324 protein-coding genes and 2 other RNA genes (1 of these 326 only partly in view) are annotated in these 335,693 nt (G+C 28.9%); 157 read left to right on the top strand and 169 right to left on the bottom strand.

Translation table 11 applies throughout. The features are described 5' to 3' along the window. The first annotated feature begins 142 nt into the window (after positions 1-142). Positions 143-835 carry a (d)CMP kinase gene (gene cmk, locus Q0714_RS05565; protein ID WP_298263367.1) on the top strand — a complete coding sequence of 231 codons (693 nt, stop codon included), beginning with the start codon at positions 143-145 and terminating at the stop codon, positions 833-835. Here the strand turns inward: cmk and Q0714_RS05560 are convergent. Further along, complete coding sequence (locus tag Q0714_RS05560) at positions 821-1,450, bottom strand: 7-carboxy-7-deazaguanine synthase QueE (protein WP_298263382.1); 630 nt, start codon at positions 1,448-1,450, stop codon at positions 821-823. The genes cmk and Q0714_RS05560 overlap by 15 nt on opposite strands. A gap of 110 nt (positions 1,451-1,560) precedes the next feature. On the opposite strand from Q0714_RS05560, the gene Q0714_RS05555 reads away from it, so the two are divergent. Together Q0714_RS05555 and Q0714_RS05550 are read left to right on the top strand one after the other, a co-directional pair. Next, the gene (locus Q0714_RS05555) at positions 1,561-3,072 is read left to right on the top strand and encodes a helicase HerA-like domain-containing protein (protein WP_298263365.1); all 1,512 of its coding nucleotides are present in this window, start codon (positions 1,561-1,563) and stop codon (positions 3,070-3,072) included. Between the two features lie 60 nt (positions 3,073-3,132). Then, the gene (locus Q0714_RS05550; RefSeq protein ID WP_298263364.1) at positions 3,133-3,699 is read left to right on the top strand and encodes a hypothetical protein; all 567 of its coding nucleotides are present in this window, start codon (positions 3,133-3,135) and stop codon (positions 3,697-3,699) included. Here Q0714_RS05550 and Q0714_RS05545 read toward each other — a convergent pair. Further along, the gene (locus Q0714_RS05545; RefSeq protein WP_298263362.1) at positions 3,696-5,054 is read right to left on the bottom strand and encodes an MBL fold metallo-hydrolase; all 1,359 of its coding nucleotides are present in this window, start codon (positions 5,052-5,054) and stop codon (positions 3,696-3,698) included. The genes Q0714_RS05550 and Q0714_RS05545 overlap by 4 nt on opposite strands. 153 nt (positions 5,055-5,207) lie before the next feature. On the opposite strand from Q0714_RS05545, the gene Q0714_RS05540 reads away from it, so the two are divergent. Further along, entirely contained in the window at positions 5,208-5,564 is a 357-nt protein-coding gene (locus tag Q0714_RS05540; protein WP_298263361.1) for a cupin domain-containing protein, read from the top strand. Between the two features lie 59 nt (positions 5,565-5,623). On the opposite strand, the gene Q0714_RS05535 is transcribed toward Q0714_RS05540, so the two are convergent. Together Q0714_RS05535 and ffh are read right to left on the bottom strand one after the other, a co-directional pair. Then, positions 5,624-6,499, bottom strand: a complete 876-nt coding sequence (locus tag Q0714_RS05535) for a bifunctional 5,10-methylenetetrahydrofolate dehydrogenase/5,10-methenyltetrahydrofolate cyclohydrolase (RefSeq protein WP_298263360.1) — start codon at positions 6,497-6,499, stop codon at positions 5,624-5,626. Between the two features lie 58 nt (positions 6,500-6,557). After that, the gene (gene ffh / locus Q0714_RS05530; protein ID WP_298263359.1) at positions 6,558-7,889 is read right to left on the bottom strand and encodes a signal recognition particle protein; all 1,332 of its coding nucleotides are present in this window, start codon (positions 7,887-7,889) and stop codon (positions 6,558-6,560) included. A gap of 352 nt (positions 7,890-8,241) precedes the next feature. On the opposite strand from ffh, the gene Q0714_RS05525 reads away from it, so the two are divergent. Next, positions 8,242-8,982 carry a hypothetical protein gene (locus Q0714_RS05525; protein ID WP_298263357.1) on the top strand — a complete coding sequence of 247 codons (741 nt, stop codon included), beginning with the start codon at positions 8,242-8,244 and terminating at the stop codon, positions 8,980-8,982. 49 nt (positions 8,983-9,031) lie between these two features. On the opposite strand, the gene Q0714_RS05520 is transcribed toward Q0714_RS05525, so the two are convergent. From Q0714_RS05520 to Q0714_RS05505, 4 genes are all read right to left on the bottom strand, one after another. Beyond that, positions 9,032-9,634: a DUF1801 domain-containing protein gene (locus tag Q0714_RS05520; RefSeq protein ID WP_298263356.1), complete on the bottom strand. Its 603-nt coding sequence runs from the start codon at positions 9,632-9,634 to the stop codon at positions 9,032-9,034. Between the two features lie 31 nt (positions 9,635-9,665). Continuing rightward, the gene (gene msrB / locus Q0714_RS05515; RefSeq protein ID WP_298263354.1) at positions 9,666-10,148 is read right to left on the bottom strand and encodes a peptide-methionine (R)-S-oxide reductase MsrB; all 483 of its coding nucleotides are present in this window, start codon (positions 10,146-10,148) and stop codon (positions 9,666-9,668) included. 56 nt (positions 10,149-10,204) lie between these two features. Then, positions 10,205-12,448, bottom strand: a complete 2,244-nt coding sequence (locus Q0714_RS05510; protein ID WP_298263352.1) for a tetratricopeptide repeat protein — start codon at positions 12,446-12,448, stop codon at positions 10,205-10,207. Between the two features lie 112 nt (positions 12,449-12,560). After that, the gene (locus tag Q0714_RS05505) at positions 12,561-13,442 is read right to left on the bottom strand and encodes an alpha/beta hydrolase (RefSeq protein WP_298263350.1); all 882 of its coding nucleotides are present in this window, start codon (positions 13,440-13,442) and stop codon (positions 12,561-12,563) included. 73 nt (positions 13,443-13,515) lie between these two features. Here Q0714_RS05505 and Q0714_RS05500 point away from each other — a divergent pair, with 73 nt between their 5' ends. The 6 genes from Q0714_RS05500 to Q0714_RS05475 all read left to right on the top strand — a co-directional run bounded on the left by Q0714_RS05500 (position 13,516) and on the right by Q0714_RS05475 (position 18,776). Beyond that, positions 13,516-14,322, top strand: coding sequence for a M48 family metallopeptidase (locus tag Q0714_RS05500; RefSeq protein ID WP_298263349.1), 807 nt, complete (start codon positions 13,516-13,518; stop codon positions 14,320-14,322). An 89-nt stretch (positions 14,323-14,411) separates the two neighbouring features. Beyond that, positions 14,412-15,722 (top strand): MFS transporter, encoded by a 1,311-nt coding sequence (locus tag Q0714_RS05495; protein ID WP_298263347.1) that lies wholly within the window; start codon positions 14,412-14,414, stop codon positions 15,720-15,722. Further along, positions 15,712-16,908: an L-2-hydroxyglutarate oxidase gene (gene lhgO, locus Q0714_RS05490; protein ID WP_298263346.1), complete on the top strand. Its 1,197-nt coding sequence runs from the start codon at positions 15,712-15,714 to the stop codon at positions 16,906-16,908. The genes Q0714_RS05495 and lhgO overlap by 11 nt, the downstream gene beginning before the upstream one ends. Before the next feature lie 5 nt (positions 16,909-16,913). Then, positions 16,914-17,336 (top strand): secondary thiamine-phosphate synthase enzyme YjbQ, encoded by a 423-nt coding sequence (locus Q0714_RS05485; protein WP_298263380.1) that lies wholly within the window; start codon positions 16,914-16,916, stop codon positions 17,334-17,336. Positions 17,337-17,463: 127 nt separating this feature from the next. Continuing rightward, positions 17,464-18,066, top strand: coding sequence for a transcriptional regulator (locus Q0714_RS05480; protein ID WP_298263344.1), 603 nt, complete (start codon positions 17,464-17,466; stop codon positions 18,064-18,066). Beyond that, a complete protein-coding gene (locus Q0714_RS05475) occupies positions 18,060-18,776 on the top strand; it encodes a DUF3307 domain-containing protein (RefSeq protein WP_298263342.1) in 717 nt (238 codons plus the stop codon). The genes Q0714_RS05480 and Q0714_RS05475 overlap by 7 nt, the downstream gene beginning before the upstream one ends. 147 nt (positions 18,777-18,923) lie before the next feature. Here the strand turns inward: Q0714_RS05475 and Q0714_RS05470 are convergent, their stop codons facing one another. The 5 genes from Q0714_RS05470 to Q0714_RS05450 form a co-directional block, all read right to left on the bottom strand. After that, positions 18,924-19,367 carry a hydrogenase maturation protease gene (locus Q0714_RS05470; RefSeq protein WP_298263341.1) on the bottom strand — a complete coding sequence of 148 codons (444 nt, stop codon included), beginning with the start codon at positions 19,365-19,367 and terminating at the stop codon, positions 18,924-18,926. Further along, positions 19,351-20,802 (bottom strand): Ni/Fe hydrogenase subunit alpha, encoded by a 1,452-nt coding sequence (locus Q0714_RS05465; RefSeq protein WP_298263340.1) that lies wholly within the window; start codon positions 20,800-20,802, stop codon positions 19,351-19,353. The genes Q0714_RS05470 and Q0714_RS05465 overlap by 17 nt, the downstream gene beginning before the upstream one ends. Before the next feature lie 17 nt (positions 20,803-20,819). Further along, positions 20,820-22,082, bottom strand: coding sequence for a 2Fe-2S iron-sulfur cluster-binding protein (locus Q0714_RS05460; protein WP_298263339.1), 1,263 nt, complete (start codon positions 22,080-22,082; stop codon positions 20,820-20,822). Positions 22,083-22,099: 17 nt separating this feature from the next. Next, on the bottom strand, positions 22,100-23,827 hold the full coding sequence (locus Q0714_RS05455) for an NAD(P)H-dependent oxidoreductase subunit E (protein ID WP_298263337.1): 1,728 nt from the start codon (positions 23,825-23,827) through the stop codon (positions 22,100-22,102). Between the two features lie 297 nt (positions 23,828-24,124). Beyond that, entirely contained in the window at positions 24,125-25,849 is a 1,725-nt protein-coding gene (locus Q0714_RS05450) for an NAD(P)H-dependent oxidoreductase subunit E (RefSeq protein ID WP_298263336.1), read from the bottom strand. Positions 25,850-26,187: 338 nt separating this feature from the next. Here Q0714_RS05450 and Q0714_RS05445 point away from each other — a divergent pair, with 338 nt between their 5' ends. Both Q0714_RS05445 and Q0714_RS05440 read left to right on the top strand, forming a co-directional pair. Next, positions 26,188-26,820 carry a DUF5020 family protein gene (locus tag Q0714_RS05445; RefSeq protein WP_298263334.1) on the top strand — a complete coding sequence of 211 codons (633 nt, stop codon included), beginning with the start codon at positions 26,188-26,190 and terminating at the stop codon, positions 26,818-26,820. 14 nt (positions 26,821-26,834) lie between these two features. Continuing rightward, positions 26,835-28,130, top strand: a complete 1,296-nt coding sequence (locus tag Q0714_RS05440) for an NCS2 family permease (protein ID WP_298263333.1) — start codon at positions 26,835-26,837, stop codon at positions 28,128-28,130. 77 nt (positions 28,131-28,207) lie between these two features. On the opposite strand, the gene Q0714_RS05435 is transcribed toward Q0714_RS05440, so the two are convergent. Next, complete coding sequence (locus Q0714_RS05435; RefSeq protein WP_298263331.1) at positions 28,208-29,425, bottom strand: solute carrier family 23 protein; 1,218 nt, start codon at positions 29,423-29,425, stop codon at positions 28,208-28,210. Positions 29,426-30,007: 582 nt separating this feature from the next. Between Q0714_RS05435 and Q0714_RS05430 the strand changes: the two genes are divergently transcribed. Genes Q0714_RS05430 through Q0714_RS05420 form a run of 3 tightly spaced genes read left to right on the top strand, consistent with a single transcriptional unit; the run spans position 30,008 to position 33,685 of the window. Then, positions 30,008-31,564 (top strand): acyl-CoA carboxylase subunit beta, encoded by a 1,557-nt coding sequence (locus Q0714_RS05430; RefSeq protein WP_298263329.1) that lies wholly within the window; start codon positions 30,008-30,010, stop codon positions 31,562-31,564. Between the two features lie 10 nt (positions 31,565-31,574). Then, positions 31,575-31,757, top strand: coding sequence for a hypothetical protein (locus Q0714_RS05425; RefSeq protein ID WP_298263327.1), 183 nt, complete (start codon positions 31,575-31,577; stop codon positions 31,755-31,757). 26 nt (positions 31,758-31,783) lie between these two features. Beyond that, positions 31,784-33,685, top strand: coding sequence for a pyruvate carboxylase subunit B (locus tag Q0714_RS05420; RefSeq protein ID WP_298263325.1), 1,902 nt, complete (start codon positions 31,784-31,786; stop codon positions 33,683-33,685). An 82-nt stretch (positions 33,686-33,767) separates the two neighbouring features. Here Q0714_RS05420 and Q0714_RS05415 read toward each other — a convergent pair whose 3' ends face one another. The 12 genes from Q0714_RS05415 to Q0714_RS05360 all read right to left on the bottom strand — a co-directional run bounded on the left by Q0714_RS05415 (position 33,768) and on the right by Q0714_RS05360 (position 47,118). Then, positions 33,768-36,026 (bottom strand): TonB-dependent receptor, encoded by a 2,259-nt coding sequence (locus tag Q0714_RS05415; RefSeq protein ID WP_298263323.1) that lies wholly within the window; start codon positions 36,024-36,026, stop codon positions 33,768-33,770. Positions 36,027-36,432: 406 nt separating this feature from the next. Next, positions 36,433-36,618 carry a DUF2892 domain-containing protein gene (locus Q0714_RS05410; RefSeq protein WP_298263322.1) on the bottom strand — a complete coding sequence of 62 codons (186 nt, stop codon included), beginning with the start codon at positions 36,616-36,618 and terminating at the stop codon, positions 36,433-36,435. 16 nt (positions 36,619-36,634) lie between these two features. Then, positions 36,635-36,940, bottom strand: coding sequence for a hypothetical protein (locus Q0714_RS05405; protein WP_298263321.1), 306 nt, complete (start codon positions 36,938-36,940; stop codon positions 36,635-36,637). 7 nt (positions 36,941-36,947) lie between these two features. After that, positions 36,948-40,139, bottom strand: a complete 3,192-nt coding sequence (locus Q0714_RS05400) for an efflux RND transporter permease subunit (protein WP_298263320.1) — start codon at positions 40,137-40,139, stop codon at positions 36,948-36,950. A gap of 2 nt (positions 40,140-40,141) precedes the next feature. Continuing rightward, entirely contained in the window at positions 40,142-41,212 is a 1,071-nt protein-coding gene (locus Q0714_RS05395) for an efflux RND transporter periplasmic adaptor subunit (protein ID WP_298263319.1), read from the bottom strand. A gap of 33 nt (positions 41,213-41,245) precedes the next feature. Next, entirely contained in the window at positions 41,246-42,556 is a 1,311-nt protein-coding gene (locus Q0714_RS05390; RefSeq protein ID WP_298263317.1) for a TolC family protein, read from the bottom strand. 164 nt (positions 42,557-42,720) lie between these two features. Further along, positions 42,721-43,755: an AI-2E family transporter gene (locus tag Q0714_RS05385; RefSeq protein ID WP_298263315.1), complete on the bottom strand. Its 1,035-nt coding sequence runs from the start codon at positions 43,753-43,755 to the stop codon at positions 42,721-42,723. A gap of 36 nt (positions 43,756-43,791) precedes the next feature. After that, positions 43,792-44,643: a TerC family protein gene (locus Q0714_RS05380; protein WP_298263313.1), complete on the bottom strand. Its 852-nt coding sequence runs from the start codon at positions 44,641-44,643 to the stop codon at positions 43,792-43,794. 3 nt (positions 44,644-44,646) lie between these two features. Next, positions 44,647-45,018: a hypothetical protein gene (locus Q0714_RS05375; protein WP_298263311.1), complete on the bottom strand. Its 372-nt coding sequence runs from the start codon at positions 45,016-45,018 to the stop codon at positions 44,647-44,649. A 10-nt stretch (positions 45,019-45,028) separates the two neighbouring features. Continuing rightward, positions 45,029-46,372 carry an adenylosuccinate lyase gene (purB, locus tag Q0714_RS05370; RefSeq protein WP_298263310.1) on the bottom strand — a complete coding sequence of 448 codons (1,344 nt, stop codon included), beginning with the start codon at positions 46,370-46,372 and terminating at the stop codon, positions 45,029-45,031. Positions 46,373-46,430: 58 nt separating this feature from the next. After that, the gene (locus tag Q0714_RS05365) at positions 46,431-47,000 is read right to left on the bottom strand and encodes an adenylosuccinate lyase (protein ID WP_298263309.1); all 570 of its coding nucleotides are present in this window, start codon (positions 46,998-47,000) and stop codon (positions 46,431-46,433) included. Beyond that, positions 46,993-47,118 carry a hypothetical protein gene (locus Q0714_RS05360; RefSeq protein ID WP_298263307.1) on the bottom strand — a complete coding sequence of 42 codons (126 nt, stop codon included), beginning with the start codon at positions 47,116-47,118 and terminating at the stop codon, positions 46,993-46,995. Before Q0714_RS05360 ends, Q0714_RS05365 begins: the two co-directional genes overlap by 8 nt. A gap of 64 nt (positions 47,119-47,182) precedes the next feature. On the opposite strand from Q0714_RS05360, the gene Q0714_RS05355 reads away from it, so the two are divergent. The 8 genes from Q0714_RS05355 (at position 47,183) to Q0714_RS05320 (ending at position 53,504) form a co-directional block, all read left to right on the top strand. Beyond that, positions 47,183-48,169 carry a DUF1028 domain-containing protein gene (locus tag Q0714_RS05355; protein ID WP_298263306.1) on the top strand — a complete coding sequence of 329 codons (987 nt, stop codon included), beginning with the start codon at positions 47,183-47,185 and terminating at the stop codon, positions 48,167-48,169. Positions 48,170-48,173: 4 nt separating this feature from the next. After that, a complete protein-coding gene (locus tag Q0714_RS05350) occupies positions 48,174-48,611 on the top strand; it encodes a heme-binding domain-containing protein (RefSeq protein WP_298263305.1) in 438 nt (145 codons plus the stop codon). Continuing rightward, the gene (locus tag Q0714_RS05345) at positions 48,612-49,268 is read left to right on the top strand and encodes a toxin-antitoxin system YwqK family antitoxin (protein ID WP_298263303.1); all 657 of its coding nucleotides are present in this window, start codon (positions 48,612-48,614) and stop codon (positions 49,266-49,268) included. It begins immediately after the preceding gene. A 52-nt stretch (positions 49,269-49,320) separates the two neighbouring features. Then, positions 49,321-49,947 carry a carbonic anhydrase gene (locus Q0714_RS05340; protein ID WP_298263302.1) on the top strand — a complete coding sequence of 209 codons (627 nt, stop codon included), beginning with the start codon at positions 49,321-49,323 and terminating at the stop codon, positions 49,945-49,947. 8 nt (positions 49,948-49,955) lie between these two features. Further along, positions 49,956-50,792: a sulfurtransferase gene (locus tag Q0714_RS05335; RefSeq protein ID WP_298263301.1), complete on the top strand. Its 837-nt coding sequence runs from the start codon at positions 49,956-49,958 to the stop codon at positions 50,790-50,792. A gap of 223 nt (positions 50,793-51,015) precedes the next feature. After that, the gene (locus Q0714_RS05330) at positions 51,016-51,207 is read left to right on the top strand and encodes a cold shock domain-containing protein (RefSeq protein ID WP_298263299.1); all 192 of its coding nucleotides are present in this window, start codon (positions 51,016-51,018) and stop codon (positions 51,205-51,207) included. 146 nt (positions 51,208-51,353) lie between these two features. Then, positions 51,354-52,541, top strand: coding sequence for a tRNA 2-thiouridine(34) synthase MnmA (mnmA, locus tag Q0714_RS05325; protein ID WP_298263298.1), 1,188 nt, complete (start codon positions 51,354-51,356; stop codon positions 52,539-52,541). Positions 52,542-52,568: 27 nt separating this feature from the next. Next, positions 52,569-53,504, top strand: coding sequence for a nitronate monooxygenase (locus tag Q0714_RS05320; protein ID WP_298263297.1), 936 nt, complete (start codon positions 52,569-52,571; stop codon positions 53,502-53,504). 3 nt (positions 53,505-53,507) lie between these two features. On the opposite strand, the gene Q0714_RS05315 is transcribed toward Q0714_RS05320, so the two are convergent. From Q0714_RS05315 to Q0714_RS05245, 15 genes are all read right to left on the bottom strand, one after another. Continuing rightward, a complete protein-coding gene (locus Q0714_RS05315) occupies positions 53,508-53,768 on the bottom strand; it encodes a DUF1456 family protein (protein WP_298263296.1) in 261 nt (86 codons plus the stop codon). A 39-nt stretch (positions 53,769-53,807) separates the two neighbouring features. Beyond that, positions 53,808-54,188 carry a sulfite exporter TauE/SafE family protein gene (locus Q0714_RS05310; RefSeq protein WP_363317302.1) on the bottom strand — a complete coding sequence of 127 codons (381 nt, stop codon included), beginning with the start codon at positions 54,186-54,188 and terminating at the stop codon, positions 53,808-53,810. A gap of 1 nt (position 54,189) precedes the next feature. Next, the gene (locus Q0714_RS05305) at positions 54,190-55,116 is read right to left on the bottom strand and encodes a lytic transglycosylase domain-containing protein (RefSeq protein ID WP_298263295.1); all 927 of its coding nucleotides are present in this window, start codon (positions 55,114-55,116) and stop codon (positions 54,190-54,192) included. Between the two features lie 72 nt (positions 55,117-55,188). Then, positions 55,189-55,848: an alpha/beta hydrolase gene (locus Q0714_RS05300; RefSeq protein WP_298263294.1), complete on the bottom strand. Its 660-nt coding sequence runs from the start codon at positions 55,846-55,848 to the stop codon at positions 55,189-55,191. Further along, the gene (locus tag Q0714_RS05295; protein WP_298263292.1) at positions 55,848-56,498 is read right to left on the bottom strand and encodes a MarC family protein; all 651 of its coding nucleotides are present in this window, start codon (positions 56,496-56,498) and stop codon (positions 55,848-55,850) included. Before Q0714_RS05295 ends, Q0714_RS05300 begins: the two co-directional genes overlap by 1 nt. Before the next feature lie 12 nt (positions 56,499-56,510). Further along, positions 56,511-57,845: a tRNA (N(6)-L-threonylcarbamoyladenosine(37)-C(2))-methylthiotransferase MtaB gene (gene mtaB, locus Q0714_RS05290; RefSeq protein ID WP_298263291.1), complete on the bottom strand. Its 1,335-nt coding sequence runs from the start codon at positions 57,843-57,845 to the stop codon at positions 56,511-56,513. Between the two features lie 109 nt (positions 57,846-57,954). Next, the gene (locus Q0714_RS05285; RefSeq protein WP_298263289.1) at positions 57,955-58,758 is read right to left on the bottom strand and encodes an aldose 1-epimerase; all 804 of its coding nucleotides are present in this window, start codon (positions 58,756-58,758) and stop codon (positions 57,955-57,957) included. A gap of 17 nt (positions 58,759-58,775) precedes the next feature. Next, the gene (locus Q0714_RS05280) at positions 58,776-60,902 is read right to left on the bottom strand and encodes a DPP IV N-terminal domain-containing protein (RefSeq protein WP_298263288.1); all 2,127 of its coding nucleotides are present in this window, start codon (positions 60,900-60,902) and stop codon (positions 58,776-58,778) included. A gap of 62 nt (positions 60,903-60,964) precedes the next feature. Next, positions 60,965-61,984, bottom strand: coding sequence for an endonuclease/exonuclease/phosphatase family protein (locus tag Q0714_RS05275; RefSeq protein ID WP_298263286.1), 1,020 nt, complete (start codon positions 61,982-61,984; stop codon positions 60,965-60,967). Between the two features lie 3 nt (positions 61,985-61,987). Beyond that, entirely contained in the window at positions 61,988-62,821 is an 834-nt protein-coding gene (locus tag Q0714_RS05270) for a rhomboid family intramembrane serine protease (protein ID WP_298263285.1), read from the bottom strand. Position 62,822: 1 nt separating this feature from the next. Further along, positions 62,823-63,557, bottom strand: coding sequence for a rhomboid family intramembrane serine protease (locus tag Q0714_RS05265; protein ID WP_298263284.1), 735 nt, complete (start codon positions 63,555-63,557; stop codon positions 62,823-62,825). A 21-nt stretch (positions 63,558-63,578) separates the two neighbouring features. Further along, positions 63,579-65,393, bottom strand: a complete 1,815-nt coding sequence (gene mutL / locus Q0714_RS05260; RefSeq protein ID WP_298263283.1) for a DNA mismatch repair endonuclease MutL — start codon at positions 65,391-65,393, stop codon at positions 63,579-63,581. Next, positions 65,393-65,680, bottom strand: coding sequence for a hypothetical protein (locus Q0714_RS05255; protein WP_298263282.1), 288 nt, complete (start codon positions 65,678-65,680; stop codon positions 65,393-65,395). The genes mutL and Q0714_RS05255 overlap by 1 nt, the downstream gene beginning before the upstream one ends. 78 nt (positions 65,681-65,758) lie before the next feature. Further along, complete coding sequence (gene ribH, locus Q0714_RS05250; RefSeq protein ID WP_298263281.1) at positions 65,759-66,238, bottom strand: 6,7-dimethyl-8-ribityllumazine synthase; 480 nt, start codon at positions 66,236-66,238, stop codon at positions 65,759-65,761. A 6-nt stretch (positions 66,239-66,244) separates the two neighbouring features. Continuing rightward, positions 66,245-67,009: a tetratricopeptide repeat protein gene (locus tag Q0714_RS05245; RefSeq protein WP_298263279.1), complete on the bottom strand. Its 765-nt coding sequence runs from the start codon at positions 67,007-67,009 to the stop codon at positions 66,245-66,247. A 112-nt stretch (positions 67,010-67,121) separates the two neighbouring features. On the opposite strand from Q0714_RS05245, the gene Q0714_RS05240 reads away from it, so the two are divergent. Together Q0714_RS05240 and Q0714_RS05235 are read left to right on the top strand one after the other, a co-directional pair. Beyond that, the gene (locus Q0714_RS05240; RefSeq protein WP_298263278.1) at positions 67,122-68,201 is read left to right on the top strand and encodes a DNA replication/repair protein RecF; all 1,080 of its coding nucleotides are present in this window, start codon (positions 67,122-67,124) and stop codon (positions 68,199-68,201) included. Then, on the top strand, positions 68,201-68,497 hold the full coding sequence (locus Q0714_RS05235; RefSeq protein ID WP_298263277.1) for a DUF721 domain-containing protein: 297 nt from the start codon (positions 68,201-68,203) through the stop codon (positions 68,495-68,497). Before Q0714_RS05240 ends, Q0714_RS05235 begins: the two co-directional genes overlap by 1 nt. Before the next feature lie 55 nt (positions 68,498-68,552). Here Q0714_RS05235 and Q0714_RS05230 read toward each other — a convergent pair whose 3' ends face one another. Both Q0714_RS05230 and Q0714_RS05225 read right to left on the bottom strand, forming a co-directional pair. Further along, a complete protein-coding gene (locus Q0714_RS05230) occupies positions 68,553-68,972 on the bottom strand; it encodes a nucleoside-diphosphate kinase (RefSeq protein WP_298263276.1) in 420 nt (139 codons plus the stop codon). Between the two features lie 65 nt (positions 68,973-69,037). Continuing rightward, positions 69,038-70,078, bottom strand: coding sequence for an alkaline phosphatase D family protein (locus Q0714_RS05225; RefSeq protein WP_298263275.1), 1,041 nt, complete (start codon positions 70,076-70,078; stop codon positions 69,038-69,040). A gap of 83 nt (positions 70,079-70,161) precedes the next feature. Between Q0714_RS05225 and Q0714_RS05220 the strand changes: the two genes are divergently transcribed. The 5 genes from Q0714_RS05220 to Q0714_RS05200 are packed head-to-tail and all read left to right on the top strand — an operon-like array spanning position 70,162 to position 74,165. Then, the gene (locus Q0714_RS05220) at positions 70,162-71,193 is read left to right on the top strand and encodes a bifunctional oligoribonuclease/PAP phosphatase NrnA (protein ID WP_298263274.1); all 1,032 of its coding nucleotides are present in this window, start codon (positions 70,162-70,164) and stop codon (positions 71,191-71,193) included. Continuing rightward, entirely contained in the window at positions 71,165-71,728 is a 564-nt protein-coding gene (gene gldI, locus Q0714_RS05215) for a gliding motility-associated peptidyl-prolyl isomerase GldI (RefSeq protein ID WP_298263273.1), read from the top strand. The genes Q0714_RS05220 and gldI overlap by 29 nt, the downstream gene beginning before the upstream one ends. Continuing rightward, positions 71,715-72,443: an FKBP-type peptidyl-prolyl cis-trans isomerase gene (locus Q0714_RS05210; RefSeq protein ID WP_298263272.1), complete on the top strand. Its 729-nt coding sequence runs from the start codon at positions 71,715-71,717 to the stop codon at positions 72,441-72,443. Before gldI ends, Q0714_RS05210 begins: the two co-directional genes overlap by 14 nt. A gap of 25 nt (positions 72,444-72,468) precedes the next feature. Next, positions 72,469-73,584 carry a peptidylprolyl isomerase gene (locus tag Q0714_RS05205; protein ID WP_298263271.1) on the top strand — a complete coding sequence of 372 codons (1,116 nt, stop codon included), beginning with the start codon at positions 72,469-72,471 and terminating at the stop codon, positions 73,582-73,584. Positions 73,585-73,598: 14 nt separating this feature from the next. Beyond that, positions 73,599-74,165: a phosphatase PAP2 family protein gene (locus Q0714_RS05200; protein ID WP_298263270.1), complete on the top strand. Its 567-nt coding sequence runs from the start codon at positions 73,599-73,601 to the stop codon at positions 74,163-74,165. Here Q0714_RS05200 and Q0714_RS05195 read toward each other — a convergent pair. The 5 genes from Q0714_RS05195 to Q0714_RS05175 are packed head-to-tail and all read right to left on the bottom strand — an operon-like array spanning position 74,158 to position 79,454. Further along, positions 74,158-74,826, bottom strand: a complete 669-nt coding sequence (locus Q0714_RS05195; protein WP_298263268.1) for a hypothetical protein — start codon at positions 74,824-74,826, stop codon at positions 74,158-74,160. The genes Q0714_RS05200 and Q0714_RS05195 overlap by 8 nt on opposite strands. Positions 74,827-74,838: 12 nt before the next feature. Then, positions 74,839-76,464 carry a glycosyltransferase gene (locus Q0714_RS05190; RefSeq protein ID WP_298263267.1) on the bottom strand — a complete coding sequence of 542 codons (1,626 nt, stop codon included), beginning with the start codon at positions 76,462-76,464 and terminating at the stop codon, positions 74,839-74,841. A gap of 11 nt (positions 76,465-76,475) precedes the next feature. Next, the gene (locus Q0714_RS05185) at positions 76,476-78,104 is read right to left on the bottom strand and encodes a glycosyltransferase family 39 protein (RefSeq protein ID WP_298263266.1); all 1,629 of its coding nucleotides are present in this window, start codon (positions 78,102-78,104) and stop codon (positions 76,476-76,478) included. 16 nt (positions 78,105-78,120) lie between these two features. Then, a complete protein-coding gene (locus tag Q0714_RS05180) occupies positions 78,121-78,741 on the bottom strand; it encodes a lipid-A-disaccharide synthase N-terminal domain-containing protein (protein ID WP_298263265.1) in 621 nt (206 codons plus the stop codon). Next, positions 78,741-79,454 (bottom strand): glycosyltransferase, encoded by a 714-nt coding sequence (locus Q0714_RS05175; protein ID WP_298263264.1) that lies wholly within the window; start codon positions 79,452-79,454, stop codon positions 78,741-78,743. The genes Q0714_RS05180 and Q0714_RS05175 overlap by 1 nt, the downstream gene beginning before the upstream one ends. A gap of 151 nt (positions 79,455-79,605) precedes the next feature. Here Q0714_RS05175 and Q0714_RS05170 point away from each other — a divergent pair, with 151 nt between their 5' ends. The 7 genes from Q0714_RS05170 to Q0714_RS05140 all read left to right on the top strand — a co-directional run bounded on the left by Q0714_RS05170 (position 79,606) and on the right by Q0714_RS05140 (position 86,036). Next, on the top strand, positions 79,606-80,151 hold the full coding sequence (locus Q0714_RS05170) for a sigma-70 family RNA polymerase sigma factor (RefSeq protein WP_298263263.1): 546 nt from the start codon (positions 79,606-79,608) through the stop codon (positions 80,149-80,151). Next, positions 80,144-80,701, top strand: coding sequence for a hypothetical protein (locus Q0714_RS05165; RefSeq protein ID WP_298263262.1), 558 nt, complete (start codon positions 80,144-80,146; stop codon positions 80,699-80,701). Before Q0714_RS05170 ends, Q0714_RS05165 begins: the two co-directional genes overlap by 8 nt. Then, complete coding sequence (locus Q0714_RS05160) at positions 80,682-82,166, top strand: hypothetical protein (RefSeq protein ID WP_298263260.1); 1,485 nt, start codon at positions 80,682-80,684, stop codon at positions 82,164-82,166. Before Q0714_RS05165 ends, Q0714_RS05160 begins: the two co-directional genes overlap by 20 nt. Before the next feature lie 102 nt (positions 82,167-82,268). Next, positions 82,269-83,747, top strand: coding sequence for a cysteine--tRNA ligase (gene cysS / locus Q0714_RS05155; RefSeq protein ID WP_298263259.1), 1,479 nt, complete (start codon positions 82,269-82,271; stop codon positions 83,745-83,747). Beyond that, positions 83,713-84,000, top strand: coding sequence for a membrane protein insertion efficiency factor YidD (yidD, locus tag Q0714_RS05150; protein ID WP_298263258.1), 288 nt, complete (start codon positions 83,713-83,715; stop codon positions 83,998-84,000). The genes cysS and yidD overlap by 35 nt, the downstream gene beginning before the upstream one ends. A gap of 57 nt (positions 84,001-84,057) precedes the next feature. Further along, positions 84,058-84,882: a prolipoprotein diacylglyceryl transferase gene (gene lgt, locus Q0714_RS05145; protein WP_298263257.1), complete on the top strand. Its 825-nt coding sequence runs from the start codon at positions 84,058-84,060 to the stop codon at positions 84,880-84,882. A 122-nt stretch (positions 84,883-85,004) separates the two neighbouring features. Further along, positions 85,005-86,036, top strand: a complete 1,032-nt coding sequence (locus tag Q0714_RS05140) for a peptide-N-glycosidase F-related protein (RefSeq protein WP_298263256.1) — start codon at positions 85,005-85,007, stop codon at positions 86,034-86,036. A 57-nt stretch (positions 86,037-86,093) separates the two neighbouring features. Here the strand turns inward: Q0714_RS05140 and Q0714_RS05135 are convergent, their stop codons facing one another. From Q0714_RS05135 to Q0714_RS05120, 4 genes are read right to left on the bottom strand one after another with little or no spacing between them, the layout of a single operon-like run. Next, positions 86,094-86,819, bottom strand: a complete 726-nt coding sequence (locus tag Q0714_RS05135) for a head GIN domain-containing protein (protein ID WP_298263255.1) — start codon at positions 86,817-86,819, stop codon at positions 86,094-86,096. Positions 86,820-86,829: 10 nt separating this feature from the next. Then, complete coding sequence (locus Q0714_RS05130; RefSeq protein ID WP_298263254.1) at positions 86,830-87,903, bottom strand: hypothetical protein; 1,074 nt, start codon at positions 87,901-87,903, stop codon at positions 86,830-86,832. After that, positions 87,887-88,429, bottom strand: coding sequence for a hypothetical protein (locus Q0714_RS05125; protein WP_298263253.1), 543 nt, complete (start codon positions 88,427-88,429; stop codon positions 87,887-87,889). The genes Q0714_RS05130 and Q0714_RS05125 overlap by 17 nt, the downstream gene beginning before the upstream one ends. Before the next feature lies 1 nt (position 88,430). After that, entirely contained in the window at positions 88,431-88,967 is a 537-nt protein-coding gene (locus Q0714_RS05120) for an RNA polymerase sigma factor (protein ID WP_298263252.1), read from the bottom strand. Between the two features lie 235 nt (positions 88,968-89,202). Between Q0714_RS05120 and lon the strand changes: the two genes are divergently transcribed. Continuing rightward, entirely contained in the window at positions 89,203-91,683 is a 2,481-nt protein-coding gene (gene lon / locus Q0714_RS05115) for an endopeptidase La (protein ID WP_298263251.1), read from the top strand. 52 nt (positions 91,684-91,735) lie between these two features. Here lon and Q0714_RS05110 read toward each other — a convergent pair whose 3' ends face one another. From Q0714_RS05110 to mazG, 3 genes are all read right to left on the bottom strand, one after another. Then, entirely contained in the window at positions 91,736-92,467 is a 732-nt protein-coding gene (locus Q0714_RS05110) for an SDR family NAD(P)-dependent oxidoreductase (RefSeq protein WP_298263250.1), read from the bottom strand. Between the two features lie 9 nt (positions 92,468-92,476). Beyond that, entirely contained in the window at positions 92,477-92,932 is a 456-nt protein-coding gene (locus Q0714_RS05105) for a DUF1801 domain-containing protein (RefSeq protein WP_298263249.1), read from the bottom strand. A gap of 76 nt (positions 92,933-93,008) precedes the next feature. Beyond that, entirely contained in the window at positions 93,009-93,788 is a 780-nt protein-coding gene (mazG, locus tag Q0714_RS05100; RefSeq protein WP_298263248.1) for a nucleoside triphosphate pyrophosphohydrolase, read from the bottom strand. A gap of 106 nt (positions 93,789-93,894) precedes the next feature. On the opposite strand from mazG, the gene Q0714_RS05095 reads away from it, so the two are divergent. Next, positions 93,895-94,521, top strand: a complete 627-nt coding sequence (locus Q0714_RS05095; RefSeq protein ID WP_298263246.1) for an adenylyltransferase/cytidyltransferase family protein — start codon at positions 93,895-93,897, stop codon at positions 94,519-94,521. 11 nt (positions 94,522-94,532) lie between these two features. Here Q0714_RS05095 and Q0714_RS05090 read toward each other — a convergent pair whose 3' ends face one another. The 3 genes from Q0714_RS05090 to def are packed head-to-tail and all read right to left on the bottom strand — an operon-like array spanning position 94,533 to position 96,159. Further along, complete coding sequence (locus Q0714_RS05090; protein WP_298263245.1) at positions 94,533-95,114, bottom strand: LicD family protein; 582 nt, start codon at positions 95,112-95,114, stop codon at positions 94,533-94,535. After that, on the bottom strand, positions 95,115-95,537 hold the full coding sequence (locus tag Q0714_RS05085; protein WP_298263244.1) for a DUF5606 domain-containing protein: 423 nt from the start codon (positions 95,535-95,537) through the stop codon (positions 95,115-95,117). It abuts the gene before it with no gap. Between the two features lie 34 nt (positions 95,538-95,571). Further along, a complete protein-coding gene (gene def / locus Q0714_RS05080; protein WP_298263243.1) occupies positions 95,572-96,159 on the bottom strand; it encodes a peptide deformylase in 588 nt (195 codons plus the stop codon). Positions 96,160-96,469: 310 nt separating this feature from the next. Between def and Q0714_RS05075 the strand changes: the two genes are divergently transcribed. After that, positions 96,470-96,847, top strand: coding sequence for an STAS/SEC14 domain-containing protein (locus Q0714_RS05075; RefSeq protein WP_298263241.1), 378 nt, complete (start codon positions 96,470-96,472; stop codon positions 96,845-96,847). 24 nt (positions 96,848-96,871) lie between these two features. On the opposite strand, the gene ruvX is transcribed toward Q0714_RS05075, so the two are convergent. Continuing rightward, a complete protein-coding gene (gene ruvX / locus Q0714_RS05070; protein ID WP_298263239.1) occupies positions 96,872-97,282 on the bottom strand; it encodes a Holliday junction resolvase RuvX in 411 nt (136 codons plus the stop codon). Between the two features lie 97 nt (positions 97,283-97,379). On the opposite strand from ruvX, the gene Q0714_RS05065 reads away from it, so the two are divergent. From Q0714_RS05065 to Q0714_RS05045, 5 genes are all read left to right on the top strand, one after another. After that, a complete protein-coding gene (locus Q0714_RS05065) occupies positions 97,380-98,195 on the top strand; it encodes a 2,3,4,5-tetrahydropyridine-2,6-dicarboxylate N-succinyltransferase (protein WP_298263377.1) in 816 nt (271 codons plus the stop codon). 140 nt (positions 98,196-98,335) lie between these two features. Further along, a complete protein-coding gene (locus Q0714_RS05060; protein ID WP_298263238.1) occupies positions 98,336-99,016 on the top strand; it encodes a phosphocholine cytidylyltransferase family protein in 681 nt (226 codons plus the stop codon). Between the two features lie 9 nt (positions 99,017-99,025). Then, positions 99,026-100,063: a CDP-glycerol glycerophosphotransferase family protein gene (locus Q0714_RS05055; RefSeq protein WP_298263237.1), complete on the top strand. Its 1,038-nt coding sequence runs from the start codon at positions 99,026-99,028 to the stop codon at positions 100,061-100,063. After that, on the top strand, positions 100,063-100,626 hold the full coding sequence (locus Q0714_RS05050; RefSeq protein ID WP_298263236.1) for an L-threonylcarbamoyladenylate synthase: 564 nt from the start codon (positions 100,063-100,065) through the stop codon (positions 100,624-100,626). The genes Q0714_RS05055 and Q0714_RS05050 overlap by 1 nt, the downstream gene beginning before the upstream one ends. A 3-nt stretch (positions 100,627-100,629) precedes the next feature. Then, on the top strand, positions 100,630-102,057 hold the full coding sequence (locus tag Q0714_RS05045) for an HD domain-containing protein (RefSeq protein WP_298263235.1): 1,428 nt from the start codon (positions 100,630-100,632) through the stop codon (positions 102,055-102,057). A 4-nt stretch (positions 102,058-102,061) separates the two neighbouring features. Here the strand turns inward: Q0714_RS05045 and Q0714_RS05040 are convergent, their stop codons facing one another. The 4 genes from Q0714_RS05040 to Q0714_RS05025 form a co-directional block, all read right to left on the bottom strand. Continuing rightward, positions 102,062-103,891 (bottom strand): ABC transporter ATP-binding protein, encoded by a 1,830-nt coding sequence (locus Q0714_RS05040; protein WP_298263234.1) that lies wholly within the window; start codon positions 103,889-103,891, stop codon positions 102,062-102,064. After that, positions 103,891-105,603, bottom strand: a complete 1,713-nt coding sequence (locus tag Q0714_RS05035) for a phospho-sugar mutase (RefSeq protein ID WP_298263232.1) — start codon at positions 105,601-105,603, stop codon at positions 103,891-103,893. Before Q0714_RS05035 ends, Q0714_RS05040 begins: the two co-directional genes overlap by 1 nt. Positions 105,604-105,685: 82 nt before the next feature. Further along, positions 105,686-106,633, bottom strand: a complete 948-nt coding sequence (locus tag Q0714_RS05030) for a glycosyltransferase family 2 protein (RefSeq protein ID WP_298263230.1) — start codon at positions 106,631-106,633, stop codon at positions 105,686-105,688. Between the two features lie 18 nt (positions 106,634-106,651). Continuing rightward, the gene (locus Q0714_RS05025; protein ID WP_298263228.1) at positions 106,652-107,176 is read right to left on the bottom strand and encodes a DUF4199 domain-containing protein; all 525 of its coding nucleotides are present in this window, start codon (positions 107,174-107,176) and stop codon (positions 106,652-106,654) included. Positions 107,177-107,356: 180 nt separating this feature from the next. Between Q0714_RS05025 and ffs the strand changes: the two genes are divergently transcribed. The 3 genes from ffs to fsa all read left to right on the top strand — a co-directional run bounded on the left by ffs (position 107,357) and on the right by fsa (position 109,076). Next, positions 107,357-107,455, top strand: an RNA gene (ffs, locus tag Q0714_RS05020) — signal recognition particle sRNA small type. A gap of 102 nt (positions 107,456-107,557) precedes the next feature. Then, positions 107,558-108,361: an SDR family oxidoreductase gene (locus Q0714_RS05015; protein ID WP_298263227.1), complete on the top strand. Its 804-nt coding sequence runs from the start codon at positions 107,558-107,560 to the stop codon at positions 108,359-108,361. 61 nt (positions 108,362-108,422) lie between these two features. Continuing rightward, entirely contained in the window at positions 108,423-109,076 is a 654-nt protein-coding gene (fsa, locus tag Q0714_RS05010; RefSeq protein WP_298263226.1) for a fructose-6-phosphate aldolase, read from the top strand. A 66-nt stretch (positions 109,077-109,142) separates the two neighbouring features. Here fsa and Q0714_RS05005 read toward each other — a convergent pair whose 3' ends face one another. Then, complete coding sequence (locus tag Q0714_RS05005; protein WP_298263225.1) at positions 109,143-110,957, bottom strand: alpha-L-fucosidase; 1,815 nt, start codon at positions 110,955-110,957, stop codon at positions 109,143-109,145. 100 nt (positions 110,958-111,057) lie between these two features. Further along, positions 111,058-113,046, bottom strand: a complete 1,989-nt coding sequence (gene uvrB / locus Q0714_RS05000) for an excinuclease ABC subunit UvrB (protein WP_298263223.1) — start codon at positions 113,044-113,046, stop codon at positions 111,058-111,060. Between the two features lie 122 nt (positions 113,047-113,168). On the opposite strand from uvrB, the gene Q0714_RS04995 reads away from it, so the two are divergent. Further along, on the top strand, positions 113,169-113,717 hold the full coding sequence (locus tag Q0714_RS04995; RefSeq protein WP_298263222.1) for a hypothetical protein: 549 nt from the start codon (positions 113,169-113,171) through the stop codon (positions 113,715-113,717). A gap of 88 nt (positions 113,718-113,805) precedes the next feature. Here the strand turns inward: Q0714_RS04995 and Q0714_RS04990 are convergent, their stop codons facing one another. Next, complete coding sequence (locus Q0714_RS04990) at positions 113,806-114,651, bottom strand: ABC transporter permease (protein WP_298263221.1); 846 nt, start codon at positions 114,649-114,651, stop codon at positions 113,806-113,808. A gap of 2 nt (positions 114,652-114,653) precedes the next feature. Continuing rightward, a complete protein-coding gene (locus Q0714_RS04985; protein ID WP_298263220.1) occupies positions 114,654-115,556 on the bottom strand; it encodes an ABC transporter ATP-binding protein in 903 nt (300 codons plus the stop codon). Between the two features lie 91 nt (positions 115,557-115,647). Between Q0714_RS04985 and Q0714_RS04980 the strand changes: the two genes are divergently transcribed. Next, positions 115,648-116,712 (top strand): hypothetical protein, encoded by a 1,065-nt coding sequence (locus tag Q0714_RS04980; RefSeq protein ID WP_298263219.1) that lies wholly within the window; start codon positions 115,648-115,650, stop codon positions 116,710-116,712. A gap of 124 nt (positions 116,713-116,836) precedes the next feature. After that, positions 116,837-117,751 (top strand): DMT family transporter, encoded by a 915-nt coding sequence (locus tag Q0714_RS04975; RefSeq protein ID WP_298263217.1) that lies wholly within the window; start codon positions 116,837-116,839, stop codon positions 117,749-117,751. On the opposite strand, the gene Q0714_RS04970 is transcribed toward Q0714_RS04975, so the two are convergent. After that, positions 117,748-118,245 carry a hypothetical protein gene (locus Q0714_RS04970; protein ID WP_298263216.1) on the bottom strand — a complete coding sequence of 166 codons (498 nt, stop codon included), beginning with the start codon at positions 118,243-118,245 and terminating at the stop codon, positions 117,748-117,750. The two genes, Q0714_RS04975 and Q0714_RS04970, sit on opposite strands and share 4 nt — an antisense overlap. 78 nt (positions 118,246-118,323) lie before the next feature. On the opposite strand from Q0714_RS04970, the gene Q0714_RS04965 reads away from it, so the two are divergent. Genes Q0714_RS04965 through Q0714_RS04955 form a run of 3 tightly spaced genes read left to right on the top strand, consistent with a single transcriptional unit; the run spans position 118,324 to position 120,688 of the window. Beyond that, complete coding sequence (locus Q0714_RS04965; protein WP_298263215.1) at positions 118,324-118,740, top strand: hotdog fold thioesterase; 417 nt, start codon at positions 118,324-118,326, stop codon at positions 118,738-118,740. A 5-nt stretch (positions 118,741-118,745) separates the two neighbouring features. Continuing rightward, entirely contained in the window at positions 118,746-119,606 is an 861-nt protein-coding gene (locus Q0714_RS04960; RefSeq protein ID WP_298263214.1) for an alpha/beta hydrolase, read from the top strand. An 8-nt stretch (positions 119,607-119,614) separates the two neighbouring features. Beyond that, positions 119,615-120,688 carry a chorismate-binding protein gene (locus tag Q0714_RS04955; protein WP_298263212.1) on the top strand — a complete coding sequence of 358 codons (1,074 nt, stop codon included), beginning with the start codon at positions 119,615-119,617 and terminating at the stop codon, positions 120,686-120,688. A gap of 199 nt (positions 120,689-120,887) precedes the next feature. Here Q0714_RS04955 and Q0714_RS04950 read toward each other — a convergent pair whose 3' ends face one another. Next, positions 120,888-122,021: a helix-turn-helix domain-containing protein gene (locus Q0714_RS04950; RefSeq protein WP_298263211.1), complete on the bottom strand. Its 1,134-nt coding sequence runs from the start codon at positions 122,019-122,021 to the stop codon at positions 120,888-120,890. A 136-nt stretch (positions 122,022-122,157) separates the two neighbouring features. Here Q0714_RS04950 and menD point away from each other — a divergent pair, with 136 nt between their 5' ends. Both menD and Q0714_RS04940 read left to right on the top strand, forming a co-directional pair. Further along, a complete protein-coding gene (menD, locus tag Q0714_RS04945; RefSeq protein WP_298263209.1) occupies positions 122,158-123,822 on the top strand; it encodes a 2-succinyl-5-enolpyruvyl-6-hydroxy-3-cyclohexene-1-carboxylic-acid synthase in 1,665 nt (554 codons plus the stop codon). 7 nt (positions 123,823-123,829) lie between these two features. Continuing rightward, positions 123,830-124,249 (top strand): DNA-binding protein, encoded by a 420-nt coding sequence (locus tag Q0714_RS04940; protein ID WP_298263208.1) that lies wholly within the window; start codon positions 123,830-123,832, stop codon positions 124,247-124,249. A 77-nt stretch (positions 124,250-124,326) separates the two neighbouring features. On the opposite strand, the gene Q0714_RS04935 is transcribed toward Q0714_RS04940, so the two are convergent. From Q0714_RS04935 to Q0714_RS04925, 3 genes are read right to left on the bottom strand one after another with little or no spacing between them, the layout of a single operon-like run. Further along, a complete protein-coding gene (locus Q0714_RS04935; protein WP_298263207.1) occupies positions 124,327-125,484 on the bottom strand; it encodes a C1 family peptidase in 1,158 nt (385 codons plus the stop codon). 13 nt (positions 125,485-125,497) lie between these two features. Further along, positions 125,498-126,700, bottom strand: a complete 1,203-nt coding sequence (locus Q0714_RS04930) for an alpha/beta hydrolase-fold protein (protein WP_298263206.1) — start codon at positions 126,698-126,700, stop codon at positions 125,498-125,500. A 22-nt stretch (positions 126,701-126,722) separates the two neighbouring features. Continuing rightward, positions 126,723-130,427, bottom strand: coding sequence for a metallophosphoesterase (locus Q0714_RS04925; protein WP_298263205.1), 3,705 nt, complete (start codon positions 130,425-130,427; stop codon positions 126,723-126,725). 72 nt (positions 130,428-130,499) lie between these two features. Between Q0714_RS04925 and Q0714_RS04920 the strand changes: the two genes are divergently transcribed. Beyond that, positions 130,500-131,735: a Pycsar system effector family protein gene (locus tag Q0714_RS04920; protein WP_298263203.1), complete on the top strand. Its 1,236-nt coding sequence runs from the start codon at positions 130,500-130,502 to the stop codon at positions 131,733-131,735. On the opposite strand, the gene Q0714_RS04915 is transcribed toward Q0714_RS04920, so the two are convergent. Beyond that, on the bottom strand, positions 131,727-134,117 hold the full coding sequence (locus tag Q0714_RS04915; protein ID WP_298263201.1) for a GAF domain-containing protein: 2,391 nt from the start codon (positions 134,115-134,117) through the stop codon (positions 131,727-131,729). The two genes, Q0714_RS04920 and Q0714_RS04915, sit on opposite strands and share 9 nt — an antisense overlap. Before the next feature lie 159 nt (positions 134,118-134,276). On the opposite strand from Q0714_RS04915, the gene Q0714_RS04910 reads away from it, so the two are divergent. Together Q0714_RS04910 and Q0714_RS04905 are read left to right on the top strand one after the other, a co-directional pair. After that, the gene (locus tag Q0714_RS04910; RefSeq protein ID WP_298263199.1) at positions 134,277-135,116 is read left to right on the top strand and encodes a 1,4-dihydroxy-2-naphthoyl-CoA synthase; all 840 of its coding nucleotides are present in this window, start codon (positions 134,277-134,279) and stop codon (positions 135,114-135,116) included. Positions 135,117-135,162: 46 nt separating this feature from the next. Beyond that, positions 135,163-135,774, top strand: a complete 612-nt coding sequence (locus Q0714_RS04905; protein ID WP_298263197.1) for a fumarylacetoacetate hydrolase family protein — start codon at positions 135,163-135,165, stop codon at positions 135,772-135,774. A gap of 4 nt (positions 135,775-135,778) precedes the next feature. On the opposite strand, the gene Q0714_RS04900 is transcribed toward Q0714_RS04905, so the two are convergent. Further along, positions 135,779-136,198, bottom strand: coding sequence for a hypothetical protein (locus Q0714_RS04900; protein WP_298263196.1), 420 nt, complete (start codon positions 136,196-136,198; stop codon positions 135,779-135,781). Between the two features lie 159 nt (positions 136,199-136,357). On the opposite strand from Q0714_RS04900, the gene Q0714_RS04895 reads away from it, so the two are divergent. The 7 genes from Q0714_RS04895 to rimO all read left to right on the top strand — a co-directional run bounded on the left by Q0714_RS04895 (position 136,358) and on the right by rimO (position 142,469). After that, a complete protein-coding gene (locus Q0714_RS04895; RefSeq protein ID WP_298263194.1) occupies positions 136,358-137,602 on the top strand; it encodes a competence/damage-inducible protein A in 1,245 nt (414 codons plus the stop codon). Between the two features lie 79 nt (positions 137,603-137,681). After that, positions 137,682-137,921 carry a 50S ribosomal protein L28 gene (gene rpmB / locus Q0714_RS04890; RefSeq protein ID WP_298263192.1) on the top strand — a complete coding sequence of 80 codons (240 nt, stop codon included), beginning with the start codon at positions 137,682-137,684 and terminating at the stop codon, positions 137,919-137,921. Between the two features lie 9 nt (positions 137,922-137,930). Continuing rightward, positions 137,931-138,116, top strand: coding sequence for a 50S ribosomal protein L33 (gene rpmG, locus Q0714_RS04885; RefSeq protein WP_291799720.1), 186 nt, complete (start codon positions 137,931-137,933; stop codon positions 138,114-138,116). Between the two features lie 45 nt (positions 138,117-138,161). Next, the gene (locus Q0714_RS04880; RefSeq protein WP_298263190.1) at positions 138,162-138,314 is read left to right on the top strand and encodes a DUF4295 domain-containing protein; all 153 of its coding nucleotides are present in this window, start codon (positions 138,162-138,164) and stop codon (positions 138,312-138,314) included. 88 nt (positions 138,315-138,402) lie between these two features. After that, positions 138,403-139,356 (top strand): signal recognition particle-docking protein FtsY, encoded by a 954-nt coding sequence (ftsY, locus tag Q0714_RS04875; protein WP_298263189.1) that lies wholly within the window; start codon positions 138,403-138,405, stop codon positions 139,354-139,356. Positions 139,357-139,439: 83 nt separating this feature from the next. Then, entirely contained in the window at positions 139,440-141,089 is a 1,650-nt protein-coding gene (locus Q0714_RS04870) for an amidase family protein (protein ID WP_298263188.1), read from the top strand. Between the two features lie 66 nt (positions 141,090-141,155). Next, positions 141,156-142,469, top strand: coding sequence for a 30S ribosomal protein S12 methylthiotransferase RimO (rimO, locus tag Q0714_RS04865; protein ID WP_298263187.1), 1,314 nt, complete (start codon positions 141,156-141,158; stop codon positions 142,467-142,469). Between the two features lie 72 nt (positions 142,470-142,541). Here rimO and Q0714_RS04860 read toward each other — a convergent pair whose 3' ends face one another. Beyond that, positions 142,542-145,010 (bottom strand): M14 metallopeptidase family protein, encoded by a 2,469-nt coding sequence (locus Q0714_RS04860; RefSeq protein ID WP_298263186.1) that lies wholly within the window; start codon positions 145,008-145,010, stop codon positions 142,542-142,544. 101 nt (positions 145,011-145,111) lie between these two features. On the opposite strand from Q0714_RS04860, the gene Q0714_RS04855 reads away from it, so the two are divergent. The 3 genes from Q0714_RS04855 (at position 145,112) to bshC (ending at position 148,240) form a co-directional block, all read left to right on the top strand. Then, positions 145,112-145,810, top strand: a complete 699-nt coding sequence (locus Q0714_RS04855) for a diphthine--ammonia ligase (RefSeq protein WP_298263185.1) — start codon at positions 145,112-145,114, stop codon at positions 145,808-145,810. A gap of 85 nt (positions 145,811-145,895) precedes the next feature. Continuing rightward, a complete protein-coding gene (locus Q0714_RS04850; protein ID WP_298263184.1) occupies positions 145,896-146,558 on the top strand; it encodes a methyltransferase domain-containing protein in 663 nt (220 codons plus the stop codon). An 80-nt stretch (positions 146,559-146,638) separates the two neighbouring features. Further along, positions 146,639-148,240: a bacillithiol biosynthesis cysteine-adding enzyme BshC gene (gene bshC, locus Q0714_RS04845; protein ID WP_298263183.1), complete on the top strand. Its 1,602-nt coding sequence runs from the start codon at positions 146,639-146,641 to the stop codon at positions 148,238-148,240. On the opposite strand, the gene Q0714_RS04840 is transcribed toward bshC, so the two are convergent. From Q0714_RS04840 to Q0714_RS04820, 5 genes are all read right to left on the bottom strand, one after another. Next, positions 148,241-148,660, bottom strand: coding sequence for a hypothetical protein (locus Q0714_RS04840; RefSeq protein WP_298263182.1), 420 nt, complete (start codon positions 148,658-148,660; stop codon positions 148,241-148,243). Between the two features lie 17 nt (positions 148,661-148,677). After that, positions 148,678-149,106: a hypothetical protein gene (locus Q0714_RS04835; RefSeq protein ID WP_298263181.1), complete on the bottom strand. Its 429-nt coding sequence runs from the start codon at positions 149,104-149,106 to the stop codon at positions 148,678-148,680. A gap of 114 nt (positions 149,107-149,220) precedes the next feature. Then, positions 149,221-150,609 carry a dihydrolipoyl dehydrogenase gene (gene lpdA / locus Q0714_RS04830; protein ID WP_298263180.1) on the bottom strand — a complete coding sequence of 463 codons (1,389 nt, stop codon included), beginning with the start codon at positions 150,607-150,609 and terminating at the stop codon, positions 149,221-149,223. Between the two features lie 145 nt (positions 150,610-150,754). Next, complete coding sequence (argS, locus tag Q0714_RS04825; protein ID WP_298263179.1) at positions 150,755-152,530, bottom strand: arginine--tRNA ligase; 1,776 nt, start codon at positions 152,528-152,530, stop codon at positions 150,755-150,757. 53 nt (positions 152,531-152,583) lie between these two features. Beyond that, complete coding sequence (locus Q0714_RS04820; RefSeq protein ID WP_298263178.1) at positions 152,584-154,107, bottom strand: serine hydrolase; 1,524 nt, start codon at positions 154,105-154,107, stop codon at positions 152,584-152,586. Between the two features lie 79 nt (positions 154,108-154,186). Here Q0714_RS04820 and Q0714_RS04815 point away from each other — a divergent pair, with 79 nt between their 5' ends. Beyond that, positions 154,187-154,687, top strand: a complete 501-nt coding sequence (locus Q0714_RS04815; RefSeq protein WP_298263177.1) for a YkgJ family cysteine cluster protein — start codon at positions 154,187-154,189, stop codon at positions 154,685-154,687. Between the two features lie 304 nt (positions 154,688-154,991). Here the strand turns inward: Q0714_RS04815 and Q0714_RS04810 are convergent, their stop codons facing one another. From Q0714_RS04810 to Q0714_RS04800, 3 genes are all read right to left on the bottom strand, one after another. Next, positions 154,992-155,177, bottom strand: a complete 186-nt coding sequence (locus Q0714_RS04810) for a hypothetical protein (RefSeq protein WP_298263176.1) — start codon at positions 155,175-155,177, stop codon at positions 154,992-154,994. 48 nt (positions 155,178-155,225) lie between these two features. Next, positions 155,226-155,732 (bottom strand): CAP domain-containing protein, encoded by a 507-nt coding sequence (locus tag Q0714_RS04805; RefSeq protein ID WP_298263175.1) that lies wholly within the window; start codon positions 155,730-155,732, stop codon positions 155,226-155,228. Positions 155,733-156,193: 461 nt separating this feature from the next. Next, a complete protein-coding gene (locus Q0714_RS04800) occupies positions 156,194-157,405 on the bottom strand; it encodes a DUF1343 domain-containing protein (RefSeq protein WP_298263174.1) in 1,212 nt (403 codons plus the stop codon). Positions 157,406-157,410: 5 nt separating this feature from the next. Here Q0714_RS04800 and Q0714_RS04795 point away from each other — a divergent pair, with 5 nt between their 5' ends. Both Q0714_RS04795 and Q0714_RS04790 read left to right on the top strand, forming a co-directional pair. Then, on the top strand, positions 157,411-158,646 hold the full coding sequence (locus Q0714_RS04795; protein ID WP_298263173.1) for an FtsX-like permease family protein: 1,236 nt from the start codon (positions 157,411-157,413) through the stop codon (positions 158,644-158,646). A gap of 50 nt (positions 158,647-158,696) precedes the next feature. Next, positions 158,697-160,058, top strand: a complete 1,362-nt coding sequence (locus Q0714_RS04790) for a pyridoxal-phosphate dependent enzyme (RefSeq protein WP_298263172.1) — start codon at positions 158,697-158,699, stop codon at positions 160,056-160,058. Between the two features lie 37 nt (positions 160,059-160,095). Here the strand turns inward: Q0714_RS04790 and Q0714_RS04785 are convergent, their stop codons facing one another. Both Q0714_RS04785 and Q0714_RS04780 read right to left on the bottom strand, forming a co-directional pair. Further along, complete coding sequence (locus Q0714_RS04785) at positions 160,096-161,682, bottom strand: peptide chain release factor 3 (RefSeq protein WP_298263171.1); 1,587 nt, start codon at positions 161,680-161,682, stop codon at positions 160,096-160,098. 66 nt (positions 161,683-161,748) lie between these two features. Next, positions 161,749-162,168, bottom strand: coding sequence for a MarR family transcriptional regulator (locus Q0714_RS04780; protein ID WP_298263170.1), 420 nt, complete (start codon positions 162,166-162,168; stop codon positions 161,749-161,751). Between the two features lie 346 nt (positions 162,169-162,514). On the opposite strand from Q0714_RS04780, the gene idi reads away from it, so the two are divergent. Both idi and Q0714_RS04770 read left to right on the top strand, forming a co-directional pair. Then, entirely contained in the window at positions 162,515-163,033 is a 519-nt protein-coding gene (idi, locus tag Q0714_RS04775) for an isopentenyl-diphosphate Delta-isomerase (RefSeq protein WP_298263169.1), read from the top strand. Between the two features lie 3 nt (positions 163,034-163,036). Then, entirely contained in the window at positions 163,037-163,447 is a 411-nt protein-coding gene (locus Q0714_RS04770) for a 6-carboxytetrahydropterin synthase (protein ID WP_298263168.1), read from the top strand. Between the two features lie 26 nt (positions 163,448-163,473). Here the strand turns inward: Q0714_RS04770 and Q0714_RS04765 are convergent, their stop codons facing one another. From Q0714_RS04765 to Q0714_RS04755, 3 genes are all read right to left on the bottom strand, one after another. Further along, positions 163,474-163,683, bottom strand: coding sequence for a DUF2892 domain-containing protein (locus tag Q0714_RS04765; RefSeq protein ID WP_298263167.1), 210 nt, complete (start codon positions 163,681-163,683; stop codon positions 163,474-163,476). 72 nt (positions 163,684-163,755) lie between these two features. Then, positions 163,756-164,346 (bottom strand): hypothetical protein, encoded by a 591-nt coding sequence (locus Q0714_RS04760; protein WP_298263166.1) that lies wholly within the window; start codon positions 164,344-164,346, stop codon positions 163,756-163,758. A 37-nt stretch (positions 164,347-164,383) separates the two neighbouring features. After that, entirely contained in the window at positions 164,384-165,391 is a 1,008-nt protein-coding gene (locus Q0714_RS04755) for an adenosine deaminase (RefSeq protein ID WP_298263165.1), read from the bottom strand. 72 nt (positions 165,392-165,463) lie between these two features. On the opposite strand from Q0714_RS04755, the gene Q0714_RS04750 reads away from it, so the two are divergent. Then, positions 165,464-165,991: a peroxiredoxin gene (locus tag Q0714_RS04750; protein WP_367181319.1), complete on the top strand. Its 528-nt coding sequence runs from the start codon at positions 165,464-165,466 to the stop codon at positions 165,989-165,991. 29 nt (positions 165,992-166,020) lie between these two features. Here Q0714_RS04750 and Q0714_RS04745 read toward each other — a convergent pair whose 3' ends face one another. Then, entirely contained in the window at positions 166,021-166,383 is a 363-nt protein-coding gene (locus tag Q0714_RS04745) for a hypothetical protein (protein WP_298263164.1), read from the bottom strand. 474 nt (positions 166,384-166,857) lie between these two features. On the opposite strand from Q0714_RS04745, the gene Q0714_RS04740 reads away from it, so the two are divergent. Continuing rightward, positions 166,858-167,124: a hypothetical protein gene (locus Q0714_RS04740; protein ID WP_298263163.1), complete on the top strand. Its 267-nt coding sequence runs from the start codon at positions 166,858-166,860 to the stop codon at positions 167,122-167,124. A gap of 115 nt (positions 167,125-167,239) precedes the next feature. Then, positions 167,240-167,440 (top strand): hypothetical protein, encoded by a 201-nt coding sequence (locus Q0714_RS04735; protein ID WP_298263162.1) that lies wholly within the window; start codon positions 167,240-167,242, stop codon positions 167,438-167,440. Positions 167,441-167,452: 12 nt separating this feature from the next. Here the strand turns inward: Q0714_RS04735 and Q0714_RS04730 are convergent, their stop codons facing one another. Next, the gene (locus tag Q0714_RS04730; RefSeq protein ID WP_298263161.1) at positions 167,453-168,400 is read right to left on the bottom strand and encodes a hydrogen peroxide-inducible genes activator; all 948 of its coding nucleotides are present in this window, start codon (positions 168,398-168,400) and stop codon (positions 167,453-167,455) included. Positions 168,401-168,513: 113 nt separating this feature from the next. Between Q0714_RS04730 and Q0714_RS04725 the strand changes: the two genes are divergently transcribed. Beyond that, positions 168,514-168,984 (top strand): Dps family protein, encoded by a 471-nt coding sequence (locus Q0714_RS04725; RefSeq protein WP_298263160.1) that lies wholly within the window; start codon positions 168,514-168,516, stop codon positions 168,982-168,984. Positions 168,985-169,021: 37 nt separating this feature from the next. On the opposite strand, the gene Q0714_RS04720 is transcribed toward Q0714_RS04725, so the two are convergent. The 4 genes from Q0714_RS04720 to Q0714_RS04705 are packed head-to-tail and all read right to left on the bottom strand — an operon-like array spanning position 169,022 to position 171,845. Continuing rightward, on the bottom strand, positions 169,022-169,834 hold the full coding sequence (locus Q0714_RS04720) for a 1-acyl-sn-glycerol-3-phosphate acyltransferase (RefSeq protein ID WP_298263159.1): 813 nt from the start codon (positions 169,832-169,834) through the stop codon (positions 169,022-169,024). A gap of 47 nt (positions 169,835-169,881) precedes the next feature. Beyond that, a complete protein-coding gene (locus tag Q0714_RS04715; RefSeq protein ID WP_298263158.1) occupies positions 169,882-170,514 on the bottom strand; it encodes a CoA pyrophosphatase in 633 nt (210 codons plus the stop codon). Continuing rightward, complete coding sequence (locus Q0714_RS04710) at positions 170,515-171,126, bottom strand: trimeric intracellular cation channel family protein (protein ID WP_298263157.1); 612 nt, start codon at positions 171,124-171,126, stop codon at positions 170,515-170,517. Next, a complete protein-coding gene (locus Q0714_RS04705) occupies positions 171,126-171,845 on the bottom strand; it encodes an RDD family protein (protein ID WP_298263156.1) in 720 nt (239 codons plus the stop codon). Before Q0714_RS04705 ends, Q0714_RS04710 begins: the two co-directional genes overlap by 1 nt. 106 nt (positions 171,846-171,951) lie before the next feature. Between Q0714_RS04705 and Q0714_RS04700 the strand changes: the two genes are divergently transcribed. Genes Q0714_RS04700 through Q0714_RS04675 form a run of 6 tightly spaced genes read left to right on the top strand, consistent with a single transcriptional unit; the run spans position 171,952 to position 178,070 of the window. Beyond that, positions 171,952-172,914, top strand: coding sequence for a stage II sporulation protein M (locus Q0714_RS04700; protein ID WP_298263155.1), 963 nt, complete (start codon positions 171,952-171,954; stop codon positions 172,912-172,914). Continuing rightward, positions 172,904-173,782, top strand: a complete 879-nt coding sequence (locus Q0714_RS04695) for a hypothetical protein (RefSeq protein WP_298263154.1) — start codon at positions 172,904-172,906, stop codon at positions 173,780-173,782. The genes Q0714_RS04700 and Q0714_RS04695 overlap by 11 nt, the downstream gene beginning before the upstream one ends. Before the next feature lie 10 nt (positions 173,783-173,792). Then, complete coding sequence (locus Q0714_RS04690; RefSeq protein WP_298263153.1) at positions 173,793-174,542, top strand: DUF4129 domain-containing protein; 750 nt, start codon at positions 173,793-173,795, stop codon at positions 174,540-174,542. Then, a complete protein-coding gene (locus Q0714_RS04685) occupies positions 174,543-175,748 on the top strand; it encodes a DUF4350 domain-containing protein (RefSeq protein WP_298263152.1) in 1,206 nt (401 codons plus the stop codon). It abuts the gene before it with no gap. Beyond that, entirely contained in the window at positions 175,738-176,721 is a 984-nt protein-coding gene (locus Q0714_RS04680) for a MoxR family ATPase (protein WP_298263151.1), read from the top strand. The genes Q0714_RS04685 and Q0714_RS04680 overlap by 11 nt, the downstream gene beginning before the upstream one ends. Before the next feature lie 17 nt (positions 176,722-176,738). Then, a complete protein-coding gene (locus Q0714_RS04675) occupies positions 176,739-178,070 on the top strand; it encodes a DUF58 domain-containing protein (RefSeq protein WP_298263150.1) in 1,332 nt (443 codons plus the stop codon). Here Q0714_RS04675 and ppgK read toward each other — a convergent pair. Together ppgK and Q0714_RS04665 are read right to left on the bottom strand one after the other, a co-directional pair. Continuing rightward, positions 178,063-178,806, bottom strand: coding sequence for a polyphosphate--glucose phosphotransferase (gene ppgK, locus Q0714_RS04670; protein ID WP_298263149.1), 744 nt, complete (start codon positions 178,804-178,806; stop codon positions 178,063-178,065). The two genes, Q0714_RS04675 and ppgK, sit on opposite strands and share 8 nt — an antisense overlap. A gap of 175 nt (positions 178,807-178,981) precedes the next feature. Continuing rightward, complete coding sequence (locus Q0714_RS04665) at positions 178,982-179,272, bottom strand: hypothetical protein (RefSeq protein WP_298263148.1); 291 nt, start codon at positions 179,270-179,272, stop codon at positions 178,982-178,984. Positions 179,273-179,636: 364 nt separating this feature from the next. Between Q0714_RS04665 and Q0714_RS04660 the strand changes: the two genes are divergently transcribed. The 6 genes from Q0714_RS04660 to Q0714_RS04635 all read left to right on the top strand — a co-directional run bounded on the left by Q0714_RS04660 (position 179,637) and on the right by Q0714_RS04635 (position 189,079). Then, positions 179,637-180,230, top strand: coding sequence for an RNA polymerase sigma-70 factor (locus tag Q0714_RS04660; protein WP_298263147.1), 594 nt, complete (start codon positions 179,637-179,639; stop codon positions 180,228-180,230). 128 nt (positions 180,231-180,358) lie between these two features. Beyond that, positions 180,359-181,543 (top strand): FecR family protein, encoded by a 1,185-nt coding sequence (locus Q0714_RS04655; protein WP_298263146.1) that lies wholly within the window; start codon positions 180,359-180,361, stop codon positions 181,541-181,543. Positions 181,544-181,651: 108 nt separating this feature from the next. Further along, positions 181,652-185,017, top strand: coding sequence for a TonB-dependent receptor (locus tag Q0714_RS04650; protein ID WP_298263145.1), 3,366 nt, complete (start codon positions 181,652-181,654; stop codon positions 185,015-185,017). 4 nt (positions 185,018-185,021) lie between these two features. Further along, positions 185,022-186,401 (top strand): RagB/SusD family nutrient uptake outer membrane protein, encoded by a 1,380-nt coding sequence (locus tag Q0714_RS04645; protein WP_298263144.1) that lies wholly within the window; start codon positions 185,022-185,024, stop codon positions 186,399-186,401. Beyond that, positions 186,401-187,597 carry a DUF255 domain-containing protein gene (locus Q0714_RS04640; protein WP_298263143.1) on the top strand — a complete coding sequence of 399 codons (1,197 nt, stop codon included), beginning with the start codon at positions 186,401-186,403 and terminating at the stop codon, positions 187,595-187,597. Before Q0714_RS04645 ends, Q0714_RS04640 begins: the two co-directional genes overlap by 1 nt. A 108-nt stretch (positions 187,598-187,705) precedes the next feature. Then, entirely contained in the window at positions 187,706-189,079 is a 1,374-nt protein-coding gene (locus tag Q0714_RS04635) for a TlpA disulfide reductase family protein (protein ID WP_298263142.1), read from the top strand. Positions 189,080-189,086: 7 nt separating this feature from the next. Here the strand turns inward: Q0714_RS04635 and Q0714_RS04630 are convergent, their stop codons facing one another. From Q0714_RS04630 to Q0714_RS04595, 8 genes are all read right to left on the bottom strand, one after another. After that, positions 189,087-189,740: an alpha/beta fold hydrolase gene (locus Q0714_RS04630; protein ID WP_298263141.1), complete on the bottom strand. Its 654-nt coding sequence runs from the start codon at positions 189,738-189,740 to the stop codon at positions 189,087-189,089. A gap of 59 nt (positions 189,741-189,799) precedes the next feature. After that, complete coding sequence (locus Q0714_RS04625; protein ID WP_298263140.1) at positions 189,800-190,129, bottom strand: hypothetical protein; 330 nt, start codon at positions 190,127-190,129, stop codon at positions 189,800-189,802. Between the two features lie 35 nt (positions 190,130-190,164). Next, a complete protein-coding gene (locus Q0714_RS04620; RefSeq protein WP_298263139.1) occupies positions 190,165-191,418 on the bottom strand; it encodes a dihydroorotase family protein in 1,254 nt (417 codons plus the stop codon). Then, the gene (locus Q0714_RS04615) at positions 191,415-193,373 is read right to left on the bottom strand and encodes a BatA domain-containing protein (protein WP_298263138.1); all 1,959 of its coding nucleotides are present in this window, start codon (positions 193,371-193,373) and stop codon (positions 191,415-191,417) included. The genes Q0714_RS04620 and Q0714_RS04615 overlap by 4 nt, the downstream gene beginning before the upstream one ends. A 41-nt stretch (positions 193,374-193,414) precedes the next feature. Further along, entirely contained in the window at positions 193,415-194,155 is a 741-nt protein-coding gene (locus Q0714_RS04610) for a 5'-methylthioadenosine/adenosylhomocysteine nucleosidase (RefSeq protein WP_298263137.1), read from the bottom strand. 41 nt (positions 194,156-194,196) lie between these two features. Beyond that, entirely contained in the window at positions 194,197-194,895 is a 699-nt protein-coding gene (locus Q0714_RS04605; RefSeq protein WP_298263136.1) for an ABC transporter ATP-binding protein, read from the bottom strand. A gap of 41 nt (positions 194,896-194,936) precedes the next feature. Further along, positions 194,937-197,345: a DUF5916 domain-containing protein gene (locus tag Q0714_RS04600; protein ID WP_298263135.1), complete on the bottom strand. Its 2,409-nt coding sequence runs from the start codon at positions 197,343-197,345 to the stop codon at positions 194,937-194,939. A gap of 115 nt (positions 197,346-197,460) precedes the next feature. Continuing rightward, the gene (locus Q0714_RS04595) at positions 197,461-197,601 is read right to left on the bottom strand and encodes a hypothetical protein (RefSeq protein ID WP_298263134.1); all 141 of its coding nucleotides are present in this window, start codon (positions 197,599-197,601) and stop codon (positions 197,461-197,463) included. Between the two features lie 309 nt (positions 197,602-197,910). Between Q0714_RS04595 and sucC the strand changes: the two genes are divergently transcribed. Continuing rightward, the gene (sucC, locus tag Q0714_RS04590; protein ID WP_298263133.1) at positions 197,911-199,104 is read left to right on the top strand and encodes an ADP-forming succinate--CoA ligase subunit beta; all 1,194 of its coding nucleotides are present in this window, start codon (positions 197,911-197,913) and stop codon (positions 199,102-199,104) included. Between the two features lie 161 nt (positions 199,105-199,265). Further along, on the top strand, positions 199,266-199,880 hold the full coding sequence (locus Q0714_RS04585; protein WP_298263132.1) for a DUF2202 domain-containing protein: 615 nt from the start codon (positions 199,266-199,268) through the stop codon (positions 199,878-199,880). A gap of 182 nt (positions 199,881-200,062) precedes the next feature. Here Q0714_RS04585 and Q0714_RS04580 read toward each other — a convergent pair whose 3' ends face one another. After that, positions 200,063-200,431: a PUR family DNA/RNA-binding protein gene (locus tag Q0714_RS04580; protein ID WP_298263131.1), complete on the bottom strand. Its 369-nt coding sequence runs from the start codon at positions 200,429-200,431 to the stop codon at positions 200,063-200,065. 80 nt (positions 200,432-200,511) lie between these two features. Beyond that, positions 200,512-202,266, bottom strand: coding sequence for an ABC transporter ATP-binding protein (locus tag Q0714_RS04575; RefSeq protein ID WP_298263130.1), 1,755 nt, complete (start codon positions 202,264-202,266; stop codon positions 200,512-200,514). A gap of 171 nt (positions 202,267-202,437) precedes the next feature. On the opposite strand from Q0714_RS04575, the gene nusB reads away from it, so the two are divergent. From nusB to Q0714_RS04535, 8 genes are all read left to right on the top strand, one after another. Next, positions 202,438-203,376 carry a transcription antitermination factor NusB gene (gene nusB, locus Q0714_RS04570; protein WP_298263129.1) on the top strand — a complete coding sequence of 313 codons (939 nt, stop codon included), beginning with the start codon at positions 202,438-202,440 and terminating at the stop codon, positions 203,374-203,376. A gap of 29 nt (positions 203,377-203,405) precedes the next feature. After that, positions 203,406-203,861, top strand: coding sequence for a DUF1573 domain-containing protein (locus tag Q0714_RS04565; protein ID WP_298263128.1), 456 nt, complete (start codon positions 203,406-203,408; stop codon positions 203,859-203,861). 25 nt (positions 203,862-203,886) lie between these two features. Then, the gene (yajC, locus tag Q0714_RS04560) at positions 203,887-204,210 is read left to right on the top strand and encodes a preprotein translocase subunit YajC (RefSeq protein ID WP_298263127.1); all 324 of its coding nucleotides are present in this window, start codon (positions 203,887-203,889) and stop codon (positions 204,208-204,210) included. Between the two features lie 71 nt (positions 204,211-204,281). Continuing rightward, positions 204,282-205,250, top strand: a complete 969-nt coding sequence (locus Q0714_RS04555; protein WP_298263126.1) for a YbbR-like domain-containing protein — start codon at positions 204,282-204,284, stop codon at positions 205,248-205,250. Between the two features lie 40 nt (positions 205,251-205,290). Next, positions 205,291-205,881: a dephospho-CoA kinase gene (gene coaE / locus Q0714_RS04550; protein ID WP_298263125.1), complete on the top strand. Its 591-nt coding sequence runs from the start codon at positions 205,291-205,293 to the stop codon at positions 205,879-205,881. A gap of 128 nt (positions 205,882-206,009) precedes the next feature. Next, positions 206,010-207,542, top strand: coding sequence for a HAMP domain-containing sensor histidine kinase (locus Q0714_RS04545; RefSeq protein WP_298263124.1), 1,533 nt, complete (start codon positions 206,010-206,012; stop codon positions 207,540-207,542). An 8-nt stretch (positions 207,543-207,550) separates the two neighbouring features. Beyond that, positions 207,551-208,249: a response regulator transcription factor gene (locus tag Q0714_RS04540; RefSeq protein WP_298263123.1), complete on the top strand. Its 699-nt coding sequence runs from the start codon at positions 207,551-207,553 to the stop codon at positions 208,247-208,249. Positions 208,250-208,318: 69 nt separating this feature from the next. Further along, complete coding sequence (locus tag Q0714_RS04535; RefSeq protein ID WP_298263122.1) at positions 208,319-208,939, top strand: L-threonylcarbamoyladenylate synthase; 621 nt, start codon at positions 208,319-208,321, stop codon at positions 208,937-208,939. A 2-nt stretch (positions 208,940-208,941) separates the two neighbouring features. Here Q0714_RS04535 and Q0714_RS04530 read toward each other — a convergent pair whose 3' ends face one another. Both Q0714_RS04530 and Q0714_RS04525 read right to left on the bottom strand, forming a co-directional pair. Continuing rightward, positions 208,942-209,943 carry a glycosyltransferase family 2 protein gene (locus Q0714_RS04530; RefSeq protein WP_298263121.1) on the bottom strand — a complete coding sequence of 334 codons (1,002 nt, stop codon included), beginning with the start codon at positions 209,941-209,943 and terminating at the stop codon, positions 208,942-208,944. 39 nt (positions 209,944-209,982) lie between these two features. Then, positions 209,983-210,432 carry a type I restriction enzyme HsdR N-terminal domain-containing protein gene (locus Q0714_RS04525; protein ID WP_298263120.1) on the bottom strand — a complete coding sequence of 150 codons (450 nt, stop codon included), beginning with the start codon at positions 210,430-210,432 and terminating at the stop codon, positions 209,983-209,985. Between the two features lie 29 nt (positions 210,433-210,461). Between Q0714_RS04525 and holA the strand changes: the two genes are divergently transcribed. Further along, complete coding sequence (gene holA / locus Q0714_RS04520; protein WP_298263119.1) at positions 210,462-211,466, top strand: DNA polymerase III subunit delta; 1,005 nt, start codon at positions 210,462-210,464, stop codon at positions 211,464-211,466. 15 nt (positions 211,467-211,481) lie between these two features. On the opposite strand, the gene Q0714_RS04515 is transcribed toward holA, so the two are convergent. The 5 genes from Q0714_RS04515 to rlmH are packed head-to-tail and all read right to left on the bottom strand — an operon-like array spanning position 211,482 to position 215,408. Next, on the bottom strand, positions 211,482-212,495 hold the full coding sequence (locus Q0714_RS04515) for a M28 family metallopeptidase (RefSeq protein ID WP_298263118.1): 1,014 nt from the start codon (positions 212,493-212,495) through the stop codon (positions 211,482-211,484). Between the two features lie 37 nt (positions 212,496-212,532). Continuing rightward, on the bottom strand, positions 212,533-213,327 hold the full coding sequence (locus Q0714_RS04510; RefSeq protein WP_298263117.1) for an ABC transporter ATP-binding protein: 795 nt from the start codon (positions 213,325-213,327) through the stop codon (positions 212,533-212,535). Beyond that, entirely contained in the window at positions 213,327-214,361 is a 1,035-nt protein-coding gene (locus Q0714_RS04505) for an iron ABC transporter permease (RefSeq protein WP_298263116.1), read from the bottom strand. Before Q0714_RS04505 ends, Q0714_RS04510 begins: the two co-directional genes overlap by 1 nt. Further along, complete coding sequence (locus Q0714_RS04500) at positions 214,355-214,942, bottom strand: non-canonical purine NTP diphosphatase (protein WP_298263115.1); 588 nt, start codon at positions 214,940-214,942, stop codon at positions 214,355-214,357. The genes Q0714_RS04505 and Q0714_RS04500 overlap by 7 nt, the downstream gene beginning before the upstream one ends. After that, entirely contained in the window at positions 214,935-215,408 is a 474-nt protein-coding gene (gene rlmH / locus Q0714_RS04495) for a 23S rRNA (pseudouridine(1915)-N(3))-methyltransferase RlmH (RefSeq protein WP_298263114.1), read from the bottom strand. The genes Q0714_RS04500 and rlmH overlap by 8 nt, the downstream gene beginning before the upstream one ends. Before the next feature lie 77 nt (positions 215,409-215,485). On the opposite strand from rlmH, the gene nadC reads away from it, so the two are divergent. The 6 genes from nadC to folE are packed head-to-tail and all read left to right on the top strand — an operon-like array spanning position 215,486 to position 220,695. Beyond that, positions 215,486-216,346 (top strand): carboxylating nicotinate-nucleotide diphosphorylase, encoded by an 861-nt coding sequence (nadC, locus tag Q0714_RS04490; RefSeq protein WP_298263113.1) that lies wholly within the window; start codon positions 215,486-215,488, stop codon positions 216,344-216,346. 30 nt (positions 216,347-216,376) lie between these two features. Then, the gene (locus tag Q0714_RS04485) at positions 216,377-217,312 is read left to right on the top strand and encodes a YihY/virulence factor BrkB family protein (RefSeq protein WP_298263112.1); all 936 of its coding nucleotides are present in this window, start codon (positions 216,377-216,379) and stop codon (positions 217,310-217,312) included. A gap of 1 nt (position 217,313) precedes the next feature. Next, complete coding sequence (kdsB, locus tag Q0714_RS04480) at positions 217,314-218,063, top strand: 3-deoxy-manno-octulosonate cytidylyltransferase (RefSeq protein WP_298263111.1); 750 nt, start codon at positions 217,314-217,316, stop codon at positions 218,061-218,063. A 10-nt stretch (positions 218,064-218,073) separates the two neighbouring features. After that, entirely contained in the window at positions 218,074-218,550 is a 477-nt protein-coding gene (locus Q0714_RS04475) for a hypothetical protein (RefSeq protein ID WP_298263110.1), read from the top strand. Between the two features lie 43 nt (positions 218,551-218,593). Beyond that, positions 218,594-219,964, top strand: coding sequence for a histidine--tRNA ligase (gene hisS / locus Q0714_RS04470; RefSeq protein ID WP_298263109.1), 1,371 nt, complete (start codon positions 218,594-218,596; stop codon positions 219,962-219,964). 44 nt (positions 219,965-220,008) lie between these two features. Next, entirely contained in the window at positions 220,009-220,695 is a 687-nt protein-coding gene (folE, locus tag Q0714_RS04465) for a GTP cyclohydrolase I FolE (protein WP_298263108.1), read from the top strand. Between the two features lie 66 nt (positions 220,696-220,761). Here folE and Q0714_RS04460 read toward each other — a convergent pair whose 3' ends face one another. After that, positions 220,762-221,121 carry a DUF6249 domain-containing protein gene (locus Q0714_RS04460; protein ID WP_298263107.1) on the bottom strand — a complete coding sequence of 120 codons (360 nt, stop codon included), beginning with the start codon at positions 221,119-221,121 and terminating at the stop codon, positions 220,762-220,764. A 136-nt stretch (positions 221,122-221,257) separates the two neighbouring features. Here Q0714_RS04460 and Q0714_RS04455 point away from each other — a divergent pair, with 136 nt between their 5' ends. Together Q0714_RS04455 and Q0714_RS04450 are read left to right on the top strand one after the other, a co-directional pair. Continuing rightward, positions 221,258-221,833, top strand: coding sequence for a sigma-70 family RNA polymerase sigma factor (locus tag Q0714_RS04455; protein WP_298263106.1), 576 nt, complete (start codon positions 221,258-221,260; stop codon positions 221,831-221,833). Next, complete coding sequence (locus Q0714_RS04450) at positions 221,830-222,240, top strand: hypothetical protein (protein WP_298263105.1); 411 nt, start codon at positions 221,830-221,832, stop codon at positions 222,238-222,240. Before Q0714_RS04455 ends, Q0714_RS04450 begins: the two co-directional genes overlap by 4 nt. On the opposite strand, the gene Q0714_RS04445 is transcribed toward Q0714_RS04450, so the two are convergent. Genes Q0714_RS04445 through Q0714_RS04435 form a run of 3 tightly spaced genes read right to left on the bottom strand, consistent with a single transcriptional unit; the run spans position 222,241 to position 223,597 of the window. Continuing rightward, positions 222,241-222,636 carry a DUF2752 domain-containing protein gene (locus Q0714_RS04445; RefSeq protein WP_298263104.1) on the bottom strand — a complete coding sequence of 132 codons (396 nt, stop codon included), beginning with the start codon at positions 222,634-222,636 and terminating at the stop codon, positions 222,241-222,243. 9 nt (positions 222,637-222,645) lie between these two features. Continuing rightward, on the bottom strand, positions 222,646-222,915 hold the full coding sequence (locus Q0714_RS04440) for a CD225/dispanin family protein (RefSeq protein ID WP_298263103.1): 270 nt from the start codon (positions 222,913-222,915) through the stop codon (positions 222,646-222,648). 49 nt (positions 222,916-222,964) lie between these two features. After that, positions 222,965-223,597 (bottom strand): hypothetical protein, encoded by a 633-nt coding sequence (locus Q0714_RS04435; protein WP_298263102.1) that lies wholly within the window; start codon positions 223,595-223,597, stop codon positions 222,965-222,967. Positions 223,598-223,672: 75 nt separating this feature from the next. On the opposite strand from Q0714_RS04435, the gene Q0714_RS04430 reads away from it, so the two are divergent. Next, positions 223,673-224,236 (top strand): DNA mismatch repair protein MutS, encoded by a 564-nt coding sequence (locus Q0714_RS04430; protein ID WP_298263101.1) that lies wholly within the window; start codon positions 223,673-223,675, stop codon positions 224,234-224,236. On the opposite strand, the gene Q0714_RS04425 is transcribed toward Q0714_RS04430, so the two are convergent. Next, positions 224,237-224,713 (bottom strand): hypothetical protein, encoded by a 477-nt coding sequence (locus tag Q0714_RS04425; protein ID WP_298263100.1) that lies wholly within the window; start codon positions 224,711-224,713, stop codon positions 224,237-224,239. An 84-nt stretch (positions 224,714-224,797) separates the two neighbouring features. Between Q0714_RS04425 and Q0714_RS04420 the strand changes: the two genes are divergently transcribed. Beyond that, positions 224,798-225,934 (top strand): cysteine desulfurase family protein, encoded by a 1,137-nt coding sequence (locus Q0714_RS04420; protein WP_298263099.1) that lies wholly within the window; start codon positions 224,798-224,800, stop codon positions 225,932-225,934. Continuing rightward, on the top strand, positions 225,934-226,899 hold the full coding sequence (locus Q0714_RS04415) for a type I phosphomannose isomerase catalytic subunit (protein ID WP_298263098.1): 966 nt from the start codon (positions 225,934-225,936) through the stop codon (positions 226,897-226,899). Before Q0714_RS04420 ends, Q0714_RS04415 begins: the two co-directional genes overlap by 1 nt. On the opposite strand, the gene murB is transcribed toward Q0714_RS04415, so the two are convergent. Together murB and Q0714_RS04405 are read right to left on the bottom strand one after the other, a co-directional pair. Further along, positions 226,896-227,897, bottom strand: a complete 1,002-nt coding sequence (gene murB, locus Q0714_RS04410; RefSeq protein WP_298263097.1) for a UDP-N-acetylmuramate dehydrogenase — start codon at positions 227,895-227,897, stop codon at positions 226,896-226,898. The genes Q0714_RS04415 and murB overlap by 4 nt on opposite strands. Next, positions 227,898-229,091, bottom strand: coding sequence for a pyridoxal phosphate-dependent aminotransferase (locus Q0714_RS04405; protein WP_298263096.1), 1,194 nt, complete (start codon positions 229,089-229,091; stop codon positions 227,898-227,900). A gap of 158 nt (positions 229,092-229,249) precedes the next feature. Between Q0714_RS04405 and Q0714_RS04400 the strand changes: the two genes are divergently transcribed. Further along, positions 229,250-230,596, top strand: coding sequence for a PDZ domain-containing protein (locus Q0714_RS04400; protein WP_298263095.1), 1,347 nt, complete (start codon positions 229,250-229,252; stop codon positions 230,594-230,596). Between the two features lie 46 nt (positions 230,597-230,642). On the opposite strand, the gene Q0714_RS04395 is transcribed toward Q0714_RS04400, so the two are convergent. Then, positions 230,643-231,089 (bottom strand): DUF1573 domain-containing protein, encoded by a 447-nt coding sequence (locus Q0714_RS04395; RefSeq protein ID WP_298263094.1) that lies wholly within the window; start codon positions 231,087-231,089, stop codon positions 230,643-230,645. Positions 231,090-231,200: 111 nt separating this feature from the next. On the opposite strand from Q0714_RS04395, the gene Q0714_RS04390 reads away from it, so the two are divergent. Then, positions 231,201-233,828 carry a valine--tRNA ligase gene (locus Q0714_RS04390; RefSeq protein WP_298263093.1) on the top strand — a complete coding sequence of 876 codons (2,628 nt, stop codon included), beginning with the start codon at positions 231,201-231,203 and terminating at the stop codon, positions 233,826-233,828. Positions 233,829-233,840: 12 nt separating this feature from the next. After that, positions 233,841-235,040 carry a C40 family peptidase gene (locus Q0714_RS04385; protein ID WP_298263092.1) on the top strand — a complete coding sequence of 400 codons (1,200 nt, stop codon included), beginning with the start codon at positions 233,841-233,843 and terminating at the stop codon, positions 235,038-235,040. Positions 235,041-235,101: 61 nt separating this feature from the next. Here the strand turns inward: Q0714_RS04385 and ftcD are convergent, their stop codons facing one another. Beyond that, positions 235,102-236,793, bottom strand: a complete 1,692-nt coding sequence (gene ftcD, locus Q0714_RS04380) for a glutamate formimidoyltransferase (protein ID WP_298263091.1) — start codon at positions 236,791-236,793, stop codon at positions 235,102-235,104. Positions 236,794-236,932: 139 nt separating this feature from the next. Between ftcD and Q0714_RS04375 the strand changes: the two genes are divergently transcribed. The 10 genes from Q0714_RS04375 (at position 236,933) to Q0714_RS04330 (ending at position 245,958) form a co-directional block, all read left to right on the top strand. Beyond that, on the top strand, positions 236,933-237,979 hold the full coding sequence (locus Q0714_RS04375) for an NAD-dependent epimerase/dehydratase family protein (RefSeq protein WP_298263090.1): 1,047 nt from the start codon (positions 236,933-236,935) through the stop codon (positions 237,977-237,979). 222 nt (positions 237,980-238,201) lie between these two features. Next, entirely contained in the window at positions 238,202-239,059 is an 858-nt protein-coding gene (gene hisG / locus Q0714_RS04370) for an ATP phosphoribosyltransferase (protein ID WP_298263089.1), read from the top strand. Between the two features lie 24 nt (positions 239,060-239,083). After that, positions 239,084-240,367 carry a histidinol dehydrogenase gene (gene hisD / locus Q0714_RS04365; RefSeq protein ID WP_298263088.1) on the top strand — a complete coding sequence of 428 codons (1,284 nt, stop codon included), beginning with the start codon at positions 239,084-239,086 and terminating at the stop codon, positions 240,365-240,367. Further along, positions 240,367-241,407 (top strand): histidinol-phosphate transaminase, encoded by a 1,041-nt coding sequence (gene hisC / locus Q0714_RS04360; RefSeq protein WP_298263087.1) that lies wholly within the window; start codon positions 240,367-240,369, stop codon positions 241,405-241,407. The genes hisD and hisC overlap by 1 nt, the downstream gene beginning before the upstream one ends. 1 nt (position 241,408) lies before the next feature. Then, on the top strand, positions 241,409-242,545 hold the full coding sequence (hisB, locus tag Q0714_RS04355) for a bifunctional histidinol-phosphatase/imidazoleglycerol-phosphate dehydratase HisB (RefSeq protein WP_298263086.1): 1,137 nt from the start codon (positions 241,409-241,411) through the stop codon (positions 242,543-242,545). Beyond that, entirely contained in the window at positions 242,545-243,150 is a 606-nt protein-coding gene (gene hisH, locus Q0714_RS04350) for an imidazole glycerol phosphate synthase subunit HisH (RefSeq protein WP_298263085.1), read from the top strand. Before hisB ends, hisH begins: the two co-directional genes overlap by 1 nt. After that, the gene (gene hisA / locus Q0714_RS04345) at positions 243,128-243,853 is read left to right on the top strand and encodes a 1-(5-phosphoribosyl)-5-[(5-phosphoribosylamino)methylideneamino]imidazole-4-carboxamide isomerase (RefSeq protein WP_298263084.1); all 726 of its coding nucleotides are present in this window, start codon (positions 243,128-243,130) and stop codon (positions 243,851-243,853) included. The genes hisH and hisA overlap by 23 nt, the downstream gene beginning before the upstream one ends. A gap of 1 nt (position 243,854) precedes the next feature. Beyond that, positions 243,855-244,610 (top strand): imidazole glycerol phosphate synthase subunit HisF, encoded by a 756-nt coding sequence (gene hisF / locus Q0714_RS04340; RefSeq protein ID WP_298263083.1) that lies wholly within the window; start codon positions 243,855-243,857, stop codon positions 244,608-244,610. After that, on the top strand, positions 244,607-245,206 hold the full coding sequence (gene hisIE, locus Q0714_RS04335) for a bifunctional phosphoribosyl-AMP cyclohydrolase/phosphoribosyl-ATP diphosphatase HisIE (protein WP_298263082.1): 600 nt from the start codon (positions 244,607-244,609) through the stop codon (positions 245,204-245,206). Before hisF ends, hisIE begins: the two co-directional genes overlap by 4 nt. Positions 245,207-245,283: 77 nt before the next feature. Then, complete coding sequence (locus Q0714_RS04330; RefSeq protein ID WP_298263081.1) at positions 245,284-245,958, top strand: DUF2461 domain-containing protein; 675 nt, start codon at positions 245,284-245,286, stop codon at positions 245,956-245,958. A 50-nt stretch (positions 245,959-246,008) separates the two neighbouring features. Here the strand turns inward: Q0714_RS04330 and Q0714_RS04325 are convergent, their stop codons facing one another. Next, positions 246,009-247,217, bottom strand: coding sequence for a methyltransferase domain-containing protein (locus Q0714_RS04325; protein WP_298263080.1), 1,209 nt, complete (start codon positions 247,215-247,217; stop codon positions 246,009-246,011). Between the two features lie 137 nt (positions 247,218-247,354). Between Q0714_RS04325 and recG the strand changes: the two genes are divergently transcribed. From recG to Q0714_RS04300, 5 genes are all read left to right on the top strand, one after another. Then, complete coding sequence (gene recG / locus Q0714_RS04320) at positions 247,355-249,460, top strand: ATP-dependent DNA helicase RecG (RefSeq protein ID WP_298263079.1); 2,106 nt, start codon at positions 247,355-247,357, stop codon at positions 249,458-249,460. Between the two features lie 81 nt (positions 249,461-249,541). Beyond that, a complete protein-coding gene (locus Q0714_RS04315) occupies positions 249,542-250,672 on the top strand; it encodes an SPFH domain-containing protein (RefSeq protein WP_298263078.1) in 1,131 nt (376 codons plus the stop codon). Positions 250,673-250,695: 23 nt separating this feature from the next. Next, a complete protein-coding gene (locus Q0714_RS04310; protein WP_298263077.1) occupies positions 250,696-251,796 on the top strand; it encodes a DNA helicase PriA in 1,101 nt (366 codons plus the stop codon). 250 nt (positions 251,797-252,046) lie between these two features. Then, positions 252,047-254,473, top strand: a complete 2,427-nt coding sequence (gene pheT, locus Q0714_RS04305; RefSeq protein ID WP_298263076.1) for a phenylalanine--tRNA ligase subunit beta — start codon at positions 252,047-252,049, stop codon at positions 254,471-254,473. Between the two features lie 78 nt (positions 254,474-254,551). After that, positions 254,552-255,589: a quinone-dependent dihydroorotate dehydrogenase gene (locus tag Q0714_RS04300; protein WP_298263075.1), complete on the top strand. Its 1,038-nt coding sequence runs from the start codon at positions 254,552-254,554 to the stop codon at positions 255,587-255,589. On the opposite strand, the gene Q0714_RS04295 is transcribed toward Q0714_RS04300, so the two are convergent. Beyond that, on the bottom strand, positions 255,586-256,083 hold the full coding sequence (locus tag Q0714_RS04295; RefSeq protein WP_298263074.1) for an N-acetyltransferase: 498 nt from the start codon (positions 256,081-256,083) through the stop codon (positions 255,586-255,588). The two genes, Q0714_RS04300 and Q0714_RS04295, sit on opposite strands and share 4 nt — an antisense overlap. A 143-nt stretch (positions 256,084-256,226) precedes the next feature. Between Q0714_RS04295 and Q0714_RS04290 the strand changes: the two genes are divergently transcribed. From Q0714_RS04290 to guaB, 5 genes are all read left to right on the top strand, one after another. Further along, positions 256,227-257,087 (top strand): hydroxymethylglutaryl-CoA lyase, encoded by an 861-nt coding sequence (locus Q0714_RS04290; RefSeq protein ID WP_298263073.1) that lies wholly within the window; start codon positions 256,227-256,229, stop codon positions 257,085-257,087. A 164-nt stretch (positions 257,088-257,251) separates the two neighbouring features. Continuing rightward, a complete protein-coding gene (locus Q0714_RS04285) occupies positions 257,252-258,388 on the top strand; it encodes a hypothetical protein (RefSeq protein ID WP_298263072.1) in 1,137 nt (378 codons plus the stop codon). Between the two features lie 80 nt (positions 258,389-258,468). Next, positions 258,469-258,990 (top strand): FMN-binding protein, encoded by a 522-nt coding sequence (locus Q0714_RS04280; protein ID WP_298263071.1) that lies wholly within the window; start codon positions 258,469-258,471, stop codon positions 258,988-258,990. After that, positions 258,990-259,481: a hypothetical protein gene (locus Q0714_RS04275; RefSeq protein WP_298263070.1), complete on the top strand. Its 492-nt coding sequence runs from the start codon at positions 258,990-258,992 to the stop codon at positions 259,479-259,481. The genes Q0714_RS04280 and Q0714_RS04275 overlap by 1 nt, the downstream gene beginning before the upstream one ends. Positions 259,482-259,547: 66 nt before the next feature. Next, positions 259,548-261,017: an IMP dehydrogenase gene (gene guaB / locus Q0714_RS04270; protein WP_298263069.1), complete on the top strand. Its 1,470-nt coding sequence runs from the start codon at positions 259,548-259,550 to the stop codon at positions 261,015-261,017. A gap of 71 nt (positions 261,018-261,088) precedes the next feature. Here guaB and Q0714_RS04265 read toward each other — a convergent pair whose 3' ends face one another. Continuing rightward, the gene (locus Q0714_RS04265) at positions 261,089-263,797 is read right to left on the bottom strand and encodes a prolyl oligopeptidase family serine peptidase (RefSeq protein WP_298263068.1); all 2,709 of its coding nucleotides are present in this window, start codon (positions 263,795-263,797) and stop codon (positions 261,089-261,091) included. Between the two features lie 117 nt (positions 263,798-263,914). On the opposite strand from Q0714_RS04265, the gene Q0714_RS04260 reads away from it, so the two are divergent. Next, a complete protein-coding gene (locus Q0714_RS04260) occupies positions 263,915-266,437 on the top strand; it encodes a M14 family metallopeptidase (protein ID WP_298263067.1) in 2,523 nt (840 codons plus the stop codon). 8 nt (positions 266,438-266,445) lie between these two features. Here the strand turns inward: Q0714_RS04260 and Q0714_RS04255 are convergent, their stop codons facing one another. Genes Q0714_RS04255 through Q0714_RS04245 form a run of 3 tightly spaced genes read right to left on the bottom strand, consistent with a single transcriptional unit; the run spans position 266,446 to position 270,122 of the window. Further along, positions 266,446-266,787, bottom strand: coding sequence for a tRNA-binding protein (locus tag Q0714_RS04255; protein WP_298263066.1), 342 nt, complete (start codon positions 266,785-266,787; stop codon positions 266,446-266,448). Between the two features lie 4 nt (positions 266,788-266,791). Next, positions 266,792-269,647, bottom strand: a complete 2,856-nt coding sequence (locus tag Q0714_RS04250) for an OmpA family protein (RefSeq protein ID WP_298263065.1) — start codon at positions 269,645-269,647, stop codon at positions 266,792-266,794. A gap of 16 nt (positions 269,648-269,663) precedes the next feature. Further along, positions 269,664-270,122, bottom strand: coding sequence for a DUF962 domain-containing protein (locus Q0714_RS04245; RefSeq protein WP_298263064.1), 459 nt, complete (start codon positions 270,120-270,122; stop codon positions 269,664-269,666). 147 nt (positions 270,123-270,269) lie between these two features. On the opposite strand from Q0714_RS04245, the gene Q0714_RS04240 reads away from it, so the two are divergent. After that, complete coding sequence (locus Q0714_RS04240) at positions 270,270-272,978, top strand: TonB-dependent receptor (protein WP_298263063.1); 2,709 nt, start codon at positions 270,270-270,272, stop codon at positions 272,976-272,978. Positions 272,979-273,006: 28 nt separating this feature from the next. Here the strand turns inward: Q0714_RS04240 and Q0714_RS04235 are convergent, their stop codons facing one another. From Q0714_RS04235 to Q0714_RS04180, 12 genes are all read right to left on the bottom strand, one after another. After that, positions 273,007-273,711 (bottom strand): tetratricopeptide repeat protein, encoded by a 705-nt coding sequence (locus Q0714_RS04235; RefSeq protein ID WP_298263062.1) that lies wholly within the window; start codon positions 273,709-273,711, stop codon positions 273,007-273,009. 86 nt (positions 273,712-273,797) lie between these two features. Further along, the gene (locus Q0714_RS04230) at positions 273,798-274,730 is read right to left on the bottom strand and encodes a peptidylprolyl isomerase (RefSeq protein ID WP_298263061.1); all 933 of its coding nucleotides are present in this window, start codon (positions 274,728-274,730) and stop codon (positions 273,798-273,800) included. 62 nt (positions 274,731-274,792) lie between these two features. Continuing rightward, a complete protein-coding gene (locus tag Q0714_RS04225) occupies positions 274,793-277,942 on the bottom strand; it encodes a S41 family peptidase (RefSeq protein ID WP_298263060.1) in 3,150 nt (1,049 codons plus the stop codon). A 140-nt stretch (positions 277,943-278,082) separates the two neighbouring features. Further along, on the bottom strand, positions 278,083-278,241 hold the full coding sequence (locus Q0714_RS04220; RefSeq protein WP_298263059.1) for a hypothetical protein: 159 nt from the start codon (positions 278,239-278,241) through the stop codon (positions 278,083-278,085). A 41-nt stretch (positions 278,242-278,282) separates the two neighbouring features. After that, complete coding sequence (locus tag Q0714_RS04215; RefSeq protein ID WP_298263058.1) at positions 278,283-279,155, bottom strand: nucleoside phosphorylase; 873 nt, start codon at positions 279,153-279,155, stop codon at positions 278,283-278,285. Between the two features lie 4 nt (positions 279,156-279,159). Continuing rightward, positions 279,160-279,510, bottom strand: a complete 351-nt coding sequence (locus tag Q0714_RS04210) for a translation initiation factor (RefSeq protein WP_298263057.1) — start codon at positions 279,508-279,510, stop codon at positions 279,160-279,162. A gap of 40 nt (positions 279,511-279,550) precedes the next feature. Beyond that, positions 279,551-279,721, bottom strand: coding sequence for a hypothetical protein (locus Q0714_RS04205; protein ID WP_298263056.1), 171 nt, complete (start codon positions 279,719-279,721; stop codon positions 279,551-279,553). Beyond that, entirely contained in the window at positions 279,721-280,668 is a 948-nt protein-coding gene (locus tag Q0714_RS04200) for a 2-oxoglutarate and iron-dependent oxygenase domain-containing protein (protein ID WP_298263055.1), read from the bottom strand. The genes Q0714_RS04205 and Q0714_RS04200 overlap by 1 nt, the downstream gene beginning before the upstream one ends. Before the next feature lie 40 nt (positions 280,669-280,708). Beyond that, positions 280,709-281,401, bottom strand: coding sequence for a DUF6048 family protein (locus Q0714_RS04195; protein ID WP_298263054.1), 693 nt, complete (start codon positions 281,399-281,401; stop codon positions 280,709-280,711). Next, positions 281,367-281,819, bottom strand: a complete 453-nt coding sequence (locus tag Q0714_RS04190; RefSeq protein WP_298263053.1) for a DUF6452 family protein — start codon at positions 281,817-281,819, stop codon at positions 281,367-281,369. The genes Q0714_RS04195 and Q0714_RS04190 overlap by 35 nt, the downstream gene beginning before the upstream one ends. Positions 281,820-281,866: 47 nt before the next feature. Next, positions 281,867-283,282: a 23S rRNA (uracil(1939)-C(5))-methyltransferase RlmD gene (gene rlmD, locus Q0714_RS04185; RefSeq protein ID WP_298263052.1), complete on the bottom strand. Its 1,416-nt coding sequence runs from the start codon at positions 283,280-283,282 to the stop codon at positions 281,867-281,869. A gap of 74 nt (positions 283,283-283,356) precedes the next feature. Then, positions 283,357-283,785 (bottom strand): c-type cytochrome, encoded by a 429-nt coding sequence (locus Q0714_RS04180; RefSeq protein WP_298263051.1) that lies wholly within the window; start codon positions 283,783-283,785, stop codon positions 283,357-283,359. Between the two features lie 239 nt (positions 283,786-284,024). Between Q0714_RS04180 and rocD the strand changes: the two genes are divergently transcribed. Then, positions 284,025-285,260 (top strand): ornithine--oxo-acid transaminase, encoded by a 1,236-nt coding sequence (gene rocD, locus Q0714_RS04175; protein ID WP_298263050.1) that lies wholly within the window; start codon positions 284,025-284,027, stop codon positions 285,258-285,260. A 43-nt stretch (positions 285,261-285,303) separates the two neighbouring features. On the opposite strand, the gene Q0714_RS04170 is transcribed toward rocD, so the two are convergent. Continuing rightward, on the bottom strand, positions 285,304-287,103 hold the full coding sequence (locus Q0714_RS04170) for a DEAD/DEAH box helicase (protein WP_298263049.1): 1,800 nt from the start codon (positions 287,101-287,103) through the stop codon (positions 285,304-285,306). A gap of 91 nt (positions 287,104-287,194) precedes the next feature. After that, positions 287,195-288,583 carry a hypothetical protein gene (locus tag Q0714_RS04165; RefSeq protein WP_298263048.1) on the bottom strand — a complete coding sequence of 463 codons (1,389 nt, stop codon included), beginning with the start codon at positions 288,581-288,583 and terminating at the stop codon, positions 287,195-287,197. Positions 288,584-288,748: 165 nt separating this feature from the next. On the opposite strand from Q0714_RS04165, the gene Q0714_RS04160 reads away from it, so the two are divergent. After that, positions 288,749-290,374, top strand: coding sequence for an ABC-F family ATP-binding cassette domain-containing protein (locus Q0714_RS04160; protein ID WP_298263047.1), 1,626 nt, complete (start codon positions 288,749-288,751; stop codon positions 290,372-290,374). Between the two features lie 16 nt (positions 290,375-290,390). Here the strand turns inward: Q0714_RS04160 and Q0714_RS04155 are convergent, their stop codons facing one another. From Q0714_RS04155 to Q0714_RS04125, 7 genes are all read right to left on the bottom strand, one after another. Next, the gene (locus Q0714_RS04155) at positions 290,391-290,864 is read right to left on the bottom strand and encodes a hypothetical protein (protein ID WP_298263046.1); all 474 of its coding nucleotides are present in this window, start codon (positions 290,862-290,864) and stop codon (positions 290,391-290,393) included. 10 nt (positions 290,865-290,874) lie between these two features. Then, the gene (locus tag Q0714_RS04150; protein WP_298263045.1) at positions 290,875-291,399 is read right to left on the bottom strand and encodes a hypothetical protein; all 525 of its coding nucleotides are present in this window, start codon (positions 291,397-291,399) and stop codon (positions 290,875-290,877) included. A 34-nt stretch (positions 291,400-291,433) separates the two neighbouring features. Continuing rightward, positions 291,434-291,976 carry an RNA polymerase sigma factor gene (locus tag Q0714_RS04145; protein WP_298263044.1) on the bottom strand — a complete coding sequence of 181 codons (543 nt, stop codon included), beginning with the start codon at positions 291,974-291,976 and terminating at the stop codon, positions 291,434-291,436. A 59-nt stretch (positions 291,977-292,035) separates the two neighbouring features. Further along, the gene (locus tag Q0714_RS04140) at positions 292,036-293,490 is read right to left on the bottom strand and encodes a TonB-dependent receptor (RefSeq protein ID WP_298263043.1); all 1,455 of its coding nucleotides are present in this window, start codon (positions 293,488-293,490) and stop codon (positions 292,036-292,038) included. A 121-nt stretch (positions 293,491-293,611) separates the two neighbouring features. Continuing rightward, positions 293,612-295,000, bottom strand: coding sequence for an NAD(P)(+) transhydrogenase (Re/Si-specific) subunit beta (locus Q0714_RS04135; protein ID WP_298263042.1), 1,389 nt, complete (start codon positions 294,998-295,000; stop codon positions 293,612-293,614). After that, positions 295,000-295,269 carry an NAD(P) transhydrogenase subunit alpha gene (locus Q0714_RS04130; protein WP_353959188.1) on the bottom strand — a complete coding sequence of 90 codons (270 nt, stop codon included), beginning with the start codon at positions 295,267-295,269 and terminating at the stop codon, positions 295,000-295,002. The genes Q0714_RS04135 and Q0714_RS04130 overlap by 1 nt, the downstream gene beginning before the upstream one ends. 41 nt (positions 295,270-295,310) lie before the next feature. After that, positions 295,311-296,423 carry a Re/Si-specific NAD(P)(+) transhydrogenase subunit alpha gene (locus tag Q0714_RS04125; protein ID WP_298263041.1) on the bottom strand — a complete coding sequence of 371 codons (1,113 nt, stop codon included), beginning with the start codon at positions 296,421-296,423 and terminating at the stop codon, positions 295,311-295,313. Between the two features lie 468 nt (positions 296,424-296,891). Between Q0714_RS04125 and Q0714_RS04120 the strand changes: the two genes are divergently transcribed. Next, on the top strand, positions 296,892-297,656 hold the full coding sequence (locus tag Q0714_RS04120) for an MBL fold metallo-hydrolase (protein WP_298263040.1): 765 nt from the start codon (positions 296,892-296,894) through the stop codon (positions 297,654-297,656). A gap of 28 nt (positions 297,657-297,684) precedes the next feature. Here Q0714_RS04120 and Q0714_RS04115 read toward each other — a convergent pair whose 3' ends face one another. From Q0714_RS04115 to Q0714_RS04105, 3 genes are read right to left on the bottom strand one after another with little or no spacing between them, the layout of a single operon-like run. Continuing rightward, complete coding sequence (locus tag Q0714_RS04115) at positions 297,685-298,113, bottom strand: DUF1801 domain-containing protein (protein WP_298263039.1); 429 nt, start codon at positions 298,111-298,113, stop codon at positions 297,685-297,687. A 36-nt stretch (positions 298,114-298,149) separates the two neighbouring features. Beyond that, a complete protein-coding gene (locus Q0714_RS04110; RefSeq protein WP_298263038.1) occupies positions 298,150-300,474 on the bottom strand; it encodes a GH92 family glycosyl hydrolase in 2,325 nt (774 codons plus the stop codon). A 1-nt stretch (position 300,475) separates the two neighbouring features. After that, positions 300,476-301,048 (bottom strand): pentapeptide repeat-containing protein, encoded by a 573-nt coding sequence (locus Q0714_RS04105; RefSeq protein ID WP_298263037.1) that lies wholly within the window; start codon positions 301,046-301,048, stop codon positions 300,476-300,478. 116 nt (positions 301,049-301,164) lie between these two features. On the opposite strand from Q0714_RS04105, the gene Q0714_RS04100 reads away from it, so the two are divergent. From Q0714_RS04100 to Q0714_RS04080, 5 genes are read left to right on the top strand one after another with little or no spacing between them, the layout of a single operon-like run. Further along, positions 301,165-301,752: a TetR/AcrR family transcriptional regulator gene (locus Q0714_RS04100; RefSeq protein WP_298263036.1), complete on the top strand. Its 588-nt coding sequence runs from the start codon at positions 301,165-301,167 to the stop codon at positions 301,750-301,752. A 2-nt stretch (positions 301,753-301,754) separates the two neighbouring features. Then, positions 301,755-303,128, top strand: a complete 1,374-nt coding sequence (locus Q0714_RS04095; RefSeq protein WP_298263035.1) for a TolC family protein — start codon at positions 301,755-301,757, stop codon at positions 303,126-303,128. A gap of 7 nt (positions 303,129-303,135) precedes the next feature. Continuing rightward, positions 303,136-304,125 (top strand): HlyD family secretion protein, encoded by a 990-nt coding sequence (locus tag Q0714_RS04090; protein WP_298263034.1) that lies wholly within the window; start codon positions 303,136-303,138, stop codon positions 304,123-304,125. Position 304,126: 1 nt separating this feature from the next. Continuing rightward, a complete protein-coding gene (locus tag Q0714_RS04085; protein ID WP_298263033.1) occupies positions 304,127-305,299 on the top strand; it encodes an ABC transporter permease in 1,173 nt (390 codons plus the stop codon). 2 nt (positions 305,300-305,301) lie between these two features. Next, a complete protein-coding gene (locus tag Q0714_RS04080) occupies positions 305,302-306,519 on the top strand; it encodes an ABC transporter permease (protein ID WP_298263032.1) in 1,218 nt (405 codons plus the stop codon). Between the two features lie 3 nt (positions 306,520-306,522). Here Q0714_RS04080 and Q0714_RS04075 read toward each other — a convergent pair whose 3' ends face one another. Further along, positions 306,523-307,218 (bottom strand): Crp/Fnr family transcriptional regulator, encoded by a 696-nt coding sequence (locus Q0714_RS04075; RefSeq protein ID WP_298263031.1) that lies wholly within the window; start codon positions 307,216-307,218, stop codon positions 306,523-306,525. 214 nt (positions 307,219-307,432) lie between these two features. Here Q0714_RS04075 and Q0714_RS04070 point away from each other — a divergent pair, with 214 nt between their 5' ends. Beyond that, a complete protein-coding gene (locus Q0714_RS04070) occupies positions 307,433-307,663 on the top strand; it encodes a hypothetical protein (protein ID WP_298263030.1) in 231 nt (76 codons plus the stop codon). Positions 307,664-307,677: 14 nt separating this feature from the next. Here Q0714_RS04070 and Q0714_RS04065 read toward each other — a convergent pair whose 3' ends face one another. Both Q0714_RS04065 and nth read right to left on the bottom strand, forming a co-directional pair. Then, on the bottom strand, positions 307,678-309,027 hold the full coding sequence (locus tag Q0714_RS04065) for a peptide MFS transporter (RefSeq protein ID WP_298263029.1): 1,350 nt from the start codon (positions 309,025-309,027) through the stop codon (positions 307,678-307,680). A gap of 69 nt (positions 309,028-309,096) precedes the next feature. Beyond that, the gene (nth, locus tag Q0714_RS04060; protein WP_298263028.1) at positions 309,097-309,738 is read right to left on the bottom strand and encodes an endonuclease III; all 642 of its coding nucleotides are present in this window, start codon (positions 309,736-309,738) and stop codon (positions 309,097-309,099) included. A gap of 35 nt (positions 309,739-309,773) precedes the next feature. Between nth and bcp the strand changes: the two genes are divergently transcribed. Beyond that, a complete protein-coding gene (bcp, locus tag Q0714_RS04055) occupies positions 309,774-310,226 on the top strand; it encodes a thioredoxin-dependent thiol peroxidase (protein WP_298263027.1) in 453 nt (150 codons plus the stop codon). Positions 310,227-310,242: 16 nt separating this feature from the next. Here the strand turns inward: bcp and Q0714_RS04050 are convergent, their stop codons facing one another. Next, complete coding sequence (locus tag Q0714_RS04050) at positions 310,243-312,726, bottom strand: TonB-dependent receptor (protein WP_298263026.1); 2,484 nt, start codon at positions 312,724-312,726, stop codon at positions 310,243-310,245. Next, entirely contained in the window at positions 312,701-314,413 is a 1,713-nt protein-coding gene (locus Q0714_RS04045; protein WP_298263025.1) for a M23 family metallopeptidase, read from the bottom strand. The genes Q0714_RS04050 and Q0714_RS04045 overlap by 26 nt, the downstream gene beginning before the upstream one ends. A 166-nt stretch (positions 314,414-314,579) precedes the next feature. On the opposite strand from Q0714_RS04045, the gene Q0714_RS04040 reads away from it, so the two are divergent. From Q0714_RS04040 to rny, 4 genes are all read left to right on the top strand, one after another. After that, positions 314,580-314,870 (top strand): hypothetical protein, encoded by a 291-nt coding sequence (locus Q0714_RS04040; protein ID WP_298263024.1) that lies wholly within the window; start codon positions 314,580-314,582, stop codon positions 314,868-314,870. A 10-nt stretch (positions 314,871-314,880) separates the two neighbouring features. Next, on the top strand, positions 314,881-315,180 hold the full coding sequence (locus Q0714_RS04035) for a cell division protein ZapA (RefSeq protein WP_298263023.1): 300 nt from the start codon (positions 314,881-314,883) through the stop codon (positions 315,178-315,180). A gap of 56 nt (positions 315,181-315,236) precedes the next feature. Continuing rightward, positions 315,237-315,344, top strand: a non-coding RNA gene (gene ssrS, locus Q0714_RS04030) — 6S RNA. Between the two features lie 46 nt (positions 315,345-315,390). Further along, a complete protein-coding gene (rny, locus tag Q0714_RS04025) occupies positions 315,391-316,959 on the top strand; it encodes a ribonuclease Y (RefSeq protein WP_298263022.1) in 1,569 nt (522 codons plus the stop codon). Positions 316,960-317,012: 53 nt separating this feature from the next. Here the strand turns inward: rny and xerD are convergent, their stop codons facing one another. After that, positions 317,013-317,909: a site-specific tyrosine recombinase XerD gene (gene xerD / locus Q0714_RS04020; RefSeq protein ID WP_298263021.1), complete on the bottom strand. Its 897-nt coding sequence runs from the start codon at positions 317,907-317,909 to the stop codon at positions 317,013-317,015. Positions 317,910-317,950: 41 nt separating this feature from the next. On the opposite strand from xerD, the gene aroQ reads away from it, so the two are divergent. Then, positions 317,951-318,364: a type II 3-dehydroquinate dehydratase gene (aroQ, locus tag Q0714_RS04015; protein ID WP_298263020.1), complete on the top strand. Its 414-nt coding sequence runs from the start codon at positions 317,951-317,953 to the stop codon at positions 318,362-318,364. Positions 318,365-318,488: 124 nt separating this feature from the next. Continuing rightward, the gene (locus tag Q0714_RS04010; RefSeq protein WP_298263019.1) at positions 318,489-321,917 is read left to right on the top strand and encodes a PAS domain S-box protein; all 3,429 of its coding nucleotides are present in this window, start codon (positions 318,489-318,491) and stop codon (positions 321,915-321,917) included. Here Q0714_RS04010 and Q0714_RS04005 read toward each other — a convergent pair. From Q0714_RS04005 to Q0714_RS03960, 10 genes are all read right to left on the bottom strand, one after another. Continuing rightward, positions 321,914-322,681, bottom strand: a complete 768-nt coding sequence (locus Q0714_RS04005) for a TIGR02757 family protein (RefSeq protein ID WP_298263018.1) — start codon at positions 322,679-322,681, stop codon at positions 321,914-321,916. The two genes, Q0714_RS04010 and Q0714_RS04005, sit on opposite strands and share 4 nt — an antisense overlap. Next, a complete protein-coding gene (gene miaA, locus Q0714_RS04000; RefSeq protein WP_298263017.1) occupies positions 322,665-323,582 on the bottom strand; it encodes a tRNA (adenosine(37)-N6)-dimethylallyltransferase MiaA in 918 nt (305 codons plus the stop codon). The genes Q0714_RS04005 and miaA overlap by 17 nt, the downstream gene beginning before the upstream one ends. After that, positions 323,575-324,408 carry an ion transporter gene (locus Q0714_RS03995; protein ID WP_298263374.1) on the bottom strand — a complete coding sequence of 278 codons (834 nt, stop codon included), beginning with the start codon at positions 324,406-324,408 and terminating at the stop codon, positions 323,575-323,577. Before Q0714_RS03995 ends, miaA begins: the two co-directional genes overlap by 8 nt. A gap of 78 nt (positions 324,409-324,486) precedes the next feature. Next, complete coding sequence (locus Q0714_RS03990) at positions 324,487-326,445, bottom strand: hypothetical protein (RefSeq protein ID WP_298263016.1); 1,959 nt, start codon at positions 326,443-326,445, stop codon at positions 324,487-324,489. 11 nt (positions 326,446-326,456) lie between these two features. Then, complete coding sequence (locus tag Q0714_RS03985; protein ID WP_298263372.1) at positions 326,457-327,536, bottom strand: exonuclease domain-containing protein; 1,080 nt, start codon at positions 327,534-327,536, stop codon at positions 326,457-326,459. Between the two features lies 1 nt (position 327,537). Beyond that, positions 327,538-328,206, bottom strand: a complete 669-nt coding sequence (locus Q0714_RS03980) for a YggS family pyridoxal phosphate-dependent enzyme (RefSeq protein WP_298263015.1) — start codon at positions 328,204-328,206, stop codon at positions 327,538-327,540. 40 nt (positions 328,207-328,246) lie between these two features. Then, a complete protein-coding gene (locus Q0714_RS03975; protein ID WP_298263014.1) occupies positions 328,247-329,488 on the bottom strand; it encodes a DUF1015 domain-containing protein in 1,242 nt (413 codons plus the stop codon). Between the two features lie 127 nt (positions 329,489-329,615). Continuing rightward, positions 329,616-330,566 (bottom strand): D-2-hydroxyacid dehydrogenase, encoded by a 951-nt coding sequence (locus Q0714_RS03970; RefSeq protein ID WP_298263013.1) that lies wholly within the window; start codon positions 330,564-330,566, stop codon positions 329,616-329,618. Positions 330,567-330,587: 21 nt separating this feature from the next. Next, entirely contained in the window at positions 330,588-331,658 is a 1,071-nt protein-coding gene (gene serC, locus Q0714_RS03965; RefSeq protein ID WP_298263012.1) for a 3-phosphoserine/phosphohydroxythreonine transaminase, read from the bottom strand. An 82-nt stretch (positions 331,659-331,740) separates the two neighbouring features. Continuing rightward, on the bottom strand, positions 331,741-332,802 hold the full coding sequence (locus Q0714_RS03960; protein WP_298263011.1) for an acyl-CoA reductase: 1,062 nt from the start codon (positions 332,800-332,802) through the stop codon (positions 331,741-331,743). A gap of 56 nt (positions 332,803-332,858) precedes the next feature. On the opposite strand from Q0714_RS03960, the gene Q0714_RS03955 reads away from it, so the two are divergent. Together Q0714_RS03955 and Q0714_RS03950 are read left to right on the top strand one after the other, a co-directional pair. Beyond that, positions 332,859-333,209, top strand: a complete 351-nt coding sequence (locus Q0714_RS03955) for a 4Fe-4S dicluster domain-containing protein (protein WP_298263010.1) — start codon at positions 332,859-332,861, stop codon at positions 333,207-333,209. 19 nt (positions 333,210-333,228) lie between these two features. Continuing rightward, positions 333,229-333,921 carry a copper homeostasis protein CutC gene (locus Q0714_RS03950; RefSeq protein WP_298263009.1) on the top strand — a complete coding sequence of 231 codons (693 nt, stop codon included), beginning with the start codon at positions 333,229-333,231 and terminating at the stop codon, positions 333,919-333,921. 62 nt (positions 333,922-333,983) lie between these two features. Here Q0714_RS03950 and Q0714_RS03945 read toward each other — a convergent pair whose 3' ends face one another. Continuing rightward, the gene (locus Q0714_RS03945; protein WP_298263008.1) at positions 333,984-335,303 is read right to left on the bottom strand and encodes a sugar MFS transporter; all 1,320 of its coding nucleotides are present in this window, start codon (positions 335,301-335,303) and stop codon (positions 333,984-333,986) included. Between the two features lie 232 nt (positions 335,304-335,535). On the opposite strand from Q0714_RS03945, the gene ychF reads away from it, so the two are divergent. Further along, a protein-coding gene (gene ychF, locus Q0714_RS03940) for a redox-regulated ATPase YchF (RefSeq protein ID WP_298263007.1) crosses the window boundary here: on the top strand, positions 335,536-335,693 show its 5' portion. The gene runs 937 nt beyond the window's last position; the window shows 158 of its 1,095 coding nt (coding positions 1-158); its start codon is at positions 335,536-335,538; the stop codon falls past the right edge of the window.

The raw sequence follows: 335,693 nt of genomic DNA, 5'->3' as shown, positions 1-335,693 counted from the left end.
GTACTGCCACTCGGTGGGAGAGTATGTCACCGCCTTTCTTTTGAAAACCTTCAACTTTATTGTTGAAGGTTTTTTTTTTATCCCTTTTTCTACGCTAATATTCTTTAATATATTAGTTTTGTAGTTTAAAATCAATTGAAATTTGGAAAAAATAACTATTGCTATTGACGGGTTTTCTTCAACTGGAAAAAGCACCATAGCTAAACAATTAGCTAACAAATTAAAATATATATATGTAGATACTGGTGCTATGTATCGGGCGGTTACATTATACGCTATGAATCATAATTTGATTTCTAAAGGTCAATTTAAAAAAAATGAATTGATTAATAATCTTAATAAAATACATATATCTTTTAAATTTAACTCACAGCTTGGATTTGCAGAAGTCTATTTAAATAATAGAAATGTTGAACATAAAATACGTACTATTGAAGTATCTGAGTTAGTGAGTGAGATAGCAAAAGTATCAGAAGTGAGAAAGAAACTTGTTGAACAACAACAAGAGATGGGGAAAAATAAAGGAGTGGTAATGGATGGAAGAGATATTGGAACTGTTGTATTTCCAAATGCGGAGTTGAAGCTTTTTATGAATGCTTCAGTAGAAACAAGAGCTCAAAGAAGATATGATGAATTATTGAAGAGAGGAGACAAGATTACATTTGAAGAAATTTTGAAAAATGTTAAATATAGAGATCATGTTGATTCAACAAGATTAGACTCACCATTGATAAAAGCTAAAGATGCTATAGAAATTGACAATTCCGAATTAACTTTAAACGAACAATTTGAAAAAATTGATAAGTTAGTTCAAGAAAAGTTAAGGAATGTTTAAGTATTTATGAGTTTGTAATGAAATTTTCCAATTAGGATTTTTCATAACGTAATCAACTATTAAAGGTGTCATTTTTTCTCTATTACTCCATTCTGGTTGTAAAAAAAGCTCACAATTTTTTGAGACTTTAGATGCTTGTTCTTCGGCAAACTTAAAATCATTTTTATTATAAACAATAATTTTTAACTCATTAGCTACAATATATATATCATTTAACGGTAGTTTTGTTTTTTTAGGAGAAAGACATATCCAATTCCACTTGCCACTAATTTTATACGCACCAGATGTTTCTATATGAGTTTTTACATTGCTTTGGTGTAAAGCGTTGGTAATATAGTCTAAATTCCACATTAAAGGCTCACCACCCGTTATTACAACTGTGTTTGCATATTTTTTAGCATTTTCAACAATTGCATCTGTTTTTGTTGGAGGGTGTAATTTTGCATTCCAGCTTTCTTTTACATCGCACCAGTGACACCCCACATCACAACCACCAATTCTAATAAAATAAGCTGCCTTTCCAGTATGAAATCCTTCACCTTGAATTGTGTAAAAATCTTCCATTAATGGAAGCATTTCTCCTTTATTAATAAGTTCTTGTGTGTGTTGATTTATCATTTTGCAAATATAGGGATTCAGTATGATAATAAATAAAATGAATTTAATTTATCATCAAATTTTTAATTTGAAATTTATAACTGTATTTTTATCAAAAATATTTTAAAATGGATAGGAAAGAAGCTTTTTTCAATCATATTATTGAAGGCTATCAAACCAAGGGAGATTCTTTAGTATTAGGCTCAGCTATGTTAGATGGTAAAACCATAAAAGATGCATTTGTAAAAATTCCATTAAAAACTTTAAATAGACATGGATTGATTGCAGGTGCTACAGGAACAGGTAAAACAAAGTCTTTACAAGTAATGGCAGAAAATTTATCTGAAAAAGGAATTCCGGTATTATTAATGGATATTAAAGGAGATTTGAGTGGTTTAGCGCAAGCAAGTGAAGGTCATCCAAAAATTGATGAGCGTCATGCAGCTATAGGATTACCATTTGAAGCTAAAAAGTTCCCTTTAGAAATTCTATCAATATCAGAGCAAAATGGAGTTCGTTTACGAGCTACTATTTCAGAATTTGGCCCTGTACTTCTTTCAAGAATATTAGATTTAAGTGAAACCCAAAGTGGTATAGTTTCTATTATTTTTAAATATTGTGATGATCATAAACTACCACTATTAGATTTAAAAGATTTTAAAAAAGTATTACAGTTTGCTACAGAAGAAGGAAAAGACGAAATTCAAACTGAGTATGGAAGAATTTCATCTGCTAGTACAGGAGCCATTCTAAGAAAAATTGTAGAGATAGATCAACAAGGAGGAGATTTATTTTTTGGAGAACGTTCTTTTGAGGTAAAAGATTTGGTGAGAAAAGATGAGAATGGAAATGGAATTATTTCTGTACTGCGTTTAACAGATATCCAAGATAAACCAAAATTATTTTCAACTTTTATGCTGCAATTATTGGCTGAAGTTTATGCTACATTTCCTGAGCAAGGTGATAGTGATAAACCTGAACTGGTAATTTTTATAGACGAAGCTCATTTAATTTTTAAAGAAGCTTCAAAAGCATTACTTTCTCAAATTGAAAGTATTGTAAAATTGATTAGATCTAAAGGAATTGGATTATTTTTTGTAACTCAAAACCCTAAAGATGTACCAGAAGATGTTTTAGCACAATTAGGTTTAAAAATTCAACACGCTTTGAGAGCTTTTACTGCAAAAGATAGAAAAGCTATTAAATTAGCAGCTGAAAATTACCCAGATTCTGAATATTATGATGTTGATGAAACTCTAACTCAATTAGGTATTGGAGAAGCTTTTGTTTCAGTTTTAAATGAAAAAGGTCGTCCAACCCCTTTAGCAGCTACTTTAATGCGTGCTCCAATGAGCAGAATGGATGTTTTAACTAAGAGTGAACTAAAACAACTAATTGACAACTCTAGGCTGTATTATAAATACAATGATGTTATTGATAGAGACAGTGCTTATGAAATTTTGAATGAAAAAATTGAAAAAATTAACGAGCAAGAAGAAGTTGAAGAAAGAAAAAAAGAAGTATCAAGAACTAAAAATACAGCTTCAAGAAGAAGCACACGAATGAATCCAGTTATTAAAGTTGTAACAAGCGCAACTTTTATTAGAGGTGTTTTAGGAATATTAAAAAGAGTTTTATAATATTTGTGCAAATAAGTTTGAAATATTTACGTTAATACAAAATAGTTAAAAAAAATATAAATGTCATTTTTTAGAAAAATCGTAATTCTTTTAGTAGCAGTAGCTTTTATTCAATGTGCTAAAGAAAACCAATATTTAATTGAAAAAGGTAAAGTAGGTGTTTTAACTAATGAAACCACCATTAAAGAATTAAATTCAATTTTTATAAAGGATTCAATTGTTTCAAATTTATCATTGACTGATACAATTTCAAATAAATTATTTTCAGTAACAAATGATGAATATGTGGTGTTTTCTAAAGAAGGAAAAAAACTATTAGAAATTGAGCCAACCCAAGCAAATGATTCTACTTCAAAAATTAAAAGCATTCAAATTTTTGATAACTCATATAAAACAAATAAGGGAATTTCATTGCAATCAACATTTAAAGATATCCATGAAACTTATATGGTAAATAATGTAGAAACTACGTTAACTTCTGCTATGCTATTTATTGATGAACTTAATGCAACTATAGCTATTGACAAAAAAGAGTTGGGTTTAAATAGTTTTAGTAGAGAAGAAGTAACGATAGATCAAATACCTGATTTGGCTAAAATTAAATATTTTACAATTTGGTTTAATTAGTTTAAATAATACTCGTTATTCATTTTTGCTACAGTACATTTCCAACCTAGTGCTGTTTTTATTTTTACTTTTAATGCTTGACTTTGGTGTGGTTCTCCATGATTTATAATGGTTAAATTTGGAGCTTCTTTAAAATGTTGTAACCAATCTAATAATTCACTTTGGTCTGCATGACCAGAAAATTCATTTATTTTAAATACTTCGGCTTTGATTGGGTGATATTTTCCAAAAAATTTCAATTCAGAATCTCCAGAAAGTAAAGACCTACCTCTAGTACCTTCAGCTTGGTAACCAACAATTAAAATACTGTTTTTTTTATCAGAAATTAACTTATCTAAGTAATGTAAAACTCTTCCACCAGTAATCATTCCACTACCAGCTATTACAATTTTAGGATTTAAATCATTTACTATACTTTTAGAAGTAGTTACATCACTAATTAAGTGTACAGTATTAATCATACTATTAATATCTTCTTCAGTTAAGGTATGATAATTGGTGTATTTAAAATAAACTTCAGTTGCATTTACCCCCATTGGACTATCTAGATATATGGGTATTTGAGGTAATTTATGTTCTCTTTTAAGTAGGCTTAAAAAATAAATTATTTCTTGAGCTCTTTCTACTGAAAAGCTTGGAATGATTAAAATCCCACCTTTTGAGTAGGTTAACTTTATATATCTTAATAATTGCGCTGTTATTTTTCTTTTTTTATGAAGCCTGTTGCCGTAAGTAGATTCAATAATAACATAATCAGCTTTGTCTATGTATTTATACCTAGGAAGTAATATCGGTTTTTTTCTTCCAATATCACCTGAGAATACAATTATTTTTCCTTTAATATTTAGAAGAACAAATGCACTTCCTAAAATATGTCCACTATTTAAGAATTTAAATTGTATATCAGTATTTATCGGATACCAAGTGTTTAACTCAAATGATTTTAGTTGATTTATAGTTTTTTTAGCATCGTTTATGGTATATAAAGGAAAAGCTGGTTTATGGTTTGAATAGCTATATTTATTAGCTCTTTTAGCATCTTCTTCTTGAATTTTAGCGCTATCTAATAAAATAATTTTAGCCAAATCTTCAGTTGCCTTGGTGCAATAAATATTTTTTGTATAACCATTTTTCACCAATACAGGAAGGTATCCAATATGATCTAAATGTGCGTGAGTTAGAATTACTAAATTCAATTCATCTAAATCTATTGGAAGTTTATCCCAATTTTTACGTCTTAATTCTTTCAATCCTTGAAATAATCCACAATCAATTAATATTTTTGTAAAATCACTTTCTAACAAGGCTTTTGAACCAGTTACGGTGCCTGCACCACCAAAAAATGTTAGCTTCATCTTTAAGTTGTATTAAGTTAGTAATAAGTGTTATAAGTCTTTCTAATTTACAATTTTAAAATGACATTTGCTAAGCTTTATATTATGAAACTTCTACATACTTTTTATGCAATTGATTTATTACTTTTATAAGTATTAATAATGATAATAAAAATGAAAAAATTTGATGTACAAAAAAATCCTTTTGTGGTTCCAACGAATGATGGTAAATTAATTGAAGAACATTTTGGTTTGGCAAGTATAAATTCTGAGCTAAGTTTAGCACATATGATTGCCCCTCCTAAATGGAGTGAACCTTTTCAAAAACCTGAATTTGATGAATACACTTATATTATTAAAGGGAAGAAGCAATTTAATATTGAAGGTGAATTGATTGTTTTAGAAGCAGGACAATCTATAAAAATTTTAAAAGGAACAAGAGTTCAATATGCGAATCCATTTGATGAAGAGTGCGAATATTTGTCAGTATGTTTACCTGCTTTTTCAATAGATTTAGTGAATAGGGAATAATAAAAAAGCTTCAATATTAATTTAATTAATATTGAAGCTTTTTTTGAAATTATTTGAATTTAACTTTTTCTCTCGCATGCTAATAAGGTATTTTTCATAAGCATTGCAATGGTCATTGGACCAACACCTCCTGGAACAGGAGTAATATAAGCTGATTTTGGACTTACGCTATCAAAATGTACATCTCCTGCTAAGCGGTAGCCTCTTTTTTTAGTTTCATCTTTTACACGAGTAATTCCAACATCAATAATAGTTACACCTTCTTTTACCATATCTCCAGTCAAAAATTCAGGAATACCTAAAGCCGCAACTATAATATCGGCATTTAAGGTAAATTCTTTAAGGTTTTTAGTTCTGCTATTGGCAACTGTAACGGTAGCATTTCCAGCATTTCTTTTTTGACTCATCAAAATACTCATTGGTCTACCAACAATATGACTTCTACCAATTACAACTACATGTTTACCTGATGTTTCTACATTATATCTTTCTAGTAATTCTAATATTCCAAATGGTGTAGCTGGTATAAAACTTGGTAAATCTAGGGTCATTCTACCAACATTAGTTGGATGAAAACCATCAACGTCTTTATCAGGGTCAACAGCCATTAATACTTTTTGTTCATCAATATGCTTTGGTAATGGTAATTGAACTATAAAACCATCAATGTCATTATTTGTATTAAGATTATGAATTTCTTCTAGTAACTTTTCTTCAGTAGTTTCTTCTGGAAGTTCAATAAGTGTAGAATTAAAACCTACTAGTTCACAGGCTTTTACTTTGGCACTTACGTAAGTCATACTAGCACCATCGTTGCCTACTAATATAGCAGCTAAATGTGGTGTTTTTTTTCCTTGATTTTTAAGCTTTTTTACTGATTCAGCAATTTCTAGCTTTAAGTCTGCTGAAGTTTTTTTTCCATCTAATAGTACCATTCTATAAATTTTTAGTATAAAAAAAAAGGCAAACTTATTTAGTTTACCTTTTAGTATGTTATTTTCCCATTCCTTTCATCATTTGCATCATTTGTCTGCCTCCACCACCTTGCATCATTTTCATCATTTTACTCATTTGAGTAAATTGTTTAAGCAATTGATTGACTTCTTGTATTGTTGTTCCTGATCCTTTAGCAATCCTCTTTTTTCTACTAGCATTGATTACTTTTGGTTCGCTTCTTTCTTCTGGAGTCATAGAATGAATAATGGCTTCTATTCCTTTAAAAGCATCATCATCTATATCTACATCTTTCATCATTTTTCCGGCTCCAGGAATCATACCCATCAAATCTTTCATGTTTCCCATTTTTTTGATTTGTTGAATTTGTTTCAAGAAATCGTCAAAACCGAATTGATTTTTAGCTATTTTCTTTTGAATTTTACGGGCCTCTTCTTCATCATATTGTTCTTGAGCACGTTCAACTAAAGAAACAACATCACCCATTCCTAAAATTCTATCAGCCATACGGTTTGGATGGAACACATCAATAGCTTCCATTTTTTCACCAGTACCAATAAATTTAATAGGTTTGTTTACAACAGATTTTATAGATAAAGCGGCTCCACCACGCGTATCGCCATCTAATTTGGTAAGTACAACTCCTTCAAAATTTAAAATATCATTAAAAGCTTTTGCTGTATTTACAGCGTCTTGTCCAGTCATAGAATCTACAACAAACAATGTTTCTTGTGGGCTTACAGCTTTATGAATATTAGAAATCTCAGTCATCATAGCGTCATCTACAGCTAAACGACCAGCGGTATCTATAATAACAACATTTTTACCAGTATTTTTTGCGTGTTTTATGGCATTTTGTGAAATTTCAACTGGGTTTTGGTTGCCTTCTTCGGCATACACTTCAACACCAACTTGTTCACCTACAACTTTCAACTGATTTATTGCAGCAGGTCTATAAACATCACAACCAACTAATAAAACATTTTTTGCTTTTTTTGTTTTTAAGTAATTAGCAAGTTTTCCAGAAAAAGTAGTTTTACCTGAACCTTGTAAACCAGACATTAAAATAACCGTTGGTGTACCAGAAAGGTTAATACCTACGGTTTCACCTCCCATTAATGCAGTAAGCTCATCTTTTACAATTTTTACCATTAATTGACCAGGGTTCAATGTTGTTAAAACATCTTGACCAAGGGCTTTTTCTTTAACAGTTTTTGTAAAGTTTTTTGCTATCTTAAAATTAACATCGGCATCTAAAAGTGCTCTTCGAACTTCTTTTAGAGTTTCAGCAACGTTTACTTCGGTAATTTTTCCGTGTCCTTTTAATACATGAAAGGCCTTATCTAATTTATCACTTAAATTATTAAACATATTCTTGCTTCAATTTTTAGAATTGCAAAGATAATAAAAACTGTGAAATTGAGTACTGAAACTTTGTTTCTTATAAATAATAAAAGGCAGGTTAATTTAGATTTCAAATTTAATAAGAATTCTATTTTAACTTCCTAATAAGCTAATTGATGAATAACAATAATTTGATTTTTTTTATTGTTAAGTGATTAATATTTATTATATTAGTTGTTAGTATGTAACCAATGTTACATAAAGTTTTACTTATCCTAAATTTTTAAAGATTAAGCTTACCCCAATTTTCGACTCCAAAGTTAGATTTGATATCAAATAGTTTGATATATAATAATAGTACTAACTAATACTTTAAGCAATGAAAACAACATCAATTTTTTTAGCAATGTTATTTTGTATAGCAATGTTAACAACTTCTGAGGTAAAAGCCCAAGAAGAAACTTATGGGATGGCAGAAATTACTTATATGCTTCCTAAAATTGGAATGGAAAAAAGCTTTGAAAATGCTGTGAAAATGCATAATGAAAAGTTTCATAATCAAGATCCTTTTAAAGGATCCTTAGATTATATTTTAACAGGAAAAGAAGCGGGTTGGTATGTGTGGATAATGGGACCTTGTACTTTTTCAGATTTAGATAATCGTCCTGAAAACGAAGCACATACAAACGATTGGGCAAAGAATGTATCACCGAAAGTTCAAAAATATGGTAGAACTGAATATTGGCGTTACAATAAAAAGCTTTCATATTCATCAAAAGGATCAACGCCAAAATATGAAAATATTTGGTTTGTAGATATTAAAAGAGGACAGTATTATAAATTTAAAGAGTTTATTACTAAAATTCAAAAGTCTTATGAGAAAAAAGAAACCGAAAATTTTAGTATATATGAAAACCAATTTAATGAAGGTGATGGGAGAGACGTGGCGATTGTTTGGGAATTTAATAACTGGGCTGAATTTGATAAAGATGATGGTGGAATAAAAAAGTACTATGAAGAATTATATGGTGAAGGAAGTTGGGAAAATGCCTTGAAAGACTGGCAAGAATTTACTGAATCAATAAAGTCCCAACTATGGAGAATAGGTGTATATAAATAAATTGTAATGAATTAATTTTTAAGCACAAACCATTTAGGTTTGTGCTTTTTTACTGAAATTGCTCGTGTATTTTTAAATTTTTTTCGAGCTTTTTAATTGTTTTTTCCAATCGGGTTATTCGGGTGGTCTCTTTTTTAGCTTCAGTTATGTACTTTACATATTCTTTACGATACGTATAAGCCATGTTTTCAAAATTAAGCCTTGCTAATTTGTTTTTATGTAATGCTATTTCAAGTAATTTAGGAATTATAATTTCACGAGTTTTATGTGCACTGCATAAATTGGTTTCATTTTTTTGAAAGGCTTCTTTTAAATAATCTAATAATTGAGTTTGATTGATTTCTTTTGCGCTTGTAAATTTTATTGTGCGAGTATTTTTAGCATCACAATTGTTGTCAAATAATTTATGTTTGTCGCTCATATTAGCTCCATGAAAAAAGGTGAATGATACATGGTTTTTAAATGCCGCAACTCCACAAATCATAGTTTTTTTACTAAATATAGGAATATTCCACTTCCAATCTTCATAAACTTTTGTTTCTGTTTGATGAATTAAATTACGAAGCTCTGTACATATATTTTTAGAAAATAACGGTAAGTTTTCAATATATTGATCAATTAAAATTGTTGCATTTAGATTAATTTGAGCCATATTATTATAAATATTTTAAAAGAAAAAGTCCTTATTTTTCACCTTTAACAAATTTTATGGAAGTTGTATTAACACAATACCTTTTTCCAGTAGTTTCTTTTGGTCCGTCGTCAAAAATATGACCAAGATGACTATTACAAGCGGCACATATAATTTCAGTTCTAATCATTCCATGACTAGTATCTCTCACAAAGTTTACGGTTCCTTCAATGGCATCATCAAATGAAGGCCAGCCACAATGAGATTCAAATTTACTGTTAGATTTAAATAATTGCAAATTACAAGCGGCACAATGATAAGTTCCTTTTTCAAAATGAGAAGTTAAACCACCTTGACTTGGCCTATCTGTTCCTTTTTGTCTTAAAACATAGTATTCTTGTTCAGTTAAGGTTTGTTTCCACTCTTGTTCAGTTTTAATAACTTTTTTTATCATGGTTTTATTTTTTTTGACTTGTGAAAATACTTGGGTGTTTGCTATAGAGATTAAAAATAATGTAATGAGTAATTTTTTCATAATTAAAATATTGTTTTAAAATTTTGTCGCAAAAAGAGTTAATTTCTTACGTTATTTTAATTAGAGTTGCTAATTTGTTGATACTGTTTATTGTTTGGGTATGTTTTAACAAGTATTGTTGCTATTTTTTTTGCTTCAGAAATTTCATTATTATTTAAATGAATGGAATAGGCAAGCGTAAGTAATTCTTCGTTGTTTGGGTAGGTTTTAAGAGCTTTCATAATGGTTGAAATTGCTTGCTTGTGCTGACCTAAATCATTTTGTAATACAGCAAAGTAATAATGGTTTTGTGGATCATTTTTAATAATATTTATTGCTGTTTTTAAGGTGTTTAAAGCTTTTTGTTTATCACCCATTCTTATATAGGCAAATGCGAGAGCTTGATAGGCGACAGAAAATGTTTTATCAATAGAGATAATTTTTTTAAGAATTGCAATGCATTCTTCATTTTTTCCTTGCATTCTTTTTAAATCGGCATAATTAATTTTTGCGATTAGATTTAAGGTATCCAAAGCAACAGCTTTTTTAAAATAGTCTTCTGCTTGCTCTTGTTTTCCTAAGTTAAGTGCAGCAACCCCCAATGAAGACAATCCTAAAGCACGATCTTGCCAATACAATAATTGGTTTATATATTCCTTTCTGGCATTAATTAATACAGCTTGCTGTTCCTTTGGAACGTTTGTTATAGGAATGTCATAAATTAAGCTATTAGCCATATACCTAACACCGTAAATAGAGTCTTTAGTTAGTGGTAAAGCATATTCAAATTGTTGTTGTTTTGGTAAGTTTTTTAAAGATTCCAGTCCTGCTCTTCTAACCAAAGGACTTGAAGAAGCCAAAGCCATTTCTAAGTTTTCAAATGCCATAGGATTGTTACTGTAATCTTGAAATCTAATGGCGGTACCAATAACAATATGTGCCATATTTTTATCATTAATAACTTTGTTTAATGCTTTTTGAGCTTCAGGTTGATTGGTTCTAACTTTATGAAAAGCAAATCCATAATGAGGTATGGTATCATATTTATTACCATACCAGTTTTTAAACGCAGCTAAAGACCATTCATTTGATTTGTCTTTATGACAATTATTACAGGCATTGGTAGCACCTGTTTTAACACTAATATCAGGTCTTGGAATCCTCATACTATGGTCAGAGCGTGGATCTACTACCATAACAGTTATTTTTGGCATATGACAACTAATACAACTAGCCCCATCACTATTTTCTTCGTGTTTATGATGGTTGGTAGATTTATACTTTTGAGGCATGTGACATTGAAAGCAGACATTATCTTTTTCAATTTTTAGTTGCCCACTATGTACATTATGGCAATCTTTACAAGTAACTCCCTTTGCATACATTTTACTTTGAAGAAATGAACCATATACATAATCTTCATCATTATTTGTTCCATCATCATTATAAAGAGGGTAGTCTAAATAAGCTACTTGATGGGTGTGTTCTAACATTTTTCCAAATGTAAATTCATCAGTTAATTGTGATCTTCTTGAATGACATCTCCCACACCATTCCACTTGCATATTAGATTTTCGTGGCTTGCTTCTTGTTACCAAGGCAGTATTAGGATCAATTTTCCAATGAGCAGAATCTCTATCCATAATATCAAAAATCAATCCCATGTTTTTAACTTTTTGATCTTTGTTCTCTGCCCATTTAGCGTGTAGGTCACTAGGTCCATGACAAGCTTCACAGGAAACATTAATTTCATCAAAAGTAGTATTGTAAGTTTGTGTTTTAAGATCGTAGTTTTTTTTCACATTGGTAGAATGACATTCAGCGCACATATAATTCCAATTTTGAAGTGGGCGCCCCCAGTTTAACTCATCATGTGAGGCTATAAATTCATCTGGATATAAGTGTTGCCATTTTTGACCCCCTTCATCTTTGGCTCTAGAATCCCAAAAAGGAGTTATAACCTGTAATTTTCCATTTGGAAATTCAACCAAATATTGTTGTAAAGGATAGTGACCAAATGTATATTTTACTTTGTAATCATGATAATTTCCATCAGGACCTTGTGTGTTAATGATAAAAGAGTCATCTTGTTTTAAAAAAGTACTTGTAACCCCATAAATGGTATATTTTGAATTGTTGAAATCGCCAAGAACAGTGCTGTCAGTGGGTAATTGCATTGCAAGTTGATGATCGGAACCAAGCCAATCTTTATATTCTTTTTCATGGCATGAAGAGCATTTATCCGAACCAATAAACCCAACATCATGTTTATGATTATTCAATTCAATTTGAAGTGCTGAATATTCATTCTTTGGTTCCATTTTACAGGAAACAATCCCAATAAATAAAATTGAAATTAGAAATAGAAATTTAAAATTTGATGTCAAGTTTAGATATTTAAATTAGCTACAAATTTACTTAAAAAAGAATGAGTTATTTTTCTTTGAGTATAAAATCTAAAATTTTTGAAATTACATAATCATCTTTTAAAATTCGAGTATGCCCTAAACTGTTCGTAATTAAAAGCTCACCTTTTTTAGCATATTTTCTAATATTTATAGCGCAGCTTACAGGAACCTCTTTATCATTAGTATCATGAATTATTAATGTTGGAATATTTACTTTTTTAGCAGCTTCACTAGTTGAATAATTGTCAATATTTTCTCCAAATTTTTTAAAGAAATAATTTTTCATTTTATGAATAATTTTTGGATTTAAATCCAATTTATTTATAAAAGCGGCAATAATATCTGTTATAATGTCACCAGCACCAATAATTACTGCTTTTTTAGTAAATACTCCTTGTTTTATACTATTTAAAGTAGCCATACCTCCTAAAGAGTGTCCAATTATAATTTCAAAAGGACCATATTTTTGTTCTAAAAATTTAGCTGAAGCTATAAATTCTGTCATCATAGTAGTTTTACTTTCTGAATTTCCATGAGCAGGAGCATCAAAACTAATGGTCATTAATCCATTTTCTAACAATTTGTCAGCAATTTTATAGAGTTGAGTTCCTCTTCCAGACCAACCGTGAATTAATAAAACCTTTCTTTTGGAATATCCATAAGAGTACAGCATTATTTTTTTGCCAATTTCAGGAATTAAAATCATTTCTTTTTGAGCACTTTTAGCCATCATTTCTTCACGTTTAGGAGGTTTATGCTTTATTGGAGTTCTAAAAAGTTTTACAGCATATAGTGTAGCAAGATGTAAAGAGATACTTTGAAGTATTTTTCCTGTTAAAATGATAGATTTTGGTATTTGAGAAATGTTTTTTGATTTCTTTAAATTAGTAGGGGTACTTTGTTTCATAAAAATTTTAAATTTGCGTATAAAGATAGAATTTGTAATTTTATAAATACTCACCCAATAAAAAAACTGAAAAATGAAAAAATTAATTTCCTTAGCAATAGTTACACTTTTTATAGTTAGTTGCAGTACGGTACCAATAACAGGTAGAAAAAGAGTTAATATCATGAATGATGCTGAAATTTTACCTGCAAGCTTTGCTCAATATGAAGGGTTTTTAAAAGAGAACAAACTATCAACTAATGCAAAAATGACCAATGAAGTTCAAAAAGTAGGTTTAAACATTTCAAAAGCTGTAGATAAGTTCATGCGAGCAAATGGTATGGTTGCAGAAGCAAATGCTTATAGATGGGAATTCAATTTAATTGAAGATAAAACAGTAAATGCTTGGTGTATGCCTGGTGGCAAAGTAGTTTTTTATACAGGAATATTACCAATATGTGATAATACAGATGGTATAGCTGCGGTTATGGGACATGAAGTTGCTCATGCTTTTGCCAAACATGGGCAAGAACGTATGACAAGTGCTTATGGTCAACAATTAGGTGGAGTTGCTGTAGCTTTAGGAACTAATAATAAAGATCCTAAAGCAAAACAATTATGGAATACTATTTATGGAATAGGTTCTCAAGTTGGAATGCTAGCGTATAGCAGAACTCATGAAACGGAAGCAGATAAATTGGGGATGGTTTTTATGATAATGGCAGGTTACCAACCTCAAGAAGCAATTAATGTTTGGATTAGAATGAGTCAAAGAGCAAATAGTGGAAGCGCGCCTCCTGAGTTTTTAAGTACGCACCCTTCTAACGAAACTAGAATAAAAAACTTAAAAGCATATTTACCAACAGCAATAGAGCTAGCAAATAAATATAATGCACAGTAGTTTTAAGAAATTAAAATTCATAAAAGAATTTTTATAGTATATTGTAAACCGTTCTCAATTTTGAGTACGGTTTTTTTAGTTTAAATAGTATGTTACAAAAAGGAAATAAAAAATTAATAAATGCTTGGGCATTTTACGATTGGGCAAACTCAGTTTATTCATTAGTTATAAGTACAGCTGTTTTTCCAATTTATTACAGTAGTTTAACAGCTTCTTTTTCAAATATTGAAGGAAAATTAAACTTTTTAGGTACTCAATGGAATCCAACTACTTTATATGATTATACCTTAGCTTTTTCTTTTTTAATTGTTGCTTTTATTTCTCCAATTTTATCGGGTATCGCAGATTACACAGGAAATAAATTGAAGTTTTTAAAAGGATTCTGTTTATTAGGTTCGCTTTCAGTAATGAGCTTATTCTTTTTTAAAGGTGAAGAAACATTATGGGTTGGAATATTATTTACAATTTTAGCTAGTATTGGTTTTTGGGGAAGTATTGTTTTTTATAATGCATATTTGCCCGAAGTAGCCTATCCTGAACAACAAGATGATGTTAGTGCTAAAGGATTTATTTTTGGATATTCGGGCTCTATTTTATTACTTTTATTAAGTTTAATAATGATAAATAAACCTGAATTATTTGGATTGCCAGGAGCAGGTTTTGCATCTCGACTAACTTTTTTAATTGTTGGAATATGGTGGTTTGGATTTGCACATATTACCTATGCAAAATTGCCTAATAATGTTTATAATAAAAAACCTGCTAAAGACTTTATTTGGAAAGGCTTACATGAATTAAAAGTAGTAGGGTTGGAGTTGAAACAACATCCTGAATTAAAATTTTTCTTAACCTCATTTTTTATGTACAGTGTGGGAGTTCAAACAATTATTTTAATGGCTGGAATTTTTGGAAGTAGAGAGTTAGGATTGCCAACTACAGATTTAATTGCGGTTATTTTATTGGTTCAAATTGTAGCTATTTTTGGAGCTTTCCTCTTTTCAAGAGTTTCAGATAAAATTGGAAATATCTCCACTTTAAAAATTACCATAGCTATATGGACAATTGTTTGTTTTGTAGCTTTTTTATTAGATAAGGAGCAAGAGTATGTTCATTTTTATTTTTATGGTTTAGGAGCTCTTATTGGTTTAGTAATGGGAGCAATTCAGTCGCTTTCGCGTTCTACATATTCTAAATTGTTGCCTGAAACACAAGACCATGCTACCTATTTTAGCTTTTTTGATGTTACTGAAAAAATAGCCATTGTATTTGGTATGATTGTTTTTGGATTGCTAAATTCTTTAACAGGATCTATGCAATATAGTGTATTGTTTTTAGCAGTTTTCTTTTTAATATCTTTTGTTTTACTGAACTTTGTAGGAAAAACAAAATATGTTCAATAAATATAATTTTATTGTTGTTGGTGGAGGTATCGTAGGGTTAGCATCAGCGTACAAACTTCAGTTAAAATTTCCAAAAAAATCAATTGCTATTTTAGAAAAAGAGAATGAAGTTGGAAAACACCAAACTGGAAGAAATTCAGGTGTAATGCATTCGGGGATTTATTATAAACCAGGAAGTTATAAAGCTAAAAACTGTAAAAATGGTCACCAACAATTAGTGGAGTTTGCCAAAAAAACTAATGTAAAACATGATGTTTGTGGAAAAATTATAGTGGCTACTACCAGTCAGGAACTCCCAATTTTAGAAGATGTTTATAGACGAGGTGTTAAAAATGAAACCGAAGGAATTTGTTTTTTAAATGCAGATGAAATAACTCAAAAAGAGCCTTATATAAAAGGAATAAAAGCCATTTGGGTTCCAACAGCTGGAATTATTGATTATGTGGGTGTTTGCAATTCCTTTGTTAAAGAAATAACAAAAATCAATTTAAAAAGTAAACTTTTTTCTTCTTGTGAAGTTATTGGTATTAATTCTTTAAATAATGGTACCGAACTCAAAACTACAAAAGGTAATTTTAGTGCAGATCAAGTATTATTTTGTGGTGGACTGCAATCTGATAGAATTGCGCAAAAAGATGACTTAAAATTAGATTTAAGAATTGTTGGTTTTAGAGGGGATTATTACGAATTAAAATCCGAAGCTTCGCATAAAATTAAAAATTTAGTTTACCCTGTTCCCAATCCCAAATTTCCATTTTTAGGAGTTCACTTTACTAGAATGGTTGATGGAAGTATTGAGTGTGGTCCTAATGCGGTTTTTACATTTAAAAGAGAAGGCTATCAAAAAAATAGTTTTAATTTAAAAGATACTTTAGAAGCATTAACTTTTAAAGGAACTTGGAAATTATTTGGAAGGCATTGGAGAAAAGGAATTGATGAGTATAAGCGTGCTTTTTCAAAACATTTATTTGTAAAAGAATTACAGAAAATGATGCCTTCTTTAACAGTTGAAGATGTGCAACCAACTAGGTCAGGAGTTAGAGCGCAAGCAATAGACTTCAATGGAAATATGGTTGATGATTTTAAAATAGAAAAGAAAAATAATAACATTCATGTGATAAATGCTCCATCTCCAGCAGCTACAGCCTGCTTGGCTATCGCAGATGAAATTATTGATAAAATATAAAAATGATGAAATTTTATCAAAAAGAGTTGAATTTAAAACCTAAAAATAGAGGGTTTCATTTAATTACAGAAGAAGTACTGGCAGTAATTCCAGAAATAAAAAACATAAGTATTGGTCAGCTACATGTGTTTATAAAACACACTTCGGCTAGTTTAACAATAAATGAAAATGCTGATGCTACGGTAAGAAAAGATTTTGAAAGTCATTTTAATCATTTAGTGCCAGAAAACATGCCGTATTTTATTCATACCTATGAAGGCTTAGACGATATGCCTGCACATATAAAAAATTCATTGTTAGGATGTTCTATTCAAATACCTATTACAAATGGAAGTTTAAATTTGGGTGTTTGGCAAGGAATTTATTTATGTGAGCACAGAAATTCAGGAGGCTCCAGAAGCTTAGTTCTTACAGCTTTTGGGAAATAATTTTATTCACCTTATAGGTTGTATATTAAATTATTCATTATAAAGGTTATATTTTGAGTTATTCACTTTAAAGGTTATATTTTGAATTAAATTATGTATATTTGATTTATATTCAAAAAAATATTAAATGACAAGTGTAATAACAGGAGATATTATAAATTCTAGAAATATTAAGCCTCAATACTGGATGCCAATTCTAAAAAGTGTTTTAAACAACTATGGTTTAGAACCCTTGCAATGGGAAATTTATAGGGGCGATAGTTTTCAATTAGAAGTACCACCAAAAAAAGCTTTATTAGCTGCAATTTATATAAAAGCATGTATAAGAAGTATTGAAGGATTAGATGTTAGACTGGCTATTGGTATTGGAGAAAAGTCTTATATTTCAGAAAAAATAACAGCTTCAAACGGAAGTGTATTTATCAATTCAGGAGAATGTTTTGAAAATTTAAGGAAAAGTATTTTAGCCATTAAATCACCTTTTCCTGATTTTGATATTCAAATGAATTTAGCATTTGATTTAGCACAATTAACCATAAATAGATGGACTCAAAAATCTGCTGAAATAGTTAAAGTATCCATTGAAAATCCTAATTCTACTCAAAAACAAATGGCTAATATGTTACATAAAACACAAAGTTCAGTTAGTAAAAGTTTAAAAATAGCAGGATTTGATGAAATTATGAAAATGGAACGTTATTATAGAAATCAAATAACAAAATTATGTTAGAACTTGTTTTAAAATTATTTTTGGCACATATAGTTGGAGATTTTGTTTTTCAGCCTAATAAATGGGTTAAAAGCAAGGAAGATAAAAAATACAAATCACCATATTTATATTGGCATATTTTAATTCACACCATTGCTTTACTAATTGCGCTTCAGTTTAATTTTAATTATTGGTTAGGAATTTTAATAATAGTTTGTTCTCATTATTTGATTGATTTATCCAAATTATATTTAATAAAAAAAATAAATGTTAGATGGCTATTTTTATGGGATCAATTGGCTCATTTAATGGTAATTTTTGGAGTAGTGAGAATTTATGAAATTTATGAGGTTGATGTTTCAATATTTTATAAGCCTCAATTGTTACTATTTATTATAGCTGTTTTACTTGTAACTATTGTAGCTTCAATTGTTATGAAGCTAATCATTTCTAAATGGGAGTTAAATAGCAATTCAAATGAAATGTCGTTAAATGATGCTGGAAAATATATAGGTATTTTAGAGCGTCTTTTTATTTTTGTGTTTATTATTACAAATAATTGGCAAGGTATAGGGTTTTTATTGGCTGCTAAGTCTGTTTTTAGGTTTGGAGACTTGTCAAGATCTGAAGATAGAAAACTTACTGAATATATTTTAATTGGTACTTTGTTTAGCTTTGGATTGGCAATTTTAGTTGGGATGGGGTATAATTATATCTTAACAACTTTATAATCTTTATTGAAAATACCTACAATTAAACTAGATAATATGTCTTTAATTAATGTTTCTTTAGATATTCCTTGTTTTAAAAGAGCAAACAATTTAGGAATAAATTCTTTTTGCATTTTAAATGAAAGTTAGAATACAAGTTTAATGATTTTAAGGAGTAAAATTTTTAAAATAAGAAACCGTTTTTTTTAAATTTTCGGTTGCTTCATTACTAAGTCCAATTTGAATATCCCAAACATATCCTTGTATTTTTATGATATAAGATTTAGGTTTTTTTTGATAAATGTTTTCACATAGGTTTAAAATTTGATTGGGAGGCACTTCATGAGTTGAAAAGGCTACTTTTTCAGCTGGCAAAACACGTTCTATTTCAAAACCGTTATTTAGTTGAGTTTTACAGGCATCAACAAAAATGACCTTCTCATATTTGGCAATCAATTCTGCATCTTCCACCATTAATTGATATTTGTATAATAGGCTATCTTCATGATAACCTTCTTTTTCTAAATGTTCTAAAAAACACCAACCAAGACCATCATCTTGGCGTGTGTTATTTCCTATTCCAATAATTAGGGTGTTATCTAATTTTTTCATCTAATAAATTTCCTTGAAGATCTTCTAATTGTACTATTAAAGGCATTTGTCCTAGCGCGTGAGTTGCACAGCTTAAACAAGGGTCGTATGCTCTTATAGCCATTTCAATTTGGTTGAGCATAGGCTCTGTAATTTCTGGTTTATGATTTAAAACTTCATTTGCAATAGTTCTAACACCTCTATTCATTGCTTCATTATTATGTGTAGTTGAAACTATTAAATTACATTTAGTAATTAAGCCTTTGTCATCGGTATGATATTCGTGAATAAGAGTTCCCCTTGGAGCTTCAATAATTCCTATTCCTTTATTTCTAGGAGTTCCTTTTGTTACTAAATCTGTACCCATTAAATCTTCATCTAATAAGAGTTCTTTTATTAGTTCGGCACAATGTAACATTTCAATTAAACGCGCCCAATGTGTATGCATGGTCATATTATTAGGCTTGTCTTGTGTATATGCCTTGAAAATTTGACGTTCAATTTCGGCATAATATGTAGGAATATGAGAACAAGTGTTTATACGAGCTAATGGACCAACTCTATTCCAACCATTTTCTCTTCCATATTTTGTCATGTATGGAAATTTTAGATATGACCATGGTTCAACAGCTTCTTTGAAATGATAACGATACTCTATGTCTTCTATGTTTAATAGCTCATTTCCTTCTGAATCTATTGAACGTAAACGGCCGTCATATAATTCCATAGCTCCAGTTTCTTTATGTACTAAACCTAAATGGTTAGATGGGTAGGCAGCAAAATTATCAATCCATGGTGCGTTATCAAAATGATAAGCTTTCATAAAATCAATAATTTCTTTAGACCATTCTATCATAGTATCTACATTTGGAATTTGTTTTCCATCTAAAAAGTACTCGCGTTCTTCTTTTGTAAATGTTTTATGAACACCTCCTGGAACTGCTAAAATTCCGTGTATTTTTTTCCCTGCCAATGCTTTAATAATTTCTTGCCCAAATTTGCGCATTAAGATGCCTTTTTTAGCAAGTTCTTGGTTTTCTGTAGCTACAGCAACAATATTTCTTTTCTCTGCTGGAGCATCAATTCCAAATAATATATCTGGAGAGGCTAAATAGAAAAAGTGTAAAGAGTGAGATTGAAAAACTTGACCGTAATGTAATAACTTACGAAGTTTAGTTGCTGTAGGTGTTAAATTTTCAGGATCTACACCAACTAATTGGTCAATGGCTTTGGCAGCAGCAATATGGTGGCTTACAGGGCAAATACCACACAAGCGTTGAACCAAAACAGGTGCTTCCCAATAAGGATGACCTTGGATAAATTTTTCAAACCCTCTAAATTCAACAATATGTAAAAAAGCATCTTCAACTTTGCCTTCTTCATTCATTTTAATGGTTACTTTTCCGTGTCCTTCCACACGTGTAACAGGTTCTATAACTATTTTCTTTTTGTTCATTTTGGTTGTTTTAATAGTTAGTCGTACTTAAACTCAGGGTATGCAATGGAGTATTCTTCTTCAAAAAGAATATGTTTTACTACGTTCCAAATATGATTGGCATTTGGTGGACAGCCTGGAATATGATAATCAATTTTCACTACTTCATGGTTAGAATAAACTTTATTTAAAATTTTAGGAATATCCTCATGATTAGGGATAATGATTTCATTTTCTTCGCTGGTCATAGAGTTTAAATAGGCTTCTTTTAAACATTCTTCTAATGGTACAGTATTTCTAATGGCAGGTAATCCACCCCAAATAGCACATTCACCCACAGAAACTAAAATGTCACAATTTTTACGAAATTCTCTAAGGACTTCAATATTATGTGTATTACAACAACCGCCTTCAATTAAACCAATGTCGCAATGTTCGGTGAAATTTTTAATGTCTGTAATTGGAGATTTATTAAATTCTACCACTTCAATTAAATCTAAAATGCCTAGATCTACATCGAGCATAGACATATGGCAGCCAAAACAACCTGCTAAAGAGGTGGTAGCAATTCTTTTTTTCTTATGAGTGGTTTTATGTTTTTTAATTTCATTAAATGAAATATTTTTTTCTTTATTAGAATAATCAAATTCACGATTTCCAAAAGGCTTTCCAAACGATTTTCCTTTAACTAAAATAGACCCTGTTGGACAAATATGCATTGCATGTTCGGCTTGAGTGTCAGAAAGTTTAGCTTCTTGCTCGTAATCTATTGAAACGAGTGTTTTATTGCCTCTGTTTGTGAAATTAAATACGCGATTTCCATCGGTGGTTCTAACTTCTTCAATACAACGTTTACATTTGATACATCTGTTTTGGTTTACAACAATTCTCTCTGGACGTGCGTCTACAATACGATCTACAAAAAGATGAGGGAAACGAGTGTATCTAATTCCGGTTTCGTAGCCAAGGTTTTGCATTTGACAATCACCACTTTTTTCACATGAAGGACAAAAGTGATTTCCTTCTACAAACATCATTTCTAAAATGGCTTTTCGAGCATCTAATAGTTCTGGAGTATTTACTTCAATATCCATCCCTTCATCAACATTTAAAGTACATCCAGCAATAGTTCTCCCATTATTTTTTACTGTACAAACTCTACAGCTTCCTAAAGGATTTAAATGTTTGAAGTGACAAAGTGTAGGAATAAAAATTCCATTTTGCTTAGCTGCTTCAATTAAGTTTTGTCCTTGTTCAGCTGTACAATTTCTTCCATCTATTTTAAATGATATATTTTTCATTAGTAACAATTTTAAAACTATAATTGAGTGTCTTTAATAATACTATCAAATTCATGAATGGCATTTTCCATATCAAATTCAACATGTTGGTCTTCATTTGAAGGGGCTATTTTTATATTGAAATAATCTGGAAATTTATCTATAGCCATCATTAATGAATTTGGAGAAGTTTTTCCTAATCCACATCTGCTAGAAAGTTTGATGATTTTTCCCCATTGTTTAATGTCATCCAAATCTTCTTGAGAACATAGACCTCGCTGAATCTTTTTTACTTTTTCTGTTAAAATAAAATTTCCTGCTCTACAAGGTGTACAAACGCCACAAGACTCTTCTTTGAAAAATTCCATAAAATTTCTAAAAATTTGAAGAATGTCTCTGTTGCGATTAAATACCATAAGAGCTCCACCACATAACAAATCTTCTTTGCAAATTTTTCTGTCAAACTCCGAACTATTAATACAGTCGCCAGAAGGTCCGCTAACTTGAAGAAAATATGGAGCTGTAGCTTGACTCATTTCTATTCCTAAAAGTTTTTTAAAACTTGTTCCATATTCAATTTCATAAATACCGGGTTTTGCCACATCACCAGAAATACTTATAAGTTTAGTTCCAGGAGATTCCTCTGTTCCTAAACTTAAAAAGAAATCTTCTCCTAACTCAATAATTCTTGAAGCGTAGGCCAAAGTTTCAACATTATTCACTACTGTAGGTTTATGTTTAAAACCGTGTTTTGTTGCAGACCACATACGTACTGGAGGTTCACCTCTTCTACCTTCCATAGATTCAATAAGTGCAGATGCTGCACCACAAACATAGGAGCCAGCACCTATTTGATAGCGTATGTCAAAATCATATCCTTCAACACCTAGTATGTTTTTGCCTAATAGATTTTTTGAATAAAATTCTTCTAAAAGTTTTTCTAATTCAGGTAATAGGTAAAGGTATTCGGCTCTTAAATAGATGATTCCTTCTTTTGCACCTGTTGCATACCCAGCCAAAATCATACCTTCATACAAGAGACCAGGTACATGTTGTAAGATAGCTCGGTCTTTAAATGTTCCAGGTTCGCCTTCATCTGCATTACAAATAATATATTTAATGTCATCTACATTGTTTTTGCACGATTGCCACTTGTAACCAGCTGGGAAAAATGCACCCCCCAATCCTAGTAGTTTAGATTTTGTTATTTTATCAATAACTTCTTGTGAACTATATTTAAGACCTTCTTTAATGCTTTTACCCATTACATATGGTCTAAACAATACCGTTTTATCCTCTTTGGGAGTATATTGAATTTTGCTTTTAGTTTTACTAGCAAAATCTTTTAAATTTTCACCATTTTTAATTTTTTGAATAATTAACTTTACTTTTTTAGGAGTTAAGTCTGTAAAAGGTAAAAAATTAATTAGGGCGGCAGGTTCTTGGTCATTTAAACCAATACAAGAGGTTTCAAATAAGGAAAATTCATCGTTACCTTGTTCATTAAAATTACATCCGGTTTCTTTTTCAAATGTAGTTTTAATGTCTTCAAAACCTTTTATTTCAGAGATGATATTATTGTTTAAATAAATGATATTTTTTCCTGTAGGTTGTTTATGGAAAAAATGATAAAATGAAATCACACTTTCAATTTCAATATTTGAAACTTGTAATGATTTAGAAATTTTGGAAATTGCATTTTTTGAAATATATCCAAATTCATGTTGATATTCCCATAGTTTATTTAACAACTGTGTTCTATCCATAAGAAAGTATATTGATGTTTGCTGTAATTAAAGTTACGAATAAAGAATAGCAAGAAAAACACCATTTTAAACGTTTTAGAACGATTTGTTTATATTGAAGTATTTTACGGAAGCAACGTATGGTTTTTATAAAAAAATCAGTATTTTTTTTTATACATTCTAATTTTTGATATTTTTTATTACATTATTAATTTAATATAAATGTAAAAAACGTATGATAAATATCATAAAAAATATATTTATTGTAAAATAATAGCTTAATAATTAGGTGTTTAATAATAAAAATAAATTTCAATATTAAAATTGAGTAGTTTTAATAATTGAGTCATAATCATAAACTGCTTCTTCCATGTCAAATTCGATTGAGCAATTATCTGTACAAGTTTTTACTTTTAAGTTGAAATAATCTTTAAACTTATCTATAGCCATACTAAAAGTTTTTGTTGAGGTTTGACCCAAACCACATCTACTTGTTAATGAAACAATTTTACCCCATTCTTTAATTTCTTCCAAATCCTTTGAAGTACATATTCCTTTTTTAATTTTCTTAATTTTTTCATACAAAATTTGGTTTCCAGCTCTACAAGGTGTGCAAGAACCACATGATTCTTCATTAAAAAATTTCATGAAATTTTCTATGATTTGTAAAATACTTCTGTAGCGATTAAATACCATAATAGATCCGCCACAAATTAAATCTTCTTTGCAAATTTTTCTATCGAATTCCATTTCATTGATACATTCTCCAGATGGTCCGCTAATTTGAAGATAATAAGGAGCTGTTGCTTGAGATAAATGAAGTAGTTCTTTTATGGTAGTTCCCCATTCAATTTCATAAATTCCTGGTTTTGCAACATCTCCAGAAATGCTAATTAGTTTAGTACCTTTACTTTTTTGAGTTCCTATATTTGAGAAAAAGTCGGTTCCTAATTCAATAATTCTGGCAGCTTTTGCAAAAGTTTCAACATTGTTTACAACAGTTGAGTTTCCAAAATAACCATATTCAGTAGGAAAATATTTACGTATTCTAGGTTCTCCTCGTTTTCCTTCTAAAGATTCAATTAAAGCAGTTTCAGCACCACACACATAGGCACCTGCCCCTAATTGTATCTTTATATTAAACTTAAAATCTTTCATTCCCAATATTTCATTCCCTAAATAACCTTTATTTTTAAATTTCTGTATTGCATTTTTAATTTTTTTGAATAAATAGGTATATTCAGCACGTAAATAAATTATTCCTTTGGAGGCTCCAGTTATATAAGAAGCAATTATCATCCCTTCAATGACCAATTCAGGTACGTTATTAAGCAAAGATTTATCTTTGAAAGTTCCTGGTTCTCCTTCATCTGCATTACAAATAATATATTTTTTGGTTGAATTGCTTTCTTTGCAATATTTCCATTTTAAACCAGTTGAAAAAAATGCGCCTCCGTGACCTTCAAGGTTTGTTTTAAATAAAGTGCCTAATAGTTCTTCGGGAGAGTGTTTAAGTATTTTTTTTATTGAATTACCTAAAAAATAGTCTCTAAAAAAAATTGTTTTATTGCCAGGAGGTATGTATTGGATTTTACTTGTAGGGTTGTTTTGTAGTGTTTCTAATGAAACACCAATTTTTAATTTTTGTACAATAGATTTTACCTTTTCTGGATTTAAATTTGTGAATGGATGAAAATTAATAAGTGCTGCAGGCTCTTGGTCACTTAATCCAATACAAGAAGTTTCAAATAAAGAAAATAAAGTGTTGTCGCAGTATTTTCCAAAAGTACATCCGGTTTCTTTTTCAAAAGCAGTTTTAACTAATTCAAAGCCTTTGTGTTCAGAAATTATACTATTATTTAGATAAATAATGTATTTTCCAGTAGGTTGTCTGTGGAAGAAGTGGTAAAAAGAAATAACTCCTTCAATTTCAATTTTTGAAACCCTTAATTTTTGAGCAATCTCAGAAATGGCATTGTCAGATATAAAGCCAAATTTATTTTGAAACTCCCAAAGGCGGGTTAGTAGCCTTGACCGTTTCATAAGTAATTGTTTAGTAGTTTTATTACTTAAATTTACTTCTTAATTACTTGATAATCAAATTATTTGATCGATTTGTAGGATTGTTAAATTTTTATAGAAACCATTGTATGATTATGATTTAAATTTTAAAAAATGGCTGTTATTTTTTTGAAAACCTCTTTTTATTGTGAATTTTTCAATGAATATTTCTTTTTTAAGTTTAACCTTTGTGTGATGTGCTATTTATTTTGATTTTAAATAGTTAATTACGTGTTAATAATTGAATTTTTTAAATAAGACTATATAGTGTTTTATATGGTATTTTTGTTCTTTTATTTAAATATTCAACACAACACAAAATGAGAAAACTAATTACTTTAATTACAATTTTTGTAACAGCAGCTGTTACTGCACAAAACTTACAACTTCATAGAGATTTTGAAAGAGGCCATTTTACAACCACATTTGAATACTTTAAAATGGATAAATATGGTAACACTTTTACCTTTATTGATTTTGATTATAATTCCGCTATTGGAACAAGTGCTGCCTATTATGAGATAGCTCGTGTTTTAAAAACAGAAAAAATGCCAGTGGGATTGCATGTAGAATATAATGCCGGAAATTCCAATCAATTTAGTTATAATGAAGCTTGGATTTTTGGAGCTAACTATTCAAAAGGAAATGCGAAATGGGGATTTTCAACATACGCAGGTTATAAAGCTTTTACTGGAGCAAATAAAGGAAACTTTCAAATTACAGGAACTTGGTATGTTCATTTAATTGAAAATAAATTGACATTTTCTGGATTTGCAGATCTATGGTCTGAAAATGGATTGTCCGAAAAAACGGTATTTTTATCTGAGCCACAATTATGGTATCATTTAAATAAAAGTTTTTCAATTGGAAGTGAAATAGAGTTAACAAATAATTTTGCTTACGAATTTGAATTTAATGTGAGACCTACTCTAGCTATTAAATGGAATATATAATCTAAACTAAAATTATGTTAGACAAATTTTTTAAAATCACGGAAAATAAATCAACCTTAAAAACAGAAATAATTGCTGGGATAACCACTTTTATGACAATGGTTTATATTTTAGCAGTAAACCCTGGAATTTTAAGTGAAGCAGGTATGGATAAAGATGCTGTTTTTACTGCAACAGCCTTATCTGCGGTTATAGCAACTCTAGTAATGGCTTTGGTGGCTAAGCTGCCTTTCGCATTAGCACCAGGAATGGGTTTAAATGCTTTTTTTGCATTTACTGTTGTACTTGGAATGGGGTATTCTTGGCAATTTGCATTAACAGCAGTATTTTTAGAAGGAATTATATTTATTCTATTAACAGCGTTTAACATACGAGAATTAATTGTAAATTCAATTCCGCTTAATTTAAAACATGCAGTTTCAGTTGGAATAGGGTTATTTATTGCTTTTATAGGGTTAAAAGGAACAGGTTTAATAGTTGATAATCCAGCAACATTAGTTAGTTTGGGAAGTATGAAAAACCCAAATGTATTAGTTGGTTTGGCTGGGGTTTTAATTATAGGAATTTTGTTAACTAAAAAGGTAAAAGGAGCAATTTTATTAGGTATTTTAATTTCAACAGTTATAGGGTTATTTGTTGGAGTTACAATAATTCCTGAGAACTTTAGCATTGTAAGTTTACCACCATCAATTGAACCTATCTTTTTTAAATTTGATTTCTCGCAAATTTTTACTTTAGACATGCTAATTGTGTTATTTACATTTTTATTTGTAGATATGTTTGATACGGTTGGAACTTTAGTTGGAGTTTCATCAAAATCGGGAATGTTAGATAAAGAAGGAAAAGTGCCTAGAGTAAAACAAGCTTTATTCGCAGATTCTATAGGGACTTTTGTTGGAGCAATTTTAGGAACTTCAACAGTTACAACTTATGTGGAAAGTGCTGCAGGTGTAGCCGAAGGAGGTAAAACGGGTATGACAGCCTTAACGGTAGCTGGAATGTTTGCTTTGTCTTTATTTTTTGCGCCATTATTTATGATTATTCCAGCAGCTGCTACAGCTCCAGCTTTAATAATTGTTGGGCTATTTATGATTTCTCCAATAATGAAAATTGATTTAAATGATTTTACGGAAGCTATTCCTGCATTTTTTACCATTATAATGATGCCTTTGACCTATAGTATTGCTGAGGGAATTGTTTTTGGAATGCTTTCATTTGTATTGTTAAAATTACTTACAGGAAGATATAAAGAAGTAACACCTATTATGGTTGTAATAGCAATATTATTTATTATTAAGTTTTTTGTTTAAAGTACTTTCAAAGTTATCCTAAATAAAAAGCCCTCTTTTTAAAATTAAAAGAGGGTTTTTTACAAAGTAAATTTAAACTACTTTTTTGTTGGTTTAGGTTTTGGTAAAATTAAGTTTAAGATTACTCCAACAACAGAGGCTAATCCTATACCAGCTAATGTAAAGTTGTCATAGCCAATTTGAGCTCCTCCAATACCAACGGTTAAAATAATAGACACAATCACTTGGTTTCTGGTCACTGAAAAATCTGTTTTTGCTTCAATTAAAGTTTTAATACCAATACTTGCAATCATTCCAAAAAGCAATAACATGATACCGCCTAAAACAGCTTGAGGAATTGTTTTTAAAATAGCGCTAATTTTTCCTATTAAAGAGAAAATAATTGCGGTTACAGCAGCTATTCTTAATACCCTAGGATCTACAATTTTTGTTAAAGCAACAGCGCCTGTTACTTCTGAATATGTTGTATTTGGTGGACCGCCAAAAAAGCCTGCAAACGCTGTTGCAATACCATCTCCTAATAGTGTTCTGTGTAAGCCAGGATCCTTAACAAACTTTTTGTTTGCTACTCCACTAATAGCATACATATCTCCAATATGTTCAATTATTGGAGCTATAGCTACAGGAATCATATATAAAATTGCTCCCCAGTTAAATTCTGGTGTTGTAAATTTTGGTAGTGAAAACCAAGCAGCTTCATTCACTAAAGAAAAATCAACTTGCCCCATAAAAATTGAAATTAGGTATCCAACAATAATTCCAATAAATATGGGTATTAGTTTTAAGAGCCCTTTGGCAAAAGAAACGATAATTATGGCGGTTGCTAAAACAACAATTGCGATAAGCCAGTTGGTTTTAGCCATATCTACGCCAGCGGTTGCAAGTGATAAACCAATAATCATAATTACTGGACCTACCACCACAGCAGGAAAAAGTTTTTCAATGATTCTTAGTCCCCATAATTTAATGATGGTTGAAACAATGCTATAAACAATTCCAACCGCAATAATTCCACCTAAAGTTCCAGGGTATCCATAAAGTTTTGTAGCAGCAATAATAGGGGCGATAAAAGCAAAGCTACTACCTAAAAAAACAGGAACTTTTCCTTTCGTTATTAGGTGAAAAATAAGGGTTCCAACTCCTGCAGTAAATAATGCTACTGCAGGGTCAATATCAATTAATAGAGGAACCAATACGGTTGCGCCAAATGCCACAAATAAAAATTGAACCCCAATAACAATTCTTTTTGTAGTGTTTGAAGTATCGGTTAAAGTTTGGTTTTGTGAAGATTTCATATAGGTTGAAAATTTAATTTTGCTAATTTAATTCAAATTGACAAAGCGATGTATGCTTAATGAAGAAAGAATATAGAGAAATGATAGATTTAGAATCATTCTAAAAAAAATGAAATAATAAAAATGATTTTATATGCAGAAATTATATGAAAAAGCTTAAAATTTTTATTAAAAGTCATATGTTTTTAATAAAAATAAGAAGATGTAAAATCAATAATAAAAGAACAATTTTTTTCTTCGAAAACGTTGTAAATGGCGCTTTTTTTTAGGTGAAAAAATTATCCTTTTTTAGACTAAATAAACTCTTTCTTATATAAAATAAAAAAATAGCTTTAAATTTATTTTTGTTAAAATAATAATAAATACGCTTTATAATTGTTTTTTGTTAAAAAAACAATTATAAATACAGGTATTTTTAAGAAATTATCAATTATTTAATTGAATTAAATTTGGTGAAAAAATCTATTGAATGAATCTAAACTGACGTTTGTAAGCTTTTTTTTATAAACTAAATGATAACTTTGTTACAAACGAAATTCTTAAAAATGAATTATTAAAAATTTTAGATAAATAATAAGTAATATGAAAGTTGCTGATAAAATATCTCATTTAATTGCTAAACGTGAAAAAGTAGCCTTAATGGGAGGTGAAAAAAGAATTGAAAACCAACATTCTAAAGGAAAGTTAACAGCTCGTGAGCGGTTAAACCTTTTATTTGATGAAGATAGTTTTCATGAAATAGATTCACTTGTAAAACACAGATCTGTAAATTTTGGTATGGAAGCCATTGAAATAGAATCGGATGGTGTTATAGTTGGTTACGGTTTAATCAATGGAAGAACAGTATTTGCATATTCACAAGATTTTACATCAAGAGGAGGTTCTTTAGGAGAAATGAATGCTTCTAAAATTTGTAAAATTATGGATTTAGCTATTAAAGCTGGCGCCCCTATAGTTGGTTTAAATGATTCCGGAGGGGCTAGAGTTGAGGAAGGAGTTGATGCATTAAAAGGATATGGCGATATTTTCTTTAGAAACTCGAGAGCTTCAGGAGTGGTACCACAAATTTCAGCAATTATGGGACCTTGTGCTGGAGGAGCTGTTTATTCGCCAGCAATGACAGATTTTGTTTTTATGGTAAAAAAGCAAAGCCATATGTTTATAACCAGTCCTTATGTAATTAAAACAGTTACTGGTGAAGAAACTACATTTGAAGATTTAGGTGGTGCAATGGTGCACAATTCAAAAAGTGGTAATGCTCATTTTGCTTGTGAAAGTGATGAGGACTGTATTGAGCAGATACGAGAACTGTTAGATTATTTACCAAATAATAATATGGAAAATGCTCCAGTTTTAGACATGGAGGATGATCCAAAAAGATCTTGTGATTTATTAGATACTTTAATACCAGATGATTCTAAGATGCCTTACGATATGAAGGTGGTTATTGAAGAAGTTTTAGATGAAGGAGAGTTTTACGAAGTTCATGAATATTTTGCAGAAAATTGTATTGTTGGTTTTGGAAGACTTAATAATAGATCTGTTGGTGTAATAGCAAATCAACCTATGTTTTTAGCGGGTTGTTTAGATATAGATGCATCTGATAAAATAAGTAGATTTATGAGAACTTGTGACGCTTTCAATATTCCAATAATAACTTTTGTTGATGTTCCTGGGTACTTACCTGGAGTTCATCAAGAATGGAATGGAATTATTAGACACGGAGCAAAATTACTATGGAGTTACTCTGAAGCTACAGTGCCTAAATTAACAGTTGTTGTTAGAAAAGATTATGGAGGTGCTTATTTAGCAATGAGTTCTAAACATCTGGGAGCAGATATGGTTTTTGCTTGGCCAACTTCTGAAATAGCTGTTATGGGAGCTAAAGGAGCAGTTGAAGTAATTTCTAATTATAAAAAAGAAATTAATGATGCAGAAGATAAAGCAGCAAAAACACAAGAAAAAATAGAGGAGTATGAAACTACATTTAATGTACCTTATTTAGCAGCTGAAAGAGGTTATATTGACGAGGTAATTTTACCAAGTGAAACTAGAGAAAGACTTATTTCAGCATTAGAAGCTTTAAGTTCTAAAAATGAAGTGCTTCCACCAAAAAAACACGGAAACATCCCACAATAATTTTATAATTATGACTTTAACTGAAAAAAAGAAACGCGCAGCGATAATAGCAGTAGGTTATTATATGCAAACCCAAAACACCAATACCAACTTATCCAACGATAAATGGGGAAAAATGGGAATAAGTAGAACAATTCATGATAGAGAAATTCTACAGCGTAAAGGTAAAACTATTGGAATTAAAGTTTTTTAATGTAAACTATTTAAATTTAATTGAAAATGAAATTTGACAACCACGGAATATTAAAAATGGCACCCATTGATTATAGTGCTAATAGAGTAAAAGCTGAAAATCCAATCAAAATTCAAGATTTAAGCTTTCGTGATGGACATCAATCGTTATTTGCAACAAGAGGTAGAACTGAAGATATGATTCCACTTGCTGAGCAAATGGATGAAATAGGTTTTCATGCAATGGAAACTTGGGGTGGAGCAACTTTTGATACCATGCATAGATATCTTGGAGAAGATCCTTGGGAAAGGTTAAGAATTCTGAAAAAATACATGCCTAAAACACCATTTTTTATGTTGTTAAGAGGTCAAAATGTGGTAGGATATAGAAATTATGCTGATGATGTTGTAGAAAATTTTGTTCAAAGAGCTTGTGATAATGGTGTAGATATATTTAGATGTTTTGATGCTCTTAATGATTATAGAAACTTTGAAACTGCGGCTAAAGTTGTTAAACAAAATAAAATGCACTTTCAAGGAACCATCTGTTATACATTAACTGAACCAAGAATGGGTGGTAAAATTTATAACTTAGAGTACTATGTTAATAAGGCTAAAGAATTAATAGATTTTGGCGTTGATTCAATTTGTATAAAAGATATGGCAGGTTTAATTGCTCCATATGATATTTACAATTTAATAGTTGAATTAAAAAAAATAACAGACATTCCTTTAAATCTTCATACACATTTTACATCAGGTATGGGAGATTTAGCAATTTTTAAAGCCATTGAAGCAGGCGTTGATATTGTGGATACTTGTATGTCTCCTTACGCTTATAGAACTTCACATGCTGCAATTGAACCTTTAGTTATTTCTTTATTAGGAACCAATAGAGATACTGGTTTTGATATTCAAAAATTATCAAAAATTAGTGCTCAAATGGAAGAAATAATTCCTAAGTATAAACATTTAGCAAACAATCCTAAATACTCAATTATTGATACGGATGTAATTTTACATCAAACTCCAGGAGGAATGTTATCTAATTTAGTAAATCAATTAAAAGCAATGGATTCATTAGATAGGCTAGATGATGTGTTTAGAATGCTTCCAAAAGTACGAAAAGATTTAGGGCAAATTCCATTGGTAACTCCTACCAGTCAGATAGTTGGTGTTCAAACAGTTAATAATGTTTTATTTGATTCTTACGAAGGAGAATATTCAAGGATAACTCAAGAAGTGAAAGATCTTTGCTATGGTTTGTATGGTAAAACAACCAAACCAATTAATGAGGAGCTTAGAAAAAAAGCTTTAAAGGATTACCCAAGAGGCGAGCAACATATTGAATGTAGACCAGGAAGTATTTTAGAACCAGAAATGAATGCTGTTAAAGAAAAATCTGATGGTTTGGCTAAAGACATTGATGATGAATTAATTTTAGCACTATACCCTGTTACTGGAAAAAGATTCTTAAAGTGGAAATATGGACTTGAAGATAAGCCTAAAGATGTAATTCCTAAAACACTTGAAGATGTTAAAAAAGAAAGTGATTTAATAGCAAAAGCATTAGCAGGAGAACTTACTGCAGGTAAAAAGTCTAATGGACAAATGCATGAGATGGAAGTAATTGTTGATGGAGAAAAGTTTAATGTAGCCATTCCTAATGCAAAAGGAAGTGTTAGACCAGCACGTAAAAAGAAAGAAAGTAAAGAGAATAAAGGAAAAAATACGGATGAAAAAGCGGTATTATCTCCAATTCCAGGTATGATTGTTGAATACAAAAAGAAAAACGGTGATAAAGTTAAAGAAGGTGAAGTTGTTGTAGTTCTTGAGGCTATGAAAATGATGAATAATTTTGAAGCAAATAGAGATGGTGTATTGTCAGGAATCAATTATGATTCGGGTGATTCAGTTGCTAAAAATGACGTACTTTTTGTAATAGATTAAGATAGACTTTTATTTACATAAAAAAAGGAGTTTAGAATAATGATTTTCTAAACTCCTTTTTTGTTTCATTAAATAAAACTATTTAAATATTAAATTGAATTCTTGCTATAAAATTTCTTCCAATATTATTAAATTCATTCACTTTTAAGCGTGAAAGATGAGAGATATATGAAGTATTAAATAAGTTATTTACATTCAAACTTAGATCTAATGAAATTTTAGAAAGCTTTATTTTTCCACCCATACCAACATTTACAAGGTTGTACCCATTACTTGTAGTTTCGAACTCACTAATTTTATCTTGTTTAAAAGTGCTTTCTAAAGAAATAGAAGTAAATCCGTTTTTCAACCATTTATTTATGTCGTACTCAGCTCTTAAAGTATTTGTCAATTTGTGAGCCGGAATTAAAGGTAAATACGCTTTATTATCTTGTTTACCTATCACAAACTCAAAACTACTGTGTAAATGTAGCCAATCTATTGGGTGTGGATGTAAATGTGCTCCAAATTCACCTCCATAAAGCTTGGCATCATCTTGAATGTATTGGTAAATAGCAAACTCTTCTTCAAAATTACCAGTAGGTGAAATAAAGATATAATTGTTTATGCGATTGTAAAATCCGTTTGCAAATATTTCAAAATGTTGCGAATCATATTCAAATGAAATGTCTGACTGAAAATTTCGTTCACTGTTTAAATCATTATTTCCAATTTCAAACCTATTTGAGCCGTGATGTACTCCATTTGAAGTCAATTCAGCAAGGTTAGGGGCTCTAAATCCTGTAGCAAAATTAATTCTACTTATTATTTTGTTGAATAGTTTTGTTTTATACCCTAATGAAGCGGTAAAATTTTCAAATGTTTTATCAATTGGATCAAAAATATGCTCTTCATCTTCATGTAAAACAATATGTTTTTCAGTTTTTAAAGATCTAGTATCAAATCTAATTCCTCCCTGAATACTGTGCTCTTTCCAATTATAAAAGGCAGTAAAAAAAGATCCAAAATCATTTAAAGTTGCATTGGGAATTAAAATTTCTTCGCCAAAATTGTCATTTTTTTGGTGTAATCCTTGAAAACCTAGTATGGTTTCAAATTTATTTAGCTTAGGTAAATGCCATTTAACATCATAACTATATGTATGTAATTTTAAAAATAATGATGGATGAAGAGGTTCATCATGTTCTTCATCTTCATGAGTAGCTTCTTCTTCATGATGATGTTCTTCAAATTCTTTTCTTTCATTTAAAGTATACCCAAAAGTGCTAGTTATTTTTGAATTAGATAGAAAAAAATTATTAGACCAACTAAGCATTTTAGTTGTTAAATCTTGATAAGGCAATAGTGGTGTTTTATGGTTGTTTTGTATTCCAATTTCTTCAGGAATACCCACTTTGGTTGAATTGTAATTGAAACGTAAGGTGCTCGAAATAAAATTACTGTTAAAGCCAATAGCACTATTAAAAATAGTTTCATTAAATCTGGTATTGGTAATTCTAGTGTTGTTAGGTGTTTTATAATCACTATGAGAATTTCTAGAACCATTGGCTAAAAATTTCCAAGAATCGTAAGATTGTTTAGCTCCGAAAGTAGTATTTGTTCCTTGAGTATTTGAATGATAGGATTGATTATAGGTAAAGTCAAATGAATTAGCATCAGCGAATTTTAGAGGATTGAAATATATAACACCTCCCAATGCATCGGAACCATATAATAGAGATGCAGGTCCTTTAATAACTTCCACACTTTCAATACTAGATTCATCAATTCCTAACCCATGTTCATCCCCAAACTGTTGATTTTCAAGTCTTATTCCTTGAGAGTAAACGAGTACCCGATTACCTCTTAATCCTCTAATAATAGGTTTTCCAATTCCAACACCTGTAGAAACTTGTGAAACTCCAGCAATGGTGTTAAGTCCATCCATTAAAGTAGCAGCACCTTTATGTTGTAGTTGTTGGATGCTGGCTTTTTCTACCTTCATTACATTTTCAGATTGTAGCTTGTTAAATGGAGTAGCAATAATAATTTCTTCCATTTTAAATACTGCTTCTTCTAAAGTAAAATTAAGTATCATTTCACTTTTATCAAAAGTGACTGTTTTAGATTGTGTTTCAAATCCAATATAAACTGCCGTAATTTTGATGGGAATATTTGGTAAATTTTTTAATTCATAATAACCATTTTCATCTGTAGAGGTTCCTTTTTGTAAGTCTTCTATATAAATTTGAACTCCTAATAATGGTTCGTTTTGGGTAGTTTTAATAACGCCCGATATTTTATTTTGAGCTTGTGCAACAAACGCCATACCTATAAATAGGTAGCTTAAATATATTTTCATATTTTAATAATTTTTATTTATGGATACTAATTTTAGATCAGCTATAAAATCATTAAAAAAGGAGGAGCTCTAGAAGATTTATGTTGAATATTTGTTGAAGAAAAGCTTTCTTCAGAGCAATAAATAGAACTGTTATTTATTTGTTTATCAACTAATTTATGAGTTGACGAAAAATCTATAGCATTGGAGTTTATCTTGAAATGAAAAACTGAGCAATCAATTTCGTGAGTATCAAAATGAACGATATTTTGAGCATTACAAACATGATGACTATGGTTTTCAAAAGAATGTATAAACTGTACTGCAAAGGGAAGCAGTACAGCTATAATTAATACTTTTGAGATGATATGTTTGTAAAACTGTTTAATCGCAAATTAGTTTAAGGCTACAAACTTACAAAAGTTTGTTAATCTTTAATGCCAAATTTTTCTAAAATCACTTCAAGCAAACACCATTTAGTTATAGATGATTGCAATAAATTAACGCCTACAAATGCAGTAAACCACAACCAATTTAAATTTACATATAATGCAAGTATTAAACTTATTAAAATAAAGCTTCCTGCAAATGCTCTAACAATTCTTTGTTTCATTTTCTTATTTTTTTAATTATATAGATTGTTCAATATTAAGTACAATTGCTTTCACTGGGTTTTTTGAAGTATTATTTGAGTTGAAAGTTTCAACTTCATTTAGCATTTTAGCTATTAATTCTTCAGATGTAAATGTGAAAAACATTTTAGAATCAAAGGTGTCTCTATGAGATGAAAACCAATTATCTTGAATATTTGTTGGTAGTTGGAGTTTATGACCTTGTATATCCAAAGTGCTATATACTTCAATTTTTGATTTTTTGAAAAGTTTACAAATTTCCTTTTCAAACTCCAATATACTTGTTATTATTAATAATTTCATTTATTACTTAGTTTTGATGTTTGTGTTTTTCTGTCATATAATATACTAATGGTACCACCAAAAGAGTTAAAATTGTAGCAGTAATTGTTCCTCCCATTAAGGAAATTGCTAAACCTTGGAATATTGGGTCAAATAAAATGACAAATGCTCCAATTACTACTGTCCCAGCAGTTAATAAAATTGGAGTAGTTCTTACTGCTCCAGCTTCTATTACAGCTTGTTTTAAAGGAATCCCATCTTCTAAACGTAGTTCAATAAAATCTATTAATAATACTGAATTCCTCACCATGATACCTGCTAAAGCAATCATACCAATCATTGAAGTAGCAGTAAAAAACGCACCCATTAACCAATGACCTACTATAATACCTACAAGAGATAGTGGAATGGCAACAAGCATTACCAATGGTGCTTTAAAATTTTGGAACCAACCTACAATCAATAAATAAATTACAAAAATAGCTACAGCAAAGGCTGCACCTAAATCTCTAAATACTTCATAAGTAATTTGCCATTCACCGTCCCATTTTATAGTATAATTATCTTCGTGTGTAGGTTGCTGATTAAATGCTTCATTTAGAGAGTATCCCTCAGGAATAGTTATTTCGTTTAATCTATCACTCATATTTAAAATTCCATAAACAGGGCTTTCTAATTCTCCAGCCATATCGGCAAGAACATACACTACGCGTTTTTGATTTTTTCTATAAATAGCTTTATCAACAATTTTTTCTTCAACTTTTATTAAATCTCCAATAGGAATAGCTATTCCCATTTGTGAAATAACTTTTAGTTGTTTGAGGTCATTAATAGATGATTTTTCTTTTTCATCAATAGCTAAAACCACTCCAACTTGGTCATTGGCAGTTTCTTTGTATAAAGTTGAAATAGGCTGCTCTGAAAGAGCCATTTTTAGAGTTGCTACAACCTGTTGGGGTGCAACTCCATTTAGCATCGCTTTTTCTTTATCAACAACAAAATTAAATTCTTTTTGGTCTGCTTCAATCATATCATCAACATCAACAATATCACTTGTTGAAGACACAATTTGTCTGAGTTGTTTGGCTATTTTTATCTGCTCTTTGTAATCTGGTCCATAAACTTCTGCAACAATTGTTGAAAGCACAGGTGGTCCAGGAGGTACTTCAACTAATTTGATATTAGCATTGAATTTTTTTCCAATTAATTGAATATCAGTTCTTAGTTTTTTTACAACATCATGACTTTGTTCTGAGCGTTGAGATTTATCAATTAAGTTCACTTGAATGTCGGCAGTATTAGATCCTCCACGTAAATCGTAATGACGAACCAAGCCATTAAAGGTAATAGGTGCAGAAGTGCCTACAAAACTCTGATAGTTATCAACTTCAGGTCTTTGAGATAAATAATTTGCAATTTCTCTAGTTACTGCTGATGTTTTTTCAAGTGTTGTACCTTCAGGCATATCTATTACAACTTGAAATTCATTTTTATTATCAAAAGGCAACATTTTAACTGCTACACCTTTGGTATAAAATAAAGCCATTGAACCCAACAGAAGTAGTGTTGTAAAGCCTAAAAAAGCCCAACGTTTTTTTCTGTTTTCAATGAGAGGTTTTTCAAATTTATTATAAATTTTATAGATTTTAGAAGTTTCTAAACCTTGTTCTTCTTTTTCTTCTTGTTTGTCTTTTTCTCTTAAAATATAATATCCTAAATATGGAGTAATTGTTAAGGCTACAAATAAAGAAATAATCATAGCTAGCGAAGCTCCTATTGGCATTGGACTCATATATGGTCCCATTAAACCAGATACAAACGCCATTGGCAGTACAGATGCGATAACAGTAAATGTTGCTAAAATTGTTGGGTTACCAACTTCATTAATAGCATATAATGCAGCTTGTTTAAAAGGCAATCGTTTCATTTTAAAATGCCTATGCATATTTTCGGCAATAATAATGGAGTCGTCAACCACAATACCCGTAACAAATACTAATGCAAATAAGGTAATTCTATTTAAGGTGTAATCTAGCATATAATAGCTAAATAGAGTCATAGCGAAAGTTATAGGTACAGATAAAAACACTACCAATCCACCACGCCATCCCATAGCTAGCATAACTACTATGGTTACAGCAATAATAGATCCAAACAAGTGCATTAATAATTCTGATACTTTGTGTGAAGCTGTTTCACCATAATTTCTAGTAACAGTCATATGCACATCATCAGGAAGTAGGTTTTGTCTTAAATGCTCAACCTTTTCTAATATTTTTTCAGAAACTTTCATAGCATCAGCCCCTTTTCTTTTTCCTACAGAAATAGTTACTGCAGGGTATTCTGAGTGGTAGGTGTTAGAAAGTTCATTGGCTTTTCCGTAACCAAATGAAACATACTCTTTAGGTATTTCAGGTCCATCAGTAATAGTTGCTATTTGTTTAAGGTATATTGGCTTATTTTGTTGTACTCCAACAACTAAATTTTCAACATCTTTTACATTGCTTAAAAAATTACCAGTATTTATTAAATATTCTGTATTGTTTTGATCAAAACTACCTGAATTTAATTGTTGATTATTGACTTGAATTTTTTGAGTAATACTCAACAAATCTAAGCCGCTTTCTGCCATTTTATCTTTATCTAAAATCACACGAACTTGACGATTTCTACCTCCAATTTTTTTGGTAATAGCAACATCATTTATTTTTTCAATTTCACTAGTTAATTCACTAGCAATTTGTTTCAATTGGTAATCGTCATAATTTTCACTCCATAATGTTAACGCAAGCATAGGTACATCATCAATAGCTCTTGTTTTTACTAAAGGAATTGAAACTCCCTGAGGCATTTGATCCATATGCTTCATAATTTCGTTATAAAGCTTTACAAAAGAACGTTCAATATCTTCTCCTACATAAAATTGAACAATTAGCATAGCTTGTTCATTCATTGAAGTAGAGTACACATATTCTATTCCTTTGATATTAGAAACAATTTTTTCTAATGGTTTAATAACTCTAGACTCAACCTCTTGAGGGCTTGCGCCAGGATATTGTACAAAAATATCAGCTATAGGTACATCAATTTGAGGTTCTTCTTCTCGTGGAATTAAAAACGAACTATATATACCAATAACCATAAACATAATCATTAGTAAAACAGTAAGTTTTGAATTCATAAATACTTTGGCAATACTACCAGCTAATCCATCTTTCATAATTATTGAATTTGAAGTTTAGCACCATTTGTTAATTTACTTTTTGAAGACACTACAAATTGTTCGTCAACTGATAAGCCAGATAAAATTTCTGTTTTATCACCAAATTGTCTTCCTAAACGTAACCAACGTAATAAAGCTGTATTATTTTGACCAACTACATAGACTCCGGTTAGTTCACCTTTGTGAATTAAAGCATTTGTTGGAACTAATATTTTTGATGTAGTTGTGGTATTTTCTGTAGGAAACTGAATAGATGTAAACATCCCGGATAATAAATTAACTTCAGATTTATCTAACACTACTTTCACCAAGTACTGTCCTCCAGTATTTTTAGTTGAGGTACTTACTTCTGTAACTTTACCAGTTAGCTTTTGGTTGGTAGATTTTACAATTACTTGTACTGTAGTTCCAGTTTTTATACTTGTTATTTCAGATTCTGGAACCATTGCAATAACTTGAAAATTAGTTGGATTTTCAATACTTAACAAAGGTATTCCAGGGGTCGCCAGATCTCCTTTGTTAATAAATTTACCTGTAATTACACCGCTAAATGGAGCAGTAATATTTGAATAAGATAATTGTGCATTTACTTGATTTTTCATTTGATTAGCAGCTTCTAAGCGTGCTTTTGCCATTTGAAAGTTAGCAGTTATGTCATCCATTTCTTTTTGAGAAGCACTATTGGTTTCGAATAAAGATTTAAATCTATTATAATCTTTTTCAGCATTTTTATAAGCTGCAGTTGCTTCTGTAATTGAAGCATTGATTTGAGCTTTTTGAGCGGCAATATCTGCACTGTTTATGCTAATTAACAACTGTCCTTTTGTAACTTTTTGACCAACATTTACATGAATTTTAGTTACAAATCCCATCATTCGTGTACTAATATTTGCATTTTGTACGGCTTCAATTTTTCCACTTGCAGTAATAAAAGTTCCGTTTTCTGTTGAAGGAGTGCTAACAATTACACTTACGGTAGGTCTGTTATCTACAGTTTCTTTTTTACTTTCACCACAACTTGTTGTAACTATTAGAGTTAATATGGCTATAATTTGTATGGTATTTTTCATTGAGTGTATTTTTTAGAATAGTAATTTTTTAATTTATTTTGTTAAAAAAGCGACATAAGCTTTTGTGAAATTATAATTGTATACAGTTTGAAGATATTCTAATTCTTTTTGAAGATATTTTGTTTCTGATGTTAATAAATCAGACGATTTTTCTAATCCTTGCTTAAATCTATTTGTTCTAATGCGTAAGGCTTCTTTAGATTGTTCAACAGCCAAACTTGTTAATGCTAATTGATTTTCAATGTCTTTTAATTGTCTTTTAGCTTTATTATATTCTAACTGACTTTGATTTTTATATTTTGTTAAGTTAATTTCGGCTTTATCTAATTCAGCTTTACTTTTTTGGGTTTTACCTATACTTTTAAACCCATCAAAAACATTCCAAGATAATTGGGCGCCTATTAAATAACCTTTGGCATTGGTACCTAAAAATTTATCATCATATAGTTCATAAGTTCCAAAAGCATTTAATTTAGGTAAATAGCTTGCTTTATTAGCCTTGTGCATATTACTATAAGCTTCAGTACTTTTAGTCATCGCTTCAATATCAGCTCTGGTATTTGATAATTCATCGCTATAAATACCTAAATTAATTTCAGCAATTAACATGTCTGAAGGAACTAATGTTGAATTATTAGTTTCTCCCATTAAAAACCATAGATAATCTGAAGCATTTTTTACATTACTAGTTGCTTGTTGTAGTTTGTTTATAATCTCATTCACATGAACTTCTACTAATAAAATATCAGCTTTTTGAAGATAGCCTTGTAAAAAGTTATTTTCAGCAATTTTTTTATTTTCTAATGCAGCTTCTTTCGCCTTTTCTAAAACTTCAACAGCTTTATATGCAACTTGTAATTGCATATATGCTTTGGTAACTTCTAATTGAATGTATTCTTTTGTTCTTGTGCCTTGCAATTCAATAGCTATCATTTTTGCTTTTGCAGCCTTTCTCATAAAAATACCATCTGCATTAAAAATTGGCTGTTGCACTTCAATTTTAGTAGTGAAATTTTTTATTTCATCTGGATCATTTAATAATGCTGGATTAAAATCAGCCTGAGTTAAAATTTCTTGATTCAATTTAGAACCAAATGCCATTAAAGGATTAGTTGTGGAAATGCCTGTGTGTGAAATGTTAACATTAGGCAATAAAATTGAATTTGTTTGGTTGTACTCTGCTTTAGCAATAGTATAATCTTTTTCTGAAATTTTAATGGTTTGATTGTACTCCTCAACTTTAGAAATAATTTCATTTAAAGAAATAGAAACTTTTTCTTGCGCATTGATGAAGAAGCTATTAAAATTTAAAAAAAGAAATATGAATAGATATTTTCCTCGCATAGTTTTTGTTTTTTAGTTTATGCAAAAATACTTGAGGTGAAAAGGGTAGACCGTAATAAACATTACAAACATTTGTAACATTTATTGCACAATATTAAATTGTAAAATCTATAGTTTAAAGATACAAAATTATAAAGTGAAAAATAATTGTTTTTTCAAAAAATTTAATGTGTTCCAGATAAAAAACTTGCTAATAATTTGGTTTTAGGAAATTGCTCTAAAATAATTTTAATAAAAACGGTTAATGGAATGGCCATGATTAAACCAGGAATTCCCCAAATAAAGCCCCAAAGCATTAACATAACTAAAATGGTTATAATATTTATGGAGAATGATTTACCCATGAAAATAGGCTCTAATACACCACCAAATAGTACTTGAACTCCAGTAATTGTTACAATAAAAAAGAATAAGGTGCTTGTAGGGTCTAACTGAACAAATGCAAATAATGCTAATAAGATAACAGAAATAAATGATCCAATCATTTGAACAAAATTAATAACAAAAGCAAAAAGCCCCCAAAATATCGGAAACTTAATATCAAAAAACACACAAGCTAATCCAATACCAATACCTGTAAATAAGCTTATTAATATTTTAACTTTAATAAATTTTAATAAATCTTTTTCAATTTTCATAAAAGTTTTAACTGACGCAAACTTTTGTTTAAGAATAGTGTTGTTTAATAGCTTTTCAAAATTGATAGATTCAGCCAACCATAAAACAACAAAAAAAGCAGTCATTAGCGTCATAGAAAGGGTATTGCTAATAAATTCTAATGTGGAGCCAAAATTTTTTGAAATGTTTTCTTTTTGAAACAAATTAGAAAAAATATTTCCTTTATCACTAAAGTATTCTATTCCAAAAAACTGTTCAATTACGCTGAATAAATTGGTTAATTTGGTAGAAGCTTTTTGAATAAAAAAGTTATCAGCAGCTAAAATTTCTCTACTGGATAATTTAATAAGTTCTCCTCCAATTTTAAATATAACTCCAAAAATTAAGAGAATTACAAAAATACTGATGAATTTAGGAACATTTCTTTTGTTAAACCATCTCATTAGTGGTAAAAACAGCAATGCAATAAACATTGAAGCTATTAGAGGAATAAAAATAAAAGAAAGTATTTTTAGTAAATAAAAAATAAGGGGTATTACAATTACCAATAATAAAATATTAGTTGTTTTTCTATCGTTCATGTTTTTAGCGATGGTATCTTTTTATAATTCTTAAAATTAGTCGTTTAGCTTCTTGTCTTTTAATTTTTCATCAAGAATAGTAGAATTGTGAAGTTGAACAGGTTTTTTTCCTTTTTTCATTTTTAAATTCAAAAATTCTACAAATAGAGAGAAGAATATTGCAAAATATAAATAGCCTTTTGGTATGCTGTGTACCATATTTCCAAAAAATTCAAAATGCGCCAAATGCGAACCTTCAGCCAATAGCATAACCCCAATCAATAATAGAAAGGATAAACCTAAAATTTGAATTGTAGGATGTTCATTTACAAATTTACTTACTGGTCCAGCAAAAACAAGCATTATAATTATTGAAACTACAATAGCAATAATTATAATAACCATTCCTCCAAAATATCCAAATCCGGCAGGTGGATTGTCAAAACTTACCAAACCAATCGCAGTCAAAATACTATCAAAAGAAAATACCAAATCTAGCATTACAATTTGAATAATGGCATTTAAAACTGTAGTACTGGTTTTTACTTCTTTACCATTTACATCCCCTTCTAATTTGTGGTGAATTTCAGAAACACTTTTGTATAATAAGAAAATTCCTCCTGCAATTATAATTAAACTTTGTCCTGTGATTCCAGCTTTTAACCAAGAGGTGTCAACATGGACTAATACATTTTGTAGTTGAAGTACCCAAGAAATTCCAAATAACAAGCCAATACGAAAAACCATTGCTAGTAATAATCCTATATTTCTAGCTTTTGGTCTGTCTTTTTCTTCAAGTTTATTTGAAACTATTGAAATAAATACAATGTTGTCTATACCTAAAACAATTTCTAAAAAAACGAGTGTTAAAAGCGCTATCCATGTATCTGGTTGTAAAAATATTTCCATGAGCTAGTCAGCTATTTTAAAAATTTCACCTTTTTGAACAAAGTTAGAATGTCCAATTACAGCTTCAAATTCATAAGAATTTTTATTGATGTTTGTAATTTTAACATGTATTGGATCTTCATCTATAGCTGTTTTAGGGTGTAACATTTTTAAAGTATAATTAAAATTGTTTTTCCATAAAATACTTAAAGTATCTATTCTACCTTCATATTTTTCAATTTGAATAGTGTCATTCCTAATAACAATGGTTTTTCCATATCCTTTACCTTCAGGAATTTCAAACGTTCCTGTTTTAAAGCGATCCGCATTTAAAGGTTCATTTTTACAGCTTATAAAAAGTGTGAAAATTGAAATTATTAGTAGTGTCTTTTTCATATTTAATAGTTTAAATTCCAGTATAATTACTAGGGGTTATTTGTTTTAGCTCTGTTTTAATTTCGGTTGAAACATCTAAGCTGTCAATAAAATCAGCCATTGATTTTTGAGTGATTTTTTCATTAGTCCTTGTCAATCCTTTTAAAGCTTCATACGGGTTGGGATAGGCTTCTCTTCTTAAAATAGTTTGAATAGCTTCAGCAACCACCGCCCAATGATTTTCTAAATCTTCAGCAAATTTAGTTTCATTAATTAATAATTTGTTTAACCCCTTTAACGTAGAAGTAAACCCAATAATTGTATGTGCAAATGGAACTCCTACATTTCTTAGAACAGTAGAATCAGTTAAATCACGTTGTAAACGTGAAACTGGAAGCTTAGCAGCCAAATGCTCAAAAATAGCATTGGCAATTCCTAAGTTTCCTTCCGAGTTTTCAAAATCTATCGGATTCACTTTATGTGGCATTGCTGATGAACCAACTTCTCCTTTTTTAATTTTTTGTTTGAAATAGTCCATTGAAACATAGGTCCAAACATCTCTATTAAAGTCAATTAGTATAGTGTTAATGCGCTTTTGAGCGTCAAAAATACCCGCTAAATGATCGTAATGTTCAATTTGTGTTGTAGGAAACGAATGATGCAGTCCTAATATTTTTTCAACAAAGTGAGTTCCAAAAGCTTTCCAATCAATAGTTGGATAAGCAACTTTATGGGCATTAAAATTACCAGTAGCACCACCAAATTTAGCTGCGTATGGTATATTTTGCAATTGTGTTATTTGTTGTTCAATGCGTTCAATAAACACCAAAATCTCTTTTCCTAATCGAGTAGGTGAAGCAGGTTGTCCGTGTGTACGAGCTAACATTGGAACATTAGCCCATTCAGCAGCTAAACCTCTTAATTTTTCTAATAGTATAGCTAATTCAGGATAATAAACAGCGTCAAATGCATCGTTTATAGATAATGGAACTGAAGTGTTATTTATGTCTTGAGAAGTTAAACCAAAATGGATAAACTCTTTATATTGCTTAAGATTTAAGCTGTCAAATTTTTCTTTTATAAAATATTCAACAGCTTTTACATCATGATTAGTAATGCCTTCAATATCTTTAATTTTTTGAGCATCTTTTGAAGTGAAATTTTTATAAATATTTCTCAGCTCATTAAAGAGATTGGTGTTGAAATTTGCTAATTGTGGTAGCGGAATTTCACACAATGCAATAAAATATTCAATTTCTACTTTTACTCTGTATTTTATAAGTGCTTCTTCTGAAAAAAAAGGAGCTAAACTTTCTACTTTACTTCTGTATCTTCCATCAATTGGAGATATGGCATTTAAATTTGTTAAAGACATTTTTTAGTTTTGTGTTGAAAAATGCAAAATTAATGAATATTAGCCAAAATAAGTAGTTTTATTTTTTGTTTATCAAGGCTAAAGTAATCTTGCCTCTTGCTTTGTATGCTGCTGTTTCTTTTGCCATGTTTTGTTGGATTATTAATTTTAATTCTTCGTGAACCCAATCATAGTTTTTTCCAAATAAAAATAAAGTAGTCATTGTATACGCTTTTACTGCAACTTTATGATTGCTAATCATCCAATCAAAACCTGTTTCAATTATTTGATCAATATGTTTTGAATTCAATTTTGTTTTTATCACTGAATCTTTTTTTGTGTTATAGGCAATGGCTAAAAAATTACAAATTTTTGCAACCGGCCTAACAGCACTATCAAAAGTTACTTTACTAATGTTTTCAGTGAAATAGCTTAAATGAGGTGCTAACCATTCTAATTTTTGTTCGCAAACAAATTCTAAAACCCAAGCAGCTTTAATGGAAGTTTTAGCTGTTACATCAAAAACTAATTCAAGTAAAAACTTAAAAAGATTGGGGTTTTCTATTACCAAATTGGCAACTCGTAATCTATTTACTCTTTTAGCATTTTGAATGTTTTCTAATTGTTGAATTAAATAATCCTTATCCATTCTTCTTTTTCTTATCTTTTTTAGGAGAAAGTTTAATCATTAAATAAACAAAAGCAATTAGCACATGTAAAATAACAATTGCCATAATGGTATAAAACCAAAAATTTGAAATACCCATAATTAAATTTTGTGATTAAATTTATAAAAGAAAGTAATATCTTTAATGTTTAAAATAAAAAAATATGAAATTTTTAAGAGTGTTTATGGTTATTTTCTTTTTTGGAAGTAACCTTTTTGGGCAACAGGTATTTTCCAAAAAAGAACCATTTGCTCACACGTATTCAATTGTGGCAAGAGATACAGTAACAGGAGAAATGGGAGTGGCAGTTCAATCAAATTGGTTTTCTGTTGGAAGTTTAGTTGTTTGGGGTAAAGCAGGTGTTGGTGTGGTTGCCACACAATCTTTTATAAATCCTTCTTTTGGTCCAAGAGGATTGGCATTGTTAGAAAATGGATTAACCCCAGCTTTAGCAGTAAAAGCATTGTTAGAATTAGATGAAGGACGTGAAGTAAGGCAGTTAGCTATTTTAGACGTTCAAGGAAATGTAGAGGCTTATACAGGTAAAAATTGTATTGATGCAGCTGGACATATTGTTGGTGATAATTTTTCAGTTCAAGCAAATCTAATGGATAAAAATACGGTTTGGCCTGCTATGGCTGAAGCATTCAAAAAATCTAAAGGTAGTTTAGCAGAAAGAATGTTAATTGCAATGGAAGCTGCTCAAAATGAGGGAGGAGATATTAGAGGAAAGCAATCTGCAGCAATTTTAGTCGTTAAAGGAGAGAGTACAGGTCATAGTTGGGAAGACACAGTTGTTGATTTAAGGGTTGAAGATCACAAAAATCCACTGCAAGAAATGAAAAGGTTACTTACAATTCATAAAGCATATGATTTTATGAATAAGGGTGATTTAGCCGTAGAAAGCGGAGATAATATATTGGCTAAACAACAATATATGAATGCACAAAAGTTGAATCCTAATAATTTAGAAATGAAATATTGGTATGCAATTACTTTGGCCAATAATGGAGAAATGGAGGAAGCAAAGTCAATTTTAAAAAATATTTTTCAAAAAAATAAAAAATGGAAAGAGTTAACACCTAGGTTAGTAAAACCTAAATTGTTGACTATCTCAAAAACAGAATTACAAGAAATTTTAAATCTATAAAAAAATGAAAAAAGTACTATTAATTATGTTGGTTTTAGTGGTTGTTATGCAATTTATTCGTCCAGAAAAAAACAATTCTAAAGATTATACTAATGATATCTCAACGGTTGTTGATGTTCCTAATGATGTGCAAGAAATATTAAAAACTTCTTGTGCTGATTGTCATTCAAACAATACTGTTTATCCTTGGTATAGTGAAATTGCGCCTGTATCTTGGTATTTGGCATCGCACGTAAATGATGGGAAAAAACATTTAAATTTTTCTGAATGGACATCATATAATCAAAATCAGCAAAGCCATATTAAAAAAGACTTAGAAGAAGTAATGGAAGAAAATGAAATGCCATTAAAAAGTTATTTGATTGTTCATAAAGATGCTAAATTATCGGCAAAACAACATGAAATTTTATCGAATTGGATACAGACTATTAATGTAAAATAAATGAAATTTAAATACGCTTATCTGTTATTATTTTGTGGAGTTTTTATTGTTTCTGCTCAAGAAAAAATCAATCAATTTGATGCCAATGGAAAAAGAACAGGAGTTTGGAAAAAGTATTATGCAAATAAACGTTTACGCTACCAAGGTCAATTTGAAGGAGGAAAAGAAGTAGGAGAATTTAAATTTTACAGCGCTCAAAACTCAGAGCACCCCATATCTATAAAAATATTTCAAGAAAACAGTGCAATCTCAATAGTAAAGTTTTTTACTATAAAAGGTGTTTTGGAAAGTGAAGGGCAACTTAATCAAAAAAATAGGATAGGAAAATGGGTATTTTATCATAAGGATGGTAAAACCATGCTCTCGGAAGAATTTTATGTAGATGGTTTATTAGAAGGAGTCTCGAAAACTTATTTTGAAAATGGAAAAATTGCCGAAATTCTAAACTATAAACAAGGTAAATTGCAGGGTAACGTTAAAAGGTATTCGGATACAGGAGTTTTATTAGATGATTTAAATTATGAAGATGGTAAGCGTCAAGGAATTGCTAAGTTTTATAATATAAAAGGAAAGTTAATTTATACTGGAAGTTATAAAAATGATGAAAAAGTAGGTAAGTGGAAATATTTTGAAGATGTAAAAAAATTAAAACAATAATCATATATTGCGCCTAATTTTAAAAGCAAATTAACAACAAAACTAATAGAAATTGGATATATCAAAAATTTTTTCAAATAATAGAGCTTGGATTGCTGAAAGGCTTAGTGGAGATAAGGATTATTTTACTAATTTAGGGAAAGGGCAGAGCCCAGAGATTTTATATATTGGTTGTTCAGACAGTAGAGTTTCTTCTGAAGATTTAATGGGTGTGCAGCCAGGAGATGTATTTGTTCATAGAAATATTGCAAATATGGTTCCTAATACCGATTTGAATGTAATGTCTGTAATAAATTATGCGGTAATTCATTTAAAAGTTAAGCATGTAGTTGTGTGTGGTCATTATTCTTGTGGAGGTGTTAAAGCAGCTATGCAATCTAAAGACTTGGGTTTGTTAAACCCTTGGTTACGTAATATTAGAGATGTATACAGGTTGCATAAGGTTGAGCTAGATAAAATTGAATGTGAAGATAAAAAATATGATAGATTGGTAGAACTAAATGTGCAGGAACAATGTATCAATGTTTTAAAAACCGCAGATGTTCAACAAGCAATTAGAGAGCGTAATATTACTGTTCATGGCTGGGTTTGGGATATCCATACAGGTGAGTTGATAGATTTAAAAATTGATTTCAATAAAATACTGAAAGATATTAGAGAAATATATGACCTTTTTTAAAATAATTTATGAAAATTGAACCACTTGTATCAGTAGCTTGGTTATTTAAAAATATTGAAAACCCTAATTTAATAATATTAGATGCCAGTCCAAAAGAGAATAAATCTAACTTAATTCCTAAATATACCGATATAAGAATTAAAGGTGCTAGAATGTTTGATATGGAGACTACTTTTTTAGACAAAAAAAGTGCCATACCAAATATGATACCTTCAGAAGAGGTTTTTACCAAAAAATGTAGAGTGTTGGGGATTAACAATGAAAGTATTATTGTTGTTTATGATAATTTGGGAATTTACACAAGCCCAAGAGCTTGGTGGATGTTTAGAGTAATGGGGCATAAAAAAGTTGCTGTTTTAAATGGCGGGTTGGATGCTTGGATGAAAGAAGATTTTCCTGTTGAATCTATTTCAGAAATTACAAATAATAAAGGTAATTTTAAAGCGAATTATCAACCAAATTTGGTGAAAGACTCATCTTTTTTAGTTAATAACATCAAACAAAAAACACATTTGGTAATTGATGCAAGGTCTGTTGATAGGTATAAAGGAAATGTGCCTGAACCTAGAGAAAACATGGCTAGTGGTCATATTCCAAATTCGCTAAATTTACATTTTAAAAATGTTTTAGATAACGACGGTAAAATGAAGTCTAAGAATGAATTGTTGACAATTTTTCAACAATTTACAATTAAAAACCAGCCTCTAATTTTTACATGTGGTTCGGGTGTTACAGCTAGTATTTTATTATTGGCAAGTGAAATTGCGTTAGAAAACAACAAGTCGTTATATGATGGTTCTTGGGCAGAATGGGGGCAATTAGGGAAGTTTCCTATAGAAAATTAAAATCCTTTTTTTGATTTCATAATCAAATGAATATTTTTTTGCTTCTTTCTTTGTTTAAATTTTGAATAGTGTTTTCCATTACCTCACTTGCACTTTATTCAACTATTATTACAAAAATATTTTAAATCAAGAGGTTATAAAAAAAATAATAATTTATAAAACATCAGTTATGAAATTAAATTCATTATCTTTGTAATCAATATAATATTTTAAATTTTTAACAATGAGTAAAGGAACAGTAAAATTCTTCAATGAAACTAAAGGATTTGGATTCATTAAAGAAGAAGGTTCAAACAAAGAACATTTTGTCCACATTTCTGGATTAATCGATGAAATTCGTGAAGGTGATGAGGTAGAATTCGATTTACAGGAAGGTAAAAAAGGAATGAACGCAGTAAATGTAAAAGTTATTTAATATATACTTACAACCTTTTTTTGTTAAGCCTATCAATATTTTTATTGATAGGCTTTTTTCATTCTTGTACATTATACTTTCATATTTAAAATTAACTTTTTGAACCTAAAAGTTAATCGTATCTTTGCATACTTAAAATGGTTTAAATGAAAAGAGTTATTGTAGGTCTTTCTGGAGGTGTAGATAGTAGCGTAGCAGCATACCTTTTAAAGGAGCAAGGTTATGAAGTTGTTGGTTTGTTTATGAAAAATTGGCATGATGATTCTGTTACTATTTCTAACGAATGTCCTTGGTTAGAAGATAGTAATGATGCTATGATTGTTGCAGATAAATTAGGAATCCCTTTTCAAGTTGTTGATTTAAGTGAACAATATAAAGAACGCATAGTAGATTATATGTTTAATGAATATGAAAAAGGAAGAACTCCCAATCCAGATGTGTTATGTAATAGAGAAATTAAATTTGATGTTTTTTTAAAAATCGCATTAGATTTAGGAGCTGATTATGTTGCCACTGGGCATTATTGTAGAAAAGGAGAAGAAGTAATAAATAATGAAAAAGTATACAAATTAATAGCAGGGAAAGATGGTAATAAAGATCAATCTTATTTTTTATGTCAACTTTCACAACAACAATTATCCAAAGCATTATTTCCAATAGGAGAATTAACGAAGCCCGAAGTTAGAAAAATAGCAGCTGAACAAGACTTAATTACCGCTGATAAAAAAGACTCTCAAGGACTTTGCTTTATAGGTAAGGTACGTTTACCCGAATTTTTGCAACAAAAATTACAGCCAAAAGAAGGAGTTATAGTTCAAATACCTAAAAATTCACCTTTATATAAAAGAGAAATACCAGTTTTTAACTCCAAAGAAGATGAGTTAAAATTTTATGCTAAAAAAATTACTTACTCATTAACTGATGGTAAAATTGTTGGTAAACATCAAGGAGCTCATTATTTTACCAAAGGTCAACGAAAAGGATTGGCTGTTGGAGGAACCAAAGAACCATTATTTGTTATTGATACAGATGTTAATGACAATGTAATATATACAGGTGAAGGTAAACATCACCAAGGATTGTATAGAAATGTACTTTTTGTTTCTAATGAAGAATTGCATTGGATAAGACAAGATTTAGCACTGAAAGATACTGAAACTATGAAAGTAAAAGCTCGAATTAGATATAGACAAGCGCTAGAAGAGGCTACTTTATATAAAGTTAAAGAAGGCTTATATGTAGAGTTTCAAAACATGCAATCTGCAATTACAGAAGGCCAATTTGTAGCTTGGTATGTTAATAATGAGCTTTTAGGTTCGGGTGTTATTGCTTAAATGACGTTTAAATTCAGAAAAAATAAAATGAAAAATTGTGTCACAAATCTTTTTAATATTAAATACCCTGTTATACAAGCAGGTATGGTATGGAATAGTGGATGGAAACTAGCTTCAGCAGTTAGTAATGCTGGAGGATTAGGGTTGATTGGTGCAGGGTCTATGTATCCAGAAGTTTTAAGAGAGCATATTCAAAAATGCCAAAAAGCAACAACGAAACCTTTTGGGGTTAATGTACCAATGCTATATCCTAATATTGAAGAAATTATAGAGATAATTATAAATGAAGGAGTTAAAATTGTGTTTACTTCGGCAGGTAACCCTAAAACGTGGACTTCTTATTTGAAAAAAAATGGAATAACAGTAGTACATGTGGTGAGTAGTGTAAAATTTGCTGTAAAATCTGAAGAAGCAGGGGTAGATGCTGTTGTAGCAGAAGGTTTTGAAGCTGGAGGTCATAATGGTAGAGAAGAAACAACAACTTTTACATTGATTCCTATGGTGAAAGAAAAGTTAACCATACCAGTAATAGCCGCAGGAGGTATTGCAACTGGTAGAGGAATGTTAGCGGCCATGGTTTTAGGAGCAGATGCTGTTCAAATTGGAAGTAGATTTGTTGCAAGTGATGAATCTTCAGCTCATATCAATTTTAAAAATGAAGTTGTTAAAACTAAAGATGGTGATACGCATTTAACGCTAAAAGAATTGGCTCCAGTTCGTTTAATAAAAAATAAATTTTATGAGGAATTACAAGAATTGTATTCACAAAACCCTACAATTGAACAATTAAAAGAGAAATTAGGTAGGGCTAGGGCAAAGAAAGGAATGTTTGAAGGTGATTTAGCAGATGGGGAATTAGAGATTGGTCAAATTGCTGGTCTAATTCATGAGATAAAACCTGCCGCTGAAATTTTAAATGAAATTATAACCGAATTTGAAGAAGTGAAAAAAAGTTGGTGTTAAACACTACTTCTTCTTAACTATAGGATTAGGACTTTTTGGAGGCATTGGACCTCTTAAATGGATAATTAGACCATTTAAAAAATTTCGTAGAATTTGGTCTCCACATTCCATATATTTTTCGTGATTTTCATTTCTAAAAATAGCACCCAATTCACTTTTAGTAACTTTAAAATCTACTAATTCACATATTTTTACAATATCTGTGTCCCTTAATTTATGTGCTACACGTAATTTTTTAAAAATGTCATTGTTTGATAATCCCATTGGACAAAGATACTTTTTTTAATGTTGAATTGAAGATTTTTATTTTGAGAAAATTAATTTAATAGCTACCACAAGCATCATTACACCAAATATTTTTTTTAACATTCGTTGATCTATTTGTAAAGCTAATTTAGAGCCAATAAAACCGCCAATAATAAATAATGTAGAAACAATTAATGCTACTTTCCAATCGATACTTCCACCACCAGCTTTATGGTAATTATAAACAGCTAAAAAAGTTACTGGTGGCAGCATAACCGCTAAGCTTAAACCCTGAGCGTTATGTTGTGTTAAGCCCAAGAATAGAACAAATAAAGGAACCATAATAATACCACCACCAACACCAACTAAGCCACTTAAAATCCCAGCTAATAAGCCTATAAAAATTAGAGTAATAATGGTTGTTAAGGTCATTTTCATATTAAATTTCAGCAGGAACTTTTATTTGATATAACTTACCAGATTTGTTATTTAAATGGTTTTCTCGTAGCCAAGGATTGTGTAGTTTTAAAATTTTATAATTAATTCCTAACTCTTTAGAAAATTGTGCAATGTCAGTAATTGCAGAATCAACTTCTATTAATTTAATAGGCTCTAATTTATATAAATCTTCTTCGTCAAAAATAAATCCATATTTTTTAGGGTTGGATAAAATTTCTTTTACAGCAACCATTCTTGGGATATATCTCTTTGTTTCTTCAGCTAACAATAAATCGTAATAATCTGTTACTTTTTGTTGTTCTACTTTTCTTGCAATACCACTTTTTCCTGCGTTATATGCAGCGGCAGCCATTGTCCAACTTCCAAAGTGTTCTTTAGCATCTTTTAAGTATTTACAAGCAACTTGTGTTGCCTTTTCAAGATGGTATCTTTCATCTACATTATTGTTAACTTCTAAACCATTTTCTCTAGCGGTATTTCTCATGATTTGCCAAAAACCTTTAGCGCCAGCTGGAGATGTTACATTTTGAAGACCACTTTCTATTACCGCCAAATATTTAAAATCATTAGGAATACCATTTTTCTTTAAAATAGGCTCTATAATTGGAAAATATTTATGGGCTCTTTTAAACAAAAGTAATCCATTTGATTGCCAATAAGTATTAACCAATAATTCTCTATCTACGCGCTCTCTAATATCTTCTTTTTCAATAGGGACTCTTTCTCCTGCAAATTCTAAATTTTGAGGTATTTTTAGAGCTCTAATTTGATAGGTTTCACTGGTGTTTTTATCATTTTCAACTGCTTCTGTAGGGGTTTTATTGTAATTGCTTTTAGTCGCAAAAATAAATAAAGAGCTCACTAAAATAATAGCTAATAAACCTGTTAGTTTAATTGAATTTTTCATGATAGTATTAATTTAAGAGGGTAAATTACAAATAAATTTAAACTTAATGAAGAGGTGGTTCTATTTTAACAATTAAAGTATATCTGTGATAATTTTAGAAATTCTTTTAGCTTTAGTTAAAATCATAATATGAGTTCCATTGGGTATAGAAATACAATTACTAATATTTTTTATTGGAAAAATATGATCCTTTTCACCTTGAATATGTATGATATTTTTTGGAGAAGTTTTTTGTTTCCAATTTAAAACATTAAACACAGCCCACTTTAAATACTTTTCATCTCTTACAGAAAGGTATTCTTGATATAACTTAACTCTTTTTTTAGCAAATTCACCAAAAGCAAAGACCGAAAAAGCTTCAATATTGGATATAGCCTTAGCAGGAAAAAGTTTATAAGCTTTTGTTTTTTGAATAAGTTTTAACCTTTTTGGTAATTCATCGGAAGATTTAATACTTGATATGATGATTATTTTTTTTGGACGCAAAAATTTGCTGATTTCTTGTACTAAAATTCCTCCAAACGAAACACCAATTAAAACTGGATTAGCCTCAGTAACTAATTCAGACATTCTTTTGGCGTAATCTTCAAGTTTTTCTTTTTCCGATAATGGTAAAATCCATTCTAAATAATGCAGTTCAACTTTATTTTTTGGAAAAATTAAGTTGTTGAATATTTTAGGGCTCGCAGCTAGGCCAGGCATTAAATAAATATGTGTTATTGTATTGCTCATTAACCATTTAATATTCCTATTATGATAGGTTTTAATCCGCTAAAGAAAAATTCTACAGCAATTACCATTACAATTAAACCCATTAAGCGCATCATTACTTTATTACCTGTAGAACCTAATCTTTCTGTAATTTTACTTGCTCCAATTAGTACCAAATAGGTGATTAATAAAACAATAGCTATTACTAATACTAATGCAATTTTTTGAGTAATATTTACAGCGTCTTCCATTAAAATAATAGCATTTGTAATTGCTCCTGGACCACAAATCATAGGTATAGCTAGAGGTGTAATTGAAATATCTTCCACATAAGCATCAATTTTATCTTCATCTTTATTGTGTTTAATATTACCTAATCTAGCTTGAAGCATATCCCAACCCATCATAAAAAAGATAATTCCTCCAACTACTCTAAAACTATTAACTGAAATACCAAAAAAATTAAATAAAATTTGACCTGAAAATGCAAATGCAATAATGGTGAAAAATGCCACAATGGTAGCTTTTTTTGCAGTTTGCTTACGGTGTTGTTTGCTTAATGAAGAAGTCATCGTCATAAAAATAGGCATAGTACCTAATGGATTTATAATGGTGAAAAATGCTGTAAAAGCTAATAAAGTAAACGTATATAAATCAGTTACAACTGTCATAGTTTTTGAATATTAATTTACTGTTGGAACTTTTACCCAATCAAACCGCACCAAGCCATCCTTATCAATTTTTGTTAATTGTATAGTATGTAAAGTATTTATTAACTCAGGATTCCAAGGAGTTTTAACTTTAACATAATTTTCTGTAAACCCATGAATATAACCTTCTTTGTTTTCACTTTCAAATAATACGGTTAATTCGTTTCCTAATTGACTTTCATAAAAAGCTCTTCTTTTTTTAACTGAAAGCCCACGAAGCATTTTACTTCTTTTTGTTCTAACTTTTTGAGGTACAACGCCTTCCATTTCTATAGCTTCAGTATTTGGTCTTTCTGAATACGTAAAAACGTGTAAGTAAGAAATATCTAGTTCGTTTAAATAATTGTAGGTTTCTAAAAATAATTCATCAGTTTCTCCTGGAAACCCAACAATAACATCAACACCTATACAGGCATTTGGCATTGCTTTTTTAATGGCTTCAACTCTGTTGGTATAAGTTTCTTTTAAGTACCTGCGTTTCATTAACTTTAATAATTCATCGCTACCACTTTGTAAAGGAATATGAAAATGAGGTACAAAACTGTTAGACTCTGCAACAAATTCAATGATCTCATTTTTCAATAAATTAGGTTCAATTGAAGATATTCTTAAACGGTGAATGCCTTTAACTTTATCTAAAGCTTGAACCAATTCAAAAAATGTATGTTCGTGTTTTTTATTTCCAAATTCACCTTTTCCATAATCTCCAATATTAACACCTGTAAGCACAATTTCTTTAATTCCTTTTTCTGAAATTTCTTTGGCATTATGCAATATATTGTTCAAAGTATCACTACGTGAAATACCTCTAGCAAGCGGAATAGTGCAATAGGTACATTTATAATCGCAACCGTCTTGTACTTTTAAAAAAGCGCGAGTTCTATCTCCAATGGAATAAGATCCCACATAGAAATCAGCTTCTTCAATTTCACAAGAATGTACTTCTCCCATATCATTTTTGGTAAGGTCGTTTAAATAATCGGTTACTTTAAACTTTTCGGTGGCACCCAGCACCATATCAACTCCATCTACAGCAGCTAATTCTTCAGGTTTCAGCTGTGCGTAGCATCCAATGGCAATTAAAAAAGCTTTTTCATTCTGTTTTAAAGCACTTTTTACAATGGTTTTAAAACGTTTGTCAGCATTGTCTGTTACCGAACAGGTATTTATAACATAGATATCAGCTACTTCATCAAACTCAACACGTTTAAAACCTTCGTTTTGAAAGCTACGTGCAATAGTTGATGTTTCTGAAAAATTTAATTTACATCCTAGTGTGTAAAATGCGACTTTTTTTTGTGCGCTCATTCTTATACATTTATCGGATGCAAAAGTACAGAATTTTATTTTTAAAACAGATTGCAACTAAATCAAATATAAATGATTTAATGAGCAACTTAAATGATAAAATAAAGTTTTAGATAATTTTAAAAGGTGTAATTAACACTTCAAAAATATCAATACCTTTTGATTTGTTAAATAGCTTTTTCGATAACAATTCACCATCAGTGTATGGATAAGCAGTAATTGGCTCTATACATAACATAGTAGGAACTTCCGTCCAAAGCATAAAATTATTAAAACCCATTGTTTTGATAGAAATGTTAAAACCATTTTTTTTAATTAGTTGAACTTCAGTGGTATTTAAAATAGGTAATGCAGTACTACCTCCTTCTATAATGTTAGGGATAGAAATATCTTGGTTGTTAGATTGTACAATTTCGTCTAAGTTTCCTTGAAGCATAAAGGCAGGATGATAGCCTAACATAAAGGGCATTTTATTTTCTGCTTGTAGTTCAAAACTTATTTTTAAAGAGCTGTTAGTAATTTCATACTTTTTGAAAAAGGTGAAATTGTAAGGCCAACAAAGTCCTTTTTCAGTTGATTTTTCAGGATATTTTGAATTATTAATAAAAGTATTTGCAATGTATTTTTTTTGAAAGACAGCATCGTATTCGCTACTTTTTAGCAGCGAATACGATAACTCCCTTAGTAAACCATGCTGATCTTGAATAGCTGTTCCTTTTGGTGTTGAGATTCTAAAATTTTTAGATTCAGTTGGTCCAATGATAGGAAACATTTCTGTATCAGAATTTCTCCAACCTAATGTTCCTTTTTGATGAATTAGTTCTTCATTATTTTTTTGGTAACTGACTAATTCACCCTTTTCAATTTTAACAATTGAAGTTGTATCTGGACTTTTTAAGGTTACACTAATCATTTAATTTAGATATTCAATTATTTATTATTTTCAACAATATAATTCATCATTTTTTCAATTAAATGAACTCTATCTTTGCCTCTAACATTATGCTCATGCATTGGGTAAGTAAAAAAGTCTACTTGAATATTTTGTTTAACGGCCTCTTGTAAAAGTGTCATACTATGCTGAGGAACTACTACGGGATCTACACTTCCGTGAATTAATAATAATTTGCCATCTAAATTTTTAATATAATTTGAAACTTTGGCATTTTTATACCCTTCAGGATTTTCTTGTGGAGTATCCATATAACGTTCACCATACATTACTTCATAATATTTCCAATCAATAACTGGTCCACCAGCTACAGCTGTAGTAAATATACCAGGATTTCTTAACATTAAGCTAGTGGTCATAAATCCTCCATAACTCCATCCATTTACAGCAATTCTGGAAGCATCTACATAATTTAATGACTTCAAATAATTTACACCTGTTAATTGATCTTCAATTTCAGCATTACCTAAATTACGGTGAATAATACTTTCAAATTTAAAACCTCTATTTGCCGATCCTCTATTATCTAATGTGAAAATGATGTAATTTTCTAAAGTTGCAAATGCTGGCATCCATAAACTAGCTCCGCCTAACCAAGTGTTAGTAACCATTTGGGCGTGTGGCCCACCATATACATAGATGAGTACAGGGTATTTTTTAGAAGGGTCAAAATTTGCAGGTTTAATGATTCTAGTATATAAATCGGTTCCGTCATTTCCTTTAAGGGTTACAAATTCTGTAGTTCCAATATTGTAATCTTTTAAAGGATTTTCAGCTTGTAATAGAGTTGTTGATTTTTCTTTTTTAGTATCAATTACTTCTATATTTCTTGGAGTAGTTAAATTGCTGTAATTATCTATCAAATAATTTCCGTTACTATTAATTTGTGTATAATGTGTTCCATTATTTTTAGTCAGCTTAGTGTATTTACCCGTTTTTAAATTTACTTTAAAAGTATGATTTTCTCTTGCATCTTCACCAGTTCCTGTGATGAATACATTTTTACCTTTAGCGTCAAAACCTGAAATTCCAGTAACTACCCAATTAAATTTGGTAACTTGTTTAACTAATTTTCCTTCAGTAGTGTACTGATATAAATTCATAAAACCATCACGTTCACTAAGCCACAAAAAGTTGGTAGTGCTATTTGGTAAAAAAACCGCTGGGTTTTCTGGTTCTGTCCATTTATCATTAGTTTCTTCAAATATGGTAGTTACTTTTTTTCCATTCTCAACACTATATTTATTATACCAAACATGGTTTTGTTCTCTATTAATTTCAGCAACAAGCAAGTATTTTTCATCTGGCGTCCATGATATATTGGTTAAATAATGTTCGTCTGAAGTATCAATATCTAAATAGGTTGTTGTTTTATTTAGAGTGTTAAAAATTCCAATTTTGGCTATTTCACTTCCTTGTCCTGCCATTGGGTATTTAATATTTTTTAAACTGGCAGGGTAGGAATTAATGTCAACTAAAGGATATTCAGTAATCTTGCTTTCATCTTTTTGATAAAATGCTAAATAAGTTCCTTTTGGGCTCCAAAAAGTTCCTTTTACAATACCAAATTCACTTCGATGTATTGCTTGTCCTGAGACAATATTTTTATCGTTTATTTCAGTCACAGCAATTTTAGGATTGGTTGCTGTTGCCACATATAAATTGTTATCTATAGTATAAGCTACAGCTATAGCTTTTGAATTAAATTCGGCGTTTTGACCATTTTTATCAAAAGTAACAGTAGTAGTTTTACTGTTAGTTATGTAATTATAAGTTTCAAAAGAATTACTTAATCTAAAAGTGAGTTCTGTAGCTGAGATTTCTTGTACTCTTGGAAAGTATTTCAAATTAGAATATGCTTTTTGAAGTTCTTCTAACTTTAAAGTTGATGTTACTTTGTTACTTTTAGCATTGGTAAAAATGAGTGCATTTTCTTTTTGAAAAACATAAGTATTTGTGTTTTCTACCCAACTAAGATTATTTAGTGATTTTGGGTATAAACCTTTGTAATAACCTAATACGGCATCTTCAATAGAAAGTTCTTTTTGCTGTGAAAACCCTAAAAAGAAGGCGCATAAAAATAGTAGCGAAATAATTTTTTTCATTTGGTTGAATTTTAAATAATAAACAAAGTTATATAATTAATGTAGTTTTATACTGATGATTATCAGGATGGATTAAAATTTAACCGAGCCATAATTGGATAATGATCAGAGTGAGGAATATGAAAGGTTTTAAAGTTATTTATTTCCAAAGCCTTATCGGTTAAAATAAAATCTATTCTAAAAGGAAAATAGTAATCGAATGTTTTTCCAAAACCTTCACCAGCAACTTCAAAAGCATCATTTTTATCAGCTATTAATTTACGATACACCCAAGAAAAAGCATTGTTATTTAAATCTGCACAAATAATAGATTTATAGTTTACTTTTTTTAAATGCTCTGTAATAAGAGTTGCTTGGTTGGCTTGTTTTTTAAACGAATTTTCTACTCGAACTCTTAACTTATCTGAAATTTCTTGATTGAAATTGTCTTTTTTTGGATTGATTTTTAAAGATTCAAGATGAACATTGTATACGCGAATGGTATCTTTATTTTTAACAACATCAACAAAAATAGTATTGTTACTAGTATTTGAAAAGTTTAGTGAGCCTGAATTAATAATCTTATATTTTGAAAAAATAGCGTGTCCAAAGTTATTTTTTTTATTGCTTGTTTTTATAAATTTATACGGATAATTAAACCCAATTTTTGCTGCTGTATGGAATTCTTGCAAACATAAAATATCAGGATCTTTATCTTTTATAAAATCGTAAATTTTTTGAGCCACGTTCTTTTCTTCAATCCAATTATATAAATTAAACATACGTACATTGTAACTCATAACTTTAATATCCTTAGTCAACAATACCTTTTTTTCACTAAAGCTGTAAAATTTAGCAATGTATTGGTATCCAAGAAGTAAAATAATTGTTGAAAGCCAAAATTGTTTTTTCAATTTAATTAACCAATAAATAGCAAAAATTAAATTGATAAGGATTAAAAAGGGAATCGATAAACTTAAAATTGAAACAAAAGAAATTGAATTAGGTGAAACATAATAACTAAAGTAGGCTATAAATAATATAGTTGCTAATATAGAATTAACAATAAAAATGAATTTATCGATCAATGATAATTTTTTCATGGATTATTTTTTCCCTGCTCTAAATAAGAAATCTTTTTCTTCTTGTGTTAAACTTTCATATCCAGACTTACTAATTTTATCTAAAATGTCATCAATTTTTCGTTGTTTTGTTTTTGAAACCTCTTGAGTTGAAGTTCTTTTTTTAGATTTATACACTGTTTTTAAAGGTTTTCCTTTTTTTATGGTTGTTAAATTAGTAAAGTAATTAACAATAGTTTCAAACCATTTTCCAATATCGTTTCCTTTTTCTAGCTGTTTGGCATACATAAAACCTAGTACAGCGCCACTAAGGTGTGCAATGGCACCACCATTATCAAAATTTGCCAATTGTAAAATACTTAAACCTACCCAAATTGCAGCTAACACCCATAATTCTACACTACCTATAAATCTAAGTTGAAGAGCATATCTAGGAATTTTAGTTGCAATAGCTACAAAAATAGTGGTGACTGCGGCAGAAGCACCAGCAAGCGGAGCACCCATTTTATTTGTTAAATAATAATTTAATAAAAAAATACTACCTCCAAATAAGGCACCTAAAAAGTAAAAGTTTAAAAATTGTTTTTTTGTATAGAAATCTAGAAACAGATTCCCAATATAATAGAGTACTAATAAATTAGATAAAATATGAATAAATCTTTGATGAATAAATGCATAGGAAACAATTGTCCAAGGTTTATAAAAAAACTCGGAAAGCTGTGTAGGTAAGGCGAGCCATTCAATGCTAAATTTTGTGAAAAGAACTGTAATTAAAAATAATGCAATATTTATATAGATGATTTTTTCAACTACGTTTGCTTTTTGGTACGCTTGTTTTATGTCGTTTATAAAAGTCAAATTAATTCCATCTTTTAAATTGGTTTTGTTTCCAATACCAAGCTATTATAAAACCTATTAAAGCTCCTCCAACGTGTGCAAAATGAGCTACATTTCCAACAGAATATTTTGTAATACCAAAGAATAAATCACCTAAAATAATTAAGGGAATAAAGTATTTTGCAGCAATTGGAACAGGGAAAAATATCAACGCTAATTTTGCATTAGGAAAAGCCATGCCAAATGCAACTAAAATACCATAAACAGCACCTGATGCTCCAACTGCAGGAGTGTGGTATGTTGCATAAAATTCTGCAAGTTGAGCTTCACTTACATATTCTAAAATTTGATTATTATAGCTGCCAGTAGATAATATATTTTGAATGTCATTACTTGATAAACCAATGCTAATTAATTGATCGTAAACACCACTAAATTGATAGTAATTTACCAGTGTATAAATTATACCTGCACCTAATCCAGCAGATAAATAGAAGAATATAAATTTATTTTTACCCCACATTTGCTCTAAAGGTGTTCCAAATGCCCATAATCCATACATATTAAATAAAATATGAGCAAAGCCACCGTGCATAAACATATGGGTAAGAAATTGCCAAAATCCAAAATTTGGGTTTTTTGGAAAATACAACGCAAACAAACTATCCAATCCTAAAGCTGGAGCAAGTTGCGGAGCAACAAATAAAAATATATTTATGATAATAATATGTTTTACAGCGTCGGTAATTCTTCCCATAATACTTGTATTTAACAGATGTTAATTACTAAATTTTTTATCAATTTCGTCTAAATTAATGGTAACAAATGTTTTTTTACCAAAAGGAGACAAGTCTGGTTGTTTGCACAAAAATAGTTTATTTACTAATTCTTCTTGTTCTTTTAAGCTTAATTTGCTTCCTGTTTTAATTGCTAAACTTTTTGCTAAGCTCTTCGCCATCATGTCTAATTGACTAAAACTAGCATTTGGAATGTCATTTTTAATATCTTCTAAAAGTTGTTCAATAATCATAGAAATCTGACTTTCAACAATAGTAATAGGCATTCCTTTTATAACAATGGTGTCGTCTAAAATTTTATCAAAAACAAAGCCAATGCTTTCTAAATCTTCTTTTATTTCTTTAATTAGTTCAATGTCACTTTTATTAAATGAAATTTCTAATGGAAATAATAATTGTTGGCTTGTAGCTTCTTTAACGGTAATATTTTCTAAAAATTCTTCATATAATATACGTTGATGGGCTAAATACTGGTTGATATACACTATGCCAGATTTTATACTACTAACAATATATTTATGATGAACTTGGTAAGTTTTGGTACTGGTTTTTTCTTCATTAAATAAAGAAGTATTTACGGTTTCAACTTCAACTTCAATATTTTTAATATCTAAACCTGTGTATAAACTTTCCCACGTAGCTTCTTTTTCACGTTTGAAAGGAAAACGAATAGATTTTTGTTCTTCGGTTTTAAATGGGTTGAAATTAGGGTCAACTTCTACTCTTGGAGTTACTGTTTTTTTATCCTTAAATTCATAGGGTGTATCAAAAGAAGCACTTCTATTAAAGTCTAAAATAGGAGCAACATTGTATTGACCTAAACTATGTTTTATTGTAGAACGTAAAATTGCGTATAGGGTTTTTTCATCATCAAACTTTATTTCAGTTTTAGTTGGATGGATATTAATATCAATACTCTTCGTTGGAACTTTTAAAAACAAGAAATAAGTTGGATGATATCCATTGGATAATAAGCTTTCAAAAGCACTTGAAACAGCATGATTTAAATATGCATTTTTTATAAATCTATCATTCACAAAAAAGAATTGTTCTCCTCTTTTTTTCTTTGCATATTCAGGTTTAGCTACAAAACCTGATATTTCTAAAACATCAGTAGATTCATTTATTGGAACTAATTTTTCATTTGTTTTTTTTCCAAAAACAGCAACAATTCGTTGACGTAGGTTACTTGAAATCAAGTTGTAAATTTCATTTTCGTTATGGTAAAATGAAAATGAGATATTTGGATGTGCCAGTGCAACACGTTGAAATTCATTTACAATATGGCGTGTTTCAACACTGTTAGATTTTAAAAAATTTCTTCGAGCAGGAATGTTGTAAAATAAATTTTTAACTGCAACGGAAGTGCCTATTGGGTGAGAAATATTTTCTTGTGAAACCAAAGAACTACCTTCAATTTTTATAAGGGTTCCAAGTTCTTGATTTTCTTGTTTGGTTTTTAAATCTACATGCGCAATAGCAGCGATAGATGCTAAAGCTTCACCTCTAAAACCCTTAGTGTTTAAATTAAATAAATCTTCAGCTTTGGTAATTTTTGAAGTTGCATGACGTTCAAAACTTAGTCTGGCATCTGTTTGACTCATTCCTTTGCCATTGTCAATCACCTGAACTAGTTGTTTTCCGGCATCTTTTATAATTAATTTTATAGAAGATGCTCCAGCATCTATAGCATTTTCAAGAAGCTCTTTAACTACGGAAGCAGGTCGCTGAACAACTTCACCGGCTGCAATTTGATTAGCAACGTGATCAGGAAGTAATTGTATAATATCTGGCATTAGAATAAGGTGTGTAATTCAAAAATATAAGCAACAATTCCAACTAAAATAGCAATAATTATTGCTAATCTTATAGTTGTTGAACGGTCTGAAGCGCTTTTTTTATTTTTTACCCAATCATTTTTTAAATTATTTTTAGTCAGCCTTATTTTAGGAGTATCCTCGTTTTTGTTTTTGCCATGGTATTTTTCCTCCATTTTTTGCAAGCGTTCTTTACGCTCGTCATAATAACGAGGTTTATAGTCAAAAACATAATGAGCCCTAGGCTTAAATAATTTACCAAACATATTATATGTATAAGTTATACAGTATTCAAAAATACTGAATTATAAAGTTATGGTCAAGTTTTGTGAATAAGAAGCCTGTTAAAACTCTCTTAAAGCTGCCATTTTTATTGCTGCAATTGCAGATTCTATTCCTTTGTTTCCGTGTTTTCCTCCAGAACGGTCGATAGATTGTTGCTTAGTGTTGTCGGTAAGAACACAAAAAATTACAGGAATATCATATTTAATATTTAAATCTTTGATACCTTGTGTAACGCCATCACATACAAAATCAAAATGTTTTGTTTCACCTTGAATTACATTTCCAATAGCTATAATGGCATCTACTTTTTGAGTTTCAATCATTTTTTTACAACCGTAAATTAATTCAAAACTTCCAGGAACATTCCAACGAATAATATGTTCTTTAACGGCTCCATTTTCAAGCAGTGCTTTTTGAGCTCCTAAAAATAGATTTTCAGTAATATCATCATTCCATTCAGAAACAACAATCCCAAACCGATAGGAATTCGCGTTTGGGATTGTTGCTTTATCGTAATAAGATAAATTTGTTGTTGCCATTACAGCTTATTTTTTTGAAGCAAATGTTGCTTTGTTGATATAGATATCAATATTTTTAGCTTCTTCAGAATTAGGATATTCATTTTTAATTCTGTTAAAAGCGTCTAATGCTTTTGAGTATTTTTCAATTTCCATAGCGGTATTTCCAGCTTTAAATAAGAAAAAAGGAGTAGAAAAATTATTATTTCTCAAATTAGCAGCTTTTAAATAATATTCAAGGGCATCTTCTGGCTGGTTAATATCAGCAAAAGCATCACCAATAGCTCCTTTTGCAGTAGGTCCTAATAATTCATCGTTAGATGAGAATTTCTCTAAATATTCGATAGCTTCTTTATAGTTTTTTAATTTTAAATTAGAAATACCAGCATAATAATTGGCTAAATTTCCAGCTTTAGTACCATTATAATTATTGGCAATGTCTATAAATCCATATTTACCATCAGCACCATTTAAGCTAAGTGTTAATAGGGAGTCTACAGCAACAGGATTGCTCATAGCGTCTTCAAAGTAAGCTTTAGGGAAAGCCAATTCGTTGGCAGCCTCTTTCTCTTGAGGTCCTTTCACATATTTTTGATACGCTAAATAACCTAATACAGCGGCTACAATAAGTCCTAAAATAATAAAAATAATATTTTGATTTTTAATAACGAATTGTTCTGATCTTGAAGCCGTTTCATCTAAAGTGTTAAATACTTCAGCAGTGGTTGATTTGTCTTCAATTTTATTTTGACCTTTCTTAGCTTTGCTTCCTGTCTTTTTATATGTTGCCATTTGTTGTAAAATTTGTAGGCGCAAAAATAGAATTTTTAATTGGAAAGTAAAAATGCAAATGTGTCTAAATTTTCATTTATTTTGAATAATTTTATCGTTTCAATAAAAATAAATGCATTTAGAAAAAATAACTTTAGTAAATTTTAAAAATTTTGAATCTCAATCTTTTGATTTTGAGGAGAAAATAAATTGTTTTGTTGGGAATAACGGCGTTGGGAAAACCAATGTTTTAGATGCTATTTATTATCTTTCTTTTGCCAAAAGTTATTTTAATTCTGTAGCTACACAAAATATTCGTCATTCTGAAGATTTTTTTATGATTGAAGGAATTTATAAAATTGACGATAAAATTGATAAGGTTGTTTGTAGCCTAAAAAGAGGCAACAAAAAAGTTATTAAAAGAAATGGAAAGGCTTATGAAAAATTTTCTGAGCATATTGGGTATTTGCCTTTGGTTATTATTTCTCCAGCAGATAGAGATTTAATTATAGAAGGCAGTGATACTAGAAGAAAATTTATGGATAATGTAATTTCTCAATCGGATACCATATACTTACAAACTATCATAAAATATAATAAAGTATTAGCTCAAAGAAATTCCTTGTTAAAGTATTTTGCATTCAATAGAACGTTTGATGAAGTAAATTTAAAAGTGTATAATGAACAATTAGAACGTTACGGAAGTGTAATTTATGAAAAAAGAAGTCGTTTTTTATCAGAGTTTATACCCATTTTTAAAGAGCGTTATAAATCTATCTCAAATAGTAAAGAGGAAGTAAATTTAATTTACAAAACGCAATTAAATGATACTAACTTGTTAACGTTGTTTGAAGAAAATTTAGATAAAGACCGTGTGTTGCAATACACTAGTGTAGGAGTGCATAAAGATGATTTATTGTTTGAAATAGAGGGGTATCCAGTAAAAAAGTTTGGATCTCAAGGACAGCAAAAATCGTATTTAATAGCATTAAAATTAGCACAATTTGATTTTATTCGAACACAGTCGCACATGAAACCTATATTATTATTAGATGATATTTTTGATAAATTGGATGATTCAAGAGTTCATCAAATAATTAATTTAGTGAATAATGATGAATTTGGGCAATTATTTATTAGTGATACTCATAAAGAAAGAACAGAAGAAGTAGTTAAAAAAACACAACAATCCTATAAAATATTTCAATTATAATGGCTAAACGTCAAAATGAATTTCATTCTATTCAAGATTTAATGAAGGATGTAATTAAGGAAAATAAACTGACTAAAGGAATGCAAAGAATTTCTGTTAATGATGCTTGGGCAAAACTAATGGGAAACGGAATTGTATCTTACACTCAAAGTGTTGAAATGAATGGAAAAACATTGGTGGTAAGATTAAAATCATCAGTTTTAAGAGAAGAGCTTAGCTATGGTAAAGAAAAAATTGTAAAAATGATGAATGAAGAATTAGGTGAAACTTTAATCTCAAAAATAATATTGAGCTAAAAAAAATCCGTTGGAAACAACGGATTTTTTTGAATTATATTTATATAAGTTGTTTTTAAAACATTTCTCTTCCAGAAAAATGAAAAGCACTTTCAATAGCAGCATTTTCATCGCTATCAGATCCGTGAACTGCATTTTCTCCCATAGAAGCAGCATACATTTTTCTAATAGTTCCTTCAGCAGCTTCAGCTGGATTTGTAGCTCCAATTAAAGCTCTAAAGTCTTCAACTGCGTTTTCTTTTTCTAATACTGCAGCAATAATTGGTCCACGAGTCATATATTCAACTAATTCACCAAAAAATGGGCGTTCACTATGTATTGCATAAAATTCTTTAGCATCCGCTACAGTCATTTGGGTCATTTTCATTGCTACAATTCTAAAACCTGTAGCATTAATTTTTTCTAATATTGCTCCAATATATCCTTTTTCAACTGAATCAGGTTTAAGCATTGTAAAAGTTCTGTTTGTTGCCATTTTGTTTTTCTAAATTTTTAAATCGGCGCAAATATAGTATTTTCTAAACAAATGAAAATTAGCAATTAATAATTTTGAGTTAAGGTTTGGTAAACTTCATTAGCCGCTCCTTTGATTTCAAAAATGACCTTATTTTGATTGAAATTGAATTTTAATAAACCAAAACTCTTTTTAGAAACAACAGTTCCAACTCTATAAATATTAGGCTCTTCAGTAAATCCTGAATAAGAGTGTGTTAATCCGCTTGAAGTGAAATCAATTAGAGGGTAATTTAAACCATCAACTTCTTTTTTTGAAAATTCAGAAATATGTCTATCTCCCGATAAAATAATGGTGTTTTTAGCTTGAGTAGATTTTAAAAGCGCCTCTAGTTTATCAACTTCATGCGGCATATTTCCCCAAGATTCAAATCCGTGTTCGGCCGATAAAAATTGAATGCTGCTTACTAATATATGGTAATCGGCTTTAGAGTTTTTCAACTGTTCTTCAAGCCATTTCCATTGTGTTTCTCCTAAAATACTACCTCTTCCATAACTATTGGGTTGGTATCTTTTTTTAGTTTCAGTATCGGGGGTTAATTCTGTTCTAAAATAGCGAGTGTCTAAAGCAATAATCTTTATATTGGTATTATTTACGTTGTAACTTTTGGCAAAATAAACACCTTCTTGTTTTCTTCGTTCGTCATTTTTGTCAACGTTTAAAAAATCTAAAAATAGCTGTTGAGATTCTTTTTTTTTGGTATATTCTATTCCGCCATCATTCAATCCGTAATCATGGTCGTCCCAAGTAGCTAAAATTTCTTTATTTTTTATAAAATTTTGATACTCAACATTATTTTTTTGTTGAATATAATTTTTTTCCAAATAACTCATATTATAGGTGTCTGAATAAATAATATCTCCTCCCCAAATCCAAATATTAGGATTGTTTTCATCAATAGTATTCCAAAAATTATTCACCATATTTTGGTTATTGCAAGAGCCGAAAGCTATCACAAAGTCATAGGTGTTCTTAACTTTTTTTAGGGTTTTATTTGTAGGAATTTTATTCTTTTTACAACCATAGAAAGTTATTAGTAACAATAAGATTAATTTTTGATAATTCATTTTTGTAACTTTAGTTCAATTTTAACAAATATACGTTGGTTCAACCAAAAAGTAATGTTAATATATTGTATATTCGCAACCTTATGAAAAAAAGTGATATTAGTGAAGTTAGCGCATTGTTAGCTACACCACAAAATATAGTAATTGTTCCACATAAAAACCCAGATGGTGATGCTATTGGTGCATGTTTAGCGATGTATCATTATCTCAATCTTAAGGGACATAAAGCTACGGTTGTGAGCCCAAATGATTATCCAAACTTTTTAAAATGGCTACCAGGCTCTAAAGAGGTCTATAAATTTGATATGCAAAATAGACAGTCAAAAAAAGCCATCGATGAAGCTGCTATTATTTTTTTATTAGATTTTAATGCTTTACATCGTGTAGGATCTGATATGGAGAATACACTTAAAGATTTTAAAGGGGATTTTATAATGATAGATCACCATCAAGAACCAGAGGCTGTTGCAAAATTTTTATTTTCAGATACTTCAATTTGTTCTACCTGTCAAATGGTATATCATTTTTTAGAAATGTTAGAGGATGAAGATTCAATTAATAAAGAAATTGCAACTTGTTTGTATACTGGGATAATGACTGATACGGGGTCTTTTAGATTTCCTTCAACTACAAGTACAACTCATCTAATTATTGCAAATTTAATTGATAAAGGAGCTAATAATGCTATAATACATAACAATGTATATGATACCAATTCTTATGGCAGATTGCAATTGTTGGGTAGAGCATTAAGTAATTTGGTTGTTATAGATCAATTAAAAACGGCTTATATAACTTTAACACAAGATGAATTAAATGAGTTCAGTTTTCAGAAAGGTGATACTGAAGGAATTGTGAATTATGGCTTGTCTTTAGATGGAATTGTTTTTGCAGCAATATTTATAGAAGATACCGATCAGCAGATTATAAAAATTTCTTTTAGATCCAAAGGAAGTTTTTCAGTTAATAAATTTGCTAGAGAACATTTTAATGGAGGAGGGCACGATAATGCGGCAGGTGGAAGGACAGAAATTTCATTAGATGCTACCGTGTCTAAGTTTTTAAGTATCTTGCCAAATTATCAACATGAATTATACAATTCTTATGAAAAATAGTTTTTTCTATTTTATAGCAATCTTACTTTTAGTTTCTTGTGTAAACCCAACACCTAGAAAGCCGGTAACTCAAAAAACTTCTTCTTTTATGAAAGAATCGGTTTCAATAAATAAAAAAATTATTGAACTAGAAGAAGAAGCAATAAAGGATGTTATTAAAAAAGACTCTTTAAGTAATTACACAAATTCTGCCAATGGATTTTGGTATAAATACAATGTGCAATCTAACGAATCCTATTTGCCACAAATAGGCGATCAATTATTTTATACCTGTGAAATAGCAGATTTAAATAATACAATTATTTATAGTTCAGATGAGCTTGGCATACAAAAATATATAGTAGATAAGCAAGAATTGCCCGAAGGACTTAGAAATGGGTTAAAACTTATGAAAGTTGGTGATAATGTTACCTTTCTATTCCCATCACATAAAATTTATGGTTATTTGGGTGACAATAATAAAATAGGAATTAATCAACCATTAATTTATAACGTTCAATTAAATAAAATAAATAAGCAAAATGAAATCAATTAAGTTTTTAGTAGTATTTACAACTGTTTTAATGTTTGTTGCTTGCAACAATCCAAAAATTAAAAATTCTTTAGATACAGAAGAAGAAAGAGCAAGTTATGCCTTAGGTTTAGATATAGCTAGCAAGTTAAAAGGTAATTTTCCAGATGTAGATAGAGATCTTTTTATACAAGGTGTCATTAGTGGAATTGATTCAACAAACTTATTAATAGAACCTCAACAAGTTGAAACTATTTTGAGAGAATTTTTTCAAAAGAAACAAGAAGAAGCTCGTAAAAAACAACAAGAAGAAGCAATTAAAAAAGCTGAAGAAGAATTTGGAAGCGTAAAAGAAGAAGGGTTAAAGTTTTTAGAAGAAAATAAAAAAAATGAAAATGTAAAAGTTACTGAAAGCGGTTTACAATACATTGTTTTAAAAGAAGGTACTGGTGAAAAACCTTCTGCAACTTCTAAAGTTAAAGTACATTACCATGGTACATTAATTGATGGAACTGTTTTTGATAGTTCTGTTGAAAAAGGCAATCCATTAGAATTTTTTGCCAATAGAGTTATAAAAGGTTGGACCGAAGGTTTACAATTAATGAGCGTTGGCTCAAAATACAAATTCTTTATTCCTCAAGAATTGGGTTATGGAGCATTTCCAAGACAAGGAGGAAAAATTAGACCTTTTGATGTTTTGATTTTTGAAGTTGAATTATTAGATATTGTAAAAAAATAAGATCTTTTAATTAAAATGTATAGGTATGAAATTAGTTAAAATAACTTCAATCATTCTTTTTACACTATTTGCTGTGTCTTGTAAACCCACAAAATATGCAGGTTTAGATGATGGTTTGTATGCAAATATGGAAACCAATAAAGGAAACATATTATTAAAATTAGAGTTTGAAAAAACGCCAATAACGGTAGCAAATTTTGTTTCTTTGGCTGAAGGTGAAAATAATTTTATTGTGGATTCACTTAAAGGGAAGCCTTACTATAATGGAGTAATATTTCATAGAGTTATTAAAGATTTTATGATTCAAACTGGAGACCCAACTGGAACTGGTTCTGGAAGCCCTGGTTATAAATTTGATGATGAATTTCCAAAAGATGATGATGGAAACCTACTTTTAAAACATGATAAAGCTGGAATTTTATCCATGGCAAATTCTGGTCCCGCCACCAATGGAAGTCAATTTTTTATAACGCATAAAGAAACTTCTTGGCTAAATGGGAAGCATACCGTATTTGGAGAGGTAATTGAAGGACAAAATGTTGTTGATTCTATCATAAAGAATGATACAATAAAAACGGTAAGTATTATTAAAATTGGTAAAGCTGCTAAAAAATTCAAGGCAAAACAAAAATTTGATGAATACTTTGAAAATCGTGGAGCTAGAGAAAAAGCTAAAGAAGAACGTTTAGCTAAAATTTTAGCTGAAACAAAAGCTAAGTTCGATGAATTTCTTCCTAAAGCAACAGAATTACCTTCAGGATTAAAATATGTTATTACAGAAACTAAAAATGGAGTAAAGCCTAACGCAGGAGTAAATGTTAAAGTAGCTTGCGCAGGTTATTTTACTGATGGGAAGTTATTTTGGACCACTTGGAAAGAGTTGGCTGAGAAATATGAAATGTTTGACCATCGTCAAGATGATGCAGGAGCATATGCACCATTTAATGCGGTTTACAGTAATGAAGCTAAATTAATTGCAGGTTTTAAAGAAGGTTTACAAAAAATGAATGTTGGAGATAAAGCACTAATTTTTATCCCATCACATTTAGGATATGGACCTCAAGGAGCAGGAAAGGTGATTCCTCCAAATTCTGATTTGGTTTTTGAGGTGGAATTGGTAGAAATAATCACCAACGAATAAATTTTTCAATATTAATGTTTGACTCACTGATAGAAAAAGATATAGAATTATTTTTATACCTAAATAATTTAGGAACATTGCAATGGGATGGCTTTTGGTTATTTATAACGGATAAATACAAAGCCATCCCTTTGTATATAGTTTTACTTTATATTACATTCAAACAGTTTGGATTCAAAAAAACAATTTTAGTCCTATTTTTTGTAATAGTTCTTATAACTATTTCCGACCAAACGAGTAATTTATTTAAATATGGTTTTAAGCGGTTAAGACCTTGTCATGATGAAAGTCTAATAAATTTAATGAGATTGGTTAAAGAACGTTGCGGAGGGTTGTATTCTTATTTTTCTGCTCATGCAGGAAACTCTATGGCAATTGCAGTTTTTTTTGGTTTAATTTTAAAACCAACAATTAAATTAAAAGCCATTTTTCTAATTTTTTGGGCACTATTAGTAGCCTATAGTAGGGTGTATATAGGCGTTCATTTTCCTTTAGATGTTTTAACAGGCATCTTTTTTGGAATTTTATATGGAACTCTTATGTATTGGATGTTTAATTTTTTTGAAAAAAGAATTAATTAGTTTCGTAAATTTCTTTATTAAAAGGATTTAAGAAAATTAAAAAGAAAATAACTCCAAAAGCAAGTTCGTATAATTCCCATTTTCTATTTGAACTTATAAAAACTAAAATGGCAGTTGTTAGTAAAAAGGCAATTGTTTGATGCCATTTTACTATAGGTACTGCAAAATTGTCTACCAGTTTTTTAATTCCAGCAAATTTTCTATAAATAAAAGGTAGAATTAATAAATAAATAATTAAAATAACAGTTAACAATTGACTGAAAATAAGTTTATTTATTTTTTTTCCATTCACAACCATATTGTGTAAATTGGTTTCAGCTTGCGCATTATTTTCTTTAAAATATGCTGATGATTCAATATTGAAAATTCTTTGCCCCCAAGAAATTTCTTCACCTGCACCAAATATAAACACAAAAGCGATAGCTAATATACCAAGTTTCCAAAGTATTTTTTTTGTTTTTTGAAGTTTAATAAATCTGCTAAATAAAAGAATGCTTGAACAAAAAAGTAACAAAGCAGTACCGTATTCAACAAAGCCATCCTCTTTGGTGTAAACCTCATCAAAGTAAGTTAAATTTGAATTTGCATAATAAATACCAAATCCAAAAATAATAATTAAAAAAATGTAGGCTATTTTATCTACTAATGTAAGTGTTTTCATAAGTCAAAAGTACTATTTTTTTGATACTAAATAGAATTGTCGAATCAATCTTTCTTTATTTTTTGCGCCAAAATTTAAATTGTAGGTATCTAATAATTTAAAAGTATATTTATTAGCTAATTTCAATTTTATAAATTCAACATCTTTATTCATCAATAAGATTCCAAAATTATTTTCAGCAGGTATATCCAAAACATCATTTTTATAAATATTTTTAATTTTCCCATTATAGTCCCATAAAAGTTCAGGGGTTAATTCACCAATAGAATAACTTTTAATATCATTTTTTAATTCAATTGTATGCAATTTATTAATTGAATTATATGCTTGGTTTTTAGTAAAATGTTTTGAGATTGGTAAACCGAAAAGAAAAAGAGTTACCATAAAAAAAACAGTGATATAAAATACTTTTTGAATATCTTTTCGGAATAAATTTTTAAGAATTAAAAAACTTAAAAGAATTGAACTACAACTTAAACAGATAAAGCTGATTAAATAATTTGTTATATTTTCTTTTAAAGTTAAAAGAAGAATAATTGGAACTGAAATTGCAATAACACTAATTAAACTGAAGTTAAAATATACAGGAATACGCTCTTTCTTTGAATTAAAATTTTTAAAATAATCGATAAGGTATTGTATGTAAAAACCTGTATTTAAAGCTAAAGGTATTAATACAGGAACTAAGTAACGTGGTTTTTTTTCAGGGATAATAGACAATAAAATTACGGCGCTTATGGTCCACCAAAATGTAAATTTATAGGCTTTTTTATGATTTACACGTTTAATTAAATAAGGATAAATTAAACTTATAAATGCAGGAATTGTCCATAAACCAGTTTGAGTAAAAAAACTCCAATAGTAATAAAATGGTTTAACATTATAACTGCTCCAATTTCCAGTTTCTTTAGAAGCAATTTCTAAAAAAGCATTGGCATCTGCAATTCGCACATAAATAAACCACCAACCACCTATAATTATAAAAAGTAGAATATGAATTAAAAAAGGAATTAATTTTCTTTTAAAATTTTCATATTTATAAACAAAACTATAGGAGATTATGAAAGGTAAAAATAATGCATATAATGATACGGGGCCTTTACTCATAATGGATAATCCTATAAATAAAGCTGAAAATAAAGCGTTTTTCCAAAAGAAAGTTTTCTCATTAAAAAAACAAAAAAGATAGTATAATCCTGCTAACATAAATCCATGTGTAAAAATATCCCATGGAGCTTCATTAATAATTGCAAAAATATAAAATGAGGTGATGAGGATTAAACTATTTTGTAAACTCTGTTTTTTGGAGAATGTTAATTTTAGTGATAAAAAATAAGCAAAAACACCTAAAAATAATACCATTAAAGCAGCAGGTAAACGAAGCGCAAATAGACTATTAACCCCAAATATCAATCCTGAAAAAGCTGTAAGCCAAGTTGGTAGTGGAGGTTTTTGATACCTTGCTTCTCCATTCATAGTTGTTAAAAACCAATTACCATCATTAATCATTTCTCTAGAAGTAATAAAATTTCTAGCCTCCATTATGGTAACATTAAGTATGTTTAAATGAATTAGAAGCATAAAAATAACCACTAAAAACAATACAATTAAAGGGTATTTTTCAACAAGTTTTAGCATTTTTTAATGTATTAATAAAACACTTCAAATTTACCGAAATCTTTTTGATGTTTTAGGTTGTTTTTTAAAGTTAATAACGTATCGGGCAAAATATCTTTTTTTCTTTTGATTAAGAAAATAGAATCTTTAGAAGTAAAATTTAAAAGCCTTGCACGATCAATTGGATCAAAATAATTGATTAAATGTTTTTTCCAAAGTTTATTTGTTTCAAATTGAACTTCACGCTGTGTTGTGTATTTTCCATGATTGATAGTAGTGATATTATCTCCTAAATAAAAAGATAAAGAGGGTAGAAGGTAATTATAGACTAAAATTTCATGCTCTTGCTTATGGGTCTCTTTAATGAAATTTACAATAGGTTTTACGGAGTTTATTTTTAATTCATTTTCTGTAAAAATATGGTTAGAAGAGATAATAATAGTACCTATAAAAATAACTGCCAAATAGGTTGGTTTAAGATAATTTTTAGGAGAAATTTTTTTATAAATAAGCAATGAAATTATTACAGAGATTGTAAATAGGATTAATGAAACAGATAGGTTAATTTCAATACCATCACTTTTAATAATTGAAATAATTACTAAAGAGGTACATATTAAGCCAATTAAAATTAAAAATAAAATGGATAAATTTTGAATTCCTTTTTTAGAACTCGTACTTAAATATTTAGCAGAAAAAATAGCTAAAATAAAATAAAGCGGAAGAATGTATAAAATTAGTTTTGATGTGGATAATGATAAAATTATAAATAAAATAGAAAAGGTAACTAACAAGATAAAATCAGTACTTTTTTTTGTAATTATTATTTTAAAATTCTTTTTAAAATAAAGGATCAAATAAAATACCCATGGAAGTCCTACAAGTGGTATTAAAACGAGATAATACCAAATAGGCTTTTCTCTATTAAATTTGTTTTTGGAAATTCGTTCAACAATTTGAGTGTTTAAAAAATAGTCGAGTAAGCCTTCATTTTTATAAATTACAGCAAGATACCAACTTAATGAAACTACTGAAAATAATAAAAATCCTAAAATTTGATGTATGGATATTTCAATTTTGTTTTTATGTACTATTTTGTACGTTATAATAAATGTTAAAGGAACTATAAAACCCACAGGGCCTTTTGTTTCAAAAATAAGTCCTAGGAATAGATAAAATAAGTATAAAAAATAGGGTTTAGATTGTTCCCTATATTGCAACCAAAAATATATGGAGCCTAATATAAAAGTTGTTAAATAAGCATCAGTAGTAAGGTTTCTAACTGCAATGATAACTATTGGAAAAGAAAAATAAATAAGGGTAGCAGCAAAAGCTATCTTTTCCTTTTTATATAACAATAATGTAATTTTAAACACAAATAAAAGCTGTAAAATAAGAGCAACTTGCATAAAAAAGCGAGCGCCAAACTCATTGATTCCAAAGAGTTGATATCCTAAAGCGGTTAAATAATAAGTAACAGGAGGTTTATGTAAATGCTTAATTCCCAAAAGAACAGGGTTAATAAAGTCTCCTTTGACAAACATTTCTTTAGCAATTTCAGCATATCTAGCTTCGCTACTAAAGGTTAACCCCCAACTACCTAATTTAAAAATGAGTATGACAAAAACAATACTTAGAAAAATGTATAATTTGTGTTTCATACTTGAATTTTAGTTATCAGATTTGCTTTTTTAAAATAAAAATATTTCTCGTATATATAAATGAACCCATCAAATGTCCTATAAGAAGAACAGGATCTTTTCTTAAAATGGCATAAGCTAAAATCATTAACGAACCGATAAGACTCAGTAACCAAAACCCAAAAGGTAATGATGATTCTTTATTTTTTTCAGAATAAATCCATTGATATACAAAACGCAATGTAAAAATAATTTGAGCAACGATTCCTAGTAAAAGTAACCAAAGGGGAATAGCTTCATTTCTAAAAAGCTTTTCTATATCATAGGTATTGTTATTATGTCCGTAAATTACAAGTATGATAGGGAATATCCATAAAAACCATCTTAATAATTTTGGGGTTTTTTGCCATTCACCTTGCAATTGTAAATTTCTTATATAAATAAAATATGTAAGTATTTGTCCTAGCATAATCGCAAAATCATCACGTAAGTAGCCGTAAACAAACAACATAAATGAAGCTAATAAACTGAGCTTCCAAAATAAAGAAGGAGTTAAAACTTTTTTGTTTTTTTCAGATAAAATCCATTGCAGTACTAACCTTCCCGAAAAAAGTAATTGGGCTAAAAATCCTATGGTATAAATAATCCAGTTGCTCATTAACTCTTTTTGGCAATAGAATAATTAATGTATTTCTTTTTCATCCATACATAAGCAAAACAATCCATTAAAGGGCCTAAAAGCCTATTCCATAAACCGTATTTAGCTTCACCAGCAATTCTAGGAAAGTGTTGTACAGGTATTTGTTTAATTTTACCGTTTTGTAGTAAAATCATTGCAGGTAAAAAGCGATGTAAGCCTTTAAACATAGGGATGTTTTTAGCATAGGAAGTTTTTATAACTTTTAAAGGGCAACCTGTATCATCCATTCCGTCATGGGTAAAAGCTCGTCTAATTCCATTTGCTATTGTTGATGACATATTTTTTACAAATGAATCTTTTCTATTTGCTCTAACTCCAGTAACTAAATCATAGTTTCCAATTTCCTTTAGTAATAAATTAAAGTCTTCAGGAGCCGTTTGTAAATCAGAATCAATATAGCCAACGAGTTCAGTATCTGTATTTTTAAATCCAGCAGTAATAGCAGCACTTAACCCACAGTTTTTTTCAAATTGAATAAATTTAAAATCATGATTATTTGTACAAATAGCTTCAATAAGCTCTTGGCTTTTATCTTTGCTTCCGTCATTTACAAATAAAACTTTGGTTTTTTTTATGGCAATTTTTATGTATTTGGATAATTCTTCTTCTACACGTTTTAAATTGTCTTCTTCGTTGTACACCGGTACAACTATAGTAAATTGGTAGCTCATTTTAGCTTGATAATTTTAGTAGTTTTAAGAACGCTTTTAACAGTTTTTTTAATAAGCTTCTAAAAATTTTGGTAAATTTAAAATATTTATTTAGATAATTGTGCCACACTTAATACAATGTTTCGTCTTTATAACTGAAGTAACCAACTAAATGAGTAAAACAGTTTCATTAAATCAACAAATTGTAGAAGATTGCAAACTCAATAAAGCAAAAGCTCAAATGCTTTTGTACGATAATTATTGCGATGCAATGTATATAATTGCGCAACGGTATGTGAAAGATAGTTTTATTGCTGAAGATGTAATGCAAGATGCTTTTATAAAAGTATTTAAAAACATCAAAAAGTTTAAAGGTGAAGTTACTATAGGTGCCTGGATAAAAAAAATTGTTATTAATCAATGCATTGATTATTTGAAAAAGAGAAAAATTGAACTAGTTTCTATTGACGAATCGAAACTTACAATAGCCGATGATGATTGGACTGTTGAAGATGAAGTAACTATTAAAAAAATTACTTCTGCTATAAATAGTTTGCCAGACAAGTATAAAGTTGTTTTGAATTTATATTTAATTGAAGGCTATGATCATCAGGAAATTGCACAAGTATTAAACATTACAGAGGTAGCATCTCGATCACAGTTAATGAGAGGTAAAAACAAATTAAAAAATCAATTAAAAGCAGTTAATTATGCCTAAAGATTTAAAAGAAATGTTTCAAAATAATATTGAAAACACTAGTAAATTATCTGAAAATCACAGAGCTAAGTTTGAGGCTAAATTGCAAAAGGAATTGCATGCCACTAAAAAGAATAACTCTTATGTTCTTAAAATAGCTGCTTCATTTTTAGTTTTAATAGGGTTAAGCGCTTCATTATTTTATTTTTCAAATGAAAAAGATTCGTTAGTAACTTCTGTAGCAAAAATTGAAAGTTTAGGCAGTATTTCTCCTGAATTGAAAACTATTGAAAATTATTATTTAGCAAGTATTCAGTCTGAGATAGTTACTTTAGAAGAAACTCCTGAAAATAAAGAATTACTTGACGGCTATTTTAAAAAAATAAGTGAATTAACAGAAGATTATAAAGAGCTTACTAATGAATTAAATACCGAAGGTTTAAACGAGAAAACTATTAATGCTTTAATTGAAAACTTGCAATTGCGTTTAAAACTATTGTACCAATTAAAAGCACAATTAAACGAATTAAAAAAACTTAACATAACAAATAATGAAAACGTTCAAATATAAATTAACCCTAATATTACTATTTTTTGCAGTAATAGCTCAAGCACAAAAGTTTGATAAAAAGATCAATGAAAGTTTTAAGGTAAATTCAGATGTTACCCTTAAAATTGATGCCACACAAACAGATGTTGAAATTGAAACTTGGAATAGAAATGTAGTTGGTATAGAAGCTATAATGGAAGTGGAAGGTGCAACTAAGGAAGAAGCAACCAAAATTTTGAAAAATTGGAATTTTGAAGCCTTAGGAAATAAACATAAAGTGGAAGTAATTTCTATGTCAAATCATATGAATTTTAATTTTGATTTCCCTGAAATTGATATTCAATTTCCTCATATTGAGTTTCCAGAACTGAAATTTGCAGAATTTGAATTTCCTGAAATGCCCGAAATGCCAGAGATCCCTGAAATACCTGAAATTGAGTTTGATTATCAAGCCTATAAAAAAGATTCTACATATTTAAAAAAATACAAATTAAAAGTAGCAAAACAGGTTGAGAAGTTTAAAAATAGCGACTGGAAAAAAAAGATTGATTCTTTTAGAAATTCAGAAGAATTTAAAAGAAATATAGAAGAGTATAAAAAAGCTTCTAAAGAAATGGCTAAAGAAATGAAAGAGCTTAGAAATTCTGAAGAGTTTAAAAGAGCCATCAGTGATGCAAAAAGAGCTGCTGCTGAAGTAAAAAAAGAAATGCTTGAAAATAAAGAACTATGGAGAAAGCAGGCTGAAGAGGCAAAACATGCAAGTAAAGTTGCACTAGAAATAGTTGAAAAAATGAAAAAAGAGGGTACTTTAGATTCTCTTCAAAACTATGGTAAAAATGTGTATTTTAATTATAAAGCAACCAGTAATTCTAAAATAAAAATTAAAAAATATTTAAAGATTAAAGTTCCTAAAAAAGCAACTTTTGATTTAAATGTTAGACATGGGAAAGTTACCATCCCAGAATCTAATAAGAAAATGTCTGCTCATGTGTCTTATAGTAACTTTATAGGGGGTGTTATCACTGGAGAAACCAATAATTTAACGTTTTCAAATTCACCTGTAAGTATTGTGGCTTTAAACTCAAGTACCATAACTTTAAAAAATGTTCCAAACGCTAAGTTTGGAACATTTGAAAATGTTAATTTATTCTCAAATTCATCGGATGTAATTTTAGAGGAAGTTGGAAATGATGTTTCATTGAGTCAAAAATTTGGAACGATTCAAGTAAATAATACAGCTCCAAATTTTAACAGGCTTAATATAATTTTAGATTATGCCACAGCATCATTAGATTTATCAAACACTTCTTTTTTATATCAAATAAACTCAAAAAAATCTAACTTAGAATTTGATAAGGTAATGTTAAAGTCTAACAAAAAAGTAGTAGATGGTGTGCAGATTTTAGACGGATATTCTCAAGATTCTGAATCGTTAAATAAATTATTTTTAACCGCTGTTTTTAGTTCAGTTAATTTAAAAAACTAAATTCAATTCTTCATTTTATATGCGATTAAAACCTTAATCGTATAAATTTTTCCATTAGGGATTTGTTCTTATCTTTACAACTTCAAACTTAAGAATAAATTAATGGAATTATACAAAACAAATCAGCTAAAAATATACAATTCTTTAAGCAAAACTAAAGAAGTTTTTAAACCTGTAATAGAAGGTAAAGTGGGGATGTATGTTTGTGGCCCTACTGTTTATAGCAATGTGCATTTAGGAAATGTTAGAACCTTTATGTCTTTTGATATGATTTTCCGTTATTTAAAACACTTAGGGTACAAAGTGCGTTATGTGCGCAATATTACCGATGCAGGTCATTTAGAAAACGATGCCGATGCTGGAGAAGATAGAATTGCTAAAAAAGCGCGTTTAGAAGAAATTGAACCAATGGAAGTTGTACAACGCTACACAGTTGATTTTCATGAAACATTACAAAAAATAAACAATTTACCACCAAGTATAGAGCCAACGGCTACTGGACATATAGTTGAACAAATAGAAATTATTAAAGATATTTTAGAAAAAGGTCTAGCTTACGAGGTTAATGGTTCTGTTTATTTTGATGTGTTAAAATACAATGAAAATGAACATTATGGAATTCTTTCAGGCAGAAACATTGAAGATTCTATTCATAATACACGTGAATTAGATGGGCAAAGTGAAAAGAAAAATCCACAAGATTTTGCCTTATGGAAAAAAGCAGATGAACGTCATATTATGCGTTGGCCATCACCTTGGAGCAATGGTTTTCCAGGTTGGCATTTAGAATGCTCTGCGATGAGTACTAAATATTTAGGCGAAACTTTTGATATTCACGGTGGTGGAATGGATTTGAAATTTCCGCATCATGAATGTGAAATAGCGCAGTCCAAAACTAAAAATGGAGTGGAACCAGTAAATTATTGGATGCATGCAAATATGTTGATTTTAAATGGTCAAAAAATGGCCAAATCAACTGGGAATTATATTTTACCAAATGAAATATTTTCAGGAGATAATAAAATTTTAAGCAAAGCATTTTCTCCAAGTGCCACTCGTTTTTTTATGCTACAAGCTAATTATAGAAGTATTTTAGATTTCACCAATACGGGTTTAGAAGCTGCTGAAAAAGGCTATATCAAATTAATGGAAGCTTTAAGCAATATAGATAAAATTGAAGTTAGTAAAGAATCTTCAATTGATATTAAAGCGTGGAAACAAAAATGTTACGATGCTATGAATGATGATTTTAATACACCAGTTTTAATCGCTAATTTATTTGAGGCTGTAAAATTTGTAAATCTTTTAATAGAAAAGAAAGCTACTATTTCAACCGAAGATTTAGCAGTATTTAAAGCAACTTTAAATGCTTTTGTTTTTGATGTTTTAGGATTAAAAAATGAACTTAAAGAAGATAGTTCAGATAAATTATCGGGCGTTGTTTCTATGCTAATTAAAATGCGAAAAGATGCACGTGACAATAAAGATTGGGCATTGTCCGATAAGATTAGAGATGAATTAGCTGCTCTAGGTATTCAGTTAAAAGATGGAAAAGAAGGAACTACTTTTTCAATCAATTAATTTGAAAAGTTTTACTAAAATATTAGCGATTCCTTTTATTTGGCTAGTACGTTTTTATCAAGCAGCGATTTCGCCATACACGCCATCAGCTTGCAGGTATTCCCCAACTTGCTCTAGTTATACATTAGAAGCATTAAAAGTACACGGAATTTTTAAAGGTGGTTGGTTGGCTATTAAAAGAATAGGTAGCTGTCATCCTTGGGGTGGAAGTGGTTACGATCCCGTTCCTGAAAAGGAGGATTTAAAAAAATGATTTTTTAAAAATTAATTCAACAATTAAATTAAATTTACAGTACTAAAATATATTTAAATGACGTTACTTCAAATTGATTGGAATCCAGCACCAGAAATTTTTAAAATAGGTTCTTTCGCAGTTCGTTATTACAGCTTAATGTTTGTGATAGCTTTTATGTTGGGTTTATTTTTAATGAAAAAAATATTTATTAACGATAAAATTCCTATTGAAAAGTTAGATTCGTTATTTATATATACCGTGGTAGCAACACTTATAGGTGCAAGGTTAGGTCATTTTTTATTTTATGATCCAGAATTTTTATTTAAAAAACCTTTAGAAGTTATATTGCCTTTTAAATTTTCACCCAAGTTTCAATTTACTGGATTTGCGGGCTTAGCAAGTCATGGTGCTGCCATTGGAATCATTATAGCAATGTATTTGTTTAGCAAAAAAGTATTAAAAAAACCAATTTTATTTATTTTAGATAGAATAACTATTCCTGTTGCTGCGGGTGCCGTATTTGTTAGATTAGGAAATTTAATGAATTCTGAAATTATTGGTAAACCAACCAATAGTGATTACGGTTTTATTTTTAGAAGATTAGGAGAGGATTTTCCTCGCCATCCAGCTCAATTATATGAATCAATAAGCTACTTGTTTATTTTTGGAATTTTAATGTTTGTTTATTGGAAAACAGATAAAATAAAAAAACAAGGTTACTTATTTGGGTTGTTTTTTGTGCTTTTATGGACAGCTAGATTTTTTGTTGAGTTCTTTAAAGAAGCACAAGTTGAAGGTAGAGAAGATTGGGTATTAGGATTAAATACAGGACAGGTTTTAAGTATTCCTTTGGTGTTAGTAGGGTTATTTTTTATGTTTAGAAATAGCAGTAAAAATTAGTCAAAATTTATTTTCAACTTTTTAAGGTTGTAGTTAAACCATGTTGTTTAGCTATTCAGCTATTTTATTTTTTGAGGTAGTTTATATAGCATATTTTTATTGAAAATAATATACAAATTTCAATGAAAAAACACATTATAATTCAACCATTACTATTTACTTTAATACTGTTTAGCTTTTCTCAGTGCGGAAAAGATTCAGAAGTCAATAACGAAGAAATTGTACCAACAACAACCATTGTAAACACATTTAATAAAGCTCATTTAAGTTTTGGTGATGGTAGAGTTCAATCAAAAGAAGGAACTTTTAATTTTCCAGTAAATTCAGAAAAAATTACACAAATTTTAATGTATGTAAAATTAGAATGCCCAAATGGAGGTTGTGGTGCTTGGGATGTTTTTGCCAATATAAAAGTAAAAGATGCATCAACTAATAATTGGTTTGAAATGGGCAGATACATAACACCTTATGGAGTAGATAACTCTCAAAGAGGTGAAGGTTTTGTTTTTGATGTAACAGATTTTAAATCTTTATTGCAAGGAAATGTACAATTAAAGTCATTTGTAGAAGTCTGGACAATTGAAGGATGGCTACTTACAGTTGATTTTAAAATTACTGAAGGAGAACCTACATACAAATACTCAGCCATAGTGCCTTTAATAGATCATACTAATAACTCTCAACAAATACCTTATGGAGAAGAAATACCTAATACCATTAAATTATCAGGTAACATATCCTTACCTGAAAATGCTAAAGCAGCAAGGTTAAGAAGTGTTATTTCAGGATGGGGACATGCAACTCCTTTAGATAACGATGGTAGACCAAGTGCTGAATGGGGATTTAGAACACATTTATTAAAAATTGGTACACAAGAATTTCATCATGTAATGGGAGGTATAGGATGCAGTTCTAATCCTGTAAAGCCACAAAATGGTAATTGGGAGCCAGATAGAGCAGGTTGGTGTCCAGGCCAAGAAGTACCTATTAGAGTTAACTCCATACAATTATCCAATATTGAAGAGTCTCTAAAGTATCAATATAGCTTTGAAGATTGGACTAACGACAAAGAAAATGGAAACGCTTATTATTCTCTTTCATCATATTTAATTGTAGAAAGTGACACACCTATTCAAAAGCCAGTAGTTAATTAATAAAAAATCCCTTTTTTACTTTGAAAAAGGGATTTTTTGGTAGTATAAAAGTTGAGTTTAGTGTTTCTTTTTAATAGAACCAGAACCTGCCGAATTTGATTTAACAATTTCTGGATTGCCAGTATAATAAATATTTCCTGAACCTGCAATTTTCGCATGAATTTCATTCATTGCATGAATTTTAATATTTCCTGAACCAGCCACTTTTGCATTTGCTATATTAGCTTTAAGGTTGTAGCCGATTAAATTTCCTGAACCAGCTATTTTACAAGAAAATTGATTAGAGTCCCCTTGTAGTTTCATATTTCCTGAACCTGAAATAGAAGTATTTACTTGGCCAGTTGAAATGTTTAAATTCATATCCCCTGAACCAGCTACAGCTAGTTGTAAGTCTTTAGCTTTAATAGTTTGAGTAGTGTAAATATTTCCAGATCCAGCTAAAGAAATAGCCTCTACATTACTAAAAGGAATGGTAATTTTAATCTTTTTAGTGCTTTTTATTTGATACCCTTTTTTGGTCTTAATTTTTAGCTGCCCATCTTTTACATCAGTGATAATATAATCCATTAAATTTTCTTCGGCTTGAATAGTAATCTCCCCTTCAGTTCCTTTGATTAATTCAACATTAAAAGAACCTGCTACACCAATTTTATTGTAATCACCAACAGTTCGTATTTTTGTAGTTAAATGACCATTTCCTTTAATTTTTTTATGATAAAATTGCGCTTGTGTACTTATGCTAAATACTAATAAGGCTAAAATACTTGTGAATAATTTTTTCATTGTGTTTTTTTTAGTTGTTAAAAAATGTAATATTACCGTAGCTAGATTTAATGTTTATGATTCCTCCAGAATTAGAATTGTAAAAACCTTCATAATATTTAGAAGTTGATTTTACGATTTCTTTATTAAAAGTAAATCCGTTATCATATTTTAAGTGGCCATAACTTAAATTAGCTTTTATAGAAAAATTGTTTGATGATTTTACTCCAAGTTTTATATGAGTATATGAGGTTTTTACATCTATTTGTTTTAAATCATCTCCTAATTCAAGAATTTTTAAAGAACCATAATCCATATCAAAATTACCACTGTTTCTAAGTTTATCAACTTTGGTATGCATATAATCACTGTTACCAGTAACGTTTCCAGCATCTTCAATTTTTAAACTTCCGTAATCACAGTTATAATCTAAAACAGCTACCATTCCAAAAGCCATATGAGAATAATCTGCATTTAGTTTAATTCTGTTTGATTTTTCAATTGTTAAACTTGAATAATCTGCATTTACATATCCATCTTGTATAAAATCGATGGTTGAATTATTGGTATAGTCTATATCAATTGCATTATCTGTATTCCATAATTCACCAATAGTTATTTTACCATAATCACAATTAATTTTAGAGCTTCCTTCAAGTTTGTCTATAATAATTGCTCCGTAATCATTATTTAAATTAACGCTGTTAGTAATGGGCATTTGAATTAAATAATTAATCTCCATGCTTACATTATTTTTTTTACCCCATAAACTCCAAGAACTCGACGTTTTTTCTATAAGGGTTTTGGCTGAAACTTCTGAAGTATTCCCTTGGAACTCTACATTAATTTGATCTAAACGCTTTTGAACTTTTTCTTCATCGTTTCCATTAGTAGTAATGCTAACTTCAATTTTAATTTTATTTTCGTTCCAAGTAGAAATACCGATGTTTCCGTATTTATTAGATACATTAAGTAAAGCATTATTATTTACAGTGTATTCTTTTTTTAGCACTTTATTTTTGGTGTATTTTCCATTTTTTTCTGTTGCAGAAATTGTGAGTGGTATTAAAAAAAGTAAGAGTAATATTTTATACATAGTTTTCATTGTCTTGTGTTTTTAATTGTTTTACATCTTCAATTTGAATTAATAAACTTTGCAAAATAGTTATGCGTTGTTGATAGTTAGAAATCATGGCATAAATAATTCGCTTATCTTCCGTACTTTCTTTGAGCTCTAAAGTAAGCAGGTGGTATTGTTGTTCTAATTTTTTAAGTTGAACCAATGCATCATCAATCAATTGTTCAGTATCGCTATTTCTTTCTTTTTCAATAAGGGTAAGTTCCTTTTCAATAGTAGTAACAAAATAGTTTTGGGTATCTTTCATTTCTGTTGAAACGGTTGCTAATTCCATTCCTTTGTTAGAAAATGTAGCTCCCAACCAAATTCCAAATATCAATACAACGGATGCTGCCACAGCTACGAATGAAGCTAATTGATAACGAACTTTAGGTTTTTTGGTTTCAATTTGATGTAGTTTTGCTTCAAACCTATCAAAATGACCTATTCTAGGCTCTTCAGTATCGAATTTGTTTTCTAAACTTTTAAATATATGTTCTAAATTGTCTTTCATTTTAGTTTGCTAAAAGTTGTCTTAATTTATTTTTTGCTCTCGAAATTGTTGTTCTACTATTTTCGTAGCTAATTCCCATAATTTGAGCAATTTCTTCATAATCATAACCTTCAATTAAGTTAAGTGTTATAGCCACTTTGTAATTATTTTTCAACTGCGCTACTTTATTTAAAATATCACTTGTTTTTAATAAAGTATAGTCTACAGGTTTTTCTTCTAGTTCATTCAATACCACTTTTTCTAGGGGTATCGTATTCATTTTATCTTTCTTCTTTAGAGCTGTAATGCTATTATTAATTACAATTCTTTTCAGCCAAGCTCCAAAAGTTACTGTTTCACTAAATGTATGCAGCTTTGTAAAAGCTGCTAAAAACGATTCTTGCATAATATCTTCAGCTTCATAGCTATCATTTACAATTCTTAAAGCAGTATTATACATAGCTTTATAGTATTGTTTGTAGATTGTAAATTGGGCTGATTTATCACCTTTTTTACAACGTTCTATAAGTTTGTTTATATGTTGATTCTCTACTTTCAAAAATCGATTTCTATTAAAAAGACATTGACAAAATTGAACTGTTACACTTTTGTATAAAATTATTAAAAATAATATCTAAAAACAGTACTTATTTGGCATAACTATTGGGATTTATTAATGGATAGTTTTATAACTATTTAGTTAATTTATTGATAATTAGAATTTTAAATTAATTTTGTTTTTAAAGTTTATTTGAAGATAAATTTTAAAATGACAAAATGACCCAAAATAAACTATGAGTAATTCAAAATTTTTAAAACTGGACAATATGTCATTACAGCACATTTTAGATGAAGATGCGGATTTAATTCCTTTAATGACACCAGAAGACGAAGAAGAAATTAATAAAGAAGAGGTTCCCAATGTATTACCTATTTTACCTTTGCGTAACACGGTTTTATTTCCAGGCGTTGTAATTCCGATTACTGCAGGAAGAGATAAATCAATTCAATTGATTAAAGAAGCAAATAAAGGAAATAAGATTATTGGAGTAGTTGCTCAAAAAAATGAAGCCGTTGAAGATCCAACGATTAATGATATTTATAGAGTTGGTACTGTTGCAAGAATTTTACGAATGTTAAAAATGCCTGATGGTAACACCACTGTAATTATTCAAGGTAAAAAAAGGTTTGAAGTTGAAAGTTTTGTACAAGAAGAGCCTTATTTAAAGGCGACTACTAAAGCTTGTATAGAAGATCGTAAAGAGGAAAAAGATCCTGAATTTGAAGCAATCATAGATTCTATAAAGGAAATGGCGGTTCGTATTATTAAAGAAAACCCCAATTTACCTTCTGAAGCGTCTTTTGCTATAAAAAATATAGAAAGTAATCCTTTTTTAATCAACTTTGTTTCTTCTAATATGAATTTAAAAGTAGAAGAGAAACAGCAATTATTACAAACTGATAATTTAAAAGACAGAGCATTATTAACTTTAAAAAAGATGGATGCTGAGCTGCAACGATTAGAATTACGCAACGTAATTCAGTCTAAAACAAGATCTGATATGGATCAACAGCAGCGAGAATATTATTTACATCAACAACTTAAAACTATTCAAGAAGAATTAGGTGGTGTTTCTTATGATGAAGAGCTTGAAGAAATGCGTGAGCGTGCCAAAACTAAACAATGGAGTAAAGAAGTAGGAGAAACCTTTGAAAAAGAATTAGGACGCTTACAGCGAATGAATCCACAAGTAGCTGAATATTCTGTGCAACGTAACTATTTAGATTTGTTGTTAGATTTACCTTGGAACGAATTTTCAGAAGATAAATTTGATTTAAAAAGAGCTCAAAAAATATTAGATAGAGATCATTTTGGTTTAGAAAAAGTGAAGGAACGTATTATTGAACATTTAGCTGTTTTAAAATTAAAAGGAGATATGAAATCGCCGATTATTTGTTTATACGGTCCCCCAGGAGTAGGAAAAACTTCTTTGGGAAAATCTATTGCTGAAGCTCTTGGAAGAAAATATGTACGTATGTCTTTAGGTGGTGTTCGTGATGAAGCTGAAATTAGAGGGCATAGAAAAACCTATATTGGAGCAATGCCTGGAAGAATTATAAAAGACATTAAAAAAGCAGGTACATCAAACCCAGTTTTTGTGTTGGATGAAATTGATAAATTAGCATCATCTAGTCATAATGGAGACCCATCTTCTGCAATGTTAGAAGTACTAGACCCAGAACAAAACACTACATTTTACGACAACTATTTAGAATTAGATTACGATTTATCAAAAGTATTATTTGTAGCCACAGCCAATAGCTTATCTACCATTCCTTGGGCATTAAGAGATCGAATGGAAATTATTAATGTTTCTGGATATACCATTGAAGAAAAAGTTGAGATTGCAAAACGTCATTTGCTTCCTAAACAATTAAAAGAGCATGGTTTAACAAAAGAACATTTACAAATAGGAAAAAAACAATTAGAAAAAATTGTAGAAGCATATACTCGTGAGTCTGGAGTAAGAGGATTAGAAAAACAAATCGCAAAAGTGGTTCGTTATGCAGCTAAATCTATTGCAATGGAAGAAAAGTACGAGGTTAAAATTACCAACGAAATTATTGAAAAAGTATTAGGACCTTCTCATTTAGAGCGTGACAAATATGAGAGTAATGATGTAGCAGGCGTAGTAACAGGTTTAGCTTGGACAAGTGTAGGTGGGGATATTTTATTTATTGAATCTATTATTTCTAAAGGGAAAGGGTTAACCATTACAGGGAATATTGGTAATGTAATGAAAGAGTCTGCAACCATTGCAATGGAGTATATAAAAGCCAATGCTGCAAACTTTGGCATTGTTCCAGAATTGTTAGATGAATACAAAGTACACATGCACATACCAGAAGGAGCTACACCAAAAGATGGGCCAAGTGCAGGAATCACAATGTTAACTTCGTTAGTTTCGGTATTTACTCAGCGTAAAGTTAAAGCTAAGTTAGCAATGACAGGTGAGATTACTTTAAGAGGTAAAGTTCTTCCAGTTGGTGGTATTAAAGAAAAAATACTAGCAGCAAAAAGGGCGAATATTAAAGAAATTATTCTTTGTAAAGAAAATAGAAAAGACATTGAGGAGATAAAAGAATCTTATTTAAAAGGATTGACATTTCATTATGTGTCTGAAATGAGTGAAGTAATTGATTTAGCTTTAACTAAACAAAAAGTAAAAAATGCTAAAAAATTAACCGTTACTAAAAGAACAAAAAAACAATAATTTACAAGTTATAAACTATAAAAAAGCCTTACAATTTTGTAAGGCTTTTTTTTTAAATTTTTCTAACATCTAAAATTCGACCATTTTTTAATTCACCAGTATGGTCTAATTTATATATTTTTTGTGCCACTTGTTTAGGAGTAAACAAATCTCCATGTTCAAAAAAGTCTATAAAACGCTGAACCGATTTAAAGTTTTCTTTAGGAGCATTTCTTGCTGCTGCTTGCATGTCCGTATCAACAACTCCTGGATAAATTGAAACAATGTTTACTCCATGAACAACTTCTTTTTGTTCTTTTGAAATGACTTTGGTCATCATATCTAATCCTGCTTTTGATGAACAATATAAAGACCAACTTTCATAAGGGTTTACTGCCGCACCTGAAGAAATATTAATAATTTGTTTTTTACAATTCCAATCTTTGGTTAATTTTATAAATGAATTACTTGTGGTTAAAGGTGCAATTAAATTTACATGTATGGTATAAGCAATATCTTTTGAATTTAACTTGCCCAAAGTATTAATAGTTCCTAAATCTCCAGCGTTATTGATAAGTGTTATTTTACTAGTAGAATTTTCATCTAAATGAGAAAATATTTCAGTAAAAATACCTTCAATAGCTTCTGTATTACTAAGGTCACATTGATATTGTTCTGTAGTATAGAGTTTTTTTAATTTGGTCCTAGCAATAGAAATAACTCTGTAGCCATTTTTATGATACTCTTTTGCTAAGCCAAGTCCTAAACCTTTACTTCCTCCAGTTATAATTACAATTTTCTCCATAATTTAGCTTTAACGTTTTATATTTTTTTCATACAATTCAATCCACTCTTGAACTGAAATTTTTTTGACTAACTCAGCAATTAAATTGAATGGAATTTCAGAAATTTTTTTAAACCGAATACAACTTTTGCCCATATCTAATTTTTGTTTGCAATGTTTTGGATACTCCTTAACAAACCAATTTAAAAGTTCAGGATTTGCATAAATTCCCATATGGTATAAAGCAATAAAGTTTTTTTGAGAAGCGATGTTGATAAAAGGCAGTGGTAATTTGTTGTCACAATGATAACCTTTAGGATACACATTCTTTGGTACTACATAGCCAATCATACCATAACTCATTTGTTCTTCAAATCCTTTTGGTAAGTTTTCAACAATTGTTTTGCGTAGTTTTTCAAAATGCGGTATTCTATCTTTAGGAATTTGAGATATGTAATTTTCAGGAGTGGTTGCTTTAAATTGCATAGTGATTTTAATTACAGAATACAAATTACAAATTAATTGTTAATCTTCAAGTTTTAGCCAAAAATTATTGAGTTGATTAATGGTATAATTTTTTGGCTTCATTCCAAAAAACATCCATTTCATGTAAAGACATTTCATGTAAAGATTTTCCTAATTTTTTGGCTTCATTTTCTAAATATTGAAATCTATTAATAAACTTTTTATTGGTTTTTTCTAAAGCATTTTCAGGGTTTACTTTTATAAAACGCGCGTAATTTATCATTGAAAATAATACGTCTCCAAATTCAGATTCTATAGTTTCTATATTCCCTTTTTTTATTTCCTCATTCAATTCAGCCAATTCTTCTTGGACTTTTTCCCAAACTTGCTCTGGTTTTTCCCAATCAAAACCAACTCCAGCAACTTTGTCTTGAATTCTATTAGCTTTTACCAAAGCTGGAAGCGAAGTAGGAACTCCTTCTAAAACTGATTTTTTCCCTTCTTTAAGTTTCAGTTGTTCCCAATTTTGTTTAACATCTTCTTCATTTTCAACAATTACATCACTATAAATGTGTGGATGACGATGAATAAGTTTTTCGGAAATGTTACTTGCTACATCAGCAATGTCAAAACTATTGCTTTCCGAACCAATTTTGGCATAAAAAACAATATGTAATAGCAAATCGCCTAATTCTTTTTTTACTTCTTCCAAGTCATTGTTTAAAATGGCATCTCCTAATTCATAGGTTTCTTCAATGGTTAAATGACGTAATGATTGTATGGTTTGTTTTTTGTCCCAAGGACATTTAGCACGTAATTCATCCATTATGTCTAATAAATTACTAAATGCTTGAAGTTGCTGTTCTCGGGTTTTCATAAAATTTACTTTAATTGCAAAAATAGGCAATCAAAATGAAACAAAAATGCTGATTTAAAAATCAATTACTATCTTCGCAGCAAAATTTATAAATAAAATGATTTTAATGATAGTTGAAAAATTACAAAATGAATTTGATGATGTTTGGGATATTTTTACAAATGAAGTAGAAAAATCATTTACAATGGTTTATAAAAAAAATAGTTTTACAAAGAATTTGGAGCCTATTGGTATAACTATTGAAAAAATAAATGAGTTTTTGAAAGAAACCCCGAATGAGTTAAAGTTAATAACAGATCCTGTTATCAAAATTGAAGTAAATTTAAAGGGAGAATTTAAAAAATTTAATAAAATGTATACTTCAGGCTGTTTTGATATTTTTCATTATGGTCATTTAAATATATTAGAACGTACCAAAAAAATGTGTAATTATTTGGTAGTAGGTGTTTCTACTGATGAATTGATTTTAAAGGAGAAAGGTAGGCTACCTGTAATTCCTTTTAATGAAAGAATACGAATTATTGAAGCTTTATCGTTTGTTGATCAAGTAATACCACAAGTAGATAAAAATAAACAAGCAATAGTAGATCGTCATAATATAGATGCAATTTCTGTTGGAGAAGACTGGAAAGGTAAATTTCCTAAAACCACCTGTCATGTAGAATACTTGCCTTATACGTATAGTGTTAGTAGTACTATTTTAAAAGATGCTTTAAAACTTATTGAAAAATAATAAGTAAATTTTTAACTTAAAGCGTTATCATCTGTAAAAGTATTCCAATTTTTAACTGGAACATTCCAATTTCCATATCTATAAGTTAAATATTCGTCAGTTAATTTGGGAATAGAATAAGAATAGTTGTTAAATTTTATTTCCTTTACGGTAGCATAAAATTTATAAGGAACATTTTTTACTTTGTTTCCAATTTGCCAATACGCTTTTTCGTTGTAGTTATATTTTATAAAAATATCCAAGCATACATTCCCTTTTAATAATCCAAATAATTTTTTTTTACGGACTTTAATAATTCTTAGATCACCATTTTTAAAAGGTAAAGTATTCTTAAATTTTCTTACACGAACTCTTAACCCTTCACTTTTTAGTTGGTTAATGAGGGTTTCTAATTTAGGTTTACCTGGATACATAAGTGAAAAATCTAAATCATTATCCCAAGGTAACAGCCTGTTTTCTCTTCTAATTCCTAAAAGAGTACCTCCTTCCAACCAATAAACTAACTTGCAAGTATTCATAATTTTAGCAGAAAGCTCTAGTAAATCTAGAGCTTCCTTATTATTTTTACCTGTAAGTGTTATGCTATAAGCCATTTATGAAGTTTTTTCTTCAACTTCATCTTCTTCCTTAATAGAAGTAAAATCAAAATTTTTAGAAGCTAATAAATTATACCATTGCAATACTTTTTTAATATTGGAAGTATATACACGTTCCTCATCAAAATTAGGTAAAACTTCTCTAAAGAAAGAAGTTAATACTTTACCACTTTCTTTATGACTAATAGTATTTTCACCTTGTTGTTTTTCAAAAATACTTTTTAACACTATTCTTAAAGGAACTTCTTCTTCATAAGTGTAAATTGCAATTTCATTTAAAGCGCTTATGTTGTGCGTAGCCATTACAGGAAATTTTTTCTGATCCAATAATGATTCTACAATAATTCCACCTTTTGATTGTGCTTTAATTTCATACAATCCTGGTTTTCCGTTAATTGCAACAATGTTTTTTAATTCCATGTAAATGTTTTTAATTTTTATCTATTTTAGAAAATTATTTTCTTTTAAGTAGCGGAAATTTCATTCTATATTCTGCATTTACTTTCCCTTTAGAAATATTTTCTAGTTTCTTTTTAATAAGTCGTTTTTTTAATGAAGAAATTTTATCGGTAAATAAAATGCCTTCAATGTGGTCATACTCGTGTTGTACAACTCTAGCAGCTAAGCCATCAATGACTTCAGTGTGTGGTTCAAAATTTTCATCTAAATATTCAATGGTAATTTTTTCTTGCCTAAAAACATCTTCATTAATATCAGGAATACTTAAGCAGCCTTCATTAAAAGCCCATTCATCACCTTCTTCTTTTACAATTTTAGCATTGATAAAAACTTTTTTAAAAGTGCTTAAAAACTCACGTTCTTTTTCATCTAAATCTTCATCTTTTTCAAATGGAGAAGTATCCACAATAAAAAGGCGTATGGCTTTTCCAATTTGTGGAGCTGCTAAACCAATACCTCTGGCATTGACCATAGTTTCTTTCATGTTTTCAATAAGTTCGGTTAAATTAGGATAATCTTTATCAATATTAACACCAACTTTTCTTAAAACTGGATCACCATATGCTATAATGGGTAAAATCATATTTTTTTTTTTGGATTGCAAAAATACAAAAGTTTAAATGAATAATAAAATTGTTGCTCTTGGTTATTTTAAGAATCTTTAAATTTTAACTATTTGACCCTAAATAACTCATTATTAATTAATTTAAGGAAAGCCGCTAAGGTTAAATTTTGCACTAATTGTTGTTTAAATTTTTAGTATATTTGAAAAGCTTAGCTAAAAAATTGTTAGATATAAAACTTAACGCAAGCCTTTATTTTAAATTAATACTTGATTTTCAAAATTTATTAAAAGTTTTTGGATTAGTTTAAGCTGATAAACTACCAAAACCATGAATTATTCTATTTTTATTGATAAAACATTAAAAATTGTTAGGTATAAACATTGCGGTTTAATAACTTCAGATGCTATTGAAGAAGCTTGGGCAGAATTTTTAAAAATGCCTGAGTTTACTCAACAAAAATTCAATCTTTTATCAGATTATAGAAATGGAAAATTTGACATACCAATAGATTTTTTACCAGAAATTATAAACTTTATGAGAGCAATTGAAGATGTAGTTAGAGGAAAAAAACAAGCTTTAATTGTGGATGAACCATACTCGGTTGCAGCTTCGATGCTTTTTGAAACCGAAGTATATTTAAAAGTTGGTTTTAAAGTTAAAGTATTTTCAACAGAAAAATCTGCTTTAAAATGGTTGTTATCTTAAATGTATAAAAAAAGAATTTTGTAGCTATTTGTTTTGTAAATACGTTTGTAAAATAAGAGTAGCACTAATTTCATCAATTAAAGCTTTATTTTGACGATTTTTTTTCTTCATTCCACTTTGTATCATACTTTCAAATGCAATTTTTGAAGTAAAACGTTCATCAACTCTTTTAATAGGAATTTTAGGAAAAGTTGTCTTTAATTTTTGAATAAAAGGTTTTATAAATTGTTCACTTTCACTTTCTTTACTGTTTAATTGCTTGGGTTCACCCACAATAAATAATTCTACAGTTTCATTTTTTAAATAATCGGTTAAAAATGAAAATATTTTCTTTGTAGCTACAGTAGTTAATCCTGAAGCAATAATTTGAAGCTCATCAGTAACGGCTAAACCAGTTCTTTTTTCACCATAATCAAAAGCTAAAATACGTCCCAAAATATTAACAAAATTTATAAAGTTGTGCAAATTTAGTCATTTTAAAACTTATAAATATTTTTAATTTTATATTTGTAGCCATATGAAAACTAAAGGAATGAAGGAAATAAAAGAAATTATTGAGAAAGCTTGGGAGAATAAAGAATTATTAAAAGATGAAGTTACTCAAAACACTATTAGAGAAGTTGTTAATTTATTAGATGTTGGTAAATTGCGTGTTGCTGAGCCAATAGCAGGTGGTTGGCAAGTTAATGAATGGGTAAAAAAAGCAGTAGTTATGTATTTCCCAATTCAAAAAATGGAAACTATGGAAGTTGGGATTTTTGAGTATCATGATAAAATACCATTAAAAACTGGTTATAAAGAGAAGGGTGTTCGTGTGGTTCCTCATGCGGTAGCTCGTCACGGAGCCTATATTTCAAGTGGTACTATTTTAATGCCAAGTTATGTAAATATTGGGGCTTATGTTGATGAAGGCACTATGGTAGATACTTGGGCAACAGTTGGGAGTTGCGCACAAATTGGTAAAAATGTACATTTAAGTGGAGGTGTTGGTATTGGCGGAGTTTTAGAACCTTTACAAGCTGCTCCTGTTATTATTGAAGACGATGTGTTTGTAGGTTCTCGTTGTATAGTTGTTGAAGGAGTCCATGTTGAAAAGGAGGCGGTTTTAGGCGCAGGAGTAGTTTTAACAATGAGTACTAAAATTATTGATGTTACTGGAGACGAGCCTAAAGAAATGAAAGGTAGAATTCCTGCCCGTTCGGTAGTAATTCCTGGAAGTTATAAAAAACAATTTCCTGCCGGTGAGTTTAATGTTCCTTGCGCTATGATTATTGGAAAGCGTAAAGAAAGTACTAATAAAAAAACTTCGTTAAATGATGCGCTTCGTGAAAATGATGTAGCAGTTTAATTACTATATATTTATTTTAAAAAAACTCTAACCTAGGTTAGAGTTTTTTTTGTTTTTTAACGATCCTTTTAAAATGTGTAAACAATTAAATATTAATGTTATATTTTTGTCATCAATAGGTAAATTTAAAAAATAGAATATTGAAAATTGTAATTTTAGCAGCAGGTATAGGCTCTAGACTCGGAAATCCATTTCCAAAACCATTAACTCCTTTAAAGGATGGTGAGAGCATTATGGCAAAACAACTTAATAATATTTCAAAATACTTTGATATTAATGATGTAACAACAGTTGTTGGCTTTAAAAAAGATTTAATTATGGAACGTTTTCCTGATGTTAATTACGTTTATAATCCATTTTTTGATCAAACAAACACTTCTAAAAGTTTATTGAGAGCCTTAAAAAAACATCGAGGAAAATCTGTTTTATGGTTTAATGGAGATGTGGTTTTTGATGAAAAATTATTATCAGTTTTGCTTCAAGATATTCAAAAACATAATTCGTTTATTGCAGTAAATACATCAAGTGTAGCAGAAGAAGAGGTTAAATACACTTTGCAAAATAACTTTGTGAATAAACTATCGAAAGAAGTTAAAAATGGGTTAGGTGAAGCAGTTGGAATTAATTTTATTTCTAAAAATGATTTAGATATTTTTATTTCTCAATTAGAAAAATGTGATGCTAATGACTATTTTGAAAAAGGATTAGAGAATGCAATTGCTCAAGATAATTTAAAATTAAAAGCAATCGATATTTCTAAATATAATTGCATTGAAGTAGATTTTGAGGAAGATCTAAAAAATGCGAATGATATAGTTTAATACCTTACTATGAAAGTTATATTATTTTGTCAAAATCCGTATGCATTTGGTATTTTAGAACCAATAATGCAGGTTTTAAAGCAAAAAGAATTTGATTATTTATGGTTTGTTAAAAAACCTATAAAAAATAAATTCCCTTTTAAAAATGAAACTTTAACATCTAATATGGAAGTTGTCAAAACTTTTAAAAGCGATGTTATTTTTGTGCCAGGAAATGAAGTTCCTTATTATTTAAGGGGTTTAAAAGTACAAGTATTCCACGGTTTGGCAGGGGAGAAAAAAGGTCATTTTAGAATTCGACATTATTTTGATTTATATTTAACTCAGGGCCCTTATTTTACACAAAGATTTTTAAAATTAAAAAACAAGTATAAAAATTTTGATGTACTTGAAACAGGTTGGCCTAAGTTGGATATATATGGAAATGAACTTCATAAATACGATGAAGAAAAAAAAGCTTTGCTAAACAACTACAATGCAAAAAAAATAGTGTTATATGCACCAACTTTTTCGCCATCGTTAACATCTGCGCCTTATTTAATAGATGAATTTAAAAAATTAGCAAAGAATAAAGATCATTTAATTTTAATAAAATTTCATGATTTAATGGCAGAGGAATTGATAGTAGCTTATCAACAAATAGCAAAAGAAAATTCAAAGGTGATTTTTGAAGAAGAAAGAAATATTATTAAGTTTTTATTAATGGCAGATATAATGGTAAGTGATACTTCTTCGGTAGTTTACGAATTTTTGTTATTAGACAAACCCGTTATAACTTTTAAAAGTAACTCTAAAAATATACAATGGGATAATTCATTGGAGTATAAAAATTTGGAAGCTAAAATTATATCAAACCTACAAGAAGATGTATTCCAAAAAGAACGTCAAAATATTGTTGCTCAATACCACCCCTACAATGATGGAAAATCAGCATTAAGAATGGTAGAAACGGTACAAGATTATATTGCTAAAAATGGAGTTCCAGAAAAAAGAAAACTTTCTTTTTTAAGAAAATTAAAAATTCATAAAATATTTGGTAAATACTAATGTTTACAACTGAAATAAAAAAATCACTAGAAGTTTTAAAGCAAGAACAAACTTTATTATATCCAACAGATACGGTTTGGGGAATTGGTTGTGACGCTACATCTGAAGTAGCTGTTAATAAGGTTTTTAAAATTAAAAAGCGTTCAGAGAGTAAAAGTTTAATTATTTTAGTTGACGGGCTTGATATGCTTCAACACTATATTCCGTCCATTTCTGAAAACATAATTTCAGTGCTAAATAAAAGTACCAAACCAACAACAATTATATACAACAATCCAAAAGGATTGGCAAAAAATATGATAGCTAGTGACCAAACTGTTGCAATAAGAATAGTACAAAATGTTTTTTGTCAACAACTTATTAAAGCTTTTGGAAAACCTATTGTATCAACTTCAGCAAATATTAGTGGAAATCCAACACCTAAAAGTTTTAAAGAAATTGAAGCGACTATTTTGGATAGCGTAGACTATATTGTAAATTTGCAGCGCGAAGTTGTTAATGAGAAGTCATCTACAATATTGAAAGTAGCTGAAAATGGAGAAATAATAGTGCTTCGTAATTAATTTATGTCGAAAAAAAAAACCTATAAAGATGCGTTATCGCATCCAATTTTTGAATATATTTCAAAAGCTTCCAATAATTTACAATTAGAAACTTATGTAATTGGAGGTTTTGTTCGTGATTATTTTTTAAAAAGAGATACACCTAAAGATATAGATATAGTTGCCGTTGGAAGTGGTATTGATTTGGCTAAAAAAGTAGCCGAAATGTTACCGACCAATCCAAAAGTTCAGGTTTTTAAAACTTACGGTACTGCTATGTTACGATTTGAAGATGTTGAAATTGAATTTGTAGGTGCTCGTAAAGAATCTTACAACGAAACAAGTAGAAACCCGGTTGTTGAAAATGGAACTTTAAAGGATGACCAAAATAGGAGAGATTTTACCATAAACGCTTTAGCTTTGAGCTTAAATTCAGAAAAATATGGAATTTTATTAGATCCTTTTGGTGGTATAAAAGATTTAGAAAATAAAATTATTAGAACTCCTTTAGATCCTAATATTACGTATTCTGACGATCCTTTGCGTATGATGCGCGCTATTAGATTTGCAACGCAACTTAATTTTAAAATTGAAGAAAATTCTTTGGTAGCCATTTCTAAAAATTCTGAAAGAATTGATATCATTACAAGAGAACGTATTATTGATGAATTGCATAAAATTTTGCTTTCCAAAGTGCCTTCAATAGGATTTTTGTTGCTTCATAAAACTAAATTATTAGAACGTTTTTTACCAGAATTAACCAATTTACAAGGTGTGGAAGAGGTTGAAGGGCAGAAGCATAAGGATAATTTTTACCATACGCTAGAGGTGGTTGATAATATCTCAAAAACTACGTCAGATTTATGGTTGCGTTGGGCGGCTTTATTACATGACATTGGAAAAGCACCTACTAAAAAGTTTGATAAAAAAGTAGGGTGGACTTTCCATACCCACGAATTTGTTGGAGCAAAAATGGTTTTTAAATTATTTAAAAGATTAAAAATGCCTTTAAATAATAAAATGAAATTTGTTCAAAAAATGGTTTTTCTAAGTTCTAGACCTATTATATTAGCATCTGATGTGACTGATTCTGCCGTAAGGCGTTTAATTTTTGACGCTAGTGATGATATTGAGAGTTTAATGATTTTATGTGAAGCAGATATTACTACAAAAAATCCAGCACGATATAAAAAATATCATCATAATTTTAAAATTGTACGTGATAAAATAAAAGAGGTAGAGCAAAGAGACCACATACGTAATTTTCAACCACCAATTTCTGGTGAGCTAATTATGGAGACTTTTAATTTAAAGCCTTGTAGAGAAATTGGACAAATTAAAGATGCAATAAAAGAAGCAATTTTAGACGGTAAAATAGCAAATGATTATGAAGAAGCTTATGCTTTTATGTTAAAACGTGCTGAAAAATTAGGACTTATTAAAAACCAATAATTGATTAACTTAACGATTGCATAGATACCAATTTAAAGTATTCGCCTTTTTTAGTTAATAGTTCTTCGTGTTTACCTTGTTCTACAATTTCCCCTTTTTTCATAACTACAATTATATCTGCATTTTGAATTGTTGACAGGCGATGTGCAATCACTAATGATGTTCTGTTTTTCATCATTTTTTCCAAAGCAAGTTGTACTAATTGTTCACTTTCTGTATCCAAAGCTGAAGTAGCTTCATCTAAAATCATTATAGGAGGGTTTTTTAATACAGCTCTAGCAATGCTTAAACGCTGTTTTTGTCCACCAGAAAGTGTATTACCGCTGTCTCCAATATTGGTTTCGTATTGCAATGGTAACTCTTTAATAAACTCGTGAGCATTTGCAATTTTTGAAGCTTCTAAAACAGCTTCATTTGTAGCATTATTAACCCCTAAACTTATATTATTTTTTACGGTATCATTAAATAAAATTGAATCTTGTGAAACAATTCCCATTAAATTTCTTAGTGATTTTTGAGTGATATCTTTGATATCGATGCCATCAATTTTAATAACTCCTTTATTAACATCATAAAAGCGAGTAATTAAGTTGGCTAAAGTAGATTTTCCACTTCCAGATTGTCCGACTAAAGCCACTGTTTGCCCTTTAGAAATTTTTAATGAAAAGTTTTTCAACACATATTCATCTATATATTTAAATGAAATATTTTCAAAAGTAATTTCATTATCAAAAGAAATTTTATCTTCAGCATTAGGCTTGTCAACAATGGTGTTTTCAGTTTCTAAAATACTAATGATACGTTCGGCAGATGCATTTCCTTTTTGAATGCCATAAAAAGCTGTTGAAATTGCTTTTGCAGGATTGAGGACTAAGTAGAATAAGCCAATGTATCCAAAAAATTCCTGAGGTTTCATATCGCTATTTTCTCCTAAAACCAATCTGCCACCAAACCATAAAATAGTAATAATTGTAGCAGAGCCTAGAAATTCACTCATAGGAGAGGCTAGTGTTTTACGTTGAATAACGCTCGTCATTAAATTTCTAAATTTTTTGGTAGAGTTATTAAACTTAGTTTCAATTTTTTCTTCAGCATTAAAACCTTTAATAATTCTTAAACCAGTTAAAGTTTCTTCAATAAATGATAAAAAATTGCCCGTTTCTTGTTGTGCTAATAGCGATTTTGCTTTTAATTTTTTGCTTACTGTAGAAATTATAAATCCAGAAACTGGCAATAAAATAAATACAAATAAGGTTAGTTTTGCACTAATAGCAAACATGGAAATTAACGTTAGAATAATGGTTAAAGGCTCCCTAACAATGGTTTCTAAGGAAGTTAAAAAAGAGTTTTCAACCTCTTGAACATCTGAAGTCATACGAGCAATAATATCCCCTTTTTTCTTTTCAGAAAAGTAGGCTAGTGGTAGCTCAATTATTTTATGATATAATTTATCACGTAAATCTTTAACAACTCCGTTTCTTAAAAAAGCGAGTACATAGGAAGCTAAATAACGAAATAAGTTTTTAAAGAAAAATAAACTAAATGATAAAATGCAGATAAAAAGCAAGGCTTTATCTATACCACCACTTTCCATCATTTCAGTTACTCGATAGTTTAAAGAATCTTGAACATAATTAAAAAGTTGTGTAAAACCTTTATAAACAGGCTTGGTATATACTTTTTCTTCTTGATTGAATAAAATCCCTAATATTGGAATAAAACCTAAAACGGAAAGTACGTTAAATATGGCATATAAAATATTGAACAATACATTTAACCAAGCATATTTTATGTAAGGTTTTGCGTAACTTAAAATGTTTCTAAAATGATTCATTAAGCGAGTTTCATTTCTTTTATTATTCGTTGAATTTTTTCATCTAATTTAGTTTCAACTTTCTTTGAATTTTCAACGTCGTCTAAAGGTAAATTTACACTAAAATAAAACTTTATTTTTGGTTCTGTACCACTTGGTCTAGCAGCAACTTTTGTTCCATCTACAGTTTCATAAATCAAAACGTTAGATTTAGGAATTTCAATAGTTTCTACATTACCAGTAATTAAATTTGTTTTTGTAGAAGCTTGATAATCGCATAAAAATTTAACTTTAGAGCCATCAATTTCTTTTATAGGATTTTCTCTTAAATCAATCATCATTTGTTTGATTTGTTGCGCACCATCCATTCCTTTTTTTACAATAGCAATTAAATGCTCTTTGTAAAAATTATGTTTTACATATAAATTTAATAACTCATTATAGAATGAGCTTCCATTTTCTTTTGCATTAGCGGCAATTTCACAAGCTAATAGAGTAGCAGTTACAGCATCTTTATCACGAACGAAATCACCAACCATATATCCAAAACTTTCTTCACCACCACCAATAAAATCTTGTTTTCCTTCGGCATCACGAATCATTTTCGCAATCCATTTAAAACCTGTTAAACCAACTTTTGTTTCAACACCATAACTAGTTGCAATTTGATTTACTAAATTTGTTGAAACTATAGTGGAGCCAACAAATTGATTTCCATTTAATTTGCCTTCTTTTTCCCAATTTTTAATTAAAAAATTAGTCATAACACTCATCGTTTGGTTACCATTTAAAAGTGTCATTTTTCCACTAGTATCTCTAACAGCAATTCCTAAACGATCACAATCAGGATCTGTACCAATAACAATATCTGCATTAATTTTTTCAGCTAAATCTGTCGCCATTTTTAATGCGGCAGGTTCTTCTGGATTAGGAGAAGCAACTGTAGGAAAATCACCATTAGGAATACGTTGTTCTTCAACAATATTTACATCGGTATAGCCTGCTTTTTTTAAGGCATCAGGTATAGAAACAATAGAAGTACCATGTAGAGATGTAAACACAATTTTTAAGTTTTCTCTACCTTTTGTTTCAAAAGTACCATTTGTAACGGAAGCATTTATAAAGGCTTCATCAACTTTAGAGCCAATGTATTCAATTAAATTTTCATTGGCCGTAAAATTAATTTCAGAAAAATCTAACTTATTAACTTCCTCAATAATATTATAATCTTGTGGTGGAACTATTTGACCACCATCATTCCAATATACTTTATAACCATTATATTCAGGTGGGTTATGAGAGGCTGTTAAAACAATACCAGCATCACACCCTAAATGTTTTACAGAAAATGAAAGTTCAGGTGTTGGGCGCAAGTCTTCAAATAAAAATACGCTGATATTATTTGCAGAAAGTACTTCTGCTACAGTTTTAGCAAAAGTTTGACTGTTATGTCTACAATCATAAGCAATAGCAACTTTTAATGACTTAGTTGGAAATGTTTTTAATAAATAATTAGCCAATCCTTGAGTAGCTTTTCCTAAGGTGTATTTATTAATTCTATTGGTTCCAGCTCCCATTACACCCCGCATACCTCCTGTACCAAACTCTAAGTCTTTATAAAAACTTTCAGTTAATTGCTCTGAATTAGTAGCTATTAATTGCTGAACTTCTTTTTGTGTTTCAGCATCAAAAGTATCGGTTAGCCATAAGTTGGCTTTTTCTAAAACTGACATATTTTATAATATTTGATGTAACTGCAAAATTAAACTTATTAAGCTAATTTTTTAATGCATTTAAATGAATTTAACTAAAACGTTATAAATTAATTTTAGACGAAATGGAATATCTTTTAGTATCTGTTTTGGTTCTTAAAATAATTTCACCTAAAAAGCCTGCTAAAAAGAATTGAGTTCCAATTACCATGGTAGTTAATGCTATGTAAAATTCGGGTCTGGTAGTAATAAGTCTACCAGTGGTATTAAAAAATAATTTGTCTAAACCTAAATAAAAAGCAAAAGTACAACCAATTATAAACATAATTGTACCTAATAATCCAAATAAATGCATGGGTCTTTTTCCAAATTTAGAAATAAACCAAATGGTAATTAAATCTAAAAAGCCATTGATAAATCTATCCATTCCAAATTTAGTAACACCATATTTTCTAGCTTGATGTACTACTACTTTTTCATCAATTTTATTGAATCCAGCATTTTTTGCCAACACTGGAATATATCGGTGCATTTCTCCACTAACATCTATATTTTTAATAACTTCTTTTTTATAGGCTTTTAAACCACAGTTAAAATCGTGTAATTTCAAACCAGAAGTTTTTCTTGCAGCAGCATTAAATAATTTTGAAGGAAGGTTTTTACGAATTTTAGAGTCGTAACGTTTCTTTTTCCATCCAGAAATTAAATCAAAACCTTCTTTTACAATTAAATTATATAGTTCAGGAATTTCATCTGGACTGTCTTGTAAATCGGCATCCATTGTAATTACTACCTTGCCTTCAACTTCTTTAAAACCAGCATTTAATGCTTGTGACTTCCCATAGTTTTTTTGAAACCTAATTCCTTTTACCTGTGGGTTTTCTTGAGATAGCTTTTCAATTACTTCCCACGAAGTATCTGTACTACCATCATCAATAAAAAGAATCTCATAAGAATAACGATTGGATTGCATAACTTTTGCAATCCAATCGTGTAATTCTTGTAAAGATTCGTCTTCGTTAAGTAGTGGAATAACTACTGATATATCCATGTATGTTTTTTTAATATTCTATTCTTCTACAGATCTTTTTAAAATCAATCCTTCAATTAATGAGATAATAAATCCAAAGAATAAGCTACCTACAATTCCCATAGCTGCACCAATTAGTGGGCTAGACATTTTTTGTTGCATTGCTTTTGCCGACTCTAATTGCTCATCACTCATATTTGGATATTGTTCTAACATTTTTTGCTCACCTACTTTCATCATATTTTCCATAAAATCAGGTTCAATAAAATTGATAAATATTTGATTGTAAATAATTGAAATAATTGCTCCAACTAAAGCAATACCTAAACCAATTTTTAATGCTTCTCCTAAACTTAAAAGATTATTGTTCCCAGCTCTAAAGTTTTTAAGTGCCATAAAAATAATTACAGCCATAATAACAAAGCTAGCAAACATTACTCCAAATCCTTGGTCATAGATTTTACCCATAGCATAAATTGCAACTGAAAGTATCACAGATACTACCCCAAGAATTAAACCATAATTTAAAATTACTTGTTTTGATGATGATTTTTGGTTTTCCATAATTTGTTTGTTTGATTTTTGTGTAACAAATATACTAAATCCCTATTTAGTATTAATCGTTAAGGTTAACATTATTCTTTTTTTTAAACTAAAATATTAGTAAACAGTTTTTTAAAAATGTTACATAAAATTATAAAAAAAAAGATTGTTTAAACTGAAAATAGATTGTAAATTTGCACCCGGCAAGTCCTACACAACCAGCTCCCTTTGAATCCTCCAGGGCGGGAACGCAGCAAAGGTATTAGGTTGTAGCGGTGTGATGTAGGTAGCTTGCCTTTTTTTATACACTAAATTTAGGTAGTTTTTTCTTATATAAAATTATTTTACCTTTTGTCTTAACATAAACTTTTTAACTTTACAGCGTTTAAATTTACACTTCATATGTCAAAAGTTGTTTTAATTACTGGTGGTTCTTCAGGTATAGGAAAATCGGTAGGAGAATTTTTATTACAAAAAGGGTTTATTGTTTATGGAACAAGTCGAAATCCTCATAATAACCCAAACCATCCTTTTCAACTAATAGCATTAGATGTAACAAATGTTGAAACCATTCAAAAAGCTATAGATAAAGTAATTTCAAATGAAGGTAGAATTGATGTGTTAGTAAACAATGCGGGTATGGGAATTACAGGGCCTATTGAAGAAACTCCTACACAAGAAATGCGAAACGTATTTGAAACTAATTTTTTTGGTGCCATTGAAGTTATGAAAGCTGTATTACCTCAAATGAGACAACAAAAAAGAGGCTTAATTATAAATGTAACTTCCATAGCGGGATATATGGGACTGCCTTTTAGAGGAATCTATTCTGCAACAAAAGGAGCGTTAGAGATTGTTACAGAGGCGATTAGAATGGAGGTGAAAGGTTTTGGAATTCATATTACTAATGTTGCGCCAGGCGATTTTGCAACAAATATTGCCTCAGGAAGATATCATACCCCTGTTTTTGAAAACTCACCTTATAAAAAAACATATCAAGAAAATTTAGATTTAATGAATGCTCATGTTGATAGTGGAAGTGATCCTTTAGAAATGGCCAAAGCAATTTATAAAATAACCCAAACCTCAAAACCAAAAGTACACTATAAAGTAGGTAATTTTATGCAAAAGTTTTCAATTGTATTAAAAAAAATACTTCCAGATACAATTTATGAAAAGTTATTAATGAATCACTATAAATTGTAATCAATTAATTACTTTTGCCGAAGTAAATAATTCAATATAAACTAAATAAACACAACTCATAATGAAATTTTTTATTGATACAGCTAACTTAGAGCAAATTAAAGAGGCGCAAGCTTTAGGTGTTTTAGATGGAGTTACAACAAACCCATCATTAATGGCTAAAGAAGGTATTACCGGTAAAGACAACATTTTAAAACATTATGTTGATATTTGTAATATTGTTGATGGTGATGTAAGTGCCGAAGTGATAGCTACAGATTTTGATGGAATGATTAAAGAAGGTGAAGCACTTGCTGCATTACATCCACAAATAGTTGTTAAACTACCAATGATAGCTGATGGAGTAAAAGCTTGTAAATATTTTTCTGATAAAGGAATTAAAACAAATGTAACTTTAGTATTTTCTGCAGGACAAGCATTGTTAGCAGCCAAAGCAGGAGCTACTTATGTATCGCCATTTATTGGTCGTTTAGATGATATTTCTACAGACGGTTTAAACCTAATTTCTGAAATTAGATTAATTTATGATAACTATGGCTTTGATACAGAAATATTAGCTGCCTCTGTACGTCATACGATGCACATAATTGACTGTGCTAAATTAGGTGCTGATGTTATGACTGGACCTTTAAATGCCATTAAAGGATTGCTAAAACACCCTTTAACAGATATTGGATTGGCACAATTTTTAGCTGATTATAAAAAAGGAAATTAAACTTTTACGTATAAAATAAAATCCCGCAAATGCGGGATTTTTTATTAGATAAAGCAAAGAATCTAGTTACTTTACTAAGTAATTTTTAATTTTAAATGTCCAAGCAAAGTTACTAGGCATTTCATTATATTTAACGTTATCAACCTTTATATGAAGCTGATTATTTTTGTAATACCAATCTAAATTACCTTCTCTTCCTACTAATTGAATTTCTGTTTCTTGTTTTGGTTTTGGAATATTTAAAACAAGTTCTTCGTTTGGCCATTCTAAAGATATGGCATATAAGTTATTGTTATTTGTTGTATAAGCAATGTGTTGCAACATAGAATTGTAAGTTCCAGTTAAGCCTTTCTCTTCGACATTGTTATGTAATGTGGTAAATGCAGTTGTAGGGATGATCTCTTTTACTTGAGATTTACTTTGCCAAAATAATTTTACAAAAGCATTTTGTTTAGATTCGAAATAGTCAATTTTAATCTTGTATTTTTTCCCTTTTTTGAATTTAATTTTATTTATAGCTTTTTCTTTATTTACGTTCCCCATTACGTTTCCATCAGAAGCTTGATCTTTATTCTTCCATTGATCTAAAACAAGCTTATCATCAATATAAACTCTAATTCCATCATCGGCAGTTGCTTCTAATGTATAAGTTTCAGAAAATTTAGATTGTATAAAGCCTTCCCAAGAAATATTAAAATCATCTTCTTTAATAGGCTCTAAAGGCGTATTTCTAGCCCAATAAAAGTCAATATTTTTATCGATTCTTTTTTTAGAAATTTCTTTTTCTTCACCAGATTTAATCCAAGGTCTAGAGGCATAAATAGCCTCTTTATTGGTTTCAATCCAAGCTCCAAGTTGTAACAAACGTTCTTGTTGTAATAAAGGAATTTGTCCATCGGCTTTAGGACCAACATTTAAAGTGATACCACCACCATTTGCGACTGCTTTTACAAAGAAATGAATAAGTTCTTGTGGTGACATATAGGCCTCTAATTTCTCATTTCTGTTTAAACCAAATGAACGTCCAATTCCTCTGCATTCAGCCCAAGGTCTGTCTGGACTATTGATTCCGGCACTATACTCAGGTGTTAAAAAACCAGTGTCACTTCCATGTCCCCATCTGTTATTTACAATGGCATCATCGCCAACGGTGTTATAGTACCAAGAAATAAGCTCGCGTGCGTGCCAAGTTTCCGCAGTATTAAACCACTCTCCATCTGTAAAGAGTACAGAAGGTTTATAGGTTGAAATTAAATCTTTAAATTGAGGTAACATTATTTTATCAACATATTCGCCGATGTTTTCATGGGGATCTGTATACCATCTATGTAATTTATTGTTCCATTCTGGGAGTGAATAATACAAGCCCATTTTTAATCCTTTTTTTCTAATAGCAGTTGTTAAATCTCCCACTAAATCTCTTTTAGGACCTACATCAACCGAGTTCCAGTTTGGGGCTTGTTTACTTGGCCAAAGACAATATCCATCATGATGTTTGGATACAAAAATGATGTATTTTGCTCCAGCTTTTTTAAATAAATCAGCCCATTCATTTGGATCGAATAATTCAGCTTTAAACAAAGGAGCAAAATCTTTATAAGTAAAGTTTTCACCATAATTTTTTTTCATAAAATTGGTACGAAGTGAATCTTTCATCTGTAAACCTCTTAAATACCATTCTCCATAAGATTCTTTACCTCCATAAGATGGTACAGAATAGAGTCCCCAATGAATGAAAATACCAAGTTTAGCATCTTTAAACCATTCAGGATAAGGTCTGCTATTTATAGATTCCCAAGTAGGTGCAATTTGCTGTTGAGCATAGTTAATATTGGTACTTATAAGTACTAATAACACTAAATAATATAATTTTTTACGCATAGTTTAATTTCTTTGCCATTAAAATTAAAATTTCTGTTTACACTTACCAAAAATATTCCCCGAATGACAATTTTAGGAATATGAATGATCCATAAAGAAATTAAATCTTTTCTTTGAGATGTTTTATTTCGTCTCTGAGTTGAGCGGCAATAATAAAATCAAGAGCTTTGGCTGCTTCTTCCATTTGTTTCCTTTTCTCACGAATTTTATTTTCAATTTCGGATTTTGATAAATAATTCAATTCATCTTCAGCAGCAATTTGTTCATTCATATTGTATTTATATGATGAAACTGTATTTTTACTTAAAGTATTTTCTATACTCTTTTTAATTTGAGTGGGTGTAATATGGTTTGCAGTATTGTAAGATATTTGTTTTTCTCTTCTTCTTGTAGTTTCATCAATAGTCAGTTGCATGCTTTTTGTTATTTTATCTGCATACATTATGGCTTTTCCTTCTACATTACGAGCAGCTCTTCCAATTGTTTGTGTGAGTGATCGGTGAGAACGTAGAAAACCTTCTTTATCAGCATCTAAAATGGCTACTAGAGAAACTTCTGGTAAATCTAAACCTTCACGTAGTAAGTTTACACCAATTAATACATCAAACAAACCTTTACGTAAATCAGCCATAATTTCAACACGTTCAAGAGTGTCAACATCAGAATGAATGTAACGACAGCGAATTTGAATTCTACTTAAGTATTTAGTCAATTCTTCAGCCATTCGTTTGGTTAGTGTTGTTACCAGTGTACGTTCATCTTTATCAACTCTTACTTGAATTTCTTCAATTAGATCATCAATTTGATTGATACTTGGTCGAACTTCAATTTCAGGATCCAGTAAGCCAGTTGGTCTAATTACTTGTTCTACAAAAACTCCTTCTGTTTTTTGTAATTCATAGTCAGCAGGAGTTGCACTTACATAAATCACTTGATTTTGAATGGTTTCGAACTCTTCAAATTTTAAAGGTCTGTTATCCATTGCAGCGGGCAATCTAAAGCCAAATTCAACTAAATTTTCTTTACGAGATCTATCACCACCATACATAGCATGTACTTGCGGGATGGTTACGTGGCTTTCGTCAATAACCATTAAATAATCATCAGGAAAATAATCTAATAAGCAGAAGGGTCTTGTACCTGGATTTCTTCCATCTAAATACCTAGAATAATTTTCTATCCCACTGCAGTAACCTAATTCTCTAATCATTTCTAAATCAAACTCTGTACGTTCTTTTAAACGTTTAGCTTCTAGATGTTTGCCAATTTCTTTGAAATATTCATATTGCTTCATTAAATCTTCTTGAATGGCATGAATGGCATTTTGTAAAACATCTGGTGAGGTTACAAATAGGTTAGCTGGATAAATATTAAGTTGCTCAAATTTTTCAACTACTTGATTGTTAGACACATCAAAGCTTTCAATTTCTTCAATTTCATCCCCAAAGAAATGTATTCTATAAGCGTGTTCTCCATAGGATGGATATACCGTAATAGTATCACCCTTTACTTTAAAAGTTCCACTGCTTATTTCTATTTCTGTTCTAGAATATAAACTAGTTACTAGTTGTTGTAAAAATTTGGTGCGTGAAATGGTTTGATCAACTTCAATTGAAATTACATTTTTCTTAAATTCAACAGGATTACCAATACCGTATAAACAAGAAACAGATGCTACTACAATAACATCTCTTCTGCCAGAAAGTAGGGCAGATGAAGTACTAATACGTAGCTTCTCAATTTCTTCATTAATTGATAAATCTTTTTCTATATAAGTTCCAGTAACTGGAATGTAAGCTTCGGGTTGGTAATAATCGTAATAAGAAACAAAGTACTCTACGGAATTGTTTGGAAAAAATTGCTTGAATTCTGAATATAATTGAGCAGCTAGTGTTTTATTATGCGCTAAAATTAAGGTAGGTTTTGAAACTTCTTGAATTACATTGGCTACCGTAAATGTTTTACCTGAGCCAGTAACACCTAATAAGGTTTGGTATTTTTCATGAGATTTAATTCCGTTCACTAATTGTTGAATGGCTTGTGGTTGATCTCCTGTAGGTTTAAAATTTGAAGCTATTTGAAATTGCATAGTGCAAAAATACTACTTAATTTTTTGAATATGTATGGTTCATTTTTATTTAACGAATCTTTAATTTAGTTACTTAGAATAGCAATAAAAAAATGTAAATTCGTTTATTAAAATATAACAATATGAAATTTAAGCTAGTACTTATAGGTTTTTGTCTAGTTTTTAGTGGTTTTAAAGGAATTAGTCAAGAAGTTTTTCCAAAATTTTGGGAAGGAAACTATAAAGGAGAATTACAAATTTATGGAGTAGACTCTGTACAAATGAGAGTTGCAATGCAACTTGCAATTGTAAAGAAAACAGACTCACTATATCAATGGAAAATGACTTATAATTATAGAGGGAAAGAAGATGTTAGAGCTTATGAATTGATAGTTAAAAATCATTCAAAAGGTCATTATATTATTGATGAAAAGAACAGTATTTTAATTGATGGATTTTATAAATCTGGTATATTTACAAGTTTTTTTAAAGTAATGAATTCTTTTATCGTTTCCACATATACCAAAAAAGGAGATGCTATTATTTTTGAAATAATAAGTGTAAATGGTAAAAGCAATACAAAATCAGGGAATCAAAAAATTGAAAATGAAGAAATACCTGAAGTAATTTCCTATTTAGTTAATGGAAGACAGAAAGCCATTTTAAAAAAGGAGGATTTACCTTCCAATTAATTATACTAAAGTAAAACATCAATTTAGGCAATTCAATTCCATACTATAGTTCCATCAAAGTAATAAGAATCTTAAGAATGGTTTAAAATTATAAATCTCTTTTTTTAAGTAATTTATAAGAAAAATAGATAAAAATACTAGTCCAAAATAAAACAATAAGAATATCTAATGGTTGTACAGAAAAATCTTTTGATAAATCTTCTCCTACTTGTTTAGCTACTGTTTTTACAGCACTTAAACGTGTAAAAGGTTCTTTAATAAGGTTAGACATAGACTCTAGAGGTAGAAATTGCAAAATGGCATTAACCTTTTCTGTTGTGTTTTCTGCATCTTTAAATTGCCAAAATAAATAACCTTTAAAAATACTTTCTCCAAAAAACCAAATTACAATTCCTCCTACAGCAAATGCAGATCGTTTCACTAAAATACCCATAAAAAGTCCAAAAGAAAAGAATCCTACTAACTTTACAAAAAAGGCTAATAAATATTCTAAATCAGTTGTTACTATTGAAAATTCATTAAAATCGGAATAGCTGTACCCTAAGATAATTGAAACGATAAAAACAAAAATAGTAGAGATTAAAGCTAAAAGTATAACGGTATAAAACTTAGATAAAATAAATTCTTTTTTACTTAAGCCGTCAATTAAATTTTGTTTTAAAGTTTTGTTACTGTATTCATTAGCCATCATTGAAACAATAACTAATAATAAGAAAAATTTAAATATGGCAGCCATAAAAGTGTTAAAATGCCAAATGTATGGGAAGTTAAAAATACCCTGTTCTGCAAGGTGAAATTGTATAGGTCCGATATCAAATTTAATAGCAGCAATTAATGCAATGGAGGTAAGTAAAGCAAAATAAATAATAATTAAAACTTTACTAGCTCTGTTATGTTTTAATTTGTGAATTTCAATATTTAATAATCGTAGCATGTTTATTTTTTATTGTTAGTTAGTGATAAGAATTGTTGTTCTAGACTTGGTTTTCTTTTTACTAAATGAGATAGTACAATGCCATTTTTAAATAAATATGAATTTATTTCAGCAGCGGTTATAGGTTTGTTTAGCTTTGCAATTAATTTATCATCTTCGTTTTTAACGGTTTCAATTCCATCAAAACTCATCAGTAATTCTGTTAGCTTTTCTTGATTATTTTCAACTTTTAGTTCAAACAATCCGTAAGAAGCAATCATTTCATCTACACTTCCTGAATATAATTTAATGCCTTCTCTAATTACTACTACATGCGAACAAACTTTTTCTACTTCATCTAATAAATGTGATGCCAATAAAATGGTAGTTCCATTGCTTGCAATGGTTTTAATAATTTGTCTAATTTCATGTATCCCCTGTGGATCTAAACCATTTGTTGGCTCGTCTAAAATTAAAATTTCAGGGTCATTTAATAAGGCTGAGGCAATAGCCAACCGTTGTTTCATACCTAAAGAAAACGTGCTGAATTTACTATTTTTACGTTCAAATAAATTAACTAACTTTAATTTTTCTTCAATTTTTGTAAAAGGAATTTCTTTGATTTTACAAACTAATTCTAAGTTTTGAACTGCGGTCATATACGGATAAAAATTAGGACGCTCAATAATAGCACCTACTTTTTTTAACGCTTGATGTGTAGATAAACTACCATCAAACCAACTAAATTCTCCGGTTGTTTTATTAACTACATTTAAAATAATTCCTAAAGTTGTAGATTTACCACTACCATTTGGACCTAAGATTCCATACACATTTCCCTTTTGAATTTCAAAAGACAAATTATTTACAGCATGAATTTTTCCAAATTTTTTGTTTAAATTATTGATTGATAAGATTGTTTCCAATATTTTTATGTTTAGTATAAAATTAAGACGATATTTAATAACAATTGTTACAGCAATATACTAAATTTGGATTTTACAATATTTTTAATGAATGGAAGAACAAAAATTAATTTCACAAAAAAAACCAGCTTATCCAATTAATGAAGAGCTATATAACTATTTAACAGAATATAATAGAAATATTAAAATTCCTGTTTTTTATGATGATTTATTACGCTTTGCAGGTGCTATTGTTGTATATGATAAAAATGGAGAAGATACTTTATGGGTAAGGGTTTACTATGCTGAACATGAAAGAGATGAAATTGATTTAAGTTTAAAAAGAATGTATTTAATTTTACACGGTGATGGTAGTGAAGACTCTTTACCTTTTTTAACAGTTGACGCCATAGATTATTGCACGTTTGGGAACTCTAAGCCATTTAGAATTAAAGTTAGAAATATTTTAAATGATAATCATACTTACCTATATATTAAAAAGGCTGATGCATCTAGAGTTTATGGATTAGAGCTAGAACATATTTTATCACCAAATAATATTAATTTTTTAGTTTATAAAGATACTTTAATTGAAGAGCATGTACTTGGTATTCCAGGAGATCAGTTTTTAGCTGAAAACTTAGAAACGGTTTCTGTTAGAGGTAAAAAACGTTTGTCTAAAGAATTTGTAAAATTTAATGAACGTTGTATGATTAGAATGCTAGGTGATATGCGTTCGTATAATTATGTGATAGTAGCTTCTTACGATTTTGATCAGGTTGAATATAGAATACGAGCAATGGATTTTGATCAGCAGAGTTTCGAAGGTAACCTAAAAGTATATTTCCCTCAATTTTTTAAAGAAAATTACCCATTTGTTAAAATGGTAGAAGAAAATCTACAAAAAGAGTCGGTTGAACAATATAAAAGAGAAGAACGTTCTGCAATTGCAAGAAGAATTAGAGGTTCTCAAGAACGTGTACATGATTTATTAAATTGCATGATAAAAGATAAAATTTCTACAACTGATAAAATTACCCAACTAAAAATGGATTTATACAATTATACCTTAGATATGGATTTTAAAAAGTGTAAATCTATGGGAGAAATTTTAAAAGTAGCTTTTGCTTTTGTAGTAAGAAACTATGAAAATGTAAATACTTATATCATACGATAATCTATTTTTAACAATTTTAAGAACTATAAATTAACAAATAAGGTAATATTTAACAATTTATTGATTAAATAAGGCTACTTTAAAAAATTCAACTAGCTTATTTTTGCCGATCAAATTTTAAGATATGACAAAAGCAAGAGTAGCATTAGTAGTGGGTATAATTTGTATTTCAATTTTTCCAATTTTAGTAAAATTAAACTTAACATCAGGAGTAATATCTGCGTTTTACAGAATGGCAATAGCATCTGCAGTTATTTTACCGTACGTTTTAATCTCCAATAAATTCAAATTGCCCTCTAAAAAAATGTTGTTACTTTCTATACTCTGTGGAATTATATTTGGAGCCGATGTTGCAGTTTGGAACATTGCAATACAAGAATCTACAGCTACACAAGCAACACTTTTAACAAATTTATCTCCAGTATGGGTTGGTATAGGAGCTTTTTTCTTTTTGAAAGATAAACCAACTCAAAATTTTTGGATAGGTACTGTTATAGCTATTTTTGGGATGGTTCTTTTGGTTGGGTTTAGTACTTTTTTAAACTTTAATTTTAATGTGGCTTTTTGTTTTGGAGTACTTTCAGGGATGTTATATGCTGTTTATATGTTAACAAGCAAAAATATTTTAAATGAAATAGACGTTATCAGTTTTATGACTATTAGTGTAGTCTCTTCAGCTATTTCTTTAGGGTTAATTAGCTATTTGATAGGAGTTTCTTTTACTGGATTTAGTGATTTAGCTTGGTTTGTATTATTAATACAAGGACTGGTATGTCAATTATTAGCTTGGCTATTAATAAGTTATGCTACAAAAAACATGAGAGCTACCAGAGTTTCTGTAAGTTTACTTGGGCAAGCGGTATTAGCAACTTTATTAGCTTGGTTGTTTTTGGATGAAAAAATAACGTTACAAATGATTTTAGGAGGTTTCTTTTTGCTGTTTGGAACTCGAATTACATTTTACCAAAAGCAATTAAGCTTAAAAAAACTAGTGTTAAAAAGAAAACAATATAAAGTTAATCTAACCTTAAAACCTTAATAATTATCAAAATCAAAATCATCTATATTTTCAAAGTCGTCTTCATCATTGAAAATATCAAAATTATTGTTTGAATCTTCTGCTGTAAATTCTTTTTTAGGTGCTTCATCTGGAACATTACCAATAGATAAAGCTATATAAGGTAAGTTTTTATCGGTTGAAGTTATTTTAATTAATTCAATATAAAATGTCCACATAGAAAAGAAATCGTACACATAAATAAGTTTATCTCCTTTTGTTGTAAGAACAGATGAAAGGGCGCAATTTTGCATAGAAACAGCATTTTCATCCTCAGACATATTAAATAAAGGAATTTCTTCACCTTGTTCCCATTCATTATTAGTTTGGTAAAATGAAGCCATTTCTTGTCCTTTAAAACCAAAAGATTTTGCAATTGTAAAGTGCAACTCTTCTAGATTAATAGATTCATTAACAATAAGATCTCTAATTACATCTTCATTTACATCTAATATTGCCCTAATTTTATATGCCATTTTGTTTAAATTCTATTCTAATGCAAAGGTAGTACTTATAGTTTTAATTCTTATTTTTACAACCTAACATTTTTTAAGATGGATCAAAAATTAGAAACATTAAAAGCTTTAAATAGTTTGTGTAAAGGTACTTTAATGGAAACTTTACATATAAAATATACCGATGTAGGGGATGATTTTTTAGAGGCTAGAATGCCAGTAGATTCAAGAGTTTATCAACCAGCAGGTATTTTAAACGGAGGCGCCACAATGGCATTAGCTGAAAGTGTAGGTAGTCCAGCTTCTTTATTAGTAATAGATAGAGATAAATTTACGGTTAAAGGTTTAGAATTTTCGGCAAATCATTTGCGAAGTGTAAAAGATGGCTACATAACAGCAACGGCAAGGTTTATTCATAAGGGAAGAACCACTCATTTACTAGAAATTAGGGTAGAAGATGATAAAGGAAAGTTGGTTTCTATGTGTAAATTAACCAATATTATTTTACCAAAATAATATGTATGAAGAAAAGGCTGAAAAAGATAGGTAAAATAACATTACTATTAGTTGTACTATTGTTAATAGTTTTAATAGCATTATTTTATCAATTTTCAACCCCAAAAGCTACACATAAAATAGAAAAAGAATTTGAAAAATTGTCATTTCCTATTTCACTTAGTTTAAAAACTTACCAAAAATATAAATACCGAGTTTTAGAACTTCAAAAAAAGATTGATACAACATTACCAACCATAGTTTTTATTCATGGTTCTATAGGTTCTATTTTAGATTTTAAGAAATATTTAATGGATGAAGAGTTAAATTCAAGAGTAAATTTAATTTCTTATGATAGAATTGGATATGGAATTTATCATACAGGAAATGTTCAAGAATCTATACAATTTGAAACGAATTTATTAGAAGATTTAATCAAGAATATTCCATCTAAAAAAGTAATATTAGTTGGTTATTCTTATGGAGGACCTATTGCTTTAGCTTCGAAAAAAAAATATAAAAAAATTATTCTATTAGCTCCTGCTGTTTTTTCAAACAAAGAAGTTATGCCTTGGGCTTTAAACTTTTATAAATGGAAATTGACCAAAAATTTAATCCCCAAAACTTGGCAAGCGGCTTCAAAGGAAAAGTTATCACATCAAAAGGATTTAGAAAAATTTGAAAATAGTTGGAATGAAAACCCTTCAACGATTTTAAGTATCCATGGAAATGATGATGGAATTGTGCCTTATGAGAATTCACTTTATTTAAAAAATAATATTTCACCACAACAATTTGAATTGGTAACTTTGGATGGTGTAGGTCATGGGTTAGTTTGGTCTAATTTTAAGCAGATTAAAAGCATTTTATTACAACAGATAAATTAAATATCATATTGAAAAAAGAGATTGCACATTTTTTTAAAGAAATTGAAGTACTATTAACATCTAATTTGCCTTTTGTAGTTTATAGGAAACCTAATGAAAAAAAAGTTTCTTGTTTGGTTCAAAAAGATAAAACTTTGAATATTTTAAAAGAATTTAATGAATCTGGTTTTGTTTTTGCTCCATTTGATGATAGTAAAAACACCGTAATATTCCCTTTTAAAAAGTGTAAAAGTTTTGAAACTGAAATTTCGTTCAAATCAGATTTAAAAACTCCTCAAAACCTTGCTAATGTTAAAGCAAAAACCTCTTTAGAAAAGGCTCAACTTGAGCATGAAAAAATAGTTCAAAAAGCAATAAATTTTATTATAAGTGGCTCATCAAACAAAATTGTTTTATCTAGAAAAGAGGAATTAATAAGTTCAAATTTAGATGTGCTAGTTACATTAAAAAAGATGTTAAATACTTATAATAATGCTTTTGTGTATGTGTGGTTTCACCCTCAAATTGGTTTATGGATGGGAGCAACTCCAGAGCGATTATTAAGTGTTTCAAAAAATGTTTTTACTACTATGGCTTTAGCTGGTACACAGTCATACAAAAATTCATTAAGGGTAAATTGGGAATCAAAAGAGAGAGATGAGCAACAGTTTGTGACAAATTATATTTTATCAAGTATTCAAAAATGTGTTGATAATTTATCAGTTTCAAATCCATATACTATTAAAGCAGGAAATTTATTGCATTTAAAAACCGACATTACTGGTAAATTAAAGGAAACTAGTTTGTTAGGTGATATTGTAAAATCGTTGCATCCAACTCCTGCAGTTTGTGGATTGCCTAAAAAAGTTGCAAAAGAATTTATTTTAAAAAATGAAGGATATGATAGAGCCTACTATTCAGGTTTTTTAGGAGAACTAAACCTATATAATTCAACAAATTTATTTGTAAATTTAAGATGTATGCAGATTGAAAATTCGGTTGCATCATTGTATATTGGTGGGGGCATTACTGCAGAGAGTATTCCTCAAAATGAGTGGTTTGAAACAGTTTCAAAAGCTGAAATTATGAAAAAAGTGCTTTAAAAATCAACCGAATGAAAAGAACTAAGTTAAAACATTTTCAAATTTATAATGTTTGTGGGCTAACATTATAAATTTTCATGCAATTCTTCCCATGTATATTTAAGTACTTAACATCCAGTTGATTTTCTATTGTAAAACTATAAATAGTTGAAAAAAATAAGCGTTTAAATCGTATAAAAGAGTGTTTAAATCGTAAAATTTAAAGAATCTTTTTACGATATTCTGAAGGAGTACATTTCTCCACTTTTTTAAAAATCCTGATAAAGGAATTTACAGACCCAAAACCAGCTAGTTCACTAATTTCTGTGATGGTTTTATTTGGAGTTTGTTTTAAAAGTAGTTTAGCTTCTTTAATTCTGTAGTTATTTACAAATTGGTTGAAGTTACAACCTACTTTTTCATTGATAACATTTGAAATATAAGAACGATTGGTTCCTAAATGTTTCGCTACTTCCCAAATATTTAAATTTGGAACTAACCAAGGTTTTTCATTGCTAAAATATAAGTATAACTCTTTCTCTAATTCGTTAAATTCATAAAGCTGTTCTTTACCAGCCTCATTTTTAGGAACCATTGTTTTTAAATCTATTGCCACAGGGATTTGGCGTATTCCTATTATAGCAATAATTAAATAAAGTAGGGAGAAGAGTATGCAAGAACTTAACAAAAGATAATCATTCGTATTTAATGGTGTTCTACCAATTAGAGTTACATAAAATCCTGGAATCGACATAAATAAGATGAAGGAGATGTTGACTACATAAAAATACCTAAGTTGATACTTATCTAAATTTGAAAATGAGTTATTCATTTCTTGATGTGCTCTCAAAATAAAGCGAATGGCTAAAAAATTGTATCCAATAATTTGAACTAAGTGAAAATATCGAGTTCCTTTATATAAATAAGCTAATATTTTGGATGAACTTGAAGTTAATTCACTAGCATAAAGATTGTTATTCATATATTCGATATAATTTTCCCAACTAACTAAACTTGTAACAATTAACATTAGAGCTGCTATAATTATTGAGGGAGTAAAATGATAAATCCATTTAATAGGTATAATATTAAAATTAAAAGCACTATAGATATACAGATAATAAAGAGGATAAAAGGCTAAAATTGCTCCTAAAAAAAGGAAATCAAAATACTGAAATATTTTCCAATACTCATAAAACGATAAAAAATGACCGAGAAATAAAATAAAACTATTGGCTAAAAAAAGCCCTAAAAAAAATCTATTTTTAAATTGTTTAGTTGCTGTTGCAAATAAAAAAATTGCTCCATATAAATTGATAGAAAGTGGCGATAATAATGCAATTAGTTTAATCAAAATAAATTTTTTGCTTATTAAATTTAATGTAATGAATTCAATTTTTATATGATAAAAATCAATTATACTAAATTATTAATTTCTTTAAAAACTAGCATAACTTTACGTAACTTTGCACTTAAAATTAATTTATTAAATGCCTCAATTTCCTAAAAATAACTTAGCGCAGCTTGTTATTGCTTCTTGTATTTCTCATCAAATTAAGCACGTGGTAATTTCTCCTGGCTCAAGAAACGCTCCGCTAACTATTGGTTTTTCAAATCATACATCTATTCAAACATATAGTATAGTAGATGAACGTTGTGCGGCTTTTTTTGCTTTAGGAATGGCACAACAATTACAACAACCAGTTGCAATTGTTTGTACATCAGGGTCGGCATTATTAAATTATTATCCAGCTGTTGCGGAAGCTTTTTATAGCAATATACCTTTAGTAATTATTTCAGCAGATCGACCAGAGCATTTGATTGATATTGGTGATGGGCAAACGATACGCCAAAAAAATGTTTTTGAAAACCATATTTTATGTTCTTCTAACTTAGTAGCTGATGAGGTTTCTAAAGCTTCAAATTTTGAATTAGTAACTACAGCTTTAAAACTTGCTAAATCTCAAAAGGGACCTGTTCACATTAATGTACCATTTGATGAACCTTTATATGAAATAACCAACAAAATAGTTGGTTTTGATGAAATTGATACTGTTGTAGAAGAAGTTCCTTTAGATGTCGATGAACTTCAAAATTTTGCAGATATTTGGAATGCTTCAACCAAAAAAATAGTATTGGTTGGAGCGCATTTTCCAGACAAATTAATACAAACTCAGTTAGAGCATTTCACAAAGGATCCTTCCGTTTTAGTTTTAATTGAAAACACAGCCAATGTTTCACACTCCAAGTTTATTAACAGTATAGATAAGTTAATTTTTCCTTTTGTTGAAGATGAATTGGAGCAATTTCAACCAGATATTTTGCTAACTTTAGGAGGGCTGATTGTATCAAAAAAAATTAAACAGCATTTGAGAAAATACCAGCCAAAACATCATTGGCATATAGATTCAAAAAGAGCTTTTAATACTTTTCATTGTTTGTCAAAACACTTTAAAATTTCACCACAGTTATTTTTTAGTCAGTTTTTCTTTTTAACAAAGCCTAAAGAAAGTAGTTTTCAACAATTTTGGCTTCAAAAGAAGGTACACCGATTAAAAAATCATCAAAATTTTATAGATAGTTGTTCATTCTCTGATTTAAGAGTTTTTGAAAAAATACTACCAACTATACCTAATAATTCGCAATTGCAACTTGGAAATAGCTCAATTATTAGATACTCTCAATTATTTAATATAAATAATACTTTACAGGTGTTTTGTAATAGAGGTACTAGTGGAATTGATGGAAGTACAAGTACTGCTATTGGGGCAGCTATAGTATCAAACATAAGAACCACCTTTATAACAGGAGATATTAGTTTTTTTTATGATAGTAATGCACTTTGGAATGATTATATTCCAGCAAATTTTAGGATTATATTGATCAATAATTCAGGAGGAGGTATTTTTAGGTTTATACCTGGACCACAGCAGTCAAATGCTTTAAATTATTTTGAAACAACTCATAATTTAACAGCTGAACATTTGTGTAAAATGTATAAATTTGATTATGAGGTAGTTTCAGATGAAGAAAGTTTAATTAAAGTACTTGAGTGTTTTTTTGAAGATTCTAAACAACCAAGGTTATTAGAAATAAAAACGCCAAGAGAGAAGAACGATCAAATATTAAAAGCATATTTCAACAATTTAAAATAAATAAAGAATGGAGTTAAAAACAGGAGATAAAGTAGAGTTAATTGTTGTTAGAAATACAGCATTGGGTTTTACAGTTCTAGTAAATGAAGAATTTGAGGGAATGTTGTACAAGAATGAACTGTATCAAAAAATTGAAGAAGGACAAAAATTAACGGGTTATGTTAAAAAAGTAAGAGAAGATGAAAAAATTGACGTTAGCTTACAACCTGTAGGGTTTAAACAAACTATTGTAAAAAATGAAATTACTATTTTAAAAGCCTTAAAAAAGCATGATGGTTTTTTAGCATTGCATGATAAAAGCGATCCTAAAACTATTAAATATGAATTGGGAATGAGTAAAAAAGCCTTTAAAAATGCAATTGGAGGATTGTTTAGACAAAAGCTAATTACAATAGAAGATGAAGGTATAAGGTTGGTACTAAAATAAAAAGATAATATTTATAAATTAAAAGCGTCAAACTAAATTTAATTTGACGCTTTTTTTGGTTTGCAATTCTTGGTTGATTATACTTTTAACTCTTTTTTGAGAGTTTCACTTAAAGCATTTTTATGAACCATTACAGAAATGGTTTTCAATCTAAAAAATGGTTTACTCATATAAATATATCCACCATTTCCTATGCGTTTAGAATCTGTACCCCAAGAATTTTTGACTTTGTAATATTCAGTGCCATTTTGATCTTTTACCATTCCAACAATATGCATTAAATGGTCGTCTGTAGTATTATAGTTTTCAAATTCTTGTTGTCTAAATTCAGGAGTAATAGTTGCTTCATCAACTATATAAGTTAAAGCTTTTTCAGAATTTTTAAATTCTTTTGGAACTACAGCAATACCATATTTTGATGAAAATGTTTCTTCAGATACATCACAATCTAATGCTAAAGTATACCCTTTTTTTAGGGCATTATCTACTTCTTTAACAAAAATATCTAAATCAATATTGTAAAAACTTCCATTGGAAAAATTATCAGGAATGTTCAATATAAATGTTGAATTATAAGGTTGGTGTGTAAAAGAAGTAAGTGTAATATAATTTGACGTATTAATTTTTGTCATTTCTAAAAATGATTTTGGGGTATACGTAACACCATTATATATAAATTCTTCAGGTGCTTTCCCTAAATGAACAGTTAAAATTGAATCTACTGCTAATTTCCAATTAGGAAAGTTTGATTTTTTATCATTTTTAATATAAGTATCTAACACGGTTTTTAATTCAGGGATAATTTTTGAATGATCATAATTTTTAGTACTGTTTAATAAACCTGAATAAGAACTTTCCGGAACTAAGCCATTTAATTTTATTGAGTTCATAACATCATGAGCCAAACCACCTTCACTAAATTGAATTTTGCCTTGCCTCATTATATAATTCCACGATTTTGCATTGTATGTATGACGAACATTGTACATTTCTGAAATATCTATCATTTCACCAGAAGTTCTATATATTTCCGACTCAATAAATGATGAAGCAGAAAAACTCCAACATGTTCCTGTGTTTCCTTGATTTTTAACAGCTGAAGCTTCAATATCGATAATAGGTGTAAATTGATATTTTTGTTCTTTTGGAATATTAACTTTTATAGCTACATCTTCTTGAGCATAAAATAAAGAGGTAATTGCTATAAATAGAATTGAGAAAAATGTGTTTTTCATGGATTATTTGTATTTATTGTTTATTAGGTTCGATATATGTTCCGTCTCGTTTGCTTAAAACTCTTTCAATATTTTTATAATAGCCATCAGCATTTGGATCTCCTTCAGGTAATTTCATATAGCCATTTTTGTAGTATTTAAGTGCTTGTTTAAATTTGCCACCTGTTTCATAATAGCGACCAATATAATAATCGCCAATAGGGGAATCGTTGTACAATCTATTAATCATTTCACCAAAACTTTTTAAATAATCACCATTTTCCTTATCCAAAATAATGCTTTCAATTGCAAAAATATCTCGTTCTCTAATTTTTAAATTACTACCAAATAGGTATTCAATTTCTACATATTTATTCTCTAAATAAGCAATGGCATCAGCAGGGGATAAATTTTGGATGTTATTTTCAAACTCTTCTTTAGAAATAGAAGAGTACATTTCAAAAATAAACGCCAAAGCACCTGAAATAGATTGTCCTATAGATGCTGTTTTGGTACTAGTATCAAATGTTTCGTATTGATATTTAAACTTTCCGTTGTTGGTGGTTGCTAATAATTCATTGGTAGCAGAAATTGAATTTCTGTACTTTTCTGAATTGTATTTTCCGTTAGATAAGTAATAATATATATTTTCATCTTTTATTGAAGGGATTTTATGTTGTAGCATTGTAGGCATATCTATTGCTAAATAAGGGTTAATGGATATAAATGCATTAAAACCTGGAAAATCTTCAATTAAAAAATAATTAATAAAATTAGCGGTTAATGTATTACCTACAATGGTTTTAAATTGTGATGTTCTATAATTTTCTTCTACATAATCAATTAGTTCACCTCTTATAAACCTGTAGAAAGCTTCACCTTCTTGGGTTGGATAACTATTTTCTTTGGAATAAGAACAATCTTCATAACGCTCGTTATATCTATTTTGATTAATTCCAATAATTATTTGTTCAGGAGCTTTGTCTTTAGCAGCAAAAAGTATGGCATTTCCTACAAATACATCAAATAAATATTCAGCATCTAATACTATGGTAACTGGATATAATTTGGTAGAATCTATTTCATAACTTGGCGGAACATATATTTTTATATACCGTTCTGTTAAAAGTTCACTTGAATTAAATTTTTTGGTAGTTATGCTTTGTGAATTAAGATTCCAACAAGTTACTACAGTAATAATAATTGCTATTGAGTTTTTGATTTTAGATTTTTTCATAGTTTAAATTTACTTTTTTTTATTAAAACCCAAAACCTAAACCAAATTTAAAATAAGTTCCATCTTTAGAATTGAAAAGTGAAGCATTTAAATTAATAATTTCTGCAGCAACTAACCAAAAACCACCTCCATAGGAAGTTTTCCAATCTTTAGAATTTTCGTTTTTCAACCAAACTCTTCCGTAATCAAAACCACCAAATAATCCCATTTGAAGGGGTACTAGCCCTGTTTTAACTTTCCTTAGATTAAATCGAATATCTGTGTTTTGGTAAAAAGAGCGATTCCCAATAAAACGTTGATTTCTATAACCTCTCAACCCATCTAAACCTCCAATACTTGCTGCATTGTAAAATTTAAAGTGATCACCAATTATTAGATTTCCTTTCATTTTTGTTGCTAAAACTAAGTTTCCATTAGACGATATTTTGTGTGTGATGCCTAAAGATGGAGTAATATAGACATGATTTTCTATGGAATTTTTCAAATTAGTTTTCCAACCCATATCAAATGTAAAGTTCATACCTAAAGTTGGAAATAACTTATTGTCATAATTTTTATAAGTATATGACGATTTTAAACCTGTATAATTTTCTCTCTCATCTAACTTAAAATCTAATGTATTAATAAAACGATTGGTTGTATTTTCTACCTCGATACTTTCAATAAATGCGCCAATTTTAAATTCTGCACCAAAACGTCCTTTCCATTTTAAAGCTGGAGCTATGGAATAAGTACTCAATTTAACTCTATGAAAATCTTCATCAAATTCATCTTCATAATTAATAGTTTCATTTCCAAAACCAAAATAATTAATACTATAATTAGGACTTGTAAATGTTGATTCTATTTGAAAATTCCATTTGTTAAAAATAGAAGCAAATTCACCTGTATAGCGAATATCAAACCCTTTATGACTGAAATAATACGCAGCGTTTATGGTATGTTGTTGGGTAAATGGATTTCTTTCAAAAGCATATTTAGTAAAAACACTATTGATTCCAATTTTTATACCATCATCAGGATTAGAACCAATAGAAGGTAACAATTGGTAGTGATTGTATTTTAATTTTTTATAGTTGTAAAAATTAGTTTCGTAGTTGTTATATAGTTTTTGTTTTCCTTTGGTTGTTGTAAATGTATTTTTTTTAGTTTTATAATCGTAAATGGTTACTTTTTTATCGTTTTTAATGTTGTATGTATCATTATTTTGACCGCCAATAATTCTTAAAGGAATTATATTTTGTTTAATACCTGTTACATTAAAAACATCATTATCATCTAAGCCATATACCCAAAGTTCTTTAGTTTTATTTTTTGAATAAGTTTTTTCAAAAATTTTGTTTCCTTTTTTGTTGTTTTTTATGTTGAATATTTTAATAGATGTTTCTCCGTTTTCTAAACGCTCAATATCAAACCAATTATCTTTGTCGGTTCCTTTAACAACTCCATATTTTGAAAGTTGATTATAATATTTTTCCGCAATTAAAGGCAAATTTTGAAGTCGACCTTTTAATTTCTTTTTAATTTCAAGAATTGTTTCATCATTCACTTCAGTAGGTAATTTATTGAAAGCATCTTCAATTACTTCATCAGTTATGTTTTTTTGGATGAAATTAACTTGCTCTTGCCAATTTTTATATGTGGAATTATTGATAAGCGCCATGTCTAAAGGGTAAGGCTCTAAATTAAACCATTTTACATTTCTAATATTGGAATCATATACTTGCATTAATTTAAGCGCAGGAATGGCTCTTGTAATAAATCCTAGAATAAAACCGTCATTTTTAGAGAATGCTTGGTCTCTATCTCTAGGTACGGGTTGATATATCTTTTTCTTTCCATCTTTAAATTCTGCCCAACGCCATTGGTCTTCATGTCTATCCCAATCTCCAATAAGCATATCAAATAAACGAGCTCTAATATAACTGTTTTCATCAATAGTATTATCGTCTGTTTCTCTTAATTTTTCTAATAAATCAACAGTACTAATTAACTTATTTGAATAACCAAAATTAGCTTTATCTCCATGATTATCTGCGGCACGTTCTTCAATCATATATAATTCATCTCCAAAATCGTGATTAAAATTTTTTAATGCATTTTGTTTAGGAACATAATATAAAATAGGGTTTGGATGGTAAATATTTATAGCGTCGGAAAGTTTTCCTACAGAAAAAGGAGCGTAGGGATGAGCTGTGGTATAAATGTCGAGCAATAAATTTTCGGCATAGGTGTTTTCAAACTGACCTTCAACGTACGTGTCTTTATAGGCCACTGCTTGAATATATTGTGTGGCACTTTTTCGCAAAGCTCTCATTACATATTCTTTACCATTTTTATCTTCAAGTCTAAGTGATCTAGATTGGTTTCCACCTCCTTTTCTAGTAGGTTTTAAGCCACCAAACAAAGTGTCTAATAATACTGTTGGTGCAGAAATTGATGTTCCATAATATTTTCTATAATGCTTTCCCCATAACATATTGTGCAGTTTACTTTTAAGAACTTCACTTTTGGAATAAATGGAACTAGAAACAAAGGGAGGAAATTTTACAGGATAAGATGTTAATTTTGAAGCTGTAGTTGCATTGTGTATTTTGGTAGTATATAATAGGTTATTTTCTCCATTTATTTCTGTAAAAAATTGTACCCAAGATTCTCCATTTTGGTAAACTGTAATTTTAGCGTAGCCTTTTTTCCCATAAGAAAATTGACTCCCATTAATGGCTCTAACTTCAGAAGTTTTAGATCCAGAACCACTAACAATTTGTGGAATATTATCTTTAAAAATATATTGTAGATTATGTTCATGACCCGATGTAAAAATTATTTTATCAGCTTTTTGACTTATGGTAATTAGACGCTTTTTTAATTCTAAATAAAGTTGATTGTTCATGTCTTGTACAGAAATACCGCTGGTTTTTCTTAACACATTAACCATAGTTCCAAGTAATGGTAATGGAATTTTATTGTTAACTGGATAAAATTGTTTGCGAAGTGAAAATTGTCCTCCATGTGATCCGTTACTAAATAAGGGATGATGTATGGCAACAACCATAGTTTTAGTAGCATTTTTTTTAATTAAACTTTCAAATTCATCAAAAAAGCGTTCTTTGGTTTTAATTTCACAATCATCATTCATAGTTGGGTTTTTATCCCAATCCTCTAAATACCACTGAGAATCTACAATAATCAAAACAAGATTTTCGGAGATATCTACTTTTTTTAGTGGACAACCATCTTTGGGTAAAAAACTGTTTTTATTTTTTAAATTTTCAATAATATATTCTTCTTCACGTTTTAGTCCTTTAATACCATCACTATAATACTCGTGATTTCCAGGAATAAAAATAGGTTGACCTTTAAAATTTTTAACTAATTCAATTTGAGCATCTAAACGATGTTCTGAAATTTTTCGAGTGACATGTTCTTTTTTAGGCATTCCTTTTTCATATAAATTATCTCCTAAAAATAAAACTGTTGAATTTTTATCAGCTATTGATAACTCTTCTTTTAATAAGTTGAAATGAGTTAATTGTTCATTTTCTTGAGCATTGCCTGCATCTCCTATTAAATAAAAAGTATGTACAATTTTTTCAGAAGAAGGAGGTTTTTGATTAAAAGAAAAAGTGTCATTTTTAGAATGGTATTTAGCTTGGTAAGTAGCGCAACTACTTAAAAAAAGTAGAGATATTATAAATATGTATTTTTTAAATAATAGGATCTTCATTAATAGTAAAATTTCAGTGTTTAAAAATACATAAATTTATGTATTTTTGATTTTCAACGATTCATTTGTTTTATGTTAGAAAACGATTTTTTTAAAGAGGCTCAAAGTTTTGTTTTTAATTTATTGAAAAATAACCTATCTCCTAAAGTAGTTTACCACAATTATAATCATACTCATGAAGTAGTACAAGCAGTTTTTGAAATTGCCGTTGCTGAAAATATAATTGAAGAAGAATTAGAAGTTTTATTATTAGCTGCTTGGTTTCATGATACTGGTTATATAGAAGGAATTGAAAACCATGAAGATAAAAGTAAAAGTATTGCTAAGCAATTTTTAGAAGAAAAAAACTACCCTGAAGACAAACTAAAAAAAGTATTTTCTTTAATTGATGCAACTGGAATGCCTCAAAAACCATCTAATAAATTAGAAGAAATTATTTGTGATGCAGATTTGTTTCATTTGGGGACTGAAAATTATATTGAAAAATCAAATTTATTACGTTCAGAGTGGGCGCAATTATGTGACAAACACTTAACAGATATTGAATGGTTAAAAAGTACCGAAGAGTTTTTAAGTAAACATAGCTATTTTACCAACTATGCTTTTAGTAAATTAAATGCGCAAAAAACATTTAATTGGTTGAAAATTCAAAAAGATTTAAAAAAAGCAATTGTAAAACAAGAAGAACAGGAAGTTAAAAATAAACTCAAAAAAGAAGATTTAAAACGTAAAAAGGCTAAAGATGAAAGACCTGATAGAGGTATTGAAACCATGTACAGGGTTACGCTTAGAAATCATATAAAATTGAGTGATATTGCTGATACAAAAGCCAATATTTTACTTTCTGTAAGTGCTATTATACTTTCTATAGCATTGTCCAATTTGTTTCCAAAGTTAGATAAGCCTAGTAATTACTATTTGATTTACCCAACGCTTTTCTTTTTGTTTATTACAGTGGTTACTATGATTTTTTCAATACTATCAACACGCCCAAAAATTACTTCTGGAAAGTTTACTAAAGAAGATGTAGTAAATAGAAAAGTGAACCTTCTGTTTTTTGGAAATTTTCATAAAATGCCTTTAAAGGAATTTCAAGATGGGATGTCAGAAATGATGAATGACCGTGACTATTTGTATCAATCTTTAATGAAAGATTTGTATTATTTAGGAATAGTTTTGGATAAAAAATATAGATTATTACGTATTGCGTATACAATATTTATGATAGGTGTTATTGTATCTGTTATAGCTTTTGTAATTGCTTTTGAACTAATGAAAAATAATGATACCATTGCAAGTTTAATTTAAATGCTCATCTTTTATAACTTTCATAATATCATTTAAAGTAATACTTTTTTCGGATGAATTGTTATAATTAACAGCAACTCTTATTGCTTTTAATCCTGAAATACCCACTAAATCTTCTATTTCTAATTTTTCAATAGTTGATAATAGATAATTGTTAGATTGTAAATATTTTATATATTTTAAGTATTCAGCAGCTTCTTTGTTTTGACTATAAACTATAGTGATTTTACCTGGTTGTGTAATTCTTTTTTTGGTGTTTTTTATAAGTGCTTTGTCAATACGTTTTTTAATAATTTCATACCGAATATTATAGGCACCATCAACATCAAATCGCTTTTCATCTAGTCTAAATTTAATAGCTAAAGGATTGCTATGAATAAGTATTAACGAGGCAATTTCTAAAGGGTGTTCTAATGTATCTTTTAATTTATAAGCTATATTTTCTAATTCGCACATTAGTTGCAATTGCCACAATCTTAAATTATATAAATACAACTTGTTGTAGGTGCAATTTTTAACTAAAGATTGACCAATATACATATTGTAATCAATTCCATCTGTTTTATAACGTTCAAAATAATGAGGGAACATTTTTTGAGCTTCTATTTGTTTTTTATCAATATATTTGGCAAGTTCATCATTTAGAATGGTAACACTTTCTTCGTATTTTTTTCTTTTATCATAAACAACAAAAAGTTTATCATCAATTTGTTGCATATAATTTTCAATTTCATTTTTTAAACTTTCATCTAATGTTTTTAAATGATTAAATACGGGATAAATATCTTTTTTTAAAAAATCTGTTAAAGACATCTCATCACCAGAGTTTAGTCCTTTTTTAGTATTATTTAGGCACTCATCAATTCTAAATAATAAATCATTATAAATAGGAAGTTTATAGAGTTGCTTAGCTTTTTCAATTACTTTTGAAGCCAGTCCAAGTTGTTTTACAAGGTCTTGCTGAATGGCTTTGTTTCTTGCAATGGATGATCCTTTAATATCACTTTGACCATATAGAGGAACTACGTTTTCAAAAACAATATTTTTCAAATTAGTAGCACCTTTACTATTAGTTTCGTTGTTAAATAGGTAGGCTTCAGCCTGCTCATAAAATTTCCATTTTACTGCTGGGTGTAGCGAAGTGTAATTTTCTTGAATAATAGATTCAAGTTTGGTTTCATATTCGTCCATATAACGCTCAATAGCAATTTTAAATACTGGAGCTACATCTTTAAGTTTAAAAGCATTAATAGAATTCAGTTCATATTTAGTGTCTGAAACCAATTCCATAACAACAAAAAAGTCTTCATTTAGTTTTAAAGGAACTAAAATTAAACTTTGAATGCCTTGTTGTTTTAAAGATTTATAAAATCCGTTATAATTTGAACCTTCACCATATTCATCAATATTGGAAATTGCTAATAATTCTTTGTGTTCAAAAACTTTGGAAATGATTGAGTTGCAGAAGAAATTTTGGCAATCAACATTTTCAATTGATTTTAAGATAAAACTATTTTGGGCTTGATAGTTTTTTGAAACGAAAGATTCTTTACTAATACCATAAGTTGAGAATCCAAATTTTATATTGTTTGAGCCAAATAAATTTGAAATACTTTTTTCAATTGCTTCAAAGGCTTGCTCATCTTTTCTAAGCAGGTTCTCTTTTAGGTTTGAAAGGGCTTGATCGGGGGTAACGTCAAACAAATTCATCATACCAAAACCTGTAAACTGATAGCTGTTAGGTGGAAATTTTTCTTTCCAAATGTCAATATTATTAAAATTATCTAATAACAACTTTACATCTTCATCAGCAATTTTTGGAGCAGATGCTAAAGGTGTAACTTTAAAAAAATCACCATTTAATAATGTTCTATAATGTTTAGTAATTCCAGTTTTAATATTTGGAATATCAAAAAGAAAAGGTCTTTTAAAATCAATCGTTACATTATGGCAATAAGATAAAATAAAAGCACAGCTAAGAATATATATTTTAGATTCATCAAAATTTCGTAGCTTGAACTCATAGTTTTCACCGGCATCTTCAATAATTTGTTGAAACCTTTTTGAAAGTTTGAATGTTGTAAATTCAAATGGAATAGTTGCAGCTTTTATTTCATTATTTTGTAATAAATCAGGAAATAAAATGGATAATAATTTATCAATTTGATTATTGTATTTATCCAAATAACTTAAGTCTTCAAAACCAGTTCTTAATTCAGGATATTGTTCGTATTCTTTTAATAATTCAAGAGCCGTTGAATTTAAATAATGGTTGTTATCTTTAGTAATATTTTCAAGATACTCAAAAACAGCCTCAAAACTAATTTTAAGTTTTAAAGGTAATTCTACAGGCTTGTTAAAATTAGTAGCAAGTATCCTCATATTGTTGAATTTTTATTTTTGTCGATATTGAAAGACCAAAATTACTGCTTTAATTCCTAATTTTCATTTTTTTGTCACCAAAGTAACATTTCATCTTTTGAATTAGAAATTTTTTTAACCATTAAAATAAGTTATTTTTACACATTAATTAAAATTAAGATGAAAGAAATTAATTGGAAAACAGCTAAAGAATTTGAAGATATAACCTATAAAAAGTGTAATGGTGTTGCACGTATAGCTTTTAATAGACCAAACGTTAGAAATGCTTTTAGACCAAAAACAACAAAAGAGTTGTATGAAGCTTTTTATGATGCTAGTGAAGATACGTCAATAGGAGTGGTGCTGTTGTCTGCTGAAGGACCTTCAACCAAAGATGGAGTTTATTCATTTTGTAGTGGAGGTGATCAAAAAGCACGTGGGCACCAAGGTTATGTAGGTGAAGATGGATACCATAGGTTAAATATCTTGGAAGTTCAACGCTTAATTCGCTTTATGCCAAAAGCTGTTATTGCAGTAGTTCCTGGTTGGGCAGTTGGAGGGGGGCATAGTTTACACGTAGTTTGTGATTTAACCCTAGCAAGTAAAGAGCACGCAATTTTTAAACAAACCGATGCCGATGTAACTAGTTTTGATGGTGGTTACGGTTCTGCTTATTTAGCAAAAATGGTTGGGCAAAAAAAGGCTCGTGAAATATTTTTCTTAGGAAGAAATTACTCTGCACAAGAAGCTTTTGAAATGGGAATGGTCAATGCAGTGATTCCTCATAACGAATTAGAAACAACAGCTTATCAATGGGCACAGGAAATTTTGGAAAAATCACCTACCTCTATAAAAATGTTGAAATTTGCAATGAACCTAACTGATGATGGTATGGTTGGACAGCAAGTTTTTGCAGGCGAAGCCACTCGTTTGGCGTACATGACAGATGAAGCTAAAGAAGGAAGAAATGCCTTTTTAGAAAAGCGTAAGCCTAATTTTGAAAAAAAATGGATTCCTTAATTGAATCAATCATCAATTATACTTAAAATAATATTTACAAGTACATATGAAAATAATTTGTATAGGACGTAATTATGCAAAGCATATAGAAGAGCTAGAAAATGAAAAACCAGAGAACCCTGTTATTTTTTTAAAACCAGATTCTGCAATCTTAGCTAAAAATCAACCATTTTTTATTCCGCCTTTTTCAAATGACATACATTATGAGGTTGAAATTTTAGTAAAAATTAATAAAGTAGGAAAGTATATTGAATCAAAATTTGCTCATAAATATTATGATGAAATAGGTTTAGGAATCGATTTTACAGCTAGAGATTTACAAAACGATTGTAAAGCAAAAGGATTGCCTTGGGAAAAAGCCAAAGCTTTTGACGGAAGTGCTGTAGTTGGATCTTTTTTGCCAAAAGAAAGTTTAGGAGACTTAAATAATCTTTCATTTACATTGCATAAAAATGATGAGTTGGTACAAGATGGGAATACCAAAGCTATGCTGTGGAAAATAGATGAATTAATTGCGTATGTTTCACAATTTTTCACCTTAAAAAAAGGAGATATACTTTTCACAGGTACACCAGCTGGAGTTGGCAAAATTGATGAAAATGATGTGCTAGTTGGTGCAATTCATCAACAAAAAGTATTTTCAATTAAAGTTAAGTAATCAATTAAAACGTAAATAAAATAGGTCTATTTGGGTTTGGTTTTAAATCCTCATTACGGTGTTCTTTTAAAATGTTATATCCGTAATGGGTTTTTACTAACTCTTTAAAATCAAACTTTAACCGAGGAAATTCTCTTAGTAATTTATCAAAATCTTTTGCTGAAGATCTTTCCATAAAATGATGAAGAATTTCCGTATAAGCTTTAGTTAAGGGTAAATTAAATTTTTTACTTTTTAAAGCATTTACATAGTAGTTTTCTTTAATCTCACAATTTTTTTTAGTTGCACCTTCTAACCCATAACGATTAATTAAAATCCAACTAAGTTTAAGTTGAATTTCATGAGTAAATAATTCTGGAGGTAAAGAGCATTCTTTAACTTGTTTTAAAAGCTCTTTGTCATTTAATTTTAAAGTTGTTGTCATAGCCTACTAATTTTTAATTTTTTTAGTTATTTATTAGATGCTAAAACTTTTAAAAGGTTGCTTTAAGAAACTCTTTATTTTTGCGGTTTAGAGAAGTTTTCTTTATTATTTGAAAATCAATTTAAACTTAATACTTTTACCAGATAACAATATCAAACAATGCAAGCAGAAATAATTACCATTGGCGATGAAATTTTAATTGGTCAAATTTTAGATTCAAATTCAAAATGGATTGCTGAGGAGTTGAATAAAATAGGGATATCAGTTTATCAAATAACTTCAATACAAGATGATAAACAACATATTTTAAAAGCATTGAATGAAGCACAAGCTCATGTTGATATTGTTTTAATAACCGGAGGACTTGGTCCAACTAAAGATGATATAACCAAAACAACTTTAACAGAGTACTTTAATGATACATTAGTATTAAATACAACTATAGTAGAGCAAATTAGGGCAATGTTTGCAAAATTAAATTACCCTTTTACTGAAGTAAATAAAAACCAAGCATTGGTTCCTTCAACCTGTATTCCTTTAAAAAATGAATTGGGTACTGCTCCAGGTTTGTGGTTTCATAATAAGGGGAAAATAGTGGTTTCTTTGCCAGGTGTGCCAAATGAAATGAAGGGGTTAATGACTAATTGTGTACTGCCTAAGCTAAAACAAACATATAACTTACCATATATAATTCATAAAACTATTATTACTTATGGTATGGGAGAAAGTATGGTAGCTGAACGGTTGGAGGCTTGGGAAAATAACTTACCTTCATTAATCAAATTAGCTTATTTACCTTCTTATGGAAAATTAAGATTAAGGTTAACCGCTAAAGGAAAAGAAAAAGAAATGCTTGAAAAAGCAGTATTTATTGAAACTGAAAAGTTGACTAAAATTATTTCTGATATTATAGTTGGTTATGAAGATACTGTCTCTATTGAAGCAGTTTTAGGTACATTGTTTTCAAGTAAAAAAATAACTTTATCTGTAGCAGAAAGTTGTACTGGAGGTGCTATTTCGCAAAAACTAACCTCTATAGCAGGTGCTTCAAAGTATTTTATGGGATCCATTGTGGCTTACAATCCAATTATAAAAATCAAAGAATTAAGTGTTCAAAAAGAATTGATTGATAAATATTCTGTAGTAAGTTCGCAAGTTGCAGAAGCTATGGCTGTTGGAATTCAAAAAAAATATAAAACAACCTATGCAATAGCAACTACTGGTAATGCTGGTCCTACAGTTGATATAACAGATAAAACAGTAGGAGTGGTGTTTATAGCTATTGCAACACCAACACAAGTTTTTTCTAAAGAATTTAACTTTGGAAAACCTAGAGAAAAAGTTATTGAAAGAGCCTCTAATAAGGCTTTAGAATTATTAAGAAAAGAAATTTTAAAAAACTAGTAAAATAAGTTTGTGTATTAATTTTTAAAATTTTAATTTTGCATCTCGTTTTGAGAATACATTAAAAAGGTACAGAAATATGTCAAGAGTTTGTGAACTTACTGGAAAAAAAGCAATGGTTGGGAACAATGTTTCTCATGCATTGAATAGAACTAAAAGAAAATTTGACGCTAATTTAATTAAGAAGCGCTTTTATATTCCTGAAGAAGATAAATGGGTTACTTTAAAAATAGCCGCTTCTACATTAAAGAATATTAATAAAAAAGGAATCTCTGCTGTCTTAAAAGAAGCAAGAGAAAATGGTTTTTATAAAAAATAATCTAAGAAAATGGCAAAGACTAAAGGAAATAGAATTCAAGTAATATTAGAATGTACTGAGCATAAAGCAACTGGTTTACCAGGTACTTCAAGATATATTACTACTAAGAATAAGAAGAATACACCAGATAGAATGGAAATTAAAAAATTCAACCCTATCTTGAAAAAAATGACAGTTCACAAAGAAATTAAATAATTAGAGGTTTTCAAATAAAGAAAACATCAAATAAAATATAGAACCATGGCAAAGAAAGCAGTAGCATCGTTACAGACAGGATCAAAAAGGTTAACAAAAGCCATTAAAATGGTTAAGTCTCCAAAAACTGGAGCATATACTTTTGTAGAATCTGTAATGGATCCAACAATGGTAAAAGACTTTTTGAGCAAAAAATAAAAAATTGTTCACAAAATTATACTTAAGCTACTTTCAAAAATTGAGGGTAGCTTTTTCTTTTTTATATTTACACGATTAATTTGTAGTAATGAGTTTATTTAAAAAAATATTTTCGAAAGAAAAAAAGGAAACTTTAGATAAGGGGTTAGAAAAAACAAAAACTTCTTTCTTTTCAAAACTAACAAAAGCTGTAGCTGGAAAAACTAAAGTAGATGATGATGTTCTTGATAATTTAGAAGAGGTGTTAGTATCTTCTGATGTAGGTGTAGAAACAACGTTAAAAGTTATTGATAGAATTGAAGCTCGAGTTGCTAAAAATAAATATTTGGGTACTGACGAGTTGAATAAAATTCTAAGAGAAGAAATCGCTGGTTTATTAGCAGAAACTAATGTTGGAAACGAAACGGATTTTACAGTTCCTGAAAATAAAAAACCTTATGTAATTATGGTAGTAGGTGTAAATGGTGTAGGTAAAACAACTACCATTGGAAAATTAGCCTCACAATTTACTAAGAAAGGGAAAAAAGTAGTGCTTGGTGCAGCTGATACTTTTAGAGCAGCTGCCATTGATCAATTACAGGTATGGGCTGATAGAGTTGGAGTTTCAATTGTTCGTCAAGAAATGGGAAGTGATCCAGCTTCTGTTGCTTTTGATACTTTAAAATCTGCTGTGGCACAAGATGCTGATGTAGTTATTATAGATACAGCTGGAAGGTTGCATAATAAAGTGAACTTGATGAATGAGTTAACTAAAATTAAACGTGTAATGCAAAAAGTTGTTGAAGATGCACCGCATGATGTTTTGTTGGTTTTAGATGGTTCAACTGGTCAAAATGCCTTTGAACAAGCCAAACAATTTACCAAAGCTACTGAAGTAACATCTTTAGCGGTCACCAAATTAGATGGTACCGCAAAAGGAGGTGTAGTTATTGGAATTTCTGATCAATTCCAAATTCCTGTAAAATATATTGGTGTAGGTGAAGGAATAGATGATTTACAAGTATTTAATAAAATTGAATTTGTCGATTCTTTTTTTAAATAATTAGCTTTAAACTTATAAAAAAACCTCTTAAAATTAATTTTAGGAGGTTTTTTATTTTATACCTTTAGTTAAAATTAATCAAAATGAAAAAACTATTTTTTTTACTAATAATGTTAATTGCAACGCTTTCTTGTAAAAAGAAAGAAAATCCGATTGTTTTTAATAAGTATGATGAATCATTTGAAATTAAAGAACAACAAAACCACGAAATTAATAGGATGCGTTTTAAACTAATTCAATCTAAATACTTAGATATGAATGAGGTTTTTAAACCTTTTGAAGAAGATTTAGCTTATTTTTCTGAGGAAGATTATGAAAATTTAAAACCCTATATCTTAGAAAAAAATATTCCTTCTCTACAAACATCTGTTAAAAATGGAATTTTATCTTATGAAAAAATAGCACTATTTTATTTGTATAGAATTCGAAAATTTGAAAGTGATAATAATCTAGCTTTGCATAGTATTATAACATTGAATCCAGATATTTTAAAGGAAGCAAGAGCTAAAGATAAAATCCATTCAACCAATAAAACAAATACACTTTATGGTTTGCCTATTTTATTGAAAGATAACATAAATACTATTGGAATGCCTACCACCGCTGGTGCATTTGTTTTAAATAATAATATTAAAACAGATGACGCATTTATAGTAAAAAAGCTAAAAGAACAAGGCGCATTAATTTTAGGGAAAGTTAATTTAAGTGAATGGGCATATTACTTTTGTAGTGGATGCCCTGTAGGTTATAGTGCTGTTGGTGGGCAAACATTAAACCCATACGGAAGAAAGGTTTTTGAAACTGGAGGTTCAAGCTCTGGAAGTGGAGTAGCGGTAGCAGCAAATTTTGCAGTGGCTGCAGTAGGTACAGAAACTTCAGGTTCAATTTTATCTCCATCAAGTCAAAATTCTGTGGTTGGATTAAAACCAACAATTGGTTTATTAAGTAGAACAGGTATAGTACCCATTTCGAGTACATTAGATACTCCAGGACCTATGACTAAAAGTGTGATTGACAATGCAATTTTTTTAACTGCTCTTTTAGGTGAAGATTCTAAAGATGTTGCAACCAAAGGAAATAGCCAACAAATTAATTATGTTGAAGCTCTAAAATTGGCAACCTTAAAAGGGAAAAGATTTGGGGTAATAAAAGAATTGTTAAACGATTCAATTTATAAAACAACCATTGATAAATTAAGAAATCATGGAGTAGAAATTATAGAATTTGACCCTCCACAAGTTAGTTTAAGAGGCTTTTTAACTTTATTAAATAACGATATGAAAAAAGATTTACCAATTTATTTAAAAAAGTATGCGGATACAAATCTTCAAGTTTCATCAATAAATGATGTTGTAAAATTTAATTTGAAGGATTCGATAAAAAGAGCACCTTATGGGCAACAACTTTTTGAGGGTATTCTAAAAGATACTACTTCAAATGAAACATTTAAAATTGTGAAAGATAATTTACGCCAAAGTGGTATTGAGTTTTTAAATACTCCTATAAAAAAATATCAGTTAGATGCTATTTTATCAATTAATAATTATCACGCTGGTTTTGCAGCAGTAGCAAAATATCCTTGCGTAACTGTTCCTATGGGATATAAAAATACTGGAGAACCCATTAGTTTAACTTTTATAGCCAAATCTTATCAAGAGCAAAAATTACTCCAATTAGGATATGCTTTTGAACAGTTAACTAAAATTAGAAGGCTTCCAGTTGATTATAAATAAAGAGTTTAGGTTATTTTATGGATTAAAGTTGAAAAGTAGTACTTTTGCAAACCTTAAATAACAAAGATGAGAACTAAATCAAAAAAAGAGAATAAAATTAATGTAGTTACTTTAGGTTGTTCTAAAAATGTTTATGATAGTGAAGTTTTAATGGGACAACTAAAAGCTAATGACAAAAATGTGGTTCATGAAGATGAAAATGATGATGGTAATATTGTGGTAATTAATACCTGTGGTTTTATTGGTGATGCAAAAGAAGAATCGGTAAATACAATTTTACATTACGTACATAAAAAAGAATTGGGTGAAGTTGATCGAGTATATGTTTCGGGTTGTTTAAGCGAACGTTATAAGCCAGATTTGCAAAAGGAAATTCCTAATGTTGATGAATATTTTGGGACTCATGATTTACCAAACTTATTAAAAGTATTAGACGCAGATTATAAACACGAATTAGTAGGTGAGCGTTTAACCACAACACCTACGCATTATGCTTATTTAAAAATTGCAGAAGGCTGCGATAGACCTTGTTCTTTTTGTGCAATTCCATTAATGCGTGGAAAGCATATTTCTACACCTATTGAAGATTTAGTTATTGAAGCAACAAAGCTTTCAAAAAAAGGAATTAAAGAACTCATTTTAATTGCACAAGATTTAACTTATTATGGTTTAGATATTTATAAAAAAAGAGCATTAGCAGATTTGTTAAAAGAATTGGTTAAAATTGATGGAATAGAGTGGATTCGTTTACATTATGCGTTTCCCACAGGTTTCCCATTAGATGTTTTAGATGTTATAAATGCTCAACCTAAAGTTTGTAATTATTTAGACATTCCTTTGCAACATATCAATGACGAAGTTTTAAAATCAATGCGAAGAGGTACTTCTCATGAAAAAACAACAAATTTAATTGCAGAATTCAGGAAATCTGTCCCAAATATGGCAATTAGAACTACTTTAATTGTAGGATATCCTGGAGAAACAGAAGAAGCCTTTCAAGAGTTAAAAAACTGGATTCAAGAAATGCGTTTTGAACGTTTGGGAGCTTTTGCGTATTCTCACGAAGAAAATACGCATGCTGCCACTTTAAAAGATAATGTTCCAGAAGAAGTGAAACAGCAGCGAGTTAATGAAATTATGGATATTCAAAGCCAAATTTCTTTTGAACTGAATCAGAAAAAAGTGAATAATACTTATAAAGTTTTAATTGACAGAAAAGATGGGAACTATTTTGTTGGAAGAACTGAATTTGATTCTCCAGATGTTGATAATGAAGTGTTAATAGATGCTACAAAGCATTATGTGCAAATTGGCAAGTTTGCTCAAATTAAAATTACTTCGGCTACTGAATTTGACTTGTATGGTGAGCCAGTAAGTTAATTTAAGAATAACAGTATAAAAAAAAGCGAATATTAGTTCGCTTTTTTTGTTTATAGGTATTTTTATTCTTTTTTAATTGAAGAAAACGGCATTCGCAAAAAATAGTTTGCCATTTTCCCAAAACGATCTAAATAAAGGATTGTCAACCATATAAATTAGCTGTCCCTTCCCTTTGTTTTCAACTCCAAAAAGTAAAGAATTTGAGATATTTTGTAAAGTATTTACTCCTGCAAACCCAGCAATGTTTTTTGAATCTTTTGGGAAATAACCAACATTATACCCATTTTCTAATAAATTATATGAAGTTGCACTTAATTTTAAACTATAATATTCATTAGTATAACCAAAAGCCAAAGGATGTGTGGCATCAATTGTACTTTTAAAAATACTCCCAGTAATACTGTTTTTCATATAATTTCTTTCACGTTGGTCAAATGGAGTTAAATCAATTTTTGGAGTGGATGAGCTATCTTCTTCTTTTTTAATTTTAATTGAATAGCCATCTTTATCTGCGAAATTATTAATGGCATTTGCAATGGCAATAACAGTTCCACCTTCAGAAGTAAATTTAGAAAGTGACTCAAGTTGTTTTTTACTGGCATTAAAACCACTTGGTAAAATTAAAACATTGTATTTAGTAGTACTGATTCTACTTAAATGATCTTTTTTTATAACATTTAAAGGATATTTTAATTGGGTTTCAAAGAAGTGCCAAATCTCACCAAAGTTTAAAGATGAAATGCCTTCACCAGCCAATACAGCTACTTTTTTTGATGAAATAAGTGGGTAGTTTGAGGAGCCAAAGTCGTAACCATTTTCTACAAAACCTGTAGAAACTGGAATAAATTCTTTAGTTATTCTATCGGCTATTTCTTCAATTTTTTCATTGAAATTTAGAATGTGTCTATTTTCACCTTTAAGGATAATAAAAGTTCCTTTTTTTAATGAATGATCTTCCACAGAAAAATCAGCTAAACTGTAACGAACATTAAAGCCTTCTTCTAATAAATCACCTAAAAGTTGCGCATCTGATACTTCATTCCATTTATGAAGATAGGCATAAACATTTTTTGAGCTTTGATTTTTTAAAGTTTTGTGAATTGATTTTGAAAAATTAGCAGTCAAATCAATTGAAGTTTCCGTTGCAAATCCTTGTAATCCGTAAGCAAAAGGTAAACTCCAAGCAGTAATATCATACGTAACAGAGTCAGTTAATTTAGAAGCTGGTTCAAATAATACTTTAACCATTTTTCCTTTAGGTTGATTGGTTGGAATTACTAAATCATTTTCTAATATTTTAAGTGTATTGGTAGTTTTTGTATGATAATTTAAGACTTTTACACTTTTTCCATTTCCTGCATAGTATTTAATTTCATGGGTATCTAAAAGTTCAGTCACTTTTTCAATTTTTTCAAGAGCACCTCTTAAAATATAATTTTTGTATTTTAAGTTAGAGTTATCGAAGAATTTTGAAAATTCAGTTAGCATTTGAGTCGTGTTTTTTGCAGCAACTTCAACTGTTGAAAGTCCTGTAGTTGTATGGTGGTCAATTCGGTCTCTTAAAGTAAGTTCTGTATTATTTTCAGTTGTAATACCTAAACCAGCTTTCCCATGTCCAGCTTGCTCATAAGTCATACCAATGGCACCCATATACGTAGGGTAGGTATCTCCATAACTTGGATAAAATAAATCAAAGGCTTCTTTTGTAAAATAACGCCAACCATTTTGGTCAAAATATTTTGCATGATTTTTGCCAATTTTAGTTTGAAAATCTCTTTGCCAATCTGTAATTATTTCGTGAAATGGTTCTGCAGCAGGAGCAAAGTAATAGGGACTGTTTATAAACTGTTCATGAAAATCTACATGAACTTGAGGCATCCACTTATTATAAATTTTTAAACGTTGTTGAGTTTCTACTTGTGTAGCCCAAGCCCAATCTCTATTTAAATCAAATAAATAGTGATTTGGTCTACCGCTTGGCCAAGGTTCGTTATGTTCAATAACATCAGGGTTTATGTTGTATGGATTGCTTTTCTTTTGGTTGTACCAATTTACATAACGATCTCGTCCATCAGGATTTAAACAAGGGTCAATAATTACAACTGTATGTTTAAGCCATTCTTGTTTTTCAGTAATTAGCTTGTAAAGAGTTAGCATAGCAGCTTCAGTACTTGAGGCTTCGTTTCCATGAACATTATAGCTTAACCAAACGATACCAATTTCGCTGGTAGAATTACCATTTATTAATCCTGTTTTTTTTAAATTATCTTTTCGAATAATTTCTAGGTTTTCTATGTTTTCTTTAGAAGAAATATAAGATATATATAAAGGCCTGTATTCATTAGTTTCTCCATATTTTTCTAATTGAACATTGTTCGATGTTTCACTCACATATTTAAAATAGTCTATTATTTTATGATGTCTTGTAAACCTTGAACCTAATTCATACCCTAAAAATTCTGAAGGAGATTTAATTGTTTGAGCATTACTAATAACATTAAAAAATAAGCTGATTACAAGTAAAATACGTAGTTTTTTCATTGAAAATTAAAATTTAAGTTTCAAATGTAATTAAATAAACTTAATTATTTAATGCTTTAAACTATTCAGATTGTATTATTTTTACTTCAAAATTAGAACCATTGAAAAAAGCATATTTTAATTGGAGTACGGGAAAGGATTCTGCTTTAGCACTTTATAAAATTTTACAAGATAAATCATATTCAACTGAATTATTAGTAACTACGGTAAGCAAGAAGCTTCAAAGAGTTTCTATGCACGGAGTTCGCGAAGAATTATTAGAATCTCAAGCTAAACAAATTGGTTTACCATTGTATAAAATTTATTTTCCTGAAGATGTTTCTATGGAAACGTACAATATAATAATGAAAGAGAATCTAGAAAAATTAATAATTCCAAATAAATATGAATATGCGGTTTTTGGAGATATATTTTTGGAAGATTTAAAAGCATTTAGAGAAAAAAAATTATCAGAACTTAATTTAAAAGCTGTTTTTCCTTTATGGAAAAGTAATACTAAAGAATTGCTGTTAGAATTTATATCACTAGGCTTTAAGGCAATTACTGTAAGTGTGAATGCAAACTTGCTAGACGAAAGTTTTGTTGGAAGAATTTTAGATGAAAATTTTATCAACAATTTACCACCTAATGTAGATGTTTGTGGTGAAAATGGAGAGTTTCATACCTTTGTTTTTGATGGTCCAATTTTTAAAACACCAATAAAGTTTGAAGTAGGTGAAAAGGTTTTAAAAACATATGAATCTTCTGATAATGATACTTGGGACAATAGTTTTTGGTATTGTGATTTAAAACCTATTTAAAATTAGTTAAAAAAGTGTTAGATGTTTTTATGTATTTCGACAAACAGTCTAAATTGTGTACTTTTATACTATTAAAAAATAGCCCATGAGCACTATTAAAAAAGAAAACGCTTCCTCTCATTACGATTTTGAAAAGCATTGGAATGCAGCATATCAAAAAACGCCTGTTAATAGCCTTGGTTGGTATGAAAAAAACCCAGCACCTTCTATAAATTTAATTGAAGAATGTAATTTACCTCATGATGCATTAATTTTTAATGCTGGAGCTGGAGCTACTACTTTAATTGAAGAGCTTTTAGATAAAGGATATACAAACATTGTTGTTAATGATATAGCTGTAGCTGCACTAACAGAACTTAAAAATTCTTTAACAAAACATAAAAACTCTAATGTTACATTTATTGTTGATGACCTAACGAAACCTACAGAATTATTAAAATTAAAAAATGTAGATCTATGGCATGATAGAGCAGTGTTGCATTTTTTTACTGAAGAAAAACAACAAAAAGCTTATTTCGATTTAATTAGAAAGGTAGTCAAACCTAATGGTTTTGTTGTTTTAGCTGAATTTAATTTGTATGGAGCAAAAAAATGTTCTGGTTTAGATGTGTTTAATTATAATGAAGAAATGTTGCAAGAAAGGTTAGGTGATGAATTTGTTCTTTTAAAAGGATTCAATTATACCTATACTCAACCATCAGGTAATTTGAGAGAATATGTTTATACCTTATTTAAAAGAAAGGCATAATTTCGTTTATAATTTAGATAATTAAAAAAAATGAAGTCAGAGATTAACTGTTGTCTAATAAAAACAATTCGAGTAACTGAATGAAAGTACATCATATTCCATTTAAAAAAACAGGTTATTTTTCAAAACTAATTAACGATTATCTTGATCAAAATTCTGAGTTAGATCAATTTTATGGTAATTTTCCAAATATTGAAGGGTTTTCAAATCAAATTGAACTTAAATATCAGTCAAAAATTGATTCACAGTTTAATAGAGTTCATTTAGTAAATTCATTAAAAAAGCAATATAGTTTAGTTGAATTTTCTGAAAACACAGCTAGTAATATTGAGTTATTAAAAGAAGAAAACACGTTTACAATAACTACCGGACATCAGTTAAATATTTTTACAGGACCATTATATTTTTTATACAAAATAGTTTCAACTATTAATTTAACAAGGCAGTTAAAAGAAGCATTTCCTTCCTACAATTTTGTGCCAGTTTATTGGATGGCAACCGAAGATCACGATTTCGAAGAAATTAATTATTTTAATTTTAAAGGCAAAAAAATTGAGTGGGAAAAAGACGTTAGCGGTGCAGTAGGCCGTTTAAATACAGAAGGTTTTCAAAAAGTTTTTAATGAATTTTCAAAGCATTTAGGCACGTCTATAAATGAGGAATTTATAAAAGAATTATTTCAAAAAGCGTATCTTAAACACACTAATTTAACAGCTGCTACGCGATACTTAGTAAACGAACTTTTTGGCAAATATGGTTTAGTAATTATAGATGGAGATGATAAACTACTAAAAAAACAGTTTAGTCCACTATTTAAAGATGAATTGTTACAAAAAACTTCCTATAAAAAGGTAACTCAGTCTAGTAAAAAATTAGAATCTATAGGGTATAATATTCAAGTCAACCCTAGAGAAATTAATCTTTTTTATTTAAAAGATGACATTCGTGAACGAATTATTTATCAAAACGATATATTTTATATCAATAATTCAACCATAACTTTTTCAAAAGAAGCCATATTAAAAGAGTTGGAAAAGCACCCAGAGCGTTTTAGCCCAAATGTAATTATGAGACCTTTATATCAGGAAACTATATTACCAAATATATGTTATATAGGTGGAGGTGGAGAGTTGGCTTATTGGTTACAGTTAAAAGCTTATTTTGAGCAAATGAATACTCCTTTTCCAATTTTGTTATTGAGAAACTCGGTATTGTTTTTAACCGAAAAACAAAACAAAAAGCTTCAAAAACTAAAGGTTTCTTTAGAAGAAATATTTTGTAAACAAGGAAAATTAGTTGATAAAAAAGTAAAAGAAATTTCAGAAATAGAAATAGATTTTTCCACTCAAAAAGCTTTTTTACAAGAACAATTTGATAGTTTAAAATTGATTGCAAAAAAAACAGATCAATCATTTATAGGAGCTGTTAATGCGCAAGAAAAAAAGCAATTAAATGGATTGGATGCACTTGAAAAACGTTTGTTAAAAGCACAAAAAAGAAAGCTAGAAGATGAAGTTTCTAGAATTAAAGTGCTTCAAGATGAATTATTTCCGAGCAAAAGTTTAGAAGAGCGTTCACGTAATTTTTCAGAAATGTATTTAAAATTAGGAAAAGAATTGATTCCTATTTTATTGAACTCATTAGAACCTTTACAATTAGAATTTACAGTTATTGAGTATTAATTAAATTGGCTTAAAACTGTAGATTTTATTTTTGAACGTATAAGAAATTTCTTCTACATTATCATTTTTAATTTTTTTGGCTTCATCCTCATCAAGTTCAAAATCAATTTCAGTAAAAAATACTTGAGTATTTTTAATCTTTTCAGATTCTATAGTAGTATTATCCGAATTTAAAACAATAATATTATTCTCAAATTTAAATGTTAGAGTACAGCCTGTTCGTTTAATTTTTGTAGAAATATCTCCAATTATAATCGTTTTTATAAATGGAAAACCGCCTAGTTCTTCAAAATCTAAATAGACATCATTATTTAAATTTTCAGCATATTTAGTACCTCCTTTAAAATCAATTTTAGGTAGAGGTTCAGAATTTTCGTTTGTTTTTTTTGATTTTAATAAATTCGAAAGTGAAAAAACCATATAAAAATGTTAAGCTGTTAGTTGTTATGATATAATGTATTATGTTCCAAGGCTTCACCACAAACCTTACAATTACTTGCTGATGCTGCTCCACCAACGCAACCATTTTTACATGTATAATGAAATACTCCTGCTGCGTTTTGAGAAGGTGAAGGAGTAGTTTTGTTAGGAGCACTTGTAGTTTGGTTTGGATTTAGGGCGTTACTCGGTACATTTAGTGGGCCGCTTTTTAAAAATTCATCCTTATGGTAGGCAGCATTATGTACATATGGTGTATTACAAGTAGCACATATACCAGCCATATTTGATCCACTATTTTCACACTTATTTTTACAAATATAGTGTAATTCTGTTTTTGTAGTTGTTGTTTTTACTTTCGCTTTTTCCTCTTTGCAAGCTATTAATAATGAGAAAAAAATAATAAGTATAACGTTGATATTTTTCATAAAAACTGATTTTTTTCAAATATACTATAAAATTATAGTTTGTGGAATTCTTAGTAAAAAAACAAAAAGCCTAAGCAAAATAAGCATAGGCTTTTTTATATGTGTTTTTAAGCTTTATAAATGAATTACTTCATCATAAGCGTCAGCTACAGCTTCCATAACAGCTTCACTCATAGTTGGGTGTGGGTGGATTGCTTTTAATACTTCATGACCAGTTGTTTCTAGTTTTCTACCTAAGACAGCTTCAGCTATCATATCAGTAACTCCAGCTCCAATCATATGGCATCCCAACCATTCTCCATATTTAGCATCAAAAATAACTTTTACAAAACCTTCAGGTGTTCCAGCAGCTTTTGCTTTACCAGAAGCTGAAAATGGAAATTTACCAACTTTTAATTCGTAACCTTGTTCTTTTGCTTGAGCTTCGGTTAAACCAACACTTGCAATTTCTGGTGTAGCATAAGTACAACTAGGTACATTACCATAATCAATTTTTTCAGTGTGTAAGCCAGCAATTTTTTCAACACAAGTAATTCCTTCAGCTGAAGCTACGTGAGCTAAAGCTTGTCCTGGAACTACATCTCCAATGGCATAATATCCAGGAATATTAGTTTGGTAAAAATCATTAACTAAAATTTTATCACGGTCAACAACAATTCCAACATCTTCTAAACCAATGTTTTCAATGTTAGATTTAATTCCTACTGCAGAAAGTAAAATATCAGCTTCTAAAATTTCTTCTCCTTTTTTAGTTTTTACTACTGCTTTTACACCATCTCCAGAAGTATCCACAGATTCTACAGAAGAATTCGTCATAACTTTAATGCCTGATTTTTTGAAAGAACGTTCAAATTGTTTTGATACATCTACATCTTCTAAAGGTACTAAGTTTGGTAAAAATTCTACAATAGTAACTTCTGTTCCCATTGAATTGTAAAAATGAGCAAATTCAACACCAATGGCTCCAGAACCAACTACTATCATTTTTTTAGGTTGTGTTGGTAAGGTCATTGCTTGGCGGTATCCAATTACTTTTTTACCGTCTTGTGGTAAATTTGGCAACTCTCTAGAGCGTGCTCCAGTAGCAATAATAATATGATCTGCGCTGTATTCTGCTACATTTCCATCGGTGTCTGTTACATCAACTTTTTTGCCAGTTTTTAGTTTTCCAAATCCATTTATAACGTCAATTTTATTTTTTTTCATTAAAAATTGAACTCCTTTACTCATTCCATCAGCCACATTTCTACTGCGTTTAATTACTGCTTCAAAATCTTTATCAATAGCTTCAGCTTTTAAGCCATATTCATCAACATGTTTCAAATAGTCGTAAACTTGAGCACTTTTTAATAAGGCCTTAGTAGGAATACATCCCCAGTTTAAGCATATTCCACCTAAATTTTCTTTTTCAACAACTCCAACTTTAAATCCAAGTTGTGAAGCTCTAATGGCTGTAACATATCCTCCTGGGCCACTTCCAATTATAAGTACGTCGTATTTCATGTGTTTCTGTTTTATTTTTATTTATGAATGCTGATTTTTCACAGCAAATTTAATGCTTTTTTCTTTTTTTAAAGTTTCTTATTGTATCAATTCACTAAAAGGCTTTCTTAAATTGATTAATTTTAAAATAGTTACTTTGATTATTTTACATTCTTTCAGGAACGTTGATTCCTAAAAGTTTAAATGCAGTTTTTATAATTTCTGCGACTTTAGCGGATAATTGAGTTCTGAATATTTTTTCATTTTTATTTTCACATCCCAAAATTGGCACAGTTTGGTAAAATGAATTGTATTCTTTTACTAAATCATAAGTATAATTTGCAATAATTGCTGGGCTATGATTTTGTGCAGCATTTTGAATGATTTCAGGAAATAATTGAATTTGTTTAATCAATTCTCGTTCCTTTACGTGTAAACCAACTTCATGTTCACTCATTTCAATGCTAAAATCAAAAGTAGCTTTTCTAAGGATAGATTGAATACGGGCATAGGTATACTGAATAAAAGGACCTGTGTTTCCGGCAAAATCTACGGATTCTTCTGGATCAAATAAAATACGTTTTTTTGGATCTACTTTTAAAATAAAGTATTTTAATGCTCCTAATCCAATGGTTTTGTATAAGCTTTCCTTTTCTTCTTTAGAGTAGCCTTCTAATTTTCCTAATTCTTGAGAAATAGTTTTAGCAGTATTGGTCATTTCTTCCATTAAGTCATCCGCATCTACAACGGTACCTTCTCTAGATTTCATTTTACCACTTGGTAAATCTACCATACCATAAGATAAGTGATATAATTGTTTAGCCCAATCAAAACCTAATTTGTCTAAAATTAAAAACAAGACTTTAAAGTGATAATCTTGTTCGTTTCCTACGGTATAAACTAATTCGCTTAAATCAAAATCTTTAAAACGTTCAATGGCTGTTCCTATATCTTGAGTCATATAAACGGCTGTTCCATCAGCACGTAATACAATTTTTTCATCTAAGCCTTCATCGGTTAAATCAATCCAAACACTACCATCTTCTTTTTTATAAAAAACACCTTTTTCTAAACCTTCGAGTACAATATCTTTTCCTAATAAATAGGTATTGCTTTCGTAATAATTTTTATCAAAATCTACACCTAGCTCTTTGTAAGTTTGGTCAAAACCTTCATATACCCATTGGTTCATGGTTTTCCATAATTTAACTACTTCTTTATCCCCAGCTTCCCATTTTAGTAGCATTTGTTGAGCTTCTATTAAAATTGGAGCTTCTTTTTTAGCTTCTTCTTCGGTTTTTCCTTGAGAGATAAGTTGTTGAATTTCTTCTTTATAAGCTTTATCAAAAGCAACGTAATAGTTTCCTACTAATTTATCTCCCTTTAAACCAGTGCTTGTAGGGGTTTCACCATTACCAAATCGTTGCCAGGCGAGCATACTTTTACAAATATGTATACCGCGATCATTAATTATTTGAGTTTTATATACTTTTTTACCTGAAGCCTTTATAATTTCAGCCACAGAATACCCTAATAAATTATTTCTAATATGTCCTAAATGAAGTGGTTTGTTAGTGTTTGGTGATGAATACTCAACCATTACCGCTTTTTCATTTTTTTTAGGTGTTACTAAGCCATAGTTTGGAGTTTTAAAAATAGAATTAAAATTTTTGATAAAAAATGCATCTGAAATGACTAGGTTTAAAAACCCTTTTACTACATTAAAATCAGTTATTTCTTGTACGTTTTCTTTTAAATATTCTCCTATTTTGGTTCCAATTTCAACAGGATTTCCTTTTACGTAGCGTAAAAATGCAAATACTACTATGGTAATATCACCTTCAAAATCTTTTCGAGTAGCTTGAAATTCGATTGATGGTATTTCTACCTTATAAATTTCTTTAAATGCTTTTTTTACTGCTAGTTCTAAACTGTTTTGCATATTTTTTTGCTAAATTATTTCGAGGTGCAAAAGTACTAAATTTCGTATAAAATTTACTGTTTTATAAACTCAAATTCTGTAAAATCAAAATCAGGGTTAGGTACATCTATATGTAGCTTAGAAATTTCCCCATTTTTGTTTATATCAAACCATAATTTGCCTTCTGGTAATGAAGCTAAATGTTTTGGAAATCTAAAGGTAAAAATGTGATGATTCCAATGAGTTAAGTTCGCATGGAAAATAGGAGTGTTGTCCATTTTAAAATACAAGCTCTTATTTTTAATACTAACCGTTACATTACCATATATTTTATCTGTATAGATACCAGTATAATTTTGCAGTTCTAAATGATTTTTTTGCAATTTTCCTCTTAGAACTTCATTTTTTTCATACTTTAATGTTGTTAAGCTATCTTGATGTTTTTTATACCCTAAATAATTAGCACTCCAATCTAAGCCGCTAGTATTGTTAGTAACTAGAACATCTAATATTTTATTGGTTAATGCACTAGGTACCCAGTTAATGCTATTGGTTAATATAACAACTCCTACATTTTTCTCAGGAATAAAGAAGGATTTTGAAATCATTCCGTCATAACCTCCGCCGTGTGAAATTACTTTTATTCCTTGGTAGTCTTGTACGTTCCAACCTAGGGCGTAGGATTTGAAGTGTATATTTTCAGTATTTTTTCCAACTTCAAAATTAATATGTGGTGTTGTTAGTTTTCTAAAACTATTTTCTGAAATAATTTGGAAGCTGTTTTCTTTTCCTTCAGTTAGGTTATATTGTAGCCATTTAGAAAAATCATCAACAGAAGAAATTAAGGCTCCAGCGGGAGCAATATTATCCCAATTAATCCAATTTAACTCATGATTTATTCCATTTTCAAGATAATAAGGGGTTGCTATATTTTTGTAATTTTTAAGTTGAGTTGTTGATGTTAGAGTACGGTTCATTTGTAAAGGATCTAAAAAATGTTGTTGGATATACTTTTGCCAAGATTTTCCAGATACTTTTTCAATAATTTTACCTGCTGTTAAATAAGCAATATTGGAATAGCCAAAGGTGGTTCTAAATTCGTATTCAGGAGTTAAATATTGTTGTGCCTCAATAATATATTCTGCACTATGTGTTGTTCCATACCATAATAAATCACCACTAAAAGTCTTTAATCCACTTCTATGGCATAGCAAATCTGTAATTGTAAAATGATTAGTAACATAATCATTATACATTTTAAAATAGGGAAGGTAATCAACAACTTTATCATTCCAATTTAGTTTTCCCTCTTCTACTAATTTAGCAATGGCTGAAGCTGTAAAAGCTTTAGTGTTGGAAGCAACTGCAAAGAGTGTACTACCATTAACTTTTGTTTTTTTATCAATTGAAGCATAACCATACCCTTTACTAAAAATAATAGAATCTGAATTTACAATAGCTATAGCCATTCCTGGTAGTTGCCATTCGGTAAGTGTTTTTTCAAAATAGTTATCTAAATGTTGGAGTTGCTCTGTAGTTTGCGAATAAAATGTAAGGCAAACAAAATAAATAAGGGTTGTTAGTTTGGTTAATTTCATATTTAATTTAATTAGGTGTTACTAAATTAATAATAATTACAGAGCTACTCTAAAGAAATAACATTTATATATTTGCATTATGGAAGATTTTTTAAAACAATTACCAGATTTAGCAAAAGAAAAACTCCCAGAGAGTAGAAAATATTTTCAAAAGTTAAAAAAACGTACTCCTAAAAATTTAGATTTAATAATGCAAGATTTGCATAGAGATGAATTTGAAAAAACAGACTGTTTAGCTTGTGGTAACTGTTGTAAAACAACGAGTCCAATATTTACAGATAAAGATATTCAACGTATTTCAAAATTTTTAAAATTTAAAGTTGCGGATTTTATTTCAAACTACTTAAAAAGAGATGAAGATGATTTTTATGTGTTAAAAACAGCGCCTTGTACTTTTTTAGATTTAAATGATAATATGTGTACTATTTATGATGTTAGACCTAAGGCTTGTAGAGAGTATCCACATACTGATCGACGTAAGTTTATTCAAATTACTGACCTAACTCTAAAAAATACAGAAATTTGTCCAGCAACTTTTAATATAATTGAAGCTTTAAAAAAGAAATTACCTGTAAAATAGATTTTTTAGTATTAAAGTTATACACTATGTAAAACGATTAAGGGAGATTTTATTATTTATAACCCCTTACAAATAATAATAATCTCCCTAATACTCCCTAAAAATATAGTATGTAACAAGATAGTTTAAAAAAAAACTATCCTGCTACAAATTTTTTAATGAAAATGATATGGAATTTTATTTTAATCAATTTTTTTAACTACCGTTGTGGGAACAACAATTTAATACTACTGTGTGGGGACAGCCTATCAATTTTTTAACTACCGTTGTGGGAACAACATTTTTTATATTATAAACTAACTACTTATAGTAGTGCGCAATTATTTGTGACAATTTTTTTTCCAGATTTATTAATATAACTAAATCCTGGAACTAATGTGTTGATGTAAATTTTTTTAATATTAGGCTTTAATGCTCTTTTTTTAGATTTGGTTTTAACTAGTTTTAAATGTGGTTCAGTATTGTTATTCTTTAGGGTATTTGATTTCATAATATTTGGTTTTAGGGGTTAATAGTGTAGAGGGGTTAAACTTGAAATTTACTTTTTAATAAAGATTTGAGTGAAATAATTTTTGTTGTCATTATCTGAATCTGTAGAAATTCCAAAGTGTGTATAATTAGGATTTTCTATTACATTTCTATGGGCTTGACTATTGAGCCAACCATTAAATACACCTTGAGCGGTATTGAAGCCATAAGCAACATTTTCTCCAACCGAAATTGCATGAGCTTGTTTTTTTAAATATTCAGATCTTTGTGAAAAATTATCATGGTTTATTCCACCAACTTCAATCATATAATTTGTATGACCATCGGCAACACCTGAAATAATGTTTAAAGTACTAAGAGTTGATAAACCTAAACTAGTTCTATGATTATTAACTAACTTCAATATTTCATTTTCAATAGATGAATAAGTAATATTGTTTTCGTTTACAACTTCTGCATTGTCATTAAAATATACACCATCTTCTTCTTTAGAACAAGATAATAATAACGTGCTTATAAAAAATAAGGATACAAGGGTTGAGATGAAAGACTTCATTTTTGAGGGGTTTTGGGGTTAAACTTTTTTGGGGGTAATTAATGTTTTTTTAAATGATTTTTTTCAGAGTTAATTTATTTATTTTTTTGTTTTGGGTATTTTTTAGGGGTATTATTAATTGTTAAATTCTTGATAAAGGTAAAAATATTTTTTTTATAAACAAATAAAAAATAAAAAAAATTACCATTTGTTTGTAAAAACATACCGTTTATTAGCTTTTAAAGCCTTTTTACTGTTATTTACAATGTGTTTTAAATATATTTTTACACCATTTATTAATAAAAGCATGTATTTTATTTAGTAAAACAAACTAAATAAAATGCTTAATATGTTCTCAATATGTCACTTTTTCAATTAAACGTGATTATGCTTATATTAATTTTTTAGTTTTTTTAAACTAAAAAAAGCCCAACAATTTGTGAAGGACTTTTAGTTAAATTTAATTTTTTTAGTAAAAATTACTAATTATAAATTAAATATTTACTTCTAACTTTTTTAAATGTTTCAATTGCAGGTTGCCAAGATTTATGAATAGCTTCAGCAGTATACCCTTTTCTTATTTGTTGTTCTAATTTTGTTGTTCCAGCATGTACTGTAAATGTTGGTCCAAAAAATGCTTCAGATTTTGGTGTTTTATTATAGGCATCAATAATATAGTTGATATTTACAAAATTTAAGTGTTTTGTTTTGGTCAAATTAACCCCAAAACAAATTTTACCTTGATGTTTTGGAGATTTAGAACCAAAGTTAGGTTGTGGAATATAGCTAAAATCACTTTTTTGAAAAAAAGGAGCTCCATATTGTTGAAATTGTTGTTCAGTTCCTCTACCTGCGTTAATTGTAGTGCCTTCAAAAAAGCCTAAGCTAGGGTATAAATTAATGGATTTATCATTTGGTAAGTTTGGAGAAGGACGAATAGCTAAATGATATAGGCTTTGATGTGTATAATTTTTTAGAGGGATCACTATAAGCTCACAAGTAACACCATTTTTTAACCATTTTTCTCCATTAATCATTTTAGAATATTCACCAATGGTCATTCCATATACTAAAGGTACAGGATGCATGCCTACAAAACTTTTATGTGAAGGATCTAAAGTTGGACCATCAATATAATGTCCATTAGGATTTGGTCTATCTAAAACCATCACTGGAATTCCATTTTCAGCACAAGCTTCCATAACATAATGAAGTGTAGAAATAAAAGTATAAAAGCGAACCCCTACATCTTGTATATCAAACACAACCATATCAATACCTTTTAATTGTTCATTTGTAGGTTTTCTATTTTTTCCATACAATGAAACTATAGGTATACCAGTTTTTGTATCTACACCATCGGCAATTTTTTCACTGGCATCTGCTTTACCTCTAAATCCATGTTCTGGAGAAAATACCTTTTTAACATCAACTTTCATTTTTAATAAACTATCTACTAAATGTGTGTATGTTGAATTGTTTTTAAAAATTACCGATGTTTGGTTTGCTACTATAGCAATATTTTTATTTTTTAATAAAGGCACATATAAATTAGTTTGTTGTGCTCCTGTAAGTATTTCTCCATCTAAAACAATTTGGTTGTTTAAATTTTTTACTTGTCCACAAGAAATGAAACTGTAAAAAAGTATTGAAAACAATAAGAAATACGTATTTTTGAACGGTTTAGAAATCATATATATTGAATTACGAGTTATTTATTGCCAAACGCATTATTGCTGCAAAAGAGTATAAAAGTAGTATATCATCTCCAATAATAAAAATTGCTATTGTAGCAATTTCATTGGGGGTTATAATTATGATGATTGCAATGGCGACTGGAATAGGATTGCAACAAAAAATAAGAGAAAAAATAGCAGGTTTTAATGGTCATATTCAAATAACTAATTTTGATAATAACTATTCTGAAATTACTTTAGAACCAGTTTCTATCAATCAAGATTTTTATCCAAATTTCTCCAATATTTCTAATGTAAAAAAAGTTCAAGTTTATGCCACCAAAGGAGGAATTATTAGAACCGCTACTGATTTTGAGGGAATTATACTTAAAGGGATTTCAAAAGATTATGATTGGTCTTTTTTTGAAGAGTATTTAGTTGAAGGAAATTTGCCAGATTATACAAAAGATACATCATTTGATGTTCTAATTTCAAAAGAAATTTCTAATAGAATGCATATTGGTGTTGGTGATGAGTTTAATATTTTGTTTGTAAAAGAAGACCCTTCAAAAGCGCCTTGGCTACGTGTGGTGAAAGCTGTTGGTATTTACAACTCAGGGTTTCAAGATTTTGATGAAAATTTTGTAATTGCAGACATTCGACATATCCAAAAAATGAATAGATGGAAAGAAAATGAAGTTGGAGGATTTGAAGTATTGTTAAATGATTTTGATGAAATTGAAGAAAAAAGTAACGAAATTTATACGCAAACAGCTTCCACTTTAAATAGTCAAAGTATTATTGAAAAGTATCCAGCAATTTTTGAATGGATTGGTCTTTTTGACAATAACATTTATTTAATAATTGCTATTATGATTATTGTAGCAGGGATAAATATGATTACTGCTTTATTAGTGTTAATCTTAGAACGCACTCAAATGATTGGTATTTTAAAAGCCTTAGGTAGTAGCAATGTAAGTATAAGAAAAGTATTTTTATACAATGCAGGATATTTAATTTTAAAAGGCTTGTTTTGGGGAAATATCATAGGTTTATTTTTACTATTTGCTCAAAAATATGGCGGTTTTATTACTTTAGATCCAAATACTTATTATGTAACTACAGTACCAATATATATAAATTTAAAATATTTAGTTGCTTTAAATCTAGGAACCTTAGTTTTATGCTTATCTATGTTGATAATTCCTTCAATAATAATTTCAAAAATAAACCCTGCAAAATCTATTAAGTTCGAGTAATACTTTGGTTTTTATAAAAGATTGTACCTTTGTATTGCTAAACTAAAAAAATGAAATACTCAAAAAATATATTAGAAACTATAGGCAACACACCTTTGGTGAAATTAAACAAAGTAGTTAAAGATATTGATGCTTTAGTACTAGCCAAAGTTGAAACATTTAATCCAGGTAATTCTGCTAAAGATAGAATGGCTGTAAAATTAATTGAAGATGCAGAAGCCAAAGGATTGTTAAAACCAGGTGGAACTATTATAGAAGGAACCTCTGGTAACACAGGTATGGGATTAGCCTTAGCTGCGATAGTTAAAGGTTATAAGTTAATATGTGTAATTAGCGATAAACAATCCAAAGAAAAAATGGATATATTAAGAGCTGTTGGCTCTGAAGTTGTAGTTTGTCCAACTAATGTTGAACCTGAAGATCCTCGTTCTTATTATTCAGTATCCAAAAGACTAGCTACCGAAACTCCTAACTCTTGGTATGTAAATCAATATGATAATCCATCTAATGCTTTAGCACATTATGAACAAACCGGACCTGAAATTTGGGAACAAACTGAAGGAAAAATAACTCATTTTGTGGTTGGAGTTGGTACAGGAGGTACTATTTCAGGCATTGGAAAGTACTTGAAAGAAAAAAATCCAGCTATTAAAATTTGGGGAATTGATACCTATGGATCAGTTTTTAAGAAATACCATGAAACTGGTATATTTGATGAAAATGAAATATATCCATACATTACCGAAGGTATAGGTGAAGATATATTACCAAAAAATGTGGATTTTAGTGTTATTAATGGCTTTACTAAAGTAACAGATAAAGATGGTGCTGTATATACCAGAAAACTAGCCAAAGAGGAAGGGATTTTTTGCGGTAATTCGGCTGGTTCAGCCGTTAAAGGGTTGTTACAATTAAAAAAGCATTTTTCTAAGGATGATGTAGTTGTAGTATTGTTTCATGACCATGGAAGCAGGTATGTTGGTAAAATGTACAACGACGATTGGATGAGAGAACGTGGTTTTTTAGAGGAGGAAAAAATGATTGCTATTGATTTAATACAAGATCGCATAAATTCGCCTTTAATTACAGTTAAAACAGAAGAGTTAGTTTCTCATGCGATTGAGCGTATGCGTTTAAATAATATTTCACAAATTCCAGTAACTGATGTTAATGGATTTGTAGGCTCTGTTGATGAAGGGGATTTGTTCCGTTTGTATTTTGATGATAAAGATATTGCAAACAAACCCATTAAAGAGGTAATGAGAGCTGCATTTCCTATAGTAAAAAGCACTACTTCAATTGATAAAATTTCAAAATTAATTAACAGAGAAAATAGCGCTGTTTTGGTAGATCTAGGAAATGATAAATTTCATATTATCACCAAACATGATGTTATAAGAGCAATTCAATAATAAAAAAACTCCAACCAAATTGGAGTTTTTTTATAAGTTAAAATTCGCTAGTAAAATGTAATTTAACAGATGGAAATTTACTTTGTGTCATTTGAATAGTAAAAGCACTATCTGCTAAAAATACTAATTGGCCTTGTTTGTCTTTAGCTAAAAAACGTTGTTTTACACGTTTAAATTCTTTAAATTCTTCATTCTTGGGGTCTTCAGGCTCAACCCAACAAGCTTTATATACAGGTAAATTTTCATAACTACATTTGGCACCGTATTCATGTTCTAAACGGTATTGAATAACCTCATATTGTAATGCTCCAACAGTACCTATTACTTTTCGTCCATTTAAATCAAGTGTAAATAATTGTGCTACACCTTCATCCATTAGTTGATCTAATCCTTTATATAATTGTTTTGATTTTAATGGGTCTGCATTGTTAACATAACGAAAATGTTCAGGCGAAAAACTAGGAATTCCTTTAAAGTTTAATAACTCACCTTCTGTAAGTGTGTCTCCAATTTTAAAATTTCCAGTATCCTGAATACCTACAATATCTCCAGGGTAAGATTCATCAACAATTTCTTTTTTCTCAGCAAAAAATGCATTTGGACTCGAGAATTTCATTTTTTTATTTAAACGAACGTGTAGGTAAGGAGCATTTCTTTTAAAAATTCCAGAAACAATTTTGATAAATGCTAAACGGTTTCTATGGTTTGGATCCATATTCGCATGAATTTTAAAAACAAAACCAGTTAACTTTTCTTCTTTAGAATCGACCAACCGTTCTTCAGATTTTTTTGGTTGAGGTGATGGAGCAATTTCAATAAAACAGTCAAGCAATTCTTTAACACCAAAATTATTTAATGCTGAACCAAAAAATACAGGTTGAATTTCACCATTTAGGTATTCTTCTTTATTAAAAGTTGGGTATACTTCTGAAACTAATTCCAATTCTTCACGTAATGTTTCTGCAGGTTTTGTTCCAATAATTTCATCTAACTCAGGGGTAGAAATATCTGTAAATTCAATGCCTTTAGAAACGGTTTGTTTATTTTCTGCTGAAAAAAGATTCAGTTTTTTTTCATAAATATTATAAATTCCTTTAAAATCGTATCCCATACCTATAGGAAAACTTAAAGGAGTAACTTTTAAGCCTAATTTTTGTTCAACTTCATCTAACAAGTCAAAAGCATCTTTACCTTCTCTATCTAATTTATTGATAAAAACTATCATTGGAATTTTACGCATTCTACAAACTTCAACTAATTTTTCAGTTTGTTCTTCTACACCTTTAGCAACATCAATAACTACAATTACACTATCTACTGCAGTTAAAGTTCTAAATGTATCTTCAGCAAAATCTTTATGTCCAGGAGTATCTAAAATATTGATTTTTTTATCTTTATAAATAAAAGCTAAAACGGAGGTAGCAACAGAAATACCACGTTGACGCTCAATTTCCATAAAATCGGAAGTTGCACCTTTTTTTATTTTATTATTTTTTACAGCCCCAGCTTCTTGTATAGCGCCTCCGAATAATAATAATTTTTCAGTCAAAGTGGTTTTACCAGCATCGGGATGTGATATTATACCAAAGGTACGTCTGCGTTGTATTTCTTTTAAAAAACTCATCTATCAAAATTTGTGCGCAAATATAACCTTAAATAGGTGAATAGCCAATTTGTAGAAATGGAAATGTTATTCTTTAATTTTTTCTAAAAGTTGATTTAGTTGAGTGACTTCTTCTAAGGATAGATGGTTTATTTTAGTGCTTAAAAGTTTTTCTTGGCAGCCAATTTTTTCAATTAATTTTATTCCAAGCTGACTAATTTGAATTTCTTTTTGCCTACGATCTGTTTTGCATTCTTTTCTTATAACTAGTTTTTTATTCAATAACCTATCTACAAGCCTGCTTACATCAGAATTTTTGTCAATCATTTTTTCTTTTATACAATTAACGGAGCTACAATTTGGATAAGCTTCTTTTAAAATATTTAAAACTGAAAATTGATTTAAGGGTAAATCTAAGGGTTTTAACTCTTTCTCTAAATGTTGTTTTAATTGATTGTGGGTATAATGTATATTAAGTCTAGCTTTTACAAACTCATTTTTATGCATACTTCTAATAAAGATATTTTAAACATTACTAATATAAACAAAAATAAAAAAAAGACTGTGTAATTTTCAACTGTAAAGTCTATTTTACACAATCCTATTTAAAAAAGAACATTAATTAAGCCTTGTTAAAAGGTTTATTAAATTAAAAATGAAACTTTGTAATAACTTTCATTTCTACCGCAAATATAAGTTTAAACAATAGATGTTGCAACACATAAAATGTTAATCTTTTATAAAGTTTTGTTAAATATTTATAATAAGCTGATAATTAGCTATGTATATCTTTGTAAAATTATTTCTTTACCATAGTTAAATATTGTAAATTTGTAGCAGTTAAAATAAAAAAATGAGAGAAGAACAAGTTATTTTAGTAAATGAAAAAGACGAAAAAATTGGTTTAATGCCTAAGATGGAAGCCCATGAAAAAGCCTTATTACATCGCGCTTTTTCAGTTTTTATTTTTAATGATAAAAATGAACTTCTTTTACAACAAAGGGCTGCTGATAAATATCATTCACCATTGTTGTGGACCAATACTTGCTGCAGTCATCAACGAGATGGGGAAAGTAATCTAGAAGCTGGAAAAAGGAGATTGCAAGAGGAAATGGGTTTTGTTTGTGAGTTAGAAGAAAAAACATCATTTATTTATAAAGCCCCATTTGATAATGGTTTAACTGAGCATGAGCTAGATCATATTATGGTTGGCTATTATAATGAAAATCCAATTCTAAATAAAGAAGAGGTAGAGAGCTATAAATGGATGACTTTAGAAGCTGTAAAAAATGACATACAACATCAACCAGCATTATATACGGAGTGGTTTAAAATTATTTTTGAAAAATTTTACGATTTTATAATTCATTAATCCATGAAAGTTACTGTACATAGAAAAGCACACTTTAATGCTGCACACCGATTGTATAATGGTGAATGGTCTGATGCACGTAATGCAACAGTTTTCGGAAAATGCTCAAATCCACATTATCATGGGCATAATTATGAATTAATAGTTTCTGTAAAAGGTGAAATTCATCCAGAAACAGGTTTTGTGATGGACATGAAGGTATTAAAACATTTGATTGAAACTGAAATAGAGGAAAAATTAGATCATAAAAATTTAAATGAAGAAGTTTCTGAATTTAAAACTTTAAATCCAACAGCCGAAAATATAGCAGTAGTTATTTACAACAAGCTTAGATCTAAAATAGATACGAAGTTGGAATTGATAGTAACGCTTTATGAAACTCCTAGAAATTATGTTACTTATTCGGGCGAATAATAAATAACCATCTTTATTAAATACCCTTATTTTTTGGAAGAATTTCCTGTGTTTATTCCAAAAATTGTATATAGTGGGCAAAAATTAGCTAAGACGGTTACTAATAAAATAATACCAACAGCCATAAGTATAATAGCTAGCATACCAGATATAACATTGGTGTAATATAAGACGATAATTGCTATAGCAAATAGGATTCTTAATAATTTATCGGCGTTTCCAATATTTTTTTTCATAGTGCAAAAAATTAAATTAATTACTTTATAACACTACAAGTTACTATTTTTTGTAAAATTAACAGATGAGTTTTAATCTTTTTTATTCTTATTTAACTCATCTTGAAGTTTTCTCATAACTTTTTGTTCACGTTCTAATGCCCTTTTTCTATGATTTTCATATTCATCTTCAAGTTCTTTTAAAGAGAGTTTAGTTTCTTTAATAATACTAAAACCATGTTTATATTTAGTAATAAAGAAGAGAAGTAAAATTGCTAAAATTCCAATAATTACAAAAAAGATAGTTTTAAATGTATCTTTTTTAAACTGAATTCCAAACAATGAAATACTTTCAATTTGGGTATTTAATGAAGTAATTTGATTTGTAGAAGTATTAACGGCTGCCATTAAACTATCAATAGTTTTCTTTTGTGCTTGTATAGAATTATAATTTGAAATAATTTCTTTTTTGGAAGCTGACAAAGAATCAGAAACATTAGACTTTAATTTCACCAACCAATTGTATTTAACAACTTTATAATCTTGGTATTTATTGGATTCATCAATTAAATAATCAAACTGATTTTTTACAGAACCTGTATCAATAAATCTCTTTGTAGTTTGGCTAAATACTGTTGTAGTTATTAAAAATGCAGTGAAAGCTAAAATTAATTTTTTTAACATATATTGGTTAGTTTTTGTTTAATAACGAGCTTAAATTTTACTTATTGTTTGTGTAATAAACTTCTAATTCGTTTAAATATTGTTGTTTTTTTTCATCTTCTAATAAAGAATAGTTAAAAGAGTTTTTTGCTAACTCATAAATATCTGACTTTGTTAAATTTAAGGCTTTTTGAATTTCAATATAATTTTTGTTTACTTGTCCTCCAAAATAGGCTGGATCATCAGAGTTTATGGTAACTTTTAACCCTAACTCCATCATTTTTTTTAAAGGATGATTTTTCAAATCATCAACTACTTGTAATGCGGTGTTAGAAAGTGGGCATACAGTTAATGCCAAATTTCGTTTTACGATTTCTTTGACTAAAGTTTCATCTTGTAAAGAATTATTTCCGTGGTCAATACGTTTTATTCCTAAAATATCTATAGCTTCCCAAATATAATCGGCATTACCTTCTTCTCCGGCATGGGCAACTGGTATATAACCTTCTTTTACTGAGGCTTTATAAACATTTTTAAATTTTGAAGGTGGATTTCCTTTTTCAGAGGAGTCTAGGCCAATTGCTTTAATTTTAGATTTAAAAGGAAGTGATTCTTTTAATGTTTTAAAAGCATCTTCTTCGCTTAAATGGCGCAAATAGCTCATAATTAAAAATGATGAAATGTTTAATTTTTCTTCGGCATCTTTACAAGCTTTGGAAATTCCATTAATTACAACTTCAAATGGAATACCACGTTCTGTATGAGTTTGTGGATCAAACATTATCTCAGTATGCCTTACATTTTGGTTGGCACATTTTTGCAGATAACTATAAGTTAAATCATAAAAATCTTGTTCGGAGGTTAGCACGCCTGCACCTTGATAATAAATATCTAAAAAATCCTGTAAGCAATTAAATTTATAAGCTTCTTCAATTTCGGCTACTGTATCATAGGGAATTTTGATATTATTTCTTTTAGCAATTTTAAACATTAGTTCAGGTTCAAAAGACCCTTCAATATGCAAATGCAATTCTGCTTTAGGTAAATTTTCAATAAAATTTTTCATCAGTTGTACTCTTTTTACTTGACAAAATTAACCAATTAAATATTTTAAATGATATTTGTTTAAAAGTTTAGCATGAAAAAAGTAATTTTTATAGGTTTAATTTTAATTGGAATTTTCATTCTTTTAAAGAAAATAACAGATACTACAATGGAAAAAATTGAGATTGGAGATGTAGTTCCATCATTTACATTATTGGATCAAAATGGAAATAAATTTACAGTTAACAATAAACTAAATAGACCAATAGTGATTTATTTTTATCCAAAAGATGATACCCCAGGATGCACTAAAGAAGCTTGTAAGTTTAGAGATGATTTTGAATTATTTTCAGATTTAAATGCGTTAGTTATTGGAATTAGTAGTGATAGTGTTCATTCTCACAAAAAATTTGAAGAAAAATATAATTTGCCATTTACTTTATTAGCAGATACTAATAATGTTATTAGAAAACTGTTTGGAGTTCCTAAAAGTATGTTTATTTTACCTGGAAGAGTTACTTATATAATAAATAAAAAAGGAAGAGTTGATTATATTTTTAACAATCAGTTTGAAGCAGAAAAACATATAGAAATAGCTCTTAAAAAACTAAAAGAACAATAAGGCTAAATTTAACCTTATTGTTCTTTTTTTTAGGAAGCCATTACATTGGGAGTAATTAAAGGAAATTTAAAAACTGCCTTACAAATGGTATCATTAGTATTAGAATGAAGCATTACTTTTGTTAACAAATGTAGCTCAGAAGTGTTGTATTTGATGATTTGAGATTTAAGAAGCAATTTATCATTTAAAAATGCATTTTTTAATACTTGTAATTTATAAAGTTTTGGAGTTGGAACAACTGTTTCTTTATGTGAAACAATTATATTTTTTACAAAATTTTCCATTTCATTATAAAGTACATTGGTTAATAGTGCATTGTTATTATTAATGTCTTTTTTAGTAACTGTAAAATATTTTTTAGGGCTAGGGTATGTGTTTTCAATAGTTTTCATTTTCAAATTTTTAGTGATGTATTATTAAGGGTATAGGTATGTGTCTATTTCTTTTTGATAATAATTGTTTACAAAGCGTTGAAATAGTTAAATAGACTTGTTGCATTAAGATTACATGTTTCATAATAGTTGTTTTTTAATTAATAATTTTGATATAAAAAAAGGTGCTTTTTGAAAAAAGCACCTTTTAAATATTATATAATTTATGTTAAATATTATTCATAATAACTGAAAGTGCCTTTAGTGGTTTTGCCTTGTTGTTTTAAAATACACATGGTATAGGTAATACACACAAACGAAATTAAGGAGCGCAGATCCTTAATGACTGTTTTAATAATTGATTGTATGACTAAATTTGCTTTCATAATTGAACCAAAAATAATCAATTATTTTAATTAACAAACATTATTGATAAAATAATTATTTAATCATTAAAATCTTGTAAATTTGCACTTATTAATAAATTCAATAATTATGGCAAGTATAAAAAATTTAAAAAAAGATATTAATTACGTTTTAGGAGATATTATTGAAGAGTGTTACACTTGGGAATTATTAAATCCAAAAGCTGATACCAAAGCTTCTGAAGCCATTATAGAAGAAGCTATTGAAGCATTTGATAGTATGATTGATATGGTTCATAAAAAAGATGTGGAAAATAAAAAAGCACATTTTAAATCAGTAGAAAAAGAATTACACGCTAAAGCAGATGCTTTGATAGAAAAAGTAAATAAATTATAATCGTTAAATATATTTATTTAAGACTATTTTAAAATATATTTTTTTTTTGTAAATTGGTACAATAATTAACCAATAAATACGTTCTTATTTTTAACCAACTAAAAAATTTTAATCTATGGCAAGAGCAATGTTTGAGTACACTAAAACTGTACTCGAAAAAGTTAGCTTTAACACAGAATTGTTTAAAAAAGAATTAGAAAAAGCAGTTAACAGATTATTACCCTATGAAATAAAAGAATTATATTTTTGGCTAAAAGAATTCACCTCAAATAAACCAGAGTTACATAGATGTTTAGCTTTAGTAGAAAGAAATTAAAGAAAAGGAGCCTTAGGCTCCTTTTCTTTTTTGGATAGGGCTTATAATTTTAACATCATTAAAGGCAATTACACCTCTAATTACGCTATCTATTACACTTTTTAAAGTTTCAATTAAATGAATTTTCAATTGAGATTTGTGATAGATGATGCTTACTTCTCTTGCCGGTACAGGCTCTTTAAATTCTTTTAAATAAACTTGATCATTGGTGTTTACATCTAATGTTTGAAGATATGGAAGTAAGGTCATCCCTAACCCTTCTTTAGATAACTTTATTAAAGTATCAAAGCTTCCACTATGTAGTTGAAAATGTTGATTTTTGTTACCAAAGGTACTACATAGGTTTAAAATACTTTCTTTAAAACAATGCCCATCTTCCAAAAGTAGAATATCATCAATTTCTAAATTTTCTACATCTAAGGTGTCATTTTTAAAAAGCCGATGTTCTTTTGGTACAAAACCAACAAATGGTTCGTAATATAAAACACGTTCTTTGATAGCTTCATTTTCTAAAGGGGTTGCTGCAATGGCAACATCAATATGTCCATCAACTAATTTTTTTACAATTTCTTCGGTTGTGAGTTCTTCAATTTTTAAATTTACTTTAGGGTATTTTTTTATAAAAACTTTTAAAAATAAAGGAAGTAGTGTAGGCATAATAGTTGGAATAATACCTAACCTAAAGTCCCCACCAATAAACCCTTTTTGTTGATCTACTATATCATTAATTCGGTTACTTTCATCAACAATTATTTTAGCTTGTTCAATTATTTTTTCACCAACTTCAGTAAGTTGAATTGGTTTCTTTTTTCTATTAAAAATTTGAGTTTCTAGTTCTTCTTCTAATTTTTGTATTTGCATACTCAACGTAGGTTGGGTAACAAAACAATGTTCAGATGCTACAGTAAAATTTTGATATTCTGCAACCGCTAAAACATATTTTAATTGAGTAATGGTCATAGTTATAAATATTTATGATAAAGATATTAAAACTATCAATAATAATTATCATATTTTAAGAGTTTTTTTGAAGATATTTGTATTAGAAATTAAATCAAAAAAATAACTATATTATGAATACAACAATTATTGGATTAGATAAAAAGGAAACTGAAAGTTTAGCAAAAGATTTAAACGGTTTATTAGCAAATTTTCAAGTGTATTATCAAAATTTAAGAGGGTTACACTGGAATATTAAAGGAAAATCTTTTTTTGAATTACATGTTAAATTTGAAGAGTTTTATACAGACTCACAAGAAAAAATAGATTTGATTGCAGAGCGTATTTTAACATTAGGAGGTACTCCACTACATACTTTTAATGATTATACAGAATTGGCAAAAGTACCTGTAGGTAAAAATGTAACTAATGATGTTGAAGCTGTTCAGTTGGTAGTTACCTCATTATCAGAATTACTGAAAATTGAAAGAATTATTTTAGAAGCTTCGGGAGAGGCTAATGATGAAGGGACCAACTCTATGATGAGTGATTTTATTGCGGAACAAGAAAAAACAATTTGGATGTTAAACGCTTGGCTACAATAAGCTAAATAAAAAAAGCCGTTTAATTAAACGGCTTTTTTTAATACAAATCCCAGAATTTTCTTTTTTTGTTTAATTCTTCTTCTTGACGTGCGTACTCTTCAACAGGTACTACTTTTAAAAACGAAGGATGTTGTTCAATTTCAAATTCTATTCTTTTTACAATTTCATCAACAGTTTCATTTTCATAATCAATTTCCATAGGTGGTTTAATAACCATAGATTGTAAAATATTTCTTTTCTTTATAATTAACCCTTTTTTATCAAAAGAACGTCTAAAGCCATCAATTACTATGGGTACTACAACTGGTTTATAGGTTTTTATAATATGGGCAGTACCTCTTCTAATTGGTTTAAATGGTTTCGTTGTTCCTTGAGGAAATGTAATTACCCAACCATCATCTAATGCTTTTTTAATATTACTAATGTCAGACATTTTTACTTGTCTGTTAACTTCTTTTCCTGCACTTCTCCATGTCCTATCAATAGAAACAGATCCTGCATAAGCAAATATTTTAGGTAATAAACCTGATTTCATAGTTTCAGAAGCTGCAATAAAATAGATATTTAATTTTGGTTGCCATATGTAACCAATATTTTTTAATGAATCTACACGCCCTTTTAATGCAGCATTAAATACGTGAAACATAGCTGCTACATCTGCAAAATAAGTTTGATGATTTGAAACAAATAATACATTGGTTTCTGGAAGATCTCTAATAATTTCAGATCCTTCAATTTGTAATTTGTTAAATCTACGGTAACGTCCATGTGAAATGACTCCAAATATGCGTACGAGCCATTTTTTTAAAAATAAAATATGTCCGAACGGATTTCTCTTAAAAATCGGCATTTAGTTGGTTTGGTTTTGAATGAAGTACAAATTTAAGAAAATTTAGTTTAAAGTTCTTTTAATAACTCTTTGATTTCACTTAGCATCATGGCAGTTGCTCCCCAAACAATGTAATTGTTTAATTTAAAGCAAGGTACCTCCATATTTTTAGCATAGGAAGTTGATAAAGTAGTTTTAGAAAGCTTTTGATCGTCTAATAAATCTTTAAGTGAAACTTCAATTAATTGTTCAACTTCATAATTTTTAGTAAATGTTGGTGTTTCAGAAATTACACCTAAATAAGGAGTTACTAAAAAATTACTTGGTGGAATGTAAACCTCTGTCATTTCCTTAAAAACAGTAATTTTAGAGCTTCTAATCCCTACTTCTTCTTCAGTTTCTCTTAAAGCTGTATTTTGTAAAGTTTGGTCATTCTCATCAAATTTACCTCCAGGAAAACTAATTTGTGATGAGTGAGTTCCATTATAGTTTGCTCTTAAGGTTAATAAAAATTGAGTTTGTTGAAATTTGTTAGGATAGAAAAGAGCGAGTACTCCAGCTTTTTTTGGATTTTTAGCGTTAATTTTTTCTTCAGAATATTTTAAACGAATTTTTGGAGCTAATTTAAATTGCACCTCTAAACCACCAATTAACTTGGCTGAAATTTTAGAAAGATTATTATTAAAATAATTAAAATCCATTTATATTTTTGAATAAAAAGTAGGTAAAGACCAATGAAATTTCACAGCTAAAAGCCTCACTGTAATAATTATTGACGATGTAGAAATATAAATAATAGTTTCATTAAAATCTAAATGATGTAAAATTAAAAAAGTTATGGAACCTAATACACAAGCAGTGGCATAAATTTCTTTTCTAAAAATTACAGGAATTTCATTACATAAAATATCTCTAATAACACCTCCAAATGAAGCAGACATTGTTGCTATAGCAACAATTATAATAGGATGGAAGTTGTTACTTAAGCCTATCTCAGTTCCCATAATGGTGTATAAACCTAAACCAATTGTATCAAATAAAAAGAGTGATTTATTTAGGTACTTCAATTTTTTTCTAAAAAAAATAGCGATAAAATAAGCGGTAATAATTAAGAAAATTACATCGGTGTTTTTCATCCAAAAAACAGGTTGAGCACCAATTAAAAGATCTCTTAAAGTACCGCCACCAACGGAGGTTGCAAAAGCTATAATAAATACTCCAAAAGGATCCATTCGTTTACGCATGGCAACTAAAGATCCAGAAATTGCGAAGGCAAAAATTCCTAAAATATCAAAAATTTGAAATAGTGTCATTACATTTGTTGTGTGAAATAATTATAATCTTTTAATACAACATCAATCAATTCAATAGGTTTCAATTCAGAATTAATGTCTGTAATTTCAAGAATTTTTTGATGAATTTTTACAATGGTTTTATGGTTGCCATTTCTTTTGGCTTTTAAATACAATTCTTTTATAGTTTGAATATCGTTATCTGACAGCATAGTTACTTGTGGAAACGTTGGTTTATATTCATCGGGAAGTTCCATAATAAGCGTGTCATTAATTGAAATACTTTTTCTTTCTGAAATAACGGTAGTTCCAGCAGCTAAATCGCCTAAACGTTGTCCTTTGCCATTTAATAATATGGTTAATAAAGCGACTGATCCTGAAGCTATTGTAATGTCAATAATTCTTAAAACCCATCTTATTAAGAAACTACTAAATGTAGGTTTTGAACCATCTAATTTAGTAACTCTAATTTTACAAATATATTTTCCGGGTGTTTGTCCGTTAAATAAAGTTTCAAAAAATAAACTATAAAAAAATACTGGTAAACTCAATAAAGTATAAAATACGTAAATAGACTCAGTAGGCATAAACCCCAATGCATTAATAATTAGTAACATAACTATATAGTAACCTGCAATAATAAACATATCCAATAAGAATGCACCAATACGAGTACTTAAAGAAGCTACGTTTTGCTGTATGGTAACATTTTGAGCGGTTTCAATATTAAAATTATCCATTTTTGTGTTTAAACTTTTTGGCGGAGACCATTTGATTTTTTACTTTCGTTGACTTAAATACTAGTCAAAAAATAATTGCTCCAATAAAAAAACAAAAGTATAAAAAATGCGTGAAGCATCATTTGTAAAAAAGAATAAAAATAAATGGTTGTTATTTGAAAGTGTTTTGGAAAAAACAACGGAAATATCACCAAATAAATTATCCGATTTATATATAGAAATTACAGACGATTTAAGTTACGCAAAAACGTTTTACCCTAAAAGTAAAACAGCTGTTTATTTAAATGTATTAGCCTCGAAAGCACATCAAAAAATATATAAAACTAAAAAGGAAAGTAAAAACAGGTTAATCACCTTTTTTAAAACAGAATTTCCTTTAGAATTTGCTCAATATCATAAACAACTTGGTGTTGCCTTTATCACTTTCTTATTATTTGCAATAATTGGAGCTTATTCAGCAGCAACTGATGGAGATTTTGTCCGTTTAATTTTAGGAGACAGTTATGTAAACATGACTTTAGACAATATTGATAAAGGAGACCCTATGGCGGTTTATAAACAAATGAATGAAGGTAATATGTTTTTGTTAATTACTTTAAATAATATTAAAGTAGCAATGACCGCTTTTGTTTTTGGAATGTTTTTTTCAGTAGGTTCGTTATATGTAATGTTGCAAAACGGAATTATGTTAGGATCGTTTTTATACTTTTTTTACGATAAAGGATTGCTTTGGGAATCTTCTCGTACTATTTGGATTCATGGTACTATAGAAATTTCAGTTATTATAATTGCTGGATGCGCTGGAATAGTTTTAGGAAATGGCTTACTTTTTCCAAAAACTTATTCAAGGTTAGCATCACTTAAAAAAAGTTTTAAGGCAGGACTTAAAATTATGGTTAGTACCATTCCTTTTTTTATAGTTGCCGGATTTTTAGAAGGTTTTGTAACAAGACAAACTCAAATGCCAGATTGGTTAGCAGTTTTAATTATACTAATTTCACTTTGCATCATCATTTATTATTATATTATTTACCCAATTAAATTAACCAAACAACTAAATGGAAACTAATTTTATTGAATTCAAAAAAGAACGTGACTTAGGTGCTATCATAACCGATACTTTTAAGTTTATTAGAGAAAATTGGAAAGAGTATTTTTTAACGGTGTTAAAAATTGTAGGTCCAGTGCTTTTAATTGCACTTACAGTATTGGTATTATATATGTTCACTATGTCAGATTTATTTAAAGATTTAGACAATGTTGATGCTAATCCTGGAGGTTTTTTGTCTAAAATATTCTCTTGGTTTTTTGGGTTAATGTTTGTGTATATTTTGTTATATACACTTTTATCTATGGCCTCATTATATTTTATAAAATCGTATATTAATAATTTTGGAAAACCTAATTTTAATGAAGTTAAAGCTAATATTTATAAAAATATTTGGAAGTTTTTAGGTTTAGGTTTTTTAATAACTTTAGTAACAGTTGCTGGAGCTATATTTTGTTACTTGCCAGGAATTTACTTAGGAACCGTTTTATCATTAGCAACTTCTATAATGGTTTTTGAGGAAAAAAGTATTGGAGATACTTTTTCTCAGGCATTTACTTTAATTAAAGGACAGTGGTGGAATACTTTTGGAAGATTATTAGTTGTTTGGATATTGTTAATGATACTAGGACAAGCATTTTCAATTCCAGCGTTTATTTACCAAATGGTAAAAATGGGTACTATGATGCAAAATGAAGATCCAACAGCTGTTTTTGAAATTTTTAAAGATCCCATATATTTAATTTTAAATATTTTTTCTTACCTATTTCAATTCATTTTATATTCAATACCTCTAATTTCAACAGTATTCGTTTATTTTGATTTAAATGAGCAAAAGAACTATACTGGAACTTTCGAAAAAATTGAAAACTTAGGAACTAATAATTAATTGTATTGAGATGAACAAAGTACTTGTAATCCTGTTTTTTATGTTACTAACTTTTGAAGCTTTCGCTAAGCAAGATTCATTAGTAATAAAAGTAATAAAAAGAGACACGAGTATTATTGTTCAAAAAAAATTCAATCAAAAAGCTTTAGAAGCCTATAAAGCAGATAAAGAGTTTATTTATATTGAGGAAACTAATGAAGTAGAGCCAACTTGGTTAGATCGTTTATTAAATTGGTTGGGAAGGCAATTTGTAAAATTATTAGAATGGATATTTGGTGTAGAAAATGCTTCAGGTATTTTTGCTAAAATCCTAACAAGTATTCCATATATTATTGCTGCAATTTTATTGTTTTTGATTGTAAAATTCTTTTTAAAAGTAAATTCAAAATCTATCATAAATACTGGAACCAATTCAGCCATAGTTAATTTAACCAATGAAGAAGAGTTGATTAAAAACCAAGATTTACTAAAACTAATTCAGCAAGCAATTGCACAAAATAATTTTCGTTTAGCTGTAAGGTACTCTTATTTAAATATGTTAAAACAACTAGAACAACAAAAATTAATAGTTTGGGAGCAACAAAAAACCAATGAAGATTATATAAAGGAAATTTCAAAACAATCTTTAAAAAAATCATTTAAAGAACTCACTCGATTATACGATTTTGTTTGGTATGGAAATTTCGAAATAAACGAATTAGAGTTTGCCAAAGCAACTGCTAATTTTGAGGAGGTTTATAAATTAATTGAAAAAGCATAAGTGGATAAAAAAACAAAAATTTATAGCATTTTATTTTTAGTACTTATTTTAGGGTATATTTATCTTGAAAATACTAAAAAGCAACCTATAAATTGGTTTCCAACATATGCTGCTAAGCATAAAATACCTTATGGAACTTTTGTGCTTAAAAATCAACTAGAAAATTTATTTCCAACTACTGAAATTAAAACAATTAATTTACCTCCTTTTGAATATTTAAAAGATTCAACTCGAACAGGTACTTATTTTTTTGTAGATGATGCCTTAAATTTTGGAGATGCTGAATTTTTACGTTTAATGAAATTTGTTGAAAGAGGAAATGATGTATTTATTTCAACTCATGGAATGAATATAGATACCTTGAATTTTAAAACTGAACGATTATTAAGTACCAATTTTGATGAAAAAGTAATTTTTAAATTACCAAATAAAGCTTTTAAAAGTAAAGAATATACTTTTGATAGACCATTTATGAATCAGGTATTTACTAAAATTGATACTTTAAACTCAACTATTTTAGGAATTACTGCCTATGTTAATGAAAATGGTAAACGAACCGAAGAAGGTATTAATTTTGTAAAGTTTAGGTATGGAAAAGGAAATTTTTATTTGCATACTTTTCCAGAAGCTTTTACCAACTATTATATTTTAAAATCGCCAAATCAACAGCATGCAGCCAATATTTTATCCTATTTAAGAGAAGATATTCCCATATTATGGGACACTTATTATAAAACTGGTAAAAGCAAAATAGCTTCACCTATGCACTATTTATTGAGTTCAAAATATTTGAAATGGGCTTATTATATGGGCTTAGTAGGAGTTTTATTTTTTGTGCTCTTTGAAGGAAAAAGAAAACAACGAATGATTCCTATTCGTGTTCCGTTAAAAAACCAAACATTAGCTTTTACAAGAACCATTGCTAATATGTATTTTGAAAAACAAGCTCATAAAACAATAGCAGAACATAAAATAAATTATTTGTTAGAGTATATTAGAACCAAATTACATATTCCAACAACAAAAATAGATACTACTTTTTATAATTATGTAGCTTCACGAAGTGGTAATAGCTATAAAGAAGTTGAAAAACTCTTTCAATTTTGTGAGGAAATTCATTTAAAAAACGAAATAACAAACCTTGAGTTAATCAAGTTAAACGATATGATTGAAAAATTTAAAAAAACAATTCAATATGGAAACTAACGATTTGAATTTTAATACTAGAATAGATTTAGAGCACTTAAAAAATGCTGTTATTCAAATAAAAGAGGAACTGAGTAAAATAATTGTAGGGCAAGAAAATTTTATAGATCTTTTAATGGTAGCGTTATTGGCTGATGGACATGTTTTAATTGAAGGTGTGCCAGGAGTTGCTAAAACAATTACAGCCAAATTATTAGCAAAAACCATTGCTACAGATTTTAGCAGAATTCAATTTACACCAGATTTAATGCCTAGCGATGTTTTAGGAACCTCTGTATTAAATATGAAAACTTCAGAATTTGAATTTAAAGAAGGCCCCATATTTTCTAATTTAGTGTTAATTGATGAAATTAATAGAGCACCAGCTAAAACTCAAGCAGCATTATTTGAAGTTATGGAAGAACGTCAAGTTTCAATTGATGGACACACTTATAAAATGCAACCTCCTTTTATGGTTTTAGCCACACAAAATCCAATTGAGCAAGAAGGAACTTATGCTTTACCAGAAGCTCAATTAGACCGTTTTTTATTTAAAATAGATGTGGGTTACCCTAATTTAGAAGAAGAAATTTTGATTATAAAAACTCATCAAAATAGAAAAGGTGTATTGCCTTTAACTTTAATAAAATCATTGCTTTCAGAAGCTGATTTATTAGATTATAAAAGTAAAATCCACGAAATTTTAGTGGAGGAAAAAATTATGACATATATTGCCCAATTAATTACTAAAACACGCAATCATCCACATTTATATTTAGGAGGGTCTCCAAGGGCTAGTATAGCAGTACTGAATGCTTCAAAAGCTTATGCAGCTATTAACGGACGAGATTTTGTAATACCTGAAGATATTAAAAAAGTATTGTACCCAGTTTTACGTCATAGAATTATACTTACTCCAGAACGTGAAATGGAAGGAATGACAACTGATAAAGTAATTGAAATGATTGTGCAATCGATAGAAGTTCCACGGTAGTTATTCAATTTTTTTAGATGAACTTAATTAAAAATACCTACATACACCAACGCTTTTTTGTTTATATAAGCATAATTGCTGTTACTTTTTTGGTTTCATTTTGGTTTCCATTTTTGTATAGCATTGCTTGGTTTATGAGTACTTTTTTAGCAGTACTATTTATAAGTGATTTTTATGTGTTGTTTAATTTAAAAAAAGGGGTGGTGGCAAGAAGAATTTTATCAGAAAAATTTTCTAACTCAGATAAAAATCCAATTCCCATAACTATAAAGAACAATTACTTTTTTAAAATTGAAGCTAAAGTTATAGATGAATTACCAGTTCAATTTCAAAAAAGAGATTTTGAATATATCGTTGTATTGAAACCATCTGAAGTATATGATTTTGAGTATAACGTAACTCCTGTAGAACGAGGGGAGTATCTTTTTGGAAAATTAAATATTTATGTTTCATCTCCTTTAAAAATAATTTCGCGTCGTTTTAAATTTCAAGATAATCAATCGGTGGCAGTTTACCCTTCATACATCCAAATGAAAAAGTATGAATTTTTAGCAATGAGCAACTGTTTAACCGAATTTGGTTTAAAAAAGATTAGAAGAATAGGGCATACCTTAGAGTTTGAACAAATTAAAAATTACATTTCAGGTGATGATGTACGGACTATTAACTGGAAAGCTACAGCCAAACGTTCTCAATTAATGGTAAATCAATATCAAGATGAAAAATCACAACCGATCTATTCTATTATTGATTTAGGAAGGGTGATGAAAATGCCTTTTGAAGCATTAAAATTATTAGACTATGCTATAAATTCTACTTTAGCATTTTCAAATATAGCGCTTCGAAAAAATGATAAGGCTGGTTTACTTACATTTGCTAAAAAAGTGGATACCATAGTTGCTGCAAGCAATAAAAAAACACATTTAAATACTATAAATGAAGCTTTATATAAAATTACAACAACATATACCGATGCAGATTTCGGTTATTTATATGCAGTTATAAAACGTAAAATTACGCAACGAAGTTTATTAATTTTATATACTAACTTTGAACATATTTCATCATTAAAAAGACAACTTCCTTTTTTACAAGCAATAGCAAAGCAACACTTACTGGTAGTGGTATTTTTTGAGAATACTGAACTAGATGAGTTGATACAAAATAACGCAGAAGATTTGCAAGCCATTTACCACAAAACAATTGCTGAAAAGTTTGCATATGAAAAGCGTTTAATTGTAAAAGAATTAGAAAGTAAAGGAATTTATGGAATTTTAACGAAGCCTAAAAATTTAACGGTAAACGTTGTTAATAAATATTTAGAGTTTAAGGCAAAAGGTTTTATTTAAGCCCTTGTTTTACAGCTAAAGCAGCTCCTATAATCCCTGCATCATTTTCTGCAATTGCAGGAACAATAGGAGTTTTAATATTTATTTGAGCTTCAAATTTGCTAAACTTTTTACTGGAGCCACCACCTACTATAATTAAATCTGGTGACAATATTAAATTTATATGTTTAAAGTATTTGTGAAGTCTTTTCCCCCATTGTTTTCGACTAAGATTTTCTTCTATTCGAACAGAATTTGCAGCGTATTTTTCAAAAACACAACCGCTTTTATGCAAAACATGTCCAAATTCGGTATTGGGTAATAATTTGCCATCTAAAAACAGCGCAGATCCTATACCGGTTCCAAGTGTAACCATAATAACTACACCTTTTACATTTTTTCCTGCGCCAAAGGCAACTTCTGAAAGTCCAGCAGCATCAGCATCATTTACAATTGTAAAATCATTTCCTGTTTTGGCTTTAAAAAAATCATCAATTTTTAAATTTTTAAAATCTTTATGTAAGTTCCCTCCACTTAAACAAGTTCCGTGCTGTAGAGGAGTAGGGAATCCACAACCTACTGGGCCTTTCCATTTAAAGTGAGTAATAATTTTTTGAATTGTTTCGGCTACAGCCTCTGGAGTAGCTGGATTTGGAGTTGGTATCCTTCGTCTGTTTGAAGTTAGTTTGCCTGTTTCAACATTTACTATAGCTCCTTTAATTCCTGTGCCACCCACATCTATACCGAGTATCTCCATAATGTGTTATATGATATTATAAAAAACAATAGTATAAAAATTATATGAATAAAAAAATGATAGCTATTAGTTTTTGTTTTTAAAACTTATGGGTATGGTTGTATAACTTAGTGAATTTGATTAAAAAATACGCAAAGAAATAACTAATTAATATATGCTTTATTGATTATGTGAATTATAAACAATATCCAACGCTTTCAGATTGCTCTTTAATAGCTGCTGTGATATTTTCAAAACTAAATAAAACATCACTATCTTTTTTTAAATTTATAATGACATGACCATCCGATTTATTAATTATGGGAACTAAAGGTTCATATAAAACATGAAATGCTTTATAGGCATAAATAAATCTTTCATTAAAACTAATTTCATTTAATTGGTAGGTTTTACCATCTGCATCAATAAAAACAACACGTTGTAATTTTTCATTCATGGAATTGTTAGGTACCTCTTTTTCTTTCATAGATAGTTGTATTTTTAATAATCCATAGCATTGGATGTTAACCTAAAGTTAGAAACTTTGGTTTTTGGAGTTAAAAATAACAATTTTATTTTTTAAAAGTATTCTAAATATTAAATTTAAATTAACATTTTTTTAATTAGTTGACAATTTAGACATTTTAAAATGTAATTAAAATAGTTTTCTGATAAGGTTTTTGCTTTAGAAGTATTTTTATGTTATTGACTGACAGAATATAACTGAATTTTTTAGGGTTATTTATACCAAAAAATCTTGTGATAAGAAAAAGGTTAAGTTTGTTTTATTTTTTTATAAAAAAATAAATTAGTTTAATTTATATATTTTTGAATCGTAATTAAATATCAACATGGTAAATTCAAAACAGATTAAGGATGCTGCAATAATTGAGCGTTTAGCTAATAGTGATGCAACAGCGTTGAATTTACTTTATGAAACCTATTGGGAACAACTATTTATTTCAGCTTATAACTTATTAAAAAATAAAGAAGCTTGTGAAGATATTTTACAAGAACTTTTTATTAGTTTATGGAATAAGAGAGAAAAACTACAAATCAATATTTCCATAAAAAGCTATTTATATGCAAGTGTTACTTATAAAGTTTATGATTATTTAAGAAAAAATTCCAAAGTAATTCAACTTGAATTATTGGAAGATTTTGATAAAAGAATCCATTTTTCAAATCCTGAATCCAAAATGATTCATGAAGAACTAGTACAGTTGATAAATGAGGCCATACAAACCTTACCTGAAAAATGTAGAAAGGTTTTTGTGATGAGTAGAGAAGAACAACTTAGCCATAAAGAAATTGCCGAAAAACTTCAAATTTCATCCAAAACTGTTGAAGCTCATATTACAAAAGCACTTAAAACAATTAAACTTTCATTGGGGTCATTAGCCACTTTAGAGCTTGTATATTACATAGTTTACAACTTCAATTAATAACTTTTTAAAACATTAATTATCTAATGTTTTACCTAAAAAATTAATTATTTTAAAAAAAAATCAAATTCCTATTAGGGATAAGATTGTTTTTAACGACATATATTATAAATACAATGAAAAGAAAAATGAATACTAAACAAAAAACATATCTTCTTCAGCTTATAGATAAGTTTCAAAAAGGAACAGCTTCAAATGAAGAAATATCATATTTAACAAATTTTTATTTGAGTCATCAAAACTCAAAGGAATGGCCAATTGAAATAAAGAATAAAGAAATTATTAAAGAAATAATATTTAATAATATCAAATCAAGTACCTATAGTCAAAGCAACAAAAAATCTAAAATAAGATTTTTAGGAATCAAAAACCTATTAAAATATGCTGCAGTTTTAATAGGTGTTTTGTTTGTGACAATTTACTTTTTCGATAATGAGCTATTTTTAAAAAATGAAATTTCAAGCAATAAAATTATAGAACCTGGTAAAGATAAAGCCATTTTAACTCTAGAAGACGGAACCAATGTTGCTCTAGAAAAAGGGAAGACTTATGCAACAGAAAATATAAAGAGTAATGGAGAAGAATTGGTTTATGATTCAGAAAAAAAAGAAAATAATAATCATAAACTAACCGACGAAGCATCCAACCAACCTATAGCTTATAATTATTTAACAATTCCTAGAGGAGGGCAATTTTATTTAGTTTTAACTGATGGTACTAAGGTTTGGTTAAATTCAGATACTAAATTAAAATACCCAGTATCATTTACTGCTGGAACATCGCGAGAGGTAGAATTAGTTTATGGTGAGGCCTATTTTGAGGTTTCACCTAGTACACTTCATAATGGTGATTCTTTTGTAGTAATTTCTAAAATGCAACAAATAGAAGTGCTTGGAACTGAGTTTAATGTGAAAGCTTATAAAGATGAAACAATTTCTTATACCACTTTAGTAGAAGGAAAAGTCGCTCTACTAGTTGACAATTCAAAAGAGTTTTTGGTTCCTAATCAACAAGCCAAGGTAGCTATAAATACTAAAGAAATAATTGATATTTTAAATGTAGATGTTGATGATGAAATTTCTTGGAAAGAAGGAGTTTTTAGTTTTAAACACAAAACTCTTAAAGAAATCATGAAAGTTTTAGAAAGATGGTACGATGTAGAAATTAATTTTTCTAATAGCAATATTGAAGAAGTAAAATTTGTTGGAGTTCTTAGCAAAAAACAACCATTAGATGATATTTTAACAATTATTAAAAATACCAATACCATAAGTGATTATGAAATAAATAATAAAATAATAATGCTTAAATAAAAAAATAAAAAAGAGAGTAAAGCAAAGACCGACCAAAGTACCGTGCTCTCTCTCTTTATTTATGAATTAATTAATTAAAAAATGTTTAACTAACTAACATGCAAATTTATGAAAATTAAATTAACCAATCGGTTTTTCTATTTCAGAAAAATCCTATTAATGAACCTTATGAGAACTTTTATCTTACTATTTTGTTCCACGGTTTTTAGTTTTACTTCTGGAAGCCTTTTATCACAAAATGCAAAAATTACAATTGACAGTGATAAAACAATCACAGTAGATGAAGTTTTCGAAATAATTAAATCACAAACAGATTATACATTTCTTTACCAAGAAAATTTGTTTAAAAACTTACCAAAAGTCAAAGTTGAAAAAGGAGTAATTAAAGCTAATACTCTTTTAAAAATGAGCTTACCACCAGGTGTTTTTGATTTTGAGTTTACTTCAAGTAATAGCATTATTATAAAACAAATTATAACTATTGATGAAACTGAGAGTTTTGGAAAACAACAAATAATTAGTGGTGTTGTTACCGATGGTAATAATGTGCCATTATTTGGAGTTACCGTGTTAGTCAATAAAAATGAACGAGGTACAGCAACCGATATGGATGGTAAATATAGCATTCAAGCAAAAGAAGGAGATATTATCAGCTTCAGTTATGTAGGTTTTACCAATCAAGAATTTACATTGACAGCTGACCAAACTACACTCAATGTGGTTTTAAAAGAAAATGCTGCTGAATTAGAAGAAGTTGTATTGATAGGTTATGGTAGCCAAAAAAGAAAAAACATAACAGGGTCGGTGACAAAAGTTGATCTTAAAGAGTTACATAAACTCAACTCAACAAGTATTGACAATGCATTGGTGGGTAAGGCTTCTGGAGTTTATGTTGTTACTTCATCTGGAGCACCAGGTTCATCAGCAGCTATAAGAATTAGAGGGATAACTTCAATTTTTGGTAATAATGAGCCACTTTATGTAATAGATGGTGTTCCAATTGAAATAGGTCAAGGATTAGGAAATTCTTATTATTCACAAAATTCTTCTAGCTCACTTTCGCCTTTATCATCAATAAATCCACAAGATATTGAGAGTATTGATATTTTAAAAGATGCTTCTGCAACAGCTATATATGGATCTAGAGGTGCAAACGGTGTTGTAATTATAACCACCAAAAAAGGAAGTTATTCTTCTGTGCCAAACATTAGTTTAAGCACAAGAGGAAGTGTTTCTAAATTTACTAAGGAATACTCCATGTTAAATGCAAATCAATTTCATGATATAGTTAAAACTGCTTATGAAAATGCAGGAAGTGATTTGCCTGAAGATGATCAATTATACCCTTATGGTGAAGATGTTAATACCAATTGGCAGGAAGCAACTGCACAAGACGCTTTTGATACTAATTATTATTTAAACGCCAATGGAGGTTCTATTAATGGTGGATCTCTTTATTCATTATCAGCGAGTATAAATGATCAAAAAGGAGCTATTTATGGTACTGGTTTCAAAAGAAATAATGTAAGAACAAAACTTGAAACTAAATTGTCTGAAAAACTTAGAGTTGGTACTAACTTTAATTATAGTGATTCTAACAATAAAGGTAGTAATACTACATTTTATTACCAAACTATAAAATATAGACCAGATGTTCCTATTTATGATGAAGAGGGGAATTTTGGAGCAGATACTGGAGGAGTACAATCTAACCCTTATACAAAAGTTCGTTACCCTTCTTATGTAGATAGTAAAAACTTAATGATTTCGTTGTTTGGTGAATATGAATTAATGCAAGGATTAATGTTTAAATCTACCTATTCATATACAACTGCAAATAACAAAAGTTTTAGATATACTCCTAGTCACGATGTCTTTGAGTTACGAAACAACCGTAAAGGAACTTTAAACCAAACAGATTCTCAATTTTCATCTAGAATTTTAGACAATACATTAACGTACAATAAGAGCTTTGATAAACACGATTTTAATTCTGTTTTAGGGGTATCATATACACAAAACAAAAGTGAGTTTTCTTCAATAAGAGCTACAGATTTTCCTGATGATAACGTAATGGTTACACCAGGAGCAGCTTCAAATTTAAGTTTATCTAGCGGAGGAACAATTAGTGGTTTATCTTCCTATTTTTTAAGAGCAAATTATAATTTTGATGATAGATATTATGTAACGTTTACTGGTAGAGCAGATAATTCTACCAAATTTGGACCTAATAATCAATGGGGATATTTCCCGTCAGGAGCTTTAGCTTGGAGAATTTCTAGAGAAGACTTTTTAAAAGATATTGAATTTATTAACGATATTAAATTGCGTGCTTCTTATGGTAAAACAGGTTCTGCTAACTTTGCAGATTTTCAATACGCAACATTTTTTAGCTCTGGAAGCTTTTACAATAACAATAATGGAGTAGTTTCTAATACCATTCCAAATCCAGACATTAAATGGGAAACTACCAATCAGCTTGATATAGCTGTTGACTATTCATTATTAGATAGAAGAATTAATGGTTCTTTAGGATATTTTCATAAAAAAACCTCAGATCAAATTTTATATAGAGATGTAATTCTTGAAACAGGAGGAAGCAGTCAATATTCAAATATTGGAGATTTTCAAAATAAAGGATTTGAATTCCAAGTAGGTGTTGAAATTTTTTCAAATGAAAAATTTCAATGGACAACAGAATTAAATTTAACTACTATAAAAAGTAAAGTTTTAAAACTAAATGGAGGTTACTATAATAATTTGGTTGAAGGAGAATCAATGAGTTATTTTTCGGGCTATAAAGTAGCAGGAATTTTCCAAACTCAAGCAGAAATTGATGCTTTAAATGCTACTTCACCAGAAGGAGTGTATCAATCATCTAATACTGCTCCTGGAGATTTTATGTTTGTGGATGTAAATGATGATGGATTTATTGGTGATGATGATAATACCATTATTGGAAATGCTGAGCCAGACTTTTTTGGAGGCTGGAACAATATTTTTAGATTTGGAAACTTTGAAGTATCTACCTTGTTTAACTTTAGCGTTGGTAACTACTTATATAATTCAAATAAAAAAGACCTGCTAATTTTTAATAATTATTCTAGCAATTATTCAACTGGAATTTTAAATGCTTGGACACCAGACAATACCAATACTAATATTCCACGTTTAGTTTCAAGAGATCCAAATAATAATAGAAGAGATTCAGATTTCTTTATAGAAGATGCTTCATTTTTTAAATTAAAAAATATTAATATAACTTATAAGTTTAATCCAAAATTATTAGAAAAGTTATTCATTCAACGTGCTAGTGTCTCATTATCAGCTAGTAATGTATTTGTAATAACAAAGTATAGTGGTTTAGATCCAGAGGTTAATTATGGTGCTGCTAGTAATTTTAATCAAGGTTACGATAGTGCTTCATATCCACCTGTTAGTACAATTTCATTAGGGTTAAACTTAAATTTATAAAATTATGATACAAATTAAATATATTAAACATATACTGACAGTTACAGGAATTTTAATGTTCACATCTTGTAATTTAACAGATGTTACAGATGTAGATCCTGTTTATCAAATATCTGAAGACAAAGTAATAACAAATATAGATCAGGCTCAAACTGCTTTATATGGAACTTATGGAGCACTAATTGATGGAGCTTCATACATAAGTTATACACCAGCAATAACTTCAATGATGGGATTAACTATGAAACCTGGAGTTTGGGGTGGAGGAACTGAAAACTCATTTTTTAAGAATGATGTATTGTCGGATAATTATTATCTTGAATTGATTTATACAGATATGTATTTCCTAATCAACAATGCCAATCATGTAATTACTAAAACTGAAAAATTAGAAACGGAAGATGCTAGAAAGAATGAAATTGTAGCAGAAGCCAAGTTTTTAAGAGCATTATCAAACTTTTATTTATTAAGACTTTGGGGAGAATTTTTTGATGAAAATTCTACAAATGGAATAGTGCTTAAAAAAGAACCAATTGTAAGTGCTAATCCACAAGCAAGAGCATCAGTTGCAGAAACCTACAATTTAATTTTAGAGGATCTGGAGTATGCAATTCAATATGCACCTAGTTTTTCTGATACATTTTATGCTTCAAGTATAGCAGCTAAAGCTTTAAAAAGTAAAGTACTTTTATATAAAAAAGACTATAGTAATGCAGCACAAGCAGCCTTAGAGGTAATTAACTCTAATGAGAGAGAATTAGAAGATACATTTTCTGATATTTTCACTAAAAAAATTATTGAAACTAAAGAAGCTATTTTTCAAACTCCTTTTGATAATTCAAATGACAGAAATAATAAAGCCTTTATGTATAGAGCTTATTTTGGAGTTTCTGATTATTATATAAGTCAAATGGAAGATGATGCTAGATATGAAGCAGCAATTGCTTATACTTCATCTGGAAGTGCAAGAAACAATAAATTTAACAATTCAGTTTATAACGGAGTTCCATTAACTGCTGATACTGAATATTTCCTTCGTTTAGGTGAAATATATCTTATTTATGCTGAAGCAGTTTTAAGAGGAAATGATGATATTGATGAGGCTTTAGATGCTTTAAATAACATTAGAGAGCGAAGCGAAAATATTTTAATTTCATCTACTAATAAAGATGAAATATTAGAAGCCATAAGAGTTGAAAAAGTACTTGAACTTGGAGCCGAAAGTGGTGAAGAATGGTATGATTTAGTACGTTATCATAAAGAGGGCAATATAGATATTAACACTTACAAAGAAATCTCTTCTGATAGTAAATTAATACTTCCATTACCAATACAAACAGTACAATTATCAGAAGGTTTAATTAATCAGAATCCAGGCTATTAATGAAAAATATATTTTATATAATTTTAGTGGGAATCATATTTTCTTGTGCTCAAGAAAAAAAAGAACTCCCTAAAGCTATCGATTTTAGAAATGGTACTTTTAAAGAGTTATTAGCAGTAGCTGAAAAAGAAGATAAACTTATTTTTATTGATTGTTATACTTCTTGGTGTGCACCTTGTAAATGGATGGATAAAAATGTTTTCGTCAATGAAAATGTCTATTCTTTCTACAATTCAACATTTATCAATTATAAAATTGATATGGAAAAAGGAGAAGGACCAGAATTGGCAAAGAAATACCAAGTAAGTTCATATCCTACATATCTTTTTATAAATTCTAAAGGAGACTTAGTACATAAGTCAACTTCAAGAATGAGTGTTGAAGAGTTTATAACTGTAGGTGAAAATGCTATAGATCCAAGTAAAGCTTTTGGAATTTTGACTGCAAAATATGAGCAAAACAAAATGTCGAATGATGAAATGCTTAATTACGCTATTTCTCTACAAAAGATGAGAATTAATACAGCTGATGAAGTTTTGGACAAGCTAATGTTAAAAGTAGATGATGAGTGGTTGTTATCTTTATCAGGTTGGAAACTAATAGAGAGCTTTGTTTTTGATGAAAATTCTAAATTATTTAATGTATTAAACTCTAATAAAGAATACTTTATTTCAATAACAAATAAAAAAACTGTTTATAAAGTTTATCAAAGAATTTTACAAAGAAAGATGTATGCTTCAACAAATGAGCAAAATGAAACCTTGTTTTTTCAACAGTTAGATTCTTTAAAAAAATTAACAGATAAGGCAAGGGATATAGCCATACTTCATTGTAATTATTATGCTAAAGCAAACGATGCTGATAAATTTATAAAAATTTCCAATTACTATGTAGATAACTTTTTAACGGATGATCCTGAAACAATTGCATTTATTGCTAGAAGCGTTTATAGAAAGTCTTTTGAAGAGAGCCCTAAAATTCTTCTTCAAGCAGCTGAGTTAATAACAAAGGCTTATGAAATGAATCCAAACGATTATGGAACCGTTAGTACTTTTGCACAAATACAAGGTATTGTGGGAAATAAAGAAGAAGCAATTAAAGCAGGAGAATTAGCTGTAAAAATGGCTGATACTATAAGTAGTAAAGTTAAAAAAAGAGCTTTACAAAACTTAAAAGAATTAAAAGAGAAACAATAATTTTTCATATTTGAGTTAATGAACCGCTTTATTTAATTTATTTAAATGGGCGGTTTCTTTTTGTGAAAATTACAATTTAAAGCAATCTATAACAATTAAAAAATACACATGAAAAAAATTATCTACGGAATATTAATTTTTAGCATCCTTTCTTGTAAAAAAGAAGAAATAAAAGAGTATGTACTTTTTTCAGGCAATATAAAAAATAGTACAGCAAACGACTTAATAATAATGAGTAGTAATTCAACTTTTAGAGACACTATTAAAATTTCAGCTAATGGAACTTTTAAAGATACTTTAAAAATTGACAATGGAACACACTTAATTTCATATGGGAAGCTATTTACACGAATTTATTTTGAACAAGGAACTTCTTTTGAAGTAAATTTTGATGCAAATAACTTTAGAGAGACTTTAACATTTTTAGGTGAAAACCCTCATGAAAATAATTACTTATTACAAAAGCAAGAAAAACAAAGCGAGCTAATTGGTAAAAGAAATGATTTTTATGCGTTAAATGAAGATGAATTTAAAACAAAATCAAAAATTATTGAAGAAACTCTTTTAAGAGAAATAAATAAGAATAAAACAGTTTCTGAAGCATTTAAAGAATTAGAAAAAAAGAATATCAAATATGAACATTTAAATAGATTGAGTTCATATGAGAAGTCACATGCATACACAACTAAAAATCCAGATTTTAAAGTATCTAGTGAGTTTTTACAAGAAATCAAAGATATTAACTATTTTAATGGGGAAGATTTTCTTTTTTCTAATAATTATAAAAGGTTAGTAGATAAGTATGTAGAGTCTAAAACAAAAGAGCTAATTGAAAATAATTCTGAAGCTGAAGATATCGTTAAGTTAAAAGTAATTGCTGAAATTCCTAACGAAGTTATTAAAAATAATCTTTTGTATAAAGAAGCCAAATATGGAATAACATACACTTACGATTTAGAAGCATATTATACAATATTTAATAATGCATCAAGTAACCCAATATACAAAAGCGAAATCACTGAAAATTATAAAAAATTAATTAAGGTTGCCAAAGGTAAGCCTTCTCCTTTATTTGAAAATTATGAGAATTATAATGGAGAAACTACATCTTTTAATGACCTTAAAGGAAAATACCTTTATATAGATGTTTGGGCAACTTGGTGTGGACCTTGTAAAATTGAAATACCACACCTAAAAAAGATTGAAAAACTATATCATAATAAAAATATCGAATTTGTAAGTATATCAATAGATAAACAATCTGATAAATTAAAATGGAAAAAGATGGTTGAAAAAGAGCAACTAGGAGGTGTTCAATTATTAGCGGATAAAGATTGGGACTCTCAATTTGTTAAAGATTATTTAATTAAAGGGATTCCACGATTTATTTTAATTGATCCACAAGGGAATATTATTACAGCAAATGCCCCAAGACCCTCTGAAAATTCATTAATTGATTTATTTAATGAGTTAGCTATTTAAAAATTAATTAAATACGCTCCTCAATCCATTTTTTAAAATCAAAAAAGTTTTGGGGAGCTACTCCATGTCCTACTGGATATTCTTGATAACTATTTTTAATTTTTAATTGATTTAAAAACTGAGGTGATTTGTTTGCCCATTCTACAGGAATTACTTGATCTACAGTTCCGTGTGAAATAAAGAAATCTAATTTAGAATAATCTTTTAAAGTCAAATCAGATGGTAGTAACTCTGGGTTTACATAACCACTTAAAGCAATAATTTTTTGAACTTTTTCAGGATAATTTAAAGCTACAGCATAACTTAATATGGTTCCTTGGCTGAACCCTAATAAAAATGTTTTTTCAGGAGTTATTTTATATTCATTCTGAATTTCATCTATAAAAGAGGAAATCAAATCTCTCGCTGAAATTGCTTCTGGGATATCTGAAAACTTACCAGCATCAGCTGTAAAATTTATAGTATACCAAGAATAGCTTCCAAAGCCTAAATTTTGAGGGGCACGCGCACTTATAATAATTAACTCTTCTGGTAGCTCAGTAGCAAAAGAAAATAAATCTTCTTCGTTGCTACCGTACCCATGTAATAAAATTAATAGCGGAGTGTTTTCTGTAATTTGATTAGGTTCTCTTGAGATATAGTCGAGTGATAATTTTTTCATAAAGTAATATAAAAGTCGTGCTGTTTGGCACGACTTCAAAAGTAAGTTTTAATATATGATTACGCAATTCCTTTAAACCAATCTTGAAATAAATCTCCAATTAAAGGTATCTTTTTCTCTTCACCTTGTGCAGCTCCAACAAGTCCAATAATCCAAAATACAAATAAAATTAGGCTGATAGGACCTGAAATCCAGTAACCTCCAAACCTTCCAATAATAAATATATTTACCACATAAAATACGGTTAGCCCTATAGTTTGTCTGATGTGAAAAGAAGCAAAGGAGTTTCTTTTATCATTATTCATAATAAACGCAATTAAAGTACCTATCCAAGTAATGTAACTTATAATTGCCATTGTTTTACCTTCTTTAACTGTGAAATTTTCCATTTTAATATATTTTTTAGTTGAAGTAATTATTCTATTTAAAGTACCATTTTATTATTTGAAATTACACCATAAACTTTCCCATTCATAAGTTTGTTTAAAAAGATAGAGTTTTTTGACGTAGAAAGTATATTTTCTTCTTTAAAACTATAATTATGTTGAGGGTTAAATAATGTTAGATTTGCCTTTTTCCCAATATTTATTGAGGTATTATCAATCCCAAATCGTGTTCTTGGATTCGAAGTTAAAGCTTTGATTAATACGTCTAAATTTATAATGTTATTTAAAGCGCCAAATAAACTTTCTAATCCAATAGTTCCAAATTTAGCACTCTCATATTCTACTTTTTTATGTTCAATATCAATGGGGTTGTGGTCACTTGTAACCATATCAATTGTTCCTTCATTTAAACCTTTAATTAAGGCTTTAGTATCTTTTAAAGTTCTTAAAGGAGGTAGTACTTTTGTATTAGAATCAAAGTGATGTAATTCTTCATCTGTTAATGCCAAATGATGAGCGGAAACACTGCAAGTAACATTTAGTCCTTTCTTTTTAGCTTCTTTAATAAGTTTTACTGATTTTTTTGTAGAAATGGTTGGGATATGTAATTTTCCACCGGTGTATTCTAACAAAAATAAATCTCTTGCAATTTGTAGTTCTTCAGCTAAAGCAGGAATTCCTTTCAATCCTAATTTAGTACTATTTACTTCTTCATTAACTAAACCAGAAGTAGCTATAGAATTGTCTTGAGGGAAACTTAAAATTAAACCATCAAAATTTTGAGCATATTGTAAACCAATTTTTAATAAGTTAGCATTGTTGATAGGTTTATTATAGTCTCCAAAAGCAATAGCTCCAGAGTTTTGCATATCAAATAATTCTGCAATATCATCACTTTTAGCTCCTTTGGTTAAGGCTCCAATAGGGTATAAGCTAGTTGCAAAATTAGCTCCTTTATTTTTAAGAAATTCAATCGCAGATTTGTTATCAACTATTGGATAGGTATTTGGGTTAACTGCTACGGCAGTAAAACCACTTTTTGCAGCAGTAATTAAACCATTTTCAATGGTTTCACGTTCTTCAAAACCAGGCTCTCCAAAACATACACTTGAATCGAACCAACCTTGTGAAATATGAAGGTTTTCTATATTTATTTCTTTATAATTCTTCGTGTTTTTTAAAGAATCTTCTATTTGAGTAATTTTTCCATTTTCAATTAAAAGATCTTTAGTTTGGAGGTGAAACGGACTAGAACTATCAATAATTATTGCAGATTTTAAGAGTACATTCATATGTTGAAATATTTTAATATAAGCATTTCAAGAAACAAAAATAGTATAGAAAATGCTAAAAACCATTTAAAAAGCCAATTGATTTTCCCTTGATTGGAAATTTCATCAAAAACTTGTTCTGTAGAAGTTGTTACCTCAACGTTTGGATTGTTATTTGATAATTTTTGTAAATCTAAATATTCAAGTTCGCTTTCTTGTTTTGGATAGTTGAATGCCAGTGTTTTAATCTTGGAATTGTTATATGAAACCGAATAAAAACCACTTTTTAAAATTTGGTTTTGTAAGTTTAAAATTACTTTATTTTGAAACGCATTTTGAAGCGGAATAAATTCAGTATCACCATTAGACATTTTAAGTATTTGATCTTTTCCAATAGTTGAATAAATTGGAATTTCATTTTCTGAAGTGATATAATAATACAAATTAGTGGGTTGTAAACTATGTTTGGCAAAGTTGTAAAAAATAGGCACAACTAAAGGAGATTGTATAAAGTTTGAAATATTGATGTTTAATGGAGAATTAAATAAATAAAATGAACTATTGTTTGTGGTGCTTGATGAAACAAAAGGCTTGTTAGAATCTAAATTTACAACAGCTGTACTATTGAGTAAGTTGGTTGAGTATTGTAACGAGGTTTTAGGATATTTAAAATTTGAGATTCGTTTTTCAAATACATTTTTTACAATTGGATGCTCATAATTAATGGTTGTTACAAAATGTTCATTTTCAATTTTTGAACCTATAGAGCCTAAAGCTAATTTATTTAATAAATTATTATAAGTGGCTATTTCGCTATCTTTTGAAGGAATTACTACAATATTTCCTCCAGTATTAAAATATTGTTGTAAACTACTTATTAATTGTGTTGGAATTGAAACTAATTCATTTAAAATAATTAAATGTTGATGATTAAAAATGTTATAATTTATCTGTTGTATAGTTTGATGCTTATAATTAAATTCATCAAGGGTATAAATTTTTTTCAAAAATGAAGAGTTTTCTCCAATGGTTAATACATTTATTTTTTCGGGATTTGTAATGGTAAAAAAGAAATCGTTATCAAATTCTAAACTAGAATCCTGAAGTGTTAATTTGCCATTAAAATTTTGTTCTTTTTTAACACTAAATTCAATAGTACTTTTATTTGAATTACTAAAAACAGCGGTTGTTTTACCAATTAAAGTTGAATTATTAAAAAGAGAAACAGTAATTTTTTCAGAAGTATTTTTGGTACATTTAATAATTGCATTAATTGTTAAGTCTGTTAATAAGTTGTCTTCAACGTATACACTATCAATAAAAAAGTTAATGTTATTTTTGGGAGTTACTTTTAATAAATTTGTTGAAGTGTTATTGGATGTAAAGTTTAATTTGTTGTTTAAATTAAATTTCTGAAAATCAGAAATTAAAATTGACTTATGTATGGTGTTAGGTTGGTTAGAATTTACTTGGTTTAATTTCAATAAAACAGTATTTAAATCAATTTTATATGGAGAATATTTGATAGAAATAAGGTTATTTTTTAAACTGGTTTCATCTAAACCTTTGAAATAATTATCATTGGTAAGTATTGATATTCTGTTATTTTTTTGATGAGTATTTTCAATAATCTCTTGTGCAATGCTTTTTAAGAGCTCACCCGATTCTCCTTTAGCTTGCATGCTATACGAATTATCTAAATAAATACTGGTTTCAAAATTTTGTTGAGTTGTGTACTTTGAAAAGTAAGGTTGTGAAAAAGCGATAATTATACAGCTAAAGGCTAAAATTCGAGTAATTAAAGTTAACCACTTTTTTAACCGAGCACTTTTGCGAGTTTGTTGTTCAATTTTTTTTAAAAATTTAACATTAGTAAAAGGAACTTTTGCAAATTTTTGTAATTGAAATAAATGAACAATTATTGGAATAATTACTAAAAAAAGTGCGTATAAAATTTCCGGATGCTTAAACTGCATTGTTCAAAAAGATTTTTCAAAGATATTAAATTACAAGTAATTTATGCAAAATAGTTTTTTAAAATCCCTAAAGCATAATGACTGGCTATAGTATTGGCAAATTTTGGAAAATCTATGGTTGCATTGTCATTTGCTTTATCAGAAATTATTCTAATGATTGAGAAGGGAATTTGATATTCATAACAAACTTGGGCAACAGCAGCACCTTCCATTTCAACACAACATGCCGAAGGCAACCAATTATTTAATTGTTTTATTTTTTCAATAGATGAAATAAATTGATCTCCACTAGCAATATCTCCTTCAATTACTTTTGGCTGAGTAATTTGAAATTTTAAAGCATCATGAACAGTTATGAATTGATGATACGAATTTAAAAAATTGTTGGCGGCTTTTAAAAGTTGCTTTGTGTTGGATGTTTCTAAATATTTTTTTCTTAAAATAGGAATTTCAAATTTTTCAAATAGTGGACTGGCATCCATATCATGTTGGTATAAGTTTTTGCCCAAAACAATATCTCCAATATTTAATTTTGAATTAATAGCTCCGGCTACACCAGTAAAAATAATTTCATCAACATCAAAGTCATTAATAAGTTGTGTTGTTGTTACTGCAGAAGCTACTTTACCCCAACGAGAAAATACCAATACCACTTTTTTATTAAATAGGGTTCCAGAAAAATAAGTTCTCATTCCTTTTTCTGTAGTTGTAACGTTCTTAAGTTCGTTTAAAAGTGCTTGAATTTCTTCTTGCATTGCACTTATAATTCCTATTTTAATCATTTTTTATTTTAAAATTGAAAACTTATTTTGTGAGTACCAAGCTAACTTTGATTGCTGTGAAGGTTTGATAATTTTGTTTTTGCAACAATAAGTCCATCCTTCATTTCTAATTTACGATCAGCCATATTTGCTAGTTCAGAATTATGAGTAACTATCACAAAAGTTTGATTGAATTTATTGCGAAGTTCAAAAAATAATTCGTGTAAATTTTTTGCAGAAGCGGAATCTAAATTTCCACTAGGTTCATCAGCAAAAATCACATCGGGGTTGTTAATTAAGGCTCTTGCAACCGCAACCCGTTGCTGTTCACCACCTGAAAGTTCGTTGGGTTTATGGTTCATTCTTTCAGATAAACCTAAAAAGCTTAAAAGTTCTTTTGCTTTTACTTCCGTTTCTTTTTTTTGTTGACCTCCTATATAGGCTGGAATACACACATTTTCCAAAGCAGTAAATTCTGGTAGTAATTGGTGAAATTGAAATATAAAACCAATATGTTTATTTCTAAACTTTGATAAATTTTTGTCTTTTAAATTTAATAAGTCTGTAGTGTTTATTGATAGTGTTGAAGTTTTGTTTAAATGTGGTTTGTCTAAAGTTCCTAAAATTTGTAGCAAAGTTGTTTTACCTGCTCCAGACGGACCAACTATAGCTACTATTTCTCCTTTTTTTATAGATAAACTAACACCTTTTAAAACTTCTAAATCGCCATAAAATTTGTGAATATTTTTTGCTTCAATCATAGTGTAAATTAATGTTGTGAAAATACACAATTAAATTAAACTTACAACCAAGTTTTAAGTTTGTTATAATCTAAATAATAGATAAGCTTTAAAGAAATATTATTAACTACAGGCTCTTTAAAAAGGTTGTCTAAGTTTTCTTTAAATTTTAAATGAGATAAATCATCTTCATTAAAAATTGAATTTCTGTATAATGCAACCAGTTGACTTCCAGGAGCAAACTCCCAAGTGTAGCTTAAGTCAAAATTCCAAATATTATAATTAATATCGTGATTTGCCGTATAATCACTTTCAGTTAAAATACCATCTTCTTCTAGTAAATAAAACTGAGTTTTATATTCAACAGGTGACCAATAGTGACGGAATGTAAGGTTAAGAGCTGATTTAATACTGAAATTATATTTTCCAGATATAGCATTTGTAATAGATTTGGTATCTCTTTTTCCAAAAATAATAGTTCCATCTTCCAAATCATTCACGTATCCTTTATCGTTGGTATCTTTTGAATATTCTAATTGATAAACAAAGGATAATTTATCATTTACTCTAAAACGTGGGGAAAAACCAGTATTGATAAAATAGTTATCATCATTTATTCTTTTAGAAATAAAGATGTTGGCATCTATGGCAAATTTTTTCCTGTAATCAGTAGAAATCCATTGATTTGAAGCAATTCTTCCAGGTTTTTTATAATAGCGATTTTCAACTCTAGGTTCATAATAATCATATTCATTTCCTATAATTGTTTGAAAATTACCACCAAAGGCAAGTTTTGTTTTTTTGGTGTAAAAATTATAATTAACCCCAACAGAGTTACTGGTATATTTATTGGGTTTGTACAGATAATCTAAGTCAGCCCAAAAAGTAATGCGATAATCATCAAATTTTTCAGTAGGTTCAAAAACCCTATAGCTTATGTAAGACTCAAAATTGCTAAAATTATTTCTTCTTTGAAAGCCTAAATCATTTTTATTAAACTTTTTATCTTCTAAGTGGTGTTCAATTCCCCATTGCCAGTTACCACTAATTTCTCTAAAAGCAATATCGGTAAAAAAGCCATTTGTTTTTTCGCCAAACTCGTTTATATAACTCATACCAACACCACCTTCAATTTTAAAAATATTTGCTTTATTGGTGAGGTCAAAAAGTAGTGCTGAAACATTGGCATCTCTAAAAGATCCTTCTCTGAAAACATTTGTGTTGATAAAGCTTACAGATGAATTTTTGTTGAATTGTTGATCTAAAACGAGTACGTTATAATTAGCAAAAGGTTCGGTTATAACTTCTCTAACTTCTTGCGTATTTTTATCTTGTATCCTTGTAACGGTTTTTTCGGTAATTGCATTAAAAAAGCCAATGCCTAGTCCATTTTTTGTTCTTCCTGAAATTTTTAAAGCATTTAACATTTTAACATTTGAAGGTGCTTCTAAAATTTCTTCATTTTCGAGTAATTCTTCTTCCTCAACATAAGTAGAAGGAGAATTTCCAACTCTTCGAGAATAGAATAAGTTTCCTTTGCTAAACAATTCTGTCCCTTCTGTAAAAAAAGCTCTTTTTTCAGAATATTGCTGTTCAAAAGGTCCTAAATTTAAGGTTACATCATCAAAAGCAGTTTGACCAAAATCTGGAATTAAAGTAGCATCTAAAGTAAAGCTTTCACTAATTCCGTATTTAACATCCATTCCTAAGCTAGTATTAACTTCATTTTCACCATCATAAGTAGTGAAAGCAATTGAAGAGTAGGGAGAAAAACTTAATCTAATAGGAGGAGAAATATTGGAAATACCTTTTAAAATTCCAGCATATTGTTGAATATTACCTTTGGTTTTGTCAATAGGATTCCATACAAATTGTTCTTTAGTATTTTGTATTCTTCTGTGAAAATTTAACCCCCAAGTTTGGATTTCTTGGTTTGAAAAACGCAAGGCGGAATATGGTATTTTTACTTCAACTACCCATTTTTCATCATCAAGCTTTACAGCACTTTCCCAAACACTGTTCCAACTAAAATCTTCATTATTAATGGTAGCTTTGGCATCACCTTGGTTTCCTGTTGCTTGAATAAAAAATTCGGTATCATTCTGTCCATCATTTAATGGATTTAACATAATTCCAAACCAATCAACCTGAGCAAAATTATCTCTAGTTGCAGATTCAAAAGCAATATTTTTTATATCATCATCATATAAAAAAGCCCCAAAATAAATGGCTTCATCATCATATACAACTTTAACTTCTGTCTTTTTTCCAGGATATTCTTTATCACCATTTCCAGGTCTAAACATCACAAAGTCTTTTGCTATTTGTGCTCCAAACCAAGCATCATCATTCAAAACGCCATCTATTTTTGGAGGTGTAGTAATTCGTCTAGTAATTAAATTTTTTTTATTTTCTTGTGCTGAAATAAGGATGCTATAAAATATGGCAAAAAGCCAAAAAAAATTTTTCATAAACTATGATAGTTCTATTATGTAAAATAATTATGCTAAAATATTTAACATATTTTGTAACCAATCATAAATAAATGTTAATAATGAGTTAATGGTATTGTTTTATGAAAATAATTTAATTATAAATTTGTTGAGTAAATAATCTGAAAATTAAGTTAATGTAACCAATGTATGAAGCTGTAAAAACTAAAAGTATTGCAGCAGATAATAGTAGAGCAGGGGTTAAAATAACGGATTTTAAAAAGATTTTTTTCATGAGATTTAAAGTTTAAAGTAGTACTATATGCTACATTAAATTTAAATTATTTTAAAGGCTTTTCACTGTAGTTTAAACAATTAAATTAAAGTGTTTTCAAAGTAATATTCAATAGTTTAGAATGTAATTTTCAACTTATTAAAATTGTAATTTTTGAAATTGAAATTTTATCAAATTTTTGTAAAAAAATAAGCAACACTATTTATTTAAGTAACTTAATTAAGGTTATTTCAAAACTTTTTAATAATTCATCTAAATTTTAAGTTTTGATTATTACATTTGTGAATATTTTTTAAAATAATATTTCTAATGAATTTACACGAATACCAAGGAAAAGAGTTGTTAAATAGTTTTGGCGTTAGAATACAACGCGGTATAGTTGCTAATAATCATAAAAAAGCTGTAGAAGCTGCAAAACAATTAACTGCAGAAACTGGTACAGGTTGGTGGGTTGTTAAAGCACAAATTCACGCTGGAGGACGTGGAAAAGGTGGCGGAGTTAAATTAGCTAAAAATTTGCAAGAAGTAGAAACTATTTCTGAAAATATAATTGGAATGATGTTAAAAACACCTCAAACACCTCCACAAGGAAAAAAGGTGAACCAAGTTTTAATTGCTGAAGATGTCTATTATCCTGGAGATAGTGAACCAGAAGAATATTATATGTCGGTTTTATTAAATAGAGCAACCGGAAGAAATATGATTATGTATTCTACTGAAGGGGGAATGGACATTGAAACTGTTGCAGAAAAAACACCTCATTTAATTTTCACAGAAGAAATTGATCCTTTATTAGGATTAATGCCATTCCAAGCGCGTAAAATTGCTTTCAATTTAGGGTTGTCTGGAGCTGCATTAAAAGAGATGATTAAGTTTGTAACATCGTTATATACTGCTTTTGTAAAATCTGACTCTTCATTATTTGAAATCAATCCAGTATTAAAAACTTCAGATGATAAAATATTAGCAGTTGATTCTAAAGTTACTTTAGATGATAATGCATTATTTCGCCATAAAGATTTAGCAACTTTAAGAGATTTACGTGAAGAAAATGAAATTGAAGTAGAAGCAAATGCTGCAGGTTTAAACTATGTTGATTTAGATGGAAATGTAGGGTGTATGGTTAATGGTGCAGGTTTAGCGATGAGTACAATGGATTTAATTAAACAATCTGGAGGAGAGCCTGCTAACTTTTTAGATGTTGGTGGTACTGCTGATGCAAAACGTGTTGAAACAGCCTTTAGAATAATTTTAAAAGATCCAAATGTAAAAGCTATTCTAGTGAATATATTTGGAGGTATTGTGCGTTGTGATAGAGTAGCACAAGGAGTTATTGATGCCTATAAAAACATGGGTGATGCTATTAAAGTTCCAATAATTGTACGTTTACAAGGTACAAATGCAATTGAGGCAAAAGAGTTAATTGATGCTAGTGGTTTAGACGTAATATCTGCTACTGAGTTTCAAGAAGCTGCAGATAAAGTTCAAGAAGTTTTGGCTTAAAGACAAAAACTTACATAACAAAAGATAAAGAAACTCTCAAATAAATGAGAGTTTTTTTATGCTCAAAAATTAACCATAAAATTACGGTAACTTTTGTTGCTAAAGCTATTTTAAACCTTTATGAATTCATTACGTCAAATCTAGTATAAAATAATTTACTTATGAGAAAAATGATTTTAGTAACTGTAATTGTGTTTTTGGCTATAACAGTTGGTTGTACTAATGATAATAATGAAAATTCTATAATTGATATAGTTTTAACACAAGATGAAATTAATGATTTACTTTTTTTAAGAGAAGAAGAAAAATTAGCAAGAGATGTTTATTTGTATTCATATGATAAATATGGAACTATTGTATTTAACAACATTGCCTCTAGCGAATCTTCTCATATGAATAGCGTATTAATTTTATTAAATAAATACAATATAGAAGATCCTATATTGGAAAATAGAGGAGAGTTTAGAAACACTACACTTCAAAAAATTTATAATGATTTAATTGAACTCTCCGATATATCATTATTAGAAGCTTTAAGAGTTGGTAATATTATTGAAGATATGGATATTAAAGATTTAACTTTAAATGAAAGTAGAACTGAAAAAATAGATTTATTAAGTCTGTATGATTTCTTAAAATGTGGTTCTCAAAATCATTTAAGAAATTTTAATAATCAGTTAATTTCAAATGGAGGAAATTATGTTCCTGAATATCTTACACAGATAGCATTTGAGACTATAGTGAATAGTACAAATGAATGGTGTGGTTTTAATTGATTAGTTTTTAGAAATTAAATAAGTTATTTTTGTAGTTGTTATATAAAAAGCTATAAAGTAATTTGGTGGAATCAGCTAGAATTCAACAGCATGTTGCTAGTGAATATTCTAATTAAAATGTAGCTATAAAAAAACACCTTTGTAATTACAAAGGTGTTTTTTTATGTATAAAAGTATATTTATTAAATATCTTCAAAATTTACATCGGTAAAACTTTCTGTACTTGAAGAGGCTTCGTTTAATTCAGAAGGTCTTTTAAAATCTTTTTGGTGACGTTCAGAGATCACTTCTTCACCTTTTTCATTTAAAATATAATCAGTTGCAGCTTTTAGCATCTCATTAAATTCATTAAAATCTTCTTTGTATAAGTAAATTTTGTGTTTTTTGTAATGGAAAGATCCATCGTCATGTGTAAATTTTTTACTCTCGGTAACAGTTAAGTAATAGTCATCTGCTTTTGTAGCTCTTACGTCAAAAAAGTAGGTTCTTCTTCCTGCTCTAAGAACTTGAGAGAATATCTCTTCTTGTTCTAAATGTTCTTTGTCATTCATAATTAACTTTCTATATTTAGTAATCTTTTTTTTAGATTTATTCACAAATCTATAAAATTATTTCAGTTATTTAACAATTTTTAAATTTCTTTTTCTAAAAGTTGTTGTTCGTAGAGTTCTTTATAATATCCATCAATATTAACTAGCTCATTATGTGAACCTTTTTGAATTATTTTTCCATCTTCTAAAATAATAATCACATCTGCATTTTTTACAGATGATACTCTATGACTAACAATTAAAGTAGTTTTATTTCTACTTATTTTATGAAGATTGTTCAAAATTATTTCTTCAGTTTCGGTGTCAACTGCAGAAAGGCAATCATCAAAAATTAAAATATTAGGATTTTTTATAATTGCTCTAGCTATTGAAATACGTTGTTTTTGTCCTCCAGATAAAGTTACACCTCGTTCACCAACATAGGTGTCATATCCTTTATTAAACTCAATAATGTTATGATGAATATATGCGTCTTTAGCTGCTTGTTCAATTTTAGCATTTGAGGCATTTTCATCTCCAAATTTGATATTGTTTTTGATGGTGTCAGAAAATAAAAATGCTTCTTGAGGAACAAAACCAATATTTTGACGTAAGTTATTTAAGTTTAGTTGCTCAATATTAGTACCATCAATTAATATTTCTCCAGTATCAACATCGTACAAACGAGCAATTAAATTGATGATGGTGGATTTTCCGGAACCAGTATTTCCTAAAATGGCTAATGTTTTTCCTTTTTCAAGTTTAAAACTTACATTTTTTAAAGCGGTAATATTGGTGTCATCATAAGTAAATGTAACATTTTTAAACTCTATGGTTCCTTCAATAGTTGAAGGTTGTTCTTGATTGTTTTTTATTTCGGGTTCATGTTTTAAAAATTCATTAATACGTTGTTGAGAAGCCTCAGCTTGTTGTACTATTGAAGTTACCCAGCCAACTACTGCAACGGGCCAAGTTAACATGTTTACATACATAATAAATTCTGCAATAACACCTAAAGAGATCGTGCCTTCAATATAACGCATACCTCCAATATATATGACTAAGATATTGCTTAAACCTATCAATAAAATCATTAATGGGAAAAATAGGGCTTGAGCTTTAAATAAATTGATGTTTTTATCTTGTGCTTCATTTGCTAATGTTCCAAATTCAACCATTGTTTTATGTTCAATTCCATAAGATTTTAAAATACTTATTCCAGAAAATGTTTCTTGAGCATTAGCTGTTAACTTAGATAAATATTGTTGAACTATGGTACTTCTTTTATTAATAACTCTACTTAAAATATAAATTGAAATCGATAAAATTGGGAGTGGTAGTAAGGTGTAATTAGTTAATATTGGGTCAATATTATACATTTTTATAATTGCTACTACAAACAGTACTAGCATATTAATAGAGTACATTATTGCTGGTCCAAAATACATGCGAACTTTACTAACATCTTCACTAATTCTATTCATTAAATCACCTGTTTGATTTTGTTTGTAAAAGTTTAGGGATAAACGTTGATATTGTTGGTAAATCTCATTTTTTAAATCAAACTCAATTAATCTAGACATTACAATAATTGTTTGTCTCATTAAAAAGGTGAAAAAACCAGCTAAAAGTGCGGCCCCAACAATAAGTAAAATATTATTTAACAACTGGGCTTTAACAATTGGCAAATCAGAAACAATCCCATTTGTATAGTCTTCAGCAATGTTAACCGACTGCCTAATAAGTTGTGGTACTTGTAAAGCTAAAAATTTAGAAGCAACAGTAATTATAATTCCAATTAGTAATCTGTATTTATATTTAAAAAAGTATTTGTTTAAGTATTGTAAGGCTTTCATAAAAGAATTAAGGGCAATCAATTTTAAAGCACGAAGATACATTATTAATATTTTAATTTCGGTATTTTAAGATAGAATTAACTTTACTTAAAAAATGAAAAACACTGCTCATTTTATAAAAAATAATACTATTTTTGCCGTGTTAAAAACAATTTTTTCAAAGTTCTTTAAATGATAAATAGAAGACATATTAGAGTTAAAGTAATGCAATCGGTTTATGCTTTACTACAGTCTAAAAGTGACAACTTAACAAAAGAAGAAAAGTTCTTATATGCAAGTATTGATAAAATGTATGATTTATATGTTTTATTAATTCGTTTACTTGTTGAAGTTAGAAATATGGAAAAAAACCATATTGAAATTTCTAGAAAAAAGTTTTTAGCAACTTCAGAAGATTTGAATCCAAATATTAAATTTATAAACAATCAAGTTTTTAATACCTTAAATGAAAGTGTTTCATTAAATGAGTATTTAGAAACTAAAAATTTAAATTACTGGACTTTAGATAACGAGTATATCACAGAAATTTGGAAACAAATTAAAGAAAGTGAGTTGTATGCTACTTATATGAACTCTAAACATTCAAATTTTCAAGAAGATAAAGAGTTTGTAGTGGCTATTTTTAAAACTATTGTAGCTCCTAATGAAAAATTAGCTGAGTATTTTGAAGATAAAAATATAAGTTGGTTAGATGACATTCCTTTTGTAAATACTTGGATTGTAAAATCATTAAATCAATTAAATGTAAATCAATCTTTTCAACTTGGGAAGCTTTATAAAGATGAGGACGATAAAAAGTTTGTAGTAGATTTGTTTAGAAAAGTAGTGTTAAAACACACTGAATTTGAAAAGGAAATTGAAGATAAAACACCTAATTGGGATTCAGATAGGATTGCTGAAGTTGATATGATATTAATTAAAATGGCTATTTGTGAGTTTGTAAATTTCCCTTCAATTCCAACCAGAGTTACTATTAATGAATATATTGAAATAGCCAAAGATTATTCAACCAATAAAAGTAGTTACTTTATAAATGGAGTATTAGATAAAATTTTAAAAGATTTTACAACTTCAAAAAGATTGAATAAAATAGGGAGAGGATTATTATAATTTTTTACTTTTACTGAAATTTACTTATTATGAAAAAAATTACGATTATTTGTGCAACTTTATTAAGTGTAGTTTTTATTTCTTGTAACGACAGTGCTACCAAAAAAATAAAATCTACTAATTTAGAAACTGCTAAAGAAAGAGATGAAATCATTAGCCTTGGAGGACCAGTTATAGAGTTTGACAAAATGGAATTTGATTTTGGTACCATTACAGAGGGAGAAATAATAGATGGAACTTTTAAAATTTCCAATACAGGAAAAACAGATTTATTAATTATAAATGCAAAACCATCTTGTGGATGTACTGTTCCAGAATGGCCAAAAGAACCTATTAAACCAGGAGCTTCAGCCGAACTTAAATTTTCTTTCAATTCTAATGGAAGAGTAGGTAAACAGCATAAAACCATAACTTTACAAACAAATACTGAAAAAGTTACAGAAATGTTACGTATTAAAGGTACGGTAACAGCAAAAAACTCATAAATATTAATATACTTAAATAAATAAAATGTATACAACAATTTTTTTACAAACAGGAGGAGGAAGTACTTTAACGGGAATGTTGCCTTTTTTATTAATGTTTGTGGTGATTTATCTTTTTATGATTCGCCCACAAATGAAACGTGCAAAAAACGAAAAACAATTCCAGAGTTCTATAGCTAAAGGAAATAAAATAGTTACTACTAGTGGTATTCATGGTAAAATTGTTGATATTGTTGATAGTGATAATACTGTAATAATTGAAACAGGAGCAGGTAAAATTAAATTTGAACGCTCCTCAATTTCTATGGAGCTGAGTAAAAAATACCAACCAGCTATAGAAAAAAAATAAGAAATTTTTATATGATTTAAAGTGAGCCATTGAGCTCACTTTTTTTGTATATTTATTTTTTAATTTATACTATGAATGCAGCAGCAAAACAAGCTAAATTATCATTAAAAAATAATAGAAAATTTAAAATATTTTTATTTTTTTTAATATTAACTTCTATAATTTGGTTGTTAATTGAGTTGTCTAAAACTTATACAAGCACAGTTAATTTTAAAGTTGAATATAGAAACTTACCAAAAGATAAGTTATTACAAAGTAAGCCGATAGTTAATTTAGAAGGAGTATTAAAAGGTCCTGGATTTTCGTTATTAAAACATAATATTATTCATAAAAAACTTCTTATAAATTTAAAAAGTATTACTAAAGGCGAAAGGACTTATTATATTTTACCTAATAATCAGCTTCAAAATTTAAATGCTCAGTTAACAGGAGATATTGAGTTACTTAGAATTTTAAATGATACCATTTTTATTGATTTGGGTTTAAATATTTCAAAAAAAGTTCCTGTAGCTTCTAATGTTAGTATTGACTTTAAGTTAGGTTACAACTTAACAAATGAATTAATGTTTTCTCCAGATTCTATAGTAATTACTGGCCCTAAAAATAATATAGATTCAATTAAAGAAATTCAAACTAAAGCAATTTCATTAAAAGATATTTATAAAAATATTGATCTTGATATAGCATTAATACTACCACCCAAAACTAGTAATGTACAATTATCTGAAACTAAGATACATGTTAAAGCAGAAGTTGATAAATTTACAGAAGGCAGGTTTTTATTACCTGTTGAAGTAATAAATGTTCCTGACAGTTTGAAAATTAATCCTTTTCCAAAAGAAATTGAAGTTATTTATCAAGTAGGTCTTTCAAATTTTAATAAAATAAATAAAAATAGCCTATCCATTGTTTTTGATTATAAGCAATATGAAAATGATTCTTTAGTAAAGTATCTAACTCCTGTTATAAAACAAAAAAGCGAATTTATAGCTTCAATTAAAATTAATCCTAGACAAATTGAATTTTTAATTCAAAAATAAGGATATCATTTATTGAAAATTTTATAATTAAATAAATTTTATGAAAATAATTGGTTTAACTGGCGGTATTGGGAGTGGTAAAAGTACTGTTTTAAAGATGTTTAAAGAATTAGGTGTCGATACATATGTTGCAGATGTAGAAGCAAAAAAAATAATGAATTCTGATAAAGATTTAATTCGTCAAATTTGTGAAGCATTTGGAGAGAAAACCTATGTAAATGGTGCTTTAAATAATTCATATCTAGCTTCTTTAGTATTTAATAATAAAGAGAAATTAACTCTTTTAAATGGTTTAGTTCATCCAAAAGTTAAAGAACATTTCAATGCTTTTATACAAACTTCAACTTCAAAATTTATAATTTATGAAGCGGCAATTTTGTTTGAAAGTGGTAGTTCTAAATTTTGTGATTTAATCATAACTGTAATTGCAGATTTTAAAGATAGATTAGAAAGAATACAAAAAAGAGATAAAATTAGTGAAGCACAAATTTTGGAAAGAGTTAATAATCAACTAGATGACAATTTTAAAATTAAACATTCAAATTTTGTGATTAAAAACACTAATTTAAATGCTACAAAACTGCAAGTAAAAACTATTTTTGAGCTTATTTCTAAAACTTGCAGTAACTAAAATATTTCTTAAAATACTGTTAAAAAATTATAGAATTTGTTAACTTTCGTTAAAATAAGTTGTTATAAGTGTTAAAAGTTTAAATTTGAGTAATGGGGAAGAGGATATTTTTGCTCATCATTGTATTAATGAGCATCGCTTTAATTGGGATTATATCAGTACAAGTATTTTGGATAAAAAATACCATTCAAATCACAGAAGAGCAATTTACCTCTAATGTTAGATTTGCTTTGGCAAAAGTATCTGAAGATATACGTCAAAGAGAGTTTAATGATTTTTATAACAAATTTGCGGATACGTATAAAGAAGGTCAAGAGTTAAATAAATCCGATATACGTAATTATATTTTTGAAAAGGTTGACACTACAAAAAATGAAAGGTTTACCTATTCTCAAAGTATCATTGAGCAAAATTATAAAGTTCCAACAGAGTTCTTTGAAAATGATTCAATATTCTTTAAAGAAATTTTCAGCAAAGAAGAATTTGTAATTCAAAAAGATATTTTAGGTAGTGGAAAAGAAGAATTTGAAAATTCTCCAGAAGAGAGAGTAACTAAAATTGGAAGATTTCCTAAGGCAGAAAAAGCTTATTTAGAAAGAGATTTTGATGTATACACAAGCAGATTACCTATACATCAAAGAGTAAGCAATAATGAAATTACAATGCGCTTAGATAGGGAACTTAAACAAAAAGGGATTGAAACGGCTTTTAAATATGGAATTTATAGTAATGGTTTAGCAACACAAGTTAAATCTGGTTATTTTAGTAAAGAAGCAGGGAAAAGTTATATGGTGCCAATGTTTGCTGATGCTGATGGAAATAGTAATTTTAAGTTGTATGTGTCTTTTCCTGAAAAGAAGAATTTCATTCTTTCTTCAATTTCAAAAATATTGGCATTATCAGCTATTTTTATTTTAATCATTATAATGGCATTTGTCACAGCGTTGTATCAATTAATTAGACAAAAACAAATTTCAGAAATAAAAACTGATTTTATTAATAATATGACCCACGAGTTTAAAACACCTATTGCAACTATTAATTTAGCTTTAGATGCAATAAAAAACCCTAAAATAGTTGAAGATAAGGATAAGGTGTTACGTTATGTGAAAATGATTCGTGATGAAAATAAAAGGATGCATGCACAAGTTGAAAATGTATTAAGAATATCTAAGCTTGAAAAAAATCAGTTAGATGTTAGTAAGGAAAAAGTAGATATACACGACATTATTGAAGAAGCAGTAACGCATGTAGAGCTATTGGTTAAAAATAAAGGAGGCTATATAAAAGTTAATTTAAAAGCAAGTTTAACGGAAATATTGGCAAATCATTTTCATTTAACTAATGTAATTGTTAATGTTTTAGATAATGCAATTAAGTACTCGTTAGAGGCACCTAAAATTTCAATTTTTACTGAAAATACAGCTAAAAGCGTTACAATACAAGTTAAAGATCAGGGAATTGGAATGAATAAAAATGTTCAAAAAAATATATTTAAAAAATTCTATAGAGAAGAAACAGGAAATATTCATAATGTTAAAGGGCACGGTTTAGGGCTCTCATATGTAAAAAAAATAGTAGAAATTCATCAAGGTATCGTGTATGTTGAAAGTGAAAAAGGAGTTGGAAGTACTTTCACCATAAAGCTACCTTTAATTTAAATAATAATATGGAAAATAATAAAATTTTATTAGTTGAAGACGATCCTAATTTTGGAACCGTTTTAAAAGATTACTTATCGTTAAATGATTATAATGTTACTTTAGCAAAAGATGGATTAGAAGGATTAATTATGTTTAAAAATGATGAATACGACTTGTGTATTTTAGATGTAATGATGCCTCGAAAAGATGGATTTTCTTTAGCTAAAGACATTAGAACTGCCAATGCAGAAGTGCCAATTATTTTTTTGACAGCTAAAACTATGAAAGAAGATGTTTTAAAAGGTTACCAAGCTGGAGCAGATGATTATTTAAACAAACCTTTCGATTCGGAAGTACTTTTATATAAAATTAAAGCAATACTTCAACGTAAAGAAACTGAACAAGATGTTGAAGAAGATACTTTTGAATTTAAAATTGGAAAATTTGATTTTAATTCTAAATTACGCCATTTATCATATAGTGGAGAGGAACCTCAAAAGTTATCACCTAAAGAAAGTAAATTGTTAAAAATGCTAGCGACTCATATCAACGATTTAATGCCAAGAGAATTGGCTTTAACTAAAATATGGAGAGATGATAATTATTTTACGTCAAGAAGTATGGATGTATATATAGCCAAGCTTAGAAAATATTTAAAACAAGATGAAAATGTAGAAATTCTCAATATACATGGAGAAGGCTTTAGGCTAATAGATAAATCATAAATTAAAAAACCTGCTTAATTAAGCAGGTTTTTTTATATTTAGACAATTAATTTATGTAAAAAAAATAAGATGGCTCAACTGGTTAGAATTTTTGAAGAAAATCCAAATGAACGCGAAATTGAAAGAGTAGTCCAAGTTTTAAAGCAAGGAGGCTTAATTATTTATCCAACAGATACCGTTTATGGTTTGGGTTGTGATATTACTAACACAAAAGCCATGGAAAAAGTAGCAAAATTAAAAGGTGTAAAACTAAACAAAGCTAACTTTTCATTTATTTGTCATGACTTAAGTAATTTATCAGACTATGTTAAGCAAATAGATACGCCAACTTATAAAATTTTAAAAAAATCATTGCCTGGACCATTTACATTTATTTTACCTTCCAATACTAATTTGCCAAAATCCTTTAAAGGAAAAAAAACTGTAGGGATAAGGATTCCGGATAATAATATAATTAGAGAATTGGTTAAAGCATTAGGTAACCCAATAGTATCCACTTCAATTTATGATGAAGATGATTTGTTAGAATATACTACAGATCCAGAGTTGATTTTTGAAAAATGGCAAAATAATGTAGATATTGTTATTAATGGAGGCTATGGAGGTAATATACCCTCAACAGTTGTAGATTTATCTGATGGTGAAGTAGTTGTTATTAGAGAAGGTAAAGGAGATGTTGATGAACTTTAAATTTACAAAGTTTCTTTATAGTGTTTTTTTCTTAAAATAAAATGCTCCCAAACTATACTTTTTAACGTGTAATAGTTTTCTTTAGGTTTGGTTCTAGATCTCTTTTTTAGCATTTTAATCAAGTTATTATAAAAACTAAAATGAGCTTTAATAATAACTAATGTGTGGATAGGTTTAAGTTCAAATATAAATTTTATTCCAGCAATGCCATCCAAAATCAATCGTGTTAAAATAATACTGATTAACTTTTTTTTAGGTAAGTTTTTAAGCAGTGTAAATAAGCTATTTCTAAAGTTTAAAAAGGTTTTTCTTGGACTTTCTTCTTTTAAAGTTGCTCCTCCAACATGGTAAACAGTTGAAGTACCAACATATTTAATAATGGAGTTGTTGTTTATAGCTCTCCAGCATAAATCAATTTCTTCTTGATGTGCAAAATAATCTTCATCAAATCCTTTTAAATTGTGAAATACCTTAGATCTAATAAAAAAACAAGCACCCGAAGCCCAAAAAATTTCAGTTACGTCATTAAATTGCTGGGTGTCATTTTCTAATTCAGAAAAAATACGACCTCTGCAATAGGGATAGCCATATTTATCAATAAAACCGCCACCAGCTCCAGCATATTCAAATTTAGTTTTGTTTTTATAATCTAAAATTTTTGGTTGAATAATATCTGTATAAGATTCATTTTTGAAGGTAGTAATTATTGGATTTAACCAATTTTCGGTAACCTCAATATCAGAATTTACCAAGGCATAAATATCTGCATTAACCTTCTTTAATGCATCGTTATATCCTTTTGCATAACCGCCATTTATTTTATTTTTTACAATTGAAATAGAAGGATAATTATTTTTAATAAATTCAACAGAATTATCCGTAGAAGCATTATCAGCAATTACAATTTCAACATTTTCAATGTTGCTGAATTTGATGATAGATGGAAGAAATTTTTTTAGTAATTTTTTTCCATTCCAATTTAATATAACTATGGCAATTTTCACAATGCAAACTTAACTAATTGCTTTTAGAATTGAATTAATTTAATCAGAAATATAATGGGGGATATTTTCCAAAAAAACATACTGCTCTTTTTCAACATCCATAAAACAAAAATAATGGTTTAAACCATTGCTTACAATCAAATAATTAGCTGCTAATTTTAAATTGTATCGAGCAATTTGATCAAATGAATTTTGATTAATTTTAACTGACGGAGCTTTGCATTCAACAATAATATTAGGAGTTCCTTTAGAGGTAAAAACTAAAATATCGGTTCTTTTGCTTAATTTATTGATGATTAGTTTTTTTTCAATAGCGATTAATGAAATAGGATAGTTTTTATCATTAATTAAATAATGAATGATATGTTGTCTAACCCATTCTTCAGGTGTTAAACTCACATATTTTTTTCGAACAATATCATAAATAAAAAGCTTATTTTCCCTACTTTTGATTTTGAACTTATATGTTGGTAAATTTAATGCCTGCATATCGCAAAAATGCTAATTTTTTTTGATTAATGAGTGATGTCACTAAAATAGTTTCAGATATAAAAAGTGGAAATATAAAGCCTATTTATTTTTTAATGGGTGAAGAACCTTATTATATTGATAAAATTTCAGAATATATTGAAGAAAATATTCTTTCTGAAGAAGAGAAGGGATTTAATCAAATGGTTTTGTATGGAAGAGATGTTAGTATTGATGATATAGTTGACAACGCAAAGCGCTTTCCAATGATGGCTGATAAACAGGTGGTAATTATTAAAGAAGCTCAAGATTTATCAAGAACTATAGAAAATTTAACATTGTATGCTAACAATCCGCAACCATCTACTGTATTGGTAATTTGTTATAAATATAAAAAATTAGATAAGCGAAAAGCTTTGTATAAAGCTATTCAAAAAGTAGGATTGGTGTATGAGAGTAAAAAATTATATGAAAATCAGGTAGCTGATTGGATAAGAAGGGTTTTAGCAGGTAAAAATTATAAAATTGATACCAAAGCCACACTAATGTTAGTGGAATTTTTAGGAACCGATTTAAGTAAAATTAGCAATGAACTAGATAAATTAATGGTAGTATTACCTAAAACATCTACCATTTCACCTAAAGATATTGAAGAAAATATAGGAATAAGTAAAGATTATAATAATTTTGAATTGCGTAAAGCTATTGGTGAAAAAAATATTGTAAAAGCTAATGAGATTATTAATTATTTTGGTCAAAATCAAAAAGCAAACCCTTTAGTTGTTACTATTTCTTTATTAAATAGTTTATTTACTCAATTATTGATTTACCATAGTTTAAAGGATAAGTCAAAAAATAGCATTGCAAAATCTTTAGGAATTAGCCCTTTTTTTGTTTCGGACTATTCCATTGCCGCTAAAAATTATCCAATGCGTAAGGTGTCACAAGTAATTTCATTACTTCGTGAAGCAGATATTAAAAGTAAAGGTGTTGGTGCCAATGCACTTCCTGCAAGAGATATTTTAAAAGAATTATTATTTAAAATTATGCACTAATAAAGCACTAAAAATTTATTTATCAACAATAATTCTTTGTTCTCTATTTGCAATTTCCCAAGCAGTATAAAAAACCAACTGTGCTCGTTTGGCTAATAATTGGTAATTAATTTTATCAGGTGTGTCTGAAGGTTTATGATAATCTTGATGAGTGCCATTAAAATAAAAGATAATAGGAATGTTATTTTTAGCAAAATTATAGTGATCAGATCTATAATAAAAGCGATTAGGATCATTTTCATCGTTGTATTTATAGTCTAATTTAATTTTAGTAAACTTTTCATTCATAGCTTCTGAAAGCTCGTGTAATTCTGAACTTAACTTATCTGAACCAATCAAATAAATATAGTTTGGATTTGCTTCATGAGCATCATCTACACGACCAATCATGTCCATATTTAAATTAGCAACTGTATTAGCTAAAGGGAATATTGGAAAATTGGTGTAAAATTTAGATCCTAATAAGCCTTTTTCTTCTCCAGTTACATGTAAAAAAAGTATGGATCTTTTTGGTTTATGGCCATTTTCTACAGCTTTTTGAAACGCTTGAGCAATTTCTAAAATAGCTACTGTGCCTGAACCATCATCATCAGCTCCGTTATAAATTTCACCATCTTTCATGCCAACGTGATCAAAATGTGCAGAAATAACTATAATTTCTTCTGGTTTTTCAGAACCTTCAATAAAAGCAACAACATTTTCAGAAGGCTTTAAATTTGGTCTTAAATATTCCGTAGGAATATCTTGGAAATAATTATCATTACCCAGCGGAGAGGCAATATTGTTACTAATATAGAAATCTTTTAGGTATTCAGCAGCTTTTTTTTGCCCAACTTCGCCTGTGTTTCTTCCTTCAAATTCATCTGAAGCAATTATATATAGGTGATCTTTTAAGTTTTCTGGGCTAATGGTAGCTGCAAATTCCATTGCAGTTTTACCAGTTACTTCAATTTTTTCAGTAATATGATTGTTTACTTTACAGCTAATTAGTAAACATAAGACAATTATAAATGACAGTATTTTTTTCATTTTTAGTAGTTGAAATTTGTCAAATATATTAAAATTATTATGAGTTGGAAATTGTAAATTGTTTTAAGGTTTTATTGAAAGAAATTAATTTAGAATCGAAAAGAAGGTCTAGGGCATTTTTTTCTATTAATTCATCGGTTTTTCCACTGATAAATTTTGAAGGAGACATCAGCCAAAGTTCATCTGCTAATTGAAGTGCTAGATTTGTTTCGTGAGTAGATATAATGATTGTTTTGTTAAATTCTGAAGCTAAGTTTTTAAGTAGTGAAAATGTATTTATGGTATGGTGGATGTCTAAATGAGCAGTTGGTTCATCTAACACAATAATGGGTGTATTTTGTGCCAAAGCTCTAGCAATTAATACTCTTTGTAACTGTCCATCACTTAATTCATAGCATTTAGAATTCATTAAGTGTTTGGTATTTGTTTTTTCAAAAGCCGTATAAATTATTTGTAGATCTTCACTGGTTAAATATCCAATCCAGTTGGTGAATGGTTGACGCCCTAAAGCAACCAATTCAAACACTGTTAAACTGCTATCTGGAAGGCGCTCGGTTAAAACTAAACTTAGTGTTTTTGCTAATTCATTATTGGATAATGAATTTAAATTTGCATTATTGATAAAAATTTCACCTTTTAAAGTAGGTTGTACTTTTGTTAATGTTCTTAAAAGTGTAGATTTCCCTATACCATTTTTGCCTAGTAAACACACCATATTACCTGTTTGCAGTTGAATGTTTAAATTTGAAGCAATAGTAATGGTTTTCTTTTTGGAGGAATAACCAATACTTAAATTATCAATTTTTATAATATGTTTTGCTTGGTCTTTCATTAATAATAAATCTTACGTTTTCTAACTAATAGCCATATAATGATTGGTGCCCCAAATAATGAAGTAATTGCATTTATAGGTAATGTAAATTCACTTGTTGGCAATTGAGCAATACTATCACAAATTAACATTATAATAGCACCACTTATAGCAACAGCTGGTAATAAAATTTTATGATTTGAAGTGTTAAAAAGTAGTTTTGTTAAATGTGGAACGGCCAAGCCAATAAAAGCAATTGGACCAGAAAAAGCAGTAATTACACCAGTTAACAAACTAGTAGCTATTAAAATTAAATTTCTTGTTTTTTTAACATTAACTCCCATACTTTTAGCATAGTTTTCACCTAAAAGTAGGCTGTTTAAAGGTTTAATGATAAATACAACCAATAAAATTCCTATTAAAAAAGTAGTAAGTAACACAGTTATTTCTTTCCAACTTAAATTACCAAGGCTACCAAAACTCCAAAACATATATTGTTGTAATTGACTGGCACTACTAAAATAAGCTAAAATACTAATAACGGATGCTGTTAAACTTCCAAACATTAAACCAATAATTAAAATAGACATGGTGTTTCTAACTTTAATAGCAGCCAACATAACTGCAGAAAGAACCAAGAAAGCCCCTAAGCTAGCAGCTATTGCAAGCCCAAAATTTGTAAATGCATAACTTGATAATGTTGCCCCAAAAAAAGAAGCTCCTAAAATTAAAATGGCAACGCCTAAACTAGCTCCTGAACTTATTCCTAACACAAAAGGTCCGGCCAATGGATTTCTAAATAAAGTTTGCATTAATAAACCACTAATAGATAAACCAGACCCAACAATAATAGCTGTTATTGCTTTAGGAATTCGATAACTTAATACAATAGAGCGCCAAGAATCTTTTTCAACATCACCATTTATAATTGATAAAAATATTTGTTTTAATGGAATATATACAGATCCCAAACTAATGTTTACAAAGCAAATAAGTGCCAATGCAAAAAATAAGATAAGAAATGTGTTTTTATATGATTTTATTGGACTTACCAAGTAGATTTATTTAAAAAGTTAACTAATTTTTGAATGGCTTTTCCTCGGTGACTTATTTTTCCTTTTTCTATCAATTCCATTTCTGCAAACGATTTATCAAAACCATCTGGTAAAAAAATAGGATCGTAGCCAAAACCGCTATTTCCTTGTTTATGTTTTAAAATTTGACCTTTGCAAATGCCTTCAAATATAAATTGTTTTTGATTAATATTTAAAGCTATTGCTGTTCTAAATTGAGCTCTTCTATTTAAATTATCACCAAGATTGTTTAATAGCTTATTCATATTGGCCTCAGCATTATTATCTATACCTGCATAACGAGCAGAATAAACTCCTGGTTGGTTATTTAAAGCTTCTACTTCTAAACCAGTATCGTCCGCAAAGCAATTTAAACCAAATTTATGAGTTATATAGTTGGCTTTTAAGATTGCGTTTCCCTCTAAAGTTTCTGCTGTCTCAGGTATTTCATCAAAACAATTGATGTCAGCCAAACTAACTATTTCAAAGTTAGTTAACATTGCCTGTACTTCTTTAAGTTTATTTTTATTATTAGTGGCAAAAACCAATTTTAATTTATTCATGATGATAAGGTTCATTTTTTAAAATCGTAAAGGCTCTATAAATTTGTTCAACTATAAACAAGCGAATCATTTGATGCGAAAAAGTCATTTTTGATAATGAAATTTTTCCTTGTGATTTTTTATAAACCTCTTCAGAAAATCCATAAGGACCTCCAATTACCAAAACCAATTGTTTAATTCCTGCATTCATTTTTTTTTGAAGATATTCTGAAAAAGTAACTGATCTGAATTCTTTTCCTTTTTCATCTAACAAAATTAAGACATCGGTTGGATTTAATTTTTTTAAAATGAAGTCTCCTTCCTTTTCTTTTTGTTGAGTTTCACTTAAGTTTTTAACTTTTTTTAAATCTGGAATAATTTCAATTTCAAAATTTACATAATGTTTTAACCTATTTTGATAAGTTTCAATTAGTGTTTGTAAATTTTTATCATCGGTTTTACCAATGGCCAATAACTTAATTTTCATTTGGCAAATATAAAAAGAAATAAAGCTTTAATTTTTGAAAATAAAAAAGTTATTTTTGTTTGAAAATACTGGTTAAAATGATAAGTAACGAACAATTTGAAAAAGAGTTAGATATAATAATTTCCAATGCTATTAGAGAAGATGTTGGTGAAGGAGATCATAGTTCTTTAGCATGTATTCCTGTTGAAGCCAAAGGAAAAGCAAAACTTTTAGTAAAAGAAGATGGAATTATTGCAGGTGTAGAAATGGCCAAAAGAATTTTTAAGTATGTTGATTCATCATTGAAAATTGAAATCCTAATTAATGATGGAGAATTTGTAACATATGGAGATATTGTTTTTTATGTGGAGGGAAGTTCTCAAGCAATTTTAAAAGCCGAGCGTTTGGTGTTGAATGTAATGCAGCGAATGAGTGCAATTGCTACCAAAACGAATAAATTTGCTAATTTATTAGAGGGTACAGCAACTAAAGTTTTAGATACTCGAAAAACAACTCCAGGAATTAGAGCTATTGAAAAATGGGCTGTAAAAATAGGTGGTGGAGAAAACCATAGATTTGCGTTGTATGATATGATTATGTTAAAAGATAATCACATAGATTTTTGTGGAGGTGTTACAAAAGCAATACAACAAACCCAACAATACTTAAAAAATAAAAATTTAGAGTTAAAAATTATAGTTGAAGCTAGAAGCTTGGATGAAATTAAAGAAATTTTAAATGTAGGCGGGGTGTATAGAATTTTAATTGATAACTTTAATTATAAAGACACCAAAAAAGCAGTTCAGTTAATAGGAAATCAATGTCAAACAGAATCATCAGGAGGTATAAATTTGGAAACTGCTAGAAAATATGCAGAATGCGGTGTAAATTATATTTCGTCTGGAGCATTAACACACTCTATATATAATATGGATTTAAGTTTAAAAGCTGTAGATTAGTTTGAAAATTTAAATTTTTAATGCATCAAAATGACTAAAGAAATAGAAAAAAACCTTTCTAAAATTCCTATAGTAAATTGGATTGTAAAGCTTGGAAAACAAGTTAGAATTCCTGGTTTGCAAGGGATGTCGTTGTATGATGTTATTGAAATGTATATTATTGGTATCGTTAAAGGAGCTTTAACTTCTAGGGCTGGAGGTATAGCATTTAGCTTTTTTATGGCATTGTTTCCCTTTATTCTATTTATTCTTACATTAATACCTTATGTACCCATTGAAGGATTTCAAGAAGATTTTTTATTAATTATTGAACAGTTATTACCACCCAACACAGCAGAAACTGTTCATGAAGTTATTGAAGATATTGCCAATAACAGATATGGAGGATTACTTTCTTTTGGGTTTGTAGCTTCAATTTTTTTAATGGCAAATGGTGTAAATGCAATTTTAGGGGGATTTGAATATTCGTATCATGTCACTAAAATGAGAAATATATTAAGGCAATATATTATTTCAATGGGAATGGCAATTTTACTAGCATTTATTTTGGTATTGACGGTTGCAATAACCCTGTATTTTGAAATTGGAATTGCGAGTTTAAAAGATAAAGGCTGGCTAGCAGATGATGTATTTTGGATTGAAAAAGGACAATTCTTATTTTTTGTATTATTAATTTTTGTCTCTGTATCATTTTTGTACAAATATGGAACTAAAGAAGTAAAATACCATTCATTTTTTACACCTGGTTCCATTTTAACCACCCTACTAACACTCTTAATGTTTAAATTGTTTTCAATTTATGTGTTAAAATTCGCAACCTATAATAAATTGTATGGTTCTATAGGTACGCTTTTAGTATTAATGTTGTTTGTTTGGTTAAACTCAATAATCCTATTACTTGGATTTGAATTAAATGCCAGTATTAGTCGATTAAAAAGATTACATTTAAGATATAATAAAGAATAAAATGAAAGCAGTAGCTATGATTCCGGCTCGTTATGAAGCAAGTAGATTTCCTGGTAAATTAATGAAAGATTTAGCTGGTAAATCGGTTATTTTAAGAACTTATGAAGCCACCAAACAATCAAATTTATTTGATGAAGTTTATGTAGTTACAGATAGTGATATTATTTATAATGAAATAATTTCTAATAGCGGAAAAGCAATAAAAAGTAAGAAAGAACACGAGTCAGGCAGTGATAGAATTGCTGAAGCAATAGAAAATTTAGAGGTTGATATTGTTGTAAATGTTCAAGGAGACGAGCCCTTTACGCAAACCGAGCCACTTCAAAAATTATTACAAGTTTTTAAAAATGACTTAGCTAAAAAAGTTGATGTAGCCTCATTAATGTTCAAAATGAATGATTTGGAAGAAATCAATAATCCAAACAATGTAAAAGTAGTATGTGATGAACATAATTTTGCAATGTATTTTTCACGTGCTCCTATTCCTTTTCCAAGAGATAAAACCAAAGCAAACTATTTTAAACATATTGGAATTTACGCATTTACAAAACAAGCATTATTAAAATTTACTACCTTACCAATTAACCAATTAGAAGCTGCAGAGAAATTAGAAAATCTTCGTTTTTTAGCTAATGGATTAAAAGTTAAAATGGTTGAAACCTCTAAGGTTGCCATTGGTATTGATACTCCTGAAGATTTAGAAAAAGCTAACGCTATTTATAAAGAGATGAACAAATTTAAAAAACCATAAAAATTACTTTATGAGCTACGCTAATAAACAACCAAAAGACTTTATTAAATCGCTACAACTTATTCATTTTGCATTATTTTTAGGGGTGATAATTTTTGCAATTTATGTGGTGTATACTGCCAAAGACCAACTATTTTTTTCATATACAACCAATAAAGCATTTTTATATTTAGCAATTATTATTTCATTTATTGGAAATTTAGCAAGTAAATCATTATACTCAAAGCTGATAAAACAAATTTCTAAAGAAGCTAGTTTAACTCAAAAAGCAATAAAATACAGTACAGCTCATGTGTTTAGAATGGCAATGTTAGAGTTTCCAGCTTTTATGTGTTTATTTTTTGCATTTCAAACCAATAACAGCTTTTATTTTATTTTGGCAGGAATTTTAGTTTTAATGATGTTAGCTATTTATCCAACCAAAGCCAAGTTTGAAAATGATGTACCGCTAACCAATAGCGAAAAAACTATGTTAGAAAAGCTTTAATTAGTTTTTAAAATTTCAGATATTTGCAAACTAATTTTTTAAAATGGCACAAAAACCAAGCATACCAAAAGGAACACGTGATTTTTCACCTACCGAAGTAGCAAAAAGAAACTATATTTTTTCAACAATTAAAGAAGTATTTGAAATGTATGGTTTTCAACCTATTGAAACTCCATCTTTTGAAAACTCTTTAACTTTAATGGGAAAATATGGAGAAGAAGGAGATAGGCTAATTTTTAAAATATTGAATTCTGGTGATTTTTTGAAAAAAGTAGAAGATGATTTATTAATTTCAAAAGACAGTATAAAAATAACTTCAAAAATTTCTGAAAAAGCATTGCGTTACGACTTAACAGTCCCTTTTGCACGTTATGTAGTACAACATCAAAATGAAATTGAGTTTCCATTTAAACGGTATCAAATGCAACCAGTTTGGCGTGCAGATAGACCCCAAAAAGGACGTTTTAGAGAATTTTATCAATGTGATGCTGATGTAGTTGGAAGCAAAGGTTTATGGCAAGAAGTAGAATTTGTACAATTGTATGATGCCGTTTTTAGTAAGTTAAAGTTAACAGGTACGACCATTAAACTTAACAACAGAAAAATATTAGCAGGAATTGCTGAAATTATTGGAGCTAAAGATAAATTAATAGATTTTACTGTTGCTTTAGATAAATTAGATAAAATTGGTGCTGAAGGTGTTACTAAAGAAATGTTGGATAAAGGAATTTCTGAAGCAGCAATACAAAAGGTAGAGCCTTTATTTAATTTTAAAGGAAGTAATCAAGAAAAATTAAAACAACTTCAACAACTATTAACAACTTCTGAAGAAGGAACTAAAGGAGTGGAAGATTTAAAATTTATTGTTGATAATATAGAAATGTTAGGATTACAAACGGCTAATTTAGACATTGATGTTACTTTAGCACGTGGGTTAAATTACTATACTGGAGCTATTTACGAGGTTACAGCGCCACAAGGTGTTAAAATGGGCTCTATTGGTGGAGGTGGTAGATATGATGATTTAACAGGTATTTTTGGATTAAAAGATATGAGTGGAGTTGGGATATCATTTGGATTGGATAGAATTTATTTAGTATTGGAAGAATTAAATCTTTTTGATGCAGTAGAATTACCAAAACCAAAGGTATTATTTATTAATTTTGGTGAAAAAGAAGCAGCATTTTGTATGAAGGCTTTGGTAACCTTAAGAAAAAACCATATCAAATCTGAATTATATCCAGATGCTGCTAAAATGAAAAAGCAGCTTAATTATGCGAATAGAAGACAAATACCTTATGTGGTTTTAGTAGGAGCATCAGAAGTTGAAAATAATAAGTATACCTTAAAAAATATGCAAACGGGTGAACAACAAGTTTGTACTTTAAAAGAATTACTCGAAATCACTAGCTAATTTAAAAAAGTAAATTGTAAATTTGCAGGCTAAAGAAAATCAAAATGTTTGAAGGTAAAAACGTAATGACAGATAAAATAGATGATAGAGGAGATGATCACGTAGGATCATCTGCTAAAACACCATTAAGAGCTGATGCTTTTGAGATTTCAGATCAAGAAAAAGTTAAACGTATTCAAGAAAGTGTAAAAGATATTTTGAATACTTTAGGAATGGATTTGGAAGATGATAGCTTAAAAGGAACTCCTAAAAGAGTAGCAAAAGCTTTTGTGAATGAACTTTTTGGAGGTTTAAATCCAGCAAATAAGCCTAAACTATCAACTTTTGATAATAATTATAAGTATGGTGAAATGTTGGTTGAAAAAAACATTACAGTGTATTCAACTTGTGAACATCATTTATTACCTATTGTAGGAAGAGCTCACGTAGCATACATTTCTAATGGTCATGTTATTGGGTTGTCTAAAATGAATAGAATTGTAGATTATTATGCGAAAAGACCACAAGTACAAGAGCGTTTAACAATGCAAGTAGTACAAGCATTGCAAAAAGCATTAGGTACTGAGGATGTTGCCTGTGTAATTGATGCGAAGCATTTATGTGTTAATTCTAGAGGAGTTCGTGACATTGAAAGTAGTACAGTAACCTCTGAATTTGGTGGTAAGTTTAAGGAAAAAGATGTTAAACGAGAGTTTTTAGATTATATCAACCTAGAAACTGAATTTGAATAGCATTTCAAATAATATAAATAAAAAAGCACTCAGAATTGAGTGCTTTTTTTGTGAAAAGAGTTTTCTTTATGATTCTTTTTCAATTAATTTTTTAGATAAAGTAAATCCTACAAATAAACCAATTCCTGCCATTAAAAATATTGAACCTGTATAAGCTACACCATCATTTATTAGAGTATATGCTTCTAAAATTGAACCAATAAATATTCCCGATCCGATACCCATTAATAAAACGGCTAAATTTAAAATCAATACTTTCCAAATAGGTACTGAAGGTTTCTTTTGAGCCTTTGCACTAAAAAAGATACTTGCATCAGCACCTTTTTCAATTAATGCTAATCGTTCTTTATTTCTTGTTGAAAAGTGTAAATAAAAGATTCCAAAAACTACTACAAATAATGATATAAATACTAGTACTGCTTCCATATTAAATAAAATTTAAGTTTTTAATTTGTTTCATAAGGTATGACGAAATTAATTTTAACTAGGTTACAAAAAAATTAAATTAATTAATTTAGTATAATTTGTAACCAACTTTATTCAATAATCGTCTTATGTTAAAATGAATGCCAAACCCGACGAATACTATATAAATGAAACCTTAAATGGTAACGTTAATGCGTATGCTTTTTTAGTTGAAAAGTATAAACATATGGTGTTTACACTTTCTTTACGTATAGTTAAAAATAGGGAAGAGGCTGAAGAAATATCGCAAGATGTTTTTGTAAAAACTTATACAAACTTGAAAAGTTTTAAAGGCGACTCTAAATTTTCAACTTGGATTTATAAAATTGCGTACTATGCTAGTTTGGATGTTTTAAAAAAACAAAAAAGAACGATTTATCCTGAAAATATAGATATATTTAATGAAAGTGATGTAGAAAGTGTTTCGCACGGATTGAATTTTTTAGAGTTGCAAGACCGAAAAAAAATAATTAATACAGCGCTTTTAAAACTCTCTGAAGAGGAAAGAACAATTGTTACATTATTTTATTATGAAGAAGTTTCGGTGAAAGAAATTTCAAAAATTGTAAATTTAAGTGCCGACAATGTAAAAATTAAATTATATAGAGTACGAAAAAAATTAGTTTCAATTTTAAAGAATGTAATTGAACCAAATACAATTAATTTATTATGAAAACTGAAAATAACATAGAAGGCTTTACCAAAAGTATTATAAAAGAAGTTGGTTTGGAAACACCTTCAACTGATTTTGTATCTAATGTAATGAAAGCAATAGATGTTGAGAATAAAAAAGTAGTTTATCTAAATTATCAGCCTCTAATATCAAATTTTGGTTGGTTTGTAATAACTCTTCTTTTAATGGGAATGAGCATTTTTATTTCACTAAGTAATTTTCAAAGCAGTGAAATTTTTTTAATTTTAGATTCGTCTTATTTAAATAAATTTAATGAAATTGACTTTATCAATAATTTAAAGTTCTCAACTACTTTTACATTTTCAGTTTTACTTTTCGCAGTTTTAGTAGTATTTCAATTATTCGCTATAAAGCACTTTTATGCAAAAAAAGTTTTACCAAATTAATTATTTAGGAGCCAATAAATTAAAAGGGTAATAAGGGATATTTCGAAGTATCCAAAAAATAATAATTAGTATTAATAATACTATGGGAGTTTTGGAATGATAAATATAATTGTAATATTTTTTTTTGAAGAAATAATTGACTCCCGAAATTATTAAATGATATCCTATTATAAAAAGCCCAATAATGTACAAGGCATTTTGTTGAACTACCCCTAAAAAATTAAAATTTAAAAGTTGGTGAGTAGCACGCTGACTACCACATCCTGGACAATAAATTCCTGTGGTTGCATATAATGGACATTTTGGCAGAAAATTTACTTCATTGGGATTTATAAAAAAATAAAGGAATGCCAAAACTATTGCAAGTAAAAGCACTCCTATGTATTTTAGTTTCATGAGTTATTTTTAAAAATCTCCACCTAACATTGCCATACCTCCTAAGGCAAAAAGAAATACAGTATATAAAACTGCTACTATAATTCCTGAAATTAAACCCCACTTCATCCATTTTTTTGCATCTTTAGAAGCTTTTAAAGCTCCTTCATAATCTCCACTTGCATATTTTGAGTTTACTTGTGAGGCAAATACAATTCCTGCAATACCAAATGGTAAACAGCAAAAAATGGTTACTAAAATAGATTCTACTAAGTAATTTTTTGGTTGATTTTGTTCCATGCCAATATTTTTAATGTTCTTAAAATTAATTAAAAGCGAAAGTAAAAAATTAAATAGAATTTTTTACCATTTCAAAAATAAAATAAATTTCGCCAGCAATTTGCTTGTTGGTTTCCATGTACTTTTCAGCTTGGTATAGTGAGTTGTCAAAGTTTTTGGGATCGTTAAAAGGCAAATGAAAACGCGTTACAGCATCTGGAATAAACGGACAATTTTCGTCGGCATTTGAACAGGTAGTAATAGCTATAAAAGGCTTCTTATTATACTCGTCGTCAAATAATTTGGAAAAACCAATGATAGGATCAATACAATTTTTATAGCTTATTGCATACACTGGATTTTGATGTGAAAATTCAATAATTTGAAACTTAAAACCAGCTTCTTGTAATGTTTTAACAGTATTTCTATAAAAAGCTGTTGCTGCTGTTCCTCCAGAAAAATTGGAGATTTTTTTTAATTCAAAATAGGAACAAGCAAAGCTACTCCAAACTTGTGCTAGTTGACTTCTTCTACTATTATGAGTGCAAATATAATTGAGATTAACTTTCTTTTGAGCTTTAATTTCTTTCACAATAAAAAGAGCAATAGATTTTAACAGCAATTTTCTATTTTCATCTATTTTTAAATCTTTTTTAGCATTTTTAAAAAATTGTTCTGTATTTATAGAGATTGTATCCAACATGAATTTAAATTTGCACAAACATACATTTAGAATGTTGTTTAATTATTTTGATAAATTTAATAAAAAGTTAAATATATGCGATTTAAAATAGGGGATACTGTTGCGGTTTTAGATGATGTTATTAAGGGTGAGGTAGTTGCAATAAAAAATAATAAAATTTGTATTGAATCTACAGATGGTTTTGAATTTGATTTTAATGAAAATGAATTGGTTTTAATAAAAGAAAATCAAGCAGAACTTTCTAAGTATAGTGATTTAAAAAATGAAGATTTGTTGGAAAAAATACATGAAACTTCACCTAAAAAACACACACCAAAGTTTAAATCTACCATCAAACAAGACCAAATACCTCCAATGGAAGTTGATTTACATATCAATCAGTTAATTGATTCAACAAGAGGTATGGATAAAATTGATATATTGACTTTGCAGATGGATACTGCTAAACAAAAATTAGAATTTGCTATTAGAAATAGATTTCCAAAAATTATTTTTATTCATGGAGTAGGAGAAGGAGTTTTAAAAACAGAATTGGAATATTTGTTTAAAAAATACCAGGTAGATTGGTATGCTGCTTCTTTTAAAAAATATGGTTTAGGTGCTACAGAAGTTTACATTTATCAAAATACTAAAAAGTAGTTAGTTGGTAAATGTGCCAAAATTTAAAGTTTCAAAGAAAATTCGTTCGTCATTTTTATCAAAAAACAGTAAGTTTGTAAAAGAAATATCATATTCATAAACATCTGTTTTTCCTTCTTTTAAATGGGTTGTAATATTTATAGTACCACTTTCTGCTGTTAATTCTTTAACTACTTTTGGTGTTGCTGGAGGTATTTCTTGACAAAAATAATCTGCACCAATTGCTTCTTCAAAAATTCTATAAGTAACGGGTAAAGATGAAGAAATTTCAAAAGATTTTTCTCCTTCCGTACCGCTAATTTGTTTATTGGTAAAATTTAAAATTAATGTTTCAGTTTTACTGGCGTTAGTTACATATAGTAAGTATTCACCACAGTTAGAAACTGTTTCAGAAAATTCAAAAGCAGGTACATCAAAATCTCCATCATTACAAGAAATGAATGTAGTTAGTATAATAAGCGAAATTAATTTTTTCATAATAAATATTTTCGAAACAAAAATAGCAGTTTTACTCAATTCAGCGTAATATGAAACCAACTATTTTAATTACTTTTGCAATTGATGAAAAATATTTATTTAGATAACGCAGCAACAACGCCAATATTACCCGAAATAATTGATACTATTTCTACTACAATGGCTACTGTTTATGGTAACCCTTCTTCCACACATCAAATAGGAAGAAAAGCAAGAGCCTTAGTTGAAACTGCTAGAAAAAATATTGCTAAATATTTTAATGCATCGGCAAATGAAATAGTTTTTACGGCAGGCGGTAGTGAAGCAGATAATCTTATTTTAAGAAATGCCGTAGTAAATTTAGGGGTTACTACAATTATTTCATCAAAAATTGAGCACCATGCAGTTTTACATACTATTGAAAACTTAGTTAAAGAGTTTGATATTGTGGTAAAATGGGTTGATTTAAATGAAAAAGGGGAAATTAATTATACTCATTTAGAAGAATTGCTTCAAGAAGATACTTCAAAAAAAATGGTGAGTTTAATGTATGTTAATAATGAAATTGGGAATATATTAAACTTAAAGCAGGTTTCAGATTTATGCCTACAAAACAAAGCTCTTTTTCATTCAGATACGGTTCAAGGTGTTGGTCATTTTAAAATAGATATCCAAAAAACACCGATAGATTTTTTTGTGGCAAGTGCCCACAAATTTCATGGGCCAAAAGGTGTTGGGTTTGCATACATTAAAAAAGGGTATGGTATTTTTCCAATTTTGCATGGAGGAGAACAGGAGCGAGGAGCTAGAGCAGGAACCGAAAATGTGCATAGTATTTTAGGGATGGAAAAGGCGCTGCAAATTGCTTATACTAATTTAGACAAAGAAGTAATTTACTTACAAAACTTAAAGAATTATTTTGTTAAAGAGCTTAAAAGTAATTTTCAAGGAATAGAATTTAATGGAGCGTCTGAGGATGAATTTAAAAGTAGTTATATCATACTTAACGTACGTTTTCCTAAAGAATATGCAATGCTGCTTTTTAATTTAGATATGAAGGGAATTGCAGTTTCTGGTGGTAGTGCTTGTCAAAGTGGAAGCCATAAAGGATCTCATGTACTTCATACCATTCTTTCTGAAAATGATGCTTTAAAAACGTCTGTTCGTTTTTCATTTAGTAAATTAAATACCAAAGAGGAAATAGATTACGTAATTAAAAATTTAAAAGAAATACTAAAATAATGCTTAATTATCCAATAAAATTTCAACCAATTTTAAAAGACAAAATTTGGGGAGGCGATAAACTTGTAACAAAATTAAATAAACCATCAACTTTAAATAATATTGGTGAAAGTTGGGAACTTTCTGATGTGGAAGGAGATGTTTCTATTGTTGCAAATGGAAGTTTAAAAGGAACATCATTAAAAAATTTGCTTGAAACTTACCAAGCTGAATTATTAGGAAAAAATAATTTTCTCAATTTTGGAACTAAATTTCCTTTGTTAATCAAATTTATTGATGCCAAACAAGATTTATCTGTACAAGTGCATCCAAATGATGAATTATCTAAAGCTAGACATAACTCATTTGGAAAAACAGAAATGTGGTATATTATGCAAGCGGATGAAGGAGCTAGATTAATTTTAGGATTTAATAACACAATTACATCTGAAGAGTATGTAAAGTTATTAGAAGAAAAAAAAATTATGTCAGTTTTAAATGATGTGCCTGTTAAAAAAGGTGACGCATTTTTTATTGAAACGGGTACGGTACATGCAATAGGCGCCGGTATTGTTTTAGCTGAAATTCAACAAACTTCAGATATTACCTATCGAATTTATGATTTTGATAGAGTTGATGATCAAGGAAATGAACGTGAATTACATACAGAATTGGCAGTTGATGCATTAAATTTTAGCAACAATATTGATACTAAAAGAAACTATACTTCAAAAAAAAATAATTTAAATGAAGTAGTAAAATGTGAGTATTTTAAAACAAATTATATTCCAGTTGAAGGTGATTTAGAATTAGAATACACCACAACTGATTCATTTGTGATTTTTATGTGTGTTGAAGGAAATGCGAATATATCAATTTGTGGAAATACAGAAACCATCAATTTTGGAGAAACTATTTTAATTCCAGCTTCTGTAAAAAATGTTTTAGTGGAAGGTGAATGTAAATTGTTAGAAGTAACTGTTTAAATAACGTTAACTTCAATTTCAAGAGATACGGCAAACTTATTTAAAACAGTTTGCTGTATTTTTTTTGCCAATTCATAAATTTCTTTTCCAGTAGCATTTCCATAATTAACCAAAACAAGCGCTTGTTTTTTATGAACACCAGTTTCACCAAAGCGTTTACCTTTAAAACCACATTGTTCAATCAACCAACCAGCTGGAATTTTTATTTCATTTTCAGAAACTACATAATGTGGAATTTTTGGATAGCTAGTTTTTAAAATTTGAAAATCGTTTAAAGCAACTACAGGGTTTTTAAAAAAACTTCCACTATTACCAATTTCTTTTGGATCAGGAAGTTTACTTTGTCTAATTGAAATAACAGCTTCTGAAATATTTTTAAGTGTTGGTTTCTTAATATTTTGAAGGTAATCTTTAATAGCTCCGTAACTAATATTTATGTTATGATTTTTTTTAGTTAATTTAAAAGTAACATTAGTAATAATAAATTTCCCTTTGTATTTATTTTTAAAAACAGAATTTCTATAACCAAATTCACAGTCTTTATTTGTAAAAACTGCTATTTTTCCAGTGGCAATTTCCAAAGCTTCTAATTGATGAAACGTGTCTTTAATTTCAACACCATAAGCTCCAATATTTTGAATTGGAGACGCGCCAACATTTCCGGGAATTAAAGACAAATTTTCTAAACCACCATAATTTTGAGAAATACACCAAGTTACAAAATTGTGCCAGTTTTCACCAGCTTCAGCAGTAACAAAAACAACATCACTTTTAGTATCATTAACAATAATTCCTTTTAAATTTAAGTGAACTACCAGTTTTTCAATATCTGAAGTTAATAACATATTACTTCCTCCACCCAATAAAAAGAGATCAGTTTCTTGTGTAATAATTTTTTTTAACTCTTCTATTGAAGTTATTTCAACAAAACGTTTGGCATACACATTAATGCCAAACGTATTGTATTTTTTTAAAGATATGTTTTGTTGAATTGTCAATTAATTGGCGTTGTATTTTTCAATGGCAGCTTTTAAAATTGCTACGGAGTTAATTAAATCTTCTTTTTTTAATACATAGGCAATTCTAACTTGATTTGTTCCAATTCCTTTAGTAGAATAAAATCCAGCAGCAGGAGCCACCATAACTGTTTGATTGTTTAGATTAAAATTTTCCAACATCCATTGAGCAAACTTATCGGCATCATCAACAGGTAATTCAACAACACAATAAAAAGCACCTTTAGGTTCAGCAACTTTAACACCGTTAATTTTAGACAATTCTTTAATTAAGGTGTCTCTTCTATCTTTATATTCAGCTATAACTTCATCAAAATACGATTGAGGAGTTTCTAAAGCTGCTTCACTTGCAATTTGTGCAAATGTTGGAGGGCTTAAACGTGCTTGTGCAAATTTCATAGCAGTATTTATAACGTCTTTATTTTTAGAAACTAAACAACCTATACGAGCACCACACATACTGTAACGTTTTGATACAGAATCTATAATAATAGCATGATTTTCCAGTCCAAAATTATTTAGTACAGATTGATGTTGTACATTGTCGTAAACAAATTCTCTATATACTTCATCTGCAATTAAAAATAAATCGTGTTTTTTTACTATTTCAGCTAATTTTTCAATTTCTTCTCTTGAATATAAATATCCTGTAGGATTTCCTGGGTTGCAAATTAAAATAGCTTTCGTTTTAGGAGTAATTAATTTTTCAAATTCAGAAATAGGAGGCAATGCAAAATTATTTTCAATTTTGGAAATTACGGGTATCACATTTACACCAGAAGCAGTTGAAAATCCATTATAATTTGCATAAAAAGGTTCTGGAATTATAATTTCATCACCTGGATCTGTAATACTACCCATAGCAAATAATAGAGCTTCCGAACCTCCAGTAGTAACTATTATTTCATTAGCAGTAACCTGAATGTTGTTTTTTGCATAGTAATTGGCAATTTTTGTTCTGTATTCTTCAGATCCTTCTGACCTACTGTATGCAAGAACTTCAACGGTATTGTTTTTGATAGCTTTTAATGCAACATCAGGTGTTTTAATATCTGGTTGGCCAATATTTAAGTGAAATACTTCAATTCCTCTTTTTTTAGCATTTTCTGCATAAGGAACCAATTTTCTAATTGGTGACTCAGGCATATTTTTTCCTTTATTTGATATGGTTGGCATTGGTAAGTTTTGATTAAAAAATTATATCACAAAATTGCAAAATATATTTTAAAATAAGGAACATTTAGTGTAAATTGTTAAAGGTTAAAGTTTTCATAAAAGTTAGGTATTACTTTAGTGTTTTTGTAGTTTAACTAAAAATATAAATTCATCCCATATTGCTTAAATGTTTTAAAAATATTACCATTTTAATTTTGCTATTTGGTAGTTTGTTTACAAGTACTGCTCAAAGTAAATTTGATTTTAAAAACAACTCAAAAAAGCAAACATTATCGTTTAAACTATTAAATAATTTAATTGTAATTCCAATAGAAGTTAATGGTAAAAAATTGAATTTTATTTTAGATTCTGGAGTTGGGTCAACCATATTATTTAATTTAAATGATAAAGACTCCATTCCATTACATAATTTAAAGAAAATTAAATTACAAGGACTCGGTAGTGAAGAACCTGTTGATGCTATTTTGTCAAAAGGCAATATTTTTAATATTAATAAGATAAGTGGTATAAACCAAAGTCTTTACGTGATTTTTGATGATAGCTTTGATTTATCCTCAAAATTAGGTGTTACAGTACATGGGATTATTGGTTTTGAATTATTAAAAGACTTTGTAGTAGATATTAATTATAATTCAAAACGTATAACTTTTTATGATTCTGACGCATATGAGTATAAAAACTGTAAAAAGTGCGAAATATTAAATTTAGAATTTTATAAATTAAAACCTTATATAAATGTTGGGGTTAAATTACCAACATCACCAAATAAAATAACTCCAGTTAAATTATTAATTGATTCTGGTGGAAGTGATGCAATGTGGTTATTTGAAAATAGTCATCCTGATATTTTACCTCCAAAAAAGTTTTTTGTTGATTTTTTGGGTGAGGGGCTAAGTGGTACTGTTCATGGGAAAAGAGCTAAAATTAATGCTTTAATGATTGGTAAGCATGAGTTAAAAGAGCCTACAGTTTCATATCCAGATTCCATATCAATATCTTTTGCACGTAAATTTGAAGAAAGGAATGGAAGTATGGGAGCAAGTGTTTTAAAAAGATTTAATGTTACTTTTGATTATAAAAAACAAAAAATTATTTTAAAAAGAAATAGTTCATTTAAAAATCCATTTAATTATAACATGAGCGGGATTGAGTTAGTTTATAATGGGAAAGTACTTGTAAAACAAAGGGATAATGCGAGTTTTTCATTTTCTGAAAACAATGGAAGCAGTAGAAATAATACAGTTATTTTGGACTATAAATATAAATATGCTTTTAAACCTTCTTATAAAATATTTAAAGTTCAAAATGAATCACCGGCTTTTTACGCAGGATTATTAAAAGATGATATCATAGTAAAAGTCAATGGAAAATATGCTCATGAAATGAAATTAGAAGAAATTGTTCATAAATTTTATGAGAAAGAAAATAAAAAAATAAATTTGGTTGTTGAACGTAATGCTCAACATTATGAATTTAGTTTCAGATTAAAAAATATGTTAAAATAAAAAAGCGTTCAATTGAACGCTTTTTTATACTACAATACTGTTGTTATTACTTAGATGAAACCGTAGATTTTTGTTTTACCATTGAAGACTCTGGTTTTATAACAATTCCTTTAATACGCAATCTCTTAACAGGCTCGTTTGCATTAGAATGCAACGTAATCATTTTAGAAAAACCGCCAGGTCTGTTTGTTGCATATTTAACTTCAATTTCACCAGTTTCTCCTGGCATAATTGGATCTGTAGGTTTTTTTGGCACCGTACAACCACAACTTGAATCAATTTTAGTAATTACCAATGGAGATTTACCAATATTCTTAAATTTAAAAACACGAACACCGTCAGCATTTAATTCAATTTTACCATAATCAATAACCTCAGTTTCAAACTCAAACATAGGCGCATTTGGATCTTGTGTTTTTTCAGTTTGCTTTTCTTGTGCACTCATTGAAATTGTTAACAATCCAATAAATAAAATAGTTATTATTTTTTTCATAATTTTTAAGTTTAAAGTGTAAAGTTAGTTATTTTTTTAAGCTTTCAAAATATTTTATGTTTACCCTTATAATTGTACATTTGCAAATTAGTTTACAAAAATTAGACCAAAATGAGTTTAGCTACAAAATACAATCCACAAGAAGTTGAGAATAAATGGTATGATTACTGGATGAAACATAATTATTTTCATTCTGTACCAAATGAAAAAGAACCCTATACAATTGTAATTCCACCTCCAAATGTTACTGGAGTATTGCATATGGGGCATATGTTGAATAATACCATTCAAGATGTTTTAATTAGAAGAGCTAGGCTTAAAGGGTTTAATGCTTGTTGGGTACCTGGTACAGACCATGCCTCTATTGCTACAGAAGCTAAAGTAGTTGATAAACTGAAACAAGAAGGAATTAAAAAATCAGACTTAACTAGAGATGAATTTTTAAAACATGCTTGGGATTGGACAGATAAACATGGGGGAATAATTTTAGAGCAACTTAAAAAATTAGGTGCATCTTGTGATTGGGAGCGTACTAAATTTACGATGGATGATGATTTAAATGAAGCCGTAACCAAAGTATTTATAGACTTATATAACAAAGGTTTAATTTACAGAGGTTACAGAATGGTTAATTGGGATCCATCTGCTAAAACAACCTTATCTGATGAAGAAGTTATTTTTGAAGAAAAACAAGGAAATCTATATTATGTAAACTATAAAATTGAAGGAAGTGATGAGCACTTAACTATTGCAACTACACGTCCTGAAACAATTTTAGGTGATTCTGCAATTTGTATCAATCCTAATGATGAACGGTTTAAACATCTAAAAGGAAAAAAAGCAATTGTTCCTATTGCTAACAGAATAATTCCAATTATTGAAGATGAATATGTTGATGTTGAATTTGGAACAGGTTGTTTAAAAGTTACTCCAGCTCATGATCAAAATGATAAAGTGTTAGGAGAAAAGCATCATTTAGAAGTAATAGATATATTTAATGACGATGCTACACTAAATTCTTTCGGACTGCATTATGAAGGAAAAGATAGATTTGTGGTTCGTAAAGAAATTACTAAAGAACTTGAAAAATTAGGTTGTTTAGTGAAAATTGAACAACATCTTCACAAAGTAGGTACTTCTGAACGAACAAAAGAAGTTATAGAACCTAAAATATCTGCACAATGGTTTTTAAAAATGGATACTATTGTAAAGCCAGCTTTAAAAGCGGTTTTAGAAGATGAAGAAATTCATTTTTTTCCTAAACATTATAACAATACCTACCGTCACTGGTTAGAAAATATTAGAGATTGGAACATCTCTCGTCAATTATGGTGGGGACATCAAATTCCAGCATATTTTTATGGTGATGGAGAGAATGATTTTGTGGTAGCTGCATCCATAAAGGAAGCTGTAAAAATTGCTTCAAAAAAATTAGGAAAAGAGCTTTCGGAAAATGATTTACAACAAGACCCAGATGCTTTAGATACTTGGTTTTCATCTTGGCTATGGCCAATATCTGTATTTGACGGCATTCGTTTTCCTGATAATAAAGAAATAAATTATTACTACCCAACAAACGATTTAGTTACGGGACCTGATATTATTTTCTTTTGGGTGGCACGTATGATTTTTGCAGGTTATGAATTTAGACAAGAAAAGCCATTTACAAATGTTTATTTTACTGGAATTGTACGTGACAAACAACGTAGAAAAATGTCTAAATCATTAGGAAATTCCCCTGATCCAATTGAATTAATGGAAAAATATGGAGCTGACGGTGTTCGAGTTGGAATGTTATTGTGCTCAGCTGCTGGAAACGATTTATTATTTGATGAAGAATTATGCGCACAAGGAAGAAATTTTTCAAACAAAATATGGAATGCTTTTCGTTTAATTAAAGGTTGGGAAGTATCAGAAACATTGGAACAACCTAAAGCAGCTAAAATTGCAATTGAATGGTATCAAGCAAAATTTCAGCAAACTTTAAAAGAGATAGAGAGCTCTTTTGAGCAATACCGAATTAGTGAAGCGCTAATGAGTATTTACAAATTAATTTGGGATGATTTTTCTTCTTGGTTTTTAGAAATGGTAAAACCAGCATATCAACAACCAATTGATATTAATACTTTACAAAGTGTCATCTCATTTTTAGAAGATAATTTAAAAGTACTACACCCATTTATGCCATTTTTAACAGAAGAAATTTGGCAACATATAACAAATAGAACTTCTGAAGAAGCATTAATTATTGCTGAATACCCAAAAACCATTGTGGTAAATGAAAAATTAATTAATGAATTTAAAATAGCTTCAGAAGTTATTTCAGGAATTAGAACCATTAGAAAAGATAAAAACATTGCATTTAAAAATCAGTTGGAGTTTTCAGTGTTAAATAATGATAATATTACCAATGAATTTGATGCCGTTATTGAAAAATTAGGAAACCTTTCTAAGATAAATTATGTTACTGAAAAAGTAGATGGCGCTTTGAGTTTTAGAGTAAAATCAAATGAGTACTTTATACCTATGGGATCTGATATTGATATAGATGCCGAAAAAAGTAAGTTAGAAGAAGAGTTAAAGTATACTGAAGGGTTTTTAAAGTCGGTTCAAAAAAAATTAAGTAACGAACGATTTGTAACTAATGCTCCAGAACAAGTTATTAAAAACGAGCGTCAAAAAGAAACCGATGCATTAGCAAAAATTGAAACTATAAAGGCAAGTTTAAAAAGCTTATAAACTCTAATCATTATGAAAATACCATCTACAATTGCAGCATTTATTTTAGTAGTAATCATATTCTTTTCGTGTACTATTTCAAATAATTCACTAATAAACATCAGTAATTTTAATGATAGCATTAGACAAAAACATGTGCCAGATAAAAGAGTAGCAATTTATGAGGTTGCAATTGAGAATGCAAATAATACGTTGATTTTAAGTGGTGAAACAAACCAACCTTCAGTTTTAAATATTTTACTAAAAAAACTGTCAAATGAAACTATTGATTTTAAAAATGAAGTTACTATTTTACCTAATAGTTCGGTGGGGAATTTAAAATTTGGAGTTATAAATAATTCTGTTGCCAATATTAGGTCAAACTCTAAGCACTCTGCAGAGTTAGTAACTCAAAGTATTCTTGGAACAGAATTGAATGTTTTAAAAGCTGAAGACGATTTTTATTTAATTCAAACACCTGATAGTTATATTGGTTGGGTTGACCATGGTGGATTAACACTTATGGATGAACAAGAATATTCAAATTGGAAAACAGCAAAAAAAATAATATTTACCAACACAGTAGGGACTATTTTTCAAGATAAAGACTTAAGTATTGTACTGTCTGATGTGGTTTTAGGAGCTCAATTAAAAGTGCTTGATGAATTGCAAAACTCTTATAAAGTTGAATTTCCAGATAAAAGAGTTGGATTTGTGGAAAAAGACGCATCTAAAATGTATGTAGATTGGATTCAGGCATTAGAACCTTCTGCAGAATTGATAGAAAATTATGCAAGAAACTTGTTAGGAACTCCATATTTATGGGGAGGAACATCTTCAAAAGGATTAGATTGTAGTGGTTTTGTGAAAACTATCTATTTAATGAATGGGTTTGTGATTCCAAGAGATGCTTCTCAGCAAATTTTAGCTGGTAAAACAGTAGATGAAAACCTTAAGTTTGAAGGATTAAAAAAAGGAGATCTAATGTTTTTTGGAACTAAGGCTACTGCTACAAAAAAACAAAGAGTTACTCATGTTGGAATTTGGTTAGGAAATGATAAAATGGAATTTATTCATGAATCGCAAAGGGTTAAATTGAATTCGATGAATAGAACTTCAGAAAATTATGAGCAAAGTTTAGAAGAGAGGTATTTAGGAAGTAAACGTTATTTAGGTGTACAAGATTCTTTAATTATTGATTTAAAATTAGTCAATGAATCTATTAAACTATAGCAAGTTAAACACATAAAAAAGGGAGCAAATTAATTTGCTCCCTTTTTTATAGTGAAAGTTCTTACATTTTAGAATCAATATAGTCCATAATCTCTTTTTCAATAGCACAAGTTTTCTTATAAATGTCTTTGGCTTTAGAAATAATAGCATCTGCAAAATTACGATCTTTAATATCTTTTGCATTGATGCGTACATTAAAATATGCTCCAGTTACAGCAGTTTTAGCACACAATATTCCCACACCAGCATCTGAAATAGAACTTTGCATTCCTTCTTTAACCATAGTTTTCATCACTTCCATTGAATTGTAGGCGGTTTGCATCACTTCAAAAGGAATTTCAGTTGCATATTTTGTTGCAGTTTCAATAGCTTGTTTTCTAGCTTCAATTTCTTCATTAGTAGATTTTGGCATTCTAAATCCATCAATAATTTTATTAAACGCATTGGTGTCTTCATCAACTAAAAATAGTAGTTTGTTTTTATATGCTTGTCCTTTTACCGCCCAATCTGAATAAAATTCCCATTTATCGTCCCAACCAGCTTTATGAGAAGATAAATTAGCAACCATAGTTCCTAATGAAACTCCTAAAGCACCTACATAAGCAGAAATAGATCCTCCTCCTGGAGCCATAGATTCTCCAGCGGTTTCTTCAGCAAAACCAGTTACGGTAAGGTCTACTAACTTTTTAGTATCATCTTCTAATAAATATTCAATAATTTTCTCTTTAGGATTAAAAGGTTTTAAGTCATCTAATCCAAGAGATTTTACCGCTATTTTAATTTTTTCTTCTTCAGAAATACCAAGAGATCTATGTTGTTTACGTAAAAAATAATCTCCAGCATCTAACATTGCCTTAAGAGGTATTAAACCTATTAATTCAGAGCCAGTTACACGTAAACCTCTTTCTGTTGCTGCTTTTACGGTTTCGTCAAAAGCAACGTGCATAGAAGTAATACTAATATTGGTTAAATTGTATGAAATTTGGGCAATACCATATTCTTCAATATACCATCCAATTCCTTTAACAGCTTTTAATTTTCCAGGAATTCTAACAGGTTCACCATTGGCATCCAACACTTTTTTCCCTGTAGATGGGTTTCCTTCACGTAAAATTCTTCCAGCTTCACGAATGTCAAATGCAATGGCATTAGCTCTTCTAGTTGAAGTAGTGTTTAAATTGATATTGTAAGCAATTAAAAAATCACGTGCAGAAATTGCGGTAGCACCACTTTTTGCTACAGAGGTATTAAATTCTGCAGGACCAAAATCTGGTTTCCATTCTGGTTTTACGAGTTTTTCTTTTAAACCTTCGTATTCTCCGGAACGACAGTTAGCTAAATTTTTTCTTTTTTCTTCCTTGGCTGCATTTTCATAAAAATAACCAGGTATTCCCAATTCATTCCCAACACGTTCTCCTAATTTATGAGCATATTTAGCAGCTTCTTCAAGACTTATATTAGAAATTGGAACTAACGGACAAACATCTGTAGCACCAAATCTAGGATGCTCTCCACTATGTTTATTCATATCAATTAATTCAGAAGCTTTTTTAATGAGCCTAAAAGCTGCTTCAATTACATTTTCTGGCTCACCTACAAAAGTAATTACTGTTCTATTGGTGGCCTTTCCAGGGTCAACATCTAATAACTTAACTCCTTCAACAGTTTCAACTACGTTGGCAATTGCATTAATTTTTGTGATATCTCGTCCTTCACTAATATTAGGAACACATTCTATTAATTGTTTGTTCATTTTATTCAAAATTTAATGAGTCAAATTTAATCAGTTATTTTCAAATTAAATCAATCTTTTAAAATAAATGTTACATGTTTAAGTTGTTTTAGCAATTAGTTTTATTTTTGTGCAAGACCTAAAAAAATCAAAAGAACTTATGAAAAAAGTATTGATTACAGGAATGGCCGGTTTTATTGGTCACCATTTAGCCAAATTATTGTTGAAAAACAATTACAAAGTGGTTGGAATGGATAATATTAATGACTATTATGATGTTAATTTAAAACTAGCCAGATTAACTGATTTAGGTTTTAAAACTTCTGAAATTGAATATAACAAATTACTATCGGTAGGTTTAAATTCATTTATAAAATTAGATTTAACAGATTTAGATAATTTAAAAAAGTTATTTAAAGCTCAAAGTTTTGATTATGTGGTAAATTTAGCAGCACAAGCAGGTGTACGTTATTCATTAAAAAATCCACATTCATATGTAGATAGTAATATTACCGGATTTTTAAATATTTTAGAATGCTGTAGAGCATTTCCTGTAGAACATTTAATATTTGCTTCATCAAGTTCTGTATATGGTTTAAGTGAAGAAATTCCTTTTCATGAAGATCATTGTACCGATCATCCTTTAGCAATGTATGCAGCAAGTAAAAAAGCCAATGAAATGATGGCACATTCATATGCTAATTTGTATAACATTCCTTCAACTGGATTAAGGTTTTTTACGGTTTATGGACCTTGGGGAAGACCAGATATGGCACTGCATATTTTTACCAAAGCAATAGTTGCAGATAAAGAATTTGAAGTGTTTAATAATGGTGATATGAGTAGGGATTTTACTTATGTTGGTGATATTGTTGAAAGTATTAAAAGATTGCTGCCTTTAGCACCAAAAGAAAATAACCTTAAGTTTAATCCAAAAAAACCTGTACCATCAAAAAGTTCAAAACCATATCAAATTTTTAACATTGGAAACAACAGTCCAGTTGCTTTAATGGATTTTATTAAAGCAATTGAAAAAGCGTTAGGGAAAAAGGGGAAAGTTGTTTTTAAACCTATGCAACCTGGAGATGTACAATCTACCTATGCCAATGTTGAAAGTTTATTTAACTACATCAATTTTAAGCCTCAGACTAAGCTAGAAGATGGGGTTAAGAATTTTGTAAAAAAATATTTAGAACTTAATTCATAAAGTTTTTGGTTGTTTATTAAATCATTTTTATATATTTGCCAAGTAAAATAAAAAATATGACATTTATTCAACTACATCATCATCATTTTCATACTGGCACTCAAGCGAGCTGAAAATGTATTGAATAAAGTTAAAAATATATTTAAAAACCCGTTTGAGTAAATCAAACGGGTTTTTTGTTTTTATTCCTTTTTGATTTACTGAAACTTATGAAATTAAAAAATGAATAAAATAAAAATCGCAGTTCAAAAATCAGGAAGATTAAACGAAGATTCACTTAAACTATTAAAAGATTGTGGTATTTCAATTGATAATGGAAAAGATCAATTAAAAGCTTCAGCAAGTAACTTTCCTTTAGAGGTTTTCTATTTGAGAAATGGTGATATTCCTCAATATTTAAGAGATGGTGTAGTAGATATTGCTATTATTGGAGAAAATGTTTTAGTTGAAAAGGGTACAGATATTACTGTTGCCGAAAAATTAGGGTTTTCAAAATGCAGGGTTTCTATTGCAGTGCCTAAAGATGTATCTTATACTAATATTCAAGATTTAAATGAAGCTCGTATAGCAACTTCATATCCCAATACCGTTTTAAACTATTTTAAAAGATTCAATGTCAAACCAGACATACATATCATTAATGGTTCTGTTGAAATAGCTCCTAATATTGGTTTGGCTGATGCAATTTGTGATATTGTTTCCAGTGGAAGTACCTTATTTAAAAATAATTTAAAAGAAGTTGAACAAATATTAACAAGCGAAGCAGTGTTGGCTGTTTCTCCAAGTATTTCCAACCAAAATCAAGAAATATTGAACAAACTTCAATTTAGAATTCAAGCGGTTTTAAAAGCTAGAAAATCTAAATATATTTTAATGAATGCACCCAATGAAAAAATACCAAGTATTATTAAACTACTGCCAGGAATGAGAAGTCCTACGGTTTTACCTTTGGCAGAAGAAGGATGGAGCTCAATTCATACAGTAATTGAAAAAAATTCATTTTGGGAAGTCATAGATGAATTAAAAGAAAATGGAGCTGAAGGACTTTTAGTAATTCCAATTGAAAAAATGGTACTATAATTTTAATTAATAATAAGTTTTAAAATGAACACAAATATAAATCCACCAAAAGAAAATTGGTCTTCACTTTTACAAAGACCTACAAAAACAGTTGAAGCTATTGAAACAACAGTTTCTTCAATTTTTGATGATGTAAAAAGAAATGGTGATGACGGAATTAAGCGATATACCTCTATATTTGATGGTGTAGAATTAACCAATATCAAAGTTACTGACGAAGAAATTTTACAGGCTGAAAATTTAATTTCAAAGGAACTTAAAGAAGCCATACAAGTTGCAAAAAATAATATTTCTAAGTTTCACAGTTCCCAAAAAACCAAGACCCATAAAATTGAAACTACAAGTGGTGTTTTTTGTTGGCAAGAAAAAAGACCTATTCAAAAAGTAGGCTTATATATACCAGGAGGAACCGCTCCATTATTTTCTTCGGTATTAATGTTGGCAATTCCTGCCAAAATAGCGGGTTGTAAAGAAATAATTTTATGTTCTCCTCCTAATAAAAAAGGTGAAATTAATCCAGCAATTATTTATGCTGCTAAAATTTGTGGTGTTACAACTATTTTAAAAGTAGGGGGTATTCAAGCTATTGCTGGACTCGCCTTTGGGACTGAAAGTATTCCAAAAGTATTTAAAATTTTTGGACCAGGTAACCAATATGTAACGGTGGCGAAGCAATTAGCAACAAAGTTTGGAGTTGCAATTGATATGCCTGCAGGACCAAGTGAATTGTTAGTAGTAGCCGATGATAGTGCAAATGCTAGTTTTGTTGCTTCAGATTTATTGAGTCAGGCAGAACATGGAACCGATAGTCAAGTTATTTTGGTAACAACTTCTAAAAAAATACTGGAAAGTGTTAAATTAGAATTAGTAAAACAACTGAATAGTTTGTCGCGAAAAACAATTGCAGAAAAAGCAATTGAAAATTCAAAACTAATTTTTGTAGAAACTAAAGAAGTGGCTTTAGAACTTATAAATGAGTACGGTCCAGAACACTTTATTGTTTGTACTAATACGAATGATTTTTATACTGATGGAATTGAAAACGCTGGTTCTGTTTTTATAGGAAATTATACTCCTGAAAGTGCAGGTGATTACGCTTCAGGAACCAATCATACATTACCTACAAATGGGCATACCAAAGCTTATTCTGGTGTAAATTTAGATTCTTTCACCAAAGCTATTTCATTTCAGAAAATTTCTAAGGAAGGTATTCAAAATATAGGAAAAACTATTGAAATTATGGCAGAGGCAGAGGGTTTGGATGCTCACAAAAATGCAGTGACTTTACGTTTAAATAATTTAAAATAATGAATTTTAGTATTGACAATATAACTAGAGCTAACATTAAAAAAGTGAGTCCATATTCTTCGGCACGTGATGAATTTAAAGACTTTTCTAAAGAAATGGTGTTTTTAGATGCCAATGAAAATCCGTTTGAGAATGGGGTAAACCGTTATCCAGACCCACAACAAATTTTAGTAAAAATGGAGTTGGCAAAATTAAAAGGGGTTTCAATACATCAACTTTTATTAGGCAATGGAAGTGATGAGGTATTGGATTTATTATTTAGAGCTTTTTGTGAGCCTAAAGAAGATAATATTTTAACGCTACCACCAACTTATGGAATGTATAAAGTATTGGCTGAGATTAATAATGTAGAAAATAAAGAAGTGCTTTTAACTGAAAATTTTCAACCCAATGTAAATGCCATTTTAGCTTCTGCTAATAAAAACTCTAAACTATTATTTTTATGTTCTCCAAACAATCCAACAGGTAATTCTTTTACAGCTAAAGAGGTTGAGAAGCTGTTAAATTCATTTAAAGGAATAGTAGTTATAGATGAAGCTTATATTGATTTTTCATCTCAAAAAAGCTGGTTACAAAGGTTAAGCGAATTTCCAAACTTGGTAATTACTCAAACATTATCAAAAGCTTATGGTATGGCTGGTATTCGATTAGGAATTTGTTATGCTTCTTCTGAAATTATTTCAATTTTAAATAAAATAAAACCACCGTATAATATAAATGAATTGACCCAACAAAGAGCGATAGATAGATTGGTAAAACCTTTGGAAATTAAAAATCAAATAACCACTATTTTAAATCAAAGAACGTTTTTAATAAACGCTCTTAAAACCATTTCGTTTATTGAAAAAATATACCCAACAGATGCTAATTTTGTATTGGTAAAAGTTCCTGATGCAACAAAAATATATCATCAATTACTTCAACAAGGAGTGGTTGTTAGAAATAGAACCTCTCAACTTTTATGTGAAAACACATTACGTTTAACGGTAGGGAATGAACAAGAAAATACAAAACTTATAAATGCATTAAAAACTATTTAAAATGAAGAAAAAAGTACTTTTTATAGATCGTGATGGAACTATAATTAAAGAAACCGTTGATGAACAGATTGATGCGTTTGAAAAAATGATCTTTTACCCAAAGGTATTTACATTTTTAGGAAAAATAGCGAAAGAATTGGATTTTGAATTGGTGATGATAACCAATCAAGATGGTTTAGGAACAGATTCTTTTCCTGAAGAAACTTTTTGGCCAGTTCATAATTTTATTTTAAAATCTTTTGAAAATGAAGGTATTATCTTCAGTAATGTTTTTTTAGATAGAACCTTTCCTCACGAAAATGCACCTACTCGAAAACCAGAGACAGGATTATTAACTCAATATTTTTCTGAAGCATATGATTTAGAAAATTCATTTGTAATTGGAGATAGGTTAACTGATATAGAATTGGCTAAAAATTTAGGTGCAAAAGGAATTTTTATCAATGATAATACCAATTTAGGTACTGGAGAAACTACAGTTAAAAGAAGCGAATTAGATAAAGTAATTGCCTTAGAGAGTAACGATTGGGAAAAAATTTATGAGTTTTTAAAATTAAAGAATAGAACAGCTGAATTAACACGAAACACTAACGAAACTAAAATACACATCAAACTAAATATTGATGGTACAGGTAAAAGTGATATTTCAACTGGAATTGCTTTTTTTGACCATATGTTAGATCAAATTGCGCGTCACGGAAATATGGATTTAACAATAAAAGTTGATGGCGATTTAGTAGTAGATGAACACCATACTATTGAAGATACCATGATAGCTTTAGGTGAAGTATTTTCAAAGGCATTAGGCAATAAATTAGGAATTGAACGCTATGGTTTTTGTTTGCCTATGGACGATTGCCTAGCGCAAGTAGCTATAGATTTTGGAGGAAGAAATTGGTTGGTATGGGATGCAGAATTTAAACGTGAAATGATTGGTAAAATGCCAACAGAAATGTTTTATCATTTGTTTAAATCATTTACAGATGGTGCAAAATGTAACTTAAATATTAAAGCTGAAGGAGTAAATGAACATCATAAAATTGAAGGTATTTTTAAAGCATTTGCAAAAGCAATTAAAGCTGCTGTAAAAAGAGATTCTGAAAAAATGATTTTACCTTCAACTAAAGGAATGTTATAATGAAAATAGTAATTATTAATTATGGAGCAGGTAATATCCAGTCTATCAAGTTTGCAATACAACGTCTAGGTTTTGACGCTATATTATCTGATAATATTTCAGAAATAGAGCAAGCAGATAAAGTTATTTTTCCTGGAGTTGGGGAAGCAAGTAGTGCAATGAGAAAATTAAAAGCTACTGGTTTAAACACTATAATTCCTAAGTTAACCCAACCTGTTTTAGGTATTTGTTTAGGAATGCAATTAATGTGCAACTATAGTGAAGAAGGTAGTACAAGTGGTTTAGGTATTTTTAATGCTGAAGTTGTAAAATTTGATAAAAAACTGAAAGTACCTCAAATAGGATGGAATCAAATTAAAAATTTATCAACTAATTTATTCAAAGGAATTAAAGAAAACGAGTATATGTATTTAGTACATAGCTATTATGTTCCTTTAAATAAAAATGCCATAGCAACTACAGAATATGGAATAGAATATGCCTCAGCATTGCAAAAAGATAATTTTTATGGTGTGCAATTTCATCCAGAGAAGAGTAGTATTTCAGGAGAAAAAATAATAAAGAATTTTTTAGAATTATCACATGAGAATTATACCCGCAATTGATATTATAAATGGAAAATGTGTTCGCCTTTCAAAAGGCGATTTTTCCACACAAAAAATATACAATGAAAACCCATTAGAAGTAGCTAAAATGTTTCAAGATTATGGGGTTAAGCACTTGCACTTGGTTGATTTGGATGGGGCAAAAGCAAGTCATATTGTTAACTATAAAGTATTGGATAATATTGCATCTAAAACTCAATTGTCTATTGATTTTGGAGGAGGTCTAAAATCTGATGAAGATTTAAAAATTGCTTTCGAATCTGGTGCAACTCAAATTACAGGAGGTAGTATTGCAGTTAAAAAACCAGACACTTTTAAAAATTGGTTGCAAAAGTTTGGCTCCAAAAAAATAATATTAGGGGCTGATGCTATCAACGAAAAAGTAACAATAAGTGGTTGGTTAGAGGAGAGTGAGGAAAGCCTTGTTCCATTCATTCAAAATTATGAAAAGGATGGTGTTAGTTATGTTATTTGTACAGATATTTCAAAAGATGGCATGTTACAAGGACCTTCATTTGATTTATATCAAAAGATATTAAACTCAACCACGAACATTAAATTAATTGCTTCAGGAGGGATTTCAGCCTATGATGAGTTACCTAAATTAGCCGAAATGGGTTGTGAAGGAACCATTATTGGAAAAGCAATTTATGAACAAAAAATAAGTATGAAACAACTTGAAAAATTCATTTTAAATAACTAAAATGTTAACAAAAAGAATTGTACCGTGTTTAGATATTAAAAACGGAAGAACTGTTAAAGGAATTAATTTTGTCGATTTGCGTGATGCTGGTGATCCAGTAGAACTAGCCGAAATTTACGCAAAAAAAGGCGCTGATGAGTTAGTTTTTTTAGATATCACTGCTACAGAACAAAAGCGAAAAACCTTAATTGATTTAGTTTTAAAGGTAGCTGAAAAAGTCAATATACCATTTACTGTTGGAGGTGGAATTTCTTCGGTTGAAGATGTTGAATTACTATTAAATTCGGGAGCAGATAAGGTATCTATAAACTCTTCGGCGGTTAAAAACCCACAATTAATTAGTGATTTGGCTTCAAAATTTGGAAGTCAATGCATTGTAGTGGCTATTGATGCTAAACAAATTGATGGAGAATGGATGGTTCATTTAGTAGGAGGGAAAGTTCCAACAGAAATTAAATTATTTGATTGGGTAAAAAAGGTAGAACAGTTGGGAGCTGGTGAAATTTTATTCACTTCAATGGATCACGATGGTACAAAAAATGGTTTTGCAAATGAGGCTCTAGCTTATTTAAGTGAATTGGTTAATATTCCTATAATTGCATCTGGTGGTGCCGGAAAAATTCAACATTTTACCGATGTTTTTTTAAAAGGCAAAGCTGATGCTGCATTGGCAGCAAGTGTTTTTCACTTCAAAGAAATAGAGATTAATAATTTAAAAAAAGAATTAAAAAAAAATAATATACCCATAAGGTTATGACTATAAATTTTAATAAAAATAACAACGGTTTAGTGCCAGTAATTATTCAAGATGTAACTACAAAAAATGTTTTGATGTTAGGCTATATGAATGAAGAAGCTTATTTAAAAACACTTGAAACAAAAAAGGTTACTTTTTTTAGTAGAACAAAAAATAGACTTTGGACTAAAGGAGAAGAAAGTGGGAATTTTTTAAAACTTGTTTCAATAAAAAATGATTGTGATAAAGACACTCTTTTAATTCAAGTAAATCCAGAGGGACCTGCGTGTCATACAGGTTCAGATACTTGTTGGAATGAAGAAAATAAACCAACATTTGGTTTTTTGACTACCTTAGAAAATGTGATTAAAAACAGAAGAGAAATAGCTGATTCTAATAAAAGTTATGTAGCCTCATTATTTGAAAAAGGTATTAATAAAATTGCCCAAAAAGTTGGTGAAGAAGCTGTAGAAATTGTGATTGAAGCTAAAGATTCTAACGATGAATTATTTTTAAATGAAGGAGCAGATTTATTATTTCATTACTTAATTTTATTGCAAGCTAAAGGCTATGAACTTGCTGATATTTCAAAAATATTAGAAGGAAGACATACTTAAAATACATTTATAAAGTAATTGAAATGAGCTGTGCTTAATTTAATTTTTTTGTATATTGAACTTTAAATTCAAATTAAATGACGACTATTTCTAAATCAACATTAGAATTTTTAAGTAAGCTTAAAGAAAATAATAATAGAGATTGGTTTAATGAGCATAAACCCAAATTTCAAATTGAACAAAACAAAGTAAAGCAGTTTTACAATAGCATTATGGAACAATTAAAAACCCATGATGATATTGAACAGCTTAAAATGTATCGTGTTTATAGAGATGTTCGTTTTTCGAAAGATAAAACTCCTTACAAACCTCATTTTGCGGGTTCTTTTTCAAGAGCAACAAAAAAATTAAGAGGCGGATATTATTTAAGAATTAGACTAGGAGAGAGTTTTTTGGCTGGTGGCTTTTGGCAACCCAATAAAGAGGATTTATTACGAATTAGAAAGGAATTTGAAATGGATAGCCAAGAGATTCGAGAAATTATGAATGATAAAAATTTTAGAAACTTTTTTGGAAAATTGCAAGGAGACTCTTTAAAAACAGCACCTCGTGGTTTTGATAAAAGTCATCCAGATTTAGATTTAATTCGGATGAAACAATTTATTGTGGTTAGAAATTTTTCTGATGAAGAAGTACTTGCTTCAAATTTTTTAGAAGAAATAGATCAATCTTATAAAGCCATGCGTCCTTACTTCAATTATATGAGTGAAATTTTAACTACTGATTTAAATGGGGTTTCAATTATAGAATAAAACAAGCGACTTATTTTGAGTTGCTTTTTGTATTTAAAGAGTTGTGGTAGTTAACTATTTCTTTTCATTAAAGCCATATAAAAACCATCATATCCAGATTTAAAAGGGGATACTTTATGATCTTTTTCTAATTCAAATTCAGGATGATTTTTTATAAAATTTTTCACTTGCTTTTCATTTTCAGAAGGTAATATTGAACATGTAGCATATACAATTTTCCCTCCAACTTTAACCAATTGAGAATAACTTTCTAAAATTTCTGCTTGCGTTTTTATAATATTTTCTACAAACTCAGGCTGTAATTTCCATTTGCTATCAGGGTTTCTTTTTAATACACCAATACCACTACAAGGAGCATCAATCAAAACTCTGTCAGCAGTACCTTTCATTTTTTTGATTATTTTAGAAGAATCAATAACTTTGGTAGTTACATTATGAACACTAGCTCTACGAGTTCTAACTTTTAGCTTTTTTAACTTACTTTCATAAATATCAGTTGCTATAATTTGACCTTTATTTTCCATTAATGCTGCTAAATGCAGTGTTTTTCCACCAGCACCAGCACAAGTATCAATTACTCTCATTCCAGGTTTTACTTCTAAATATTCTGCAACTAATTGAGAAGAGGCATCTTGTACTTCAAAAAAACCTAGTTTAAATGCTTCAGTTTTAAACACATTGGCACGTTCAACTAATTTTAAAGCATCTTTATAACCATCAATAAAAACTGTTTCAATACCTTCGTCGGCTAATTTTTTTTGTAAAGAAAGCTTAGTTGTTTTTAAAGTATTTGTTCTTAAAATAACTTCAGCTTCTTTATTGAGTTCATGAATTTCTTTTGTCCAATGTTTTTCACCCAACTCTTTTACTCCTAATTCATCTAACCAATCAGGAATAGATTCTTTAAAAATTCTTACTTTTTGAAGCTCGTCAAATTTCCCTTTTATTCTTCTTTCTGGTACCCCTTGTAATTGATTCCAGTCTGGTAAAGGATATCCTTTTAAAACCGCAAAAACCGCAAAGTTTTTCCATATATTTTCTGTAGTATAATGAGATTTTGTTCCAGCAATTTCATTGTATAAACGTTTCCATCTAACCATTTCATAAATGGTTTCTGCAACAAATTTACGGTCTCTTGCTCCCCAGCGAGCATCACGCTTTAAAGCTTTTTGAACAACTTTATCTGCATATTCTCCTTCATTAAAAATTAACTTTATAGAATCTACTACGGTAAATACTAAATTTCTGTGTAATCTCATATTAAAAATTTAAGGCTGCAAAGATACGTAATTTGTTACTAAGAAAATTTTCTTTAAAACAAGTTAATTGAAACAGTTGATATTACAAATTGCGTATTGCTGTTTGAATTATTATCTTCGTGCTTTCAATACAAAAAATGCCAAATTACAATCTTAATACATCTATCTCTTATTTAAAAGGAGTTGGACCTAACCGAGCGGATTTGCTTAAATCGGAATTAGGAATTTTTACGTTTGGTGATTTGGTTAATTTTTTTCCAAATAGGTACATTGATAGAACGCAATTTTTTAAAATAAATGAGCTTCAAAATAATTCTTCTGAAGTACAAATTATTGGAAAAATAACCACGATTAAAACAGTTCAACAAAAAAGAGGAAGTAGATTGGTAGCAACTTTTACGGATGGAACTGGATTTATGGAATTGGTTTGGTTTAGAGGTGCAAAATGGATTAAAGAAGCATTAAAAATTAATACACCTTATGTAATTTTTGGGAAAACTAATTTTTTTAATGGTTTATTTTCTATGCCACATCCAGAAATGGAATTAGTTGCAGACTATAAAAAAAGTTTGAGGACTGCTATGCAGCCAATTTATCCTTCAACAGAGAAATTAACCAATAAAGGAATTACTAACAAAGTAGTTTCTAAAATGATTCAAAACTTATTTGAAGAAGTAAAAGGTAATTTTATAGAAACGTTGTCAACTTCAATTATAAACGATTTAAAGTTAATTTCTAAAAAAGAAGCTATTTTAAACATACATTTTCCAAAAAATCAAGAATTATTAACAAAAGCACAAATTCGATTAAAATTTGAAGAGCTATTTTTTATTCAATTGCAATTAATTAGAAAAAAGTTAATAAGGAAATCTAAAATTAAAGGATTTAATTTTGAAAAAGTAGGCAATTATTTCAATTCATTTTATAACAATAAACTTCCCTTTGACTTAACCAATGCACAAAAAAGAGTTTTAAAAGAAATAAGAAAAGATTTAGGTTCTAATGCTCAAATGAACCGCTTATTACAAGGTGATGTTGGTTCTGGAAAAACCATTGTGGCACTATTAACAATGTTAATTGGACTTGATAATGGTTTTCAGGCAGCCTTAATGGCGCCAACTGAAATTTTAGCAACCCAACATTATAACTCTATAACTGAATTATTAAATGGTTTAAATGTAACAGTTAAATTACTTACGGGTTCTACCAAAACAAAAGAGCGAAAAATTATTCATGAGCAGCTAGAGTCTGGAGAATTAAATATTTTAATTGGGACTCATGCTTTAATTGAAGATAAGGTAAAGTTTCAAAATTTAGGAATTGCAATTATTGATGAACAGCATAGGTTTGGAGTAGCACAACGTTCAAAAATGTGGAAAAAAAATGAATTACCACCACATATATTGGTGATGACTGCCACTCCAATTCCAAGAACATTAGCCATGAGTGTTTATGGCGATTTGGATATTTCTGTAATTGATGAATTACCACCCGGAAGAAAAGAAGTAAAAACGGCTCATAGGTATGATGCAAATAGATTGTCAGTTTTTAAATTTTTAAGAGAAGAAATTTCTAAAGGAAGACAGGTTTATATTGTATACCCGTTAATTAACGAGTCCGAAGCTATGGATTATAAAGATTTAATGGATGGATATGAAAGCGTGGTAAGAGAATTTCCATTACCAAATTATGGTGTAAGCATTGTGCATGGTAAAATGAAACCAGCAGATAAAGAGTATGAAATGCAACGCTTTATAAATGGTGAAACTCAAATTATGGTGGCAACTACCGTAATAGAAGTGGGAGTAAATATTCCAAATGCAAGTGTTATGGTCATTGAAAGTGCAGAGCGTTTTGGCTTGTCACAATTACATCAGTTGAGAGGTAGAGTTGGGCGTGGAGCAGAACAAAGTTATTGTATATTAATGACAAGTTTTAAGCTTTCTGAAGATGCCAAAATACGTTTAAATACGATGGTTGATACAAGTGACGGATTTAGAATTGCAGAAGTTGATTTAAAATTAAGAGGCCCAGGTAATTTAATGGGAACTCAACAAAGTGGGGTTTTAAATTTAAAAATTGCAGATATTGTAAAAGATACTCAATTGTTAAAAAAAGCTAGAAGTACTGCTATTGATTTACTAACAAATGACCCTTCTTTAAAACTACCAGAACATAAATTGATTAGAATTGCTTATCAAGAAATAAGTAAAAACAGTACAATCTGGGCTAATATTAGTTAAATTATTCAACTAAAAAATTGTAACTATTTTGTAGATTTGAATACTAATTAACAAACAATAACTATAAAAAACTTAATAAATATGGGATTATTTGATGAAATAAAGAAAAAATTAAGTCACGAATTTATTGATATTATTGAGTGGTTAGACACCACAGACTCAACAATTGTACATAGATTTGAACGTTACCAAAACGAAATAAAAAATAATGCTAAACTTATAGTAAGAGAAGGTCAAACTGCAGTTTTTATAAACGAAGGTCAGTTGGCAGATGTTTTTAAACCAGGAACTTACACTTTAAATACTAATAATTTACCAATTTTAACCACATTAAAAGGTTGGAAATACGGTTTTGATAGTCCTTTTAAAGCCGAAGTTTATTTTGTAAATACGCATTTATTTACAGATGAAAAATGGGGAACAAAAAATCCAATTACATTAAGTGACGATAGGTTTGGTTTAGTAGAAATTAGAGCTTTTGGAACCTACGCCTTTAAAATTAACGACCCTGGTAAGTTTATTATTGATATTGTTGGAACTGACGCAAATTTTACCAATTTTGAAATAAACGAGCATTTAAAAAGTTTAATTTCAACACGATTTACTAATACTGTTGGTAGTGCAAATTTACCCATAGAATTATACGCTACTAATATCACAGAACTTTCAGAAACATGTAAAGAAGTAATGCAACCAGAATTTAATTCTGTTGGAATTTCTTTAGAAAAGTTTTTTATTGAAAACGTATCAATGCCTGAAGATTTGAAAAAAGAAATTTTTGAATACAGCAGAATTGATAAATTAGACTTAGATAAATTAACAAAGTTTAAAACTGCAAAAGCTATTGAAGCAGCTGCAGCTAATGAAGGAGGAACTGCAGGAGCTGGAATGGGAATGGGAATGGGCTTTGTATTAGCGCAACAAATGGGCGGAATGATGAATCCGGCAACACAACAAACAAATACTACACAACCAAATGTAGCTGTTCCACCTCCAATGCCTGTTCAAATTCAATATTTTTATGCAGTTAACGGTCAACAAATGGGACCAGTTTCTATAGAACAATTAAAAGGTTTTTTTGCAAATAGAACTATAAATAAAGATTCGTTAGTTTGGAAACAAGGAATGGCAAATTGGACTCCATTAAAAGATGTTCAAGAGTTGCAATCGTTTTTAGGAGGAAATACACCGCCGCCATTACCAACTGTTTAATATTTAATTGATTTTAATGTTAAATGGAAGAAAGCAAAAATGCAACTTTAGAAAATAAAAAGGCATGCTCTAAATGTGGAGCCGAGTTGCTTTTTAAACCCGGTACTACTTCAATTCATTGTAATTATTGTGGAAATGAAGAGCAAATAAGATTTAATGAAAATGGCTTTAAAGAGTTAGATTTAAAGCCATATTTAGAAGAAATGGGAAACTTATCTCATTCTGAAGAAGTTTTAATGCTTAGTTGTAATAGTTGTGGAGCAAATCAGCATATTCAAGACAATTATAAATCGTTGCATTGCGTATATTGTACAATGCCATTAATTAGAGATGATGCAACATTAGAAGATTGGATTCTACCAGGAGCAATAGTACCTTTTCAATTAGATGTAAAAAAGTCACATCAATTATTTTCAAATTGGGTAAAAAGCTTATGGTTTGCGCCTAACAAATTAAAAAAAGCTGCTTTAGATTTAGAAAATACGCAAGGGGTTTACTTACCATATTGGACTTTTGATGCGCAACTGTATGCTAACTATACAGGTCAAAGAGGAGATTATTATTATGTAAATGTTTCATACACTACTACAGAAAATGGAAAAAGCGTAAGAAAAACACGGCAGGAGCGAAGAACACGGTGGAGTAATGCCAGTGGAGATGTAAAAGGTTTTGTAGATGATACTTTAATTAAAGCTTCATTTCAAAAGCAAAACACTATTCCTCAGAAAGTTTCAAATTGGAATTTAACAGCATTAAAACCATTCGATTCAAGTTTTTTAGCAGGTTTTGTTACTGAAAAATATACAATTCCTTTAAAAGATGGGTATTTTAGCGCAACTCAAGAGGCAGAAGAAATTGCAAGAACTTGGGCTCGTAGAGATATTGGAGGTGATACGCAACGTATAAGTTCAATAAATATGAGTTTAAGTGAAGAAACCTTTAAGCATATTTTATTACCTATTTATATAAGCTCGTATAAATATAATGATAAAGTATATCAGTTTTTTATAAACGGACAAACAGGAAAGTTTACAGGAACTCGACCTTATTCTTATTGGAAAATTATATTTTTAGTAGTTTTTATCCTTATTGTGGTTGCTTTAATTGCAATGGTTAGTAATTGATAAAACCCTTATTTTGTATGAGTTACTTTGTTTTTACTTTTTAGGTTTGGTATAGATTCCTTTCTTCAAAGGAATGACATAATATTACACTGAAAAACGAAGGATTCTTATAGAAAATAATATTAATTTTTCAATAGTATCTTATTTCAGCCCAATTTTTAAATAAACAAATTCATTTTATACAATTAAAATGAAGTGAACTAAATAGGTTTTTTTTATCTTTGCACCTTGTTAAAAATAAAATCTAAAGATGAAAATATCATACAATTGGTTAAAACAATTTTTAAAGATTGATTGGGAAGCTGAAAAAACTGGAGAATTGTTAACTGATTTAGGATTAGAAGTTGAAGGAATTGAAACTGTAGAATCCATTAAAGGAAGCTTAGAAGGTGTTGTAATAGGTAAAGTTTTAACTTGCATTCAACATCCAAATGCAGATAGATTAAAAGTAACTACAGTTGATTTAGGAAACGGAACTCCAGTTCAAATAGTTTGTGGCGCGCCAAATGTTGCTGCCGGACAAACCGTTCCTGTTGCAACTATTGGAACTATTTTGTATGATGATAAGGGAGAAGGTTTCAAAATTAAAAAAGGAAAAATAAGAGGAGAAGAAAGTCATGGAATGATTTGCGCTGAAGACGAACTTGGTTTAGGAAGTAGTCATGATGGAATTATGGTTTTAGATGAAAATATTCCAGCAGGTACTGTAGCTTCTGAAGTTTTTAATATAGAAAAAGACCAAGTTTTTGAAATTGGTTTAACCCCTAACAGAGCAGATGCTATGAGTCATTTAGGAACGGCTAGAGATTTAAGAGCAGGGTTAATTCAGCAAGGAATTTCTTTAGAATTAATTTCTCCTTCTGTAAGCGATTTTCATGTAGATGATAGAACTTTAAAGTTTGATGTTATTGTTGAAGACTCTGATAAAGCGCCTAGATATGTAGGTGTTACAATTTCAGATATTACCGTAAAAGATTCTCCAGAATGGCTTCAAAATAGATTAAAAGCAATTGGATTAACTCCAATTAACAATATTGTAGATGCTACAAATTATGTTTTACACGAATTAGGTCAACCATTACATGCTTTTGACGCTTCAAAAGTAAAAGGAAATAAAGTAATTGTTAAAACATTACCTACTGGTACAAAATTTACTACACTTGATGAGGTTGAACGTGAATTGCACGAAGAAGATTTAATGATTTGTAATGGAAATGAAGAGCCGATGTGTTTGGCCGGTGTGTTTGGTGGTTTAAATTCTGGAGTGTCAGAAAATACCACTTCAATTTTTTTAGAAAGCGCCTATTTTAATCCTGTTTCTATTAGAAAAACAGCCAAAAGACACGCCTTAAATACCGATGCGTCTTTTAGATTTGAAAGAGGAATAGATCCAGCCATTACTAAATATGCTTTAAAAAGAGCAGCCAATCTTATTTTAGAAGTTGCTGGAGGAAAAGTTTCTTCTGAAATAGATGATTTGTATCCAACAAAGTTTGAAGATTTTCAAGTATTCTTATCCTATGAAAAAATGGATAGATTGATAGGTGCTGAAATTCCTAGAGAAACAGTTAAAAATATATTAGCTTCTTTAGATATTAAATTTAATAGTGTTACTGATGGTGGTATTGGATTAACCATTCCTGCATATAGAGTTGACGTTACTAGAGAAGCAGATGTTATTGAAGAAATTTTACGTGTATATGGTTATAATAATGTTGAATTTTCACACAAATTAAATACTTCAATATCATTTTCAGAGTTTGATGATGTTAAAATTGAAAACGTTATTTCTAATCAGTTAGTTTCACAAGGTTTTAATGAAACCATGGCCAATTCACTTACAAAGGCAGATTATATTTCATTATCTGAAATGTTAAATGAAGAGCACAACGTGTCGATGCTTAACCCTTTGAGTAATGATTTAGGTGTTATGCGTCAATCATTGTTATTCAGTGGATTAGAGTCTGTTATTTATAATATTAATAGAAAAAATAATTTTTTAAAGTTTTTTGAATTTGGTAAAACGTACCACAAATTTGAAAGTGGTTATAAAGAGCAAAAACATTTAACTTTATTTGTTTCTGGATTTAGAACTAAAGAACGTTGGAATGTAGTTCAAAAAACATCTGATTTCTTTTATTTAAAAGGTGTTGTAATAGCTTTATTGAATAGATTAGGTATAGCTAAGGTTAAAACAACTCCAACTAAAAATGATATATTTTCTGAAGGTATAACTTTGAGTTTAGGAAAAATAAAATTAGTAGATTTAGGTGTTGTAAAACGCTCAATTAATAAAGAATTTGGGATTAAACAAGAAGTATTATTTGCTGATTTTAATTGGGAAAATGTGTTAAAAGTTGGAGGAAAATCAAAAATAAAAGTAGAAGATTTATCTAAGTTTCAACCCGTAAAACGTGATTTTGCATTGTTAATTGATAAAGAAGTAACTTTTAATGAAATTTACAATTTAGCATTTCAAGCAGAAAAGAATTTATTAAAAGAAGTTGATTTATTTGATGTATATGAAGGAGATAAATTGAAAAAAGGAAAAAAATCATACGCGGTAAGTTTCTTATTACAAGATGAAAATAAAACATTAAACGATAAACAAATAGATAAAGTAATGCAAAAATTACAACAGACATTTGAAAAAAATGTGGGTGCTACTTTGCGTTAATCTTATAAATTTTTAATTTAAAAGCCTTTAGACCTTTTTCTAAAGGCTTTTTTTTTAATTTTGCACAAACATAAGTTTATGTATAAAAAAATTATCCGTCCCTTATTTTTTCTTTTCGATCCAGAAAAAATACATCATTTTACATTTTTTGCTATCAAAAATCTTTCTAAAATTCCTGGTATTCCAAGTTTTATAAGAAATTTATTTCAGGTTAATGATAAAAGATTGGAAAAAAAAATGTTTGGATTAACATTTAAAAATCCTGTTGGGTTAGCTGCTGGATTTGATAAAAATGCAGAATTATATAATGAATTAGCCAATTTTGGTTTTGGTTTTATTGAAATTGGAACGGTAACACCAAAAGCACAAGATGGAAATCCTAAAAAGAGATTATTTAGATTAAAAGCAGATCAAGGAATTATTAATCGAATGGGATTTAATAACAAGGGTTTAGAGGCAGTTATTTTAAAATTAAAGCAAAATAAAAAAAACCTTTTAATTGGAGGAAACATCGGTAAAAATACAAGTACAATGCCCGATGGATATACAGCAGATTATTTGCAATGTTTTTCTGAACTACATCCCTATGTAGATTATTTTGTGTTAAATGTGAGTTGCCCTAATGTTGGAAGTCATGCCAAATTAACGGACAAAAGTTATTTAATTGAATTAATTACGAAAGTTCAAGAATTAAATAAAACGTATACAAAACAGCGTCCAGTATTGTTAAAGATAGCTCCAGATTTAAATAATATTCAATTAGATGAAGTTATCGAAATAGTTGAAGAAACAAAAATTGATGGTGTTATTGCCACAAATACATCTGTGAGTAGAGAAAGTTTGTTGGCCTCAGAAAAGCAATTAGAAGCTATTGGTAATGGAGGTTTAAGCGGTAAGCCAATAAAAGATAAAAGTACAAAAGTAATTAAATACCTATCGGAAAAATCTAATAAAGCTTTTCCTATTATTGGAGTAGGAGGCATACATTCTGCGGAAGATGCCTTAGAAAAAATTAAAGCGGGCGCAGACTTAGTTCAAATTTATACTGGATTTATTTATGAAGGACCAATATTGGTTAAAAAAATTAATAAAGCCATTTTAAAGCAGCTGACTTAATTAAGTTGTAATTCCATAATATAATCATCCATAACAAAATTATTACCAATATCCATCACTACTTCATTGGTAATCTTAAAATTTAATTTTTGATACCATTTTATGGAATTACTATTATTTTTATTTACCGTCAACCAAATTTTTTTCATCTTTTTTTCTTTCGCTAAACGTATGGTAAAGTCAATTAATTGTTTGCCATATCCAAGCCCTCTTTCATTAGTATCTACATAAATTTTACTAATCATTAGCTTTTTTTTAGAGTAATTATATACTAAGCATAGGTATCCAACAGCCTTTTTAGCATCTGAAATTAAAAAATAATCATAACCATTTTTAATTTGTGAAGAAATTGCATTAAAACTTTGATATTTTTCAAGCATAAAATCTACCTGATTTTGACCAATTATTGGTACATAATGAGCATTCCAAATTTTATGGGCTAGCTTTTCAATAGTTTGAATATCAGCTATTGTGGTTGCTTTTTGAATCGTCATGTTATAAAGAGTATAGTATGTTTTTTGAAATAAATTTCAAAAAAATTAAAACAAATATAAGAAGTGTTTATTTATAAAACAGTTGTAGTTAACAATTAAATTGAAGCTATTTTATTCCTAATTGTATTTGTATATTTGAATTCATGAAAAAAGTAAAATTAATAGAATGTCCTCGAGATGCCATGCAAGGTATTAAGTCGCATTTTATTCCAACTCAAGCAAAATCACAATACATAAATGCGTTGTTAAGAGTTGGTTTTAATACCATAGATTTTGGAAGTTTTGTGTCGCCTAAGGCAATACCACAAATGCGTGATACTGCTGAAGTATTGTCTAAATTAGATTTGAGTAAAACTGAAAGTAAATTATTAGCCATTGTTGCTAATATTCGTGGTGCTCAAGACGCTTCTAAATTTGAACAAATTGATTATTTAGGTTACCCTTTTTCAATTTCAGAAAATTTTCAAATGCGTAATACAGGAAAAACCATTGCTGAATCTATCCTAATTTTAGATGAAATTTTAAATATTTCAGTGAAAACTAATAAAGGGGTTGTAGCTTATTTGTCAATGGGGTTTGGAAATCCTTATGGAGATCCTTGGAATGTTGATATTGTTTCTAAGTGGACAGAAAAATTAGCTAAAATGGGGGTTAAAATCATTTCATTATCCGATACTATTGGTAGTTCTACACCAGACATCATTTCTTATTTGTTTTCTAATTTAATACCACTTTATTCAGATATTGAGTTTGGAGCTCATTTACATACTACACCTAATGCTTGGTTTGGAAAAGTTAATGCAGCCTATCAATCGGGTTGTACTAGGTTTGATGGTGCAATTAAAGGTTATGGAGGATGCCCAATGGCCAAGGATGAGTTAACTGGTAATATGCCCACAGAAAAGCTAATTTCTTACTTCAATCAGCAAAAAGCATTCACTAATATTAACGCCATGAGTTTTGAAAGCGCCTATAATGAAGCTCTTAAAATTTTTGGATTTTAGTTAAAAATCAGAATTTCAATAATTTAATTTTTTGTTTTTTTTATAGATATGACAAATATCATATTATTTATAATTATTCTAAATAATACTTTGTCATGTTACTTTGGTTACATAAATTTGCATCATTATTTAAAACAAGTCTAAATAAAAATAAAATTTTAAAAATGAAAAAATTAAGTATAGTTATTATAATATTATTAGTAAGTTTTGTAGGTTTAGCACAAGAAACTAATGACAATTATGAAAATGCTGGTAGCAAATTATTAGGAGATAATTTACCAAAAGGAGTTACAATTGGAGGTTATGCGCAAATTGATTATAATGAACCTGATGGGGCTGCAGTAGGAAAATTAGATGTACATAGATTAGTATTGCTTTTTGGTTACAAGTTTAATGATAAAGTTAGTTTTTTGACAGAAGTAGAGTATGAACATGTTAAAGAAGTTTATGTTGAGCAAGCTTATTTAAAATATAAAGCAAATGAAAATTTTAACGTTTTAGCAGGTTTAATGTTGGTACCTATGGGAATTATTAATGAGTTTCATGAACCAACAACTTATTATGGCGTTGAAAGACCCAATGTTGATAAATATATTGTGCCTACTACATGGAGAGAACTAGGAGTAGGAGTGTCTGGTAGAATTGATAATGCATCTTTAAAATACCAAGCTTATTTGTTTAATGGTTTTAAATCTTTTGCTGATGGTACTGGTATACTAAGAGGCTCTGATGGTTTAAGAAAAGGACGTCAAAAAGGAGCAGAATCTGTAGTTAGTTCACCTAACTTTTCAGCCAAATTAGATTATTATGGTATTGCAGGTTTACGTTTAGGGCTTTCAGGATATTTTGGTAAAACACAAACTGATGATACTACTATTGAAGATTCTACAGTAGGTGTTTCAATGATTGGTTTTGATGCTCGTTATAAATACAATAATCTAGAACTTAGAGGTCAGTACATAACAACAAGTTTATCTGACACAGATAAATACAATGCTTTAACAGGAAAAGATCTTGGATCAAAAATGAATGGTCTATATGGTGAGATAGCCTATAATTTTGATTTAAAAGGTGTTGAAAAATTAACTCCGTTTTTACGTTATGAAAAACATAATACACATGCTGATACAGATGGGATAGTAGCTAACAAAGCTTATGATAGAGATGAATTAATTTTTGGTTTAAATTATAAAGTTGCAGAAGGAGCAGCTTTTAAAATGGATTATCAGTTGATGAATAATGCGGTTTCAGGTAGTGATACTTCTAAACAATTTAATGCAGGTGTAGCAATTTGGTTCTAAAAGTTTAATAAGATGAGGTCACTAAAGTTTACTAATTTATTTATATTGTGGCCTCATTCTTTTTAATAATAAAAAGTTTAATGAAGAAAATTGTCTTTATTTTAGCAATTGGGATGAGTTTTTTGAGTTTAACAAACTCAAAAATTGAAGCTTTAATTCAAAAGGAAATCAAAGCTTATTTTGATATTGAAAATTACACAAAACAATCATTAAAAGTTTCACAAGAAATAAATGAAACATTACCAATTCAAATTTCATCAACTAATTTTTTTAAGATAGTTAGTAATAATGAATTAAAAGGTTATTATTATTTTGGACAAGCTTTTGGTAAAGCAGATTATTTCGATTTTATTGTTATTTTTGATGAAAGTTTGGTTATTTCAAAAGTAAGAATTCTTGTGTATAGAGAAGATCACGGAGGTGAAATTGGAAGTAAACGTTGGTTACGTCAGTTTTCAGGTAAAACAAAAGATAAACAGTTAGAATATCAAAAAGATATTGCCGCCATTTCTGGAGCAACAATTTCAGCAAAAGCTATGACAACTGAAATTAATAAACTATTAAAAACAATAAACATTTTACATAATAATAAGCAGTTCTAATGCAAATTCACGGACAAATTCATCACTTTCCCAAAGAAATTAAATCAGTCATTTTAGCATTTATTATCGTTTTAAGTGTTGGTTTTTATGGTGGGTTAAGCTTTGTTAATAATACAACAGCAATGCAGCCAAAAGGGATAGAAAATCATTATTTAGGAAATGAAGATGATGAGGATGCAGAGGTAATGATGTTTAAGAAAAATGAAAGAGAAATTTTAACGATTGTGCATAATCATATACTTTCTATGTCTGTGATTTTTTTATTACTATCACTTATTTTAGCAACTACTTCAATCAATAAAAAACTAAAATATTTTTTAATGATAGAGCCATTTTTCTCTATACTTTTAACTTTTGGTGGTATTTATTTACTATGGAGTGGTATTACTTGGTTCAAATATATCATTATTTTTTCAGGTATATTAATGACTTTTAGCTTTGTATTTTCTACATTGTCAATAGCTTATCAGCTAATAGTGACAAAAAGATAATAAATTCTCATATTTCAATTAAAAATTGTAAATTTGCTCGCAATTAATTTCTAAGTTGATTGCACTATGATTTCAGACTCTTCAAAATTTGTAGGTGAAGGTTTAACCTACGACGACGTATTACTTATTCCAGCTTTTTCAGAAGTACTACCTAGAGAGGTAAATATTCAAGCTAAATTTTCAAAAAACATTACTTTAAATGTACCAATAGTTTCAGCAGCTATGGATACTGTTACGGAATCGGATATGGCTATAGCTATGGCTCGTGAAGGAGGTATAGGTGTTTTGCATAAGAACATGTCTATCGAAAAGCAAGCAAAGGAAGTTAAAAAGGTGAAACGTTCTGAATCTGGAATGATATTAGAGCCAATTACAGTTAAAAAAGAAGAATCGGTTTTAAGAGCAAAGAATTTGATGCGTGAATACAGTATTGGAGGAATTCCTGTTGTGGATGATCATGAAAAGTTGATAGGAATTATTACGAATAGAGATTTGCGTTTTGAAAATGATAATTCTAGAAAAATTGGAGAAGTAATGACTTCAGAGAATTTGGTAACAGTTTCTGAAGGAACCTCATTAAAACAAGCTGAAATTATTTTACAGGAAAATAAAATAGAAAAATTACCTGTGGTTAATGAAGATTATAAACTGGTTGGTTTAATTACTTATAGAGATATTATTAAAGTAAGTGAAAACCCTAATGCCAATAAAGATTCTTATGGAAGGTTAAGAGTTGCAGCAGCTATTGGTGTTACTGGTGATGCTGTTGAACGTGCTGAAGCTTTAATTAATTCAGGTGTAGATGCTTTAATTATTGATACAGCTCATGGACATACAAAAGGTGTAGTAACTGTTTTAAAAGATATTAAAAGTAAATTTCCTAGAATAGAAGTAATTGTTGGTAATATTGCAACTGGTGAGGCCGCTAAATATTTAGTTGAGGCAGGAGCAGATGCGGTTAAGGTTGGTATTGGTCCAGGTTCAATTTGTACAACACGTGTAGTTGCAGGTGTTGGCTTTCCACAGCTTTCAGCAATTTTAGATGTTTCTAAGGCAATTAAAGGAACGGGTGTTCCAGTCATTGCAGATGGAGGAATTCGTTATACAGGTGATATTCCAAAAGCTATTGCTGCAGGAGCAGATTGTGTAATGTTAGGATCGTTATTAGCTGGTACTAAGGAATCTCCAGGTGAAACTATTATTTTTGAAGGAAGAAAATTTAAATCTTATAGAGGGATGGGGTCTGTTGAAGCAATGAAAAAGGGTTCAAAAGATCGTTATTTCCAAGATGTGGAAGATGATATTAAAAAGTTAGTACCTGAAGGAATAGTTGGAAGAGTTCCTTATAAAGGAGAGTTACAAGAAACCATGCATCAATTTATTGGAGGCTTGCGTGCAGGTATGGGGTATTGTGGAGCTAAAGATATTAATGCTCAAAAAGGAGCGAGGTTTGTTAAAATAACTTCAGCAGGTATGCGCGAAAGTCATCCTCATAATGTTACTATTACCAAAGAATCTCCAAACTACTCAAGATAAGTTATTGAAAATAAACTATTGTTATAAAAAAAAGACCTCTCAATTGAGAGGTTTTTTTTATCAAAATTTTGTTACTCTTTTATAACTCTAATACCAACATATTTACTAGTAATTAGATCATTGTTATTAACATCATAAAAGTCATATGCGCTGTAACCATAAATTCCATCATCAAAGTATTCAGCAACATTTCCCCCTAAATCATAGATTTCTGCATCACCTACTTTTGTGGCTTTATTTTTTCCCACTTTTTTAAATAAATGAGATTTTAATTCTTGAACTTTTTTATTGAATTCTGATATTTCATCAATAGTAATCGGATAGCCAGCCCAATAATTTAGTGTATTTTCTTTAGCAGCTGCTTTATGGGCAAGTTTGTGTAAGTTTTTACCTTCTTCAGAAGTTGGTAAACGATATTTTTTGCCTGTTAAGTTGCTTAACCATTTTACATATTTAAGAGCATCTTCTTTTGTTGTAACTACTGGATAATTGTCCATTCCAGCTTCAAAATTAAATTCAGGATTAAAAGCTTTAAATTGAGCATTGGTAACTTCAAAACGACCTATTTCTATTGAATCTTTTTTTACTGAAACTGTTTCAGGAATAAGAGTTGAATTGAAAACTTTTCCAAAATTACCGTTTTTTGTAATGTTAACTTTTTCAATTTTTAATAGTTGAGCAAATGGGCTATCTTTTTTAAAGGTTTCATTTTTGGTAGAAGATTTGTTAAATAAGTAAGTATCAATCCAAGCTAATTCTTCGTTCATTTTACGTAATTGATGTGTAATTTTGCCTAAGCCATGAGGTTGTCCAGGAAACCATAAAAATTTAACAGGTGTTTTTCCAACTTGTTGTAAACCTCTATAATATTCCCAACCTTGATCTCTTGGAACTGCTCTATCTTCACTACCATGAAAAATAATGGTTGGGGTTTTTATTTTTTCAATTTCAAATAATGGAGATTTAATGATGTAATTTTCATTATAAAATTTTCCATTTAAGTCATCCCAAGGAGCACCACCAAAATAAGATTGATCGAAACTAACGCCGAACCTACAAGTTCCATAATCTGAAGTCCAGTTAACATCACCAGCTCCAGGTGCTGCAAATTTAAACATATCAGGATAACGAACGGTTAACATAGTGGTTAAAATTGCTCCGTTAGACCATCCCATAGTTCCTAATTGATTGGTATCAATCATTCCTTTATTGGCTAATAAATCTATTGCTTTAGTAATATCTTCTAACTCTGGTTCGTAATAATTTCCTTTAATACTTTCAACAAAAGAAAGCCCGTGATTTGATGATCCATGATAGTTAGGTTTAAGTACAAAGGCACCGCGTTGTGCTAAAATATTTGGATACGTGCTCCAACGCTCGCTCCACATATCAGTATCTACTCCTGCAGGACCTCCATGAATAGATAAAATTAATGGATACTTTTTACCAACTTCGTAATTTTCAGGATAGTATAAAATACCGGTAACCTCTTCATTTTTATAACCTTTCCACACAAGAACCTCACTTTTTGTAATCGGTTTTTTAGCTAATTTTTTATTTAACTGTATGATTTCTTGTTCATTAGTAAACTTGTTTTTTGATACATCTGCAATGTAAAATCTAGGTAATTTAGATGCTGTGGAGTATTGATAAGCTACTTTAGTACCATTATTAGCAACACTTAACAAAGTAGTATGATTGTTTTTTTTATCTAAATCAATGGTCTTTTTCGACCAAGAATTTCCGTTTTTTTGATAGTAAGCTAATTTATAATATACTTTATTGGCAAGGGTTACAATTACATCATTTCCAACAACATTAAATCCACGACCAATTCCTAAATCCCACTTTAAATTTACTTTTTTATAAGTATTAGTTGCAATTGTATAATAATATAGTTGAGAAATTCCAGCGCCATTCCATTGTGGGTCTGAAGCCTCTGATGAAACAAAATAAAAACCTTTGTTGTCTTTACTAAATTGAAAATTATAAGATGGAAATTCTAGTTCTTTAATTATTTGAATAACCTTGTTAGTTTCTAAATTTTGTAAAAAATAAAATGGGTCTTTTTGTGCATCAGAAGCATAACTTCTACTTCTACTAACACTATACACTAACCATTTTCCATCTTCAGAAACAGTATAACTATTTAAAGGTTTTTTATTATTGGTAATTCTTTTTGTTGTTTCAGTTTTTAAATCATAAGCGTAAACTCTTGTTGGTTTCCAATGTAAAGAATCTTCAACCACAATTACGTTGTCTTTTTTTTCTTTTAATTCTTTTTCATATAAAGTTTCTCCTTCATTTGAGGTATAAAGCAATGTATTTTTATTTTGCCATGACAAACTTGAAATGCCATTTTTAAATTCTTTTACTTTAATAGGCTCACCGCCATAAATACTCATTTTCCACAATTTTTTTCCTTTATCACGAGATGATAAGAAATAAATAGATTCTCCATCTTTTGAAAACATTGGGCTAAAATCATTTTCATCAGCATTGGTAAGTTGAATGGTTTTAAAAGTATCGTTATCCTTAATGTCTAATCGGGTTAAATAAATATCAGAAACGAATCTATCTTTTTCTTTCACGGCCTTATTTTTTGTCCAAAGAACCATATTCCCGTTTGGTGATATGGATACAGACCTCATATATTCAGTATTAATAATGTCTTCAGGAGTCCATCGAGTTTTATCATTTTCTTTATTTTGAGCTTTCAAATTAATGTTAGAAAACACTAGAGCTACTAATAGGAAGTTAAAAAAGTAACAATTTTTCATAAATATCTTAGTTGAAAATTTAAGGTTAAGTATGTTTTTTAAAACTTGAAATATACTAAAATATTTGTTACTCAGTGGTAAAAATGAAATTTCTATATTTGTGTAAACAATTTATAGATGAAATTAAAAATCCTTTTAATTTTTGTTTTTGTAACAGCTATGTTACATGGACAAAATCAGTTTGAGCTTTCTTACTACTTGCCACAAAATATTAGTTACAATAAAAATATACCTACACCTGAGAGTGTTATTGGTCATCAAATAGGTGAGTGGCATATAACACATGATAAATTAGTAACTTATATGAAAACTATTGCAGCTGTTTCAGATAGAGTTACCATTGAAGATAGAGGATTCACATTTGAAGGAAAACCATTAATTTTATTGACAATTACTTCTCCAGAAAATCATAAAAATATTGATGCTATCCAGTCTAATCATTTTAACCTCACTGAAGCAAACAAAAGTAGTACATTAAATATTGAAACAATGCCTTTGGTGGTTTATCAAGGTTTTTCAATTCATGGAAATGAACCAAGTGGCGCTAATGCAAGTTTATTACTAGCATATTATTTAGCTGCGGCTGAGGGTACTGAAATAATTAATTTATTGGATAACACCATTATTTTGTTAGACCCATCTTTAAATCCTGATGGTTTACAACGATTTGCTTATTGGGCTAATACTAACAAGAGTGATTTTATAAATTCTGATCCAAATGATAGAGAATTTCATGAAGTATGGCCAGGATCAAGAACTAATCATTATTGGTTTGATATGAATAGAGATTGGTTGCCAGCTCAATTGCCAGAATCTAAAGCACGTATTGAAACCTACAGAAAATGGATGCCAAATATTTTAACCGATCATCATGAAATGGGAAGTAACTCTACGTTCTTTTTTCAACCAGGAATACAGTCTAGAGTGCATCCTTTAACGCCGAAAGAAAATCAAGAATTAACCAAAGAAATAGGAAATTATCATGCAGCAGCTTTAGATAAAATAGGTTCATTATATTTTACAGAAGAAAATTTCGATGATTTTTATTATGGGAAAGGCTCTACATATCCTGATATAAATGGGGCTATTGGAATTTTATTTGAACAAGGGAGCTCAAGAGGGCATGCTCAGGAAACTATCAATGGAGTGTTGACTTTTCCCTTTACCATTAGAAACCAGTATACAGCAGCGCTCTCTACGCTAGAAGCAGCAAAAAGTATGCGTGTAAAATTATTAACGTATCAACGTAATTTTTATAAAAATGCAGCAATAGAAACTTTAAAAGATAAAACTAAAGCTATTGTATTTGGTAGTGAAAATGATGCTGCTAGAAGTTTTCATTTGGCAGAAATATTAAAACAACATACCATTGAAATTTACAAACCAAAATCAGATTTCAAAGAAAATGGGAAAAACTTTAAGAAAGAACAGAGTTATATAGTTCCTATAAATCAAAAAAATAGCAAATTAATTAAAGCAATGTTTGAAAAACGAACTTCTTTTACAGATAGTTTGTTTTATGATATTTCTGCTTGGACTTTTCCATTAGCATTTAATTTAGATTATACCGAGCTAAAATCTACTTCACTGATAGGTGATAAAATTGAAAATTTATCTTTAAAAAAAGGTGAGGTTACAGGAAAAAGTACCTATGCTTATTTGATGGAATGGCATGAGTATTACTCTCCTAAAGCTTTAAACATCATTTTAAATAAAGGGTTGAGAGCCAAAGTTGGGATGAAACCGTTTTCATTAAATGGAAAAACATACGATTATGGAACAATTTTAATTCCAGTTCAAAACCAACATCTCAATGAAAATGAGTTATTTAATTTGTTACAAAAAGTTGCATTAGAAAGCAATATAAATATTAACAGTGTTTCTACAGGTTTAACAAATGGAATTGATTTAGGTAGTAATCAGTTCAGAAATATAGAGAAACAAAAAGTAGCTATGTTGGTAGGTAACGGAATTTCATCGTATGATGCAGGTGAAATTTGGCACTTATTTGACCAGCGTTATAAAATGAATATTACAAAATTAGATATAAGTTATATTAATAGGGTTGATTTTTCTAAATACACTTCAATAATTATACCTAGTACTAATATGTTGTTAAGTAAAGGCACCGTTGAAAAATTAAAATTATGGGTACAAAATGGAGGGGTTTTAATCGGTTATAAAAATGCTGTAAAATGGTTGTCAGCTAATAAGTTTATTACTCTTAATTACACTTCTGCAAAAGTAAACGCTAAGCAGGTAACATTTGAACAAAAAAGAAATTTTACGGGTGCTCAAGTGATAGGAGGAGCAATTTTTGAAACAAAAATTGATAGATCTCATCCAATAAATTTTGGATATACTAAGAAGAATTTACCAATGTTTAGACGAACTAAAATATTTGTAAAACCCGATAGTAGTAGTTTTAATAATCCAATAATTTATACCGAAAATCCATTATTAAGTGGATATATTTCTAAACCTAATTTAGAAGTTTTAAAAAACACCGTACCATTTCAAGTTAAAAGTTTAGGAAAAGGTAAAGTAGTAGTTTTTACTGACAATACTAATTTTAGAGCTTTTTGGTATGGGACAAATAAATTATTAATGAACGCCATATTTTTTGGAAAAACAATGTAATTAAGAAACTAACTTACTTGCGCTCCATTCTTTATGGCTGATTTTGAAGTTTTAAGAAGGACAACTTTTCCATCTTTATTTTCAATTCCTAATACCAAGCACTCACTAAAAAAATTGGCTATTTGCTTTTTTTCAAAATTAATAATAGCCACTATTTTTTTATGTAGTAAATCTTCTTTAGTGTATAAATCTGTAATTTGTGCGCTTGATTTTTTAATGCCTAAATCTCCAAAATCTATGGTTAATTGGTAGGCTGGTTTTCTGGCTTTTGGAAAATCATTTACTTTCATAATAGTTCCAACTCTTACATCTATATTACTAAAATCTTCAAAAGTAATTTCTGGTTTCATTTTTTTATTCATCGATAACAATAAATTCGGTTCTTCTATTTAATTGGTGTTCCGCATCTGAACATTTTACTCCGTTTGCACATTTATTTACAAGTTGGGTTTCACCATATCCACGCCCTGTAACCCTACTTGAGTCAATTCCTTGTGCAATAATATAACTAATAGTTGATTTAGCTCTGCTATTAGATAATTTCATATTATAATTATCAGGAGCTCTACTATCAGTATGTGATTTTATTTCAATTTTAATTTTTGGATATTTTTGTAATATTTCAACTACTTTGTTTAATTCAATTGCAGCATCTGTTCTAATATCAGATTTATCAAGATCAAAATAAATAGGGTTTGTTTTAATCATTTTTTGATCACGTACAGTAATAAATTCTTTGCTATAATCTAACACAATATTTTTTTGAATTGTTTTATTCAATTCATTTGAAGTGTTAATTAGCGTACTGTAAGTGTTATAATTTTTTAAAATAGTAACTAGTTTGTATGTTTTATTACAGTTTATTTTATATTTAAAGTTTGCTGATTTATCTAATTTTAAAGTATCAATCTTGCTGTTGTTTTCATAAAGTGTAACTATTGCATTTGGCAGTTCTTTTTGAGTGTTAAAATCAATAACTTTTCCTGTAATAAATTGTTCGCATTTTAACGGAGTTAATTCAATATTTTTATATTGAGTTGTAGTAGATGGATTTAAAATCTCCAATTCAATAGGTTGATAATGCTTATTTTCGGTTACAACTTTATAAGTTTCATTACAATTTAGTTCAAAATTATAAGTTCCATCACTGTTCACTATTTGTGAGTTAACTAATTTATTATTTTGATATAAAAGAACTTTTGTTCCGATAGCAATTTGATTCGAATTTTTATTTAAAATTTTTCCTGAAATGAGTTGTGTACAAACTTTACGAGTTAGTTCAATAGTTTTTTTAATAGTTTGAGTGTTTTTATTAGCGGTTATTAATTGAACTGCTGCATCTTCATATGCATCATTAGTTATAGAAATTTGATAAGTTTTATGACAATCTAAATTAATTTCATTTGAAAAATTACCAAGTGATTCATTATTTTCAAAAACAGTTATTTTTGAGTTAGCAATGATTTTTTTTGTTTTTGAATCAATAATATTTAAAGTTAACAACTGATTGCAGCTCATAGGAGCTAGCTCAAAATTTTGCTGAATTGTGGAGTTATAAGCTTTGTTTGTTACAACTTCAGAAGTTAATGTTTCAAAATTTTCTTTTTTGGCAACTACTTTGTATAATTTATCGCATTCAACTTCAAATGTATAGTTTGAATCATTTTTTACATTTTTTGAAGCTATTAATGTGTTATTGTGATATAAATTAAGTGTTACTCCAATTAAAGATTTATTAGTTTCTTTGTTTAAAATGTTTCCTGTAATTAATTGGGTACATTTTTTAGGTGTTAATTTAATTGTTTTACTGATTTTTCTATCATAATCATTATCAGTTTTAAGTACAAATTCGAAGTTTTCATAATGTTCATTACTGATGTTAATTTTATAAGCTTTATTACAAGCTAAAGGAAAGTTAACGAACTCTTTTTGAAGATAATTAGTAGTTGTAAATTGATTATTTTCTGAAATTAATATATTGGCATTTTCTAATGTATTACCAGTTTCTTCATCAACAACTTGAAGCGTTAGTAATTGGTTACAAAGTATTGGGGTGAGCTCTAAATTTTGTTTTAGTTTTTTATTAAAAATGGTATCAATAGCAATTTCAATTTCTAGTGTTTCAAAATGTTCTTTTTGTGCAATTATTGAATAAGTTGAGTTACAATCAAGTTTAAAATTGTATTTTTTTTCAAATTGGTTTATATGAGTTTCAATTAATTCACCATTTTTAAGCAAACTAATTTCAACATCATCAATTTCTTTAGCCGTATTTTTATTATAAACTAAACCAGTAATAATTTGACTGCAATCAGGAAGTTTAGGCTTAAAAGCATAAATATCAACACCTCCAATTCCTCCATTTCTATTAGAGGTAAAATAGCCAGTATTTTTAGTGTTATTAATAACAAAGGCAAAATCATCAAATTTACTGTTTATGGGCTCCGGTAAACTTTCAGCTTTTTGATATGTTCCATTTTTAAACTCACTTTTAAAAATATCTAAATTACCCAAACCTAAATGCCCATATGAAGAAAAATATAAGGTGTTATTTTCATCAATATATGGAAAAAACTCATCATTTGAGGTATTAACATTTGGTCCTAAATTTTTTGGTGCACTAAAGCTTCCATTTTTTGTGATATTTACTACATAAATATCCATACCGCCATAGCCACCATCCATATCTGAAATAAAAAAGAGCTGTTTTCCGTCTTTACTTAATTTAGGGCTTCTTACAGAATAACGTTTGCTATTAAATGGTAGTGGTTCAATATTGCTAAGTCCAAAATTTTTATCAACAGTAGCTTTAAATAAATATAAAGCCTTGCTATTTTTTAAATCACTGTATTTTAATGAGTTATAATAATTGTTCCAAGTAAAATATACCGTTTTTAAATCTTTGGTAAAAGTAACGTCACTTTCAAAAAATTTGTTGTTAATTTCATTAGAGAACCTATCTGTTTCAATGATATCACCATTATCAGTAATTTCTCCGATATACAACTCTAAATATAGCTGACGATTGGTTCTTCGTTTTCTTATTTCATCTTTTTTTGAAGAAGCAAAAATAATAGTATTATTATTCAAATAAGTTACTCCAAATTCAGCATACTTAGAATTTATAGAAGTGTTAAATACTTCATAATTTAGTTGTTGAGAATTTATGGTAAAATGAAATATAAGTAATAAATAAACTATTTTCTTCATTCAATTTTTAATTTTTTTACTTCATTATTTTTTCAAGTACCCAAGCCGGTCCAATAAGTAAAAACTGTAAATCTTTTAAAAACGAAGGCTTTTTACCTTCTAATTTATGTCCATAAAATTGACCAATCCAAGCAATTACAAAAATAATTAATGAGGTGTAAAGTAAGTTAAAATAAATGGACAAGTAATCATTTAAAATTAAACATAAAACTGAAAAAATAAACATTTTTATAAATGTAGAAATTGATAAACGTAGGTAAAAGATCATTAGTAAAATTAGAATGAATGTTGCCCAATTTTCAATATAAGGTTTGTTAATATTTAATAAGTTAACAATCATTTGTCTGGGGATGCTCATAAATATTCCAACAATACTAAAAAAAATAGCAGGAACACAAACAAAATGTATTCTTTGATTTGTTTTGTTTTGATGACTTTCAGAATATTCTTTAAACCATTGTTGTAGTGTTTTCATAATAATTATTTGTTAATACTAATTAACATAATTTAACATTTGATTAAGATTGAATGCTTAATAAATAAACCATCTTTGAATAAAATTTGAACCTGCATAAAGATATAAAATTTTATTTCTTAAAAATATTGTTAAAAATTAACTTAAATGAAAAAGGATTATACAACATTAAAAATTACATTAGTAGTATTGATCAGCTTATTTTGTTTTACATATGGTTTTTCACAGACTATCAAAGGAATTGTTATTGATGAAGATAAAGTGCCTTTAGAGTTTGTATCTGTTGCTTTGTTACAACCGAAAGACTCTATGTTAGTAAAATATACATCAACAGGACAAGATGGAAAGTTTGAATTATCTGAAATTAAAGAAGGCACCTACTTATTTCAAATATATTTAATGACTTACCAAGCAAATCAAAGAATTTTAAAAGTTGAAAATAAGGATATTGATTTAGGAATTATTAATTTAAAAAGAGAAGTCAATAAACTAAATGAAGTAACTATTAATGCAGTTGTACCCATAAAAATTAAACAAGACACGGTTGCTTTTAATACAAAAGCCTTTAAAGTTAAACAAGATGATAATGTTGAAGATTTAATAAAGAAATTGCCAGGAATCCAAATAGGTACTGATGGCAAAGTAAGCGCTCAAGGTCAAGACGTAACTAAAATATTAGTGGATGGCAAAGAGTTCTTTAATAATGATCAAACCATAGCTCTTAAAAATTTAACTGCTGATGCTGTAAAAAGTGTACAAATAGTTGATGAAGAAAGTGATGATGCAAGGACTACAGGAATTAAAGATGGTGAAAAAAATAAAATTATTAACCTTGTTTTAAAAGAAGGAAAAAAATCTGGTTATTTTGGAAAAATGGGAGCTGGTATTGGTACAAATGATAGATATACTACAAATTTTGATATCAATAGATTTACAAGTAAAACACAATTGGCTGTTTTTGGAAATTTAAATAATATTAACAATACAGGAGCTACAATTTTTAGAAGAGATGGAAGCAGAGGTTCTAGTAATAGTGGGTTTTTAACAACAGGTACAGCTGGTGCAAATTATAATTATGAATTTAAAAAAGATTTAAATTTTAACATAGATTATAATTATGGATATTCTGATAACGAGCAGGAAGAAACTTCTAAAAGAACGGAATTCACAGATGATAAATTATTCACTTCAGATAGGGATAATAAAAGTCAAAATGTTTCTAATAACCATAATGTAAATTTTAGTCTAAGAGATCGATCTAAAAAAGGAGCTTATTTGGAATTTAGGGGGAATTTTAGAAAAGACAATAGAGAGTCTAATAGTTCAAATTCTACAGTTTTTTATAATGAAAATGAATTAGAAGATACCAATAGCGAAAGGACAGCATCAAGTGAAGATGACAGAAATAATGGAGGCTTAAATTTTTCATACAGAAAAAAAATTAATGAAAAAGGTAGAAATATTAGGGTTAGAGCAGGAATTTCATTTGTTGATAATAATGATATGAATTATCAAGAATCTCTCAATAAATTTAATATTTCTGATGCAATCAATTACGAAGAATCTAATGAAATTACTACAAGAAATGAGCTGAATAAAAGTTTAAAATATAATGCTTCATTTAGATATATGGAACCAATTGTTCCTCATCATTTTATAAGTTTTTCTTCGAGCATAGATAATGAAAAATCTGATGAAGATTTAAACCAAATCAAAAACATTAATTTAATAGAGCAAAATCCTTTAATTTATAGTTTAGATTATAATAAGCAGGTTTTTGATAATCAATTAGGGTATGTTTATAGTAAAGATAAGTTTCAATTATACATTTCTGGAGCTTTAGAGTCAATGAAACAAAAATTAGATTTAGACAATATAAAAGTAATCGATAAAACTTACGATAACTTTTTACCAAGAGCAACTGCTAGTTATGAATATAAAAAAGGGAAAAGAATTAGATTTAGGTATAACAAATCAACTTCATTACCAAGTGCTAATCAAGTTTCACCAGTTATAAATGATTTTAATCCGTTATATATTAGTACAGGGAATACAAATTTAACTCCAGAAGAATCTGATAACTATAATCTGATGTTTTATTCGCATGATTTTAAAAATGCCAACAGCTTTTTTTCATTTTTTAGTTATAGTAAAACTACAAATGCTATTGTTTTCAGCAGGAGTATTGATGATAATTATATTCAATATTCAACTTTTGAAAACCATGGTTCAAAATCCAATATAAGAGGGCATTTTAATTTTAGTAGAAAAATTAAAAAGATTGGATTTAGATACAATTTTAGCATTAGTGGCAATGCTAATGATTATATAACAATAATTGATGGAGAATATAATAAAACTAAGAGTAAAGGCGCAAATTTTAATTTAAGTTTAAGTAACGAAAATAAAAACAATATTGATTTAACTTTTGGAGCTAAATATGGTTTGAATAAAACAACGTATTCATTACAAGATAGAGATCGTGATTATTTTGAGCAAAACTATTATTCTAAAGTTGATTTTGATATTACTAATAGTTTAAACTTTAACACACAATTTGATTATACATTATATACCGATAATAATTTTGATTCTCAAAATGTTCCTATTTGGAATATGGCTGTAGAATATGCATTTTTAAAAGGTAAAAGAGGTAATTTAAAATTACAAGTTTTGGATATCTTGGATAAAAATTTAGGTTTGGAAAGAACAAGCAATGAAAATTATTTTGAAGAGACTTATAAGAAAAATTTAGGAACGTATGCAATGTTGAGTTTTACATATAGTATTAAGCCTCCAACAGGTAAAGAAAGTAAAAGAGGTTCTAATAATAGAGGCTGGAGACATAGACATTAAAAATAGTATTTTTTAAAAAGAGGTTAATTTAGTTATCAACCTCTTTTTTTTCTAATTTTTTAATCATTCGTTTAGCTCTATTATTACCAGAATCTAACGCTAAAGACTTTTTGTAATTTTCAATTGCTTCAATAGTATCTCCATGCTTCATATAAGCCTCTCCAAGACTATCATAAACATTGGAACTCTCAGGGTGAAGTACTACATTTATCTTAAAAATATTAATTGCATTTTCAAATTTTTCAGCTCGCAAATTTTTATAACCTAAAGAATTTAAATCGCCTTCATTAATTGCACTATCCAAAGAGTCTTTTTCTTGTATTGCTTTATAGGCCTCTAAAGCTTTTTCATATTGATTAGTTAGTAAATATTCGCTTGGAATTTTCTCAGTTTCATTTAACTTTCTAAAATTAAACTGAATGCTATCAGTGGTTTCTTTAGGTACAAAAATTAAATATTGTTTATGATTATCTTGATTAAATTTAAATTGAATTTTTTCATTCATTTCCTTTACAAAAAAAGTTTCATCATCAACTTTTAAAGGTTTAATATTAGTAGCTCCTCGCCATTTTAAATATAAATCTGTTTCTTTAAAATAAACTTCTATAATTTCGTCTGAATTGTATAAATAACGTCCAGAAACTTTTTTTATAAATTCAGGACTGTTAGTTTTTGTAGTACAGCTAAAAAATAATGAAAACAATACGAAAGTAGTAATAAATTTAAATCTCATAATAAAGTTGAATTTGGTATATAAAAATAAAAAAATCGTCTAACTAATATTAGTTAGACGATTTTTTTTAGGTATTTGTAACAAATTTATTTTACATTCATTAATTCAACATCAAAAATTAATGTAGCATCTGGAGGAATTACTCCACCTGCACCTTGACTTCCATAAGCTAAGTTTGAAGGAATTACTAAACGAGCTTTGTCACCTACTTTTAACAGTTGTATCCCTTCATCCCAACCAGGAATAACTTGTCCAACACCTATCGTAAAATCAATAGGTTGTTTGCGTTGATATGAAGAATCAAATACTTGTCCATCAATTAATTGTCCTTTGTAGTGAACTGAAACCATATTTCCTTTTTCAGCTTTTTTACCACTTCCTTTTTGCAAAATTTTATAGCGTAACCCACTCGGTGTTTCATCATAGCCAGCCGCAATCTTATCCATTTGTTCTTTAGCTGCTTTTTTAGCTTCTTCTTCTCTTTTAGCTCTTGCACCTTCAAAAACTCTAAAAGCTTCTACAGCATTAAATTGTTCGGCTTCCTCACCAACTCTTATAATTTCAACAGATTCCATTAAATCATTTTGAGCTACTGAATCTACCACATCTTGTCCTTCAACAACTTTTCCAAAAACAGTATGTTTATTGTCTAACCAAGGAGTTGCCACATGAGTGATAAAAAATTGACTTCCATTAGAAGCTGGACCTGAGTTTGCCATTGACAAAATTCCAGGGCTGTCATGTTTTAATTCTGGATGAAATTCATCATCAAAACTGTAGCCAGGAGATCCTGTTCCAGTGCCAAGTGGACAACCACCTTGAATCATAAAATCAGCAATAACTCTATGAAATTTTAATCCATTATAATAAGGCGTTCCTTGTGGTTTTGAATTGTTTTCTAGGTTTCCTTCAGCCAAGGCTACAAAGTTACCTACAGTTCCAGGTGTTTTTTTAAATTCTAAATTTACAATTATTTCACCTTTTGAAGTGTTAAATTTTGCGTATAATCCGTTATCCATTTTCTTATTTTTTTTAAGCAGTGCAAAGATACATGCTTTCGTTTTAAATAAAAGTAATTGAGTTACTTATTCAATTCTTTTAAGATTATTTCTATAGCTTTATCTAATTGTGGTTGCTTACCATCTAAACGATCTTTAAAACTTTCTTCAACATAAATATCAGGGCTTACACCATTAGTTTCGAGATTTTTTCCATCTAAAGTATAACAACCCCAAGATGGTAATCTATAATATGAACCATCTACCAATCCTTTTCCTGATGTAAAAATAATCCAACGGTACGTTTCGGTTCCAACAATGGTTCCTAACCCCAATTCTTTAAAGCCTGTCGCTGTCATTTCAGCATCTGAAAGTGATTGTTCATTAATTAATAATACGATAGGCTTATTTCCATAGTTAAAATTGGATTGCCCAGTTAATTTTCCTTCTCGGTATTTCCAGTTTAAGTAAGTTTTCTGACTTAAAAATTGTAAAACTCCATCATGAACATTACCACCAGTATTATAACGTAGATCAACTATTAAACCATCTTTATATGCTTCATCGCTAACTAAATCTTCTTTAAACTTAATTAACTCTCCTCCGCTCATATTTTTCATATGTACATAAGCTATTTTATTATTGGATTTGGAGTTTACATAGTTTTGATTTGCATCTTGCCACTCATCATACAGTAAATTTCGAATAGTTCCGTTAGATGAAGGGTGAAGGTTGATATTAAATTTTTCACCATTTCTTTGAAGTGTAAGTGTTAATTCATTTTGAGATGAAGGAACTGCAAAATATTGTTCTCTGTTATCTTTTTCATTTACCAAAACTCCATTAACGGCAATTAATTGATCTCCTTTTTTGATGTTTTTCCCCGTAATATCAGTTGGTCCATCTTTTACAATTCTCTCTACAATATATGGGTTGTAATTATTAAAAATAATTCCTGTTCCAATAGTTCTCGTTCCATAATAAATATTTTCTTCTTTTCCGTTTGAATTAAATCCAAAATGAGACGTATTTAATTCTCCCAACATATCATTAAAAATTAATCGAAGATGAGCTCTACTTGTAACATAAGGTAAATAAGAAGCATATTGATTTCTTAATTTTTGCCAATTTTGACCGTGGAAATTTTCATTGTAAAAGTTTTCTTCCATACCCGCCCAAGCTTCATAATACATTTGAACAAATTCTTTAGAAAGTGATTTGTTAAATTTAAAATCAATACTAATTTCTTTTAGTTTGTTTGAAGCTATATTTAAAGTATTAATAGTTCCATTTAACAATAAGTAATTATTTTTTTTGGTAGAAACAAGTTGATAACCTCGAATTCTTTTATCACTAACTTGTTCTATTTTATTTCTTTTAAAAGGTTCAATGGTGGTTTTCCATAATTGTGATTTTCCTTCACTATGGTTAGATACATAAATAATATATGTGGCATCATCTTTTGTAATTACTGATGGATTACCTTGTTGACCAAAATTAGGACTAATTGTTTCTAATCGTTCCATTAACCCATTGGTATTTATATTTACAATAGGTTTATCAGCAATTTTATCATCGTCTTTCTTTTCATCATTTTTTTCTTTCTTTTTTTCTTCAAACAAGGAGTTGTATTTTTCAATTTTATAAGGAGCTTCATATTTATCTAAAGCCATTTTATAAATTTTTGAATTATTGGTTCCAAAAGGATATCCTGGTTGTAATCTATCAGAAGCAAAGTAAATATATTTTCCATCAGAAGACCAAATTGGATTGCTTTCGGAAACCTTGGTTTTTGTTAAATTTATACTTGTTTTTGAAGCTATATTATAAACAAAAATATCGGTTTCAAAATCTCTAAATGCATTGTAAATAATGTATTTATCGTCAGGAGAAAAATAAGGGTTAGCGTTGTAAAATCCCCAAAGTTCATCATATACAATTACGGTACTTTTAAAATTTTCTAGATCTATTAAATTTATTTCATTTCGTCCACTTAAATAAACACCTTTAGTTCGGTCGCTATTTAAAGTAAGTTGTCTGTTATTCATTGTTGTATTGGTCAACTGTTTTTCTTTAGAAGAGTCATCTGCATTTATAGTAAACCAGTTGTAATAACCTTGAGTTGATTGAGAATATACTAGGGTTTTATTATTTTTCAACCATTTAACCTCTTGTACTGCTTCGTTTAAATTTGTGGCAATTTCTTTGATAAATTTTCCTTCAATATCTGACACAAATAGTTTACCTCTTGAAACAAAAGCTATCTTTTTTTCATCCATAGAAATATCAAAATATGAAATTTCACCTTTCACATTATAAGACTGTTCTTTATTTAGAGTATTGTTTTGAAAAATATGAATAGATGGCTTTGTAGTTTTTCCAGTTGCAACATCAAATACATGAATTTGATAATCTTTTCTAAAAACAATTTTTTCACCATTGGCACTTACTTTAGGCCACATTATTGAAGTTGAAAATTTGGTTAACTGTTTTTTGATACCATTTTGAAGAGTGTATAAGTTGTATTCTCCATTTGCTTCATCAGATTTAAAATAAAGTGTTCCTTTTCTATCAAAAGTAGCACCAAAATCTTTACCTCTGTAAGTAGTATATTTTTTAAACTCTTTAGTTTTTTGGTTGTAAGATTTGATATCTGGATTATAATCTCCTTTGTATCTTTTTCTATGTGCGAATCTTCCACTTTCCCAAGATTCGTTAAAGTAAATTTCATCACTATTTGGATCTTCAACAACATTATGAATGGTATTAAAATAATGATCAAACAATCGAGTAGGTGTTGTACCATCTATAGTTACACTATAAGTTGTAACTGAATTTACTCTACCTGAAGTAAAATATATTTTTTTACTATCCCAGCTCCAAGAAGTTACATTGTCATTGCTTTCATGAAAGGTTAGTTGTTTAATTTCACCTCCATCTAAAGGCATTATATAAACGTCATTATTTCCATATTGATTACTTGAAAAAGCTAGCCATTTTCCATTTGGAGAAACGCTCGGGTTAGTTTCCTCTCCGTCCATAGCTGTTAACCTATAAGCATTACCTCCTTCAGTTGCTACTTTCCATAAATCACCTTCGTAACTAAAAATGATTGATTGTGCATTGGGAGTCAATGTTGGAGTTAAAGTGAAATATGCATTTTTGGACTGAGCAAAAGAAGTTATAGTACCGCTTATTAAAAAAGCTGTAAATAGTGTTTTAAAAAGTTTCATAAAAGAATAAATTTGAGTTTGATATTGATTGTATTTTTAAATTTTAAATTTAAAATATTAAACAGCGATTAATCTTATTTTTTTGTTAAAAAAAAAATCGCCATTAGGCGATTTTTAAAATGATTAAATATGAGTTAAATTTATTTAGTTTCAGCTTTAAAATTGTTAGTTTGTAAACTGGTATGGTGTTCTATTTTATGCACATCACTTGTTAATCCACAACCTTTACTTGCTTTACACGAACTTAATGCAATACAAATAATAATTAACGAAAAGAAGTATTGAATATTTTTTTTCATGTTTATTCTTTTTATTTAAACGCACTAAAATACAAAATATTTTATAAGCATAATTTATTTAAAGTATATATAATAAGCTCTTCAATTGGTTTGTAAGGATCTTCACTAAAGGTTCCGTTAGCTCTATTTGCAATAATGGCATTCATAGAACAAGCCTCATGACCTAATAATTTAGCTAAGCCATATATGGCAGAAGTTTCCATTTCTAGATTAGTAATTTTAATTCCATTAAATTCGAAATTGTCAATTTTGCTATTTAATTTAGGATCTTGAATTGCTAAACGCAATACACGTCCTTGAGGGCCATAAAAACCACCTGCAGTGGCTGTTACACCAGAAAATACTTTATCGCTTAACAATTTAGTTTCAAGTACGTCGCTATTTTTTACAATATAAGGTCTTGATTTTCGAGGACTATAACCTGTATGTTCTATAAAGGCATCTTCTAATTCAGTTTCTAAAATTGATTTGCAGTCATAAGCATGAAGCATTCCATCAAAGCCCAAACCATATTTGGCTAAAACAAAACTGTCAACAGTAATATAACTTTGTAATGAACCTGAAGTTCCAATTCTCACAATATGAAGTTTGGTATGTTCTTTTTTTACAGTTCTAGTTTCTAAATCAATATTTACTAAAGCATCAAGTTCATTCATTACAATATCAATATTGTCAGGGCCAATACCAGTTGAAATGACTGAAATTCTTTTTCCTTTGTAAGTGCCTGTAATTGTTCGAAATTCTCTTTTTTGGGTTTCAAATTCGATAGAATCGAAGTGTTTTGAAACTTTTGGAACTCTATTTTGATCTCCAACAAATATGATGTTTGAAGCGATGTTTTCAGGTCTTAAATTTAAGTGGTAAATACTACCATCGGGGTTCAGAATTAATTCTGATGCTGCTATTTTGTTCATAAAATTAACCGCCAACGCGTTTTATATTATATCCTTCTTTTTTAAGGATTTCCATTATTTTATCTCTATAATTACCTTGTATAATTATTTCTTGATCTTTTACACTACCACCAACTCCACATTTGGTTTTTAATAATTTACCCAATGCTTTTAAATCAGTTTCAGAACCTATAAACCCTGTAATAACTGTTACTGTTTTTCCTCCTCGACCTTTATTTGAAAAGTGGGCTTCTAAATTCTGATTATTTGGTGCTAAAGTTTCTTGATCATCTTGTTTTTCAAATTCGAAATTGTCATTTGTTGAAAAAACAAATCCACCTAAATCTTCTAAACTGTTTAACTTTTTTTTACTCATATTTTTTGAAGAAATTTCAACGTTTAAATTTACAAAATTGTTAGTTTCTTTTTAATTTTTTCCACAGAAATAGCAATGCAGCAAGTAGTTCAAAAACTAAGCCGATAGCAATCAATAAATCTGCTTGAGACCATTTCAAAAGTTTTGAAATAGCTCCAACGATGATTAAAAAAATACCAAAAGTTAAAAAAGATGTTACTTTACTTGTCATTATTTTAATAAACCTAATTCACGTAACCGTTCATTTAAAAATTCACCAGCTGTGATATCTTCATATACCTTTGGATGTGTTTCGTTGATACACTCAGGTAAACAATTTAAAGACATTTCACTTATTGGGTGTGTGAAAAATGGAATGGAATAGCGTGGTTTATCCCACTCATCTCTAGGAGGATTAACAACTCTATGTATGGTGGAGCGTAACTTATTGTTAGTTAGTCTTTCAAGCATATCACCTACATTAATAACTAATTGCTCTGGTAATGCCGTTACAGGAATCCATTCCCCTTTTTTATTTTGTACTTCTAACCCAGATGCAGATGCCCCCATTAAAAGTGTAATTAAATTAATATCACCATGAGCTGCAGCCCTTACAGCACCTTTAGGCTCTCCTATGATAGGAGGGTAGTGTATTGGGCGTAAAATGCTATTACCATTTATTACGTATTTATCAAAATAATACTCATCTAAACCTATATATAATGCGAGTGCTCTTAAAACGTAAATAGCTGTTTTTTCAAGCATTTTATAGGTTTCCATTCCAATTTTATTAAAGTTAGGAACTTCATTAACTATTACATTTTTTGGATATTGAACTTTTAATTTGTCGTTTCCAACAACTTCTTGACCAAAATGCCAAAACTCTTTTAAATCTCCTTCTTTTTTACCTTTAGCACTTTCTTTACCAAATGAAGTGTACCCTCTTTGCCCGCCAATTCCATCAATTTCATAGGATTCTTTAACTTCTTCAGGAAGATTAAAAAAGTTTTTAACTTCTTTATATAATTGTTCAGTTAACTCATCTGATAAAAAATGACCACGAAGTGCCACAAAACCAATTTCTTCATAGGCTTCACCAATTTCTTTGATGAACTTTTGCTTTCTTGTAAGGTTTTCAGATAAAAAATCTGATAAATCTACACTTGGTATATTTTTCATAATAAGTAAAGTATTTTAGAGTTATAAAAATACGAAAATTTTATTTTTTCTTTTTTACAATAGGAATTAGATAAGATAGGGTGTAATTAAAGCCGACACCCATATCATTTAAAAATACCCGATTAAAACCTGGAACATATAAATTTTTAAAATTTTCAGGCTCCTTAGTATTCATCATCTTTTTTACACTAAAACTCGCTCCTAAATATAGGTTTTTAAAAGTTTCAACTTTTAAACCAAATATAAGCTCTACCCATTGTGCTGTTAAATCTTTAAATTCTGTATTTGGATTTACTGTATCTGGAATAAAGTAAGTTCCTTTTACGTTTGGAGTATAGCTGTTTAGTGTTTGTTCAAAAAAGCTCATTCCATATCTTATACCAACAAAAATTTCATTATTCATGCCTGCCCAATTTTTATAGGCATTGTAGTTAGCTCCAATTTTTAAATAGGATCCTTTAGTTGTAAAATTTAGATAATCTTCTTCGGTAGTTTTTTCATCAAAACCAAGTTCTACCGCTGCATAAATATTTCTTTTTAGCCGAATATCACCAATTAGCTCAATTCCTTTTGTTTCAGGTTCAAAATAAGTTGTGATTGGTTTGCTGATATCTATACCAACTCTAATTCCATAACTTTCTTTTGTTTTTACGGTATCTTTTTCTTGTTGAGAAAAAACAATGAACGTAGTTAATAAACTAATGTAAAATGGTAATATGCGTAGCTGTTTCATTTTCAATAGTTGTCTGATTAATAGTGATATCTTTCACCCAATTAAAAGTATTGCTTTTATTTTGAACTTCTTCAAAAATAGTTTTGTAACCACAAGATCTGGAAACAAATATATCTTTTCTATTATATTCTAAGTTAATGGTATCTTTAATATTATTGGTTTTAAAAATATATTGCGTTGAATTTTGAGTTAAATCAATAGGAAAAGCTAAGGAATCAATAGTTTGGTTTAAAACAATGCTGTCATTTTCATTCACCCAAAATGTTAATGAGCTCAGCTCTTTTGAATTTTCAGGCTCATCAAAATTATTAAAAAGTATTATAACCCTTGGAGTTGTTGTTTCAACACAAATATCATCTTTTTCACAACTTAACATTAAGATAAGTGCTAAAATTATTAATGTACTATATTTTTTCATAATTATTTTATCGGCAGTTTTTCGGCAGTTTATAAAGTTAAATATCTTTAAGACCCTTTCAATTCAAGTAGTACCACATTTTCTACATGATGGGTTTGTGGAAACATATCAACTGCTTGTGTTTTAATTATATTATAATGCTCTTTCATAAGTGCTAAATCTCTTGCTTGTGTTGCAGAGTTGCAGCTCACATAAACAATTCTTTTTGCTGAAATTTCTAACAATTTAGCTACAACATTTTTATGCATACCATCTCTTGGAGGATCAGTTATAATTACATCGGGTTGTCCATGTTTTTTTATAAATTCATTGTTAAAAACATCTTTCATATCTCCTGCATAAAACTCAACGTTTTTAATGTTGTTTAATTGTGCATTTTGTTTGGCATCTTCAATTGCTTCTGGAACCGATTCAACACCGATTACTTTTTTTGCGTTTTTGGCAACAAATTGAGCAATGGTACCAGTACCTGTATAAAAATCGTAAACAGTTTCATTCCCAGTTAAATTAGCAAAATCACGTGTAATTTTATACAATTCGTATGCTTGAGATGAATTTGTTTGGTAAAATGATTTTGGACCAATTTTAAATTTTAGCCCTTCCATTTCTTCAAAAATATGATCTCTACCTTTAAATAATTTTATGTGCTGATCATATAAAGTGTCATTTCCTTTACTATTAATTACATATTGAAGTGAAGTAATTTGGGGAAAAGTTTCAGAAAGAGCATTTAGTAAAGCTTCACGTTTAATTTTATTTTCTTTAAAGAATTGAATAACTACCATAATTTCTCCAGTAGATGCTATACGTAGCATCATAGTTCTTAACAAACCAGATTGTTCTCTTGGATTGAAAAATTCTAATTGGTGTTTGATTCCAAATTCTTTAATAAAATTTCTAATAGCATTGGAAGGATCTTCTTGAAGATGACATTTTTTAATATCTAAAATTTTATCCCACATTCCAGAAATATGAAACCCACAAGCATTTTTATTATCAATTTCTTTATTAGAATTAATTTCATCTAAAGTTAACCATCTGCTATTAGAAAATGAAAACTCCATTTTGTTTCTATAAAAATAGTTTTTTTCACAGCCTAAAATTGGTGTAATTTCAGGTAAATTTAAATGTCCTATGCGTTTTAAATTATTTATAACTTCATTTTCTTTATAGGTTAATTGATGTTCATATGCCATATTTTGCCATTTACAACCTCCACAATGCTCAAAATGCTCACAAACTGGCTTGGTTCTTTTTTCAGAGTATTTGTGGTATTTTATAGCTGTACCTTCATAATAAGCTTTTCTTTTTCTTCCTGTTTTTATATTAACTATATCTCCAGGAACGGTATTAGTTAAGAAAATTACTCTACCATCAGGTGCTTTAGCTATGGTTTTTCCTTTAGCACCTGCATCAATAACTTCGATGTTTTCAAATATTTGTTGTTTCTTTTTTCTCGCCATTTTGCAAATGTACTATTTTACCATAAAAAAAGCATCCTTATATTGAGGATGCTTTTAATAATGTGTTTTAGCTTTTATTTTATGCTTGCCATATAGGCTGCAAGTGCTGCTAATTCTTCACTAGTTAAGTCTTTTACAAAGCCATCTAAATTAGCTTTCATAATAGCAACTTGCCCTGGATCGGTGTCAACAATAGCTTCAGATTCTCCTTTTAGAAAAGCAACAAGATTAGCTCCTTTTTCGGAGTATACTTTGTTGATGTCTTTTATTGAAGGTCCAATTACTTTGGCATCTGGTTGATGGCAAGTAGTACAAGTTTTTTCTGTAAATAGTTTCTCACCTAAAGCAATATAATCAGCAGGAGATTTGATTTTTTCTTTCACTTCTTTATCCGCTGCTTTTACTTCAGTTTCTACTTCTTTTTTTACTTCATCTTTCTTTTTTTCACCGCAACTTGTTACAAACAATGCGATTAACCCTAATACTAATAATGATTTTTTCATTTTTTTAATTTATTTATTGATAAAACAAATTTATCTAAAAAAAATGAATACTTAGGCTATTTTAATAACATTATTATTCTTATTAATTTTTTGTTATTTTACAATTAGTTTGCTTTAAAAACTGCTATTTAAAGTAAAAAAATGTGTAAAATATTTTGTAATTTGCCAACTTATTAAAGGATGATTTCTCTCCGAAAAGAAGGAATTAATAAATTTCAATTTAAACTTATATTTTTAAAATGATTTCAGAAAAAATTTCATCACAACAAGCAATTGACTTAGAAGATAACTATGGTGCACATAATTACCACCCATTACCAGTAGTTTTAAGTAGAGGAGAAGGCGTGTATGTTTGGGATGTTGAAGGAAAGAGATATTATGATTTTTTATCTGCATATTCTGCAGTAAATCAAGGTCACTGTCATCCTGAAATAATAAGTGCTTTAAAAGAACAAGCAAGCACTTTAACATTAACTTCAAGAGCATTTTACAATGATGTATTAGGAAAATATGAAAAATACGTAACTGAATATTTTGGATTTGATAAGGTATTACCAATGAATACTGGAGCTGAAGCTGTAGAAACTGCAATTAAACTTTGTAGAAAATATGCCTATGAAAAAAGAGGTGTTGAAGAAAATAAAGCAGAAATTATTGTATGTAAAAACAATTTTCATGGACGTACTACCACAGTTATTTCTTTTTCTAATGATGAAGGTGCACGCAAAAACTTTGGTCCATATACTCCTGGTTTTATAAAAGTTGAATACGATGATTTGGATGCTTTAGAGCAAGCCTTACAATCCAACAAAAATATTGCAGGATTTTTGGTAGAACCAATTCAAGGTGAGGCTGGTGTTTATGTGCCATCTGAAGGTTACTTAACAAAAGCTAAAGCATTGTGTGAAAAGTATCAGGTTTTGTTTATTGCTGATGAAGTTCAAACAGGTGTAGCTAGAACTGGACAATTGTTAGCCGTTAATCATGAAAGTGTGACACCGGATATTTTAATTTTAGGAAAAGCCTTAAGTGGTGGCGTTTATCCTGTATCAGCAGTTTTTGCAAACAATAAAATTATGGAGGTAATTAAACCTGGTCAACATGGCTCAACTTTTGGAGGTAATCCATTAGCTTGTGCAGTTGCAATTGCCGCTTTAGAAGTGGTGAAAAATGAAAAGTTAGCCGATAATGCAGAGAAGCTTGGAAAACTTTTTAGAAGTGAAATGCAAAAAATTATTGTTAGCACAGATTTAATAAAATCAGTTAGAGGTAAAGGTTTATTAAATGCCATAATTATTAATGATACTGAAGATAGCTCAACTGCTTGGGATATTTGTATTAAACTTCGAGATAATGGTTTGTTGGCAAAACCTACCCATGGAAATATTATTCGTTTTGCACCACCGTTAGTAATGACAGAAGAGCAATTACTAGACTGTGTTCAAATAATTAAAAAGACAATTACAGAATTTTAATCATAAAAAAGCGGCTTTAAATTAAAGCCGCTTTTTTTATATCTTAACCTTTTCTTCTTCTGGATGATTTGGAACCTCCAAAAGCACTTTTATTTGAGCTAGGTTTTTTTCTTCCAAACCCACTGAAATTTCCTTCATTATTAGCTTTACGATCTTTACTTCGTCTTCTTCCACCACCGCTTCTACTATCGTTTGAATTTCTAGATTTACCGCCTCTTCCAGAACGTTTTTTTTCTGTTTTTTCCACATTTACGCTTCTTCCTTCAAACTCAACATCATTTTGTTGAAAAGCACTAATAGTTTCATCTTGATAATTTTTATCTAATTCAAAAAATGAAAAAGTATCTAAAATTTCAATTTGACCAATTTCAATATTTTTGGCAATTTGTTGATCGTTAATTAAACCAATAAGTCTTGCTGGGTTTAAACGATCTTTACGTCCAATATTTATAAAGAAACGACTCATATTTTCATCATCTCTGCGTTTTCCTCTGCTATCAACACCTCTCATGTGTTCACTATCATTTAAATCAGGAGCATTTTCATAATACGATAAAAATGTATTGAACTCTAACGAAACAAATCTTTTAATTAATTCTTCTCGGTTTAAGCCTTCTAATTTTTCATAAATGGATGGTAGAAAATCGTTAATTTCTGTTTCATTTATTTCAATATCGTGAACTTTATCAATTAATTTAAATAATTGATTTTGGCAAATTTCTTTCCCAGTTGGAACAGGAGTTTTTACAAACTTTTTACCAATAATTCTTTCAATTGGATGTAGTTTTCCTTTTTCTCTACCAGTTACAATAGCAATAGAAATACCTTCTTTGCCAGCACGCCCAGTTCTACCACTACGGTGCGTGTAAGATTCTATTTGGTCTGGTAACTTATGGTTGATAACATGGGTAAGGTCATTAACATCCAAACCTCTTGCAGCAACATCGGTAGCCACTAATAATTGTAAGTGTTTTTTTCTAAACTTTTCCATAACACTATCACGTTGAGCTTGAGATAAATCTCCGTGAAGTGCATCGGCGTTGTAGCCATCTTTTATTAATTTATCAGCTATTTCTTGAGTTTCTCTTCTAGTTCTACAAAAAATGATGCTATAAATATCAGGGTTAACATCTGCAATTCTTTTCAAGGCAGCGTACCTGTTTCTTTCAGAAACTACATAGTATTGATGAGAAACTTGATCGGAACCCTTATTTTTAGTTCCTGCACTTAATTCTACAGGTTTGTACATGTAATTTTTAGCAATTCTTTCAACCTCTTGAGGAAAAGTTGCAGAAAATAATAGGGTTTGCTTTTCTTTTGGAGTTACAGCTAAAACTTTGTCTAATTCATCTTTAAAACCCATATTTAACATTTCATCAGCTTCATCTAACACAAGCCATTTAATATTGTTAAGTTTTAATTGTTTTCTATTAATTAAATCAACTGTTCTACCAGGAGTACCAACAACAATTTGCACCCCTCTTTTTAGTTTTTTTATTTGATCTTCAATGCTAGCACCTCCATAAACAGCTAATGTTTTAACACCATCTAAGTACTTAGAAAACTCTTCAATATTATTAGCTATTTGCAAAGCTAGCTCTCTTGTTGGTGATAAAATAACAACTTGGGTGTCTTTATTTTCAGCGTCAATTTGTTCTAAAATGGGTAAGCTAAATGCAGCTGTTTTTCCAGTTCCTGTTTGTGCAAATGCTTTTAAATCTTCTGATGATGAAAGTACTTGAGGAATTGCTTTTAATTGAATTTCTGTAGGATTTTCGTACCCTAAATCGGTCAAGGCTTTAATAATATTTTTATTAAGCCCTAGTTCTTTAAATGTCGACATTCTGTATATGTTATTGATTTACAGACGCCCATCTATAAACCGGTTAAAAACGTGCAAAGGTACACTTATATTTAACTTTAAGTAAGAAATATTAATTTTTTTCTAATTTTTCCAATTCAGAATGAAGATTTCTTGCATTGAAATTGATAAAGCCATTTTCAACAACACCATTTTTATTCACAATCATCATACGTGGATAATTGCTTGTTAAAAATTGAAGCGCATCACTATTAGGAGTAAGTTTAAATTGCTTGTTTGTATCTAGCTTTTTTAAATAAGGATCATTTGCGAGGTTTTCAATATCTGAATTTATACTAATACCTACAAATAAGATATTTGGATACTTTTTTTCTAAATATTGAATTCTTTTAAATAAATAAATAGGAGACATAAATTCTGTAGACCAAAAATAGAGTACAGAATTTTTTTGATTGATAGTGCTGTTAATTTTTGTAACGTTACCATTGTATGTAACTACTTCAAAATTGGTTAAAGGTTGATGAATAGGAACTTTTTTACTATCGCTTACTAAGTTTTCAACTTGATTTTTAAATTCTTGGTTACTACAATTTTTAATAAATAAATTAAAAACATCTTCGTCAATATCACAATGAACTTCACTTTCAAAAAAGTTTTGTACAACAAACTTTTTTAAAAGCGTATTTTTAAAATCTTCATTATTGATATTTTCAATAATTGAGTTTAAAATATTAATAGTGGTATTATTTTTAGAAGGATCTTTTTCTTTTAAGTCATCACTCAAATTGTATAAATAACTTACTACGTAATTTTGATATGGATAAAATGAAACTAAATTTTCTTCATTTAAATTTATCTGGCTTCTATAATTATAAAAGCTACCTGAAACTTTAGGGTATTTCGTTAGCTTATTCATTTTTTTATAATAGTAAGGGTACATTTCTTTTAACCTATATAAAGGAAAATGAATTGCAGAATTTGTAAGTTGATTGAAGCCTTCAGAAACACTTTCTTCGGCTGCAGCAAATTCATTATAAATGGAAACTCTTTCATTAGCAAGCGAATCTATTTTAGTTTGAAATTCAGCTTCAGTCAAATTAAAATATTTATACATGGCTTTTTCTTCTTTTTCATTTTGAAGAAATAAATTAATCAAAAACTCATTTTTACTACTACCTTTACCCGTAAATACTAACGATTCATCAAAATCCCAAGTATTTAGCCTTATTAAAATGCTATCACCTGGCTCTAAATAAATGTATTGAAATTCATTACCATGTTTAAATGTATAAAGTCCTTCCTTTAAAGATTTAAATTTCTCTAAATATCTGTTTTGATTGTTGAGTATTAAAGTGTCTATTACATTGTCATCTTTTAAAAGCAATACAAATTTATTTTTTGGATTAATGATTTCTCCGCCAAAATAAATAGTTGATTTATTATTGGTTGTAGTACAACTAATAATTAATGTAAGAATTATAATGCTAAGTAAGTTTTTCATCTAAAATTAATTATCACAAAAATACATACAAGTTTACTGTTTACTTGTTAATGAGATGTTAAATATAAAAAGGTAGAATTTATTAAGAAAATTAACTTTGGGTTTCCTGTTTTATACTGAATCTATTTTACTACTTTTGCAGCGAATTTAAAAAAATTAAATATAATGCTTTCAGTATCAAATTTATCAGTACAATTCGGTAAGCGTGTTTTGTTTGACGATGTAAATACAAAATTTACCATTGGAAATTGTTATGGTATTATTGGAGCCAACGGTGCAGGAAAATCTACTTTTTTAAAAATTATTTCAGGTCAAATGGATCCTACATCTGGTCAGGTAACATTAGAATCTGGAAAAAGAATGTCTGTTTTGTCACAAGATCATTACGCCTTTGATGAACATACAGTTTTAAATACTGTAATGATGGGAAACAAAAAGTTGTTCGACCTTAAAAATGAAATGGATGCCATTTATGCAAAAGAAGATTTTTCTGAAGAAGATGGTATAAAAGCAGGAGAACTAGGTGTAGAATTTGAAGAAATGGGAGGTTGGAATGCGGAGAGCAACGCGGCAAGTTTATTATCATCTTTAGGAATTAACGAAGATTTGCACTATACGCTAATGGGTGATTTAGATGGAAAATCTAAAGTACGAGTTTTACTTGCACAAGCGTTGTTTGGAAATCCGGATGTCTTAATTATGGATGAGCCAACAAACGACTTAGATTTTGAAACTATTGGTTGGTTAGAAAACTTTTTGGCTAATTATGACAATACCGTTATTGTTGTATCACATGACCGTCATTTTTTAGATGCTGTGTGTACACATATTTCAGATATTGATTTTGGAAAAATCAATCATTTTTCTGGAAATTATACTTTTTGGTACGAATCTAGTCAGTTGGCTGCTAAACAAAGAGCTCAACAAAGTAAAAAAGCAGAAGATAAGAAGAAAGAATTGGAAGAGTTTATTCGTCGTTTTTCAGCAAACGTTGCAAAGTCTAAGCAAGCAACTAGTAGAAAAAAAATGATTGAAAAATTAAATGTAGATGAAATTAAACCTTCAAGCAGAAGATATCCAGCCATTATTTTTGAGAGAGAAAGAGAAGCTGGTGATCAAATTTTGAATGTTGAGCATTTATCAAAATCAACGGAAGAAGAAGTTTTATTTAAAGATATTAGCTTTAATTTAAACAGAGGTGATAAAGTTGCATTGATTTCTAAAAACTCTAGAGCAGTAACTGCTTTTTATGAAATATTGAACAATCATATAAAAGCAGATAAGGGTAAATTCCAATGGGGAGTAACTACAACTCAATCGTATTTACCACTTGATAACTCGGAGTTTTTTACAGATGCAAATTTAAATTTAGTAGACTGGTTGCGTCAATATGCAAAAACTGAAGAAGAAAGAGAAGAAGTATATTTAAGAGGCTTTTTGGGTAAAATGATTTTTAGTGGAGAAGAGGCATTAAAAAAATGTAATGTGCTTTCTGGAGGAGAAAAAGTAAGATGTATGATGAGTAGAATGATGATGATGAGAGCAAATGTATTAATGTTAGATGAACCAACTAATCATTTAGATTTAGAATCAATTCAGGCATTTAATAACTCGCTAAAGAACTTTAAAGGAACGGTTTTATTTACAACTCATGACCACGAGTTTGCACATACTGTTGCTAATAGAATTATTGAAATTACACCAAACGGAGTTATAGATAGATACACAACATTTGATGAGTATTTGGAAGATCCTAAAATTAAAGAATTGCGAACTAAGATGTATTCATAAAATAAAAGGGAGTTTTTTAACTCCCTTTTTTATTTCCTTGTCCTAGCATTCTTCTTCTTTTTCCGTATTCTTGTAACATTCGCCTATTAAAGTCTATTTCAGCTTTTTGTAATTTTAATATTTTTTTTGGAGGTAGGATTTTAGATAATTCATAAAACATTTTTATTTTAGTTTCTGAAATTGAGGTTTCTTCTTTTATTAATTTGTCAATATAATTTTGCGCTTGCGTTTCTGTTAATTTATCTATTGAGCCAGCTATATTTATTTGATGTTGTAGCCCTTTTTCCATGGAAAATTTTATATTTTGTATTTTTTCGGAATATAAATTATAAATTGGCCAAAATTTTTCTGCTTCTTCAGGTGTTAAATTAACAGCATTGGTTATATAAGAGGTTTTTAATAATTTAATTCTATGTCCTTTTTGTTGTTGAGCATTTACGGTGTAAATAGAAATAAACAACAGTGCTATATAAAGTGTTACTTTTCTCATTTTCAAATTTTTACTCTTCAATTAATATGTTTTCTAAACCTTCTTTTTGTATATAATCAAACACTTCTTCATCTGTTAATTGAGTACTGAAATCCTCATAATCCAGTTCAATGTCTGAATAAATTGTAGCTATTTGATCAGGAGGTATTTCGTTTAAATTATTGCTTATCCAAGCATCTATTTCAGCCGTTGCAATAGAATCAAAAGTTAATGCTTCAGTTTTGTTAAAAATATTAAAAATTAAAAGTATTGATGCTGCAATAGCTATTGGGATGCTATACTTGAATACTGTATTTTTAGATTTTTTAGTATTTTTTAAGTGTTGGATTTTAGCGATAACAGTATCTTCAATAGAATCGAAATAATCTTTTGGAATTTGATCTTGATCTTTGTGTTGAGTAGTTGCTGCTTTTAATTTTGTAATAACAACATCATCAATAGTATTAAAATAGCCATTAGGAGTTTTAAAATTATTTTTCTTTTTTTTGATGTGACTCAAAATTGGTGCTATGCTATGTAATTTTTCTTTTTTCATTCTTATACTTTAGACCCTAAAAATGGAGTATAGTTTAATGTGTTTTTAAAAAGGCTTCAATTTTTTTTACCGCATGAAAGTAGGAAGCTTTTAGGGCGCCTATGGAAGTATTTAAAATTTCAGCCATTTCAGAATATTTCAACTCATCAAAGTATTTCATATTAAATACTAATTGCTGTTTTTGAGGTAAGCTAACAATTGCTTTTTGTAATAAAACCTGTATTTCATCTCCTGTATATAAATTATCATCACTTAAATTTTCAGCCATTTTATATTGTAATTCACTGATATCTATATTTTGGTGTGCAGCTTTTTTATTGATGCAAGTAATAGCTTCGTTAGTTGCTATTCTATACATCCAAGTATACAATTTACTATCTCCTTTAAATGAATTTATATTTTTATAAACTTTAATAAAGGTATTTTGAAGAACATCATCTGCATCTTCATGTGAAAGTACAATTTTACGAATATGCCAATATAATTGCCTTTTGTAAAATGACATTAAATTTCGAAAAGCTTGTTCTTGCGTTTCTGGATTTTTTAATTGTACAATTAATAATTTATCGTCTATCACTAATAAAGATTTATTATTAGACGATTAAATTTAGGAAAGGTTTAAATGAAAAGCAAGATTTATTTTAGTTGTTCAAATTTTCTTCTTGAATAACCAAATAAACGTTGATCTTTTATAATTTCAGCAATACCTATAGGAAGCATTTCTTCCCAACCATTTTTACCATTGGCAATCATATCAAGAACCGTTCTGGAGAAAACTTCTAAAATTTCAGGATCGTAGTCTTTAATATCAACTACTTTCCCATTGTATTTAAAGAATTTATACAATTCTTTCATACGAGGATGAACTTTTAAATTTTCACTGGTTTTAATTTCACCAGTTCTTTGATCTTTAAGAGGGTATAAGTACACTTTTAAATCTTTGAAGAATAATTTACCAAAAGCTTCTAATATACCTCCGCTTAAATTTCTATAATATTTTTCATCAAAAATTTGCACAAAGCTGTAAACACCCATTGCTAAACCTATACGAGCTTTTGTAAATTCTGAAAAGTATTCTACCAATTTATAGTATTCTTGGTAGTTGGTTATCATTACATGTTGTCCTAAAGAACATAATAATTCAGCCCTATCTAAAAAGTCTCTCTCGTCTATTTCCCCTTCAGCACTAAGGTTAGTTAATGTAATTTCAAAAATAATTTTTGTATTTTTCTTTGAAACTTTGTTTTCATTGATAAACATTTCTTCAGCCAATTTATACATGTTCATGTTTACCTTAGTAACAGGTCTAAAGCTACCTCTTAAGGCTAAAATATTGGCTTTGTAAAGTTGTTGTGCTGGCAATAGGTTATTTCCATCTGGACCAAACATTACGGCATTTGTCATTCCATTTCTTACTAATAACAAACTCATGAGTCTATTATCAACATAAGAAAAGCGAGGGCCAGAGAAATTAATCATATCAATTTCTAACTGAACTTTATGTAAGTTATCGTATAATGATTTTAAAAGTTCTTTAGGTTTATCATTTAGATAATAGGCACCATAAATAAGGTTTACTCCAAGAATTCCAAGAGTTTCTTGTTGAAGCTTAGCATCAGTTTCTTTAAACCTTAAGTGTAGTATAATTTCATTATAATCTTCTAACGGATCTAATTGAAATTTGATACCAACCCAGCCGTGACCTTTAAATTTTCTAGCAAAATCTATAGTTGTTACTGTATTTGCATATGAAAAAAACATTTTGTTTGGATGTTTTTTTCTAGATAACCTATCTTCAGTAAGTTCAATTTCATAGGTTAACATTCTTTTTAAACGATCTTCTGTTACATAACGGCCATCATCTTCTACACCATATACGGCATTAGAAAAATCTTTATCATAAGCACTCATTGCTTTTGCAATAGTACCAGAGGCTCCACCAGCTCTAAAGAAGTGACGAACGGTTTCTTGTCCAGCACCAATTTCAGCAAATGTACCGTAAATGTATTTGTTTAAATTAACTTTTAAAGCTTTAGCTTTACTTGTGGGAATGTCATTAATCTCTATATCACCTTTTAATTTCAGCGCCATTCTGATTTTTTTAGTACTACAAAAGTAATAAAAATTGATAGCTCATTCCAATAATTTTTTTAAATAAAAAAGGCTGGAATATGCTCCAGCCTTTAATGAGTAAAGTAAAGTTTGGTTAAATTTACATATTCTTAAGCTCGTTAACTAATTTAGTTAAAGCAGCTTTTGCATCTCCAAATAACATAGATGTTTTTTGGTTGTAGAATAATTCGTTTTCAATACCAGCATACCCTGGTTTCATACTACGTTTATTAACTATAATATGTTTTGCGTTTTCAACATCTAATATTGGCATTCCAAAAATTGGACTTGATGGGTCGTTTTTGGCAGCAGGATTTACAACATCATTGGCTCCAACAACAAATACAACATCTGTGCTTTGAAATTCTGGGTTGATGTCTTCCATTTCAACTAATTTATCATAATCTACATTAGTTTCAGCAAGTAAAACATTCATATGACCTGGCATACGACCTGCTACAGGATGAATAGCATATTTTACATCGATTCCTTTACTTTCTAATAGCTGTTCTAATTCGTGAATAATATGTTGCGCTTGTGCAACTGCCAATCCATATCCAGGTACAATAATAACTTTTCTAGAATAATTCATTAAAATAGCTACATCACTTGCGGAAGCTTCTTTGATACTTCCTAATACTGTATTACTTGATCCTGCAGCCACAGCACCTTCACCAAAGGCTCCAAAAATTACATTTGATAATGGTCTATTCATAGCTTTACACATTGCAAGTGTTAAAATAGTACCTGCAGAACCCACTAAAATACCCCCAGTTAACATTACCATATTTCCATAGAGGAAACCTCCAAAGGCAGCAGCTAAACCAGTAAACGAATTTAATAATGAGATAACAACTGGCATATCGGCACCTCCAATAGGTAATACAAATAAAATTCCATAGGTAATAGCTGCAAAAAACAATAAGTATAAATATAATTGACTTTCTGTTCCACTAAAAACTATATAAGCACCAAAGGCAAGTATTCCAATTAGAAATACATTATTTAAAATATTATACATTGGTAAGCGAATTGGGTTGTTCATGGTTCCATTTAATTTTGCCCATGCAATCATACTACCAGAAAAAGACACGCTTCCAATTATCATACCTGCAATTATAGTTATTATAGATAATTGATCTCCAATATAATGATGGAACTCAATTAAACCAATAAGAGCAGCACTGGCACCTCCCATACCATTGAATAAGGAAACTAATTCAGGCATTTTGGTCATTCCCACTTTTTTAGCAACCACCCATCCAATTATAGTTCCTATGATAATTGCTATAGCAATTAAATAATAAATTAGTTGAGGAACTTCACCTTGGTATAAAAAGATAGTACCTAAAATAGCAATTGTCATACCAGCAGCTGCAATTAAATTTCCTCTTCGTGCAGTTTCTGGATGTCCTAACATTTTTAAACCTAAAATGTAGGTTACAGATGCTATTAAATAAATAAATTCTAAACTAAATATATATTCCATTATTTTTTCTTTTTAAACATTTCTAACATGCGATCGGTAACTACAAATCCGCCAACCACGTTTAGTGTACCTAATAAAACAGCAACAAAACCTAATGATAATGCTAAAATATTATCTGGTTCAGCTCCTAGCATTACTAAAATAGCTCCAATAATTACAACACCGTGTATTGCGTTAGCACCTGACATTAAGGGTGTGTGTAAAACCGCAGGTACGTGACCAATTACTTCAACTCCAACAAATATCATAAGAATTACGATATATATCATTTGGAGGTTATTGCTTATAAAATCTATAAATTCTGTCATATTTATTCAGTTTTTCCGTTTTTTCTAATTTTTCCGTCTTTAACTATTAAGGTTTCATCTGTAATTTCTTCTTCTAAATCCCACTTAAATTCAGTTTTATCTGTTAAGTGTTTTATAAAATTCAGCATATTTTTGGCATATAAATCACTTGCATTGGTAGATACACTTTCAGGAGAAATAGTGGTTCCAATAATTTTTACACCATGTTTAACTACTGTTTTGCCCATTTCACTTAATTCACAATTTCCTCCTTGTGCTGCTGCTAAGTCTATTAAAACTGCTCCATTTTTCATATGTTTCACTTGTTCTTCAGTAATTAAAATAGGAGATTTTCTTCCAGGAACCATGGCAGTTGTAATAACAAGATCTGCTTGGAATAATGATTTATCAACTGCTTCTTTTTGTTTGCGAGCATATTCTTCAGAAGCTGCTTTAGCATAACCGCCTTCAGATTCTTCACCAGTATTATCAACTGTTATAAATTTAGCACCTAAAGATTCTGTTTGTTCTTTGGTTTCTAATCTAATATCAGTTGCTTCAACAACAGCACCTAAACGTTTTGCAGTTGCAATTGCTTGTAAACCAGCTACTCCTACACCATATATTAACACTCTTGAAGGAGTAATGGTTCCAGCTGCGGTCATCATTAAAGGAAAAATTTTGGTCATTTCATAGGCTCCTAAAATTACCGCCTTGTAACCTGCTAAGTTATTTTGCGAGCTTAAAACATCCATATCCTGTGCTCTTGAAATACGAGGCATAGCATCCATAGAAAAAGCAGTAGCACCTTTATTAGCAATTGCTTTTATGAGTTCTGGATGAGATTTATGGAATAACTGACTCATTAATATTTGTCCTTTATCTATTAGTTTTAAATCTTCTTCATCAAAAGGATTTATTTTTATAAGAATATTTGCTTCTTTAAAAACAACACCTCTTTTTTCTACTATTGCACCTATGTTGGTATAGTCAGAGTCTTTAAAAGAGGAGGTTGAACCAGCATCTTCTTCAACCAAAACATCAAACCCAAGTTCAATGAGTTGCTTGGCGATATTTGGCGAAATAGAAACGCGTTTTTCACCTAATTGTGTTTCTTTTAATATGCCTATTTTCATATTTGTACGGTTTTATTACTTGTGAAATTTATATATTGATATTTTAAATTTTGAATTTGGAAGAAAATTAACGGAGGTGTAAAAAAAAGAAAACTAGTGTATAAACTAGTTTTAAAATAATGAATCTCGTTTAATAAAAATACACCCAAAACAATAAGATAAATAAAGTTAGTGGAGTTACTAATTAAAAACAGGGATTCTTTATTAACATTCATTTTAACAATGTATTAATACTTGTCGAAGGTAAATATATATAATTATTTGCCTATAAATATTGATAAAAATCACATTTTTTCTCAATATGTAATTATTCATTAATATATTGTTAATTGTGTAATAATTATTACCAAAATAATTGTAAAATCATATTTTTTAAATTAAAAATTGAATTGGAAATATTTAAATTTATAGAAGCGTTGGAATTGATTTATGTTAGATTCCATGTATTTTTACATAAAATTTGATAGTTTGAAAATAACATTTTTAGGTACCGGAACTTCTCAAGGAATTCCTGTCATAAATTCTAATCACCCCGTTTGTTTTTCTTCAGATAAAAGAGACAAACGATTGCGCGTTTCAATTTTGATTGAATGGAATTCTAATACTTATGTTGTAGATTGTGGTCCTGATTTTAGGTATCAAATGTTAAGAGCAAAAGTAAATAAGATTGACGGAGTTTTATTTACCCATGAACATTCAGATCACACAGCTGGCTTGGATGATTTACGTCCTTACAGTTTTCAACTAGGAAGCGTTCCAATATATGCTCAAAAAAGAGTATTAGAAAACTTAAAGAGAAGGTTTGATTATATATTTGAAGAAAAAGATAAATATCCTGGAGCTCCAAGTGTTGAACAGTTTGTAATTGATAAACATCCTTTTGATTTAAATGATTTAAAAGTGGTTCCAATAGAAGTCAATCATGGCAAACTAAAAATACTAGGATATAGATTTGATAAGGTAGCTTATTTAACCGATGTTAAAACTATTGATATTGAAGAAAAAGAAAAATTAAAAAACTTAGAGGTTCTTATAATTAATGCCATACGTTATAAACCACATCATTCTCATTTAAATTTAGAAGAAGCTTTAAAACTTATTGAAGAATTAAACCCCCAAAAAACTTATTTAACACATATAAGCCAACATTTAGGGTTTCATACTGAAGTAGAACAAAAACTTCCAAAAAATGTATTTTTAGCGTATGATGAGTTGGTTTTAGAAATTACTTAACTTTAACTAAGTTAAGTAGTTATTCTTGTTAAATTCCTAAAGTAATTAAACTTTTTACTTTGTGATAAATTAAAGCAGCTTTAATACATTCTTTTAATTCTACTTCTGGGATTTTTTGATTTAATTGAAAAACAATTGCTCTTTTTCCTTCATATTGAAATTTATGGTCAAAAATCAACCTAAAAGTGTCAACCAATCTGCTTGTACATTGAAAATACATAGCATATTGGTTTGGCGATTTTTCTTTCCAATCTATTCGTAATGTACTGCCATTTTTAGTAATATAACTGGGTTCTCCCCATTTTAAAGTTTCTTCTAAAACTGTTATTTCTTCTGTTTCTTCGGCGGTTTCTATAATTAATTTACGTAAGTGTTGCATTTTATCTCTAACAAAGCTGGGATAATTTGCAAAAACAACTTCTACTTTAGGGTTTGTTTTTAATTTTAGGTTGCTCATTTAATTCTTTTTTATTTGAAACCAGTAATAATAATACTATTTGTTAGGTAAACTTTTTAGGTAAAAAGTAATAGTACCCCCGTTTTTAATATCGTTATATTTTAATAAGTAAGAATTAATAAGTTTTCCATTTACTTCAACTTTTTCAACATACACATTTTTTTTACTTTGGTTCATAGTGTTTATAGTAATGGTTTTTCCGTTTTCTAAGTGAATTGTTGCTTCTTTTACTAAAGGACTTCCTATAGCATATTCATTTGAAGCTGGAGTAACAGGGTAAAAGCCTAAAGCACTAAACACATACCAGGCACTCATTTGACCAGCATCATCGTTACCACATAAGCCATCTTCACCATTACTATACATAGTATCCATAATCATTCTAACTCTTTCTTGAGTTTTATGAGGATGATTTGTCCAATTATATAAGTATGGAATGTGGTGACCTGGTTCATTTCCATGGACATAATTTCCAATGATTCCATCACGGGTAATGTCTTCATTTTTCTCAATATATTTATCGTCAATTTCAGTAGTAAAGATATAATCTAAATGTGCTGAGAATTTATCTTTTCCACCCATTAATTCAATCATTTGATCTATCTCATGTGGAACGTACAAGCCATAATTTAGAGCATTTCCTTCTATAAAACCTTGTCCGTGAGTGTCAATAGGATTAAATTCTTTTCGCCAAGTTCCATCTGTTAATTTTGGACGCATATATCCAATTTTATGATCATAAACGTTTTTATAATTTTTAGAACGATTTAAATAGGTGTTATAAACAGTTTCATTTTTAGCTTTTTTTGCAATTTGAGCAATACACCAATCATCAAAAGCATATTCTAATGTTTTTGAAACGGAAGAAGAACTTTTATCTTCAGGTACGTAACCTAAATTCATATAATCACCTATACCATCAAAATAGGTTAAGGTGGCTGTATTTTCAGCAGCTTTTAAAGCTTTATTTAAATCTACATCTGTGGTTCCTTTTACTATTGCGTCAGCAATTACAGTTACAGAATGATAACCAACCATGCACCAGTTTTCGTTTGCATAATGACTCCAAACAGGCAACATATGATGAACACTTTGGTCATGATGCGCTAACATAGATTTTACCATATCGTTATTTCTTGTTGGCTGAATAATGTTAAAAAGTGGATGTAAAGCTCTATAAGTATCCCAAAGTGAGAATACTGTATAGTTGGTAAACCCTTCAGATTGGTGAATGTTTTGATCTAAACCTCTGTATGCACCATCTATATCTTCATAAATAATTGGACCTAACATGGTATGGTATAATGCAGTGTAAAATGTTTCTTTTTGGGCTTTTGTTTCAGTGTCTACAACAATTTTATTGAGTTCATTATTCCATTTTTGTTGCGTTTCTTGTTTAGTTTTTTCAAAATTCCAATGAGGTATTTCAGCATTTAAATTTTTTAAAGCGCCTGAAGTACTTGTGTTTGAAAGTGCGAATTTAATTTTTACTACTTCATTTTCTTCTGTATCAAAATTAAAATAAGCTCTTATATTCTTTCCCGCCATTTCAGGAAAATTTTCAGTTTCATTAAATCTTCTATAAAACCCATTGTATTGAACTTTATCATATTTTTTGTGACCATAACTTTTAAAAGGCTTTGAAAACTGCATAGCAAAAAATACTTTTTTTGTGCGTGCCCAGCCGTTGGTTTGTCTGTAACCAGTTACAAGAGAATCATTTTCAACACGAATAAATGTCCAAACATTTTTATCATCATAATTATAAATATTTGAAATTAAATCTAAGATTATATGAGAATTTTTAGATTTTAGAAATGTATATTTATGAAATCCAACTCTATCCGATGCGGTTAATTCAGCTTTAATATTGTAATCATCTAATTGTACGCTATAATAACCAGGTTCAGCGGATTCATTTTTGTGAGAAAATTGAGAATGATATCCACTTTGAGGTATTTCAGCTTTACCTGGTTCTAAATTAAGTTGACCTGTTGTGGGCATTACTAAAAAGTCACCTAAATCAGAATGACCAGTACCGCTAAAATGAGTATGACTAAAGCCAAAAATAGTGGAATCTTTATATTGATAACCCGCACAATATTTATAAGTTTCTGGATTGTATTTTCCATCGATAAACATTGGTTGTTGGTTAGTTTCTGGACTTAATTGCACCATTCCAAATGGAGTAGTAGCACCAGGGTAAGTATGCCCCATATTTTTGGTACCAATTAATGGGTTTACATATGGTAACAAATTTATTTTATGAGAATTTTTAGTAGTATCCATATTGTTTTCTTTTTTTTGAGAGCAAGAACTTGCTATCATAGTGAAGATGATTATGATTGCAGTATATTTCATATTAGTTGATTATAATTTGATATTTTATTAATAAGCCAGCAATTTCATTTAATGAAAATTTAGCGTTTTTAATATTGTTTATTTCTGGATTTATATTGTAGTTGTAAGAAGTTCTAAAATCAACTTTTTCTAGATTTGTATTCTCAAAAGTTGCATTTTTTAAGTTGCAATTTTGAAGGGTAGAATTTGAAATATCTGCGGAAGTGAAATCAGTTTCAATTAAATTACAATTAATAAACTTGGTATTTTTTAATACAAAACTAAAAAAGGAGGCTAAATTAAGTTGACAGCTTTCAAAGTTGACACAAAATAAAAACGGATTACATTCACTAAAATTTAAACCAACGAGCTTACACTTTTTAAATATCACATCTTTTAAGGAAGTATTTTTAATAATGGAATTGCTAAAGTTACAATCTTCAAAATTACACTCAATAAATTCATAATTAGATAAATGGATGTTAGAAAAATTGCAATTCACAAAGCTGCAATTATCATATTCTCCCTTTATTAATGCTGTTTCAGAAAAATTAATTGCTATGAATTTTTTATTTTCTATATAGTTGTTTATCATCCTATAAAATTAAGCTTTTTATAGATGTTACAAATTTTCAATTAAAAAAAATAATGAAAAATAATAAATGAATGAATGTTTATTCATATATTTGCAAATAAAAAAATGTTCAAGTTATGGCACGAAAAATTGATGAAGATAAAATAAAGAGAATTAAAGAAGCAACCATGAAAACGATTGTTGATTTTGGTATAGAATCAACAACTATTGCTATGATTGCAAAAAATGCCGATGTTAGTGGGGGCTATTTGTATAGAACTTATTCAGGAAAACAAGAACTTATTAATGAATTATTTTATGAGAAAGTTATTGCTTTAAATAATGAGTTAGCCTTTTTACTGAGTTTAAATCCAACAAGCATTCAACCCCTTTTAAAAACTTTCATAGCAAATAGAATAGTTTATTTTTTAAATGAGCCTATCGCTTCAAATTTTTTCTATCAACTACTTCATAATGATAATTTTAAGCTAACAGGTGACTTACAGCAAAGTGTAGTTAATATGATGCAAAAAATTAAATCTATTGGCATTAAAAGCGGTGAAATAAGTGAAAAAATAACATTGTTCAATTTATACTTTTATATATTAATTTATCCAGTAGATTATATTCATTTCAAGCGTAAAAATATTTTTGAAAGTAATGTAATAAATACTAACGATATTACTAGTTTGACAAGTACCATTTTAAATATTTTAAAAAATTAAGAATGAGAATTACGTATTTAAATTTAGTATTTAAACCCTCTAAAAGTATAGTTTATCTGCTGTTTTTAGCAACTTCAATAAGTTATAGTCAACAGCTAACTTTAAAAGAAGCACATTCATTATTACTCTCTGAAAATGGAGAAATTTCTGCCTCTAATTTTGAATTAAAGGCAGTAAATGAAGAACATAAAGCTACTAAATCTTTATACCTACCTAAAGTTGGAGCATCAGGTAGCTATTTAAGATTAGATGAAGATATTAAAGTTGATCTAAATCCGCAGCGCAATATGATTGGTGGATTGTTACAAATTTCAAATCCTGCTTTAGTATTAGGAGATTGGAATGTAACATTACAAGAAAAATACCTTGGATTTGCTACTGCAGATTTAGATATGGTTCTTTTTGCTGGTGGGAGAATTAATGCCGTAAATAAAGCGTCTGAAATAAAATATCAATTGGCAGAAACCCATCATCATCTTAAAGAAGAGGAGTTAACTGTAAAATTAATCAACTATTATTTTAAGTTAAAATTAGCTGAGGAAGCTTTAAAACTTAGAGAAGAAGTTTATCAAACCGTTTTATTACATAACCAAAAAGCAACAAAGTTTTTTGAGAATGGTATTATTCCAGAAGTTGAAACTTTAAATGCTAAAGTTGCTTTATCGAATGCTAAAAGAGAACTTTTGGCTGCAAAAAAAGATGTTTCATTGGCACTTACGGCTATTCAAAATTTAATAGGTACCACAAATTTTAAAACTGTTTCAAGTGCCTTCATTCAACCTACTATTTTAGAACCTTTAGCTGATTTTCAAGAAGATATGTTATCTGAAAATAAACAACTAAAAACAATTCAACAAAATTATAAGCTAGCTAAAGTAGGAGTAAAAGTTGAAAATAGCGAGTATTTTCCTAAAGTTGCTCTAAAGGGAAAATATGTATTATGGAAAGACAATCTTCCTTTAGTAGATACCAAGTGGTTTGCTGGTATTGGTGTAAAATGGGAACTTTTTGATGGTTTTAAAAGAGAACACCAAATAAAAGCTTCAAAATTTAAAGTAGCTCAAGTGGAACAACTGAATAAACAAGCAAAATTAAATTTATTAACCTATACAGAAAAATTATACAATACCTTACAAAAAGAACTTGAACAATATGAAAGTTTAACAGCAGACCAAGCCTTAGCTGAAAAACTAAGGTATATGAGAATGAGAGCTTTTGAAGAAGGTACAGGAACTTCATTAGAGGTTGTAGATGCAACATTAAAGCTAACTGAAATAAAATTATATAAGATAAAAGCTCTCTGTCAATATAACATAACGTATGGAGAGCTAATGGTTCAATTAGGAAAAACAGCTACTTTTTTAAATCAAATTTAAATTTATTATGAAAAATATTAAACTTATAAAATCATTCACTAGCATCATAATTATTGCAACTGTACTGCTATTAGGTGTATGGCTAATTAATAAACCGAAAACTATTGTTTTGCAAGGTAGAATAGAGGCTAAGGAAATATATTTAGCAGCTAAAATACCTACTAGAATTAATACTTTTGAAGTTAAAGAAGGAGCAAGTGTTACAAAAGGACAATTATTGGCAACTTTAGAAAGCCCCGAAATATTAGCAAAAGAAGCACAAGCTTTAGCACTACATGATGTAGCTACTGCACAAAAAAATAAAGCGCTAAATGGAGCTCGTAAAGAAGAAATTAATGCTTCCAAAAGTATTTATGAAAAAGCCAAAGTAGGGGCAGAAGTAATGAAAAAAACTTATGAACGTATTGAAAATTTATATGACGATGGAGTAGTTTCGGCTCAAAAAAAAGATGAGGTTTTTGCCCAAAAAGAAGCCGCTTTAAAAGATGAAGCTGCCGCATACAATGCTTATAAAATTGCACTAAAAGGAGCTAGAGTAGAAGATGTAGAAGCTGCAAGTGCAATGGTAAAACAAGCTTCTGGAGCTTTAAGTGAATTGGAAAGTTATAAAAATGAACGAAATATTGTTTCTCCAATTAATGCAGAAGTGCTAAATTTTTTACCAGAAGAGGGTGAGCTAATAGGAGCAGGGTATCCTGTAGTTCATTTGGTAGACATTACCAATAGTTATGCGGTGTTAAATATTAAAGAAACGATGTTATCTAAGTTTAAGAAAAATGCTGAATTTATTGCAACAGTTCCAGCATTAAACAATAAACAAATTATTTTTAAAATATATTATATCGCACCTTTGGGCGATTATGCTACGTGGAATGCTACAAAGGCTACTGGAGATTTTGATGTTAGGACTTTTGAGATTAAAGCCACACCAGTAGGTGAAGAAGTTGAGTTAAGACCAGGGATGAGTATTTTAGTTCAGGCATCACAATTTGACTAATATGATGAAGTTACTATTAAAAATAGCGAAACGTGAAATTGCTTTGTTGTTTTCAACAAAAACTACTTTTGTTTTTGCAATTGTTTTACCTTTTGTTTCAATGTTTTTTTTTAATACGTTATTATCCAACGGAGTTGCAAGAAATTTACCAATAGCTGTTGTTGACCTTGATCATTCTTCAATATCAAGAAATATAATTTCCCAGTTAAATGCAACTCCTGAGTTAGAAGTAACTCATCTTCCTGTTAATCAATTAGAAAGTGAAGAGCTCATTAGGTTAGGTAAAATTTATGGAATTGTAACCATTCCAAAAAACTTTGGATTGGAAATAAAAAAAGGAATGCAAGTAACTATTTTAAATCAGTACAATAGTAATGTTTTATTACCAAGCGGTTTAGAACACAAAGCATTTAGCAAAGTTATTGGAACAATTTCGGCAGGTATAGCTATTGAAAAGCAAATAAAAAAAGGTGTTTCTGTAAAAAACGCTAAAATTAATTTTCAACCTATTTTAATAAATAATCATGTATTGTCAAATCCATATACCAACTATTCCTATTATTTAAATTCAGGATTTTTAACAATGTTTTTCCAATTATTTGTAATACTTACAACAATTTATAGTTTTGGCTCCGATTTAAAATATAGTAAAGGAGCAAAACTTGTTAAAATAACAAATGGAAATATAATAAGTATCATTCTAGGAAAGCTATTACCTTATACTTTGTGGTTTTTATTGGTTGGAGTGGTGTTGTTTATAAGTATGTTTGTACTGCAAGATTTCCCTATGAGAGGAAATAAACTAACACTTTTTGTTGGCTTATTTTTACTTATTTTGGCAAATCAATCTTTTGCCTTGTTGTTTGTTTCTATAAGTAGAAGTTTTAGAGAAGCTCTTACTGTAGGTTCTGGTTTTACAGCGGTTAGTTTATCTTTTTCGGGAATTACATTTCCTATTTTTGGAATGCCTATACCCATGCAGTGGTTAAGTGAATTATTCCCTTTCACCCATTTTTTTGAACTATTTTTAGATCAAACACAAAGAGGTATTCCATTGTTTTACTCTTATAAATCTGTTGTAATGTTGGTGGTATTAACACTTTTTCCAGTTACTATCGGCTGGTTAAAGTTAGATAAATTGTTTAGGAAAGGTGTTTATCTTCATAGAATTTGAAAATGAAAAATTTGATCAAATCATACTATAAATTTAGAATTTTTTTTTGGGACGCATTTTTAACTGAATGGAATTCAATTAAAAGTGATAAAGCAGTGGTAAGTACTTTTTTTTCAATAAGCATTATCATATTAGCATTATATACATATATTTATTCCAATGAAGTAGTGAAAGAGGTACCAATTGCTATTGTAAACCTAGACGCATCTAAAACAAGTAGAGATTATATTTCTATGCTTGAAAGTACTGATGGGTTACATACAATTTCCACGTTTACCAATTTGCAAGAGGCAAAAGAAGCATATTATCAAAAAAAGGTACGAGGAATTGTGATTGTTCCTTCAAATTTTGAAAAAAATATTAGAAGTGGTAAACAAGTAGTAATTTCAACATTTTCAGATGCTTCAAATATGGTTTTTTATAAAAAAGTTTTAGGTGATATTACATTAATAAATGGCTACTTTAATGCAGGTATTGTAATTAAAAAATATATGTCTAAAGGAATGTCTTTTAATGAAGCGCAACAAAATTATAGTCCAATTAAGTCTGTTTCAAAAAGTTTATTTAATACAAGTTCAGGTTATGCTACTTATATAATTCCTATGTTAACTGCTTTAATTGTCCAATTAGTATTATTAATGGGAATTGGAATTTTAAATGGTACAAGACAAGAAACCACAACAACACATCAAAAGTTTCCTAGGTTGCTTAGTAAAGGAGGTACCATACCAGTTTTGTTAGCAAAATCTAGTTTATATTCATTATTATTTGCAATTGTAATTCCAATTCAAATTGGTATAATTTATACAATTTTTAAGATACCAGTTAGGTCGTCTTTAACCACTGTTTATCTTTTTTTAATTCCTTATTTATTTTCAGTAGTTTTTTTAGGAATTGCTATAAGTTCTTTGTTTAAAAAGCGAGAAGATGCGATTTTATTTTTAGTATTAATTTCTATTCCTTCATTAATGTTAAGTGGATTGTCTTTTCCTGTAGAAGGGTTTTCAGAATTTTATCAAAAAATAGCGACATTGGTTCCATCCACACCTGGAATAAATGGTTTTGTGCGTTTAACACAAATGGAAGCCTCTTTTTTTGAAGTGATTAATGAATGGAAGCATTTATGGATATTAACAATTCTATATTTTTTGTTAGCTGCTTTTTCATTAAAAAGAAGAGCTAAAAAAGAATATTTATTGCTTAGTAAAAAACAATTTTAAATTTTAGCCAATTCTACTTATTTGTTGTAATTTTTTATGATTTAAAATTTCAATTTCTTTATCACACACTTTTATAATACTTTCTTTATTAAATTTTGATAAGGTATTAATAACACTTTCTTTTGAGTAACCAAGTATATTGGCCAATTCTTTTCTATTAACAGGAAGTTTAAATTTTGGAGAACTATAAATTTCTTCAAACTCAAGTATAGTAAGCGAAAGAGCTCCTTCAATATTTTTTTGAGAAAAATTGGTAATTTTATGAAAAATCCCATTAGCAACACCAGACATATGCTTTATTAAATTTAAGGCAAATTCTCCATTGTTTTTAATGAATTTTTGAAAAATTGACATTTCAATAAGAGTAACTTTTGTATTTTCTAAAGCGGTAGCGGTAAAATCAAATTTGTCAAATGCAAAACAACATACAATTCCTATAAATGAATGTGGTTTAACCATTGTCAATGTAGCTATTTTATTTCCATTAGTAATTTCTAACTTTACCAAACCTTCAGTAACATACAAAATGTTATTAGAATCAATACCTCTTTTTATAATGATTTCTCCAGCATTAAATTCTAAATCTGTTTTGTGTTGAACCATTTCTTTTTTTTGATCTTCAGTCAAAATTTGTAAGCATTCTTGAGCATTCAAAAAATGAAATTTGAAGGGTCTTTTTTCAGTTAAAAAATCTGGCATCTTTTAAAAATTAATTGTTTATAGCTTTTAATGTAAAGTTACATTATTAAACTATGAAAATTCCATAGTTAAACAAAAAATTTAATGATTTGATTCACTTTATTAGAAGTTTAAAGCAGCTTAAATTTATTGAATAAATGGTTGTAGAAAAATGCTTTTTTTACAGAGAGTTTAATCAACTAACTATTTATTTAATAAATTAAAAATACGAAATATGAAAAATTTAATTTTAAAACTTTTAGTTTTTGGCTCAGCATTACTTTTTATAGATTATATCATTATGTTAGCTGTAGGATGTACAACCTGTTTGTTTGGTTTTACAAGTAGCTTTTACGATTGTAATTTTTGTATTATTGGAAAACTAGTTTTGTTAATTTCATTTTTAATACTACTACTAATACTTCTTCCAGATATGAAAGTACAATTTAAAAAATACAGATATTAAAAGTGATTAAGAATTTAGTCAGCTTCAACAATTGGGTTAGATTCTTCAATGTCATCAGCTCCGTGAGCAAGTTTCTTTAATTTTTTCACAAAAACAATTAATAACAAGCCAAATGAAACACAAAAAATAAGAATTCCTAAAAATATGGTTAATTCTCCTGCATTTTCAGCTGCTTGACCTACCATTCCTGCAAGTTTATTTCCAAGCCCGGTTACCATAAAATAAGCTCCCATCATTAAAGAAGCATACTTTATAGGTGCTAATTTAGTAATAAATGAAAGGGCAACAGGAGAAATACTTAACTCTCCTACTACATGTAAAAAATAGGCTCCAAACATCCAGTAAATAGCTGCTTTACCATCTAAAGAAGAAGCTGTTTCAATAGCTGCTCCTGCCAATACTAAAAACCCTAAACCTGTTATAATGGTACCAAGCCCCATTTTAAATAAAGATGAACTTTCTTTGCCTTTCTTTTGCCATTTAGACCATAGATATGCCACAGGAACACCTAATAAAATCACATAAAAAGCATGTAAAGATTGTAAGAAACTTGCAGGCACTGTAAAACCAAAAATTTCACGATCTATTTTGTCACGCGCATATAAATTCATCAGCCCTCCAGCTTGCTCATAAGCTGCCCAAAACACCATAACAATAATAAATGATATGACTAAAACAATCATTCTATCTTTTTCAATTGTTGTTAGTGGAACGCTTTTATTTGTAGTTTCCTCTCTTTTAAGAGGTACAAAATTGCCAACATCTTTTAAGTATTTTTGTCCCAAAATATACACAATAAGACCAAGAGTCATTCCTACACCAGCCAAACCAAATCCTAAATTCCAGTTGATTACTTCGCCTACATAACCAACTATTAAAGGCGCTGTAAAGGCACCTATATTAATTCCTATATAAAAAATAGTGAAGGCAGTATCTCTTTTTTCAGAGCCAGGTTTGTATAAACCACCTACCATACTTGAAATATTAGGTTTTAAGGCGCCAACTCCTAAAATAATTATTAAAGCACCTAAATAAAATGCCCATATTTCAGGAAAAATTAAAATAAAATGCCCTATAATAATTAAAACACCGCCTACCATAACAGCTTTTTTTTGCCCTATTAAACGGTCAGCTATTAATCCGCCTGGAACAGACATTACGTAAACAAACATAGTATACCATCCATAAATTTCTAAAGCAGATACATTATCCCAACCTAAACCAGCATTGCTTTCGGTTGTTTTGGCTGTTAAATATAAAATAAGTATGGCGCGCATACCATAAAATGAAAAACGTTCCCATAGTTCTGTAAAAAATAGAATATATAATCCTTTTGGGTGACCCCACAATGTTTGCTTTGGCATAGTTGAATTAAATTTAGGAAGCTAAATATACTGTTTTATTGTGAATGTAATAAGTAAGTTTTAGAAAGCTCATTTATTTTTTAATAATGATTTTCTTCCAATAGTTTTTGTGATGATATCTTTTTCAATATTCCACCCTCTAGCAGGAGAATATTCTCTACCATAAAAAATAATTTGTAAGTGAAGTTTATTCCACAACTCTTTAGGAAACAACCTTTTAGCGTCTTTTTCAGTTTGTGCTACACTTTTACCGTTAGATAAATTCCAACGATACATTAATCTATGAATATGAGTATCCACAGGAAATGCTGGGATTCCAAAAGCTTGACTCATAACCACACTCGCTGTTTTATGTCCAACAGCTGGTAATTCTTCTAAATCTTTAAAATTTTGAGGTACTTTTCCTTCATGTTTTTCAATTAAAATTTTTGACAAACCATAAATGCCTTTTGATTTCATTGGAGATAAACCAACAGGCTTAATAATTTCTCTAATTTCCTCTACAGAAAGTTTAACCATATCGTAAGGATTATCGGCTTTTTTAAAAAGCTTTGGCGTAATTTTATTTACACCAACATCGGTACTTTGAGCGGATAACAATACCGCTATTAACAAGGTATATGGATCTTTGTGATTTAATGGTATTGGTGTTTTAGGGTATAATTTTTCTAGGGTATCTATTACAAATTGAACTCTTTCTTGTTTGGTCATTTTTAGTATCTTTACAAAAAGCTAAAATACAAATTATGACAACATTAAAAATAGGAGATAAAGCACCAAATTTTACTTCCGTTGATGAAAAAGGAAATACCGTAAAATTAGAAGACTATGAAGGAAAAAAATTAGTATTGTTTTTTTATCCTAAAGCGAGTACTCCTGGTTGTACAGCTGAAGCTTGTGATTTAAGAGATAATTATCAATCTTTTTTAGCAAAGGGATATGATGTATTAGGTGTTAGTGCAGATTCTGCTAAAAGACAACAAAATTTTATAACAAAAAATGAATTGCCTTTTCCGTTGTTAGCTGATGAAGATAAAACAGTTATCAGTGCATTTGGTGTTTGGGGGCCGAAAAAATTTATGGGACGCGAATATGATGGTATTCATAGAACAACTTTTGTTATTGATGAAAAAGGAATAATTGAAGACGTTATTTCAAAAGTAAAAACAAAAGAGCACGCAAAGCAAATTTTAGGATAATTTTAAGTTGAAATAATTAAAATTTTACATTAAATTTTAGGTTTAAAACACGTTGTGTCATATAATTTGGTATGCCATAAAACTGTTTAGAATACGCATCACGAACCCAAGTGTTTGTAATTGAATTTTGAACATCGAACATATTAAATATTTCAAAACCCACAGAAAGTTCTTTAAAACTTTTGAGCCAACCAGTATTGTACTGATTTTTAGCATCTATAAATACATATGAAATTCCAATATCAGCTCTTTTATAGTCATTTAATCTATTTTGATAGTTATAAGCATTAGCATAAGATGGCGATCCTCCAGGTACTCCAGTATTATAAACTAAATTTAAATACATTTTTATATTAGGAATGTTAGGTACATAATCTTGAAATAACATTCCAAATTTAAAGCGTTGATCTGTTGGACGAGAAATATAACCTAAATTATTGCTGTTTTCTTCAGTTTTTAACAAACCAATACTTACCCAACTTTCTGTTCCAGGAACAAACTCTCCATTTAAACGAATATCAATTCCAGTAGCATAAGCTTTCGCATTGTTTGTTGCACTATATCTTATTCTAACATTGTCAACTGTATAGGTGTTCACATTTGTTAAACTTTTAAAATAGATTTCAGAAACCAATTTAAAAGGTCGGTTCCATAATTTAAAACTAAGATCGTTACCCAAAACTAGTTGTAATGATTTTTGAGCATCAACTTTCGGATGTATAATTCCTTCTGCATCTCTTAATTCTTTATAAAATGGAGGCTGATTATACATACCCCCAGAAATTCTAAAGAGCATATCTTTTTTCCAATTAGGTTGAATAGCAAATTGTCCTCTAAGGCTGTAAATAATTTGATTAGCAGTCTCTATATCTGATCCGTTTACATTCCAATTATGAGAACGAATACCAAAATTATACCATATTCTATGATTTTTCCAGTTGGAAATATTACCTAATTGTGCAAACCAAACCAGTCTATCAATTTTTATATGGTTCTGACTATTAATGTGTTGGTATGGTGTGATTTCGCCTGTAAAAGGTTCGTAAGGTTGATTGTTAGTATTGTGATGTGGAGGTCGAACATTAAAGCCTAAAGAGTCAATAACTTCCCATTCTTTAATGCGGTCTTTTATATCTTCTTGTTGAAACTTTATACCAAAATCTAGTTGAAGTTTATTTTTTTTATACGTGGTTTTTATTTCAGAATTATAAACTAAAGCATCTAAATCGTTTCTAGCATGGTTTAACTGTGAGCCTATATTTTCAGAAAATTCTACTTCACCAAAGTTATTGGAACTAAAATCGTTATTCACGACGCCTAAATTATAACTAGCCAAAATATCGTAATATTCTTCTTCAATGGAACTGTAGGCACTTGTTGTTAAGCTAATAGTTAAATTTTTATAAACTTGGTAATTTCCTTTTAATGCTCCAAAGAGGGTTTTAAATTTATCTTTTTCTTGTCCTTCATAATAAACAATAAGTTCTAAAGGATTTGAAAGTGTCCCAAATTTTGTTCTTCGAGTACTAGGAATGTAGTTGTAGTTATTGATAGCAATGTTTCCTAAAAAATCAATTTTAAACTTTGAATTAACTTGGTAGGATAGAAAGTTTTGAACATCTATAAAACTGGGATTGTAATTGGTTTCAACATTTTTACTATTTACAAATAAACTATTGTCTCTATATCGTATTCCTAATAATGCGCTTAATTTATTATTAAGAAGTGTCCCTCCAATTGAAGCGCTTGCACCAAGCAAACTAGCATTAAAATCAGCTTCAAATTTTTTAGGAGTTTTATACGTTATGTCTAAAACCGAAGACATTTTATCTCCATACTTTGCTTGAAATCCACCTGCTGAAAATTGAATATTTTGAATTAGGTCGCTATTTATAAAGCTCAAACCTTCTTGTTGACCAGAACGGACTAAAAATGGACGATACACTTCAATTCCGTTAACATATACCAAATTTTCATCAAAATTACCTCCACGCACATTGTATTGAGTGCTTAATTCATTATTGTTGTTTACACCAGCTAAAGTCATTAAAATATTTTCAACACCATTATTTGCACTAGGTATTTTGGTAATATCTTCGGGTTTGACAGTGAATATTCCTTCAGCATTTTTTTTACGATCTTTAACTAGCACTTCATCAATTTCCTCAATTTTTATTTCTAAAATTGGATAATATCTAAATGTTTTGTTTGAAGGTAAGTTGAATTTTTTTTCTAAAGTTTTGTAAGAAATATGATTAATAAGTACTGATACTTCTTTGTTAGCTGGTATTATTAAAACAAACTCTCCTTTATTATTTGTGGTAACTCCATTGTTAAGGTAAGAAACAGTTGCACCTTCAATAGGTTTTTTATAAGTGTTTTTTACTACTCCTTTAATGGTCGCATTTTGAGCATTTAAAAAAGATATAACCAAAAATAATAATAAAGGAAGAAATTTTTTCAATAGCTTGGTGTTATTTTTTTCTAAAAAAAGTTGCATTTATTGTTTTAGAGTTTCCAACATTGTCAGTTACTATTACTTTTAAATGATGTTTGGCTGTTGTAAACGTTTTATCATTTAAATTATAACTTAAAATTCCATTTTTAACATTGTATTCCATTAAAATCCATTCCCCGTCAATTTCACCTCTAAAGGTAGCAATTCCAGATTCATTATCAGTAATTTTTACTTTTAAATAATTATAATTAGTCAGCCATTGTTCATTATTAAAATTATGTAATTTTATTTTAGGAGCAATGGTATCTTTGGCTAAAGTAAATTCACCTAATTTTTTAGTAGTGGTATAAAAAGTAGTTTCTTTTTTTATAGTTTTTTCATAGTTGGTTTTACCTTTATCATTAATTGAAGCAATGTATAATTTTCCTTTTTCATTTATAGTGTAATTTGATACATCAAAAGTTAAGGTGTATTTTCTATCTAGAGGAAGCGTAGGAGTGTGTACTTTTACAAAAGAATCATTAACCTTAAAATCTAGATAAAAGTCGTTATAAAAAGTGTATTTAGGAAAAGCAACTGTTATTCCTTTTTTGGTGAATTTATTGAATAGTTGATGATTAATTTTATAGGGGGTTTCTTTTATTTTTTGAGTTGCAACAATAGAGTCTTTTTTTCCAACAATAGGAATTATTATTTTTTGTTCATTTCCTTTATAATCTTTAGCTTTAATTTCCACATTGTAATTAAAACCATCTTGTATAGTTAAATAACCATTACGAAATGCTTTATTATATAAGCTAAGTTTATTTTTAGGTTCTATAAAGCACTTTTGAATACGCTGATTTAATGTTGAAAAGCGTTCATAATCAATTAATAAGTTTATGTATTTAGTTTCAGAAAAAGAAAACGAAGTTGCTTTAAATTCATGAACTTTTTCGCCATTCACAAACATTTCTAAACTGTACAATCCATTTTTATTGTAAGCTCCATCTAATTGATCATAAGCATTAATTCCAAAACCAATTTTACCGAAAGCTTGTATTTTTGAAGTAACTAGATTACCATTTTCTAATTTTCTTAAACTTAGAGTTGTTGGTATATTGGTGTTATTTATGTGAGCATTATCACTTAAAGAATAACCTATTAGAGTATTTATTCGAGGTTTTTTAGTGTCTTTTACAGTAATACCAAAAAACATTGGATTTATAGGTTTTTCAGTTTTTGTATCTCTAATTTCAAAATGTAAATGAGGTCCTACAAATCCTCCTGTAGCTCCGCTAAAAGCTATTAATTCGTTTTTATTAATGGGAAGTTCACTTGCTGAAGGAAAAACTTGAATTTCAAAACTTTCTTTTTTGTATTGTTGTTTTTTAATATAATCTTCAATTTTTTTGTTAAACTTTTTTAAATGTGCATATACTGTTGTATATCCATTTGGGTGAGTTATATAAACTGCTTTTCCATAGCCCCAAAGTGAAATTTTTATTCTTGAAACAAAACCTTCAGCAGCAGCATATACATTTAATCCTTCTCTTTGTTGTGTTTTTAAATCTAACCCAGCATGAAAATGATTGCTTCTTAATTCTCCAAAAGTTCCAGAAAGTATTAACGGTATATCTAAAGGTTTATCAAAATAATTAGTTGGGTACGTGTTTTTTACAGATAAATCACCCTGCCCAAATACTACCTGGTTTATACATACTATAAAGAAAATAATAAGTTTTTTCATCACTGTTAGCTTTAACGCTAAAATACTAAATAATATTTTTTTTAAGTTTTATTAAAAATGAATTAACTGTTAAAACGTTTTAATTTTAATAAAATGCAAAAAAACTGTTGTAATATTGCCTTACTAATACTAACTTTGTATTTATAGTTTATATTCTTTAGATAATATGAGTAATATAACACAAGTTGTTAATTTAGTAGAAGATAAGCTCAAAATACTTTTAGAGAATTATAGTTTTTTGAAAGAAGAAAATGAGTTTTTATTAAAAAAAATAGCAACTTTAGAAAATCAAATAGCTAAAGAACAGCAATTATTTAATGAAATTGAGAAAAAACATCAAACATTAAAAATTGCAAAAACTATAGAAGGCAGTAAAGAAGATAGAAGAGAGACAAAACTCAAAATAAACGCTTTAATTCGTGAAATTGATAACTGTATCACTCAATTAAGCGAATAAGTTCTTTAAAATGGCAGATAATTTTTTAAAAATAAAAGTAACCATTGCAGGTAGAGTGTACCCTTTAAAGGTAAAAAACGCCCATGAAGAGGAAGGTATGCGCAAAGCTGCAATTAAAATAAATAATTTGGTTGCTAAATTTGAAAAAAATTATGCAGTAAGTGACAAACAAGATGTATTAGCTATGAGTGCATTACAATTTGCTTCACTTCAAGAAATTAAAGCCATTAATGAAGAGTATGATTTATCAAAAGCAACAGAAAAAATTAATAAATTAGGGGCTCTTATAGATGAGCAACTGAAAAAATAAGTTCTTTAAAATAATATTAATTAATAACACTGCCTACATTAGTTATTGTTTGTTAAACTCAACACTATATCTTTATAAAGGATGAGTCTTAAGTGTAAGAGCAAGCCGTCTTTGAACGGATCCTCGATCATTTAGTTAGTTCTAATCTTGTTTATAAGGAGTTTACAAAACCCTTCTAATGTGGGCTTTTTTTATATATACATTTGAATTATGGTAGAATATATCATGCCAATAATAATTGGCATAGGAATAGGATTAGCAATAGGTTATATAATTGCTAAAGTATTGGAAAAAAACAAGGCAACTAAAATAATTAGAAATACCAAAAAAGAAGCTTCTTCAATAATCAAAGAAGCTAGAATTGAAGCAGATGCCATTAAAAAAGATAAAATTTTACAAGCCAAAGAAAAGTTTATAGAATTAAAATCTGAACATGAAAAAGTAATTATTGCACGCGATAAAAAAATTGCTGATGCTGAAAAAAGAATTCGAGATAAAGAATCTCAAGTTTCTCAAGAATTAGATAAAAATAGAAAACTCAATATTGAAATTACTGGAAAAATTAGTGATTACGATAAAAAGATAGAATACTTAGAAAGACGTACCGATGAAATCGATAAATTACATCGTAAACAGGTTGAAAACCTAGAAGTTATTTCTGGGCTTTCTGCAGACGATGCAAAAAAAGAGTTGGTTGAATCTTTAAAAGAAGAAGCCAAATCAGATGCAATGGCAACAATTCAAGATACTATTGAAGAAGCTAAATTAACTGCACAACAAGAAGCACGTAAAGTAATTTTAAATACCATACAAAGAGTAGGAGTTGAGCAAACTGTGGAAAATTGTGTATCGGTATTTAATATAGAATCTGATGATGTTAAAGGAAGAATAATTGGTAGAGAAGGTAGAAATATTAGAGCATTGGAGTCCGCTACCGGAGTTGAAATTATTGTAGATGATACCCCTGAAGCAATCATACTTTCTTGCTTTGATCCAGTAAGAAGAGAAATTGCTCGTTTGTCTTTACACAAACTAGTAACAGATGGTCGTATTCACCCAGCTCGTATCGAAGAAGTTGTTAAAAAAACTGAAAAACAATTACAACAAGAAATAATAGAAGTTGGTAAACGTACAGTGATAGATTTAGGAATTCATGGACTTCACCCAGAATTGATAAAAACCATTGGTAGAATGAAATATCGTTCTTCCTATGGACAAAATTTATTACAACACTCACGTGAAGTTGCAAACCTTTGTGGCTTAATGGCTGCTGAATTAGGTTTAAATGCTAAACTAGCCAAAAGAGCAGGATTGTTACATGATATTGGAAAAGTACCTGAAACTGAAAGTGAATTACCTCACGCATTACTTGGTATGGAATGGGCTCAAAAATACAATGAGAATCCTGAAGTTTGTAATGCAATTGGTGCTCACCATGATGAAATAGAAATGAAAACTTTAATTGCTCCAATTGTACAAGTATGTGATGCCATTTCTGGGGCAAGACCAGGAGCTCGTCGTCAAGTTTTAGATTCCTATATTCAACGATTAAAAGATTTGGAGGATATAGCGTTTGGATTTACAGGAGTCCAAAAAGCCTATGCTATTCAAGCGGGTAGAGAGCTACGTGTTATTGTTGAAAGTGAAAAAGTAAACGATGCTAAAGCAGCTGAATTATCATTCACAATTTCACAAAAAATTCAGAATGATATGACGTACCCTGGACAAGTAAGAGTTACAGTAATTAGAGAAACTAGAGCTGTAAATATTGCTAAATAGTATAAGTTTTAACTACTAAAAAATAAAAAAAATCTCACCAAAGTGAGATTTTTTTATTTTCTAGGATGAAAATTATGTAATACTTTTTTTAAAAAGCTTTTATCTAAGTGCATGTAAATTTCAGTTGTTGTAATGCTTTCATGACCAAGCATTTGTTGTATAGCTCTTAAATCGGCTCCACGTTCCAATAAATGAGTTGCAAATGAATGTCTAAAAGTATGTGGGCTTATTTTCTTTTTGATATTGGCTTTTTCAGCTAGATTTTTGATGATGGTAAAAATCATAACTCGAGTAAGTTGTTTTCCTCTTCTGTTTAAAAAAAGAGTGTCTTCATATCCTTTTTGAATTTTAATTTTATTTCTAATGCTTTTAATGTATAAAAGTATGTATTTTTGAGTTTGTTCATTAATGGGTACAAAGCGTTGTTTGTTTCCTTTTCCAATAACTTTAATAAATCCTTCTTCAAAAAACAAATCAGAGATTTGTAAGTTAATCAGTTCTGAAACTCTTAACCCACAGCTGTATAAAGTTTCTAAAATAGTTCTGTTTCTTTCTCCTTGAGGCTCACTTAAATCTATATGATTAATGAGAATATCAATTTCTTGAATTGACAAAGTATCGGGTAGTTTTCTACCTATTTTGGGAGCTTCAATTAAATCTGTAGGATTCTCTTTTCTATAATCTTCAAAAATTAAAAAGTCAAAAAAATTACGTAAACCAGAAATTAATCGAGCTTGTGAACGAGCGTTTATTAATTTTGACGTTTCATAAATAAATTGTTGAATAATTTCTTGATTAATTTTTAATGGCGAAATTTTGATTTGCTGCTCTTCTAAAAAATTAACAAGTTTTTGTACATCACGAGAATAACTCTCAATGGAGTTTTTAGCCAATCCTTTTTCAATTTTTAGATAAAACTGATAATCTTGTAATGCATTATTCCAATTCATAAAGTAAAAATATAATATATTTACACATAAATTGAAAACAAATGAAAATACTGATACTTAACGGACCAAATTTAAATTTATTAGGAAAAAGAGAACCTTCAATTTATGGAAATTTAACCTTTGAAGAATTTTTTAAAAACTTGCAAAAAAGATATGCCGATGTTGAGTTGCATTATTTTCAAAGTAATGTTGAAGGAGAATTAATTAACAAACTACATGAAGTTGGTTTTAGTTTTGACGGAATAATTTTAAATGCAGGTGCTTATACGCATACCTCGGTAGCAATTGGTGATGCTATTAAGGGAATTGAAACCCCTGTTATTGAAGTGCACATTTCTAATGTGCATGCACGTGAAGATTTTCGTCATGTATCTTATATAGCACCTAATGCAAAAGGAGTAATTGCTGGTTTTGGTTTGCAAAGCTATGAGTTAGCGCTTATTAGTTTTTTGTAACGTTTTAGAACAAAAAAGTTTTTATACTTTACATAGTTTTTTAGCGGCTTAGAAAACAAACATTTATCATTATTCACATTCTTTTTTTATATTAGTTTTACTTTTAGTATTAAAACTTTTTTATATGAGCTTATTTTTTAATTATGCCACACCAATAATTTATGGTTTATCGGTGTTATTATGGGCTTATATTTTTATTTTTTGCTCAAAAAAAATTAAGGTTGTAAATAAAAGTGATAAATTGTTAAAAGTCATTTTAATAATTTTAGCCATAGATGCTTTTAGATCTTTTTTTGAAAGCGTTTATTTTGGTGCGTCTTTTACTTCATTTTACGGATTAATACCAATAGAAATTTATGAATTTTTATCACAACCTAATATTGTGATTTTTCCTAAATTATTTAATTTATTAACAGCTATATTAATTTTAATATTACTAATTACTAAATGGATTTCAACAGATAAATCCAGTAAAATATCTGTTGAGGATTTTATACAAAAACAATCTTTTGAATATAAAAAATTATTATCAGCTGTTGAACAAAGCGCCAATACAATTGTTATTACAGATATCTTAGGAAAAATAGAATATACCAATCCAAAATTTACTGAGGTAACAGGTTATAGAGCTGAAGAGGTATTAGGTAAAAACCCACGTATTTTAAGTTCAGGTATTCAACCTAAAGAGTTTTATGTAGAAATGTGGGAAACCATTTCAAATGGAAAAGTTTGGAAAGGAGAATTTCAAAATAAAAAGAAAGATGGTAAATTATTTTGGGAACAAACTACAATTTCTCCAATAAAAGACAACCAAGGAACTATCATTAATTATTTAGCAGTTAAAGAAAATATTACAGCATTAAAAGAGAGTGAAAAAGAATTAAAATTAGCACAAGAAATCGCTCAAATAGGAAATTTTAATTTAGATTTAAAAACTAATTTGTTTACAAGTTCTAATTCTTTCGACAAAATAGTTGGTATTCAATCGCACCATATCAAATCATTTAAAACTTGGAGAACCATTACTCATCCAGATGATACACCAAAAAATCAGCGTGAATTAGAAAAGTGTATAAAATATGGTGAAAAATTTAATTTAGAATATAGAATTCTAACCAAAGATACACAAGAACTAAAATGGATTAATGGGGCGGGTGAAATTATTTATGAAAATAAGGTGCCTGTTAACTTTATAGGAACCATTCAAGACATTACTTTTCAGAAAAAAAATGAATTAGAAATGTTTGAAGCAAAAGAAAAAGCTGAAAAAAGTGAAAAACTACTTTTGCTCTCTCAATCAGTTGCTAAATTGGGACATTATGTTTTTAACATCCAAACAGGAGAATGGAACAACTCTGCTGAGTTGAATAGTATTTTTGGTATTAATGAAGACCATAAACGTACTGTAGAAAGTTGGTTGGAAATTGTTCATCCCGATTTTAGAAATGAAATGAAGGAGTATATTTTAATACATGTCATTAAAAATAAAAATCATTTTAATAAACACTATAAAATTATTAATCAAAAAACAGGTAGTGAGTTATGGGTTCATGGATTGGGAAGTTTAAAATTTAATAACGAAAATGAGCCTATAGAAATGTTTGGTACTATTCAAGATATTACATCCTTTAAAATGATTGAAAAGCAATTAATTATTGAAAAGGAGAAAGCTGAAGAAAGCGAATTACGATTTAAAACTTTACAAGAAGCATCTTTTGGAGGAATTTTGATTCATAAGAATGGAATTATATTAGACTTAAACTCTGGTCTTGTTAAAATGTCAGGTTATTCAAAAGAGGAACTTTTAGGAAAAAACGGGTTGTTTCTAATTGCTGACGAGTACAAAAAACAGGTTGAAAAAAACTATTTAGTAGGTTTTGAAGAACCTTATGAGGTAATTGGATTAAGAAAGAATAAAGAAACATACCCTTTAAGACTTGAAGGAAAAAGCTTACCTTATAAAGGAAAAATGGTTAGCATTGTTGAATTTAGAGATATAACAGCAATTAAAGATAGTCAATTAGCACTTTTACAAAGTCAACAGTTACTTAATGAAACTGGTAAAATGGCTAAAACAGGAGGGTGGGAATTTATACTAAAAACAAAGGAAACTTATTTTACCAAAGAAGCACTTAGAATTTATGAACTTCCAGAAAATACTAAAGTTACATTAGAAGAAGGATTAAGTTATTATACTATTGAAAATCAGAATATCATAACTAAATTATTTAATAAAGCTTTAAAAGAAGGTACGCCATATGATATAGAATTACAAATGGTTACTGCCAAAAAGAAACCTATTTGGGTTAGAACCATTGGAAAACCTAAATATGCAAATGGGAAAATTGTGAGTATCATAGGAACCATTCAAGATATTACAATTCAAAAAGAAAATGAAGAAGAACTAATTAAAGCAAAACAACTTGCAGAAGAAAGTAACAACTTAAAAACAGAATTTTTAAATAATATGTCTCATGAAATTAGAACGCCCATGAATGGAATTATTGGATTTTCTGATTTACTAAACACCCCTGATTTAACAACTGAAAAAAGAAATAATTATATTAGAATTATACAAAGTAGCAGCAAACAACTACTTCGAATAATAGATGATATATTAGAAATTTCTAGACTTGGAACAAAACAAGTAGGATTGATTGAAAGCGAGGTTTGTTTAAATGATTTGTTAATGGAACTGTTTTCAATTTTTGACATAAAGGCAAAACAAAATAAAACACCTTTATATTTAAAAAAATCGCTTACAACAGAGCAAAGCACCATACTTATTGATAAAACTAAATTGAGTAAAATATTAAGTAATTTACTTGAAAATGCTCTGAAATTTACCAGTAAAGGTTTTGTGGAGTTGGGATATAAATTGAATAAAAAAATGCTTGATATTTATGTAAAAGATACAGGTGTTGGAATTGATCCAGAAAAACATAAAGTAATTTTTGAACGCTTTTCACAAGCTGAAAAAGACTTGTCAAAAAAAGTAGGTGGCTTAGGTTTAGGTCTATCAATAGTTAAAGAAAATGTTGAGTTAATAGGAGGTTCTATTGAACTTACGTCTAATAAAGGGGAAGGAGCTACATTCACCATTTCTATTCCTTACAAACCTATTTATCCTACTAAAATAGTTGAGCTAAACAATGTTGAAAGCAAATCTTCAATTTTAATAGTTGAAGATGAAGAAATAAATTATACGTTGTTAGAAACTTTACTAAAAGAAATTTTAAAGTTAGATGCTCATTTTATTCATGCTAAAAATGGTTTAGAAGCGGTTGAAATTTTTAAAAACAAATCAAATTCTATTGACTTGGTTTTTATGGATTTAAAAATGCCAGTTATGAATGGTTATGAAGCTGCCAAAAAGATTAAGAAGCTATCTCCTAATTTACCAATAATAGCTCAAACTGCTTATACAACTTCAGTTGAAATTAAAAAAGCAAAAGATTCAGGTTGTGTGGATTATTTGACCAAACCTATAAAACAAGATGAATTAATTAATGTTTTGGATAAATTTTTGAAAGTAAAATATCCATTTATTTAAAATTTTTCAAAAACCCCTAATCCAAATAAAGCAAAATCATATTTTACAGGATCATTGGGATTCATATGCCTTAATGATTTATCTAATTCAGCCAAGGCTTTTGCATCATTTTGTTTTCTAGTTAATAACCCAAGTTTACGAGCAACATTTCCTGAATGAACATCTAATGGGCATGAAAGCTGTGAAGGACACATATTTTTCCAAATTCCAAAATCTACTCCGGTATTATCATTTCTAACCATCCATCGTAAAAACATATTAATACGCTTTGCAGCTGATCCTTTTAAGGGATCTGAAATATGTTTTTTAGTTCTAGATAAATGAGGAATTTCAAAAAAAATATTTTTAAACTCATGAATTGCATTTTGAGTTGAATTTTTGCTACTATAACTAGAGAATATTTTCTCTAAACCTTGATGTTTTGTGTAAATATGCTGAAGTGCAACTATAAAGTATTTAAAATCCTCTAAATTAAATGTTCTATGTACAAAATAATCTATTGAATCTAAATGGTTAGGTTTATGATTTATTATAAAATCGTAAGGAGAGTTGCCTAAAATATCCATCATTTTTTTGGCATTTTTAATAATCATTTTCCTATTACCCCAAGCAATGGTGGCAGTTAAAAAACCTGCAATTTCAATATCTTCTTTTAAAGAATAGCCATGTGGAACTTGTATTGGGTCACTTTCAATAAACTTTGGATTGTTGTATTCCAAAACTTTTTCATCTAAAAATTCTTTAAGCTCAGTTTCTATTAACATTTATAATAGTTTCAATTTTTGAAATTATTTTAGCTACATCTTCTTCAAAGTTAAACCAAAGAATGCTTTTATCTTTTTTGTTCCAAGTAACTTGTCTTTTGGCAAATCTTCGAGTATTTTTCTTAATTTCTTCTATAGCAAATTTTAAAGTACAATTTCCTTCAAAATAGGAGAATAACTCTCTATATCCAACAGTTTGTAAAGCATTTAAATTTTTGTTTTTGTATAGTTTTTTAGCTTCATCTAATAAACCAAGCTCCATCATGATATCAACTCGTTTATTAATTCTATTGTACATAGTTTCTCTATCAGCTGTTAGTCCAATTTTAATAGGAGTGAAATTTCGTTTAGCCTTTGGTTTGTTTTTAAATTCAGCATAAGTTTTGCCAGTTCCAATACAAATTTCAAGAGCTCTTATAAGCCTGTGTGGATTTTCAATTTCAATAGTATTATAAGACTCTTTATCTAGATTTTCTAATTTTTTTTGAAGAAATTGTATCCCTTTAGTTTTTAATTCTTGATTTAGCTCAACCCTTATTTTAGAATCTACATTTGGAAAATAGTCTAAGCCATCAATTACAGCATTGGTGTATAAACCACTTCCCCCAACCATAACTACAATCCTATTTTTTGTAAATAATTTGTTCAATTTGTTAAGAGCATCTTTTTCAAATTGCCCCACACTATAATCTTCAAAAATTGACCTATTTTGTATAAAATGATGTTTTGCAGAGGCTAACTCTAAGCTTGAAGGAACAGCAGTTCCAACACTCATTTCTTTGTAAAATTGGCGAGAATCACTTGATATAATTTCAGTATTAAAATGTTGTGCTAATTTAATACTTAGTGTAGTTTTACCTATTGCTGTTGCTCCAATAACTGTTATTAAATAATTAGTCATTTAAAAGTTTTTCTCCACATTTATGGCAAAATATGGAATTGTCTAAATGTTTTTCAGCGTTACAACTAGGGCAGTGTTGTGTGTTTTTAGGTACAAAATTATCTGTTTTTGCCAATTCAGAAGTTACAATACCAGTTGGTACTGCAATAATTCCATAACCTAAAATCATAACAATACTCGCAATAAACTGTCCAAACGGTGTTTGAGGGGAAATATCTCCATAGCCTACAGTTGTTAATGTTACAATAGCCCAATACATGCTTTGTGGAATACTGGTAAATCCATTTTTAGGACCTTCTATTAAATACATAATGGTTCCTAAAATTATAGTAAGTAGTATTACCACAAATAGAAAAACAATAATTTTGATTCTACTTGATTTTAAGGCTGATATTAAAATTCTAGAGGCACCAGAGTAACGAACTAGTTTTAAGATTCTAAATACCCGTAATAATCTAATAGCTCTTAAAGCAATAAGCGCATGGGTGCCTACAAAAATTAAAGAAAGGTATTTTGGTATGGTTGCTAACAAATCGATAATACCATAAAAGCTGAAGATATAGTTTTTAGGTTTTTTAATTGAAATAATTCTAGCAATATATTCAATGGTAAATAAAATAGTAATAATCCATTCAGAGATATTTAAAAAATCATGATATTTTGTATCAAAACTTTCAATGCTTTCTAACATTACTAAAATTATACTTGCAATAATTGCTAATATTAGAATAATGTCAAACCATTTTCCTTCAGGAGTATCGGCTTCATAAATAATTTCATGAAGTTTCACTTTCCAATGTCTTTTGTCTTTTTTGTTTTCCAAAATTAAATTTACCTGAAACGTTGTACTAAAATAATTCTTTTATTTTAATTAAAATTTACTTCTTTTTTAAAACAATATTTATTAATTTTTTTTCAGTACAATTGGTTGCTTTTGAGACGTTATAGTTTGATTAAATAATTCTTTTAAAACTTGATATTCAAAATTGTAAAATATTGTTTTGTTTATTAAAAATGAACTTTTTAGATTAATTTTAAAATTTTGATGTTTTCTGGTTGTTAACAAGTATTTTATTGCTTCATTTTCTAATGAAATTAGTTTATCTTTAGGATAAGAATCTATGATAAAATTATCGGGAAGCTCAAGAGTGAAATTAACAATGTACTTTCTTGGGTATCCAAAATCAACAGGGTATAATCTGTTATGTTGTTTAAAGGGGTTTGTTTTAAAACTTTCATCAAAAAAAGGATTTAAGTATAGGTTTGAGGTGTTTTCTTGATGATCTATTAATATTTCAAAAGTTTCTATTGTGGGTTTATCTATTTCATTTTTATTTTTGATTTCATAATTAAGAACTTCTAAATTAGTAAAGCTATTTTCAAAATCTATTATGATATCATCTTCAATTTTATTTTGAATTTTCTCTCTTCTTTTAAGTGCATCATACCCATATTTAATTTTTCGTATTTTACCAGTTATAGTTCCGTTTTCTTTTAATATAAGTGCAATATTTAATTGAGATTTTGAGTTTTGTTCAGGAATAATATCAATCCAATAACTTTCATTTTCAAAATCCATAACTCTGCCATACCCATTTAAACATCTATAAGGCAATAACCCAAAAGGAGATAGTTTATCTGTAGCATCTAATAAAATAGATTTTCCATTTATATTAACTTTGGCAATTACATAATTAAAATCAGTTATTACTGGATATAATTTAGTTGGAAAACCATTTTTTCTTGTAGAAATTAAAACTAATTCAGTATCAATATTTTTTGCTTTTAAGGCATTTATTAGTGAAATGTTAATTTCTCCAACATTTCCAATTTTTTCTTCAAAAGATTTTTTTATTCTTACATTTTTAAAAATGCTATATTTTCCATTCCAATTAAAGTGATTTTGCACGAAAGTATATATAGATTTTGCTTTATCAATTTCTGAAGTAATGGTATCAATAAATGAGGGTAATTTATCTTCAAAATACTTCGTTTTTTTTAATTGTCTACCAATATTTTTATCAGTTCTAAATTCTCTATCTACTTCATTCCAAGATGTTGTATACTTTATATTAGATCCATCAAACCAAATAAGTTTAGAAAGTTCAAATTTAATTTTTGAAATATAGTTATTTTTATCAGTGATATAGTCTTCTTCAACAAAAGAAGGAATATTTTTCATTGCATAGGTTATGTTTTCACAATTAGCTGAAGCTGCATAACCAGGAATTCTAAAACATTTTTTTTCTATTGTTGAGGAGTTAATTGCTAATTTTAAATATCCTTTTAACTCTCTATTGTAAACATAGTTTCCAGGAATTTTTGCGTGATAAATACTATATTTTTTAGGAATGTTTGATTGAAATACCCAACCTGTTAAATTAAATTTAAATGGAGATTCCACAGTATATTTAACCTCAACAACACTACCTTCTTTTAAGTTAGGCATAGTAAATTTAACTAAACTCCAATGTTCATTGATTTTTTCTTTGAATATTTGAGACTTCGATAATAAGGTTTTATTTTTTTGATTATGTGTGACTGCTTCAATATTTATTACTTGTTCACTAGCATCTTTATTATTGTATAATTTTATTTCAAAAGATGCATTTTCAAAACCCTCTTTATTAAATAATTTGATTTTTTTATAAAAAGTTGTACTTATTATTATTTTTTCATTCTTTATTTTAAAAGTAGTATTGCCACTTTCATATAAAACTACGGCATTTGCAGTTGTATCTAATTTATATCTTTTTAAATTAATTTCTTCGTTTGTTATAGTACCAAAAGAGTAATCTGGTTCATTTTGCGAATATGAATTAATATGTAACAAGAAAATTAAAAGTAAAGAGATTCTTTTCATAGCAATTAGTTTTAAAATCGAATTAGTTTTTCCACATTATTTTTTTGAAGATATTTTTTAATGATAAATCTATTTTGAATGGAATTTTCCATAGGTGAAATTAAGGTTCTAAGCACTTTTATATTAGTTATTTGATATTCTAAGTCGGTAAAACAATAACCTTTAAACTGACTGTTTTCAATTAAGATAACCGATTTTTCTCCAACCTGTCGACCTTTATCTATAACTAATAAATTATCATTGCTAAATTCAATTTTTTCTAATTTTTTCTTATTAGAATAATTATATTTAGGATTGTTAATTTCTACTTCTTCTACATATTTAAGATCAGAAATTAAAGAGCTTCCAGTTTCTTCATAAGAAACGGATGTCACTTTATTTTGAATAATAATTGCTTTTTTTGAAGTTCTTAAAAATAGTTGGTTTACCGTTTTTTTTATATTTTTTCCTTTACCAATATAAATAATTTCACTTTTATTATTGTGAACATAAAATAATCCTTCATTAGAAGGTAAATTATCTAAAATATTGAGTAGTTTGGGTGCTAATTTTCTTCCGTTATCAGTTTTAATTGCTTTTTTAACAATTTCTTTAGCAGTATCTTTATTTAATAGGTGTTTAAATAGTTGTACTGTAGCAATTGCATCTCCTTCAGCTCTGTGCCTGCTTGAAACAGGTATTCCTAAAGATCTGCATAATTTGCCTAATTTATAAGAAGGCAATTCAGGGATTAGTTTTTTACTTAATTCAACAGTGCACAATGTTTTCCTTTCAAAATTAAATCCGAGTCGTCTAAATTCAGTAGTTAAAATTCGATTGTCAAAATTGGCATTATGGGCAACTAAAACACAGTCGGTAGTAATTTCAACAATTCGTTTTGCTACTTCGTAAAATTTAGGTGCATTTTTAAGCATTCCATTACTAATGCCAGTTAAATTAACTACAAATGGTTGAATTTCTTTTTCGGGATTAATTAAACTAACAAACTGGTCTATAATTTGATGTCCATCAAATTTATAAATAGCAATTTCAGTAATTCCTTCTTCGTTGAATTTACCTCCTGTAGTTTCTATGTCAAGTATTGCGTACAAATTAATTGTAATTTCGTTCTCCAAAAATAGCACTTCCAACACGTACCATTGTACTTCCTTCTTCAATTGCTATTTGGTAATCTCCACTCATTCCCATTGAAATAGTTGTAGGTTTAAAATTATCAGATGAATAATTTTTTAGACGATCAAAATAGATTTTTAAGGTTTTAAATTCGTTTCTAATAATGGTTTTATCTTCTACAAAGCTTGCCATTCCCATAAGACCTATAATTTGAATGTTTTTAAGATTTAAAAATTCTTGAGCGTTTAAAATTTGTAGTACATCATCATATGCTAATCCAAACTTTGTATCTTCTTTTGCTATTTTTACTTGTAATAAACAATTAATTATTCTATTATGTTTTATGGCTTGTTTGTTTATTTCTTTTAGGGTTTTAAAACTATCTACACCATGGATAAGACTTACAAAAGAAGCCATATATTTAACTTTATTTCTTTGTAAATGCCCTATCATATGCCATTCAATATCTTTAGGTAGCTCTTGGTATTTTTGAGCCATTTCTTGAATTTTATTTTCACCAAATGTTTTTTGTCCGGCTTTATAAGCTTCTATAATAGCAGTAATTGGCTTTGTTTTTGAAACGGCAACAAGTGTTACATTTTTTGGTATTGAATTTTTAATCTTTTGAAGATTTTTTGATATACTCATATGGGATTTAAAATAAAGTCCAAAGATAATAGAAATTTAATTAATCATTAATTTCAAAAATGGTTAATCCACTTCTTAACTTAGGCTCAATATAAGTGCTTTTAGGAGGCATTCTTAAATCTTCATTAACCACTGCTTTTAGTTGCTCTACTGAAACTGGAAATAATCCAAAACTGACTTTATACATTTTAGAATCTACCATCTTTTTCAATTGTTTTTTGCTATAAATGGCAGGTAAACATTTTATTCTAGGATCAGTTTTTAAGTCTTCAATACCTAAAATTGGTTTTAAAATAGTTTTATATATAATATGGGTATCAAGATCCGAAAGTGCATTGTTAATTGGGAATTCTGTTTTTCTAAGGTATAAGGAATAATACTCACCATCTAAGTACATAGTAAAATGGTGTTTTTTGCTTGGTGTGTAAAGTTTTTCCCCTTTATTTTCAACAATGTATAATTCATTTAATTTACTTAAAAATTCTTCTTTTGTTAAACCATTTAAATCTTTTACAAAACGATTGAATGAAGAAATTTTCAAGTTGGCATCGGAAATGAGATAACTCATAAAGTAATTGTAGTTTTCTTCTCCCGTATGATTTTTATTCATTGTTTTTTTTTGATTAGCTAGAAAACTTGAAGAAGCTGTTCTATGATGCCCATCAGCAATATAAATTGCTTTCATTTTTTGAAATTCTTTTTCAATATTATCTATATCCAAATCATCTTCAATTACCCAAAGTTTATGCAAACGTCTGTTTTGAGTCATAAATTCATATTCAGATCTTTTTTGAGAATATTTTCTATAAAGTCTATTTAGATAATTGCTTTCAGGATAAGTAAGTAGCACTGGCTCAGCATTAAAACCAGCTATACCTAGGTAATTGCCAAACAGTTCTTCTCTTGCCTTTAAGGTATCTTCGTGTTTTTTTATAATATTGTTTTTATAATCATTTACATGGGCTGCTGCAATAATGCCCCAAAAAGTATCTCCTCCAAACGATTTTTCATGTAAATAATATTGAGATTTTTGATCTTTTCTGTAAATGTCTTCCGTTTTAAATTGATTATAAGTTTGATGAACTAATTTAAAACGTTCTTCACCTGAAAGCTCTGGTTCAGTATCATAACCAGGTTTTATAATATGTAAAAAAGAAAATGGGTTGAACCGCAAATGGGCTTTTAATTCTTTTTTTGAATATTCATCATAAGATCTTGAGGTTGCAACTGCTGCTTTATCGCGTGTTGGACGTGTAGCTTTAAAGGGTTTTATTATTGCCATACTATTTAACGAGCTTATTTTTAAGTAATTGATAATTTAACTACCCAAATGTACAACTTTATTAAATTTTAATCAAAAAAAAGGATGTTATTTTAACATCCTTTTAATCAATTATGTATAATGAAACTTATTTTAAGAGTTCAACTATTTGTTCAGCTAATTCTGTTCCAATTCTATCTTGTGCTTCGCTAGTAGCTGCGCCAATATGAGGAGTTAAAGATAAATTAGGGTTCATTAATAACTGAATTTCTGGCGTTGGTTCATTTTCAAAAACATCTAATGCTGCACTTGCTATTTTTCCACTCTCTAAAGCTTGTACAAGAGCGACTTCATCAATAACACCTCCACGAGCAGCATTTACCAAAAAGGCATTATCTTTCATTAAATCGAATTCTTTGGTTGAAATTATGTAGTCTTTTTGAGCTGGAACGTGTAGAGATATAAAATCTGCTTGTTTTAAAACTTCTTCTTTAGTAATGGTATTTATGTTAAAGAACAATGCTTGGTGATCAAAAAATTCAATTTCTAAATTTACCGCGTCAATAAAAGGGTCATAGGCAACTACATTCATACCTAAGCCAATAGCTATTTTTGCAGTGGCTTGTCCAATTCTTCCAAATCCAATTAAACCAAGTGTTTTACCTCTTAATTCAACTCCTTTTGCATATGATTTTTTAAGATGTTTAAATTTTGAATCTCCCTCTAAAGGCATATTTCTATTGGAATCGTGTAAAAAACGAGCCATTCCAAATAAGTGCGCAAATACCAGTTCGGCTACTGAATGAGATGAAGCTGCAGGTGTGTTTATTACATGCAAGCCTTTTTCACGAGCATATTCTACGTCAATATTATCCATTCCAACACCTCCACGACCGATAATTTTTAAAGATGCACAATTATCAATAATATCTTTTCTAACCTGGGTTGCGCTTCTTACTAATAGTACATCAATTTCGTTTTGGTTGATATAATCTACTAATTGGTCTTGTGCTACAGAGGTTAAATCAACTTCAAAGCCATTTAAACCCAATGCTGCAATTCCACTTTTGGCCAATCCATCGTTTGCTAATACTTTCATTTTATAAATATTTTTTTTAGTTTATGAAACTTGTTTTTCAAATTGTTGCATTACGTTTATTAAAACTTTTATGCTTTCTATTGGCATAGCATTATAGATACTTGCTCTATAGCCTCCAACTGATTTATGACCTTTTAATCCATTGATTCCTGCTTCATTCCAAAGTTTATCAAAAGTATCTTTATGAGTTTCATTTGTTAAATTAAAAGTAACATTCATTGTGGATCTATCTTCTTTGTTTGCAAAACCAATAAATAAAGGATTTCTATCTACTTCAGCGTATAACAAAGCAGCTTTTTCTTGATTGATTTTTTCAATAGCTTTAACTCCTCCTTGTTCTTTTAACCATTCTAAAGTTAACATAGATACATAAACTGCAAATACAGGTGGAGTATTAAACATACTGTCTTTACTTAAGTGTACTTGATAGTCTAACATAGAAGGGATGCTACGTCCAGTTTTACCTAAAATTTCATCTTTTACTATAACTAAAGTAGTACCAGCAGGGCCCATGTTTTTTTGTGCTCCTGCATAAACCAAATCAAATTGCGTAAAATCTAATTCACGTGAAAATATATCTGAACTCATATCACAAACTAATAGCGCATCCGTTTTAGGGAATTCTTTAATTTGAGTTCCAAAAATAGTATTGTTAGATGTGCAATGCACATAATCTATATCACTTGGGATGTTGTAGTTTTTTGGAATGTAGTTGTAACCTTTATCTTTTGAACTAGCGAAAACGTCTACTTCACCTAACGTTTTAGCTTCTTTAATTGCTTTAGAACTCCATGTTCCAGTGTCAAAATAACCTGCTTTACCATTAACTTTTAATAAATTGTATGGGGTCATTAAAAATTCAAGGCTTGCACCTCCTTGTAAAAAAAGTACCGAATATCCTTCAGGTAGGTTTAATAATTCTTTAACTAAGCTACGTGCTTTTTCCATCACTTCAACGAATTCTTTGCTTCTGTGTGAAATTTCAATTAAAGATAAATCTATACCATTAAAGTTGGTAACAGCATTGGCTGCTTTTTTTAATACTTCTTGTGGTAAAATACATGGTCCTGCACTAAAATTATGTTTTTTCATTTGTATAGAATATGAATTTATTTCTCTTACAAATTTCGGAAAAAAAAGCTAAATAAGTATATTTTATTTCATAAAAAACTACTTAAATATTTAATAAAAATTCAACTGTGTCTATGTTATCTGCATAATTCCATAATTTTGGACGTTGAGTTTGTCCAAATTTTACGAAATCTACAACGTTTTCGTTACAGGCAATACACTGTATTTCATCTTTATCGGTTTTTAATTTAAGTAACAGATTGTCAAACGAATCGTAATATTCATAAAAAATAGTAGCTATAGGAGAGGCATAGTTAGTATCTTCTTTTAGCATCACAAATCCATTTTCAAGAATCTTAAACAAGCTCATTAAGTAAACAGCTTTGTTATAATCGTAATTATTTTCGTACTTTTTATAATTAATAATGTCATTAAACTTGAATAACGCATTAAATAACAACTCAAAGTTATAGTTTTTAGGAACAAATATTTTAGAAACACTTCTACAACCTAAACCAAAATATTGAAAAATGTCTTCACCTAAAAGTTCTAATTCTTCTTTACTTTCTTTACCTGTAATTATTGCCACAGAGTTTCTGTTTTTTCTAATAATGTTTGGGTATTTTCCAAAATAATGTTCAAAATAGCGAGCTGTATTGTTGCTACCAGTTGCAATAACAGCATCAATAGCTGTTAATTTGTCTTCTGTAAAAGTTATTTTATTTTTAAAATAGGGATTGTAATATTCCAAAAATTTAGCAATAAGTGGTAAAAAGTGCTTATCATTAGATGATTGTTTTACCATAGCATTATGACCTGTTAGTAGTACACATAAAAAATCATGAAATCCAACTAAGGGAATATTTCCTGCCATGATTATGGCTACTTTTTTAGGTGTTTTAATAGCTTCAATTTTATAAGTGGTAAGCCATTTGGTTAAATTTTCTTCAGTAAGTGCTTCACCCCAACTTTCAAAAGCTTTAAGAACATTATTTTTTGTAAACCAACCATTAAACTCTTGGGCTCTATTAATTTGCATTAAAAAAGCATCAAAAAACAAGGTGTTTAATTCAGATTCATTATTTTTTTCAATTTTCGAATTGTTAAATTGTTTAAAAAATGTACCTAGTTCTACAAATGCTTGTTTTCTCTGTGCTAAATTCATGGAATTTTTACCTTAAAATTTAATTTTATATTTGCAAAAATAATCTAAATAATAGTATGGCAATAAAAATAACAGATGAATGTATAAATTGTGGGGCTTGCGAACCCGAATGTCCTAACAATGCAATTTATGAAGCTGGTGAAGAATGGAGATATTCGGATGGGACTTCATTAACAGGAAATGTAGTTTTACCAAATGGCAACAAGGTTGTAGCCGATGAGCAGCATGAGCCAAAAGATGATGAAGTATATTTTATTGTAACCGATAAATGTACCGAATGTAAAGGTTTTCATGACGAACCACAATGTGCCGCAGTTTGTCCGGTAGATTGTTGTGTGCCAGATGAAGACAATGAAGAAACTGATGAGCAATTGTTTGCCAAACAACAGTTTTTACATAAAGAGTAGTTTATAGTGATTCTTAAAAATGAATTTTGAAATCTGTACAGATTGTGTTGAAGGAGCAATGGCTGCTGAAAAATATGGAGCCAAACGTATAGAGTTATGTTCAGCATTATCTGTTGGTGGATTGACCCCAAGTTTTGGTTTAATTTTACAATGTGTTGAAAATTCATCAGTTGAAGTTCATGTAATGATACGACATAAAGAAGGAGGTTTTGTTTGTAGTGAATTAGATATAAACTTAATGAAAGTTGATATTTCTATGGCTAAACAAGCTGGAGCAACAGGAGTTGTTTTTGGGATTTTAACAGCTGAAAATACCGTATCAAACAAAAATAAAGAACTGCTAAACTTTGCGAAGCAATTAAATTTAGAAGTCACGTTTCATAGAGCTTTTGACTTTCTTATAGATTATAAGAAAGGAATTGAGTGTTTGATAAATTTTGGTTTTGATCGTCTACTAACATCTGGTTTAAAAAAAACTGCAGAAGAAGGTTTAGATGTAATTTCATTTTTACAGCAGCACTATGGAGATCAACTACAAATTATGGCTGGGAGTGGTATTAATTCTTCAAACGCCTCAAAATTTGCTACTATTGGAGTAAACAACCTTCATTTTACAGCAAGAAAACCTATAAGTTTTGGCAATTCATTTTCAATGGGAGATGTTATGGTAGTTGATGAAGAGAAAATTAGAACTATTACTAATTTATTTTAGGAAGTATTTATATTTTGAAATAGAAAGCGGAATTTTAAAATTCCGCTTTTTATGAATTCTAGTTACTTTTCAGTAAATGAAGCTATAAATGAATTACTTTTTCTAGCAAAAAAGAAAATGTAAAAATAGCAAAGCACCATTAAAAATAAGGCAGGTTTAAAATCGAATTGATCGGTTAATAAGCCATATAAAGGAGGGATAATTGCTCCTCCTACAATAGCAGTACATAAAATTCCAGATGCTTGAGGTTTGTATTCGCCTAAGCCACTTAATGATAAGGTGAAAATAGTTGGGAACATGATTGAATTAAATAACCCAATTAATAAAATAGACCACATGGCTACAAATCCATTAGTTAACATTGAAATTGCAAGTAATGAAATAGCCATGGTTGCAAAAATGGCTAATACTTTAGCAGGCGCTACAATTCTTGTTAAATAAGCTCCAATAAATCTTCCAACCATTGCTCCAGACCAGTAAAATAATACAAAGGCACCAACAATAGCTTTGTTATCAACATTAGCCAAATCTTGTTGAACTACCATTTCAGAAACTTTAGACATCCATTCACTGTTTCTAATCAATTCAGGCATATTCATACTTAAAAAGTAATTGACTAAATAACTTCCAATAGCAACTTCAGCACCCACATATAAAAAGATACCTATAGCTCCCATTTTTAGTACTTTATGTTTTAATGCTTCACCATATCCAAAACCTTCTTTCTTTTTTAAGATATTAGGAAGTTTTATTAAAGAAACAATAAATGCTAATAGTAATAATGAGGCGGCTAGTATTAAAAATGGATTTTGAACTGCCGAAGCTTCATTAATTAAATAGGCTTCTTTTTCAGCGGGTAATAGATTGTTGATGCTTTCACTTGATTTAATTGAATCACTTAATAAAAACATGGCTCCAACTGCTGGTGCAATTGCTGTACCTAAACTATTAAATGCTTGAGATAAATTTAATCTACTAGAAGCAGTTTCTTCTGTTCCTAATACTGCAACATAAGGGTTTGCAGCTACTTGTAAAACAGTCATACCTCCAGCTAAAACAAAATAACCTAATAAAAATACAGGGAAAGTTCTGTAAGCTGCGGCTGGATAAAACAATAAACAACCAGCTCCCATAATACTTAACCCAAGTAAAATACCTTTTTTATATCCAATTTTGGATAAGATAAACCCAGAGGGGATTGATAATAATCCGTAAGCCATAAAAAATGCAAATTGTACTAAACCAGCTTGGAAAAAGCTAAGTTCAAAAACCTCTTTTAATCTTGGAATTAATGAATCTACTAAAACAGTAATAAATCCCCACATAAAAAAAAGTGAGGTAAGCACATAAAATGCTTTGCTATAATTTTTGGTTGTATTCAAACTATTAATTTTTTAATGTTATTTAATTTTCAAGGAATAAATATATAATTATTCTTATAACTTGCTTTATTTTTTATACCAATAACTTAACAAATTCGACAAAGAGTATTTTTTAAATATTTAGGTTTTGTATTAGCTGACTTTAAAAAATGAATCAACGACATTATAAAATAAATAATTTCTTTCAAACTTAAATCTTAATAGTATATTTGCACCGCAAAAAAATAAAATTATGAAGGCAGGAATTGTAGGTTTACCAAATGTAGGAAAATCAACTTTATTTAATTGTTTATCAAATGCTAAAGCGCAAAGTGCTAACTTTCCTTTTTGCACCATTGAACCTAATATTGGTGTTGTAAATGTTCCAGACAATAGATTGACTAAATTAGA

Origin of the sequence: uncultured Lutibacter sp. (assembly GCF_947493565.1) — a bacterium.
Taxonomy (GTDB): Bacteria; Bacteroidota; Bacteroidia; order Flavobacteriales; family Flavobacteriaceae; genus Lutibacter; species Lutibacter aestuarii.
Note: the sequence above shows the minus strand (reverse complement) of the source record. Positions and strands in the feature narration are given on the sequence as shown.

Excerpts from the sequence above, each read along its gene's own strand:
- Q0714_RS05555 (WP_298263365.1), top strand. The coding sequence starts at position 1,561 with ATGGATAGGAAAGAAGCTTTTTTCAATCATATTATTGAAGGCTATCAA.
- Q0714_RS05550 (WP_298263364.1), top strand. The coding sequence starts at position 3,133 with ATGTCATTTTTTAGAAAAATCGTAATTCTTTTAGTAGCAGTAGCTTTT.
- Q0714_RS05545 (WP_298263362.1), bottom strand. The coding sequence starts at position 5,054 with ATGAAGCTAACATTTTTTGGTGGTGCAGGCACCGTAACTGGTTCAAAA.
- Q0714_RS05540 (WP_298263361.1), top strand. The coding sequence starts at position 5,208 with ATGAAAAAATTTGATGTACAAAAAAATCCTTTTGTGGTTCCAACGAAT.
- Q0714_RS05535 (WP_298263360.1), bottom strand. The coding sequence starts at position 6,499 with ATGGTACTATTAGATGGAAAAAAAACTTCAGCAGACTTAAAGCTAGAA.
- ffh (WP_298263359.1), bottom strand. The coding sequence starts at position 7,889 with ATGTTTAATAATTTAAGTGATAAATTAGATAAGGCCTTTCATGTATTA.
- Q0714_RS05525 (WP_298263357.1), top strand. The coding sequence starts at position 8,242 with ATGAAAACAACATCAATTTTTTTAGCAATGTTATTTTGTATAGCAATG.
- Q0714_RS05520 (WP_298263356.1), bottom strand. The coding sequence starts at position 9,634 with ATGGCTCAAATTAATCTAAATGCAACAATTTTAATTGATCAATATATT.
- msrB (WP_298263354.1), bottom strand. The coding sequence starts at position 10,148 with ATGAAAAAATTACTCATTACATTATTTTTAATCTCTATAGCAAACACC.
- Q0714_RS05510 (WP_298263352.1), bottom strand. The coding sequence starts at position 12,448 with ATGGAACCAAAGAATGAATATTCAGCACTTCAAATTGAATTGAATAAT.
- Q0714_RS05505 (WP_298263350.1), bottom strand. The coding sequence starts at position 13,442 with ATGAAACAAAGTACCCCTACTAATTTAAAGAAATCAAAAAACATTTCT.
- Q0714_RS05500 (WP_298263349.1), top strand. The coding sequence starts at position 13,516 with ATGAAAAAATTAATTTCCTTAGCAATAGTTACACTTTTTATAGTTAGT.
- Q0714_RS05495 (WP_298263347.1), top strand. The coding sequence starts at position 14,412 with ATGTTACAAAAAGGAAATAAAAAATTAATAAATGCTTGGGCATTTTAC.
- lhgO (WP_298263346.1), top strand. The coding sequence starts at position 15,712 with ATGTTCAATAAATATAATTTTATTGTTGTTGGTGGAGGTATCGTAGGG.
- Q0714_RS05485 (WP_298263380.1), top strand. The coding sequence starts at position 16,914 with ATGAAATTTTATCAAAAAGAGTTGAATTTAAAACCTAAAAATAGAGGG.
- Q0714_RS05480 (WP_298263344.1), top strand. The coding sequence starts at position 17,464 with ATGACAAGTGTAATAACAGGAGATATTATAAATTCTAGAAATATTAAG.
- Q0714_RS05475 (WP_298263342.1), top strand. The coding sequence starts at position 18,060 with ATGTTAGAACTTGTTTTAAAATTATTTTTGGCACATATAGTTGGAGAT.
- Q0714_RS05470 (WP_298263341.1), bottom strand. The coding sequence starts at position 19,367 with ATGAAAAAATTAGATAACACCCTAATTATTGGAATAGGAAATAACACA.
- Q0714_RS05465 (WP_298263340.1), bottom strand. The coding sequence starts at position 20,802 with ATGAACAAAAAGAAAATAGTTATAGAACCTGTTACACGTGTGGAAGGA.
- Q0714_RS05460 (WP_298263339.1), bottom strand. The coding sequence starts at position 22,082 with ATGAAAAATATATCATTTAAAATAGATGGAAGAAATTGTACAGCTGAA.
- Q0714_RS05455 (WP_298263337.1), bottom strand. The coding sequence starts at position 23,827 with ATGGATAGAACACAGTTGTTAAATAAACTATGGGAATATCAACATGAA.
- Q0714_RS05450 (WP_298263336.1), bottom strand. The coding sequence starts at position 25,849 with ATGAAACGGTCAAGGCTACTAACCCGCCTTTGGGAGTTTCAAAATAAA.
- Q0714_RS05445 (WP_298263334.1), top strand. The coding sequence starts at position 26,188 with ATGAGAAAACTAATTACTTTAATTACAATTTTTGTAACAGCAGCTGTT.
- Q0714_RS05440 (WP_298263333.1), top strand. The coding sequence starts at position 26,835 with ATGTTAGACAAATTTTTTAAAATCACGGAAAATAAATCAACCTTAAAA.
- Q0714_RS05435 (WP_298263331.1), bottom strand. The coding sequence starts at position 29,425 with ATGAAATCTTCACAAAACCAAACTTTAACCGATACTTCAAACACTACA.
- Q0714_RS05430 (WP_298263329.1), top strand. The coding sequence starts at position 30,008 with ATGAAAGTTGCTGATAAAATATCTCATTTAATTGCTAAACGTGAAAAA.
- Q0714_RS05425 (WP_298263327.1), top strand. The coding sequence starts at position 31,575 with ATGACTTTAACTGAAAAAAAGAAACGCGCAGCGATAATAGCAGTAGGT.
- Q0714_RS05420 (WP_298263325.1), top strand. The coding sequence starts at position 31,784 with ATGAAATTTGACAACCACGGAATATTAAAAATGGCACCCATTGATTAT.
- Q0714_RS05415 (WP_298263323.1), bottom strand. The coding sequence starts at position 36,026 with ATGAAAATATATTTAAGCTACCTATTTATAGGTATGGCGTTTGTTGCA.
- Q0714_RS05410 (WP_298263322.1), bottom strand. The coding sequence starts at position 36,618 with ATGAAACAAAGAATTGTTAGAGCATTTGCAGGAAGCTTTATTTTAATA.
- Q0714_RS05405 (WP_298263321.1), bottom strand. The coding sequence starts at position 36,940 with ATGAAATTATTAATAATAACAAGTATATTGGAGTTTGAAAAGGAAATT.
- Q0714_RS05400 (WP_298263320.1), bottom strand. The coding sequence starts at position 40,139 with ATGAAAGATGGATTAGCTGGTAGTATTGCCAAAGTATTTATGAATTCA.
- Q0714_RS05395 (WP_298263319.1), bottom strand. The coding sequence starts at position 41,212 with ATGAAAAATACCATACAAATTATAGCCATATTAACTCTAATAGTTACA.
- Q0714_RS05390 (WP_298263317.1), bottom strand. The coding sequence starts at position 42,556 with ATGCGAGGAAAATATCTATTCATATTTCTTTTTTTAAATTTTAATAGC.
- Q0714_RS05385 (WP_298263315.1), bottom strand. The coding sequence starts at position 43,755 with ATGAACGATAGAAAAACAACTAATATTTTATTATTGGTAATTGTAATA.
- Q0714_RS05380 (WP_298263313.1), bottom strand. The coding sequence starts at position 44,643 with ATGGAAATATTTTTACAACCAGATACATGGATAGCGCTTTTAACACTC.
- Q0714_RS05375 (WP_298263311.1), bottom strand. The coding sequence starts at position 45,018 with ATGAAAAAGACACTACTAATAATTTCAATTTTCACACTTTTTATAAGC.
- purB (WP_298263310.1), bottom strand. The coding sequence starts at position 46,372 with ATGTCTTTAACAAATTTAAATGCCATATCTCCAATTGATGGAAGATAC.
- Q0714_RS05365 (WP_298263309.1), bottom strand. The coding sequence starts at position 47,000 with ATGGATAAGGATTATTTAATTCAACAATTAGAAAACATTCAAAATGCT.
- Q0714_RS05360 (WP_298263307.1), bottom strand. The coding sequence starts at position 47,118 with ATGGGTATTTCAAATTTTTGGTTTTATACCATTATGGCAATTGTTATT.
- Q0714_RS05355 (WP_298263306.1), top strand. The coding sequence starts at position 47,183 with ATGAAATTTTTAAGAGTGTTTATGGTTATTTTCTTTTTTGGAAGTAAC.
- Q0714_RS05350 (WP_298263305.1), top strand. The coding sequence starts at position 48,174 with ATGAAAAAAGTACTATTAATTATGTTGGTTTTAGTGGTTGTTATGCAA.
- Q0714_RS05345 (WP_298263303.1), top strand. The coding sequence starts at position 48,612 with ATGAAATTTAAATACGCTTATCTGTTATTATTTTGTGGAGTTTTTATT.
- Q0714_RS05335 (WP_298263301.1), top strand. The coding sequence starts at position 49,956 with ATGAAAATTGAACCACTTGTATCAGTAGCTTGGTTATTTAAAAATATT.
- Q0714_RS05330 (WP_298263299.1), top strand. The coding sequence starts at position 51,016 with ATGAGTAAAGGAACAGTAAAATTCTTCAATGAAACTAAAGGATTTGGA.
- mnmA (WP_298263298.1), top strand. The coding sequence starts at position 51,354 with ATGAAAAGAGTTATTGTAGGTCTTTCTGGAGGTGTAGATAGTAGCGTA.
- Q0714_RS05320 (WP_298263297.1), top strand. The coding sequence starts at position 52,569 with ATGAAAAATTGTGTCACAAATCTTTTTAATATTAAATACCCTGTTATA.
- Q0714_RS05315 (WP_298263296.1), bottom strand. The coding sequence starts at position 53,768 with ATGGGATTATCAAACAATGACATTTTTAAAAAATTACGTGTAGCACAT.
- Q0714_RS05310 (WP_363317302.1), bottom strand. The coding sequence starts at position 54,188 with ATGAAAATGACCTTAACAACCATTATTACTCTAATTTTTATAGGCTTA.
- Q0714_RS05305 (WP_298263295.1), bottom strand. The coding sequence starts at position 55,116 with ATGAAAAATTCAATTAAACTAACAGGTTTATTAGCTATTATTTTAGTG.
- Q0714_RS05300 (WP_298263294.1), bottom strand. The coding sequence starts at position 55,848 with ATGAGCAATACAATAACACATATTTATTTAATGCCTGGCCTAGCTGCG.
- Q0714_RS05295 (WP_298263292.1), bottom strand. The coding sequence starts at position 56,498 with ATGACAGTTGTAACTGATTTATATACGTTTACTTTATTAGCTTTTACA.
- mtaB (WP_298263291.1), bottom strand. The coding sequence starts at position 57,845 with ATGAGCGCACAAAAAAAAGTCGCATTTTACACACTAGGATGTAAATTA.
- Q0714_RS05285 (WP_298263289.1), bottom strand. The coding sequence starts at position 58,758 with ATGATTAGTGTAACCTTAAAAAGTCCAGATACAACTTCAATTGTTAAA.
- Q0714_RS05280 (WP_298263288.1), bottom strand. The coding sequence starts at position 60,902 with ATGAAAAAAATTATTTCGCTACTATTTTTATGCGCCTTCTTTTTAGGG.
- Q0714_RS05275 (WP_298263286.1), bottom strand. The coding sequence starts at position 61,984 with ATGAAAAAATTATCATTGATCGATAAATTCATTTTTATTGTTAATTCT.
- Q0714_RS05265 (WP_298263284.1), bottom strand. The coding sequence starts at position 63,557 with ATGGGAAGAATTACCGACGCTGTAAAACATATTATTATCATAAATATA.
- mutL (WP_298263283.1), bottom strand. The coding sequence starts at position 65,393 with ATGCCAGATATTATACAATTACTTCCTGATCACGTTGCTAATCAAATT.
- Q0714_RS05255 (WP_298263282.1), bottom strand. The coding sequence starts at position 65,680 with ATGTTTGGTAAATTATTTAAGCCTAGGGCTCATTATGTTTTTGACTAT.
- ribH (WP_298263281.1), bottom strand. The coding sequence starts at position 66,238 with ATGGCAACAACAAATTTATCTTATTACGATAAAGCAACAATCCCAAAC.
- Q0714_RS05245 (WP_298263279.1), bottom strand. The coding sequence starts at position 67,009 with ATGGCAACATATAAAAAGACAGGAAGCAAAGCTAAGAAAGGTCAAAAT.
- Q0714_RS05240 (WP_298263278.1), top strand. The coding sequence starts at position 67,122 with ATGCATTTAGAAAAAATAACTTTAGTAAATTTTAAAAATTTTGAATCT.
- Q0714_RS05235 (WP_298263277.1), top strand. The coding sequence starts at position 68,201 with ATGGCTAAACGTCAAAATGAATTTCATTCTATTCAAGATTTAATGAAG.
- Q0714_RS05230 (WP_298263276.1), bottom strand. The coding sequence starts at position 68,972 with ATGGCAACAAACAGAACTTTTACAATGCTTAAACCTGATTCAGTTGAA.
- Q0714_RS05225 (WP_298263275.1), bottom strand. The coding sequence starts at position 70,078 with ATGAATTATCAAAAATTAATCTTATTGTTACTAATAACTTTCTATGGT.
- Q0714_RS05220 (WP_298263274.1), top strand. The coding sequence starts at position 70,162 with ATGAAAAAAAGTGATATTAGTGAAGTTAGCGCATTGTTAGCTACACCA.
- gldI (WP_298263273.1), top strand. The coding sequence starts at position 71,165 with ATGAATTATACAATTCTTATGAAAAATAGTTTTTTCTATTTTATAGCA.
- Q0714_RS05210 (WP_298263272.1), top strand. The coding sequence starts at position 71,715 with ATGAAATCAATTAAGTTTTTAGTAGTATTTACAACTGTTTTAATGTTT.
- Q0714_RS05205 (WP_298263271.1), top strand. The coding sequence starts at position 72,469 with ATGAAATTAGTTAAAATAACTTCAATCATTCTTTTTACACTATTTGCT.
- Q0714_RS05200 (WP_298263270.1), top strand. The coding sequence starts at position 73,599 with ATGTTTGACTCACTGATAGAAAAAGATATAGAATTATTTTTATACCTA.
- Q0714_RS05195 (WP_298263268.1), bottom strand. The coding sequence starts at position 74,826 with ATGAAAACACTTACATTAGTAGATAAAATAGCCTACATTTTTTTAATT.
- Q0714_RS05190 (WP_298263267.1), bottom strand. The coding sequence starts at position 76,464 with ATGCTAAAACTTGTTGAAAAATACCCTTTAATTGTATTGTTTTTAGTG.
- Q0714_RS05185 (WP_298263266.1), bottom strand. The coding sequence starts at position 78,104 with ATGAAACACAAATTATACATTTTTCTAAGTATTGTTTTTGTCATACTC.
- Q0714_RS05180 (WP_298263265.1), bottom strand. The coding sequence starts at position 78,741 with ATGAGCAACTGGATTATTTATACCATAGGATTTTTAGCCCAATTACTT.
- Q0714_RS05175 (WP_298263264.1), bottom strand. The coding sequence starts at position 79,454 with ATGAGCTACCAATTTACTATAGTTGTACCGGTGTACAACGAAGAAGAC.
- Q0714_RS05170 (WP_298263263.1), top strand. The coding sequence starts at position 79,606 with ATGAGTAAAACAGTTTCATTAAATCAACAAATTGTAGAAGATTGCAAA.
- Q0714_RS05165 (WP_298263262.1), top strand. The coding sequence starts at position 80,144 with ATGCCTAAAGATTTAAAAGAAATGTTTCAAAATAATATTGAAAACACT.
- Q0714_RS05160 (WP_298263260.1), top strand. The coding sequence starts at position 80,682 with ATGAAAACGTTCAAATATAAATTAACCCTAATATTACTATTTTTTGCA.
- cysS (WP_298263259.1), top strand. The coding sequence starts at position 82,269 with ATGGAATTATACAAAACAAATCAGCTAAAAATATACAATTCTTTAAGC.
- yidD (WP_298263258.1), top strand. The coding sequence starts at position 83,713 with ATGGAAAAGAAGGAACTACTTTTTCAATCAATTAATTTGAAAAGTTTT.
- lgt (WP_298263257.1), top strand. The coding sequence starts at position 84,058 with ATGACGTTACTTCAAATTGATTGGAATCCAGCACCAGAAATTTTTAAA.
- Q0714_RS05140 (WP_298263256.1), top strand. The coding sequence starts at position 85,005 with ATGAAAAAACACATTATAATTCAACCATTACTATTTACTTTAATACTG.
- Q0714_RS05135 (WP_298263255.1), bottom strand. The coding sequence starts at position 86,819 with ATGAAAAAATTATTCACAAGTATTTTAGCCTTATTAGTATTTAGCATA.
- Q0714_RS05130 (WP_298263254.1), bottom strand. The coding sequence starts at position 87,903 with ATGAAAACTATGTATAAAATATTACTCTTACTTTTTTTAATACCACTC.
- Q0714_RS05125 (WP_298263253.1), bottom strand. The coding sequence starts at position 88,429 with ATGAAAGACAATTTAGAACATATATTTAAAAGTTTAGAAAACAAATTC.
- lon (WP_298263251.1), top strand. The coding sequence starts at position 89,203 with ATGAGTAATTCAAAATTTTTAAAACTGGACAATATGTCATTACAGCAC.
- Q0714_RS05110 (WP_298263250.1), bottom strand. The coding sequence starts at position 92,467 with ATGGAGAAAATTGTAATTATAACTGGAGGAAGTAAAGGTTTAGGACTT.
- Q0714_RS05105 (WP_298263249.1), bottom strand. The coding sequence starts at position 92,932 with ATGCAATTTAAAGCAACCACTCCTGAAAATTACATATCTCAAATTCCT.
- mazG (WP_298263248.1), bottom strand. The coding sequence starts at position 93,788 with ATGAAAACCCGAGAACAGCAACTTCAAGCATTTAGTAATTTATTAGAC.
- Q0714_RS05095 (WP_298263246.1), top strand. The coding sequence starts at position 93,895 with ATGATAGTTGAAAAATTACAAAATGAATTTGATGATGTTTGGGATATT.
- Q0714_RS05090 (WP_298263245.1), bottom strand. The coding sequence starts at position 95,114 with ATGGCTTATAGCATAACACTTACAGGTAAAAATAATAAGGAAGCTCTA.
- Q0714_RS05085 (WP_298263244.1), bottom strand. The coding sequence starts at position 95,537 with ATGGAATTAAAAAACATTGTTGCAATTAACGGAAAACCAGGATTGTAT.
- def (WP_298263243.1), bottom strand. The coding sequence starts at position 96,159 with ATGATTTTACCCATTATAGCATATGGTGATCCAGTTTTAAGAAAAGTT.
- Q0714_RS05075 (WP_298263241.1), top strand. The coding sequence starts at position 96,470 with ATGAATTATTCTATTTTTATTGATAAAACATTAAAAATTGTTAGGTAT.
- Q0714_RS05065 (WP_298263377.1), top strand. The coding sequence starts at position 97,380 with ATGAAGGAAATAAAAGAAATTATTGAGAAAGCTTGGGAGAATAAAGAA.
- Q0714_RS05055 (WP_298263237.1), top strand. The coding sequence starts at position 99,026 with ATGAAAGTTATATTATTTTGTCAAAATCCGTATGCATTTGGTATTTTA.
- Q0714_RS05050 (WP_298263236.1), top strand. The coding sequence starts at position 100,063 with ATGTTTACAACTGAAATAAAAAAATCACTAGAAGTTTTAAAGCAAGAA.
- Q0714_RS05045 (WP_298263235.1), top strand. The coding sequence starts at position 100,630 with ATGTCGAAAAAAAAAACCTATAAAGATGCGTTATCGCATCCAATTTTT.
- Q0714_RS05040 (WP_298263234.1), bottom strand. The coding sequence starts at position 103,891 with ATGAATCATTTTAGAAACATTTTAAGTTACGCAAAACCTTACATAAAA.
- Q0714_RS05035 (WP_298263232.1), bottom strand. The coding sequence starts at position 105,603 with ATGTCAGTTTTAGAAAAAGCCAACTTATGGCTAACCGATACTTTTGAT.
- Q0714_RS05030 (WP_298263230.1), bottom strand. The coding sequence starts at position 106,633 with ATGGATATATCAGTAGTTATTCCACTACTTAACGAAGACGAATCTTTA.
- Q0714_RS05025 (WP_298263228.1), bottom strand. The coding sequence starts at position 107,176 with ATGGAAAACCAAAAATCATCATCAAAACAAGTAATTTTAAATTATGGT.
- Q0714_RS05015 (WP_298263227.1), top strand. The coding sequence starts at position 107,558 with ATGTCAAAAGTTGTTTTAATTACTGGTGGTTCTTCAGGTATAGGAAAA.
- fsa (WP_298263226.1), top strand. The coding sequence starts at position 108,423 with ATGAAATTTTTTATTGATACAGCTAACTTAGAGCAAATTAAAGAGGCG.
- Q0714_RS05005 (WP_298263225.1), bottom strand. The coding sequence starts at position 110,957 with ATGCGTAAAAAATTATATTATTTAGTGTTATTAGTACTTATAAGTACC.
- uvrB (WP_298263223.1), bottom strand. The coding sequence starts at position 113,046 with ATGCAATTTCAAATAGCTTCAAATTTTAAACCTACAGGAGATCAACCA.
- Q0714_RS04995 (WP_298263222.1), top strand. The coding sequence starts at position 113,169 with ATGAAATTTAAGCTAGTACTTATAGGTTTTTGTCTAGTTTTTAGTGGT.
- Q0714_RS04990 (WP_298263221.1), bottom strand. The coding sequence starts at position 114,651 with ATGCTACGATTATTAAATATTGAAATTCACAAATTAAAACATAACAGA.
- Q0714_RS04980 (WP_298263219.1), top strand. The coding sequence starts at position 115,648 with ATGGAAGAACAAAAATTAATTTCACAAAAAAAACCAGCTTATCCAATT.
- Q0714_RS04975 (WP_298263217.1), top strand. The coding sequence starts at position 116,837 with ATGACAAAAGCAAGAGTAGCATTAGTAGTGGGTATAATTTGTATTTCA.
- Q0714_RS04970 (WP_298263216.1), bottom strand. The coding sequence starts at position 118,245 with ATGGCATATAAAATTAGGGCAATATTAGATGTAAATGAAGATGTAATT.
- Q0714_RS04965 (WP_298263215.1), top strand. The coding sequence starts at position 118,324 with ATGGATCAAAAATTAGAAACATTAAAAGCTTTAAATAGTTTGTGTAAA.
- Q0714_RS04960 (WP_298263214.1), top strand. The coding sequence starts at position 118,746 with ATGAAGAAAAGGCTGAAAAAGATAGGTAAAATAACATTACTATTAGTT.
- menD (WP_298263209.1), top strand. The coding sequence starts at position 122,158 with ATGCCTCAATTTCCTAAAAATAACTTAGCGCAGCTTGTTATTGCTTCT.
- Q0714_RS04940 (WP_298263208.1), top strand. The coding sequence starts at position 123,830 with ATGGAGTTAAAAACAGGAGATAAAGTAGAGTTAATTGTTGTTAGAAAT.
- Q0714_RS04935 (WP_298263207.1), bottom strand. The coding sequence starts at position 125,484 with ATGAAAAACACATTTTTCTCAATTCTATTTATAGCAATTACCTCTTTA.
- Q0714_RS04930 (WP_298263206.1), bottom strand. The coding sequence starts at position 126,700 with ATGAAAAAATCTAAAATCAAAAACTCAATAGCAATTATTATTACTGTA.
- Q0714_RS04925 (WP_298263205.1), bottom strand. The coding sequence starts at position 130,427 with ATGAAGATCCTATTATTTAAAAAATACATATTTATAATATCTCTACTT.
- Q0714_RS04920 (WP_298263203.1), top strand. The coding sequence starts at position 130,500 with ATGTTAGAAAACGATTTTTTTAAAGAGGCTCAAAGTTTTGTTTTTAAT.
- Q0714_RS04915 (WP_298263201.1), bottom strand. The coding sequence starts at position 134,117 with ATGAGGATACTTGCTACTAATTTTAACAAGCCTGTAGAATTACCTTTA.
- Q0714_RS04910 (WP_298263199.1), top strand. The coding sequence starts at position 134,277 with ATGAAAGAAATTAATTGGAAAACAGCTAAAGAATTTGAAGATATAACC.
- Q0714_RS04905 (WP_298263197.1), top strand. The coding sequence starts at position 135,163 with ATGAAAATAATTTGTATAGGACGTAATTATGCAAAGCATATAGAAGAG.
- Q0714_RS04900 (WP_298263196.1), bottom strand. The coding sequence starts at position 136,198 with ATGACAACAACTTTAAAATTAAATGACAAAGAGCTTTTAAAACAAGTT.
- Q0714_RS04895 (WP_298263194.1), top strand. The coding sequence starts at position 136,358 with ATGCAAGCAGAAATAATTACCATTGGCGATGAAATTTTAATTGGTCAA.
- rpmB (WP_298263192.1), top strand. The coding sequence starts at position 137,682 with ATGTCAAGAGTTTGTGAACTTACTGGAAAAAAAGCAATGGTTGGGAAC.
- rpmG (WP_291799720.1), top strand. The coding sequence starts at position 137,931 with ATGGCAAAGACTAAAGGAAATAGAATTCAAGTAATATTAGAATGTACT.
- Q0714_RS04880 (WP_298263190.1), top strand. The coding sequence starts at position 138,162 with ATGGCAAAGAAAGCAGTAGCATCGTTACAGACAGGATCAAAAAGGTTA.
- ftsY (WP_298263189.1), top strand. The coding sequence starts at position 138,403 with ATGAGTTTATTTAAAAAAATATTTTCGAAAGAAAAAAAGGAAACTTTA.
- Q0714_RS04870 (WP_298263188.1), top strand. The coding sequence starts at position 139,440 with ATGAAAAAACTATTTTTTTTACTAATAATGTTAATTGCAACGCTTTCT.
- rimO (WP_298263187.1), top strand. The coding sequence starts at position 141,156 with ATGAGAACTAAATCAAAAAAAGAGAATAAAATTAATGTAGTTACTTTA.
- Q0714_RS04860 (WP_298263186.1), bottom strand. The coding sequence starts at position 145,010 with ATGAAAAAACTACGTATTTTACTTGTAATCAGCTTATTTTTTAATGTT.
- Q0714_RS04850 (WP_298263184.1), top strand. The coding sequence starts at position 145,896 with ATGAGCACTATTAAAAAAGAAAACGCTTCCTCTCATTACGATTTTGAA.
- bshC (WP_298263183.1), top strand. The coding sequence starts at position 146,639 with ATGAAAGTACATCATATTCCATTTAAAAAAACAGGTTATTTTTCAAAA.
- Q0714_RS04840 (WP_298263182.1), bottom strand. The coding sequence starts at position 148,660 with ATGGTTTTTTCACTTTCGAATTTATTAAAATCAAAAAAAACAAACGAA.
- Q0714_RS04835 (WP_298263181.1), bottom strand. The coding sequence starts at position 149,106 with ATGAAAAATATCAACGTTATACTTATTATTTTTTTCTCATTATTAATA.
- lpdA (WP_298263180.1), bottom strand. The coding sequence starts at position 150,609 with ATGAAATACGACGTACTTATAATTGGAAGTGGCCCAGGAGGATATGTT.
- argS (WP_298263179.1), bottom strand. The coding sequence starts at position 152,530 with ATGCAAAACAGTTTAGAACTAGCAGTAAAAAAAGCATTTAAAGAAATT.
- Q0714_RS04820 (WP_298263178.1), bottom strand. The coding sequence starts at position 154,107 with ATGAAATTAACCAAACTAACAACCCTTATTTATTTTGTTTGCCTTACA.
- Q0714_RS04815 (WP_298263177.1), top strand. The coding sequence starts at position 154,187 with ATGGAAGATTTTTTAAAACAATTACCAGATTTAGCAAAAGAAAAACTC.
- Q0714_RS04810 (WP_298263176.1), bottom strand. The coding sequence starts at position 155,177 with ATGAAATCAAATACCCTAAAGAATAACAATACTGAACCACATTTAAAA.
- Q0714_RS04805 (WP_298263175.1), bottom strand. The coding sequence starts at position 155,732 with ATGAAGTCTTTCATCTCAACCCTTGTATCCTTATTTTTTATAAGCACG.
- Q0714_RS04800 (WP_298263174.1), bottom strand. The coding sequence starts at position 157,405 with ATGATTTCTAAACCGTTCAAAAATACGTATTTCTTATTGTTTTCAATA.
- Q0714_RS04790 (WP_298263172.1), top strand. The coding sequence starts at position 158,697 with ATGAAATACTCAAAAAATATATTAGAAACTATAGGCAACACACCTTTG.
- Q0714_RS04785 (WP_298263171.1), bottom strand. The coding sequence starts at position 161,682 with ATGAGTTTTTTAAAAGAAATACAACGCAGACGTACCTTTGGTATAATA.
- Q0714_RS04780 (WP_298263170.1), bottom strand. The coding sequence starts at position 162,168 with ATGCATAAAAATGAGTTTGTAAAAGCTAGACTTAATATACATTATACC.
- idi (WP_298263169.1), top strand. The coding sequence starts at position 162,515 with ATGAGAGAAGAACAAGTTATTTTAGTAAATGAAAAAGACGAAAAAATT.
- Q0714_RS04770 (WP_298263168.1), top strand. The coding sequence starts at position 163,037 with ATGAAAGTTACTGTACATAGAAAAGCACACTTTAATGCTGCACACCGA.
- Q0714_RS04765 (WP_298263167.1), bottom strand. The coding sequence starts at position 163,683 with ATGAAAAAAAATATTGGAAACGCCGATAAATTATTAAGAATCCTATTT.
- Q0714_RS04760 (WP_298263166.1), bottom strand. The coding sequence starts at position 164,346 with ATGTTAAAAAAATTAATTTTAGCTTTCACTGCATTTTTAATAACTACA.
- Q0714_RS04755 (WP_298263165.1), bottom strand. The coding sequence starts at position 165,391 with ATGAAAAATTTTATTGAAAATTTACCTAAAGCAGAATTGCATTTGCAT.
- Q0714_RS04750 (WP_367181319.1), top strand. The coding sequence starts at position 165,464 with ATGAAAAAAGTAATTTTTATAGGTTTAATTTTAATTGGAATTTTCATT.
- Q0714_RS04745 (WP_298263164.1), bottom strand. The coding sequence starts at position 166,383 with ATGAAAACTATTGAAAACACATACCCTAGCCCTAAAAAATATTTTACA.
- Q0714_RS04740 (WP_298263163.1), top strand. The coding sequence starts at position 166,858 with ATGGCAAGTATAAAAAATTTAAAAAAAGATATTAATTACGTTTTAGGA.
- Q0714_RS04735 (WP_298263162.1), top strand. The coding sequence starts at position 167,240 with ATGGCAAGAGCAATGTTTGAGTACACTAAAACTGTACTCGAAAAAGTT.
- Q0714_RS04730 (WP_298263161.1), bottom strand. The coding sequence starts at position 168,400 with ATGACCATTACTCAATTAAAATATGTTTTAGCGGTTGCAGAATATCAA.
- Q0714_RS04725 (WP_298263160.1), top strand. The coding sequence starts at position 168,514 with ATGAATACAACAATTATTGGATTAGATAAAAAGGAAACTGAAAGTTTA.
- Q0714_RS04720 (WP_298263159.1), bottom strand. The coding sequence starts at position 169,834 with ATGCCGATTTTTAAGAGAAATCCGTTCGGACATATTTTATTTTTAAAA.
- Q0714_RS04715 (WP_298263158.1), bottom strand. The coding sequence starts at position 170,514 with ATGGATTTTAATTATTTTAATAATAATCTTTCTAAAATTTCAGCCAAG.
- Q0714_RS04710 (WP_298263157.1), bottom strand. The coding sequence starts at position 171,126 with ATGACACTATTTCAAATTTTTGATATTTTAGGAATTTTTGCCTTCGCA.
- Q0714_RS04705 (WP_298263156.1), bottom strand. The coding sequence starts at position 171,845 with ATGGATAATTTTAATATTGAAACCGCTCAAAATGTTACCATACAGCAA.
- Q0714_RS04700 (WP_298263155.1), top strand. The coding sequence starts at position 171,952 with ATGCGTGAAGCATCATTTGTAAAAAAGAATAAAAATAAATGGTTGTTA.
- Q0714_RS04695 (WP_298263154.1), top strand. The coding sequence starts at position 172,904 with ATGGAAACTAATTTTATTGAATTCAAAAAAGAACGTGACTTAGGTGCT.
- Q0714_RS04690 (WP_298263153.1), top strand. The coding sequence starts at position 173,793 with ATGAACAAAGTACTTGTAATCCTGTTTTTTATGTTACTAACTTTTGAA.
- Q0714_RS04680 (WP_298263151.1), top strand. The coding sequence starts at position 175,738 with ATGGAAACTAACGATTTGAATTTTAATACTAGAATAGATTTAGAGCAC.
- Q0714_RS04675 (WP_298263150.1), top strand. The coding sequence starts at position 176,739 with ATGAACTTAATTAAAAATACCTACATACACCAACGCTTTTTTGTTTAT.
- ppgK (WP_298263149.1), bottom strand. The coding sequence starts at position 178,806 with ATGGAGATACTCGGTATAGATGTGGGTGGCACAGGAATTAAAGGAGCT.
- Q0714_RS04665 (WP_298263148.1), bottom strand. The coding sequence starts at position 179,272 with ATGAAAGAAAAAGAGGTACCTAACAATTCCATGAATGAAAAATTACAA.
- Q0714_RS04660 (WP_298263147.1), top strand. The coding sequence starts at position 179,637 with ATGGTAAATTCAAAACAGATTAAGGATGCTGCAATAATTGAGCGTTTA.
- Q0714_RS04655 (WP_298263146.1), top strand. The coding sequence starts at position 180,359 with ATGAATACTAAACAAAAAACATATCTTCTTCAGCTTATAGATAAGTTT.
- Q0714_RS04650 (WP_298263145.1), top strand. The coding sequence starts at position 181,652 with ATGAAAATTAAATTAACCAATCGGTTTTTCTATTTCAGAAAAATCCTA.
- Q0714_RS04645 (WP_298263144.1), top strand. The coding sequence starts at position 185,022 with ATGATACAAATTAAATATATTAAACATATACTGACAGTTACAGGAATT.
- Q0714_RS04640 (WP_298263143.1), top strand. The coding sequence starts at position 186,401 with ATGAAAAATATATTTTATATAATTTTAGTGGGAATCATATTTTCTTGT.
- Q0714_RS04635 (WP_298263142.1), top strand. The coding sequence starts at position 187,706 with ATGAAAAAAATTATCTACGGAATATTAATTTTTAGCATCCTTTCTTGT.
- Q0714_RS04630 (WP_298263141.1), bottom strand. The coding sequence starts at position 189,740 with ATGAAAAAATTATCACTCGACTATATCTCAAGAGAACCTAATCAAATT.
- Q0714_RS04625 (WP_298263140.1), bottom strand. The coding sequence starts at position 190,129 with ATGGAAAATTTCACAGTTAAAGAAGGTAAAACAATGGCAATTATAAGT.
- Q0714_RS04620 (WP_298263139.1), bottom strand. The coding sequence starts at position 191,418 with ATGAATGTACTCTTAAAATCTGCAATAATTATTGATAGTTCTAGTCCG.
- Q0714_RS04615 (WP_298263138.1), bottom strand. The coding sequence starts at position 193,373 with ATGCAGTTTAAGCATCCGGAAATTTTATACGCACTTTTTTTAGTAATT.
- Q0714_RS04610 (WP_298263137.1), bottom strand. The coding sequence starts at position 194,155 with ATGATTAAAATAGGAATTATAAGTGCAATGCAAGAAGAAATTCAAGCA.
- Q0714_RS04605 (WP_298263136.1), bottom strand. The coding sequence starts at position 194,895 with ATGATTGAAGCAAAAAATATTCACAAATTTTATGGCGATTTAGAAGTT.
- Q0714_RS04600 (WP_298263135.1), bottom strand. The coding sequence starts at position 197,345 with ATGAAAAATTTTTTTTGGCTTTTTGCCATATTTTATAGCATCCTTATT.
- Q0714_RS04595 (WP_298263134.1), bottom strand. The coding sequence starts at position 197,601 with ATGAAAAAAATCTTTTTAAAATCCGTTATTTTAACCCCTGCTCTACTA.
- sucC (WP_298263133.1), top strand. The coding sequence starts at position 197,911 with ATGAATTTACACGAATACCAAGGAAAAGAGTTGTTAAATAGTTTTGGC.
- Q0714_RS04585 (WP_298263132.1), top strand. The coding sequence starts at position 199,266 with ATGAGAAAAATGATTTTAGTAACTGTAATTGTGTTTTTGGCTATAACA.
- Q0714_RS04580 (WP_298263131.1), bottom strand. The coding sequence starts at position 200,431 with ATGAATGACAAAGAACATTTAGAACAAGAAGAGATATTCTCTCAAGTT.
- Q0714_RS04575 (WP_298263130.1), bottom strand. The coding sequence starts at position 202,266 with ATGAAAGCCTTACAATACTTAAACAAATACTTTTTTAAATATAAATAC.
- nusB (WP_298263129.1), top strand. The coding sequence starts at position 202,438 with ATGATAAATAGAAGACATATTAGAGTTAAAGTAATGCAATCGGTTTAT.
- Q0714_RS04565 (WP_298263128.1), top strand. The coding sequence starts at position 203,406 with ATGAAAAAAATTACGATTATTTGTGCAACTTTATTAAGTGTAGTTTTT.
- yajC (WP_298263127.1), top strand. The coding sequence starts at position 203,887 with ATGTATACAACAATTTTTTTACAAACAGGAGGAGGAAGTACTTTAACG.
- Q0714_RS04555 (WP_298263126.1), top strand. The coding sequence starts at position 204,282 with ATGAATGCAGCAGCAAAACAAGCTAAATTATCATTAAAAAATAATAGA.
- coaE (WP_298263125.1), top strand. The coding sequence starts at position 205,291 with ATGAAAATAATTGGTTTAACTGGCGGTATTGGGAGTGGTAAAAGTACT.
- Q0714_RS04545 (WP_298263124.1), top strand. The coding sequence starts at position 206,010 with ATGAGCATCGCTTTAATTGGGATTATATCAGTACAAGTATTTTGGATA.
- Q0714_RS04540 (WP_298263123.1), top strand. The coding sequence starts at position 207,551 with ATGGAAAATAATAAAATTTTATTAGTTGAAGACGATCCTAATTTTGGA.
- Q0714_RS04535 (WP_298263122.1), top strand. The coding sequence starts at position 208,319 with ATGGCTCAACTGGTTAGAATTTTTGAAGAAAATCCAAATGAACGCGAA.
- Q0714_RS04525 (WP_298263120.1), bottom strand. The coding sequence starts at position 210,432 with ATGCAGGCATTAAATTTACCAACATATAAGTTCAAAATCAAAAGTAGG.
- holA (WP_298263119.1), top strand. The coding sequence starts at position 210,462 with ATGAGTGATGTCACTAAAATAGTTTCAGATATAAAAAGTGGAAATATA.
- Q0714_RS04515 (WP_298263118.1), bottom strand. The coding sequence starts at position 212,495 with ATGAAAAAAATACTGTCATTTATAATTGTCTTATGTTTACTAATTAGC.
- Q0714_RS04510 (WP_298263117.1), bottom strand. The coding sequence starts at position 213,327 with ATGAAAGACCAAGCAAAACATATTATAAAAATTGATAATTTAAGTATT.
- Q0714_RS04500 (WP_298263115.1), bottom strand. The coding sequence starts at position 214,942 with ATGAATAAATTAAAATTGGTTTTTGCCACTAATAATAAAAATAAACTT.
- rlmH (WP_298263114.1), bottom strand. The coding sequence starts at position 215,408 with ATGAAAATTAAGTTATTGGCCATTGGTAAAACCGATGATAAAAATTTA.
- nadC (WP_298263113.1), top strand. The coding sequence starts at position 215,486 with ATGATAAGTAACGAACAATTTGAAAAAGAGTTAGATATAATAATTTCC.
- Q0714_RS04485 (WP_298263112.1), top strand. The coding sequence starts at position 216,377 with ATGACTAAAGAAATAGAAAAAAACCTTTCTAAAATTCCTATAGTAAAT.
- kdsB (WP_298263111.1), top strand. The coding sequence starts at position 217,314 with ATGAAAGCAGTAGCTATGATTCCGGCTCGTTATGAAGCAAGTAGATTT.
- Q0714_RS04475 (WP_298263110.1), top strand. The coding sequence starts at position 218,074 with ATGAGCTACGCTAATAAACAACCAAAAGACTTTATTAAATCGCTACAA.
- hisS (WP_298263109.1), top strand. The coding sequence starts at position 218,594 with ATGGCACAAAAACCAAGCATACCAAAAGGAACACGTGATTTTTCACCT.
- folE (WP_298263108.1), top strand. The coding sequence starts at position 220,009 with ATGTTTGAAGGTAAAAACGTAATGACAGATAAAATAGATGATAGAGGA.
- Q0714_RS04460 (WP_298263107.1), bottom strand. The coding sequence starts at position 221,121 with ATGGAAGCAGTACTAGTATTTATATCATTATTTGTAGTAGTTTTTGGA.
- Q0714_RS04455 (WP_298263106.1), top strand. The coding sequence starts at position 221,258 with ATGAATGCCAAACCCGACGAATACTATATAAATGAAACCTTAAATGGT.
- Q0714_RS04450 (WP_298263105.1), top strand. The coding sequence starts at position 221,830 with ATGAAAACTGAAAATAACATAGAAGGCTTTACCAAAAGTATTATAAAA.
- Q0714_RS04445 (WP_298263104.1), bottom strand. The coding sequence starts at position 222,636 with ATGAAACTAAAATACATAGGAGTGCTTTTACTTGCAATAGTTTTGGCA.
- Q0714_RS04440 (WP_298263103.1), bottom strand. The coding sequence starts at position 222,915 with ATGGAACAAAATCAACCAAAAAATTACTTAGTAGAATCTATTTTAGTA.
- Q0714_RS04435 (WP_298263102.1), bottom strand. The coding sequence starts at position 223,597 with ATGTTGGATACAATCTCTATAAATACAGAACAATTTTTTAAAAATGCT.
- Q0714_RS04430 (WP_298263101.1), top strand. The coding sequence starts at position 223,673 with ATGCGATTTAAAATAGGGGATACTGTTGCGGTTTTAGATGATGTTATT.
- Q0714_RS04425 (WP_298263100.1), bottom strand. The coding sequence starts at position 224,713 with ATGAAAAAATTAATTTCGCTTATTATACTAACTACATTCATTTCTTGT.
- Q0714_RS04420 (WP_298263099.1), top strand. The coding sequence starts at position 224,798 with ATGAAAAATATTTATTTAGATAACGCAGCAACAACGCCAATATTACCC.
- Q0714_RS04415 (WP_298263098.1), top strand. The coding sequence starts at position 225,934 with ATGCTTAATTATCCAATAAAATTTCAACCAATTTTAAAAGACAAAATT.
- Q0714_RS04405 (WP_298263096.1), bottom strand. The coding sequence starts at position 229,091 with ATGCCAACCATATCAAATAAAGGAAAAAATATGCCTGAGTCACCAATT.
- Q0714_RS04395 (WP_298263094.1), bottom strand. The coding sequence starts at position 231,089 with ATGAAAAAAATAATAACTATTTTATTTATTGGATTGTTAACAATTTCA.
- Q0714_RS04390 (WP_298263093.1), top strand. The coding sequence starts at position 231,201 with ATGAGTTTAGCTACAAAATACAATCCACAAGAAGTTGAGAATAAATGG.
- Q0714_RS04385 (WP_298263092.1), top strand. The coding sequence starts at position 233,841 with ATGAAAATACCATCTACAATTGCAGCATTTATTTTAGTAGTAATCATA.
- ftcD (WP_298263091.1), bottom strand. The coding sequence starts at position 236,793 with ATGAACAAACAATTAATAGAATGTGTTCCTAATATTAGTGAAGGACGA.
- Q0714_RS04375 (WP_298263090.1), top strand. The coding sequence starts at position 236,933 with ATGAAAAAAGTATTGATTACAGGAATGGCCGGTTTTATTGGTCACCAT.
- hisG (WP_298263089.1), top strand. The coding sequence starts at position 238,202 with ATGAATAAAATAAAAATCGCAGTTCAAAAATCAGGAAGATTAAACGAA.
- hisD (WP_298263088.1), top strand. The coding sequence starts at position 239,084 with ATGAACACAAATATAAATCCACCAAAAGAAAATTGGTCTTCACTTTTA.
- hisC (WP_298263087.1), top strand. The coding sequence starts at position 240,367 with ATGAATTTTAGTATTGACAATATAACTAGAGCTAACATTAAAAAAGTG.
- hisB (WP_298263086.1), top strand. The coding sequence starts at position 241,409 with ATGAAGAAAAAAGTACTTTTTATAGATCGTGATGGAACTATAATTAAA.
- hisH (WP_298263085.1), top strand. The coding sequence starts at position 242,545 with ATGAAAATAGTAATTATTAATTATGGAGCAGGTAATATCCAGTCTATC.
- hisA (WP_298263084.1), top strand. The coding sequence starts at position 243,128 with ATGAGAATTATACCCGCAATTGATATTATAAATGGAAAATGTGTTCGC.
- hisF (WP_298263083.1), top strand. The coding sequence starts at position 243,855 with ATGTTAACAAAAAGAATTGTACCGTGTTTAGATATTAAAAACGGAAGA.
- hisIE (WP_298263082.1), top strand. The coding sequence starts at position 244,607 with ATGACTATAAATTTTAATAAAAATAACAACGGTTTAGTGCCAGTAATT.
- Q0714_RS04330 (WP_298263081.1), top strand. The coding sequence starts at position 245,284 with ATGACGACTATTTCTAAATCAACATTAGAATTTTTAAGTAAGCTTAAA.
- Q0714_RS04325 (WP_298263080.1), bottom strand. The coding sequence starts at position 247,217 with ATGAGATTACACAGAAATTTAGTATTTACCGTAGTAGATTCTATAAAG.
- recG (WP_298263079.1), top strand. The coding sequence starts at position 247,355 with ATGCCAAATTACAATCTTAATACATCTATCTCTTATTTAAAAGGAGTT.
- Q0714_RS04315 (WP_298263078.1), top strand. The coding sequence starts at position 249,542 with ATGGGATTATTTGATGAAATAAAGAAAAAATTAAGTCACGAATTTATT.
- Q0714_RS04310 (WP_298263077.1), top strand. The coding sequence starts at position 250,696 with ATGGAAGAAAGCAAAAATGCAACTTTAGAAAATAAAAAGGCATGCTCT.
- pheT (WP_298263076.1), top strand. The coding sequence starts at position 252,047 with ATGAAAATATCATACAATTGGTTAAAACAATTTTTAAAGATTGATTGG.
- Q0714_RS04300 (WP_298263075.1), top strand. The coding sequence starts at position 254,552 with ATGTATAAAAAAATTATCCGTCCCTTATTTTTTCTTTTCGATCCAGAA.
- Q0714_RS04295 (WP_298263074.1), bottom strand. The coding sequence starts at position 256,083 with ATGACGATTCAAAAAGCAACCACAATAGCTGATATTCAAACTATTGAA.
- Q0714_RS04290 (WP_298263073.1), top strand. The coding sequence starts at position 256,227 with ATGAAAAAAGTAAAATTAATAGAATGTCCTCGAGATGCCATGCAAGGT.
- Q0714_RS04285 (WP_298263072.1), top strand. The coding sequence starts at position 257,252 with ATGAAAAAATTAAGTATAGTTATTATAATATTATTAGTAAGTTTTGTA.
- Q0714_RS04280 (WP_298263071.1), top strand. The coding sequence starts at position 258,469 with ATGAAGAAAATTGTCTTTATTTTAGCAATTGGGATGAGTTTTTTGAGT.
- Q0714_RS04275 (WP_298263070.1), top strand. The coding sequence starts at position 258,990 with ATGCAAATTCACGGACAAATTCATCACTTTCCCAAAGAAATTAAATCA.
- guaB (WP_298263069.1), top strand. The coding sequence starts at position 259,548 with ATGATTTCAGACTCTTCAAAATTTGTAGGTGAAGGTTTAACCTACGAC.
- Q0714_RS04265 (WP_298263068.1), bottom strand. The coding sequence starts at position 263,797 with ATGAAAAATTGTTACTTTTTTAACTTCCTATTAGTAGCTCTAGTGTTT.
- Q0714_RS04260 (WP_298263067.1), top strand. The coding sequence starts at position 263,915 with ATGAAATTAAAAATCCTTTTAATTTTTGTTTTTGTAACAGCTATGTTA.
- Q0714_RS04255 (WP_298263066.1), bottom strand. The coding sequence starts at position 266,787 with ATGAAACCAGAAATTACTTTTGAAGATTTTAGTAATATAGATGTAAGA.
- Q0714_RS04250 (WP_298263065.1), bottom strand. The coding sequence starts at position 269,647 with ATGAAGAAAATAGTTTATTTATTACTTATATTTCATTTTACCATAAAT.
- Q0714_RS04245 (WP_298263064.1), bottom strand. The coding sequence starts at position 270,122 with ATGAAAACACTACAACAATGGTTTAAAGAATATTCTGAAAGTCATCAA.
- Q0714_RS04240 (WP_298263063.1), top strand. The coding sequence starts at position 270,270 with ATGAAAAAGGATTATACAACATTAAAAATTACATTAGTAGTATTGATC.
- Q0714_RS04235 (WP_298263062.1), bottom strand. The coding sequence starts at position 273,711 with ATGAGATTTAAATTTATTACTACTTTCGTATTGTTTTCATTATTTTTT.
- Q0714_RS04230 (WP_298263061.1), bottom strand. The coding sequence starts at position 274,730 with ATGGATAACGGATTATACGCAAAATTTAACACTTCAAAAGGTGAAATA.
- Q0714_RS04225 (WP_298263060.1), bottom strand. The coding sequence starts at position 277,942 with ATGAAACTTTTTAAAACACTATTTACAGCTTTTTTAATAAGCGGTACT.
- Q0714_RS04220 (WP_298263059.1), bottom strand. The coding sequence starts at position 278,241 with ATGAAAAAAAATATTCAATACTTCTTTTCGTTAATTATTATTTGTATT.
- Q0714_RS04215 (WP_298263058.1), bottom strand. The coding sequence starts at position 279,155 with ATGAACAAAATAGCAGCATCAGAATTAATTCTGAACCCCGATGGTAGT.
- Q0714_RS04210 (WP_298263057.1), bottom strand. The coding sequence starts at position 279,510 with ATGAGTAAAAAAAAGTTAAACAGTTTAGAAGATTTAGGTGGATTTGTT.
- Q0714_RS04205 (WP_298263056.1), bottom strand. The coding sequence starts at position 279,721 with ATGACAAGTAAAGTAACATCTTTTTTAACTTTTGGTATTTTTTTAATC.
- Q0714_RS04200 (WP_298263055.1), bottom strand. The coding sequence starts at position 280,668 with ATGAAAAATATACCAAGTGTAGATTTATCAGATTTTTTATCTGAAAAC.
- Q0714_RS04195 (WP_298263054.1), bottom strand. The coding sequence starts at position 281,401 with ATGAAACAGCTACGCATATTACCATTTTACATTAGTTTATTAACTACG.
- Q0714_RS04190 (WP_298263053.1), bottom strand. The coding sequence starts at position 281,819 with ATGAAAAAATATAGTACATTAATAATTTTAGCACTTATCTTAATGTTA.
- rlmD (WP_298263052.1), bottom strand. The coding sequence starts at position 283,282 with ATGGCGAGAAAAAAGAAACAACAAATATTTGAAAACATCGAAGTTATT.
- Q0714_RS04180 (WP_298263051.1), bottom strand. The coding sequence starts at position 283,785 with ATGAAAAAATCATTATTAGTATTAGGGTTAATCGCATTGTTTGTAACA.
- rocD (WP_298263050.1), top strand. The coding sequence starts at position 284,025 with ATGATTTCAGAAAAAATTTCATCACAACAAGCAATTGACTTAGAAGAT.
- Q0714_RS04170 (WP_298263049.1), bottom strand. The coding sequence starts at position 287,103 with ATGTCGACATTTAAAGAACTAGGGCTTAATAAAAATATTATTAAAGCC.
- Q0714_RS04165 (WP_298263048.1), bottom strand. The coding sequence starts at position 288,583 with ATGAAAAACTTACTTAGCATTATAATTCTTACATTAATTATTAGTTGT.
- Q0714_RS04160 (WP_298263047.1), top strand. The coding sequence starts at position 288,749 with ATGCTTTCAGTATCAAATTTATCAGTACAATTCGGTAAGCGTGTTTTG.
- Q0714_RS04155 (WP_298263046.1), bottom strand. The coding sequence starts at position 290,864 with ATGAGAAAAGTAACACTTTATATAGCACTGTTGTTTATTTCTATTTAC.
- Q0714_RS04150 (WP_298263045.1), bottom strand. The coding sequence starts at position 291,399 with ATGAAAAAAGAAAAATTACATAGCATAGCACCAATTTTGAGTCACATC.
- Q0714_RS04140 (WP_298263043.1), bottom strand. The coding sequence starts at position 293,490 with ATGGCGCTGAAATTAAAAGGTGATATAGAGATTAATGACATTCCCACA.
- Q0714_RS04135 (WP_298263042.1), bottom strand. The coding sequence starts at position 295,000 with ATGGAATATATATTTAGTTTAGAATTTATTTATTTAATAGCATCTGTA.
- Q0714_RS04130 (WP_353959188.1), bottom strand. The coding sequence starts at position 295,269 with ATGATATATATCGTAATTCTTATGATATTTGTTGGAGTTGAAGTAATT.
- Q0714_RS04125 (WP_298263041.1), bottom strand. The coding sequence starts at position 296,423 with ATGAAAATAGGCATATTAAAAGAAACACAATTAGGTGAAAAACGCGTT.
- Q0714_RS04115 (WP_298263039.1), bottom strand. The coding sequence starts at position 298,113 with ATGAGCAACCTAAAATTAAAAACAAACCCTAAAGTAGAAGTTGTTTTT.
- Q0714_RS04110 (WP_298263038.1), bottom strand. The coding sequence starts at position 300,474 with ATGAAATATACTGCAATCATAATCATCTTCACTATGATAGCAAGTTCT.
- Q0714_RS04105 (WP_298263037.1), bottom strand. The coding sequence starts at position 301,048 with ATGATAAACAACTATATAGAAAATAAAAAATTCATAGCAATTAATTTT.
- Q0714_RS04100 (WP_298263036.1), top strand. The coding sequence starts at position 301,165 with ATGGCACGAAAAATTGATGAAGATAAAATAAAGAGAATTAAAGAAGCA.
- Q0714_RS04095 (WP_298263035.1), top strand. The coding sequence starts at position 301,755 with ATGAGAATTACGTATTTAAATTTAGTATTTAAACCCTCTAAAAGTATA.
- Q0714_RS04090 (WP_298263034.1), top strand. The coding sequence starts at position 303,136 with ATGAAAAATATTAAACTTATAAAATCATTCACTAGCATCATAATTATT.
- Q0714_RS04085 (WP_298263033.1), top strand. The coding sequence starts at position 304,127 with ATGATGAAGTTACTATTAAAAATAGCGAAACGTGAAATTGCTTTGTTG.
- Q0714_RS04080 (WP_298263032.1), top strand. The coding sequence starts at position 305,302 with ATGAAAAATTTGATCAAATCATACTATAAATTTAGAATTTTTTTTTGG.
- Q0714_RS04075 (WP_298263031.1), bottom strand. The coding sequence starts at position 307,218 with ATGCCAGATTTTTTAACTGAAAAAAGACCCTTCAAATTTCATTTTTTG.
- Q0714_RS04070 (WP_298263030.1), top strand. The coding sequence starts at position 307,433 with ATGAAAAATTTAATTTTAAAACTTTTAGTTTTTGGCTCAGCATTACTT.
- Q0714_RS04065 (WP_298263029.1), bottom strand. The coding sequence starts at position 309,027 with ATGCCAAAGCAAACATTGTGGGGTCACCCAAAAGGATTATATATTCTA.
- nth (WP_298263028.1), bottom strand. The coding sequence starts at position 309,738 with ATGACCAAACAAGAAAGAGTTCAATTTGTAATAGATACCCTAGAAAAA.
- bcp (WP_298263027.1), top strand. The coding sequence starts at position 309,774 with ATGACAACATTAAAAATAGGAGATAAAGCACCAAATTTTACTTCCGTT.
- Q0714_RS04050 (WP_298263026.1), bottom strand. The coding sequence starts at position 312,726 with ATGCAACTTTTTTTAGAAAAAAATAACACCAAGCTATTGAAAAAATTT.
- Q0714_RS04045 (WP_298263025.1), bottom strand. The coding sequence starts at position 314,413 with ATGAAAAAACTTATTATTTTCTTTATAGTATGTATAAACCAGGTAGTA.
- Q0714_RS04040 (WP_298263024.1), top strand. The coding sequence starts at position 314,580 with ATGAGTAATATAACACAAGTTGTTAATTTAGTAGAAGATAAGCTCAAA.
- Q0714_RS04035 (WP_298263023.1), top strand. The coding sequence starts at position 314,881 with ATGGCAGATAATTTTTTAAAAATAAAAGTAACCATTGCAGGTAGAGTG.
- rny (WP_298263022.1), top strand. The coding sequence starts at position 315,391 with ATGGTAGAATATATCATGCCAATAATAATTGGCATAGGAATAGGATTA.
- xerD (WP_298263021.1), bottom strand. The coding sequence starts at position 317,909 with ATGAATTGGAATAATGCATTACAAGATTATCAGTTTTATCTAAAAATT.
- aroQ (WP_298263020.1), top strand. The coding sequence starts at position 317,951 with ATGAAAATACTGATACTTAACGGACCAAATTTAAATTTATTAGGAAAA.
- Q0714_RS04010 (WP_298263019.1), top strand. The coding sequence starts at position 318,489 with ATGAGCTTATTTTTTAATTATGCCACACCAATAATTTATGGTTTATCG.
- Q0714_RS04005 (WP_298263018.1), bottom strand. The coding sequence starts at position 322,681 with ATGTTAATAGAAACTGAGCTTAAAGAATTTTTAGATGAAAAAGTTTTG.
- miaA (WP_298263017.1), bottom strand. The coding sequence starts at position 323,582 with ATGACTAATTATTTAATAACAGTTATTGGAGCAACAGCAATAGGTAAA.
- Q0714_RS03990 (WP_298263016.1), bottom strand. The coding sequence starts at position 326,445 with ATGAAAAGAATCTCTTTACTTTTAATTTTCTTGTTACATATTAATTCA.
- Q0714_RS03980 (WP_298263015.1), bottom strand. The coding sequence starts at position 328,206 with ATGAGTATATCAAAAAATCTTCAAAAGATTAAAAATTCAATACCAAAA.
- Q0714_RS03975 (WP_298263014.1), bottom strand. The coding sequence starts at position 329,488 with ATGGCAATAATAAAACCCTTTAAAGCTACACGTCCAACACGCGATAAA.
- Q0714_RS03970 (WP_298263013.1), bottom strand. The coding sequence starts at position 330,566 with ATGAAAGTATTAGCAAACGATGGATTGGCCAAAAGTGGAATTGCAGCA.
- serC (WP_298263012.1), bottom strand. The coding sequence starts at position 331,658 with ATGAAAAAACATAATTTTAGTGCAGGACCATGTATTTTACCACAAGAA.
- Q0714_RS03960 (WP_298263011.1), bottom strand. The coding sequence starts at position 332,802 with ATGAATTTAGCACAGAGAAAACAAGCATTTGTAGAACTAGGTACATTT.
- Q0714_RS03955 (WP_298263010.1), top strand. The coding sequence starts at position 332,859 with ATGGCAATAAAAATAACAGATGAATGTATAAATTGTGGGGCTTGCGAA.
- Q0714_RS03950 (WP_298263009.1), top strand. The coding sequence starts at position 333,229 with ATGAATTTTGAAATCTGTACAGATTGTGTTGAAGGAGCAATGGCTGCT.